Source organism: Cellulosimicrobium sp. ES-005, from assembly GCF_040448685.1.
GTDB classification, from domain to species: Bacteria; Actinomycetota; Actinomycetes; order Actinomycetales; family Cellulomonadaceae; genus Cellulosimicrobium; species Cellulosimicrobium cellulans_G.
The window spans coordinates 1,377,925-1,831,856 of record NZ_CP159290.1 but is presented as its reverse complement, the minus strand read 5'-3'; the positions used below and the strand labels follow the sequence as shown (position 1 = coordinate 1,831,856).

The window sequence follows — 453,932 nt, the reverse complement described above, 5'->3', positions numbered from 1 at the left end:
GAGCCGACGCAGCGTCTCGACGTTCCGCGGGCCGATCACCGCGCTGCGCAGGGGCCGCGGGACGAGCGTCCCCGGCCCCTTCTCGGCGTCCTCGGCGATGCGCACGACGCACCCGTCGGCGGTGGGCGCCACCTCGATCCGCACCCGTGCCTCCCCCGCGGGCCAGCCCCGTGCCTGCAGGTCGATCCCGCGGCCCGGCTCCCAGGCACGTACGACGGTCTCGTCGTCGAGCAGCGCGGGCCAGAGCCCGACCGAGTGGAGGATCCGCGACCCCGGCGCGGGCCACGCGTCGTCGACGGCGCGCACGCGCGCCGTCCCGACCACCCACGTCGCGTACGACCAGCCGTCCGCGAGCACGCCGAGGACCGCGTCCGGGCGGCACCGTACGGCCCGTGCGACGGTCACCATGAGGCGACGCTAGTCCCGCGCCCGGCACTGGCAACCGCTCGCGGTCGGGGCGCTCGTGCGCGCGTGCGCGCGCCGCCGGACGTAGCGTGGGAGGCCCCCCGCGACGACGCGGGGACCACCCTCAGGAAGGGGCACGCGCCATGGGTATCGCCCGCTTTCCGCAGGAGTTCGCGGTGCGCGCCGCGACGATCCTCGACCACGGCCTCGAGGTCAGCGTGACGATGCGCCAGGCGGGGGTGAGCGTGCGGGCCGGGAGCAGCAGCGACGCGGCCGCCCGCTGCGACCAGGCCGAGGCGCTCGACGACGCCGGGCCGTGCGTGGACGCCATGGACGTCGGCTCCCGGCTCGTCGTCGCGGTCGCGGACGCGGCGCGGTGGGAGCGCTGGTCGCGCCAGGCGCGCCTGGAGGGCTTCGTCTCGACCGCGGCGGTCCCGGCGACGGTCGCGGACGACGTCGCCGTCGCCCTCAACCTCTACTCCCGCACCCCCGATCCCTGGACCCCGGAGCTGCTCGCCGCGGCCGACTCGTACGCTCAGCTCGTCGCCTCGGCGGTACGCCTGCGCCTCGAGCTCGCCGAGCTCGAGGACGCGACCGCCGGGTTCTACCGCGACATGTCGGACGCCGTCGCCACGGAGCGCGCCGTCGGCGCGATCATGCAGACGAACCAGTGCTCCGCCGAGGAGGCGCGGCGCATCATCGACTCGGCCTCGCGGCACCGGAACGTGAGCCCGCGCGAGGTCGCCGAGCAGCTCCTGCGGGCGCTCGTCGTGTCGGAGCCGTTCGAGCCGCCCGAGCCGTCCGAGCCGCCCGAGCCGTCCGAGGACGAGCCGGGCGCGTGAGCGCGCGCCTCACGTCCCGTCGTCGCCCGCGTCGAACACCTCGCGGTAGAGACGCCCCGCCTCGTCGACGACCTGCGGGTCGACCGACGCCGCGGGCACGACGCCCACGAGCAGGGGCTCGCAGTCGGGCCCGCGCCCCGCGACCTCGCCGGTGAGCAGCCAGGGGAAGCGCTCGGGCGTCAGGAGGTGCGCGTACTGGCAGAGCTGGCGCGCGACCCAGTGCTCGACGGGCCGGTCCCACCACGGCTCGGGGTTCATCGGGTTGACGCTGAGGCCCGGCAGCAGGCAGCCGCTCTCGTGGTCGCGGCTCACGGTCGCGCGGTCCTGCGCGGGCCCACCGCTGAACCGGACGTAGAGGGGGTCCACGACCGCGACGAGCTCGGCGACCTCCGCCAGGCTCCGCAGGCGCGGCAGGGCGTCGAGCGCGCTCGTCTCCTCGGGCACCGTGTCCTCCTGACGGACGTGGCTGCGTGCCGGTCGGCCCCTTCTCGACCGCGTCCTGACGACGTCCCCGCCCGGGTCCGCCGCCGACACGGCCAGGCTACGAGGGCCTCGCGTCGCAGGCACCCCGGGACCTGCGAGCGCCGCGGCGCCGTGCGACGGTGGCAGGACCGCGCCTTCCCGGCGCGGCACCGACCAGCCGGCACCCCACCAACCGGCACGCAGCAGCCAGCAACCAGCACCCAGCAGCCAGCCAGCACCCAGCAGCCAGCCAGCACCGACCGAGGAGGCCGACATGAGCGAGAACGACGAGCGCGGCTACGACCCCGCCGAGGACCCCGACGCCGACCCCCGGTCGCTCAACCCTCGCGAGGGGCGCCACGCGAGCGGCTCCGGCGCGGACGACGAGACGGACACCGACGCCGACCCCGGGAACGTCAACCCGCGCACCGGCGGCGCGGCGTCCGGCGACGGCTGAGGCGCGCGCGAGCGCTACCGCGACCCGCCTACGCGACCGCCGGGGCGGGCGTCGGCGTGGGCGCCACCGCCTCGCCCGGGGCCGTCTCCCCGCGGAGCCCGAACCGCAGGCCCAGGTGGTCCATCGTCGGCGGGAGCGGGTCCCGCGCGAGGTAGCGCCCCCGGCCGACGACGAGGTCGAGGCGGGCGACGCGCACGAGCGTGTGCGACGCCAGGAGGAGCACCACGTTGCGGCCCGGGCAGGACACCGGGCCGCCGCTGAACGGGACGAGCCCCCAGTCGGCGTCGGCCCGGCCGTCGAGCCACGCCTCCGGCGTGAACGCGTCGGCGAACGACAGGCGCCCGGGGTCCCGGTGGAAGTACGCGCTGAGCACGACGAACCCCGTCCCCGCCGGGAAGGTGCGCGCGCCCCAGCGCACCGGACCCGTCGCGTCGCGCAGGATCGCGAGCGTCGTGGGCCACAGCCGGACCGACTCCAGCACGCACCCCCGCGCGTACGGCAGCACGGCGGGCCCACGTCCGGTCGTGACCGGCTCCGCGAGGAGGCGCTCGCGGACGACCGGGCGAGCGGACGCCACGGCCAGCGCGCGGAACGTGGCGGCGCCCGCGGCGTCGAACGCGAAGAGCCAGTGGGGGATCTGGCGGCGCACGGCGTCCGCCCCGTCCCTGTCACGCCCGCGCGCGGCGAGGGTGCCCGGCTCGGCCACGGCGACGTGCTCGGCGATCCGGCGTTCCAGGGCCGCCCGCAGCCACGGGCGGCGCGGCCGGAACCAGGACCAGTTCCCGTCACGGCGCAGCGCGTCGAGGACGGCGACGAGCCGCTCGTCGTCCCGGGCCGCGCGCCCGAGGACGACGGTGCGGACCACACGCCACCACGAGGCCGCGAACGTGTCCCAGTCGAGTCGGCCCGACGCCTCGACCGTCGCGACGAGGTCTCGCGCCTCCCGCTCGACCGCCGCGACCAGGGCGTCGCCGTCGTGGTGCACGGGCTCGGACGTGTCGAGCACCGCCTCGTTCTCGGGACGGCGCTCGCGTCGTGCCTCGGGCGGGGAGATCAGGACGCCGTCGGGCTGGAAGTGCCCGAGCGCCCCCCGCTTCTCCCACGCCGCCGGGGTGAACGGCGCCGGCGACCCGACGAGGATCCGCTCGACGTGCTCGGGCCGGGTGGCCAGGACGAGCCGGCGCGCACCGAGCCGGACCACGAGCGGAGCCCCGTGGTACCGGGAGCGCAGGCGGTCCAGCAGCCGGCGGGCCGTGCGGTCCACCTGGCGACGCTCCGCCCACGCGGTCGCGCGGGGACGGCGCACGATCGCGCCCTGGGCGACGAGCGGACCGAGCACGTCCCGCAGGACGAGCCCGGTCTCGCGCGTCGTGAGGTCGACCGGCGTGTCGGTCATGCGCCCGTCCCGAGGACGGCGGCGGTCAGGGGCACCCCGCTCAGTCCTTGTGCAGGGCGTCCTTGACGGCGCCCTTGGCCTTGTCGAGCGTCGACGGCGTGCGCGTCGTGCCGTGGAACCGCTCGTCGGGGATCGTGGGCGGCGGCATCGGCACGCCTGCGGGCGGCTCCGCGACGTAGGTGAACTCGCCCTTGCCGTCCGGGGTCGGGCCGCTCGCCCAGCGTCCCTCGGACGCGTGCTCGCCGTCGGAGAAGTTGATGTACTGGTACGCGACGTCGCGGTCCTCCTTCGAGAGCGGGAACGTGCTGGGCACGGGCAGCTCCTCGACGCCCTCGTCGCGCAGCTCCTGCGCCGCGGCGAGCCACTGGTTCTGGTGCATCGTGTCGCGCGCGAGCAGGAAGGCCAGGAGGTCCTTGACCCCCGCGTCGTCGGTCATGTGGTAGAGCCGGGCGACCTGCAGGCGGCCCTGCATCTCGGCGTTCGCGTTCGCCGTGAAGTCGGCGAGCAGGTTGCCGCTCGCGGTCACGTAGCCCGCCGACCACGGGTTCCCGTTCGAGTCGACCGGCCGGGCGCCCGCGCCCGCGACGATCGCCTGCTGCGGGTCGGTCCCGCCGACGATCGCGGCCACGGTCGGGTCGTCCTGCACCGCGCCCTCGACCAGGCCGACGGGCGCCTTCTCCAGGAGCTGCGCGATCATCGTCGCCAGCATCTCGACGTGACCGAACTCCTCGGCGCCGATGCCGTAGAGCAGGTCGCGGTACTTGCCCGGGAGGTGGGAGTTCCAGGACTGGAAGCCGTACTGCATCGCGACGGTGATCTCGCCGTACTGCCCGCCGAGCACCTCCTGGAGCTTGCGGGCGTAGACGGCGTCCGGCCGGTCGGGCGTGGCCTGGTGCTGGAGCTCTTGACGGTGGAAGAACATGGTCTCTCCCTCGAGGAGGTCGGCCCTCACCACGCGGCGTGCGCGGAGGACCACGGCACGCGCCCCGTTCTCGACGCGTCGAGCGTCCCACCAGCGTGGAGCCCTCCGGTCCCGGTCGCATCTGGGCGGGGCACGCCCGACGCGGCGTCGCCGGGCTCCTCGGCGACGTGCGTCGGAGGTCGCGCGCGCGAGCGCGGCCGGACGTGCCTACGGTCGACCCAGGGCTTCGAGAACGGGAGCGCGACGACACGAGGAGCCCCAATGTCCGAGCCGCGCAGCAGCACCACCATCCCGGACGACGCCGGCACCCCCGTCCTCCTGCGCCTCGCGCGGCGGCTCGAGGACTCGACCGCGCTCGACGACCTCTCCAGCGCCGTCCGCGGCGTGGCGCTCGCCGTCGTCCCCTCCCACGGTCGGCTGCGCGAGGAGCTGCACGGCCGCTCGCTGGGCCACGCGCTCCACGCGACCCTCACCGACGTCCCCGTCGGCCTGTGGACCAGCGCCGCCGTGCTCGACCTCGTCGGGGGCGAGCGGAGCGCCCCGGCGGCGCAGCGGCTGGTCGGGCTGGGCGTGCTGGCCGTCGCGCCGACGGCACTGACCGGTCTCGCCGACTACCTCGACGTCGACCGGCGTGCCCGACGCGTCGGCGCGGTGCACGCGGCGCTCAACACCGGCGTCTCGCTGCTCTACGGGACGTCGTGGCTGCTGCGCCGCGGCGGGCGGCACCGGGCCGGGGTCGCGGTCTCGACGCTCGGCTACGCCGTCGCCGGGGCGAGCGCGTTCCTCGGCGGGCACCTCGCCCAGGCGCTGCGGGAGCCGCCCGCGGAGGTCGCGCTCGGCGACGACGACGCCCCGGACCTGCCGTGACCGCGGCACGACCCGCCCGGCGTGCGCTGCCGCCGGCGGACCGCGGCGCCGCCCTCGTGACCGGCGGGACGAGCGGGATCGGGCGCGCGCTCGCGGTCGAGCTCGCCCGCCGCGGGGACGACGTGCTCGTGGTCGCGGACCGCGACGTCGAGCCCACGGTGCGCGACCTCGCCGTGCACGGCGGCGCGCACGAGGGACTGGCGGTCGACCTGGCGACGCCCCGCGGGGTCGAGACGACCGCCCGGCGCGCTCGCGACCTCGGCGTCTCGACCGTCGCCCTCAACGCCGGGGTCGGCGTGCACGGCGCGTTCGCGCGCACCCCGCTCGAGGACCAGCTGCGCCTCCTGGACCTCAACGTGCGCTCGGTGGCGCACCTGACGCACCTGCTCCTGCCGGACCTCCTGGCGGAGGGCCGCGGCCGGATCCTCGTCACGTCGTCCGTCGCCGGGGAGATGCCCGCCCCGCACTTCGCCGGGTACGCCGCCTCGAAGGCGTTCCTGCGCTCCTTCGCGTGGTCGCTGCGCGGCGAGCTCGCCGGGACGGGCGTCACCGTCACCGCGCTCTTGCCGGGCCCGACGCGCACGCCGTTCTTCCGGGAGGCGGGGATGGAGCGCACCCACGTGGGCCGCCTGCCCAAGCCGCGAGCGGCGACCGTGGCGCGGCGGGCGGTGGACGCGCTCCTCCGCGGGAACCCCGAGGTGGTCACGGGCGTCCAGGGCGGCGTGATGCTCGCCGCCGCGCGGGTGCTGCCCCAGCCGGCCCGCGCCGCGTTCCACGGCTGGTTCTACGCGCCCGTCCCGGCCTCGCTCGCCTTGGCGGGGCCGTCGTCGTCACCGCTGCGGTAGCCGTTGACCTTGTGCGTGCCGTCGCACCACGGCGGGATGGCCGTGCCGCCGCAGCGGCACAGCGCGACGGTCGCGCGGTGCCGCTCGATCTCGTGCCCCTCCTGGTCGACGAGGCGGGCGGGGCCGCGCACGAGCAGCGGGCCGTCGGGGCAGGCCGTCACGACGACCTCCTCCGCGTGCCCGCGCGGTTCGCCCGTCATCGCGACCCCGCCCCGGTCGCGCGCCGCAGCGCGGCCACCGAGTGCGCGGCGCAGCGGATCCGCGTCCCGCGGTAGGGCACTCCCCCACGGAGGCGCCACGCGAGCGCGACCCACACGCACACCGCGCGCTCCAGCAGCCACGCGGGCGCCCAGAGGGCCGCCGTCGGGCGCCACGCGGCGGCTCCCCCGGCGGTGCGCCGCCCGACCTCCGCGACGAGGACCGCGCTCCCGAGCACGACCAGGACCGCGGCCGTCCCCGCCGCGCGTCGTGCGCCGTCCGAGCGCGCCGCCCCGACGACGCACGCGGCCAGGAGCGGCGCCAGCGCGAGCTCGGCGACCAGGCGCGCGGGCTGGGCGAACGAGTCGTACGCCTGCCGCACGCGCTGCTCGAGGAACGCGCCGACGCCGGGCGGCCGGCGGACGACGACGAGGTCCGGACGGTGCGCGACGCGCCCGCCCCGGGCCAGCACGGTGCGCTCGAGCTCGAGGTTCTCGAACAGCACCCGGGCGTCGTACCCCCGCGGCCCGAGCGCGTCACGGCGCAGCACGAGCGTCCCCGCCCAGTCGTGGCCGAGCGCACGGTTCACGAGCGAGCGCGCGGTGTCCCACCGCGCGTGCCACGGCGCCGGGTCGAACACGTTCTGCGGCACGACGACGTCCGCCTCGTCGAGGGCCGCGAGCGCCCGGTCGAGCGTCGGGGCGTCCCACCGCACGTCGTCGTCGGCGAGGACGACCGCCGGGGTGGTCGCCGCGGCGAGGCCGGCGAGGACGCCGACGACCTTGCCGTTGCACCCCGGCGGCGGCGCGGTGACCGCGACCGTCCGGACGGCGTCGCCCCACGACGCCGCGTGGAGCGCGCGCACGGGGGCCGGCAACCCGTCGGCCACGACGACGTGCACGTGGCGCACGAGGTCCCCGAGGTACCGGGACAGCTCGATCGTCGCACACGCGTCGAACCGGTCGCGGCGCAGCGGGAGCACGTAGGTCGCGTCACGCACCGGGCGCGTCACCGCCCTCGGCGGCCCTGCTCGACGACCGGCTCGACGACCGGCTCGACGACGGGCTCGACGCCTGGTCCGGCAGGGGCGGGTCGAGCGGCGCGCGCAGCGCGGACTCGCCCGCCTGCCAGCGCTCGAGCACGTGCGCGGCGACGTCGCCCTCGACGGCGAGGCACGCGGCCGCGCCGAGCAGGACGTCGTCGCGCAGCGCGGGCTCCTGCTCGGCGAGGCCGCCGGCCAGGTCGCGCGCGGCGATCTGCTCGTGGACCGCGTCCGCCTCCACGTGCTCGTCGAAGTACCAGGTCGTGTCAGCGTCGTGGCCCAGGCGCCGGAACCCGTTGCCGTAGAGGCGGCTGGGCACCGACGACGTCATCTCGAACGCCGCGAGGTGCCCGACGACCGCGCCCCGCAGCCGGCGGTGCAGGCCGAACAGGGACATCGTGTTGACCGCCGCGAGGACCACCGCGGGCACGGCGTCGACGTAGCGCCCGTAGGTGTCGTCGAGCCCGACGCCGCGCATCGCCCGCGCGAAGAGCTCCGCGTGCATCCGGCCGGGTCGACCGCCGCCGTACTCGTCGGCCTGGATCTCCACGAGCGCGGCCTTGGGCGTCCCGGCGAGCCGCGGCACCGCCCACGTGTGCGGGTCGGCCTCCTTGAGCTGGTACAGCGACTTGAGCGCCAGCAGCTCGCGCACCTGCTCCGCGTCCGCGCGCTTGGCGACGTAGCGCGACAGGCTCGGGCCGTCGTCGGCGGCGAGCTCGAAGAGCCGGCGGGCCACCCCCGCGGCGTCCGTCTCCGTGCACGCCGGCCGGCCCGCGCGCTCGCGCACGGCGGCCTCGAAGGGGACCTCCAGGCGCGCGCGGACGGCCAGCAGCGCCGGAGCCCACTCCCACGCGTCGTCGACGCCGTCCACCCCGCGGTAGTGCAGCTCGTAGAGGACCGTCAGGGCGAGCTGCACGTCGTCGTCGCGCAGGACCCGCCCGGCGGCGGCGTCCAGGGCGACCGGGATGGCGTCCCGGACGGGACGCAGCCGCTCGGCCGCGTCGTCCCCGGGCGGGCCGTCGACGAGAGCCCTCACGAGCGCCGCGGTCAGCGGACCGCGCGGTCGCGGCAGCGGCAGCCGACCCGTGCCCGGCGCCGCGAGGGCGTCGGGCACGGGCTCGGTCGCCGCACGTGCGGTCGCGGACGCCGGTGCGGCGGGCGCGGTCTGGGCGGGGACGGCGGTGGAGGTCATGCTGGGGGCTCCTCGCGCTCGCGCGGACGGCGCCCCTGCTCGACGCCACCGCCATGCTCCCCAGGGTCGGCCGCGCTCGCGAGCCGGGACGCGGCTCGTGCCGGCCCCGTCGCCGCCTCAGCCCTGCTGGGACCCCTGCGGTGACGTGGCGGACGTCCCGTGCCGCGTGAGCTCGGCGAGGAAGCGGTGGCACTGCTGGGCACGCTCGGAGTCCTCCGCCATGACCTTCTCGAAGAAGGCGGCGATCTCCTCCTTGCCCGCGTTGCGGGCGTCCCGCACGTACTGGCCGTAGTCGTGCCCGGCCTTGAGCGAGTGGTACTGGACCGAGATGAGGTCGAACGTGACGTCGTCGAACCCGGTCTCTCCTGTGGCCATGATCGTGGACCTCCTGCGCCCCGAGGGCGCCGTACGGCCGGGCGGCGCCCGGCACGGTGGCGGCCGGCTGCTCGACCGCTCCCACCGTCGCAAGGCCGCGGGCGCTCGCAACCGGGGGCCCGGGGGGTGCGCCCCGGTTGTGTGCGGACGACCCCGGCCTACCGTGAGAGGTGGTCCAGGAGGTGGCCGTACCGGCGGAGCGAGAGCCCGGCACGGCCTCTCTGCTCCGTCGCCAGTCACGCCGCACGAGCGCGGCGACGACGACGGGAGTCCGACCATGAGCGAGACGAACGTGCCGTACGGCTCGGGGCCCGGTTCGCCGGGTGCCGGGACGACGCAGGGAACCGGCGAGAGCGGCAGCGCCGCGACCGGGGTGAAGGAGCGCGCGAGCGAGGCCGCGTCCCACGTGGGCGACGCGGGCCGCGACGTCGCGCAGGACGCGAAGGAGAAGGCGCGCGACGTCGCGCACGAGGCGACGGACCGCGCGCGCGGCCTGGTCGACCAGACGAGGACCGAGCTCAGCGCGCAGGCGCGCACGCAGCAGGAGCGCCTCGCGGGCGGGCTGCGGTCCCTCGGCGACGAGCTCCGCCAGATGGCGGACGGCACCGAGGACCCGGGCTACGCCACCGACCTGGTGCGGCGCGCCGGGGACGTCACCGGGCAGGTGGCGCAGTGGTTCGAGGACCGCGAGCCCTCGTCCGTGCTGCACGAGGTCGAGAGCTTCGCCCGGCGTCGTCCGGGCACGTTCCTCCTCCTCGCCGCCGGCGCGGGCCTCCTGGTCGGGCGGCTCGTGCGCGGCATGAAGGACGCGCCGGGCGCCGGCTCGGACCGCGGCGACGGCGCGTCCGGCGCGGGCACGTCGGGGACGCGCGGCGCGCACGCCGCGCCGGTCGGCACGTCGACCGGCAGCACGGGGACGACCGGGACCGCGGGACTCGCCGGGACCACGGGGTCGACCGGCACCACGGGCCTCGGTGGTACGGCCGGCACGAGCGGGACCGGCACCGCCGGGACGACGGGGACGCGGGGCGAGCCCGACATCGGGACCGCCGGGGCGTACCCGGGCCTCGCGAACGACCGGCTCGACCAGGACCCGGACGTCGCGACCTCGGCCGAGGGGGACCCGACGCCGCCGACGTTCCCGCCGACGACGTCCGGCACGGGCGCCGGCCGACCGGGAGGTGGCCCCGATGTCGTCCGTCCCTGACCCGTTCGCCGCGGCGCACACCGCCCGGCACACGGCGGGCAGCGGGCCCGACCCGGGCGCCCCGCCCGCCCCGGCGACCGCCGCGGGCGCGGCCGGCCCGACGGGGACCGGCGAGCAGCAGAGCCTCGGCGAGCTCGTCGCCGAGGTGAGCCGTGACCTGTCGACCCTCATGCGCCAGGAGGTCGAGCTCGCCAAGGCCGAGGCCAAGCAGTCCGCGCAGCGCGCCGGGAAGGGCGCCGGCATGCTCGCCGGTGCCGGGGTGGCGGGCCACATGGTCCTGCTGTTCCTCTCCGTGGCGCTGTGGTGGGCGCTCGGCGCCGTCATGGGCCGCGGCTGGTCGGCCGTCGTCGTCGCGGTGCTGTGGGCGATCGTCGCCGCGGTCCTCGCGGCGCGCGGACGCACGGAGCTGCGCACGGTCGAGGGCATGCCCGAGACCACGGACACCCTCAAGAAGATCCCGAACGCCGTCCGAGGACACGAGGAGAAGAACTCATGAGCACCAGCGATCCGGAGGAGATCCGGGCCGACATCGAGCGCACGCGGACCGAGCTGAGCCGGGACGTCGACGCCCTCGGGGAGAAGGTCAAGCCCGGCAACGTGGCGCGACGCCAGGTGGACCGGGTGCGGTCCGGCGTGACGAGCGTCAAGGACCGGGTCATGGGCACGGCGCACGACACGACGGACTCCGCCCGCGACGCGTCGCACGGCGTCGCCGAGCGTGGCCGCGAGGCGGCGTCGTCGGTCGCCGACTCGGCGCGCAGCACCGCGTCCTCGGTCGCCGAGACCGTGGGCTCCGCGCCGCGCGCGGTGCGCGAGCAGACGCAGGGCAACCCGCTCGCCGTCGGGCTCGTCGCGTTCGGTGTCGGCCTCGTCGTCGCCTCGCTCCTCCCGTCCAGCCGCGCCGAGCAGCGCGCCGCCGTCGGCGTCAAGGAGAAGGCGGCCCCGCTCGTCGAGGACGTGAAGTCCACCGCGCAGGAGGTCGTGCAGGACCTCAAGGAGCCCGCGAAGGAGGGCGCCGAGGCCGTCCGCGACGCCGCGAAGGACGCCGCGCAGTCCGTCGGCCAGCACGGCAAGGAGGCCGCGGCCGACGTCCGCGACCAGGTCCGGGAGGGCTGAGCCCGACGCACCGACGGCCCGGGAGACGAGACCTCGTCTCCCGGGCCGTCGTCGACCTTCCTGCACACCACGTCGTGACCCGATGCACGGGGGCACGACGTGCGGCGACCGGTCCGGCGGAGGCGCTCAGTCGACGCGGAGGCTGACGGTCGCACCGCGGACGACGGGGCGCAGCTCGACCCCCGGGAGCTCCGGCGATCGCGCGAGGAAGTCGCGCAGCGGGCTGCGGAAGACCCCGTAGTCGTCGTAGTGGACCGGCACCACGAGCGGCACCCCGACCCGCCGCACCAGGTCGGCGCCCTGGACGTCGTCCATCGTCACCGTCCGGCCGAGGATCCGCGTCCCGCCGAGGTGCGCGACGACCGAGTCGAGGTGCGGGAAGGCGTGCGCGACGACGTCGACGTGGTCGCCGGTGAGCGTGTCGCCCGTGACGTAGACCTGGGTCTGTCGGTCGCCGTCCACGCGGTGGGTGTAGACGGTGCCCATGACCTCCGGCAGGAGCGAGCGCAGGACGCCGCGCGCGTGGATCGCCGGGACCGACTCCACGTCGAGCGTCTCCTTGCCCGAGCGGAACGTCTCGATCGTGCCGGTCGGCATGCCGACCGTCGCGAAGTGGTGCCGCGCCAGGCGCCGCGCCGCGGACGGCGTGGTGAGGAGCGGCACCTGCCTCGTCAGGCCGCGCCGCGCGACGCGGTCGAAGTGGTCGCCGTGCAGGTGGGACAGGACGATCGCGTCGAGCGGCGGGAGGCCCGTCGGGCCGATCGCGGGCTCGGTGCGCCGCCGCGACGCGAGACCCTTGCCGAGGTAGGCCCACTGGCCGCGGTGCAGGAAGTTGGGGTCGGTGAGCACGGTGAAGCGTCCGAACCGCAGGAGCGCGGTCGCCGTCCCGCCGAACGTGAGCGTCGCGTTCGCGCGGCTCACGGCTCCCCCAGCGCTTCGAGGTGGACGGCCTTGCGGACGGTCATCTCGTCGAGCAGGTCCGGCCCGTATCCCGCTCCCCCGCCGCTGCCGCGGCGCGGGTCGGCCGACCCGCCCGGCGCGCCGCCGAACACCGCGTTGACCTTGACCGTGCCGACGTCGAGCACGTCGGCCGCGCGCAGCGCGTGCGCGAGCGACGGCGTGAGCACCGTCGCCGCGAGCCCGTAGGCCGACGCCGACGCCCGGCGCAGCGCCTCGTCGAAGTCCGCCACGCGCACGACCGGCGCGACGGGCCCGAACGTCTCGACGGTGAGCAGGTCGACGTCGTCCGGACACCGGTCGAGCACGGTCGGCGCGTAGTACGACCCGGGACGGTCGAGCCGGCGCGCACCGGTCACGGCGCGGGCGCCGGCCGCGAGCGCTCCCTGGACGTGCGCGTCGACGACGGCGAGCTGGTCCTCGTCCACGAGCGGGCCCATCGTCGTCGCGTCGTCGCCCGGGTCGCCCACCACGACCTCGTGCGCGAGGCGCGCGAGCTCGGCGACGACGGCGTCCGCGACCTCCTCGACGACGTAGGCGCGCTCGACCGCGGTGCAGAGCTGCCCGCCGTTGGTGAACGCGCCCGTCGCGATCTGGCGCGCGGCGACGACGGGGTCCACGCCCGCGTCGACGACGAGCGGGTCCTTGCCGCCGTTCTCGAGCAGCGCCTTCGCCCCGCGCGCCCCGGCGACCGCCGCGATCCGGCGCCCCGCGGCCGTCGAGCCGACGTGCGCGACGAGCGCGACGCCGTCGTGCCCGACGAGCGCCTCCCCGGTCGCCCCGTCCCCGCTGACGACGCGCAGCACGTCCGCGGGCAGGGCCGCGGCCACGAGCTCGGCCAGGCGGACCCCGGGGGCGTCGCTGCGCTCGGACGGCTTGTGCACGACCACGTTGCCCGTGACGAGCGCCGCGGCGAGGAGCCCGGCGGCGGCCGGGTACGGGTCGTTCCAGGGCGTGACCACCGCGACGACGCCGCGCGGCTCGCGGCGCACGACGTCGAGCGCCGCGGGGTCGCCCGCGAGCACGCGACCCGCCCGCCCGAGACCCGCGACCGCGGCCTCGTCGAGCAGGTCCGCCGCCACCTCGGCCGAGCCGCGCGCCTCGGCCTCGAGCCGCCCCGTCGTCGCCCGCAGCAGCGCGCCCAGCTCGTCGGCGGCGTCGCGCACGGACCGCGCCGCGGCGCGCAGGGCGGCGGCACGGTCGGCCGGGGCCGTCGCGCGCCACGCGGGCCACGCGGCCGCGGCGGCGCGCACGGCGGCGTCGACCTCGTCGGCCGTCGCGCACCGGACAGGGGCGGCGGGTCGCCCGGTCGCGGGGTCGGTCCGCTCGATACGGCGGTCCTCCGGGGCGCGTGCGGCGAGGTCGTCGCGCGAGGTAGTGGGGGCGGTGGACGTGGTCATGCGGGCCTCCCGGCGAGTGACACGAAGAGAACTACCCATAGGTGCGCCGTGGGCGTGCGAGAAGCGCTTCTCCGGGTGAGGGTGAAGTTCGGGGTTGCAGCAGAGCCGACCCGCACGCGTCAGGCGGTGCCCCACGTTCTCGAGGCGCACCACGAGCCTGACCCGATCCAGGGAGGCTCGCAGCCCCATGCGCGTCCTCGGTGTCAACGCCCTGTTCCACGACCCGTCCGCCGCCCTCGTCGTCGACGGGCGCGTCGTCGCCGCCGCGGAGGAGGAGCGCTTCTCGCGGCGCAAGCACGGCAAGCGACCGCTGCCGTTCGCGGCCTGGGAGCTGCCCGAGAAGGCGATGGCGTGGTGCCTCGAGGAGGGCGGGCTGCGCCCCCAGGACCTCGACGCCGTCGCGTACTCGTTCGACCCGGCGCTGGCCAAGCCCGCCGAGGAGATGGGCCTGCCGGACCCGTGGGACTGGCTGCGCGTGCAGTACGCGGAGCGCGCGCCGCAGTTCCTCGCCACCGCGCTGCCGGGCCTGTCGCCCTCGACGGTGCGGTTCGTGCCGCACGAGGTCGCGCACGCCGCGTCGGCCGCGCTCGCCTCCCCCTACCCGGTCGCGAGCGTGCTGTCGCTCGACGGCCGCGGCGAGCGCTCGTCCCACCTCGCGGGCCGCTACGACCACGGCCGCCTGGAGGTGCTGGCGAGCCAGGAGCTGCCGCACTCCCTCGGGCTGGTCTACGAGTCGCTCACCGAGCACCTGGGCTTCCTGCGGTCGAGCGACGAGTACAAGGTCATGGCGCTCGCCTCCTACGGCGAGCCGCGCTTCCTCGACGACCTGCGCGAGGTCCTCTACGCGACCGGCGACGGCGGGTTCGTCGCCGAGGTGCCCGACTGGGAGCGGTGGGCGCCCCCGCGCACCGACGACGGCACGTGGGGCACCGACCACGGCGGGCTGGCGGAGCACGCCGACCTGGCGGCCTCCGTGCAGGCCCGGCTCGAGGAGGTCCTCGTCGACCTCGCCACGTGGCTGCACGGGCAGACCGGGGACCGCGTGCTGACCATGGCCGGCGGGACGGCGCTGAACTGCGTCGCGAACTCGCGCGTCTGGCGCGAGTCTCCGTTCGAGGAGGTCTGGGTCCAGCCCGCGGCGGGCGACTCCGGCACGGCGCTCGGCGCCGCGCTCCAGCTCGCCGCGGAGGCGGGCGACACCGTGGAGCCCATGGGCTCGGCCGCGCTCGGCCGGGCGTGGGGCGACGACGCGCTCGCCCGGTGGCTCCGCACGGCGCACGTGCCGTTCACGACGCCCGACGACCTGCCCGCCGAGGTCGGACGGATCCTCGCCGACGACGGGATCGTCGCGTGGTTCGACGGCCGCGCCGAGCTCGGGCCGCGCGCGCTCGGGCAGCGCTCGCTGCTCGCGCACCCCGGACCGGTGGCGAACCTGGAACGGCTCAACGACGTGAAGGGCCGCGAGCAGTTCCGCCCGGTCGCCCCGATGGTGCTGCTGGAGGACGCCCCGGAGATCTTCTCCGGCGGCCCGGTCCCCAGCCCCTACATGCTCTTCGTGCACGACGTCGCGCCCGCGTGGCGCGAGCGCATCGCGGCCGTCGTGCACGTGGACGGCACCGCGCGCATCCAGACCGTCGACGACTCCACGCCCCGCCTCCAGGCGACGATCCGCGCGTTCAAGGACCTCACCGGGCTGCCGGTCGTCGTCAACACGAGCCTCAACACCGCGGGCCGGCCCATGGTCGACGATCCCCGCGACGCGCTCGAGCTCTTCGGCTCGGCGCCCGTGGACGCGCTCGTGCTGGGCCCGCACCTCGTGCGACGGCCGGGCGTGTTCGCCGCGCCGACGGAGGTGGAGGCATGAGCACGCCCGTCGCGCGCCCCGCCGGCGCGGTGCCGTACGCCGTCGTCGTGCCCTCGATCGGCCGCCCGTCGCTCGACCGGCTCCTGGAGACCCTCGTCGCCCAGGCCGACGGCCCGGACTCCCCGGGGCCGGCCGAGGTCGTCGTCGCGGACGACCGCCGGTTGCCGCCGCCCGGCGCGACCGCCCTGGTGCCCGACCCGCTCGACCTCGGGGGCGCCGGCCGTGCGCTCGGCGCGCGCGTCGTGCGCACCGGGGGCCGGGGCCCGGCCGCCGCGCGCAACGCCGGGTGGCGCTCGACGACCGCGCCGTGGGTCGTGCTCCTCGACGACGACGTCGAGCTCCCCGCCGGGTGGGCGCGCCACCTCGCGCACGACCTCGCGGCGGCGACGCCCCGCACCGGCGGCGTGCAGGGCCGCCTGCACGTGCCGCTGCCCGCGCACCGCCGTCCGACCGACTGGGAGCGCGGGACCGCCGGGCTGGAGCGCGCGGCGTGGGCGACCGCCGACATGGCGTACCGGCGCGCGGCCCTCGAGCAGGTCGGCGGGTTCGACGAGCGCTTCCCCCGCGCCTACCGCGAGGACGCCGACCTCGCGCTGCGCGTCCGCGAGGCGGGCTGGGAGCTCGCGCGCGGCACGCGCACGACGACCCACCCCGTGCGCCCCGCGGACGACGCGGTGAGCCTGCGCGTGCAGGCCGGGACGCGCGACGACGCGACGTTCCGCGCCCTGCACGGACCCCGCTGGCGCGAGCGTGCCGAGACGGGCCGCGGCCGCCTCGCGTGGCACGTCGCGACCGTCGCCGCCGCCGCCGTCGGCGTCGGCGGGCTCCTGGCACGCCGCCCGCGCGTCGCCGCGCTCGGCGCCCTCGCCTGGGCCGGTCTCACCGCCCGGTTCCTGGGCCGCCGCCTCGCGCCGGGGCCGCGTCCGGGCGACGACGCGTTCGGGCCCGAGCTGCGGCGCATGGCGTGGACGAGCGCCGCCATCCCGTTCGCCGCGGTGCGGCACCGCGTCGTGGGCACGCTCGCCGCCCGACGCGGGCTCGAGCCCTGGCCGCCGCGGCTCGCGGCCGTGCTGCTCGACCGCGACGGCACGCTCGTGCACGACGTCCCGTACACCGGCGACCCCGCGGCGGTGCGTCCCGTGGACGGCGCCCGCGCGGTGCTCGACGACCTGCGGGACCGCGGGGTCCGGCTCGGCGTGGTGTCCAACCAGTCGGGCGTCGGGCGCGGGCTCCTCACGCGCGCGCAGGTCGACGCCGTGAACGCGCGGGTCGAGGAGCTGCTCGGCCCGTTCGACACGTGGCAGGTGTGCCCGCACGCGCCCGACGACGGGTGCGCGTGCCGCAAGCCCGGCCCGGGCCTGGTGCTCGCCGCGGCGGCCGACCTCGGCGTCGAGCCGTGGCGGTGCGCGGTCGTCGGCGACATCGGCGCCGACGTGGGCGCGGCGCTCGCCGCGGGCGCGACGCCGGTCCTCGTGCCGACGCCTCTGACCCGCCCCGAGGAGGTCGCCGCCGCGCCGGTCGTCGCGGCCGACCTCGCCGGGGCCGTCCGCGCGCTCGACGGCCGCCTGCCCGGCGCCGCCACCCCCACCGACGCCGACCCCACCGACGCCGACCCGGACGCGGCCGACACGCCGGACGCGTCCCGGACCAGGGAGCGTGCCGCGTGAGCGCCGACGTCCTCGCGGTGCGCCTCGACAGCGACGGCGACGTCCTCCTCACCGGCCCGGCGGTCCGGGCCATGGCGCGCACGGTCGCGCCGCGCGGCGGGCGGGTCGACGTGCTGGCCTCCCCCGCCGGGCACGCCGCGGCGGGGCTGCTCCCGGACGTGCGCGAGGTGCTCGTGTTCGACGCCCCGTGGTCCGGCTACCGACCTCCGCCCGTCGACCGCGCGCGCGTGCTCGACCTCGTCGCGACGCTCGCCGCGCGGCGCTACGCGTCGGCCGTGGTCTTCACGTCGTTCCACCAGAGCCCGCTGCCCGCGGCGATGCTCCTGCGGCTCGCCGGGGTCGAGCACGTCGCCGCGGTGAGCGAGGACTACCCCGGCTCGCTCCTCGACGTGCGCCACGCACGTCCCGACGGCCTGCACGAGGTGGAGGCCGCGCTCGACCTCGTCCGCGCGGCGGGGTTCGGCGCGCCGCCCGACGGTGACCGGCTGCGCGTGCGTCGCCCCCTCCCGGACGTGAGCGACCTCGTCCCGGCCGGGCCGTACGTCGTCGTGCACCCCGGCGCGTCCGTGCCCGCCCGCGCCCCCGCGCCCGACCACGCGCGCGACGTCGTCGCGGCGCTCGTGGCGTCGAGCCGGGAGGTCGTGGTCACCGGCGGGCCGGGCGAGACCGACCTCGCGGCCCACGTCGCCGCCGGACGCGCACGGGACCTGTCAGGGCGCACGGACCTCGCGGGGCTCGCGGCGGTGCTCGCGGGCGCGCGGTGCGTCGTCGTCGGCAACACGGGCCCCGCGCACCTGGCGGCCGCGGTCGGCACGCCGGTCGTGTCGCTCTTCGCCCCCGTGGTCCCCGCAGAGCGCTGGGCGCCGTGGGGCGTGCCGACCGTCCTGCTCGGCGACCAGGAGGCCGCGTGCCGCGGCACCCGCGCCCGGCTGTGCCCGGTGCCCGGGCACCCGTGCCTGGGCGTCGACCCCGCCGACGTCGTGGCGGCGGTCGACCGCCTCGCCGCACCGTACGTCGTCGGGACTCCTGCGCCCCGCGCGTCCCTGCCCCGGACCGTGGGGGTGACCCGATGAGGATCCTCGTGTGGCACGTGCACGGGTCGTGGGCGACGTCCTTCGTCGCCGGCGGCCACGAGTACCTGGTCCCGGTCGTCCCCGACCGCGGGCCCGACGGCCGCGGCCGCGCGCGCACCTGGGACTGGCCGCCGGGCGCGCGCGAGGTCGCGCCGGACGAGCTCGCCGACCTCGCGGCGGACGGGTCGATCGACGTCGTGGTGCTCCAGCGCCCCGAGGAGCTCGAGCTGCTGCGGCGCTGGACCGGGCTCGTGCCCGGCCGCGACGTGCCCGCCGTCTACGTCGAGCACAACGCCCCGACCGGCCACGCGGCCGCGACCCGGCACCCGCTCGCCGACCTCGACGTCGTCGAGGAGGGCCTCGTGCCGATCGTGCACGTCACGGCGTTCAACGCGCTCATGTGGGACACGGGCGACGCGCGCACGCTCGTCGTCGACCACGGCGTCCCCGACCCCGGCCCGCTGTACACCGGGGAGCGGGCGAGCGTCGGGGCCGTCGTCAACGAGCCCGTGCGGCGCTGGCGCGTCGCCGGGACCGACGTGCTCGTCGGGCTGGGGCGGCACGTGCCGCTCGACGTCTACGGCATGGGCGTCGGCAAGCTCGCCGAGCACCTCGCCGCGCCGCCCGGGGACCTCCCCCACCGGCTGCACGACGACGTCCCCCAGGCCGCGATGCACGTGCGCCTCGCGACGTCGCGCGCCTACCTGCACCCGTACCGCTGGACGAGCCTCGGGCTCTCCCTGCTGGAGGCGATGGCGCTCGGCATGCCGGTCCTCGCGCTGCCGACCACCGAGGCGCCCGTCGCGGTGCCCCCGGCCGCGGGGCTCCTCAGCGCCCGTCCCGACGAGCTCGCCGCGACCGCGCGGCGCTGGCTCGCCGACCCCGACGACGCCCGCGAGCACGGCCGGGCGGCACGCGCCCACGTGCTCCAGCACTACTCCCACGCCGCGTTCCTGCGGCGCTGGGACACGGTCCTGACGGAGGTGACCTCATGAAGATCGCGATGATCTCCGAGCACGCCAGCCCCCTCGCCGCGCTGGGCGGCGTCGACGCGGGCGGGCAGAACGTCCACGTCGCGTCGCTCGCCACCCGGCTCGGCGCCCAGGGCCACCGCGTCGAGGTGTTCACGCGCCGCGACGACGCGTCCCTCCCCGAGCGCGTGCCCCTCGCGCGCGGCGTGGACGTCGTCCACGTGGACGCCGGCCCGCCGGTGGCCGTGCCCAAGGACGACCTGCTCCCCCACATGGACGCGTTCGGCGCGGACCTGCTGCGGCGCTGGGTCGAGCCCGGGCCGCGCCCCGACGTCGTGCACGCGCACTTCTGGATGTCCGGGATCGCGGGCCTGCTGTCCGCGCCCGCGCTCGGGGTCCCCCTCGTGCAGACGTTCCACGCGCTCGGGTCCGTCAAACGCCGCCACCAGGGCGCGCACGACACGAGCCCGGCCGAGCGCGTGGCCCGCGAGCGCCTGCTGTGCCGCGCGGTCGACCGGATCGTCGCGACGTGCGCCGACGAGGTCGCCGAGCTCGTCGCGCTCGGCGCGGACCCCGACCGCATCGACGTGGTCCCCTGCGGGGTCGACCTCGGCCGCTTCCTGCCCGACGCCGACCGCTCGGACCACCTGCACCGCGAGCCCGGACGCCTGCGCCTGCTCTCGGTCGGCCGCCTCGTCGAGCGCAAGGGCGTGGACACCGTGATCGAGGCGCTCGCGGAGCTGCCGGGCGCCGAGCTCGTCGTGGCGGGCGGACCGGCCGCGGACGCCCTCGACCACGACCCCGAGGTGCTCCGGCTGCGCGCGGTCGCGGACGCGTCGGGGGTGCCGGACCGGGTGCGGTTCGTCGGCAGCGTGACCCAGGACGACGTGCGCGACCTCATGCACGCCGCCGACGCCGTGGTGTGCGACCCCTGGTACGAGCCGTTCGGCATCGTCCCGCTCGAGGCCGCCGCGTGCGGACGCCCCGTCGTCGGTGCGGCCGTCGGCGGCCTGCTCGACTCGGTCGTCGACGGGCGCACCGGCCTGCTCGTCCCGCCGCGGGACCCCGGGGCGCTCGCGGCGGCCCTCCGGCGGCTCGCCGGCGACCCGGCGTTCGCGGAGCGCCTGGGCTCGGCGGCGCGCGTCCGGGCCGAGCACCTGTACGGGTGGTCGACGGTCGCGGCCCGCACCGCCGAGTCGTACGAGCTCGTCGTGGCCGCGCGCCGCGCCGAGCCGGGGCGCGCACGGCCCGTCGTCGGTGCCCGCGCCGCGCTGCGGGCGGTGAGCGCACCGTGACGGCGCACCGGCCCGGGGGCAGCGCCGGCCCGCAGGACGCGGCGCGACGCTGGCTGCGCGAGCACGCCGCGGACCTGCACGACGGCCTCGACCTGCTCACGGCCGAGGCCGGGCGCCTCGACGCGTGGGGCGCGCGGCTCGCCGACACCGTGCTCGCGGGCGGGCGGCTGCTCGTCGCGGGCAACGGCGGCAGCGCCGCCGAGGCGCAGCACCTCACGGCCGAGCTCGTGGGGCGCTTCGACGGCGAGCGGACGCCCCTCTCGGCGATCAGCCTGCACGCCGAGACGTCGAGCCTCACCGCGATCGTCAACGACTACGGCGTCGGCGAGATGTACGCACGGCAGGTCGCCGCGCACGGGCGGCCGGGCGACGTCCTCGTGCTGCTGTCGACGTCGGGCGAGAGCGAGAACGTCGTCGCCGCGGCCCGCCGGGCGCGCGAGCTCGGCCTCACGACGTGGGCGCTCACCGGTCCGCGGGACTGCGCGCTGGCCGCCGCGTGCGACGACGTGCTCGCCCTGCGCGGGGCGTCGACGTCGTCGGTCCAGGAGCTCCACCTCGTCGTCGTGCACGCGCTGTGCGCGGCGCTCGACGCGCACGTGCGCCACCGGGAGGCGGCCGCGCGGGGCGACGCGCCCGGTGCCCCGCCCGACGGTCTGCCCGGCGAGGGGCCCGTGGACGGGCGGGCCACGCAGGATCCCGCCGCAGCGTCCGCCGCGGTCCCCCCGCCGTCGTCCACGGCAGCGCAGGGCCCGCGCGTCGTCGTGGTCGGCGACGTGCTGCTCGACCGCGACGTCGACGGCCAGGTGACGCGCTTCTCCCCCGACGGGCCCGTGCCCGTGGTCGACACGCTCGGCGTCCGGCGCAGCCCCGGTGGCGCGGGGCTGACGGCCCTGCTCGCCGCCGACGCGGCGCGCGTGCGGCTCGTCGCGCCGTTCGGCGACGACGAGGCAGGCGGCGAGCTGCGTGCGCTGCTGCGTCCGCACCTCGACGTCGTGGCGCTGCCCCAGGTGGGCACCACGCGGCGCAAGACCCGCGTGCGCTCGGGCGGGCAGACCGTCGTCCGGGTCGACGACGGCGGTCCGGCGGGTCCCGACGACGTGCCCGAGCGCTCCGTGCGGGCTGCGCTCGCGGGCGCCGACGTCGTCCTCGTCTCGGACTACGGGGCCGGCACGACGCACGCCGGCCCCGTGCGCGACGCGCTCCAGCACGCGGCCCGCGACCGGACGGTCGTGTGGGACCCCCACCCGCGCGGCGGGGCGCCCGTGCCCGGGACCGCGCTCGTCACGCCCAACCTCGCCGAGGCGCTCGACGCGGCGGAGGCCCTCGGGCTCGACGCGTGCGCCGACGACCCGGGCGGCCTGGCCCGGGCGCTCGCCGCCGCCTGGGGCGTGCGGGCGGTGTGCGTCACCGCGGGCGAGCACGGAGCGTTCGTCGCGCGCGCCGACGGGGAGCCCGCGTACGTGCCCGCGACCGTCGCGCACGGCGACCCCTGCGGCGCGGGCGACCGGTTCGCCTCGACGGTGGCGGTCGCGCTCGCCCGGGGTGCCGAGCTCGTCGAGGCGGTCGTCGCGGCGGTCGCCTCGGCCTCGGCCTGGGTCGCGGCCGGCGGCGCCGAGGGTTACCGGCGCCGCGCCGACGTCCCGGGTCGCCGCGCGCCCGACGCGGTGACGGACGGGGTGCCGGACCGCGCGCCCCGCGTCGTCGGGGCTGCCTCCGACGCGGCCTCGCCGCAGGACCCGGGCGGGCCCGAGGCGGTGGCCGCGCGGCTCCGCGCGGCGGGCGGCACCGTCGTCGCCACCGGCGGGTGCTTCGACATCCTCCACGCGGGCCACGTCGCGACGCTCGAGGCCGCGGCGCGCCTCGGCGACCACCTCGTGGTCCTCCTCAACGGCGACGCGTCCGTGCGGCGGCTCAAGGGGCCGCAGCGACCCGTCGTCGGGCAGGCCGACCGGGCCCGCGTCCTCGCCGCGCTCGACTGCGTGTCGGCCGTCGTCGTCTTCGACGAGGACGACCCGTGCTCCGCGCTCGACCGCCTGCGCCCGGACGTGTGGGCGAAGGGCGGCGACTACACCGAGGAGGCCCTGCCCGAGGCCGAGGTGGTCCGGCGCCACGGCGGGCGGGTCGTCGTCCTGCCCTACGTCGACGGCCGCTCCACGACCTCGATCCTCGAACGCTCCGGGCGGTTCGCGCCCGGGCTCCCGACCCTGACGGAGGAGACCACCGCATGACCTCGACCACCTCGACCACCCCGCAGCCCGGCCGGGCCCCGGCCCCGCGCGAGCTCGGCACCGTCTACGTCACGGGCGGCGCGAGCGGCCTGGGCGCCGCGCTCGTCGACGCCGTCACGGCGGCGGGAGGCAAGCCGGTCGTCCTCGACCGGGTCGCGCCCGCGGGCGGTGCGCCCCACGCCGTCGTCGACCTGTCCGACTCGGCCGCGGCGGCCGCGGCGGTCGCGCGCCTGGCTCTGGAGGTCGGCCCGCCCGACGCGGTCGTCACCGCCGCGGGCACCGACGCGTGCGGGCGGCTCGACGAGATCGACGTCGAGACGTGGGAGCGCGTCGTGCGCGTCAACCTCTTCGGGACGGTCGCCGTCGTGCGCGCCGCGCTGCCGTTCCTCGAGGAGCGGCGCGGGACGGTCGTCACCGTCGCGTCGACCCTCGGCCTCAAGGGCGTGTCCGACGCGACCGCGTACTGCGCGTCCAAGTTCGCCGTCCGCGGGTTCTCCCAGGCGCTCGCCGCCGAGCTCGCGGGACGCGTCGGCGTGACGTGCCTCGTGCCCGGCGGGATGCGCACCGCGTTCTTCGACGGCCGCACCGAGCAGTACAAGCCTGGCCCGGACGCCGACCTCAACGACCCGCGCGCGACCGCGGCCGCCGTCGTGACGGCGCTGCGCCAGCCGGTCGGCTGCGAGATCCGGGAGATGCTCGTCATGGCGTCCGGCGAGACGTCGTGGCCGTGACGACCGACGCCACCGGGCTCGCGCCCGACCTGCCGGGGCTCGGGGGCCAGGACGCGGGCACGGTCCTCGTGCTGCGCGCGCTCGGCCTCGGGGACGCGCTCACCGCGGTCCCGGCCCTGCGCGGCGTGCGCCGCGCCTGGCCCGGACGCCGGGTCCTGCTCGCCGCGCCGGAGGAGGTGGGCGGCTGGCTCCGCGACCTCGGGCTCGTCGACGGCGTCGTGCCCGCGCAGGGCCTCGCACCCCTCGCGTGGGTCGAGGAGTCCGAGGCGGTGTCCGGCGCCCCGCCCTCCGGGCACGTCGCCGTGAACCTGCACGGCAGCGGGCCCCAGAGCCACCGCGTGCTCCTCGACACCGCGCCCGAGCACGTCGTCGCGTTCGCGTCGCGCGAGGCGGGCGTCGCCGGGCCGGGCTGGGACCCCGACGAGCACGAGGTCGACCGCTGGTGCCGCCTGGTCACGGCCGCGGGCGGAGCGTGCTCGCGCGAGGACCTGCGGCTCGACCCGCCCGCGTCGCGCGGGCGGCACGTCGTCGTCCACCCGGGTGCGGCCTCGGGGTCCCGGCGCTGGCCCGCGGACCGCTTCGCCGCCGTCGCGCGCGACCTCGCCGTCGCGGGGCACGACGTCGTCGTCACGGGCGGCCCGGACGAGCGCGACCTCGGCGCGCGCGTCGTCGCGGACGCCACCGCGTCCCTCGCGGAGGCGACGGGCGCGACGGGCGCCGTGACCGACACCGCGGGCACGCTCGACCTGCCCGCGCTCGCCGACGTCGTCGCGACCGCGCGCCTCGTGGTGTGCGGCGACACGGGCGTCGCGCACCTCGCGACGGGGTTCGGCACCCCGTCGGTCGTCCTGTTCGGGCCGACCCCGCCGTCGGCGTGGGGCCCGGCGATCGACCCGGAGCGCCACGTCGTGCTCTGGCACGGCGGCGACGCGGCGTCCGCGCGGCCTGGTGGGCAGCCGGACGGATACCGCGGCGACCCGCACGCCGCCGCCCTCGACCCGGCGCTCGACCGGGTCACCGTCGACGAGGTCGTGGCCGCGGCCCGAGCGCTGCTCGCGGTGGCACCGCGGCGGGCCTGACCTCGTCGCCGCTGCTCACCGCCGGCTACGCCGTCGGGCTGCTCGACCGCGGCCGTCCCGCGCGGACGCCGGCGACGCCGAGCGAGCGGACGTCCCACCCCGCCGCGCGCCACCGGCCGCGGTCGACGGCGTTGCGCGCGTCGACGAGGCGAGGCGCGCGCACGACGCCGACGAGGTCGTCCGGGTCGAGGGCGCGGTACTCGTCCCACTCGGTCGCGAGGACGACGACGTCGGCCCCGGCGGCCGCCTCGCGCGCGTCGGCCGCGTACCCGAGCTCGGGGGCGGCGGCCTGCGCGAGAGCCAGCGCCTGGGGATCGGTGACGACGACGTCGGCGCCCTCGGCGGCGATCGCCCGCGCGAGCGCGAGCGCGGGAGAGCTGCGCACGTCGTCGCTGTCGGGCTTGAACGCGGCGCCGAGCACGGCGACCCGCCGGGCCGCGAGCGAGCCGCCGCACGCCGCGCGGGCGAGCTCGACCGCCCGGTCCCGGCAGCGGTCGTTGATCGCGTCGACCTCGTCGAGGAAGGACACGGCCGGCCCGACGCCGAGCTCGCGCGCCCGGGCCGCGAACGCGCGGATGTCCTTGGGCAGGCAGCCGCCGCCGAACCCGAGACCCACCCCCAGGTAGTCCCCGCCGATGCGGCGGTCCAGCGCCATCGTGCCGACGAGCGCGACGGCGTCGCCGCCCGCGGCCTCGCACACCTCCGCGACCGCGTTCGCGAACGAGATCTTCGTCGCGAGGAACGCGTTCGCCGCCACCTTGGCCAGCTCCGCCGTGGCGAGGTCGGTCACGAGGCGCGGGACGCCGTCGTCCAGGAGCCGCCCGTAGACCGCGTCGAGACGCGCCACGAGGGCGTCGCCGTCGTCGGGCACGCCGTAGACCAGCCGGTCGGGGTGCAGCGTGTCCACGACGGCGTGACCCTCGCGCAGGAACTCGGGGTTCCACGCGAGGCCGACGCCGTCGGGCAGGTCGCGGGCGAGCCGCTCCGCCGTCCCGACGGGCACCGTCGACTTGCCGACCACGACCGCGCCGGGCCGCAGGTGCGGGCGCAGCGCGGCGAGCGCCGCGTCGAGCTGCTGCAGGTCGGCCACCCCGCTCCCGGCCGACTGCGGCGTGCCGACGCACAGGAAGTGGACGTCCGAGCCCGCGGCGCGCGCGGCCTCGGTCGAGAACGTGAGGGAGCCGGGACCGTCGGAGCCGGCCAGCAGCGCCGTGAGCCCCGGCTCGAAGAACGGCGCCCGGCCCTCGGCGAGCGCGTCGACCCGGGCGCGGTCGACGTCCACCCCGACGACGTCGTGGCCGAGCCGTGCCATCGCCGCGGCGTGCACGGCCCCGAGGTAGCCGCACCCGTGCACCGAGAGCCTCATGCGTCCGCCCCTCCTGACCCCCCGGCGGCGCCGGTCGCGACCGCCACGGCAGGTCCGCGCCCTGCCTCCTCGCGGAACCACGCGACCGTGCGGGCCAGGCCCTCGGGCCAGGGCGTGCGCGCGCGCCAGCCGAGGACGCGCTCCGCGAGCGCGGTGTCGGGTCGACGGCGGCGGGGGTCGTCCTCGGGCAGGTCGACGTGGACGATCCCCGCGTCGCTGCCCGTCGCGGCGAGCACGTCCTCGGCCACGCGGGCCACGGTGAGCTCGGTGGGGTCGCCCAGGTTCACCGGTCCCGGGTGGTCCGAGCGGGCGAAGGCGAGGATCCCCTCCACGAGGTCGTCCACGTAGCAGACCGAGCGGGTCTGGGAGCCGTCGCCCGCCACGGTGAGCGGCTCGCCCGCGAGCGCCTGGCGGACGAACGTGGGCACCATGCGCCCGTCGTGGCCGCGCATGCGCGGCCCGTAGGTGTTGAAGATCCGCACGATGCCCGCGTCCACGCCGCGCGCGCGGCGGTACGCGGCCGTGGTCGCCTCGGCGAACCGCTTGGACTCGTCGTAGACGCTGCGCGGGCCGACCGGGTTCACGTGGCCCCAGTAGTCCTCGCGCTGCGGGTGCACGTCGGGGTCCCCGTAGACCTCCGACGTCGAGGCGAGCACGAACCGTGCCCCGGCCCGCCCGGCGAGCTCGAGCCCGTGGCGGGTCCCTGCCGAGCCCACGAGCAGGGTCTCGAGCGGGAGCCGCAGGTAGTCCACCGGCGAGGCGGGCGACGCGAGGTGCAGCACGAGGTCGACCCGGCCGGGGTCCGGGACGTCGATCCCCGCGCTGACGTCGGCCGCCACGAACCGGAACCGGGGCTCGTCGCGCAGCGCGTCGAGGTTGCGGACCTCGCCCGTCGACAGGTCGTCCACGCACACGACCTCCGTGCCCCGGGCCACGAGCGCCTCGCACACGTGGCTGCCTACGAACCCGGCGCCGCCCAGGACCACGGCCCGGCGCGCACGACGTCCCGTCGTGCCCGCGCCTCGCACCACCGACGTGTCGCCCATGCTCGTCTCCTCGCGACCGCGCGCGACGGGCCGACGACGCCTGGTCCCGGCCGGTCACGCTCGTGCGGACGGGCTCGCTGCTGGACCCGGGACCTCCACGCTCGCACGGGCCCACCCGGCTCGCACACGCTCCCGCCGGCCTGCCCGCGGGCCGTCGCCGCCCGGGCCGCGAGCGGGACGGGCCCGTGGCACGGTGACCCGATGAGCGCACCCCCGGCACCCCAGGACCAGGCCGTCGACCCGCAGACCCGGCTGTCCCGGTCGGTCGGGGGCCGGCTCCTCTACCTGTTCATCCTCGGGGACGTGCTGGGCGCGGGCGTCTACGCGCTCGTGGGCGAGATGGCCGGCGAGGTCGGCGGCGCGGTGTGGCTGCCCCTGCTCGTGGCGCTGGGCCTCGCCCTGCTCACCGCCGGCTCGTACGCCGAGCTCGTCACCAAGTACCCGCAGGCCGGGGGCGCGGCGGTGTTCGCCGACCGGGCGTTCCGCAGCCCGCTCGTGTCGTTCCTCGTCGGGTTCTCCATGCTCGCCGCCGGGGTGACGAGCGCGGCGGGGCTCTCGCTCGCGTTCGCGGGCGACTACCTCGCGACCTTCGTCGACGCGCCCGACCGGCTCGTGGCCGTGCTCTTCCTCGCGCTCGTCGCCGCGCTCAACGCGCGCGGCATCAAGGAGTCGCTGCGCGCCAACGTCGCGATGACCGCGATCGAGCTGTCCGGCCTCGTCCTCGTGGTCGTGCTGGCCGCGGTCGTGCTGGGCCGCGGCGAGGGCTCCCCGGGGCGGGTCACGCAGTTCGCGGAGGGCACGACGCCGGCGCTCGCCGTCCTCGCGGCGGCGATCCTCGCGTACTACTCGTTCGTCGGGTTCGAGACCTCGGCGAACCTCGCGGAGGAGGTGCGCGACGTCCGGCGCACCTACCCGCGCGCGCTCTTCGGGGCGCTCGTCACCGCCGGGGTGGTCTACGTGGCGGTCGGCGTGGCCGCCGTCGCGGTCGTCGACCCGCAGACGCTCGCCGGGTCCACGGGCCCGCTGCTCGAGGTCGTCGACGCCGAGGGGTCCGTGCCTGCGTGGGTGTTCTCGCTCGTGGCCCTGATCGCCGTGGCGAACGGCGCGCTGCTGACGATGATCATGTCGAGCCGGCTCGCCTACGGCATGGCGGAACAGGGCCTGCTCCCGTCGGTCCTCGGCCGGGTGCTCCCGCACCGCCGCACCCCGTGGGTCGCGATCGTCGTGACGACGGCGGTCGCCATGGGGCTCGTCTTCACGGGCGACGTGGCCGGGCTCGCCGAGACCGTCGTGCTGCTCCTGCTGCTCGTCTTCGCCTCGACCAACGTCGCGGTCCTCGTGCTGCGACGCGACTCGGTCGACGCACCGCACTTCCGCGTCGCGACGGTCGTGCCGGTGCTGGGCGTGGCGTCGTGCGTCCTGCTGCTCACCCAGCAGGACGCCGTGACGTGGCTGCGCGCGGGCATCCTGCTCGCCGTCGGCGCGGTGCTGTACGTCGTCGTGCGCTGGACCCGACGGGCCGCGGACGCGCGCGCGGCATGACGATCCGCACGGAGGGGGAACCGTGGACCCGGTGCGCGGAGAACCGCACCTGGTCCGCGCCGCCTTGCTCCGTGCCGCCCGTGGACCGCTAGCCGCGGGCGCTGCGGTCGTGGTCCTCACCCCGCCGCTGGTCGCGACGTGAGACACGACGGCGGAGAACCCCTCAGCGGTCGGCGGGCCGCGACACCGAGCCCCGCACGACGAGGTGCAGGGGCAGGACGGTGCGGGCGGGCGCCCCGGTCCGACGCTCGCCCGTCATCGACCGCTCGATCGCGTCCATCGCGGCGAGCGCGAGCGCCGCGACGGGCTGCTCGAGCGTCGTGAGCTTGGGGCGCAGCCACTGGCCGACGCGGATGCCGTCGCACCCGACGACCGAGAGGTCGTCGGGGATGGAGATGCCGTGCAGCTCGGCCGCGCCCAGCATCCCGACGGCGACGATGTCGCTGCCGACGAACACGGCCGTCGGCGCGTTCCCGGGCCGCGTGAGGTAGGGGAACGTCGAGGCGCCGAACTGCTCGGTGTACGGGCCGTGGCGCACGAGGTCCGGGTCGACGTCGAGGCCGGCGTCGTGCATCGCGTCGACGTAGCCCCGCAGGCGGTCCTGGGTCGTGGACAGCTCGGCCGGTCCGGCGACGTGCGCGATGCGCCGGTGCCCCTGCTGCACGAGGTAGCTCGTGGCCTGGTAGGCACCGCCGTAGTTGTCGACGGTGATCGTCTCGACGGGCAGGTCGAGGTCGACCTCCTCGTCGATGACGACGACGGGCAGCCCGTCCGCGACGGCGCGCGCGAGCCGGTCGTCGGTGCGGGACATGCCCACGTACACGACGCCGCCGAGCGACCCGTCGCTCGCGAGGAGCTGCCCGAGGCCCGACTCCGCGTCGCCGTGCCGGGTCGACAGCGCGACGACGAGCGGGACCCGGCGGTCGCCCGCGAGGCGTGCGACCTCCTCCGCGAGCGCGGTGAAGAACGGGTTGACGAAGTCGGGCACGACGAGCGCGACGACCCCGGTGCGGCGCTCGTGCTCGCGCGCCGCCGGGCCGGGCGCGGGGACGACGTACCCCACCTCGCGCACCGCGGCGTCGATCCGCGCCGCCGTCTCCGGCTGGACGTTGAGCTGCCCGCGCAGGTAGCGCGACGCCGTCGAGGCCGACACGCCGGCACGTTGCGCAACACGCGTGAGCGTCATGGCTCCCCTCCAACGGCTCGCGTCCCAGAACCCTTGCACCCTACCGGCACCGCGTCGCACAGACGGTGTTGACAGGCCGAGCATCTCCACCCTACGGTCTTGCGCAACGCCACACAACGTTGCGCAACGTCGTCGCCGACGTCGCCGCGCGACCTGATCGCAAGGAGGCCGGGATGAGCCGGGTTCTGCTCGCCGGGGAGTCGTGGATCAACGCGACCACCGACTACAAGGGGTACGACGCGTTCCCCCACGCCCAGCTCGAGATCGGGTGCGCGCGCCTTCTCGAGGCGCTGGCCGCCGAGGGCCACGAGGTCACGCACCTCCCCTCGCACCTCGTCGCCGAGGACTTCCCCTCCACGCTCGACGAGCTCGACGCCTACGACGTCGTGATCCTGTCCGACATCGGCGCCAACTCGCTCCTGCTGCCGCCCGTCGTGTTCTCCCAGGGGCGCCCGTTCCCGAACCGGCTCAAGCTCCTCGCCGAGTGGGTCCGCCGCGGCGGCGGCCTCATGATGGCCGGCGGCTACCTCAGCTTCCAGGGCTTCCAGGCCAAGGCCAACTACCACGGCACCGCCGTCGAGGCCGTCCTGCCCGTCGACATCCTCCCGTACGACGACCGCGAGGAGACCCCCGAGGGCATCGGCGGCACCCTGACCGACGTCGAGCACCCCGTCACGGCGGGCCTCGACCGCGAGTGGCCGATCCTCCTCGGCTACCAGCGCCTCACCGCCAAGGCCGACGCGACCGTCCTGGCCACCATCGAGGGCCGCCCGCTCGTCGCCGTCCGCACCGAGGGCGAGGGGCGCACGCTCGCGTTCGCCTCCGACATCTCCCCGCACTGGGCCCCGCGCGAGTTCATGGACTGGGCCGGCTACGGCCCGCTGTTCGGCCAGGCCGTCACCTGGCTCGCGGGCTGATGACGCCCGAGGTGGTGGTCGTCGGCAGCCTGAACATGGACCTCCGGCTGACCGTCGACCGCCTGCCCCGCTCGGGCGAGACCGTCTCCGCGACGGGCCTCGTCCGCTCCCCCGGCGGCAAGGGCGCCAACCAGGCCGTCGCCGCCGCGCGGCTCGGCCGTCGCGTCGCCATGGTCGGCGCCGTCGGCGACGACGACGACGGCCGCGCGATCCGCCGCCGCCTCGCCGTCGAGGGCCTCGTCCTCGACGGCCTCGCGACGGCGGACCGCCCCACCGGCGTCGCCGTCGTGCTGTGGGAGCAGCCCGAGTCGACGATCGTCATCGAGCCCGGCGCGAACGCCGTCGTCGACGAGGCGTTCGTCACCGAGCGCGCCGACCTCGTCCGCGACGCGGCCGCCGTCCTGTGCCAGTGCGAGACGCCGCTCGGCGCCCTGCGCGCCGTCGCCGCCACCGCGACGGGCACCACGGTCCTCAACCCGGCGCCCGCCGTCCCGCTGCCGGCCGACGTGCGCGCCGCGTTCCGCGTGCTCGTGCCCAACCGGTTCGAGCTCGCGACCCTCGTCGGCGCGAGCGACGAGCCCGTCGGCACCGACGCCGTGCTCGCCATGGTCCGCGCGCTCGACCACCCCGGGGACGTCGTCGTCACCCTCGGGGCCGACGGCGCGCTCGTCGTCCCCGCGGGAGGCGCACCCGTCGCCGTCCCGGCGGAGCGCGTCGACGCCGTCGACACGACCGCCGCCGGCGACTCGTTCTGCGCGGCGCTCGCGGACGGCCTCCTCCACGGCGGCGACCTCGTCGAGTCCGCCCGCTGGGCGGCGCACGTCGCCGCCTCCACCACCACCCGCCACGGCGCCGTCGACTCCCTGCCGCGCGCCGCCGACCTGGCCCCCGAGGGCACCAGGATTCCGCTCCACAGCTAAGTCCGACGTACCGTCGGAGGAAGGCACGGTCACGCAATGAAGCACACCACGCCGGCGACCACCGGTTCCCCGTCCGGCACTCAGGGAGGTGCTCTGAACTCGTCAGCCCGCCGCAGCAGGGTCAAGGACACCGCGACCGCCCTGCTCGTCGTCGCGACCGTCCTCGCGGGGGCCCTCGGCCCGATGCAGGCGGCCGTCAACGGCCAGCTCGGCAAGACGATCGGCGACGGGCACGCCGCCGCCCTCATCTCGTTCGGGACCGGCCTGGTCCTCATGTTCGTCGTCGTGTTCGCGCGCCCCGCCACCCGGCGCGAGGCGCTCGCGATCCCCGGCCTGATCCGCTCGCGCACCATCCCGTGGTGGAACTACCTCGCGGGCCTGTGCGGGGCCGTCATCGTCCTGTCCGAGGGCGTCACCGTCGGCGTCCTCGGGGTCGCGACGTTCCAGATCTCGCTCATCTCCGGTCTCGTCATCTCGGGCGTCATCTGCGACCGCCTCGGCGTCACGGCGTCGGTCAAGCAGCCGCTCACCGCCACCCGCCTCCTGGGGGCCGCGCTCGCCATCGCGGCGACCGTCGTCGTCATCTCGCCGAGCTTCTCCGTGCCGCACACGATCGTCCTCGCGATCATGCCGTTCGTGGGCGGCCTGCTCGCGGGCTGGCAGCCGGCCGGGAACGCGGCCGTCGCCGACGTCACCGGGTCGATGCTCGTCTCGATCGGCTGGAACTTCCTCGTGGGCTTCACGGCCCTGCTGATCGCCTACCTGGTGCGGGCGGCCACGGGCGGCGTCGACTTCCAGCTCCCGGGCGAGTGGTGGATGTACCTGGGCGGTCCGCTCGGCCTGCTGTCCATCGCGCTCATGGCGCTCCTCGTGCGCGGCCTCGGCCTGCTGCTGCTGGGCCTCGCGTCGGTCGCGGGCCAACTCGTCGGCTCGCTCGTCCTCGACGCCGCGATCCCGGCGCTCGGGCACACCGTCCACGTCGCGACCGTCGTCGGCACCGTCATCGCGCTCGTGGCCGCCGGGATCGGCATGATCCCGTCGGGCAAGGCGGCCCACCCCGACGAGCCGGGCGACGGCGCGCACGAGGACGCCGTGGCCGCGGCGGTCGCGGGCGGCGAGGCGGGCGAGGCGAGCCCGCGATGAGCGTCACGCCCGCCGGCCACGTGCAGACGGTCACCGGCCGCGCCGCGGCCGCCGACCTCGGCCTCACGCTCCCGCACGAGCACCTGTTCAACGACCTGTCGGGCGTGCTCGACCCGCCGAGCTACCGCTTCTCCGAGGCGGTCGTGGAGTCCCCGGTCTCCGCGTCGGTCGCCTGGGCGCTGCGCCAGGACCCGTACTGCTGCGCGGACAACATCGCCGACAAGCCGGTCGCCGCGGTCGCGGCAGAGCTCGAGAGCTTCGCCGCGCTGGGCGGTCGCACGATCGTCGACGCGACATCGAGCGCCGCGATCGGGCGCAACCCGGAGCGGCTCGCGGAGGTGGCCCGCCGGACGGGCCTGCACGTGGTCGCGGGCTGCGGCGCGTACCTCGAGAAGTTCGAGGGCGACCGCATCGCCGCGGCGGCCGTGGACGCGCAGGCGTCCGCGATCGTCGCGGAGCTCGCCGACGGGATCGGCGGGACCGGCGTGCGGCCCGGCATCATCGGCGAGATCGGCGTCTCGCCGTCGTTCACGCCGGGCGAGGCCGCGTCCCTGCGCGCGGCGGCCCTCGCCCAGCGCGAGCACCCGCACGTCGCGCTCCAGGTCCACCTGCCCGGCTGGCAGCGCCGCGCGCACGAGGTGCTCGACCTCGTGCTCGACGAGGTGGGCGTGCGCCAGGAGAAGGTCGTGCTGTGCCACATGGACCCGTCCGCCGACGACCCGGGCTACCAGCGGTCCGTGGCCGAGCGCGGCGTCTGGCTCGAGTTCGACATGGTCGGCATGGACATCACCTTCCCGAAGGAGGGCGTGTCCCCCGACCCGCACACGACCGCGACCGCGGTGCAGCGCCTCGTCGAGGCCGGCCACGCGGGCCAGGTGCTGCTCAGCCACGACGTGTTCCTCAAGCAGATGTGGGTGCAGCACGGCGGCAACGGGTTCGCGTACGTCCCGACCGTCTTCACGGAGATGCTCGCGTCGCGCGGCGTGCCGCGCGACGTGCTCGCCCGGCTCACCCACGACAACCCGGTGGCGATGCTCACCGCGTGACGCGACGCCGTCCGCCACCCGCACGGCCGGGACCCGCACGGGTCCCGGCCGTCGGCGCGCCCGGGACCTCCGGCCCTGGTCAGGGCGTCGCGCTCTGAGAGGATCGGCGCATGAGACGACGTGCCCTCCCGACCCTCGTGGCCGCCGTGGCCGCCATCACCCTCGTGCTCGCCGGCTGCTCCGGCGGGTCCGGCGACTCCCCCGAACCCTCCGCGCTGGACGCGCTGCTCGACCGTCACGACCTCGCCGGGCTCAGCGGCCAGGAGGTCGTCGACCGGCTCGAAGGCCTCGAGACGGCCGACCGGCCGACCGACCTCGTCGCCTCGGTCCGCGCGGCGGAGCTCGTGCTCGCGGACGAGTCGTACGAGACCACGGTCCCGCTGCCCGAGGACACGTTCTACCTCTCCGTCGCGCCCTTCGTGGACGAGACGCACGAGTGCTTCTACCACTCGCTGACGACGTGCCAGGGCGAGCTCGCGGACGAGGCCGTGTCCGTCACGGTCGTCGACGCGGCGACCGGCGAGGTCCTCGTCGAGGAGGACACGACGCTCGGCGCGAACGGGTTCGTCGGCCTCTGGCTCCCGCGCGACGTGGACGCCGAGCTGCGCGTGGAGCACGAGGGACGGGTCGGCACGACGACCGTCTCGACCGGCGCCGACGACCCCACCTGCCTCACGTCGTTGCAGCTCGTCTGACTCAGCCGACGACGGTGAAGCGCGTCGTGACGACGGGGCCGTGCTCCCCGGTCGCGGGGTCGACGACGCGCAGCCCGAGCGAGTGCTCGCCGAGCGAGAGCCCGGTCACCTGCCGGACCAGCGGCGCGTCGGCGAGCGTGTGGAGGTTGCCCGTCGGACGGTCGTCGACGAAGGCCTCGACGACCAGCCCGGGGGTCCCGGCGATCTCGGTGTCGACCGCGTAGCCCGTGGGCTCCCACGGCAGGCCGGAAGGCCGTCCCGTGACCGTCGCCCCGGGGCCGGGCGAGAGCAGCACGGGCACGTCGAAGGCGAACGGCCCCAGCGGCACGGACGGCGCGGACGTGACGCCCTCGACCACCTGCACCACCCGGAGCCGGTGCTCGCCCGCGGCGCCGAGACCGTCGGCGACCGCCTCCCACGCGCCGTCGTGCCCGGCCTCTGCCGTCCCGACGACGGCGCCCGCGGCGTCCAGGACCCGGACCGTCGCGCCGGGGGCGCCGGTGCCGCGCAGCACCGGGAACACCGCGAGCGCGCCGGGCGCCGGGGCCGACGCGACGACCGGGGCCGCCGGGGGCTGCGGCGCGGGCTCCTCCGTGCCCGGGTCCGTGCCCGGGTCCGGTTCCGGGGGCTCCGGCGCGGGCGGCGGTGCCGGGGTGGGAGGGATCTCGACCGCCGGGATCGACGGCCCCGTGACGGGGGGCGGCGCCGTCCCGGTGCTGGGTACCGGCCCGGGGTCGAGCGGGCCCGTCGTGGGCACGTCGGCGGGGCCCGGGGCGGCGTCCGGGGCGGCGTCGGGCGCCGTGCCGGGCTCGACGGCCGGCCCGTGCGCCTCGTCCTCGGGCGCGGCGGGGGCGGCCGGCACCTCGTCGGCCTGCACGCCTGGGGAGGCGAGCGCGCCCACGGCCTGGCCTGCTGCCGGCGTCGGTTCGCCGCCGCCCCACCACCCGGCGACGGCGCCGACGCCCACGACCGCCGCGACGACCGTCGCCGCCACGCCCCCGAGGACGAGGCCCGGGAGCGCGCCGGCTGCGCCGCCCGCGCCGGCGGAGGTCGCGACCGGGGTGGCCGCGGCGTGGGACGTGGCGGCCGGGGCGACCGGGGACGCGGCGGCCGTGGCGGCCGTGGGCGCGACCACCGTGCCCGCGGCCCCGAGGGCGGCCGGCACGCCGAGGACGAGCGGCAGCAGCACGAGGCGCAGGCGCGAGGCGACGTCGTCCACCTCCTCGGCGAGGATCGAGCACGCGAGGCACCCCGTCAGGTGGTCCTCGACGCGGTCGCGGGCGCTCGGCGAGAGCGTGCCGCGCGCATGGTCGCCCAGGCGCTCGGCCGTCCAGCGGCAATCCGGCGCGACGGCGTCGGTCTCGACGTGGGCCTGCAGCCACTCCCGGCGCAGCCCCTCGCGCGCCCGGTACGCGAGCGCGGCCGTGGCGGGCGCGGACAGGCCCAGGAGCGGCCCCGCCTCGCGCGGCTCCATCCCCTCGACCTCCGTGTACCAGAGCACGGACTGCCAGCGCTCGGGCAGACGTCGGAACGCCCGCACCGTGACCGACCGCTCGAGCACCTCGGTCGTGGCGTCCCGCGCGTCGGCGACCTCGGGGACCTCGTCGACGGGGAACGGGGCGGGCGTGCGCGACCACGACGCGGCGACCGCGCGCAGCGTCGTGTAGAGGTAGGGGCGGAACGGGCCCGTCGGGCCGGCCCCCGCCTGGAGGGCGTGCAGGATGCGCGCGAACGCCTCCTGGAGGAGGTCGTCGGGGTCGTAGGTCGCGGTGAGACGCCGCGCCGCGGCCCTCCCGGCCCCGGCGTGGCGCCCCCAGAGCTCCGCGTAGGCGTCGACGTCCCCCGCGCGCACGGCGTCGGCGAGCTCGACGTCGTCCCGCGCGGGAGCGGGCTCGACGTCGTGCTCGTCGTGCGGGACCGCGCCGGCCCGGGTGCCGACGGCTGCGGTCTGGTGGTGCGCGTGCATGGTCGCCTCTCGTCCGGGGCAGCGCGGTCGGCGCGACCCCTCTGGTGGAGAGACCGCCCCGGCGCACGATCATGACGCCGGGACGGCCTCGCGGTGACGAACGTCACCCCGCCCAGGTCCCTCAGGCCCGGGCGCGGCGCCGCGCGACGACGACCACCACCCCGGTCGCGACGAGCAGGGCCGCGACGAGGGCCGCGACACCGAGGGTCGTGCCGGTGACCGCCAGGGCCCCGTTCGGGGCCGGCGTGCTGGGCTGCGTCCCGAGTGCCGGGGGCTCGGCGGTCTTCGCGGGGCCGCCGGGCTCGGCGGGCACGTCCGGGACGTCGGCCTCGTTCGTCAGGACGACCTCCGCCGTCGTGCCGTCGCCGACCACGACGCGCGCCGCACCGTCCGCGAGCACCTCGACCCCCTCTCCGGAGAACGACGGCGCCCGCCACGCCACCCCGTCGAGCGCCGCGGGAGCGGCCTCGGCGAGCGTGACGACCGTGCCCGCGGGCAGGTCCGCGAGCGACGCCGTGGACCCGTCGGTGACGACCAGCTCCCCGGTCACCTCGCCCTCGGGACCCTCGTACGCGTAGGCGACGACGAACGTGGTCCCCTCGGCCACGGCGTCGGCGGCGGCCCCCGTCACGCGCTTGGTCACGGCGATCCCCCCGACGTGCGCGTCGAAGGTGTTCGTCGCGACGACGTCGATCGTCGCGGGCGAGGCCGCCGTGACCTCGATCGGGCCGGCGGGGGCGAAGGTCACGCGGTCGGCTCCACCGTCGTCCGTCTCGGTCAGCCCGCACACGGCACCCACCGGCACGCCCGCGAAGGTCGTCGTACCCCCGGCGGAGAGCGTGGCGGCACGGGGGAACCCGGCCAGCGTCTCCCCGTCCGCGTCGGTGCAGACCAGCTCGAACCCGAACGGACCGGTCACGCCCTCCGCGGCGTCGCCGTCGAGCTGCTTGGTGAGCCGGATCGAGCGCACGCCCTCACCCCCGCCGGTCCCGCCGGCGCCCGCGTACTCCGCGGACGCCTCGACGTCGCCGACCGCGAGGCCGGTCACCGTGTTCTCGTACCGGTCGCCGTCGCGCGCGTCGTCGGGGACCGCGGTCGCGTACGTGAGCACGTAGACGTAGTCGGCTCCATGGGCGTCGGGCACGCTGAACCGGAACTGGTTCGCGGCCGGTCCCGTCTCGACGACGTAGTCCGCAGGATCCATCCAGAAGCCCGCGTCCCAGAAGTCGCCGTCGTCCCAGCGGTCGACGGGCACCGCGAGCGCCCCGACGCTGCCCTCGACCAGGGTGAGGCGCGGGTCGAACGTGTCCGTGAGCACGACGGGGTCGCCGTCCGGGCCGGTGAGGTACTGGCCGGGCACGTACACGTCCCAGCGCACGACGTCGGCCGAGCGGTCGTACCACCCGCCCTTGACGGGGTAGGTGGGCGGCTGCCAGCCTCCGCCGCCCTCGCCCTCGCCGATGCCGCCGGGGACGTCGACGCGGATCTCGACGCCGCCGCCCGTGGTGAACACGAGCACGTCGGCGTCGGTCGTCTCGGTGACCTGGGCCCAGAAGAACAGCGTCCCCGCGACCCCCGTGTGCGTCGCGACGTAGTCGCCGAGCGTGCAGACGAACTGCGACTCGTCCACGGTGCACGATCCGACCACCGCCCCCGAGGGATCGGCGAGGTCGACGGCGCCCGTCGCACGCAGGTGCGACGGGCGCCGTCGGGTGCGCGGAGCGACGCGTCAGGCCGTGCCGGCGTAGGCGAGCACGATCTCCTCGGTGACGGTCTCGCCGTCGCGCTCGACGGTGGCCGTGACGGTCACCTCTCCGGCCGGAGCCTCGACGAGCCGGGTCGCGAACGCCTGGTAGGCGTTCTTCCCGGGCGCCACGTCGGCGTACTCCTTGCTGCCGTACGGCGTCGCGAGGGTGATGTCGACGGGGGCGTCGTCCTCGTTGAGCACGCGCACGGCGACGTACTGCTTGCCGCCCATGGTCCGCAGCTCGGCCTCGGCCGCGAGGTCGATCGCCGGGCCGTCGTCGACGAGCCCGGTCTGCCAGTCGACGAGGTCGTCGATCTTGGACGCGAGCAGGTCCCGGTCTCCCGCAGCCGCGGACAGGTGGTCGACGAGCGACCGCGCGCCGCCAAGCACCTGGACCGCGGTCGCGGGGTCGCCCGCCTCGGCCGCGGCGCGCGCGCTGCCGAGCAGCGAGCTGATCGCGCCCGCGATCACGCTGTCGCCCACCGCGGAGGTGTCCAGGCCGGCCACGACGCCGTCGACCTCGGGGAACGTCACGCAGTTGCCGCCGCCCTCGACGACGCCCGCGGTCCACTCGACGCCCTTGAGCACGTGCTCGCGGAAGAGGGGGTCCGTCCAGGACTCGTCGGTGTGCCCGGCGCCCTCGTACCAGGAGCGGCCGCCCTCGAAGTTCTGGCACCACGAGAGCGGGTGGTCCTCGCCCATCGCGCCGTTGCCGGGCGAGTACGTCGACTCGTCGAGCGTGACGAGCACGTGCACGTCCGCGCGAGGGTTGACCGAGTAGTTGTACCACTCGTCGAACCGCTCCCAGACGGCCGGCAGGTGCGCGGTCGAGGGGTGCGACGGGCTCTCGACGCGCATCGTCGCCGTCTGCTGCTGCGGGTGGCTGACGAACCGCGCGCCGCCGCCCGTCAGCTCGCTGTACCAGGGGACGGTGTGCATCGTGTCCGTCGCGGCGTGCAGCCCGACGAACCCGCCGCCGTCGTGGATGTAGCCCTGGAGCGCCGCGAGCTCGGTGTCGTCGAGCAGGCGCGGCGCCGCCGGGTCGAGCGAGTTGGTGTTGTCGACCGGCGAGACGAAGACCAGGGTCGCGTACTGCGACAGGTCCTCCGCGCTCGTGAACGGCGTCGAGTCGAGCGTGAGGTCGGGCTGGCCCGGCGAGCCGCTCCCCCACCAGCCCGCGGAGTCGTTCGGCGGGTCCCACACGTCGACCGTGAAACCGTTGTCCTCACCGAGCTCGATCAGCGCGCGCGTCGTGTCGTCGATGTGCGAGTGCCGGAACCCGAGCGTCTTGCCGACGACGAGGATCTTGTAGTCCTCCTCGTCGGCGGCCGCCGGCCCCGCGGCCACGAGCGTCGCCCCTCCCGCGAGGGGCAGCGCGACCGCGGCCGCCACCGCCCGCCTGACCGTCGTACCGCTGAACAAATCCATGCGTGCTTCTCCCTCGTCGTCGAGAGCGCTGGCCGGCGCCGGCCCCCGGCCGACCGCCGGTCGATCTCCAGGGGACATCTCCAGGCCCGGCGGCGCGCACTCCTGCGTGCGTGGACGTCGGCTGCTGCCGATGCCGCGAGTTTTGACGGCGACCGATCAAAAGTCAAGGATTCAACGACCGTGGCGCACCGATCTCACCCGCTCCCACCCCGAGACGACCGCCCCCGTCGAGCAGGTGGTCGTGGCACGTCCGCCTGAGCGGACGCGCCACGACCACCTGCTCGACGCGCCGGGACCGCCTGGTCGGCGTGGAGGTGGTCAGCCCTTGACGCAGAGGAGCGTCGTGAGGCGGGCGACGACCTCGACGAGGTCGGACTGCGCGCGGACGACCTCGTCGAGGTCCTTGTACGCACCCGGGATCTCGTCGAGCACCCCGGCGTCCTTGCGGCACTCCACGCCGGCTGTCTGGGCGGCGAGGTCGTCGAGCGTGAAGGTCTTCTTCGCCCTGGTTCGGGACATGCGACGGCCCGCGCCGTGCGACGCCGACCAGTAGGACTCCGGGTTCCCCAGCCCGCGCACGATGTACGAGCCGGTGCCCATGGACCCGGGGATGAGACCGAGGTCGCCCTTCCCGGCCCGGATCGCGCCCTTGCGGGTCACGACGAGCTCCTGCCCGTCGACGCGCTCGACCGCGACGTAGTTGTGGTGGACGTTCACAGCCTCGTCGAACGCGATCTCGCGACCGGGGAACGACGCACGCACCGCGTCGGCCACGAGCGTCATCATGACCGCGCGCGACCGCGCCGCGTACTCCTGAGCCCACCACAGGTCGGCGAGGTACGCGTCCATCTCCGGCGTCCCGCCGAGGAACACCGCGAGCTCGCGGTCGACGAGCCCCTGGTTGTGCTCGAGGCGCTTCGCGACGGCGACGTGCTGCTCGGCGAGCGTCTTGCCGATGTTGCGCGACCCCGAGTGCAGCTGGAGCCACACAGAACCGGACTCATCCACACACAACTCAACAAAGTGGTTGCCTCCACCAAGCGTTCCGAGCTGGCGGCGCGCCCGACCCTCGATGTCCGAGACCCGCCCGTGCAGCCCGGAGAACCGCGACCAGAAGGCGTCCGCGCCGCGTGCGACCTCGGCCGGGCCACGCCCGGAGATCGAGCGCAGCCGGTGCGGGTCGACCGGCTCGTCGTGCGCGTGGAACCCGACGGGGATCGCCGCCTCGATGCGCGCGCGGACCGGCCCGAGGTCGTCGGGGAGGTCCTCGGCCGTGAGCGACGTGCGGACGCCGATCATGCCGCAGCCGATGTCGACGCCGACCGCGTTGGGCGACACGGCGTCGCGCATGGCGATGACCGAGCCGACGGTCGCACCCTTGCCCAGGTGGACGTCGGGCATGACGCGCACGCCCTCGACCCACGGCAGCGCCGCGATGTTGCGCAGCTGCTGCAGCGCGGGGGGCTCGACGGCGTGCTCGTGCGCCCACATGAGGGTCGGCGCCTTCGCGCCGGAGAGCGGGACGGGGAACGCGTGGGCCTCGGTGCTCACGGTGCTGACCTCCTCGGGTCGTCCTGACGATCACGACGCCGCCCCGGAGGGGCGGCGCTGGTGCGCGCGGGAGGACTCGAACCCCCGCCGCCCGGCTCCGGAAGCCGGCGCTCTGTCCGCTGAGCTACGCGCGCTGGTGCTCCTTAACGTCGAGCAGACGGGACGCGAGGCGTCCAGGTGCCCTCGGAGGGAGTCGAACCCCCGTCTCCGCTTCCGTAGAGCGGCGTCGTTTCCGTTGGACCACGAAGGCAGTGCTCCTCTCCACAGGCGCACGACAAATGCGCACCGGCGGTGAAAAGAGCCGAATGACAGCACGAGAAATACGCCCCGGGCCGGGGCGCGTTCATGCACAAGAAAAAAGCCGTCCCGGCGATGTCCGGGACGGCCTGTCGTGCGACGCTGGGTCAGACGACAGGACCGCCGGAGCCGGCGGCGAGGAACGAGGACACGCCGAGATACACCGCGGGCAGCACGACGCGCGGCTGCTCGCAGGGCAGCACGGGACGTCGCCGGTCCTGCTGGACGGGTTCGCGCACGGCACTGCTCCTCTCGGTCATGTCGGGTGGCCCACGCACCGGAATGTCGTCGACCGAGGAAGACCGTACGCGCCTTTTCCGTTCGACACAACCTCATTTCCAGAATTCATCGGAAATGCGCTGCGAGCTCCGCCGTCCGGGGCCGGCCCGGCGGCCGCCTCCCGGGCTCGTCGGCGCTTGGCACACTTTTCCCACCGGGACATCCGCGCCCTGACGGCCCTCCGGCGCTGTCGGCGGCACCCGGTAGGGTTCCGGACGTTCCGGACAACACCTCCCGACGCCGACGAACCACCCGGCCGGGCCGACGACAGGAGACCCGCCGCCATGATGGGCGCCCACCACGCCGCGACCGGAGCCGCCGCCTGGGTGGCGGTGACGTCCACCGCCCCGTTCGCGCTCGGGTGGCACCCCGTGTCGTCGGTCGGCGTCATGACGGGCGCCGTCGTGTGCGCCGGGGCCGCCCTCCTCCCGGACGCGGACCACCACAACGGCACGTTCGCGCACTCGCTCCCGCCCGTGAGCGAGTGGGTGTCCGACGCCGTCGAGACGGTCTCCGGCGGCCACCGGCAGGGCACGCACTCGTTCCTCGGCATCGCGGTGTTCACGGCGCTCGCGTGGCTCGTCGGGCTGGTCACGGTCGAGACGGAGAGCTTCGGCACGGTCTACGTGGGCGGCGGCCTCCTCGCGGTCCTGCTCGTCGCCCTCGCGCTCAAGGCGCTCAAGCTCACGCGGCGCGGCAAGCTCATGCCGTGGGTCACGTCGCTCACCGTCGCGGTGCTCGTCGCACTCTTCTCCCCCGAGGAGTGGAACTGGCTCCCGGTCGCCGTCGGGATCGGCGTGACCGTGCACATCCTGGGCGACGTGCTCACGACCAACGGCGCGCCGCTGCTGTGGCCGGTGAAGATCCGCTCCCCACGCTGGGTGCGTCGGTCCCTCGTCGTCGACGACGTGTGGCGCCCCAGCGGCAGCTTCGCCCTGCCCCTGCTCGGCGACACCGGCTCCGTGCGCGAGTGGATCCTCGCGACGGCCGTCGGCCTCTACGCGACGGTCGGGTTCGTGTGGTCCGCGCTCGACCAGATGGGCTACGACACCTACGGGACGTACGAGCGCGTCGCGTCGGCGATCCAGGCGCTGGCCACCGGCGCCGCGTGAGCCGTCCCGCCTGATGACCGATGAGCGACGAGCGACGAGCGACGAGCGACGGTAATTCGCTTGCCCCGGGCCGCGCCCGGGTGGGACGGTCACGGGACGTCGCCCGCGCCGTCGGGCACCGGAGGAAGGAGGAACGCCATGAGCTGGACGACCCACGCTCGCGTGTCCACCACCCCCGGGAGCACCGACCGCCGCTAGACGGTCCAGGGCCCGTCCCGTGAGACGGCCCGCGCCCGCCGCTCGCCCCGAGGCGACGGCAGCGCCGTGCGCTCCCCGCCCGAAGGAGCCCACCCGTGCCCGAGCACGACCTGCTGTACCCCGACCCGTACCTCCCGCCGACGTTCGCGGGAGACCCCCGCACTCCCCCGCCCCGCCGCCTGCGGCGCCATGACGACGCCGCCGACCTCGACGACGCCGGTGCCGCCACGGGCGTGCTCGACGCCGCGCTCGGCGACGACCAGCGCTGGTCCACGTGGTCCGCCGTCGAGAAGGGGCAGCGCGGACCCGAGCCGCGCCCCGACTGGGTGGTCACCGCCGACGCGGCCGTCGACACCGAGCTGGGCGTGCTCAAGACCGGCAAGGAGGCGGACGTGTTCCTCGTCGAGCGCGCCGTCCCCGACGACGCCGCCCAGCGCTCGCTGCTCGCCGCCAAGCGCTACCGGGACCTCGACCACCGCGCGTTCCGGCGCGACACCGTCTACACCGAGGACCGCCGCGTGCGCCGCACGCGCGACCGGCGCGCGCTCGACCGCAAGTCTCGCTACGGCCGCCAGGTCGCGGCCGGGCAGTGGGCGGCGGCGGAGTTCGCCGCGCTCGGCGAGCTGTGGTCGGCCGGCGCCCCCGTGCCCTACCCGGTGCAGATCGACGGCAACGAGATCCTCATGGAGTTCGTCGGCACGTCGGACGGCGTCGCGCACGAGGCCGCGCCCCGGCTCGCGCGCACGCGTCCCGACCCGGACCTCCTCGCGTCGTGGTGGGACCAGCTCCGCGACGGGATGGCGGTGCTGGCACGCCTCGGCTTCGCGCACGGCGACCTCTCCCCGTACAACGTCCTCGCGGACGGCGACCGGCTCGTCATCATCGATCTGCCGCAGGTGGTCGACCTCGTGGCCAACCCGTTCGGCACCGAGCTCCTGCTGCGCGACTGCCGCACGATGTCCGCGTGGTTCGCCGCGCGCGGTCTGGAGACCGACGCCGACGAGCTCTTCGCGCTCCTCCTCGCCGAGGCGTGGTGACCGCACCGCACCCTCCGCGCCGCGACCGCGCCGACGCCGGACGGACGCGGTAGAACGGGAGCATGGAACCCACCACCGAGTCCTTCGACGCCGACGACGTCCAGACGTTCCTCACGACCTACGGGGTCGCGCTCTCGACGGGTGATCTCGACACGATCGGCGAGAGCTACGCGTTCCCCGCGCTCGTCGTCGGGGCGACCGGGTCGGTGCTCCTCGCCGACCCGGAGGCCGTCCGGGAGTCGACGGCCGAGCTCGCCCGCGGGTTCCGCGAGCGCGGGCTCGTGGGCGTCGTGGCCCACCTCGTCGGCGTCGAGGAGGTGGGCGACGCGCTCGTGTGGGCGCACGCGCGCTGGAGCTACCGCGACGAGTACGCCAACGAGCAGGAGGCGCAGGAGGTCCGCTACCTGCTGCGCCGCGCGCGCGACACGTTCGAGGTCTGCGTCACCGCGCCGGTCGCTCCGTAGCGTCGACCGGTCAGCGCGTCACGGGCCCAGGGATCCGTGGCGCGCCGACAGGTCGCCGGTCAGGACAGCCGGTTGTCGCGGTCCTCCCACGGGGTCGGGGTCGCCTCCTTGCGCGGGGAGTCGTCGGGCTGCAGCGCCCGCACCAGGAACGAGCCGGCGGCCAGCACGATGCCGCCGGTGAACACGACGTGCAGCAGCACGGAGGCGGCCTCGAGGACGCCCAGCGGCACGGGCACGCTGAACATCACGCGCGGGAGGAGGACGCTGCGGAACAGCTCGCCGACGACCGCGAGCGCCAGCCCGGTCCAGAGCATCGTGCGGGGAGTCAGACGGGGTGGCATCGCAGGGTCCTCTCGTCGGTGAGCCGGTGCGCGGGTGCCGACCCGTCGTCGCGCGCGGCGACGGGGCCTGCGTCCGGTCCGTTCCTACCACGGGACCGCGCTCCGGAGCGCAAGGACCCCGAGGTTCCGGAGCCGGGGCGTCGGACCGCACGCCCGGGCGCGGCGTCAGTGGAAGTCGCGCGACGTCGTCGCGACCTGGAGGGAGAGCGGGGCGAGGTGCTCCGCGACGAGGTTCGTGGCGCCGTCGGCCCGTTCGAGCCGCCCGCGCACGACGAGCGCTGCGGACCCGCGCGCGACCTTCCGGAACCGCTGCCACAGCCCCGGCGAGCACACGACGTTGAGGATCCCCGTCTCGTCCTCGAGCGACAGGAACGTCACGCCCCCGGCCGTCCCGGGTCGCTGACGGTGCGTGACGACGCCACCCACCGCGACGCGCGACGACGGGTGGGGGCGCGTCCCGGGCACCTCGCCCGCGGCGCGCTCCGCCTCGTCGACGCGTTCGATCTCGCGCGACACCGCGACCGCGCCCACGACGGTGAGCACTCCGGCCGCGGTGAGGCCGTCGCGCACGTACTGCGTCGGGTAGGAGTCGGCGGACACGCCCGTGGCCCACACGTCGGCGACGGCGGTCTCGACGTCGGTCATGCCAGGCAGCGCCGGCGCCTCGACGCCGACGCTCACGCCCGGCAGCGTCCCCGGACCCTCCTGTGCGAGCGCGCCGGCCGCCCACAGCGCCTCGCGCCGGGTCACGCCGAGGCAGTCCGTCGCACCGGCGGTCGCGAGCCCCTCGAGCTGGGCGGTCGTGAGGTCGACGCGCCGCACGAGGTCGCGCAGGTCGCTGAACGGCCGCCCCTCCCCCGGCGTCCCACGCGCCGCGACGACGCGCTCGGCCGCGTCCTTGCCGAGCCCGCGCACGCTCGCGAGACCGAGCCGCACCGCGAGCGTCAGGTCGGGCTCCGGCCCGAACGCGGTGTCGACCCGCACCTCCCCGCCGAGCATGCGGCTGTCGCTCGTCCGGGCGCCAGGACGGTCGGTACCGTCGGCGGGCGCAGCCGCACGGTCGGCGGGCAGCCGCTCGACCGTCGCCTCGGCGTCGGACGCGTTGACGTCGGGGCGCAGCACGGTGACGCCGTGGCGGCGCGCGTCCGCCACGAGAGACTGCGGCGAGTAGAACCCCATGGGCTGCGCCGCGAGCAGTCCCGCGTAGAACGCGGCGGGGTGGTGCACCTTGAGCCACGAGCTCGCGTAGACGAGGAACGCGAACGAGTACGCGTGCGACTCGGGGAACCCGAAGTCGGCGAACGCCTTGAGCTTGTCGTAGATCTCCTCGCGCACGGCCGGGTCCGTGACGCCCTTCTTCCGCATCCCGTCCATGAGCCGCCCCCGCAGCTCCTCCATGCGCTCGACGGACCGCTTGGACCCCATCGCGCGCCGGAGCTGGTCGGACTCCTTCGGGGAGAAGCCCGCGACGTCGATCGCCATCTGCATGAGCTGCTCCTGGAACAGCGGCACGCCGAGCGTCTTGCCGAGCGACTTCTCCAGCAGCGGGTGCAGGAACGTCACCTCCTCCCGCTCGCGCGCCCGGTTGATGTACGGGTGCACGGACCCGCCCTGGATGGGCCCGGGGCGGATGAGCGCGACCTCGATGACGATGTCGTAGAACTTTCGGGGACGCAGCCGCGGCAGCGTCGCCATCTGCGCGCGCGACTCGACCTGGAACACGCCGACGGTGTCGGCCGCGCACAGCAGGTCGTACACCGCCGGGTCGTCCTCCGGCAGCGTGTGCAGCGCGAGGCGCGGGCCGCCCTCGTGCCGCTCGACCAGGTCGAACCCGATGCGCAGCGCCGTGAGCATCCCGAGTCCCAGGAGGTCGAACTTCACGAGCCCCGCGTCCGCGCAGTCCTCCTTGTCCCACTGCAGGACGGTGCGGCCCTCCATGCGCGCCCACTCGACGGGGCACACCTCGATGACGGGGCGGTCGCACATGACCATGCCGCCCGAGTGGATGCCCAGGTGCCGCGGGAGGCGCAGCATCCGGTCGGCGAGGTCGAGCACCGCGTCTGGGATCTCGCCCTCCTGCGCGGCCGACGGCGGCCGGTACGCGGGCACGACGTCGTGCGTGTCGTCCGCGCGCAGGACGTCGCCCTCGTCCACCGCGAGCGGGTCGACGACGCGCGGTCGCCGCGCGCCCCGGCCGCTCAGGTCGGGCGACCAGTCGCCACGACGCCCGGTGTGCGGACGTTCGTCGCGAGAGGCGGCGGCGCGGGAGGTGCCGGTGCGCGACGACCCCGCCTCCCTCCCCGCCGAACCCACGTCGCGCGACCCCCACAGGCGAGCCTTCTCGGCGTCCTTCTCGGCGGTCTTCGTCGCGATGGCGACCTCCTTGGCCTTGCGGTCGGCCGCGGGCGACGACGGGTCGGGGCCGCGCAGCGACCCCCAGCGCTCGATGGACTTGCTCCACGCGTCGGCCTGCCCGACGTCGTACCCCAGCGCCCGGGCCGCGTCGCGCACCGCCGACTTGGGCCGGTAGGAGATGACGTTCGCGACCTGCGCGGCGTGCGTGCGGCCGAACGTCGCGTAGACGTGCTGGATGACCTCCTCGCGCCGCGCCGACTCGATGTCGATGTCGATGTCCGGCGGGCCGTCGCGCTCGGGCGCGAGGAAGCGCTCGAACAGCAGGCCGTGCTTCACCGCGTCGACGGCCGTGATGCCGAGCGCGTAGCAGACCGCGGAGTTCGCGGCCGAGCCGCGCCCCTGGGCGAGGATCCCGTTCCTGCGGCAGAACTCGACGAGGTCGTAGACCACGAGGAAGTACCCCGGGAAGTGCAGGTCCTCGATGACGCGCAGCTCGTGGTCGATCTGCGCCCACGCGCCCGTGATCTTCTCCTGGCCGCGCGGCCCGTACCGGTCCTCGCCGCCGCGCCGCACGAGCTCGCGCAGCCAGGTCGCCTCGGTGTGCCCGTCCGGCACCGGGTAGGGCGGCAGGTCGGGTGCGACGAGGTGCAGGTCGAACGCGCACTCGTCCCCCAGCGCGGCCGCGGTCGCGACGGCCTGCGGGTGCCGGGGGTGGCGCGCGAGCATCTCCGCCGCGGAGCGCAGGTGGGTCGTCGGGGCGCCGGGCAGCCACCCGTCGAGGTCGTCGAGCGACGAGCGCGCGCGCACCGCGGCGAGCGCCCCCGCGAGGTCGGCGTCGCGCGGGTGGGCGTAGTGCGCGGCGGTCGTCGCGACGAGCGGCAGCCGGGCGTCCGCGGCGAGGTCGGCGAGCGCCGCGTGCAGGTCGGCGTCGCGCGGGTCGTCGGTCGTGGTGATCTCGACGGCCACGTTGTCGGCGCCGAAGACGGCGACGAGCCGGTCGAGCTCGCGACGCGCCGCGGCACGTCCGGACGTGACGAGCGCGCGGCGCACCGAACCCTTGCGGCAGCCGGTGAGCACGAGCCACTGGCCCGCGGCCTCCTCGCCGAGCTGGTCGAGGCGGTAGTCGGCGGCCCCCTTGGTCCCGGTCGCGAGGTGCGCGGTCGCGATGGCGCGCGACAGGTTGCGGTAGCCCTGCGTGCCGCGCGCGAGCACGAGCAGGTGGGTCGAGCGCGGGTCGGGCACGCCGGTGGGCGGGTCGAGCACGGGCGCACCCGTGGCCGTGGGCGCCGGAAGATGCAGCTCGGCCCCGAAGACCGTGGGGAGCCCGACCTTGCGCGCGGCCTCGGCGAAGCGCACGACGCCGTACAGGCCGTCGTGGTCGGTGATCGCGAGCGCCGACAGCCCGAGCCGCGCGCCCTCGGCGGCGAGCTCCTCGGGGTGGGACGCGCCGTCGAGGAAGCTGAACGCGGAGTGCGCGTGGAGCTCGGCGTAGCGGGGGCCGGTGGTCCGGTCAGTCATACAGGCCCTCCACGGTCCACCGCCCGCGCGCGCTCGCGAGGAGCAGGCCGCGGCCGTCGTCGAGCAGGACCTGCACGTGCACGCGGCGCCGGGGCGCGGGCGTCCACCAGCGCTCGGCGAGCGGCCACGGCCCGGCCCAGTCCACGACGGCGCGCGCGGACCCCGGCCCGGGCAGCGCCGTCTCGCCCCGGGGCGCCGCCGCACGGCGCGGGCCCTCCTCCGGCGCGGGGGCCGGCCACCGCACGGTCGCGGGCTCGCCGCTCATCGCGAGGCGCGCGTCGACGACGACGGGCCGCCCGGCGTCGTCGAGCACGACGACGTCCTGCGGCTCGACGGGCACGAGCGCGGGGGCGGGGCTCGGCAGCGCGCCGGGCCACGGCAGGGCCGGGTCGCGCGGGCGCACGACGTCCTCCCCGAACGGCACGAGGTGCACGCGGTCGGTCGCGTCGCGGCCGCCCTGGACCTGGACGCGCAGGACCGCGTCGCCCCCGAGGATGCCCTGCACGCGCCCGAGCGCGCGGTGAGCCCGCGCGTCCTCGCCGCTCGACGCGCCCCACAGGCGCGGCTGCTCCGCCCCCGCGGGGACGACCTCCTCGGCCGTGAGGGACAGGCGGGCCAGCGGCGCGACCCCCGGGACGACGTCGCCCCCGCCGGGCGAGCCGTGCTCGCCGCCACGACGCCCGGCCCGGGCCGTGCGCCCGGCGCGGACGGACGTGGTGGTGAGCCAGCCCTCGAGCTGCCACCGGACCTTGTCCGTGAGGCGCGCCGGGCTCATCGCGCCCGGCCCGTCGAGCCGCCAGGTGCGCTCGAGGTCGTCGCCCTCGACGGTCCGCGCCGTGATGCGCAGGCGCCCGGCGACGAGCGAGCGTGCGACGAGCTGGTCGTGCAGGTCCTCGGAGAGCCGCCGCGCGGCGAAGGTCGCGACGTCGACGCGCTCGGCGGGCGGGTCGAGCTCGGCGCTCACCGCGACGTCGGGCTCGACGCGGCGCCGCGCGGGCGGGCGCAGGTCCTCGCCGCGCGCGAGCCGGTGCGCCCACGCGCCGAGGTCGCCGAAGCGCCCCTCGACGGTCGCGGGCGGCAGGGCCGCGAGCGCCCCGAGGGTGCGCACGCCGAGCCGGCCCAGGAGGTCCACGAGCTCGTCGACCGCGACGGCGGCGTCCGGCCGGGCGGTGACGTGCACGAGGTCGCGCGCCGGCCGGGGCGCGAGGAACGCGGCGGAGCGGCCGGGCGGGACGACGGCGGCGTCCCGCGCGGCGAGCACGGCGGCGAGGATGCCGTCGGCGACGCCCACCTGGCTCTCGTGGCCGGTGCGCTCGGCGACGCGCGCGACGAGCGCCTCCGCGAGCGCGGCGTCCGACCCGTGGTACCGGCTCGCCCCGGCGGCGGGCAGGAGCAGCAGGCCGGGCCGGGTGATCTCCAGCCCCGCGACGACGGTCTCGGCCGCGAGCGCCACGGGCTCGAACTCGCGGGCGTCGCGCGCGTCGTCGACGTCGAGCAGCTCGAGCTCGGGGCAGCACTCGCGGGCCCGACGGCGGCGCATACCCCGGCGCACGCCCTGGGCGCGCGCGGTCGCGGAGACGGCGACGACGCGGCGGCCGTCGTGCGTCGCGGCGGGGACGTGCGCGGGGACGTCGCGCACCGCCATCGCCGCGAGCACCGGCCAGTCCGGCACCCACAGGGCCGCCGTGCGGGTCGGGCTCGTGGTCATCCGACGAGCCGGAGCCGGGAGGGCCGGTCGGGGTCGTCGGCCCGGGCAGTCTCGTGGGCGGTCACGGCGGTCTCGGCCACGGTGGCGCCGGCCCCGGCCGCGGGCCGGGTGCCGCGGGCGTCCTCGGCGAGGAACGCGGGCCAGTCCTCGTGGACGAGCGGGAGCTCGACCTCGAGCCGCGCGGGGCGCGCGGCTCCCCCGCGGCCCGCGCGCTCGACGACGAGGGTGCGACGGCGCAGCCAGCCCGCCCCGCGGTCCGCCCCGGACCAGCCGCCGCCCGTCACGGTGAGCGCGACGTGCGCGCCCGGCCACGTCCCCGCGGCGACGAGCAGCGCCCCGCGCTCGCGCGCCCGCGCGGCCAGGCGCCGTCGGTCGGGGTCGGTGAGGGCGGCGTCGGGCCCGACGACCACGACGTCCAGGCCGTCGACGAGCGCCGAGATCGCGAGCGCCGCGTCCGGGCCGGGCCGCGGGACGAGCACGACGCGGTCGAGGTCGGCGCCGGCGTCGGCGGCCGCGAGCAGCCCGACCGCGGGGAACCCGACGGCGGCGGTCCACGCCCCGGCCCGCGACGGCCGCGCGACGAGCGCGAGCAGGAGACTCGTCGAGCCGCGCACCGCCAGCACGGTGCCGCGCTGCAGGGCGCCGAGCGGGAGGAGCGGCGCGAGCGCGTCGTGCACCGGCCACACCCGCTCGTCCGGGATCGCGTCCCGGTTCGTGTCCCGCATCGCGACGCGGCGGCCGCGGGAGCGCGCCGGAGGGTCGGGCAGCGCGGGGGCGGGTCGCACGACCGGCGACACGGCGGCGTCCGCGAGCGGGGCGACCTCGGCGAGGAGAGCAGTCCCGGCGCGCGGGACGACGGCCGGTGCGGCGGAGGCGGTGCGCGGTTCCGGGGCTGCGGGGGCGACGACGGGACGGTGTCGGCGGACGCCCGTACGCTCCTCCGCACGGCGCAGGACGGCGCGGGCGCGCTCGGCCTTGTCGACGGCCGCAGCCGTCGGGCCTGGTGCCCCCGCCCGTTCGGCGGGGTCGGCGAGAAGGGTCATCTCGCCTCCCGGGATGCTGCTCGGACGGGACGCGCACCGCGCGTCGACTGCTGGGGGCGTCGTTCTGCACCCACCCTTCGTTCGAACAGACGTTCGAACACTTCCAGTGAACGACCGACGCTGCGGGGTGTCAACTCCGCAGGTGAGAGCCGTCGGCTTCGTCCCGGATGCCCGGGCAAACCCTCGACCTCTCCTCGAAGGTTCGCCCCGACCTTCGACCTCTACCTGAACCTGATCCGGCGGGCGTGCCACGGTGCGGCCGGTTCGGCACGATGGGTCCATGGCCGACGTGAACCTCGACTCCCGACCCCAGGCCCCCGACCCCTACTCCCTCCTGCCCGCCGTGCCGTCCTTCGCGCTGACGAGCACCGACCTCTCCGACGGCGAGCCGCTCCCCCGGGCGTTCGCCGCCGAGGGCGAGAACCGGTCCCCGGCTCTCGCGTGGTCGGGCTTCCCGGAGAGCACGCGCTCGTTCGTCGTGAGCTGCTTCGACCCCGACGCCCCGACGCCCGCGGGGTTCTGGCACTGGACCGTCGCCGACGTCCCCTCGTCCGTGACGTCGCTGCCCGCGGGCGCCGGGGCGACGGACGGCTCCGGGCTGCCCGCCGGCGCGTTCCACGTCCGGCACGACGGCGGCGCCCCCGGCTACACGGGCGCCGCACCGCCCGCCGGGGACCGCCCGCACCGGTACGTGTTCGCCGTGCACGCCCTCGACGTCGACTCCCTCGCCGACGCCGCCGGTCTCGGCCCGGACGCGACGCCGACCGCCGTCGCCTTCAACGCCTTGTTCCGCACGCTGGCCCGTGCGACGCTCACGGTCACGTACCGCGCCGCGGACTGACCCGGACCACCCGCTCGCCACCCGCCCGACAGCCGAAGGACCCATGGACGCCCCGACGACCCTGCCCACGCTCGGCTCTCTCACCTGGGAGCCGGCCCTCGACCACCTCGACCTCGTCGCCCCCGTGACCGCCGACGCGCTGCGCCGGTGGGCCGACGCCGACCCGGACGTCGCGACGCTCGTCGCCGTGACGGAGATCGACCCCGACCTCGCCGACACCGCGACGCTCAACGCCGCGTTCGACCTGCCCGTCGAGGCGTCGGCGAACTGCGTCGTCGTCGGCGGCGCGCGGGCGGGCGACGAGCGCGTCGCCGCTGCCGTGGTGCGCGCGCACACGCGCGCCGACGTCAACACCCGCATCCGCAAGCTGCTCGACGTGCGCAAGGCGTCGTTCCTGCCGACCGACCGCGCGACGGCCGAGTCCGGCATGGAGTACGGCGGCATCACGCCCGTCGGGCTGCCCGCCGGGTGGCGCGTGCTCGTCGACTCGCGCGTCGTGACCGACGGGGCGCTCGCCCTGGTCGGCAGCGGCGTGCGGCGCTCGAAGCTGCTGCTTCCCGGCGACCTGCTGGGCCGCCTTCCCGGCGTCGAGATCGTCGAGGACCTGGCCGTCCCGGTCGCCTGACCCACCCAACCCGCCGAGCACGACATGGAGGTCGCCATAGGCTCCTTGGCGACCTCCATGTCGTGTTCGGCGGGAGATCGTCAGCGATCCAGGACGACGAGCCGCTGCGTCGCGCGCGTCATCGCGACATAGCGGTCGACCGCGCCCTCGACGCCGTCGCCGAACGCCTGCGGGTCCACGAGGACGACGAGGTCGAACTCGAGGCCCTTCGCCGTCTCGGGCGTGAGCACCCGCACGCGCGACGCCCCGTCCTCGCCGAGCCGCGCCGCGACCGACTCGGTCGACGCCGCGACGGACCCCGCGCCGCCGATCACGCAGGCCGTGCCCTCGGCGTGCTCGGCGAGCCACGCGTCGAGGATCCCGTCGAGGTCCGCGACCGCCCCGTGGGCGACCGGCACGCCCGTGCTGCGCACCGACGTCGGGACGTTGGCGTCCGGGAGCGCCGCCCGGATGACGGGCTCCGCCGCCGCCATGACCTCCTGCGGCGTGCGGTAGTTGACGCTCAGCGACGCCTCCGCGACCCGGTCGAACCCGACGCGCCGAAGCCGCTCGCGCCATCCCTCCGCGAACCCGTGGCGGGCCTGCGCCCGGTCGCCGACCACCGTGACGCTGCGCGACGGGCAGCGGCTGAGCACCATCTGCCACTCGGCGTCGGTGAGCTCCTGCGCCTCGTCGACGACGACGTGCGCGAACGGACCGGCGAGCCGGTCGGGCGTGGCCGTGACCATCGCCCCCTCGTCGACGAGCGCGTCGCGCAGGTCCTGACCCTTGAGCATCGTCATGACCAGGAGCTCGCTGTCGTCGGACGCGACGAGGTGGTCGACGACGTCGTCCATGCGGGCCCGCTCCGCCGCCGCGGCGGCCTCGTTGCGGCGCCGGCGGCGCGACGCCTCCGGGTCGCCCAGGCGCTGCCGCGCGGCGTCGAGCAGCGGCAGGTCCGCCGTCGTCCAGGCGTGCGCGTCCGCGCGCTGGAGCGCGCGCACCTCCTCGGGCGTGAGCGACGGCGCGCACAGCCGCAGGTAGGCGGGCACCGACCACAGGTCGGCCACGAGGTCGGTGGCCTCGACGAGCGGCCACGCGCGGTCGAACGCGGCGCCGAGCCCGCGATGGCCCCGCAGCGCGCGGCGCACGTCGTCGGCGTCGAGGTCCGGGACCTCGCCCACCGCCTTGTCGACGAGGATCTCCACGAGCGCGCCCCAGACGTCGTCGCGCCCCTCGTTGTGCGGGGTGCCGGGGTCCGAGGACTCGAACGCCTCCGCCCAGTCGGCGGTGGAGAGCCAGACGTCGGCCCACGGCGTCTCGACCTCCATGCCCTCGGTGGGCGGCCGCTCGGAGAAGCGCACGGCCGGCTCGATCGCCGCGACGAGCGCGGCGGACGCCTTGAGCCGGGCCACCTCGGGGTCGGGCTCCTCGCGCGCCGTCGCGCCCTCGGGGACGAGGTCGCGCAGCGTGCACGTCTGGACGCCCTCCTCGCCGAGGCCGGGCAGCACGTCGGCGACGTAGGAGAGGTACGGGCGGCTCGGCCCGACGACGAGCACGCCCCCGTGCCCGCCGCCCACCTGGGGGTCGGCGTAGAGCAGGTAGGCGGCGCGGTGCAGCGCCACGACCGTCTTGCCCGTGCCGGGGCCGCCGTCGACGACGAGCGCTCCCCGCGAGCCCGCGCGCACGATCGCGTCCTGGTCGGCCTGGATCGTGCCGAGCACGTCGCGCATGCGCGGCGAGCGGCTCGCGCCGAGGCTCGCGACGAACGCCGACTGGTCGTCGAGCGCCGCGCCCGACCCCGCGCCGTCGGGCACGAGCTCCTCGTCCCAGTAGTCCGTGACGCGACCGCGCGTCCACCGGTAGCGGCGCCGCGCCGCGAGGCCGAGCGGGTGCGCGGGCGTCGCGGCGAAGTACGGCTCCGCGGCGGGCGAGCGCCAGTCCACGAGCAGCCGCTCCCCCGCCGGGTCCGTGAGGCCCACGCGCCCGACGTAGACCGGGGCGGAGCCGTCGGCGAACGTCATGCGGCCCAGGCACAGGTCGACGCCGTAGCGCTGGAGCAGCCGGAGCCGGCCGCTGAGCCGGTGGATCTCCTGGTCGCGCTCGAGCGCCTCGGTCCCGCTCCCGCCGGGCGCGCGGCGCGCCGCGTCGAGGCGCTGCGCGAGGTCCGCGACGGCGTGCTCGAGGCTCGCCGCGATCGCGGCGAAGTGCCGCTCGTCGGCGTCGACGAGCGCGGGGTCGGCCTTCGCGGCGAGCCGCTCGGGGAGATCGAAGGTCTGGGCGGCGCCCGGGGTCGGACGGGCGGTCGGGTCGGTCGTGCGGTCGGCGGTCACGGGGGCGTCGGGCAACGTCATCAGCTCCGGTCCGAGGTCGAGCGGGACGGCGCGGACCGACGACGGCCCACGCACGAACGGAGATTCTGCGCCCCCAGGGGGCCCTTGCCGCAAGACCCCCCGTGCGCTATACCTTGGAGAGGGAGGCCGCTGGGCCTCCTTTTCCGTTCCCGCCGTCGACGGGCGGTGGCCCGGCCCGTGCGGCCACGACCACCGGCCGAGATGTGAGAAGTGGCCCCTCACCGCGCTCGGTGAGGGGCCACTTCTCGCGTCTCGTGGAGCGCGTCAGCTCTCGGCGCGGCCCTCGCGCCAGTAGCCCATGAACGCGACCGCGCGGCGGTCGACGCCGAGGTCGGTCACGAGGTGGCGGCGCAGGGTCTTGATCGCGCTCGCCTCGCCCGCGAGCCACGCGTACAGGACCGTGTCCTCCTCGAGCAGGCCGGGGACCTCCCAGAGGATCGACGCGTCGACGTCGACGTCCTCGAGGTCCTCGGCGGTGCGGCACTGGGCGGGCGGGTCGGTCCCGAGGACGCCCGCGCCGAGGATGCGCGCGGCGGCCTCCTGGACGGCGGGCACGAGGCGCGCGCCGTGCGCGTCGTGCGGACCGCCGGGGACGTCGTCGCGCGCGAGGAACGTCACGCGCACCCCGGGCGGCGTGACGAGGTCGCGCGCGTCGCCCCCGTGCGGCACCTCGACGTAGACCTCGCCCCACGCGTCGGCGGGCAGGTCCTCGCAGATCGCGGCGATCGCGGGCAGCGCTGTCTCGTCGCCCGCGAGCAGGAGCGCGTGGGGGCGCGTCGGCGGGCGGAACTCGATGCCGCCGGCAGGGCCGTCGAACGTCGCGTCCGGGCCGAGCAGGACGAGCGGCGTGCCGACCTCCGCGGCGAGCGCCCAGCGCGAGGCGGGACCGGCGTCGCCGTGCAGCACGACGTCGACGTCGACCTCGCGCGCCTCGGGGCGCACCGCGACGGTCGTGTAGGTGCGCAGCGGGTTGCGGCGCTCCTCGGGCTGGTCGCGCCACGCGGCGTACCAGGACTCGGCGTCGCGCACGAGGTGCTCGTAGCCGCCGTCGGGCGCGGGAAGGACGAACTTGATCCGCACGTCGAGGCCGGGGTCGCCGAAGAGGTCGAGTTCCGGGCCGGTGAACGTGAACCGGCGGAAGCTGGGCGAGACCTGCTCGACGCGGGCCACCTCGACGTCGAAGAAGCGCCACGGCGCGGTCGCCCGGGCGACGGGGCGACGGGCTCGGGTGCGGGGTGCGACGACGGTCTGGCTCACACAGGTGAGGCTAACCTACGCACCCTCGCCGGGGTCAACCCGTCCGAGCCTCGGATCCCGCCCCCGCAGGGTGAGACGCGTCACGCTCCCCGGCCGCGGCTGCGCCACAGCAGGTAGACGAAGTACGGCGCGCCCAGGAGCGCCGTCCCGAGGCCCGCGGGGATCTGCTCGGGGGCGATGACGACGCGCCCGAGCGTGTCCGCGACGGACACGAGGAGGGCGCCGAGCAGCATCGCGACGGGGACGACCCGGCCGTGCCGCGCACCGACCAGCGCCCGCGCGGCGTGCGGCGCGACGAGGCCCACGAACGCGAGCGCCCCGATGGCGCACACCGCGGCGGCCGTGAGCAGCGCGGCGGCCGCGAGGAGGAGCAGGCGCGTGCGGTCGAGCGCGACGCCGAGGACGCGCGGGGTGTCGTCGTCGAGCGCCAGGACGTCGAGGTCGCGGCGGTAGACCGCCGTGAGCGGCGTGAGCACGAGCAGCGCGAACGCGACCGGGATGAGCTGCTCGAGCGTGCGCCCGTACGTCGAGCCCGAGAGCCACGTGAGCGCGAGGTTCACGTCCCACGGCGCGACGACGACCACGAGCAGCGTGATGAGCGCCATGACCCCGGCCTGGGCGCCGATGCCGATGAGCACGAGCCGGTCCGAGCTGAGCCCGCCGCGGTAGGACAGCCCGTAGACGAGGCCGAACACCGCGAACGCCCCGATCGCCGCGGCGGCGGACATGGGCCAGATCCCGACGCCGGGGACGAGGAGGATCATCGTCACGGCACCGAGCCCGGCGCCCGACGTGACGCCGAGCAGGCTCGGCTCGGCGAGCGGGTTGCGGCACACGGCCTGCACGATCGTGCCGGCGAGCGCGAGCGCCGCGCCGGCCAGGAGCGCGGCGAGGACGCGCGGGAAGCGCTGGTCGAGGACGAACGTCACGTGGCGCCCGGAGAGGCCGTTCCACCAGTTCGCCACGTCGCCCAGCAGCACCACCCGGTCCCCGAGCAGCATGCCTGCGACGGCGGCCGCGGCGACGGCGAGCGCCAGCACGGCGACGACCACGAGCACGGCCCGCCGCGAGCGCGGGCGGCTCAGCGCGCCGTGCGCGCCGCGCGACGACGCCGGCCCGGAGTCGCGCAGGCGCCGCGCGAGCCAGATGAGCAGGACCGCGCCGAGGACGGTCGTCACGATGCCGGTCGGCACGGCGATGGACAGCATGCCCGGCAGCAGCAGGCGGAGCAGGACGTCGGCGCCGAGGACCACGATCACGCCGACGATCGCCGCGAACGGCAGGAGCAGCACGTGCCGGCCGAGCCCTGGCACGCGACGCGCGACGAGCCGCGCGACGACGGGCGCCGCGAGACCGACGAAGCCGACCGGCCCGGCGACGGTGACCGCGATCGAGGCGAGGAGCACCGCGACGAGGACGGACAGGACGCGTGTGCGGCGCACGTCGACGCCGAGCACGGTCGCGGCGTCGTCCCCGAGCCCGAGGAGGTCGAGACGGCGCGAGAGGAGCAGGGCGGCGAGCACGCCCACCACGACGACGGGCGTCGCCAGCGAGACCGTGCGCGTGCCCGACTGGACGATGGACCCGCTCCCCCACGCGAACAGGCCCATCGTCTCCTGCTCGTACAGCACGAGGAGGACCATCGTCAGCGAGTGCAGCGCGAGCATGATCGCCGACCCGGCGAGCACGAGGCGCGTCGGGCCGTCGGCGCCGCCGCGCGCGAGGACGAGCACGAGCCCGGCCGCGGCGAGCCCACCGAGGAACGCGAGGCCGCCCTGGAGGTAGAACGGGATCGAGATGCCGAACGCGGCGACGACCACGACCGTCAGGTACGCGCCCGCGTTGACCGCGAGCGTGTCGGGCGACGCGAGCGGGTTGCGCGCGACCGACTGGAGCACCGCACCGGCGACGCCGAGCGCGACGCCCAGCAGGAGGCCCGCGAGCAGCCGGGGCACGCGCGAGGCGACGAGGACGGCGACCGTCTGGTCGACGCCGTCGCCCCCGGTCGCCAGGCGCAGCAGGTCCAGCGGGCCGACGTCGGCCGTGCCCTGGGTGAGGTGCACGGCGGCGAGCACCGCCGCGACCACGACCGCTGCGACGAACACCCCCACGATCCCGAGGCGCGACGTCCGCACGCGGGGCGCGGTCACCGTCGGGCCCGCGGGCGCGCCGTCCCCCGCGCCCGCGTCGCCGGTGCCGTCCGGCCCGGGGACGACGGCCGGAGCCGGGTCCTCCAGGAGGAGGGTGTCCGGCTCCGCCGTCGTGCGCTGCTCCGGCCGCGTCACGATGTCCTCGTCAGCACTGTGGTTCTCGTCAGCCTTCTCGTCGTCCCGGGCGCGCCCGCGCCCGGTGGTGGTGCGGACCGGTGTCAGGCCGCGGTGAGCGCCTCGACGACCGCGTCGGCGTAGGCCGCCGCGGACAGCGGGCCGCCGAACATCCAGATGCCGTCGGGGAGGCGGTGCACGTTCCCGGCCGTGACGAACGGGAGCTGCTCCCACACCGCGTTGCCGGCGAGGCCGTCCGTGAACGGGTCGGCCTCGGAGTCGCTCGCGACGTAGAGGAACTGCACGTCGCCGAGCTGGGTCAGGCCCTCGACGTCGGTCTGGGCGAGCCCGTAGTCGGGGTCCCCGCCCTCGGTCCACGCGTTGACGAGCCCGATCTCCTCGCCGATCGCGCCGAAGAACGAGCCCGGCGTGTACATGCGGACGGAGACGGCACCGTTGGTGACCCAGCCGTCCGCCATCGTGAAGTCGGCGCCGGCGAGCCCGGCCTCGTCGAGCGCCGCCGTGGCGTCGGCGATCTTCGCGTCGTAGGTCTCGAGCGCGGCGGCCGCCTCGTCCTCGCGACCGGTCACGGTGCCGAGCGTCTCCACCGTGGAGCGCATGTAGCCGATCGGGTCCTCGCCGTCGGAGCCGCGCAGCGCGAGCACCGGCGCGACCTCCTCGATCTGCGCGATGACGTTCTCCGGCAGGTCGGTCGTCGTCACGACGAGGTCCGGCTCGAGCGCGGAGATCGCGTCGAGGCTGGGCTCGCCGCGCGTGCCGACGTCGGGCGTGCTCGCGTCGATCGGCGCGACGGTGTCCCACGTGTTGTAGCCCTCGACGTCCGCCTGCCCGACGGGCTCGATGCCGAGCGCGACGAGGTTCTCCGTGAGACCCCACTCGAGCGAGACGATGTCGGTCGCCGGGGCGTCGAGCGTGACCTCGCCGCGCTCGTCGGTGACGGTGACGGGGCCGGACGCGGCGTCCGTCGTCGCGTCGGCGTCGCCGTCGGCGGCCGCGGGGTCCTCGGTCGTGCCGCACGCGGTGAGCGCGAGCGCCGTGGCGAGCGCGAGGGCGCCCGCGGCGAGGGAACGGGTGGTCGAGCGCATGGGTGTCCTTCGGGGTCGGTCGGTGCCCGGTCCGTGCTCCGTCGGGCGGGCCGGTGGGCGCGCGTCGGGGCCGGGCGGTGGGTCGGTGCGGGGTTCGTCGTGGGGTGGTACGTCGGGGTGGTGCGGAGGTCAGACGAGGACGGCCGCGTCGAGCCGCGCGGCGTGCCGCCCGAGCGGCTCGCAGCACGTGCGCCCCGTGAGGGGGTGCGTGTAGACGTCGACGTGGATGCCGTAGACCTCGGTGAGGAGCTCGGACGTGAGGACCTCGTCGGCGGGCCCGGTGGCGCGCACGACGCCCGAGTGGAGCAGGACGACGCGGTCGGCGACCGCGGCCGCCTGGTTGAGGTCGTGCAGCACGACGCCGACGGCCACGCCGTGCTCGGTCGCGAGGTCGCGCACGAGGTCGAGCAGCTCGACCTGGTAGCGCAGGTCGAGGTACGTCGTCGGCTCGTCGAGCAGGAGCACCCGCGTGTCCTGCGCGAGGCACGTCGCGAGCCACACGCGCTGCAGCTCGCCGCCGGAGAGCTCGTCGACGCCGCGGTCGGCCATCGTCGTGATGCCCGTGACGTCCATGGCGTGCGCGATCGCGCGCGGGCCGTCGGGGTCGTTGGCGCGGAACCGGCCGCGGTAGGGGTGGCGCCCGTACGCGACGACGTCGCGCACGCTCACGCCCGACGGCGTGGGCCGGCTCTGGGACAGGAGCGTCACCCGCCGCGCGAAGTCCTTGGGGTGCAGCGCGAGCGCGTCGGGCGCGTCGTCGAGCGCGACCGTCCCGGCGTCGGGGCGGTGCAGGCGCGCGAGCGAGCGCAGGAGCGTCGACTTGCCCGAGCCGTTGGGACCGATCAGCGCCGTGACGGCTCCGGGCGCGAGCTCCAGCGCGGCGCCGTGGACCACCGTGCGCGCGTCGTAGGACAGCCGCAGGTCGTGCCCGGCGAGGGCCGGGGCGCCGGGCGCTCCGGCCGGGCTCGGGACAACTGAGGTTCCACTCACATAGGTGAGGCTAATCTATGCCGCCGGGTCCGAACCAGACCCTGCCGCCCGTGTGACGCGGTTCACGAGGGACCGCGCGCCAGCCCTCGGCCGTCGGTGCGGCGGTACCGGTCCCCCGCACCCGCCGTCGGGGGCGCATGGTCCTCGTCCGCCGCGTGCGATCTCGTCGGGGAGGCGTGGTGCTCCCCGCCCAGAGCCACGGGGACGACCAGCGCGCGGTGGTCGGACAGGCCCGTGTCGACCGCCACCGCGGGCTCCGTCGCGCGGACCGCCCCGTGGGCGAGCACGTGGTCGAGCTGACGCGCGGGCTCGCCGACCGGGAACGTCGCGGCCGACGCCAGCGGGCGCCACCCGCTCGTCCGGGCCGCCTGGGGCGCGTCGACGTTGAGGTCGCCGAGCAGCACGACCGGTTCGCCGTCGGGGGCCTCGGCGACGAGCGACCGGGTCAGCCGCACGAGCTGGGTCAGGTTGCGCCCGGGGACGAAGGTCAGGTGCGTGCACGCGACGGTCAGGGGACCGCCGGGGGCCTCGACCCGTGCCACGAGCGCCGCGCGCGGCTCGTCGCGCACGAGCGTCGGCAGCCGGCTCCCGGGGAACCGGACCGGGACGCGCGTGCGAGGAGCGGGCAGGAGGACGGTGCGCCAGCCGGCGACGGGGTACCTGCTCACGACGGCGATCCCGTAGGCGGCCCGGCCCGGCTGGTGCTCGCCGGTCGGCGCGGTCCACACGCCCGGCTCGCCGACCAGCGTGGCGACGAACCGGTGCTCGACGGCGCCCGCCGCCTCCGCCGCGACCGCCGTGAGGTCCGCGCGGTGCGAGCGCGGCTGGTCCCGGTCCACCTCCTGGAGCGCGAGGACGTCCGCGTCGAGGTCGCGGACGGCGCCGGCGAAGCGGTCGACGTCGACCCGGTCGTCGACGAGCGACCGTCCGTGCAGGATGTTGAACGTCGCGAGGCGCACCCTCCCGATTCTGGGTACGCCTGCTCCGGGTCGCACGCGCACCGGCGCCCCTCGCCCGACCGGGCACGCGCGGCGACGTGCCAGCGCACCGGGGGTGGTGTAGACCCTGGGCATGGTGGACGACAGGGACGCGCTGCACGACGGCCTCCGCATGACCGCCGCGGCGCTCGCCGAGGCCGACATCCCCCACGCCCTCGTCGGCGGGTACGCCGCGTGGGCGCGCGGCGCGCCGGAGCCGAGCCACGACGCCGACTTCGCGATCCGCGAGGTCGACGTCGACCGCGCGCGCGAGGTGCTGCGGGCCGCAGGGCTCGAGATCACGGAGCCGACGGAGAACTGGCTCTTCAAGGCCCACCACGGCGGGGAGCTCATCGACGTCCTCTACCGGATGGTCGGCGAGCCGATCGACGACGACCTCCTCGCGCGCACCGATGAGATCGAGGTGCTCGCGGTCCGCATGCCCGTGCTGTCCGCGACCGAGATCATGACGTCGAAGCTGCGCGTCGTGGGCGAGCACTACTGCGACTTCTCGCGCCTCCTGCCGGTCGCGCGCGCGATGCGCGAGCAGATCGACTGGCCGGAGGTTCGCGCACGGGTCGACGACAACCCGTACGCGCGCGCGTTCCTCTTCCTCCTCGACGAGCTCGGCGTCGTGGAGGCGGAGCAGATGCAGGACGACGCGCTCGGGTCGCGGGCCGCGCCGGCCGAGCCCGCGTCGGGCGACCCGTCGAGCCCGCTCGAGTGACCCTCCCGGCGAGCGATCCCGCGCGCGACCCCGGCCGGGCCCGCATGCTGGTGCGATGACCGCGCGCGCCTCGTCCCGGACGACGCCCGACGCCGCCGAGGTGCGCTTCGTGGTCGGCGGCCTGCGGGCGACGGCGCACGCGTCGGGCGAGCCCGCTCCGACGCTCGCCGTGGTGCTCGTCCACGGCGTCGGGTCGTCCGCGCGAGCGTTCGACCCCGTGCGACGCGCGCTCCTGCGTCCCGGGCCGGGGCCGGGCGTCGCCGTGCACGCGATCGACCTGCCGGGCTTCGGCGCCGCCCCGCGCGCGCGACGCGACGTGCCGATCGAGGAGCACGCGGCCGTCGTCGCGGGCTACGTGCGCCGGTTCGTCCTCGACGCCCCGGCCGGTCCGCCGTCCGCCGTCGTGCTCGTCGGCCACTCGATGGGCGCCCAGGTCGTGGGCCAGGCGATGGCCGACCACCCGCTCGAGGCGCCCGCCGGGGTGCTGATCGGCCCGACGGCGGACCGGCGGGCTCGGACCGTGCCACGCCAGGCGCTGCGGCTCGCCCGCGACGCGGTCGGCGAGCGTCCGCGCGCGCTCGCGACGCTCGCGGTCGACTACGTGCTGCGCTGCTCGCTGCCGTACTACGCGCGGCAGGTGCGGAGCATGCTACGGCACCGCCTCGAGGAGGTCCTCCCGCAGGTGCCGGGTCGGGTCGTCGTGCTGCGCGGCGCGCACGACCCGGTCGCCCCCCGCGCGTGGGTCCGCGAGCTCGCGGCCGCCGCGCCGCACGGCACGTCTGGCGAGGTCCGCGGGCGGCACCACGCGATGGACGCCGACCCGGAAGCGGTCGTCGCGGCCGTCCTCGACGCCGGCGGCCTCGCGTGACCACGCCGCGGCGGGCCGGGAGGCTGCGGCTGCGTGACCGCGCGGCGGACTACGCGTACGTCGCGGCGCGCCAGGTCGCGGGCGCCCTGCGGCCACGGCGCCCCGTCCCGGACGGCCCGGGCGGGCGCGATCCCGTCGTGCTGCTGCCCGGCGTCTACGAGACGTGGCAGCTCCTCGCGTCCGTCGCGACGGCGCTGGTGCGGGCCGGGCACCCGGTGCACGCCGTGCCGGGGCTCGGGTACAACCGGCGCCCCTTCGCCGACGCCGCCGACCGCACCGCGGCGTTCCTCGCGGAGGCCGACCTGCACGGCGTCGTCCTCGTCGCGCACAGCAAGGGCGGGCTCGTGGGCAAGAGCGTCATGCTGTCCCCCGCCGGCTCGCGCGTCGTCGGCATGGTGGCGGTCGCGACGCCGTTCAACGGCTCGACGTACGCGCGCTATCTCCTGGGCCGCACGCTGCGGGCCTTCTCGCCGCGGGACGCGGCGCTGCTCGCGCTCGCCGCGGAGCGCCGCGTGGACGCGCGGATCACGGCCGTCTACCCGCGCTTCGACCCGCACATCCCCGAGACGGGGCGGCTCGAGGGCGCGCGCAACGTCGAGCTGCCCCTCGCGGGCCACTTCCTCCCGCTCGGCGACCCGACGCTCGTCGACGTCGTGGTGCGGGAGGTCGACCGGCTCGCCCGGCCGACCTCCCCCACCTGAGGCGGGAGCGTCAGCCGGTCCCGGACGGCGCGCCCACGCCGACGCGCGCGAGCTCCTGCGTGCACCGGGTCATCGCGACGTACAGGCCGTTCCCGCCGCGCGGCTCGGCGGCGATGCCGTCGGGGTCGACGACGACGACCGCGTCCCACTCGAGCCCCTTCGCCTCCGAGGTGCTGAGGACGGGAACCCCGCTCACGGCGGCGCCCAGGCGGCCGAGCCGGTCGCGCGGCGCCACGACACCGACGGAACCGCCGTCGTACCGCTCCGCGAGACGCGCGACCTCGGCCGCGACCGCCGCGCCCAGCGTCGCGTCCGACGCGTCGGCGGGCACGACGACGTCGCGCGGCGCGACCCCCGCGTCGCGCACCGCGCGTGGGGGTGCGTTGCGGCTGCCCGCCGCGCGCAGCACGGGCCCGACGAGCTCCATGACCTCGCGGGGCGTGCGGTAGCAGATCGTCAGGTCCGCGCGGTGCCAGCGCTCCCCGAAGATCGGGCCGACGACGTCCGCCCAGTCCGTGTGACGGTGCGGCGCCTCGGTCTGGTCGACGTCCCCGACGGCGGTCACCGAACGGGTCGGGCAGCGGCGCAGCACCATGTGCCACTGCATGGGCGAGAGCTCCTGCGCCTCGTCGACCACGACGTGCCCGTAGACCCAGTCGCGGCGCGTCGTCGCGCGCTGCGCGAGGAACTCGCCCTGCTCGCCGGGCGCGTCCGGGGTGCCCAGCGCGTCGGCGAGCGCGTCGAGGAGCGGGACGTCGCTCGGTGCGAGACCGACGGGCTCGCCCACCACGAGGCCGACCTCCGCGGCCGAGAGCTCGGGCGCGTGCCGCGCGAGCAGCGCGGCGTCACCCAGCAGGTCCGCGAGCGCCGTGCGCGCGTCCGTGACGGGCCACCAGGCGTCGACGGCGGTCGTGAACCCGGGCTCGCCCGCGAGGTCGTCGCGCAGCCGGTCCAGGTCGTCGTCCGTGAGCTCGCCGTCGACGTCGCCGCCGCGCGCGCCGGTGGTCGGGGCGCGGTCGTCGTGCGCGGCGAGCCCGGCGTCGAGCTTCCCGAGCACGTCCTCGAACCCCTCCTCGACGCGTTCGAGCAGCTCGGCGTGCCGTGCCGCGGCCTCGTCGACGAGCGCGTCGAGCAGGAGGTCGACGGCCCGGCGGCGCGCGGCCAGCACGCTGCGGCCGCCCGCGCGGGCCGCACGCAGGACCTGTCCGACCCGGGCCGCGTCGAGCGTCAGCGGCTCGCCGTCGAGCCGCACCGTGAGCGCTCGCGCGTCCGGGACCAGGGAGTCGGCGTAGCGCGCCACGACGTCCTGCCACAGCGCGCGGCCCTTGAGCTCGGCGATCTCCCGCGACTCGTCGCGCTCGGGCGCGACGCCGGGCACGAGCGTGTCGCACGTGGCGGACACGACCGCCGTCTCCCCCAGCGCGGGCAGCACCTGGGCCACGTACTCGAGGAACCGCGACGACGGGCCGAGCAGGAGCACGCCGCGCTCCGCGAGGTGCGGGTGCGTGAACAGCAGGTACGCGACGCGGTGCAGCGCGACGACCGTCTTGCCCGTCCCCGGGCCGCCCTGCACGACGAGCGTCTGCTCGGCCGGGGCGCGCACGATCGCGTCCTGCTCGGCCTGGAGGGTCGCGACCGCGGTGCCCATGCGGCCGGTACGCCGCTCGGACAGGGCTGCCAGCAGCGCGCCCTCGCCGACGAGGCCGTCCTCGTCGTCCGCCCCGGTCGCCGAGCCGTCGAGCGGCTCGTCGTCCACGCCGGTGACGCGGTCGCCCGCGGTCCGCACGTGCCGGCGCCGCGCGAGGCCCTGCGGCTCGCGCGCGGTCGCGGTGTAGAAGGCGCGGGCGCCGTCGGCGCGCCAGTCGAGCACGAGCGGGTCGGCGTCGTCGTCGGGCGCGGCGATCCCGACCCGCCCGACGTGGCGCGTCACGCCCTCGACGGTGTCGACGCGGCCGAACACGAGCCCGCTCTCCGCCCGCTCGAGCTCGGTGCGCCGACGGTGCAGCCCCGCGCGCCGCGAGCGCTCGACGACGTCCTCGGCGCCGGGCCGGTCCGGGTCGACCGGCACGGCGAGCTGGGCGTCCAGCTCGGCGAGGAGCCGGGTGCGGCGCGCGAGCGCGGCGTCGAGGTGCTGCTGCTCCTCCGCGACGGCGTGCGTGGCGGGATCGCGGTGGTCGCGGTGGTCGCGGTGGGTGGTGGCAGACGGGGACGGGGAGGGCTGGAGCGGCACGGAACCTCTTCTCGTACGACGTACGGACACGGGCCCAACGCGCCGTCTCGCCCGATTGTTCCCGGAGGCCGGGCGCTGTCTCCGGGGCAGCGCGCGCCGAGGTCAGGGCACGCGGGTCGCCCAGAACGCGACCGCCGACGCCGCGGCGACGTTGAGCGAGTCCACCCCCCCGGCCATGGGGATCGTGACGACCCGGTCCGCCGCCGCGATCGCGCCGCGCGACAGCCCATCGCCCTCCGTGCCGAGCACGAGCGCGAGCCGCTCGGGCGGGTCCGCGACGACGTCGTCGAGGCTCACCGCGTCGTCGGCCAGAGCGAGCGCGGCGACGGTGAAGCCCTCCTCCCGCAGCAGGTCGAGCCCGCCCGGCCAGGTCTCGAAGCGCGTCCACGGGACCTGGAACACCGTGCCCATGCTCACGCGTACCGAGCGGCGGTAGAGCGGGTCCGCGCACCGCGGCGAGACGAGCACGGCGTCCACGCCCAGCGCGGCGGCGGAGCGGAAGATCGCGCCGACGTTCGTGTGGTCGACGATGTCCTCCAGCACGGCGACGCGCCGGGCCCCCGTGCCGCCCCGGGCCTTCGAGAGCAGGTCGGGGACGGACTCCAGCGGCGGGCGGTGCATCGCCGCGAGCGCCCCCCGGTGCAGGTGGAACCCGGTGATCGCCTCGAGGACGTCGGGCGCGCCCACGTACACCGGGACCGGCTCGCCCGTCCCCCCGGGCGCGTCGTCGACCGGCAGGGCGGCGATGTCGTCGGCCAGGTCGTCGAGCCAGCGCTCGGCCATGAGGAACGACCGCGGCCGGTGGCCCGCGGCGAGCGCACGCCGGATGACGGTCGAGCTCTCCGCGATGTAGAGGCCCTTCTCCGGCTCGTGCTTGGACCGCAGCGCGACGTCGGTCAGGCGGTTGTAGTCCGCGAGGCGGTCGTCGGCGGGGTCGGTGACGTGCACGACCCGCAGGTCGGCCCGGGTGCTGGTGTCGCTCACGCGTCGATTCTCCCAGGCGCACCACGCGCGCCGACTCCGGGGTCGCTCCCCACGATCCGACCGTCCTGAGGAACGATCCCGGGTTCGGCACGCCTCGTGCCCGACCGACCACGAGGACGTGGCGCGGCTCACGGTCCTTCGTCTCTCGCGCGATCCGGGCATCGGGGGTCGAATAGGCACATGGGATCCGCGCCGGACGCTGCACCGACCCCCGCCACGACGGTCTCGTCGACCTCCGCGGGCGCCGCCGAGCCCCCGCTCGCCGCGCCGTGGTCGCGCCCGCCCGACGAGGTCCTGGCCGAGCTCGGCACGGACGCGGGCGGCCTCTCGGACGCCGACGCCGCGACGCGGCTCGCGGAGGTGGGGCCCAACCGGCTGCCCCCGCCGCAGCGCGACCCGCTGTGGAAGCGGATCCTCGTCCACTTCGACGACGTCCTCATCTACATCCTGCTCGTCTCCGCGGTGCTCAAGGCGATCCTCGGCGACTGGGTCGACTTCACGGTCATCCTCGCCGTCGCGGTCATCAACGCGGCGATCGGGTTCATCCAGGAGGGGCGCGCGGAGAGCGCGCTGGAGGGCATCCGCAACATGCTGTCGGTCCACGCGGAGGTCCGGCGCGACGGCGCGTGGGCGCGCGTGGACGCGGACGACGTCGTGCCGGGCGACGTCGTGCGCGTGCGCTCGGGCGACCGCGTGCCCGCGGACGTCCGGCTGATCCAGGCGACGAACCTGCGCGTCGAGGAGTCGGCGCTCACGGGCGAGTCCGTCGCGGCGGCCAAGACGGTCGACGCCGTCGGTGCGGACGCGGGCGTGGGCGACCGGTCGAGCATGCTCTTCTCGAGCACGCTCGTGGCCGCGGGCCAGGGCGTCGGGGTCGTCACCGCGACAGGGACGGCGACCGAGATCGGCCGGATCCAGACCATGATCTCCGAGGTCCGCAGCCTCGCGACGCCGCTCACGCGCCAGCTCGACCGGTTCGGCAAGCTCCTCGCGGTCCTCATCCTCGCGATGGCCGTCGTCATGGTCGTCATCGGCCGGGTCGTGCACGACTTCTCGGTCCCGGAGCTGATCTCGGCGTCGATCGGCTTCGCGGTCGCCGCGGTGCCGGAGGGCCTGCCCGCGCTCGTGACGATCACGCTCGCGCTCGGCGTGCAGCAGATGGCCCGCCGCCGCGCGATCACGCGCAAGCTGCCCGCGGTCGAGACCCTCGGGTCGGTCACGACGATCTGCTCGGACAAGACCGGGACGCTCACCAAGAACGAGATGACGGCGCGCACGGTCCGCACGAGCGGGCGGACGTTCACGGTCGCGGGCGCGGGGTACGCGCCCGTCGGGGACGTGACCGTGCCCGACGACGCGGCCCGCCCCGGGCCGACCGGCGCACCCGGCGCGGCCGGAGACCCGGGCGACGGACCGGCGTCGGGCACGCGGCACGCGGACCTCGCGGACGACCGGGACCTCGCGGCCCTGGCGACCGTCATGATGCTCTGCAACGACGCACGGATCGTGCCCGACGCGTCGGACGCCGACGGCTGGCGGCTCGTGGGCGAGCCGACCGAGGGAGCGCTGCGCACGCTGGGCATGAAGGCCGGCGTCGACCCCACGGGGTGGCGGCGCGTCGCCGTCGTCCCGTTCGAGTCCGAGAACAAGTTCATGGCGACGCTCGACGCGGATCCCGACGGCGGGCTGCACGTGCACGTCAAGGGCGCGCCGGACCGCGTGCTCGACCGCTGCGCGACCCAGGTGGGCGCGGACGGCACGACCGAGCCGCTCGACCGCGCGTCCTGGGACGCGCAGATCGACGCGCTCGGCGGGCGCGGGCTTCGGGTGCTCGCGGCCGCCCGCCGGACCGCCGCGGATGGCACGGAGGACCTCGACGTCGCCGACGGGCTCGAGCTGTGCGGGCTCGTCGGCATCGTCGACCCGCCGCGGCCGGAGGCGATCGAGGCCATCGCCGAGTGCCGCGACGCGGGCATCCGCGTGAAGATGATCACGGGCGACCACGCGGGCACGGCCCTCGCGATCGGCCGCGAGATGGGCATCGTGGACCCTCACGACGGGACCGGCGAGAACGTCGCGCCCGCCGTGCTCACCGGCCCCGAGCTCGAGGAGATGAGCACGGAGAAGCTGCGCCAGGTGGTGCGCGACGTCGACGTGTACGCGCGCACGAGCCCCGAGCACAAGATCCGGATCGTCTCCGCGCTCCAGTCGCACGGCGAGGTCGTCGCCATGACGGGCGACGGCGTGAACGACGCCCCCGCGCTCACCCAGGCGGACGTCGGCGTCGCGATGGGCATCAAGGGCACGGAGGCGACCAAGGAGGCCGCGGAGGTCGTGCTCGCCGACGACAACTTCGCGACCATCGAACGGGCCGTGAAGGAGGGGCGGCGGATCTACGACAACATCCGCAAGTCCGTGCTCTTCCTCCTGCCGACCAACGGCGCGCAGTCGCTCGTCATCCTCGTCGCGGTCCTGTTCGGCCTCACGCTGCCGCTCCAGCCGGTCCAGGTCCTGTGGATCAACATGATCACCGCGGTCACGCTGTCGCTCGCGCTCGCGTACGAGAAGGCGGAGCCCGACGTCATGCGCCGGGCCCCGCGCGACCCCAAGGCGTCGATCCTCGACGGCGCGTACGTGCGGCGCATCCTGCTCGTCTCGCTCCTCATCGGCGGCGCGACGATCCTGCTGTTCTACGTCGAGCGGGCCCAGGGCGTCCCGATCGCCGAGGCCCAGACGACCGCCGTGACGATGCTCGCGCTCGGCCAGCTCGCGTACCTGTTCAACTGCCGGTTCCTCGACCGGTCGAGCCTCACGCTCGACGTGCTGCGCGGCAACCGGGTGATCTGGATCTCGGCCGTGACGCTCCTCGCCCTCCAGGCCGTGTTCGTCTACGCGCCGTTCATGCACTCCTGGTTCGACTCGGCCCCCATCGACGTCGTCGAGTGGGGCAAGACGCTCGGGCTCGCGCTCGTCGTCTTCCTGCTCGTCGAGGTGATCAAGTGGGTCGGCCGGCGCTGGACCGCGCGCGACCACGTGCCCGCGCTCGTCGAGCGCCCCGACGCCGGTCAGCGCGCCGTCCAGGGGTGAGGCGAGCGAACACGACCCTCCGCTGCACCTCGTAGCTCGTCGCGAAGAGGGCCGCGTCGGTGCCGACCTTCGCCGCGAGGAGCGGCACGCCGAGCCCGGTCAGCAGCGCGAGCAGCCCGTAGCTCGCCGCGAGCAGCACGACCGCGAGCGCCCCGTACCGCACGACGGCGGCGCGCAGCGGGACGTCGCGCCCGCCCGCGAACACGAGGCGACGGTTGACGGCGAAGTTCACGCCCGCGCTGAGCAGGCGCGCGCCCACCACGGCCGCGAGGAGCGACCCGGTGAGCGCGTGCAGCACGAGCAGCGCGACGACGTCGACCGCGGCCGACCCCAGCGACGACGCGGCGAACCGCAGCAGCGGTGCCCACACGCGCAGCGAGTCGGCGACGGGCCGAAAGTGGGAGGACGCGTTGTCGTCGAGGTAGACCGTCGCGACGTCCACCTCGACGATCCGGCGGCCCGCGCGGGTCGCGTCGAGGAGCGCGCGCAGCTCGTACTCGTACCGGTCGCCGCGCACGGCGAGCAGGTCGTCGAGCAGGCCCGGCCCGTAGGCGCGCAGCCCGGTCTGGGTGTCGCGCACGCGGGTCCCCGTCGCGGCCGTGAACGCCCAGCGCGTCGCGGCGTTGCCCACGCGGCTGCGCAGCGGGACGTCCCCTGCGAAGCGTCGTGCGCCGAGCACGACGGCGTCGGGCTCGCTCTGCGACCGTGCCGCCACGCGGAGCACGTCGAGGACCGTGTGCTGCCCGTCCGCGTCGGCGCACACGACGCCGTGCCCGGGCAACCGGTCACGCACCCACCGGATCCCAGCGCGCAGGGCGTGGCCCTTCCCGCGGTTCACCGGCACCGCGAGCACGACGGCGCCCAGCGCCCGCACCGCGCGGAACACTCCCCCGCACCGCCGGTCGCTGCCGTCGTCGACCACCACGACCGGCAGCCCGGGGACCGCGGCGCGCAGCGCGTCGACGAGCGCGACGAGCCGCGCGTCGGGCTGGTACGCGGGGACGACGACGGCGGTCCGCGCGGCGTCGGCGCCGAGCGCGGTCGCCGTCGCGTGCGTGGTCGCTGCGGCCATCACGCACCGTCCGCGACGTAGAGCACGTCGGACGTGCCGCGCTCGCGACCCTGCGACGGGCTGTTGACGACCTCGCCGTCGAAGTACAGGGTCGAGGAACCGCCGCCGTCGATGTTGTACGCGGTCGTCGCGCCGAGGCCCAGCAGGATCCCGGCGAGCTCCGTCATGGTCACGCCGCGGGAGTAGCCCGCCTGACGGCCGTCCACGACGACGAGGACGAGGTGGTTCGCGTCGACCATCCCGACGGCCGTGCGCGGCTGCTCGCCCTGGATCGAGTGGTTCCCGACGTTCGTGTCGACCTCGACGTCGTCGATCCCGGCCACGACCTCGCCGTCCTCCACGAGCGCGGGCCCGAACGACAGCGTGTTCCAGACCCCGGCGTCGACGAGGCTGTGCGCGTCGGTCGACGTCTCGTCGTAGACCTCGACGTGGCCGTCGCGGTAGAGCGCGAGGCCCTCGCGCGCGCCCTCGTCCCGGTACACGACGCCGTTGCGGATGACGATGCCGGTGTCGCGGAACCCGTAGTAGTCGCCGTTGATCGCGAGGACGGCGTCGTGGTCGGCCGCGAGGTCGGACGTCGTCTCCGTGATGTTCGTGCCGAACGCGTCCTGCGCGAACGCGGAGCGCAGGTCCGTCATGTCGGAGAGCACGACGTCCGCCACGTAGTACGTCACGGTGTCGTCGCCCGAGCCGGTGGTCACCCGGGAGACCGTGATGCTCGTGCCGTCGGACGTGTAGGTGTCGCCGTCGACGGTCGCAGCGCCCGTGGTGGTCTCGGCCGAGGCGCCCGCGCTGTCGTCCGCCGTGGTGCCGTGGTCCGACGTCCCGTCCGCGTCGGCGCTCTGCGACGCCTCGTACGCCGTCACGTCGGCGATCTCGACGTGCTCGACGACGAACCGGTCCAGCGCCCATGCCGTGGCGCCTCCCAGCGGGAGCAGCACGGCGAGCGTCGCGACGAGCGCGGCACGCCATCGTCGTCGGCGCGGGCGCCGGACGGCGGACGGGTCGTGCGGGGTCGGTGCCGGGTCCTCGGTGCTCATGGTCCGTGTCTACGGAGCGGGCGTGTGCCGCCCAGGTGGCGCGGCTGTTCGTCGGCTGTGAGGGGTCCGCCCACCGACCGGGCACGTCCCGTGACGGACCTCTCAGCCCGTCGGCTTGCGCCGATCAATACCCCCGGGGGTATTGTCGAGCCATGATCCCCTCGACTCCCGGCTCGACGACCCACCCGTCCGACACCGACGGCCCGCGCCGCATCGTCGTCGTCGGGGGCGTCGCGGGCGGCATGAGCGCCGCCGCGCGCGCCCGTCGCCTCGACGAGCACGCGTCGATCGTGGTGCTCGAGCAGTCCGACCACGTCTCGTTCGCGGGCTGCGGCCTCCCGTACCAGGTGGCGGGCGAGATCACCGAGCGCGACGCCCTCCTGCTGCACACGCCCGTCTCGCTCCGCGCGAGCCTCGACCTCGACGTGCGGACGCGTCACCGCGTCACCGCGGTCGACCGCGCGGCGCGCACGGTCACCGTCGCCGCCGAGGGCGGCACGTACGAGCTCGGCTACGACGCGCTCCTCCTCGCGCCGGGCGCGACCACCGTGCTCCCGCCGGTCGACGGTCTCGACCACCCGGCCGTGCACACGCTGCGGACGGTCGGAGACCTCGACGCGCTCGCCGAGCGGCTCACGGGCCTCGAGGCCGAGGTCGCCGAGGGGCGCACGGCCCCGGTGCGGGCCGTCGTCGTGGGCGCGGGGTTCATCGGCCTGGAGGCCGTGGAGGCGCTCGTCGCCCGCGGGCTCGCGGTCGACGTCGTCGAGCGCGCCGACCAGGTGCTGCCGCCGCTCGAGCCGGACCTCGCCCCGCTGCTCGCGGACGAGCTGCGCGACCACGGCGTCGGGCTGCACCTCGGCACCTCCGCGACGGCCGTCGTGCCGCAGCCGACCGGCGCGACCCACGCCGTCGCGATCGAGCTCGCGGACGGCACGACGCTCGACGCGGACGTCGTGCTCGTGAGCGTCGGCGTCCGGCCCGCGAGCGACCTCGCCGCGGCCGCCGGTCTGGCGCTCGGCGAGCGCGGCGCGATCCGCGTCGACGCCGACCAGCGCACGTCCGACCCGCACGTGTGGGCCGTGGGCGACGCGGTCGAGGTCGTGCACGCCGTGACCGGCGCGACGGGCCCGGTCCCGCTCGCCGGACCGGCCAACCGCCAGGGCCGACGCGCCGCGGACTCGATGCTCGGCCACCGCACCACACCGCAGGCTCCCGTGCTCGGCACCGCGATCGTGCGGGTGTTCGGCCTCACCGCCGCGGTCACCGGGCCGAGCCACGCGACGCTGACGTCCGCCGGCGTCGCGCACGAGCAGGTCCGCGTCCACGCGGCCCACCACGCGGGCTGGTTCCCCGGGGCGGAGCCCGTGCACCTGACGGCGAGCTTCGCGCCCGACGGCCACCTGCTCGGCGCCCAGGCCGTGGGCCGTGCCGGGGTGGACAAGCGCATCGACGTCCTCGCGACGGCGCTGCGCGCCGGGCTCGCCGCGGACGACCTCGCCGAGCTCGAGCTCGCGTACGCGCCGCCGTTCGGCGCGGCCAAGGACGTCGTGAACATGCTCGGCTTCGTCGCGCAGAACGTGCTCGACGGCACCATGCCGCAGTGGCACGCGGCCGACCTCGACGAGGTCGTCGCGACGTCGCTCGTGCTCGACGTCCGGTCACGCGCCGAGCACGCCGGCGGACACCTCGACGGAGCCCTCAACGTGCCGCACACCGAGCTGCGCGAGCGGCTCGACGAGGTGCGCGCCGCCGCGGCCGGGCGACCCGTCGCCGTGCACTGCGCGAGCGGCGTGCGCTCCTACCTCGCCACCCGCGTCCTGCTCGCCGCCGGGCTCGACGCGCGCAACCTCTCCGGCGGCTGGCTCACCCTGACCACCACGCCGCGCGCCGCGCGCCCCCTCGAAGGAGTCCCCGCATGATCGACCGCCTCCGCCGCCTCTTCTCCCGCTCGACCGACGACGGCACCCTGCGGCCGACCGTCGACGCCACCACGGCGGTGCAGCTCGTCCGGGACGGCGCGACGCTCCTGGACGTGCGCGAGCGCGACGAGTGGCGCGCCGGGCACGCGCCCCAGGCCGTGCACGTGCCGCTCGCCGACCTCCCGTCCGCCGCGCCCCGTCGCCTCACGGACGGCGCGACCGTCGTCGTCGTGTGCGCGTCCGGGATGCGCTCGCGCACCGCGGCCCGGGAGCTCCGCTCGCTCGTCTACGCCGCGACGAGCCTGTCCGGCGGGCTCGGCGCGTGGCAGGCCGCGGGCGGAGCCGTGCGACGCTGATCCTGCACCACCCGACCGCCCCGCCTCGACCGAACCCCCGAACCCCCGAACCGAGGAGAACACCATGTGCAGTCCCGCCCTGTGCCGCACCTGCGGCAAGACCACCTGGACCGGCTGCGGCATGCACGCCGACGAGGTCATGGCCGAGGTGCCGCCTGAGCAGCGCTGCACCTGCGCCTGACGGCGGCCCTGCCCGGAGCCCGGCAGACCGGGCACCGCGGCAGGCGGCTGCCGAACCTCCCCAGACGAACCACCCCGACGAACGCAGGAGAACGACCGTGGAGCTCGACCGCACCGACATGGACAAGGTCGTCAACCGGCTCAAGCGCGCCCAGGGCCAGCTCGCCGCCGTCGTGCGCATGATCGACGAGGGGCGGGAGTGCGAGGACGTCGTCACACAGCTCTCGGCCGTGTCGCGCGCGCTCGACCGCGCGGGCTTCGCGATCATCGCGTCCGGCATGCGCCAGTGCCTCACCGAGCCGGCCGAGGACGGCGAGGACCCGACGCTCGACGTCGCGAAGCTCGAGAAGCTGTTCCTGTCGCTCGCCTGAGGGCCCGGGCGGATCACCGCCCGGTCGCCGGCCCTCGTCGTCCCCGCGACCGGCCCGCGCCGGCCCACCCGAGGGTGGGCGGGCGCGGGTCGAGCCGCGTCAGGCGCCTGCCGGCCGGCCGGCGGGGGCGGCGGCGTCCACCGCGTCGTCCTGCGCCTCGGCGCCGACCGGTGCCGCGAACTGGCTCTCGTACAGTCGCGCGTACGCACCGCCCGCCGCGAGCAGCTCGTCGTGCGAGCCCTGCTCGACGATCGAGCCGTGCTCCATGACGAGGATGGTGTCGGCGTCGCGGATCGTCGACAGACGGTGCGCGATGACGAACGACGTGCGGCCCTCGCGCAGCGCGTTCATCGCCTGCTGCACGAGCACCTCCGTGCGCGTGTCGACCGAGCTCGTCGCCTCGTCGAGGACGAGGATCGCCGGGTCGGCGAGGAAGGCGCGCGCGATGGTGAGGAGCTGCTTCTCCCCCGCGCTCACGCTCGACCCCTCGTCGTCGATCACCGTCGCGTACCCGTCGGGCAGCGTGCGCACGAACGGGTCGACGTGCGTCGCGCGCGTCGCCGCGAGGAACTCCTCCTCGCTCACCTCGCGCCCGTCGCGCACGCCGTACCGCAGGTTCTCCTCGATCGTGCCCTGGAACAGCCACGTGTCCTGGAGCACCATCCCGATGTCGGAGCGCAGGTCGTCGCGCGTCATGGCGCGCGTGTCCACGCCGTCGAGCGTGATCCGGCCCGAGTCCACGTCGTAGAACCGCATGAGCAGGTTGACGAGCGTGGTCTTGCCCGCGCCCGTCGGCCCGACGATCGCGATCGTCTGGCCCGGCTCCACGACGAGGTCGAGGTGCTCGATGAGCGGGGTGTCCGGGCTGTAGGAGAACGACACGTCGTCGAACGCGACGCGACCGCGCACCGGGTCGACCGTCTGCGCCGGCGACGGGTCCGGCGTCTGCTCCTCGGCGTCGAGCAGGTCGTAGACCCGCTCGGCCGACGCGACGCCCGACTGGAGCAGGTTCATCATCGACGCGATCTGCGTGATGGGCTGCGTGAACTGGCGCGAGTACTGGATGAACGCCTGCACGTCGCCGAGCGTCATGGTGCCCGACGCGACGCGCAGCCCGCCGACCACGGCGACGATCACGTAGTTGAGGTTCGCGATGAAGCCCATCGCCGGCTGGATGGTGCCGGAGATGAACTGCGCCTTGAAGCTCGCGTCGTACAGGTCGCCGTTCTCGCGCTCGAAGTCGTCGATCGCGGCCTGCTGGTGGCCGTAGACCTTGACCAGCGTGTGCCCGGTGTACATCTCCTCGATGTGGGCGTTGAGGCGCCCCGTGGCAGCCCACTGCTGGATGAACTGCGGCTGCGAGCGCTTGGCGATCTGGGCCGTGACGATCACGGACAGCGGCACCGTCACGAGCGCGACGACCGCGAGCAGCGGCGAGATCCAGAACATCACGCCGAGCACGCCGACCACGGTGAGGACCGACGTCACGAGCTGCGAGAGCGTCTGCGTGAGCGTCTGGGAGATGTTGTCGATGTCGTTCGTGACGCGCGAGAGGATCTCGCCGCGCGCGTTGCGGTCGAAGTACGACAGCGGGAGGCGCCCGAGCTTGGCCTGCACCTCCCCACGCAGCCGGTAGACGGTGCGCTGCACGACGATCGCCGTGATGCGCCCCTGCAGCCAGCCGAACAGGAACGAGCCGACGTAGACCGCGAGCACCCACGCGAGCACGGTCGCGAGCGCCGTGAAGTCGATGCCCTCGCCCGGGACGAGCCCGGGGACGCCCGAGACGAGGTCCGCGATCTGGTCCTGCCCCTGGGCGCGCAGCGCGTCGACGGCCTGCGCCTGCGTCACGCCCGCGGGGAGCTGGGACCCGACGACGCCCGCGAAGATGATGTTCGTCGCGTTGCCCAGCAGCTTGGGGCCGGCGACCGCGAGCGCCACCGAGACGACGCCGAGGATCACGACGGCGACGATCGGCACGCGCTCGGGCCGCAGCGACGCCGCGAACCGGCGCAGCGAGCCCTTGAAGTCGAGCGCCTTCTCGCCGGGCACGCCCATGCCGCCCATGGGGCCGTGCCCACCGCCGCCGCGGGGACGCCCGGCGAGCCGGGTCCGGGCGACGTCGCCGCCCTTCGCGGGAGCGTCGGAACCGGGCGCGGGGGTGTCCCGGCCCGACGGCGCGGGCGTGCGCGAGGCGTCCTGCTCGCCGCTCATGCTGCCTCCTCGATCGAGAGCTGGGAGTAGACGATCTCCTGGTACGTCTCGTTGGACTCGAGGAGCTCGGCGTGCGTGCCGCGGCCGACGATGCGGCCGTGGTCGAGCACGAGGATCTGGTCGGCGCCGCGGATCGTCGCGACGCGCTGCGCGACGACGATCACCGTGGACCGGCGGGTGCGGGGCGCGAGGGCCGCGCGCAGGCGCGCGTCGGTCGCGTAGTCGAGCGCGGAGAACGAGTCGTCGAACAGGTAGACCGCGGGGTCGCGCACGATCGCGCGGGCGATCGCCAGCCGCTGACGCTGTCCGCCCGAGAAGTTCGTCCCGCCCTGTGCGACGGGCGCCTCGAGCCCGCCGTCCAGCGCCTCGACGAACTCGCGGGCCTGGGCGACGTCGAGCGCCTCCCACATCTGCTCCTCCGTCGCGTCGGGGCGGCCGTACCGGAGGTTGTCCGCGACGGTGCCCGAGAACAGGTACGCCTTCTGCGGCACGAGGCCGAGGAGCGACCCGAGGTCCGCGCCCGTGAGGTCGCGCACGTCGGTCCCGTCGATGCGCACCGACCCGCCCGTGACGTCGAACAGCCGCGGCACGAGGTTGAGCAGCGTCGTCTTGCCGGCGCCGGTCGAGCCGATGATCGCGGTCGTCTGCCCGGGCTCGGCCACGAACGAGACGTCGTGCAGCACCGGGTCCTCCGCTCCCGGGTAGCGGAACTCGACGCCGTCGAGCTCGACGCGCCCGGTCCGCGACGTGAGCGCCACGGGCCGCTCCGGCTCGACGACCGTGGCCGTCGTGCGCAGGACGTCGGTGATGCGCTCGGCGGAGACCGCGGCGCGCGGCACCATCATGAACATCATCGTCGACATCATCACGGCCATGAGGATGTACATGAGGTAGGACAGGAACGCGGTGAGCGCACCGACCTCCATGTCGCCCGCGTCGATCTGGCGCCCGCCGAACCACAGCACCGCGATGCTCGACGCGTTCATGACGAGCATGACGGTCGGGAACATGAGCGCCATGAGCTTGCCCGCCTTGAGCGAGACGTCGAACAGCGCGTCGTTCGCGACGTCGAACCGCTCGGCCTCGTGCCGCTCGCGCACGAACGCGCGGATCACGCGGATGCCCGTGATCTGCTCGCGCAGGACGGCGTTGATGCCGTCGATCTTCTTCTGCATCTGCCGGAAGTAGGGCACCATCCGCCAGATGATGAGCCCCACGCTCACGCCGAGCACCGGCACGATGACGAGGAGCAGGCCGGAGAGCTCGACGTTCTCCTGCAGGGCCATGACCACGCCGCCGACGAGCATGATCGGCGCCATGACCATGATCGTCAGGGACAGCAGCACGAGCATCTGCACCTGCTGCACGTCGTTCGTCGTGCGCGTGATGAGGGACGGCGCGCCGAACTGGCCCATCTCCTGGGCGGAGAAGCGCTGCACGTTGGTGAACAGGCCGGCGCGCACGTCGCGGCCGAACGACATCGCGACCCGCGCACCGAAGTACACGGCCCCGACCGCGCACACGACCTGCCCGAGGCTCACGAGGAGCATCAGGCCGCCGGTGCGCATGATGTAGGCGGTGTCGCCCTGCGTGACGCCCTGGTCGATGATGTCGGCGTTGAGGCTCGGGAGGTACAGCGACGCGAGCGTCGCCACGAGCTGGAGCCCGAGGAGGATGAGGATGGGTGTCAGGTAAGGACGCAACCGCGTCTTCAAGAGGCTGACGAGCATGGGTTTCCTGTCCGGGTGGGGGGCTACGGGACGGAGGGTCGGGCCGGTGGACGCTCCCGGGCGCACCGGGGGGCTCGAACCGTGCGGCGGGCCGGGCGAGGGCCGCCGCAGGGCGCGGGCGGCGCGGCCCCTCAGGGCGAGGGGTCGGTGGTGACGTCTGCTCCGATGCCGCCCAGGATCAGGTCGGCGAGCTGCACGGCGTCGAGCCTGTCACCGCCGGACAGGTGCGGCAAGGCGTTTCCGAAGACGAGGGAGAAGACGGCACGCGCCGCGAGCCCCGGGTCCACGCGCAGCTCCGCGCGGTGGGCGACGAGCGTGCGCTCGATCGCCCCGACGATCTCGCGCGCGGAGCGTTCGCGCGCGTCGAACCCCGCCCGTCGCGCGTCCGGGCCGTGCCCGGCATGCATCCGCCGCACGGTGTCGGCCCGGTCCTGCCGCTCGGTCCGCGGGTCGCCGGCCCCGGCCCCGTGCGCGCCGCCACGGTGGGGGTCGAGCACCTGGTGGGCCGCGGCGAAGATCCGCATCCCGACGCGCTGCGCCTCGAGCAGGAACTCGACGATGCTCACCACGAGCGGGCGCAGACCGTCGTCGTCGGGGAGGTCAGCGATCGCAGCGACCGCGGGCGCCGGGTCGAGCGAGCGCACGACGGCGGCGTGCAGGATCTCGTCCTTGTCGGCGAACGCGCGGAACAGCGTCCCCTCGGCCACCCCGGCGGCGTCCGCGATCTGCCGGGTCGTCACGGCGGCGCCGTGCTGGACGAGCAGCGGGATCGTCGCGGCCGCGATCGCGTCGCGCCGCTCCTCGCGCGAGAGCGGGCGGGCGCGCGTGCGCACGGGAGCGGACGCGTCGGGCGACGTGCTGGGCGGCGCGTCCGACGGGGAAGGGAGCGGTGTCACGAGGGCGACGCTAACTGAGTGAGCACTCACTCGCAATGTCGTCCGCTCACGGCGGAACTCCGTACCGCCGACGACACGCCTGCCGCGACGCGCGAGAGCCCCGCACCGGGAAGGTGCGGGGCTCTGCGGTGCGGACCCAGCGTCCGCCGGGGGTCACCCGCAGGGTGCCGACGACGCGGGCGTCAGCGTCGCGGTGCCGTCGGCGTCCGCGTCGGCGTGCGACGTCGAACCCGGAGGTCAGCGGTGCGGCGGGAACGACGGCGGCTGCTCGCCGGACGGCGGCTCGTCTGCCCCGGGCGCGTCCTCCACGGGCGGCGGCGGGGGCGGCGCGTACTGCGCGGGGCCCCCGAGCGGGCGCGGCGTCGCGGCACCCGGCTCCGGCGGGCCCGCGCGGTGCTCGCCGGCACCGCCCGGGTGCTGGCCGCGCTCGGTCTGCGGGTCGAACGGGAGACCGGAGCGCGTGCCTGCGCTCGTGGCGTCCGCTGTGGCCGCCTCGGCCTGACGACGTGCCTCGGCCAGCGCCTCCGACGGGTCGGTGAGGGACGGCACGCCGAACTTCACACGGTCGCGCTCGCGCTCGCGGCGCGCCTCGGCGCTCGCCTCGGCCGCCTCCGCGTCCTCGGCGGGCGTCGCGCTCGGCACTCCCCCGCCGTCGATGCCGGGCACGCCGCCGAAGCCCTTGGCGATGGACCCGAGCGCGGCCGTGAACTCCGTCGGCACGACCCACAGCTTGCTGGCGCTGCCGTTCGCGATCTGCGGGAGCATCTGGAGGTACTGGTACGCGAGCAGCTTGGGGTCGGCGTCGCCCTCGTGGATGGCGTCGAACACCTGGAGGATCGCGCGCGCCTCGCCCTCGGCCGTGAGGATCTTCGACTGCGCGTCACCCTCGGCCCGGAGGATCGCCGCCTGCTTCTCGCCCTCGGCCGTGAGGATCTGCGACTGCTTGACACCCTCCGCGGTGAGGATCGCCGCACGACGGTCACGCTCGGCGCGCATCTGCTGCTCCATCGAGCCCTGCACGCTCGGCGGCGGGTCGATCGACTTGAGCTCGACGCGGTTGACGCGGATGCCCCAACGCCCGGTGGCCTCGTCGAGCACGCCGCGGAGCTGGCCGTTGATCTGGTCGCGGCTCGTGAGCGTCTGCTCGAGGTCCATCGAGCCGATGACGTTGCGCAGGGTCGTGACGGTGAGCTGCTCGATCGCCGTGATGTAGTTCGCGATCTCGTAGACCGCCGACTTGGGCTCCGTGACCTGGAAGTAGATCACCGTGTCGATGCTGACCACGAGGTTGTCCGACGTGATCACGGGCTGCGGCGGGAACGAGACGACCTGCTCGCGCAGGTCGACCGAGGCGCGCACGCGGTCGATGAACGGCACCAGCAGGTGCAGGCCCGGCTCGAGCGTGCGCGAGTACCGGCCCAGGCGCTCGACGATGATCGCGACCGCCTGCGGCACGATGCGCACCGCCTTGACGAGCGCGACGACCACGAAGATCAGGATCAGCGCGAGGACGACGTACGCGAGGATCGTTCCGGGACTGGGGTCGTTCATCGACTACCTCCTGGTCGGCGGCGCGACCGGTCGCCCGGCGGCGCGGTGCGGGTCGTGCCGGTCGGTCACGACCCGGTCGGGTGCTGGGCGGGCAGCGGCGCGACGACGGCCGTCGCGCCGTCGATCCGGACGACGCGCACCTCCGTCCCCACCGGGATCTGGGGGGCGTCGGGCTCGGTCCGCGCGGTCCAGACCTCGCCGACGAGCTTCACGCGGCCGCCGAACTCGCTCACGCGGTCGACGGCGAGCGCCGTCCGGCCGACGTGGGCGGCGACGTTCGTCTCCGTGAGCGGGACCCGCGAGCGCAGGTGGCGCAGGAGCCACGGCCGCAGGGTGAGCAGCAGGACGGCGCTCACGACCGCGAACGCCACGATCTGCAGCCACAACGGCCCGCCGGCAGCGTTGACGCCGGCCGCGGCGAGCGAGCCGCCGGCCAGCATGATGAGCACCAGGTCGAGCGAGATGATCTCCACGAGAGCGAGGAGAAGCGCCGCTCCGACCCACCACAGCCAGTCCATCTCGACCCCCGTTCCCACGTGCGCGCTTTACGTGTACTTTACCGAACTTCCGCCCGCCGTGCACGCGTCCTCGCGCAGGTGCGCGACGCGTGCGTCACACCCGTGCGGCGCGCGCCATCCAGCGCCCACCCCCGTGCGCGACGAGGAGCGGCAGGCCGAACGCGTCGCTGAGGTTCTCGGCCGTGAGGACCTCCTCGACCGGGCCGGCCGTGTGCACGACACCGTCCTTGAGCAGCAGCAGGTGCGTGAACCCGGGCGGGATCTCCTCGACGTGGTGCGTGACGAGCACGAGCACGGGAGACGCCGGGTCGCCCGCGAGCTCGGACAGCGCGCCGACCAGCTCCTCGCGCCCGCCGAGGTCGAGCCCGGCGGCCGGCTCGTCGAGGAGCAGGAGCTCGGGGTCGGTCATGAGCGACCGCGCGATCTGGGTGCGCTTGCGCTCGCCCTCCGAGAGGGTGCCGAACAGGCGGTCCGCCAGGTGGTCGACGCCGAACGCCGCGAGCAGGTCGCTCGCGCGCTCCGCGTCGAACTCCTCGTACTCCTCGCGCCAGCGGCCGGTGACGCCGTACGCGGCCGTCAGGACGACGTCGCGCACCGTCTCGTCGCCCGGGATCCGCTCGGCCAGCGCCGCGGAGGCGAGGCCGATGCGCGGGCGCAGCTCGAAGACGTCGACGCGGCCGAGCCGCTCGCCGAGGATGTCCGCCGTGCCCGCGGTGGGGTGCATGCGCGCGGACGCGATCTGCAGCAGGGTCGTCTTGCCGGCGCCGTTGCGGCCCAGCACGACCCACCGCTCGCCCTCGTTCACCTGCCAGTCCACCGCGTCGAGGATGGTCTTGGTGTCACGGCGGACCGTGACGCCCTTCAGGTCGAGAACCGCGCTCATGGTCACCGACCCTATAGGTTGGCCGACGTGGTCTCACACTCGTCCGAGGGCCCGCACGACGCGACCGGCCCGGGTTCCGGTCCCGGCTCCGCGTCCAGCGCGGGTGCCCTCCCCCGCAGCGCGCTCCTCGCGCTCTGGCTGCGCGCGGCGCGCCTGGGTGACGACGACGGGCTGGCCCGCCTGCTCCGCGCCGTGCAGCGCGACGACGAGCCGCACGTCGTGTCCGGGGCGCTGGGCGACCTCCGCCTGGAGGACCTGGCCGGGGCGTGGGCCGGCGACGCGCGCGAGGTCGTCGCGCTGGCTCCGGTCCCCGGCGACGTCGCCGGCGTCCCGCCGGAGGCCGCCGCGCGCGCGACCGACGCCGGAGAGTGCGTCGTGGTCACCACGTCGTCCGGCTCGTGGGCGCTCGTCCCGGAGGTCACCGAGTTCGGCAGCGACCTCGAGCCGGGCCACCTCGTGACGTGGCACGTGACGTCGGTGGGACCGTGGAGCACGCGCGCCCTCGGCGCGCTCGGCTCGCTCGCGGAGGCCGAGCGCGACCTGCGCACCGCGCTGCTCCTCGCGACCCGCGCGCTCGACGAGCTCGACGTCGCGCGCTGGCGCGACGACGCCGCCGGCGCCCTCGCGGACCTGCGCGCGGGCGGCGTCCCCGCCTGGCAGCTCCCCGCGTCCGTCCCGCCGCGCGCCGTCCAGGTGCTCACCCAGGCCGCCCGACTTCGCGCCATCGTCGACCTGGCCACCGCCGACGACGGCGGGTCCGTCAACCTCTGGCAGGCCGACCAGCGCTCCACCGCCCTGCGCGAGGTCGACCGCGCCTCCCGCCACGCCCTCGGCGCCGCCACCCTCTGGATCGCCGCCTCCTGACGCTCCGCGAGATCGACCCGTGCGTCGTGAGATCGACCCCCAGAGGGTCGATCTCGAACGTTGGGGTCGATCTCACGAGGGTGCGGCGCCCGGGCACGCAGGCCCAGGGTGCGTTGATCGATGTGGTGCTGCGGGGCTGAAAGTCGTTGCGGTCCATCCCGATAGAGTTGAGTGCGCGAGGAGCATCTGTTCGGTATCCACCTCTACCCGGCGACGGTGAGAACGGACGTCGTTTCCGGGGCTCGCGAGATCGGCAGTGTCCACGACGGAGAGTTTCTGGTCATGGAGGACAGCGACGGGACGACATCGGTGTGCGATGTCGCGACAGGCGAGTGTTGCCCGCTCAACCGCGACCGAAGGGCCACCGAGGGCTTCCTGGAGGCCTTCGCGGAGTATCTCGGCTCCGGGCCGCCTGCCCCGACACCGGTGACGATGACGGCTGAACAGGCCGCGGAGCGTCTTCGTGCCTTCCAGGAGGGGCAGGTTCCTCCTCGCGTCCGCCCAGCACGCAACGGCCTCTCTCACCGCACACGGCTGAGGAAGCTCCGGAAGCGGCTGCACGCGATCGATCGCACCGCGACCGGGCCGGACTCATGGTGGAGCGGCCCCATCGAAGAGGCGGAGAACGACCTGCTCTGAGGTGCGTCACAGTGAGATGGTGCGTCGCCAGGTCGAGGTGGCGGCGAGGACGATCGCGGCGCGGCGGTTGCGGGCGAGCCCGTCGGTTCGCATCGCATGTCGGGCCACCGCTTGAGCTCGTTGACGTAGCGCTCGACGACGTTCCGGCCGCGGTAGCGGACCTGCTGCTGGCGCCGACGTCGATCGGCCGTCCGGGCCTCTGCGGTGGGGCCGCGAGTGGGTGGCCGCGTCAGTCGGGCAGGTTGTCGGTGACGAGGCGGGAGCGGGCTTCGTAGACGCGCAGCGGGTCGGCGGTGCTGGTGGTGGTCGCGGTGCCGGTGACGTCGGTCCAGGTGGTGGTGCCGGTGATGCGGAACTGTCCGGACCAGGTCGTGGTGAGCGTGATCTGGACCTGCTCGGCGGGTTGGTCGTAGGTGTGCGCGACCGTGTGGTGGGGGTAGGCCGCACCGGGGTCGGTCGTGGAGACCGGGGGCGTGCCGTCGCCGTAGTCCCACGCGTACGAGCGTGGGGTGGCGCGGATCTGCACGGGGATGCCGAGCAGGGTCGTGTCCAGGGTCTGCTCGCCGGGCTGGGTGTAGGTGATGGTGGGGACGTTGACCAGGGTCCACCCGTCCGGCGGCTGGACCACGATCGGCGACGGCGCGATGGTCAGGGTGCGAAACGCCGCCTCGGCCTCGCCGGCCAGGTCGACGGCGCCGAGGCAGGAACCGTCGGCGACGAGCTCCCAGCCCGAGACCGCGGTCCGAGTGCCCTCGTCGGTGGTGGTCCAGGTCTGGCGGAACAACGGCTCCAACGCGACCTCGTCCCCAGTGCACCCGGGGTCGAACCCCGCCGGGCTCTGCCCGTCCGGGCACACCGGCACCAGCCCGGGCAGCGTCGTGGCATGGTCACCGTCGTAGCACCGGTACGCCGGCACCCGCCGGTACGCCTCCGACGCCGGACCACCACCCGCCGCCGGCACGTACTCCGCCCCACCATTCGCGGCGTTCTCCCGTTCAAGCCGGGTCGTCGCGCGATCGTTCTGGAACTGTGTGTCGAGATCGAGATCCGGGCTGGGTGTTCCTCCTGCGTAGGCCTGAACTGGGGTCAGACCGGTGAGAAGGAGAAGGGTCGCACCTATCGCCCACGGGTGTGCCGAAGGAGAGATCGTCATGATGCGCCGCCCACCTCCACGATCACCCATGAACCCCCGCTACGCGCAACACCGAACTCAGCCACGCCGCTCTTCGGCTCGTACGTGGCGATGGCCGCGCCGTCTGCAGCGCGAAGTGTCGCGCCCTCCTGGCCGTACGAGACATCGACCGGATACGCGCCAGCGAGGTCGTCATAGGGCCAGATCTTTGAAACCTGCGCCGAGATGCTCCCGCCTTCGTACGTCTGCTCGTCTGCCTTCAGCTGCGCCGCAGTCTGCGAGTTTGCCGTGCAGAACGTGCAGGTCTCGGCCCAGGTCATGGCGTCCCACTCGGAGGTGTCACCCGTGGACATGATGTAGGGGTACAGCGTCAGAAAGTAGGTCGCGGCGGCCCCGGCACCTTCGGCATCGTCGCGGTCCATCGCCGCGGGACGTTCCGGCCTCACCGGTCCGGTCTCGCCAGGCGACGGCGCGGGGGACTCCGACGGCGACGGCACGACCGGCTCGTCGACCGACGGTGACGGACCAGGGCCGCCACCACCGGTGCACCCGGCGACCACGCACCCCACCGCGACGACGACACCCACGACGAGCGACCGCCGTCGGGCACGGGACAGCACACGAGAACGACGCACGAGACCCCCTGCAGATCGATGCGAACCACCCCGCACGCCACACCGACGGGGCGCGCGGACTGCCCAGCAACCTAGCGAAACCGCACCGCCGACGGAACCGCGCGTCCCGCCCTGTGGACAACGGAGGTTCGCCGTCCCGCTCCCCCGGCGATTCGGTCAGCCGGACGCACGGACCGGCGGGTCACGATCGACGTCGCCCGGTGGCGCGGGGTGAGCAGCGAGACGTGGCCCCTCGTGGAGCGCGCCGGAGGGCCACGTCTCACGACGCGCCGACCATTCGGGCACCCGCACCCCGTGCGCGCGCCGTCAGGAGCGCGACGTCACGTGCGCGTCGAGGTGCGCGAGGGAGGACGCCATCCCGGTGGCGTGGTCCTCCGGGGAGATGCCCGACGGCACGCCCGTCGCCCGCACGGTGACACGGGCGCCGTCGTCTGCGGGCTCGACGGTCCAGGTCATCGTCATGGTCCCGGCGAACGCCGGGTCGTCGGACGCGAAGTCGACCTGCTGCACGACCCTCCGGCCGGGGACGAGGTCGACGATCGCGACGTCGACGACGTCGGTCCCCTCGCCGGTCTTGCCGGGGTCGGCCTGCGGGTCGTCGTAGGCGAGGACCATGCGGTAGCCGCCGCCGGGGCGCAGGTCGAAGCGCTCGAAACGGCCCGACATGCCGTCGGGCGGGAGCCACGCGGCGAGCGCGTCCCGGTCGACGAGGGCCCGGTAGACGTCGCGGGGCGCGGCGGCGACGAGGCGCGACGCCTCGTCGACCCGGCCGGCTCCCGCGGTGGTCACGACCGCTCCAGCACCGTCCGGTAGACGTCGAGCGTCCGCTCGCCGATCGCGTCCCACGCGAAGTGGTCCTCGACGCGCTGCCGCGCGGCACGGCCCATCTCGGCGGCGCGCTCGGGGTCGCTCACGACCTGGGTCAGCGCGGCCGCGAGGTCCGCGACGAACCGGTCGGGGTCCAGCGGGGTGCCCGTGCCGTCGTCCGCCTGGTCGATGGGCACGAGGAGGCCCGTGACGCCGTCGTCCACGACCTCGGGGATGCCGCCCGTGGCGGTCCCGACGACCGGCAGGCCGACCGCCATGGCCTCGAGGTTGACGATGCCGAGCGGCTCGTACACGGACGGGCAGACGAACACGGTGGACGCGGCGAGCACGGCGACGAGCTCGGCTCGCGGGAGCATCTGCTCGATCCAGACGACGCCGCTGCGCTCCTTCTGCAGCTCGGCGACGGCACCGCTCACCTCGGCGGCGATCTCCGGGGTGTCGGGGGCTCCGGCGCACAGGACGAGCTGGACGTCGTCGGGCAGCGAGCGTGCGGCGCGCAGCAGGTACGGCAGGCCCTTCTGGCGCGTGATCCGGCCGACGAACACGACGGCGGGACGGTCGGGGTCGATCCCGAGGGCGCGCACGACCCCGTCCGCGCCGCCGCGCTGCGTCTCCGACTCCGGACGCCGCCAGCCGTCGAGGTCGATGCCGTTGTGCACCACGTGAACCTTCGCCGGGTCGACCTGCGGGTAGACCCGCAGGATGTCGTCGCGCATGCCACCGGACACGGCGATGATCCCCGCCGCGCCCTCGTACGCGGTGCGCTCGGCCCAGGACGACAGCGCGTACCCGCCGCCGAGCTGCTCGGCCTTCCACGGGCGCAGCGGCTCGAGCGAGTGCGCGGAGAGCACGTGCGGGACGCCGTGCAGGAGGCCCGCGAGGTGGCCGCCGAGGTTCGCGTACCAGGTGTGGGAGTGCACGAGGTCGGCGCCCGCCACGTCGTCGGCCATCTGGAGGTCGACGCCGAACGTCCCGAGCGCGGCGTTCGCACCGGACAGGACGCCCGGGACCGAGTAGCCGGTCACGTCGTCCTCGGCGCGCGGGCCGTCGAAGCAGCGCACGCGCACGTCGACGTGGCGGCGCAGGACCGCGGACAGCTCGGCGACGTGCACGCCGGCGCCGCCGTAGACGTGCGGCGGGTACTCACGGGTCAGCAGGTCCACTCTCACGCGCCACACCGTAGCCGAGTCGCCCGCCACGGTCCCGCGATGACCGCCGGTGCGCACGGCGCGGACGCGCCGCGCCCACGATGCGGGTCCCTGCTGCGTGGTGCCGCCCCGAGGGGCTACCGTCTGGGCATGGCCGCCGCACCACGAGTCCTCGCCATCGTCCTCGCCGGGGGCGAGGGCAAGCGCCTCATGCCGCTCACCGCGTCCCGGGCCAAGCCCGCGGTGCCGTTCGGGGGCATCTACCGCCTCGTGGACTTCGCGCTGTCCAACCTGGTGAACTCGCACTACCTGCACATCATCGTGCTCACGCAGTACAAGTCCCACAGCCTCGACCGGCACATCACCAAGACGTGGCGCATGTCGTCGCTCCTGGGCAACTACGTGGCGCCGGTGCCCGCGCAGCAGCGCGTCGGCAAGCACTGGTACCTCGGCAGCGCGGACGCGATCTACCAGTGCCTCAACATCATCGACGACGAGCGGCCGGACATCGTCGTCGTCGTCGGCGCGGACCACGTGTACCGCATGGACTTCTCCCAGATGGTCGACGCGCACGTCGAGTCGGGCGCGCAGCTCACCGTCGCGGGCATCCGGCAGCCGATCTCCATGGCGGACCAGTTCGGCGTCATCGAGACCGACCCGAAGGACCCGACGAAGATCGCGGCGTTCCGCGAGAAGCCCAAGGACCCGGTCGGCCTCGCGGACTCGCCCGACGAGGTGCTCGCGTCGATGGGCAACTACGTCATCGACACCGACGCGCTCGTCGAGGCCGTGACGTCGGACGCCGCGAACGCGGACTCGCGCCACGACATGGGCGGCGACATCGTGCCCGCGTTCGTCGAGAAGGGCACGGCGGCGGTCTACGACTTCATCCGCAACGACGTCCCCGGCTCGACGGACCGCGACCGCGACTACTGGCGCGACGTGGGGACGATCGACTCGTACTACGACGCGAACAAGGACCTCATCGCCGTCACGCCGGTCTTCAACCTCTACAACGAGGAGTGGCCGCTGCACACGGGCTACACGGGCCTGCCGCCCGCGAAGTTCGTGCACGCGGGCCGCGGGCGCCTCGGGCACGCCGCGGACTCGATCGTCTCGCCCGGCGTGATCATCTCGGGCGCGACGGCGGTCGGCTCGGTCCTCTCTCCCGGCACCTACCTGCACTCGTGGTCGTCCGTCTCGGACTCCGTGCTCATGGACGGCGTCCAGGTGCACCGGCACGCGCAGGTCCACCGCGCGATCATCGACAAGAACGTCGTCGTGGGCGAGCAGGCGCGCATCGGGCTCGACCCGGAGCAGGACCGCGCCCGCGGGTTCACGGTCACCGAGTCCGGTATCACCGTCGTCCCCAAGGGGACGGTCGTCGAGTGACACCGTCCTCCCTCGGCGTCGTGCCCGACGCCGTCCGCGCCGCGCTGCCCGACGACGCGCCCGCCGAGGCGCCCGGCCCGGGCGTCGACGAGACCGACACCGCGAGGAGCCCCCGCGTGACCCCCGACCCCACGAGCGGCCCCGTCCGGCTCCTCGTCATGGACGTGGACTCGACGCTCATCGAGCAGGAGGTCATCGAGCTGCTCGCCGACCACGCGGGCACACGCGCCGAGGTCACCGAGGTGACCGAGCGCGCGATGCGCGGCGAGATCGACTTCGGGGCGTCGCTGCGCGAGCGCGTCGCGACCCTCGCCGGGGTTCCCGTCGAGGCCTTCGCCGACGTCCGCGCCCGCGCGACGTTCACGCCGGGCGTGCGCGAGCTCGTCGCCGAGGCGCGCCGTCGCGGCTGGGAGGTCGGGCTCGTGTCAGGCGGTTTCGAGGAGATCGTCGCCGACCTCGCGGCGGAGCTGGGGATCACGCGCTTCCGCGCGAACCGGCTCGAGGTCGCCGACGGTCGGCTCACCGGTCGCACGACCGGCCCGGTCGTGGACCGCGCCGCGAAGGAGGTCGCGCTGCGCGAGTTCGCGGCCGAGCTCGGCCTGCCGATGAGCGCGACGATCGCCGTGGGCGACGGTGCGAACGACCTCGACATGATCGGCGCCGCGGGCATCGGGGTCGCGTTCGCCGCGAAGCCGGTCGTGCGCGCGCAGGCCCCCTACGGCGTCGACGGGCCGCGCATCGACGCCGTCCTCGACGTCGTCGACCGGGTGGACGCCACCCGCTGAGCCGCGACGGCCACGCGAGAGAGCCCTGGTCCGCACGGACCAGGGCTCTCTCGCGTCACGAGCAGGGCGCGACCGTCAGGACGGGCGACCCACGTAGGTGAGCAGCGCGCTGCGGGGCGCCCAGGCGTCCCAGGCCGTCGCGGACTCCAGGACGGAGTAGGTCGCCGTCGGCACGCCGACGCGCACCTGGGCGAGCGCCCCACCGTCGGACGCCGGGTCTGCGAGGTGCGACGCCGTCGCCGCCATCGTGGGCTCGTGCCCGACGACGAGCAGCGTGCGCACGCGCGAGTCCGTCGTGCGCACGAGGTCCAGCACGTCGGTCACGTCGGCCGCGTAGAGGCCGTCGCTCACCACGACCTCCGGGTCCACGTCGCCCAGGTGGGCGGCGAGCAGCTCCCAGGTCTGGCGCGTGCGCAGCGCCGACGAGCACAGCACGCGCTCGGGGACGAGCCCCGTCTCGCGCAGCGCGCCGCCGACCCGGCCCGCCTGGCGCCGCCCGTTGAGCGCGAGGGGGCGCAGCACGTCGTCGACGCTCCCGCCGCCCGGCTCCGCCTTGGCGTGGCGCAGGAGGACGAGGCGGCGCACGCCGCCGTCGATGGTCTCCGCGCCCATGCTCTCCTCCTGAGTCACTGCCCCATGGCGTGCACGCCGCCGTCGACGTGCACGATCTCACCGGTCGTCGCCGGGAACCAGTCGGACAGGAGCGCGACGACCGCGCGCGCGGCGGGCTCCGCCGTCGTCTGGTCCCAGCCGAGGGGCGCGCGCTTGGGCCAGCCGTCCTCCATCTGCTCGAAGCCGGGGATGGACTTGGCGGCCGTCGTGCGGATCGGGCCCGCGGAGACGAGGTTGGCCCGGATGCCGTCGGGGCCGAGGTCGCGCGCGAGGTAGCGGTTCGCGGACTCGAGGCCGGCCTTCGCCACGCCCATCCAGTCGTAGACCGGCCACGCGAACTGCGCGTCGAAGGTGAGACCCACGACGGCCCCGCCGTCGGTCATGAGCGGCTTCGCGGCGACCGCGAGCGACTTGTAGGAGAACGTCGAGACCTGGAGCGCGGTGGCGACGTCCTCCCAGGTGCCCGAGAGGAAGTTGCCGCCCATGACGCTCTGCGGGGCGAAGCCGATCGAGTGCACGACGCCGTCGAGGCGGTCGGTGTGCTCGCGGAGGGCGTCGGCCAGGCCGGCGAGGTCGTCGTCGTTCGTCACGTCGAGCTGCACGACGGGCGCCTCGACGGGCAGGCGCTTGGCGAAGGCCTGCGTGAGCTTCATCTGGCGGCCGAACGAGGAGAGCACGACCTCGGCCCCCTCCTCCTGCGCGAGGCGCGCCGCGTGGAACGCGATCGAGGAGTCGGTGAGCACTCCCGTGATCAGGAGCTTCTTGCCGTCGAGCAGACCCATCGGTTTCCTTCCGTCGTGCACCCGCCGTGCGGGCGCGCTGAGGCTGAGCGTACTGAAAGAGAGGGGGCGCGGGCGCACGAGTGACCGTGGCCCGGACGCGCGTCGGGTCAGTGACCCATGCCGAGACCGCCGTCGACGGGGATGACGGCCCCGGAGACGTACGCGGCGTCGTCGGACGCGAGGAACTGCACGACCCCGGCGACCTCGTCGGCCTGCGCGAAGCGCCCGGCGGGGATCGCGGCCTTGTACGCGGCCTGGCGCTCCTCGGGGAGCTCGGCGGTCATCGCGGTGTCGATGAACCCGGGCGCCACGACGTTCGCCGTGATGTTGCGCGACCCGAGCTCGCGCGTGATCGAGCGCGCCATGCCGACGAGCGCCGCCTTGGAGGACGCGTAGTTGACCTGCCCGGCGCCGCCGTACAGACCGATCACCGACGACACGAGCACGATGCGTCCGCGACGCAGCCGGATCATGCCCTTGCTCACGCGGCGCACGCAGCGGAACGTGCCGGTGAGGTTGACGTCGATCACGGACTCGAAGTCCTCGTCGGTCATGCGCAGCAGGAGCTGGTCGTGCGTCACGCCCGCGTTCGCGACGAGCACCTCGACCGGCCCGAGCTCCTTCTCGATCTCGGTGAACGCGGCGTCGACGGCGGCGGTGTCGGTGATGTCCGCCACGGCACCGAGCACGCCCTCGGGCAGGTCGCCGCCGCGGTAGACGGTCGCGACGCGGTCGCCGTTCGCCACGAACCGCTCGGCGATGGCGCGGCCGATCCCCCGGTTCGCGCCGGTGACGACGACGGTGCGCGGGGCGGGTGCGGTGGCTTCGGACACGGTGCGGCTCCTCGGGACGGTCGGGTGGGACGGCGGCCGGGGACGGGTCCCGCACGGCCGGTGCCAGGGGGCCCGTGCGGGCTCGTGACGGAGCCGCGCGAACGCGCCGCACCGACCGTACCGTGCGCAGGCCCCGCCGTGCGCGGTACGGCGAGGTCACACCGCTCCCCCACACTTTGTGGGGTCCCGACAAACGTAGACTGGACGGGTGAGCACACGACGCACGGCCCGGAGGTCGGCCGAGGCGGTCCCGAGCATCACGTCAGCCCCGGAGCCCCTGGCCGCCGACCAGTCGCGCCGCGAGCGCAAGTACCTCATCCAGATGGGTATCCGCATCGTGTGCTTCGTGGCCGCGATCCTCGTCGCGCCGAGCTGGCTGACCTGGGTGTTCGCCGCTGCGGCGATCGTCCTGCCGTACAGCGCGGTGCTCATCGCCAACGCCGGGCGCGACCAGGCCCAGTACGACACCTCGCCGATGGAGCACCGCGCGCTGCCCGCGGCCGGGGTGCCGGGATCCCACGGGATCGCCGGCGCAGGACCGCGCGACCCGCAGGACCACGAGGAGGACGACCGGTGACCGATGTGCTGGGCCTCGCCGACCCCGTCGGCGAGGAGGACCTGGTGTGCAGCGCCAAGGGCTGCCGTGAGTCGGCCGCGTGGGGGCTGCTGTGGAACAACCCCAAGATCCACACGCCCGAGCGGCGCAAGGTCTGGCTCGCGTGCGACGCGCACCGCGAGCACCTGGAGACGTTCCTCGGCGCCCGCTCGTTCTGGCGCACGACCGTGCCGGTCGACGAGCTCGAGCGCCGGGCGGCCCCGTGACGCAGGCTGCACCGTCGGGCCCGGCGTCGGGCGCCCCGGCAGGCCCGACGCCGGAGCGCGCCACCACGGAGGCCCACCAGCCGCGCACGCCGCGCCAGTGGGTGACCCTCGCGGTCGGGGTGGTCGTCCTGGTCGCCCTGTGCCTCGTGGCGGGGCGCTGGCAGTGGAACCGGTACGTCTCGCGCGAGGCGGAGATCGAGCGCATCGAGACGAACTACACGTCCGAGCCCGTCCCGGTCGACGAGGTCCTCGACGGTCCGGGCGCCACGCTCGACGAGGCCGACCTCTGGCGTCCCGTGACGCTCGTGGGCCGCTACGAGACCGACGCGACCGTCCTCCTGCGCAACCGCCCCGTCGGCGGCAGCCCCGGTTTTCACGTGCTCGTCCCGTTCGTGACGAACCCCACGCCGTCCGCGCCCGACGGGCTCGTCGTGGTCGTCGACCGCGGGTTCGTGCCGCTCGGCAGCGACGCCGTCACGCCGGGCGACGTCCCCGTGCCCCCGGAGGGCGAGGTCGAGGCGACCGTGACGCTGCGCGGCGACGAGCCGCCGTCGGGCCGGGACGCTCCCGACGGGCAGGTCCAGGCGGTCGCCACCGACCAGGTGCTCGCCGCCGGGCCCGACGGCGCCGCGTGGGCCGAGGGCCGGACCGTCGGCGCGTACGGCCAGCTCCGCACGGAGGTGCCGCCCGCGGCCGAGACGCTGGAGGCGCTGCCCAAGCCCGACACCGACCCGGGGTCGCACCTGTCGTACGCGTTCCAGTGGGGCGTGTTCGCGATCGGCGCGGTCGCCGGCTTCTGGCTCCTGGTCCGCCGCGCCCGCCGGGACGCGCGCGGCGAGGAGACGACGCTCACCGCGGGCGACCTGCTCGCCGCCCGGGATCCCGCCGGCACGCGCGCACGGCGTGAGCCGCGCAGCCGCCGGCCGAGCGCCGAGGACGAGGAGGACGCCCTCGTCGACGCCCAGCTCGGCGCAGGCCGTGAGACCGCGCCGGACCGACGGCCCGCTCAGGCCAGCGAGACGAGCTCCGCGTAGTCGTCGCTCCACAGGTCCTCGTCGCCGTCCGGCAGCAGCAGGACGCGCTCGGGCTCGAGCGCCTCGACCGCGCCGTCGTCGTGCGTGACCATGACGACCGCGCCCTCGTACGTCTTGAGCGCCCCGAGGATCTCGGCGCGCGACGCCGGGTCGAGGTTGTTCGTCGGCTCGTCGAGGAGCAGCACGTTCGCGGCCGAGACGACGAGCGTCGCGAGCGCGAGGCGCGTCTTCTCCCCGCCGGACAGCACCTTGGTCGGCTTGTCCGCGTCGTCGCCGGAGAACAGGAACGACCCGAGCACGGACCGCACCTGCGTGTCGGTGAGGTCGGGCGCGGCGTGGCGCAGGTTCTCGACGACGGTCGCGTCCATGTCGAGCGTGTCATGCTCCTGGGCGTAGTAGCCGATCTTCAGGCCGTGGCCCGGGTGCACCTCGCCCGTGTCCGGCTGCTCGACGCCGCCGAGGATGCGCAGGAGCGTCGTCTTGCCGGCGCCGTTGAGGCCGAGCACGACGACGCGGCTGCCGCGGTCGATCGCGAGGTCGACGCCCGCGAAGACCTCCTGCGACCCGTACGCCTTGGACAGCCCGCTCGCGGTGAGCGGCGTGCGGCCGCACGGCGCCGGCTTGGGGAACCGCAGCTTGGCGACCTTGTCGGTCTGCCGCTCGCCCTCGATGCCCGCGAGCATCTTCTCGGCGCGGCGCATCATCTGCTGCGCGGCGACGGCCTTCGTGGCCTTGGCGCGCATCTTCTCGCCCTGGGCGAGCAGCGCGCCCGCCTTCTTCTCGGCGTTCTGCCGCTCGCGACGGCGGCGGCGCTCGTCGGACTCGCGCTGCGCGAGGTAGGCGTCCCACCCGAGGTTGTACTGGTCGAGCTCGCCGCGGTTCGCGTCGAGGTGGAAGACCTTGTTCACGGTCGCGCGCAGCAGCTCGACGTCGTGGGAGATCACGACGAACCCGCCGCCGTACGACTTGAGGTAGTCGCGCAGCCAGATGATCGAGTCCGCGTCGAGGTGGTTCGTCGGCTCGTCGAGGAGCAGCGTCTCGACCCCGGAGAACAGGATGCGCGCGAGCTCGATGCGGCGGCGCTGACCGCCGGACAGCGTGCTCAGCGGCTGCCCGAGCACCCGGTCGTCGAGGCCGAGGTTGCTCGTGATGCGGTGCGCCTCGCTCTCGGCCGCGTAGCCGCCCGCGGCGAGGAAGCGCGCCTCGAGCTTCGGGTAGCGCTCCATGGCGGCCTCGTGCGTCTCGACGTCGGCGCTCGCCATCGCACCCTCGGTCTCGCGCATCTGGCGCACGATCTTGTCGAGGCTGCGGGCCGAGAGCACCCGGTCCATCGCGATGACGTCGAGGTCGCCCGTGCGCGGGTCCTGCGGCAGGTAGCCGATGTCGTTGCCGCGCGTGATCTTCCCGGCCGTCGGCTGGGTCTCCCCCGCGAGCGTCTTGGTCAGGGTCGTCTTGCCGGCGCCGTTGCGCCCGACGAGTCCGATCCGGTCGCCCGAGGCGATCTGGAAGGTCGCCTCGTGCAGCAGGACGCGGGCGCCGACGCGCAGCTCGACGCCGTGAGCGGTGATCACGGGAGGGTCCTCTCGGGTGGTGCGGGTGCCCGACGACGGCCCTCTCCCGGCCGGTCGGCCGGCGGCTCGTCGTGGGGCCGGGGCGCGTGCGCCCCGGCGTCCGGGCCTCGTCGATTCTACGGGGGCCCGGCGTCGCGTCCCACCCCATTCCGCCGGGGGCCCGTGCGAGGGCGCTGCTCGGCGCCGAGATCGTGCTTGCGCCGTCCGGGCACCCGCACCAGGACGCCTGGCGCACGACCCGGCGGTAGCGTTGACCTGTGACTTTCCAGGAGGGTGGCTCGTTCGAGGGCGGGCGGGTCCGCAAGGGCGGCGGTCGGCGCGGCACGATGATCGCGGGCGGCGGGATCGGGGCGGTGCTCGTCGCGCTGCTCATCGCGTTCGTCGGCAACCAGACCGGCGTCGACCTCAGCGCGCTCACGGGCGGCGACGGGTCCGACTCGGGCGCGTACGGCGAGGGCCAGCAGGAGTACATCGACGCGTGCACGGCCGAGGAGGCGAACACGACGCGCGAGTGCCGCCTCAACGGCACCGTGCAGTCGCTCGACGCTTACTGGACCGACGCGCTCCCCGAGCAGGCAGGCGTCACGTACGACCTGCCCCAGGTCGTGAGCTTCACCGGACAGGTCTCGACGGGCTGCGGCGCGGCGACGAGCGCCGTCGGGCCGTTCTACTGCCCGCCCGACCAGACCGTCTACATCGACCTCGGCTTCTACGACGACCTCACGAGCCGGTTCGGCGCCAACGACGGCGGCCTCGCGGAGATGTACGTCGTCGCGCACGAGTTCGGCCACCACATCGAGCAGCTCGTCGGCGCGATGGACGCGGCGAACCGGCAGGGCACCGGTCCCGAGTCCGACTCCGTGCGCATCGAGCTCATGGCCGACTGCCTCGCCGGCATGTGGGCGGGCCACGCGGCGAGCACCGTCGACCCGGACACCGGCGTGACGTTCCTCGCGCCGATCACCGACCAGGAGCTGAACGACGCGCTGTCCGCCGCGTCCGCCGTCGGCGACGACCGCATCCAGGAGGCCGCGACCGGCCAGGTGAACCCCGAGGGCTGGACCCACGGGTCGAGCGAGCAGCGCCAGCGCTGGTTCACCATCGGCTACAACGGTGGCACCCTCCAGGACTGCAACGCCCTCTCCGCGTCGACCCTCTGACCGCTCCAGCCGAGATCGACCCGGCCGCCCCGAGATCGGCCCTCACGGGGTCGATCTCGGACGGGCAGGTCGACCTCGCAGGCCGTCGTCACAGCTCGATCGAGTACATGCGCGAGCCTGTCACCTTCTCGTAGCCCAGGCTCGCGTAGAGGCCGTGCGCGCCGGACGGGTTCTCGGTGTCGACGTCGAGCGCGGCGTACTGCATGCCGTCCGCGGCGAACGCGCGCATCCCGGCCGCGAGCGCCGCGACGGCGACGCGACGCCCCCGGTACGCGCTGCGCACGCCGAGGATCTCGGTGTAGCCGAACGTGTAGCCGCGCACGGGGAAGTCCTCGTCGTAGCGGCCGGCCATCTCGTAGCCGACGACGAGCGGCTGGCCGGCGCGCAGGGCCGCGGCGGTCTCGGCGTCCGTCGTCGGGTCGGCGAGGAGCGCGTCGACATCGGGCGCGTCGTCGACCACGAGGAAGGACCACTGGGGCGCGAACTCGCTGCGCCCGTGCGTCCACGCCTCGGCGGTGCGGGGCTCGCTCCCCCAGTGGTCGCGGAACGCGTCGTTGTGCGCGAGGCGGGTCGCCTCGTCGAGCTCCGTCGACCACGGGACGAGTCGCAGCGACCCGTCGAGCGGCACCTCGGGGATGGGCGTGGCCAGGTCGCGACGCAGGTCGGCGTAGAAGCGGCGGGTCTCGAGCCCGAAGCGCGCGTAGAGCCGCGCCTTCTCGGGTGGGTCGGTGTCCTCGCCGTAGGTGAGCAGGCGCGCGGGCAGCTCCTTGCCGCTCGCCGCGAGGAGCTGGCGTCCGCGCGCGATCTCCCAGGCGAACAGCTCGCGCCCGACGCCGCGCCCGCGGTGGGTGGGGTGGACGCCGCCCCAGAGGAACGCGCGCACGGTGTTCGCGTCGCCCGGGTTGGTGTCGACCAGCGCGTACGCGCGCAGCGTCCCGTCGGTCTCGACGCCGACGAGCGAGTCGGCCGCGAGGTCGCGCCACGGCGCGGTGAACAGCTCCTCGACCTCGCCGATCGTCTCGCGGTACGGCTCCTGGTCCGCCTCGGCGATGCCGTTGCGCAGGGCCAGCAGCGCGGGCGCGTCGGCCGGCACGGCGGGGCGCCAGGTCAGGTCGCCGGCGGTCACGGCCGGGAGGGTCGACGGCGCGGCGGCGCGCTCGACGATCGGGGCGAGCGTCGCGGGGGCCGGGTTCTCGACCTGGTCGGTCGCGGGAGAGGACATGCCGACCACGGTAGGTGCGCCCGCGCCGTCGGGCACGCGCTTTTCCCCGGTCCCCGGTCACCCCGTCAGTGATGCACCGCGGTGCGGGGGATGCACGACGAGGTGCGTCTCTCGGTCGGGATGGCGTCCCTCGCCGAGCACGGCGGTCCGCTGAGACGGGTCCCCACGACCGAGCAGGCGCGATCTACGCTGCGTAGCATGCCGATCGTCGTACCCCAGGACCTCGCCGACGCCCGTTCCCGGGCCCTTGCCGACGCGCTGCGCACGCGCGTCGTCGTGGCCGACGGCGCGATGGGCACGATGATCCAGGAGCAGGACCCGACGCTCGAGGACTACCAGGGCCTCGAGGGCTGCAACGAGATCCTCAACGTCTCGCGCCCGGACATCATCGCGGCGGTGCACGACGCGTACCTCGAGGTCGGGGTCGACGCGATCGAGACGAACACGTTCGGCGCCAACTGGTCCAACCTGTCGGACTACGACATCGACGACCGCATCCGCGAGCTCGCCGCCGCCGGGGCGCGGATCGCGCGCGAACGGGCCGACGCGTTCGCGACCGACGAGCAGCCGCGCTGGGTGCTCGGCTCGATGGGGCCGGGGACCAAGCTGCCGAGCCTCGGGCACACGACGTACGCGCACCTGCGCGACACGTTCGCCGAGCAGGCCGCGGGCCTCCTGGAGGGCGGGGTCGACGCGATCCTCGTCGAGACGAGCCAGGACCTGCTCCAGGCCAAGGCCGCGGTGACGGGATCGCGGAACGCCATGCGCGACGTCGGGCGCGAGGTCCCCATCATCGTCCAGGTGACGGTCGAGACGACGGGCACGATGCTCATGGGCTCCGAGATCGGGGCCGCGCTCACGACGCTCCAGGCGCTCGGCGTCGACGCGATCGGCCTCAACTGCGCGACCGGCCCGGCCGAGATGAGCGAGCACCTGCGGCACCTGTCGCGGCACGCGGAGATCCCGGTGACGTGCATGCCCAACGCGGGGCTGCCGGTGCTCGGCCCGAACGGCGCGACGTACCCGCTGACGCCGGACGAGCTCGCGGCCGCGCACACCCAGTTCGTCAGCGAGTTCGGCCTGGGCCTCGTGGGCGGCTGCTGCGGCACGACGCCCGAGCACCTGCGCCGCGTCGTCGAGGCGGTGCGCGCGCGGCCGGTCGTCGAGCGGCACCCGGAGCGGGAGAACGGCGTCGCGAGCCTGTACTCGCACACGGACCTGCACCAGGACGCGTCGTTCCTCGCGATCGGCGAGCGCACGAACGCGAACGGCTCCAAGGCGTTCCGCGAGGCGATGCTCGCGGAGAACTGGGACGAGTGCGTCGAGATCGCGCGGGCGCAGACGCGCGACGGCGCGCACCTGCTCGACGTGTGCATCGACTACGTGGGGCGCGACGGCGTCGCGGACGTGCGCGAGGTCGTGTCGCGCCTCGCCAGCGCGTCCACGCTGCCCCTCGTCATCGACTCGACCGAGCCGGAGGTCATCGCCGCGGGACTCGAGCTCGTGGGCGGGCGCGCCGTCGTGAACTCGGTGAACTTCGAGGACGGCGACGGCCCGACGTCGCGGTTCGCGCGGATCATGCCGCACGTCGTCGAGCACGGGGCGGCCGTCGTCGCGCTGACGATCGACGAGGAGGGCCAGGCGCGCACCGCGTCGGGCAAGGTGGAGATCGCGACCCGGCTCGTCGAGACGCTCACGCGCGACTGGGGCATGCGCGTGGACGACATCATCGTCGACGCGCTGACGTTCCCCATCGCCACGGGCCAGGAGGAGACCCGCCGCGACGCCATCGAGACGATCGAGGCGATCCGCGAGATCACGCGCCGCTACCCCGGCATCCACACGACGCTCGGGGTGTCGAACGTGTCGTTCGGCCTCAACCCCGCGGCGCGCACGGTGCTCAACTCGGTGTTCCTCCACGAGGCCGTCGAAGCCGGACTGGACTCCGCGATCGTGCACGCCGCGAAGATCCTCCCCCTCGCGCAGATCCCCGCCGAGCAGCGCGAGGCCGCGCTCGACCTCGTGTGGGACCGGCGGGGGTACGACGACGAGGGGAACCTCGTGCACGACCCGCTCGCCCGGCTGCTCGAGCTGTTCGAGGGCGTGGACTCCGCGGCGCTCAAGGACCAGCGCGCGGCGGAGCTCGCCGCGCTGCCGGTCGGCGAGCGGCTCGAGCGGCGGATCGTCGACGGCGCGCGCAAGGGCCTCGAGGAGGACCTCGACGCCGCGATGGCGTCCGGGCTCAAGGCGCTCGACATCGTCAACGACCACCTGCTCGAGGGCATGAAGGTCGTGGGCGACCTGTTCGGGCGCGGTGAGATGCAGCTCCCGTTCGTGCTGCAGTCCGCCGAGGTCATGAAGACGGCGGTCGCCTACCTCGAGCCGCACATGGAGAAGATCGAGGGCTCGACCGGGTCCAAGGGCACGATCGTGCTCGCGACCGTGCGCGGCGACGTGCACGACATCGGCAAGAACCTCGTCGACATCATCCTCACCAACAACGGCTACACGGTCGTGAACATCGGCATCAAGCAGCCGATCTCCGCGATGATCGAGGCCGCCGAGGAGCACGACGCCGACGTCATCGGCATGTCCGGCCTGCTCGTGAAGTCCACCGTCGTGATGAAGGAGAACCTCGCGGAGCTCACGTCGCGCGGGCTCGCCGGCCGCTGGCCGGTCCTGCTCGGTGGCGCGGCGCTCACGCGCACGTACGTCGAGGACGACCTCGCGGGCCAGTTCCCGGGCGTCGTCCGGTACGCGCGCGACGCGTTCGAGGGCCTGCGCCTCATGGAGCCGCTCGTGCGCGTCGCGCGCGGCGAGTCGCCCGACGCCGTCGGGCTGCCCGCGCTGAAGAAGCGCCGGCACGCCGTGGTCACCGTGACCGAGACGCCCGTCGAGGACCTGCCCGCGCGGTCCGACGTCGCGGCCGACAACCCGGTGCCCGCTCCCCCGTTCTGGGGCACGCGCCTCGTCAAGGGCGTCCAGCTCGCCGAGTACGCGGCGTTCCTCGACGAGCGCGCGACGTTCATGGGCCAGTGGGGCCTCAAGCCGGGCCGGGGAGACGACGGGGCGTCCTACGAGGAGCTCGTCGAGACCGAGGGCCGCCCGCGGCTCAACGCCTGGTACGAGCGGATCCGCACCGACGGCGTCGTCGACCCGTCGGTCGTGTACGGGTACTTCCCGGTGTGGTCGGAGGGCGACGACGTCGTCGTCGCGCACCACGGCGCCGGGCTCACGGGGATCGGCGCGCCCGACGGCGGGTCGGGCGGAGAGCCCGGGACCGAGCGGTTGCGCTTCACGTTCCCGCGCCAGCGCCGCGACCGACACCTGTGCCTCGCCGACTTCGTCAAGCCGCGGTCGTGGGTCGAGGAGACCGGCCGGTACGACGTGCTGCCCGTCCAGCTCGTCACCATGGGCGCGAGCGTCGACCAGCACACCGCGAAGCTCTTCGCGGGGAACCACTACCGCGAGTACATGGAGCTGCACGGGCTGTCGGTGCAGCTCACCGAGGCGCTGGCGGAGATGTGGCACTCGCGCGTGCGCGCCGAGCTCGGCTTCGCCGACGAGGACCCGACCGAGGTCGAGGGCATGTTCAAGCTCGAGTACCGGGGCGCGCGCTTCTCGCTCGGCTATCCCGCGTGTCCCGACATGGAGGACCGCACCAAGATCGTCGAGCTCCTGCGCCCCGAGCGCGTGGGCGTCGAGCTCTCCGCGGAGCTCCAGCTCCACCCGGAGCAGTCGACCGATGCGTTCGTGTTCCACCACCCCGAGGCAAAGTACTTCAGCGTCTGACCGCGCCACGAGGTCTCGGGCGCCCGCCGACCGGCCCGCCGGCGATGTGCCAGCGGGCCGGCCGTGGGTGCTACCGCGTCACTTCGACGTGGCCGCGACGTTGATCCCCACCGTCGTCCAGTCGCGGGTGCCGGCACTGTCGGTCGCGATCAGACGGGCGGTGTACCTGCCCGGCTGGGTGTAGACGTGGGTCGCCTCGGCGCCCTCCGCCGTCGTCCCGTCCCCGAAGTCCCAGACGTAGGACCCGATGGTGCGACCCTCCGGAGCGACCGCGGAGCCGCTGAGCGTGACCGCGATGCCGGCGGGGCCGCCTCCGCGGCTCGCCTGCGCCTCGACGACCGGGGCCGTCGCGTCGGCGACGCCGCGCCCGTGGAAGACCAGCCAGTCGAGCGCCACGACGCCCGCCTCGGCGTCGGCCCTGCCCTTGCTGGAGGCGACCACGTACAGGGACGTCTCCCCGCCCTTGGCGTCGATCTCGATGGTGGGCGACACCACCTGGCCCGGTGCGGTCGCCGGGGCGATCTTGACCTGCCCCAGCTTGGGCCCGGTCGGGCTGCCTGTGCGCACCTCGAGCGTGGTCTCGGCGGCGCCACGCACGGCTCCGACGGTCAGGCCCGAGATGCCCGTCAGGTCCACGCGATCGAAGGCGATCCAGTCGCCGTCGTCGAAACCATCGACCCACCGTCCACCCCGGGCGGCGTCGTCGTCGACGATCTGGACCCCGGATCCCCTGCTGAAGAACTCGGCCTCCTTGTCGCGGACCTGCAGGCGGATGATCTCCTGCGCGGCGAGCTCCGGGACGCCCGGAGCACCGAGGTCCTGGTACCCGGCACCGAGCACCGCGTACACGTTCTGGCCCACGCCGTGGTCGGCCGGGTCGAGGAAGACCTCGCCGGAGCATCCCTCGTAGTTGTCGAGAGGATGCGCGTGGTCGTCGTGCCCGAGCTGGGTCGCGACCGTGACGAGGCTGCAGTCGATCGTCCCGTCGGCCGTCGAGCCGTCCTCGGCGTCCACGACGTCGACCGCGTACGGCACCGTGTCGCCGAGCTCCGCGAAGCCGCCGGCGAGCGGCCGGGCGAAGGACACCTCGGGACGGGTGTTGCCGACCGTGATCTTCTGGACGGAGACGCCGCTGAGCCCGTCGGTGTCGGTGACGGTCAGGCGTGCGGTGTGCTGCCCGTTCTCCGTGTAGGTGTGGACGGGGTCACGTTCCGTCGAGTCGACGGTGCCGTCGTTCTCGAAGTCCCACTCGTAGGTGATGTCGAGCCCGTCCGGGCTCTGGCTCGCGCTGCCGTCGAAGGCGACGGCCAGCGGCGCCGTGCCCGAGTCGACGTCGGAGGTGAACTGGGACACCGGGCGACGACCGTCGGCTGCGTAGTCGATGCGGTAGATGCCGGCGTCCGTGTTGGTGCTGCCCCGGCCCGCCCCGCTGCCTCGCCCGAAGTCGATGACGTACAGCGATCCGTCGGGCCCGAACTCCGCCTCGAACGGTGCGACGAACGTCTCGTCGGGCAGGAACGGGTCGATCGAGAGCAGCTCGCCCGTCGTCTCGTCCAGCGACAGCATCTTGTAGTAGTGCCGCGCGTACTCCGAGACGAACCACCGCCCGTCGTAGGACTCCGGGAACTTCGTCTTCACGTCGAGCTCGGGGTCGTAGCGGTAGACCGGGCCGGCCATCGGCGCGGCGCCTCCCGAGCCGAGCTCGGGAAACTGCTCCGAGACCCCGTAGCCGTACCAGACCAGGGGTTCCTGGGTCGGGGGCAGCTCGCGGAGGCCGGTGTTGTTGGGCGAGTCGTTGACCGGGCGGGCGCAGTCGAACGGCTCGCCGGACACCCCGGTCGCGTAGTCGTAGTCGACGTACGGCTGGTCGTTCCCGTGGCAGTACGGCCACCCGTGGTTCCCCGGTCCGGTCATCCGGACGAGCTCGACCAGCCCTTCCGGACCCCGCAGCGGGTTCGCCACCCGGGCGTCGGGCCCGTAGTCACCGACCAGGACGGCACCGGTCGCAGGATCGACGGTGATGCGGAACGGGTTGCGGAAGCCCATGCCGTAGATCTCGGGCCTCGTGTTCTCCGTCCCGGCGGGAAGAGGTTTCCCTCGGGGACGGTGTACGTCCCGTCGTCCTGGGGCGTGATCCGGAGGATCTTGCCGCGCAGGTCGTCGGTGTTCGCCGACGTCGCCTGGGCGTCGTACGCGCGGCGGCCCGGTCGTTCGTCGATCGGGGTGTACCCCTGTTGGTTGAACGGGTCGGTGTTGTCACCGGTGGCGACGTAGAGGTTCCCGTCGGGGCCCATGGCGAGCGAGCCGGCCATGTGCGAGTTGGCGCGACCCTCCCCGCGCCAGATCGTGAAGTCGAGCAGACGCTTCTCGGAGCCTCGGTCGATCACGTTGTCGGGCCCCATGGTGAACCGCGACAGATTCATCGTGGCCACGTCGGGGTCGCTCCAGAGGAGGTAGACCCAGCCGTTCTCGACGAAGTCGTTGTCGAGCGTCAGGCCGAGCAGACCGTCGGACTGCGTCAGCAGGTCGAGGCCGTAGTCGAGGTCGAGCGCGGTGAACTGGCGGAGCGTGTCCTGCTCGAGCACCTTCACCTGTCCCGTCCGCTGGATGTAGACCACGCGCCCGTCCTCGGCGACGTCGAGCTCGAACGGGTCGGCGAGGCCTTCGGTGACCAGCGGCACCTTGTCGAAGACGTCGTCCGCGACCTCGGCAGGAGGGGGTGCGTCCTCGTGCGCGTGAGCGGCTGGGACAGAAGCGACGGTGCCGATCGCGGCGATCATCCCGATCGTCGCCCTCAACGCTCTGCTGTGTTGCGCAGACATCATCAAGCTCTCCCTCGTGTGGTCGAGTGCCTCGGCGCGACCGGCTGTGGCCGCGCACGGCACACCTTCGTCACAGGGGCGGTCCGGACGGGCCGCTCCTTCGTTCCCTCGTGGGGTCTGGGTCTGGTGGTGGGTCGAGACTCGGCCGCTCGTGGGGTCTGGTGGCGGGGTCGAGACTCGGCGCAGCATGGCGACCGTGCCGTGGGCTGCCGGCCCGCGGGAGCGGGCCGGCAGCGGTCGGTCAGTACTGGAGCTCGGTCAGGTACGCAAGGCTCGTGCACGCCGACGTCACGCCGTCGGGGCGTGGCTGGTCGTTCTCGGTGAACGCGTACTCGACGCCCGCCAGGGACGCGTTCGCGAAGATCTCGGCGAAGTCGATGGTGCCCGACCCGACGTCGGCGAAGGAGCCGTCAGGAGCGATGTCCTTGAGGTGGAGCAGCCCGAACCGGCCGGGGTAGGTCTCGAAGAGACCGACCGTGTCGACCCCGACGCTGGCCGCCCAGTAGACGTCGAGCTCCATGGTCACGAGCTCGGGGTCGGTCTCGCGGACCAGGACGTCGTAGCCGGTCACCCCGTTCTCCTCGGTCTGGAACTCGAAGCCGTGGTTGTGGTACGCGACCGTGATGCCGGCCTCCTTGAGCTGCGCGCCGGCCTCGTTCAGCACGGCCGCGGTCCGGGAGTAGTCCGCGAGGGTCCACCGACCCGAGCCGGAGATGCGCACGTACTCGGCACCGATGGCCTGCGCCTCGGCGATCACGCCGTCGATGTCGTTCTCGAGGTTCGCCTGACTGACACCGAGCGACGGCACCGCGATGCCCGCAGACTCGGTGAGCGGCGCGAGCTGGGCGGCCGTGTAGCCGTAGAAGCCGCCGACGGCGCCCGACGGTTCCATGTTCTGGAAGCCGCACTCGGCCAGGGCCGCCAGGGTGCCCTCGGCGTCCGACGGCATCGTGGCACGGACGGTGTAGCCGACGAGGCCGATCCGGCTCAGGTCGACGGAGCGTGTCCCGGTCACGGGATGCGGTCGCCCGACCTCGGACGCGGCCGCTGCCGAGACGATCGCGGCACGCTCGGCGTCGGAGATGACGCCGTTGCGTACCTGCTCGGTGGCGATGCGTCCGATCGTGCTGACGAACTGGCCGTGGTTGGCGAACGGCGCCTCGGCCATGAAGACGTCCATCAGCGTGCACCCGTCGCCACGATCGACGTTCGCGACCCCGGATGCTGCAGCGCCGTCTCCGAAGAACACGCTCGAGTCCGCCGAGTAGCCGTACGTGCACGCGTCCGACTCCGTCGCCGCATACGCGCCCGACGCGACGAGCGGGAGCACGAACGCTCCGGTCGCGGCGGCAACGAGCCGAGCTCGCCGGCTCCGGCGTCTACCGGCGCGAGGGGATGTTGCGAGTGCCATCAGTCTGCCTCTCCGTTGAGGAATGCCTGCTCAGGACGTGCGTCCCGTGGCTGTGCAGTGCGCGTGACCCCGACGCTAGGTCGCCCCCGGGACGGCAACAACGAGTTGCCACTTGTTGCCCCTGGGCCCCGGAACCGCACTGTTGCCGCGACCTGCGCGGCAACTGACGGCAACTCGGCAACCGACGGCAACTCCTTGCCCGCGCACCGAGCGCCGAGGTCGACTCTCGACGTGACCACTGCCCAGCCGTTCACCCCACCGGGCGCGCCGATGCGCGATCGCGCCGCTCGCGACCTCACGCCGTCCACCGGGAGCCCCGGCCACGCCGCGCCGACCGAGCGGACAGGACTGTGGCTCGTGGGAGCGCGCGGTTCGGTGGCGACGACGGCGACGCTCGGGCTCGCCGTGCTCGCCCAGGGCCACGCGGCACCGACCGGGTGCGTGACCGCGCAGCCGGAGTTCGACGACGTGCCGCTGCCCGGGTTCGGCGACCTCGTCGTCGGCGGGCACGACCTCTCTCCTTGCCCGATGGTCGAGCGAGCCGAGGCCTTGGTCGGCGCCGGGATGATCGCCCCGTCTCTGCTGTCGACGGCACGAAGCGCCCTGGAGGCCGCCGACGCCGAGGTGCGGCCCGGCTACGACCCGCAGGGGCACGACGGCTCCCAGCTCGAGGTGGCCGAACGGCTCGCGGCGGACGTCCTCGCGTTCCGCGACCGGCACGCCCTGGCCCGGGTCGTGGTCGTCGACCTGGCCTCGACCGAGCCGCCGATCGAGCCACGGCCCGAGCACGACGACGTCGACGCGCTGCTCGCGGCGCTCGCCGAGCCCGCTCGCACGGTCCTGCCCCCGTCGTCGGTGACCGCGTACGCCGCCGTGCTCGCGGGCGCGCCGTACGCCGCCTTCACGCCGTCGGCGGGCATGGCGATCCCCGCGCTGACCCGGCTGGCTACGCAGGCCGGCCTGCCCGTCGCCGGCCAGGACGGCAAGACGGGTCAGACCTGGCTGCGGACCGTCCTGGCGCCCGCGTTCACGGCCCGCGGCCTCCGGGTGCTCTCCTGGGCCGGGACCAACCTGCTCGGTGGCGGCGACGGCGCCACCCTGGCCGACCCGCAGAACGTCCGCAGCAAGCTCGCGACGAAGTCGCGCGGCCTCCGGGACCTCACCGGCTCCGACGTCACCCCGCTGCACATCGACAACGTGCCCGACCTCGGCGACATTAAGGTCGCGTGGGACCACGTGCACGTCGAGGGCTTCCTCGGCACCCGCTTGACCCTGCAGACGACCTGGAGCGCGTTCGACTCGATGCTCGCGGCGCCGTACGTGCTCGACCTCACCCGCCTCCTCGCCCTCGCGCACGCCGCAAGGATCGCGGGGCCGGTGCCCGAGCTCGGGTTCTTCTTCAAGGAGCCGTGGGCCTCCGACACGCACGACGCTGCCGCGCAGGCTCGCGACCTGCACGCGTGGGCCGGCCGGCTCGGCGCGCTCGTCGCGTCGCGGACCGGCGTGTGACACGGCGACGGCCTCGGGTGCCGTCCGACCAGTCGCGCCGGGCTGCGGCACGGAGCGTCGCCTCCGCGATGACTTCTCGCTGAGCACGAGGTCTACCCCTCGACACGAACCACGCGATCACGACGGAGCGGGCCATGGGATCGATCGAGATCGAGCTGTTCACGACCCTCGACCTCGTCGGGCAGGCGCCCGGCGGGCCGGAGGAGGACCCGGAGGGAGGGTTTGCGTTCGGCGGCTGGCAGGCACCGCTGATCGACGACGTCGCGGGCGCGCAGATCGCCGCGGCGTACGAGGGCGCGGACGCGCTGCTGCTCGGGCGGCGGACGTACGACATCTTCGCGTCGTACTGGCCGTTCCAGGAGGGCGGCCAGGACGACGACTTCGCCGCCCTGTTCAACCGCATCCCCAAGTACGTCGCGTCGCGCGGCACGCCGGACCTTCCGTGGGCCGGGTCGACGCTGCTCGGACCGGACCTGCCCGCCGCGGTGCGCGAGGTGCGCGACCGCCACGAGCACGTCAAGGTCGTCGGCAGCCTCGACCTGGTGCAGACGCTGCTGCGGGAGAGGCTGTTCGACCGCCTCGACCTGTGGGTGCACCCCATCGTGCTCGGCACGGGCAAGACCGTGTTCGACGGCGGCGCCGTCCCCACCAACCTCACCCTCCTCGAGCCGCCCGCACCCAGCCCCAACGGGACCGTCCTGCTGCGCTACGGCCTCGCCGCCGGCACACCCGGGACGGGCGACATGAGCGAGCCGGGACGCGGCGTCGGGCAGGACTCCTGATCCAGGAGAGCGTCGTCGGGCACGAAAGCCCGTCGGCGCCCGGCGGCTCGCAGCCCATGCACCCCGGACCTACGAGTCCGCACCCAGGAACCCGACCTCAGGAGACGTGCCCATGACGATCCAGCGACTCGACAACGTGGCGGTCGTCGTCGACGACCTCGACGCGGCCGTCGCGTTCTTCGCCGAGCTCGGGATGGAGCTCGAGAACCGGATGACGATCGAGGGGCGGTGGGCCGAGCGCGTCGTCGGGCTCGACGGCCTGCGGTCGGAGATCGCGATGATGCGCGTCCCCGACGGGCACGGGCGCCTCGAGCTCACCCGGTACCACGCACCCGCGCCGCTCGACCTCGGCCTGGGCACGGCCCCGCCGAACGTGCTGGGCCTGCACCGCGTGATGTTCGCCGTCGACGACATCGACGAGACGGTGCGGCGCCTCGGGCCCCACGGCGGCGCGGTGATGGGAGAGATCGTCGAGTACGAGGGCGTCTACCGGCTCTGCTACCTGCGCGGACCGGGCGGCGTCATCGTGGGGATCGCGGAGCAGCTCGACTGAGAACCCGCCGGCCGCTACGAGGCGGCCGCGGTCTCCCCGCGGAGGATCGAGGTCATCTTCTTCCCTCGCGCGACCTCGTCGACGAGCTTGTCGAGGTAGCGGATCTTCTGCATGAGCGGGTCGTCGATCTCCTCGACGCGGACGCCGCAGATCACCCCGGTGATGAGCGAGGCGTTCGGGTTCATCGACGGTGCCCGGTCGAAGAACTCCTCGAGCGTGATCTCGTCCGAGATCGCCGCCGCGAGCCCGGCGTCGTCGTAGCCGGTGAGCCAGCCGATGACCTGGTCGAGCTCGTCCGTCGTGCGCCCCTTGCGCTCCACCTTGGTCACGTAGAGCGGGTAGACGCTCGCGAAGCTGATCCCGAAGATGCGGTGTCGCGCCATGGCTGCCTCCTCATGCCCGCCAGGGTCCGTCGCCGCCCGGCCCGGGCGGCCGTCCGGCACGGTTCACGCTACCCCGCGGCTCCCGCCGGACGGACCGCGACCATCGCGTGCGAGGCCTCGATCCGGTCCACGAGCAGCGTGCCCGCCGCGACCAGCGGCAGGAGCACGAGGTTGCCCAGCAGCATCGTGCGCAGGAACGGCAGACCCGCGACGTAGCTCGCGACGAGTCCGTCCACGGAGGCCGGGTACCAGATGCCACGCCCCTGGAACCAGACGCCGAAGTTGGTCCACGCGAAGAACCACAGCGAGCCCGCGACGCCGAACGCGGCGCCCGCGCCGACGCGGCGCCAGCCGGTCGTGTTCCGCGCGAGCAGCGAGCCCAGCCCGACCACGAGCCAGGCGCTCCACGTGAAGAGCGCGATCGCGGTGTTGCCGAGCACGACGTCGGACACGACCGTCACGGCGAGCGGCACGACGAACGCCCAGCGCGAGCGCAGCAGGAGCGTCGCCGCGAACGTCGCGGCCGTGACGAGCTCGAGGTTGGCGGGCGCGCCCAGGTCGGCACGCACGAGGCGCCAGACCACGGCCAGCGCCGCGAGCGCCACGACGAGCGCCGGGCGCCACCAGCGAGTCACCGTCAAGGCCTGCGAACCCGTCACGAGGTGAACGTCTCGAGCTTCCACGTGATCTCGTCCCCGTCCTCGGTCTCGAGGGATCCTGCTCCCACGGTAGCCATCTCGCCGTTCACGTACAGCGCCCAGAACTCGCTGTCCGGGTCGGCCGCGACGCCGTCGATCGCCGTGACGAACGCGTTCTCGCCCTCGCCGGTCACCTGGGCGGACGGGTCCGCCTCGAGCAGCAGGTCGAGCGCGGTCGTGCCCGCGCGCCCCTCGTACGAGAGCTCGGGCGCGTCCTCGGCGTCGTCGGACGCCTCGTCCGTCGCGTCGTCGGCCGGGGCGCTCGTCTCCTCGCTCGCGGTCGACGTGGACGGCGACGCGGCGTCGGCGGCCGGCTCGTCGGTGGAGGAGCACCCGGCCAGCAGGCCCGCGGCGAGCAGGACGGCGGTCAGGGCGGTGAGCGGGCGCGCGGCGGCGTCGCGGAGGGTTCGGAGGGTCACGACGTCAGCGTACGGAGCCTGCGCCGACCCGCGCCCGGACGCCCGCCAGTCGGACGACGCACCGTCACCCGATCTCCTCGCCCGCGACGGCCTTGGCGGCCAGCCGCTCCTCCTCGCTGACCTCCCAGACCTCGTAGGCGGAGTGGAACGCGAGGAAGATGATCCCGCACCCGAGCACGAGGTCCGGCCAGCCGGAGCCGGTCCACGCGGTCACGAGCCCCATCGCGATGACGGCGACGTTGACGAGCACGTCGTTGCGCGCCGACAGGAACGCTGCCCGGCTCAGCGACCCACCGTGGTGTCGGACCCGCACCAGGAGCCACGCGCACACGCCGTTGACGACGATCGCCCCGAGCGAGGCGAGGACGAGCGGCACGACGTGGGGCGCCGTCGGGTCGCCGAAGCGCTGCACCGCCTCCCAGGCCGCGAAGAGGGCAGGACCGAGGATGAGCAGCGCCATGACCTTGCCCAGGACCGCGCGCCGCGCGAGCGGGAAGCCGAGCGCGACGGCGATGAGCAGGTTGATCGCCGTGTCCTCGAGGAAGTCCACGCTGTCGGCGAGCAGCGAGACCGAACCCGCCGCGAGCGCGACCGTGAGCTCGACGACGAAGTACGCGAGGTTGAGCCCCGCGACCAGCAGGACGGTGCGCCGTAGCAGGCGGACGAGGTCGGGGTCGCCCGCCCGACGCGCGTCCTGCCCGTCGGTCATCGTCAGACGTCGATACGCGCGTGGTCCAGCTCGGCGGCGCCGGCGACGATGAACTCCTTGCGCGGCGCGACGTCGCTGCCCATGAGCAGCTCGAACACGCGCTCCGCGGCCTCGGCGTGCTCGGCCGTGACGCGACGCAGCGTGCGGTGGCGGGGGTCCATCGTCGTCTCGGCGAGCTGGTCGGCGTCCATCTCCCCCAGGCCCTTGTACCGCTGGATGTCGTCCTTGTAGCGGCGCCCGGCCTTGTCGAGCTTCTTGAGGGTCGCGGCGAGCTCGGCCTCGGAGTACGTGTAGATGTACTCGTTCTTGCGGCGCCCGGCACCGATGACCTCGATACGGTGCAGCGGCGGCACGGCAGCGAAGACGCGGCCCGCCTCGACGAGCGGCTTCATGTAGCGGTAGAAGAGCGTGAGCAGCAGGGTGCGGATGTGGGCGCCGTCGACGTCGGCGTCCGTCATGAGCACGATCTTGCCGTAGCGCGCGGCCTCGAGGTCGAACGACCGCCCCGACCCGGCGCCGAGCACCTGGATGATCGCGGTGCACTCGGCGTTGCGCAGCATGTCGCTCACGGACGCCTTCTGCACGTTGAGGATCTTGCCGCGGATGGGCAGGAGCGCCTGGAAGTCGGAGCTGCGCGCGAGGCGCGCGGTGCCGAGCGCGCTGTCGCCCTCGACGATGAACAGCTCGCTGCGCTCGACGTCGTCGCTGCGGCAGTCGACGAGCTTGGCCGGGAGGGACGACGTCTCGAGCGCGTTCTTGCGCCGCGAGATCTCCTTCTGCTTGCGCGCGGTGATGCGCGCGCGCATCTCCGCCACGACCTTGTCGAGCAGCAGCGCGGCCTGCGTCTTCTCGTCGCGCTTGGTCGACGTGAGGAGGGCGTTCAGCTCCTTCTCCACCACGCGCGACACGATGCCGCGCACGGGCGCGGTGCCGAGGACCTCCTTCGTCTGGCCCTCGAACTGCGGCTCCGCGAGGCGGACGGTGACGACGGCGGTCAGGCCGGCGAGGACGTCGTCCTTCTCGATGCGCTCGGACGCGTCCTTCGTCGAGACCTTGAGGCGGCGCGCGTTCGTCTCGACCGCCTTGCGCAGCACCTTGAGCAGGCCCTGCTCGAACCCGCCGAGGTGGGAGCCGCCCTTGGGCGTGGCGATGATGTTGACGAAGCTGCGGACCTCGGTCTCGTACCCCGTGCCCCAGCGCAGCGCGACGTCGACCTCGCAGTCGCGCTGGACCGCCTGCGGCGTCATGTGGCCGCGGTCGTCGAGCACCGGGACGGTCTCCGTGAACGACCCCGAGCCCGTGAGGTGCCAGGTCGCGGTGACGGGCGTGTCCGGCGCCAGGAAGTCGACGAAGTCGACCGACCCGCCCGTGTGCACGAACGTCTCCTCGTGCGGCCCGTCCTCCCCCGGCGTGCCCGGGACGCCGCGCTCGTCGCGCACGGTGATCTCGAGGCCGGGGACGAGGAACGTCGTCTGGCGCACGCGCGTGACGAGCTCGTCGTAGGAGAAGACGGCGGTCTTGAGGAAGATCTGGCGGTCGGCCCAGTAGCGCACGCGCGTGCCCGTGACGCCGCGCTTCGTCTTGCCGACGACGGCGAGCTCCGACCCGGAGACGAACGGCTCGAACGGGGCGTCCGGCGTCGGTCCTGCCTTCGGGTCCGTGAAGACGCCCGGCTCGCCGCGGTGGAAGGTCATGCGGTGCGTCTTGCCGCCGCGGTCGACCTCGACGTCCAGGCGCGCGGACAGCGCGTTGACGACGGACGCCCCGACGCCGTGCAGACCGCCCGACGCGGTGTACGACCCGCCGCCGAACTTGCCGCCCGCGTGGAGCTTGGTGAACACGACCTCGACGCCGGACAGCCCGGTCTTGGGCTCGATGTCCACGGGGATGCCGCGACCGTCGTCCTCGACCGTCACGGACGAGTCGGCGTGCAGCACCACCCGGATCTTCGAGCAGTTCCCGGCGAGCGCCTCGTCGACCGAGTTGTCGATGATCTCCCAGAGGCAGTGCATGAGACCGCGCGAGTCGGTCGTGCCGATGTACATGCCCGGGCGCTTGCGCACGGCCTCGAGGCCCTCGAGCACGGACAGGTGCCGAGCGGTGTAGCTGGACTCAGCGGAGGTGGTCGTCACGGCGGCAAGCCTAGACGAGCGCGCCCACACCGTTGCGCTCCCCCGCCGCGAGGCCGCTGCGCGACCACGCGGCTCCGCTTCGCGGGTAGCGAACCCCGGGCCCCGGCGGGACGAATCCTCGGGAGCAGATGGTTTGATGTTCACGTGACTGCTACGACGACCACCACCGAACCGCTGACCGCGGCCGACCGCTGCGACCGCTGCGGGGCCCAGGCGTACGTCCGTGTGGTCCTGCCGAGCGGCGAGCTGCTGTTCTGCGGCCACCACGCGCGGGCGCACGCGGATGCCTACACCGACCTCGCGACGTCCATCCAGGACGAGACCGACAAGCTGCTCGCGGAGCACGGCGCGCGCTGACGCGCCCTCCGCCGAGCACCGTCCCGCGCCAGGAGCGCACCACCGCGGGGACCGGCTCCACCGCCCGGTCCCGGCGGCACGACCTCAGACACGACGAAGGCCCCGAGGAGATCTCCTCGGGGCCTTCGTCGTGCGACGACGGCGGGCGGCCGGTGGCGTGCACCGGCCGCCCGCCGCGACGCGTCAGTCGAGGTAGTCGCGCAGCACCTGCGAGCGGCTCGGGTGGCGCAGCTTCGACATGGTCTTCGACTCGATCTGACGGATGCGCTCGCGCGTCACGCCGTAGACCTTGCCGATCTCGTCGAGCGTCTTGGGCTGGCCGTCCGAGAGGCCGAACCGCATCGAGACGACGCCCGCCTCGCGCTCGCTGAGCGTGTCGAGCACCTGGTGGAGCTGCTCCTGCAGGAGCGTGAAGCTCACGGCGTCGGCCGGGACGATGGCCTCGGAGTCCTCGATGAGGTCACCGAACTCGCTGTCGCCGTCCTCGCCGAGCGGAGTGTGCAGCGAGATCGGCTCGCGGCCGTACTTCTGGACCTCGACGACCTTCTCCGGGGTCATGTCGAGCTCCTTGGCGAGCTCCTCGGGCGTGGGCTCACGACCCAGGTCCTGCAGCATCTGACGCTGCACGCGCGCGAGCTTGTTGATGACCTCGACCATGTGCACCGGGATGCGGATCGTGCGCGCCTGGTCCGCCATCGCGCGCGTGATCGCCTGCCGGATCCACCACGTCGCGTACGTCGAGAACTTGTAGCCCTTGGTGTAGTCGAACTTCTCGACCGCACGGATCAGACCGAGGTTGCCCTCCTGGATCAGGTCCAGGAACAGCATCCCGCGGCCCGTGTACCGCTTGGCCAGCGACACCACCAGACGCAGGTTCGCCTCCAGCAGGTGGTTCTTCGCCCGCTTGCCGTCGTGCGCGATCCACTGCAGCTCACGCTTGAGCTTGCGGTCCAGGTCGTCGCCCTCGGCCGCGAGCTTCTCCTCGGCGAACAGGCCGGCCTCGATCCGCTTCGCGAGCTCGACCTCCTGCTCCGCGTTCAGCAGCGCGACCTTGCCGATCTGCTTGAGGTAGTCCTTGACCGGGTCGGCCGTCGCACCCGCGGTCACGACCTGCTGGACCGGCGCGTCGTCCTCGTCGGCGTCCGACACGACGAAGCCCGTCTCCTCGGGCTCCTCGGTCGCGGCACCGGCGGCGGGCTTCTTCGCACCCGTGTCCGCGGCCGCGTCCTCGTCGTCCTCGATCACGTCGATCTCGAGGTCCTCGACCTCGACGTCGACGTCGTCCTCGTCGTCGTCCTTCTTCTTGGCGCGCGCGGGGGTCGCCTTCGCCTTGGCCGGAGCCTTCGCCGCGGTCTTGCGCGCCGCGGTCTTGCGCGCCGCGGGCTTCGCCGGGCCGGTGGACGGGGCGGCCTCGGCCGCGTCGCCCTCGGCGGCCGGGGCGGCCTTGGTGGTGGTCGTCGTGCGCTTGGTCGTCGACGCGGACTTCGCCGCCGCGGGCTTGGTGCGCGCCGTCGTCGTGCTGCGCGGGGACGCCGCCGCGGCGACCTTGGTCGTGGTCGGGATGTCGACCTCGACGCCGGCGCCCGCGAGCGCGCGGAAGACCGCCTTCAGCCGCTTGGCGTCGTTGACGGCGGCCTGCTCGCACGCGGTGCGGAAGCTCTCGGCGTCGACGCGACCGTTCGCGCTGCCGCGCCGCAGGAGCTCCTGCAGGGCGGGGTGCTCGAACTCTCGCGGGAGTGCGGAAATCGGGGTTGAGGGCGCCACAAACCGACCTTTCGGCAATCATGGGGGGCGGTAGGGCCGCCGGAGCGGGGACGTGAACCGTGAAGTGCGGGCTTCTCGTGGACTCTCACGGCGAGTCGTCGGGCTCTGGCGGATACCTATATTGTACCGGCGATCCGTGCACCGGACGCCGCGACACGAGGTGAGGTCGGACCTGACCGCCTCGCGGCGGCCCGCACACCACGTCTCGGCGACGTTCGACACCCGGGTCCTGGCCTGTACAACGGCCCGGTACCCCCGAAGATTCCCTGCTCAGGCCCCCGCGCGCTCGGGCTTGACGGCCAGCACCGGGCAGGGCGCGTCGAGCAGGATGCGCTGCGCGTTCGACCCGAGGATGAGCTTGCCGACCGGGCTGCGGCGGCGCAGGCCGATGACGATGAGGTCCGCGGAGGCCCGCTCGGCGGCGCTCACGAGGTCCTCGGCGAGGTCGGACGTCCCCTGCTCGCGCCGCAGCGTCGTCCCCGTCCCCGCGAGCCGCTCCTCGACCCGACGCAGGTCGTCCTCGTGCGCCGCGACGAGCTCGGGCGTCGAGGTCGACGCCTCCGTGACGACGACCACGAGATCGGTGCCGCGCCGGACCGCCTCGGTGGCCGCGCTGTCGAGAGCCTCACGACCCTCGGGCGTGCTCAGGTGCGCGACGACGACGCTCATGTGTCCTCCGGGAACGGCTCGTGGGCGCGGTCGGCCGCGGGCGGCGACCGCAGGTCGTGTTGCGGTCGAACCTACCCGAACCCGCGCGCCGCGGCTCACACGTCGGCGCGGATCCAGCCCGGCGCGACCCCGGCGTCGAGCGCGCTCGACAGCAGGAGGGCGAGCCGGTACGTCGGGTCCTCCGCGAGCGCCTCGTCGAGCCGGCGTCCCGCCCTGCCGCCGTCCCCGTGCCACCAGGCGACGAGCGCGAGGAGCGTGAGCGCCGGGGCCGTGCTCCCGCGCGGCGCGTGGGCCACGACCGCCTCGAGCACGGCGCGGGCGGGACCGGTCACGTCCGGGTCCGGCGCCAGCCCCGCCGCCGGGTCGACGATCGACGCGATCGCGCGCGCCGTCCCGGCGTCGACGTCGCCGCCGCGGACCGTGCGGTCCGCGAGGTCGCCCGTCCCGGGCACGAGCGAGACGAGCACGGCGTCACGCACCGGGACCGCCTCGAGCCCGGCCGCGAGCCGGCCGAGGACCGTGGCCGGAGGCAGCCCTGCACCGGTCCCCGCGCCCCGGGCCCCGCTCTCGGCACGCCCCTGCTCGTGCGCGGTCGCGCGGGCGACCGCCGCACGCCACTCGGCCAGGCTCTCGACGCGGCGGGCGACGGCGTCGGGGTCGGCCCCGGCGCCGGGAGGACCGCCCTCGCGGGCGCGGTCCCGAACCCGGCGGGCCGCGCGCGCCGCACGCCGCCGCGCGTCGGCGCCCGCGCGCGGGATCCGCAGCGCCTCCTCGCGCGAGTCCGCGAGCACGGCCCCGGCGAGCACCATGTGCGCGCCCACCTCGCTGGACTCGAGCTCGCGCAGCGGGCGCCCGCCCGGCGGGCAGCACTCGTCCTCGGCGCAGTCGAGCGCGTACCAGCCGCTCGGCGACACGACCCAGACGTCCACCGGACCGTGCTCCGGCTCGACGGCCTCCCGGCAGCGCTCGACGGCGGCCCTCACGACGGCGGTCCCGACGCCGCCGGACCGCAGCGGCGCTCCCGTGTACACGACGAGGACGACCCGCTGCGCGCCGTCGGCGGCGAGGTGGCCGACGACGGAGCGCGCGAGCTGCGGGCCGTGCTCCAGGTCGGCGAGGTCGGCGACGTCGACCCGGACGACGAGGCCGACCCGACCGCGCGGCGGTCGCAGCCCGACGAGGACGACGCTGTCCTGGGGTCGGTAGCCGAGCCGGTAGGGGACGTAGGCGAGGAGCTCGCGCGGGCCCTGGGCCCGGATCAGGGTGGTCATGACGCCCATCCCAGCCCGTCCCGACGGCGCGCGGGGCGGGCGGGCGGACGGCTGTGGACGCGCGGGGCCCGGACCCGACCCCGCGCTCCGCCTGTGGTCCACCCCCGAGGCCGGTGGTGGCTCGCAGACGCCCGGGTGACTACGGTGTGCGCGTGCCACCACGAACCCGAGCCCGCGCGCGGCGAGCGGCCCCGTCCGTCCACGCGGCCGCCGTCGTCCTCGCCGTGGCGCTGCTCGGCACGGCGCTCGCCGGCTGCCAGGCGGGCCCGGACGACGTCCAGGGGGCCGCCGGGCCCCGTGGCACGCCTGCGTCCCCCGCCGAGGAGGCTGCGGGGGACGCAGGCACGCCGCTGCCCCGCTACGACGCGGACTCCGCCGTCGGGGACCTCGTGGAGGGTTTCCCGGCCGAGCTCGTCACGGTCCCCGCGGGCGCCCAGGTGCTCGCGAGCTCGGCCCGGCCGTCAGAGGACGGCACGCTGGTCGACGTCACTCTCAACCTGCGCTCGGACGAGCCCGTCGACGTGCTCACCGCCTACTACACCGAGGCGCTCGGCGCCGCCGGGTTCGCGGTGTCGCCCTCGAGCGTCCCGAGCGCGCTCACCTCGCTCACGACGTTCGTCCGGACGCCGGCCCCCGAGTCCCCCACCGAGTCGCTGGCCGTCGGCGTGTTCGACGACGAGACCGAGCGGCTGGTGACGATCAGCGGGCAGGTCGCGGCCGGCTGACGGGTCCGACCGTGGGACGACGCCGCCGAGGTGCCGCACCGCATAGGCTGCCCCCGTGCCGAACCCGTCGCTGCCGACCTCGTCCTCGCCCGAGCCCCTCGACCCGGGGGCCCCTCGGAGCGTCACCGACCCGAGCCCGAGCGCGCTCGTCGACCGGGAGGGCGTCCGCGCCGGGGTCGACGAGGCCCTGCACGTCTCGACCGCGGCGCTGCGCGAGGAGCTCTCCTCCACGCACCCCGACGCCGACCCCCTCGCCGACGCGACGGACGAGCTGCTCGCCGGTGGCAAGCGCCTCCGGGCGGCCTTCTGCTACTGGTCCTGGCGCGCACATGGCGGCGACCCGGACGGCCCGCACCGCGAGGTCGCGCTCCGCGCGGGCGCGGCGCTCGAGCTGTTCCAGGCCGCTGCGCTCTTCCACGACGACGTCATGGACGCCTCCGACACCCGGCGCGGGCGGCCGACCGCGCACCGTGCGTTCGGGGCGCGGCACCGCGGGCTCGGCTGGTCCGGCGACGCCGACCGCTACGGCGAGAACACGGCGATCCTGCTCGGCGACCTCGCGCTCATCGCGAGCCACCGCGAGCTGGGCGACGCGCTCGACGCCCTCCCCGCCGACGTCGCGACCCGCTCGCGCGTCGTCTTCGGTCGCATGCAGACCGAGGTGATCGTCGGGCAGTACCTCGACGTGCAGGCGCAGGTGCTGCCCTGGGGCGACGACCCCGCGGCCGACGAGGAGCGCGCGCGGGCCGTGATCCGGTCGAAGTCGGCGCGCTACAGCGTGGAGCACCCCATCGCGCTCGGCGCGGCGCTCGCCGGGGCCGACGAGGACGCCGTCGCCGCGACGAGCGCGTTCGGGCTGCCCGTGGGCGAGGCGTTCCAGCTCCGCGACGACGTGCTCGGCGTGTTCGGGGACGCGCGCGTCACGGGCAAGCCCGCGGGCGACGACCTGCGCGAGGGCAAGCGCACGGTGCTCGTCGTGCGCGCGCTCGCCGCCGCGACGCCCGCGCAGCGCGACCTCCTGCTCACGCACCTGGGCGACCCTGACCTCGACGCGAGCACGGTCGAGGACCTGCGCGCCGTGCTCGTCGAGACCGGCGCGCGCGACGCCGTGGAGTCGCTCATCGCCGAGCTCACCGACCGTGCGTCGTCGGCCCTCGCCGACGCCGGGCTCGCCGAGCCCGGGGCCACGATGCTCGGGCTGCTCGCGCGGGCCGCCGTCGAGCGGACCGCCTGACGCGAGGCCGAGCGGCTCCGACGGGCCGGTCGGGCGAGCGGGTCAGAGCTCGGACTGCGCGACGCGGCGCACCCGCGCCTTGTGCCCGCTCAGGAGCGTGTCGAACGGGGGCTCACCCAGCTCGTCGTTCGGGCTGAACAGCCACTCGAGGATCTCGGCGTCGTCGAACCCGGCGTCGGTGAGCACGACGATCGTGCCCTGCAGGCTCGACAGGACGCCCACCCGCCCGCTCTCGTCCGGACGGCCCGCGTTCGCCGGGTCGACGAGGTGCAGCGGCACGAGGAAGCGGGCCGGGATCTGGAACGTCGTGCGCTCGCCGCGCTTCACGCCGACGACGCGGCGCTCCTGCACGATGCGGCGCACCTTGCCGACGTCGGTGCCGAGCGCCTCGGCGACGTCGGGCAGGGTCAGCCACTCGCCGACCAGGTCGTCGAGGGTCGGGCGGGGGCTGGGGTCACGGTCGGTCACCGGGCAAGCCTACGGCGTGCCTCCACACGACACCCACGCCGTGCGCGCCCGCGCTCACCGGATCGCGACGTCGGGCCACCTAGACTCTCTCCCGTGGCCACCGTGACGACCGATCCCCTCGTCGGCCGCCTGGTCGACGGGCGGTACGAGGTCGTCTCGCGCATCGCGCGAGGCGGCATGGCGACGGTGTACCTGGCCGTCGACCGCCGGCTCGAGCGCGAGGTCGCGCTCAAGGTCATGCACGCCCACCTCGCCGAGGGCGCGTCCGGCGCCGACTTCGTCTCGCGCTTCCGCCGCGAGGCGCGCGCGGCGGCCCGCCTCACGCACCCGGGGCTCGTCGCCGTGTACGACCAGGGGCTCGACGGCGACACGAGCTACCTCACGATGGAGTACGTGGCGGGCTCGAACCTGCGCCGCGCGATGCTCGCGGAGCGCACGCTGCCGCTGGGCCGCACGCTCGACGTGCTCGAGGACGTCCTCGACGCGCTCGCCGCCGCCCACCGCGCCGGTCTCGTGCACCGCGACATCAAGCCGGAGAACGTGCTCGTCGACGCCGAGGGCCGGCTCAAGGTCACGGACTTCGGGCTCGCGCGCGCGGTCAACGAGGTCACGGCGACGACGACCGGCACCATCCTCGGGACCGTCGCCTACCTCTCCCCCGAGCTCATCGCGACGGGCGCGTGCGACGCACGGACCGACGTCTACGCCGTGGGCATCCTCGCGTACGAGATGCTGCTGGGCACGGTCCCGCACACCGGCACGACTCCCATCCAGGTCGCGTTCCAGCACGTCAACAACGACGTGCCGCCGCCCTCGGACGTCGCCCCGTGGATCCCGCCCGAGGTCGACGACCTGCTGTGCGCCCTCGCCGCGCGCGACCCCGCCGACCGCCCGGCCGACGCCGGCGCCGCGCTCGCGCTCGTGCGCTCGACCCGCGCGGCGCTCGACCCGGCCGACCTCGAGCGGCGCGTCGACCCGCCCGCGGGCGCGGCCGTCGACGGCCCCCCGGCCGAGGCCCCCGGGTCCGGCCCGACGACGGAGCACCGGTCCGCGGCGACCGCGCCCCTCGCCGCGCTCAGCCTGCAGGACCGCGAGGCCGCCGGCCTCACCGAGCCGCTCGCCGTCGGGCACGTCGTCGCCCCGACGACGCGGCCGGGCCCGCCGCCACCTCCCGCTCCCCCGGTCACGGCGCGACGCCGCGGGCGAGGCCGGGCGGTCGTCTGGTCGCTCGTCGTCCTGCTCGTCCTCGCGGGGGCCGGCGGCGGCGCGGCCTGGTGGTTCTCCTCCGGGCCCGGCGCGTACACGCAGGTCCCCGGCGGGCTCGTCGAGGCGTCCCGGACCGAGGCCGCCGCGATCCTCGACGGGGCGGGCCTCGACCACACGGTCGAGGAGCGCTACGACGACGCCGTGCCGGAGGGCGCCGTCGTGGCGACCGACCCGGCGTCCGGCGAGGACGTGCGCAAGGACGGCAGCGTGCAGCTCGTCGTGTCGAAGGGCGTGCGGATGCTCACGGTGCCGACCGGCCTCGTGGGCGCGACGCAGGAGGAGGCGACCGCCGCGATCGAGGGCGCCGACCTGACGCTCGGCGACCCCGTCCTCACGCCGCACGACGAGGTGCCGTCGGGCCAGGTCATGGCCGTGAAGGACCCCGACGGCAACGTCATCGAGGAGGGCGCCACGATCCGGCACGACGTGCCGGTGGTGCTCACCGTCTCGTCCGGGCCCGCGCCCGTCGTCGTGCCGCAGGTCACGGGCTCCCCGAAGGACGCCGCGGTCCAGGCCCTGGAGGACCAGGGCCTCGTGCCCGCGGTCACCGAGGAGTACTCGGAGTCCGTCGCCGCGGGCCTCGTGATCCGCCAGGACCCCGAGCAGGGCACCGACGCGCACCGGACGGACACGGTGAACGTCGTCGTGTCGCTCGGGCCGCCGCTCGTCGAGGTGCCCAACACCTACTCGATGAACGTCAAGGCCGCCGAGAAGGCGCTCACCGACGCGGGGTTCACGGTCGAGGTCCGGCACCCGCAGGGCATCAGCCCTCTCAACATCGTCTACGCCCAGGACCCTCCGGGCGGCGACGGCCGCACCGCCCCGAAGGGCTCGACGATCGTCATCAACGTCTTCTGACGTCGACTCCCCAGCATGTGGCTGTGGCCCGTCCCGACGTCGGGACGGGCCACAGCCACGTGCTCGGCGCGAGTCGTGCCGCTCAGCGGCGGAGCATCTCCGCGACCTGGAACGCCATCTCCAGCGACTGCTGGTGGTTGAGGCGCGGGTCCACCAGGGTCTCGTAGCGCAGGGCGAGCCCCGCGTCGTCGATCTCCTCGCTGCCGCCCAGCACCTCGGTCACGTCGTCGCCCGTGAGCTCGACGTGCAGCCCGCCCGGCACGGTCCCCGCGGCGCGGTGCACCTCGAAGAACCCGCGGACCTCGTCGAGCACGTCGTCGAACCGGCGCGTCTTGTAGCCGCTCGCGGACGTGATGGTGTTGCCGTGCATGGGGTCCGTGACCCACGTGACGGGCACGCCCGCGCGCGCGACGGCCTCGACGAGCGGCGGCAGCGCGTCTCGGACGTTCCCCGCGCCCATGCGCGTGACGAAGGTCAGGCGACCCTCGACGTCGTCGGGGTTGAGACGCCGGGCGAGCTCGAGCGCGACGTCGGGCGTCGTCGTCGGGCCGAGCTTCACGCCGATCGGGTTGGCGACGCGCGACAGGAAGTCGACGTGCGCGCCGTCGAGCTGGCGCGTGCGCTCGCCGATCCACAGGAAGTGGGCCGACGTGTCGTACGCGTCGCCCGTGCGCGTGTCGCGGCGGGTGAGCGCGCGCTCGTAGTCGAGGACGAGAGCCTCGTGGCTGACGAAGAACTCGACCGTGCGCAGGGCGTCGAAGTCGGCGCCGCACGCGTCCATGAAGCGGATCGCGCGGTCGATCTCGGACGCCGTCCGCTCGTAGCGCGCATAGGCGGGGTTGCGCATGAAGCCGCGGTTCCACTCGTGGACCTGGCGCAGGTCGGCGAACCCACCGGTCGTGAAGGCCCGCACGACGTTCCACGTCGCCGACGAGATCTGGTACGCCTGGACGAGGCGCTCCGGGTCGGGCACGCGCGCCTCGGGCGTGAAGGCGTGGCCGTTGATCATGTCGCCGCGGTAGGCGGGCAGCGTCACGCCGTCGCGCGTCTCCGTGTCGGAGCTGCGCGGCTTCGCGTACTGCCCGGCCATCCGACCCATCTTCACGACGGGCATGCTCGCGCCGTGCGTGAGGATGACCGCCATCTGGAGGATGGTGCGGATCTTGTTGCGGATGCGGTCCGCGTTCGCCTCGGCGAACGTCTCGGCGCAGTCGCCCCCCTGCAGGAGGAACGCCTCGCCCCGCCCGGCCGCGGCCAGGCGGGAGCGCAGCGTGTCGGCCGCGGCGGGCACCACGAGCGGCGCGGAGGCCGCCAGCCGGTCCCGGACGGCGTCGAGCGCCGCCTCGTCCGGCCACGTCGGCTGCTGGAGCGCGACGAGCGTGCGGAAGTGGTCGAGCCCGGCGTCGGTCCCCGGCTCGCTCGTGGTGGTCATCCCGCTCCTCGGATCAGTGCGCGGCGGGAGCCGCGGCGACGAGCGGCTGGCCGATGCCCTCGAGCAGCTCGCCGAACCACTGCTGCGTGACGTCGAAGGCCTTGCCGCCCGCGATGCGCGGGAACTCGATCGCGCGCAGGCGGTCGCCGTTCTCCTCGTCGTGCCCGATGACGCCCGACTCGCCGCGCAGCGCGCACTCGACCGCGAGGTCGGTCATCGACTTGATGAGGCGCAGGTCCTCGGCGTTCGCGGCCGCGGCGCGCGAGAAGTAGCCGGACTTCTGCACCATGACCTTCTCGGCGCCCAGCTTCTCGGCGAACTGCTTGGCGAACCACTGGCCGGGGTTGACCGTGTCGAGCTTGACGTGGCCGAACGGGTCGCGCTGGACCTCCTCGCCGGCCGCCTCGAGCTGCGCGACGATCTCGTGCATGCCGGCGCCCTCGGACAGGAAGATGTTGACGTTGCCCTGCTCGTCCATGATCGCCTTGAGACGCTCGGCCTCGGCGTCGATGTCGAGCGCGAGCTCCGGCAGGAAGACCGCGTGCACGTCCCAGCGCTCGCGCGTCAGGCCGAGGGCCGGGGCCCACTCCTGCGCGTCGAGCCACTTGCGGTACTCGGCCGCCGACGCGGCGGTGAGCCACCCGCAGTGGCGGCCCATGACCTCGTGCACGATGAGCATGCGCGGGCCGGAGCGGTGCTCGCCGATGACGTTCGCCGCGAAGCCCGCCGCCTCCTCGGCCGCGGTCCAGGCGCCGAGCGACTGACGGATCGGGATCACGTCGTTGTCGATCGTCTTGGGCAGGCCCACGACGGTGAGCTCGTAGCCGTTGTCGTGCAGGTAGGCGGCGAGGTCGGCCGCGGTCGTGTTCGTGTCGTCGCCACCGATGGTGTGCAGGACGTCGACGCCGTCCGCCTTGAGCTGCTCCGCCGCGACCTGCAGCGGGTCCTGGCCTTCCTGGACGAGGCCGCGCTTGACGCAGTCGGCCGCGTTCGTCAGCTTGACGCGCGAGTTGCCGATCGGCGAGCCGCCGAAGCGGTGCAGGATGCCCGCCTGCTTGCGACCCTCCTCGTCCACGACGATCTTCGTGCCCGTCAGCAGGCCGTGGTAGCCGTACTGGTAGGCGATGATCTCGATCTCCGGGTCGAGCTCCGTGTACCGCTCGATGAGGCCCCCGACGGCGGAGGACAGGCACGGGGCGAAACCGCCCGCGGTGAGGAGGGCGACGCGACGAACCGACATGTGAACTCAGAACCTCTCGTAGGACGGATCCTGGCCGGACGGACGCGGTCCGGCGGGGTGGCGGCGACGGCGGCGGGCACGTACCCCACGAGGGGCACCGTGAGCGAAGCGCGACCGGCCGTCGCTCAGTCTACTGACGCCGCGCCGGGCTCCGGCGGCGGTTCCGGGACCTGGACGTCGGGAGCCGGACGCCCGCCGGGCGCCCCGCCCGCCTCCTCGGACTCGGTGTGCCCCGCGGCGAGGCGCGCCTTGGCCGTCGCGGCGTAGATGTCCACGTACTCCTGGCCGGACAGCCGCATGATCGCGTACTGGATCTCGTCGGCGACGGCGCGCAGGATGAAGCGGTCGTTCTCCATGCCGCGGTAGCGCGAGAAGTCGAGCGGCTCACCGACGACGACCCCGATGCGCATGGGCTTGGGGATGACCTTGCCGATCGGCTGGGCGATGTTCGTGCCCACCATCGCGACCGGGACCACGGGGGCCCCCGACTCGAGCGCGAGGCGCGCGACGCCGGTCTTGCCGCGGTACAACCGTCCGTCGGGGCTGCGCGTCCCCTCGGGGTAGATGCCGAACAGGTCGCCCTCGCGCAGGACGCGCAGGCCGGTCTCGAGCGCGGCCTCGCTCGCCTTGCCGCCCGACCGGTCGACCGGGATCGTCCCGACCCCGCGCATGAACCCGGCCGTCAGGCGGCCCTTGATCCCCGTCCCGGTGAAGTAGTCGGACTTGCCGAGGAACTGGACCTTGCGGTCGAGGACGAGCGGCAGGATGAACGAGTCGATCACCGCGAGGTGGTTGCTCGCGAGGATCGCACCGCCCTCGTCCGGCACGTGCTCGACGCCCCGCGTCCAGGGACGGTACAGGACCCGCAGGATCGGGCCGACCATCACCTGCTTCATGAACCAGTAGAACAACGTTCCTCCTCGCGGGGTCCCGGCGCGGGACGTGCATCCGACTCTAGAGTGATTCCTATGGCCGCACCGAACGCCCAGCCGGACTCCCCGCAGCCCGACGACGGACCCGACCCCACGCCCGACGACGCGTCGCGGGGTCCTGAGCACCCCGCCGAGCCGGACGACGAGGCTGCCCGGCAGGACGACGCACAGGGCGAGGCGGCGCTCGACGTCGATGCGCAGTGGGCCGGCATCGTGGCCGAGCTCTCCGACCTGTCCGACCTCGACCACGACGCGGCGCGCGGACCCGACGACGGCGCCGGCCCCGCCGACGGCCCGTCGCCCGCGCCCCGCGAGGGCCGCGACGTGCTCGGCTCCGTGCCGGTCGCGCCCTGGGTCCGCACCAGCGGCCCCCGCGACTGGCCGACGACGCCGGAGGTCGAGGACCTCGAGGAGGCCGAGAGCCACTTCGTGCCGCCGGACCCGCCTCTCGTCCTCGGCCGCGACCCCCTCCTCACCATGGCGTGGGCCCTGGTCGTCGGCGTGCCGATCCTGCTCCTGGTCGTGCTCGTCGTCGTGCGCCCGTACCCGGTGATCGTCGCGCAGGTGGGCGGCGGGGCGTTCCTCGCCGGGCTCGCGATCCTCCTCTGGCGCATGCCGCACCGCCGCGAGGACGACGACGAGGGCCCGGGCGCCGTCGTCTGACGCCCGGGCCCCGCCCGCACCTGGTCGCGCTGCCCGTCCCGGCCGGCCCGTCGAGACCGGTCAGCGACGGGCGAGGTCCGCCGCGCCGACGATGCCGGCCTCGTTGCCGTGCTCGGCGAGCTCGATGCGCGCCTCGGGACGGTGCCCGCGCGCGGAGAGCTGGTCCGCGAACGCGCGACGCACGGGCTGGAGCAGCAGGTCGCCGGCCGCGCCGACACCGCCGCCGATGACGATGAGCTCCGGGTCGAGCAGCGCCGTCACCGAGGCCGCGCCCTCGCCGATCCAGCGCCCGAGGTTCGCGAGCAGCTCGACCGCCAGGTCGTCGCCCTCCTGGGCGGCCTGCGTGATCTGAGGGCCGTTGAGCTTCTCGGGGTCGCCGCCGCAGATCTCCAGGAGCCGGGTCGCGCGGTCGGGCTGGGCGATGAGCGCGTTCTGCCCGTCGCGCACCAGGGCGCGGCCCGACGCGTACTGCTCCCAGCAGCCCTCGTGGCCGCAGCCGCAGTAGTGGCCGCCCGGCACGACGCGCATGTGCCCGACCTCGGCCGCGACGCCCCACTTGCCGCGCACGAGCTCGCGGTCGACGACGATCGCGCCCCCGAGCCCGGTGCCGACCGTGAGCATGAGCATGTCGGTCGCGTCGCGCGCGACGCCGAACTGGAACTCCGCCCAGCCCGCCGCGTTGGCGTCGTTCTCGACGACGATCGGCACGTCGGTGCCGCCGATGAGCTCGCGCACGTTGCGCGCGAGCGGGTACTCGCGCCACGCGATGTTCGGGGCGAAGAGCACCGACGTCCGGTCGGGGCTGACGAAGCCCGCCGCGGCGAGGCCCATCGCGCCGACCTCGTGCTCGGCGGTCAGCTCGGCATACACGTCGGCGATGGCGCGGTCGATGCTCGCGACGTCGTCGGGCTCGGTGTCGCGGCGCGTCTGGACGAGGATCTCGCCCTTCTCGTCGACGACCCCGGCCGCGATCTTCGTCCCGCCGATGTCCACACCGATGGCGTGCATGTCCCGTCCTCACTCGCTCGGTAACCGCTGACTAACCGCTGGCTGGAAGCCTCACGCTGCAGGTGCTGCCCGTCGACGGGCGACGCACGACCACGGCTCGCGACCCCGCGCCCGGGTCGTCCCGCCGGAACTCCGCGCCCGCGCGAAACGTTGCGCAAGCAGCGCACAGCACCTGAAGCCTACCGACATCGGCAGGTCCCGGGCACACACCACCACTGGGTAGGGTTCTCCCACCGTCGACTACTGCCACTGGAGCCAGCATGGACGAGATCAGCGCCCCACGGATCGTCGAAGTCGATCCCTCGAAGAACCTCAACGACCTGCTCGCGAGCCGGGTCGCGGCCGACCCGGCCGCGCCGCTGGTCGAGCGCCGCGCCGGCGCCGACGGCACGTGGCAGGCGCTCAGCGCACGGGACTTCGACGCCGAGGTCGTCGCCGTGGCGAAGGGGCTCGTCGCGCGCGGGATCCAGCCGGGCGACCACGTGGGCATCATGTCGCGCACGCGCTACGAGTGGACGCTCCTGGACTGGGCCACGTGGGCGGCCGGCGCGGTGCCGGTGCCGCTGTACGAGACGTCGAGCGCGGAGCAGGTCCAGTGGATCCTGTCGGACGCCGACGTCCGGCTGCTCGTCGTCGAGACGGAGGCGCACGCGGCGACCGTCGGCGAGGTGCGCGACCAGGTCCCCGCGCTCGGTGACGTCCTCGTCATCGACTCGGGCGCCGTCGCGACCCTGAGGGCCGACGGGGCCGACGTGGAGGACGCCGAGATCGCGCGGCGCCGCGGCCTGGCGAACCTCGCCGACGTCGCGACGATCATCTACACGTCGGGCACGACCGGGCGCCCCAAGGGCGCCGAGCTCACGCACCAGAACTTCTACTCGCTCACCGTGAACGCGGTGGCCGCGGTGCCGGAGGTGTTCGGCGAGCCGGGCGGTCGCACGCTGCTGTTCATGCCGCTCGCCCACGTGTTCGCGCGGTTCATCGGCGTGCTGGTCGTGGCCGGCGGGACGGTCCTGGGCCACACGCCGGACACCAAGACGCTGCTCGACGACCTCGGCACCTTCAAGCCGACGTACATCCTCTCGGTGCCGCGCGTGTTCGAGAAGGTCTACAACTCGTCCGAGCAGAAGGCCGCCGCGGGCGGCAAGCTCAAGATCTTCCACTGGGCGGCGGCCACGGCGATCGCGTACTCGCGCGCCCTGGACGAGCCGTCGGGCCCCGGCGTCGGGCTGCGCCTGCAGCACAAGGTCGCCGACGCGCTCGTGTTCAAGAAGCTGCGCCACGCGCTCGGGGGCCGCGCGAAGTACGCGGTGTCCGGTGGCGCGCCGCTCGGCGAGCGGCTGGGGCACTTCTATCGCGGCATCGGCGTGCGCATCCTCGAGGGCTACGGGCTCACCGAGTCGACGGCGCCGACGTGCGTCAACCGCCCCGCGACCACGAAGATCGGCACGGTCGGCGAGCAGCTCCCGGGCTGTGGGGCGCGCATCGCCGAGGACGGCGAGATCCTGCTGAAGGGCGACCACATCTTCCGCGGCTACCACAACAACGAGCAGGCCACGGCCGACGCGTTCGTCGACGGGTGGTTCCGCACGGGCGACCTCGGCTCGCTCGACGAGGACGGCTTCCTGCGCATCACCGGGCGCAAGAAGGAGATCATCGTGACCGCGGGCGGCAAGAACGTCGCGCCCGCCGTCCTCGAGGACCGCATCCGCGCCCACGCGCTCGTCTCGCAGTGCGTCGTCGTCGGCGACCAGAAGCCGTTCATCGGCGCGCTCGTCACCCTCGACCCCGAGGGCCTGCCGGGCTGGGCGAGCATGCACGGCAAGGAGCCGATGTCGATCGAGGACGCGGCCAAGGACCCCGACGTCCTCGCCGCGCTCGACGCCGCCGTCACGCGCGCCAACCAGGCGGTGTCGCGCGCCGAGTCGATCCGCAAGTTCACCGTGCTCACCACCGACTTCACGGTCGAGAACGGCTACCTCACGCCGTCGCTCAAGGTGAAGCGGAGCGAGGTGCTCAAGGACTTCGCGGCGGACGTCGAGGCGATCTACGTGGACGGGCCGGCCCCGGTCCGCTGACGTCGCGCACTCCGGGACCACCCGCACGGCCCTCCTCGGCACACCCGCCGGGAGGGCCGTGCGGCGCCCGCGTCAGCGGCGCGCGAGCCGCGCCAGGAGCGCCTGCGCCGGGATGCACACGGCGCCCATCGCCTGCACGTCGTCCGACACGGCACGGTCGCTCGTCACGACGACGACGGGCCGTCCCGCGGGCTCCGCGGCGACCAGTCGTCGGATGAGGTCGTCGGCGATCTCGCCCGACGAGAACAGCACGCGCACACCGCGCGGGGCGTGCACGGGACGCACGGCGGTGTCCGCGCCGTCGAAGCAGACCGTGACCTCGGTTCCCCCGGCCGCGACGCGCAGGAGCCCGCTGAGGAGCCGGTCGCGCTGCTCGGCGAGCGTGAGCTCCCCGAAGCCGGTCTTGGTCACGTTGTAGCCGTCGACGACGAGGTGGGTGCGCGGGACCGACAGGAGGTCGCCGAGCAGCGCCGGGTCGTCGGCGGCCCGACCGCGCGACCCGGGCCTCGGCCGCGCGGTCGCGCCCGGCAGGGCGGCGGCGACGTCGTCGGCCGGGGTCGTCGTGGCGGGCCCCAGCGCGAGCTCGCGCCGCAGCCCGGACGCCGCCTCGACCACCGTGTCGAGCAGGAGCCGCGCGCGTGCCGTCGCGACGTCGGCCGCCGACGTCCGCGCCCGACGCGCCTCGTCCCGCTCCGCGCGCGCCCGGGCGAGCTCGACGCCCGCTGCGCGGCGCTCCTCGCGCGCGTCGCGCAGCGCCCCCTCCGCCTCCGCGCGCTCGGCCGACGCCGCCTCGAGGGCTGCCCGGGCCTCGGCGCGCGCCCGGTCGGCGTCCGCCCGCAGCCGTCGCTCGGCGCGACGCGCGCCCGCGAGCTCGGCCGTCGCCGCGTCGGCGCGGGCCGCGGCGTCACGAACCTGCGCGCGGAGCTCCTCGACCTGTGCGGCCAGCCGGTCGCGGTCGCGACGCAACCGGGCGACCTCGCTGCGCTCCGACCGCTCGGTCCGCAGCGTCGTGTCGAGCGCGCGGGCGCGCTCCACGGCCGCCTCCCAGCCGTCCGGGCGCAGCAGGAAGGCGCCGGCGGCGCGCTCGCGGACGACGGCTGGCGCGGTGGCCTCCGCGTCCCCCGGTGCCGCGACGACGTCGTCGGCCGCTGCCGCCGCACCGGCCTCGGGCGACCCCGGGCCGTCGGGGGCCGGGACCTCCTGCGGTGCGCCCGTCCCGCTCCCGTGCTCGCGCGACCAGGCGGCGGCGACCGCGTGCCGGAACCCGGCGTCGTCGACCAGGGCGCGCCACAACGGCACCGCCCCGGCCGACGCGCGCCGGCGTGGGGCGAAGGCCTTGACCCGTTGCAGGGCCACGGGGACGAGGACCGGGTCGAGCGTGCCGAGCACGTCCGCGGCGGCCTCGACGAGCAGCGCGCGCACCGCCGGCGGGACGTCGCCGTCGGGTCCCTCCTCGTCCGACCTCTCGGCCACCATCCCCGCCTCCTGCGTCTCCGCCGTCGGGAGCTCCGCGGACATTTCGTCCCCGATCGTCCCGATTCCCGTGCACCCACCCTATGCCGTGCCGAGGGCGTGGCCGCGGGACACGACGGATCGTGTCGGTGGCCGTCGCTAGCCTCGCCGCCATGTCGTCCGGTCCCCTCCTCGCCTCCTCCCGCGAGGGGTCCGTGCCGCGGGGCGCGCCCGTCCAGCCCACGCTGGACGACCTCGGGACGCCGCTGCGCGACGTGACGTTCGTCGTCGTCGACCTGGAGACGACGGGCGGGTCGCCCGCGGGCGCCGGCATCACGGAGATCGGCGCCGTGAAGGTGCGCGGCGGCGAGGTGCTCGGCGAGTTCCAGACGCTCGTCGACCCGGGCGTGCCCGTCCCCGCCTTCGTCGCCCGGCTCACGGGGATCACGTCGGCCATGGTCGCGACGGCGCCGCGCATCGAGGCCGTGCTGCCGAGCTTCCTGGAGTTCGCCCGCGGCGCCGTGCTCGTCGCGCACAACGCGCCGTTCGACATCTCGTTCCTCAAGGCCGCGTGCCGGGCCGCGGGCTACGAGTGGCCCGGGAACCAGGTGCTCGACACCGTCCCGCTCGCGCGCCGCGTCGTGACGCGCGACGAGGCGCCGAACCACAAGCTCGCGACCCTCGCCGCGCTGTTCCGGGCCACGGTGACGCCCGACCACCGCGCGCTCGCCGACGCGCGCGCCACTGTGGACGTGCTGCACGCGCTCCTCGCGCGGCTCGGGCCCCTGGGCGTCACCCATCTCGAGGACCTCGCGGGCGCGACTGACCCGGTCCCGCAGGACGTCCGGCGCAAGCGGCACCTCGCGGACGGCCTCCCGGACGCACCGGGCGTCTACCTCTTCCGCGGGCCCGGGGACGAGGTCCTCTACGTCGGCACGTCGACGTCCATCCGGCGCCGCGTCCGGTCGTACTTCACCCGCTCGGAGAAGCGCAGCCGCATCACCGAGATGGTGCGTGTCGCGCACGCCGTCACCCCGGTCGTGTGCGCGACCCCGCTCGAGGCGCAGGTGCGCGAGCTGCGCCTCATCGCGGAGCACGCGCCGCGCTACAACCGGAGGTCGCGCCACCCCGAGCGCATGACCTGGGTCCGGCTCACGGACGAGACGTACCCGCGCCTGTCCGTCGTGCGCGACGTGCGGGCCCCGGCCGCCCACATCGGGCCGTTCGCGTCCAAGCACCAAGCCCAGGCCGCCGTCGACGCCCTCCACGACGCGTTCCCGCTGCGCCAGTGCACGCGCCGGCTCCCGGTCGTCGCCTCGCCCGGGGCCACGGCGTGCGTCCTCGCCGAGATGGGACGCTGCTCGGCCCCGTGCACGACCGCCGAGCGCGACACCGGCTACGCGGCCGTCGCCGGAGGCGTGCGGGAGGCGTTCGAGTCAGACCCGTCCCACGTCGTCGCGGAGCTCGGGCGCCGGATCGTCGCGCTCTCGCGCGACGAGCGGTTCGAGCAGGCGGGAGAGCTCACGCACCGACTGCGGGCCTACCTCGCGGGCGCCGCGCGCGCCCAGCGGCTCGCCCCGCTCGCGGCGTGCGCCGAGCTCGTCGCCGCCCGCGCGACGGACGCGGGCGGGTGGGAGATCGTCGTGGTGCGCCACGCGCGCCTCGCCGCGACCGGGGTGAGCGAGCCCGGCGCGGACCCGTGGCCCCTCGTGCACGCGCTCGTCGCGACGGCGGAGACGGTCGCACCGCCCGTGCCGCCCGCCCCGGCGAGCCACCCCCACGAGGCCGAGATCCTGCTGTCGTGGCTCCAGGAGCCGGGCGTGCGGATCGTCGACGTCACCGGCCCGTGGGCGTGCCCGGTCCGATCCGCGGGGTCCCACGTGGACCTCGCCGCCACGGCCCGTGACGTCGCGCGCCACGCCGACCCGGTCGACCGCCCCGACCTGACGCACGCGGCGCCCGGCGTGACCGTAGAGTGGTCGCCAGTCGACGACCCGACCCCGGAGGAACCATGCTGACCGCCATCGTCCTGATCGACACCGCGCCCGACCGTATCCCCGAGGTCGCGTCGGAGGTCGCGGACCTTCGCGGCGTCAGCGAGGTCTACTCGGTCACGGGCAAGGCGGACCTGGTCGCGATGGTGCGCGTCGAGGAGCACGACCAGCTCGCCGACGTCATCGCGGACCGCATCAGCAAGGTCTCCGGGGTCGTGCGCACGGAGACGTTCATCGCGTTCCGCGCCTACTCGAACGTCGACCTCGAGCAGGCGTTCGCGCTCGGCCTCGACGACTGACGGGCCGCCTGGCGCCGCCGGCCGGCCTGCCGCCGCGGGGTCTCAGTCCCGCGCCGCGGCCTCGGCCCAGCGCGCGAGGACGTCGCGGGCGGCACCCGTGTCCACGCTGCGCGCCGCGATCTCGTAGGCGGCGCGGAGCCGCTCGGCGAGCGTCCCCTGCGCGGTCCCGGGCAGCGTGCCGTCCGCGACGAGACCGGCGGCCGCGTTGAGCAGCACGGTCTCGCGCACCGGGCCGGCCTCGCCTGCCAGGAAACGCCGGGCGACCTCGGCGTTGTGCGCCGCCTCGCCACCGCGCAGCTCGGCGATCGTCACCGGCGCGAGGCCCAGGTCGGCGACCGGGTCGAGCCGCTGCTCGGTCACGACGCCGTCGCGCACCTCCCAGACGGTCGCCCCGCCCGTCGCCGCGAGCTCGTCGAGCCCGTCGTCGCCGCGGAACACGAGCGCCGAGGTCCCCCGCCCCGCCAGCACCCCGGCGATGAGCGGCGCCATGCGCGCGTCCGCGACACCGATGGCGGCCGCACGGGGTTGCGCAGGATTCGTCAGCGGGCCGAGGACGTTGAACGCCGTCGGGATGCCGAGCTCCTTGCGCGCGACGCCCGCGTGTCGCATGGACGGGTGGAAGACCATCGCGAAGCAGAACGTGATCCCCGCCTCCTGCACGATGCGGGCCACCCGCTCCGGCCCGTGGTCGAGCCGGATGCCGAGCTCCTCGAGCACGTCCGCGGCGCCCGACGACGAGGTCGCGGCGCGGTTGCCGTGCTTGACGACCCGCACGCCCGCGCCCGCGATGACGAGCGACGCCATGGTCGAGATGTTGACCGTGTGCGCGCGGTCGCCGCCCGTGCCGACGATGTCGACCGCCGGACCGTCCACGGCGAACCGGCTGGCGTGGGCCAGCATCGCGTCGGCGAGCCCGGTCAGCTCGGCGACCGTCTCGCCCTTCGCGCGCAGCGCCACGAGGAAGCTCGCGAGACGCACGGGCGACACCTCGCCCGACATCACCTGGTCCATCGCCCACGCGGTGGAGTCGGCGTCGAGGTCGTGCCCCGCGACGAGCTCGGTCAGCAGGCCGGGCCACGTGAGCCCCGTGCCCGTCGAGTCGCTCGTGGTCGAGGCGGCGGGGTGCGGGGTGGCGGTCACGGGCGGCCCTTCGGCTGGTCGGTCTCCTGTCGGCTACCGCGTGCCGGCGGCACGCAGCAGGTCGGCGACGGCGCGCTGGAGGGCGACCGCGTCGAACGGCCGGGGCACCGCGTCGTCGGCGAGCGACCACGATGCTAGCCAACCGTCCTGCGGCCTGCCGGTGAGGACCAGGACCGGCGGGCAGCGGTAGACCTCGTTCTTGAGCTGCCGGCACAGGCCCATGCCGCCGGCCTTGTCGGCCTCCCCGTCGAGGACGAGCAGGTCCCAGCCGCCCGCGTCCGCCGCGGTCACGACCGCCACCGGCGTCGCGACCTCGAGCCACTCGATGTCCGGCTGACCCGCACCCAGCCGCCGCCCCACGGCGAGGCGCACCTGCTCGCGCACCGTCACGTCGTCGCTGTAGAGGAGGATGCGCGGCGCGCGCGGGGTCACGCTCGTGTCCCCGTGCGTCGTCGTCACGGTCGTCGTCATCGTCGTCACCGTCGCCTTCGTGGTTCCCTCAGGGTGGTCGGGGAGGGCGCGCCACGGCACCGCGGCGCGCACGTCCCGACTGGCATCTTGGCACGTCGGAGCGGATCGCAGCACCCCCTCGCGCGGTACCGACGCCGACCGGCGCGGGGCCCGGGACCAAGGGCCCTGGCCGCCCTCGGGCGCATGCCAGTTTCATGGCACTTAGCAGCGATCCGTCACCAAGTGCAGGTCTCCGTGGGAAGATCTGGAGACATTGTGAGATTCACCGCCTCCGGGCGGCCGTCTGCGTGCCGCGGACCGGCCGTTCGTCGGCCATAATGGCTCCTGTGTCGACCGCAACGGCTGCCCCCCACGCCCATCAGCACGTGAGCGTCAACCGACCGAACCCCGTCTCGGTCGGGACGATCGTGTGGCTGGCCAGCGAGCTCATGTTCTTCGCCGGCCTCTTCGCCATGTACTTCACGGTCCGCGCCGTGATGCCCGCCGACGAGTGGGCCCTGCAAGCGGACAAGCTCAACCTGACCTTCGCGGCGATCAACACGACCGTCCTGGTGCTGTCGTCGGTGACGTGCCAGATGGGCGTGTGGGCCGCCGAGCGCTTCCAGCCCGTGCGCACCGGCTCGATCTTCCAGGTGAACCGCTGGGGGATGAACGAGTGGATGACGCTCACGTTCCTCATGGGTGCGTTCTTCATCGGTGGTCAGATCTTCGAGTACGCCGAGCTCGTCGAGCACGGCGTCTCGATCTCCTCGACGCCCTACGGCTCCGTCTTCTACATCACGACCGGCTTCCACGGCCTCCACGTCGTCGGTGGCCTGATCGCCTTCCTGTTCCTTCTCGGCCGCTCGTTCTCGGCCAAGAACTTCGGGCACCACGAGGCCACGACGGCCATCGTGACGTCCTACTACTGGCACTTCGTCGACGTCGTGTGGATCGCGCTGTTCTTCGTGATCTACATCTTGCGCTGACGACCCGCCCGGGGTCCGCCCCGGCCCGCCCATCCGCCCCCTGCTCCCCCACCTGCGAGACGAGGATCATTTCGTGAAGGCACTCGCCGCCCGCAGACACCACCGCCTCGCGCCGGTCGTGCTGCTGCTGCTGGCGCTGCTGGTCACCGGTGGCGTCTACGCCGCCTTTGCACCGACTCCGGCCAACGCCGAGACCGCCAGCACCGAGGACATCGAGACCGGCCAGAAGCTGTTCCAGGCCAACTGCGCCACGTGCCACGGCCCGAACGCCGAGGGCTCGGACACGGCTCCGTCGCTCGTCGGCGTCGGCGCAGCGTCGGTCGACTTCCAGGTGTCCACCGGCCGCATGCCCATGCAGATGGACGGTCCGCAGGCCATCCAGAAGCCTCGCCAGTTCGACGAGGAGCAGACGGCGCAGCTCGCCGCCTACGTCGCCTCGCTCGGCGCGGGCCCGGCGATCCCGACGGACGAGCAGGTCGACGCCTCGCTCGGCGACGTCGCGAACGGTGCCGCGATCTTCCGCACCAACTGCGCGATGTGCCACAACGCCGTCGGCGCGGGCGGCGCGCTCTCGGAGGGCAAGTTCGCGCCCCCGCTGTGGGAGACGTCGGAGCGCAACATCTACCAGGCGATGCTCACCGGCCCGCAGTCGATGCCGGTCTTCAACGACGCGACCGTCACGCCCGAGGAGAAGCGCGACGTCATCGCGTTCCTCGAGTTCCAGCGTGAGGGCTCGGCCGGTGGCCTGTCGCTCGGCTCGCTCGGCCCGGTCAGCGAGGGCCTGTGGGCCTGGATCGTCGGAATGGGCCTCCTCATCGGGGCCGCAGTGTGGATCGGAGCGAAGTCCTCGTGAGCGACTACCAGAACCCCCGGTCGCCCGAGTCCTCGCACCGCGAGGTCGGGCACCGCGAGGAGCACGGCACCCTCGACACCTTCCCGGACCCGGGGCTGCCCGAGCACAAGAGCCGCATGGCGGACCGCGACCCGAAGGCGTCGAAGCGCGCCGAGCGCCAGGTCGCGACGCTCTTCGGCATCTCGGTGATCGGCACGATCGCCGCGCTCGTCGTGTACTTCGTCATCCCGCCGGACGGGACCACGGCCGGCGTGCGCCTGTCGACGCTCTCGCTCGGCGTCGCCATCGCCTTCGCGCTGCTCGGCATCGGACTCGGTGCCGTGCACTGGGCGAAGGTGCTCATGTCCGACCACGAGAAGGTCGACGAGCGCCACCCGATCGCGAGCGACGCGGAGACCCGCGCCGGCGCGATCGCCGAGCTCGAGGCCGGCGCCAAGGACTCGGGCATCGCCCGTCGCGGCGTCCTCAAGGGCGCGGTCATCTCCGCGCTCGCGCTGTTCCCGCTCACCATCGCCGTCCCGCTCGTCGGGAGCGTCGGCGGCGACTGGAACGTCTCGAAGTTCAAGCACACGCTCTGGAAGCCCGGGACGCGCCTCGCGATCGACCCCTCGGGTCGGCCCATCAAGGCGGCGGACGTGACGATCGGCTCGGTCGTGCACATCATCCCCGAGGCCTCCCAGGAGGAGATGCAGTCCCACGAGTGGATCACGGAGAAGGCCAAGGCCGTCGTCCTGCTGGTCCGTCTCGACCCGCGCGACATCGTGTCCGAGCAGTCCCCTCCGGGAGAGAGCTGGTCGTACGACGGCATCGTCGCGTTCTCCAAGATCTGCACGCACGTCGGCTGCCCCGTGGCGCTCTACGAGCAGCAGACGCACCACCTGCTGTGCCCGTGCCACCAGTCGACGTTCGACGTGGCCGACAGCGCGAAGGTGGTCTTCGGCCCCGCGAAGCGGCCCCTGCCGCAGCTGCCGATCACCGTTGATGACGAGGGCTACCTGGTCGCCCAGAGCGACTTCCACGAGCCCATCGGCCCGAGCTTCTGGGAGCGTCTGAAGTGACCACCAGCACCGGAACCGCCGCACCCAAGGCGGCCGCACCGAAGGCAGCCGCGCCGACGACCCCCGCCGGCAAGGCCGCCGACTACCTGGACCAGCGCACGAGCATCGGCGTCGCCGTCAAGGAGTTCGCGCGCAAGGTCTTCCCCGACCACTGGTCGTTCCTCCTGGGCGAGATCGCCCTGTACTCGTTCGTCGTCCTGATCCTCACGGGCATCTTCCTGACCATGTTCTTCGTGCCGAGCATGTCGCTCGTCACGTACCACGGCGAGCCGGCGTCGATGAACGGCGTGCTCATGTCGGACGCGTTCGCGTCGACGCTGCACATGTCCTTCGAGGTGCGCGGCGGTCTGCTCATGCGGCAGATCCACCACTGGGCCGCGCTCATCTTCCTCGCCGCGATCGTCACGCACATGATGCGCGTGTTCTTCACCGGCGCCTTCCGCAAGCCGCGCGAGGTCAACTGGCTCGTGGGCATGCTGCTCATGATCATGGGCCTCGCCGCCGGCTTCTCGGGCTACTCCCTCCCGGACGACGTCCTGTCCGGCAACGGCCTGCGCATCACCGACGGCGTCGTGAAGTCGATCCCCCTCATCGGGTCGTACCTCTCGTACTTCATCTTCGGCGGCGAGTTCCCGGGCGAGCACATCATCCCCCGGCTCTTCACGGTGCACATCCTGCTGGTGCCGGGCCTGATCCTCGCGCTCGTCGCGCTCCACCTGTTCTTCGTCGTGCTGCACAAGCACACGCAGTACCCCGGTGGCGGCCGCACGGACACGAACGTGGTCGGCTACCCGCTGTTCCCGGTGTACGTGGCCAAGGCCGGCGGCTTCTTCTTCGTCGTGTTCGGCATCCTCGCCCTCATGGGCGGCACGATGGCGATCAACAACGTCTGGAACTACGGCCCGTTCGACCCGTCACCGGTGTCCGCAGGAGCCCAGCCCGACTGGTACATGCTCTTCCTCGAGGGCTCGCTACGACTGATGCCCGGCCAGGCGGAGTTCGTGACGTGGGGCGACTACACCGTGCCCCTCAACGTCCTGATCCCGGCCGTGGTCGTCCCGGGCCTGCTGTTCACGTTCCTGTTCGTCTACCCGTTCCTCGAGGCCGCGGTGACGAAGGACAAGCGTGAGCACCACGTCCTCGACCGCCCGCGCAACGTCCCGGTCCGCACAGGTCTGGGCGTCGCGTTCCTCACGGCGTTCATCATCCTGGCGCTCGCCGGGTCGAACGACCTCATCGCGACGCACTTCCACATGTCGATCAACACGATCACGTGGGCGTTCCGGATCCTGTTCTTCGTCGGCCCGTGGTTCGCGTTCTGGATCACCAAGCGCATCTGCCTCGGCCTGCAGCGCAAGGACCGCGAGCTCGTGCTCCACGGCCACGAGACGGGCCGGATCGTGCGGTTCGCGCATGGCGAGTACATCGAGGTCCACCGCCCGCTCGACGAGCAGGAGCGCTGGCTCCGGGTCAACTACCAGGCCCACGAGCCGCTCGAGATCGAGCCGGCGACGGACTCGCGCGGCGTGCGCCGCAAGGGCTACAAGAAGGACAAGCGTCTCCAGCGCCTGTCGCGGTTCTTCTACGAGGACCGGATCGAGCCCGTGACGCCCGCCGAGCTCGCGGCCGCGCACTCGCACGGCGAGCACGACGCACTCGAGGGCGAGAGCCACGAGCAGATCGAGGCCGGTGCCGCGACCGTCGGTGGTGGGCGCGACCTCGTCGAGCCGGAGAAGGGCGCCGACGAGCGTCGACGCTGAGGTTCCTGCACAGTAGGACGATGACCCGCGACCAGTCCCCTCATCGAGGCGGACAGGTCGCGGGTCATCGTCGTCTCGGCACCCGGGCGCGGGCGGCCGCGCCCGCCTGAGGCTGTCGAGGCACCGCCAGTTCACCGCACACAGCGGCCGCTGGACCCCTTCCTGCGGCCCGGTACCAGGAGGTACTCCGGATGCCCGTCTACACCCTGCCCGAGCTGTCCTACGACTACGGTGCGCTCGAGCCGCACATCTCCGGGCGGATCATGGAGCTGCACCACTCCAAGCACCACCAGGCCTACGTCACCGGCGCGAACACCGCCCTGGAGAAGCTCGCCGAGGCCCGCGAGACCGGCGACTTCGCCGCGATCAACCTGCACGAGAAGAACCTCGCGTTCAACCTCGGCGGCCACGTCAACCACTCCGCCTTCTGGACCAACCTCTCCCCCGAGGGCGGCGGCGAGCCCACCGGCGAGATCGGCGCCGCGATCGACGAGCACTTCGGCTCCTTCGACGCCTTCAAGAAGCAGTTCGCCGCCGTCGCCGCCGGAGTCCAGGGCTCGGGCTGGGCCATCCTCGCCTGGGACTCCATCGGCTCCAAGCTCGTCACCGTCCAGCTCTACGACCAGCAGGGCAACCTCACCCTCGGCCTCACCCCGATCGTCCTGCTCGACGTCTGGGAGCACGCCTACTACCTCGACTACCAGAACGTGCGCGCCGACTACGTCACCGCCTGGTGGAACCTCGTCAACTGGTCCGACGCCGAGGCCCGCCTCCAGCGCGCCAAGACCCAGACCGCCGGGCTCATCGTCCCCGCCTGACGCCCCGCCAGACGACACCCGCCCGGCGAGCACGACACCGCCCGCCGGCGAACACGACATGAGGGTCGTTATCCATCGGATAACGACCCTCATGTCGTGTTCGACAGCCTGACGGGGGCGGCGTCGGGCTCAGTCAGTCGTCACGAAGAGGTGGCGCGCGATGTCGTCGAGCCGGTCGACGAAAGACGAACGGCCCGGTCCCCGGACGGGGATCGGGCCGTTCGGACGTCGCGACGACGTCGGGTCGATCAGTGGGCGTGCTGGCCGCGGGAGAACTCGAAGACCCAGCCGACGAGGGCGACCGCGGCGAGGGCGATCCCTACGTAGACGAGCCACCAGCCGACGGCGAGGCCGAGGAAGACGATCGCGGCCGAGCCGGCGATGGCGAGCGGCCACCAGCTCCACGGGGCGTACACGCCCTGGTCGCCGGCGCCCTGCTCGATGAGACCCTCGGGGTCGTCCTCAGGGCGGGCGTCGATGCGCTTCGCCGTGAGCATGAGGTAGGCACCGATCATCGCGACCAGCGCGCCGGTCAGGAGGATGGCGACCGACCCGACGGGCTCCCAGTGGCTCCAGAAGCCGTAGACGAGCCCTGCGGCGATGAAGAACGGCGTCCCGTAGAGGAACAGCTTGTACTCGACCTTCACTTCCCGGCCTCCTCGTCCGTCGTGCCCGTGCGGGGTTCGTCGACGATCGTGGTCGTCGTGGAGTCGCTCGCGGCCTCCGAGCCGCTCAGGCGGTCGAGCGCGACGCTCTTCTCACCGCGACGGTCCGCCTCGCCGTAGACCTGCTCGAGGACGTTCGGGTTCGGCTCGGCGTGATCCATCGCCGCGACCTCGGGGTGGTGCAGGTCGAACGCGGGCGACTCGGAGCGGATGCGCGGCAGCGACGTGAAGTTGTGGCGCGGGGGCGGGCTGGACGTCGCCCACTCGAGCGAACGGCCGTAGCCCCACGGGTCGTCGACCTCGACCTTGGGCGCGTTGCGCCAGGTCGTGTAGACGTTCCAGAGGAAGGGCAGCGTCGACGCGGCGAGGATGAACGCCCCGACCGTCGAGACCTGGTTCTCCCACGTGAAGCCGTCCGACGGCGCGTAGTCCGCGTAGCGGCGCGGCATGCCCTCGACGCCCAGCCAGTGCTGGATGAGGAACGTCATGTGGAAGCCGATGAACAGCAGCCAGAAGTGCAGCTTGCCGAGGCGCTCGTTGAGCATCCGGCCGGTGAACTTGGGCCACCAGAAGTAGAAGCCCGCGAACATCGCGAACACCACGGTGCCGAACACGACGTAGTGGAAGTGCGCCACCACGAAGTACGAGTCGGAGATGTGGAAGTCCATGGCCGGGCTCGACAGGATGACGCCCGTCAGGCCGCCGAAGAGGAAGGTCACGAGGAAGCCGATCGACCACAGCATCGGTGTCTCGAACGTGAGCTTGCCTCGCCACAGCGTGCCGATCCAGTTGAAGAACTTCACGCCGGTCGGGACCGCGATGAGCATCGTCATGAACGCGAAGAACGGCAGCAGGACCGCGCCGGTCACGTACATGTGGTGCGCCCACACCGTGACGGACAGCGCCGCGATGGCGATCGTCGCGTAGACGAGGCCCTTGTAGCCGAAGATCGGCTTGCGGGCGAAGACCGGGAAGATCTCGGACACGATGCCGAAGAACGGCAGCGCGATGATGTACACCTCAGGGTGCCCGAAGAACCAGAACAGGTGCTGCCAGAGGATCGCTCCCCCGTTCTCGGGGTTGAAGATCTGGGCACCGAAGCGCCGGTCGGCGCCGAGCGCGAAGAGCGCGGCGGCCAGCGGCGGGAACGCCATGAGCACGAGGAGGCTCGTGATGAGCGTGTTCCACGTGAAGATCGGCATGCGGAACATCGTCATGCCGGGCGCGCGCATGGTGATGATCGTGGTGATGAAGTTGACGGCACCGAGGATCGTGCCGAAGCCGGCGAGCGCGAGGCCGAACACCCACAGGTCTCCCCCGAGACCTGGACTGAACGTCGTGTTCGACAGCGGCGCGTAGGCGAACCACCCGAACGAGGCCGCGCCCTGCGGCGTGAAGAAGCCGGCCGAGGCGATGAGACCGCCGAAGAGGTAGAGCCAGTACGCGAACATGTTCAGTCGCGGGAACGCGACGTCCGGCGCACCGATCTGCAGCGGCATGATGACGTTGGCGAACCCGGCGAACAGCGGGGTCGCGAACAGCAGCAGCATGATCGTGCCGTGCATCGTGAAGAGCTGGTTGTACTGCTCCTTGCTCTGCACGATCTGGATCCCGGGCTCGAAGAGCTCCGCGCGGATCACGAGGGCCATGAGGCCGCCGATGCAGAAGAAGATGAACGACGTGATCAGGTACATGTACCCGATCGTCTTGTGGTCGGTGGACGTGACCCACTTGATCACGGTCCGACCGAGGGTCTGACGCCGAGGGGCGAGACCGGGGATGACTTCGGCCTGCGCGACCATCAGTGCTCACCCTCCGTGCTAGCGGGGACGGGGTTCGGGTCCTGGAGGCGGCTGAATCCCTCGACCGGGATCTGGCCCTCCTGCCCCTTCTCGCGGAGCGCCTCCATCTGCGCGTCGAACTCGGCGCGGTCGACGATCTCGACGTTGAACAGCATCCCGGAGTGGTGCTCGCCGCAGAGCTCGGCGCACTTGCCGGCGTAGACGCCCTCGCGCTGCGGGGTGACCACGAACTCGTTGGTGCGGTGGGGGATCATGTCGAGCTTGTAGAGGAACGCCGGGATCCAGAACGAGTGGATCACGTCGCGCGAGTCCAGGACGAAGCGGATGCTCTCCCCCGCCGGCAGGTACAGCGTGGGCAGCGCCTCCGACGTGCCGGGCGCGCCGTCGATCTCCGCGTCCACGGTCATGGTGCCGCCGACGTCGGCGAGGTGCTGGCCGGTCTCGTAGACGTCCTCGTCCACGTAGTTGAAGTCCCAGCTCCACTGCTTGCCGATGACCTGGACGGTCATGTCCGACTCGACGTCCTTGTCCACGATCGCGGACATGTCGCGGTCCGTGTAGAAGAACAGGACGAGGACCATGATGATCGGCACGGCCGTGTACATGATCTCGAGCGGCAGGTGGTACCGCGTCTGGACCGGGAGCCGGTGGTCGTCCTTGCGCTTGCGGTACGCCGCGACGCACCACAGCATGAGGCCCCACGTGATGACGCCGACGATGAGGGCGGCGATCCACGAGCCGGTCCACAGCGACGTGATCCGGGCGGTCTGGTTGGTCACCTCCCCGTCCTCGTAACCGGGCAGGAACCCGCGCTGGACCGTGTCGCTGGCGCAGCCGGACGCCACCGCAGCGACGGCGACGGCGAGGGCCGTCGCCCGCAGGATGGTGCGCCGTGTGCGGCTAGGGGGTTGCGAGTGCAAGGGGGGCCTTTCACGTCACGTCCTGCCCGAACCCGTCTTTACGAGCCCAGCACAGGACCTTCGTCCTCGACACACGAAGCCTAGCGCGGGATTCCGCCCTTCGTGCCCCGGAACGCGCGCTGGACGGGCGAGATGCGGCACACGTCGCCGCCGGTCAGGGCGGGTTCACCACACCCGCGCCAGGTCTGTCAGATCCTTGCCACACCGACGCTCCGCCCGGCAGGGCGGTACCGTGCCGGTGGAGCGTCCGGGCTCGCACCGACGCCCCGTCGCGGTCCGCGCGAGCGCAACGATCCGGCGCCCCGCGGGAGACCCGCGACGCGCCACCCCGGCGCGGTCGACCGGCTCGCCCGCCCGCGCCGCGCCCACGCGGCCCGACCGCCAGCGCCCAGGAGGCCATGTGACACACACCACCCCCGTCCGCCGGGCCCGGCTCGACAACGGCGGGCGCGCGCCCTGGCACCCCCTCGCGCGCGAGGCCTTCGACCGTGCGCTCGACGACGGCTGGGCCGACCCCCGCCGCCTGCACGCGGAGGGTCGTCGTGCCGCCGCGCTGCTCGACGGCGCACGCGAGGCCGTCGGTGCCGCGCTCGGCGTGCGGACGGAGGAGGTGCACTTCACGCCCTCCCACACGGCGTCGTTGCACACCGGCGTCGCCGCCCTGTCCGGCGCACGCGCACGCCTCGGCCGACGGGTCGTCGTCGGCGCCGTCGAGCGTGCCGCCGTGCTGCACGCCGCCGAGCACGGCGGGCTCGAGCGCGAGGTCGTCGACGTGGACCGCACAGGCCGGGTCGACGCGGCCGCGATGTCCGACGCCGTCGCGCGCCCGGGGGTCGCGCTCGCCGCGCTCCAGCTCGCCAACGGCGAGGTGGGCACGCGCCAGCCCGTCGTGGCGGTGCACGACGCCGCGCGCGCGGCCGGGGTCCCGCTCCTCGTCGACGCGGGGGCGAGCGTCGGCCACGACGTGGTCCCCGCGTCGTGGGACGCTCTCGCCGCCGACCCCGCCGACTGGGGCGGAGGTCCCGGGGTCGGGGTGCTCGCGGTCCGCTCCCGTGTCCGACGGCGCAGCCCGTTCCCGGAGGACCCCGACCCGTGGGCACCCGGAGGGGTGTCCGTGCCCGCGGCGTTCGCGGCCGCCGTCGCGCTCCAGGCCGTGCTGGCGGACCGGGAGGCCGAGGACGCGCGCCGCCGTGCGCTCGTCGACCGGGTCCGGGCGCGCGTCGCCGAGATCCCCGACGTCGAGGTGGTCGGCGACCCGGCCGACCGCCTGCCGCACGTGGCGACGTTCTCGTTCCTCTACGTGGACGGCGAGGCCCTGCTCACCGACCTCGACCGCGAGGGTGTCGCCGTCGGGTCGGGGTCCGCGTGCACGTCGAGCTCCCTCGAGCCGTCGCACGTCCTGGCCGCGATGGGCGTGCTCACGCACGGGAACGTGCGCATCGCGCTCGACCGGTCGACGAGCGCGGCGGACGTCGACCGGCTGCTCGACGCGCTGCCCGGGGCGGTCGCGCGCGTGCGAGCGACGCTGGGGGTGCAGGGCCTGTGACGGGCGACGCTCCCGACGTGGTCGACGCACGCGGTCTGCGCTGCCCGCTGCCGGTGATCCGGCTCGCCGCGGCGGCGCGCGACCGGGACCCGGGCACGCGCCTGACGGTGTGGTCGACCGATCCGGCCGCGCGCCTCGACGTCCCGGCCTGGGCACGGATGCGCGGGCACACGGTCGTCGGCGACGAGCCGCTCGCGCGCGACGACCACGACGAGGGCGCCTGGGCGATCACGGTCGAGCTCGGCGCCTGACGTCTCGCCGGGCTCGCCGCCGGGACGACGCGAGCCCGGCCACCCGCGGTGCGGGTGGCCGGGCTCGTGCGGTCCGGTGCGGCGTGCGGGGCACGCCGGGCGGGTCAGCTGAAGGAGCCGCCGCAGGCGCAGGCGCTGCCCGCGTTGGGGTTGTCGATCGTGAAGCCCTGCTTCTCGATCGTGTCCGCGAAGTCGATCGTCGCGCCCTCGAGGTACGGGACGCTCATCTTGTCGACCACGACCTCGACGCCGTCGTAGTCGCGCAGCGCGTCGCCGTCGAGCACGCGCTCGTCGAAGTAGAGCTGGTAGATCAGGCCGGAGCAGCCGCCGGGCTGCACCGCGACGCGCAGGCGCAGGTCGTCGCGACCCTCCTGCTCGAGGAGGGTGCGGACCTTGTCCGCGGCCCCGTCGGTCAGGTTGACGCCGTGCGTGGCAATGTCGGTGGTCTCGCTCATCTCGTCTCCGCGCTGTCGGGGGCAGTGCTGCCCCGGTGGTGGCCGGCTTCTACGGACCTCTCGAGAGAGATCCCGTCAGGTCCTCAACACCACTCGTGCCGGTCGTGTTCCCGAGTCTACGACCACGCGACGACGTACGGTCGAACGGAGCCCGCGCCACACCGGTGGCGCGGCCCCCCGACGGGAGACGCATGGACCAGTCGTTGCACTTCGTGACGGTCGCGACGCGCGACCTGGACGCCGCGCGGGCCTTCTACGGCGCGCTCGGCTGGACCGCGCAGCTCGACGTGCCGGGCGAGATCGTCTTCTACCGCTCGGCGGCGGGCCAGCTCCTCGGCTTCTTCGAGGAGTCGGCCTTCGCGCGCGACGCCGGCACCCCCGACGCGACGCCCGCCACGACGGGCCTCACGCTGTCGCACAACGTGGGGTCCCGGGCCGCGGTCGTCGAGCTCGTGCAGGCGATGGTCGACGCGGGCGGGACCGTCCGCAAGGCGCCGCAGGAGGGCGAGTTCGGCGGCGTCTTCCACGCTCACGTCGCGGACCCCAACGGGCTGGTGTGGGAGGTCGCGCACAACCCGGCCTGGTCCGTCCGCGCGGACGGGACCGTCGACCTCGGCTGAGGCGCCCCGCCGTCAGCCGCGCGACCAGGTGCGCGCGACGCGCTCCACGAGCGCGCGCGGGTCGCCGTCGCCCCACGCGTACGCGCCGCTGAGCCCCGCGGCGGCCTGCTCACGCCGCCCCGCGACGACCGCGCGCGCCACCACGACGACGGGGAGCGCGTGGTGCGCGGCGCGGACCGCGACCTCGCGCACCGTCCCGTCCCCCAGCTCGTGGGCGCCGAGCTCGTCCGCGAGCACGACGACGGCCTCCGCACCCGCCAGGCGCGCGTCCAGGCCCAGGTCGTCGGCGACGACGCGCAGCCCGGGCACGAGCCGACCGCCCAGCGCCGCGACCGCGTAGGCGAGCCCGCCCCCGCTCCCGGCCCCGGGCAGTCCGGCCAGGCGACGGCCTGCCGTCGCCGCGGCGAGGAGGTCCCGGCCCGCGAGCGCGCGGCCCGCTCCCCCGGTCTCCGCCGCGTGGTCGACGGCGGACGCCACGCCGTGCGCGACCGCGCCGAGCGCGCGCTCGAGGTGCTGGGCCACCGCGGGGTCCACGCCGCGGGCGTCGAGCACCGCGCTCGCCCCGTGCAGGCCGAGCAGCGGGACGTCGGACGCGACGGCCGCCACGAGGTCGGCGCCCCTGAGCGCCGCCCGCGCGGCGCGCACGACGTCGGTCGGGACGGCGGTCCCCGGGTCGCCGGCGAGCGACGCCGCCCCCGCGAGCGCCAGGAGCGCCCCGCGCCCGGCGTCGTGGCTCGTGCTCCCGCCGGTGGCGAGGACGACCCGCCCGGGCGCCCCGTCGGGTCCGCGTGCGGCGTCGGCCGCGAGCGCCAGGAGGTGGCCGACGGCGGTCGAGGACCGCGCGGGCACGGTCACCGCTCCCGCGTCGCCGGCGCCGGTGGCGGGCACCTGGGAGGCGTCGACGTAGACGGTCCGGCGCGTGCCCGTGCCCTCGCCGCCCGGCGTCCGACGGCGGACCGCGACCGGGACGTCGTCCCCGTCCGGCCCCGGGACCGCTCCGGCGAGCACCTCGGGCGCGACGGGCGCGACCGCGTCGAGGAACGCGGGCCCCGACGCTGCGAGCGGCACGGTCTCGACCTGGGCGTGCGGCGCCCACCAGCCCGCGACGTCGTCGAGCGAGGGCCCTGCCGGGACGGGTGGCGACGCGGCCGCCGCGGCCGGCCACGCGCCGTCGGGCACGGGTGGGACGGCGGACCCGGTGAGCAGCACGCGCATGCCCGGATTGTGCCAGGGCGCACGCCCGTCCGGTCCCCGCGGGACGCCCGCTCGGCCGCGGCGGCGCTGTGCGACGATGGTGCCGTGAGCACTGGTAGCACCTTGCTGTCGTCCGTGGACGGGCCGAACACCTCGCGCCAGGGCGGGTTCGCCGAACCCAGTCCTTCCGCCCTGCTCCTGCTGGGCCAGGGCCGCGACCTCGCGTCCGAGCGCGGGGTCGAGTGCGTGGGCGAGCTGCCCGCGCCGAGCGACCCGGACCTCGTGGAGCGCGCCCGGGCCGCCCGCGCCGCGCTGGGCGAGCGGGCGTTCGTGCTCGGTCACCACTACCAGCGCGACGAGGTCATCGACTTCGCCGACGTGACGGGCGACTCGTTCAAGCTCGCGCGCGAGGCCGCGGCGCGGCCCGAGGCGGAGTTCATCCTCTTCTGCGGCGTGCACTTCATGGCGGAGAGCGCGGACATCCTCACGTCCGACGCGCAGCAGGTCGTGCTGCCGGACCTCGCGGCCGGCTGCTCGATGGCGGACATGGCGGCGATCGACCAGGTCGAGGACGCGTGGGACGTGCTCGAGGAGGTCGGCATCGCCGACTCCACGATCCCCGTGACGTACATGAACTCCTCGGCCGCGATCAAGGCGTTCACGGGTCGCCACGGCGGCACCGTGTGCACCTCGTCGAACGCGGAGGTCGCGCTGCGCTGGGCGTTCGACCAGGTGGGTGGCGTGGACGGCACGGGCAAGGTGCTGTTCCTGCCGGACCAGCACCTCGGTCGCAACACGGCGGTGCTGAAGCTCGCCATGTCGCTCGACGACTGCGTCGTGTTCGACCCGCGCAAGCCGAACGGCGGCCTCACGGACGCCGAGCTGCGCGACGCGCGCATGATCCTCTGGCGCGGGCACTGCTCGGTCCACGGCCGGTTCTCGGCGAAGAACGTGAGCGACGTGCGCGCCGCGGTGCCGGACGTCAACGTCCTGGTGCACCCCGAGTGCAAGCACGAGGTCGTCACGGCGGCGGACTTCGTCGGGTCGACGGAGTACATCATCACGATGCTCGACGCCGCCGAGCCGGGCTCGTCGTGGGCGATCGGGACCGAGCTCAACCTGGTGCGTCGCGTCGCGCGCGCCCACCCGGACAAGCAGGTGCACTACCTCGACTCGACGGTGTGCTTCTGCTCGACGATGAACCGGATCGACCTGCCCCACCTCGTGTGGGCGATGGAGTCGCTCGTCGCGGGCCGCGTCGTGAACCGGATCGTCGTGGACGCGGACGACGCGCACTGGGCGCGCGTCGCGCTCGACCAGATGCTCGCCCTGCCGGGCATCTAGCCCGACGGGAGCCGAGGTCCCTCGAGCAGCCGGGGGCACGCGGAGGTATGGCATGAGCACCGGGAACGGCATGAACGTCGGCATCTTCGTGTTCGACGAGGCGGAGGAGCTCGACGTCGCCGGGCCGTTCGAGGTGCTGTCCGCGTGGGCCGAGCACTCGGCGCTCAAGCCGCACGTGTCCACGTTCTCGTGGGACGGCGGCGGCGTGCGGCTCGCGAAGGGCCTGCGGCTGCTCCCCGACCGCTCGGCGGACGACGTCGGCCCGCTCCACCTGCTCGTCTACCCGGGCGGTTGGGGGACGCGCTCGCTGCTCGCGGACCGCGTGCACCTCGAGTGGCTGCGCGCGATGCGCGCCCAGACCCCCGTCATCGCGAGCGTGTGCACGGGGTCGCTCGTGCTCGCCGCGGCGGGGCTGCTCGCGGGGCGGCCCGCGACGACGCACTGGGCGCACTACGACGAGCTCGCGGAGATCGACCCGAGCGTCGTGCTGGACACCGAGGCGCGCTTCGTGGACGACGGCGACGTCGTCACGTCCGCGGGCGTGTCCGCGGGGATCGACATGGCCCTGCACCTCGTCGCGCGCCTGGAGAGCGACGACGTCGCGCGCGCCGTGCGCCGCGGGATCCAGTACGACCCCGACCCGCCGGTCTGAGGCGGCCGCGTCACCCTGACGCCGACGGCATCTTGCTCTGGCGGCGACCGTCCGGCTCGCCGCGCGGACGGGCAGGAGGCGCCGTGGCGGGCCGAGACCTCCACGCCCCGCCCGCCGGCGAAGGTACCTGATACCGCCCGTGCGAGGTAGTAGCCTGCCCGGGTGACCCGCCAGATCCAGCTCCTCGTCGCCAGCACGCTGCCGCGCAAGGCCGTGCCGGGCCGGGGCGTCCTCGAGCCGTCCGTCACCCGCATGCGCGTGCACCCCGGCGACCTCGACTTCTACCTGCACGTCAACAACGGGACGTACCTCCAGATGATGGACATCGCGCGCAGCAACTTCATCGCCGATCTCGGCGGGTTCCCCCTGCTCAAGGACAAGGGCTGGTACCCCGTCGTCGCGGCGTCGACCATGAAGTACCGCCGCTCCCTCCAGCTGTGGGACCGCTTCGAGATCACGACGCGCGTCCTCGGGTGGGACGAGCGCGTCGTCTACCTCGAGCAGGTGTTCACGCGCGGCGCCGACCTGTGCGCGCGCGGCCTCGTCGCGGGCCGGTTCCTGGCGCGCGGGTCGGGCGACCGGATCGCCGCCCCCGACGTCGTCGGGCTCCTCGGCGGCGACGTCACCTCTCCCGAGCTCCCGGACGACGTCGACCGGTGGTCCCGGGCGGTCGACGTCGCGCACCGCGGCTGACGACCGGCGCCCTGGTCGCGCGCGGGGGGCGGGTGCTTCGATGGCACGGTGACCGCCGACCGAGCCCCTGACTCTGACCCGCACCCGGACCACCCCGCCACCGACCCGTTCGACGCGACCATGGTCCCGGCCCTGCCCTGCCGGGACATCGACGAGCTGCGCGACTTCTGGACCGCGCTCGGCTTCGACGTGACGTACCGCCAGCTCCGGCCGAACCCGTACCTCGCGGTGCGGCGCGGCGGCGTGGACATCCACTACTTCGGGCTCGACGGGATCGAGCCGCAGGACAGCTACAGCACGTGCATCGTCGTCGTGGAGGACACGGCGCCCGTCTTCGAGGCGTTCGCCGCGGGGCTGCGCGCCCGCTACGGGCGCCTGCCGCTCACCGGGTTCCCGCGGATCACCCGACCCCGACGGCGCGCGAACGCGGGCGGCACGACGGGATTCAGCCTCGTGGACCCCGCCGGCAACTGGGTCCGCGTGATGCGCCGCCCTCCCGCCGCGGCGGCGCCGACCACGGACGCGGCTGGGGCGTCCGCCGTCGACGCGTACGCCGCGCGGCCCGAGGGACGGCTCGCCCGGGCCCTGGACGACGCCGTCGTGCAGGCGGACTCGCACGGCGACCCCGTCCAGGCGCGCAAGATCCTCGCGGGCGCGCTGCGGCGTGCCGGGGACGACGCCGACGTCGCCGACCGCGTGCGCGCCCTCGCCTACCTCGCCGAGCTCGCCGTCCTCGCGGACGATCCCGACGCTGCCCGCACGCACCTCGACGACCTCGACGCGCTGGCGGCCGCCCTCTCCCCTGACGTGCGCACCGTCGTCGAGCACGCCCTCGCCGAGGCCGCCGACCTGCGGGCGGCGCTCCCCGGCTGACCGGTCGAGCGCCGCCGCGCACGGACGGACGGTCGGGTCAGGCGACCGCGCCGCCGAGCCGGGCGAGCAGGAGCGCCTCGGCGAGCACCACCTTCTCCAGCTCGCCGAGGTGCACCGACTCGTTCGCGCCGTGCGCGCGCGAGTCCGGGTCCTCGACGCCCGTCACGAGGATCGCCGCGTCGGGGAACACCTCGAGCAGGTCGGCGATGAAGGGGATCGACCCGCCCACGCCGATGTCGACCGGGTCGGTGCCCCACGACGTCGCGAACGCCCACCGCGCGGCCCGCATCGCCTCGGAGTCGCCCGGGGCGAGGAACGGCTTGCCCTGCTCGCCGTCGCGGACCGTGACGCGCGCGCCGAGCGGAGCGTTCCCCTCCAGGTGCGTACGCAGCGCCGCCATCGCGGCCGCCGGGTCCTGACCCGGCGCGAGCCGCACCGAGAGCTTCGCGGTCGCGCGGGGCGTGAGGGTGTTCGACGCGTGCGCGACGCTCGGCGCGTCGAGCCCGATCACGGCGATCGCCGGCTTGGTCCACAGCCGGCCCGCGATGCTGCCCTCGCCTGCGAGGACGGTCCCGTCGAGCAGCGAGGAGTCGGCGCGGAAGTCGGCCTCGGCGTAGTCCACGGTCGGCTCGTCCGCCGTGACGAGCCCGGGCACGGCCACGTTGCCCGCGTCGTCGTGCAGGGTGGTGATCAGCCGCGCGAGCAGCGTCACCGCGTCGAGCACGGGACCGCCGAACATGCCCGAGTGCACCGCGTGGTCGAGCACGGCGACCTCGACCTCGCAGTCGACGAGGCCGCGCAGCGACGTCGTGAGCGCGGGGACGCCGACCTTCCAGTTCGACGAGTCCGCGACGACGATGACGTCCGCCGCGAGCAGGTCGCGGTACTGCGTGAGGAACGGCAGGAACGTCGGCGAGCCGATCTCCTCCTCGCCCTCGACGAAGACCGTCACCCCGACGGGCAGGTCACCGACCTCCGTGAGCGCGCGCAGCGCACCCAGGTGCGCCACGACTCCCGCCTTGTCGTCCGCCGCACCGCGCCCGTACAGGCGCCCGTCGCGCTCGGTCGGCTCGAACGGGTCGGACTCCCAGGTCGCGGCGTCGCCCGGGGGCTGCACGTCGTGGTGCGCGTACAGGAGGACGGTCGGGGCGCCGTCGGGCGCAGGACGGCGCGCGACGACGGCCGGCGCGCCCTCCGTGCCGTCGGCGGCCCGAGCGCGCAGCACCTGCACCTCGGGCAGACCGGCGTCGCGCAGCAGCGCCGCCACGGCATCGGCGCTCGCCGCGACGTGCGCCTGGTCGAACGCGGCGTTCGACACGCTCGGCACGCGCACGAGGGACTCGAGGTCCGCACGCAGCGCGGGGAACAGGCGCGCGACGGTCTCGCGGAGCGTGGTCGCGAGCTCGGGGTCGGTCGCGGTGCCGGGCGCGGGGACGGTGGGTTCAGGTGAGTTCGTCACGACGAGCACGGTACGACAACCGGACGTGCGGTGGGCTCTGCCGCATCCCCGAGACTCTTCCCTCGCTGGTCGAGTCAGCCCGGGAGGTGGACGTGCGGCGCGTCCGGCCCGCCCCGGTGCTCGAGCTCGAGCGCCGCGCTGCGCGCGAGGAGCGCGTCGTAGTCGACGGCGAGGCCACGGAGGACGAGCTCGATCGCGCTCTCGGCCTCCGTGTCGCTCAGGTGCGTGTCGCCGAACAGCGTGCGGTACTGGACGAGCGACGCGAACAGGTCCACGACCTGGTCCTGGTCGACGTCCTCGCGCAGGTCGCCACGCGCCGCCGCGTGGGCGAGGGTCGCGGCGACGGCCCGCCGCGACGGCTCGACCACCACGGCGAGGTAGCGCTCGCGCAGCGCCGGGTCGGGCGCGCATTCCGCGTACAGCGCAGCGAGGACGTCCGGCCTGGTCGCGCGGTACGCGCCCAGGAACACTCCGAGGCTCTCGCCGAGGTCGCACAGGGTGCACCCGGTGTCCGGCGCCTCGGGGACGCTCATCCGGGCCGCGATCGCGGCGAGGGCCAACGGCGCGCGCCCCGCCCAGCGGCGGTAGATCGCGGGCCGCGTGGTCCCGGCACGGCGTGCCACCTTCTCGAGCGTCAGCTGCGCGTAGCCCCCGGAGTCCAGGAGCGCGGACGCCGCGTCGAGCACCGCGCGGTCGATCTGGCGGTCACGCGGCCGGCCACCACCGCCCGGGGTCGGGATGCCGGAAGCGCTGGACATGGTCGTGATCGTATCCGCGGACCGTCAGCCGCGACGGTCCGGGCGCACGAGGACCCGGAGCACGAGCGTCGCCGCGAGACCCACGAGCAGCGCCGCGACGACCGCGTAGGCCGGGAGCCCCTGGGCGGGCGCGCCGCCGTCCTCCGCGAGAGCCGCGCCGTCACGGAGTGCCGAGCGGTGCACGACGACGGACAGGACCCCGGCCGCCGCGATGCCGAGCGCCGTACCGAGCTCGGCGGACACCTCCTGCGTCGCGGCGGCGGAACCCGTCTGCTCGGGTGGCGCCGACGAGATGACGAGGTCACTCACGAGCGCCGCCGCGGCACCGTGCCCGAGGCCGAGCACGGCGACCGACCCCGCGAGCGCCGGCACGGGTGCCCCCGCCCACCCGACGACCACGGTCAGCACGGCCCCCGCGACGATCACGACCAGGCTGACGGCGACGACCACCTCGGGGCGGAACCGGGAGGCGAGACCAGGAGCGAGCAGCGCGCCGAGGATGTTCACCGCGACGTACGGCAACGTCCACAGGCCCGCCTCGAGCGGGTCCAGACCGGCCGCGCGCTGCAGGTGCTGGGTGAACAGGTAGTACACCCCGACGACGCCGATCCCGGTCAGCAGCAGCGTGCCGAGGGCGGCGGCCGGCCGCCGCGCCGTGACGAGGCGCAGGTCGAGCAACGGGTCGGGGAGCCGTCGCTGGCGTCGGGCGAAGAGCCCGAGCAGCAGCACTCCGGCGACCATCACGGCGGCGTCACGCACCGCCGTCGTGCCTCCGGAGGGACCGGCCGCGAGCTCCTGGAGACCGAAGACGACGGCGAGCATCCCCACGACGGACAGTGCGACGCTCGTCAGGTCGAGCCGCCCCGCGTCGTTCGTCCCGCGTGGCCTCGGTAGGAGCCACGGTCCGAGGAGCACGAGCGCGAGCATGGGCGGCACGTTGACGAGGAAGACGGAACCCCACCAGAACCGCTCGAGGAGTGCACCGCCCAGGACCGGCCCGATCGCGGCGCCGACCGAGAAGGCGCTGAAGAGGATCGCGATCGCGAGGCGCCGCTGCGCATCGGCACGGAACATCTGGCGCAGGAGGGAGAAGAGCGCGGGCATGAGGGTCGAGCCCGCGACGCCGAGCAGTGCCCGGGCGAGGATCAGCGTCTCCGCGCTCGACGCGGTCGCGGCGAGCACGGACAGGGCGGCGAACGCGGTCGCCCCGACGAGCAGAAGCCGACGTGCGCCGACGCGGTCCGCGAGCCGCCCGGCGGTGACGAGCGTCCCGCCGATGAGGAAGCCGTAGACGTGGGAGATCCACAGCGCCTGCGTGGCCGAGGCGTCCAGGTCCACGATGATCGAGGGCAGCGCGAAGAACAGCACGGTGAGGTCGGTCGCGACCATGAGCATCGGGAGCACGAGCAGGACCAGCCCCGCCCACTCCTGGGGTCCTGCCCGGACGGTCGTCGTCACGGTGGCTTCGGTCGTGCGGCTCATGGCTCTCTCCTCCGGCAACATTACGTATCGTCTTGTAACGCTACTGGCGGATGCTGCTCCTGACCACCCCTACCGGAGGAGGGATCGACGACGCCGAGCACTCGTCCGGCTCGACTACGCTGGAGGGGTGTTCTCCCGCAACAAGTCCGCCGCGACCCCCGCCGCCCCCGACCCTGTCGAGCAGGCGGCCGAGATCGAGCGGGCCGGCAAGGGCCGCCCGACGCCCAAGCGCAAGGTCTCCGAGGCCGCGAACAAGCGCCCCCTGGTGCCGAACGACCGTCGCGCCGCCGCGAAGTCCGCGCGGGAGAAGCAGCGCGAGATGCGCGACCGCCAGTACCAGGCGATGCAGACGGGCGACGAGCGCTACCTGCCGCCGCGCGACAAGGGCCCGGTCAAGCGCTACGTGCGCGAGTACGTCGACGCGCGCTGGAACCTCGGCGAGTTCTTCCTGCCCGTCGCGCTGGTGTTCATCGTCTTCTCGTTCCTCACCGCGCAAAACCAGGACCTGGCGTTCCTCACGGTGATGACGCTCTACGTCATCGTGCTGCTGACCGTCGTGGACGGCTTCATCATGTGGCGCCGCCTGCGCAAGCGCCTGCTCGCGAAGTTCGGCGAGATCCCCAAGGGCACGACGATGTACGCCGTCATGCGGGCCTTCCAGCTGCGCCGAGCACGCCTGCCCAAGCCGACGCACAAGAAGCACGGCGTCTTCCCGGAGTGAGCCGGAGCGGTTCCTGAGGCAACCGTCCGGCGGTTAGGTTGAGCCCATGCCCACCTACCGCTACCTCGGCAACTCGGGTCTCAAGATCTCCGAGATCACCTACGGCAACTGGCTCACCCACGGCTCCCAGGTCGAGAACGACGTCGCGAAGGCGTGCGTCCACGCGGCGCTCGACGCCGGCATCTCGACGTTCGACACCGCGGACGTCTACGCGAACACGAAGGCCGAGCAGGTGCTCGGCGACGCGCTCAAGGGACAGCGGCGCGAGTCGCTCGAGATCTTCACGAAGGTCTACTGGCCGACCGGCCCCGGCGGCCCCAACGACACGGGCCTGTCCCGCAAGCACGTCATGGAGTCGATCAACGGCTCCCTCAAGCGGCTCGGCACCGACTACGTGGACCTCTACCAGGCGCACCGGTACGACACCGAGACGCCGCTCGAGGAGACGATGCAGGCGTTCGCCGACATCGTCCGGCAGGGCAAGGCCCTGTACATCGGCGTCTCCGAGTGGACCGCCGACCAGATCCGCGCCGGCGCCGCGCTCGCGAAGGAGCTCGGCTTCCAGCTCATCTCCTCCCAGCCCCAGTACTCGATGCTGTGGCGCGTCATCGAGGACGAGGTCGTGCCGACCTCGCGCGAGCTGGGCCTGTCGCAGATCGTCTGGTCCCCGATGGCCCAGGGCGTGCTGTCCGGCAAGTACCTGCCCGGCCAGGCGGCACCGGCCGGGTCGCGCGCGGCCGACGAGAAGGCGGGCCGCGGTGGGATCTCGCAGTTCATGACCGACGACGTCCTCACGCGCTTGCAGGGCCTCAAGCCGGTCGCGGACGAGCTGGGGCTCACCATGCCGCAGCTCGCCATCGCGTGGGTCCTGCAGAACGACAACGTCGCTGCGGCCCTCGTGGGTGCGTCGCGGCCCGAGCAGGTCGCCGAGAACGTCAAGGCGTCGGGGGTGACGATCCCGGCCGAGCTCCTGGCGCGCATCGACGACGTCCTCGGGGACGTCGTCGAGCGCGACCCGCGCAAGACCGCGGAGAACGCACCGCAGACGCGCGTCGCCTGACTCCGGCACGTCGTGCGCGACGACGGCCCCGGCGGCGATCCGCCGGGGCCGTCGTCGTCTCCTCACCGGCCGGGCTCGGGCATGCCTCCCTCGCCCGGCCGGGGGCCTGTGGTCGCGGCGACGGGCTCCCGCGGCTCCGACTCGGCGTGCGCCCGACGACGCACCCGGGCGGGGCGCGGGTCCGCGAGCCCCCGCGGGGCGAACCAGCGCGCCGTGAGCTGGACGATCGGCCCCACGCCCAGCGCGTAGGCGACCGTCGCCCAGCCCAGCGTGCCGCCGAGCACCCAGCCCAGCGACACGACGACGACCTCGATGAGCGTGCGCACGAGGCGCACCGACCACCCGGTGCGCGCGACGAGGCCGGTCATGAGCCCGTCGCGCGGGCCGGGCCCGAGGCGCACCCCGAGGTACGCCGAGGTCGCGAGCCCGTTGAGCACGATCCCGCCGACGGCGAGCGCGACGCTCGCGGCGACGCCGGGGTCGGGCACGAGGCGGGTCACGAGCGCGATCGCCGGGTCGATGGTCAGGGTGATGACGACGACGTTCGCGATCGTCCCGATCCCCGGGCGCTGCCGCAGCGGGATCCACGCGAGCAGCGCGAGCACGCTGAGCGACCCGACGACGACGCCGAACGGCAGCCCGGTGCGCAGCACGACGCCCTGGTGCAGGACGTCCCACGGCATCCCGCCCTGGCCCGCGTGGAGCAGCATCGCCATGGACAGCGCGTAGGCGAGGAGGCCGAGGAGGAGCTGGACGGCACGACGGGTGGGGCTCATGCGAGCCATCCTGACGACCAAGTGGCATCGACATCCATAGCCAATCGCGAGAGAGTGGCCCTATGAGTCTCGCCCCGCCTGGGTCCGTCGACGTCCACCGCCACCTCTCCCCCGCCGCCGCGGCGCGGCTGCTGGGTCGCTGGCACGCGGGCGGCCCCGCGTACACCGCGCTGGCCGACGCGCTGCGCGCCGCCGTCCTCGCCGGCACGCTCGCCCCGCACACGCGGCTCCCGTCCGAGCGCGACCTCGCCGTCGCGCTCGGCGTCTCCCGCACCACCACGGCGGCCGCGTACGGGCGGCTGCGCGAGCTGGGCTTCGCGCGCTCCCGGACGGGGTCGGGGACCGTCGTCGTGCTCCCCCGCGCGACCCGGCCCCGGACCGCGCCCCGTGCCCGCGGGGGCGACGCGCCGCCCGCACCGGCCCCGCACGTCGCACCGATCGACCTCGCCGACCTCTCCCAGGCGACCTCCGCCGCCCCGAGCGGGCTGCACGGCGCGTACTCGCGCGCGCTCGAACGCCTCCCCGAGTACCTGTCCGGAGGCGGGTACGAGCCGTACGGCGTCGGCGTCCTGCGCGAGGCGATCGCCGACCACCACACCCGGCGCGGCACGGCGACGACGCCCGACGAGGTCCTCGTCACGACCGGCGCCCAGCACGCGATCACCACGCTCGCGGGCACGCTCCTCGGTGGCGGCGACCGCGCCGTCGTGCAGTCGCCCACCTACTACCACGCGATGGAGGCACTGCGCCGCGCCGGGGCGCGGCTCGTCCCGGTCCCCGTGGGGCGCGGTGACCGGGAGTCGCACCCCGGCCGCGAGCAGGACGCGCCCGGGTTCGACGTCGACCTCTTCGGCTCGACGCTGCGCCAGGTCTCGCCGCGGCTGGTGTACCTCGTACCGGACTTCCACAACCCCACCGCGTACACGCTCACCCCCGAGGAGCGGGCCGGGGTGCGCGAGGCCGCCGCGCGCCACCGCGTGACCGTCGTCGGGGACGAGACCCTCACGGACCTCGACCTCGAGGGCGACCCGGACGCCGTCGGCCCCGTCGCCGAGCCGCTCGCCGGGGACGGGGCCTCGCCGTACGTCGTCACCGTCGGGTCGGCGTCCAAGTCGTTCTGGGGCGGGCTGCGCGTCGGGTGGGTCCGCGCGCACCCCGACCTCGTCGCGCGGCTCGCGCGCACCCGGCAGTCCGCCGACATCGCGACCGCGGTGCTCGAGCAGCTCGCCGTCGTCGAGCTGCTCGACGACGCGGGCAGCGTGCTCGCCGAGCGCCGCAGGACGCTGCGCGCCCAGCGCGACCTGCTGTGCGGGCTGCTGGGCGCGGCGCTCCCCGACTGGCGCGTGCACGTGCCGGAGGGCGGGCTGTCCCTGTGGGTCGACGTCGGCGCGCCCGTCGCCCAGGCGTTCGCCGCCGCGGCCGCCGCGGAGGGCGTCCTGGTCAACGCCGGCCCGACGTTCACCCCCGACGGCAGCGCCGCGGACCGGCTGCGCCTCACGTTCTCGCGACCGCCCGAGGAGCTGGAGCGGGCGGTGCCCCGGCTCGCCGCAGCGTGGGCGCGCGTGGCCGGCTGAGCACGCCCTGGGCCGTCGGAGAGCGGGCAACCGCGGTCAGCGCGAGCGGAGCTCCACGGGCGCGGTCGCCTGGGTCCCGTCGTGCAGGAGACGCGCGACCACGGCGCCCTCGGCCGCGAGGGCCCGCCAGGTCTCGCCGAGCCACTGCTCCGCGTCGTACTGCGTCGTGAAGACGGGGCTCACGGGCGTGGCGAGGACGCTTCCCTCGGCGTCGTCGAGCTCCCAGACCCACTGGGGCCGGATCATCGTGCCTCCCTCGCCTCGGCGCCGCGCACGTGCTCGCCCGGCTCCGGGTGGCGCACGAGCGACCGGTTGATGCGCGCCGCCCAGAGCGGGCCCTGGTAGAGGAACCCGGTGTACCCCTGGACGAGGTCGGCGCCCGCGTGCAGGTAGTCACGGGCGTCGTGCGCGGTCGTGATGCCCCCGACGCCGATGATGGCGCGACGCGGGCCGAGGCGCTCGCGCAGGCGCGCGACCACGGCGAGGCCCCGGGCGCGCACCGGTGGTCCGGACAGCCCGCCGGGCCCCCGGTCGTGCCCGATCGTCGTGTTGACGGCGACGACGCCGTCGAGGTCGAGCTCGTCGACGAGGTCGGCGACCGCGTCCACGTCCTCGTCCGCGAGGTCGGGCGCGATCTTGACGAGCAGCGGCACGCGGGCGGCTCCCGCGTCCGTGGTCGCGGCGTCCGCGGCCTCGCGCACCGCCACGAGGATCGGGCGCAGCGACGCGACCTCCTGGAGGTCGCGCAGGCCCGGGGTGTTGGGTGAGGACACGTTGACGACGAGGTAGTCGGCGTACGGCGCGAGGAGGCTCGCGCTCGTCGCGTAGTCCCCCGCGGCCTCGGACGCGGGCGTGACCTTGGTCTTGCCGATGTTCGCGCCCACGAGCACGGCGCGGCCCGCGCGGGTCGAGCGCAGCGCGGCGAGGCGCCGGGCGGCCGCCGCGGCACCCTCGTTGTTGAACCCCATGCGGTTGCGCACGCCCGACACGTCGAGCTCGCGCCACAGCCGCGGCTTCTCGTTGCCGGGCTGCGCGTGCGCGGTGACCGTACCGATCTCGACGAACGCGAAACCGAGCATGGTCAGGCCGCGCACGGCGCGCGCGTCCTTGTCGAACCCGCCCGCGAGGCCGAAGGGCGCGGGGAAGACCTTGCCCAGGACCTCGACGCTGCCCCGGCCCCCGGCCGCGCGGCCCAGGTAGGGCGCGAGCGCCCCCTGCACGACGTCGCGCAGCACCGGCACGCGGCCGACGGCGCCGATCAGGTCGAACGCGACGTGGTGCGCGCGCTCCGGGTCCATGCGGCGGAAGACGGTGTCGAAGAGCAGTCCGTAGAGGAGCGGGCGGCGGCGGGTCATGCGGCGTCCTCCGGGGCGTCGGTGTCGGTGCGGGTGCTGGTGGCGCTCGGGGTGGCGACGGTCGCCGACGTCCCGCCGGGGCGGGTGCGCCAGAGCCACCACAGGCCGACGAAGGGCAGGACGAGGGGCACGTAGCCGTAGCCCTGCCCGAAGCCGGACCAGACGGTGGCGCGGGGGAACGCCTCGGGGTCGGCGAGCGAGAAGGCGCCGACGGCGAGCACCCCGACGAGCTCGACGCCCACCGCGACCCACGCGACGCGCCGCGCGACCTGGCCGCCCCGCGCGAGCGCGATCGTCGCGACGACGTACACGGCCGCCGCGAGCCCCGACAGCGCGTACGCGAGCGGCGCCTCGTGCCAGTCGCGCAGGAGCTGCACGGCGGCCCGGGCCGAGGCCGCGAGCGCGAAGATCCCGTACACGGCGACGAGGACCCGGCCGAAGCCGGCGTTCGTGCGACGCGGGTGCGGCGTCCCGTCCGGGGCGGCGGGTGCGCTCATGGCGAGGACCTCCAGGTCAGGCGTTCCAGATCTGCCACAGGCGCCACTCGAGGAACGCGACGGTGAGCGCGGCGACCGCGAGCACGACGGAGCTCCAGCGCGAACGCTCCGCGAAGGCCCACAGGGCGGCGACGGGCAGGATGAAGAGGGTGGTCACGAGGTAGCCCCACAGCAGCACGGGGTCGCTCGGCGCGGTCCCGGTGGCGCCGAGCACGCCCACCACGACCGCCTGCACGAGGATCAGCCCCTCGATCACGGCCGCACCCCAGAGCTGGCGCAGGATCACCGCGCGGTCGCGCACGACGAACACGAGAGCCCAGCCGGCGAGCGCGACGCACGCCGCGACCACGAGCAGCAGGAGGGGAAGGACCACGCGGCCGAGCGTACCGGGGGCGGCCCGCGGCCACGGAATCGGTCCACAGGTCCCACCGACGTCACGGGGGCAGGGGCGCCGTCCCCGGGGATAGCATCGCGGGGTGGCTGAACTGACCGTCTCCAGCAAGAATCCCGCCGGTGCCAAGGTCGACGCGCTCGTCGTCGGCACCCACACGACGTCCGACGGTGTCGCGATCGTCGGGGGCGACCTGCCCCGTCCGGTGGTCGCCTCCCTCGAGGACCTCGCACCCGCGCTCGGCATCACGGGCGCCGCCGACGAGGTCCGCAAGGTGCCCGCCGGGCCCGAGCTCAAGGCCGACGTGCTCGTGCTCGTGGGCCTCGGCGCACGGCGCGCCGACGGCACCTTCAGCGCCGAGGCGCTGCGCCGCGCCGCCGGTGCCGCGCTGCGCGCGCTCGCCGGGACGACGTCGGTCGCCGTCGCGCTCCCCGTCGAGGACGAGGCCGAGCTCGGCGCCGTCGCCGAGGGAGCGCTGCTCGGTGCCTACGCGTTCGCGCGCTACCGCACGGGCGAGGCCGCGTCGTCGGCCGCGAACCGCCCGCCCGCGACCGTCGAGGTCCTCGCCGGGAGCACGCGCAGCTCCGCGGCCAAGGCTGCCGTCGAGCGGGCCAAGGTCGTCGCGGCGGCCGTGAACGCGACGCGCGACCTCGTCAACGCCGCGCCCAACGACCTCTTCCCCGCCGCGTTCGCCGACGTCGCGAAGCAGGCCGTCAAGGACTCGGGCGCCAAGGGCCTCAAGGTCACGGTGCTCGACGACAAGGCGCTCGTCGCGGGCGGGTACGGCGGCCTCGTCGGCGTCGGACAGGGCTCGGCGCGCGGCCCGCGCCTCGTCAAGGTCGCCTACGCGCCGTCGCGCCCCGCCGCGAAGGTCGCGCTCGTGGGCAAGGGCATCACGTTCGACTCGGGCGGCATCTCGATCAAGCCCGCCAAGGGCATGGAGGCGATGAAGTCCGACATGGCCGGCGCCGCCGCCGTGCTGCAGACCGTCGTCGCCGCCGCGCGCCTCGGGCTGCCCGTGGCCGTGACGGGCTGGCTGTGCCTCGCGGAGAACATGCCGTCGGGCACGGCGCAGCGTCCGTCCGACGTCATCACGATCCGTGGCGGCAAGACCGTCGAGGTGCTCAACACCGACGCCGAGGGCCGCCTCGTCATGGCCGACGGCCTGGTCGCCGCCGTCGAGGAGAAGCCCGACGTCGTGCTCGACGTCGCGACGCTCACCGGCGCCCAGATGGTCGCGCTCGGCAACCGCGTCTCCGCGGTCATGGGCGCCGACGACGTGCGCGCCGAGGTCGTCGCGGCGGCCGACGCCGCGGGCGAGCAGTTCTGGCCGATGCCGCTGCCCGAGGAGCTGGGAGCGTCCTTGAAGTCGAAGGTCGCCGACCTCGCGAACATCGGCGACCGGTTCGGCGGCATGCTCGTCGCGGGCCTGTTCCTGCAGGAGTTCGTCGGCGAGACGCCGTGGGCGCACCTCGACATCGCCGGCCCCGCGTTCAACGAGGGCTCGGCCCACGGCTACACCCCGGTCGGAGGCACGGGCGTCGCCGTCCGCACCCTGCTCGGCCTCGTCGAGGGCCGCGCCCGCCGCTGACCCGGTCTCGCCGACCAGGTGGTCCTGGTCCGTCCCGTCGCCCGGACGAACCAGGACCACCTGCTCGACACCGGAAGATCGCCGGGTCGAGCGGTGTCAGGAGGTCCGGCGACGGCGCTGGCGGGAGTTCCAGTCGCGCATGCGCTGCGGGTAGCCGGTGAAGCGCACGTTGTAGACGGGCACGCCCAGCGAGCCGGCGACGTCGAACGCCGTCTTCTCGTCCGGGACGCGCCGGCGCGTCCACTCGCCCGTCGTCGCGATGAGCAGCAGCGTCGCCCCCGTGTCCTGCGTGGGCGGCTCGACGTACGCCTCGACCCCGACGCGCGTGCGCACGAAGTCCTGGAGGTGGGCGAGCGTCGCGCGACGGGCGTCCGACGGCGCGGCGGCGGCGCCGCCCGGCGACGAGGTCGTCGGGGGGCGGCGGGAGAACAGGCTGGACAGCTTGGGCAGCCGGGGCACAGCGGCAGGGTACAGCGTGACCCTGGTCATACGGTGGCCCCGCTGTCTGCAGCGTCACAGCCGCGAGGCCCTGGTTTCGATTGGGGAGCCCGTGCCCGAGGTGCCAAGATGGCACCCGGAGAACGTTCACGCACCGTGGGCCAGCGGTTCCCGTCCGGCCCGTCGACGTGCCGTGCACGTCCGCCCTCGCTCTCCCCTCGCTGAAGGAGTCGCACGTGGCCGAACCCGGCACACCATTCGACGTCGTCGTCCTGGGCGGAGGCAGCGCCGGCTATGCCACGGCGCTGCGCGCCGCCCAGCTCGGCCTCTCCGTCGCGCTCGTCGAGTCGGGCAAGCTCGGTGGTACCTGCCTGCACAACGGGTGCATCCCCACCAAGGCCCTGCTCCACGCGGCCGAGCTCGCCGACGGCGCCCGCGAGGGCGCGAAGTTCGGCGTCCGCAGCTCGTTCGACGGCATCGACATGGCAGGCGTCAACGGCTACAAGGACGGCGTCGTCGCGGGCCTCTACAAGGGCCTCCAGGGGCTCGTCGCCTCCCGCGGCATCACGTTCGTCGAGGGGCACGGCCGGCTCGTGTCGCAGGACACCGTCGAGGTCGACGGCACCCGGTACACCGGCCGCCACGTCGTGCTCGCGACCGGCTCGTACGCGCGCTCGCTGCCCGGTCTCGAGATCGCCGGCCGCGTCATCACCTCCGACCAGGCGCTGCGGCTCGACCGCGTCCCGAAGTCGGTCGTGGTGCTCGGCGGCGGCGTCATCGGCGTCGAGTTCGCGAGCGTGTGGAAGTCGTTCGGCGCCGACGTCCAGATCGTCGAGGCGCTGCCCCACCTCGTGCCCAACGAGGACGAGGCGCTGTCGAAGTCGCTCGAGCGGGCGTTCCGCAAGCGCGGCATCCAGTTCTCCCTGGGCGACCGGTTCGCGGGCGTCAAGGAGACCGACTCGGGCGTCACCGTCACGCTCGAGTCCGGCAAGACCTTCGAGGCCGAGCTGCTGCTCGTCGCCGTCGGGCGCGGGCCGCGCACCGCCGACCTCGGGTTCGAGGCGCAGGGCATCACGCTCGACCGCGGGTTCGTGATCGTCGACGAGCGCCTGCACACGGGCGTCGGGAACATCTGGGCCGCGGGCGACATCGTGCCCGGCCTCCAGCTCGCGCACCGCGGGTTCGCGCAGGGCATCTTCCTCGCGGAGCAGATCGCCGGGCTCGACCCGACGCCGATCGTCGAGTCGTCGATCCCGCGCGTCACGTACTGCGAGCCCGAGGTGGCGTCCGTCGGCGTCACGGAGGCTGCGGCGACCGAGACGTGGGGGGCCGACCAGGTCGAGACCCTCGAGTACAACCTCGCCGGCAACGGCAAGAGCAAGATCCTCGCGACCAGCGGCTTCGTCAAGCTCGTGCGCCGCAAGGACGGTCCCGTCGTCGGCGTGCACATGATCGGTGCCCGCGTCGGCGAGCTCGTCGGCGAGGGCCAGCTCATCGTGGGCTGGGAGGCGTACCCCGAGGACGTCGCCGCCCTGGTCCACGCCCACCCCACCCAGAACGAGGCACTCGGAGAGGCGCACCTGGCCCTGGCCGGCAAGCCTCTGCACGCCCACAACTGACCCCAACGATCGAAGGAGACCAGGCAGGTCATGTCTGAGAACGTGCAGATGCCGGCCCTCGGCGAGTCCGTCACCGAAGGCACCGTCACCCGTTGGCTCAAGTCGGTCGGCGACACCGTCGCCGTCGACGAGCCGCTGCTCGAGGTCTCGACCGACAAGGTCGACACCGAGATCCCGTCGCCCGTCGCGGGCGTGCTCGAGCAGATCCTCGTCCAGGAGGACGAGACCGTGGAGGTCGGTACCGACCTCGCCGTGATCGGCGACGGTTCCGGCGGCGGCGACGCCGCCCCCGCCCCCGCGGCGGCCGAGGAGCCCGCGCCCCAGGCCGCGCCGGAGCCCGAGCCGGAGCAGCCGGCCGCGCAGGAGGCCCCCGCCGAGCCCGCCCCGGCCCAGCAGGCCGCTCCCGCGCCGCAGTCCTCCGGCGGTGAGGAGATCAGGCTCCCCGCGCTCGGCGAGTCCGTCACCGAGGGCACCGTGACCCGGTGGCTCAAGTCGGTCGGCGAGACCGTCGAGGTCGACGAGCCCCTGCTCGAGGTCTCGACCGACAAGGTCGACACCGAGGTCCCCTCGCCCGTGGCCGGCACCGTCCAGCAGATCCTCGTCCAGGAGGACGAGACGGTCGAGGTCGGCACCGTGCTCGCGATCGTCGGCTCGGGCGCCGCCCCGGCCGCCGCCCCCGCGGCACCGGCCGAGCCCGCCCAGGAGGCCCCGAAGCAGGAGGCTGCGCCCGCCCCGGCCCCGACCGAGGCGCGCACCCCGGCGAGCGAGGCGGACGTCCCGGCCCAGGCCGCGCAGGAGGAGACGCCGGCCCCGGCCACGAGCGCCCCGGCCCCCGCGGCCGAGAAGCCCGCCGCGCCGTCCGCACCGGGTGCGACCCCGGCCCCGGCCGCGAAGGCCGGCGGCACGTACCTCACCCCGCTCGTGCGCAAGCTCGCGGCGGACAAGGGCGTCGACCTGTCGACCCTCACGGGCACGGGCGTCGGCGGCCGCATCCGCAAGGAGGACGTGCTCGAGGCCGCCCGCAAGGCCGAGGAGGCCAAGGCCGCCCCCGCAGCTGCCGCTCCCGCGGCTCCCGCCGGTGGTGCCCCGAAGAAGGCCTCCGTCCCGGCCGTCTCGCCGCTGCGCGGCACGACCGAGAAGACGAGCCGTCTGCGCAAGCTCGTCGCGAGCCGCATGGTCGAGGCGCTGAGCACGCAGGCCCAGCTCACGACGGCGGTCGAGGTCGACGTCACCCGCGTCGCCGCCCTGCGCAACCGCGCCAAGGCGGACTTCAAGGCGCGCGAGGGTGCGAACCTCACGTTCCTGCCGTTCTTCACGCTCGCCGCGGTCGAGGCGCTCAAGGCCTACCCGAAGATCAACGCGACCTTCGGCGAGGACGAGATCACCTACCACGGCCAGGAGAACGTGGGCATCGCGGTCGACACCGAGCGCGGCCTCGTGGTCCCCGTCATCAAGGACGCGGGCGACCTCAACCTCGCCGGCATCGCGCGCAAGATCGCCGACCTCGGCGCACGCACGCGTGCCAACAAGGTCGGTCCGGACGAGCTCGCGGGCGCGACGTTCACGATCACCAACACCGGCTCGGGCGGCGCCGTCTTCGACACGCCGATCGTCCCGGTCGGTCAGGTCGCGATCCTCGGCACGGGCACCATCACCAAGCGCCCGGTCGTCGTGACGGACGCGGACGGCAACGACACGATCGGCATCCGCTCGACGTGCTTCATCTTCCTGTCCTACGACCACCGCCTGGTCGACGGTGCGGACGCCGCGCGCTTCCTCACCACGATCAAGAACCGCATCGAGGAGGGCGCGTTCGAGGCCGAGGTCGGCCTCTGACGCTCCGCGCTCCCTGACGCACGCCGCGAGGCCCCGACCACCCACGGTCGGGGCCTCGCGGCGTTTCCGTGACCTGGCGCGGGCCGGTCGCGGAGAAGTTCCCGGCCACGGGTGCGCGGGACGGTCGCGGCCCCGTAGCGTGGCCCCATGGACATCGTCGTGGCGGGCTCGCACGGATTCATCGGTGCGGAGCTGCTCGAGCGGCTGCGCGAGGACGGCCACCGCGTGCGCCGGCTCGTGCGGCGTGCCCCGCAGACGTCCGACGAGCACGAGTGGGACCCCGACGCCGGCGTCCTGGACCCCGGCGTGCTCGCCGGGGCCGACGCCGTCGTCAACCTCGCGGGCGCAGGGATCGGCGACCACCGCTGGACGACCGAGTACAAGCGCACCCTGGTCACGTCCCGGACCCGGACCACCGGGCTCCTGGCCCGGACCATGGCCGGCCTCGACGCGCCACCGCCGGTCTGGGTCCAGGGCTCCGCGATCGGCTACTACGGCGACCGGGGCGCGCAGGTGCTCACCGAGACGTCGGCGTCGGGCGACGGGTTCCTCGCCCGGCTGGTCCGGGAGTGGGAGGCCGCGACCGCGCCGGCCGAGCAGGCGGGCGTCCGCGTGGTCCACGCCCGGACGGGCATCGTGCTCTCCTCCGAGGGCGGTGCCCTCGGCCGGCTCCTCCCGCTGCTGCGGCTCGGCGTCGGCGGACGCCTCGGCCCCGGCACGCAGTACTGGAGCTGGATCACGCTGCGCGACGAGGTCGACGCGCTGCGCCACCTGCTCACCGCTCCCGTGCACGGGCCCGTCAACCTCTGCTCCCCCCACCCGGCCACGAACGCGGAGATCACCCGCGCGCTCGCGCGAGAGCTCCACCGCCCGGCCGTGCTGGCCGTCCCCTCCGTCGCGCTGCGCGTCGTGCTCGGCGAGCTGGCCTCGGACATCCTCGGCTCCCAGCGCGCCCTCCCCACCGTGCTCGAGGCGAGCGGGTTCACCTACTCCGACCCCCTGCTCGACGACGCCGTCCGGCGGGTCGCCGAGCGGCGCTGACGCCTCGCCCCGACGTCCGAGCCAGGTCCGACCGGACCCCGCGGCGGTGCGCCTCAGCGCACCTCGACGACACGCCACCCGGCGTCGGTCCAGCGGAGCACGAGCACGACGGTCGTCCGCGGCGTCGCGGGCACCTGCAGCTCGTCGCTGTCCGTGCGCTGCCGGTGCGCGCTGACGGCGTAGTCGACCTCGACGACCGCGTCGGCGGGCACCGTGCCCGCCCCGGCCGCCGCGCGCGACCAGCCCTCGACGGGTCGGGCGTCGAAGACCTCCGCCCGCGCGTCGAGCACGTCCACGCCCTCGAGCGCCGCCAGCACCGCGGCGTCCCGCGCCTCCGCCGACGAGCCCGCGACCACCACCGACGACAGGTCGCCCGTGCCCTCGGTGAGCAGCGCGAGCCGGCGCGCCGTGAGGGCCCGTGCGGCCCCGCCCGGGTCGTCCGGGTCGAGCACCGCCCTCGCGTCCTCGGCCGGCTCGACGGCGGTCGCGACCATGCTCGGCGCCCTCTCGCCGCCGTCGGGCGCGGCCGTCCGCGACGCTCCCAGGTGCACCGGGAGCACCACGAGCGCCGCGCACCCGGTGAGGATCGCCAGGCTCGTGCCGACGGCACGAACCGCCCGTCGCCGTCGGGCCCGCGCGCCCCGCCCACGGGGCCCGGTCCCACCACGCGCGGCGCTCCCGGACACCGTCCGTACCCCGACGCCGGGCCGCACGGTCCGCCGACCGCCGAGAGCACCGGCCACGAGACGCGCGGGGTCGGGCATCACGACCGGTCGCGGCACCACGGCGTCGTAGCAGCGCGCGGCGAACGTCCCCGCGGCAGGTCGCGCGGACGGTTCGTCGCGCAGCGCCACCGCGAGCTCGGCGTGGAGCGCCGCGAGGTCGCGCGCCTCATCCGGGTCGCCGGTCGCGCGGTAGGACGGGTGGCTCGACGCCGGGGGCGGCACGAGGTCGAGCACGACCCGGGCGAGGTCCCGCACGTCGTCCGCCGCGGTCCCGCGCGCGGGCGCCAGCGCCGGGCGCAGGACGGCCCTCCCGCTCGGCGTGACGACCACCGACGCCGCCTCGAGGCTCCCGTGCGCGCGCCCGTCCCGATGGAGCCGCGCCAGGCCCTGCGCGACGGGGACCAGCACCGTGACCGCCTCGGCAGCCCGGAAGGGCTCCCGTGCCGCCGCCAGCTCGTCGAGACGCAGCCCGTCGACGTGGTCGGTGAGCACCACGAGCGACGACTCCCCCGCCTCGACGACACCACGCACCGCCACGACGTGCTCGTGCTCCTCGGAGAGCGCGTGCAGGTGCTCGACCAGCACCGCGCGAGCCCCCGGGCCCTCGGGGACCTCCAGCCGGGCGATCTCGCACACCGTGCCAGCGTCGTCGTACGCGACGGACCCACCGCTCGCGCCGGGCTCCCGCCGCACCGACCATCCCGCGGCCGCGAGCACGGGTACCAGGTCGGCGACGGACTCCACGGGCGGTCGCGCGCGGCGCGACGTCGACGACGACATGCCCCCATCTCACCGCGTGCCGGACCCCGCCGTGCCGTTGTCCACAGGCCGGATCCTCCGCCCGGTGCCGCGTCCCGGGCGCGGGCGGGTCGGGACGCCGGGTCCGGGTCCGGGCGCCCCCGGCCGGCTCCGCCCCGAGGGCGGTCAGACGTCGAGGAGGCGACCCTCGCGGGCGCTGCGACGGGCGGCGTCGAGGACCTCGGCGGTGCGGACGGCGTCGTGCGGGTCGACGGGGACGGGCCCGTCGTCGAGGATCCAGTCCGCGACGGCACGGTAGAAGTCGGCGTGACCGCCCGGTGCCTGCGGGACGGGCTCGCGCTCGCGACCGCGCGTGACCCAGCCGAGCGTGCCCTCGGGGGCGGCGTCGTCGAAGACCTCGAAGGGCGACGCGTCGTTCTCGAACGTCGTGACGACGTACGCCCCGGTCGTCCCGAGCACGCGCGTGCGCGGCCCGGGGGCGCCGACGACGGAGCCGGCCCAGAGGCGGCTCACGACCGCGTTCCCGTCGGCGTCGGGCGCGTGGTGGAGCACGAGGAAGACGTCGTCCTCGGTGGGGGTGGTGTGCGAGCGCAGCTCGGCCCACACGCCGGTGACGCGCCCGAAGAGCTGGGTCGCGGAGTCGACGAGGTGCGGCCCGAGGTCGAGGAGCAGGCCGCCGCCGACGAGGTCGTTCTCCTTCCAGCGCTGCTGCGGCACGGGGCGCCATCGCTCCCACCGGCGCTCGAACGTGTGCACGCGCCCGATCTCGCCGCGGTCGAGCACGGAGCGCAGGGTGAGCTGCTCGGGGTCCCAGCGGCGGTTCTGGAAGACGGTGAGGGGCGTGCCCGCTGCCTCGGCCGCCTCCACGACGGCGCGGGACGACGCCGCGCCGAGCGCGAGCGGCTTGTCGACGACGACGGGCACCCCCGCCCGCGCGAGCGCGGTGGCGTGGTCGGCGTGCAGGGCCGACGGGCTCGCGACGACGGCGACGTCGTAGGCGGCGCGGTCCGCGAGGAGCGCGTCGAGGTCGTCGTGCAGGTGCACGTCCGGCCAGTCCTCGGCGGCGGCGGCCCGACGCTCGGGCGACCGGACGACGACCGCCGTGACCACGTGCCCGGCCTCGCGGACGAGGCGCGCGTGGATGCCCCGGCCTGCTCCCCCGTACCCGACGATCCCGACCCTGAGCGTGCGCGCGGCGGTGTCCATGCCGACCAATCTAGCCGTGACCGCGACGGGCGCCGGAGACGTCCGCCGGGATGGTCCGAGCACCCCCGCGAACCTGGCAGAATGTGCGCGTTGGTCCGGTATGGAGCGCTGCGTACCGTCTCGCGCGGGTCGGGCCGAGAATCGGTTTCGGGAAGGTCGTCCCTTGAGCACCACGAGCCGCCGCGTCCCTCGTCGGAGCGTCCTGCGCTACGTCCTGATCGCCCTGGCGGTCGCCATCGTGGTCGCGAACGTGATCAACCAGCAGTCCGTCGCCGCCGACGACGAGCCGGCCCCGACCCCGGGGAGCGCGCTCGAGGCGCTGGCGCGGCTCGAGGTGAAGGGGCCTGGCCCGGACACGGGCTACGAACGGGGGCTCTTCGGTCCCGCGTGGGCGGACGTCGACGGCAACGGGTGCGACACCCGCAACGACATCCTCGCGCGCGACCTCACCGACCTCACGTTCTCGACCCGGGGCGAGGTCTGCGAGGTGCGCACGGGCACCTTCCAGGACCCGTACACCGGCGAGACCATCGACTTCCGCCGCGGCAACGCGACGAGCATGGCGGTCCAGATCGACCACGTGGTGCCGCTGCTCGACGCGTGGCGCAAGGGCGCGCGCGCCTGGGACGACGAGACGCGTCGGCAGTTCGCCAACGACCCGCTCAACCTCCTCGCGTCCGACGGCCCCGCGAACCAGGCCAAGGGCGCTCGCGACGCGTCCGCGTGGCTGCCCCCGAACCACGCGTTCCGCTGCCCGTACGTCGCGCGGCAGGTCGCGGTGAAGACCGCCTACGAGCTCGCGGTGACGCCGTCGGAGTCCGAGGCGATGGCGCGCGTGCTCGCGGACTGCCCGGCCGAGCCGCTCCCCGCCGGCTGACCCGGCTCCCCCGGGCCCCGGTCCGTGCGCCCGAGCGCGCTCGGCCACCAGGCCCGACGGCCGACGTCGTGCACGAGCGCGGGCACGAGCAGCGACCGCACCACGAGCGTGTCGACGAGGACGCCGAACGCGACGATGAACGCGAGCTGGGCGAGGAACAGCAGCGGGATGATGCCGAGCGCGGCGAACGTCGTGGCCAGCACGACCCCGGCCGACGTGATGACCGACCCCGTGACCGCGAGGCCCCGCAGGACGCCGCGCCGCGTCCCGACCCGCAGGCTCTCCTCCCGCACGCGCGTCATGAGGAAGATCGAGTAGTCGACCCCGAGCGCGACGAGGAAGCAGAACGCGTAGAGCGGGACGGCCGGGTCGGCGCCCGGGAAGTCGAGCACGTGGTCGAACACGATCGCGGCGACGCCGAGCGCGGCGCCGAACGACAGCACGTTGGCGAGCATGAGGAGCACCGGCGCGACGACGGACCGCAGCAGCAGGATCAGGATGAGCAGGATCACGGCGAGGACGACCGGCACGATGGTCCGCAGGTCGCGCTGGCCCGCGAGCTGCGTGTCGAGCCGCTCGGCGGCGGCGCCCCCGACCATCGCGTCGGGCGAGACGTCGTGCACGGCGTCACGGAGCGCCGAGACGGTCTCGACGGCCTCCTGGCTGTCCGACGGCGCGTCGGTCGTGACGTCGACCCGCACCTGTCCGTCGACGACGAGCGGTTCGCCGCGCGCGGGTGCGCCCGGCGCGGCGGCAGGCTGGTCGGTGACCGGCGTGGCGGCGGCGACTCCCTCGGTGCCCTCGGCGGCCGCGACGACCGCGTCGAGGTCCTCCTCGGGGGCGATCACGATCGCGGGCTGCGCGGAGACGCCCTCGAAGTGCTCCGTGAGCGCCGCCTCGCCGGCGACGGAGTCGACGTCCGCGAGGAACACCTCCGAGTCGCCCGTTCCCTCGGCGTCGAGCGTCGGGACGAACGCCGCGCACGCGGCGAGGACCAGCGCCGTGACGACCCACACGCGCCGGTCGTGCCGACCGACGAAGCTCGCGACGCGCGACCACACGCCGTGCCCGTCGACGCGCACCGCGTCGTCGCTCTCGACGGGCGTGGTCTGCGCGTCCGTCGCCCCGCCGTCGTGCTCGGCGTGCGCGCCCTCGTACCGGGGCATGCGCGGCCAGAACAGCGCGCGCGACCGCTGGCCGGCGACGAGCAGGAGGGCGGGGAGGAGCGTGAGCGCGGCGACGAACGCCGCGGCGATGCCGATCGCGGCGACCGGGCCGAGGCTGCGGTTGGACGACAGGTCGGACAGGAGCAGGCACAGCAGGCCCGCGATGACGGTCCCCGCGCTCGCGGCGACGGGCTCGACCGAGGCGCGCACCGCCCGCCGCAGCGCCACCGTGGTGGAGCGGACGAAGCGCAGCTCCTCCCGGTACCGGGCGACGACGAGCAACGAGTAGTCGACCGCCGCGCCCACGACGAGGATCGAGAGGATGCCCTGCGACTGCCCGTTGAGCGTGAGGACGTCGGCGGCGGCGAGGTGGTAGACGACGAGGCCCGCGAGGGTCAGCGCGAGCACGGCCGTGAGGATCACGAGGAACGGCAGGATCGGCGACCGGTAGACGATCGCGAGGATGACGAGCACGGCGCCGAGCGCGACGAGCAGGAGGACGGTGTCGATCCCGCCGAACGCGGTGACGAGGTCGGCCACGAACCCGGCCGGGCCGGTGACCCAGACGTCGAGCGAGGTCCCGGCGAGCCCGCCCTCGGACGCGTCCGCGGCGGCGAGGTCGCGCAGCGCGCCGACCGCCAGCTCGCTCACGCTGTCCTCGTCGGCGCCGATCCGGTCGGACGCGACGGACGCGTCGAGCGAGACGACGACGAGCGCCGCCTCGCCGTCCTCGGACGGCACGACGACGGGGTCGGCGACGGAGACGTCGCCGACGGTCGCGGGCTCGTCGCCCGACGTCCCCGCGAGCGGGGCGTCCGGGACCGCCCGGGCGAACGCGTCGAGCGCGGCGAGGTCCTCGGGCGTCAGGGCGCTGCCGTCGCCCGTCGTGGCGACGACGAGCGCGGGCAGGGTCTCGGAGTCGGTGAACTCCTGAGCGACCTCGGCGGCGCGCGTGGACTCGGCGCTCGCCGGGAGGAACGCGGCGGCGTCGTTCGTCTGCACGCTGCTCAGGCGCCCCTGGGCCTGCCCGCCCAGCGCGCCGATCGCCATCCACAGACCGATGACTGCGACAATGATCAGCCCGCGGAGGAACCCGCCCGTCCTATTGCTCAGCATGCTGAGGAATGGTGCCATGGCGGAGGGAGGAATGCACGTTGGAGCACGCGTCGAGCAGCGGCAGCACCGGGCGGTACGCCGGCCCGGACGTCGGCGACCCCACACCCACCGACCCCCGGGAGTGGGCCACCGGCCGCCTCCTGTTCGCCGTCGCCCGCCGGATCGAGCGGGAGTGGAACGCCCACCTCGGGCAGTGGGACCTCAACCATGCGGGCTTCCCCGTGCTCATGCACCTGCTCGCCGGACCTCGCTCGCAGCGGGTCCTCGCCGAGGAGTCGGGCGTGACCGAGCAGACCATGAGCAGGGTCGTCGCCCGGCTCGAGCGCTCCGGGTACGTGACCCGCACCGACGACCCCGCCGACCGCCGCCGTCGCGCCGTCGCGATCACCGCGTCCGGGCGCGAGGCAGGCCTGGCCGCCGCGCGGCGTCGTCCCGCCGAGGAGCTCGCGACCCGCGGGCTCGACGACGCCCAGATCGCGGCGCTGCGGGACGCCCTCCTCGCGCTGCTCGAGACGTTGCCGCGGACTCCCCACGACGAGGGCTAACCTGAGCCGATGGACCTGCTCGCGCTGCCCGGGATCACGGAGTACCACGAGGCCTGGGACCTCCAGCGCGCGGTGCACGACGACGTCGTCGCGACCACCCGGCCGGACACCCTGATCCTCGTCGAGCACCCCTCCGTCTACACCGCCGGCCGCCGCACGCGCCGTGACGAGCGGCCCGACGACGGCACGCCCGTCGTCGACGTGGACCGCGGCGGGAAGATCACGTGGCACGGCCCGGGCCAGCAGGTCGCCTACCCGATCGTGCGGCTCGCCGAGCCGGTCGACGTCGTCGCGTACGTGCGCGCGCTCGAGGAGGCCGTCATGGGCGTGTGCGCGCGGCTCGGCCTCGCGACGATGCGCGTCGAGGGACGCAGCGGGGTCTGGGTCGCTGCCGACGCGACGCGCCGCGAGCGCAAGGTCTGCGCGATCGGCGTGCGCGTCGCGAAGGGCGTGACGATGCACGGGCTCGCCCTCAACTGCGTGCCCGACCTCTCCCGCTTCGACCGGATCGTCCCGTGCGGGATCGAGGACGCCGACGTGACCTCGCTCACCGCCGAGCTCGGGCGCGAGGTCACGCTCGCCGAGGTCGCGCCGCTGCTCGTCGCCGCGCTGGAGGACGCGCTCACGCCGCTGCTCGCCGCGACCGCGTGGGACGACGCGCACCCGACCTCCCCGCAGGACGCGCTCGCGGGCTAGGCTGGGGACTCCAGGGAATCCTCGCGCGCCGGAGTACGGGTGGGTCGGCGCGCGGTAGGACGTACCCCGAGGACCTGGACCGCATGACCACCACCCCCGCGCGCCCGACGTCGCGCGCCCGCACCTCCCCGCCCCTGCCCGCTCCTCCCCGCCCCGACGCGCCGGGGCGCAGCGGCTACGCCCGGCTGCCGCAGCTCGCGGGCCGCGCGTTCCTCCCCGTGGCGTTCCTCGCCCGGCTCCCGTTCTCGATGCTCACCATCGGGACCCTGCTCCTGGTGTCCTCGACGACCGGGTCCGTCGCGATCGGCGGGCTCGCCTCGGCGGCGACCGCGCTCGGGACGGCGCTCGGCGGCCCGACCCAGGGCGCGCTCGCCGACCGCGTCGGTCAGCGCCGGGTCCTGCTCGTCGCCGTCCCCGTCGCGACGCTCGCCGTGCTCGGTCTCGTCCTCGCCGCCTCCGCGCCCGGCGCGACGGCCGCCGTCCTCGCCGCCGCGGCGGTGACGGGAGCGAGCGCACCGCAGGTCGGCCCGCTCGCGCGCGTGCGCTGGCTCCGGCTCGCCGCCGACGAGCCGCGCACCGTCGAGGCCGCGATGAGCTACGAGAGCACCGCCGACGAGGTGAGCTTCGTGCTCGGCCCCGCGCTCGTCGGCGTCCTCGCGTCGGCCGGCTCGCCGCAGGTCGCGGTCCTCGTCGCTGCGGGCGGCATCGCCGTCTTCGGCACCGCGTTCGCTCTCCACCCGACGGCGCGCGCGACCCTCCACGCCCCCGCCACCTCGTCCGACGCGGGAACGGGCACGGGCACGACGAGCGCGGCCACCGACACCGTCGGGACGCTCGCGCTCGTACGGCGCGAGGCCGTCGTGCTCGTCGGGATGCTCGCGATGGGCCTCCTGTTCGGCGGGACCCAGGCCGCGCTCACCGCGCTCGCCCGCGACGCGGGCGTCCCCGGGAGCGCGGGCCTCGTCTACGCCGTGATGGGGGTGGGCTCCGCCGTCACCGCGCTGTCGGTCGTCGCGCTCCCCCGCCGCTGGGGCCTGCGCAGCCGGTGGATCACGTTCGCTGCCGGGCTCGTGGCGGGCACGGTCGCCCTCGTCCTCGCCGCCGCGAGCGGCTCGCTGACCGCCGTCGTCGTCGCGGTCGCCGCGACCGGCCTGTTCGTCGGGCCGGTGATGGTCACGGTGTTCACCGTCGCCGGCGAGCGCGCACCCGCCGGGCGCACGGCGTCAGCCATGACGCTCGTGGCGAGCGCGAACGTCGTCGGTGTGGCGGTCGGCGCCTCCGGTGGCGGCGCGCTCGCCGACGCCGTCTCGACGACGACCGCCTTCTGGCTGCCCGTCGTCGCGGCGGTCCTGCTCGTCGCGACCGGGGTGTCGTTGACGTCACGTCCACAGGGTGAGCGACGCGCGGGAGACGACGAGCGCGAGCGCGTAGTCTGACCGGAGTCCGGCGTCGTACCCGGGCGCGCGCACCCGAACGGTGCGCCCGCCCACTGCCTGCTCGGCGCGACGTCGGCGCTCACTCGCCACGACGACCGGGAGACACCCGTGACGATCGCACCTGAAGGACGGCGCATGCTGCGGGTCGAGGCCCGCAACGCCGCGACGCCGATCGAGAAGAAGCCCGAGTGGATCAAGACCCGCGCGACGATGGGTCCTGAGTACTCCGAGCTCAAGGGCCTCGTGAAGCGCGAGGGCCTGCACACGGTCTGCGAGGAGGCGGGCTGTCCCAACATCTTCGAGTGCTGGGAGGACCGCGAGGCGACGTTCCTCATCGGCGGCGACCAGTGCACGCGCCGCTGCGACTTCTGCCAGATCGACACGGGCAAGCCGGCCGACTTCGACGCGGACGAGCCGCGGCGCGTCGCCGAGTCCGTCCAGGCGATGGGCCTGCGCTACTCGACCATCACGGGCGTCGCACGCGACGACCTGCCCGACGGCGGTGCCTGGCTCTACGCGGAGACCGTCCGCCAGATCCACCAGCTCAACCCGGGGACGGGCGTCGAGCTGCTCATCCCCGACTTCAACGCGATCCCCGAGCTGCTCGACGAGGTGAACGACTCCCGCCCTGAGGTGCTCGCGCACAACCTCGAGACCGTGCCGCGCATCTTCAAGCAGATCCGCCCGGGCTTCCGCTACGAGCGCTCGCTGTCGGTCCTCACGCGGGCGCGCGAGGCCGGGCTGGTGACCAAGTCGAACATCATCCTCGGCATGGGCGAGACGATCGCGGAGGCCAAGGAGGCGCTGCAGGACCTGCACGACGCCGGCTGCGACCTCGTGACGATCACGCAGTACCTGCGCCCGTCGCTGCGCCACCACCCGGTGGACCGGTGGGTCAAGCCCGAGGAGTTCGTCGAGCTGTCCGACGCCGCGGAGGAGATCGGCTTCCTCGGCGTCATGTCCGGCCCGCTCGTACGGTCGTCCTACCGCGCGGGACGCCTGTGGGGCCAGGCCATGACGCGCCGCGGCATGGAGATCCCGGCGGCTCTCGCGCACCTCGCCGAGCCGACGACGTCCCGCCAGGAGGCCGCGAGCCTGCTGGCCCGTTCGCCCCACTAGACTGACCGGCATGGCCCGCAAGAACTCGGACAGCACCGGCGCGCCCGCCGCCGGCGAGCAGGTCGCGAAGCAGAAGAAGCCCAAGAAGCAGCGCTGGTACCACCAGGTGTGGGCCGCGTACCAGATGACGCGCAAGCAGGACCCCGCGGTCACGTGGGTCATGCTCGGCGTGTTCGTCGGCATCCTCGCCGTCGCGCTGGGCATCGGCCTGTGGTGGGGCCAGTGGGTCTACACCCTCATCGTCGGCATCCCGTTCGCGGCGCTGGGCGCGATGTTCGTCCTCACGCGTCGCGCGGAGCGCGCCGCGTACCAGCAGATCGAGGGCCAGCCCGGCGCGGCGCGCGCCGCGCTCGGGACGATCCGCCGCGGCTGGACGTTCGACGAGGAGCCCGTCGCGATCGACCCGCGCACGCAGGACCTCGTGTTCCGCGGCGTCGGCCGGGCCGGTGTCGTGCTCGTGAGCGAGGGTCCGGCGCACCGCGCGAAGCGTCAGCTCGACGCCGAGCGCAAGCGCGTCGCGCGCGTGCTGCCGAACGTGCCGATCACGACGATCCAGGTCGGCGACGAGGAGGGCCAGGTCGCCCTTCCCAAGCTCCCGCGCGCCGTCCAGAAGCTCAAGCCGTCGCTCACCAAGCCGGAGACGGCCGAGGTCTCCAAGCGCCTGCGCGCGCTCGGGGTCTCGCGCCTGCCGATCCCCAAGGGCATCGACCCGACGCGTGCGCGCCCCGACCGCAAGGGGCTCAAGGGGCGCTGACGCGCACCCTCCTGCACGACGACGCCCGGCCGGGCGAGGTTCGCTCCTCACCGGCCGGGCGTCGTCGTCCCGGGTGACCTTCCGGCCCGGGCGACCCGCTGAGCGGGACGCGGGTCGGAGCCGCCGTCAGGTGCGGACCAGGACGGTGCCCGCAGCGCGGTCGTGGAGACCGCGCCCGTCGGCGTCCCACACGACCGCGGGGATGACGAGGCACAGGAGCACGGTGCGCAGCGCCCCGCGGCCGACGCCGACCATGCGGGCGGGCTCGGCGAGACGGCGGACCCGCATGCCCATCACGCGGTGCCCGACCGTGAACCCCAGCGTGCTCACGAGCAGGACGTTCTCGATCGCGAAGACCAGCGGCTGCGACCACACCGGCAGCGCGGAGATGCCCTCGAAGAAGCCCGGCACGGCAGGCCGGAAGAAGAGGAACGCGACGAGCGTCGCGAGCACCCAGTCGATGACGAGCGCGACGACGCGCCGTCCCAGGGTCGCGAGCGAACCCGGTCCGTCCGGCGGGAGACCGAGCCGCGCGCCGCGACCGCCCTGCTGACCGCCCGGGGTGCCCTCGAGCCACGAACCCATGTCCTCGCGTGAAACCACGGGACCAGGGTACGTGCCGGTCGGTGGACGACCTCGACGGTTCGGGCACCCACGGCGGTATCGTGCCGAACGGCACACCGCCCGCCGGCGGCTGCCGCGTGCCCTCGTGTAGCACGAACGTCACACGGGGACGCGGGACGTAACACGACGGAAACAATGGGTACACGGCGGGGAAACCGCCTCGGCCTAGGTTCGTGGGCGCCACGTCAGCGGCAGGTTCGCCGCGCAGCCCGACGGCACCACCCGATCAAGGAGCAACGGATGTTCAACAACGCGGAGGAGGCAATCGCCTTCACGCGGAACGAGGGCGTCGAGTTCGTCGACGTCCGGTTCTGCGACCTGCCCGGCATCATGCAGCACTTCAACATCCCCGTCTCGCAGTTCGACGAGAAGGCGTTCGAGGACGGCCTGATGTTCGACGGGTCGTCGATCCGCGGCTTCCAGGCGATCCACGAGTCGGACATGAAGCTCGTGCCGGACGTCAAGACCGCGTTCGTGGACCCGTTCCGCAAGCGCAAGACGCTCGTCGTGAACTTCTCCATCGTCGACCCGTTCACGGGCGAGCCGTACTCGCGCGACCCCCGCAACATCGCGGCCAAGGCCGAGGCGTACCTGCGCTCCACCGGCATCGCCGACACCGCGTTCTTCGCGCCCGAGGCCGAGTTCTACCTCTTCGACGAGGCGCGGTTCGCGACGAACCAGCACTCCAGCTTCTACTACCTCGACTCCATCGAGGCGGCGTGGAACACGGGCCGTGAGGAGGAGGGTGGCAACCTCGCGTACAAGACGCGCTACAAGGGCGGCTACTTCCCCGTCTCCCCGTCCGACCGCTTCGCGGACCTGCGCGACGACATGTGCGCCACGCTGGAGCAGGTCGGCCTCGAGGTCGAGCGCGCGCACCACGAGGTGGGCACCGCGGGCCAGCAGGAGATCAACTACCGCTTCAACACGCTGCTGCACGCGGCCGACGACCTGATGAAGTTCAAGTACGTCATCCGCAACGAGGCGTTCGAGGCCGGCAAGTCCGTCACGTTCATGCCGAAGCCGATCTTCGGCGACAACGGCTCGGGCATGCACTCCCACCAGTCCCTCTGGAAGGACGGCAAGCCGCTGTTCTTCGACGAGAAGGGCTACGGCGGTCTCTCCGACATCGCGCGCTGGTACATCGGCGGCCTGCTCAAGCACGCCCCGTCGCTGCTCGCGTTCACCAACCCGTCGGTGAACTCCTACCACCGCCTGGTCCCCGGTTACGAGGCCCCGGTCAACCTGGTCTACTCGGCCCGCAACCGCTCCGCGTGCATCCGCATCCCGGTGACCGGCTCCTCCGCCGCCGCCAAGCGCGTCGAGTTCCGCGTGCCGGACCCGTCGGCCAACCCGTACCTCGCGTTCGCCGCGCAGCTCCTCGCCGGCATCGACGGCATCAAGAACCGCATCGAGCCGCCGGAGCCGATCGACAAGGACCTCTACGAGCTGCCGCCCGAGGAGCACGCGCAGATCCAGCAGGTCCCCGCGTCCCTCGGCGAGGCGCTCGACGCGCTCGAGGCCGACCAGGAGTACCTCACGGAGGGTGGCGTCTTCACGCCGGACCTCATCCAGACGTGGATCGACTACAAGCGCGCCAACGAGATCGACCCGATCCGCCTGCGCCCGCACCCCCACGAGTTCGAGCTCTACTACGACATCTGACCAGTTCTCTGCGTCTGACCTGCGTCGACGCGAGCGGGACGATGCTCTGGTCCGCAGAGTCCGCACGAGCCGCCAGCACCCTACCGGCGGCGGCTCGTGCGGACTCTGTCGTCTCCTGCCGCCGGTCGGCGCAGGGATGGTCGTGGACGAGGTCGCTGCCGCGAGGGTGAATTCTGGCGCTCGCCTTGCCAGAGAGCGCTTACCGCCGAGACTGGTACTCATGAGGCTGGACTGGGGACGGTCGGAGGACGGCAGCTATCAGGCGAGCGCGCGCGAGGGGCAGTACCGCATCGTGCCCCGCGGGGACGAGTGGTGCCTGGAGAAGCCGTACCCCACCGCGGGACGGATCGGCGGTTTCACGACGCCGGCCGAGGCGATGGCGTGGGGACAGGACCTGCACCACGCCGCGATGGGCCCTCGCGTGCGGACACCACAGCCCTCATGGCCCACGGTCGAGGAGTTCGCGGAGATCGTCGACGTACACCCCACCGCCCTCAGAAGGTGGCTCGCCGCCCACGACGTCGGCGCGCCCAGCCGACGACGACGCCTCGACCCGACCACCCAGCAGCGCATCCGGGCGTTCTACGGGACGCACGCCCACCGGTAGGCCGTGCTCTCGCTCGCTGGTGGCGCGCCGCGGGCACCCCGATCTCGGCACGGCCCCGCGTGCGCCGGCGCTCCTCCCCGCCGCCGTGGGCTCGACCGCCGGGCGCGGGTGTCCCGGACGTCTTGCTTGTCGTGGTGCCCCCGCGCGCGCTAGGTTTGTGAGCGGCGGTAACGATGCCGCCCACAGAGCAGGGGGATTCATGAGCACACGCTTCCGGCGCGCCTTCACGGCCGTCGCGTCCGCGCTGGTGTCGACCGTCGTGGTGGGGTCGCTCGCCGCTCCGGCGAGCGCGTCCGCGGCGCCCGCGACCGCCGACCCGTCCGCGAGCGCCGCCACGTGCGCCGCGACGTGGTCGGCCACGACGGCGTACTCGGGCGGCCAGACGGCGTCGCACCACGGGCGGAACTGGACGGCTCGCTGGTGGACGCAGCGCGAGACGCCGGGGTCGACGAGCGTCTGGGTGGATGCCGGCCGGTGCGTCGGGGGTGGGGACGACTTCGTCGTGAGCCGCGCGGAGTTCGACGCGATCTTCCCGAACCGGCACCCGTTCTACACGTACGACGGGTTCGTCGACGCGCTGGGCGCCTACCCCGCGTTCGCGAGCACGGGCACGCCCGAGACGCGGACGCGCGAGGTCGCCGCGTTCCTCACGCACGCGGACTTCGAGTCGGTCGGGCTGCGGTACGTGAAGGAGATCAACGAGGCCAACTACTGGATCAAGTGCGACGACGAGCAGCCGTTCGGCTGCCCCGCCGGCCAGACGGCGTACTACGGCCGCGGGCCGATCATGTTCAGCTGGAACTTCAACTACAAGGCCGCGGGCGACGCGCTCGGGATCGACCTGCTGAACGACCCGTGGCTCGTCGAGGAGGACCCGTCCGTCGCCTGGCAGACGGCGCTCTGGTACTGGAACACGCAGAACGGCCCCGGGGTGATGACGTCGCACCAGGCGATGGTCTCGGGTGCCGGGTTCGGCCAGACGATCAACTCGCTCAACGGTGCGCTCGAGTGCGACGGCGGCAACCCGGCGTCCGTGCAGTCCCGGGTGGACCGGTACGTGCGCATCACCGAGGTCCTGGGCGTCGCCCCGGGCTCGGGTCTGTACTGCTGACCGGGTCGTCCCGCGGGCAGCGAGGCGGGTGCGGTGCGCGCAGGGGGCGCACCGCACCCGCCTGTCAGCCTGCGGCAGGGACTGCGGCGGTCTCCGCGGCGGTCGCGGGCACGTGGACCGTCGGCAGCCCGGAGCCCGGGCGGAACCCGGCGTACTGCTCGGCCGCGGCCCGCGCGCACGCGTCCTGGTAGGCGGGTCCCCCGCCCAGGTACACCGCCATCTCCGCGCGCTTGCCGGGGACGTTGCCGCCGACGAACCAGGCGCCGGCCTTCTTGCCCTCCTCGTACATGACCGTGGCCCGGGCCGCGCGCTCGGTCTCCTCGTACCACCACTCCTCGGCCTCGCGCGTCGCCTCGAGCTGCGCGACGCCGTTCTCCCGCGCGTAGGCCAGCGCGCGCTGGAGCCACTGCGCGCCGCGCTGGACCGGCACGGTGAGGTTGGACAGCGGCGTCTGCGGCCCGAGCGACAGGAAGAGGTTGGGGAACCCGTGGACGGAGATCCCCAGGTACGTCCGCAGGCCGTCGCGCTCCCACCGCTCGCGCAGCGTGACGCCCTCGCGACCGACGACGTCGAACGCGGTGAGCGCCCCGGTCATGGCGTCGAAGCCCGTCGCGAGCACGAGCACGTCGAGGTCGTGCTCGGCCTCCTCCGTCCCGTCCTCGGAGGCGACGACGACGCCGCGCGGCGTGACTCGCGCAATCGGGTTCGCGAGGACGTCGACGAGCTCGACGTTCTCCCGGTTGTACGCGGCGTAGTAGCCGTGCCCGGTGGGCGGGCGCTTGCCCATGAACGTGTAGGTGGAGGGGCTGAGCGCCTCGGCGGTCCGGGGGTCGGTGACGATCTCGCGGATCTTGCCGCGGAGGAAGTCGGACGCGAGCGCGCTCGCCTCGGGGCTGGAGACCAGGTCCGTGAAGCACTCGTTGGCGAACCGGAAGCCCCCGGCCTCCCACCGTGACTCGAACACCCGGCGGCGCTCGTCGTCGTCCACCTCGAGCGCCGACCGCGTCGGGATCTCCATCGGCACGCCGAACGGGTGCTGGGCCGCGCGCTCGAAGACGGCGTCGTAGTCCGCCCGCAGCGCGGCGAGCTCGTCGGCGGTCACCGCGGGGCTCGTCGTCTCCAGGACGTAGTTCGGGGTGCGCTGGAAGACCGTGACGTGGGCCGCCTGCGCGGCGAGCTCCGGGAGCATCTGGATCCCGGACGCGCCGACGCCGATCAGCCCGACGCGCTTGCCGGACAGGTCCACCCCCTCGTGCGGCCACCTCGCCGAGTGGTACGCAGGCCCGGCGAAGGTGTCCAGCCCGGGGAGGTCGGGGTACACGGGGCGGGAGAGCAGCCCGGTCGCCGACACGAGATAGGTGGCCCGCAGCGTCGACCCGTCGGCGAGGGTGAGCGTCCACAGGTTCGTGGCGTCCGAGTGCTCCGCCCGCTCGACGGCCGTGCTCAGCCGGATGTCGCGCCGCAGGTCGAGCCGGTCGGCGACGAACTCCAGGTAGGCGCGGATCTCCTCGCCGCGCGGGTAGCGCTCGCTCCAGTCCCACTCGTCCCGCACCTCGCGGGAGAACGAGAAGGCGTACGCGAGGTACTCCGAGTCGGTGCGCACGCCCGGGTAGCGGTTGGCCCACCACGTCCCGCCGACTCCCGCGGCGGCGTCGACCACGAGGACGGAGAGCCCGACCTCCCGGAGATGGTGGAGCATCGCCAGCCCCGAGAAACCCGCCCCGATCACGACCGCGTCGTACGTCCCGCCGCCGCTCGCCACATCGTCCATGCACCGCTCCCCTGTCTCAGGTCCGTCCGGACGCCGCAGGGGCGGACGGCCCCGCGCGACGCGGTATACCGTCCCACGCGCGGCGGCTTCCTGCCACGGCACGCCGGCCGTGCCGTGAATCGCGTCAGAACGGCCAGACGAGCGGCACGTAGAGGACCGCGGCGGCGAGGAACACGACCGCGAGGGGCAGGCCCAGGCGCCAGTAGTCGCCGAACCGGTAGCCGCCCGGCTGCAGGACCATGAGGTTGACCGGCGTGGCGATCGGGGTCAGGAACGCCGCGGCGCCCGCGACCGTGAGCGCCATCATGAACGGCTGCACGCTCACCCCGAGCGTCTGCGCGAACGACACCGCGACCGGCGCCATCACGAGGACCGTCGCGACGTTCGAGATGAACTGGCCGAGCACGAGGGTGAGCACGCACACGACGAGCAGCGCGAGGTGCGGGGAGCCGCCGCCGGTGAGCCGGAGCACGACGTCCGCGATCGCGTCGGCCGCGCCCGAGGAGACGAACGCCGCGGACAGCGGGATGAGGGCCGCGATGAGCACGACGGTGTCCCACGAGATCGCGCGGAACGACTGCGGCACGGTGACGACCCGCAGGAGCACGAGGGCGCCCGCCGCGAGCAGGCCCACGATGACCGGCGGCACGACCCCGGTCGCGAGCAGCACGATCGTCGCGACCAGCACCCCGAGGCAGCGCCGCCAGCCGCGTCCGAGCGGGACGCCGCGCTGCAGGCTGCGCGGGGAGTCGACGGCGATGACGTCGGGCGACTGGGTGTACCGGTGGAGCGCGTCCCACGGCCCGCGCACGAGCACGGCGTCGCCGGGCTGGAGGATCATCGGACCCGAGGGGGCCTCGGACTCGGGGCCCGTGGTGCTGCCGTCACCGCGGCGGATGGCGAGCACGACGAGGCCCTCGTCCCGCGTCGTCATGCCGGGGCTCACCCGGCGCCCCACGAGCGTGGAGCGGGGCGCGATGAGCACCTCGACGACCCCTGTGCCGCCCGTGAACAGGCGACCCGTGTCCAGGTCCGCGGGGTAGCTCTCGCGCCACGAGCGCACCCGCTCGCGCGGGTCGGTGGCCGTGTCGGCGAGGTGCTCGGGGACACGCTCCGGCAGCAGCCGGTCGCCGAGCGTCACGACGAGCACGGCCGTGGCGAGAACGAGCGGGATCCCCACCAGCGCGAACTCGAAGTAGCCGAACTCCTGACCGCCCGCCTCGGCCGCCGCCTCGGACACGATGATGTTCACGGGCGTGCCGGTCAGCGTCAGGAGCGATCCGGCGCCCGCGGCGAACGCGAGCGGGACGAGCATGCGCGAGGGGACGATGCCGGCCCGCGCGGCGGCCACGACCGCGACCGGGAGCAGCGCCGCGACGGCGCCGTTGATGCTGATGACGGCCGCGAGCAGGGCGGCGACCCCGACCATCAGCGCGAGCAGCCCGGCGCGGCCGAGGGACGCACGCCGCTCGAGCCACTGCCCGATCCACGCGGTGATCCCCGTGGAGTCCAGCGCGTCGCTGAGCACGAACAGGGTCGCGATGAACAGGACGATCGGGTCGCTGAAGCCACCCAGCGCGGCGTCCAGCGGCAGCACCCCCGTCGCCCAGAGCGCGACGGGCACGAAGAGCGCGACGACCACGAGCGGGAGCCGGTTCGTCATGAAGCCGACGACCGCCAACGCGAGGATCACGAACGTCGCGACCAGCGGATCGATCATGGGCACCCCCTGGGACGGAAGGATGCCACACGACCCCGTCCGGGAGGTCACCGGAATAGCGGGCGCGCCGGTGCGTTGTCGATGACCATGACGACTCTCGGGATCATCGGCGCAGGCAACATCGGCTCTCAGGTCGCCCGGGCGGCGATCGCCCACGGCTACGACGTGGTCATCGCGAACTCGCGGGACCCCCGGACCCTCGACGACCTCGTGGCCGAGCTCGGCCCGCGGGCGCGGTCGGCGACGGCGGAGGACGCCGCGCGGGCCGCGGACGTCGCCGTCGTGGCGGTGCCCTTCGGGGCGTACCGCAAGGTCCCGGTCGAGCCGCTCGACGGGAAGATCGTGCTCGACGCGAACAACTACTACTGGGAGCGCGACGGCCACGTCGAGGCGCTCGACCGCGGCGAGGCCACGTCGTCGGGCCTGCTCCAGGAGCACCTGGCGGGGTCCAAGGTGGCCAAGGCGTTCAACCACATCCGGTCGACGGACATCACGACCGACGGGACCCCCGCAGGCACCCCCGGACGCCGCGCCCTGGCGACCGCGAGCGACTTCCCGGAGGCGGCGGACTGGGTCGCGAGCTTCTACGACGAGCTCGGCTTCGACACCGTCGACACGAGCCCGCTCGCGGAGTCGTGGCGGGTGGAGCGGGACCGGCCGGCCTACGTCGCGCGCCAGGACGCCGACGAGCTGCGCGAGAACCTCGCCCGCGCTCCCCGCACGATCTGATCGCGCGCGACGGGCAGCCCGGGCCGAGCTCGTCCGTCGCGCGGCGCCGGCTCAGTCCTCGCCGTAGAAGACGCGCTCCATGACGGTCCGGGCGCGCCGCGCGGTGCGCAGGAAGTGCTCCTCGAGCTCCGCGCCCGTGTCGACGTCCGGCAGGTCGAGCACGCGCGCGAGCCCGGTGAGCGCGAACCGGTCGTGCGGCAGCACGTCCACGGTCGTGCCGGTCGTCCGGCCCGACCACAGCACGAGCGCGCTGCGCAGCCGGGACGCGAGGTGCCAGGCCTCGCCGAGGACCGCGGCGTCGTCCGCCTCGACGAGCCCGGCCGTCACGGCGGCCTCGAGCGCGTCGACGGTCGACGTGGTGCGCAGCCCGGCCACGTCGTGGGCGTGCTGGAGCTGGAGGAGCTGGACGGTCCACTCGACGTCCGACACTCCCCCGCGGCCGAGCTTGAGGTGGCGCGAGGCCTCGACGCCTCGCGGGAGCCGCTCGGACTCGACGCGCGCCTTGATGCGCCGCACCTCGCGCACCTCCGCGACGTCGAGCCCGCCCTGCGGGTAGCGGCGGCCGTCGACGACGTGGGTGAGCTCCGCGCCGAGCCCGTCGAGGTCGCCCGCGACCGGGCGCGCACGCAGCAGCGCCTGCGCCTCCCAGACGCTCGACCACCGCTCGTAGTACTCGGCGTACGACGCGAGCGAACGCACGAGCGGGCCGTTGCGCCCCTCGGGCCGCAGGTCGGCGTCGACCGGGAGCGCGGGCTCCGGTCCGACGGCGGACAGGAGCTGGCGCAGCCGCGTCGCGACGGCGAGCGCGTACGCCTGGGCGTCGCTGCTCTGGACGCCGGGCCGCGGGTCGTGCACGAACATCACGTCGGCGTCCGAGCCGTAGCCCATCTCGCGCCCGCCGAGGCGTCCCATCGCGACGACGAGCAGGCGAGCCGGGGCGGACCCGGGGTCCTGGGCGTCGTACCCGAGCTCGCCGCGCGCGACGAACTCGGCGATCCGGAGCGCGCCCGCGAGCACGACGTCCGCGGCGTCGGAGATGCTCCGGGCCGCGTCGACCGCGTCGACGACTCCCAGCAGCTCGGCGGCGCCGGTCCGCGCGAGCTCACGCCGGCGCACCGCGCGCAGGCTCACCGTCGCGGGCTCGACCTCGTCGGCGCGCGTGAGGATCGCGTCGGTCTCGGCCGTGAGCCGCTGGATGCCGCGCGGCGCGAGGTCGGCGTCGTCCGCGAGCCACCGGACGGACTCGGGCGACCGGGCGAGCGCGTCGGCCATGTAGCGCGAGTTCGAGAGCAGGTGCGCGAGCCGCTGCGCCGCGGAGCCGGAGTCGCGCAGCAGCTTGAGGTACCAGTGGGTCGCGCCGAGCGTCTCGGAGAGCGTGCGGAACGCGAGCAGGCCCGCGTCGGGGTCCGCGCCCTCGGCGAACCAGCCGAGCATGACGGGCAGGAGCTGGCGCTGGATCGCCGCACGTCGGCTCACGCCCTCGGTGAGCGCCGTGACGTGGCGCATCGCGCCCGCGGGGTCGCGGTAGCCGATCGCCGCGAAGCGCGCCTTCGCCGCCTCCGGGGCGAGGCTCACCTCGTCCGGGGAGAGCTGCGCGACGGCGGGCAGGAGCGGGCGGTAGAAGATCTCCTCGTGCAGGCCCCGCACCTCGCGGCGCGTCGCGCGCCAGCGCTCGGTGAGGCCCTCGGCGCCCTCGGCGCGCATCCCGAGCGACCGCGCGAGACGGCGCAGCTCGTCCTCGGCGGTCGGCACGAGGTGGGTGCGCCGGAGCCGGTAGAGCTGGATGCGGTGCTCGAGCGAGCGCAGGAACCGGTAGCAGACCCCGAGCCGGGCCGCGTGCTCGCGGCCGACGTACCCGGCGGCGGCGAGCTCGGCGAGCGCCGTGAGCGTGCCCCGGCTGCGGATCGACTCGTCCGACCGCCCGTGCACGAGCTGCAGGAGCTGGACGGTGAACTCGACGTCGCGCAGCCCGCCCTTGCCGAGCTTGAGCTGACGGTCGGCCTCGGCCGCGGGCACGTGGTCCTCGACGCGCCGGCGCATCGCCTGCGAGTCCTCGACGAAGTTCTCCCGACCCGCCGCCGACCACACGAACGGCGCGATCGCCTCCTCGTACGCGCGCCCCAGGTCCCGGTCCCCTGCGACCGTGCGCGCCTTGAGCAGCGCCTGGAACTCCCAGGTCTTGGCCCACCGCTCGTAGTACGCGACGTGGCTCGCGAGCGTGCGCACGAGCGGGCCCTGCTTGCCCTCGGGACGCAGCGCGGCATCGACCTGCCACAGGGCGGGCTCCCCCGAGGTGCCCCAGCACACGCGCGCGAGACTCGTCGCGAGCCGGGCCCCCACCGTCGTCGCGTACGCCTCGTCGTGCCCCTCGGCGGGCTCGACGACGTAGACGACGTCCACGTCGGAGATGTAGTTGAGCTCGCGCGCCCCGCACTTGCCCATGCCGATGACCGCGAGCCGCACGCCCGCACCGTGGTCGTCGAGCTCCGCGCGGGCGATCGCGAGCGCGCCCTCGAGCGCCGCCGCGGCCAGGTCCGCGAGCGCCGCCCCGACGGCAGGCATGCGCGTGAGCGGGTCGGGCACGGTGAGGTCGGTGGCGGCGATGCGCAGGATCCGCTCGCGATAGGCGCGGCGCAGCGCGTCCACCCGCTCCGGTCCGGGCTGGTCGGCGACGGGCACCGCCGCGTCCGGGTCGGCGCCCGCCGCGCGCAGGAGCTCGGCCCGCACGTCGCGCGCGTCCACCCCGGTCCCGGGGGTCGGGTCCGCGAGGATCTCGAGCAGCGCGGGACGACGCACGACGTCGTCACCGAGCGCGACCGAGGCGCCGAGCACCGCGAGCAGGCGGTCACGTGCCTCGCCGGGCCGCAGGGTGCGCCGGGCGAGGTCCGCGAGCGGCGAGCGCTCCTCGACGTCGGGCCGCAGCGCGCCGGCCAGCCGCACGACCTGCAGGAGCGCGAGGTCCGGGTCGGCTGCCCCGCCGAAGGCGGCGAGCAGCTCGTCGTCCACCGCGGACGCCGGCTCCTCCGTCTCCCCGTCCGCTCCCGGCGGTCGTCCGCCGTCGAGCAGGAGCGCGAGGTCCGGGTCCGCGAGCAGGCCCGCCGAGCGCGAGATGTCGGCGAAGCCGATGCGCGCGAGGCGCCCCGTGAGCGTCGGCCGGCGGGAACCGCCGGACCGGCCCGACGTCGTCGCGCTCACAGGACCTGGAGGAACCGCTTCAGCTCGAACGGCGTGACCTGCGCGCGGTAGCCGTCCCACTCCTGCCGCTTGTTGCGCAGCACGAAGTCGAAGACGTGCTCGCCCAGCGTCTCCGCCACGAGCTCCGACCTCTCCATGACCGCGATGGCCTCGTCGAGGGACTGCGGGAGCGGCTTGATGCCCAGGGCACGACGCTCGGCGTCGGTGAGCTCCCACACGTCGTCCTCGGTCTCCTCGGGCAGCTCGTAGCCCTCCTCGATGCCCTTGAGACCGGCGGCGAGCATGACGGCGAACGCGAGGTACGGGTTGGTGGCCGAGTCGAGCGCACGGTACTCGACGCGGCTCGAGTTGCCCTTGCCGGGCTTGTACATCGGCACGCGCACGAGCGCGGAGCGGTTGTTGTGGCCCCAGCACACGTAGCTCGGCGCCTCGGCTCCGCCCCACAGGCGCTTGTACGAGTTGACGTACTGGTTGGTGATCGCGGTGATCTCCGCCGCGTGGACCAGGAGCCCCGCGATGAACTGGCGCGCCGTCTTGGACAGCTCGAACTGGGCGCCGGGCTCGTGGAACGCGTTGCGGTCGCCCTCGAAGAGCGACAGGTGCGTGTGCATGCCGGAGCCGGGGTGCTCGGCCATCGGCTTGGGCATGAACGACGCGAACACGCCCTGCTCGAGCGCGACCTCCTTGACGACCGTCCGGAACGTCATGAGGTTGTCCGCCGTGGTGAGGGCGTCGGCGTAGCGCAGGTCGATCTCGTTCTGGCCGGGCCCCGCCTCGTGGTGGGAGAACTCGACCGAGATGCCCATGGACTCGAGCATCGTGATCGCGGCGCGGCGGAAGTCGTGCGTCGATCCCCGCGCGAGGTGGTCGAAGTACCCGCCCTGGTCGACCGGCACGAGGCCGTGCTCGGCGTCGGCGGGCTGGTTGAACAGGTAGAACTCGACCTCGGGGTGCGTGTAGAACGTGAACCCCTTGTCGCTCGCCTTGGCGAGGGCGCGCTTGAGCACGTTCCGGCTGTCCGCGAGGGACGGCTCGCCGTCCGGCGTGAGGATGTCGCAGAACATGCGCGCGGTGCCGTGCCGCTCGCCGCGCCACGGGAGCACCTGGAACGTCGTCGGGTCCGGCTTGGCGATCATGTCGGCCTCGTACACGCGCGTCAGGCCCTCGATCGAGCTGCCGTCGAACCCGATGCCCTCGGCGAACGCCGACTCGAGCTCCGCCGGCGCGATCGCCACCGACTTGAGCATGCCCAGCACGTCGGTGAACCAGAGCCGGATGAAGCGGATGTCGCGCTCCTCGACCGTGCGGAGCACGAACTCCTGCTGCCTGTCCATGCGGTACATCCTGCCTGATCCGTGTGACGAACGGGTGACACGCACGTGTGGCGGACGTCGCGCCGTCGCACGACCCCGCGGACGGGCCGCGCGCCCGGGCTCGTCTAGGCTGGCGGCATGGCTGATCTGCGCGTCGCGCTGGCACAGGTCGACACGTGCGTGGGGGACCTCGACGGCAACGCCGCCCTCGTCCTCGCGCGCACCCGGGAGGCCGCGACGGCGGGCGCGCGGCTCGTCGCGTTCCCGGAGATGACCCTCACCGGCTACCCGATCGAGGATCTCGCCCTGCGCGCGTCGTTCCGCCGGGCGGCGTGGGACGCCGCCGCGGACATCGCGGCCCGGCTCGCCGCGGACGGGCTCGGCGGGATCACCGTGGTGCTCGGCACCGTCGGGACCTCCGGGGCGCCGCGCGGTGCGGGCGCGGCGGAGCGCGAGGCCTCGGGCTCGCCCGCGGACCTCCCGACGAACCGCGCGGTCGTGCTGCGCGACGGCGTCGTGCAGGCCGCGTACGACAAGCACCACCTGCCCAACTACGGCGTCTTCGACGAGTTCCGGATCTTCGCGCCGGGCGAGACGACGACGGTCGTCGAGGTCGAGGGCCGCCGCGTCGGCATCGCGATCTGCGAGGACATCTGGCAGGACGGCGGCCCGGTCGCCGAGATGGCGACGCTCGACGAGGCGGGGAACGGGCTCGACCTGCTGCTCGTGCTCAACGGCTCGCCGTACGAGGAGGGCAAGGGGCACGTCCGCACCGACCTGGCGGCGCGGCGCGCGCGCGAGGTGAGCGCCCCGGTCGCGTACGTCAACCTCGTGGGCGGCCAGGACGACCTCGTGTTCGACGGCGGCTCGTTCGTCACCGACGCCGCGGGAACGGTCGTCGCGACCTCGCCGCAGTTCGTCGAGGACCTGCTCGTGTGGGACCTGCCGGCCGACGGCGCCCCCCGCGGGCCGCGCGCCCCCGAGCTGCACCCCGACGAAGAGGTCTACCGGGCGTGCGTCACCGGGCTGGCGGGCTACGTCCGCAAGAACGGCTTCCGCTCGGTCGTCCTCGGCGTCTCGGGCGGGATCGACTCCGCCCTCACCGCGGCGATCGCCGCCGACGCGATCGGCGGCCAGAACGTCGTCGGCGTCTCCATGCCGTCGCGGTACTCGTCCGACCACAGCAAGGACGACGCCGCGGACCTCGCCAAGCGCCTCGGCGCCGACTACCGCGTCCAGCCCATCGCGCCGATGGTCGAGGCGTTCCAGGGCGAGCTCGCGCTCGACGGCGTCGCCGAGGAGAACCTCCAGGCGCGCGTGCGCGGGGTGATCCTCATGGCGATCTCCAACCGCGAGGGCCACCTCGTCATCGCACCGGGCAACAAGTCCGAGCTCGCGACGGGCTACGCGACGATCTACGACGCGGGCAGCATCGGCGGCTACGCGCCCCTCAAGGACGTCGACAAGTCGCGCGTCTGGCAGCTCGCGCGCTGGCGCAACAACGAGGCGGTCGACCGGGGCGAGATCCCGCCGATCCCCGAGTCGTCCATCACCAAGCCCCCGTCGGCGGAGCTCCGCCCCGGCCAGACCGACCAGGACTCGCTCCCGCCGTACGACCTGCTCGACGAGGTGCTCGACGCCTACATCGAGCACGCCGAGGGCCGCGCCGAGCTGCTCGCGCGCGGGTTCGACCCCGAGGTCGTCGACAAGGTCGTCACGCTCGTCGACCGCGCCGAGTGGAAGCGGCGCCAGTACCCGCCGGGCCCCAAGGTCACCGCCCTCGCGTTCGGCCGCGACCGTCGCCTGCCCATCACCAACCGCTGGCGCGAGCCGCTCGACTGACGGCGCCGGTCACCCCGCGCGCCGCCCGACCCGTACCCCGCACCCAGGAAAGGCCGTCATGTCTGCTCACACCGCCCCCGAGCCCGCCGCGACCGGCGGCACGGGACCGCGCCGCGTCCGCGTGCACCACCTCGCCGAGGCGAAGGCGCGCGGCGAGAAGATCACGATGCTCACCGCGTACGACGCCGTGACCGCGCGGATCTTCGACGACGCGGGGATCGACATGCTGCTGGTCGGCGACTCGATCGGCAACACGATGCACGGGCACGCGACGACGCTGCCCGTCACGGTCGACGACCTGATCCCGCCGGCCCGCGCCGTCGCGCGCGCCGCACGCCGCGCGTTCACGGTCGTCGACCTGCCGTTCGGGTCGTACGAGGCGAGCGCCGAGCAGGCGCTCGCGACGGGCGTGCGGTTCCTCAAGGAGACCGGCGTGAACGCGGTCAAGCTCGAGGGCGGGCGTCGCAGCGCCGCGCAGATCCGCGCCCTGACCGACGCCGGCATCCCCGTCGTGGGGCACCTCGGCTTCACGCCGCAGTCCGAGAACGCGCTCGGCGGGCCGCGGGTCCAGGGCCGGGGCGACGACGCCGCGGAGCGGCTCAGCGAGGACGCCCTCGCGGTGGCCGATGCGGGCGCCGTCGCCGTCGTGCTCGAGATGGTGCCGGTCGAGGTCGCCGCGCGGATCACCGAGATCCTGCGCATCCCGACGATCGGCATCGGCGCGGGCGCGGCGTGCGACGGCCAGGTGCTCGTCTGGACCGACATGGCGGGCATGACGGACTGGTCGCCACGCTTCGCCAAGCGGTACGCCGAGATCGGCGCCGCGCTCGGCCAGGCCGCGGCCGACTACGCCGCCGACGTGCGCGGCGGCACGTTCCCCGACGACGCGCACAGCTTCGCGCGCTGACCCACCGTGCTCCGGGCGGGGCGACGGCGGCGGGAACGACGGCGCTCAGCCGGCGTCCGCGCCGCCGTCGGCCGCCCACGCCACGAGCCCCGCGGCGAGAGCGTCGGCGTAGCGCTGGCGACCCTCCTCCGACTCCATGACCGCGGCCTCGTCGGGGTTGCGCATCTCCCCCAGCTCGAGCATGACCGCGGGGCGCTCGGCGTGGTTGAGCGTCGCGAGGTCGGCGCGCCGCTGGACGGGACCGTCGTCGGCCGCGACGGACGTCGACGGCGCGAAGCCGGCCTCGCCGAGCGCGGTGACGAGCTCGTGCGCGAGCGCGACGCTCGGCGCCCCCTGAGCCTCGTCGACCGGCGGGTCGGACACGATCGCGAAGAACCCGTGCGCGCTGCGGTCCTCCGTGCCGTTGGCGTGGACCGAGACGAGCACGTCGGCGTCGTTCTCCTGCGGGAAGCGGCCCCGCGCGTCGACGCAGGGGCCCACGCCCGCGTCGTCGGGCCGGGTGAGGACGACGACCGCGCCGAGCCCGGTGAGCCGCTCGGCGAGACGGCTGCTCACGTCCCACGTGAACGCGTGCTCCGGGTAGCCCGCGTCCGTGGACGCGCCCACGGTGTTGCAGGCCTTGGTACCGCCCCGCCCATCGGGCACGGGTGCGTTGACGGTGAGCGGGTTCGCCCCGTTGCCGCCGTTGTGCCCGGGGTCGACGGCGACCGTGAGCCCCGCGAGCGGGGGCGGCGGCTCGGTCGTCGCGGCCGTCGGGTCCGGGGAGGCGGTCGTCGGTCCGGGTGCCGGGGCCGAGGCGACCGCGTCGCCGGACGGGCGGACCGTCGTCGGACCTCCCCCGGAGCCGGCCCGGACCTGCAGCGCGACGAGGAACGTCAGCGCGCCGACCGCGAGCCCCGCGAGGAGCAGCCCGAGGCGCCCCGACCAGGCGCGCCGTGGGCCGGGTGGTGGCGCGTGGGTCACTCGCCGCGCTCGCGGCGCTCTTCCTCGTCCCAGGCGTCGGACCGCTCGCGGGCGGTCTCCAGCGCCCTCTCCGCGGCCTCGCGCGTCGGGTACGGGCCCATGCGGTGCGACCACGAGCCGCTCGGGCCGCGGTGCACCTCGCCCGTGCGGGTGTCGAAGTAGTACTCGTCCTCGGTCGCGGGCTCGCCGTCGTCGGTGAAGCGTGATCCGGTGCTCATGCTCCGATCCTCCCCCATCCCGGGCCGCCTGTCCGTCCGCGCCCCGCGCGCCTTCGTAGACTGGCCGCCATGAGCCCCACCCCGTCCCCCACTTCGTCCGACGCCGTCGCACCTCCCGGCCCGGCGCGCCGCGGCCCGCTCGTCCCGGGCGTCGTCGGACCGCTGCGCGCGGTGCCCGCGTCGATCGAGCGTCCCGAGTACGTCGGGCGGCCCGGCCCGCGGCCGTTCACCGGCAGCGAGGTCAACGACACCGAGACGATCGAGCGGATCCGCGCCGCGTCCCGGATCGCGGCGCAGGCGCTCGTCGAGGTCGGGCGCCACGTCGCCCCGGGCGTCACGACCGACGAGCTCGACCGCGTCGGGCACGAGTTCCTCCTCGACCACGGCGCCTACCCCTCGACCCTCGGGTATCGAGGGTTCCCCAAGTCGCTGTGCACGTCGCTCAACGAGGTCGTGTGCCACGGCATCCCCGACTCGACGGCGCTCGTCGAGGGCGACATCGTCAACGTCGACATCACCGCGTACGTCGGCGGCGTGCACGGCGACACCAACGCGACCTTCACCGTGGGCACGGTCGACGAGGAGTCCGCGCTGCTCGTCGAGCGCACGCGCGAGGCGCTCGCACGCGGCATCAAGGCCGTCGCTCCGGGACGCCAGATCAACGTGGTGGGGCGCGTCATCGAGCGCTACGCGGCCCGGTTCGGCTACGGGGTCGTGCGCGAGTACACCGGGCACGGCGTGGGGCGCGCCTTCCACTCGGGCCTCGTCGTGCCGCACTACGACGCCGCGCCCGACCACGCGACCGTCATCGAGCCCGGCATGGTCTTCACGATCGAGCCGATGCTCACGCTCGGCACGTCCGAGTGGCGGATGTGGGACGACGGGTGGACGGTAGTCACCGCGGACGCGTCGCGGACCGCGCAGTTCGAGCACACGCTGCTGGTGACCGACGACGGAGCGGAGATCCTCACACTGCCATGAACGCTCACCAGAACACCCACGACGCCCCCCGTACCGCCTTCGGCATCGACATCGGCGGCAGCGGCATCAAGGGCGCGCCGGTCGACCTGACCACCGGCGAGTTCGCGCAGGAGCGCCACCGCATCCCGACGCCCCAGCCCTCGACCCCGCAAGCCGTGGCCGAGGTGATCGCGGAGCTCGTGGGCGAGTACGACCTCCCGCAGGACGTGCCGATCGGCGTCGCCTTCCCGGCGCCGCTGCAGCACGGGGTGGTGCGCTTCATCGCGAACCTCGACCAGTCGTGGACCGGTGTCGACCTGCCCGCGCTCGTCGCGCGCGAGACCGGGCGCCACGTCGTCGCGGTCAACGACGCGGACGCCGCCGGAGTCGGCGAGGTGCGGTACGGCGCGGCGCGCGACGCGGACGGGGTCGTGCTCGTCGCGACGCTCGGCACCGGGATCGGCAGCGCGATCCTCGTCGAGGGCCACCTGCTCCCGAACACCGAGCTCGGGCATCTGGAGATCGACGGGTACGACGCCGAGACGCGCGCCTCGGACGCGGCGCGCGACCGCGAGGACCTGGACTGGGCGCAGTGGGCCGAGCGGCTGCAGCGCTACTTCGGCGTCGTGGAGGACCTGTTCTCGCCCGACCTCATCGTCGTGGGCGGCGGCGTGAGCAAGAAGCACGAGCACTTCCTCCCGCTGCTGCACCTGCGGGCGCCCATCGTCCCGGCGCAGCTCCGCAACGCGGCCGGCATCGTCGGCGCGGCGTCGCTCGCGGCGGACGCACGCTGACCGGCGTCAGCTCGTCGTGACCTCGCGGCGCTCCGTGCCGAAGATGTCGATGACGCCGAGCATCTCGAGGACGTCGGTCACGACCGTCGGCGGGTTGCGCAACGTGACGGACAGCCCCTCCTCGGAGCCGATCGTGTAGAACTGCACGAGGAACGCGATGCCCGTGGAGTCCATGAACGTCACCTTGGACGTGTCGATCACCACGGGGACGTCCCGTTCGAGCGCGTTCGCGAGCGCGGCGCTCGCCTCGCTGCGGAGGGCGACGTCGATCTCGCCCCACATGTCCACGACGCTCGCCTCGGGCTCCTCGAGCAGCCGGATGCCGCCCGTTCCCGCCTCGGCGTCGCTCCGCTCCAGCTCCTGCACCAACACTGCCCCGCCCTTCGTCCCGCCCTGCCTCGCCCACCCCGACGAGTACGCGCCACCTGCCTGACGCTGTCGATCGGTCGGGGCCTCCTGTCGTACGTCATCGGGCGACGAGACGGCTCCGGCGTGATCGGACGTCGCCAGCGTACCCCACGGATGCCGCTGGCTGGTAGGCCTCTGGCCAAGACTTTACCCAGGGCGGTTTCGACATCGTTCCCCGGAGCGATCGTTGAGGATTCATTCAACAGTTGGACGGGTGTCCAGACGACGACGGCCGCCACGGACCCGCTGCCGGGTCGACGTGGCGGCCGTCGGGCTCGCTCGGACGCTGCGCGTCAGCCCGTGTTCTGCAGGCCGGCGGCGACGCCGTTCACGGTGAGCAGCAGGAGGTGCTGCAGCTCGTCCTTGACCGGCCCTTCCGCGCCGGAGCGCAGACCGCGCAGGGCGCGGACCTGGAGCAGCGAGAGCGCGTCGACGTACGGGCTGCGGAGCTGGACCGCGCGTCCCAGCACCCGGCGCCCGGCGAGCGGCCACGCGTTCTCCGTGACCGCGAGGACCTGCTCGCGCGTGAGCCGCAGCTCGTCGAGGATGGCCTGCGCGAGGTCGTCGCGCCCGCCGAGCGCGAGGTACCGCTCCGCGATCCGCTCGTCCGTCTTGGCCAGCGACATCTCGACGTTGTCGAGGAGCGTCGCGAACAGCGGCCACTCGCGGTGCGCCTCACGGAGCAGGTCGAGGTCCCCGAACTCCTTCAGCGCCGTCCCGAGCCCGTACCACCCGGCCAGGTTGATGCGCGCCTGCGACCACGAGAACACCCACGGGATGGCTCGCAGGTCGTCGAGCGAGGAGACGGACAGGCCACGGCGGGCCGGGCGCGAGCCGATCGGCAGGAGGCCGACCTCCTCGAGCGGCGTCACCTGGGCGAACCACTGCGGGAAGCCGTCCGCGCGGACCAGCTCGTGGAACCGGCGGCGCGACGACGCGTCGAGGGCCGCGGCCAGGTCGCGGTACCGCTCGGTCGCCTCGGCGTTGCGCTTCTCCGTCGACGGCGCCGACGCGAGCAGGGTCGCCGCGGCCACCTGCTCGATGTGGCGCGACGCGATGGTCGGGTCGCCGTAGCGCGCGAGGATGACCTCGCCCTGCTCCGTGAGCTTGAAGCGGCCGTCGACCGAGCCCGGCGGCTGGGCGAGCACCGCGCGGTTCGCCGGGCCGCCCCCGCGACCGAGCGCCCCGCCCCGGCCGTGGAACAGCGTGAGCGTGATGTCGTGCCGCTCGGCCCACTGCGCGATGCGACTCTGCGCGTCGTGCAGCGCGAGCGTCGCCGAGACCGGACCGACGTCCTTCGACGAGTCCGAGTACCCGAGCATGACCTCCACGCGGCGCCCGTTCTCGGCGAGCCGGCGCTGCACCTGGGGCAGCGTGAGCATCGACTCGAGGATGTCGACGCTCGCGCGGAGGTCCGCGAAGGTCTCGAACAGCGGGATCGCGTCGACGACCGGAACCTCGTCGGAGCCCTCGAACGCGAGCTCCGCGAGCTGGTACACCGCCGCGAGGTGCTCGGGCTTCTGCGTGAAGGACACGATGTAGCGGCGCGCGGCGCGGACGCCGTAGCGCTCCTGGACCGAGCCGAGCGCGCGGAAGGTGTCGAGCACCTCGCGCGTGCGGTCGGACAGGTCTCCGCGCAGCCCCTTCTCCGCGATCTCCGCGAGCGCCACCTCGTGGACCTGGGAGTGCTGACGCACCTCGAGCTCCGCGAGGTGGAAGCCGAACGTCTCCACCTGCCACACGAGCTGCTGCAGGTCGCCGTACGCCGCGCGGGGCGCGCCCGCCGCGACGAGCGACTCCTGGACGACCCGCAGGTCGGACTCGAGCTGCTCCGCCGTCGCGTACGCGAGGTCCGCGTTGCGGGCTCGCGTCGCGGCGATGCGCTCCGCCACGACGAGCAGGACCGCGCGGTGCGGTTCGCGCGGGGACGCCGCCGACGCGGCGGACGTCACGGTCTCCGAGAGGCGGCGCTGCCGCTCCCAGAGCGTCCGCAGCCCGTCCGACGGCGGCGTGCCGTCCTGGTCGAGCGTGAGCTTGCGGCCGACGGCGCGCGTCTGCTGCTCGAGCGCCGCGAGCGCGTGGTCCGCCGCGATCGCCGCGGCCTGGCGCGTGACCTCGGCCGTGACGTTGGGGTTGCCGTCGCGGTCGCCGCCGATCCAGGTGCCGAGGCTGACGAACGGCCGCACGAGCGGCTCCTCGCGCCCCGCCTCGTCGCCGAGTAGCCAGTCGTCCAGGCGGCGGTAGACCGTGGGGAACGTGTCGAACATCGTCGCGTCGAACACGCCGAGCGCCGTCCGCACCTCGTCCAGGACGGACGGCTTGTGCTCGCGGATGGGGGCGGTGCGCCACATCGTGTCGATCTCGGCGAGCAGGCGGCGCTCGTTCTCCGCGAGCGACGTGCCGCCGAGGCGCTGCGCGTCCCGCTCGTCGAGCAGGGTCGCGATGCGGCGGACCGCGCCGGACACCGCACGACGGCGGGCCTCGGTCGGGTGGGCCGTGAGCACCGGGCGGAACTCGAGACGGCGGAGGCGGCGCAGCGCCTCGTCGCGGCCCACCTCGCCGACGAGCTGCTCGAACGCCTCCGGGAGGGAGTCGTCGGGCGTCGTCGCGCGGGTCGCGAACTCGGCCTCGCGCTCGCGCAGGACGCGCACGCGGTGGTACTCCTCCGCGAGGTTCGCGAGGTGGAAGTAGCACGTGAAGGCGCGGGCGACCTGCTCGGCGCGCGCCATGGAGAGGCCCTCGACGAGCGTCTCCGCCTCGGCGAGCACCGCGCCGGACGGGTCGTCGTACGCGCGGATGGACAGCTCGCGCAGGCGCTCGACGTCGTCGAGCAGGTCCTGCCCGCCCGTCTCGCGGAGCACGGTGCCGAGCAGACCGCCGAGCAGGCGGACGTCGTCGCGCAGCGGGGCGGGCACGTCGTGGCGGGCGAGGCCGCGCCCCGCGTGCCCGGTGTCGTCGGAGACGTCGGCGACGACCCGGTCAGGGGCGTCGGCAGCACCCGGCGACGGGGACAGTTCCGAAGGGGAGAGGTCGTTCACGGTGACGAGAGTATTCCTTGACCGTCAGGGGACGTGAAGGCGTCCGAGGGGTGATCGTCGGTCGAGCGCCGGTCGCGCGGTTGTCAGCGCCGCGCGCCGACGCGCACGGCGTCGAACGGCGCGTTCGACGCCACACGGTCCTCGATCGAGGCGGTGACGACGTCCTTGGCGACGCGCACGGCGTCGAGCACCGACGCGCCCTTGGCGAGCTCGGCGGTGATCGCGGCGGCGAACGTGCAGCCCGCCCCGCTCACGCGCTCCTCGCCGATCTTCGGGGTGCGCAGCACGTGCACCTCGTCGCCGTCCACCAGCACGTCGACCGCGTCGGGCCCGGGCAGCTCGACGCCGCCCTTCGCGACGACGGCCCGCGGGCCGAGCGCCTGGACCGTGCGCGCCGCCTCGACGAGCTCCTCGACGGTCTCGATCGACTCGACGCCCGCGAGCGTGCGCGTCTCGAAGAGGTTGGGCGTCACGACGGTCGCGAGCGGGAGGACCTGCGCGCGCAGCGCGGTGTCCGTGTCGAGGGCGGCGCCCGGCTCCTGGCCCTTGCAGATGAGCACCGGGTCGAGCACGACGTGCTCCCACGCGCGCGAGCGCAGCGACTCGGCGACGACGTCGATCGTCGCGGGCGTGCCGAGCATGCCGATCTTCACGACCGACGGCTCGTGCGCGACCGTCGCCGCCTCGAACTGGTCGGCGATCACCTGGGGGTCGACCGGGACGAACCGGTGGCCCCAGTCGTTCCTCGGGTCGAACGAGACGATGCACGTCAGCGTGCCGACGCCGTACGCGCCCAGCTCCTGGAACGTCTTGAGGTCGGCCTGGATGCCGGCTCCGCCGGTCGCCTCCGACCCGGCGATGACGTAGGCGAGCGGGGCCGTGTGGGGGCCGTTGTGCGACATGGTGCTCCTCGGCACGAGTGGACGGGGGTGTCCCTCCTCCCGGTCCTGCCGGGAGAGGCGGGCGGACGAGCCGGTCTGTACGCCGGGGGCGCGGGGCCCTCCGGACGACAACCGTACCCGACGCGCACAGGCACCCCGGAACCGTTGGAACGACAACGGTTCCGGGGTGTCACGCGGTCGAGATCGTCGTGCGTGCGCACTACCTCGAACCGGGGTCGTCCGCGCTGCTCGCGACCACGTCACCGGGGCGATCACGACCTCCCAGCACGGCTTCGCTCCGTGCCGCGTCGGCCGCGCACTCGACGTCCTCGCCGCCGACGACGACTGCGACGGGCTGGAGCGAGTCGTCGAGGACGAGCAGGTCGGCCCGGGCGCCTGCCGCGAGCGCGCCACGACCTCGTAGCGACAGAGCCCGGGCGGGCGTCGAGGACGCCATGCGCACCGCGTCGACCAGGTCCGCACCAGATGCGTCGACCGCGTTGCGGACGCAGTCGACCAGGAAGGCGGTGGACCCGGCGATACGGTCGGTGCCCGCGAGGCGAGCCACGCCGTCGACGACGTCGACCGTGCGGTCGGCGAACGTGTACCGACCGTCGCCCAACCCGGCGGCGGCCATCGCGTCCGTGACGAGCACGGTGCGGTCTCGACCTGCCCGGACGGCCACGTCCAGCGCAGGCGCCAGCACGTGGTGGCCGTCGCCCACGATCTCGAACGTCAGCCGGCTGTCGCTGAGCGCGGCGGCGACCGGGCCCGGGTCGCGGTGGTGGAGCGGAGGCATGGCGTTGAACAGGTGCGTCACGTGCCGCGCCCCTGCCTCGACCGCGGCGACGACCTGCGCATGGGTCGCCGACGTGTGCCCGACCGCGAAGAGGCACCGGCCCGCGAAGTCGCGGATCAGCTCCGTCGCGCCGTCGAGCTCGGGCGCGATCGTCATGACGACCGGGACGCCCGACGCCGCGTCGAGCAGGTCGTCCATGATGCGGGTGTCGGGAGCCCGCAGGGCCGCGAGCGTCTGAGCCCCGCGATGGCTCGCGGCGAGGAACGGCCCTTCCAGGTGCACCCCCACGAGGTTGGGCACGTCCGGGTCGAGCACGGCGTCGCGTACGGCGCGCACGGCCGCGAGCATCGCGTCCGGCTCGACGGTCGCGACGGAGCCGAGCATCGCCGTCGTCCCCCGGTCACGGTGTGCGCGGGCCGCGCGACGGACGTCGTCGGGGTCCCCGCTGTACATCGAGGCGCCCCCGCCGCCGTGGCAGTGCATGTCGACCAGTCCCGGAAGGAGATAGTTGTCGTCGAGCGGGACGAGCTCTCCCTGGTCGCCGGATCCCGGTGCGCCCGGCCCGACCGCCGTGACGAGCCCGCCCTCCGTCCGGAGCCATCCGCGCTCGATGCGCCCCGGCAGCACGAGCCGGGCGTCGACGTACGTCCGCACGCGTGCCGTCACGCCGGCACCAGCACCTCGGCAGCGGCCGTGACGCATGCGCGCGACGCCCCGTAGGTGCGGACCCAGCCACGAGCCTCGGAGAAGTCGCGGTGGACGAACCCCATGTCGAGCACCACGACGTCCGGGGTCGTCGCGAGGATGCGGTCGAGCACGGGCTCCTGCCATGCGTACCGGTGGGGGCTGCGGACCAGCACGACCACGTCGCCGCGCGGGCCGTGCTCCTCGCGGAACTCCGAGATCGCCGCGTGGACGATCCCGGCGCCGTTGTAGGTGTCGCCCGCGACCCGGACGCTCTCGACCGTGTGCCCGCCGTCGGCGAGCACGGACTCGATCTCGGCCCCGCCTCGGCCCGAGGCGGGCGAGGCGACCGGCTCCAGGCGCACGACGAGCACCGCGTCGCCGCGCAGTCTCGTGCTGCCGTGGACCTCGACGGCACGGCGTGCGATCCGCACGCCGGTCTCCGGGTCCGCGGCGTCGGCCCTGGTGGCACGGCGCTCGCCCAGCCGGGCGATCCGCTCGGCGGCTCGTTCGAGGCGGGCGAGCGGCAGGTCGCCGGCATGCACGGCGTCGACGATCGAGCGAGCGGCGATGCGCACGTCCTCGCCGTACGACCACGCGCCGAGGCAGAGGGCGTCCGCGCCGGCGCGCAGCGCGCGGACGGCCGCCTCAGGGAGCGGCGCGACGCTCGCGACACCCTGCATCTCCAGCGCGTCGGTGATGACGACGCCGTCGAAGCCGAGCTCCTCGCGCAGCAGTCCGGTGATGACGGGAGCGCTGATCGAGGCCGGGACGTCGTCGAGGGCCGTGACCTGCGGGTGCGAGACCATGATCGAGTCCACGTCGGCTGCGACGGCGGCCCTGAACGGATCGAGGTAGTGATCGACGAGCTCGGCCACCGGGAGGTCGATGCTCGGCGTGCCCAGGTGCGCGTCCGTCCCGCTGAGCCCGTGCCCGGGGAAGTGCTTGGCGCACGCGCTGACGCCCGCCGACTGGAGTCCTTCGATCCACGCCGCCGCGTGCTTGGACACGTGGGCACGGTCGCTGCCGAAGCACCGCACGCCGTTGGGGCTGAAGGGGTTCACCGCGGTGTCGACGGCAGGTGCGAGGTCCCAGTCCACGCCGACCGCGCGCAGCGACAGCCCGATCTGGTAAGCGACGTCCCGGGTCGCAGCGACGTCGTCGACGCGGCCGAGGGCGAGGTTGCCGGGCGTGGCGACGCCTCCGACATGGTCGAGCCGCGTCACGTCACCACCCTCCTCGTCGATCGCGAGATGGAGGTGAGGGGCGCGTTCGCGCAGAGCGGCGGTGAGACCGGCGAGCTGCGGCCCGGACACGATGTCCTTGCCGAAGAGCACGAAGCCGCCGAGCCCTTCGGCGACCGGTCCGTCGATCCACCGCGGGACCGTGGGGCGCCCCAGCGCGGGGAAGAGGACGGAGTGGGCGAGCCTTTCGAGGCTGGTCATGGCAGCTCCTGGAGGGACGTGGCGACGGCGAGGGACGACGACGAGGTCATCCCTTGACCGCCCCGCTGGTGAGGCCGCCCACGAGGCGGCGCTGGACGAACAGGAAGAACACGAGCACGGGCAGGGAGAAGATCGCGGACGCGGCGATGGTCGCGCCGTAGTCCACCTGGACCGAGGTGCTGAAGGACACGAGCCAGACCGGCAGGGTGTAGTTCTCCTGCGACCGCATCAGGACGTAGGCGAACAGGTAGTCGTCCCACGCGTTGATGAACGCGAAGATCGACGTCGCGACGATGCCTGGCACGAGCAGCGGAAGCACGACGCGCCGGTACGCGTGGAACCTGCTGCAGCCGTCGATCATGGCCGCCTCCTCCAGCTCGACCGGAACCGCGGCCACGAACCCTCGCAGGTTCCAGACCGTGAACGGCAGGACGAACGTGAGGTAGGTCAGGACGAGCCCCGGCACCATGTCGAGCGCCCCGATCTCACGGAGCATGAGGTAGAGAGGGATGACCATCGCCGACCCGGGAACCATCTGCACGAGGACGAGCACGACGAGCAGCGTCTTGCGGCCGAAGAAGGAGAACCGGACCGTCGCGAGGGCGGCGCCGACAGCCACGACCATCGCCAGCACCACGGTCGCGAGCGACACGGTCAGGGAGTTGCGCAGGTACGTGAGGAACTCGGGCGCGCCGAGGGCGCGACCGAAGTTCTCCGTGCTGACGGGCCACGGGAGGAACTGGGGCGTGGCGGACATGATCTGCCCCGGCGGCTTGAACGCCGTGGAGAACATCCAGTAGACCGGGAAGATCACGACGACGGCGACGAGGATCGCCACGACGTTGGCGCTCGTGCGCCGTCGGGTGCGGAAGCTGCGTGGCACGCTCATGAGACCTCACCGTCCTTCGCCAGCCGGCGCACGTAGAAGACGGCGAAGACGGAGAGCAGCGCGATCGTGACGATCGAGATCGCCGCGCCCGCCCCGTAGTCGTTCGCCGTGAAGGCTCGGACGTAGGCGTAGACCGACAGGGTCGTCGTCTGTCCGGACGGGCCGCCCTGGGTGAGGACCCAGAACGGCGTGAACGAGTTGACGGACCAGATGACCTCCAGCACGACGAGGATCGCCAGCACCGGCCGCAGCATCGGGAGCGTGATGTAGCGCAGGGTCTGCGACCGCCCCGCGCCGTCGAGCCCCGAGGCCTCGTACATCTCGTGCGGGATCTGACCCATCGCGGCGTAGAGCGTCAGGACGACGAAGGGCAGGCCCTTCCACACGATGAGGAGGATGATGAGGCCCAAAGCCTGCGCGGGGTGGGAGAACCAGTCGTGCGCACTGAGGTCACCGAAGATCCGTAGCTGGGTGAGCAGCCAGTTCACGACCCCGTACTGCGGCTGGAAGAGCCACTGCCACACGAGCGCCGCCGAGACCATCGGCATCGCCCAGACCAGGACGAGGCAGACCATGAGGGTGAGCCGTGCCCAGGCGGACGTGCGCACGAGGACCTGGGCGAGAGCGAACCCGACCACCATCATGACGCCGACGCAGACGACCGTGACGACGGCCGTGCGGGCGACGACGCCCCAGAACGTGCCGTCCGCCAGGATCGCCGTGTAGTTGTCGAGCCCGACGAAGGGCGCGTCACCGGTGAACAGCGAGCGGGCGTCGAACCGCTGGAACGACAGCATGAGCAGTCGCACCATCGGGTAGCCGAGGACGACCACGAGGACGAGGACGGCCGGGGCGACGAGGCCGTACGGCAGTCGTGAACGCCGAGGACGCACGCGCCCCGACGAGGACGGAGGACGGGCGCGGGAGCCCCGAGGCGATGCCTCGGGACTCACCGCACTGTGGGTCTGGATCGCCATGTCAGGAGCCGGACCCCGTCGCGTTGAACACCTCCGCGACGTGCGCGTCGTACGCCTTCGCCGACGCGGGGATGTCCTTCCCCGCAGCGATCGAGGCGAAGAACTGCTCGTTGTAGCGCTCGCCGTCCAACGTCGCCTGACCCGGGGTCACCGGGAGCGCGTGGTTGATCTCCACGGCCTGGGCACCGACGGTGAGCGCCTCCGTGACGCCCTCGGTCGGCATGAACGACGGGGAGATCGGCAGCAGGTTGAGCTCCTGCGCCATCCGGCCCTGGAAGTCCGCGCCGGTGATGATGCGCAGCCAGTCCTTGGCCGCCTCGGGCTTGTCGGTCGCTGCCGAGATGCCGATGGTCGAGCCGGCCACGATCGTCGGCAGCGGCTCCCCCGCGGTGTAGCCCGGCATGACGAAGTAGCCGAGCTTGCCCTCGAGGTCAGGGTTCTTCTCGATGACGGCCGCCGGTTCCCACGCCTTGACGTACAGCATCGCCGCCTGTCCGTCCGCGAAGAGCTGGTCCTGGTCCGGGCTGTTGGTGTTCACGCCGGTCGACGACGGCGTGGAGCACGTGTTCTGGAAGTCCCGCCAGGCCTCCAGGCCTCGCTGCGACTCGGGCGAGCTGAGCACCCCGGCCCACTGGTCGCCGTCCTTCTCGGCGAGCTCTCCCCCGGCACCGAACACGAACGGCGCGCCCGCGAACCAGTACTGCCCCGGCATGTAGAACCCGGAGTAGTTGGCCCGGTCGGAGTACGACTCCGCCAGGGCGACGCATGCCTGCTCGAGCTCGTCGAGGGTCGCGGGCGGCTGTGTGATCCCGGCCGCCGCGAACATCTCGGTGTTGTACATGACGACCTTCGTGCCGCCGTAGAGAGGCGTGGCGTAGAGGTGGTCGTCGAGGGTCGAAGGCTCGGCGAGGCCCGCGAGCCAGGAGCCCGAGTCCTCGAACGAGTCCTTGTCCTCGGTGAGGTCGAGCAGAGCGCCGGAGTAGGTCTGCAGCGCCGTCTGGGTGTTGCCCATCTCGACGATGTCCGGCCCGTTGCCGGAGGCGAGGGCCGTCGTGATCTTGGTGGCGATGTTGTCCCACTGCTGGATCTCGACCTTGACGTCCATGTCGGGGTGCTTCGTCGCGAACGCCTCGTTCACCTCCTCCACGAGGGGCGAGTCGCCCGGGCCACCGGTCATCATCCAGACCGTGAGCGTGCCCGACTCCTCGCCGCCGTCGGTGCCCCCCGCACCGCCGGCGCACCCTGCGGTGAGCAGAAGAGTGATGGTCAGTGCCCCGCCAGCGAGGGCCGTCCTGCTGAACTTCATGGAACTTCCTTCCGTGGGGAAACCACGTCGTCGTGCTTTCTCGGGGAACGCGGCGCGGCGCGCCGTCGTCAGGGGGCGTGGACCGGGACGTCTTCGAGTGCCTTGACGGCCCGAGCCCGGTCCACGTCGATGCGGCTGATGTGCTCTTCGAGCACGCCGAGGGAGGCATAGAGGTCGCCGAGCGCGACCGCCAGCGCGCCGAGCAGCCCGGCGAAGTCGCCGAGCTCGGTCCGGCGCAGGACCGTGCTGACGCCCACCAGGTCGAGGACCTGCGCCTGGACTGCGTCGAGGGTCTCGTCCTCGAGCCCGTCCGCGAAGCCGCCGGTGACGATGACGGTCCGCGGCTCGTAGGACAGGCCGACGAGCGAGACGAGGTGGACGAGCGCAGACCGGATGAGGGGGACGAGGTCGGGGAAGCGCTCGGGCTCGTCGAGCACCTCGCGCGCCGAGGTGATGTCGTGGCCGCGCTCCTGGGCGAAGGCCACGAGGCCGGCGCCAGAGACGAGGTCACGCAGTCGGGTCTCGGTCCCGGGCACCTGCAGGCGGCCGAACTCGCCGAGCACGCCCGTGCGTCCGTAGAGCACGCGACCACGCAGCGCGACCGCCGAGCCGAGGCCCGTGCCGAGCGTCAGCAGCGCCGCCGTCTCGTTCTCGGCGAGCCCGCCGTACTGGAGCTCGCCCACGAGGGCGAGGTTGGAGTCGTTGTCCAGCGTCGTCGGCACACCGACCCCGTCGCGGAACGTGTCGATGAACGTGGTCCCGAGGATCTGCGGGAGGTTGTGAGACCCCACCACGGCGGTCTTGTCGCCGGAGACGGCACCCGGCACGCCGATCGCCACCGCCCCCAGGGCACCGTGGTCCTCGGCCGTGAGCGCGACGAGCTCGTGCACACGCTCGGCCATCCAGGTGCCCATCGCCGGTCCGTCGAGCTGCCGGGGCGTCGGGTGCTTCGAACGGACCAGTGTCCGTCCGAGCGTGTCCGATACGGCGAAGCGGCAGTTGGTCCCACCGAGGTCGACCCCGCACACGGTCTGCACGCTCCCGTCGAAGACGACCGGCGTCGACGGCCGGCCCGGGCTCGACGACGGCAGCGTCGCGGCGTCGCGAACGAGCCCGCGAGACCGCAGGTCGTCGACGACCCGGAAGACGGTCGCACGGCTGAGCCCGGTCGCCTCCACGATCTGGCTGCGCTCCAGGGTCTGCCCCGACAGCAGCACGGACAGGATCGCGCTGCGGTTGGTGGCACGGGGTTCAGTGGCAGGGTGCATAATTTCTCTCAGCTTGAGAATAATGAGGTGCGGAGAGTGTAGACACACCTCCCCCCGTCTTGTCACCCCCTCTGCGGAACTCACACCGACGAAAGGCAGCCTCACGTGCAGAACCGGCGCCCCACCGCCCGCGCTCCGCTCACCCCGGTCCCCCAGCTCCTGGCCCTCACGTTCTCGACCGGCGTCATCGACGCCGTCGGCTACCTCGGCCTCGACCGGGTGTTCGCCGGGAACATGACCGGCAACGTCGTCATCCTCGGTATGGGCCTGGCCGGCGCGGACCTGCCCGTCGCGGGGCCGTCGCTCGCGCTCGGCGCGTTCGTCCTCGGCGCCGCGCTCGGCGGACGGGTCCTCCGCGGTTCCGTCACCGGGTGGACCCCACGGACCCGCGCCCTCCTTCTCGGCGTCACGACCCTTCTCACCCTCGGCGCAGCGCTCGCCCTCGCGGGCGATCTCGGGACCCACGAGACCTCCGCTCCGTCGGTGCTGGGGATGCTCGTGACGGCGTTCCTCGCTCTCGCGATGGGCGCCCAGGCGGCCGCCGCCCGACACGTCAAGGTCGCCGACGTGACCACCGTCGTCGTCACGTCGACCATCACCGGCCTCGCCGCCGATTCATGGCTCGGCCACCGCGTCGACCAGCCATGGGCGCGCCGAGGCGCCGCCGTCGTCCTCATGATCCTCGGCGCGCTGGCGGGCGCGCTGCTCCTGCAGCTCCACCTGGTGGCGGGCATCGCGGCGAGCGCCGCGATCACCGCGATCGCCGCACTGCTCGGGCACACGAACCGAGACGGTCTCGCGCGGTGAGTGGGCTGGTGGTCCGTGGTGCTCGGCTGGTCGGGTCCGACGGCGGTGCCTCCTCTCCGGTGGACGTGACGGTTCGTGGGGGCCGGGTCGAGAGCGTCGGCCCTGCGGCCGGGGCGCGGGCGTTGCCCGAGGACGTGGCGATCGTCGATGCGGGCGGGCGGTTGGTGCTGCCGGGGTTCGTGGACGCGCACGTGCACGGCGAGGCCGCGGTCCTGGACGAGGACGTGCAGCTCGCGATGCTGCGTCAGGGCGTGACGAGCGTCGTGGTCGGGCAGGACGGGGTGTCCTACGCGCCCTCGCCCGCCCCGGGCCAGGCCCGCGGCCCGGGCGAGGCACGCGGCCCGGGCCAGGCACGCGGCCCGGGCGCCGAGACGGCGTCGGGCCTGCACGACGCCGCGGCCTGGGCGAGCGGGTACTTCGCCGCGATCAACGGCACCCACCCCACCTTCCGCGGCGGGTCCGTCGCCGACCTCCTCGCGACCTACGACCGCACGACCCGGGTCAACGTCGGCTACCTCGCCCCGCACGGCACGATCCGCTACGCGGTCCTGGGCCCCGCGGCCCGCCCCGCGACGCCCGCCGAGACCGACCGCATGCGCGCCCTGCTCACCACCGCGCTCGACGACGGCGCCCTCGGGATGTCGACCGGCCTGGAGTACGTCCCGGCCACGTACGCCGACGAGACCGAGCTCGTCGCCCTCACCAGCATCCTCGCCGCCCGCGGCCTCCCCCACGTGTCGCACATGCGCGGCTACGAAGACAAAGCCGGGCCCGCGTTCGCCGAGCTCGTGCGCCTCGCGCGCGCGACGGGCGTCGCGACCCACGTCTCGCACTACCACGGCCCCGCCGCCGAGCTGCTCGGGTACGTCGAGGACGCCCACGCCCAGGGCCTGGACGTCACCTTCGACTCCTACCCCTACCTGCGCGGCTGCTCCATCCTGTCCATGGTGTCCCTACCCACCTGGCTGCCCGTCGCCGACGTCGACGCGACCGTGACCGCCCTGACCGACCCCGCCGTCCTGGACCGCCTGCACCGCGAGCACTTCCCCACCCTGACCGACCTGTGGCCCCGCATCACCATGGCCGCGGTCCCCACCGGCACCGCCGCCGGAGCCCCCGACGCCCGACCCGCCGAGGACCTGACCTGGACCGAGGGCATGACCCTGCCCGACGTCGCCGCCCACCTGGGCCTGACCCCCGCCCAGACCGCGGTGCACCTGCTCGTCGCGACCCGCCTGCGCGCCTCGTGCGTGTTCGCCCAACCCCCGACCAACTCACCCGACTCCGTGCGTGCCCTGCTACGCCACCGCGCGCACGTCGGCGGGTCCGACGCGATCTACGCGCCCGTCGCAGGCGGCGGCCGACCCCACCCGCGCGGGTGGGGCGCGTTCGCGCGCTTCCTCGCCGAGCACGTGCGTACGCTCAGGGACTGGACCTGGCACGACGCCGTCACGCACCTGTCCACCCGACCCGCCGCACGGTTCGCCCTCCCCGGGCGCGGCACGGTGGTGCCCGGCGCGGTCGCAGACCTCGCCCTCGTCGACCCCGACCAGGTCCGCGACGAAGCGACCTACGAGGACCCGCGCCGCCCGGCGTCCGGCGTGGACGACGTGCTCGTCGCGGGCGTGCCCGTCCTGCGCGACGGCAGGCTCACCACCGCCCTCCCGGGCCGGCCCCTGCGCCCCGACCCTCCCCCGGTGTCCCCCCGCCTCCAGGCCGCTCGCCGGACCCGCGCGATGTCCGACGACTTCCAGGTGCCGTCGGGCGCGGCCTCGCTCCGGCCGACGACGCGGAGACGGGCGAGCCGATGACGCTCGGGTCGGACTGCGCCCACGGCGCACCTACGGTGCCGGGCCGCTCGGACCGGAGCACAGGGTGGCGGTGCAGCCCGTTCTCCCAGCCTGCGCAGCATTCACTCACCTGCGCGAGCCGGCCTTCACGGGACGTCCGACCACACGTCCTGCTTGCCTCTCGCGGTACAGGGAGAAACCTGATGGCCGACCTACGCAGGCAGGTTCCGATGCCCTTGAACGGGTTGTCGCTGTCAGCAGCAGAGGGCGCGGTGGGCGGCAACAAGTGCCTTCGCACCCGCGACCAGGTCGCTGGTGCCCATGCCGGGCTGGTACAGCGAGCCCCCGACACCGAACCCGTCCGCCCCGGCCGCAGCCCAGATGGCAAGGTTGGCTGCGCCCACGCCTCCGACGGGATAGAGGGCGATGCCCTCGGGAAGGACGGTTCGCCAGGCGCGCAGTCCGCTGGTGCCGACCTGGTCGGCCGGGAACACCTTGAGTTCTGCAGCGCCGGCGGCGAGGGCGGTGAGAGCCTCGGTGATCGTCGCGACTCCAGGCAGGCATCGCATCGAGCGTGCGAGCGCAGCGCCGATGACGGCCGGGTCGACGTGTGGGGAGACGATGAGCGAGGCGCCCGCCTCATGCGCTCGAGCCACGTCCTCGATCGTCCTGACCGTCCCGGCGCCGACTTGAACGTCCTCGGGCAGACAGGAGCGCAGCGCGGTGATGCTGCGCAGGGAGTCTGGTGTCGTGAGCGGCACCTCCAGCGTGCGGATTCCCGCGCCGTAGAGGGCGGTGCCTACGGTCGGCGCTTCGGTGGACGGCAGTCCACGCAGGATGGCGACGAGCAGTGCCGGGTCCGCCGATGAGGTCATGGGAGGGCTCCTGCGGTCGTAGGTGAAGGGACAAGGCCGACGCGCACAGCGACGTGGTGCAGTCCGCCCGCGGTGACGTCGTTGTCGGCGAGGCGAGCCTGCGTCCCGTACCGCGTCAGCGCTCGGACGTACCGCTCCTGCAGGTGCGGCTCCCCCACGACGACGGGCTGACCATGTGACGAGCTGAGCCAGGCTCTTGCGATGCCTGCGATCTCTGCACCCACGAGGAGACCTGAGAGGTAGTCCGGCACGTCGTCGGCGGGCAGCTGCCCCGTCACGACCAGGGCCCGCGCCGAGAAGAGCGTGAGGACGGTCCCTTCGACCTGATGGTCCCAGGCGACGTCCAAGCCGCGGTCGAACGCCGACCAGCTCGGAGCCTGCGGCGCGCGCACGTCGTGACCGAGAACGGTGTGCGCGAGCAAGGCTGCGTACAGCTCGCCGGTCAGGGCTGTCGCTAGCGAGGTCAGGCGTGTGCCTCGCGCTCGCAGCCATTTGGAGTGGGTCCCGGGAAGGACGAGGACGGTCTCCTCGTCGTCAGCGGGACGGATCTGCAGGAGGACCCCGAGCGCCTGGGTCTCCTCTCCCCGGGCGACCTCGGTCAAGGCTCCCTGCGCAGACGTCACCCCGGGCAGCAGGTGCACGTCCGCGATCCGGGTGCGCACCGCGGTCAATGGCACGTCGTCTCGCGCGAGCTCGACCGGTAGCGGCAGGTAGGGCGTGTGCTGCCAGCCTTGGTCGCTGCCGACCATGCCGCTCGCGAGGACCGGGAGCCCTGGGGTGCGCGCCAGCCAGTCCCCGCACAGCAGCACCAGGGCGTCCTCGAAGGCACGCTCCCGACTATGGCCGTCAACGATCGCACGCCGGCTGATCGTCGCCACGCCGTCCTGGCTCGTTCGTCGTGCTAGCACCGTGCCGGTGTCGTCGAGGAGGTAGGCGCGGCAGGCTGTCGTGCCCCAGTCCAAGGCGACGAGGCCGGGCGTCACGACGCGCCACCGGCAGGCTGGAGCAGATGTGCGTGGACGCGGGCCCACTCGAGGTAGTGGGACACCTGCATCTGAAGGTCGCCAGGTGACCAGCCAAGCTCTGACTGGGCGCGCTCCGACACGTAGACGCCGTTCTTCCCGTGGTCGTCGCGCGGGTCCATGTCGGCCTCGGCCACGTCGAGCGGCGTCTCGACGACGTCGACGCCGAACGCCGCGACGAGCTCGCGCACGCTGGTGCGTCGGCCGGAGGAGATGTTCAGGGTGCGTGTCGTACCCGGGTCTCCCCCATGGCGGGCAGCCTTGTGCAGCGCGTCGGTCGCACTGTCGGCGCTGAGCCAGTCGCCGCACGCTTCAAGAGTCCGGGCCGTCAATCGAGCCGGTTCTCCCCGCACTGCGGCGGCCGCGAGGTGGAACGGGAGCGACATGACCGCCCGTCCACCAGTGGGTCGCTCCATCGGCCCGAACATCTTCGTCAGTCGCGTGATGGTCGTGGGCAGAGCGTGCAGCTCGGCGAAGCGGCGGGCGACGAGCTCGCTCGCCCACTTGCTGATGCCGTAGAGCTCGTCGGGGCGGGGCGCGCTCTCCTCGGTCAGCAGCGTCTCGGGCGAGGACCCGTAGACCGCGCCGCTGCTGACCAGGACGATGCGCGGCGCTTGCGGCAGACGGCGTGCGGCGTCCAGCAGGTTGACCGTCCCCTCGACGTTGACCCCGGTGAATCGGGCAGGGTTCTCGACCTCGCTGCGGGCGTCGTGTGTGACGGTCGCGCCGTGCACGATCGCGTCCGGGCTCGCCTCACGGACCGCCTGTGCTACCGCGTCGGCGTCGGTGACGTCGACGGCACGGAAGTGGGCGCGCTGGGCCTGCGGGCCAAGGTTGTCGAGAGCTGCCTGGTCGGGATCGTGCAGGTCGATCGCCGTGACCTGAGCGTCCGGCTCGGCGTCAAGGATCCTCGCCGCGAGGACGCTCATGACGAAGCCATTGGCTCCGGTGATCAGGTAGTGCATGGGCTCTCCTTACGGTCGGTGCCGGCCGGCAACAGGAGCGGCGGCGCGCTCGCGTGTCATTGCGTGGACTGCGTCGTCGACCGTCAGGACGCCGTGCAGGCCGAGCTCGGCGGCAAGGACAGCGGCCTGCGGCGGGCGGATATTGGTCTCCTCGAGCACCGCCCTCCGGGAGAACACCTCTGCTGGGGTGCCGTCGGCAAGGACGGCTCCCTCGCGCATCGCGATGACGCGCGTCGCGTACTCGGCGACGAGAGCCATGTCGTGGGAGATGATCACCACCGTGCGTCCCAGTGCGTGATGGTGGGCCAGGGCGTCCAGGATCTTGCGGGACTCGGCACGGTCCTGCCCGGTGGTCGGCTCGTCGATGACGGCGACCTCGCATCCCATGACGAGGGTCGAGGCGATGGCAAGCCGCTGGCGCTCACCACGCGACAGGTGGACGGGGTTGGCGTCCTGGCGCCCGGAGAGTCCCACGAGGGCGAGGGTGCGGTTGACCTGATCCTCGAGTGCGGACTCCTCGACGCCGAGGTTGCGCGGCCCGTACTCCAGCTCTTCTCGGCAGGTGTCGTGAAAGATCTGTCGGTCAGGGTTCTGGAACACGTATCCGACCGTGGAGGCGAGCTGGTGCAGCTTGGTGCGCCGGGTGTCCACGATGCCGTCTCGCGTGCGCAGCCGGACGCTGCCGCCGGGGTTGGTCGGTCGCAGGAGCCCGTTGAAGTGCTTGGCGAGCGTCGTCTTGCCGGAGCCGTTCTTCCCGATCACTGCGACGAACTCGCCCTGGCCGATGGACAGCGACACCCCTGCGAGCGCGCGTTTCGTTCCGCCGTAGGTGTGCTCGACGTTGTCGATCTCGATGACCGTCTCGGTGCTCGTCATGCCAGTCTCCCCTCGTGCAGCATCGGCTCGGCCAGGTCAGCCCGGCGCCACGTGTCGACCGCCTCCTGGACGGACAGCGGCAGCTGTCCGGGCCACAGGCCCTGCTCGCGCAGCCGCAGTGCGACGTCCAGGACCTGCGGGCGCTCGGGTGCGGTCGGCCCTTCAAGGACGTCTCGCGGGGTGCCTAGAGCGCGGATGCGCCCTTCGTCGAGGACGACGAGCCGGTCGGCGTACACCGCCAGCTCCTCGACCTTGTGCTCGACGACGATGATGGTCACGCCCTCGTCGGCGAGTACGCGGATGGCGTCCATGACGTTCTCGGTCCCTGCCGGGTCGAGCTCTGACGTGGGCTCGTCCAGCAGCATGATTCGCGGGCTGAGGCAGAAGATCGAGGCGACCACGACGCGCTGCTTCTCCCCGCCCGAGAGCGCGTGGGTGAAGCGGTCGAGCAGCCGCTCGATGTCGAACAGGTGCGCCGCTCGGGCAAGGCGCCGCTCGATCTCCGGGACGGGCACGCCGCGGTTCTCCATGCCCCAGACGAGTTCCTCGCGCACGACCGTGTTGACGAGCTGGACCTCTGGATCCTGCATGACGAGCCCGACGTCCTCGGTGATCTGGGCCAACCCGTCATACTCGGAGAGCTCGCGACCAAGGACGCGGACGGTTCCCTTCAGGCTCGCGTGGTGCTCGTGCAAGGGGATGACGCCGGACAGGCACTGCAGGAGCGTGGACTTGCCTGCACCGGTCGGGCCGAGGATGCCGACGATCTCACCCTGTCCGATGGTCAGGTCGACCTCGTCGAGGGCACGGCGGTCGGCGCCGTCGTACCGGACGCTGAGGCCGGCGACCTCGATGGCTGGTGTGGTCATGTCACGTTCCTCCCAGGAACGGGGTCGGGGCCCACCACTGCACGCCGATGAGGGCGACAGCGAGCGCAAGGGTGCACAGCAGCAGGGCGGCGTCGGTGGCGCGGAAGACCGGCGAGCGGTAGTACGTGCGCGTGCCGCGCAGCCCGTAACCGCGCAGCTCCATCGATAGGGCGATGTCGCCGCTGCGCTTCATCGATCCCGCAAGCATGGGGAACAGCATCCGCACGATCGCTCGTCCGCGTCTGAACGGGTTGCTGGAGCCGCTCTCGCTGGACCCGCGCACGGCCATGGCGGTCAGCAGGGTGCGCGCCTCGTCCTGTAGCAGCGGCAGGAACCGGAACGCGAAGCTCGTCAGATAGGCGAACCGGTACGGCACACCGAGCTTGTCCAGCGCGAGGGCAATGTCCGAGGGACTCGTGGTGACGGAGAACCCGTAGAAGCAGATGCCCATCGCGAACAGCCGCATCCCGATGCCGAGCCCGAGGAGCACCCCCGAGCGGGACAGCGAGACTGAGCCGATGTGCATCAGCGCCGGGCCTCCCTGAACCAGCGCCTGCAGGAGCGTCAGCAGCGCGATCAGGGGAACGATGAGGACGAGCGCCTTCCAATAGGAGGCTGGGGTGATGCGCGCGAGCGCAGCGAGCCCGATGACGATCAGGACGGTGAGCGCGACGAGAACGTCGAGCCGGGTCGTGCTGAGCGCTACGGCCAGGACGAGCAGGATCACTGCCAGCTTCGCCCGGGCGTCGGCACGGTGCAGGAAGGACCGGCCGGGACGGAACAGCATCGTGCCACTCATCGTGCTCCTCCCGCGGACGAGATGGTCAGGTCACACCGCATCGAGGCTCCCAGCGGTGGCGCGCTCCTTGGGAACCAGGCCCGTGTTCACCAGTCGGCGCATGATCCCGTAGGTGATGAAGGAGCCCACGAGGTAGCACGGCTGGACGATGAGGATCTGCACGGTGATGAAGTCCCAGGGCAGGTGCAGGATCACGCGGTTGCCGATGCCGAACATCATGGCGTCGCACAGGCCGGCGATCTGGCCGATGACCACGACCTGCCAGAGCTTGAGGCCGCGGTCGCGCGGCTTGAGCGCCCAGACCAGCAGAGCCACCGGGACGGTGTGGGCAGCGTTCGTCAGGAACAGGAACGGTGCCATCGGCTGGGATGCGGTGAGGTTGGAGATGATCGGGTTGATCCACGCCGTGATCAAGGCGCCCGTCAGCCCGTAGAACGCGGCGGACGGAACCCAGATGGCGCACACGACGATCGCCGAGACGATCGGGATGCTCCCGCCGGTCAGGGCGAGGTCGATACGCTCGGTGATCTGCAGGATGACAGCCATCGTCAGTCCGAGGAACACGCACGTGATGATCGTGCGCGTGTCCCGCGGGAGGATCTGGAACTTCCAGTTGGGCAGGACGGTCCAGCGGGTCTTGGTCTGCTGAGCTCGAGTCATGGTGTCCCTCCGGGGACGTGTCATGGTGCGGTCGTCGCTGACAGCACCTTCTGGTGGTCGCCCGTGCGCGTTCATGCCGACGAGCGATCGGGGCCGCGTTGCGGCCATGGCCCGGACCGGCGCGCGTGCCGGTGTCCGGAGTTCTGTGTCAGTGCACTCGGGCGAGCGCGCGGTTGACGAGCAGGGCGAGCTCGGAGCCGGGGCTGCTCGGGGTGCCGGCGAGGATGTCCTCCTCGGTGATGCGGGCGAGGTAGATCCCCCGGTCGCCGAACCGGTCGTGGTCGTAGGTCACGTAGATCTGGCCGTCGGGGCCGATCGCCGCGTCGGGGTAGGACACGTCGTCGCGGTCGTCGAGCAGCAGGCGGTGCGGCCAGGTGGCCCCGTCGTCGTCGCTGAGGAGAGCAGTGAGGTTGGTACGCCCCTTCCACTCCTTGACGTTGCCCTGCAGCTCGAGCTCCTCGACGGTGCGCCGCTCGCCGAAGTCGACGTGGTTGATCATGAGCAGGCGTCCAGAGGGCATTCGTCGGATGTGGAACCGCGAGCACGGGCCGTCCACGTGGCTGCGCCGGCCGGGCGACCATGTGCGTCCGCCATCGGTGGAGAATGACTCCCCCACGCCGTCGAAGCAGCGCACCAGCATCCACAGCGTGCCGTCCTGCTTCTCGACGACCATGTGCTCGTCGAAGCTGCGGTTCGGGACGTCAGCGCTGCCCCTGTACCTGATGGTCTCGCCCTGGTCGGTGGAGGCGTACACGTTCGAGAACCGCTCGCCGTCGAGGGGGTGGTCCTCGGTGGGCTCGTGGCATGCCCAGATGGCGGTCGGGAAGAGCCAGGTGCCGTCGGACAGCACCGTCGGCTTGTTCATCTGCAGGCCGTTGGCGATTCGCCGCGGCGGCGACCAAGAGGGCGTGTCGTCGTCAGGGTTCTCGCTAACCGACGCCCACACCCCGACCCGGCCGTCGAAGAAGTCGCGGCTCTGGTTCCAGAACATCCACAGCCGGTCGGCCGGGTCGCGCCACAGTGCCGGGTCGTACACGCGCACCTGCGGATCGGGGTGCTCGACGACGAACCGAGGACCGTCCCAGGTTCGGCCCTCGTCGTCGCTGGTTACTGCCAGGACGAAGTTGCCACCGGTCTCCGTCTCCATCCCCGTGTACCAGTCGACGTAGAGACGGCCACCGGCCGTCCGCTCGATCGAGGGGATGCCCTGCCACATGCGGTGCTCGTCCTGGAACCGGTCCTCGGTCGGGTTGATCAGCACCCGTGCCGGAACCATCGTGCCTGAGGCCACCATCTGCTCCTGCCGTCGTTGCGTCGTCGATCCGACGGTCGTTTCCGTCGACGGCGGCAGTCTGCACACCCGATCAGGCGTCTGTCAATTCTGACTAACGCCGACCAGGTCAGCGTCGAATGACATCGGGCACGGCCTCGACCCAGCCGAGGAGGCGCTCGACGAGAGCGCCACCGCTTCCCACCAGGGCGTTCTCCGCCGCTGCGATCATGTCGTCGAAGTGCGCCTCCATCGCTGCCTGAGCACCCGCGGGATCGCGAGCCTCGATGCGCTCGAGGACGTCCCGGTGCTCGGCGACGACACGCTCCTCGTCGCGGCGGGTGGACAAGATCGCGTCGAGCACAGCCTCGACCCGGTCCAGGTGCGGGGCCAGCATCATGTCGGCGGCGAGCTTGAGCATCCGGTTGCTCGCCAGCTCCACCACGCCGCGATGGAACTGAAGACCAGGCTGCTCGATCATCGGCATGCTCCCGACCGCGTTCGCGTGATCGGAGCACAGCCGTCGCAGCTCGGCGACACCCTCACCGCTGGGATTGCGGGCCGCGTCGGCAGCCACAGCGCTCTCGACGGCCTGTCGTGCGCGCAGCAGGTCGAGCAGGTCCTGAACATCGCGCACCGCGTGCTGCAGCGAGTCCGACGTCCGCTCCGCCAAGACCGCCTCTGCGGCGCGGCGCCGCCCCTCTGCCGAAAGGGTGCGCCCCTTCGTCCCCGCCGGGGTCGTCCACCCGCGCCGATCCATCTCGCGCAGGAGGCGAGACACGGAGGATTCGCTGAGGACCATCCCACGTGCCGCGAGCTCGCGTTGGGCGTTGCGCGTGCCCACGGGAACGTCCGACGTCGAGATGGCGTGCGCCAGAGCGAGCATCGCGCCTTCGCGATCGTTCATGTGTGTCCTCTCCAGGCCCGTCCGCTTGACGCGGATGGCGAGTCGGGGCCATCGTTGGCCGATGTTGGTCAGATGTGACTAACGAACACCACGCATTCTAGTCGGCGCGTCGGCGACCGACATCACCCCGACGGAGAGACACGCGATGACAACGACGCACCCTATCGAGCAGCCCTATCCGCGCGACCTCTCCGGCTATGCCGGGCGTCCTCCGCACGCGGGGTGGCCGGGCGGTGCGAAGGTCGCCGTCTCGTTCGTCATCAACCTCGAGGAGGGCGGGGAGAACAACGTCCTGCACGGCGACGCTGCATCCGAGGCGTTCCTGACCGAGGAGCCGACGACCGCACTGTCGGGTCGTCGTAACCTCAACGTCGAGTCCCAGTACGAGTACGGGACTCGTGCTGGCTTCTGGCGCCTGCATCGCCTGTTCGCCGAGCGCTCGCTGCCCGTCACCGTCTTCGGCATCGCTGAGTCGATGCGGCGCAACCCGGGCCTTGTGGCGGCCGCGCAGGAGTCCGGCTGGGAGATCGCGTCGCATTCGCTGCGCTGGATCAACTATGCCGAGGTGGGCTCCGACGTCGAGCGCGACCACATCGCGCAGGCCGTCCGCATCCACACCGATGTCGCCGGCGAACCGCCCGCCGGGTGGTACACCGGTCGCAACAGCGACAGCACCCGCCGCCTGGTCGTCGAGCACGGCGGATTCCTCTACGACTCCGACTCGTTCAGCGACGACCTGCCCTACTGGGTCGACGTCGACGGCATCGCCCAGCTCGTCGTCCCGTATACGCTCGACAACAACGACGGACGGTACGTCAACACCTATGGCTTCCAGTCCGAGTCCTTCTCCGCGTATCTGACCCGCGGCCTGGAGCAGCTTCTCGACGAGGGCGCCGATAGCCCCAAGATGATGAGCATCGGACTCCACCTGCGAATCTCCGGGCGGCCCGGGCGCGCAGCCGACCTCAAGCGCTTCCTTGGCCTGGTCGCCAGCCACCCCGATGTGTGGGTCGCGCGACGCATCGACATCGCGCGTCACTGGCGATCGGTCCACCCGGCAAAGAACTGGCTACCGGACAGTGCCGACCCCTTCGCCGACATGTCCTAGGCAGCAGGCGTGCTCCCGCATGGTGGCCCCGACGACTTCCGTCCCATGGTCGAGCAGATTCCCGCACGGCGACATGGTGTGCATGACGTGCAGGCCGCCTGGAGGGTGCGGCACCTCCCAGAGACCCGCAGCCGAACCTCCAGTTAGCCCGGTGCGCGCCGCTCGCTGCGCTGTCTCTGTGATGTCCTTGCTACCGAACTTTGCATAACCGCAGGTCAGAGGCCTAGATGCGGACGAGCCGGTCTGTACGCCGGGTTCTGTTCCCGCGCGAGGTCGCCCTCGCGCGGGCGACGGTCATCCATCTAGGCCCTGCGTCGCCGCAGGGCTCGAGCGGTCTACCCGACTGTGCTTCTCCGAGGAGAATCGGGCGGGCAGCCCTCCGACACAGTCTGTCTGACCTTGCTCCAGGTGGGGTTTACCGAGCCGGACCGGTCACCCGGCCCGCTGGTGGTCTCTTACACCACCGTTTCACCCTTACCGCGCCGGGCGGAGCCGAAGCCCTGCCTGACGTGGCGGTCTGTTCTCTGTGGCACTGTCCCGCGGGTCACCCCGGGTGGGCGTTACCCACCACCTTGCCCTTCGGAGCCCGGACGTTCCTCGGCGAGGAGCACGAGGCCCCTCGACGCGACCGTCCGACCGACTCGTCCGCGCCAGCAAGATTACCGCTCCCGAGCGGCTCGGCGGACCAGCGACCGGCCCATCGGAGGGGGCGGCGGCCCCGTAGGATGGCCCGCCCCCTCAACATCCCGCTCCCGGAGGTCTGTCGTGCCCGCCCCCGCCGTACCGTCCGCCCCCGACGCACCGACCGCGGCGACCGCCGGGGACACCTCGGGCGAGCTCGCGCGAGAGCAGGAGTTCCTGGAGAACGCCCGCGCGCAGCTCGCCCGCATGCGCGAGCAGGCCAGGTCGCTCGACGCGCTCGCGGGAGACCGGGTCAGCGCCGAGTACCTCGAGGCGGCGCTCGCCCGTCGGCTCGCCCAGCTCGCCGACAACCCCGAGGTTCCGCTCTTCTTCGGACGCATCGACCTCGACGGCACCGGCCACGAGCCCGCCGAGGTCTTCCACATCGGACGCCGCCACGTCTCCGACCCCCAGGGCAACCCGCTCGTCGTCGACTGGCGCGCCCCGGTGAGCACCCCCTTCTACCGGGCCACCCGCACCGAGCCGATGGGAGTCGCCGTCCGCCGCCGCTACGGCTTCCAGCGCGGCGCCCTCACCGGCTTCGAGGACGAGCCGCTCACCGCCCCGGGTCCTGGTGCGGAGTCCTCCGCGATCCTCGAGGCCGAGATCGAGCGGCCCCGTACCGGGCCGATGCGCGACATCGTCGCCACCATCCAGCCCGAGCAGGACGTCATCGTGCGCAGCGGGATCGACCGGACCGTCGTCGTGCAGGGCGCGCCCGGCACCGGAAAGACCGCCGTCGGGCTGCACCGCGCCGCGTACCTGCTGTACTCCCACCGGGAGCGGGTGAGCCGCGCCGGCATGACCGTCGTGGGGCCCAACGCGAGCTTCCTGCGGTACATCCGCGACGTCCTGCCCGCCCTGGGCGAGGTCGACGCGACCCAGACGACCGTCGAGCAGATCGTCGCGGTGCACGGTCGCCTGCGCGGGACGGAGCCCGCGGACGTCGCCCGGCTCAAGGGCGACGGGCGCATGGCCGAGGTGCTCCGCCGCGCCGTGTGGTCGCACCTCGTCGAGCCGTCCGAGGCGCTCGTGCTGCCGCGCGGTGCGCGCCGCTGGCGCGTCCCCGCGCACGAGGCCCGCGAGTGCGTGGCGCAGGTGGTCGGCCGGGAGCCGCGCTTCGACGCCGGTCGCGACCACCTGCGGCACGCGCTCGCGCACCGGATCCTCGTGCAGATCGAGGAGTCCGGCGAGGCGCTCGACGAGCGGGCGTGGGACGCGCTCGCGCGCACGCGGCCGGTCCGGGACTACACCGCCGCGGTGTGGCCCAAGGTCACGCCGACGGCGCTGCTGCACCGGCTCCTCGTCGACCCCGCGTTCCTCGCCGCGAACGCCGACGGCGTCCTCACCGCGACGGAGCAGGAGCTGCTGCGCCCGCTCCGACCGTCCCGCACGCCGGGCACCGCCCGCTGGACGCTGGCCGACCTCGTCCTGCTCGACGAGGTCGCGGACCTGCTGGCCCGCGGCGCGTCGGTCGCGCACGTCGTGGTGGACGAGGCGCAGGACCTGTCGCCGATGATGCTGCGCGCTCTCGGGCGCCGGGCGCGCACCGGCTCCCTGACGGTGCTGGGCGACCTGGCCCAGGCGACGACGCCGTGGGGAGTCTCCTCGTGGACCGACGCGCTGACGCACCTCGGCAAGCCCGACGGCCACGTGGAGCAGCTCACGGCCGGCTTCCGCGTCCCCGGCGACGTCATCGAGTACGCGGCCCGCCTGCTGCCCTCGATCGCGCCGGACCTCGCTCCCCCGGTGGCCGTCCGCCGAGCGCGGGGAGAGCTGGTCCTCACCACGGAGCCGCTCGTGGACCTGGTCCGCACGGCGCTCGCCCGGGAGGGGTCGGTCGGTCTGATCGTGCCCGACGCCGGCACGGACGCCGCACGCGCGGCGCTCGCCGCGGCGGGCCTCGCCTTCGCGGTCGTCGGCGAGGCGTCGGACGACGACGGCGCGGTCGAGTTCGACGCGCGCCTCGACCTCGTGCCCGCGTCGCTCGCGAAGGGGCTGGAGTTCGACCACGTCGTGCTGGACGACCCGGAGGGCGTCGTCCGGGGCGAGCCCGACCGGGTCACGGGCCTGCGGCGGCTGTACGTCTGCCTGACCCGCGCGGTGACGTCGCTCGCCGTCCGCCACCGCGACGACCTGCCCGCCGAGCTCCGCCGTCCGTGACGGGCGCCCCGGCGCGCGGGACGGTCGCGCCGGGACCGTCGTGTCGGACCTCGTCGGTAGGGTGCCCTGGTGGCCACAGCGACTGCGACCGACCCGGCTTTCGACGTGCTCCGGCGGGTCTTCGGGTACGACGCGTTCCGGGGCGAGCAGGCGGCCGTCATCGACACCGTCGTCGGCGGCGGCGACGCCCTGGTGCTCATGCCTACCGGCGGGGGCAAGTCGCTGTGCTACCAGATCCCCGCCCTGGTCCGTGCGGGGACCGGCGTCGTGGTCTCCCCGCTCATCGCCCTCATGCAGGACCAGGTGGACGCCCTCGCGGCGCTCGGCGTCCGCGCCGCGTTCCTCAACTCCACGCTGACCTCGGAGGACCGCCGCGCCGTGGAACGCGCGCTCGTGGCGGGTGAGCTCGACCTGCTCTACGTGGCACCGGAAGGTCTCCGGAGCCGCGCCACCCTCGACCTGCTCGACAGGACGCAGATCGCGCTCTTCGCGATCGACGAAGCCCACTGCGTGTCCCAGTGGGGCCACGACTTCCGGCCGGACTACCTCGAGCTGTCGGTGCTGCACCAGCGCTGGCCGTCCGTCCCGCGCATCGCGCTGACCGCGACGGCGACGGCCGCGACGCGCGCCGAGATCGCCCAGCGCCTCGACCTGGAGGGCGCACGGCACTTCGTCTCCAGCTTCGACCGGCCCAACATCACCTACCGGATCGTGCCCAAGGACCGGCCGGAGAAGCAGCTGCTCGACCTGCTGCGCACCGAGCACGCCGGGGACGCGGGGATCGTCTACTGCCTCTCGCGCGCGTCGGTGGAGAAGACCGCCGCGACGCTCGTCGAGAACGGGATCCAGGCGCTGCCCTACCACGCCGGGCTCCCCGCGTCGGTGCGCGCCGCGAACCAGTCCCGGTTCCTGCGCGAGGACGGCCTGGTCATGGTCGCGACGATCGCCTTCGGCATGGGCATCGACAAGCCCGACGTCCGGTTCGTCGCGCACCTCGACCTGCCCAAGTCCGTCGAGGGGTACTACCAGGAGACGGGGCGCGCCGGGCGCGACGGGCTGCCGTCCACCGCCTGGCTGGCCTACGGCCTGGCCGACGTCGTGCAGCAGCGCAAGCTCATCGCGACGTCCGACGGTGATGCCGCGCACCGGCGCAACCTGGGCCGGCACCTGGACGCGATGCTCGCCCTCTGCGAGACCGTGGAGTGCCGCCGCGCCCAGCTCCTCGCCTACTTCGGCCAGGACCACCCGGGGGGCTGCGGATCGTGCGACACGTGCCTCGCCCCGCCCGAGGCCTGGGACGGGACGGTCGCCGCGCAGAAGGTGCTCTCGACGGTGTTCCGTCTGGACCGCGAGCGCGGGCAGAGCTTCGGCGTCGGGCAGGTCGTCGACATCCTCCTCGGCCGGGACACGGAGAAGGTCCGACGGTTCCGGCACCAGGAGCTGTCGGTGTTCGGGGTCGGGAAGGACCTGTCCGAGAACGAGTGGCGGGCCGTGGTGCGTCAGCTCCTCGCCCAGGGGCTGCTCACGGTCGAGGGCGTGCACGGGACGCTCGTACTCACCGAGGGGAGCGGGGAGGTCCTGGCGCGGCGGCGCGAGGTCCGGATGCGGCACGAGCCGGCTCGTCCGGTGCGCGCGGCGAAGGCACGGAAGGCGGCCGCCGCCGCCGAGCTGGCCGAGGCCGACGTCCCGCTCTTCGAGGCGCTGCGCACCTGGCGGGCAGGCGAGGCGAAGACCCAGGGCGTGCCCGCGTACATCGTGTTCGGGGATGCGACGCTCCGCGGGATCGCGACCGCCCGGCCCGGCTCGCTCGAGCGGCTCGCGCTGGTGAGCGGCGTCGGCGAGAACAAGCTCGCCCGGTACGGCGACGCGGTGCTGGCCGTCGTCGCCGAGGCAGGCTGAGCGGCCGCACACCGGGCTTGGACCGTCCCCCGCCGCCCGAGGCAAGCGACGAGCGGGTCAGACGTCGACGCGGTACGACAGCGCGAGCTCGTCGCCGCTGACCCCGCGGATGCCCCAGTTCTCGCGCGGGCTCTCGAGGATCACGAGCTCCACGTCGTCCATCGTCAGGCCGAGGGCGGGCACGACGTCGTCGTACAGCGCCGCGACCAGCGCGCGCTTGGCCTCGCGCGTGCGGCCCGTGAAGCACACGACCTCGACGACGAGGTACGCGTCCGAGCGCGGGGCGACCAGGTCGTCGTCGTGCAGGAGCAGGAACCGGTGGAACCGCTTGTCGGCCGGGAGCTGCCAGGTGCGCACGAGCGCGTCGTGCAGCGCGTCGGACACCTCCGCCCGTCGCTCGCCCCACACGCTGCGCCGTCCGTAGATCTTCACCTGGGCCATCGGCCGAGCGTAGCGGTGACGCACCCCACGCCGTCGGACCTGGTCACCCGCCGCGACGACGCCGCGCGCGCTCGTAGAGTGGCCGCGTGCTCGTGCTGCTCCCCCCGTCCGAGGGCAAGACCCCCGCGCCCGACGGCGCCGCACCGGTCGACCTCGCCGCGCTCACCTCTCCCGCCCTCACCGCGCACCGTGACGTGGTCCTCGACGCGCTCGCTGCGGCGAGCGCACGCCCGGACGCGCACGACGTCCTCGGCACGACGCCGGGGCTCGCCGACGAGGTGCGCCGCAACACGTCACTGCGCACCGCGCCCGCGGGCTCCGCGGCCGACGTCTACACGGGTGTGCTCTACGGCGCGGCCGACCTCACGGGCGCGCTCGCGTCCGGCGGCGAGGCCGCGCGACGCGCGCGCGAGGACGTCCGCGTCGTGTCGGCTCTCTGGGGGGCGCTCTCCCCCGCCGACCGCGTCCCCGCCTACCGGCTCTCCATGGCCGTCGACCTGCCGGGCGTCGGGAAGCTCGCGACGGCGTGGCGCCCGCACCTCGCTCCCGTGCTCGACGCGCGCGCGGCCGGGGACGTCGTCGTCGACTGCCGGTCCGCGACGTACGTGGGCGCGTGGAAGCCCGCGGTCTCCGGGCCGCGCTCGGCCGACTGGGTCGCGGTGCGCGTCGTGCGCGAGCACGCCGGGAAGCGCACCGTCGTCTCGCACAACGCCAAGCACACCCGCGGCGTGCTCGCCGGGCACCTGCTGCGCCGGGCCGCGGCGTCGCCGTCGTCGGCCGCAGAGCTGCTCGACGCCGCAAGCGAGCTCGTCGGCACGGTGATCGGCACCGAGGTGGGCTCGGGCCTGAGCTACCGCCTGCTGGAGACGACGCTCCACGACGCGACCACCCGGAGCGGGCCGCGCACGCTCGAGCTCGTCATCGGCTGAGCGACCGCCCGCCTCCGCCCCTGTCCCCGCTGCGACAGCACGAGACCCGGTCCACAGTGGACCCATGGTCTACAGCGAGGATCTTGCCGAGCGGATCCGCGCCGCCCTGGGGCCGCGTGCCCCGTTCGACGAGCGGAAGATGTTCGGCGGCATCGCGTTCCTCGTCAACACGCACATGGCGCTCGGCGTGACACGGGACGACCTCATGGTGCGAGTCGGCAAGGACGGCACGAGCGCGGCGCTCGAACGCGGCGGAACGGTCATGGAGATGGGCGGTCGCCCGATGACGGGCATGATCCTCGTCGACGGCGCGCGGGTCGCCGACCCGGACGAGCTCGACGCGTGGGTCGCGACGGCCGTCGAGCACGCCCTCGCGGAACCCGCCAAGGTGAAGAAGCCGCGAAAGGGGTGAACCCGCCCCGCCGGCGCAGTACTCCCGCCGCGAGGTAGAACCCGGTGCTCCGAGGTAGAGCGCGCAGAGCTCTACCTCGCGACCGGAGGTTCTACCTCGCGGAGGACGGACGTCAGAGGTCGCTCGGGACGCCCTGGGCGGTGAGCTCGCTCGTGCCGTCGGCCCACAGGCGCAGGATGCTGACCGACGCCGGGGGCACGCGCACGCGCGACCACTGCGACGGCGGCGCGCCGATCGCCGTGCCGATCGCGGCGCGCACCTGCACCGCGTGGCCGACGACGACCGCCGTCCGGCCCGCCGGCCCCGCCCCCGGCAGGAGCGTGTCGACGAGGTCCTGGAGCCCGTGCCAGACGCGCGCCCCGACGTCGGCGTACGACTCGCCGCCGGGGGCCGCGGTCGTGCCGGTCGTGTGCCAGGCGTGCAGGCGGCCCGGCCACGCGGCGTTGACCTCCGCGGCGGTGAGCCCCTCCCACTCTCCGAAGTCGACCTCGGCGAACCGGTCGTCCGTCGTGACGTGGACCCCGAGACGGCGACCGACCGCGCGCGCCGTCTCCTGCGCGCGCACCATAGGCGAGGCGACGATCGTCGTCGGTCGCGGCAGGTCGGGCCAGGCCTGGCGCCCGACCCGGAAGACGAGGTCGGCGGCCTGCGCCGCCTGCGTGCGGCCGCGCGCCGTGAGCGACGGGCCCGGCACCGACGACCCGCTGAACGCGCCCGCGACGGTGAGCGGGGTCTGCCCGTGGCGCACGAGAACGACGGTGAGCGCGGGCGCGTCGTCGAACCGGACTGCGGCACCCGACGGGCGGGCGGGGGTGTCGAACGCGGCCGACTCCCCCGGGACCTCGGCGGGCGCGTCGGCAGCGGCGGGGTCGGGCTCGTCGTCGCCGGAACCAGGCGTGACGGCCTCGGGCGGGTAGTCGCGCGCGACCGTCCCCGCCGTGTCCATCGCCTCGTTCGCGAGGGCGTCCGCCGCGGAGTTCTGCGCGCGCGGCACCCACTCGTACGCGACCTGCTCCGCGGGCAGCACCGACGCGGCCTCGGCGGCGAGGCGGCGCATGTCGTCGTGCTTGATCTGCCAGCGACCCGACATCTGCTCGACGACGAGCCGCGAGTCCATCCGGACGGTCACCCGCGCGTCCGGGTCGATCTCCGCCGCGGCGCGCAGGCCGGCGACGAGGCCCGAGTACTCGGCCACGTTGTTCGTCGTCGTCCCGAGGAACGCGGCGCGCTCGGCGAGGACCTGACCGGTCTCACCGTCGCGGACGAGCGCGCCGAAGCCCGCGGGACCCGGGTTCCCCCGGGACCCGCCGTCGGCCTCGACGACGAGGCGGCGCCGACCGACCGCGCTCACGCGCCGGCGCCCTCCGGCCGCACGACGATGTGGCCGTAGTCCTCGAGCCGCACCACCTGGTCGGGCGCGGCCGACGTGATCGCCGCGAGCTCGGCCGGGCTCAGCGACACGTTGAGCCCGTCGACATGCTGGCCGCGCAGCGCGACGACGCCCCGGCCGCCGTTCTGGTCGCGCACGCGCTCGTACAGGGCGAGGAGCCCGGCGTCGAGGCCCGCGACGGCGTCCGTGCGCTTGCCTGCGACCTGGCCCGCCTCGGCGTCGAGCACGGCGTAGCGCGCGTCCCGCGCGGCCACGACCTCGGCCTTCGCGGCCTCCAGCTCGGCGTTCGCGGACTCGAGCTTCGCGAGCGCCTCCTCGTGCGCCTCCAGGCGCTCCATGACGTCGAGCTCGACCTCCTCGAGCACGCCCTGGCGCCGCGCGAGGGACTCGAGCTCCGCGACGAGCGCCTGCGCGTCCTTGGCCCCGACCTGCCCCGAGTCCAGCCGCGACTGGTCGCGCGCGGCGCGCGTGCGCACCTGCTCGACGTCGGTCTCCGCCTTGGTGAGCTCGCGCTTGAGGTCGCTCACCGCGGTGCGGGACTCGACGAGCTTGCCTCGCAGGTCCGCCATCTGGGCGTCGAGCTCGGCGATGCGCGCGTGCTCGGGCAAGTTCTTGCGCTGGTGCGCGAGCTGCTGCGCCCGCGTGTCGAGCTCCTGGACGTCGAGCAGGCGGAGCTGGTCGGCGGGCGGTGCAGTGGCCACAGGTGGTTCCTTTCGTGGGCCCCGGGCGGGGGCCGGCGTGCAGGGTCGGAGCGTCAGGCGGACGGGGCGTCGGGGTCGGGCCGGTCGGAGCGCGGGTCCGCGGGCGGCTCGGCGGGCGCCGACGCGACCCGAGCGGTCCACGGGTCGGTGACGAGCGTGCTCACGCGCGTCTCGACGGCCGTCCCGGGCCGCTCGCGCGCGAGGGCGCGCGCGAGGTCCTCGGCAGCGTAGCGGAGCCACGGCCACTCGGAGGCGTAGTGCGGCACGTCCACGAGGAACGGCGTCCCCGCCTCGCCACCGCCCTCGAGCCGGGCGCGCTCGCGCAGCTCGGAGACCGGGTGGTGGCGCAGGTCCGACGTGAGGTAGACGTCGGCGCCGCTCGCGCGCACGGCGTCGAACAGCGAGTCGCCCGACCCGCCGACCACGGCGACGGACTCCACCGGGGCGTCGAGGTCGCCCGCGACGCGCACGCCCTGGACCGTGGGCGGGAGCACCTCGGCGACGCGCTGCGCGAAGCCGCGCAGCGTCGTCGGCTCCGCCAGGCGCCCGACCCGGCCCGTCCCGGTCGACGCCGCCTCGTGCGGCGACGGTGCCGGGTGCGCGACGAGGGGTACGCGGTGCAGCAGGTCAAGGGCGTCCGCGAGAGCGTCGGCGACGCCGCGCTCCGCCGCGTCCGCGTTGGTGTGCGCGACGTACAGGCCGCAGCCGCCCCGGATGAGCCGGTGGACGAGCGAGCCCTTGAACGTCGTCGCGGCGACCGAGTGCACGGGCCGCAGGAAGAGGGGGTGGTGCGTGACCAGCAGGTCCGCGCCCCAGGCGAGCGCCTCGTCCGCGACCTCCTCGACCGGGTCGACGGCGAACAGCACCTTGTGCACGGGCGCGCCCGGGTCCCCGGCCACGAGGCCGACGGCGTCCCAGGCCTCGGCCGTCGACGGCGGGTACAGCTCGTCCAGCGTCCGCACGACGCGGCCGAGCGTCGGGTGCGCGGCGCCGTCGGCCGCGGGGTCGGCGCGCGAGGCGTCGGCGCTCGTCGTCTCGGTGCTCGGGTCGGGCGCGACGGTCATGGCGGCAGGCTATCCCGCGCGGGACGCCCGGGTGCCGTCCGACGTGGTTTGATGGATTGCGCAATCCATCATCCCGCTGGAGGACCCGTGCCCCGCACCCCCCGCCCCGACGACGGCGCTCCCGACGACGGCGCCCGCGGCACCGACGAGGCCGCTCCCCTCTACCGCATCAAGGCCGAGCTCTTCCGGTGCCTCGCGCACCCGACCCGCATCCAGGTGCTCGAGGTGCTCGCGGCCGACGCCGACCACACCGCGGCCGTGTCCGACCTCCTGGACGTCACCGGGTGCGAGCCCTCCCAGCTCTCCCAGCACCTCGCCGTCCTGCGCCGGGCCGGGGTCGTCACCTCGACCCGCAGCGGCAACGCGGTCGAGTACCGTCTCGCCGAGCCCCTCGTCGCCGAGCTCCTCGTCGTCGCGCGCGCGTTCCTCCTGTCGAGCCTCGCGGGCGCGTCCGACCAGCTCGAGGCCGCGCGGCGGCTCCCCGCCCTGCCGGGAGCGTCGGCCCGCGCCGTGCTCGACGCCACCACGTCGAACGCCTCGGCATGAGCCGCCTCGCCGCCGTCCGCGACCTGCTCCCACGGCGCTCCGACTACGACCTGCGACCCCGGACCCTGCGCGCCGACCTCCTCGCCGGGGTCACCGTCGGCGTCGTCGCCCTCCCGCTCGCGCTCGCGTTCGGCGTCAGCTCCGGCGTCGGGGCCGCTGCCGGGCTCGTCACCGCCGTCATCGCCGGGGTCGTCGCCGCCGTGCTGGGCGGGTCGAACCACCAGGTCTCCGGCCCGACCGGGGCCATGGCCGTCGTGCTCGCGCCGATCGTCGTCACCCACGGGCTGGGCTCGGTCGCGCTCGTGACCGTCCTCGGCGGGCTCGTCGTCCTCGTCGCGGGGCTGGCCCGGCTCGGTCGGGTCGTCACGTTCATCCCCTGGCCGGTCGTCGAGGGATTCACGCTCGGGATCGCCTGCATCATCTTCCTCCAGCAGGTCCCGGCCGCGGTCGGGGTCGAGGCTGCCCCCGGCCACAACACGTTCGTGACCGCCGTCGGGGCCGTGCGCACCGCCGTGACCGACGTCCCGCCGGCCCCGGTCCTGTGGACGCTCGGGTGCGTCGCGCTCGTCGCCGCGACGATGCTGCTGCTCCCCCGCCTCCACGCGGCGATCCCCGCGTCGCTCGTCGCGGTCGTGCTGGCCACCGTCCTCGTCGAGGTGCTCGGCGCCCCTGTCCCCCGCATCGGCGCCCTGCCGTCGTCCCTGCCCGCGCCCGTCCTGCCGACGTTCACCCCCGGCGCGCTGCGCGACCTCGGCGGCGCCGCCCTCGCGATCGCCGCGCTCGCGGCCATCGAGTCGCTGCTGTCCGCCCGCGTCGCCGCGTCCATGGTGCAGACCGGGTCGCCCGGGGGCTCCGTCTACCAGCCCGACCGCGAGCTCGTCGGGCAGGGCCTCGCGTCCGTGGCCAGCGGCCTCTTCGGCGGCATGCCCGCCACGGGAGCCATCGCCCGCACCGCGGTCAACGTGCGCTCCGGCGCCCGCACGCGGCTCGCCGCCGTCGTGCACGCCGTCGTGATCCTCGCCGTCATCTACCTCGCCACCGGCCCGGTCTCCCGGATCCCGCTCGCCGCGCTCGCCGGCGTGCTCATGGTGACGAGCTTCCGGATGATCGGCGCCCGCACGATCCGCTCCGTGGTCGGCGCCGGGCGGTCCAGCGCGGCGACCTTCGTCGTGACCGCCGTCGTCACCGTCGCGTTCGACCTCGTGCAGGCGATCGAGATCGGCATCCTCGTCGCCGCGTTCTTCGCGCTGCGGACCGTGGCCCGCGCCTCGGCCGTGCAGCGCGACCCGCTCCCCGGGCCGGCCCAGCCGGGCGACGAGCACGTCGCGCTCTTCCGTCTCGAGGGCTCCATGTTCTTCGGCGCCGCGGACCGCGTGCTCACCGAGGTGACCGACGCCTCGACGGACGACGACGTGGCGGTCGTGATCCTGCGGCTCTCCCAGCTCCGCATGGTCGACGCGACGGGGGCGAAGGCGCTCGGCGAGCTCGTGGAAGGGCTGGAGGCGCGCGGCGTGACCGTGCTCGTCAAGGGCGTCCAGGAACGGCACCGGTCGCTCCTCACGAACGTCGGGGCGCTCGCCGAGCTGCGCCACGAGAACCACCTCTTCGACACGCTCGACGACGCGATCGAGCACGCGCGCTCGCACGTGCGCCGCGCCGCGCGGGGCACCGACGTCCCCCAGGTGCGCGGGCTGCGCCCGTCGACCTGACCCGCTCGGTACGATGCGCCGATGCAGCGCACGGTGGGCCGTCGTGCCGGGGTCGCCGGTGCGGCCGTCGGACTGGTCCTCCTGGTCGGGTGGCTGGTCGGCCCCGTGCTCTGGGTCGAGCTCGACGAGGCGGGCACACCCCCGGTCCCGACGTTCGCCGACGGCATCCAGGTCGTCCATGAGGAGACGGGCTGCGGCTCGGGCGGCTGCTGGCGCGAGCTGACGCTCTCGTGGTCCGGGCACGACCGCGACGCCGTCCGCGCGCGAGTCGGCCTCGACGGCGCCGGGCGGCGGTGCGACGCGATGTCGGTCCTCGACCGGCGGGTCCGGTGCGTGGGGGACGTCGACGCCGGGGCGTCCGACGCCTCGCTCCGCGTCGACGTCGGATGGCACCGCCCGCTCGGGCTGTGAGCGGTACGCCGGCCGCCTAGCGTGGTCGGATGCACGAGTTCGTGCGAGCCTCGCCCGACGCGCTGCCGCCCGGCGTCGTGTCGATGGTCGGGTACCGCCTGCGGACGGAGACGACGGACGGCACGCCGACCGTCCACCGCGGCCTGCCGTCGCCGTGGCTCACGCTCGTCGTGAGCACCGCGGGCGTCGTCCCGACCTCGCCCGGGCCGGACGACGTCCCGGTGCGCTACGAGTCGCTCGTCGGCGGCCTGCACACCCGCCCGGCCCTGATCCACCAGCCGCGGGAGCAGGCGGGCGTGCAGCTCGCGCTCGACCCGCTCGCCTGCCGGGCTCTGCTGGGCGTGCGCGCCGGCGACCTCGGCCTCGTCGAGGACGGCGACGCCGTCCTCGGACCCGCCGCCGCCCGACTGCGCGAGCAGGCCGCCGAGGCGGACTCGTGGGCCGCCGCGTTCGAGGCCGTGCGCGCGGCCTTCGCAGGCCCGGGCGACCCGCCTGGCAGCCCCGGAGCCCTGCCCGTCCGCGCCGACGTGCGCGCCGAGGTCGCGGAGGCCTGGCGCGTGCTCGTCCGGACCCGGGGCCGGGCGCACGTCCGTGACGTCGCCCGGCACGTCGCCCTCGGCGAGCGGCAGCTCGAGACGCTGTTCCGGGCCGAGCTCGGCGTCACGCCCCGGGCCGCGCGCGGCCTCGTGCGGTTCGACGCCGCGCGCCGCCAGGTGCAGCGCCTCGCCCTCGGCCGGGGCGCGCGGACGCTGGCGGACGTCGCCGCGCTCACCGGGTACGCCGACCACTCCCACCTGGTGCGCGACTTCCGCCGGTTCGCCGGCACGAGCCCGACCGCCTGGGTGCGCGAAGAGCTCGGGAACATCCAAGCCGGCGGCCACACCGACGGGCCAGGGTGGGGACATGAGCATCCACGAGAGCACCCGCACGACCGCTGACACCTCCCCCACCGCCGCGGCGCCGGCCCCGGTGCCCGACGTGCCGCCGCCGTGGGTCTGGCCCACCCTCCAGGCGCACGACGCGCGCGGCCTCGTCGCGTTCCTCACCGACGTCGTCGGGTTCGTCGCGACGACCGTCATGGCGGGCGACGACCGCGACGTCGCCCACGCCCAGCTCGACTGGCCGCACGGCGGCGGGATCATGCTCGGCAGCCACTCCCCCGACCGCGAGTGGTCGCGCGAGCCCGGCACCTGCGGCACGTACGTCGTCGTGCCCGACGACGAGATCGAGGCGCTCGACACGCGGCTCCGCGAGCGCGCACCGGGAGCCGGGGGACGCGTCGTCGTACCGCTCCGAGACACGGACTACGGGAGCCGCGAGCTCGTGCTCCAGGACCCGGAGGGCAACCTGTGGTCGTTCGGCACCTACCGCGGCGAACCGCGGCGGTGAGGTCGCCGGGCGACGGCCCGACGGGCGACGGGTCCACCGCGGCCCGTCGCCCGTCCCTCACTTCGCCTCGGCGTAGTGGTCGACGACCGCGACGGTGAGCGGGAAGTCGACCGGAAACTCCCCGAACAGGAGGCGTCCTGCCTCCGCCGCGGCCGCGCGGACCTCGTCGGCCACCGCCTCGGCGAGCTCGGCCGGCGCGTGCACGACGACCTCGTCGTGGAGGAAGAACACGAGATGCGCCCGGTCGGCGAACGGCGCGGGCGCGGCGCCCGGGGCCGCGGCGAGGGGCAGCTCCCACAGCCGGCGCCGGATCGAGGCGAGCCAGCACAGCGCCCACTCGGCGGCCGTGCCCTGCACGACGAAGTTCCGCGTGAACCGGCCCCACGCGCGGGTGTACGACCGGGCGCGCGCCTGCGCGTCCGCGCCCGTCCGGCCGCTCTCGGCGTCGTCCGCGCCGCCCTCCTCGACCGCGTAGGCACCCTCCTGGGCCGCCTGCCACGACTCGCCGGGTCGCGGCGAGCTCCGGCCGAGGAGGGTCGACACGACCTCGCCGCGCTCGCCCGCCTGCGCGGCACGCTCCACGAGGCCGATCGCGTCGGGGAACGCCTTCGCGAGCCGCGGCAGGACGAGCGCGCTGTCACCGGTCGTGCCCCCGTACATCGCCCCGAGCATCCCGACCTTCGCATGGTCGCGCGTCGCGACCGCCCCCGACGCGACGATGCCCGCGTACATGTCGCCCCCGCGCCCCGCCGCCGCCATGCGCTCGTCGTGCGCGAGCCCGGCCAGCACGCGCGGCTCGAGCTGCGCGGCGTCCGCCACGACGAGCTTCCAGCCCGGGTCGGCGACCACCGCGCGACGCACCTGCTGGGGGAGCTGGAGCGCCCCGCCGCCGCTGGACGCCCAGCGACCCGTGACGACGCCACCCACGACGTACTCGGTGCGGAACCGCCCGTCGTGCACCCAGGTGTCGAGCCAGGACCAGCCGTTCGCGGTGAAGAGCCGCGAGAGCTTCTTGTACTCGAGCAGCGGCGCGACGACGGGGTGGTCCGCGCGCTCGAGCTCCCACTTGCGCAGCGACCGCACGCCGACGCCCGCGTACTGCAACGCCTTCAGCAGGTCCGGGTGCGAGTCCGGGTTGAGGGTCGGCGGCGCGTCGAGGGCCGCGCGGATGCGCGCGACGAGGCCCTCCATGAGCGCGGGGCGCTCGCCGGGACGCGGTCGCGGGCCCAGCGCGTCCGTGAGGATCGCGTCGTGCACGTCGGCGCGCCACGGGACGCCCGCGTGGTGCATCTCCGCGGCGACGAGCGCGCCCGCCGACTCGGCGGCGAGCAGCATCCGCAGCCGTCCCGGGCCGCCCGGTCCGTCGGCCCCGTCGACCGCCGCGAGCTGGTCGCGCAGCTCCGCGACCGTGTCGAGCTCGACGCGCGGCACGGCCTCGGCTCCGAGCTCGAACAGGCCGACGGGCCGCGGCGCCGCCGTCGGCTCGCGGCCCGCGGGCACTGCGGCGAGCGCGTCCCACGGACCCGGGTCGCGCCGTGCGAGCGCCGATCCCGCGGCGAGCTGCGAGCGCCGCAGCACCACGTGGGACAGGCGCAGGTCGTGCGACCGCTCGACGCGCCGACCCTCGGCGAGGAGCCGTGGATACCACCGGTTCGTGTCGTCCCACGTCTCGCGGACGGGTTCCGCCGGACCGTCGACGACGTGCTCGACCCGACCGTGCTCGGGCGACCCGACGTGGACGGCGTACGTGCTCATGCGCGCACCGCCCGCTGGTCCGGCCGGGGCTCGCGGGACGAGCCCACGACCCGTGCGAGGGCGCGGCCCCGCGAGGCGACGAGCGCCGCCCGCAGCAGGCGTGCGGCGTCGGGCTCGTGGGCGACGAGCGCCACCGCACCCGCGAGGGTCGGGGCTCCGAGGTCGTCCGCGGTCCGCGCCGCGCGCGCGAGGGCGGCCGCCTGGTGCGGACTGAGGTGCCGTCGGCCGGTGGCCGCGAGCGCCACGGCGGCGTCGAGCACCGTGCCGCAGACGTCCTCGACGGGGGCCGGTACCGCGACCTCGTGCACCTGGGTGGCGGCTCGCCCGCGCAGCGCACGGACGCGAGCGCGCAGCCGGGTCCACGCGCTCGACCAGGCGCGGTGGTCGTAGGCCGGCGTGAGCGTCGGCACGACGAGCCGGAGTCCTCCCCCGGGACGCTCGACGAACAGGCCGACGGCCTCGGACCCGCCGGACTCCAGATCGTGCTCGACCGCGACGGCGACGAGCCGGCGGCTCCCCGCCGCCACCCCGAGCAGGGTGTCGCAGGCCGCCTCGTCGGCCGCGTCGACGCGCACGACGGTCGGCGTGCCGTCCGCCGTGACGAGGGTCCAGGTGATCTCCTGCGCGACCTCGTCGACGCCGACCGACCCGGCGTCCCGGACCATGACGACCCGCACCACCGCCGGCCTCCGGCCGAAGCCCACCTCCTCCCGCGCGTCGGTCCGCGCGGTCCGGTCGGCGACCTCGCGCAGCGCGTCGGCGTCGAACCGCCCCCATGGTTCGACGACCGGGCCCTCGCCCGGGCGCAGCGCCCCGGCACGCTCGGTCGCACCCCGCAGGGCGAACGGGCCGCGGCAGAGCGCCTCCACCGAGCGCCCCCAGACGAGCGGGAGGTCCCACGAGCGGCGGAACGTCGGGTCGGCCCCGGGCGGTCGCCCGGTCGTGACCGTCCGCGCGCGCCCCTCGGCGCCGTCCCACAGATGCACGGTGACGCCCCGCGCCCCCGACGCGGCGACCCACCAGCGCGCCCCGAGCGGGAGGAGGTGCGGGAGGTCCGTCACGCGCTCGTCCGGCGCCGCGGCGTCCGGCGCGGGCTCGGCCCGCACGAACGCCCACAGCTCGGCCAGCGCGAGCAGGCACTCCTCCTCGTCGACGGCGTCGCGGCGGTCCGCGAGCGCCTCGAGCCGCCCGACCGCGGACGTGACGAGCCGCTGCACCGCGGGCCGGCGCCCCAGCCGGGCGAGCACGCCGGCGCCGCGCAGCTCCTCCAGGTCGTCGCGGCCGAGGTGCGAGAGCCCGACGTCGAGCACGCGCTCGACGGTGCGCGCGACCTCGTCCGCGACCGCGCGGGCGTCGGGGACCCCCGAGGAGCGCGGCGTGGCGGTGGCTGTCTCCTCGGGCCACGGCCAGGCACGGCCGTGCGCGCGCCAGCCGCGGGCGAGCGCCTCGAGCCGCCACCGACGGTCGTCCGGCCGGGCCGCCGAGGACGCCTGGCCGGGACGTTCGCGCTCCACGAGCATCCCCGCGAACCCGGCGCCCACGACGTAGGTGACGCGCGGGGCGCCGGGCCAGGCGATCACCACACGAGGACCGTCCACCGTCACGTCCGTCGAGCCGCGCGTCGGCGCGTCCACGCGTTCCCGCAGCTCCTGGGCGACCGCGCGCACGACGGCTGCCCCGGCCGCACGGTGCACTGCCCGCGGGTCGAGCGCGAGGATCTCGCCCAGCGGGTCGGCCACCGACGCGGCACGAGGACCAGGGTCTGGCTGCGGTGGCGCGCCCGTCCCGGCGCGCTGCGCCGTCGGACCCGTCGAACCGGCGTCGGCTCGACCGAGACGCGCGCGGACGACCCCGGGTTCGGTACCGGCGTCGGCGTCGGAGTGCGAGGCGGCGTCAGCGTCAGTGTCAGTGTCGGAGGGAGCGTCGGCCGTCGGTCGCGCCACCGCCGCGTCGTCACGGGCCGCGGTGACCGGCTCAAGGCGCTCGGTCGCCGCGTCGGCCACCGGCTCGGCGGCTGCGTCGCGCGCCCATAGGCACGCGGCCACGACGTGCTGGCACGCACCCGGCGTCGGGCACGCGCACCGCGCACCCACGGGACCGCGCGCGTCGAGCTCGACGCGCGCGCCCCCGACCGACAGCGCGGCCCCGTCCCCGCGCAGCTCGATCACCTCCACCTTCCCCGCGGCGACGTCCTTGCGTGCGCGACGGACCAGGCCGGCGTTGGCGAGGGTGGCGAGCGCGGCGTCGTCGTACCCCGCGTACACCGCGGCCCAGGGGCCGGGCCCGGTACCGCTCACGGGAGAACCTCCCCCAGCCACTCCGCGAAGCGCTCCGGGGTGAGCGCCGCGATCTCCATGCCCTGCTCCGCGAGCCGCCGGGCGACGCCGCGGTCGTACGCGGGGTTCGCCTGGCCGTCGAGGGCGGCCAGGCCGAGCAGCCGTACGCCGGACGCGTGCAGCCGCCCGACGCTCGCCACGAGCTGCGACACCGAGCCGCCCTCCTCGAAGTCGCTCACGAGCGCCACGACGGTCCGGCGCGGGTCGCGCACGTGCTGCTCCGCGTAGCGCACCGCACGCGCGATGTCCGTGCCCCCGCCGAGCTGTGCGGTGAGGAGCACCGTCACGGGGTCGTGCGCGAGGTGCGACATGTCGACGACCGACGTGTCGAACAGCACGAGCCGCACGGTGATCCCGGGCAGGCCGGCGAGGATGCCGGCGCTCACCGCGCTGTACAGCACCGACGAGGCCATCGAGCCGGACTGGTCCACGAGCAGGACCACGTCGTACGACAGCGCACGCCGGCGCCGCGCCGAGAAGCGGAGGTCCGTGACGAGCAGGCGCCGCCGCTCCGGGTCCCAGCGCCCGAGGTTCGCGCGCACGGTCGCGGCCGCGTCGAACGTGTGGCTCGACCGCACGAACGAGCGGCGCGACCGGTCGCGGCGACCGTCCACCGCGGTCTCGAAGCGCGGACGCAGCCGCCGCACGACGTCCTCCACGACGCGCGCGACGAGCCGCTGCAGACCGTCCTGCACCCCGGGCCCGAGCCTGCCCCGGGCACGCAGCAGCGCGGACGCGAGCTCCGTGCTCGGCTCCACCGCCTCGACGGCGCGGGGGTCCGCGAGCAGCTCCGTCATCCCGTAGCGGCCCACCGCCTCGACCTGCATGCGCTCGAACGTCTCGCGCGGGAACAGCTCGCGCGCGGACTCGAGCCAGTCCAGGCCCGCGACGACGGAGCCCCCGCGCCCCCCGCCGCCGCGCCCGGCGCGCGCGTCGTCGCCGTCGCCGTGCCGGTGCCCACGCGCGGTGTACTCGCGGTCGTACAGGTGACCGAGCGTCCGGTCGAGGCCCTGGTCCTGCGGTGCGACGGGCAACGTGTCGCCGGCGTACCGGCCGAGCACGAGCCGCCACCGGCGCGCCGCCTCCTGATCGTCTGCGCGGCTCCCGGCGGGTTCGCCTGCGCCGGGCCCGAACCCGTCAGGTGCTACCCCGGTCGACGTCACGTCCGGCACGTCCGCCGTGCCGACACCCGCGGCCGTCACGACGCTCCCCCGCGAGTCCAGGCGCCGAGGCCGTCGCGCTCCAGGACCGCGACGAGCTCGCGCTCGACGAGCAGCCCGGCGCGCAGGTCGTCCTCGGTCACGTCGACGTGCCGGTCCAGCGCGGCGGCGCTCGTCCCGGTCCGCGCCGCGACGCGCTCCGCGAGCCGGTGCGTCTCGGTGGGCCGCAGCCAGGTGAAGGCGCGACGCAGGTCGGGCAGCACGGCACGGAACGCGTCCTCGTCCAGGCCGCGCAGGCCGTCGTCGACGGCGTCGAACATCTCGGGGGTGTGGAGCAGGAGGTCGGGCGCGGCCCGCATCACGCCGCCGAGGAAGGCCGTCGCCGCCACCGGGTCCGCGCCGAGGGCGAGGTGCGCCCGGACGCGCGTGACGAGGCCGTCGCCGCCGGGCTCGTCGTCCAGCTCGTCGTCGACGGCGGCGAACGCCGTGAGCGCGCCGCGCACCGCGGGCGACGCGTCGTCGTCCTCCCGCACGTGCACGAGCGCCCGCGCGACGGACTCCGCGGCCGAGCCGGTGCCGTCGCGGCCGGCGTCGCGCAGGTCGCGGACCAGGGAGCGCAGCGCGACGAGGCTCGCCAGCGCGTCGTCCTGCGTCGCCTCGTCCGCGGAGGCGAGGTCCGGGACGAGGTAGGCGGCCGTGGCGAGCCCCTGCTCCGCGAGGTCGAGCAGCGCCTCGGCGTGCTCACCGAGCTCGAGCTCGGTGCGCGCGCGCCACAGCCCGACGAGGCGGCGCATACCCGCGACCACCGAGGCGAGCGACGGGTCGACGTCGAGCGTCGCACGCACGAGCGCGACCAGCGGGGGCAGCCGGTCGGGCAGACCCACCACGACGCACTGCGCGACGAGTCGCGCCACCGCGTCGCTCGACCGCTCCTCGCGCGCCCGCTCGCGCGCGTCGTCGAGCAGCGCGACGGCGACGGCGTCGAGCGTCGCCCCGCGGTGCGAGAGCTCGACGAGCCGCGCCTCGACGAGGGGCGTCCACGCGTACTCCCACTCCTCGAGCACGAGGCCGAGCCCGCGTCCGGCCACGTGGTCGGGGCCGGAGACCCGGCGCGCGAACCCGAGCTCGAGGAACGCGCACAGCGCGAGGAACCGGCGCCGGTCGCGGTGCGCGGCACGACGGCGCGCGTCGAGCCGGACGGTGCGCGGCACGGAGTCGGACACGTCGAGGCGCAGCGCCCGCGCGCGTGCGCGTGCCTCCTCCACGAGGGGCGGCGACGCACCCCCGGGCGGCACGTCGCCGAGCGCGCGCCCGGCGAACACCTCCGCGACCGCGAGCCCGAGCGGCCGGTCGCCCGCCGCGTCGAGGTCGTCGGGGTCCTTGACGTAGCAAGACGTGATCGCGTCGAGCAGGTCGGTGCGGCAGGGCCACGGCCGCTCGCGCAGGGCCGCGAGCCGATGCGCGTGCTCGACCGCGGCCTGCGACTGCGCCACGCTCACGAGCGCGCCCCGCTCGCTCGCCCCCCGCCCGACGTCGACGAGGACGGCGTTCGCCGCGCCCGCGGGACCGCCCGCGTCGTGGTGCGCGGCCCAGAGACGGTCGTAGTACCCGGGCGTCGGCATGCCGGCGCCGTACCCGCGCAGCGCGTCGAGCCGCTCGTCGTCGTACCGCACGAGCCACGCGGGCGCGTCGGCCAGGTCGCCGTACCCGCCCGCCGGGCGGCGCGCGACGACCGCCTCGCCGTGCGCGCTCCCGGTCAGCGCCTCGACGAGGGCGAGCGTGTGGAACGCGCCCGTCACGACGACGACCGGTCCGGCCGCGCGCGCCGCGTGCTCGGCGACGCGTGCCGACATGCGCGCCTCCCGGTCGAGCGACCCGTCGGCCACGAGCGCCTCGTCCTCGTAGTCGAGACGGGCGAGGGCCGCCCACGCGAACACGTCGTCGGTGAGCTCGCGCCAGTCACGCAGGCGCGCGGTGTCCCGCGCCTCGAACAGGTGGTCCCACAGCTCGTCGTGGTCGCGGCACCCGAGGCGCTCCGCGATCCGCGCGACCGTGCGGGAGTGCGCGAGGTGCCGCTCCGCGAGGACGGTGCGGGCCGCCGGGCCCTCGTCGTCGTCCTCCGCCTGCCGCGCGCCCCACGGGGAGTCGACGAACGCGAGCCCGGCGCCGAGGGCGTGTCCCGCCCGGAGCGCGACCCACTCGGGCGAGTACCGCGCGAGCGGGTAGAACCCCGCGCCGCGCGCGACTCCTCCCGCCCCGTTCGTGGGGTCGCCGGCGAGGCTGAGGACGGCGACCGGCGGGACCGTCCGCTCGTCGAGCAGCGCGGGCAGGAGGCGCGTGTACTCCTCCGGCCCCTCGACGAGCACGACCGCGGGCCGGACCTCCTCGACCAGCGCGGCGACGGCGACCGCGCACGCGGGGCTGTGGTGGCGCACGCCGACCAGGTGCACGCCGTCGCGCTCGCGCAGGGTCACGAGGTCGCGGGCCGCCTGCCGCAGCCGGGGCGGCGCGGCGTCCCACGCCGCGCGCGGGGCTACCGCCACAGGTCGCCCGCCGCGGTGAGGAAGTCCTTCCACCGCGCGTCCGAGCGCGCGCGCTCGCGCACCACGTTGTCGACGTAGTGCCGCAGGCGGCGCGCGTCCTCCTCGTCGCCCTTGAGCGCCACGCCGCCCACCTGGCGCGCGACCTGGCCCGCGGTCACCGTGCCGTCGCCGAGGTAGCGGGCCTCGAGCGAGGCGGCGACCGCGACGTTCACGGCCTCGGCGGTCGACATCACCGTCTCGGGCCGCTTGACCGGGGCGCCGCTCGCCGTCGTGCCCGTGCGCAGGTCCTGGAAGACCGTGACGAGCACCTCGAGCACGTCGCGGTCGAGCCGTGGACGCTCCGGGGCCGGGCCGAGCTCGGCCGTCAGCCGGCTCTCGACGAGCTCCATCTCGAACGCGCGGTCGCGGATGGGCGCGACGGTCTCGAAATTGAAGCGGCGCTTGAGCGCCGCCGACATCTCGTGGACGCCGCGGTCGCGCAGGTTCGCCGTCGCGAGCACGTTGAACCCAGGCCGCGCCGCGACGCGCGCGTCGGCGCCGAGCTCGGGGACCATGAGCTGCTTCTCCGAGAGCACGGACACGAGCGTGTCCTGGATCTCGGGCGCGCAGCGCGTGATCTCCTCGAACCGCGCGATCCGCCCGCTCTCCATCGCCCGGAAGACCGGCGACGGGACGAGCGAGCGCTCGCTCGGCCCCTCGGCGATGAGCAGGGCGTAGTTCCACGAGTACCGCACGTGGTCCTCGCTCGTGCCCGCGGTGCCCTGGACCGTGAGCGTCGACGTGCCGCTCGCGGCCGCGGCCAGCAGCTCGGACAGGAGCGACTTCGCGGTGCCCGGCTCGCCGACGAGCATGAGCCCCTGCCGGCCCAGCAGCGACACGACCGCGCGGTCGACGAGCGGGTCGTCGCCGAAGAACTTGCGGCTCACGCCGAGCTCCGCGTCGCCCACGACGAACGCGCGCACCGCACGGGGGCTCAGGCGCCACCCGGGCGGGACGTCGGCGCCCCGGCGCGCGTCCGCCGCGGCGAGCGCCGCGAGCTCGTCGGCGTACCGGACCTCGGCGGGCGGCCGCAGCTCGCCCGGTCCTCCGGCCGCGACCTGCGCGTCACCGGTCGTCGTGCTCGTCACCCGGGCTCCTCCTTCGTCGGGTCGCGGGCGCCGTGCCCGTGGTCCTGCAGGTCAGCGTAGGAGCCGCGTCCCACACGACGGGCGGTGCGGGCGCCGCCACCCGGCGCCCGCACCGCGCCGTACCGGTCGGCCCTGGTGCGGGCCGACCGGCACGGTCAGTACTGGCTCTTCCGCTCCCAGTCGGGGTCGAAGGCGCCTGCCTCGGCGACGGCGACGTAGTCGCGGTACGCCTCCGCGACGAGCACGGGCGGGAGGTCCGCGATCCGCGCGGTCCCGCGACCCGACCCGCGGCCGGTCCGCTCGAACGTCAGCGCGGTCACCGCGGCCGCGATGTTCTCCTCCGGGACGAACGACCCCGTGAACTCGATCTGCACGACGATCCCCGCGCTCGCGAACGACTTCGTGTACGCGCTGAACCACCCGGCGTCCTCCGCCTGCGAGCGCGTGTAGCCGCGCTTGGTGGCGCGCCCCCGGATGGAGAAGCTGTCGGAGAACCAGCCCTTGTGGTCGTCGATCGCCGTCGCGCCCGCCGGGACGTCCGGCGTCGCGACGTCGAGCTGCGCGAAGAGCGGGGTGACCTCGTAGTCCGTGAGGTGTGCCGCCCATGCGGCCGTGGCTTCCTGACCGAGCAGCACCGCGTGGGCGAGACCGACCGTCGAACCCTCGCCGAGCTCGACGTCCTCGTCGTCCGCGTCGACGAGCGCGCCGCCGTCGGGACGGAACGGGCGAGCCTCGTCCGTGCCAGGGTTCTCGACCCACACGAGCCGCTCGACGAGCCGCGACATCACCGGGTGACCGAGCAGGTACTCCTGCCACTCCTGCGCGGTCCACGTGCGGCCCACGCACATCGCCTCGTAGAGCCGCTGCGTCTGGAGCGTGACGACCGCCTTGAGCTCTCTGCGGCTCGCGGTGAGCTGCTTCTTCGCGGCCGCGACGAGCTCGGGGTCGTCCTGCGCCCGCGCGGCCGGGAGCGCCTTGACGACCTTCCCGGCGTCGCTCGTGAGCTCGAGGGTGAACGCGGGAGTGATGCGCCCGACGTACTCGCGCGACCCGAGGTCGAGGTGGAGTAGACCGTCGTCCTCGAAGCCCGCCGTCTGGACCGTCCGGTCCGCGAGCTGGTCCGCCGTCCAGCCGCGCCGGTCCGCAAGCTCGGCGGCGAGCCGCTGCGCGGTCTCCTGCACGGTCGCCTGCCGGAAGCGGCGCGAGACCGCGAGCAGCTCCTGGATCGCGGCGGGCTGACCGTTCGCCGCGAGCGCCTGGACGAGGGCCTCGGTCTGCGCCCGGCGGCCGATGTGCGCCTTGGCGTAGCGCTGGAAGGTCGCGGCGAGCTCGCCGCCCGGCATCGCGACCGTGAGCGCCAGCATCCCCTTGTCCTTGACCGCGGAGCCGAGGTAGGTCGCCTGGTGCTCCCGGTACAGGTCGCGGTGGTGGTCCTCGACCGACTTGGACGCCTCGACCGAGTAGTACTCCGGCGATCGCTTGGCCCACGCCTGGAACTGGTCGTAGCGCTGCTGGGCACCGGCCGTCGCGTGCGCGTCGCTCTCCTGGGGCGACGGGTTGCGCGTGTCCTGCGCGACCCACGCGGCCAGCACGTGGCTGCCGAGGCGCGCGCGGTCCTCCTCCTGCAGGAGCGACAGGTATCGCTCGAGCAGCCCCGCGCCGCTCGGGTCCTTGAGCTTGACCGCGAGCACGACCCACCAGCGCAGGATCGTCGGGTCCACCGGCGAGCCGTCCGCCGCCCAGCGCGCGTCCGGGAGGGAGCCCAGGTCGAACCAAGACATGCTCACCGGCGCCTTGCCGCGCAGTCCCTTGGTCGCCTCCGCGAGCAGCACCTCCGGCGCGAGATCGACCGAGATGTCCTCCCCGAGGCTCTCGAGCGACGTGAGGAGCGCCGCACGGACGACCTCGCTGCGCTCCTTCGCGAGCGCGGCCCGCAGGGCAGGCACCGCGTCGGCGTCGCCGAGCCGGGCCAGCCACTCCGCGGCGGTGCGGCGCACCTCGGACCGGCCGTTGCCGAGCCCCTGCTCGGCCAGCCCCCGCACGCCGGGGTGCGTGCTCAGCGCCGCCTGCGCCGTCGCGCGGTAGGTGCGGCCCTCGCCGAGCGCGAGCTCGGTCAGTCGCGGCAGGAACCGGCGCGGGACGTGCGGGAGCTGCGCGAGCACCGCGAGCGCCCGGGCCGGCTTGGTCGTGCCGTAGGTGCGCTCGCGGTCGTCGAGCGCCGCGGCGAGCCGGTCGAGGCGCCCCGCGTAGTACGGCCACGCGTTCTCGGGCGTCACCGTGTCCATGGCCCACCACGTGGAGAAGTACAGCTCGTCGATCAGCGCCTCGGCGTCGTCGCGACCGATGCGTCGCAGCGCCTCGTCGAGGACGCGCAGGTCGACGTCGAGCGTGTCGCCCTCGTTGAGCCGGTACCAGCCGAACCGCTCGCTGCGCCCGCGCGCCTCGTTCGCCTGGAGCCGCAGCCGGTGCAGGAGGGAGATGCCCGGGAGGCGCGAGAAGACGCCCGGTGCGGACAGCCGGCGCATCGCGACGCCGCCCGGGCGACGCGTGCTCGTCCCGGACAGGAACCCCGCGAAGACCCGGAGGTCCTCGTCGGAGATGCCGGGCAGCTCCTTGAGGTCCTGCTCGACGGCCTGGCGACGCCACCGCGGCCACTCGTCGCCGTCGTCCTTGCCCTTGCCGGGGTGCGCCGCCTGCTCGGCGCGGGCGCGCTCGAGGGCGGTGTCGATCGCGGCCCGCGCGGCCTGCACGAACTCGTCGCCCAGCACCGTCTCCGGCAAGGGCTCGAAGGGCGGGACCTCGATCGCCGGCTCGTCCTCCTGCGCGGCGTCGAGCACGCGGGCGCGCTCGACGGTGTCGCGCAGGAGCGTCGCGCGCGCCCCGGTCGACTGCTCGGCGGCCTCCTCGAGGTCGGCCAGCCCGCCGTCGACCTGCGCGAGGCGCGTCACGACCGTCCCGAGCCGGGACGGCGCGAGGGCCGTGAGGAGCGGGGTGAGGATCTCGCGCTGCCGCTCGCCGGGGAGCTGCGCGACGGCGGCCACCGCCGCCTCGCGGACGCCCTTGCTCGTGTCCGCCGCGAGCCGCGCCAGGAGCGGCGCGAGCGCGTCCGTCGCCACCGGGTCGGACGCCACGAGCTCGACCAGCTCCGTCCGGCCCGCGGCGCTCACGCCCGGCAGCGCCTGGGTCGCGACGTCGACGTGCGCGACCACGAAGTCGCGCGCCGGGTCGCCGAGCAGCGCCGGGCCGAGGTGCCGCGAGGCCCAGCCCGACGACGTCGGGCGCTCGAACAGCTCGCGCAGCACGACCGCCGGCGCGTCGGCCTCCGGCACGCCGCCCTCGACCGCGAGCGCCAGCAGCAGGTCCGGCGTCCAGCGGTCGGGCGTCTGCTTGCCGTTCCTGCCCTTGCGGCGCTCGTTCGCGCGCCGCGACATGTCGTTGACCAGCACGGTGAGCCAGCGCGGGTCGGCGGGGCGCTCGCGGTCGACCTCCGACGACACGGCGCTGAGCACCCGGCCGAGCCGTACGAGCTCGGGGATCGTCACCGAGTCGCTCAGCGTGTAGAGGTTGGACCGGGCCGTCACGGCCTTCGCCGACGTCCAGCCCGGCACCGCGGCCTTGAGCCGGTCGTCCTGCGCGGGCGTCGTCCACGAGTAGATGCCGGACTGGCCCGGCCGCCCCAGCAGCGCCTCGACGTCACCGCCGCGCAGGGCCTCGAGCTCCAGCAGGACCTCCGGCCCCTCGCCCCGGTGCACGTACGCGACCGCGCGGTCTGCGAGGCCCGGCGACTCGACGGCGAGCACCTTCAGCGCGTCGACGAGCCGAGCGCTCGGCCGGCCCCCTCCCGCCTGCTCCTCGTCCCGCCGGAACAGACCCTTGACCTTCTCGAGCACCCTCTACCTCACCGTCACGTCGTCGCTGCTGGTGCGGCCGATGCTAGGGGGCGGTGCCGACACGACCGCAGCCTCCTGCCGTCGGCACGTCGAGGGCGGTCATCCCCGGATCAGATCACCCGCAGTCGTCGCAGGTGCCCGTGAACGGCAGGACCATGAAGCACTGGGGGCACGTCGGCCGGCTCTTGGGCTCCTGTCCTGCGGCTCGCGCCCGCCGATCGACCACGGCCTGGGTGAGCGCAGGCGTCCCGCCGTCAGCAGGAAGGTCCTCGGCATACGTGCGATAGCAGAGCAGCCGGTGCACAGCCGCGTACTGTTCGATGTCGTCCCCGGGAATGTCGTCCACGAACTTGGGCGCCTTCGCGTACCCCTCGCCGATGGTGCCGTCCTGACGGACGCACAGCGCGGTCAGCGGGGGCTCCATGTTGTCCTTGGCCACGACAGCCACCTGCTCGAGCAGCTTCCCGATCCAGTTGGTGAGGAGCTGGCGCGTGCGGATCCCGGAGCGCTCCTGCACGTGCTCGCTCAACGCCTTGTAGGTCGTGACGGCGTGGTACCGGTGCGCGGTCGAGACGAGCTCGGCGTGGGCGAGAGGAACCCAGATGCGAAGCGCTTCGGAGAACGGGACCGGCGAACCGTCCGAGGTCCGATACGTACCGGGCAGGATGGCGTTTGTGTTCGGCACTCGCAGGACCCTATCCGGCCCGGCCGCGATCACCTCGGACGACGTCGCTCATGAGGCCACATCAGCCGAGGAGGAGCGGCGACCAGGGCAACCCAACGGACGACGAGCGGGATCCGGAGCAGGCGACCCGAAGGAGCGTGAGCCCCGAACTCCACGACTCCATCTACCCAAGCAGGCATAGAGCCTGGGATGTTCACCGTGCGGAGGGCGATCCAGCGTCAGCGCGGCCGCTTGACCTTGCACGTAGAGCACTGAAGCCAGTTCGTGCTGATCGGCTGGAGCGTGTAGGTGCCGCAGTCGGGACAGAGGTGACCCTTCGCCATTGGTGGTTCCATCCACTAGTACGTAGCCGCCGCATCGGCGGTCGTGCGAAATCCTAGGCGCCGGCAATCAATAACTCCAGATGTCGGCGCTGGCCTGCACGGATGAAGTCAATGGGTCGTCTCGGACCACAGCAGGGCGCCCCAGCAGCGGTCACCGCACTGGACCTGGCCATCGTCCCGCCGAACCTGGCCAACGTCTCAGCGCCACATCGGTGCAAACCCGTGACCACGGTTCCACCGTGACGAACGAGGCGCACACATGGCGATGGCGTGCGCGTCGCGCAACTTCGTCGATTCGCACGCCGTCGGCCAGCCCGCATGGCAACGTCACTTTGCCCTTGGTGGTGGGCCCGGAGGGACTCGAACCCCCGACATCCACGGTGTAAGCGTGGCGCTCTAACCAACTGAGCTACAGGCCCCGGAACAGCGGAGCACAGCCTACCGGGTGCGCACCCCGCCACCGGCCACGCCGGGTCGTGACGGCCCACGCGAGGACCACCGTCGGCCGCTCCGCCTCGCTCATCGACGCGGTGCGCCGCGTCAGAGCTGTTCGAGCGCCCGCCGGTAGCCGTCGAGGTCGCGGCGCTGCCCGCGCGGGTTGACGACGGACCAGCGCACGATCCCGTCGGCGTCGAGCAGGAACGAGCCGCGCAGGGCGAGGCCGTTCTCCTCGTCCAGCACGCCGTAGGCGCGGGCGACGTCGCCGTGGGGCCAGAAGTCGGAGAGGAGGTCGAACTCGAAGCCCTCCTGGGCCGCCCACGCCTTCTGCGTGAACACCGAGTCGCAGGAGATGCCCAGCAGGGTCACGCCGGCGGCCTCGAAGTCCTCGAGGTTGTCCCGCAGCTCGCAGAGCTCGCCCGTGCAGATGCCGGAGAACGCGAACGGGTAGAACACGAGGAGCACCGGGCCGCCGCGCAGGTCGGCGAGGTGGACGGGCGTGCCGTGCGTGTCGGGCAGCGTGAAGTCGGGCGCCGGGTCCCCCGGACCAGGACGCACCGCGCCCCCGACGGTCGGTGCGCTCGCGCCGTCAGCGACCGCGGCCACGGGTCCCGAGCTTCGTCGCGGACCAGTCGGGCGCGATGGCGAACGTGCTCGTCGCGTGCAGCCCGGCCGTGGTCGCGGCCTCCTGGATGTCGTTGTGGCCCACGTGCCCGGACCGGCCCGGCTTGGGCGTGAGCACCCAGATGAGGCCGCCGTCGTCGAGCACGGTCTGGACGTCCACGAGCAGGTCGGTGAGGTCGCCGTCGTCCTCACGGAACCACACGATCACGCCGTCGGTGACGTCGTCGTAGTCCTCGTCCACGAGCTCGCCGCCGACGAGCTCCTCGAGCTCACCGCGCAGGTCGTCGTCGACGTCCTCCGACCAGCCGAACTCCTGCACCACGTTGCCGGGCGCGAACCCCAGGCGGTCCGCCCCGCTGGGCCCTGCGGTGTCGGTCACTGTCGTGTCGTTCCTTTCCTCGTCCTGTCCGTCCGTGCGGCGGGCCGACCGACGCGCGGGCGGACGCCCGCGCGCACGACGACCTGCCGTGTCTGGCAAAGGTAGCCCACCGGAGGATCCGTTGCTTGGCAAGGTGCCTCCCACGGACACCGGCCGGGCACGTGGTGCCCGGACCGCCGTCGGGCACCGCACCCGCACGACGCCGGGACACCTCCCCTCCCGGCCGTGTCGCCGAAATCACGCCCTCTTGACCACCCGATGGTGTGACTTACGCGCGCGTTGTGAACACAATGGGTAGACCACCCTGGTCTCGTGAAGAGGCGCGGTCGCCACCAGCGGCCGCGGCCGCGTGCCCGGAGTGGCCCCGAGACGGGTGTCGGCCGTGTACCGCGCGGCCGTGCGCCCGGCATCCGACGAGATATGAGGTTGCTGGTGGCTTCGTACGACGAGACCGGACCGCTGATCAACGGTCTGCTCAGCCAGGTTCCGGACTTCGACCCCGCCGAGACCGGCGAGTGGGTCGAGGCCCTCGACGGCCTGATCGACGACCGCGGGGGCCCGCGCGCCCGCTACGTCCTGCTGAACCTGCTCAAGAGGGCCCGGGAGCGCAACGTCGCCGTCCCGACGTCCCTGACCACCCCCTACGTGAACACCATCGGTGTGCACGAGGAGCCCTACTTCCCCGGCGACGAGGCGCTCGAGCGCCGCTACCGCTCGTGGATCCGCTGGAACGCCGCCGTCATGGTGACGCGCGCGCAGCGGCCCGGCATCGGCGTCGGCGGCCACATCTCCTCCTACGCGTCGGTGGCGACGCTGTACGAGGTGGGCCTCAACCACTTCTTCCGCGGCAAGGACCACCCCGGCGGCGGCGACCAGGTCTACTTCCAGGGCCACGCCTCCCCCGGCGTGTACGCGCGCGCGTTCCTCGAGGGCCGCCTCTCGGCGGACCAGCTCGACGGGTTCCGCCAGGAGAAGTCGCACCCGGGCGGCGGCCTGCCGTCGTACCCGCACCCGCGGCTCATGCCCGACTTCTGGGAGTACCCGACGGTCTCCATGGGCCTCGGTCCGGCGAGCGCGATCTACCAGGCGTGGACGGACAAGTACCTGCACAACCGCGGCATCCGTGACACGGAGCAGCAGGACGTGTGGGCGTTCCTCGGCGACGGCGAGATGGACGAGCCCGAGTCGCGCGGCATGCTCCAGCTCGCGGCGCAGCAGCAGCTCGACAACCTGACGTTCGTCGTGAACTGCAACCTGCAGCGCCTCGACGGCCCGGTGCGCGGCAACGGCAAGATCATCCAGGAGCTCGAGGCGCAGTTCCGCGGTGCGGGCTGGAACGTCATCAAGGTCATCTGGGGCCGCGAGTGGGACGTCCTGCTCAACGCGGACAAGGACCGCGCCCTGGTCAACCTCATGAACGTCACGCCCGACGGCGACTACCAGACGTACCGCGCGGAGTCCGGCGCGTTCATCCGCGAGCACTTCTTCGGCCGCGACCCGCGGACCAAGCAGCTCGTCGAGAACATGACCGACGACGACATCTGGAACCTCAAGCGCGGCGGCCACGACTACCGCAAGATCTACGCGGCCTACGCCGCGGCACGCGCCCACACGGGCCAGCCGACGGTGATCCTCGCGCACACGGTCAAGGGCTACGCGCTCGGCCCGACGTTCGCCGGCCGCAACGCGACGCACCAGATGAAGAAGGTCGGCCTCGCCGACCTCAAGGCGCTGCGCGACTCCCTGCGCATCCCGATCACGGACGAGGAGCTCGACGCCAACCCGTACGAGCCCCCGTACTACCACCCGGGCCCCGACGCGCCGGAGATCCAGTACCTGCTGAACCGTCGCCAGCAGCTCGGCGGGTTCGTCCCCGAGCGCCGCTCGTCGCCCAAGCCGATCACCCTGCCGGGCGACAAGTCCTACGAGATCCTCAAGAAGGGCTCGGGCCAGCAGGAGATCGCCACGACGATGGCCTTCGTCCGGCTCCTCAAGGACCTCATCAAGGACAAGGAGTTCGGCAAGCGCATCGTGCCGATCATCCCGGACGAGGCGCGCACGTTCGGCCTGGACTCGATCTTCCCGTCGGCGAAGATCTTCAACACCCAGGGCCAGCACTACCTCGCCGTGGACCGCGAGCTCATGCTGAGCTACAAGGAGTCCGAGGCCGGCCAGATCATGCACACCGGCATCAACGAGGCCGGTTCCGCGGCCGCGTTCCAGTCGGTCGGCACGTCCTACGCCACGCAGGGCGAGATCATGGTGCCGTTCTACATCTTCTACTCGATGTTCGGCTTCCAGCGCACGGGCGACCAGTTCTGGGCGGCGGGCGACCAGCTCACGCGCGGCTTCATCATCGGCGCGACCGCGGGCCGCACGACGCTGACCGGCGAGGGCCTGCAGCACGCCGACGGCCACTCGCCGCTCCTCGCGGGCACGAACACGGCCATGGTCCAGTACGACCCGGCCTACGGGTACGAGATCCGCCACATCGTGCGCGACGGCATCGAGCGCATGTTCGGCCCCGGCGAGCACGGCGTCGGCGCGGACGGGCGCGACCAGAACGTCATGTACTACCTCACGGTGTACAACGAGCCGATGGTCCAGCCGGCCGAGCCGGAGGACGTGGACGTCGAGGGCATCCTCAAGGGCATCCACCGCATCTCCGTCGGCGAGGGCGACGGCCCGCGGGCCCAGATCCTCGCCTCGGGCGTGGGCGTCCCGTGGGCGCTGGAGGCGCAGCAGCTCCTCCACGACGACTGGGGCGTGGCGGCCGACGTGTGGAGCGTGACGAGCTGGAACGAGCTGCGCCGCGACGGCCTCGCCGCCGACCAGGCCGCGTTCCTCGACCCGGCCGCCGAGCCGCGCGTCGCGTACGTGACCGAGAAGCTGTCCGGCGCCGAGGGCCCGTTCGTCGCGACGAGCGACTACGACCACCTCGTGCCCGACCAGATCCGCAAGTGGGTCCCGGGCGACTACGAGGTGCTCGGTGCCGACGGCTTCGGGTTCTCCGACACCCGCGCGGCCGCCCGCCGGCACTTCAAGATCGACGGCCCGTCGGTCGTGGTCCGCACGCTGCAGGCGCTCGCCAAGCAGGGCAAGGTCCCCGCGGACGCGTCCGCCCAGGCGATCGAGAAGTACCGCCTCATGGACGTCACCGCCGGCACGTCCGGCAACGCGGGCGGCGAGTCCTGACGGTCCCCGCCCGGTAGCACGACGACGGCCGGTCGCCCCGCGGGGTGACCGGCCGTCGTCGTGCGGGCAGGTAGGCGGCCCGACGGCGCCGCGGCGGTCCCGCGCCGCGTCCTCGCCCGGGCGGCGCGGGTCAGGTCCCGGCGCGGTGCTGCTCGGCCTGCGCGACGGTGCGCTCGAGGTCCGTGCGCAGGGACGCCACACCTTGAGGGTCGCCGTACTCGACCAGCGACTCCAGGTGGTGCCGCGCCTCGAGGGGACGGTCGGCCTCGATCGCCGCGAGGACGAGCTGGCGCCCGACCTCCGGCTCGTGCTCGCGCGCGCGCCAGTGCCCGACGCCCAGGCCCAGCGCCTCGACGGGCAGGCCCGCGGTGCGCAGCACCTCCATCGACTGTGCGAGCGCGCGGCCGGACGGGTCGCGCTCGGCCGCGGTGGCGAACCGGCGCAGCGCGGCCTCCTGGTCGTCGTCGAGGGACAGCCGCCCCAGCTCGACGAGCGGGTACCACCCCTTGGGGTGCCCGGCGAGCTCCTCCGCGAGCGCCCAGACCGCGAGGTCCGCGGCGCGCTGCTTCTCCGTCTCGTCCGCGGGCGCGGCGAGCGGGTCGTCCGCGGCCGGCCCCTCGGCGGCGCGGCGCCGGACCAGCTCGGCGAGCGCCCGGAACGCGCGCTCGTCGTTGGGGTCGTCGACGAGCATCGCCCGCAGGGCGTCCTCGTGGACCGTGTCTCCGCGCTTCTCCCGGGACCGCGGGCGGCGCGTGCCGACGGTCGACGCGGACGTCGGCCGACGCATGAGCTGGCGGAGTCGGGGCATGAGGGCCATGTCCCGACCCTAGCGGGTCGTCCGGACGCTCACCCAGCGGCCCGGGTCGGACGCCGTCGGGCTCCGCGCGGGCTCGTGTGCGGGCGCGGCCCTTTGTGGACTGTCCACAAGCGCGGACCGTATGCTCGGCGCGTGACGGCCACCCCCAGGACGCCCGCGAGCGCGTCCGCCCCGAGCGGCCCGACGGGCAACGCGGACAACCTCCAGCGCCTGCGCGACGGGAGCGGTCTGCTCATGTCCGCGGCCCTGCGCCGCCTGGACGACGAGATCCCCTGGTACCGCGAGCTGCCGGCCGAGGACCGCTCGTACGTCGGTCTCGTGGCGCAGTCCGGCATCACCGCCTTCGTCACCTGGTACGCCGACCCGCTGGCCCCGCCGCACGGCGTGAGCGACATCTTCGCGGCCGCCCCTCCGGAGCTGACCCGCTCGATCTCGCTGCAGAACACGCTCCAGCTCGTCCGCATCGTCGTCGAGGTCGTCGAGGCCTACTCCGACCAGCTCGCGGCCCCGGGTGGCGAGCGCGACCTGCGCGAGGCGGTCCTGCGCTACTCGCGCGAGGTCGCGTTCTCCGCGGCCGAGGTCTACGCGCGCGCCGCGGAGGTCCGCGGCGCGTGGGACGCGCGCCTCGAGGCCCTCGTCGTCGACGCGCTGATCCGCGGCGACGGCGACGACTCGCTGCGCTCGCGCGTCTCGGCGCTCGGCTGGGGCGGCCACGGCCCGACCCTGGTCATGGCGGGGACGATCGCCTCGACGCTCGACGAGGTGCGCACGGCCGAGCTGCGCCGCGCGACGCGCCGCGCGGCGGGCGACGCGCTCGTGGGCATCCACGGCGACCGCCTCGTCCTCGTCCTCGGCGGGGAGGGCGACCTGCAGGCCGCGGCCGCGTCGCTCCTGCCGCGGTTCGGGCCCGGCCCCGTCGTCATCGGCCCGACCGTCCCCGGCCTGGAGGAGGCGGCGCGCTCGGCCCAGGCCGCGCTCGCGGGCCTGCGGGCCGCACCGGCGTGGCCCCAGGCACCGCGCCCGGTCCTCGCGGACGACCTGCTCCCCGAACGCGTGCTCACGGGCGACACGACCGCGCGCCGCACGCTCGTCGCGCAGGCGTACCGGCCGCTCGCGGAGGCGACGGGATCCGTGCTCGAGACCCTGTCGGCCTACCTCGGCACGGGACGGTCGCTCGAGGCGGCGGCCCGCTCGCTGTACGTGCACCCCAACACGGTGCGCTACCGCCTGCGCAAGGTCTCCGAGATCACCGGGTGGGACCCGCTCGACGCGCGCGAGTCGTTCGTCCTGCAGGTCGCGCTCGCCCTCGGGCAGCTCTCCACCGCGCGCTGAGCCCGGGCGGGCGGAGCGGCGCTCGTGGGGTGCGCCGTCCGGGTCGCCTTGTAGGTTCGGCACAATCACCTTCCGCAAGGTTGGTGCGGGTCGTGACGTGGCGCGGGAGCAGCGGGTTGGCACAGTTGACGGGTGCTCGCCGTCTTGTGCCCTGGACAGGGCTCCCAGTCCCCCGGAATGCTCGCCCCCTGGCTCGAGCTGCCCGGCGTCGCCGACCAGGTCGCCGCGTTCGGCGAGGCCGCGAGCCTCGACCTGCGCGCGCACGGGACGGAGTCCGACGCCGACACGATCCGTGACACCGCGGTCGCCCAGCCGCTCATCGTCGCGTCGTCGCTCGTCGCCCTGCGGGCGATCCTCGACGGCCGCGACACCGCCGACGTCGTCGACGTGACCGCGGGCCACTCGGTCGGGGAGCTCGCCGCCGCCGCGGTCGCGGGCGCGCTGACCGACGTCGGCGCGGTCGGGCTCGTCGCGCACCGTGCGCGCGCCATGGCCGCGGCCGCCGCCGCGACGCCCACCGGCATGAGCGCGGTCGTCGGGGGCGACCCCGAGGAGGTCCTCGCCGCGATCGAGGCCGCGCACCTGTGGCCGGCGAACGTCAACGGCGGCGGCCAGGTCGTCGCCGCCGGGGCGCTCGACCACCTCGCGGCGCTCGCCGAGAACCCGCCCGCCAAGGCGCGCGTCATCCCGCTCCAGGTCGCCGGGGCGTTCCACACGCCGTTCATGCAGCCCGCGCTCGAGGAGTTCGAGCCGGTCGCCGCGGCGTGGGACGTCACCGACCCGCGCCTGCCGTTCCTCTCGAACGCCGACGGCGAGTCGTACGCGACCATCGACATCGAGGGCAGCACGTCCGGCAAGGCACGCGACGTCGTCCGGCGCCTCACCGCGCAGATCGCCGCGCCCGTGCGCTGGGACCTGTGCCAGGAGACGCTCGCCGAGCTGGGCGTCACCGCGATCCTCGAGCTCGCGCCGGGCGGTGTCCTCACGGGCCTCGCGCGCCGCACGCTCAAGGGCGTGGAGTCGGTGGCCGTGAAGTCGCCCGACGACGTCGAGGCGGCCCGCGACCTGATCGCCCGCCACTCCGTCGTGGGCGGCGCACCTGCCCCGGGCGACGACGCGTGAGCGGCGTGACGCTGCGCCAGGCCACCGGCCCGGCGTTCTCGCGGATCCTCGCGATCGGTGGCGTGCGCGGCGAGAACGTCGTCACGAACGACGACATCGCCGGGCCGATCGACTCGTCCGACGAGTGGATCCGCCAGCGCACCGGGATCGTGACGCGCCGCCGCGCCGGGGCCGACGTCGACGTGCTCGACCTGTCCGAGGCGGCGGCGCGCGACGCGCTCGCCCGCGCGGGGCTCCAGGGCGCCGACGTCGACGCCGTCATCGTCTCCACGGTCACGTACTTCCACCAGACGCCCGCCGCGGCCGCGGTGCTCGCCGAGCGCCTCGGTGCGACGCCCGCCGCCGCGTTCGACGTCTCGGCCGCGTGCGCGGGCTACGCCTACGCGATCGCGCAGGCCGACGCGCTCGTGCGCGCGGGCATCGCCACGCACGTGCTCGTCGTCGGCGCCGAGAAGATGAGCGACTTCATCGACCCGACGGACCGGTCGATCTCGTTCCTCCTGGGCGACGGCGCGGGCGCCGCGGTCGTCGGCCCGTCGGACACCCCGGGCATCGGCCCCACGGTGTGGGGGTCCGACGGCGGCAAGGCGCAGGCGATCCGCCAGACGCACGCCTGGTCGGACCTGCGCGAGGACCCCTCGCTCGGGTGGCCCACGCTGCGCCAGGACGGGCAGAGCGTGTTCAAGTGGGCCGCGTTCCAGATGGCGCCCGTCGCGGCCAAGGCCATGGCGGAGGCCGGGGTCGCACCCGGCGACATCGGCGCGTTCGTACCGCACCAGGCGAACATGCGCATCATCGACCAGATGATCAAGCAGCTCCAGCTCCCCGACACCGTGGCGGTCGCCCGCGACATCGCGGAGACCGGCAACACGTCGGCCGCCTCGATCCCGCTCGCCACCCGCCGCCTGCTCGACGAGGGCCAGGTCCGCTCCGGGGACCTCGCGCTCCAGATCGGGTTCGGCGCCGGGCTGGTCTACGCGGCGCAGGTGGTCGTCCTGCCGTAGGGGAGAATCACCCTGGACGGACGGCCGACCTCCCCCGCGGGAGGACCCACGCCGTCGGCGGACCCGTCCGTCGCACGCACCGTCTATCGCTGTACCGCCCGGGACACCCACCCGGGCACCGCCACCGGGACCGGTCGCCGCCGGCCCCACGACAAGGAGAAACCATGGCTTACACCGAGCAGGAAGTCCTCGCCGGCCTCGCGGAGATCGTCGCCGAGGAGACGGGTCTGCCGACCGACGCCGTCGCGCTCGAGAAGTCCTTCACCGACGACCTCGACATCGACTCGCTGTCGATGATGACGATCGTCACGCACGCCGAGGACAAGTTCGGGGTCCGCATCCCGGACGACGAGGTCAAGAACCTCACGACGGTCGGCGACGCCGTGTCCTTCATCACGGGCGCCCAGGCCTGAGCACGCCCCGCCTGCTTCGCAGGCCCACGGGCGGGTCGGCGTCACCCGCGCCGACCCGCCCGTCCTCCCGCCCCAGAACCCCACCCGAGGAGCACCATGTCCGCCGCTACTGAAGTCGTCGTCACCGGCCTCGGCGCCACCACGCCGCTGGGCGGCGACGTGCCCTCGACCTGGGCGGCGGCGCTCGCCGGCGAGTCCGGCGCCCGCACCCTCGACAACGACTGGGCGGAGCGCTACGAGATCCCGGTGACGTTCGCCGCGACCCTCAAGGTGGACCCGGCCGAGGTCCTGGCGCGGCCCGAGATCAAGCGCATGGACCCGTCCACGCAGTACGCGATCATCGCGGCGCGCGAGGCGTGGGCCGACGCGGGCAGCCCCGAGGTCGACGGCGACCGTCTCGGCACCGTCGTGTCGTCCGGCATCGGCGGCATCTGGACCACGCTGGACGGCTGGGACACGCTGCGTGAGCGCGGTGCCCGCCGCATGCTCCCGATGACGGTGCCCATGCTCATGCCCAACTCCCCCACCGCGTACGTGTCGCTCGAGCTCGGTGCCCGTGCGGGCGCCCACGCGCTCGTCTCGGCCTGCGCGTCCGGGGCCGAGGCGATCGGCTACGGCGTCGACATGATCCGCGCCGGCCGCGCCGACGTCGTCGTCGCAGGCGGCACCGAGGCGACGATCCACCCCATGCCGATCGCGGCCTTCGCCGCCTCGCGCACGCTCTCGCTGCGCAACGACGACCCGCAGGGCGCGTCGCGCCCCTACGACGTCGACCGCGACGGCTTCGTCATCGGCGAGGGCTCGGGCGTCGTCGTCCTGGAGAGCGCCGAGCACGCCGCCGCGCGCGGTGCCCGCGTGTACGCGCGGCTCGCGGGCGTCGGCCTGTCCTCGGACGCCTACCACATCACCTCCCCGGACCCGGAGGGTCGCGGGCAGGTCGCGGCGATGCGCCGCGCGATCGAGGAGGCCGGGGTGACCGGCCGCGACGTCGTGCACGTCAACGCGCACGCGACCTCGACCAAGGTGGGCGACCTCACGGAGACCCGCTCGATCCGCTCCCTCCTCGGCTCTGACACGGACCACGTGCTGCTGTCGGCGACCAAGTCGATGACGGGCCACCTCCTCGGTGGCGCGGGTGCCCTGGAGTCGATCTTCACGATCAAGGCGGTCGCCGAGCGCCTCGCTCCGCCGACGATCAACGTCGCGAACCCCGACCCGGAGCTCCAGGTGCCGCTCGTGCGCGACATCCCGGCTCCGCTGCCGTCCGGCGACATCGTCGCGGTGAACAACTCGTTCGGGTTCGGCGGCCACAACGTCGCGCTCGCCGTCGCGAGCGCCTGACCGACCTCTCACGAGCCCCGGCGCGTCGGCCACCAGCCGTCGCGCCGGGGCTCGCGTGCGTCCGAGGCCCGTCCGGACGGGGGATCTCGGCTCCTGAGATGGACGTCCGTCCAGTTCGTTGCGTTTTCACCCATCCGTTTTGTCCTGACAAGGTCGCCCAAATCCGGACGCAGTCTCCCGGACGGCCGAGGATCCGGGGGATTCACCCCCGCCCTCCTCGTCACCCGCCGAGCGCGCCCACGTCGCATCGGCGAACCTGTGGGCGTGATGTGGCCTCTGCCACATCGCGACCTCGAGGCAGGCGAGCGGAAGGACAGAGCACGTGACCCGAACGGCGAGACACCTCTCCACCCCGGCACCACCTCCCCTCTGGAGGCGAGCGACGGCGCTCGCCGCGGTGGGAGGTGTCGTCGGCGCCCTGACCTTCGCGGGAGGGATCGCCGCGACGGCCGCCCCCACCGACGACTCGGAGGCCAGCGGGCAGTTCCTCAGCGGCAGCGTCGCCGGGCTCGACCTCGCGACGATCGCTGCCCTCGACGGGGCCGTTGCCGAGAACCCCTCCGGGGCGAACCCCGTCGTCACGAACCCCCTGGCCGCCTCGGTCTTCCAGACGCTCGGGATCGACCTGACCGGCACCCTCCAGCTGCTGGGCCCCAACGGGATCCTGCAGCTCGGCGCGGTCAACCAGTACGGCGAGGCGAACGACGACGGCTCGGCCCGCGCCGCGTCCGGCGCCGTCTCCGACCAGGGCGCGATCTCCGTCGGCGGCAGCGAGGAGTTCCCGTCCGACGCGCAGCTCAACCTCACGCAGCTCCTCGGCCCCGGCTTCGAGTCGGTCGTCGCGGACCTCGACCTGTCGCTCGGCGCGCTGTCCGCGACGGCGGAGGCGACCGGCGGCACGGCACCGACCGGCGACTACCAGATCGCCGGTGCGACCCTCACGCTCGACAGCCCCGCCGTCTCGGGCATCGCCACGACGGTCGACGACGAGGTCGTCCCGCTCGTGGACGGCGCCGTCGGCCAGCTCGTCGGGACCGACGGGCTGCTCGCCCAGGCGCTGAACTCGATCGGCGCGCTGGCCGGCGTCCTGGAGGTCCTCGGCGCCGACCTCGAGCCGACCGTCGCGATCGACGTCGACCTCGACAGCGCCCTGGCGCCCGTGCTCGACCAGGACTTCGGCGACGAGGGCGTCGTGATCAACGTCGGTGACGGGACCGTCACGGTCGACCTCGACACGATCCTCGGCGGCGCCGGGTCGCTGAACGGGTTCGACCCCAACACCGAGGTCCTCGACGACGCCGCGATCAACGCGATCCTCGACGGGCTCGGCGCGGCCCTCGACGACCTCACGACCGCGCTCGTCGGCGCGGTCGACACGGCCCTGCACGCCGCGAGCCTGACGCTGTCGGTCGAGGCCGTCGTCGACAACCCGATCCCCCTCGCACCCGACCTGCTGAACCTCGACATCAACCTCGACACGACCGTCGGCGACGTGGTCGGCGGGACGGTGGCCCCGGGCGACGCGACCATCACCATCGCGCTCTCCGGCCTGCCGGTCACGCTCCCGCTGGGCGACCTCGTCAGCGCGCTGGCCGGTCCGCTCAACAGCGTGCTGTTCGCCGACGGGACCGGACTGGTGAGCACGCTCGCCGGGACGATCACGTCGGAGGTCACCGGTCCCGTGCTCACGGCGCTCTCGCCGGTGTTCGAGATCCTCACGGAGGTCGTGAGCCTCGTCGTCAACGTCCAGGAGCCCGAGCCGTCCGTCGCGGACGCGACGTTCACGCAGCGCGCACTGACCCTGTCGCTCCTCGAGGTCGGTACGGGAACGGGCCTCGCCGAGCTCCATCTCGCCTCGGCGACCGTCCGTGGTTCGACGGTCGCAGCGATCACGCCTGCGGTCACCGTCGACCCGTCGACCGTGCCCGCGGGCACGCCGACGACCGTCACCGGCACCGGCTACACGCCGGACGCCACCGTGACCGTCGAGGTCCGGGACACGACCGGCACCGCCGTCGCCACGCTCTCCGACGTCCCGACCGACGGCGACGGCGGCTTCACGACCCCGATCACCGTCCCCGTGGACACCGCCCCGGGCGACTACACCGTCGTCGGCATCGACGACACCACGTCGATCGAGGCCGAGACGGCTCTCGCCGTGACGGCAGCAGCGCTCACGCCCTCCGTGACGGTCGACCCGCCCACCGCCAACCCCGGTGACGACGTCACCGTCGACGGCACGGGCTACACCCCCGACTCGACGGTCACCGTCGAGGTCCGCGACGAGAGCGGCACGGTGGTCGCCACGCTGGGCGACGTCCCGACCGACGGGGAGGGGAACTTCACCACCCCGATCACCGTCCCCGCGGACGCCGCCCCCGGCACCTACACCGTCGTCGGCATCGACGACACCACCTCCACCGAGGCCGAGACGCCCCTGACCGTGGAGGCTGCCGCCCTCACCCCGGCCGTCACGGTCGACCCGTCGACCGTCCCGGCGGGTACGCCGACGACCGTCACCGGCACCGGCTACACGCCGGACGCCACCGTGACCGTCGAGGTCCGGGACACGACCGGCACGGTCGTCGCGACGCTCACCGACGTCCCGACCGACGGCGACGGCGGATTCACGACCCCGATCACCATCCCCGCGGACACCACGCCCGGCGACTACACCGTCGTCGGCATCGACGACACCACCTCGACCGAGGCGGAGACCCCGCTCACCGTGGAGGCTGCCGCCCTCACCCCGGCCGTCACGGTCGACCCGACCACGGCGAACCCCGGCGACGAGGTCACCGTCGACGGCACGGGCTACACCCCGGACGCCACGGTCACCGTCGAGATCCGCGACGAGAGCGGTGCGGTCGTCGCCACCGTCGAGGACGTCCCCACCGACGCCGACGGGAACTTCACCAGCCCGATCACCGTCCCCGCGGACACCACTCCTGGCGACTACACCGTCGTCGGCATCGACGACACCACCTCGACGGAGGCGGAGACCCCGCTCACCGTCGAGGCCGCGGCCCTCACCCCGGCCGTCACGGTCGACCCGACGACCGTCCCGGCGGGCACGCCGACCACCGTCACCGGCACCGGCTACACGCCCGACTCGACCGTCACGCTCGAGGTCCGGGACACGACCGGCACCGTCGTCGCCACCCTGAGCGACGTCCCCACCGACGGCGACGGCGGCTTCACCAGCCCCATCACCGTCCCGGTCGACACCGCACCGGGCGACTACGCCGTCGTCGGCATCGACGACACGACCGCCACCGAGGCCGAGACGCCCCTGGTCGTGGAAGCTGCGGCGATCGAGCCCGCACTCACCGTGGACCCGACGACCGCGAACCCCGGTGACGAGGTCACCGTCGACGGCACGGGGTACACCCCCGACGCCACGGTCACCGTCGAGATCCGCGACGAGAGCGGTGCGGTCGTCGCCACCGTCGAGGACGTCCCCACCGACGGCGACGGGAACTTCACGACCCCGATCACCGTCCCCGCGGACACCACGCCCGGCGACTACACCGTCGTCGGCATCGACGACACCACCTCGACCGAGGCGGAGACCCCGCTCACGATCGAGGCCGCGGCTCTCACCCCGGTGGTGACCGTCGACCCGACGACCGTGCCCGCGGGCACGCCGACGACCGTCACCGGCACCGGCTACACGCCCAACTCGACGGTCACGGTCGAGGTCCGGGACGCTGACGGGGCGGTCGTCGCGACGCTCACCGACGTCCCGACCGACGGCGACGGCGGCTTCACGACGCCCATCACCGTCCCGGCGGACGCCACCCCCGGTGACTACACCGTCGTCGGCATCGACGACACCACCTCCACCGAGGACGAGACGCCCCTCACGGTGGAGGCAGCCGCGATCGAGCCGACGATCACCGTCGACCCGACCACCGCCAACCCCGGTGACGACGTCACCGTCGACGGCACGGGCTACACCCCCGACGCCACGGTCACCGTCGAGATCCGCGACGGCTCCGGCGCGGTGGTCACCAGCCTGGGCGACGTCCCCACCGACGGCGACGGGAACTTCACCACCCCGATCACCGTCCCCGCGGACACCACCCCCGGCGACTACACGGTGGTCGGCATCGACGACACCACCTCGACCGAGGCGGAGACCCCGCTCGGCGTCAGTGGCGTCGGGGTGTCCGAGCCGACCGTCACGGTCGACCCGACCACGGCGAACCCCGGCGACGAGGTCACCGTGACGGGCGAGGGCTGGCCGCCGAGCACGACCGTCACGGTCGACCTGCTCGACGAGGACGGCGACGTCGTCGCGACGGTCGACGTGGAGACCGACGACACGGGGAGCTTCACCACCCCGATCACGGTCCCCGAGGGCGCGACGCCGGGCGACTACACCGTCCACGCGTCCGACGACACCGGGAACGAGGCGGAGACGCCGCTCACGGTCGTCGCGGCCGGTGACCGCGCCCTGGTCTCGTCGTTCGTCACGCCTCGCGTGCTGCGCGGCGCGGAGCAGACCTTCGTCGCGTCCGGCTTCGAGCCGGGCGAGTCGGTCCAGGCGGTCATCAACTCGGAGCCGCTGATCCTGCCGGTGGCGACCGCCGACGCGAACGGCCAGGTCAGCTGGACGTTCGTCGTCCCGGCGGACTTCGAGGTCGGCCCGCACACGGGCACGGCGACGAGCGTCGCCGTCGGCGACTCCACGGTCGCGTCGTTCGAGGTCTACCTCACGGCCTCGGGCGGCGACGGACCGGGCGGCTCCGGTCCCGGCTCGGGCTCGGGCTCGAACAACACCGGCAACGGCACCGGGTCGGACTACCTCGCCCGGACCGGCACCGACGACCTGGCGCTGGTCCTGGTCGCCGCGCTCCTGCTGGTGGCCACCGGCGCCGTCGTCCGCCTGCGCACGCACTGCGCACGCCGGGCGAGCTAGGCGCACCACGACCGAGGGCGCCTGCCGGTTCTTCCGGCAGGCGCCCTCGGTCGTGTCCGGGGGTGGCGGACGCGGCGTCAGCCGACGCGGTGGAGCCAGCGCACCGGGGCGCCGGCACCGGCGTAGCGGAACGGCTCGAGCTCGTCGTCCCACGCCTTGCCGAGCGCGAGGTGCAGGGCGTCACGCATGGCCCAGGGCTCGCTCACCTGCTCCAGCGCGGCACGGATCCGGTCCTCCGGGACGACGATGTTGCCGTGCACGTCGGTCTGGGCGTAGAAGATGCCGAGGTCGGGCGTGTGGGACCAGCGGCCGCCGTCGACGCCGTGGCTGGGCTCCTCGGTGACCTCGTAGCGCAGGTGGGACCAGCCGCGCAGCGCGGAGGCGAGCTTGGCGCCCGTCCCCTGCGGGCCCTGCCACGAGTACTCGGCCCGGTAGAGGCCGCGCGCGGCGGGCTGCTCGGTCCAGTCGAGCGACACGCGCACGCCGAGGACGTTGCCCGCGGCCCACTCCATGTGCGGGCACAGAGCACGCGGTGCTGAGTGCACGTAAAGAACACCGCGGGTGATGGCACCGGCCATGTCTGCCTCCCTAGGTCGAGGTTGCGTCTTCCCCAACGTCCTCACCGAGGGTGGTGTCACAGCACGTCACAGGTATCGCGCGGCGTGTCTCGTGCCCATCTTGCACGACATCGCGCGTTCGCGCGAGAGATTCGCCGGGCGTGCCCGGCCGCGGTCGGCCGACGCGCGTCGTCACAGGTGGGCGCGCAGCTCCCGCATCGCCTTCTTGCGCACGGAGCGGTCGAGACGGTCCAGGTAGAGCATGCCGTCCAGGTGGTCGCACTCGTGCTGGAGGCAGCGGGCCATGAGCTCGGTCCCCTCGACGACGACCTCGTTGCCGTCGAGGTCGGTCCCCACGACGCGCGCGTACCAGGCGCGCCGCGTCGGGTACCAGAGGTTGGGGACGGAGAGGCAGCCCTCGTCGCCGTCCTGGTAGTCGTCGGAGAGCTCGACGATGCGCGGGTTGAGCACGTACCCGATCTCGTCGTCGATGTTCCACGAGAACGCCCGCAGGTTCACGCCGATCTGGTTGGCGGCGAGGCCCGCGCGTCCCTCGTGGTCGACGGTCTCGACGAGGTCCGCGACGAGCGAGCGCACGCGGTCGTCGATGGTGGTGATCTCGTCGCAGGGGGTGCGGAGCACGGGGTCCGGGATGGTCCGGATCTCTCTCATCGCCATGGACGCCATTCTTCCATGCGCGCGCGGACGGGCGGCCGGCCTCACGGCTGGCGCGCCTGCCCACCGCGTCACATGCGGGCGTACCGGGCGCGGGCGAACGAGTAGAGCCCGTACGCGGCGAAGCCGAGCCCGACGGCGACGAGCAGCACCGCGCCGAACGGCTGGGCCGCGAGGGTCGCGAACGCGGCGTCGAGACCGCCCGCCTGCTGCGGGTCGTGCTGCACGGCGGCCACGACGAAGAGCGCGCCGAGCACGCCGAGCGCGACCCCCTTGGCGACGTAGCCCACCCGCCCGAGCGTGACGACGGCACGTCCGACGTTCCCGGCCGTGCCGCCCTCCAGGTCCTCGAGGAACTTCTTCCGCCAGCCCTTGACCACGTGGTACACGCCCGCGGCGACGATCCCGACGCCGACGGCGCCCACGAGGAGCACGCCGCCCGGCTTCTGCAGGAGCGTCGCCGTCATGCTCTCCTCCTGGCCGGAGCCGCCCGCGGACCCGTTCACGACCTGCACGGCGAGCACGCCGAGCGCCAGGTAGAGCACCGCCTTGCCGGCGGCCTTGAGCCGGTCGGACGTCTCGGCGGCGCCGCTGATCGCCACAGTGAGCTGCCACAGCGCGAGCGCGGCGAACGCCACGACCGCGAACCAGAGCAGGACGGTGCCGCCCGGCGTCTGCGCGATGGCGGTGAGCGCGCCGGTCTGGTCCGCCTGCTCGCTCGACGTCGACCCGGTCGCCACCTGCACGGCGAGCACCCCGACCACGAGGTGGAGCAGGCCGCTGACGGCGTACCCGGCGCGGGCGAGGATCTCGAGCAGCCTGCTGCCCCGCGCGCCGCGCGCGGCCGCCTTGCCCGTCGAGCTGATGCTCGGTGCCACTGGACCTCCTCGGTCGTCGGGACGCCGCCCCCAGCGCGCCGCCGGGTTCTCCGGCCCGGACACCGTGCCAGCACCGCGCCCCGCACGCACGCCGAGCGCCGCCCTCAGGGCCCTCAGATCACGGTTTGGTAACGTGCCTCGAATGCCCACGACGACCCCGCGCCTCGCGGTGCTCGACGGACTCCGGTTCGCCGCCGCGTCGGCAGTGCTCGTGTACCACTTCGTCGCCGTCAACCACCACGCGTGGGGCGAGCGGACGAGCGACTCCCTGCCGGGCGTGCAGAGCGTCGCCGCCTACGGCTCGTTCGGCGTCCAGCTCTTCTTCGTGGTCAGCGGCTTCGTCATCCTCATGACGGCGTGGGGCCGCGACGTCCGCGGCTTCGTCGCCTCGCGAGCCGGCCGGCTGTTCCCCGCGTACTGGGCCGCCGTGCTCCTCACGCTCGCCCTGCTCGTCCTCGTGATCCCGGGCCGGCGCGACGTCGACCTCCCGCAGGCGGCCGCCAACCTCACCATGGTCCAGCGCGCGTTCGGGATCCCCGACCTGGAGGCCGTCTACTGGACGCTCTGGTCGGAGCTGCGGTTCTACGTCCTCGTCGGGGTGCTCGTCGCCGTCGGCCTCACCCGGGCGCGGGTGGTCGCGTTCGTCGTGCTGTGGCCCGTCGCGGGAGAGATCGCGGCACGGACGGGCTCGGACCTCGTCGCGACCGTCCTCGTCGCACCCGACGCCCCGCTCTTCGCCGGCGGGATGGTGCTCTACCTCCTCACGCGGGAGCGCCGGTCGCCGGTCCTCTGGCTCGCGCTCGCCCTCGACGTCGCTCTCGCGGCCGCCGTCTCGGGCCGGATCCAGGCGGCCCGCATCGAGAACAGCACCGACGTCGTCGTGCCCCCCGCCGTCTGGTGGGTCGCGATCGTCCTGTGCTTCGCCGTCGTCGCCGTCGCGACGCTGACCCCGCTCGCGCGGGTCTCGTGGGGATGGCTCACCGCCCTGGGTGCGCTCACCTACCCGCTCTACCTCGTGCACGCGTCGTGGGGGCGGTGGGTGATCGAGTCGGTGCACCCGTACCTGCCCCGGGCCGCGACGCTCACCGTCGCGGTCGCCGCGTGCCTCCTGCTCGCCTGGGCGGTCCACCGCGCCGTCGAGCGCCCGCTCGGCCCGCGGCTGCGCCGCACCCTCGACCGCGACCTCCGGCGCGACCCCGGCCGTCCGGGCCGACGCACCCCGGCGCGTCAGGACGAGCCCGTCGCGGCCAGGTAGTCCCGCAGCACGACCGCCTGGTTGTGCTCCTCGTCCCGCGCCCCGTACACGAGCGTCACCACGGGATGCTGCCCGACGACGTCCCGCAGCTCCCCCACGGCCTCGCCGTTCGCGTCCAGCTCGGCCCGGTACCGCTCCGCGAACTCGTCGAACAGCCGCTCCTCGTGGTGGAACCACTGTCGCAGCTCCGTGGAGGGCGCGACCTCCTTGAGCCAGAGGTCCACGTGCGCCTTCTCCTTGCTCTCGCCGCGCGGCCACAGCCGGTCGACGAGCACACGGAACCCGTCGTCCTCGTCAGCCGTCTCGTACACGCGCTTGATCCGGATCGTCATGACGCCATGACACCCCTGCGCCGCGCGCACCGCATCCGCAGCGCCCGACCGGCGGTCCGCGGCGGTATGCTCACCGGCGCGCCCCGTTAGCTCAGCCGGTCAGAGCAGGAGACTCATAATCTCTCGGTCGCGGGTTCAAGTCCTGCACGGGGCACGAGGACCGGAAGCCCTCCGAGGGCTCGACTCCGGTCAGTAGGTCACGACCACGGTCGGCGCGTCCTGGCCCGGCGTACCGGTGGTGGCGCCGGAGCTCGGTGCCGACCGCGCGGACGCGCCCCCCAGCGTCAGGTTGACGAAGGGCAGGCTGCCGGGCACGGAGAGCGTCGCCTCGGAGTACGTCACCGATCCGCTCGGGAAGACGTTCAGGCGTGCTCCCCAAGCCTTCAGGACGTGGTCGATCGGGTGGTAGCAGCCCCCCGACCCGTCCGCCAGCCGCAGGACGGTGATCCCGACCGCGCGCAGCCCGAACTCGTCCATGCGCCACACGGGGCCGCCGGAGTCCCCGGCGAGAGTCGTCGCCGTGTGACAGACGAGGACCCCGCCGTACTGGGGGTGGTACCCCCAGAACCTGATCCGCCCCTCCTGCCAGCCGCTCGTCACGCCCATCTTGCCGACGAGCGCGTCCCTGCTCTGCGCGCTCGTCCGCATGATTCCCGTCACCCTGCCGTCGCCGGGTGTCGCGCCCGTGCGCGGGTCGACGACCATCTGGTACAGCCCCACGCCGCCGGAGGCGCGGACCAGCGCTGTATCCGTGTTCGGGTACGTCTTCGCATAGGCGACCGCGCCCCAGGGTGCGTCGGTGCCGAACACCGTGGTCCCCGGCGTGGCGCAGTGCCCGGCCGTCACCGGGAAGGAACCGCTGGTCCCGGTGATGGTGTAGGAGCCGGTGCACAGGACGCCCGAGCGGGGACCGCCGAAGTACATCGGGTGACCTGCACGGTAGGCGTACGAGAGCGCCGCGCTCGGCATCGCGGCGAGCACGATGCACAACACCGCGACGACCGCCGTCACGAATCCTGCAGCCGTCCTCATGATCATGGTCCGTCCCCCTCGCCCGTGAAGCTCGCCTCCTCGGATGCTCGCTGCTCTCGGGCGGATCGGCCAGCGGAGGAGCACCGGGCTCGTCGACCGAGCTGCGTACGGCCCCCACCTTCGAGCCGCTACGGTGGGGACGTGTCCTGGTTCCGCCGTCCCAGCCTGCCCGACCCGGTCCGCCGGTCGCTCGACGTCCCGGCGAGCGATCGCGTGCTCGCCTCGGCCGAGCTGGCCGACGGCTCGTGGGCGGTCGCGACCCGCACCGAGCTCCTCACGAGCGACGCGACCGGCAGGACGGTCGCGCGACGCCCGTGGTCGGACGTCGACCGCGCGGGCTACGTGCCGGAGACGGCCACGATCACCGTCTCGTGGGTCGACGGCGCTCCTGCGCTGACCCTCACGCTCGCCGACCCGCGTCGCACGTCGCTCGCCCAGACGCTGCGCGAGCGCGTCCAGTCGTCGGTGGTGCTCTCCGAGACCGTGACGTTCGCCGCAGGGCTCACCGCCCGGGTCGCGGTGCGCCGGGACGGGGAGGGCGAGCTCTTCTCGCAGGTCGTCGCCGACCCCGGCGTCGACCTGACGGCCCCGGAGGTGACGGCCCGCGTGGACGCCGCCGAGGGCCGGGTCCGGTCGGCGTCCGGACTACCCCTCTGAGCCTGCTAGAGTTTTCCCCGGTCGCTGCGGTGCACACCGCGACGGCCGTGATCGATCCCGCGTAGCTCAGCTGGCAGAGCATCCGACTGTTAATCGGACGGTCGTTGGTTCAAGTCCAACCGCGGGAGCCCCTCACCCCCGCCCGGGTCACCCTGGGCGGGGGTTTCTCCGTCTCGGAGCCACCGGTACGGCACTCCGGTCCGCATCGCCCATAGGCGGATGGTCTGGGCGCTCGGCGTGATCCGCCCGTTGATCCACGTCCCGACCGTGTTCCTGCTGACCTCCAGGTAATCGGCCATGTCCTGGACGCCGATGCCCGTGAGGCGAAGCGACTTACGCATGCGGTCCGCCAGGTCTGGCTCCAGGTCGGCCGCGGTGAAGACGCGCGTTCCCGTGTCGATGCTCATGCAACGAGCATTGCACGCGCAAAGCGGCGAATCAAGGGTGAAACCGGCATGCACGTCCGTCGTGCATTGACAGGTACCGTGCAATGCACGATGCTTCCGGCATGGCAGATCATCGAGACATGACGAGCACGGAAGCGTGCGCCGTCCTCAAGATCGACCGGTCGACGCTCGTTCGGTGGGTCCGTGCCGGTCGGATCGCGCCGACATACAAGTACCCCCGCTCGAACGGTGCCTACCTCTTCGACCGTGTCGCGGTGGAGGCTCTCGCCGCTGAGCGGAGGGCATCGTGAGCGCCTCGTCGAGCAAGCCGGCCGTGGCGAAGGTTCCGTTCACGGACCCGCTCGCCGAGCCGTGGTACTCGTGCGACGGCTACGACGAGGACGGCGCTCCTGTGTCGCTCGCGTGGCACCGGTCATGGCGCGAGGCCATGGCGCGAGCGAACGTGCTTGCGCTTCCGCCGGCGGTCGCGCACGCGGAGCTCGTGCGGACGTTGCGCGAGCTCGCGGCCGCCGGCGTCGTCGAGTTCGTCGTGGAGCCGACGTGCTGAGCGTCGTCCTGGTCGTGCTCGCCGGCTTCGTGATCGCCGCCTGCCTTGAGCGGGCGCGTGAGCTCGACGAGCGGAGCCGGCGGTGAGCGACGAGCAGCCCGAGTCGGGTCAGACCGTGGCCCTGTGGTGCCACGTGTGCCAGCGGTTCGTCGAGCATCACGCCGCGTTCGTGGACAACGGCGTGCGCAAGACGCGCGACGGCAAGACGCGCAAGCTCCCGCGCGTGCTGCACGTGACGCCGGCCGTCCTCGCGAAGCACCGCGAGACGCACGGGAGCACCTCGTGACGGCGTCGTGGCGGTCCGAGGCCGCGTGCCTGGACATGCCGGATGCCGAGGACGTGTTCTTCCCAGCGTCGGACGTGCCGTCGGCCTACGAGCGGGCGCGCGCGGTGTGCGCCGGCTGCCCGGTGGCCGCGCTGTGCCTCGCGGACGCGCTCGCCGTCGAGCCGCGCGCGAAGCGCTACGGCATGTTCGGCGGCAAGACGCCCGACGAGCGCCGTGCCCTCGCGGCGAAGTGCGGTGATCGCGCCGGCACCGAGGAGGGCTACCAGCGACACCGCGCCGCAGGCGAGCGCCCGTGCCATGCGTGCACGGGCGCCCACGGCGCGGCGATCCGGTACGCGTCGTGACGGCCGCGACGGAGCCCGACGACCGCCGGCGCGCCCGGTACGTCGCGGCGTACACGGAGCGCTACGGGCGCCCGCCGGCGCACCTGCCCGAGTACACGCCTCGCGTGCCGAGGACGGCCCGGTGAGCGGCTCGCGCGCGTTCGGGTGGGCACGGGACGAGTGGCGGCGCATCCGTGACGAGTACGAGCTCTACCGCGAGCGGCAGTACGCGGCCGCGGTCGAGGCGTGCAACTGCATCTTGCTCAACCGCGAGGCGATCGCCGCCGGCGTCGACGAGTTCTCACTGTTCATCGGCCGTCGCGACCGCGCGGAGCGGTGGGCGTCGGAAGAGCTCCTCGCCTGGTGGCGCGAGCACCCACACCTCACGTTCGCCGAGTTCGAGGCGGCCGCGTTCGAGTACATGGAGGTCCCGGCATGAGCCTCGGGAAGCCGGCCCTGGGGTCGGACAGGTACGCCCGCCAACGGCCACGGAAGCCGGCCCCGCCGGCACGCTCGAAGCCCTACGACGACGCGCCGCGGGTGCCGGTCGCCGGGTGGAAGACGACGCAGCTCGTCACTTCGCTGGAGAACGCCGGCTGGGGTGAGCTGCACGGCCGTTCGATGCAGGGCGTGCGCTCGACGCTGCACGCGCTCGTCGCGGCGCTGCCGTTCGGCTCGGGCGCGGGCAAGGCGACCGTGGCCGACATCGCGGCGCGTGCCGGCCTCACGACGAAGTGGGTAGCGCGCTGCCTGCGCCTGCTGGAGGACCTCGGCGTGATCGAGTGGACCCGCGGTGGCATCACGATTGAGTCCGCCTCGAAGCGCTACGGGACGCCCGGGTGGATCCGCATCGTCAAGACGCGCCTGGTGGACCTCATCGTGGCCGCGCGACCGCTCAACGACGCGCGCCAGGCGCAGCACCGCGCCGAGACGCTCGCTCGCATTCGCGAGATCAAGACGAAGTACACCCGGACGAGGATCAAGAACCAGCGTTCGCGCAGGTCAGACCATGTGGAACTGAGCGCCCACCCCACCCCCCTACGGGGAGGGACCGGCGGGCTGGAGCCCCGCCCGGGCGTCCCGCCCACCTCTACAGACTCTCAGGAGCACGCTCCGCGTGCCGTTCCCGAAGCGGCGCAAGCGCCGCGCGGGTACGGATCGAGCGCAGACCTCATGCTCCCGACCTCCGACGTTGCTCCTCCGGCCGAGGCTCGCGCCATGCGCGAGCTCCTGCGCAGGAAGACCCGCCGATGAACGATCCGCTCCTGTGCGAGCACGGCTACGAGCGACACCGGCGCACGCGCGCCGGTGAGTCCGTGTGCCCGTACTGCCGGCGTCTCGCCCGTGCGGCACGAGCCGCACAAGCAGCCCGGACGACGCCGAGGCCGGCGACCCCTCGCCTTGACCATGCGGCTCTCGCCGCGCACGACGACACCCTGTGGTCCGACGACGACCTCACCGACGAGCCCGAGCCTCGCGCCCGCGTGCTCGACCTCGCCGCAGCTCGTCGCGCTCGCCGTGGAGGTGCCACCGGTGGCCGGTAGGTCCTGGTCCGGCCGGACCGTCACGACGGCCCGCGCGTACTGGCGCGGCAGGCTCCTCGCCGCGGGTGCCCTGCCGTGCTGGCGGTGCGGCCGCGCGCTCACGGTCCGGTCTCGCTGGACCGTGGGCCACCTGGTGTCCCGGCACGCCGGCGGATCGGTCACCGACCCGGCCAACCAGTGGGTCGAGTGCGCGCTCTGCAACTTCCGCGCCGGCGGCCGCGACGGCGCCGCGATCACGAACGCACGACGCAAGCCGACGACCAAGCCGCGCACGGCCGCACCCGTGCGCGGCACCGAGAAGGATCGAGGGATCAGGGGATGGTAAGAGGCATCGATGAGCATCGATACGCGATGAATGTCCTTTTTGAGACGAGCGCGGAAGCCCACGCCTATCGACCCCTCACTTTCTCTCCCCACGGGGGAGGCGACGCCTCGCCGGTCCCGCCTCTGCGCGAGCCGCGCGGCCGCCGGCACTGCGTCCCGCTGCACGCGACGCCGGCGCCCGCCGACGTCGACCTGTCCGAGCTCGTCGCCGGCGCCGCCCTCCTCGGCTTCCGCCCGTCGCCGCACCAGGAGCGGTTCGGGCGGATCGTCGGCGCCGTCGGGCCGGACGGACTGCCGGCGCACCGTCGCATGGCGAAGACCGAGCCGCGCCGGTCCGGGAAGACCGAGGGCTTGCTGGCCCTCGCGGTCGGGCGGTGCGCGACCCGCGCCGACTACTACGTGGCGTTCTCGGCGCAGTCGGGCAAGAAGGGCCGCGACCGGTTCCTGAAGATGGCCGTTGCGCTCGACCGGTGGGACCCGTGCGCGCGCCCGTCGCGCACGAACCCGGACGGGTGCTCGCGCGACCACGTGCACCGCCGCATCTACCGGTCCAACGGCGGCGAGCGGATCGAGTGGGCCAACGGGTCCGTGTTCATGGTGCTCCCGCCCGACCCGGAGCTCTACCGCGGCGAGGAGTACCACCTCATCATCCTGGACGAGGCGCAGGAGATCACGGACGACGAGATCGCGTCCGAGCTCCTCGGCGGGATCAACCCGACGATGGACACCGTGCCCGAGGCACAGCTCATCGTCGCGGGCACCGCGGGCAAGGTCCGCGCCGGCCTCCTGTGGTCCTCGCTGGAGAAGGGCCGCGCCGGCACGTGGGCGATCCTGGAGTACGCCGCGCCCGAGCACGCCGAGCCGGTCGTGATCGACCCGGCCCGGCCCGACGACGAGCCCGTGCTCAACGTCGCGACGCTCGAAGCCGCGCACCCCGGCGTCGGCACGCTCACCACCGTGGAGATCATCCGCGGCAACTTCGACGACCTGTCGCTGGTCGACTACCAGCGCGAGTACCTCGGGCAGTGGCCCCCGGACCTGTCCGTCTCGGCGATCGACCCCGCGCACTGGACCGCGGCCGTCGCCGACATGCCGGCGACGCGTGGCGCCCGGGTCGGGCTCGCGTTCGACGTCGCGCCGGACGGGTCCTCGGCGTCGCTCGCCTGCGCGTGGCGCGACGACGACGGCCACGCCTACGTCGAGCTCCTCGCGCACCGGACCGGCGTGTCCTGGCTCCCCGCCGAGGCGTACCGCGTCGCCCGGGACGCGCGCGTGGCGATCGCCTACGACGTGATCGGGCAGAACACGAACCCGGCCGACGTCATCTCTCGCCGGCGCCCGCCCGTGAAGCTCGCGCCGATGAACATGAAGGACATGCAGGGCGCCACCCAGCGGTTCGTGTCCTCGCTCGCCGACGGCACCGTGCACCACTTCGACCAGAAGGACCTCACGATCGCCGCCGGTGGCGTCGGGTGGCGCAACGTCTCGGGCGAGTCCGCGCGGCTCTTCGGGCACAAGGCGTCTCCCGTGGCGATCACGCCACTGACCGCGGCCGCGCTCGCGCTGTGGTCCTACGACAAGCAGACCGCGCGCCGCCGGCGCGCCCGGCCCCCGGTCCGGCCCACCGAGACGAAGGGACGCGCGGCATGAGCTACCGGCACGACCAGGGCGCGACGTGCGTCGTCGGCATCTGCGACGTCTGCGACCGCCGATGGATCGCCGGCGACCTCGACGCCTCGCGCGCGCTCGCCCGCGCGCACGAGATCGCCGTGCACCCCGGCGCGACGTCGGCCCGCGACGCGCTCAACACGGCGAGGTACAGGTCCCGCCGGCACGCGTGATTCGTCGAGCGTCATAGGCGTTCGCACGATTGGGGCTCATGGCGTTCTGGAAGCGGAAGCTGCGCGAGGTCGAGAGCATCGCGAACTACGCGGGACAGCCCGGCGTGAAGAGCCGGCTACGGCCGGCGACCCCGCACAGTGAGAACACGCTCCGGTCCGTCGCCTACGCCGACATCCTCGGCGTGGAGCACGCGCCGATCACCCGCGACGAGGCGATCACCGTTCCGGCCGTCGCGGCCGGCCGCTGGCTCATCTGCAACCCGCTGTCCCGGCAGCCGCTACGCGCCTACACCGCCGAGACCGACCCGACAACCGGGGACCCGGTCCTCGCCGCCGACCAGCCGGCGTGGCTCGCCTACACCGGCGGGATCACCCCGTGGCAGTTCCGCACGATGCACACGCTCGACGACCTGATCTTCGAGGGCTGGTCCCTGTGGCGCGTCACCCGCGACGCGACGGCCGGGTGGACGACGTCCGAGGGCGAGTTCGTCGGCGCGATCACCGGCGCCGTGCGCGTGCCGCTCGACCGGTGGGACTTCGACGCCGACGACCAGGTCGTGATCGACGGCATCGTCCAGGACCACCTCGACGTGATCCTGTTCCAGTCGCCCATGGACCCGCTGCTCCTGTCGGGCCGGCGCACGATCCGCGGCGCCCGGATGCTTGAAGACCAGTGGGTCAAGGGCCTGGACGCCGTCCCGGTCATGGAGATCAAGCAGACCGAGGACATCGAGCTTGAGGACTCCAGCGACGCCGACGCCGACCCCGAGGCCGCCGAGGCGTTCGACGAGGCCAAGCAGATCGTGGATGACTACGTGGCCGCGCGCCGGCAGCCCAACGGCGCCGTCGTGTTCACGCCCTACGGGTACGAGCTCGTGCCGCACGGCGCGGTCCAGCCCGACATGTACGTCAACGGGCGCAACTTCCAGGTGCTCGACGTCGCGCGCCACCTCGCGCTGCCCCCGCACCTCATGGGCGCGTCGCAGGTCGCGGCGTCGCTCACCTACAACAGCACCGAGAACGGGCGGTCCGACTACCGCGACCTGGTGCAGACCGGGTGGGCCATGGCCCTTGAGGCGCGCCTGTCCATGGACGACGTCGTGCCGCCCGGCGTGCGCGTCGCGTTCGACCTGTCCGACCTCGCCGAACGGCCGGACGACGGCCTGGCACCGATCACGGAGGACTGACCACCATGACGAGCTCGATTCGCGCGGCCGGCCGGCTGCTCACCGCGTCCGTCGACGACCGCACGCTGACCTACCTCCTGCTGCCCTACGGCGAGCAGGGCCGGACCAACGTCGGGCGCGTCACCGCGTCCGCCGGCGTCGTGACACTCCCGCCCGACCCCACGCAGCTCGTCGCGAACATGGAGCACGACCGCACCCGGCCCGCCGCCCGGTTCCTGTCCGTCGAGGAGACCGCGGCCGGCCTCACCGCGTCCGTGCGCGTCCTGCCGACGAGCACCGGTGACGACCTCCTCGTGGAGGCGTCCGAGGGCGTGCGGACCGGTATCTCCGTCGAGCTCGACGGCGCCGTGATCCGCGGCGGCCGGCTGCTGGCCGGCGAGCTCACCGGCGCCGGGTTCTGCACCGCGCCGGCGTTCCCGTCGGCCCAGCTCGTCGCGTCCGACTTCGGCGAGACCGTCACGACCGACACGACCACGACCGTCGAGCACGACGACGGATCGCAGAGCACCACGACCGAGCACCGCGAGACGACCTACGAGTACACCGACGCCGGCGCGCCCGCCGACGTCGACGACGACCCCGAGCCGGACGCCGAGCCGGACGACACCGAGGAGGACCAGACCGTGACCGCACGACTGCACAACCGGCCGGCGACCAAGCCCGGCGACAGCCTCGCCGCGGCGCGGACGACGAGCGCCACGACCACCCAGCTCCGCGCGTCCGAGGTCTTCCGCAACCTCGCGTCCGCCGGCCTTGAGCCGCGCCAGCTCCTCGCCGCGCTCGACCAGGTCTCGCAGGCCGACGCGTTCGACGTGACGACCGTCCCGCAGTACCTCGGCGAGGTCTGGTCCGGCGTCGAGTACGTCCCCGAGTTCACGCCCCTGGTCGGCCACGCCGACCTCACGTCCGGAAAGATCATCGGCTGGCGGTTCGTCCCCGGGAAGACCCCGGTCGTGGGCGACTGGACCGGCGGTGGCACCGAGGTCCCGTCCAACGAGGTCGACCTGGAGCCCGTCGAGGCGACCGCGGCGCGGATCGCCGCCGGCTGGAACGTCGACCGCATCCACCGCGACTTCCCGAACCCCGAGTTCTGGGCCGCGTTCTTCCGCCTCGCCAACGAGGACTACAAGCGCAAGGTCGACGCCAAGGTGGGCACGCACCTCCTCGCCACGGCGTCGTCCACCGAGGTCGAGTTCGACCCCGACGTGGTCCCGACCGGCGTCTCCGAGGCCGCCGCCAAGATCGTCAAGGGCATGCTGCGCCTCAAGGCCACCCAGAAGGGCCGGGCGCAGTGGGCCATCCTCGGCGAGGACCTCTACGAGCAGTGGCTCTACACCCGCGCCGACGACGCCCTGGCCTACCTCCAGGTGGCCCTCGGGCTCGGGCAGAACGCGATCGAGGGCATCAACGTCGTGGGCACCTCGGCCGTCCCCGACGGCACGGTCCGCGTCGGCGTGCGCGCCGCCAACACGCTCCACGAGCTCGGCGGCGCGTCCCCGCTGCGCGTGTCCACCGAGGACCTCGCCGTCGGCAACCTCACCGAGGCCGTCTACGGGTACTACGGGATCATGCGCCACGACGCCGGCGGCGTCGTGCGCGTCGTGGACGCGGCCCCGTGATCCCCGGCGCCCGGCCGTGACCCCTGCCCGGCCGGGCGCCGGCTTCCCGCCCCGACACCGCGACCCCGGGAGACACCGTGACCGAGCCCGCACCCGACGCCCTCGGCGTCGTCGGATGGGTCGACGCCGACGCCCTGATCGAGACGTCCCCGACGTGGGTGGAGACGACCGACACCGACGACCTGCTGGAGGCGCTGGAGGCCGCGCACGAGCAGTGCCTGGAGTTCCTCAACGGGCGTGTGCCGTGGCGCATCCCGCCCGACGAGGACGCCGGGGAGCCCGGCGTCGCGCCGGCCCGGCTCGTGCTCGCCCAGAAGCTCCAGGCACGCGCGCTCCTGCGCTCCACCTACACCGGCTCCCGCGACGAGATCGGCCCGGACGGCATGACCGTCACCGTCTTCCCGATGGACTGGACCGTGAAGAACCTCCTGCGCCCGCGCCGCGGCCGGCGAGGCCCGCGATGAGCGCGCGAACCGACCTGCACGACGCGCTCAAGGCCGGCCTGCCCTCCACGTACCGCGTCCTGCCCTACCCGACCGACGACCCCGGCCACGTCGCGAAGCCGACCGTCCTCGCCTACCAGCGCACCCTCACGCGCCGGACCGCGTCGCCCGACGGCGTGTGGGACCTCGCGCTGGAGGTCTGGGTCCTCACCAGCGACTCCAACCCCGCCCGCGGTGAGGACGCGCTCGAAGACGCCCTGTGGAAGGTCCTCGGCGTGCTGGACGACCTCCCGTGGCTCGGGATCGCCACCGCCACCCGCGTCGACTTCGAGGGCCGCTTCCCCGCCTACCAGATCACCCTCAACGCCGCAGCCAAGAAGGAGTAGCAGCCATGTCCACCACCGTCCTCGAGGTCGAGCCGATCTTCGGCAAGAACTACGCCGTGATCTGCGCCGCGCTCGACTACCGCAAGCACATCGACTCGTTCGCGCTCGTGCCCCAGACCCAGACCCAGACCTGGCGCGGCGCCGGCAACAACACCCACTCCGACGTCTCCGTGATCGGGTGGAACGTCCAGGCCGGCTACATGCAGGACTGGAAGAGCGAGGACTCGTTCTCCCGCTTCCTCCAGGAGCACGCCGGCGAGACGCTCACCTTCACGTTCGAGCCGCAGGCCGGGGAGGGCACCTCCTGGACCGTCGACGTCGTGATCGTCCCCGGGCAGGTCGGCGGCGCGATCGGATCGCCGCTCAACGTCACCGTCACCCTCGCGTGCGCGACCGACCCCGTCCCGACGTACCCGGCCTGACGTGCCGGCGAAGCTCCGGCTGCGCGATTGGGACCAGCTCTACCAGCGCGCGGCCAAGATGGAGGGCGCGGACGCCCGTGTGCGCGCGGCGCTCACGACGCACGTGCCCTCCATCGCGGCCCGCATCTGGACCGACTCCAGCGCGCTCCGGTACGCCACGACCCGCATGGACCGCGCCGCGCTCGCCGGCACCAAGGTCCGGTCCTCCGCCCGCTCCACGACGTTCACGGGCGCGACCCGACCCCGCATCCCCGGTCTCGACCCGGGCGCCGTCGAGTTCGGCGACGGCCGCCACACCCCGACCACGTACCGCCGACGGTCCCGCAACGGCGGCACCCACCAGGTCACCCGCAACACCCAAGCCCAGCTCCCGCGCCGCGACCGGCGCGGGCGCGTGATCTTCCGGTACGGCCGCGAAGCGATCCGCCGGCAGATGTCCGCCTACGCCCAGACCATCGCCCGCGCGCTCCACGAGCTCCTCGAAGGGAAGTGACCCGTGGCAGACCTCAAGCTCGGCATCATCGTCGACACGGACACCAGGGCCACCAAGCAAGAGTTCTCGTCCCTGCGCCGCGAGATCAAGCGCGAAGCCGACGCCATGGGCGGCGATTGGGAAGCAGCCGCCCAGACGGTCGAGGACGCGCTCCGCGACGCCGGCGCCCGTGACGACCTCATCGACGCGGCACGCCGGATCGGCCGCGAGGGACCGTCCGAGATCGAGAAGCTACAGCGCGCGCTCCGCGACGTCGGCGACGACGCCCGCACCACGTCCGACGACGTCGACGCCGCCGCCCGCGGGATCTCGGACTCGCTCGACGACGCCGCCCGCTCCGTCGCCGACTCGTTCGAGGAGAACGCCCTCACCGCAGACGACGTGTTCGGCGCCGAGCTCAAGGCGGAGATCGTCTCCAACGCGGCCGAGTCCGGCGCCGAGGTCGCGCGCGGCTTGAAGGACGGCTTCGACTCCGAGGACGTCGAGACCATCGTGGACGGCATCTCCGACACGATCGTCTCGGTAGGCACCCTCGGCGGCCCGATCGGCACCGCAGGAGGTCTCGCGGCCGCCACCGCGATGAACCTCATGGTCGGCCCGGCGATCGAGGAGGCCAAGGCGCGCGCCGAGGAGTTCCAGAACTCGTTCACCGACGCGTTCCAGAACATCGCCACGGCCGGCGCCGAGATGGGCCGCGAGCTCGCGATCACGTCCATCGCGGGCGAGTTCGCCGAGGACGCCCAGAAGATGGCCGACGCGACGAAGGTCGCGAACGCCCTCGGCGTCGAGCGCGGCGCCGTGCTGCGCGCCATGGCCGGCGACCAGAAGGCCCTCACCGAGGTCACCGAAGCACACACCGCGGCGACCGAAGAGGCCGTCGAGGTCTGGGACCGCGAAGCCCAGCAGATTCAGGACTACGGCCTCGCGACCGAGGAGACCGCAGCCAAGGCCGACGAGTGGCGCGAGAAGGCGCGCGGGCTCGGCGACGCGATCGGCAACGTCACCTCGGCGTACGAGAACAACACCGACGCCCTCGGCGCCGCGACCGAGGCCGCAGAAGCGAAGGCCGAGGTCGACGCGATCGCGAACCAGCGACTCACCGACCAGGCGCGCGCGCTCGCCGAGTCCACCGGGAAGGCGCAGGAGTTCGAGGTCACCATCGACGGCGCGACCCGCACGTTGGCCGCGATGCCCGACGGCAAGGTGATCGACGTCGAGGCCGAGGGCGTCGAGCTCACCCAGGCCGAGATCGACCGCATCCGCGGCAAGGACGTCTCCGTGCGCGCGCAGGCCACGAACACCGACTGGACCAACCAGGTCCTCAACTCCGTGGCGACCTCGCGCACCGTGCCGTTCTACATGTCCGCCGACTCCTGGCAGGCGCAGCAGGCCGCAGACCGGGCCGCGGCGAGCGTGCGGCCACCGACCGTCCGCGTCAACTTCAGCTACCAAAGGATCGCCGTATGAGCGTCTTCCTGCGCGACCGCGCGGCCGCGCTCGTCCCCGGCGCGCCCACCGTGCGGACCAACCTCGCGACGACGCCACGCGCCGTCACGGGCTCGGCCCTCGCAGCCGGGCTCACGGCCGACCACGGGAGCGGCACAGGAACGTTAGTGCGCAACTCGGGCAACGGCCCCGACGGCCGCGCCGGGTTCGCCCGGTACACCCGCTCCACGGTCTCTGCGGGCACGACCTACACCGTCCGGTATCGCGAGCCGCTCGCGCTGCCTGCCGCCGTCGGGCCATCCACGGTCTACCGCGTGAGCGCGTACCTCCGATCCAGCGTGGCCCGTACCGTGCAGGTCCTCGCCCAGCACGGCTTCGACTCGTTCTGGTTCGACGGCCCGACCACCGCCGTTGCACTCACCGCGAACACCTGGACGCGCGTCTCCGTGCCGCTCGACCAGGACACGACCCCCGGGACCCTGAACGCCGGCCTCGCGATCCGACCGACCGACGGCGCCGGGTCGGCCGGCGCGCAACTCGACGTGGCGTGCCTACTAGTGGAGAGCACGACGGAGCTCCGCCCGTACTTCGACGGGGGCACCCCGTCCGCATGGCCGACCATCGCGTACCGCTGGCAGGCCGTTCCAGACCTGTCCGTCTCGCAGAGCTTCGTCCCCGTCTACGCCGGCCAGCAGGACGTTCCGCTCCTGCTGGAGTACGCCGGCCCGGTCTCGACCCGGCACACGACGCTCGAAGTGATCGGCCGGCCCGACCCGATCCCGGTCCTCGGGCCGGGCGGTCTGCGCTCCGGCACGCTCGACCTCTTCACGCTCGACGCCGCGGCCGCGCACGCGATCGCCGAACTGCACCAGGGCGCCGTCGTCCGGCTCGTCGACACCGAGTACCCCGAGGTCGGCATGGACTACATCGCGACCCGCGTCACGACCTCGCCCGAGCCCGGCCCGGACGTCGTCTTCCTCCAGCGCGACACGCCCCGACGCTGGCGCGTGTCCATCGAGTACGTCGAGGTGGCGCCGTCGTGACCGCCCCCTACCTCGCCCGCGCGACCACGGACCTCGCGACCGGCTACCAGCCCGTGCTCGACGCGACCGCGCAACCGTGGGCGTCGCCCGGGTCGCCCGTGACGCTCGACGTGCTCACCGCCTCCGTCACCGAGGACGAGTCCCTGTCCCCGCGTACTCAGGTCGAGCTCACCGTGGCGTCGACCGCGGCCGTGCGCGCGCTCGACGCCCGCGCCGGCATCTTCCTCCACCTGGAGGCCGGCTACCGGTACTTGGACGGCGTGCTCGACGTCCACCCGTGGCATGCCTACCTGGTCGTGCACGAGCTCGCGCCGATCCCCGAGAACGGCACCGTGGCGATCACCGCGTACTCGCTCGACACGCTCATGCACCTACACCAGCTCCACGAGCTCTACGCCGAGGCGACGCCCTTGGACGACTTCCTGGAGGGCGCCGTGCTGCCCGAGGTGATCCCGTCCGCCTGGTCCGCGCTGCGCGCGATCGACTACGGCACGGTCTCGCCGGCGACGCCGCTCACGGTGCGGTCCATGGACCCGACCATCGTCGCGCCGCCCGCCGAACCGCTGTCGGCCGCGACCGAGGCCGCCGGCGCTATCTGGTACGCCGACCGGACCGGGCTGTGGCGCATCGCCGCCCGGGCGACCGCGACCGGCACGCCCGTGCACACGCTCGCCACCGGCCCCGGCGGGACCGTCACCGACTACGACCCTGTCCTGTCGTTCGACGGCTACGCCAACGCCGTCTACCTCGGCTACGGCGATGACTCCGTGGGGTACGCCGAGCAGACCACCGGCCCGTACCGCGTCGCCGTCGCGCCGCGCGTCACGCTCGCGATCAAGCGCGGGTCGCTCCTGTCGCCGTCGCAGAGCACCCGCAACGCGGCCGCGCTCGCCGTGCTGCGTCGCGTCATCACCTACGGCCGCTCCGAGGAGCTCGTGGCCGCGGCTGCCCTCTGGGTCAAGCCCGGCGACACCGTGACCATCGCACCGGCCGGCGAGAGCTCCTACGCCCGGCTCGTGCGCCGCGTGTCGTTCCGCTTCCCGGGCGGCGACATGACCCTAGCCACCCGCAACCCCACCTAGGAGACACCCCGTGGTCCGCTACATCACCGAGCACGACAGCCCCAACTTCACGCCCGCGGCGAAGTGCCGGGCGCGGTTCGGGCAGCCCCGCACCGTCGAGTCGATCACCATTCACTGGTGGGGCGACCCGGCCACCAAGCCGTCGTTCGACGGCGTCGTGTCCCACCTCTGCCGGCGCGCCGGCACCTCCAGCGCGCACTACGTGATCGACGCCGGCCGCGCCGCGTGCATCGTCGACCCCGACGACGCCGCGTGGCACGCCGGCTCCCGCACCGGGAACGCGACGTCCATCGGGCTGGAGCTCGACCCGCGCGCGACCGACGACGTCTACGCGACGGCGGCCGAGGTGATCGCCGACCTGCGCCGCACCTACGGTGACCTCCCGCTCGTGCCGCACAAGCACTGGAAGAACACCGCCTGCCCTGGTGTGTTCGACCTCGCCCGGCTCGACTCCCTCGCCCGCGGCGTCGCGACGCCCGCCCCGGCGAAGCCGGCCCCCGCGCCCGCGAAGCCGGCCCCCGCGAAGCCGGCACCGGCCCCGACGTCGCCGGCGCTCAAGCGCGGCTCGACCGGCACCCGTGTCGAGCGGCTGCAGCGCACGCTCAAGACGCGCTACCCGCTGTACGCCAAGCACCTCGCGGTCGACGGCGACTACGGCCCCAAGACCGAGGCAGCGGTGCGCGAGTTTCAGTTCCGCGCCGGCCTCGCCGTGGACGGCATCGCCGGACCCGCCACCCACCGAGCCCTCGGGCTCACCTACTGAGAGAAGGAGGGCCGTCCCTCATGACCCAGGAGACGACCACCACCCCGCCCGTCGTCCCGCCCACCGTGCGGACTGTCGCGTACGTCGTCGGGATCGTCGCCGGCCTCGCGGCCGCGCCGTCACTCCTCGCGTTCGACCTACCCGCGTGGGCCGCCGTCGCGGCCGCGGTATCGGGCGCGGCCAACGCCCTCGCGTTCGGCTACAACCCCACGCGGCAGTGACCACCGCCTCGTGGGGATTCGCCGGCGTCGTCGTCGCGCAGCTCGCGACGATCGTCGTCGTGTGGATCAAGACCCGCGCGGCCGCCGCGTCGAGCGCCCGCACCGAGCAGCAGGTCACCCCCAACCACGGATCGTCCATGCGCGACGCGATCGACCGCATCGAACGCCGGCTCGACGACGTCAGCGCCGGGCTCGGGACCGTCCACCGCCGCGTCGACCGGCTCTACGAGCGGTGGGGAGGCGAACGGTAGAACGAACGAGGGCCACGACCGGTTACCCGGTCGTGGCCCTCGCGCCGCTACTGTGACCGCCATGACCACAGCGCTCCGCTACGCACCCATCGTCGCCGCCGTCGCGTCCGTCCTCACGTTCGTCCTCGTCCTCGTCGCGTTCATCATGTGGCGCGCCGAGGTATCCCAGGCCGAGTACGACGAGCGTTTCCAGGCGTGCATGGCCTCCGCGCCTCCGCTCGACCCCGACGACATGGACCCGTACCTGGACGCGGCGACCATGTGCCACGAGTCGCTCGGCTCCAAGATCGGATGAACCACCGCCTGGTTTGCTGACAAATCAGGGTGTCCGTGTGGTCCTTTTTGCACAGGCTGTGGATTTCACGTCACGCGGCCGCGGCCCGCGCAACGGCACGTAGTGCGTCCTGGGGAAGCTGCACGTACCTCTGCGTGGTCTCCGGCTTCGAGTGCCCGAGGAACGCGCCGACGGCGAGCAGGTCCCGCGTGCCGGCGTAGGCGCGCGTCCCGGCCCGGTGGCGGAGCGTGTGCGCGGTCCAGTGATCGGGGAGCAGCCGGGACATGAGCACCGAGACGTGCCCGGCCGACAAGTGCCCGTCGGTGCGGCCCGGGAAGAGCCACCCGCGCGCACGTCGGATAGCGTGCACGAGCTCGTCGTCCACGAGCGGAACCAGGCGCGTCTTCCCGCCCTTGCCCGTCACGTACAGGACGTCGTCGACCAGGTCGCGCGTGTGCACGGTCGCGATCTCCCCGGCCCGCAGCCCGCCGTGCGCGCCGAGGAGCAGGATCAGCCGCTCGCGCTCGTCGGCGAGCCCCAGCGCCCGCTCCAGCACCGCCTCGGGGATCGGTCGCGCCTGCCCCGGCGGGACGCGTACCGGACGCAACATCCGCGACGGGTCCGCCTCCAGGTAGCCCATGCCGTGCATCCACCGGCAGAAGCCGGCGAACACGGACCGCGCGGACTTCCGCGTCTCGGGCGCCCAATCCGGGCGCGACAGCGCGCGCTCTAGGACCTGCAGCGTGATCGTGCGCGGGTCGCCCGTGTGGTCGGCGAGGAGGCGCAGGTAGTGCGCGTGCAGCCGAACCGTCAGCGGCCGACGACCGGCCGCGCGTAGGGACGTGAGGTATTCGTTGGCGTACAGCCCCCATGCATCGTTCATGGGACGGTCGTACCGCTGTGCGATCGCGCGCCGATCGGCGCGTAGCGGGCGAACGTGACCGACCCGGCCGTGAAGTCCGTCACGCGGCATCGAGCCGGCGGCTGCGCTCGACGATCAGGCGGAGGGCCCGCTCGTCGCACCCCTGGCGTACGCCGCAGCTCACGGCGCGGAAGTACACGTCGGCACCATGCCACCCTGCCGCCCGCGTCTCCGCGATCAGTCGCGCCGCGACGGCGCGCTCCGCGCTCACGCGGCACGCTCCACGTCTCGGCCGAGTGACCACGGGCCGATGACCAGCGACGACGTGTAACCGGACGGTCGTAGGTTCAAGTCCTACCGCGGGAGCACGTAGAGAAGGCCCCTGACCTGGGAAGTAACCCGGGTCGGGGGCCTTTCGCGTTGCGCATGGCAACGTGTTGGCAACTGGCCTCCCCAGAGCCCGACCGCAGGCAGGTCGGGCCAGGCAGCGGCGGCAACCGCGAACCTGGCCCTCGGTCGGGCACCTAGTGAGAGGTGCAGACCGTGGGGCACAACCCTACCGATCCCCGGTGCTCGTGTGGAGCGCCCGCGGACGGGACGCTCATCCTCAGCTCGCCTGCGCTTGGTCTCGTGATCGAGCCGTCGTGCATGTCGTGCGGCACTGACGCCCTCGGCACTGCCCGGTGCGACGTGCGGTGGACGCCCGGGATCACGCCCGTCGTGACGACGCGCCTGACGTATCCGGAGCGAGTCCAGTGAGCGCGGCGATCGCCACACCTAGTACGGGATCCCGTACTAGTGCAAATCCGAGATTCCTCGGTTAGCGCCGATGAGAACTGTGCAGCGCCTCTTCGGAACTCCCGAGGAGCGCCGGAAGGGTCGCGTTCGAAACGCGACCCTTCGAGACACTCGTCCCGAATCCAGGACGTCCGCGAGGCAGGAGCCGTGGCGCTATTCCCGAATCCGGGAATACAACGAAGAAGCCCTGCGAGGTGCACCTAGCACTCGCGGAGCGGGATGACCTACGCAGTGCGTAGGTCATCGGTGACCTCGACACCACTCAGGTCACCGATGACCCCTCGATCGAGTCGGCCCCATCCCGATGGCGTCCGCAGAACGGACGTCACCGATGACCTCAGCAGTACTGAGCCCATCTGAGAGGAGCATCATCATGCCTGACAGGACGAACACCATTCCGAAGCCTCCCGCCGAGTGCACCGTTGGCTGGTGTGCGGAAGGCGAGAGCTGCACCTGGGAGCCGGACGGCCCGCATGGCTGGACACGCCACCACGAGGCGCGGATCGACGACGTCGTCTCAATCTTCACCGTCGAGTACCGCTATGGCAGGGAGGATGACGGGCTGCAGGACATCCGCATCGACGTCCTCGACGACGACCTGACCACCCTCGCGGAAATCCGCACGCTGTCGGACGCGCTCGAGGTGGCCGCCGGGATCGTCAGCGGCCACAGGGGCGAGCGATGAGCGTCGTCTGGAACTTTGTAGCGACCAAGCCATCGCTTTCAACGCAGGAGGCCTACGCTCTCGCCGCTCGCACCGGGCTCCGCATGGTCGATCACGACGTCCCCTGCCGCTCGTTCGGCGACAAGTTCGGAGAGGGAGAGTTTCGCGTGATCGGGTCGATGACCTGGAACGTCGCGAGGCAGCGGCTCTCGCTCTTCCTACGGAGCGACGCGACTCGGGATGAGCTCGTGACAGCGATCGCCTACGCCGCCAACTACCGGCTGCGCATGGCAGACACACCAGACCTCGCGCATCGTGCCTGGCGCTTCCGCCCGAACATGGCAGCGGGCCAGCCGTATTACTCCGCACGGATCTGTCGTCCGCTCGCCGACTACGGCGAGGACCTGCAGCTCATCGCACGCATTCCAGATGTCATCCCTACGGAGCTCTCGTCAGGAGTTCCGTCCGTCTGACGGATCGATCTCGACCTCTGAGCCTCGCCAAGGGTGTGCACACTCTGCACCCCCTTGGCGGGCCTGAGCGGTCGATGGGGGGTACGCCAGACGTACCCCACAGGGGTACGCGCTGGGCGCGTAGCCCATCGCTCAGCCTTCTTCCCGACACCGGGAAGAAGGCTGGACAAACAACGGCGCTCCTGCCCCTCAGCCGTGAACCGATGGGGTCCGGTGGCACAGTCCGCGGAACCGGCCGCGGCACCCTCGCCTCGTAGTGCACGACGTCGCCAGGGTCCACGCGAAGCTCGCTCCCGACACCGGGGCGGGCTACTGGTCGTGGCCGGTTCCGAGTCCGGGCGTTGGATCGGGGGTTGCTTGGGGAGGGGGTCCGCTCCGGGAGAGAGCCGCCCGCAGGGCGTCCGCGCCTTTCATCCTTCCCCGCATCGTGGCGCTCTGGAAGTGTTCAGGCATGGATCACAGAGAAGTGTTCAAACCCATCAACGACGCCATCACTCAGAGCTCAACCGAACTCGCCCACGTGTTCGGATACGGGCAGCCGCGATGGTACGGCCTGGCCCTCTCGGACATCGCGCTGGCACTGCAGGACGGTGAAGGAATCGAGTTCGCGGACGTGAGCGTGACACTCGGGGGCGAGGACGACGACTTCACGGTCGACATCGCCATCCTCTCGACCAGCCTCCTCATCCAGGTTCACGGCGTCAGGGCGCGCGAACGGGACGAGCGGACGACTTCTGTCCGCGACCGCGCGACGCTTACGGCCATCGAGATCACAACCGGGACCAGTGCGTTCGCGAACGGCCTGGCGGAGAGCTGGCCAGGACGGGTCTCGCTCAGACTGACCTACGCCGACGACCTGACTCTCACCCTTCCACAATCGCGCAGCGCGAACCGCGAGCAGCACGGGCGGGTCAGCGCACTCGTTCCGGCACTTCGTCGCGACCTGACACGGGGCTGAGCCGCACCTGCCATGGGACTCCTCAAGAAGCTCTTCGGTCGCCGGGACGAGACGCCGCCGAAGCCTGCGCCGGCACCAACGGCTCGGGTCACGGCCCGACGTTCCCACCGGGTTGCCCAGACTTCTCGGCCTGCCCCCAGTGCGCCGACTCCGGTCGCTCAGCGCACGACGGTGTGGCGGGACGAGTACCTCGAGGGCGAGCGAGAAGCGGCGGCGCTGGCCCGTCGAGAGGGTGCCTTTCCGAACCTGCGCCTCGTCAAGGAACGCGGTCGCCTGGTCCTCGAAGCACCCGGCATGGGCTGGATCAACCCGCGCTCGCGCGCCCTCTACAAGATAGGCATCTACATGTTCGGCCTCCGCGGACGCGCCTACCACGAGGCGACGTTCGTGGCTGCCGCTCTCCCGCTTGGCCGAGTCCTCGAGCTCGTGCGCGAACCGGAGAACGCGCACGACAAGAACGCCGTCGCCATCCACGCCAGGAACGGCAAGATCGGGTACGTCAACAAGCAGAACGCGGCACGGATCGCCAAGCGCATCGACGCCGGCGAGACGATGCGCTGCATCGTCGCGAAGGGCGGTCGAGCGGGCGATCCCGACAAGTCATGCGCGCTGCTCGTCACGAGCGACGTGACACTCGCGCACATCGCCCAAGACGTGTCCTAGTACTCGGCATCCCATCGCTTCATATGGCTTTGCCGATGCCGTCTACATTGCTGGGGCCGTCCCGATCGTCACTACTCGATCTTCGACAACTAGGGCTCTAGGTACTGAACCGCGATCGACGAGATGTGGGCGCCCTCTAGCACTACGCGCTCATACGCTGGATCGAGATTGACGGCCTTCTTCTTGCCTGGATCGCGGCGAGCTAGCGGGCCAGCCAGCACGAGGGCACGAGTTTCGGAGTCCGCCTCGGTCGAGTAGGCGCCGACCCAGCCCAGCCAGAGCGTCCCGTCGTCCATCGCAACTCTCACGAACGGCTCGTGCCCATCGGGGCACTGCTTGCGGAAGGCGATAAGCCACTCGGGGTCGGGGGTCAGGTTTGGCGTCTTGCCGTCGCCGGCGCGCCACATCTTCCACAGCTGGTCCGCCATGAACGCCAGGAAGCACGCGAAGCTGGTCGCGACACCTGCGAGGACCAGAGCACGTGGAGCCATCTCAAGGCGATAGACGTCGTCCGTTGCGAACCGCACGTAATCAAACCACAGCCGAGAGTGCAGCGACCAGGCGCTGATAGCGATGAGCGCCCCCATCGTCGAGAACACGATCGACGCAAGGGCGATTCGTCCGACCTCAGCGAACGCCGACTCGTGGGGTGAGACTCTCCAACGGCGGGCTCTCAGATCGAAGAGGAGCCCAGGTGCCGCAGCAAGAAGAAAGATGATGAGGCCTGTCCAGCCGTCGATCATGCTTTGCCGGCGGGATCCTTCTTGGCGCCGTCGCCGGACCCCCCACCCTTGCCCTTCGCATCGATCACCTGGTCAACCGACTTTCGTTCCGTGGCAGCAGACCCCGTGAGCGAGTCTCTGCCGCTCCCTGGTTCGCTGATTCGACCCTTGTTCTCAACCATGGCTGGAGCCTAGTGGCTCGAGACGAGTACCGAGAAGGCTGCTGATCCATGTCCGGTCAGAAGCTCCACTCCCAGCCACCACTCTGGACGTAGACCGGTCGGTACGCCACGACACCTGTACCTGCGGGAACGTCGAGGACGATCGTCCCGTTGGCGGACTGTGCCGGTCCCATCGTCTGCGGGAACTGCTCTGCGTCGCTCAGGCACATGTAGGCGTTGCCGATCGGATCGTTGATCCGCATGTTGTTCGCGTCGAACACCTGGAAGTCGTGGAACGTCATCATGAAGTCACCCATCGTCGAGGAGTCCCACGCCGCAGTGGTGTTCACCTCGAACCGCAGCGCGACGAACTGCCCGTTCACCGGCGCCTCCGAGTACTCGCTCGTGCACTGGAAATTCGGCACGATCTCGGTCACCTTGAAGTCGAGAGTCCACTCGTTCGTCGCCGGGTCCTGAAGGCCCCCGGTCTCACCGATCTGCTTGACGATGTTCCCGCGCTCGTTCGTCTCCGGCTCAGCGACGGTCGGCTCCTCCGTCTCCTCGACATCGACTTCCTCGGCGCTGGGCTCCTCCGAGGCATCCTCGCTGGGAGTGCGAGTCCCGGCAGGCTCGGGCGGCTCGGACGACGCGGGGATCTGTGCCGAGCACCCGGCGAGGAGGGCCGCGACGAGAACAACGGCGGAGGCAAGCAAGCGAGTCTTCATGGCCGTTCCTTGAGATCGTTGGTGTACCAGGCGTTCCGCTTCACGGTCCCACTCCAAGCCGCACGGGTTACTCGTCCGGGGTGGGTGAAATGCGAGATTCACCCACCAACGCGGGCCAGCGCGGCCCTACCTCGTCTTCCGCAGCTTCGGCATGACGCTGTCCCGGGCGTCGTAGCTCTCGCAGAGAAAGTCGACCATGTTCGGCCACGCGTCCGGGTTCTCCCGGTAGAAGGCGTGGCGCTCGACATGCCAGGGGTACCAGTCGTCGATCGTGCGGCCAGGGAACGTGCGCAGCCGGGCCGGCACCGGCGTGGTACCCGTGGGCTCGTGGCGTCGTCTCATATCCACTCCACTCGGAACATGCGGTAGTAGCCGTCGGGGTCCGGCGGGATCTTGACGCCGTGCTCGTGGCGCCAGTCTTGGCGCGCCTTCTGCCACGTGGGCACGTCGGGCCAAAGATCCGGGTCGAACGTCAGCAACTCGGGCGGCGGCTCGATCGTGGGCTCAGGCTCGGGCAGTCGGCGCCTCATCGTCGACCCCGTCCCGCGTAGACGCCGCGGACGGGACGGGCTGCCGGCGCGTCCTCGTCGAGTCCGGGCACGCCGAGTGTGGCGAGGATTCGCGCCATCGCGAGGCGGTGTGCGCGAGCCTCCGCGACGGCCGGGTGAAGGCGCATCCCCTGGCTGCTCGGGATCATGATGCCGTCCTTCGCCACGGCGGCATCGAGGTCTCGGATGCGGTCACGGGTACGGCACGCCTCTTCGAGCTGCGCTGCCTCGGCTGGTCCGAGCTCGAAGTCAGCGACGATCGCGTCCCAGAGCTCGACGCCGGGAGCACGCAGCTCTGCGGGGGGCGGTGGTGCCTGCGTGGTGGTCATGGGGCCTCCTTAGGCCGTGATCGAGGGGCTCAACGTTTGGGTCACCGCGCGGGATTTCGCTAACTACCTGGCTGCGAACCCCTTCTTGGCCAGGGCCACCCCCCGGGGGTCATCGGGTGAGGTGTCGCCGCAGTGCTTGGGTCGCGGCCTGCTTGTCGGGGTTCCGGGCGGCACGGCGTCGTTCAAGGCCCGTCGCAGCGTCGGCCTCGGCACGTCGGCGTTGTCGCTCCCTGGCGGCGTCGGCGATGGCTTCGAGCACGGCGCTCAAGCGATGTGAGTGGGTCTCGTCGCTCACGGCACGTCCTTCCGGTGGGCGGTGAGGAGCACGTCGTCGAGGGGTAGCGCGCAGCAGTCACTCATGGACTTGTCGCTGCCGCACCAGCACGGGGCGTCGATGTAGGTCTGGATGCAGCAGTCGCGGTAGGTCTTGCCGGAGCCGCAGGTGCAGTCTTGGATCTGTCCGCGGGGGTGCATGGTGCCGGCGACGACGGCCTGGAACTCGGGCCGGTTCACTCGGTCGTCGAAGGTGTGCACCACGGACTGTTCGACCCGGCCGCGGTGCAGGACGGTGCGCTGTAGCTTCCCGCCGAGGAGCACCTTCATCTGGGTGGCCTGCGAGGCGCAGGCGCGGTCGAGGCGGGCGCGCATCGCGAGGTCGACCCACCCGTCGGTGGTGGCCGGCGGGAGCATGGCGGGGAAGCCTGCGAAGCGCTCGAGCGTGTCTTGGCCGGTGTCGCCGACGAGTCGCTCGGCCATGCCGGCGAGCTCTATGCCGCTGGGTCGGACGCCGATCGGCGCCGGGTAGACGAACAGACCGACGACGGGGCGAGGCACGAAGTCGAACCGCGACGAGAAGGTCGTGGCCGTGAAGGAGGCTGAGCGGTGGGACCAGCCGACGTGCACGAAGGTGACTTCTTCGCGCTCGCCGAGCTCGGGCAGGCTCGCCCACATCTGCCTGGCGTACTCAGGAGTGACGTCGTTGAGCTGGTCCATCGTCGTGGCGTTGGTCAGGCCGATCATGCGCTTCCACGTGACGGCGGCTTCGTGGTCGCCGAGGATCGCGATCGCCATGTCCAGGTGCAGGATCGGTTCGATCTTCGTGGTGGTGTCGAGAACGCGCACGGTGCGCGAGTACGACCACGTGTCGGAGTAGAGCTCAGCGCGGTCGCCATGGGCGGTCAGGGCGAGGAAGCTCATGCGTGGGCTCCTATCGTGAGGACGGTCTGGTGCGGCGGCCCGGGGATCGGCCCGCCCGCAGCGAAGGCGCGTGCAGCGAACCCGACGCCGTTGACCTGCGTCCCGGTCTTCGCGTCGAAGTAGATCGACACCCGGTGCCCGTTCCACTCCCGGTCGAACCGCTGCAAGGTCGCTTGCGCTGACGCGACGTTCGCGTACACGTCCGTGCCGCGGGAGAGCGGGATCGAGAGGACTTCGTCAACGAGTGCCGCGACCTCGCCGGCGTTGTAGCCCGCCGCCGCAGCGCTGTCGAGGAGGCGCTGTCGTCCGTCTCGCAGCACTGCGTTTGCCTGCTCCTGCGAGTCGGTCTGCTCGAGCGTTGCGTCGTACAAGGCCTGTAGGTCGTCAGTTAGGCCGAGGATGGTGCGCTGGTTGTCGCGCCCCATCTGGTCGCCCGTGGACAGGCTGTTGTTCCAGCCCTCCTGCTTGTCCGTCAGCGACGCGATCCCGTCCTCGAAGTTCAGGGTCGCCTCGATCGTGGACTGTCGCAGGTCGTTCATGTCCCGCAGCGCGTCGTTCACTCGCGTGAGGGCGTCGACCTGGCGCAGCTGCTCCTCGGTAAGCCCGGTCTCGGCCTCGCGGAGCTGGTACGAGACCTCCTCGGCGTCTCGCATCGTGTTGGCCTGGGACTGCAGTACCTCGATCGTGCGGCTGCGAGCCTGGTACTCGTCAGCCAGCTTGTCTGCGACCGGTGCGTCGAGAAGGGGGTCGAGCGCCCGGTACTGCTCGTCGAGGGCCTCGTTCTGCTCGCGCAGGATGTCGATGTGCTTCTCGAGGTTGGAGAAGTCGCCGGACCCCACCGCGGCGTACAGGTCGCCCAGGGTGACGGTCGTCCCCTCGAGCCCGACCTGAATGTCGTCGAGGTTCGTCTTGGCCTCGTCCTGCCAGAGCTCCCACGAGGATCGGACGTCGGTGACCTTGGTCAGCATCTCGTCGAACTTCTCGATGAGACCGGACCGGTCGAACCCGACGCCGGCCTCCTTGAACTCCAAGGCGAGCTCGCCGGACTCTTCCTTGGCGTCGTTCACGAGGTCTGCGAAGTCCTGCAGCCTGGTGAAGAGCACGCCCAGACCGGCGGCGGCAACGATCCCGGCCGCAGAGCCGATGGGCCCGAACCCGGCGAAGGCGTTGGCAGCGATCTCCTGGACGGTGTCCGTCACGTCGTCGAAGCCACCAGAGAACGAGGCAGCAGCCTCCCGGCCCGACTGCCCTGCCTCGTCCCTGAACCCGTCCAGGCCCTTGGATGCGCGGTCCGTGTCCGCGCGAACCTCGGCCTCGACGTCGAGGTCGTCGATGTCCTGCAGCGCGTCGTAGACCTTCGCTGCACGGTCGAGTGCCTCGTCCGCGTCGGCCTGGATGTCGGCCTCGGTGCGCTTTCGGTCTACGTCCTCGAGCTCGTCCGCGAGACGGTCGAGGTCCGCCATGGCGTCGAGGGCATCGACGACGACCTGCGGCTCGATGTCCTCACGGCCCACGGACTTGAGGAGATCCTGGACGTCCTTGAGCTTCCTGTCCGCGTCTGCGGTGTCAGCCCCGACCTCGAGTACCGCAGGCGCCTTCGTGACCGACTCGGCCTCGCCCTTGACTCGCTTGACCGCGGCGTCGACATCGTCGGTATTCGCCGTGAACGCAGTCTCGAGGGTCGCGACCCGGAAGGTGGTGACCATGTCAGCGCCTCTTCAGCTCGGAGGGACGGATCTTGCCGAGGCGCACGTTCCACTCGAGCTTGCCCGCGCTCGACGGGCGCCCGACGGCGAGCATCGCCCGGTCGACGTCCGTCTTGAGGTCCGGGCGGACCCTGACGAACTCCTCGACGACGTACGTCTTGCCGATCTCTGCGGCGCGGGCCGCGACTGCCCGGGCGAGGACCTCGTCGCCGCTGCGGGTCGCGCGACCGAGGAGCGTCTCGAGCTCTTCCTCGTCCCGGACCTTCGCGACGCGGTCCTGCGCGTCTCGCAGCGAGATCGTCAGTGATGCCGGATCGCCGGGGAGTCCCGTGGTCCCGAAGGCTCGTCCGACCGCACCACGGTCGACCTCGCCGGCGCTGGACGCGAGCCGGGCCAGGTCGTTGTCGAGCGAGGCCTTGCGCCGGTCGTACGCCTCGGACAGCAGCCGGTGCCGGGCGTCCTCGGTGTAGTCGTCCTGGCTGCGGATGTCGTCGTACTCGCGCGTCGCGCTGGTGGCGTGCTTGTCGAGGGTCGTGCGCAGCTCGTCCGCTCCGCCCGCTGCGACGATCTTCGCGATCGTCTGGTTCGTGTCCATCGGTCCTCCTGTCACGCCGCCCTCGCGGCCCGGTAGTGCTCGACGTTGCTGCGGCTGATCCGGTACCGGTCTGCGACCTTCTCGGCTTCGAGTCGTCCCTCGCTGATCGCGAGTCGGACTCCTCGGTCCGTCATGCCCAGCAGCTCGGCGGCCTGTCCCGTGCTCAACCACTGACTCGACTCTCGTCGCACTTCCGGCTCAGGCTCGACCTCACTTCCGGTGGCGGAAGTGAGCCACGCGAGGCCAGCAACGCGGAGGGCGAGAAGCACCGCGTCCACCTCGGGGTCGGCACCACGCGCCCGCGCGCGCAACGAGGACAGGCCGGCTCGCTTCTCGAGCCAGGCGGCTACCCTCGCGGGGACTAGGACGCCAGGCCCGTGTACCCCCACGAGGTATCCCTTCGCCCCATTACCGTCCATCCCCACCTCCAGCCCTCACGAGCCGCACCGCGCCGCACTCGGAGCATCGGCAGATATGCCATCCGCGCAGCGGAGATGGCTCGCTGGTCCAACCCGGGATGCGGCAGCCGTACCGGTGACGGGTGCCGTGCTGGTCGACGGTCTCGGGACGGCTCGTGGTCACGCTCATCGTCGGGTCTCCTCGTCGAAGTCGGTGCAGTCGCAGGCGCCGTCGATTGGGTTCCAGGCGCGGCAGTGGTCATCGGGGATCCAGGGACGGCCGTGAATCCGGAGCGTGTGACCGCACACGCAAAGGCGGTTCACGAGGCCACCTCGCAGTGAGGGATCCCAGCTGCGACGAGCACGGGATCGACAGGGTCTCCGCACGCCGGGCAGGTGGCTCCCGTAGCGGTTCCCGGTTCCCGACCCTGGGTCCCGGAACCGGGAACCGCTTCCGTATGTCCGATCTGCTCCCGGTATGTCCGTAGCGCAACGGCGGCGCGGGCCTTCCGCCATCCGAGCCGGGTGCGCGCGTCCTCGACGCTTCGCGGGGGCGGGGCGAGTTGGCGCAGCGCCTCGACGTCGGCAGCGTCTGCGGCTTCGGCAGGGTTGCGCTCGTCGGAGGCAGGCGCGTGCACTGCCCAGCGCCGGTCCTCCTCGGACGGGTAGAGCCGGAACGTGCCGGCGAGGGGTTCCTTGTCCCCGGTGGGTCGGTGTGCGCGCAGTCCGCCGTGACGATCCTTCGCGATCGCGACGTGTGCTGCACCGCCCTTGCCGGGGACGAACTGCTCAGCGATCGTCACCCGCAGAGATACACCGCCCACGGCGCGCTTCTTGGCCGCGGTCCCCGTCGCGCCCTGAGCCCGAGACTCCGAGCTCTTCGCGAGGTGGTCGATCACGAGGACGGATGCGCCGGCCATCGCGAGCGGCTTCATCACCAGGGAGTGCACGCGGGTGAAGTCGTCCGGACTGTTCGAGGACCCCCCGAAGACAGGCAAGATTTCTCCGAGGGAGTCCAGGACCACGACAGAGGGCTTCCATGCGACGAGGTCACGCACGACCGCCACCAGGTGGGCGCCGTCCTCGGGCTCGGCGTACCGGAAGCGGTCGAGGTCCCGCAGAGCGCCCTCAGGGGCGCCGAGGTCGAACAGGCGCGAGACGGTGGACGCCGGACCGTTGTGGTCCATGTCGATGATCGCGGCACGTCGGTGTTCCGTGAGCGCCTCGGCGACGGCGGCCTGGCAGAGGAAGGTCTTGCCGGACTCCGGGTCCCCGAAGACGTGGTTGACCTGGGCGCGGTAGAACAGCGCGACGCCGTCCGTGCACGAGAGGACTTCCGGCTCGGGCGGTTCTGGGAGAGTCCCGTCCAGGAGCGCGGCGAGGTCCGCGTAGAGGGCGGTTCCCGGTTCCCGGTCGGTTCCCGGAACCGGGGAACCGTTGCCCGATGCAGCAGTTCCCGGTTCCCACACAGGGGGTGCGGAACCGGGAACCGCCCCGAACTCCTCGGGCGGCTCGGGAATCACGAGCTCGATATAGGGGTCGATGCTCATGCGATCACCCCGCGTGCCTGCAGGATCCTGCGCTGGTGCTCAGCCCGGCGTTCCTCACCGCGGCGTCGGCAGAGCTCCTCGAAGGGGACCGTCTCGGCGACCATCCGTGCGACGCGAGCCGCGGTCTCGTGCGACTCGCGGTTCTCGTCCTCGACCTGCCGACGACCGATCTCGATCCCGGCCTCGACACCGCTCTGGTAGAGCGCGAGCTCGGAGGGCGTGAGCACCACGCCGTCGAGGATCGCGACCTTGTCGTGGGTGAGCGGTACGCTCGTCTTGTTCACCTCGAGAACCGCCGCCGCCTGGTCGCCACCCGGGCGGCGTTCTCGTGTCTGGGGTGTGATCACGCGACGTGCCCCCGACCAGCCGTCGGGATCGGAGCGCACAGGATGCGATCCAGCTCGTCGAGGTCGACCTTGAGCAGCTTGGGACCGACGCGGTAGCCGGTCAGGCGCCCCTCTGCGATCCATCGGCGGATCGTTCGGGCGTGGACGTCGTAGCGCTCGCCGGCAACGGCGGTGCTGGCGAGCCGTTCAGGATGGGTTGCGGTGCTCAACGGGGGCTCCAGGGGTTGACCTAGAGACCCGTCCTCGCGCTGCGAGTGTGGGCCTAGGAACCCCCGGGAATGTTCCCGCCCGGAGTGCCGGAGCCTGGCACCTCCCCGAATGGGACAGGGTGGGCCGCTAGGGACAGGCTACGTGAGTGGGGACACGTCCGGCGAGCCGTACGCTCGGCGTGTCGCCCCTGTCATCGCATCTTGGGCAGCTTGAGCGAGACGTCGAGCCGCCCGGCCGTCGGCGTGTGGCGCGTCATCTCTTCGTACTGCGTCAGCGTCTCGTCGCGGAACATGCGCGGCGGGTCCTGGCGGCAGATGCGGCATCTGTAGATGTGCGTCCGATGCCACCCGGGAGTTCCGTAGGTTCCCGTTGTGAACATGTCCGCGTCAGGGGCGAGGATCCGCGCCTTGCCGTTGTCGGTGCGCACGCCGTAGGTCGTGAACCACTCGTGGACGTAGTCGGGCGGATCGTGCTCGTCGCGCGGGTCGGGGAACCCGTCGGGCAGCGGGTCCTCTTGCGCCCAGCGCTCAGCCAGCGACTCATAGCGGTAGATCTTCCCGAGCAGTTCCTCGGCGTGCTCCCCGCGGCCGTGATGCCCCTTCCCTGTGCACACCACGTCCAAGTGCAGCGTCATCCCTCTGCCCTCCGGATTCGCTCGGCGTCGAGGCTCACGGTCGCACTCGCCATGACGGCCAGCGCGGCGGCGATCTCCGCGTCTCGGGTCTGCGCCGCGTGCTGGTAGCGCAGCGCGGCCTGCGGTGACGTGTGCCCAGCACGGGCCATGAGCTCGGCCGTCGTCGCTCCGGTACGGGCGGCGAGCGTCAAGGCGCTGTGTCGTAGCCCGTGCACACGCAACGCAGGCTTGCCGATCGCGGCGGCAGCGGGCCGGAACTTGTCTCGCAGCGTCGAGGGCGCCCACCACGCTCCGTCGCGGTGGAACAGCAGCCCTTGGGGACCAGGTGCGGCATGTTTGGCCAGGTGGACGCGGAGCGCTTCTACGACGTGCGGGGGCAGGTGCACGGTCCGGCGTCCGGCGTCGGTCTTCGGTGGCCCGACAACGGGCTCGTGGTGCGGCAGGTGCTGGACCTGGCGCACCACGCGCACGGTCCCGGCCTTGAGGTCGACGTCGGCGCGGCGCAGCTCCAGCAGCTCACCCAGGCGCAGTGCGCCCCAGCCTGCCAGCAGGACGAGCGCGGACAGATCCGACCGGATCGCGGCGGCGAGGGCGGCGAGTTCGTGGGGCTCGAGCGTCACGGGTTCGACAGCTCGCCTAGCCTGCCCGGCGCCCTCGACGCGGCACGGGCTCACGCTCACGAGGTCTTCACGCACGGCAGCCCGGTAGATCGTGCGCAGCAGGGCGTAGGCGTGGGCGACGGCCGTGCTCCCGGTGCGGTCCGGGCGCGAGGTCTTGGCAGCCGCGGCGGCGAGGTCGCGGCGCAAGGTCGCCTCCCAGCGCGCTACCTCGGTGGGTGTGACGTCCGCCAGGGGACGCTCGGCAAACGTCGGGAGGATGTGGGAGTCGAGGTAGTGCCGGTACTGGCGGGCCGTCGTGGGACGCAGGTCGCGGCGCTCTAGCCACGTCTCGGCGTACTCCCCCAGCGTCAGCACGGGCGCGGCCACGGGCTCCACGGCGGTCCATGTGCCGGCGTCGATCCGGCGTCGCTGGGCGATGAGCCACGCCTCGGCGTCGAGCTTCGTCCCGAACGTGTGCGCGGCGTAGTGCAGAGCAGCGTCAGGACCCATGTACCCGGCCTGCCACTCCCCTCCCGGGCGCTGGCGCAGGCGTCCCCACCCGCGGCGGGGCTGACGCTTCCTCGGTGGCATCTCGGGGCCTCCCGGCTTGGCAACCTACTGGCAATCCAAGTGTACCCGTGTGGCCTGTTGCGTCCCGTGTTGCCACGCGGTACGGTGGCGACAATCCCAGCAATGGGGCCAGAATCTACAGATTCTCGCGGGCCCGGCCTACAGAGGTCGCGATTCTTCAAGTCCTACCGCGGGAGCCCACAGGTTCGGCCCCGGATCGCTCAGCGGTCCGGGGCCGCGCTGTTCTCCGGTCCCGTCGACCGATCGGACCGCGCACGTCTGCGCCTCGGGAATACTCGACCGTTGCCCGGGGCTTGCGTCTGTCGTGACCACGACGTCCCCTGCCGGGATCGGTCTGCGCTCCGAGCGCGGCCCCGTCCTCCTCGCGCTCATGCTGTCCACGGCCCTCGTCGCGCTCGACGCGACGATCATCGCGACGGCGTCGGCCACGATCGCGCGCGAGCTCGGTGGGTTCGCGCAGCTCCCCTGGCTCTTCTCCAGCTATCTGCTCGCGCAGGCGGTCGGGACGCCGGTGTTCGGCAGGCTGTCCGACGTGCTCGGCCGCAAGCGCCTCATGCTGGCGGGGGTCGCCCTGTTCTTCCTCGGGTCGGTGCTGTGCGGGTTCGCGTGGTCGATGCCGGCGCTCGTCGCGGGCCGCGTGCTCCAGGGCCTGGGAGCCGGTGCGGTGATGCCCGTCTCCCAGACGATCGCCGCCGACATCTACACGCTCGAGGAGCGCGCGAAGGCGCAGGGCTACCTCGCGTCGGTGTGGGCGATCTCGTCGGTCGTCGGCCCGACGCTCGGCGGCGTCTTCTCCGAGTTCGTGAGCTGGCGCTGGATCTTCTTCGTCAACGTGCCGCTGTGCGCGCTGGCGGCGTGGATGCTGCACCGCCGGTACCACGAGTCCCCGCGCGAGGGAGCGCGCGAGCCCATCGACTACGTCGGCGCCGCGCTCCTCACCGCCGGCAGCACGCTGCTGCTGCTCGGGCTGCTCGAGGGCGGGTCCACGTGGGCGTGGGCCTCCCCCGCGTCGCTCGCGGTCCTCGGCGCCGCGGTCCTCCTGCTCGGCGTCTTCGCGCTGCACGCACGGCGCACGCGCTACCCCGTGGTCGACCTCGCGATCCTGCGCCGGCGCGTCGTCGGCGTCTCGACGGCGGTCTCGCTCCTCGTCGGGGTCATCGTCCTCGCGCTGTCCACGTACGTACCGATCTACGCCCAGGGCGTCCTCGGCGTCGGGCCGCTCGTCGCGGGCTTCGCGCTCGCCGCGATGACGGTCGGCTGGCCGATCTCCGCCTCGAACGCCGGGCGCCTCTACCTGCGGATCGGCTTCCGCTGGACCGCCGTCATCGGCTCCGCGCTCGTCCTCGTCGGCACCTCGCTCACGCTGCTGCTGGGCGCCTCGTCGTCGGTCGCCGCGGTCGCCGCGACGACGTTCGTCGTCGGTGTCGGGATGGGCCTGACCGCCGTCCCGACGCTCATCGCCGCCCAGTCGTCGGCCGCCTTCTCGGAGCGCGGCGCCGTGACGGGCACCAACATGTTCGCGCGGTCGCTGGGCTCCGCGGTCGGCGTCGCGGTCTGCGGCGCGATCGTCAACGCCCGCACGACGCTCGGTGCCGACGGCACGCCGGAGGGCCCCGGCCTCATGAGCGCGATCCACGTCGTGTTCGTCCTGCTCGCCGCGAGCGCCGCCGTCCTCGTCGTCCTCGCAGCCCTCATGCCGCCGGACCGGCAGGCGGCGCGCGACCGCCGGGCCGCAACGACCGCCGCGACCGCGGACGCGAGGGCCTGACCTCCCGGACGGCTCAGGCGATCTCGCCCTCGCGCAGCGTGCGGCGCTCCGCCTCGACCGCGAGGAGCGCGGCGAACGCCTCCTGGTACGCGGCGAGGTCCGCCGTGGGGTCGAGGCGCTGGAGGCGGCTCTTCGCGTCGGCGACGCGGCGCGTGAGGCCGAGGTCGACGAGGCCGCGCACGACCCCGGCGACGTAGCCGCCGACGACGTTCTCGCGGTCCTCCGGCAGCGGCGCGACGGCGAGCTCGGTCACGAGGCCGCGCACGGGCTCGGCGGCCTGCTCGACGACGGCCTCGACCCAGTGCCCGGCGCCGAGGGGCGCGCCTGCGCGCACCCCGCCCGCGGCACGGATCGCCGCATGCACGGCGCGCCAGGCCGGGACGGCGAAGGCGTCCTCGCCGAGGTCGTCGAAGACCGGCGGCACGTGCTGGGGGTACTGGAGGACGGCGACGAGCGCGAGGCGCTCGCGGCGCGCCACGGGGTCGCGCGGGTCGGGCGCCGGCAGCGCCGGGACCTCCGGCTCGGGTGCGGGGGCCTCCGCACCCGGGCGGGCGTCGTCGGGCCGCGCGGTGCGGACCGGGCCGGGCGCGCTGCCCCGCTTGGCGGCGGCCGCCACCTCGCGGCGGACGCGCTCGGCGTCCATGCCGATCCAGCCGGCGAGCATGCGGGCGTACTCGGGGCGCAGCGCGGCGTCGCGGATCCCGGCGACGACCGGGGCGGCGGCGCGCAGCGCGCCGACGCGGCCCTCGGCGGTGTCGAGGTCGAACGTCGCGAGCGTCGTCCGGATGACGAACTCGAAGAGGGGCTGGCGCCCGTCGACGAGCGCGCGGACCGCGTCGGGGCCGCGCGCCATGCGCAGCTCGCACGGGTCCATGCCGCTCGGCTCGACGGCCACGAACGTCTGGGCGTAGAAGCGCTGGTCCTCGCCGAACGCGCGCACGGCGGCCTTCTGGCCCGCGGCGTCGCCGTCGAACGTGAACACGACCTCTCCCCCGACGGAGGCGCCCGAGGCGAGCTGCATGCCACCCCCGGCCGTCGTGTCGCCGAGGAGCCGGCGCACGATGCGCGCGTGGTCGGACCCGAACGCCGTGCCGCACGTCGCGACGGCGGTCGTCACGCCGGAGAGGTGCGCGGCCATGACGTCCGTGTACCCCTCGACGACGACGACGCGCTTCTGCTTGGCGATCTCGCGCTTGGCGAGGTCGATGCCGTAGAGCACGTGCGACTTCTTGTAGAGCGAGGTCTCGGGGGTGTTGAGGTACTTGGGCCCCTGGTCCTCGTCGTAGAGGCGCCGCGCGCCGAACCCGACGATCTCGCCCGTGACGTCGCGGATGGGCCACACGAGCCGACCGCGGAACCGGTCGTAGATGCCGCGCTGGCCCTGGCTCATGAGTCCGGACGCGATCAGCTCGGGCTGCGTGAAGCCGCGCCCCTGGAGGTGGCGCTGCAGGTTGTCCCAGCCGGTGGGCGCGTACCCGACGCCGAAGTGCTCGGCGTCGGCCCGGTCGAAGCTGCGCTCGGCGAGGAACGCGCGGGCCGCCTGAGCGCCGGGCGCGAAGAGCTGCTCGGAGAAGTACTGCGCGGCGACGCGGTGCGCCTCGAGCAGCCGCTGGCGCCGTCCCGGCTCCTCGCGCGGGCGCTGCGGCCCTCCCGAGTCCTCGTAGCGGAGCTGGATCCCGACGCGGTCGGCGAGGTACTCGACGGCCTCGACGAACGTCAGGCCGTCGATCTTCTGGACGAACGAGATGACGTCGCCGCCCTCGCCGCACCCGAAGCAGTGCCAGCGCCCCACGCCGGGCCGCACGTGGAAGGACGGCGAGCGCTCGTCGTGGAAGGGGCACAACCCCTTGAGCGAGCCGACGCCCGCGGTCTTGAGGGTGACGTGCGCGGAGACGATCTCGTCGATCCGTGCGCGGTCGCGGACGGCTTCCACGTCCTCGCGTCGAATCAGGCCGGCCACGGAGCGAGTCTATGCGCCCGGGCGGTGCCTCGGGGTGGCGCGACGGCGTCGTCGGTCACCCCGGGTGCGCCGTCGCGCCCGCCCCGACGAGCGCGTCGCGCGACGCGGCGCAGCGTCGTGCGTACGCCCCCGGCGTGGACCCGGTCGCGCGCGCGAAGTCGGTGCCGAGGTGCGCCTGGTCGTAGTACCCGACGGCGCTCGCGAGCGCCGCGAGGTCCTGGTCCGGGTCGGCGGCGAGCAGGTCGGCCGCGAGGTGCACGCGGTGGCGCTGCAGGGCCCACTTGGGGCTCACGCCGACGTACGCGGCGAAGATCCGCTGGAGCGAGCGGGCGGAGGTCCCGACGACGGCGGCGAGGTCGGCGACGCCCGCACCGGGCCCGAGCTCCCCGGCGACGAGCGCGGCGAACGCGCGGGCGACGCGGTCGAGGTCGCGGGCCGTCCGCGCGTCGCGGACGCGTTCCGCCCGCGCCCGCAGCAGCGGCTCGACACCACATGCGGCCTCCTCGTCCCGGCCGGCGACGGCGAGGGCGAGCGCGGCGGCGCCGGTGCGCTCCGCCGTCGGGCCGAGGAACGCGGCGGCGGGCACCTGCACTCCCGGGCGCACGGCGTCCGCGTGCCCCAGCAGGACGCGGAACGCGCCCGGCCGCAGCTTGGTCCCCACGACGGCCCCCGACCCGGTCAAGGTGCGCTCGAACAGGCCCGGCGGGATGCCGTGCGCGACGTACCCCGCCGCCTCGGCGACCACGTTGGCGACCGGGTGCGGCACCAGGACCTGCGTGAACGACTCCCCCGGCGGCAGGTCCCAGCGCACGACCCAGTGCCGTTCGACGAGATCCGCGAGATCCGGCGCCGGGTCGACGCGCACGAGCTCGAACCCGCGCCGCGCGGCGGCGGGGTCGACGAGCCCCCGCAGGGACGTCGTCGGGCCGTGCCGAGGGGCCACCCTCGCGTCGGCGCTGACCCGGGGTTCGAACACCTGTCGCATTCCTCCAAGACTGGCACGGCCCGCCGACACGAGCATGGGGGTACGGCCCGCACCCCCGCGGGCGACCACGACGAGGAGGACCCCATGGAGATGTCGGCACTGCACCCCAACGTCACGGTGAGCGGCGCGCGCGAGGCCATCGCGTTCTACGAGGCCGCGCTCGGCGCCGAGGTGGTCGACACGATCACGGCGGGCGAGAAGATCATCCACTCCGACCTGCGGCTCGTCTCCCCCGCCGGGACGTCCACGTTCACGGTCGCGGAGGCGTTCCCGCCCGACTCCGTCGCGCCCGAGGCCGGGGCGCCGACGCACGCGTCGTTCACGATCCCGGTCGAGGACGCCGACGCCGCCTACGCACGGGCGATCTCTGCCGGCGGGTCGAGCATCGCGGAGCCCGCGGACTGGTTCGAGGGGTTCCGGCAGGCCGCGGTCCGCGACCCGTTCGGGCACCGCTGGTTCTTCGTGACCGTCGCGGACTCCGTGACGGCCGCGGACGTGCAGCGCGCCAGCGACGCCTGGATGACCGAGCAGGCCTGAGCCGCCCTCCGACCCGACCGCGTCGCGCCCGTCGGCCTCAGGCCGGCGGGCGCACGAGGCGTGCGTGGAACTGCATCGCCGAGACGTCCGTGAGCGAGGCGACCTGGTCGATCACCACGCGCAGGCGGGCCGCGTCGTCGGGCGCGGCCTCCCAGTCCGCCGCGAACGACGGCTCGAGCGCGACGGGAGCGCGGTCGGAGAAGACGTGGACGAGGTCGGCGATGACCTCGCGCTGGCGCTGGTAGAGCGGCTCCTGCTCGCGCGGGGCCATCACGTACGCGACGGCGACGCCCTTGAGCACGAGGATCTCGGCGACGGTCTCGTCCGGGACCACGAGGCGGGCGGCGTACCGGGTGAGCGGGCCGTCGCCGTAGACGGCGCGCGTCGCGTCCTGCGCGGCCCCGGTGAACCGGCCGATGAGCTGGCTCGTCGCGTCCTTGAGCGCCGCGAGCGCGCGGCGCGACCCGTCGAACCCGGTGACCAGGTGACCCGTGCCCTGCAGGCGCGTGATCGCCGCGTCGAGCGCCGCCTCGTCGTACGCGGTGCCGTACCAGGAGTGGACCGCGCGCACGACCCGGGCCCGCTCGTCGGGGTCGTCCAGCACGGCGAGCTCGATGCGCCCGCCCACGATCGCGTCCTCGACGTCGTGCACGGAGTACGACACGTCGTCCGCGAGGTCCATGACCTGCGCCTCGAGGCACTTGACCTGGCTCGGCGCGCCGGCGCGCAACCAGTCGAACACGGGTCGGTCGTCCTCGTAGACGCCGAACTTGTGCGTCGGGCGGCCGTCCGCGCGCAGCGGCGCCTCGCCCGCGCCCCACGGGTACTTCACGCTCGCGTCGAGGCTCGCGCGCGTGAGGTTGAGCCCGTACGAGCGCCCGTCCGCGTCGACGACCTTGGGGTCGAGCCGCGTGAGCAGCCGCAGGGTCTGCGCGTTGCCCTCGAACCCGCCGACGTCGACCGCGAGGTCCGCGAGCGCCCGCTCGCCGTTGTGCCCGAACGGCGGGTGTCCCAAGTCGTGCGCGAGGCACGCGGTGTCGACGATGTCCGGGTCGCAGCCGAGCGCCTTGCCGATCTCGCGCCCCACCTGCGCGACCTCGAGCGTGTGCGTGAGGCGCGTGCGGACGAAGTCGTCGCTGCCCGGGCCGAGAACCTGCGTCTTGGCTCCGAGCCGGCGCAGGGCGGACGAGTGCACGATGCGCGCGCGGTCGCGCTCGAACGGCGTGCGGGCCCGGGACTTCGCGGACTCGACGAACCACCGCTCGGTGTCGGCGTCCGAGTACGACGCCGTGCCCTCCTCGCCGCGCGCCGGGCGCGGCCCGGTCCCCACCACCGCGGGGTCGAACGCCTCCTGCTCGAACGTCTGCACGGGCCCCAGCGTAACGACGCGGGTCGGGACGTGGCGGCGCCGAGGGCCGCGCGCCGGTCGCCGACGTCCCGCCGTGGCGCACGGCGAGGAGAGCCGCGCGGGCGTAGCCTCGCGCACATGGGTGCAGCGCACGCGCTCGAGCTGCGGGCCGTCACCGTCGACGGCCTGGTCGAGGTCGTCCCGTACGTGGACGGCCGCTCGCTCGTCGAGCTCGTCGGACGGCACGAGTCGGCGCGCGGCTACTCCCCCGCGGGCGCGTACGGCGGCCTGGTCCCGGCGTTCTTCCGCTACGGCGACGCCGCGCACCAGTGGTACGGCCGCGGACGGATGCCGTCGGGCGGGCACGCGTGGGTGCTCGCGTGCGACTGCCACGAGGCGGGGTGCTGGCCGTTCGAGGTGACGGTCGACGCCGACGCGACGACCGTCGTCTGGCGCGACCTCACCCAGCCGTTCCGGCCCGAGTGGGACTACTCCGCGCTGGGCTCGTTCACGTTCGACCGCGCCCGGTACGACGACGCCGTGCGCCAGGTCGCGCACCTCTTCGCCTGAGTCTCGGGCCCCCGGACGCCCGTGGGGCCGACCGGGACGGGCCGTTCAGCCCAGGCGCCAGACCCCGACGGCCGGGCCGTCGCCGGCGAGCCGCGCGCCGCCGTCGTGCCGGGAGAGGCCCAGCGTGCCGTGCAGCCGCTCCGCCCCGCCCGGCCCCACGAGCGCGGGGTGCAGGGTGACGCCATCCCAGGGTGCGCGGGCGAGCGCGACGAGCACGCGCTCGCCGGGCGTCTCCCGCAGGTAGACGAGGGCGTCGTCGTCGACGTGCACCCAGCGCAGGCCGCCGTGGCGCAGCGCGTCCGAGCCGCGCCGGACGGCGATCAGGGCGCGATACAGGTCGAACGTCGCGGCGTCCCAGCGCCCGGATCCCGACCCCGCGTCGTCCCACGGCATCGTCGCGCGACCGTGCTCGCCGTTGAGGCCCGTGAGCCCCACCTCGTCGCCCGCGAAGACGACCGGCGTGCCGGGATAGGTGAGCAGGAGCGTCGCCGCGACCTCGACCATCTCGCGCGAGCCGACGATCGAGCGCAGGCGCGGGGTGTCGTGCGAGCCGAGCATGTTCCACTGCGATGCCGTGACGCGCCACGGCAGCACGGCGTCGAACTCGCGCATGGTCGCCACGACGTCGCGACCGCCGCGCCGCGGCGTGCGCACCGGCAGCCCCAGGTACGGCACGGGCGAGTCCGCCGGGGACAGCCACGTCCAGGCCGGGCGGGTGAACGCCGAGTAGTTCATGTTCGCGTGCCAGCCGTCGCCCGCGAGGTCGCCCGACGCGTCGTGGAAGTGCTCCGCGACGAGCGCGGCCTCGGGGTTCGCGTCCCGCATGGTCGCGCGCAGGCGCCGCGCGACCTCGAGCGTGCGGTCCTCCGCACCGAAGCGTCCCGTCATGTTCGCGACGTCGATCCGCCAGCCGTCGAGGCCGAACGGCTCGCCCAGGTAGCGTCCGACGACGGACCCGGGCCCGTCGATCATGCGCGCCCCGAGCTCGGCCGACCCGTACGACAGCTTGGGCAGCGACGCGTGCTCGAGCCAGCCCACGTACCCGGGCTCGCCGTCGGTCCAGTAGTAGAAGTCGCGCTCCGGCGCGGCGGGGTCCGCGAGCGCCCGCGCGAACCACTCGTGACCGGCGCCCGTGTGGTTGGTCGTGAGGTCGCCCATGACGCGCAGCCCGCGCGCGTGCGCGGCGCGGATCAGCGACGCGTACGCCGCGTCGCCGCCGAGCAGCGGGTCGACGTGGTCGAACGTGCTCGCGTCGTAGCGGTGGTTGGAGCGCCCCGGGAAGACGGGCGTCGTGTACAGCGTCGTGACGCCGAGCGCGACGAGGTGGTCGAGCCGCTCCTCGACCCCGGCGAGGTCGCCCCCGTAGTACTGCGTGCCGACGTCGGGCCCCGCGCCGTGCGGCTCGTCGTCCCAGGCCGCAGGGACGGCCCACTCCGGGAGCGGGCGCCCGTCGGCCGCGGCGGAGCGCGCGAACCGGTCCGGGAAGACCTGGTAGACGACGCCGTCGCGCATCCACGCGGGCGCGCCCTCGTGGACGGTGAGGCGGAAGTCCGCGGCGTCGGGCACGTCGCGGTCCCACACCCCGCGGCCGTTGAGCCAGCGGTAGCCATGCTCGCCCTCGTCGAGGAAGAACCGGTACCCCGTCTCCGGGTTGTGCACGAGCACCTCGGCGACGTACCAGTCCTCGTGCTCGTCCGAGCGGTCGAGGCGCGCCGGGGTGAGGCGCGGCTCGCCGTCGCGCACGGTGCGCAGCCACACGTCGCGCACGCCCGCGGACCGGGGCACGCGCACGCGGACGGGGACCGTGTCCCCGAGGGCGGGGACGCCCTCGGGGACGTACAGCGCCGAGCCGTCGTGGTGCGGGACGGGGGTGACGACGTCGCGCACGCTGTCAGCCCTTCACGGACCCGGCGGTGAGCCCGCCGACGATGTACTTCTGCAGGTAGAGGAACAGCGCGAGCACGGGCAGCGCGGAGATCACGGCGCCGGCCGTGAACAGGCCCCAGTTCGCCTCCTTGAGCGACGACACCCAGCCGTAGAGCCCGACGGCGAGCGTCCAGTTGCGCTCGGACGTGAGGACGATGCGCGCGATGATGAACTCGCCGAACGTGCTGATGAACGACAGCAGCGCGACGACCGCGAGGATCGGCGCCACCAGGCGCAGGATGATCGTCCAGTAGATCTGCGAGTGCGTGGCGCCGTCGATCTTGGCGGCCTCGTCGAGCTCGCGCGGGACCGTGTTGAAGAACCCGTACATGAGGAACGTGTTCACGCCGAGCGCGCCGCCGAGGTACACGGCGATGAGCGCGATCTTGCTGTTCAGGCCGAGGATCGGGACGACGTTCCCGAGGCCGATGAGCAGCAGGAAGATCGCCACGAACGCGAGCATCTGCGGGAACATCTGGACGATGAGCAGCGACGTGAGGCCCATGCGGCGCCCGGCGAACCGGAAGCGCGAGAAGGCGTAGGCGGCGGCCGCGCCCATGAGGACCGTGCCGACGGACGTCGCGACCGCGATGACGAGGGTGTTGCCCATCCACGTCCAGAACATCGTGCTGCCGAGCTGGGCGTAGTTCGCGCCGCTCACGTCGGAGAAGAGCGTGTTGGAGCCGGTGAGCGTCCCGTTCTCCGACAAGGACGCCGAGAGGACGTACACGAGCGGGAACGCGGCGTAGACGACGGCGATCACGCCGACGACGTGCCGCCAGCCGAGCTCGGAGAACCAGCGGCCCGGCTTCATCCGGTTCCGCGAGGCCACGGACGGGGCGGGACGACCGCCGACGACGGGGGGTGCCTGGGTGGTCGCCATGTCAGCTGATCTCCTCGAACTTGCGCGTGCTGCGGAAGGCGATGGCCGAGATCGTCCCCACGATGACGAAGATGACGATCGACAGCGCGCTCGCGAGACCGAAGTCCTTCTGGGCGGACCCGTCGACACCCGAGATCGAGTAGACCATCGAGATGAGGATGTCGGTGTGGCCGAGCGGGACGGACGCGTCGGCGAACCGTGGACCGCCGCCGGTGAGCATGTAGATGAGCGTGAAGTTGTTGAAGTTGAAGGCGAACGACGAGATGAGCAGCGGCGCGGTCGCGATGAGCAGGAGCGGGAGCGTGATCGCCCGCCACGTCCGCCAGCGCCCGGCGCCGTCGATCTTGGCCGCCTCCATGACGTCGCCCGGCAGCGACTGCAGCGCGCCCGTGCAGATGAGGAACATGTAGGGGAAGCCCAGCCACAGGTTCACGCCGAGCACCGAGAGCTTCGCGAGCCACGGGTCCGTGAGCCACGGGATGTGCGCGCCGCCGAGGATCACCTCGTTGATGAACCCGAACCGCGTGTTGAGCAGCCCGGACCACAGCAGCGCGGCGAGGAACCCCGGGATCGCGTACGGCAGGATCATGAGCGTCCGGTAGACCTTGCGCCCGCGCATCCGCGTGTCGTTGAACACGATCGCGAGGAACAGGCCGAGCAGGAACGTCGTGACGACCGAGCCGATCGCGAAGACGAACGTCCACACGAGGATCTTGACGAACGGCTGCGCGTAGCGGGCGTCGGAGAACGCGGTGACGAAGTTGTCGAAGCCGACCGGCACGCGCCACCCGACCGCGAGGGTCGAGCCGTCGGGGGCCTGGAACTGGCCCTCGTCGTTCGGAGTGTAGACCGTCCCGGTCGTCGTGTCGGTCATGGTGTCCGCCGCGGGGTCCCACTCGAGCGCCGAGGTGTAGACGTAGCCGGTCCGCGCGTCCGTCGTGCGGATCGAGCCGTCCGCGGGGTCGTCCGAGACCGGCACGCGGAGCTCCGTCACGTCGGCCTGCCGCTGGAGCACCTGGTCGCGGGGCAGCACGGTGAACCCGGGGACGTCGGTCGCGCGCCCGTCCTCGATGGTCGCGCCGTCCACGACGGCGAGCGGCCGGTCCGCCGTCCCGGCCTCGACCTCTCCGTCCTCGGTGACGACCGCGAAGCCGAGCGCGTCGCCGTCCTCGACCACGGTCAGGGCCGACGACGGAGAGCCCTCGACGCGGCGCTCGTTCTGGATGAGCAGCGCGGAGACCGCCTGCTCCTTGGTCGCGTTGTGCCCGGTGCCGTAGTTGGTGAACGCGACGTACCCGGTGTAGCCGACCACGAAGATCTGGTAGACGAGGAGGAAGAGCAGCCCGGGAAGGATGTACTTGAGCGGCAGCGCGCGCCTCGAGAAGTACACCCAGTTCGCGACGACGAGCATCGCCAGGGACGCCGCGAGGATCCCGTACGAGCCCGCGGTCCACGCGGACCAGACCACGTACACGCCGAGCGCGTCGACGACGGCCATGAGCGCGAGCTTGACGAAGAACCCGGGGCTGTAGTCCCGTGCGTGCGAGGCGTCCGCCGCGCGCAACCCAGGGGTGTGCCGCGGCGGCGGCCCGTCGGTTCCGAGAGGGCCGACTTCTGCGTCGGTCGTGGTCTGTGGGGCGGACATCCTGGTGCCTCCGAGGTCGTGACGCGATTCGTCCCGCGTCGTCCCGAGTGTCGTCGTGCCGCGTCGCGGCCGGTGCCGGACCGGCGGTGACGCCGTCGCGGCGCGCAGGTGACCCTGCGCACCGCGACGGCGTTCCGGTCCGAGCCGGGTCAGGAGTCGATCGCGCCCTGGATGTCGGCGATCATCTTGTCCCACGTCGGGACGGGGTCGGCACCGCTGACGATCGCGGCCTCCGTGACGCCCCAGAAGCTCCAGACGGACGCCATCTCGGGGATCGAGGGCATCGGCACGGCCTCGGCACCGACGGCCCGGAAGCCCGCGACGATCGGGTCGCCCGCCGAGGCGGAGTCGGCCGCGACCGTCAGCGCCGGCGGACGGTTGCCTGCCTGGTAGAGGGCGAGCTGCGCCTCCTCCGTGGACAGGAAGTTCACGAGGAAGTCGTTCGCGACGATCGCGTTCTTGCTCTCGGCGCTGAGGTAGAAGCCCTGCACCCCGACGAACGGCTGGGCGGGCTGGCCGCCGGCGGTCGGGATCGGGTCGATCGACAGGTCCATGCCCTCGAACGAGTCGATCATCCACGGGCCGCCGACGATGAACGGGGACTGGCCGTTCTTGAACGCCTCGACCGCGATGTCGTACGTGGTGTCCTGGCTGAGCACGCCCGCGGCGCCCTGGGCGCCGAGCCACTGCGCGTACGCCTGGCCCTCGGGGCCGCCCATCGCGAGCTCGGACGTGTAGCTGCCGTCCTCGTTCTGCGTGAAGACCGGGGCACCGAACGACGTCTGGAACGGGTAGTGGGTGTACGGGTCACCCTTGTCGCCGTCCGACTGGACCAGGATCGGGAACTGCGTCCCCGCGGCCTGGCCGGCGGCGACGGCCTCGTCCCACGTCGCCGGAGCGGTCGGCGCGAGAGCGGTGTTGCGGATCAGGGCGATGTTCTCGATCGCGTAGGGCAGGCCGTAGACCTGGCCGTCCTGCGTGAACGCCTCGATCGAGACGTCCTCGAAGTCGGCCGCCTTGTCGCCGAGCTCGAGCGGCGCCACGACGCCGTTCGTCGTGAGCTCGCCGAGCCAGTCGTGCGCGCCGACCGTGATGTCGGGACCCTCGCCGGTCGGGACCTGCGCGAGGAAGTCCGCTCGGATGTCCTCGAAGTTCTTGAGGACGACCTCGACGGTCGTCCCCGTCTCGGCCTCGAACGACTCGGCCGCCGCGGTCACGGCGTCCTGGCGGGTCTCGTCGACCCAGACGGTGAGCGTGCCGCCGGCGGAGGTGTCCTCGGCGCTCGGCTCGTCGGTGCTCTCGTCTCCCGAGCCGCCGGACGAGCAGGCGGCCAGCGCCAACGTCGTGGTCAGCGCGGCGGCAAGAAGGATGCTCCGTCGCATCAGTGGTCACTCCCAGCATGTTGCAGTGCGGTGGCGGCCGACGTCGGTTTCGCACCGACCGTGGCCCTGATGCGACGACGGTAGAGCGCGAGGTGGCACCGATGCAAGTCGTTGCGGTAACTTTCATGGAACGCTTTACAGGGCGCCGTCCGGCGTCCGCCCCGCCTCCCCCGGCCGACGGGTCGGCGCGCCTCCGCACGGAGGCTCGCGGCCCACCGACCGGACGACCAGGACGAGGAGGTCCGGTGTCCCCTACGCTTCCCCATGTGCGCACCCGTCTCAGCGATCTCGCCGCCCAGGCCGGCGTCTCCACCGCGACGGTCTCGCGCGTCCTCAACGGGAAGCCCGGCGTCGCGAGCGAGACCCGCCAGGCGGTCCTCGCCGCGCTCGACGTGCTGGGCTACGAACGCCCCTCGACGCTGCGCACCCGCTCGGCCGGCCTCGTCGGCCTCGTCGTCCCCGAGCTGACGAACCCCGTCTTCCCCGCGTTCGCCCAGACCATCGAGTCGCTGCTGTCGGAGCACGGGTACACCCCGCTCCTGTGCACGCAGTCGCCCGGCGGGACCACCGAGGACGACTACGTCGACATGCTCATGGACCACGCGGTCGACGGCATCGTCTTCGTCTCCGGCCTGCACGCCGACACCCAGGCGAGCCACGAGCGCTACGAGCGGCTGCGCAGCCGGGGCATCCCGATCGTGCTGGTCAACGGGTTCGCCGAGGGCATCGACGCGCCGTTCGTCTCGCCCGACGACGTCGCGAGCGTCGAGCTGTCGGTGCGCCACCTAGTCTCGCTCGGGCACCGCAGCGTCGGGCTCGCGATCGGGCCCGACCGCTTCGTCCCGGCCCAGCGCAAGCTCGCGAGCTTCGCCGACTCGCTCGTGCGCCACGGCCTCGTGGCCGACGAGTCCGAGGCGGCGCAGCACGTCGTCGTCACGCTCTACACCGTCGAGGGCGGCCAGGCGGCCGCCGGGGAGCTCATCGACTCCGGCCACACCGCGATCGTCTGCGGCTCCGACCTCATGGCCCTCGGCGCGATCCGCGCGGCCCGCTCGCGCGGCCTGCGCGTGCCCCAGGACGTCTCGGTCGTGGGCTACGACGACTCGCCGCTCATCGCCTTCACCGACCCGCCCCTGACCACGGTGCGCCAGCCCGTGAACGCGATGGCGCACGCCGCGGTGAGCGCGCTGCTCACCGAGATCGCGGGCGAGCGGGCGCCGCGGTCCGAGCTGCTGTTCCAGCCCGAGCTCATCGTCCGCGACTCCACGGGCGCCGCCCCGACGACGGGCTCGCCCACCGCCTGACGGCGACGCGCCGCGGCTGCACGCCCGGCGCCGACGGACGTCGCGACGCCGGCCCGGGCCGCACGCCGCGACTCGTCACCGCAAGCGCTTACACTCGACAGCGGGTCGCGTCACCCCCGCTCCGCCTGCCGAGCGAATCCCCCCGAGAACCCCGACACCACGCACGTGAGGACCGACAGCTCGATGACTCGTATCGATTCGACGCCGACCGCCACCACCACCGCGCCCGCGCCCTTCAGCACCGGGGCGCTCGTGCACGCCGGCCCCGGCGAGGCGCCCGAGTGGTGGCGCGACGCCGTGATCTACCAGGTCTACCCCCGCTCCTTCGCGGACGGCGACGGCGACGGCATCGGCGACCTTCCCGGCATCACGTCCCGGCTCGACCACCTCGCCGAGCTCGGGATCGACGCGGTGTGGCTGAGCCCGTTCTACCGCTCGCCCCAGAAGGACGCCGGCTACGACGTCGCCGACTACCGCGACGTCGACCCGCTGTTCGGCACGCTCGCCGACTTCGACGAGCTGCTCGCCCAGGCGCACGCCCGCGGCATCCGCGTGATCGTCGACCTCGTCCCGAACCACACCTCCGACCAGCACGCGTGGTTCCGGGCGGCGCTCGCCGCGCCCGAGGGCTCGCCCGAGCGCGCGCGCTACGTGTTCCGCGAGGGCGAGGGCGAGCACGGCGAGCTGCCCCCGAACAACTGGCAGTCGATCTTCGGCGGCCCCGCGTGGACCCGCGTGACCGCGGGGCCCGACGCGCGCCCCGTCACCGGGGCCGAGGGTGAGACCCCCGGCCAGTGGTACCTGCACCTGTTCGACTCGACCCAGCCGGACCTCGCGTGGGACAACCCGGAGGTCCGCGAGGAGTTCGAGCAGGTCCTGCGCTTCTGGCTCGACAAGGGCGTGGACGGGTTCCGCGTCGACGTCGCGCACGGCATGATCAAGGCAGACGGCCTGCCCGACTGGGACGGCACGGTGTCCATGGTGGAGGGCACCGCCGAGGAGGAGACCGACCCGGGCGCCCCCGAGGACGGGTCCACGGGCGCCGGCAACTCCGGCCCGATGTTCGACCAGGACGGCGTCCACGAGATCTACCGTGCGTGGCACCGCGTCCTCGCCGAGTACGACGGCGACCGCGCCCTGGTCGCCGAGGCGTGGGTCGAGCCGCTCTCGCGCCTCGCGCGCTACGTCCGCCCGGACGAGATGCACCAGGCGTTCAACTTCTCCTTCCTCACCACCGCGTGGTCGGCGGCGCCGCTGCGCACCGTGATCGCGGCGTCGCTGCGTGCGAACGACGAGGTCGGCGCTCCCACGACGTGGGTCCTGTCGAACCACGACGTCGTGCGGCACGCGTCGCGCCTCGGCCTCGCCGACCCGGGTCTGCGCCCCAACGGGATCTTCGCGCACGACCCGCAGCCCGACGAGGAGCTCGGCCTGCGCCGGGCGCGCGCCGCGTCGCTGCTCATGCTCGGCCTGCCCGGGTCGTCGTACCTCTACCAGGGCGAGGAGCTGGGCCTGCCCGAGCACACCGCGCTGCCCGACGACGTGCGCGAGGACCCCGCGTTCTTCCGGACCCAGGGCGCCGAGGCGGGCCGCGACGGCTGCCGCATCCCGATCCCCTGGCACGCGGACGCCGACGGGTTCGGCTTCGGCCCGTCCGGGAAGACGTGGCTCCCCCAGCCCGCGTCCTACGCGCGCTACGCCGCCGACGCGCAGCGCGGCGTCGAGGGCTCGACCTACGAGACCTACCGCACCGCGCTCGCGACGCGCCGCGCGGAGCGCCTCGGCTCGGGCACGCTCGCGTGGGTCGAGGACTACGCGGACTCCGTGGACGTCGTCGCGCTGCGCAACCGCGACGTCGTCGTGCTCGCGAACCTCGGCACGGAGCCCGTCGGGCTGCCGCGCGGCACGGAGGTGCTCGTCGCGTCGGGCCCGGTGCTCACCGACCGCTCGGCCGACCCGCAGGTCCGCGTCCCGTCCGACACGACGGTGTGGCTGCGCGCGCGTTGAGCGGCTGAGCCGAGCACGGCCGGGGTCCGCGAGGGCCCCGGCCGTCCTCATGCCCGCAGCCCGGACTCGAACGCGACACGGACCACCTCGGCCGCGAACGCCGCGTCGTCGACGTAGGCGGACGCGGAGCACACGACCGCCCCCGGGGCGGCGACGCGCCACCATGGTCCGGCGACCGGGACCAGGAGCACGGCGCCGCGCACCTCACCGATCCCGACGCCGTGCGTGCGGGCCACGTCCGCAGCGAGCGCTCGACGGTCGTCCGCCGCCGTTCGTCGGTGCAGCGCCCTGGCGCGGTCCGCCTCGCGCGCCGCGAGGGCGCGGTGCGCCTCGGGGAACAGGTGCGCGACGGCGTCACGCAGCGCGGGCACGTCGTCCAGCGCCGCGAACGCGGGCGGTGAACCGACGGCGTCCCGCGCCACGGACCGCGCGCGGACCCAGCCGAGGAACGCGTCCTCCCCCGCCGGCGGCTCCTGCGTCCGGCCGACGGCCTCGAACGCGAGGGCGGCGCGCCACCAGGCGATCCACCGCGACGCCGCGGCGTCGCGCTCGTCCGCGGGAACCAGTGCCGACCGGTCGGGCGGTCCCGGCTCGCTGCGCGGCGGCGCGTCGTCGGCCGAGACGGCGAGCGCGAGCGCGTCGCGGACCCAGAGCAGCAGGCCGAGGTCTCCGTCGTCCGACACCGACAGTCGCCACGACGGCCGCCCCTCGAACCGCACCGTGGTCCCCTCGTTCGCGTCGCCCGACCGGCGTCAGCCGCCGGAGACGCTCAGCTCGGCCTCGCGCAGGCGCTCCTCGTGCTCCGCGTCGAGCTCGCGCGAGTCGAGCCAGCCGTAGGGCAGGTGCGGCGTCTTGGGCGACCCGGCGCGACCGCGCTGCCCCTCGGCGGCCTCGCCGGGGTAGGGCGCGTCCTGGTCGAGGTCGTCGAGGAGAGCGCGCAGCTCGGCGAGCGTCGAGACCATCGCGAGCGCGCGGCGCGCGTCGCCGCCCACGGCGTAGCCCTTGAGATACCAGGCCATGTGCTTGCGCAGGTCGCGCATGCCCTTGCCCTCGTCGCCGTCGAAGTAGTCGATCATGAGCTCGCCGTGACGGTAGATCGTGTCGGCCACCTCGCGCAGCCCGGGGCGCACGCGCTCGGGACGGCCCGCGAACGCGGCGGCGAGGTCGGCGAACAGCCAGGGACGACCCTGGCAGCCGCGGCCGACGACGACCCCGTCGCAGCCCGTCTCCTGCACCATGCGGACCGCGTCCTCGGCGGACCAGATGTCGCCGTTGCCGAGCACCGGCACGCTCGTCACGGCCTCCTTGAGGCGGGCGATCGCGGTCCAGTCCGCGGTGCCGGAGTAGTGCTCGGCGGCGGTGCGGGCGTGCAGCGCGACGGCCGCGACGCCCAGGCCCTCGGCGATCCGGCCGGCCTCGAGGTAGGTGAGGTGGTCGTCGTCGATGCCCTTGCGCATCTTCACGGTCACCGGCACGCCGTAGGGGCGCGCCGCCTCGACGGCGCCTCGCACGATCGCCGTGAACAGGTCCCGCTTCCAGGGCAGGGCCGCTCCCCCGCCCTTGCGCGTCACCTTGGGCACGGGGCAGCCGAAGTTGAGGTCGACGTGGTCGGCGCGGTCCTCGGCGACGATGATGCGCACCGCCTCGCGCACGGTCGCCGGGTCGACGCCGTACACCTGCGCGGAGCGCGGCGTCTCGTCCGCACCGAACGTCACGATGCGCAGCGCCTCGGTGTTGCGCTCGACGAGCGCACGGCTCGTCACCATCTCGGCCACGTAGAGACCGGGGTCGTCGCCGCCGCTCGCGCCGGCCTCGCGGCACAGCGTGCGGAAGGCGCGGTTCGTGACGCCCGCCATCGGGGCGAGCACAACCGGGGTGTCGACGACGATCGGACCGATCCGCAGGGGTGCGAGCAGCCGCCCGGCACCGGCGGGAGCAGTGCCGGCGACCGTGTCGGGCGTGGTGCTGAGTGCGGGGGCGGGAGCAGTCACGCGCTCCATTGTCCCATCCGGTCGACGCTCCCCCGCGAGGGTCTCTGAACGCGCGAGTGGTCGCGACCCGTGTGACGGTGGGAAGGTCCGGCGATCCAGGCCGGACCCGGACGAAAGGGACGACATGCCTCTCTGGCTCATCCTGGTCATCGTCGGCGCCGTGCTGCTCATCCTCGGTGTCGCTATCAAGGCCGCATGGATCCTCATCTGGATCGGCATCATCGTGCTGGTCGTGAGCCTCGTGGTCGGCCTGCTCAACCGGGCGAAGGGGGCGGCCCGCTAGCGCGAGGCCGCAGGGGGCGACGCGTCCCGGACGACGCGACGGAGGGGCGGGACCGCAAGGTCCCGCCCCTCCTGCGTGCCCGGCGCGCGGACTCCCCGCGCGGCCGGTCGGACGGTCAGGCGCCGAGCAGGTGCCCGGCGAGGTACTCGGTGACCTTGTCGAGCGCCACGCGCTCCTGGGCCATCGAGTCGCGGTGCCGGATCGTCACGGCCTGGTCGTCGAGCGTGTCGAAGTCGACGGTGATGCAGAACGGCGTGCCGATCTCGTCCTGACGGCGGTACCGGCGGCCGATGGCGCCGGCGTCGTCGAAGTCGACGTTCCAGTACTTGCGGAGCTCCGTCGCGAGATCCTTCGCCTTGGGCGAGAGCTGCTCGTTGCGGCTCAGCGGGAGCACGGCGGCCTTGACCGGCGCGAGGCGGTGGTCGAGGCGCAGGACGGTGCGCGTGTCCACGCCGCCCTTCGCGTTCGGCGCCTCGTCCTCGGTGTACGCCTCGACGAGGAACGCCATGAGCGAGCGGGTGAGACCCGCCGCCGGCTCGATGACGTAGGGGACCCAGCGCTCGTTCTTCGTCTGGTCGAAGTACGACAGGTCCTTGCCCGAGTGCTCGGCGTGGGTCTTGAGGTCGAAGTCCGTGCGGTTCGCGATGCCCTCGAGCTCGCCCCACTCCGAGCCGGAGAAGCCGAACCGGTACTCGATGTCGACCGTGCGGGTCGAGTAGTGCGAGAGCTTCTCCTGCGGGTGCTCGTACAGGCGCAGGTTGTCGCGCGCGATGCCGAGGTCGACGTACCAGTCGGTGCGCGTGTCGATCCAGTACTGGTGCCACTCGGCGTCCGTGCCGGGCTCGACGAAGAACTCCATCTCCATCTGCTCGAACTCGCGCGTGCGGAAGATGAAGTTTCCCGGCGTGATCTCGTTGCGGAACGACTTGCCGATCTGGCCGATGCCGAACGGGGGCTTCTTGCGGCTCGCGCCCATGACGTTGGCGAAGTTCACGAAGATGCCCTGCGCCGTCTCGGGACGCAGGTAGTGCAGACCGGACTCGTCCTCGACGGGGCCGAGGTAGGTCTTGAGCATCATGTTGAAGTCGCGCGGCTCGGTCCACTGGCCGCGCGTGCCGCAGTTGGGGCACACGATCTCGGCGAGGCCGCCCTCGGGCGCGCGGCCCTTCTTCTCCTCGAACTCCTCGATCATCTGGTCCTCACGGAACCGCTTGTGGCAGTGCAGGCACTCCGTGAGCGGGTCGGTGAAGACGCCGACGTGGCCCGAGGCCACCCACACCTGGCGCGGGAGGATGACGGACGAGTCGAGGCCGACGACGTCGTCGCGGCTGGTGACCATGGCGCGCCACCACTGCTTCTTGATGTTCTCCTTGAGCTCGGTGCCGAGCGGCCCGTAGTCCCAGGCGGAGCGGGTACCGCCGTAGATCTCGCCCGAGGGGAAGACGAACCCACGCCGCTTGGCGAGGGAGACGACGGCGTCGAGACGGGCGGTGGGTGAGGGCGCTGCGGCCACGGACATCACTCCTGGTGCTCACGGCCCCGCACGTGGCTCGTGGGGGCTGGACGGGTGGGCGGCGCCCGCACGGGCGCCGACCGACCAGCGTACCCGGCCCGTGACCGGCCTCACCGGGATCGGTTTTGACATTCATTCTCAAGAAGGCGGACACTGGTGGTCATGCACCGCTCCCCCGCTCGGCGCCGTCGCGCCCTCGCCACCACCGCCGCCCTCGCCACGGCCGCGCTCGTCGCGGCGTGCTCCCCCGGCGACTCCCCCGGCGCCGGCGGCAGCGACGACGGGCGCCTCCAGGTGCTCGCGTCGTTCTACCCGCTCCAGTACGTCGTCGAGCAGATCGGCGGCGAGCACGTCGACGTCTCCAACCTCACCCCGCCCGCGGCCGAGCCGCACGACCTCGAGCTCGCGCCCGCCCAGGTGCGTGCGATCGGCGACGCCGACCTCGTCGTCTACCTCTCCGGCTTCCAGCCCGCCGTCGACGAGGGGATCGAGCAGCGCGCCCCGGAGCACGTCGTCGACGCCGCCGAGTCGGCGGGGCTCGAGGAGCACCCCGGCGGCGAGGGCGAGCACGCCGACGAGACCGCGGAGGAGCACGCCGAGCACACGGACGAGTCCGGCGACGGCCACGACCACGGCGCGACCGACCCGCACTTCTGGCTCGACCCGACGCGCCTCGCCGCCGTCGGCGACGCCGTCGCCGACGAGCTCTCCGCGATCGACCCCGACCACGCGGACGACTACGCCGCCGGAGCCGCCGCTCTCACCGCCGACCTCGACGACCTCGACACCGAGCTCGCCGAGGCGCTCGCGCCGTGCTCGGGGGCGACGCTCGTGACGTCGCACGAGGCGTTCGGGTACCTGGCGGAGCGCTACGACCTGCACCAGGTGGGCGTCTCGGGCATCGACCCCGAGGCCGAGCCGTCGCCCGCGCGCCTGCGCGCGGTCGGCGAGATCGTCCGCGAGAACGGCGTGACCACGATCTTCTTCGAGACGCTCGTGAGCCCCAAGGTGACCCAGACGCTCGCCGACGACCTCGGCGTGCAGACCGCCCTCCTCGACCCGATCGAGAGCCTCGCGGAGGGTGCGACGGACTACCGTGAGGTCATGGAGTCCAACCTCGAGGCGCTCACCTCCGGCCTCGCCTGCTCATGACGGGCGCGGCAGAGCTCGTCGCCGCGCGCGACGTCCACGTGACCCTCGGCGGCAGCGAGATCCTGCGCGGGATCGACCTGACCGTCGGCGCCGGCGAGGTCGTCGCGGTCCTCGGTGCCAACGGGTCGGGCAAGTCGACGCTCGTGCGGGCGCTCGTCGGGATCGTCCCGCTGTCCCGCGGCTCCGTCGACCTGTTCGGCGCACCGCTCGGTCCTCGCCTGCCCTGGCGACGTCTGGGCTACGTGCCGCAGCGCGTCGCCGCGCCGTCGGGCATGCCGTCCACGGCGTCCGAGGTCGTCGCCTCCGGGCTCCTCGGCGGCGGCCGCCTCCGGCTCCCCCGCGGCTGGCGTGCGCGCACGGTCGAGGCGCTCGACCTCGTCGGGCTCGCCGACCGCGCGGACGACTCCACCGCCGAGCTGTCGGGCGGCCAGCAGCAGCGCGTGCTCATCGCGCGCGCCCTGGTCCGCCGGCCCGACCTCCTCGTCCTCGACGAGCCCGTCGCCGGCGTGGACAAGCCCAGCCAGGAGGCGTTCGCCGCGACCATGACGCGGCTCGTCGGCGACGGGCTCACGGTGCTCGTCGTCCTCCACGAGCTCGGCGCGCTCGCCCCGCTCATCGAGCGCGCCGTCGTGCTGCGGCACGGCCGCGTCGTGCACGACGGCGCCCCGCCCCGCGCGTCGTCGACCCACGCGGGCGCCACGCACCAGCACCTCCACCCGCACGAGCCCGCGGACACCGACAACCGCACCGCCGGTCCGGAGACGGGCCTCACCGACACCCTGAACCCCGACCTCGCCGCGGGTCACGCACCCAGGACGGCCTCATGACCACGCTGTTCTCCGAGATCTCCCTCATGCTCACCGACCCGCTCATGCAGCGCGCCCTCCTCGCCGCGCTCCTGGTCGGCGTCAGCGCGCCCGTGGTGGGCACGTACCTCGTGCAGCGCAAGCTCTCGCTCCTCGGCGACGGCATCGGGCACGTCGCCCTCACCGGCGTCGCGCTCGGGTGGCTCGTCGGGGCCGCGATGGGCGTCGTCCCGAACGACGCGCTCGCGATCCCCGGCGCGGTGGTCGCCGCCGTGCTCGGTGCGGTCGCCATCGAGGTCGTGCGCGAGCGCGGCCGCACGAGCGGCGACCTCGCGCTCGCGCTGCTCTTCTACGGCGGCATCGCGGGCGGCGTCCTGCTCATCGGCCTCGCGGGCGGCTCGTCCGGGAGCCTCATGCAGTACCTCTTCGGCTCCATCTCGACCGTCACGTCGTCGGACCTCGTCCTCACCGTCGTGCTCAGCGCGGTGATCCTGCTCGTCGGGGTCGGGTTGCGCGCCGCGCTGTTCTCCGTGAGCCACGACGAGGAGTTCGCGCGCGCGTCGGGCCTGCCCGTGCGCACGCTCAACATCGCCGTCGCCGTCGTCGCCGCGCTCACCGTGACGGTGTCGATGCGGGTCGTCGGGCTGCTGCTGGTGAGCGCGCTGATGATCGTGCCCGTCGCGGTCGCGCAGCTCGTCACGCGCTCGTTCCGCCGGACGATGCTCGTCGCGTCGGTCGTCGGCGTGGTCGTGTGCGTCGTGGGGCTGTCCTTCACCTACTGGAACAACGTCTCGCCGGGTGCGACCATCGTGGTCCTCGCGATCGCGACCTACCTGCTCGTCGCCGTCCTGCGGCCGCTGTGGGTCCGCCGACGCCCGCGCGTGGCGCGCGACCCGCACCCGGACATCCCCGACGACGTCGAGCTCGACCTCGTACCCTCGGGGGCGTCGAACCGCACACCCGGAGGTGACACGTGCAGCGCATGACCCGGCAGCGCGCCGCCGTCTCGGACGCTCTCGAGGACCTCGACGACTTCCGCAGCGCCCAGCAGCTCCACGAGATCCTGCGCACCCGCGGGGACAACGTGGGGCTCGCGACCGTCTACCGCACGCTCCAGAGCCTCGCGGACGGCGGCGACGTCGACGTGCTGCGCACCGAGGAGGGGGAGAACCTCTACCGCCGGTGCGAGCGCCGCGAGCACCACCACCACCTCGTGTGCCGCACGTGCGGCCGCACGGTCGAGATCGACGGCCCGACCGTCGAGACGTGGGCCAACCAGGTGGGCACGTCGCACGGGTTCGTCGACATCCAGCACACGATCGAGCTGTTCGGCACGTGCGCGGGGTGCGCACGCGCCTCCGCGCGGGACTGAGCCGTGCCCGACGCGCTGGACGGCGCCCCGTTCGCCGCGCTCTTCGCGTTCTTCTTCGCGATCGCGTTCGTGCGGACGCAGGCGACGTACTGGATCGCGCGACTCGTCACGACGTGGACGCTCGACCGCACGCGGCCCGTGAAGCCGTGGGTCGCGCGCGTCCACGCCTGGCTGTCCGGACGCTCGGCGGCGCGCGGGATCGAGACCGTCCGCCGCTGGGGCGTCCTCGCCGTCCCCGTGTCCTTCCTCGCGACCGGGACCAAGACCGTCGTGAACGCCGCCGCGGGGGTCGTCCGGATGCCGTTCGGCCGCTACCTCGCCGCGATGACGCTCGGGTGCGCGGTCCACGCGACCATCTACGCGACCGTCGGCTGGGCCGTGTGGACGGCCGCCTTCGCCGCGGCGACCGGGTCGCCGTGGGGCGTCGCGGCCCTGGTCCTGCTGGTCGTCGGCGTGGCCGTCGGGGTGGTCGTCATGGTTCGACGCCGCGCCGCCCGGGAGACCGTCGCTCCGGCGGGTGCGATCGCCGCCCTCGAGGGAGACGGTCTCGTCCTCGACCCCCGCGTCCAGGACACGCAGGACGCGCCGCGCCTCGACCGATGAGATGACGCGCGCCCGACCGTCCGAACGGGCATGACCACGTTCCTCCTGCTGCCCGGCGCCGGCGGCGACCCCGCGTACTGGGACCTGCTCGCGCCCGAGCTCGCCCGGCTCGGTCACCTCCCGGTCCCCGTCGACCTGCCCCAGCACGACGAGGCCTACGGCTGGGCCGACCTCACCGACGTCGCCGTCGAGACCCTGCACCGCGCGGCCGGACTCGCCGAGCGGGACGACCTCGTCGTCGTGGCCCAGTCCATGGGCGCGTACGTGGGCCCGCTCGTGTGCGAGCGCGATCCGGTCCGCCTGCTCGTGCTGCTCAACCCGATGATCCCGCTGCCGGGCGAGTCGGGCGCCGACTGGTGGCGCGCGACGGACCACGCAGCGCGCCGTGCCGCGACGGGCCTCGGGCCGTTCGACCCCGTGGACGACTTCCTCCACGACGTGCCCGAGGCGGTCGCGGCCGCCGTGCAGCGCAGCGACCGGCAGCCGTCCGAACGCTCGTTCGCCGAGCCCTGGCCGGCCCGCGCCTGGCCGACAGCGCCCACGGTCGTGCTCCAGGGTGACGACGACCGCCTCTTCCCCGTGGCCTTCCAGCGCGCCGTCGCGCGCGAGCGCCTGGGCGCCGACGTCGAGACGCTGCCCGGCGGGCACCTCGTGGCGCTCAGCCGACCGGTCGAGCTCGCCGCCCGGCTCGACGTGCTCGCCGGCTGACGGACCGGACGTCCCCCGGCGCCTCAGCCGACCGTCGTCGCGGAGCCGTCGGCCGCGCCGACGCAGAACTGGTTGCCCTGCGGGTCCGCGAGCACGGCCCAGCGGTAGCCCGGGACCGTGTGCTCCGCGACGAACGTCGCGCCGTCCGCCACGAGCGCGGCGACGTCCGCCTCGCGGTCGGACGCGCCGAGGTCGAGGTGCAGGCGGTTCTTGCCGGGGGTCGGGTCCTCGACGCGCTGGAAGCCGAGGACGGGTGCGGTCACCCCCTCGGCGGGCACGACCTCGAGGAACCATCCGTCCGACTCGTCGACGACCCGCCCGCCGAGCTGGCGCGCCCACCAGTGCGCGAGCGGTCGCGGGTCGGTGGAGTCGACGGTCACCATGCCGATGCTCAGAGCCATGCCGCGCACGCTACCGGCCGGCGCCCACGGCGTCCCGACGACGACCGGCGCGCCCCGCACGGCGAGCGCACGACGTCAGACCGTGCCGCCCACCGCGTCCACCGCGCCGCCGTAGCGACGGTCGCGCCGCGCGTACTCCTCGACCGCGCGCCACAGCGACCGGCGGTCGACGTCGGGCCACGGCTCGGGGAGGAACACGAGCTCCGCGTAGGCGGCCTGCCAGATCATGAAGTTGGACGTGCGCTGCTCGCCCGAGCTGCGCAGGAAGAGGTCGACGTCCGGCAGGTCGGGCTCGTCGAGGTGCTGCTGGATCGTCCGCTCGGTGACCTTGCCGGGGTCGAGCCGCCCCGCGGCGACCTCGCGCGCGATAGCGGCCGCGGCGTCGGCGATCTCCGCGCGCCCGCCGTAGTTGACGCACATCGTCAGGGTGCAGACGTCGTTCTCCTTCGTCTGCTCCTCCGCGACCTCGAGCTCCTTGATCACCGACGCCCAGAGGCGAGGACGACGCCCTGCCCAGCGCACGCGGACTCCCCACGAGTCCATCTCGTCACGACGTCGCCGGATGACGTCGCGGTTGAAGCCCATGAGGAACCGCACCTCGTCGGGCGAGCGCTTCCAGTTCTCCGTCGAGAACGCGTACGCCGACACGTGCTTGACGCCGATCTCGATCGCCCCCGCGACGACGTCCAGCAGCGCCGCCTCGCCGGCCTCGTGGCCCGCGGTGCGGGGCAGCCCGCGCGCGTTGGCCCAGCGGCCGTTGCCGTCCATGACGACGGCCACGTGGTTCGGCACGAACTGCGCCGGGATCGCCGGGGGCCGCGCACCGCTCGGGTGCGGGAACGGCGCCGCGTAGGTCCGCTTCGCCATCAGGCGTCCGCCCCCGCACCCCGGCGGTCGGCGACGACGCCGACCGGCCCCGCGGGCGAGGCGGCAGACGGGGCGGCGGGCGCGTCCCGCTCGACCATGCGCAGTGATCGCAACGTTCTCTCCAGGTGGTATTGGCTGTAGGCGGCCACGAGGCCGCTCGCTTCCTTGCGGTGCCGCGCGTCCGAGGCGTCGGCAGTCTCCCACTCCCCCGCGAGCAGCGCGGCGAGGAGGGCGAAGGTCTGGGGGGCGGGTGCCGTCGACCCGGGCGGACGACAGCGCGAGCACACCGCGCCCCCCTGCGCGACGGCGAACGCGTGGTGGGGGCCCGGCTCGCCGCACCGTGCGCAGTCCTCGAACGACGGCGCCCAGCCGGCGACGGCGAGCGCGCGCAGGAGGTAGGAGTCCAGCACCAGGCCGGGGGCGTGCGCCTGCTCGGACAGCGCCCGGAGCGCCCCCGCGAGCAGCCAGTACTGCTGCACGGCGGGTTCTCTCTCGTCGGCGACGAGCCGCTCCGCGGTCTCGAGCATCACGGCGCCCGCCGTGTACAGACCGTAGTCCTCGCAGATCCGCCGCGCGTACGGGCCGATCGTCTCCGCCTGCGTCACCGTGTCCAGGGACCGCCCCGCGTAGAGCTGGACGTCGACGACCATGAACGGCTCCAGCCGCGCCCCGAACCGGGACGACGTGCGACGCACGCCCTTGCCGACGGCGCGCACCTTCCCGTGCTCGCGCGTCAGGAGGGTGACGATGCGGTCCGCCTCGCCCAGCTTCTGGGCGCGCAGCACGATCGCGTCGTCTCGGTACAGCACCACGCCCCTATTGTCCGCCATCCCACCCACGCCCCGTGCCGACCCACACCGGGCCCCCGGTCGTGAGATGCGAGAAGGTGCCCCTCCCAGGCTGCCGGCGGGGGCGACTTCTCGCTTTTCGTCAGCACAACGCAGCCCCCGCCCGACGGGTCGGGCGGGGGCTGCGTTGCGTCTCAGGAGGCGGTGCGCTCCGCGCGGTTCACCGCGGACACGATGGCCTTGAGCGAGGCGGTCGTGATCGACGGATCGATCCCGACGCCCCACAGGACGTCGTCGCCCACCTGGCACTCGACGTAGGCGGCGGCGAGCGCGTCGCCGCCCTCGGACAGGGCGTGCTCGGCGTAGTCGAGCACGCGGACGTCGACGCCCACCTGCGCGATCGCGTCGACGAACGCCGCGACCGGGCCGTTGCCCGTGCCTTCGAGCGTCAGCTCCTCGCCGCGGTCGAGCACGTCGACGCTCAGGGTGTCCGGACCGTCCTCGCTCGACGACGCGCGCGTGGAGCGCAGCTTGAGCCGACCCCACGGCTCCAGGCCGGAGTCGGGCTCGACGGGCAGGTACTCGTCGGAGAAGATCCGCCAGATGTCGTCGCCCGTGACCTCGGTGCCCTGCTGGTCGGTGTGGTGCTGCACCGCCTGGCTGAACTCGATCTGCAGGCGCCGCGGCAGGTCGAGGTGGCGCTCCGACCTCAGCAGGTAGGAGATGCCGCCCTTGCCGGACTGCGAGTTGACGCGGATGACGGCCTCGTAGGAGCGGCCGACGTCCTTGGGGTCGATCGGCAGGTACGGGACGGCCCAGACGAGGTCGTCGACCGTCCTGCCCTCGGCCTCCGCGTGGGCGGCCATCGCGTCGAAGCCCTTCTTGATGGCGTCCTGGTGCGAGCCGGAGAACGCCGTGAAGACGAGGTCGCCGGCGTAGGGGTGGCGCTCGGGCACGCCGAGCTGGTTGCAGTACTCGACGGTGCGGCGCACGTGGTCGATGTCGGAGAAGTCGATCTGCGGGTCGATGCCCTGGCTGAACAGATTCATCCCCAGCGTCACGAGGCACACGTTGCCGGTGCGCTCGCCGTTGCCGAACAGGCAGCCCTCGATGCGGTCGGCGCCCGCCTGGTAGCCCAGCTCGGCCGCGGCGACCGCGGTGCCGCGGTCGTTGTGCGGGTGCAGCGACAGGACGACGTTCTCGCGGTGGTTCAGGTGCCGGTTCATCCACTCGATCGAGTCGGCGTAGACGTTGGGCGTCGCCATCTCGACCGTCGCGGGCAGGTTGATGATGACCTTGCGGTCCGGGCGGGGCTCGAAGACGTCGAGCACCTCGTTGCAGATGCGGGCGGCGAACTCGAGCTCGGTCCCCGTGTACGACTCGGGCGAGTACTCGTAGTAGACGGTGGTCTCGGGGACCGTCTCCTCGAACTTCTTGCACAGCCGCGCGCCGTCGACGGCGATCGCGATGATGCCCTCGGGGTCGGAGCGGAACACGACCTCGCGCTGGAGCACAGACGTCGAGTTGTACAGGTGGACGATCGCCTGCTTCGCGCCCTTGATCGCCTCGTAGGTGCGGGCGATGAGGTGCTCGCGCGACTGCGTCAGGACCTGGATGACGACGTCGTCGGGGATGCGGTCCTCCTCGATGAGCATCCGGACGAAGTCGAAGTCGGTCTGCGAGGCCGACGGGAAGCCGACCTCGATCTCCTTGTAGCCCATCTCGACGAGCAGCTCGAACATGCGCAGCTTGCGCTCCGCGTTCATGGGCTCGATGAGGGCCTGGTTGCCGTCGCGCAGGTCCACCGCGCACCAGCGCGGGGCGGTCTCGATGCGCTTGTCGGGCCACGTGCGGTCGGGCACCGACACGTCGATCTGCCGGTGGAACGGCAGGTACTTGTGGATCGGCATGCCCGACGGCTGCTGCGGGTTCGCGTCCGTGGCGGTCGGCGTCGAGGAGGGGGCTGAGGCGTTCATCGTGGGTCCTTCGGGTCGTCTGATGGGTGTCAGCCGGCACACCGACCACCGCGACGAGGGACCGGCTAGAGAGCCTCGCCGCGGCAACGAAGGAGGAGCTGCCGCATCAGGTGCACGACGCCACTGTACTCCTCCGCGGTCCGTGCCCCGCGGACGTCCGTTCCTCGGGCACGTCGCACGCGCGGGCCGCGGAGGTCCGGGGCTCGGCCCCGCCCGTCCCTCTCGCCGGGTGGCACGACGACGCCCGGCCGCCTCCGAGGGAGGGCGACCGGGCGTCGTCGCTCGGTCAGCGGCGCGAGCGCAGCGCGGCGTCGACGGCGGGGTCGCCGAGGTTGCCGAGCCACTCCAGCAGCGCCGGGTACGTGGACGGGTTCGCCGCCACCTGGGGACGCAGGTGCGGCGCGTCCTGGACGATCTGCGCGAGGACCTCGAGCGGCGTGCTCGGGTCGAGCGCCTGGGCGGCCGTGAAGCCCGGGACCTGGGCGGGCGGGGAGTACGACTGCTGCGGCTGCGCCGTGGGCTGCTGCCCGTAGCCACCGCCGTAGCCCTGCTGCGGCTGCTGCTGGTAGCCCGGCTGGGGGTATCCCTGCTGGCCGTACCCCTGGTGGCCCTGCGCGGGCGACCCGGCGCCGGGCTGCGCGGTCGGCTGCGGGCCGGTGCCCGGCTGCCCCTCCTGGTACGCCGGCATGACGGCGGTCGCGGGGCCCTGGTCGGGGTCGAGCCCCGGGCGTGCCGCGTACCCGCTGCGCTCGGGCTCGACCTGCTGGACCGGGAGGACCTCGGTGGCGTCGCCGCCTGCAGGCGCCCAGCGGCCCTGGTCCGGCTGCTGCGCGGCGACCGGACCGGTCTGCGCAGCCACCGGGTACGCCGCACCACCGTGCGGCGCCCCGGGGTAGGAACCGGCCGGCGGCTGCGCCGCCGCGGGTCCGGACGGCGCGACGGGCGCCTGCCGGACCGGCTTGGGCGCGGGCGGCTGCCAGACGTACGCCTGCGCCGCCGCCCCGGCAGCAGCGGCCGGGACCGGACGGTGCTCGGCGAAGTACGCGCGCACCTCGCGCGGGACCGTCAGGGCACCGACGACGAGCAGCGGGAGCCCGAACGCGAGGAGCACGTGCTCGACGCCACCGCCGAGCACGACCCGGTTGGACGTCACGACGAGCAGGACGATGCCCAGCAGCGCGACGACACCGGCGCCACCGAGGGCGAGCGGCCGGCCGGTCGTCGCGTCGCGGGCGAGCGAGCGGCGCGCGACGAACGCGACGGCCGCCGCGAGCACGCCCACCACGACGGCGAGCACGACCGGCACGCCGCGAGCGCCCTCGGCCAGCGTGAGCACGGCGCTCACGGCGACGTACCCGGCGACGACGAGCGCGAGGTCGAGGGCGTTCACGGCGACGCGCACCCAGGTCTTCACGGGGTCGGCCACCGTCATCGCGCGGTGCACCGCAGGCGCCGCGGCGATCGCGGCGAGCGCCGGGACGAGCACGAGCCCGAACCGGCCGCGGTGCGTGCTCTCGATCGTGACGAGCCCGTTGTTGCCCGAGCCCAGCACGAACGCCACCGCGAGGATGACCCCCAGCCCGACGAGCGTGAGGCGCGCCGCCTCGGACCGGCGCCACGTGCCGTACGTCGGCAGGCCGACGAGCGCGAGGACGAAGAGCGCGGAGACGAGCACGAACAGGACGAGGAGCGCGCCGCCGAGGCGGGTCCCCGTGACGGTCAGGATGATCGTGAGCAGGACGGTCACCGCGAGGACCGCGGCCCCCGCGAGGAGCGCCTGGAGCCAGCGGTTCGTGACCGCGCGGTCCTGGTCCTGCGGTCCGAGCTCGCTCTCGCGCGGCTGCGCCGCGAGGATCGCGCCCGCGAGCCCGAGTGCGGCCGCGGAGCCGACGCCGCCCCAGCCGTCGCCGAAGTCCCCGCCCCCGACGACGTCGACGACGAGGTAGACGCCGACGAGGAGGACGTACGGGGCGTTGGCGAGCAGACGGACCTTCCGCGTCGTGTGCACGGTCCACGTCGCGGGCAGCACCCCGGTGCGGGCGAGGTACGGCAGCGCGAGGGTGAGCAGGGAGAGGATCGTCAGCAGGACGACCTCGATCTTGTCGGACGCGCGGCTCGCGGCGTCCCACGGCAGTGCGAGGGACACGAGGAGCAGGAGGGCCGCGACGCCGTCACGCACGTAGTCGCTCACGGGCATCCCGGCGAAGGGCGAGACCGGACCTGGTGCGGTGGCCGTGGCGGCCGGCCCCGCGGGAGCCTCGGCCTCCTCGACGCCGCCCTGTCCGCCGTCGTCCCCCGCGCCCGGCTCCGCAGGCGCCCCACCCGGTGCGCGCTCGGCCGAGGAGTCCCCGTCACCCACCGCGACGCCGTCGGGCGCCGTGGTCGGCCCGGTGCCCGCAGCGCGCGGCTGCGGGTCCTCGGCCGGCTCTGTCTGGTTGGTCATCGTGCACTCCCTACGCTGTCGCGCCGTGCCGTACGCACGCACGCCGGCCCGACGGGCCCCGACCGTTTCTACCGGTTCATCACGTGCGTCTTCAAGCGCCCACGCGGCGCGGACCCCCGATACGACGGGACGGCTCAGGACACGGCCGTCAGCCGGTCCGCGCCGAGCAGGAAGAGGCGGCCCTCGACCGCGACCACGTGGTACGTGTTCTCGGGCAGGGCCCAGCGCCACTCGACGGCCCCGTCGTCGAGCGCGAGCGACACGAGCCCCTGACCCTCGCGGCCGCGCTCGGTCACGAAGAGCGACCGTCCGTCCGTGAGCACCGGCCAGGGCCCGCTGTCGTCGACGGTCACGGCCCAGGCCTCCTCCCCGGTGCGCGCGTCGACGCTGCGGTACGCCGAGTCCGTCTGGACGACGACGCGCCCGTCGACGCGCGCGACGGCTCGCAGGCCGGTGCCCGGGAGGGACCAGAGCTCCGAGCCGGTCGCCGCGTCGACCCCCACGATGCTCCCGAACGTGTTGGTGACGATCACGCCGGGCGCGGAACCGTCCGAGAGGGGTGCCTCGAGGACGCGGCCCTTGATCCGGAAGTCCGGCTCGCCCGCGGCCGTGAAGACGGTCGCCGTGCCGCGCCCGTACTCGTTCCCGACGTAGCGGCCGTCCTGGAGCCGCACGATCGTCCACACGTCGTCCTCGACGAGCGAGCGGCCGTCCTCCGTGAGCGCCGCGGCGACGCCCGGCGCCAGGACGTCGACCACCCCGCGGCGGACGTCGAGCACGACGTCGCCCCCGCGCCCGAGCCCGTCGTGCGGGAGCGACCGGTCCCAGCGGACCTCTCCGGTCGCCGCGTCCTCGCGCACGAGCGCGACCTCGCCGCCCCGCCACCACGCGCGCACGACGTCGCCGGCGCCGACGGGCACGACCGACAGGCGGCCCGCGGTCTCGACGGTCCGGTCGCCGACGACCTCCCCCGTCGCGGACCGGACGGTGACCAGCCGGACGACCTGCTCGCGCCACCCCGACGGCACGGCGCACACCACCACCTCCCGGGCCGGCTCGCCCTGGGCCGGCAGGCACGTGGCCCGGTCGCCGAGCCGCTCGGACCGCCAGAGGACCGAGCCGTCCTCGACCGAGTGCGCCGTGAGCGCGCCGTCGACCGTGACGACGGCGCCCACTGCCGGGACGACCTCGGAGCCCGGCGCGACCGGCACGGACCACCGCGGCTCGGGCGGTGCGTCGAGGGGGCGCAGCCCGCCCGCGAGCGCGGTGACGTCGACGGGCCGCGCGTCCTCCATCGAGGCGGTGAAGGCGACCGAGCCCGCGAACGCGGCGGCGACCGCGACGGCGACCCACGGGACGGGGTGCGCGTACCAGGCGCGCCGCGGTGCGTCCGTGCCGTCGCTGCGCCGGGACCGTCCGCGCTCGCGCGCGGTCCGGGCGGATCCTGCCGCGGCCGTCGCGGGTCGCGACGCGGTCCCGGCGCTCCGGGCGTGCGGGCCACGGCGCCCGTCGCTGGAGGTGCCCGGGGCCGTGCGCCCCGACCGGTCGCCGTCGCTCGCGGCCTCCGGCTCGCCGTCGAACACGGCGTCGAAGCGGTCGTCCGTGCGCAGCTCGGGGGGCAGGAGCTCGAAGCTGACGGCACCCGCCGACGCGCTGGCACCGTCCGTCGTCGGCTCGTGGGTGACGTGCCCGGCACGAGCCGCCCGGTCCTGCGCGAGCCGACGGCGCCTCACCTGTCCACGATACGCACGCGGAGGCGCCCGCGCCCGGGCGGGCGGTCAGATGCCGAGCTGGTACACGCCCCAGTACGCGAGGATCACGAGGAGGATCGCCGCACCCGCGACGACGCACCACAGCATGACGTGCGTCGTCAGGCCCCGCGCGACCCGCAGCGCCCCGGCCCGGCCCTCCTCGACGCCCGTGCCGGCCGCGTCGGCGAGGTCCGCCGCGGCGCGCCGGGCCGTCCGGACCTCGGCGGAGCGGTTGATCAGGAGGGCCGCGGCGACGAGCGTCGCGAGCCCGACGAGCCGCACCCCGATCCACCCGCCCTGCACGACCCAGGCGTCCTTCTCGTAGTCGAGGGCGAGCCGGGCGACGGCGACGAGGTAGACCACGAGGGCCACCGTCGTCCCGAGGGCGCCCGCGCCGAGCCCGGCGAGCGGCGCGCGGAAGCCGGGCGCGAGACCGGCGGGCGCGCTCGGGCGCCCGGCGACGCGGCGCAGACGGCGCACGAGCCCTCCGACGAGCCCGACGAGCGGCCCGAGCACGAGGAGACCCACCGCGCCGAGCACGAGCCCGACGAGGAGGTCGCCGTTGCCGAGCCACCGCGGGGTGGGGACGGGACCGGCGAGGTACTGCTGGTTCGGCTCGGCCCCGGCGACCTGGGGCTGCGCGGTCGCGCTGTCGGGGAGGGACGTGATCCAGGCGCCGAGGTCGCGCGGGAAGTCGGGGACGAGCACGTCGTCGATCTTGATCCCGTGGTTCGCGTCCTCGTAGAACCGCACGGTCACGTCGGCGCCGCCCGACGCCGACGACGGCCCCGTCGCGTCGAGGATCTGCCGCGCCCCCTGCTCGACCGGCATCGACGGGTCCGCGGTGCCGTAGACCACGAGGACGGGCTGGGTGAGCCGCTCGAGGAACGGCTCGACGTCGAAGTCGGCGTACTCGAAGCCGCCCCCGGGGATCGCCATGCCGACCGCGCGCGGGATCGCCCGGAACACCCCGTGCGGGACGTCCGTGTTGCGCAGGTAGCTGTCGACCGCGAACGCGGCCTGCTGGCGCGGCGGCACGACCGGGGCGGACACGAGCACGGAGAACGCGATCGTCGGGTCCTCGACGGCCATCACGGGCACGATCCACGTGCCCTCCGACTCCCCGTACAGCCCGACCTGGTCCGGGTCGACCCCGGGTCGCGTCCGGAGCAGGTCCACGGAGCGCTCGTAGTCGCGCGCCATCGCCTCGTAGTCGCGGTGACGCGTCGTGTACGTGTCGAGGCGCTTGTCCGGCACGAGGGTGACGACACCGGCGCTCGCGAGGTCGGCCGCGACGTCCACGAAGGCCTCCGTCGCCAGGCCCGTGCCCGCGCCGTGCACGAACACCACGCCCGGGAGGTCGTCGCCCGCGTCGACGGGCTCGCGCAGGATGCCCCCGACCGTCGCGCCGTCGAGCCGGATCGTCACGTCCGTCTCGCGCACGTCGTACGTGCCGACGGGGTCGGCGCCGCCGGGAGGCTGGCCCCCGATCGTCGTGTCGGGCGTCGTGGGCTCCAGGTGCTCGGTCACGGGCACCGGGTCCCACTGCGGTCCCGTGACCGCGCCGACGATCGCGAGGACGATCGCGAGCGCGGCGGTGGTCGCGGCGGTCCGGAAGATCACCGGGGAATCGTACGTCGCACCCACGACGCCGGTCCCTGGTGCCGCCCCGACGCGCGGACGGGGGCTCTCCCCCGTCCGGGCGCGGCCCGCCTCAGAACCCGAGCCGGTGGAGCTGCTTGGGGTCGCGCTGCCAGTCCTTGGCGACCTTCACGTGCAGGTCGAGGTAGACGCGCGCGCCGAGCAGCGCCTCGATGCCGTGCCGCGCGCGGGTCCCGACCTCGCGCAGCCGCGAGCCGCCCCGGCCGATGACGATGGCCTTCTGCGAGTCGCGCTCGACGAAGAGGTTGACCCGCACGTCGAGCAGCGGCGGGCGGCCGGTGGCCTCGTCCCCGCTGCCCTCGCGGGGCACGATCTCCTCGACCTGGACGGCGAGCGAGTGCGGCAGCTCGTCGCGCACGCCCTCGAGCGCGGCCTCGCGCACGAGCTCCGCGACCATCACCGCCTCGGGCTCGTCGGTGAGCTCGCCGCCCGGGTAGAGCTCCGGCCCCGCGGGGAGGTGCGAGACCAGGACGTCGGTGAGGACGTCCACCTGGTAGCCGTCCTGCGCCGAGACCGGCACGATGTCCGCCCAGCCGCCCGCGGTCTCCCCCAGCCGGTCCACGGCGAGCAGGTGCGCGGCGAGCGTGCCGCGGTCCACGAGGTCGGCCTTCGTCACGACGGCGACCACGGGCGTGCCGCGGCGCCCGCGCATGAGCTCGGCGAGCTCGTTCGCGATGAACCGGTCGCCCGGCCCGATCTTCTGGTCCGCGGGCAGGCAGAACGCGATGACGTCGACCTCCGTCAGCGTCTCGCGCACGAGGTCGTTGAGGCGTTCGCCGAGCAGCGTGCGGGGCCGGTGCAGGCCCGGGGTGTCGACGAGGACGAGCTGCGCGTCGGGGCGGTGCACGATCCCGCGGATCGTGTGGCGGGTCGTCTGCGGCCGCCCGGACGTGATGGCGACCTTCTGGCCGACCAGCGCGTTCGTCAGGGTCGACTTGCCCGCGTTGGGCCGCCCGACCAGGCAGGCGAATCCGGAGCGGTGCTCGGGGGTGGTCGTGCTCACGGGGTGTCCTTCACGGTCGGGAGGGAGGGTCGGGTGTCGGCCGGGGTCTCCGGCTCGTGGGGTGCCGCGGGCGGCGTCGGGGCCGCGGCGTGGGACACGAGGACGGTCGCGAGCTGCTTGCGCCGGCCCTCGACCCGGTCGGCCTCGATCCGCAGGCCGTGCACGTCGGCGACGGAGCCGGGCAGCGGGACCTTGCCGAGGGCCTTGGCGAGCAGGCCGCCGACGGTGTCCACGTCGTCGTCGTCCAGGTCGAGCCCGAAGAGCTCGCCGAGCTCGTCCACGCCGAGCCGCGCGGGCACGCGCAGCACGCCCTCGCCGATGTCCTCGACCTCGGGCTCGGGGCGGTCGTGCTCGTCGGTCAGCTCGCCGACGATCTCCTCGAGCGCGTCCTCGATCGTCACGAGCCCGGCGATGCCGCCGTACTCGTCGACGACCATGGCGATGTGCGACGACGACGCCTGCATCTCGCGCAGGAGGTCGTCGACGGGCTTGGACTCGGGCACGAAGATCGCGGCGCGCGCGACGTCGCCGACCGGCCGGGCGTCCGCCCCCGGGCCGCCCTGCAGCACCCGCACGACGTCCTTGAAGTAGGCGACGCCCACGAGGTCGTCCGCGGACGTCCCGGTCACGGGGATGCGGGAGAAGCCCGAGCGCAGGAACAGCGACAGCGCCTTGCGCAGCGGCGTGTCCCGCGAGGTCGTGACCATGTCCGTCCGCGGGACCATGACCTCGCGCGTGAGGGTGCTGCCCAGCTCGAAGACGGAGCGGATGAGCTCGCGCTCCTCCTCCTCGATGACGTCGGACTCGTTCACGCGGTCCACCATGTCCTGGAGCTCGCGCTCGTGCGCCCCCGAGTCGGGGGCGGGCGCGAGGCGCGTGAGCCAGCGGGTCGCGGCGACGATCCCCGTGAGGAGCCCCGAGAGCGCGAGCAGGACGCGGACGGCGTGCCGGCGGCCCAGCGACCGCGGGCTGACCCGCACGACGAGGAGGCCGACGACGACGCTCACCGCCAGCGCGACGAGCAGGACCTGCCACCACGGCTCCAGCCATGCCGCGACGAGCAGCGTGAGGCACGTGATCGCGGCGACCTCGGCGACGACGCGCACGAACCCGACGGAACGGGCCGTCGCGGCCGGGTCCGCGAGCAGCGCCAGCGCGCGACGCCCGGACGGCCGCGGCGGGGTCGTCAGGTCGTCGCCGAGCGCGGCCTCGCTCACCGCCGCGCGCGTCACGCGCAGGACCGCCGCCTCGCCGGCGCTCAGCGCCGCGGCGAGCACGACCGTGAGGACGGTCAGGACCGCCAGGAGCGCGACGGGTTCGCCGCTCACCGGCCGGCGAGGAAGGTCAGGAGCAGCTTGCGCTGCAGCGCGAACATCTCCTTCTCCTCCTCCGGCTCGGCGTGGTCGTAGCCGAGCAGGTGCAGGATGCCGTGCGTCGTGAGCAGCAGCATCTCCTCCGCGGTCGAGTGCCCCGCGGTCACCGCCTGCTGCGCGGCGACCTCCGGGCACAGCACGACGTCGCCGAGCTGGCCGGGGCCGGACACCTCGCCGTCGCGACCGGGACGCAGCTCGTCCATGGGGAACGAGAGCACGTCCGTCGGTCCCGGCTCGTCCATCCAGCGCACGTGCAGCTCGGTCATGACGTCGGTGTCGACGAAGAGGATCGACAGCTCGCTCTGCGGGTGCACGCGCATCGCGTCGAGCACGTAGCGCGCGAGCGCCGCGAACTCGGCCTCGTCGACCTCGGCCTCGGTCTCGTTGTTGACCTCGATGCTCACGCGTCGTCCCTCGTCCGTCGGTCCCTGCCCGCGGGGCGTCCGCGGCGCTCGTCGTCCCGGCGGCGCGGTGCGCCGCCCGTCCCCTGTCGCGCCCCGGTGCCGGACGCGAGGTCCCACCGCGCGTACGCGTCGATGATCTCGCTCACGAGCCGGTGGCGCACCACGTCCGACGACGTGAGGCGGCAGAACTCGACGTCGTCCACGCCCGTGAGGACGTCCTCGATCACGCGCAGCCCGGACTGGGTGCCGCCGGGCAGGTCCACCTGCGTCGCGTCGCCCGTGATGACCATGCGCGACCCGAACCCGAGGCGCGTGAGGAACATCTTCATCTGCTCGGTCGTCGTGTTCTGCGCCTCGTCGAGAATGATGAAGGAATCGTTCAACGAGCGACCCCTCATGAACGCCAGCGGCGCGACCTCGATCGTGCCCGCCTCGATGAGCTTGGGGATCGAGTCGGGGTCGATCATGTCGTGCAGCGCGTCGTACAGCGGGCGCAGGTACGGGTCGATCTTCTCCGTGAGCGAGCCGGGCAGGAACCCGAGCCGCTCCCCCGCCTCGACCGCCGGGCGCGTGAGGATGATCCGGTTGACCTGCTTGGACTGGAGCGCCTGCACGGCCTTGGCCATCGCGAGGTACGTCTTGCCCGTGCCCGCGGGCCCGATGCCGAACGTGATGGTGCTGGCGTCGATCGCCTCGACGTAGCGCTTCTGCCCGACCGTCTTGGGCCGGATCGTGCGACCGCGGCTCGACAGGATGTTGAGCGTCAGCACCTCGGCCGGGCGCGACGCCGTCGCGGCCGTGAGCATCGAGATGGAGCGCGAGACGACGTCCGCCGTGAGCTGCGTGCCGGCCTCCACGACCTCGACGAGCTCGTCGAGCAGGCGGGAGGCGAGCGCGACGTCCCCCGGGGGACCGGAGACCGCGATCTCGTTGCCGCGCACGTGCACGTCGACCGAGGGGAATCCCTCCTCGACGGCCCGGAGCACGGAGTCTCGGCTGCCGAGGAGCGCGACCATCGGCACGTGGGTCGGGATGACGATGCGGTGCTCGACCCGGTGCGGCTGAGGGTCGGGTTCTCGGGACAGAGAGGTCATGAGCCGGCTTGCGCCGCTGCGCTCCTTCGGTCGGACGGTGGGGCCGGGGCCGCCACGGCCCCGCAGATCGCCTCCATCGTACCGAGCGCGCCGGGGCGCCACACGTCCTTTCGCGCAGGGCTCAGGCGGGCGTCCAGCCGAGCTCCGCGCCCGCGATGACGTGCCCGTGCACGTGGAACACGCTCTGCCCGGCGCGCGGGCCGGAGTTGAAGATGAGGCGGAACTGGCCGTCGGCCTGGTCGCCCGCGACCTCGTCGGCGAGCGCGACGACGTCGGCGAGCAGGCCCGGGTCGGCCGCCGCGAGCTGGGCGATGTCGCCGTGGTGGTCGCGCGGCACGACGAGCACGTGCACCGGGGCCTGGGGGTCGATGTCCCGGAAGGCGATCGCGCGGTCGCTCGTCGCGACGACGTCGGCAGGTAGCTCGCCCGCGACGATGCGGCAGAAGAGGCAGTCCGGGTCCGTGCGTACGTCGGTGCTGGTCATGACCCCGAGGCTAGTCCAGGCCCGGCCGCCACGCCCCAGCGGCCGAGCCGCTCGGCGAGGAGGGCGACGGCGACGGGACCGGCCGTCGACGTGCGCAGCACGTGCGGGCCCAGCCGGGCCGCGACCGCGCCGGCCGCCGTGAGGTCGGCGACCTCGCGGTCGGAGATCCCGCCCTCGGGGCCGACGACGACCAGCACCTCGGGCGCCACCCCGCCGGGTCGGGTCGCGCCGTCGGGCAGCGCGACGTCGGCGAGCGGCGTCACGGCCTCCTCGTGCAGCACGATCGCCCGCCCGCCGGCCGCGACGACGTCGGTCACGCGCGCCGCGAGGCCGCGCGAGTCGACGGCCACCTCGACCTGCGGCAGGCGCGCGCGCCGCGCCTGCTTGGTCGCCGTGCGGACCGTCGCGAGCCAGCGCGCACGGGACTTCGCGGCGCGCTCGCCGCGCCACACGACCACGGAGCGCTCCGCCTGCCAGGGCACCACGACGTCGACCCCGATCTCGGTCGCCGCCTCGATCGCCATCTCGTCGCGGTCGCCCTTGGCCAGGGCCTGCACGAGCGTCACGACGACGGCGGGCGCGGGCTCGCGGTCGACCTCCTGGACGAGCAGGGTCACGCGGCCCGCGTCGGCGTGCTCGACGACGCAGCGCAGGCGCAGGCCGTCGCCGTCCACGACGTCGACCCGCTCGCCCGCCCCGCGGCGCTGGACGACGCCCGCGTGGCGGCCCTCGGCGCCGTCGAGGACGTAGCGGTCGCCGGGCGCGACGGCGTCGAGCCCGGTCTCGGCGAGGAACACCGGAGCACTCACGCGACCGCTCCCCTCAGCGCCCGGAGAGCTTGTCGCGCAGGCGCGAGAACACGCCGGGGTGCGCGGCCGACAGGCGCGGCTCGGGCCGCTCCTCGCCACGCATCGCGGCGAGCGAGCGCAGGAGCTGCTCCTGCTCCTCGGTGAGCTCGCGCGGCACCTGGACCTCGATGTGGACGTTGAGGTCGCCGCGGCCGCTGCCGTGCAGGTGCCCCACGCCGAGGTTCTTGAGCGTGACGATCTGGCCCGGCTGCGTGCCCGGGCGCAGGTCGATCTCCTGCGCGCCGTCGAGCGTCTCGAGCTCGAGGACGGTGCCGAGCGCGGCCGCGGTCATGGGCACCTGGAGCGTGCAGTGCAGGTCGTCGCCGCGGCGCACGAACGTGTCGTGGTTGCGCTCGCGGATCTCGACGTACAGGTCGCCCGCGGGGCCGCCGGCCGGACCGACCTCGCCCTGCGCGGTGAGCTTGATGCGCGTGCCCGTGTCGACGCCCGCGGGGACGTTCACCGTGATGCTGCGGCGGCTGCGCACGCGGCCCTCGCCAGAGCACTCCGCGCACGGCTCGGGGATGACGGTGCCGAAGCCCTGGCACGCGGCGCACGGGGCGCTCGTCATGACCTGGCCGAGGAAGGAGCGCGCCACGCGCTGGACCGTGCCGCGGCCGTGGCAGACGTCGCACGTGCGGGGCGAGGTGCCCGGGCGACAGCACGAGCCGCCGCACGTCCCGCACACGACCGCCGTGTCGACCTGGAGCTCGCGCTGCGCGCCGAACGTCGCCTCGGACAGGTCGATGTCGAGCCGCACGAGCGCGTCCTGGCCGCGCCGGGCGCGCGGGATCGGCCCCTGCTGCGCCTGGCCGCCGCCGAAGAACGTCTCGAAGATGTCCTGGAAGCCGAACCCGCCGCCCATGGGGCCGGCGCCGCCGCCGGGGGCGCTCGGGTCGACGCCGAGATCGTACTGCTGACGCTTCTCCGGGTTGGAGAGCACCTCGTACGCGCGCGCCACGTCCTTGAAGCGGTCGCCCGCCTCCTCGCCCGCGACGTCGGGGTGCAGCTCGCGCGCGAGCTTGCGGTACGCCTTCTTGATCTGGTCCTGGCTGGCGTCGCGCGCCACGCCCAGGATCTCGTAGTAGTCGCTCACACGTCACTCTCTGCTGGTGCGGGTCGTGAGGCCGGCAGGGGGCCGGTCGTGAAGGGTCTGGTGCGGGTCGTGAGACCGGCACGAGGTCGGTCGTCGTGGATGCCTGCCGCGCGCGGGGAGGCCGCGGCGAGGCTCACGTGCCGAGCACCCGTGACAGGTAGCGCGCGACGGCGCGCACCGCCGCGATGGTCCCGGGGTAGTCCATGCGCGTCGGCCCGATCGAGCCGACGAGGGCGACCGTGTCACCGTCGTTACCGTAACCGGTCGTCACGACGGAGGTCTCGACGAGACCCTCGAGCTGGGTCTCGTGCCCGATCCGGACGCTCACGCCGGACTCCGCGGCCATCTCGGTGAGCAGGCCGAGGAGGACCACCTGCTCCTCGAGCGCCTCGAGGACCGGGCGCAGCGCATGCTCGAACCGCATGCCCGCGCGGGCGAGGTTCGCCGTGCCGGCGAGCACGAGGCGCTCCTCGCTCTCCTCCGCGAGCGTCTGGGCGACGAGGTCGCCCACGGCGCGCACGAGCGGGGCGTCGTCGGGGTGGAAGCTCTCCGTCACGGCGGCGAGCCCCGGCGCGAGGTCGGTGAGGCGCTTGCCGGCCGCGGCGGCGTTGAGCCGCGCGCGGACCTCCACGAGCGTGCCCTCGTCGGGCACGCTCGCGACCTCGAGCGTGCGCTGCTCGACGCGCCCGGTGTCGGTGATGATCACGACGAGCAGGCGCGAGTCCCCGACCGGCACGAGCTCGAGGTGCCGCAGCCCGGACCGGCTCAGCGACGGGTACTGCACGACCGCGACCTGGCCCGTGAGCTGCGCCAGCAGCCGGCCGGCGCGCGCGATGACGTCGTCGAGGTCCACGCCCTCGGAGAGGAACGTCTCGATGGCGCGCTTCTCCGGCGCGGACAGCGGCTTGACGCCCGAGAGCCGGTCGACGAAGAGACGGTAGCCCTTGTCCGTGGGGATGCGGCCCGCGGACGTGTGCGGCTGCGCGATGTACCCGGCGTCCTCGAGGGCCGCCATGTCGTTGCGGATCGTCGCGGGCGACACGCCGAGGCCGTGCCGCTCGGTGAGCACGCGCGACCCCACGGGCTCGCGCGTGAGGACGTAGTCCTCGACGATCGCCCGCAGCACCTCGAGCCGGCGCTCCTCGCTCACGTCCACCTCCGTGTGCCGCACCGTCGCCGCCCCGGGCGGGCGCGCGGGCGTCGGCACTCTCGACCTCCGAGTGCCAATCCTACGCGTCCGCGCGGCCCGTCCCGCGGTCCTCCGCTCGCCGCGAACGCAGGTCCGCGAGCCCGACGACGAGCGCGAGCGCGACGAGCACGATCGTCACGAGCAGCGCCCTCCCCGTCGCGTGCGCCGCCGTGTCGCCTCCCGCGAGGCCCCCGTAGTACACGGAGAGCACGATCGAGATGCCGACCGCCGACCCGATGCGCTGCCCGAGCTGCAGCATGCTCCCCGCGACCCCCGCGCGGCTCACGGGAACCTCGGACAGCGTGAGGGTCTGGTTCGGCGCGATGACCGTCCCGCTGCCCGCCCCGGCGACCAGCAGGGCTCCCGCGAGCGCCGGCCCCACGGCGCCCGGCTCGTCCCCGAGGAGGCGCACGACGGCGTCGGCCACGACGACCCCGACGAGGACGAGCGTCAGCCCGCCGACGACGAGCTGCCGGCCCCAGCGCGCGACCCAGCGCCCCGAGAACCACGCGGACACCCCGGACGCGACGGCGAACGGCGTCCCCACGAGCCCCGCCTGGAGCGGCGTGTAGCCGAGCTCGTCCTGGAGGTAGAGCGTGACCACGAGGAAGATGCCCGTGAAGCCGGCGAAGTAGGCGAGGCCGAGCAGCGCGCCGTTGCGGAACGACCCGAGCCCGACGACCTGCGGGTCGAGCACCGCCTCGCCGGTGCGCCGCTGGTACCGCCGCTCCCAGACGACGGCCGCGGTCCCCGCCGCGGCGGCCACGACCAGCCACCACCAGCGCGAGGCGTCGTCGCCGCGACCGGTCGTCGTGACGAACGGCATCATGACGCCGAGCGTCGCCGCACCGAGCAGCGCCAGCCCGACGAGGTCGAGGCGGCGCGGGCCCCGCGCGGAGCGCGCGGCGTCGGGCGGTGGCGCGGGCACGAGGCGCCACGCGAAGGGCAATAGGACCGCGACGACGGGGAGGTTGACGAGGAAGACCCACCGCCACCCGTCCGCGGAGCCGGCCGCCGCGATGATGAGGCCGCCGAGCAGCGGGCCCAGCGCCGTCGAGACCCCGATCGTCGCGCCGAACATGCCGAACGCGCGGCCACGCTCGAACCCGGAGACCTGCTGCTGGATGAGCCCGACGACCTGCGGGTTGAGGACGCCCGCGCTCACGCCCTGCAGCAGGCGCGCGACGGCGAGCCACCCGTCCGTCGGCGCGAGCCCGCACGCGAGGCTCATGAGCGCGAACCCGACCAGCCCGGCGATGAACAGGGCACGCCGGGCGCCGGCGTCGCCGAGCCGGCCGGCGGGCACGAGCGCGAGCCCGAACGCGAGCGTGTAGCCCGCGACGACGAGCTGGAGCTGCGTCGGCCCCGCGTCGAGCGACGACTCGATCGACGGGAGGGCGACGTTGACGATCGACACGTCGAGCGTCGTGACGAAGCCGACCGCGAGGCAGACGGGCAGCACGCGCCAGCGGTTCGGGTCCGGCTCGGCGCGCTGCGGGCTCACCGCTCCGTCGTACCACCCCTCCCCGGGACCGCGCGCGGCGGGCGCCGGGCGCCGAGATCGACCCGAGCGTCCGAGATCGACCCTCGGGAGGTCGATGTCGCGACGCACGGGCCGATCTCGCCGGGGTGCGTCCGGCGCTCCCCTAGGGTGACGGCGTGGCTTTCGATCGTTATGGGTTCGACGTCCTCGGCGGCACGCCCGCCCCCGTTCATCATCGCGCGCGGCCGGTGTCCCGACCGCAGGCCGCCGAGCGGGGGCTCGTCGTCGAGGAGGTGCAGACCGGGTGGGTCGGCGCCGTCGTGCGGGTCGAGAAGTCGGGCGGGATGCACGTCGTCGTGCTCGAGGACCGCGCCGGCCGGACGCGGACGTTCCCGCTCGGGCCCGGGTTCTGGGTCGACGGCAAGCCGGTCGAGCTCACCGCCCCGGTCACGTCCCGCGCCCCCGCCGCGCCGACGCGGACCGCGTCCGGCTCGCGCGCCGTCGTCGGGCAGCGGGCGCGCGTGGCTCGCGGCAGCCGCATCTGGGTCGAGGGCAAGCACGACGCCGAGCTCGTCGAGAAGGTGTGGGGCGACGACCTCCGGGTCGAGGGCGTCGTCGTCGAGCCCCTGCACGGCGTCGACGACCTCGCGGCGGCGCTCGCCGACTTCGGCCCGACGCCGCAGCGCCGCGTCGGCGTGCTCGTGGACCACCTGGTGCCCGGGAGCAAGGAGCGCCGCATCGCCGACGACGCGGTCCGCCGCTCCCCCGCGGGCACGGTGCTCGTGCTCGGGCACCCGTACGTCGACGTGTGGCAGGCCGTGAAGCCCGCGCGCGTCGGCCTGCAGCGCTGGCCGGTGATCGAGCGGGGCACCGAGTGGAAGCGCGGCATCCTGCGCGAGCTCGGCTGGCCCGCGGAGACCGCCGAGGACGTGGGCCGCGCGTGGCAGCGCATCCTCGGCACCGTGCGCACGTACGCGGACCTTGAGCCGTCCCTGCTCGGCCGCGTCGAGGAGCTCATCGACTTCGTCACGGCGTCCTGACCTCGCCCCGGTCCGGACGCGCCGCGCCCCGGCACCGACGGGCGGCACCGGGGCGTGGTGAACGACGACGACCGGCCGTCAGGCGGCCGGCACGCCCCCGGTGAGGCGACGGTAGGCGAAGCCCACGGCCACGTAGCTCAGCGGGATCGTGACGAACAGGCCGAGGCCGCACGGGATCGCGCCGAGGATGTTGATGCCGAACAGCGCGAGCAGCAGCAGGAACACCTGGCCGAAGTTCTTGGCGACGAGCGAGAAGCTCGTCCGGATCGCCGTGATCGCGTCGACGCCCTGGTCGAGCGCGACGTAGTAGACGAACGCGGAGAAGAGCAGCACCGCGAAGCCCGGCAGGATGCACAGCACGAAGCCGATGCCCGTGAGGATGCCGACGATCAGCGCCGCGAGCAGCACGTTGACGACGTTGCCGAGGCGGAAGAACGCCGCGACGTCCGGGCGGCGCCCGTCCACCTCGTCGAGCGCGCCGCGCGTGAAGAACGCGGTGATCAGGTAGCCGATGACCGTGCCCACGATCCCGAGCAGGATGCTCGTGAACGTGATGCCGCTGACGGCGGCGAAGTTCGTGTCGCTGAAGTCGTACTGGTCCTGGAACTGGTCGAACCCGCCCGTGATCCAGCTCCACGCCACGTTCACCGCGAGGAAGATCAGCGCGACGAGGATCCACGGCCCGAGGTTCGAGGTGACCTTGCGCCAGCCGTAGGAGATCGCCTCGCCCACCGCGAAGGCGGGCCCCGTGTACCCGGGCTGGGCGCCGTAGCCGCCGGCCGCGGCCGCGTACGAGCCGGGCGGCGGCGGGTAGGCGCCGGACGGGGGCGGGTACGCGCCCGGCGGCGGGGCGGTCGGCCCCGGGGCCGCGGGGTCGCCCGGTGCGCCCGCGGGAGCGCCGTACGCCCCGGGCGCGCCGTAGGCGGGCGGGCCCGACGGCGGGGCGGCGGGGTCCTGCGGCGCGCCGTACGCGGGCGGCCCTGACGGCGGGGCGGACGGGTCCGGCGGCGTCGCGCCGCCCGGGCCGTACGGCGACGCGGGCGGGACGTCGCCCTCGGGCGTCGCCGGGCTCGGACCGGCCGGCGGCTGGGTGGGCTGCTCCGGAGCGCCGGAGCCGTCCGCCGGCGTCGGCTCGTCGTCGCGGGGCGGCTGACCGCCCGGGTTCGTGGGGTCCGTCATCGTGCACCTCGTTCCTCGTCGTCACGTGCTGCGGGCAGCACGCGTCCTCGACGTGCTCGGTCCTATCCTGGCTGCTCAGGGGCCTGGGCGCGCGGGGAGCAGTGCCACCCTCCGCCTCAGACGGGCTGCTCGCCGTTGAGCCGCCGGTACACGTACGCCGTCGCGATCTGGGCGACGGGCAGCGCCACGAGCAGGCCGACGTAGCACAGGAGCGTCCCGACGAGCTCGGCCAGGTACACGCCCAGGAACAGCAGCACGACCGTGCCGAGGTTCTTGCTCACGACGGTGAAGCTCGCCTTGAACGCGTCGAAGACGCCGAGCTTCTTGTCGATGACGTAGAACAGCGTGAACTGGGCGAAGAACACGAAGACGAGCGGTCCGACGATCGTGATCGCGAGCACGCCCGTGGCGAGACCGATCAGCAGCGCCACGAGGATCACCGTGCCGAGGTTCGGGTACCGGAAGAAGTCCGCGTACTCGAGCTTCTTCCCGCGGGTGACCAGGAGCGACACGTTGACCACCGCGGCCTGGACGAGGAACCCGAGCACGACGAGGATCGCGACGAACAGGAACGTCCCGAACCCGAAAGCGAACCCGCCCGCCGTGCTGATCTCGCCCGTCTGCGGGTCGATCGTGGTCGTCGCCGTGCCGACGAGGAGCGCCCAGAACGCGACCGACAGGCCGGCGAGCACGACGACGTACGTGAGGACGCCGCCGAGGATGACCCCGGCGTTCTGCGTGAACTTGCTCCAGCCGTAGGAGAACGCGTCCTGGACCTGGATCGGCTGACCCGGGTACCCCGGCTGCCCGTACGGCGCCGCCGGCGGCGGGTACCCGGGCTGCCCGCCGTAGGGCGGCTGCCCGGGCGGCTGCTGGCCGTACGGCTGCCCGGGCGGCGGTCCCGCCGGGGGCGGGTACGCACCGGCCGGCGGGGCACCGTACGGCTGTCCCGGCGGCGGCCCGGCCGGCGACGGGTACGCGCCCGCGGGCGGAGCACCGGAGGGCGAGGCCGGGGGCGGCGACGCGGGCTGCGCCGGTGCGTGCGGCGTCTGCGGGACGGGCGGGGCCTGGGGTGCAGGCGGCTCCTGCGCGACGGGCCCCTGGGGCGGGACCGGCGGCTCGGCCGCCGCGTACGGGTTCTCGGGCGCCGGGGCGTCCGACGGGAGCTGCGGCTCGTTCTCGTCGCGCGGCGGGCCGCCGGCGGTGCTGTCGCTCATGGGTCTCCTCGGTCGGTCGACGGGCCGCGGGGGAACCGGGCCACGCACCGGATGTGGACGTCGTGTGTCGGTCGCACATTTCGCTGTCGCCCTCCAGCCTGTCGGGATTCCGACGGCGGCGCGAGGGGAAACGCCGGGCGGACCGGAACGACGCCGCGGAGGGTCAGCTCGTCGTGGAGCCCAGCGCCGCCGCACGGGTCAGGCCGTCGACGACGACCGCCGTGTACGCCGTCGCTCCGGCGTCCGTGGGATGCACGCCGTCCGGACCGAGCACGGTCGGGTCCGCGGCCACCGCTGCCGACCAGTCCGCGACGACCACACCGGGGTGCCGTCCCGCCGCGGCGACGATCTCGGCGTTGGTGCCCGGTACCCACGGCCGGTCGGCGTACCCGGTGACGAGCACGACGCGGTGGCCGGGACCGACCGCCGCGAGCAGCTCGTCCATCGCCGCGGCGCTCGCGGTGCTGTTCGTCCCGAGGGAGACGACGACGTAGGGCCGCAGCGCGCCCGCGTCGCGCGCGGCGGCGAGCGCCGCCGGCCCGTCCTTGACCTGGCGCGAGACCGCGCCGTCGACGTACGTGCCCGGGAGGGCCGCAGCGAGCGCGGGCGCGCTCGCGAGCGTCACCGAGTCCCCCACGACGGTCACCTGGTCGCCGGTCGGTGCCGCGACCGGGGCCGCCGCGGCCTCGGCGGGTGCCGCCTCGGGTCCCGGTGCGGGCGCGTCGGCCGGGCCCGGGTCGGGACCCGCTGCCGGGGGCGACACCTCCGGGCCGGCCGCGGGCGCCGCGGCGCGCGGTGCCGCCTGCGTCGCCCGCGCGACCTGCTCCCCCGCCGCGATCTGCTGCTCCACGCTCGTCGTGGCGGGCGCGTTGACGACCCCGGCCGCGGAGAGGCCGACGACGAGCGCGCACGACGCCGCCAGCGCCCAGCCGCGGCGGGTGAGGACGCGCGGCCCCGCCTCGCCCGGCGTCGGCTGGAGGCGGCGGGCGAGGTCGCGCGCCGCGCCGCGCAGCCCGCGCCGCAGCACGGGACGCTCGACGTACCGGAAGGACAGCGCCGCCGCGACGGTCGTCACGGCGAGGGTCACGACGACGACGAGCGGGTGCACGGCACCCGGGGTCACGGGACCCACCACGGTCCCGAGCGCGGCCGCGGCGAGCACGAGCACGGGCCAGTGCCACAGGTAGAGCCCGTACGACCGCCGTCCGACCCAGCCGAGCGGACCGCGGTCGAGCTGCGCGCCGATGCCGGGCAGGCACACGACGGCGTTGAGCACCGCGGTCGCCGCGACCGCGCACACGAGTAGCCCGCCGCGATAGGCGAGCTCGCCGTCCCAGCGCATCGTCGCGACGGCGACGACGAGGACGACGGCGCCGACCGCCCCGGCGCCGAGGACGGCGACCCGGCCGCGCGGCGTGCGCACGCGCGGCCCGCCCGGCAGGAGGGCGGACGCGTCGGCGCCGGCCCGGGGTTCGACGTCGGGCCGCTGGACCGGGCGCACGTGCCAGAACGCGAGCGCAGCCCCGGCCATGAGCGCGAAGAGGTGGGTGTCGGTGCCGACGTAGACGCGCGTCGGGTCGGAGCCGGGCGCGTACAGCAGCGCCATGAGGGCCGCGGACACGAGCCCCAGCCCGGCGACGATCCACGGCGCCCGGCGGCGCAGGGGCCGCACGACGCACAGGAGCACGACGACGAGCGGCCACAGGAGGTAGAACTGCTCCTCGACCGCGAGCGACCACAGGTTGCCGAAGAGGTGCGGGAGCAGCGCACCCGAGTAGGTGGCCCCGCTCGCGACGTCGACCCAGTTGCTCGTGAACGTCGCGGCGCCGAGGAGCTGGGGGCCGATGCCGACGAGGACGTCACCCCCGACGACGGCCGCGGCCGCCGTGCACACCGCCACGACCAGCCCGAGCGCAGGGAGCAGGCGGCGGGCGCGCCGCGCCCAGAAGGAGCGCAGCCCCACGTGGTGCCGGTCGCGGTGCTCGCGCACGAGGAGCGTCGTGATGAGGAAGCCCGAGAGCACGAAGAAGACGTCGACCCCGACGTACCCGCCGGGGAACGTCGCCGGGGCGAGGTGGAACGCGACGACCACGAGGACGGCCAGCGCCCGCAGCCCGTCCAGCCCGGGCATCCGGCGGTAGCGCACGGTCGGGCGGCCCGGCCGTCGGGCGGCGCCGGGCGCCCGCACGTGCCCGACGACGCGAGGCTCCTCGAGCGTCGGGCGACCGGCCCCCGCAGGGGTCGTCCCGGGTCGAGGTGCCTCGTCGGTCGTCGTCACTCGTCCGTGATCTCCCGTACCACCGTGTCCGCCAGCAACCGCCCCCGCAGGGTGAGCACTCCGCGACCGGCCACGGCCGCGCGGCCGTCGAGCAGCCCGTTCGCGACGAGCCCGGCGACGGCGCGCCGTCCGGCCGGGGAAAGGACCGCGAGGTCGAGACCCTCGTGCAGCCGCACGCCGAGCATGGCCTGCTCGAGCCGTCCCTCGTCCCGCGTGAGGAGCTCACGCCCGGCCGCGGGGCTGGTGCCCGCCTCGAGCAGCGCCGCGTACCGGCGCGGGTGCTTCACGTTCCACCATCGCACGCCGACCCGCGGCTCCTGGACCGACGCGCCCGTGTCGTCGGTCACGGACGTCGGCTCCGCGCCGAGCGCCCCCGGCGCCGCGACGTACGAGTGCGCGCCGGGCCCGATTCCCCACCAGTCGTCGCCCCGCCAGTACGCGAGATTGTGGCGGCAGCGGTCGTCGTCGGTGCGGGCCCAGTTGCTCACCTCGTACCAGGTCAGCCCGGCGGCGGTAAGCAGCTCGTCGGCGAGCTCGTACTTCGTGGCCTGGTCGTCCTCGCTCGGGAGCGCGACCTCCCCGCGCCGCACCTGGGCGGCCATCTTCGTCCCCGCCTCGACGACGAGCGCGTACGCGGACACGTGGTCGACGCCGGTCGCGAGCGCGGCCTCGAGGCTCGCCCGCCAGTCGTCGAGGCTCTCGCCCGGCGTGCCGTAGATGAGGTCGAGCGAGACCTGGAGGCCCGCGTCGCGCGCCCAGCGCACGACGTCCGGGATGCGGCGCGGGTCGTGCGTGCGCTCGAGCGTCGCGAGCACGTGCGGGACGGCGGACTGCATGCCGAACGAGACGCGCGTGAACCCCGCGGCCGCGAGCTCGGCGAGCGACTCCGGCGTCACGGAGTCCGGGTTGGCCTCGGTCGTCACCTCGGCGTCGGGTGCGAGGCCCCACGCGTCCCGCACGCCGTGGAGCAGGCGCGCGAGGTCGCCGGCGGGCAGCAGCGTGGGCGTGCCGCCGCCGACGAACACGGTCGACACCGGCCGCTCGGGCAGGCCGGCGTCGCGCAGGACGCGCGCCGCGAGGTCGATCTCGAGGAGCGCCGTGCTCGCGTAGGACGCCTGGCTCGCGCCGCCGCCGAGCTCGGACGCCGTGTAGGTGTTGAAGTCGCAGTACCCGCACCGCACCGAGCAGAACGGGACGTGCAGGTAGACGCCGAACCCGCGCGGCGCCGTCGGGCGGGGCACCCCCGCGACGGACCCGCTCCCGCCCGGCGCGACCCACGCGGGGAGCGAGCCGTCGGGCGGGACCGGCTCGCCGTCGGGCAGGGCCGGGCTCACTTCTTGGACTTGTCCTTGGCGTCCTTGCCGCCCGCGGCGTCGGAGGAGAGCGCGGCGATGAAGGCGTCCTTCGGGACCTCGACGGACCCGATGTTCTTCATGCGCTTCTTGCCCTCCTTCTGCTTCTCGAGCAACTTGCGCTTGCGGCTGATGTCACCGCCGTAGCACTTGGCGAGGACGTCCTTGCGCATCGCGCGCACCGTCTCGCGCGCGATGACGCGCGCGCCGACGGCCGCCTGGATCGGCACCTCGAACTGCTGGCGCGGGATGATCTCCTTGAGCTTGGCGGTCATCATGACGCCGTAGTCGTACGCCTTGTCCTTGTGCACGATCGCGCTGAACGCGTCCACCTGCTCGCCCTGGAGCAGGATGTCGACCTTGACGAGGTCCGCGACCTGGTCGCCCGACGGCTCGTAGTCGAGCGACGCGTACCCGCGCGTGCGGGACTTGAGCTGGTCGAAGAAGTCGAACACGATCTCGGCGAGCGGCAGGGTGAAGCGCAGCTCCACGCGGTCCTCGGACAGGTAGTCCATGCCGAGCATCTGCCCGCGGCGGTCGTTGCACAGACCCATGACCGTGCCGACGAACTCGCTCGGCGCGAGGATGGTCGCCCGCACGACGGGCTCGCTGACCTGCTTGATCTTGCCGCCGGGGAACTCCGACGGGTTGGTCACCTTGACGGTCGTCCCGTCCTCGAGCGTCACGTCGTAGACGACGTTCGGCGCGGTCGAGATGAGGTCGAGGTCGAACTCGCGCTCGAGGCGCTCGCGCACGATCTCCAGGTGCAGCAGGCCGAGGAACCCGACGCGGAAGCCGAAGCCGAGCGCGACCGACGTCTCCGGCTCGTAGTTGAGCGCGGCGTCGTTGAGCTTGAGCTTGTCGAGCGCGTCGCGCAGGACCGGGTAGTCGGTGCCGTCGATCGGGTACAGCCCCGAGAAGACCATGGGCTTGGGGTCGGAGTAGCCGCCGAGCGCCTCCGCCGCGGGCTTCGCGGAGTTCGTCACCGTGTCGCCGACCTTCGACTGGCGCACGTCCTTCACGCCCGTGATGAGGTAGCCGACCTCCCCGACGCCGAGACCCTTCGTGACGATCGGCTCCGGCGAGATGACGCCGATCTCGAGCAGCTCGTGCGTCGCGCGCGTCGACATCATGACGATGCGCTCGCGCGGGTTGAGGTTGCCGTCGACGACGCGCACGTACGTCACGACGCCGCGGTAGGTGTCGTAGACCGAGTCGAAGATCATCGCGCGCGCCGGCGCGTCGGCGTCGCCCACCGGGGCGGGCACGCGCTCGACGATCCGGTCGAGGAGCGCCTCGACGCCCGCGCCCGTTTTGCCGGAGACCTTGAGCACGTCGTCCGGGTCGCCGCCGACGAGGTTCGCGAGCTCCTCCGCGTACTTCTCGGGCTGCGCGGCCGGCAGGTCGATCTTGTTGAGCACCGGGATGATCTCGAGCTCGTTCTCCATCGCGAGGTACAGGTTCGCGAGGGTCTGCGCCTCGATGCCCTGCGCCGCGTCGACGAGCAGCACCGCGCCCTCGCACGCCGCGAGCGAACGGGAGACCTCGTACGTGAAGTCGACGTGGCCCGGGGTGTCGATCATGTTCAGCGCGTGCGGCGTCTCGACCCCGTCCTCGACGACCGCCCACGGCATGCGGACGGCCTGCGACTTGATCGTGATGCCGCGCTCGCGCTCGATGTCCATGCGGTCGAGGTACTGGGCACGCATGGCGCGCGGCTCGACGACACCGGTGAGCTGCAGCATGCGGTCGGCCAGGGTCGACTTGCCGTGGTCGATGTGGGCGATGATGCAGAAGTTCCGGATCAGCTCGGGCGGCGTGGCCGCGGGCTGGATGCGGGTGCTCAGCTGGGCGCTGGGGATCGGGGACAACGCGGGTGCGCTCCTGGGAGTGGCGTGCGGGTCGGGCCGCGCGCTCGGGGGCGGCGCGCCGACGGTCGCTCTCGGGCGGGCGGGAGCATCCATTGTCCCACGTCCGGCGTCGGGCACCCGCCCGCCCTGCGGGGCGCGGCGAGCCGACCTAGCGTGGAGGACCGGCCGGCCGCACCGGGCCGACCGGCGACGAGAGGAGCGCTCATGGCCCAGGACACCGCGCACCGGACCTCCGGCCGTCCCCGCGGCCGTCGCGTGCTGGCGATCGTGACGAACTACGGCGTCGAGCAGGACGAGCTCGTCGTGCCGCTCGAGCACCTGCGCGGCGAGGGGGTGGAGGTCGACGTCGCCGCGGTGTCCGCGGACGACGTGCAGACCCTGGTCGGCGACAAGGACCCCGGCCGCACCGTCACGCCGACGCTCACGCACGCCGACGCCGACCCTGCCGAGTACGACCTGCTGCTCGTGCCCGGAGGCACGATCAACGCCGACGCGTTGCGCCTGCAGGACGACGCCGTGAGCCTCGTGCGCGCGTTCACGACCGCCGGCAAGCCCGTCGCGTCGATCTGCCACGGGCCCTGGGCCCTCGTCGAGGCCGCGGCGGTCGAGGGCAAGACCCTCACGAGCTACCCGTCGCTCGAGACCGACGTGCTCAACGCGGGCGGCGCCTGGGTGGACCGCCCCGTCGTGCGCGACGACGACGGCTACACGCTCGTCACGTCGCGCGATCCCGGCGACCTCGACGCCTTCCTGCGCGAGGTGGACGCCGTCCTCGCCGGCTGAGCGGGCCGGTGCTCGACGGGTCCCGCGGCCGAGACCTGCGGCGGGGACCGACGCCGTCCGCACGCTGCGGCCACCGCGACACCGCCCGCCCGGTAGGGTGCGCGCGTGGCACGCAACCGATGGCTGGGACTTCTCACCGACGCGGCCCGCGCCGTCGTCTCCGGGCTCACGCGCTCGTCGCAGGGTGCGCAGGGCGGCTCGGGAACGGCCGCGACGCGCGCGCCGGGACGCGAGCGCCCGTCGCCGGCGCGGACCCCGTCCCCGCGCCCGGGACCGCGACCGTCGTCCCCGACCCGGCCCCGCACGCCCGCGCGCGGCGGGTCGGGCGACGGACCGGTCGGCGGGTACCCCGGCGACTACGAGGGCCGGGTGCGCGCGCAGTACGCGCCGCGGCTCGACGGCGACCCGGACCCCGGGGAGATCGTCTGGACCTGGGTGCCCTACGAGGAGGACCACACGCAGGGCAAGGACCGGCCGGTCCTGCTCGTCGGGTCGGACGGCGCCTGGCTGCTGGGCGTCATGCTCACGAGCAAGGACCACTCGCGCGACGCCCGCGACGAGGCGCGCTGGGGCCGTTACTGGCTCGACATCGGGTCGGGCCCCTGGGACGCGAAGGGGCGCGACAGCGAGGTCCGGCTCGACCGCGTGCTCCGCGTCGACCCGGCCGCCGTCCGACGAGAGGGCGCCGTGGTGGGGCGCGACGTCTTCGACCGCGTGGTGGCGGGCATCTCGCAGCACCGCTGATCCCGCGGAGCGGGAGCGTCCGTCCGGGACCCGGAGCGGCGACGTCGCGCCGCTGTCCCGTGGGAGCTCCTGCGGATTGGAGTTCGGACCACGACCGCTGGTAGTCTTGGTGGTCGCGTGTCCGCCCAGGTCGGCGGGCACAGCCCCAGCACCTCTCCACGGGTTCCCCACCCCAGTCCCGGAGCTAGGGCCGCCCTCTACGACCTATCCGCTCGCTCCGGCGAACAGAACCAGAGAGTCCACACGTGGCAAACATCAAGTCCCAGATCAAGCGCATCCGCACGAACGAGAAGGCTCGCCTGCGCAACAAGGCGGTCAAGTCCGAGCTCAAGACGTACGTGCGCCGCGTGCGCGAGGCCGTCGCCGCGGGCGACAAGGAGGCGGCGAGCACCGCGCTCCAGGCCGCGTCGCGCAAGCTCGACAAGGCCGTCTCGAAGGGCGTCATCCACGCGAACCAGGCCGCGAACCGCAAGTCGGCCATCGCGAAGGCCGTCAACGCTCTCTGAGCGCACGGTTCGCCCGCGTCGGCGTGACACGCTGAACGTCACGACGGCCGCACAGGCTTCCCACGGAGGGGCGCCGACCCGCACGGGTCGGCGCCCCTCCGTGCGTGCGACGGGAGAGCACCCACGCCGCCCGAGGTAGAACCGTGGTCGGACGAGGTAGAGCCATGGTCCGGCGAGGTAGAGCCGTGGTCCGGCGAGGTAGAGCCGTGGTCCGGCGAGGTAGAGCCGTGGTCGGGTGCCGACAGCCCGTCGCGCGCTCAGCGGCCGTGGGCACGGGCGATGGTGAGGACCGCGCGCTCGACGGCGAACACCGGGTCCCGGCCCGCGCCCTTGACCTCAGCGTCGGCCTGCGCAACGGCGCTGATCGCCGTGGCGAGTCCTTCGGGGGTCCAGCCCGCGAGCTCGCGGCGCGCCCGGTCGACCTGCCAGGGGGCCAGCCCCAGGTCCTTGGCCGCGACGCCGCCCCGGCCGCGCATCGCGCCGACCTTCGCGAGCGCGCGGAGCTTCATGGCGAGCGCCGCGACGAGCGGCACCGGGTCGGCGCCGGTCGCGAGCGCGTGGCGCAGGAGCGCGACGGCCTCCCCCGCGTTCCCGGCGACGGCGGCGTCGGCGACGCGGAAGCCGGTCGCCTCGACCCTCCCTCCGTAGTACCGGTCCACGACGGCCTCGCTCACGGTGCCGTCCGTGTCGGTGACGAGCTGGCTGCACGCGGCGGCGAGCTCGCGGAGGTCGTTGCCGACCGCCTCGACGAGGGCGCGCACCCCCGACGCGTCGATGCGTCGGCGGGCGCGGCGGAACTCGGCGGTGACGAAGGCGGTCTTGTCGGAGTCCTTCTTGATCGCCTCGACCGCGACGACGGGCGCCCCGCTGGCCTTGATCGCGTCAAGCATGCGCTTGCCCCGCACCCCGCCCCCGTGCACGACGACGACGGTCGTCTCCGGGTCGGCGGTCGGGACGTAGTCCACGACGTCGGCGACGAGCGCGTCCGTCGCCGCCTCCGCGCCCTCGACCACGACGACCTTCGCCTCGCCGAACAACGACGGGCTCGCCGCGACGGTGAGCATCCCCGCCTGGTACGTGGCGGCCTCCATCGTGACCTTCTCGACCTCGGGGTCCCGCTCGCGCGCGAGCCCGACGATCGCGTCCACGGCCCGCTCGGCCAGGAGGGACTCCGGGCCCTGCACCAGCACGACCGGCGCGAGCAGGACGTCGTCCCACGCGAGCGACGGGCCGGCGGACGGTCGGGCGGTGCGGGTCGGCGCGGGCATGGCACCAGCCTCCCACGAGCCACCCACCGGACGAGAAACGCCGGCGCCGTTCAGCCGCAGCCCGCCGCGGCGAGGACGCCGTCGCGCACGACGAGCGCGAACGTCCCGCAGACGTCCGTCCGCAGCACCGTCGCGCCGACGCCTCGGTAGAGGTCGAGGGCCCGGTCCGTCGGGTGACCGTAGGTGTTCTCGCCCGAGCTGACGAGCGCGACCGTCGGGGCGAGCAGACCGGCGAGCCGGTCGGACTGCGTCGCCGAGCCGTGGTGCGCGACCTTGACGACGTCGACGGGTCCGGAGCCGCGCTGCGCGAGGGTCCGCGCGAGGGCTGCTTGGCCGGCGTCCTCCAGGTCGCCGAGCGCGACGACGTCCATCCCCGCCACGCGCAGGAGGAGCGCCACGCTCGCGTCGTTCGCTCCGCCGTCGGACTCCGTCCGGGCTCCGCCCGACGAGGCGGCACCTGACCCGGCGGGCGACGGGCCGGGTCCCCGCGCGGCTCCCGAGCGTCCGCCGCCCACCCCGGCCTGGAGCACCTCCCACCGCACACCCGCGGCGGTGCCGTCACCGCCCTCGCTGCCGACGGCGCCCGCCGTCGCCACCTGGACCGGGACGCCCGCCTCGGCGAGCGCGGCGAGCGTCCTCTCGGCCTGCTCCGGGGGATCCGCCGTGGCGGTCACGAGCGCGCGCTCGACCGCGCGGCCGCGCAGGACGGCGTCGAGACCGCCCACGTGGTCGGCGTGGAAGTGGCTGAGGACGAGCAGGTCGACCCGGTCGACGCCGAGCCGGTCGAGGCAGCCGCCCGCCGCGGTTCCGGGTGGCCCCACGTCGACGACGACCGCGGACCGGGGCCCGGAGCGCAGCACGAGGGCATCGCCCTGCCCGACGTCGCACGCGACCACGGCCCAGTCCGACGGCACCGGTCCGGCCGACACGGCGAGCGGTCGCACGAGCACGACGACGAGCACCGCCAGGACCGCCGCGGCGACCCCGCCGGCGACGACCTGACCCGGGCTCCGGCGAGGGCGCCGCGGCGCCGCACCCGGCCACGCGAGGCGTCCGCGCCCGCCCGACACCCGCCGTCGGGCGACGCGGACCGTCCGGGCGACGCGGTCGCGCAGGGGTGGCGACGACGCGCGTCGGAGGGCGCGCCGCTCCCCCGCCTCGCGCAGCGCGCGCGACCGGAGCACGGCGGCGAGCAGCACGACCGTCCCGAGCGCCAGCAGGGCCAGACCGCCGACGCCCCCGGGCCAGGGCAGCCGCGCACCGGGCAGACCCGCGAACGCCTCGGCGACGCCGGCGATCCACCCCGTGAAGATCCCGGCGGCCCACGCGAGCGCCGTCGCCGCGCCCGGCCACCAGGGCGCGACGAGGGTCGCGAGCACTCCCAGGACGGTCGCGGGACCGAGCGCCGGGGCCGCGACCAGGTTGGCGGGGACGGACCAGGTGCTCACGCTCGGGTCGAGCAGCACGAGCACCGGGGCGCACGCGGCCTGGGCGGCGACGGGCACCGCGACCACGTGCGCGGCGGTCCGCCCGCACCACGGCGCCATCCGGCGGGCGAGCGGCGCCGCGAGGAGCGCGAGCCCGGCCGTCGCCGCGACGGAGAGCACGAACCCGTACGAGCGGGCGAGCCCGGGATCGAGGACGAGCAGGACGACGACGCCCGCCGCAAGCGCGGCGACGGCGCGCGACGGCCTGCCGAGCGCGATGCCGACCACCCCGACGGCACCCATCGCCGCCGCCCGCAGCACGCTGGGCTCCGGGTGGACCAGCACGACGAACCCGACCATGGCCGCACCCGTGACGACCACGCGCGCCCCGCGGGGCGCGCGGGCGAGGACGCACAGCGCGGCCACGCAGGTGACGACGATCGCGAAGTGGCCGCCGGAGACGGCCGTGACGTGCGTGAGCGACGTCGTCCGCATCGCCTCGTCCAGCGCGGGGTCGAGCCGCGAGGTGTCACCGACCGCCACGCCCGGGACGAGCCCCCGCGCCTGCGGGCTCAGCCCGTCGGTCGCGTCGAGGAGCCCCCGACGCATGGCGTGCACGCCGCGCAGGAACGCGCCCGGTGGCTCCACGACGCGCGGCGCCCCCTCCGTCCGCAGCAACGTCCGGTCGCCCTGGACCGCCAGCCGGCCCGTCACCACGACCGCCGCCCCGTAGGCGAGGTCGTCCCAGCCGTCGCCGGGCCCCGTCACGACGACGGTGCCGGCCGCCACGGTGGTCACGCCGCGCGCGGTGAGCTCGCGCAGGGAGACGCGCACCTCGTGACGGTCGGCGGCACCCGACCACGGGTTCGTCCGCGGCACGACGGCGGAGCGCACCACCGCGGTGACCGTCGCCGTCGCGCCCTCGCCAGCCACGTCGGCGAGCGCCTGCCGGTCGGCGAGCTGTGCCCCTGCGGACAGGAGCACCGCCGCGACGCACGCGACCACCAGTGCGCCCTGTGCCAGCACGCTCCCGGCCCGCCCCGACCGGGTGGGCCGGTCGGGGCGCGCCGGACGTCGTCGGTCTCCCGGCCCCGACGGCACGCGCGCGGCGCCCGGGGAGGTGGCGATCCGCGGAGCCGTCGGCGTCCCGCGGCGGCCACGTCGTCCTCCGAGCAGCAGCACCCCGAGCACGACGCCCAGCAGCACGACGGCGACCGACGCACCGCGCAGGGCCGCCGCCGGCGTCGCGCCGGCCGCGAGGAACGCCGTCCCCCACGCCGCGAGCGCCGCCGGGACGAGCCGCAGGTCGCTCACACGCGGACGAGGTCGCGCACGTCCGCGAGGACGGCAGGCCCGATCCCGCTCACCTCGCCGAGCTCGTCGACCGTGGTGAACGGACCGTTCTCCTCCCGCCACGCCACGATGCGCTCGGCGAGCACGGGCCCGATCCCGGGCAGCGCGTCGAGCGCCGCCGCGTCGGCCGTGTTGAGGTCGACCGTGCCGTCCGCGGCAGACCCTCCCGACGGTGGTGCCGACCCCGCGGCGGGCACCGCCTCGCCGGGGCGCGGGACGACGATCTGCTCGCCGTCGGTCACCGTCCGGGCGAGGTTCAGCGCGGCGAGGTCGGCCTCCGCGGTCGCCCCGCCCGCGGCGTCGAGCGCGTCGGCGACGCGCGCGTCGGCGGCGACGGTCACGAGGCCCGGCGCGACGACCTGGCCCACCACGTGCACGACCACCCCGCCCGACGGCACGCCCTCGGACGCGGCGCTCGCGTCCTCGTCGCCCGCCCCGGCCGGGGCCGCGCCGCCCGCCGTCCCGTCGGCGTCCGACGAGGTCACGGCGGCCTCTGTCGAGGAGTCGCCCGTGGGCGCCGCGTCGAGGGGCGCGACCGGGGTGACGCCGCCGGCCGAGGACCGCAGCACGACGACCCCGGCCGCGAGAAGGAGCACGACGACCAGCGCCGCGGCCGCGACCCGGGGCCGCAGCGCCCACCGGCGCCTGCCCTCGTCGCCGAGCCCCGCGAACCCCGCGTGGGACGTGGGGTGCCCGTACGCCGCGGTGTACGCCGTGGACGCGGTCCGGGCAGCGCGGGAGCGCAGCCGGTCGACCGCCTCGCCGTCCGGACCCGCGAGGCCGTCGGGCTCGTGGGGTCCGGCTGCTGCCGCCGGGTCGGTGCCTCGGCCCTCGTCCACGTCGGGACGCGGCGGGAGCCAGCCGGGCCTCGCGTTCTCTGGCTCCTCAGCACGACCACGCCCGCGGAGACCGCCCCGTTCGCGCATGAGCGGCTCGCTGCGGCGTGCGGGGAGCTCCGCGACGGGGGCGGGCGCCGCGCCGTCGCCCACGGGGTCGGGCTCTGCCGTGCGGAGACCGTCCGGCCACGGGTCGACGGCGGGCGCGGCGTCGCCGTCGTGCGGCGGTCCGAGCTGCGGGAGCGCCGCGGTCGCGGGGTGCCAGGCGAGCGCGGGCCGCTCGGCCCCGGTCACCGCGCGCAGGCGCTGGCGGACGACCGCACCCTCTCGGGCGGGGTCGCGACCGGGACGGGCGTGCTGACGCGGCTCGGGTCGTGGGGTGCTCACGCCGCGACCGTACGGAGCATGGGTCGGGAGGATCCCGCTCGTCGAAGGCTCCTGGGGACGGGACGCTCCGTCGACGGCCCTGTGCACGGCCACGACCGGCACGCCCTCGCCGCGGACGGAGGACCGACGGGTCTCGGCGCGCGTCGGGCCGTCCGCGACGCCCGGTCTCAGCGCGCGGTCGAACCGCCCTCGACGCCCGAGCCACGGTCCGCGAGCTCGGCGACGACGACGGCCAGCACGCCCGGTCCCACGTGGGCGCCCAGCACGGCGCTGACGGGGGTGACCGCGACGTCCAGGCCGGTGCGGGCGGTCAGCTCGGACGCGAGCCGCTGCGCGCCCGCCTCGTCCCCGACGTGGTGGACCGCGAGCGCGGGCAGCGCCCGGCGCGCCGCGGACTCGACGGCGACCGTCGTCAGCCGCTCGACCGCCGCGGCCCTGGTCCGGACCTTCTGCACGACCTCGATCCTGCCCTCCCGCACGGCCAGCAGCGGTCGCACGCCGAGCACCGTCCCCAACGCCGCGGACGCCGCGCTGAGGCGGCCCCCACGGCGGAGATGGTCGAGCGAGTCGACGAGGAAGACGGCGCGGCTCGCGTCGGCGACCTCGATGGCGCGCCGGGCGACCACGTCCGCGCTCTCCCCCGCTCCCGCGGCACGGGCGGCGGCCCGCGCCGCGAAGCCCAGCCCCATCGCGACGGTCCGGGAGTCCACGACCCGCACCGGGACCGGTGCGTCCGCCGCCGCGAGCGCGGCCGCGTGCACCGTGCCCGACAGCTCGCCCGAGAGATGGACGGAGACGATCTCGCGCGCGCCCGCGGCGACGGCGGCGGCGTACGCCTCGGCGAACGCCCGGGGCGTCGGCTGCGACGTCGTGACCCGGCGACCGGCCTGCAGGTGCGCGGCCACGTCCTCGGCGGTGAGCCCGACTCCCTCGAGCGAGGACTCGTCGTCGACGATCACGTGCAGCGGGACGGACCGGAGCCGCTCCTCGGGGACGGACGGGAGGGACGCCGTCGAGTCGGTGACGACGTGCACGTGGTGGTCGGTCATGGCCGCGCCACCTTACGGCCCGCGCGGGCCGTCGCGCATCCCGGCCCGGCTGCGCCCCCGCGGTGCCGCCCCTACGATCCGAGCATGGCCGACGACGCCGCACAGTCCCCGACCGAGCTCGCCGCCCTGCGCGCGGCCGCCGCGCAGGCCGCCGCCGAGGCCGCCGAGGCCAGAGCCGCCGCCGCGCAGGCGGCCCTCGAGGCCGCGGAGGCGGCCGCGCGGGCCGACACGGCCCCCGAGACCTCGGCTCCCGAGGGCGCCGACGCGTCGGCGACCGGCACGCCCCCGGGCACCGCCGGTCCAGCCGAGGCGAGCGGATCCCGCGAGGGGGGCACGTCGTCGGGCACCGAGCCGAGCGCGGAGGGTCGCGCGCCTGCCGAGGAGGCTGCGCCGTCGGGCACCGGGCCGCTCGAGGGCTACGCCAGCGAGGTCGCGACCGGCTACGCGTACCGGGGCGGCACGCTCGCGCTCGGCGCGCTGCTCGAAGGCGACCCGGGCGGCGACCCGACGCCGCGCGCCGACGTGCAGGTGGGGTTCGCCCTGAGCATGCTCAACCGGCACGGGCTCGTCGCGGGCGCGACCGGGACCGGCAAGACGAAGACGCTCCAGGGCATGGCGGAAGGGCTGTCGGCCGCTGGTGTGCCCGTGTTCCTCGCGGACGTCAAGGGCGACCTGTCCGGGCTCGCCGTGCCCGGCGAGCCGAACGAGAAGATCGTGGAGCGCTCGGCGTCGATCGGGCAGGACTGGAGCCCGACGACCTTTCCCGTCGAGCTCTACTCGCTCGGCGGTCTGGGGACCGGTGTGCCGATCCGCACGACCGTCACGGACTTCGGTCCGCTGCTGCTGTCCAAGGTCCTCGGGCTCAACGAGACGCAGGAGTCGAGCCTCGGGCTGATCTTCCACTGGGCCGACGCCCAGGGTCTCGCGCTGCTCGACCTCAAGGACCTCCAGTCGACGATCGCGTACCTCACGTCCGACGAGGGCAAGGCGGAGCTCAAGGGGATCGGCGGGGTGTCGAGCGCGACGGCGGGGGTCATCCTGCGCGAGATCGTCGCCCTGCAGGCGCAGGGCGCGGACGTGTTCTTCGGCGAGCCCGCGTTCGCGACGTCGGACCTGCTGCGCACCGCACCCGACGGCCGGGGCGTGATCTCCGCGCTCGAGCTGCCCGCGGTGCAGGACCGCCCCGCGCTGTTCTCGACGTTCCTCATGTGGCTGCTGGCCGACCTGTTCCAGGAGCTGCCCGAGGTCGGGGACGCGGAGAAGCCGAAGCTCGTCTTCTTCTTCGACGAGGCGCACCTGCTGTTCACGGGCGCGTCGAAGGAGTTCCTCCAGCAAGTGGTGCAGACCGTCCGGCTCGTGCGGTCGAAGGGCGTCGGCGTGTTCTTCGTGACGCAGAGCCCCAAGGACGTCCCCGCCGACGTGCTCGCGCAGCTCGGCAACCGCGTCCAGCACGCGCTGCGCGCCTTCACGCCCGACGACGCCGCCGCCCTCCGCGCGGCCGTGCGGACGTATCCGACCTCGCCGTACGACCTCGAACGGCTGCTGCAGTCGCTCGGCACGGGCGAGGCCGTCGTCACGGTCCTCACGGAGAAGGGCGCGCCGACCCCGGTCGCCTGGACGCGCGTGCGGGCACCGCAGTCGTCGATGGAGCCCGCGCCCACGACCGTGCTCGAGGGGATCGTGGCTGCGTCGCCGGCCTTCGCGCGCTACGGCACGGCGGTGGACAACGAGTCTGCGTTCGAGCTCCTGCAGGTGCGCGTGCAGGAGCAGGCGGCGGCGCGGGACGCGGCCGCGGCCGCCGAGGCCGAGGCGGCGGCCCAGGAGAAGGCGGCCAAGGACGCCGCCAAGGAGGCCGAGCGCGCGGCGAAGAAGGAGCAGGCGGAGCTGGAGAAGATGCGCGCGAAGCTCGAGCGCGACGCGGCGAAGAGCCGCTCAGGATCGGGCGGGTCATCCCGGTCGCGGTCGTCGAGCCCGCTCGACTCGTTCCTCCGCTCCGCCGGCACCCAGCTCGGCCGCGAGCTCACCCGCACCATCTTCGGCACCCGCCGCCGCTGACCCCCACGTGCTGTGGGCATGAGATGGGCCCGGTTTCGGAGTCGAAACCGGGCCCATTTCATGCCCACAACCAGGTCAGGGACTCAGACGACGATGTTGACCAGCTTCGGGGCGCGGACGATGACCTTGCGGACCTCGGCGCCGTCGATCGCTCGCACGACGTTCGGCTCTGCGAGCGCGGCGGCGGTGAGATCCTCCTCCGTGATCGACGGCGGCACCTCCAGGCGGGCGCGCACCTTGCCCTTGACCTGGACGACGCACGTCACGGTGTCCTCGACGAGGTAGCGCTCGTCGGCCGTCGGGAAGGGCTCGTGCGCGAGCGAGCGGTCGTGGCCCAGGCGCTCCCACAGCTCCTCCGCGATGTGCGGCGCGACGGGAGCGGTCATGAGCACGAGCGGCTCGACGGCCTCGCGCGGCACGCGGTCGAGCGACGTGAGGTGGTTGTTGAGCGTGATGAGCTTCGCGATCGCCGTGTTGGGGCGCATGTGCTCCATCTCGACGCGCACGTCGGCGATGGCGCGGTGCACGGCACGCAGGGTCGCGGCGTCGGCGGGCTCGTCGACGACCGTCAGCTCGCCGGTCTCCTCCGAGACGACGTTGCGCCACAGCCGCTGCAGGAACCGCTGCGACCCCACGACGGCGCGCGTCTCCCACGGGCGCGACAGGTCGAGCGGACCCATCGACATCTCGTAGACGCGGAACGTGTCGGCGCCGTACTCGGCGTACATCTCGTCGGGCGTGACGACGTTCTTGAGCGACTTGCCCATCTTGCCGTACTCGCGCTGCACGACCTCGCCGTTCCAGCGGTACACGACCTCGCCCGAGCCGTCGGACGCGGGCTCCTCCGTGACCTCGGCGGCCGGCACGTACTGGCCGCGCGCGTCGGTGAACGCGTACGCCTGGACGTAGCCCTGGTTGAAGAGCTTGTGGAACGGCTCGACGCTCGTCACGTGGCCCAGGTCGTAGAGGACCTTGTGCCAGAACCGCGCGTAGAGAAGGTGCAGCACGGCGTGCTCGACACCCCCGACGTACAGGTCCACGCCCCCGGCGCGGCCCGCGCTCGGGTTGTGCTCCGGGCCCATCCAATAGCGCTCGAGCTCGGGGTCGACAACCGTGTCCTGGGCGCCGCCGCCCCACTGCGGGTCGAGGTAGCGCAGGTAGTACCAGCACGACCCGGCCCAGTTGGGCATCGTGTTCGTGTCGCGGCGGTACTGCTTCGGCCCGTCGCCGAGGTCGAGCGTGACGTTGACCCACTCGTCGTTGCGGCCCAGCGGCGCCTCGGGCGACGAGTCGGCGTCGTCCGGGTCGAACGTGCGGGGCGCGTAGTCCGGGACGTCCGGCAGGTCGACGGGCAGCAGCGCGTCGGGGATCGCGACGGGCTGGTCGTTCTCGTCCCAGACGATCGGGAACGGCTCGCCCCAGTAGCGCTGGCGGCTGAACAGCCAGTCGCGGAGGCGGTAGGTCGTGGTGCCCTCGCCGAGGCCCTTGGCGACGAGCCACTCCGTGATGCGTCGCTTGGCCTCCGCCACGTCGAGACCGTCGAGCGACACCTCGTCGTTCGACGAGCCGACGGCGACCCCGTCGCCCGTGTACGGGCCCGTGAAGTCCTCGGGGAGCCCGCCCTCGGGCTCGACCGTGCGCACGACCGGCAGCCCGAACGCCTCGGCGAACGCGAAGTCGCGCTCGTCGCCGCCCGGGACGGCCATGATCGCGCCGGTGCCGTAGCCCATGAGGACGTAGTCGGCGGTGAAGACCGGGATCGTCTGGCCGTTCACCGGGTTCACCGCGAGGTGCCCGGTGAACACGCCCGTCTTCTTGCCCGCGTCGGCCTGGCGCTCGACCGCCGTCTTCGCCGCGGCCTCGCGACGGTAGGCGGCGACGGCCTCGACCGGCGAGCGGTGCCCGCCGGTCCACGCGCTCGACGTGCCGTCGGGCCAGTGCGCCGGGACCTCGTCGAGCAGCGGGTGCTCGGGCGAGACGACCATGAACGTGGCGCCGAACAGCGTGTCCGGGCGGGTCGTGAAGACCTCGATCTCGGTGCCGGACTCCGCCGCGGCGTCGTTGGCGCCGTCGGGCGTGCCGAGCACGGCGAACCGCACGAGCGCGCCCTCGCTGCGCCCGATCCAGTTGCGCTGCATCGCCGTGACCTTCTCCGGCCAGTCGATGAGGTCGAGGTCGTCGGCGAGGCGGTCGGCGTACGCCGTGATGCGCATCTTCCACTGGCGCAGGCTGCGCTGGAAGACCGGGAAGTTGCCGCGCTCGGAGCGGCCGTCGGCCGTGACCTCCTCGTTCGCGAGGACCGTGCCCAGGCCGGGGGCCCAGTTCACGGGCGACTCGTCCACGTACGCGAGGCGCTGGGAGTCGACGACGGCGCGGCGCTGCTGGGGCGTGAGCGTCGCCCAGTCGGCCCCCTCCTCGACGCCGTCGACGCCGCCCGGCACCGGTCGCGCGCCCGACGCGAGCTCGGCCTCGAGCTCGGCGATGCGGCGCGCCCGGCCGCGACCGCCGTCGGGCCGCAGCGCGTCCGGGTCGTACCAGGAGTCGAAGATCTGCAGGAAGATCCACTGCGTCCAGCGCACGTAGTCGGGGTCGATCGTCGCGAACGTGCGGCGCGAGTCGTGCGCCAGGCCGAGGCGGCGGAGCTGGCGCCGCATGTTCGCGATGTTGGCCTCGGTCGTCACGCGCGGGTGCTGGCCCGTCTGCACCGCGTACTGCTCGGCGGGCAGGCCGAACGCGTCGTAGCCGAGCGCGTGCAGCACGTTCTCTCCGCGCATGCGCCGGAAGCGCCCGACGACGTCCGTCGCGATGTACCCGAGGGGGTGCCCCACGTGCAGGCCCGCGCCCGACGGGTACGGGAACATGTCCATGATGAAGTACGGGCTCGCGCCCTCGGGGCCCTGGCCGTCGCCGTCCGTGAGCTCGCCCGTGGGGTTGGCGGCCCAGAAGGTGCCGCGCTGCTCCCAGAGCTCCTGCCACTTGAGCTCGATCTGCTCCGCGAGCGCCGGCGTGTAGCGGTGTGCGGGGCCGCCCGCGGCGGGGGCGTCCGAGGCGTGCGGGATCGAGGCGGTGTCAGGCGTGGTCACCCGGCCGAGTTTACCGGCCGACGGGAGGCACGACGGCGGCCGTCCGGCCCGTGCGAGGATGTGCGCCGTGATCATCGTGACGACCAACGAGGTGCCCGGCTACCGCATCGACGCGGTGCTCGGCGAGGTGATGGGCATGACCGTGCGCAGCGCGAACATCGGCGCGAACTTCGTCGCGTCGTTCCGCTCGATCGGCGGCGGCGAGGTGACGGAGTACACGAAGCTCGTCTACGAGTCCCGCCAGGAGGTCATGCACCGCATGGTCCAGGAGGCGCAGCGCCGCGGCGGGAACGCCGTCGTCGGGATGCGCTTCGACACGGGCGAGATCGCGGCGTCGTTCTCGGAGGTGTGCGCGTACGGCACCGCCGTCGTCGTCACGCCGATCCCGGCGGGCCAGCCCGGCGCGACGGCGCAGTCGGCCCACCAGGCCCAGGGTGCGCCGTCCGCTCCCCCGCAGCCGGGCGGTCACGGCTACCCGCAGGACGCCGCGCCGGACCAGCCGGCCTGGCGCTGACGCCAGCGGCGGTCCGCGCGGCCGGACCCCCGCGGGGCCGCGGCGCGCGTCAGAACAGCGTCATGATGATCGGGCCCTTGACCAGCAGGATCCACGCGACGAGCGCGACGTAGCCGATCGCCAGGAACAGGTGCCGGTTGCCCACGAGCGTGCGGCGCACGCCGTCGCCCGCGGGCAGGTACCCCTCCTGGACGGCGTGGACCACCTGGTACCAGAAGAGCGGCAGCATGGCGAACCACACGACCATGCAGTACGGGCACATCGCCGAGATCGCGTACATCGTCGTCCAGATGAGGAAGACGATCAGACCCATGCCGAGGGTCGTCCCGCCGAGGAGCGCGAGCCAGTACCAGCGTGGGAGCCGCGCGCCCGCGAGCAGCACGACGCCCGTCGTGATGACGACGGGGAACGCCGCGATGCCCAGCAGCGGGTTCGGGAACCCGAGGAGCGAGCCCTGCCAGGAGTCCATCGCGTCGCCGCAGTCGAGCAACGCGTTGAGGCTGCACGACGGCACGTGGTTCGGGTCCGCGAGCTTGAGGAACTTCTCGATGGCCAGCGCCGCCGAGCCCGCCAGACCGATCGCGCCGGCCACGACGAGCAACCAGCCCATCGCTCGCATGCTGATCGGGCGGGGCCCGGACGACGGCAGCGGCTCGTCGTCGTGGTCGGCGGACACGCTCGCACCGGCGGTGGCGCTCTTGCTCACGGGGACGCTCCTCGTGGGTCACCGGCTCGCGCCGGACGTGACGGGGCGCACGGCGGTGCGCGCAGGGCACAACCTACCGCGCGCCGCTGGGTCCCGGCTGGGAGTCCGCCGAGGTAGAGGCGTGGTCGCCTTTCACGACGGCGTGTGGTTGCCCTGGGTGGTCGGGGTGGGTGGTGGTGCCGCGTCTACCATCCGCGCCGCTCGTTCCTCGCGTCGCTCCCGCCAGGCCCGACCACGACGCGGCACCACCACCCACCCCGACCCGGTGTCGACTCACCCGGTCGGTGCTCACGACGACCAGGGCTCTACCTCGGCAGACCAGGGCTCTACCTCGGCAGACCAGGGCTCTACCTCGGCAGACCAGGGCTCTACCTCGGCAGACCAGGGCTCTACCTCGGCAGACCAGGGCTCTACCTCGGCAGACCAGGGCTCTACCTCGGCAGACCAGGGCTCTACCTCGGCGGACCAGGGGTCTACCTCGGCAGGCTGACCGGCTCGGTCGCAGGCGAGCCGGCGTCGTCGGGCAGGGTGGCGCCGACGACGCCGGCGACGCCGGCGGGGCGGCGGCCGACGAGGAGGATGATCGCCAGGCCGGCGACAGTGAGCACGACGCCGGTCCAGGCCGGGGCGAGGTAGCCCCAGCCGGCGGCGATGACGAGACCCCCGAGGAACGCGCCGTTGGCGTTGCCGACGTTGAGCGCGGAGTGGCACAGGGCCGCGCCGAGCGAGGGCGCGGCGGGCGACAGGTCCATGAGGCGCGTCTGCAGGGCGAGGCCGAGGACCTGGGAGGTGACGCCGAGCAGGAAGAGCGACAGCACGGCGGGGACGGGGTGGTGGCCCGTGAGGGCGAACAGCGCGAGCGTCACGCCCGTGGAGACGAACCCGAGGTAGACGGTGCGCATGACGGAGCGGTCGGCGAGCCGACCGCCGAGGACGGTGCCGACCGTCATGCCGACGCCGAAGATCGCGAGCACCAGCGGCACCGCGGCGGACGACAGGCCCGTGACGCGTGTGATGGTCGGCTCGACGTAGGAGTAGACGGCGAACATGCCGCCGAACCCGACCGCGGCGCCGATGAACCCGAGCCACAGCGGCCCGTTGCGCAGCGCGCCGAGCTCGCGGCGCACGCTCGAGTCCTCGTTCCCCGCACCGGCCGGGACGAGCCACCACAGGGCGGCGAGCGTGACGAGGCCCAGCCCGCCGACCACGACGAACGCGGCGCGCCAGCCGAGCTGCTGCCCGGCGAAGGTCGAGAGCGGGACCCCGACGACGTTGGCGATGGTCAGCCCGGCCATCATGGTCGCGACGGCGCGCCCCCGGCGCCCGGGACCCGCGACGGCGGCGCCGACCGCGGCTCCGACGCCGAAGAACGCTCCGTGCGGCAGCCCCGCGAGGAACCGGCCGGCGACGAGCGTCTCGATGCTCCCGGCGGTCGCGGAGAACAGGTTGCCGAGCGTGTAGAACGCCATGAGCGCGACGAGCAGCGTCTTGCGGGGCAGGCGCGCCGCGACGACGGTGAGCAGCGGCGCCCCGACGACCACGCCGACGGCGTAGGCGGTGATGGCGTGGCCCGCCGTGGGGATCGAGACGTCGAGGTCGGTCGCGATGTCGGAGAGCAGGCCCATCGTCGCGAACTCGGTCGTGCCGATGGTGAACCCACCCATCGCGAGCGCGAGGAGCGCGGGCCCGGCCCCGCGCAGGCGTCCGGCGCGCGTGGGAGGGACGTCCGCGGGAGGCGCGGGCGTGGCGGTGCTGTCGGTCATCGTGTCCTCGGGGCGTCGTGGCAGGGCGGCGGTGGAGACCTCGGACCGAAGCACCAGCGATCGAATCGATTCGAGGATCGTCGACGACGTCGGCGACGAGAACAGGGGCAGGCGGCCAGTCTAGGCGGGGACCGGCTCCGCGCGCACGACCCACACGTGGTCCGCGGCACGCAGGCCGAGCTGCGCGGGCGGCGTCGGGCGCGCGGCCGACGCGTCGTCGGGACGGACGCCCGCCCCGGCAGCGTCCGGCGGCGACCACACGACGGAGAGGATGCCCGCGTACTCGCGGCGTTCGCGCACCTCGACGCCGGTGTCCAGGCCGACGCCGATCTCCGCGAGGTAGCGCAGGACGTCCGGGTCGGCGTCGGAGATCCGCACGACGGTCCCCCGGTCCCCCACGACGAGGTCGGCGAGCGGGACGGCGGGCGGGCGGACGACGGTCCCGTCGGCGCCGGGGATCGGGTCGCCGTGGGGGTCGCGCGTGGGGCGCCCGAGGCGCGCGTCGATCCGCTCCATGAGCAGGTCGGAGACGGCGTGCTCGAGCACCTCGGCCTCGTCGTGCACCTCGTCCCAGCCGTAGCCGAGCTCGGACACGAGGTAGGTCTCGAGGAGGCGGTGGCGTCGCACCATGGCGAGCGCGAGGCTGCGCCCGCGCTCGGTGAGCGTGATGGCCCCGTAGGGCGCGTGCTCGAGGAGGCCCTGGGCGCTGAGCCGGCGCACCGTCTCCGACACGGTCGAGGCGCCGACACCGATGCGCTCGGCGAGGAGCTTGGTCGTCACCTTCTCGTCCGACCACTCCTGGGCGGCCCAGACGACCTTGAGGTAGTCCTGGGCGACGGGCGTCAGGTCGGTCGGGTGGTCCACACGACCACCCTAGGTCACGGGGCCCCGCGACCCCTCAGGGGCTCGCGGGCCGGACGAGCTGGAGCCGCACCTCGACCGTGCCCTCGTCCCGCACCTGGACGGGGGCCGCGGGCGGCACCGCGATGCCGAAGTCGGAGAAGCGCACGCCGATCGCCCCGGTCGCGAGCACCCCGTCGCCCGACCGCTGCGCCTCGAGCGCCACCGTCACGGCCTCGGTCTCGTCGCGGATCGTCAGCGCGCCCGACGCCTCGAGGCGCACCGGCGTCGTCGTGGACCCGAGCTCGCTCACGTCGAGCGGCGAGGTGAGCGAGAAGAGCGTGGTCGGGTAGAGGTCCGTCTCGAGCGCCTGCTGGAGCTGGCGGTCCGCCACGGAGGACCCGGTCCGGAGCGTCGTCGTCTCGACCGTCACGGTCGCGGTCTCCAGCGACCCCGACCGCACGCGGAACGTCCCGGTGACGTCCGGGGTGACGCCCAGGAGCACGGCCTCGTCCGCCGGGACGTCCAGGACGTCGGCGCGGAAGCCCGCCTCGGACCCCGACCCGACGACCCACTCGCCGTCGACGTCGAACGGCCCCGGCTCGGCGGGCGCCGCGGACGCCGTCTCCTCCCCCGGCGACTGCAGGCCCAGCGGCGGCGGGGTGCGGCCCTCGCGCACCTCCGAGTACACGAACGGCGCGAGGAGCACCACGACGAGCGCGAGGACCACCGACACGACGATCCAGCGCGTGGACCTGCTCATACGCCACATCCTGCCGTGTCCGGCAGCGCGGGGCGAGGACCGACGCGCGCCGTCTCAGCCCTCGGTGGCGGGCGCGTCGTCGGTCGGCTCGCCCGCGGGGACGCCCCCGCCCTCGACACCCTCCTCGCCGCCGTCGTCACCCTCCGGCTCCTCGACCACCGGCACGCCCGACGGCGTCGGCCAGGCGATGCGGGGCCAGACCGTCGCGGACTCGTCGGTCCCGATCTGCACGAGCTGCCAGTCGACGATGCGGCGCCGCTCGGGGTCGAAGCGCAGCACCGTCATCTCGGCCGTGCCCTTGAGCGGGCCGATGCGGAGCTGGTCCTTGACCGCCCCCGCGGTGCTGCCGCTCACGTACCGGACGCCGCCGCCCGTCCGCTCCGGACCGGACCGGGTGTGCATGTGACCGGAGATCTGGTTCGGGACGCAGCCGGAGTCGAGCGCCTCGTTCCCCATGCGGGGCGTGTGGATGAGGAGGAGGTCGATGCCGTCGCCCTCCTCCTGCTCCGTGCACGCGACCTCGGTGAGACGCGCCGCGTACTCCTCGGGCGTCTCCTCGCGCGGCGGCTGGCTGCCGAGGCCGAGGCGCGTCTCGAGCGGGTCGCGGTCGCCGAGGATGCGGATCCCCTCGACCTCGACGACCTTCCCGTCCAGCACGGTCTGGCCGTTGGCCCGCTCCTGCGCCGAGGTCTCGACGCTGTCGTGGTTCCCGTCGGCGACGACCATGGTCGCGCCCTTCGGCACCGCGGACGCGAACGAGTCGACGCAGAACGACTCGACCGCCGTGCCGTTCATCGTCGTGTCGCCGGCGTTGAGCACGATCGTCGCGCCCGAGCGCTCGACGGCGGTCCGGACGAGCGGCGTCATGCCCGTGTTGCAGTGGAGGTCGCTCACGACCAGGAGCGTCACGAGGTCCTCCTCGGCCGCCGGCTGCGGAGCCGGCTCGTCGGTCGCCTCGTCGTCGGCCGACCCCTCGGCGCCGGAGACCTCGCCGCCCGCGCCCTCGTCGCCGGCGCCCGACGGCGGAGTGGCGGACGCGCCGTCGTCGTCCCCCGTGGCGCGGGTCCCATCGGGCGACGTCGCGTCGTCGGGGGACGGCTCGTCGTCGGACGTCGCCGTGGCTGCGGGGCGCGGCGCGGTGAGGCGCTGGATGCGGTCGCGCCGGTCCCACGCCGCGACGAGGTTGGCATCGGCGCGCGCGTAGAAGGCCTCGTTCTCGCGGTACAGGTCGATGAGCATCGCGCCGTACGTGTCGACGACGCCCGCGAGCCGGCCGGTGATGCGCGCGCCCTCGAGCGGGGTCCCGTCGAACACGGCGGACGCGCGGTTGGACGGGCCTGTCGTCGTGCCCGGGTCGCTCGCGACGAGCGACGCCGCGACGAGGGACACGAGGACGACGCCCGCCGTGATTTCGTACGTGCGCGGCGCGACCCGCTCGGTGAGCTCGCGGCGGCGCGGCGGGCCGAGCAGCAGGTAGAGCCCCGCACCGACGGCCGCGACGACGAGGATCGCGAAGCCCGTCCGGCGCAGCGCGTCGACGACGAGGGCTCGCGCGACGGAGCCGATCGTCTCCTGCGGGCCGCCGAAGAAGCGCAGGTAGTCCTCGAGGTCCTGCGACAGACCCTCGAGCGTGTCGGCCTGCCCGACCGCGGTGAGGTCGGCGGGGATCTCCTCGACCGTGACGTCGGCGCCGAGGCCGAGCGGCAGCGGCGAGTCGATCTGGATGGTCCCGAGCGGGCCGAGGTCGACGGTGACGAGGCCGTTCGTCGTGACCTCGTACAGCGCCTCGTGCGGCCCGAGGCTGCGCTCGGCCGTCGCGGTCGTGACCCCCCACACGACGCACGGCACGAGCGCGAGCAGGACGGCGAGGGTCCAGCGGACCCAGCGGGGCGGGGTGCGGTGCGGACGGCTCATCACCGCCCAGCCTCCCGGATCGGGGCTCCCGCCGCCAACCGCGAGCGCCGCGCGCCCCGCCGCGGGGGCGCGGCGGGACGCGCGGGGCGGCGCGTCGTCAGGACTTCGCGCCGCGCAGCGTGACGAGCGCCACGCCCGCGGCGACGAGCATGAGCACCACGCCGATGAGCGACGTCGTGCCCACGCCGCTGCCGAACGCGGCGTGCGCGGAGTCGAGCAGCGCCTGCGCCTGCCCCGCGGGCAGCGTGGACGCGACCTGGGTCGCGCCGCCGAGCGTCTCGGCCGCGGCGACGGCGTCGGCGGCGGGAACGCCTGCCGGGACGACGACGTTCGCGTGGTACGACGCCGTGAGGATGCTCCCGAGCACGGCCGTGCCGAGAACGGCACCGACCTCGTACGCGGTCTCGGAGATCGCGGACGCCGCGCCCGCCTTGGCGGCGGGGACCGACGACACGATGAGGTCGTTGGACACGGTCTCCGCGGCGCCGACGCCGAGCGACAGCACGACGAACGCGACCACGAGCAGCGCGAGCGTGCTCTGCCCCGCGCCCGCGGCGACGATCGCGTACCCCGTCGCGGAGAAGAGCAGCGCGACGGCGACGACGTGCGCGGGGCGCACGCGGCGCACGACCCGCACGACGCCCAGGCCCGCCACGATCATGACGAGCAGGCCGGGCAGGAGCGCGACGCCCGCCTGCATGGGGGCGAGCCCGAGCACGAGCTGCACGTCCTGCGAGACGAAGAACAGGAACCCGACGAGCGAGAACACGGACAGCAGGTTGACGAGCACGGCGCCGCTGAACGCGCCGTGGGTGAAGAGCCGCACGTCGATCATCGGGTCGGCCCGGCGGAGCTGACGTCGCACGAACAGCGCCCCGGCGACCAGCCCGACGACGACGCTCCCCACCGCGAGGGTGCTCACCCCGGACTTGGCGAGCATCTTGATGCCGTAGACGACGGGCGTCATGGTCGCCATGACGAGCACGATCGACAGCACGTCGACGCGCCCCGGTGCGGGGTCGCGCGACTCGGGCACGAAGAACGGCGCGAGCGCGAGCAGCAGCACGAGCACGGGGACGGCGAGGAGGAACACCGAGCCCCACCAGAAGTGCTCGAGCAGGAACCCGCCGACGATGGGCCCGAGGGCCGACCCGGCGGCGAACCCCGCCGCCCAGATCGCGATGGCGAGCCGACGCTCCTCGCGGTCGACGAAGACGTTGCGCAGGAGCGAGAGCGTCGACGGCATGAGCATCGCGCCGAAGAAGCCGAGCGCGGCGCGGGACGCGACGAGCGCGCCGGCCGTCGGCGCGTAGGCGGCGACGACCGACACGGCCGCGAACCCCACGGCCCCGACGAGGAGCAGCCGGCGGCGGCCGACGCGGTCGGCGAAGGAGCCCATCGGCACGAGCAGGCCGGCGAGCACGAGCGGGTAGATGTCGATGATCCACAGGAGCTGGGTCCCGCTGGGGCGCAGCGACTCGGAGATCTGCGGCAGCGCGAAGCTCAGCACGGTGTTGTCGATCGACACGAGCAGCACCGGGAGCATCAGCACGGCGAGCGCGAACCAGCGGCCGGCGGCGCCGCGCCCGGGCCCGCGCGTCGCGGACGCGTGCTGGGCGGCCGGGGCGGCCGTCGGGGTCGTCGTCACGGAGGTCGTCACGGCGAGAGGTCCTTCCACGTTCTGCGGGCGGTCGGGGCGGCGCGGTGGCGCCGAACTTCCAAACCGTCCAGACGGTACAGTAACGATCTCGACGCTCGCCGTCATCCCGAGGACGGTGTGACGCTGCGCACCGCCGCCGTCCGAGCGAGCGCCGCTCCGTCCGGACGGCCGGTGCGCCGCGCCCTCCCACTACCCTCGGAACCATGCCGCCGCCCCCCGCCGCCCGCGCCAAGGTCCTGCGCGCGTTCGCGTCCCTCCTCGTCGAGCAGGGTGAGCGCGCCGCCACGCTCGACGCCGTCGCCGAGCGCGCCGGGGTGTCCAAGGGCGGGCTGCTCTACCACTTCGGCTCCAAGGACGCGCTCGCCGACGGTCTCACCGAGCATCTGCGCGAGCTCACCGCCGCCGACGTCGCGGCGATGCGCGCCGCGCCCGCCGGGGCCGTGGACTACCTCATCCGCACGTCGACGCTCGTCGACACCGAGTTCGAGCTCGTCTACCTCGCCGTCTCGCGCCTGGCGCAGGGGTCGTTCCCGCGCGCCCGCGCCGCGCTCGACGGCGCGCACGACGCCTGGACCCGTGCCGTCCTCGACGAGGTCGGCGACCCCGTCGTCGCGCGCGCGATCGTCCTGCTCAGCGACGGGCTCTACGCGCACGCCGCGCTGAGCAGCGACGTGCTCGGTCGTGTCACGGGCGGCACGGCCGCGACCGACGACGGCGACGGCGTCCCCGAGGAGGACCTCGCCTTCCGCGGGCCCCGGCCCGGCGACGACGTCGACGACCTCCTGCGGCTCATCGACGAGCTCGTCGCGCTGCGCCGCGCGTCGACCGCCTGAGCCGGGACCGTCCCGCGACGCCGGAGGCCCGGTGGCACGCCTGTCGACGTGCCACCGGGCCTCCGGATCCCAGGGGTGCTGCCTGCCGCTACCCGCCGAATGAGAACGCCACGGAACGCTCCCGCGTGACCTGCTCACCGTCGACGTCGGCGGCGAACGAGACGTCCACCTGGCCCTCGACCGGCTCCGTCGTGCGCACGGCGAACGCCTGGTAGGCGCTCGCCCCCGCCTCGACGCGCGGGAAGTGCTTGCGCCCGAACGGCGTCACGACGCTCACGTCCGCGGTGCTGTCGCCCTCGTTGAGCACGCGCACGCTGAGGTAGAGCTTGCCCGCGAGCCAGCGCGGGCTCACGTCGACGGAGAAGTGCGGCCCGGGGTCGTCGGCGCACGGGTCGGCCGTCGGCGCGTCCTCCCAGACGGCCCCGTAGGACCGTGAGTACGCCCACCCGTCGACCCACGCCGACGCGCCGAGCACCAGATCGATGTCGTCGAGCCTCCACGTCTCGTCGTAGGCCGGCGAGACCGTACCGTCGCCGTGCGTGACGAATCCCGGCCAGGGCTCACGAGTGACCCACGGGTGGCCGAAGCCGGCGTCTCCGTACACGACGTCGTACCCGGTGTTCGGCCCCTCCCACGAGATGAGGAACGAGCTCTCGTCCACTCCCGCCGGGGGGTCGACGGCGATGTCGACGAACGGCTCGCCGGCCTCGCACACCGGCGTCACCGAGACGACGTCGAGCGCGCACCGCGGCCGCACGACGGAGTACCACTCGAGGAGCAGCCGCCCGTCCCCGAGCGCTCGCCACTCACCCGTCGTGCCGGCGCCGCCGGGGAACTCGTACCCGGCCGCCGCCGTCGCGACGATGCCGTCGTCGCCACGCGCGTACGACACCTGCGCGGTGTCGGGCGGGAGGTGCACGTCCTGCGGCGTCGCCGCGCAGTCCGTCAGGGCTGAGGGCGTCTCGGGCACGACGATCTCGCCGCCCGACCCGCAGGACGAGACGCCCGACTCGCTGCGGTCGAAGGCGTCGTCCTCCGCGTCGACGACGACCTGCCACGTCTGGCCCGACCACTCGTCGAGCCGGGTGCCGAACCAGTAGGAGCCGTACTCGTCGACGAGGCCCTCGGAGACGACCTCGGCGTCCACCACGACGGTGACCGCCGAGCCGGCCGGGAAGCCGCCGAGCGAGACGTTGAGGTTCCCGCAGTACGCGTCGGCGGAGAACCAGTCGCTGGGCGGCTCTCCGCACGGCGTCGTCGTACCGCTGTCCGAGAAGTCCTCGTCGACCTCACCGGGTGCGTCGACGACGACGCTCCAGTCGTGCGCGACCGAGCCGTCGACGTCGTACCAGAGCGTGTGGTAGCCGTCGAAGACGACGTCGTCGACGGTCTCACCGTCGACGGTCGCGACGAACGCCGTACCGTCCGGGTATCCGTCGAGCGTGACGTAGAGGGACGAGCAGCCGGCTTGGACGTCCGGGACGGCGGCGGCTGCGGGGGTTGCCGTGGCGACGGAGATGCCGCCGAGGGCCAGCACCGTCCCCACGGTGCCGGCAAGGAGCTTCTTCACTCGGTGTCGTGGTCCTTCACGAGAGGACGGCGCGCGCCGTCGGCGGAGATGTCGAGCGCATTCAACCAGACCTGGGCACGACCTGGACATCCCCGACGAACCCCCTGTGCGCCGAGACCGGGGCGGACGGAGGATCAGCCGTCGTACGCCGCCCGCAGCGGGCCCAGGTCGAGCTTGGCCTGCGTCATCATCACGTCGACGACGCGCTGGACGCGGGCGGGGTCCGGGTCCTGCAGCATCGCGAGGAACTCGACGGGGACCACCTGCCACGACAGCCCGAAGCGGTCCTTGAGCCAGCCGCACTGCGACTCCTGACCGCCGTCGGTGAGCGCCGCCCAGTACGCGTCGACCTCCTCCTGCGACTCGCACTCGACGACGAACGACACCGCCTCGGTGAACGGGAACTGCGGGCCGCCGTTGATGGCGGCGAACCGGTGCCCGGCGAGCTCGAAGTCGGCCGACACCGCCGTGCCGTCGGGCTGGCGGAACACGTCGCCGACCGTCGCGTCGGGGAACACGCTCGCATAGAAGGTGATGGCCTCCTCGAGGTTGCCGTCGAACCACAGGCTCGGCACGATCGCGCGCATCGTCGTCTCGCTTCGTCGGTCTCGCGGGTGGCCGGACGACCACCCACCGGTTCCGACGCGTCCCAGGGGCCGAACTCATCGCGCGCCCCGGGCCCCGCGTCGGGTCGGGCCGGGGCGGCGGGACCGCCCTACGCGGACGCCTTCTTCCGCGTCGTCTTCGCCGTCGTCTTCTCCTTCGAGGACGACGAGCGGCCCGAGGTCTTCTTGGCCGCGGGCTTCGAGCCCTCGTCCTTCGCGCCGCCACCCTTGGCCCGGGAACCGGAGGAGCCCTTGCCCGACGACGAGGCGGCCTTGCGGCCCGAGCCGCCCTTCGCCGTCGACCCGCCGGACGACCCCGACCCGCCGGCGCGGCTGCTCTTCGAGGACGCGACGGACTTGCGCAGCGCCTCCATGAGGTCGATCACCTCGGCGCCCTCGCCCTTCTCGGGCTGCTCGCCGAACGTCTCGGCGGTGTCGAGCGCGTCCCCCTGCTCGAGCTTGGCCTCGATGAGCTGGCGGAGCTGCACCTGGTAGTCGTCCTCGTACTCCTCGGGCGTGAAGTCCGCCTCGAAGCTCGCGACGAGCTGCGCGGACATGGCGAGCTCCTTGTCGGTCACCTTCGCCTCGTCGTCCAGCGAGGGGAACGCGGCCTCGCGCACCTCGTCGGCCCACAGCAGCGTCTGGAGCACGAGCACGTCGTCGCGCACGCGCATCGCAGCGAGCCGCGTGCGCTGACGCAGCGCGAACTTCACGATCGCCGTCCGGTCGGTCTCCTCGAGCGTGCGCCGCATGAGCACGTACGCCTTGTTGGACTTCGAGTCGGGCTCCAGGTAGTAGCTGCGGTCGAGCAGGAGCGGGTCGATCTGCTCGCTCGGCACGAACTCGACGACCTCGATCTCGCGGCTGCGCTCGGCGGGCAGCGCCGCGAAGTCCTCGCCCGTGAGCACGACGGTGCGCTCGCCGTCGTCGTACGCCTTGTCGATGTGCTCGTACGGCACGACCTCGCCGTCGATCTCGCACACGCGCCGGTAGCGGATGCGCCCGCCGTCCTTGTCGTGCACCTGGTGCAGCGGCACGTCGTGGTCCTCCGTCGCGGAGTACACCTTGACGGGGACGTTGACGAGACCGAACGTGATGGCGCCCTTCCAGATGGCCCTCATGCGTCCATGGTGGCGCCCTGCGCGCCCGCCCGCGAGGGGGCGACGGCTCCGGGTCGCAGGCGAGCGGCGCGCGCCCCCGCCCGCCGTGTGGGTGGCCCGCGGCACCATGGTCTCGTGGCGGGGACGAGGTTCGAGTTCGAGGCAGAGCTGTGGCGGTGGGAGGCGCGCACCGACAGCTGGGTGTTCGCCGCGCTGCCGGAGGACGTGAGCGACGAGATCGCGGAGCTGCCCCTCCCGCCCGCGGGGTTCGGCTCGGTCAAGGTCGAGGTGACGCTCGGGGCGCAGCGCTGGTCGACGTCGGTGTTCCCCGACGCGGGGCGCAAGACGTTCGTCGTGCCCATCAAGGCCGCGGTGCGGCGCGCCGAGGGCGTCGACGTCGGCGACCGGGTGACGATCGGCGTCGAGACCCTGCTCTGACGGGCGTCAGCCGAGCAGGCCGACGTGCAGCGCGCGCAGGACGGCGCGCGTGCGGTCGCGCGTCCCCAGCTTGAGCAGCACGGTCGACACGTGGTTCTTCACGGTCCCCTCGGCGAGGAAGAGCGCGTGCGCGATCTCGCGGTTGGAGAACCCCGCCGCGACGAGACGGAGCACCTCGAGCTCACGGTCGGTCAGCTCCTGCACCGGGCCGGTGCCGTCGTCCAGGTCGTCGGCGGGGACGGTCCCGGCTCGCACCGCCCGGAGGAGACGGTCGGTGATCGACGGCTGCACGAGGGTGCCGCCGGTGGCGAGCGTGCGGACGGCGCCCGTGAGCTGCTCGAGCGTCACGTCCTTGAGGAGGTAGCCGCGGGCTCCCGCCCGCAGGGCGCGGAGCACGAGCGCGTCGTCGTCGAACGTCGTGAGCACGAGGACGGGCACGTCGTGCCCGCTCTCGGCCATCGCCTCGAGAGCCCAGATGCCGTCGTGGCGCGGCATGCGCAGGTCGAGCAGGACGACGTCGGGCTCGTGCTCGCGCACGGCCGCGAGCGCCGTCATCCCGTCCTCCGCCTCCGCGACGACGGTGATGTCCGGCGCGAGCTCGAGGAGGCTGCGGATCCCCTGCCGCACGAGGGTCTGGTCGTCGACGAGCAGGACGCGCACCGCGGGGTCGCTCATGCTCCGGTCACGGTCGAGCCGACCGGTCCGGCACCCCGCGCGAGGGCTCGGCCGTCGCCGTCGACGCGGCGGCGCTCGACGACGCTCCGCCGCACGGGGTCGAGCTCGACCTCGACCCGGAACCCGTTCCGCCCGTCGAGCCGGACGGTCCCGCCGGCGGCGCGGACCCGCTCCTCGATCCCCCGCAGTCCGTTGCCGGGCTCCACGCGCGCGGCGCCCCACCCGTCGTCCTGCGCGACGAGCCGCACCCGGCCCTCGTCGGCGGTGACGACGACGTCGAGCACGGTCGCCTCGGCGTGCCGGATCGCGTTGGTCAGCGCCTCCTGGAGCACGCGCACGAGCACGACCGTCTGGTCCTCGTCGACAGTGACGTCGTCGGCGACGGCGACTCGCACGCGCGGCACGGTCACCCGCTCGGCGAGCGCACCGAGCGACTCCTGCAGGCTGGGCGCCTGCCGCCGCAGCTCGCCCACCGTGGCGCGCACGTCGCCGAGCAGCTCACGGGCGACGTCCTTGGCCCGGAGCACGTGCTCGCGCGCCGGGCCGCCGTCCTGGTGGCTCGCCGTCTCCAGCTCGAGGGCGAGCACGGTGAGCTGGTGGCCGAGGACGTCGTGCAGCTCGCGCGCGATCCGCAGGCGCTCCTGGGAGCGCGTCGACTCGTCCCGCAGCACCGCCGCCGCGCGCAGCTCGACGTGCGCGACGGCGAGCTGCTCGCGCATGCGCCGCTCGCGCTGGAGCGCGAGGGTCGAGCCGACGCTCGCGACCTGGAGCAGCAGGTAGATCGTCGCGGTGAGCAGGGCGTCGGTCGCCGAGCCGCGCAGCCCGACGGCGGCACCGACGACCACGGCGTTCACCGCGACGACGACCGCGACGACCGGCACGGGCACCACGTACACGCTCAGCGCCGCGACGACGACGAGCAGGATCGGGAGCCAGCCCGCGCCGGGCGCCGTGAGCACGAGCGTCCCCACGAGCACGACCTGCGCGCCCAGCAGCGTGTACGCGCGGGTCGTGGCGAAGCCCGACCCGAGGACGATCCCGACGGTGGCGAGGACGAACGCCGCGAACACCGCGAGCCAGGCCACGACGGGGAGCGTCAGGGCATCGGGGGCGGCGATCGGGACGAGCGCCCCGATGCCGAGGATGACGACGAGCATCGCGGTGCCCGCCCACACCTCCGGGTCGGTCCGTCGCATCCCTCCACCCTACGGACCCGCCGGCCGGGCGCGACGTGCCGGAAGTCATGGGCGGGGTCGGTGACGACCGGCACGCGCGGGCCGGTCCCCGCGGTCCCTAGCGTCGGAGCACGCACCTGGGCAGGACGACCCGAGCGGTGGCACGCACACCGCGGACGAGCAGGAGGACGACATGGACGCCGTCGACGCACGGAACCTCACGAAGCGCTACCGCCGCAAGGGCGGGACCACGACGGCGGTGGACGACGTCAGCCTCGTCGCCGTCGAGGGCGAGGTCCTGGGGATCCTCGGTCCCAACGGTGCGGGCAAGACGACCACGGTCGAGATGGTCGCGGGCGTGCGCCGACCCGACCACGGGTCCGTGCGGGTGCTCGGCCTCGACCCGTTCTCCGACCGTGCCGCGGTGCGCCAGGTGCTCGGGGTGCAGCTCCAGTCGGGCTTCCTGCACGGCGCGCTGACGGTGCGCGAGCTCGCGCACCTCTACCGCACGTTCTACGGCGCGGGCCGCGACCCCGACGAGCTGGTCGCGACGCTCGGGCTCGAGGAGCAGCGCGACGTACGCTACGAGCGGCTCTCGGGGGGTCAGCAGCAGCGGGTCGCGATCGTCCTCGCGCTCGTGGGGGACCCGCGCGTCGTGATCCTCGACGAGCTCACGACCGGGCTCGACCCGCAGGCCCGCCGGCAGGTCTGGGGCGTCGTGGAGGGCCTGCGCGACGGCGGCGCGACCGTGCTCCTCGTCTCGCACCTCATGGAGGAGGTCGAGCGGCTCTGCGACCGCGTGACCCTGATCGAGAGCGGTCGTGTCGTCGCGCACGACACCCCGGCCGGGCTGGTCGCGGGTGCCGGGCTGGACCAGCGCGTGCGGTTCCGCGTCGCGCAGCCTCTCCCGCCCGCGCTCCTGGACCGCGTCCCCGGCGTGGACGACGTCGCGGTCCGCGGGGACCAGGTCGTGGTGACCGGTCGCGGCGACCTGCTCCAGGAGGTGAGCACCGCGCTCGTGCGGGCCGGCGTCGTCGCGACCGAGACCCGGCTCGAGCGCGCGACGCTCGACGACGCGTTCCTCGCCCTGACGGGACGCCCGCTGACCGACGACCTGCCGGGCGAGTCCCGGGCGACGACCGCCCCGACCGAGGAGGCCGCATGACCACCACCGTCCCCGCCGTCACGACCCCGTCCGGACGGGGCGCCTCGACGCGTCCCGGGCCGCGCGCGTGGGTCGCGCTGGTCGGCGCCGAGGCGCGGATGGTCGCGCGCGACACCGCCGGGCTCGTCATGCCGTTCGGCATGCCCGTGCTGATCCTCGTCATGTACGGGCTCAGCGACGTCACGACGACGGTCGTCCCGGGATCGGGCGGCCGGACGGCGTTCGACGTCTTCGTCGTGCCGGTCGTGCTCGCCGTCGTCGTCGGCATGATCGGCGTCGTCAACATGCCGAGCTTCCTGGCCTACTACCGGCGGTCCGGCATCCTCAAGCGTCTGTCCGTCACGCCCGCGTCGCCTGCGATGGTGCTCGTCGCGCAGGTCGTGGTGAGCGTCGCCCAGACCGCCGGGGGCGTCGCGCTCGCCCTCGGCGTCGCGACGGTCGCGTTCGACGCACGGCCCCCCGCCTCCCCCGGGGTCGCGCTCGGCGTGCTCGCCCTGGCGTCGGCGGCGATGTACGCGGTCGGGATGCTCGTGGCCGCCGTCGCGCCGACCCCGAACGCCGCGCTCGCGCTCGGTCTCGTCGCGTTCTTCGCGTTCGGGGCGACCGGCGGCATGTTCGGCGCCGTGTCGAACCTCCCCGAGCCGGTGGCACGGCTCGGCGAGATGCTGCCCTTCGGCGCCGCGGTGCAGGCGCTCGGCGACGCGTGGGCGGGGCAGCCCGTGGAGCCGGCGCACCTCGTCGCGCTCGGCGGCGCGGTCGTCGTCGGGACCGTCGGCGCGGCGCGCTGGTTCCGCTGGACCTGAGGCCGGCTCCGCCGGCCACCGGCGCCGCCCATCCGCGGGGTGGGTGGCGTCAGCCGTCGTGGCGGCGCTCGTGGAACGCCTCGTCGGCGACCTGCGCCGTCCGCATGAAGCTCTCCATCACCTCGCGCGGCGTGGCGAGCTCGTCCGTGTTCTCCGTGGGCTCGGGCACGCCGTCGAGGCCGCGCACCTCGTCGTGGATGCGCTCCATCGTCGTGTCGAGCGTCGCGGCGACGTCGGCCGCGAGCTTGAGGGCGTCGGTGAGGTGCTGCGGCACGTCCCGCTGGTACTTGTAGTAGATCTTGTGCTCGAGGCTCGCCCAGAAGTCCATCGCGATCGTCCGGAGCTGGATCTCCACCACGACGTCCTCGACGCGGTCCGACAGGAACACCGGCACCTGCACGATGAGGTGCAGGCTCTTGTACCCGTTGCCCTTGGGGTGGGCGATGTAGTCGCGCTCCTCCAGGACCGTGAGGTCGCGCTGGCCGACGAGCAGGTCCCGCACGCGGTAGATGTCCGAGACGAACGCGCACGTCACGCGCACGCCCGCGACGTCGAACATGTTCTCCCGCACGCCCTCGGGCGTGAGCGGGATCCCCTTGCGCCGCGCCTTCGCGACGATCGAGTCGAGCGACTTCAGGCGCGAGCCCAGGTGCTCGATGGGGTTGTCGTCGTGGACGTGGCGGAACTCGTCGCGCAGGACGGTGATCTTGGTCATCACCTCGTCGATGCCGAACTTGTAGTTCATCATCAGGCGCCGGAACTCGCGGACGCGCGGACCGATCTCCGCGGGGAGCGGTACGTCGTCGGTCGTCAGGTGCGTCACGGTGTTCCTCTCGGTCTGCCTCGTCCCGGCGGTCTCCACGGCTGGGGCGGACCGCCTCCTCCAGTGTGCACGGTCGGGGGCGCCAGGAAGTTCCCGCGGCGCCCCGCGGGCAGGGTCCTTGGTCCCGCGTCGGGTCCCGCCCGGCAGGCGGCGCGGACGGGCGCGCGTCACGATGGGCCCATGGCCACCTCATCGAGCCGCGGCGCGGGCGAGACGGTGAGCGTCGGGGGCCACCGCCTGCGGCTCACGAACCTCGACAAGGTCCTCTACCCCGCCACCGGCACGACGAAGGCGGACGTCCTCGCGTACCTCGCGGCCGTCGCCGACGTCATGCTCCCCCACTGCGCCCACCGGCCCGCGACGCGCAAGCGCTGGCCGGACGGGGTCGACGGGCAGGTGTTCTTCCAGAAGAACGCGGGGCAGGGCGTGCCGTCGTGGGTGCGCACGCGCCGCATCCAGCACAAGAGCAGCGCGAACGACTACGTGCTCGTCGACGACCTGGCCACGCTGACGTGGCTCGGCCAGACGGCGTCGCTGGAGCTGCACGTGCCGCAGTGGCAGTTCGGCCGCACCGGGGTCCACCTGAACCCGGACCGGCTCGTCCTCGACCTGGACCCGGGGCCCGGGGCCGGGCTGGCCGAGTGCGCGGAGGTCGCGCGCCTGGCCCGGCAGATCCTGCAGGGCATGGGGCTCGAGCCCCTGCCCGTGACGAGCGGGTCCAAGGGCATCCACCTGTACGCCGCGCTCGACGGCAAGCAGGACGCCGCGGCCGTCTCCGCCGTCGCGCACGAGCTCGCGCGCTACCTCGAGGCCGAGCACCCCGACCTCGTCGTGAGCGACATGAAGAAGTCGCTGCGCGGCGGCAAGGTGCTCGTCGACTGGAGCCAGAACAACGGCAACAAGACGACCATCGCGCCGTACTCGCTGCGCGGGCGCATGCACCCGACCGTCGCGGCGCCCCGCACGTGGGAGGAGCTCGACGACCCGGACCTGCGGCACCTCGACAAGGACGAGGTGGTCGAGCGCGTGCGCACGATCGGCGACCCGCTCGCAGCCCTCACGCTCGGCCATCTGTCCGCGCTCGAGCCCACGCCCGAGCGCATGGCGACGTTCGAGCGCAAGGGCGCTGCGACGTCGGGCGGCGACGGCGCCGACCGGCCCGACCGCCTGCGCCGTTACCGCTCCATGCGCGACGCGCAGCGCACGCCCGAGCCGGTCCCGGACGAGGCGCCGCCCCCGAGCGCGGGCAACAGCTTCGTCATCCAGGAGCACCACGCCCGGCGACTGCACTGGGACTTCCGGCTCGAGCACGACGGCGTCCTCGTGAGCTGGGCGCTGCCCCGCGGCGAGCCGACGGACCCGAAGAAGAACCACCTCGCCGTCCAGACCGAGGACCACCCGCTCGCGTACGGGGCGTTCGAGGGCACGATCCCGCAGGGCGAGTACGGCGCGGGCGAGGTGACCATCTGGGACGCCGGCACGTACGAGCTGGAGAAGTGGCGGGACGGCGAGGAGGTCATCGTCACCCTCCACGGCGAGCAGCACGGCACGCGCCGCCTCGCCCTCATCCACACGGGCGGCCGCGACGGTCGCGACGAGGACAACTGGCTCATCCACCTCATGGCCCCGCGTGGTGGCACCCCGGGGCCGGTGTCCGCGGGAGGCCGCGACCAGGGCGAGACGAAGAAGGCGGGTGGGGCGCTCGCGCCGGGTCGTGGCGGGTCTGGCGGGAGCGCCGAGGAACGAGGCGCGGATGGTAGACCCGGCGCGAGCGCCCCACCCGCCACCCAGCCCGACCACGGCCCCGACCAAACCCCGACCGAACCGCAGCCGGCTCGGACGGACTGGCGGCCCATGCTCGCTTCTCCCGCGACGCCAGGCGACCTGCGCGACGGCGACGCGTGGGCGTTCGAGATGAAGTGGGACGGGTTCCGGGCGCTCGCGCACGTGTCCGAAGGCCGGGTGCGGCTCGTGAGCCGCTCGGGCAAGGACATGACGGTGACGTACCCGGAGCTCCAGGCGCTCGCCGAGCAGGTCCCGGCCGAGGCGCTGCCGGTCGTGCTGGACGGCGAGATCGTCGCGCTCGACGCGCGGGGACGGCCGAGCTTCCGGCGCCTCCAGCAGCGCGCGAACATCGCCAAGCCGGGGGACGTCGCGGCGGCCCGCCGCAAGGTCACCGTCGACCTCATGGTGTTCGACCTCCTGGAGACCGCGGGCCGGTCGCTCGCCAAGCGCCCCTACGACGAGCGGCGCGAGGTGCTGGAGGACGTGCTGGGCGACGCGCGCGCGCCGGTGCACGTGCCGCCCGCGTTCGACGGCGACCTCGACGCGGCGATGGAGACGTCGAGGCAGCTCGGCCTGGAGGGCGTCGTCGCCAAGCGGCGCGACGGCACCTACTCGTCCGGCCGCCGCTCGGCGCTGTGGCTCAAGCTCAAGCACGCGCAGTCGCAGGAGGTCGTCGTCGTGGGGTGGCGGCCGGGCCACGGCGAGCGGACGCACCTCGTCGGGTCGCTCCTGCTCGCGGTGCCCGACGGCGACCGGCTGGTCTACGTGGGCCGCGTCGGGTCGGGCTTCACCGACGCCGAGCGGCGCGACCTCGTGGCCGAGCTCGGCCGGATCGAGCGCACGACCGCGCCCGCGACGGGAGTGCCCCGCGAGGACGCGCGGGACGCACGCTGGGTGTCGCCGCGTCGGGTCGCCGAGGTCGTCTACGCCGAGTGGACGGGACCCGGCGAGGGCGAGGGCGACGACATCCCGTTCGGCAAGCTGCGGCACCCCGTGTGGAAGGGGTGGCGGCGCGACAAGTCGCCGGCCGACGTCGTGCGTGAGGAGCCCGCGACGCTCGACCGGTGACGGACCGTTGACGCGTGCCCCGACCCGCGGGACCGTTGCTCCGTCGAGGTTCCTCGGCTCCCCTCCGACGCAGGGCGGCGACCATGACCGACACGTCCTCCGCACCTTCCGCCCCCGAGCGCCCGCCACGGCTCCCGCCACGCTGGTTCGTCCGCACGGCCTGGGTCGTGCACCGCGCGTACTACCGGGTCACCGGGCACCGCCGCGGCCTGTGGCGCCCGCAGCCCGAGAAGTGGGGCACGCTCCTGCTCCGCACGGTCGGGCGACGCACCGGCCGGGAGCACGACGTGATCGTCGGGTACGTGGAGGACGGCCCGAACCTCGTCACGCTCGCGATGAACGGCTGGGCCGCGCCCGAGCCCGCGTGGTGGCTCAACCTCCAGGCGCACCCGGACACCACCGTCGAGCTGCACGGCGAGACGCGCGCCGTCCGCGGTCGCGCGGCCGAGGGGGCGGAGCGCGCCCGGCTCTGGGAGCGGTGGCGCACGTTCGACCACGCGCTGGACGGGTTCGCCGCACGGCGCCCGACCGAGACGGCGGTCGTCGTGCTGGAGCCCCGTCCCGCAGAGGCGCCCGCCGGCGACAGCGCGTAGGGCGGGGGCGCTGCCGACGCGTCCCGCCGGTCGTCACCCGGTGCTGGGCGCGGCTCTCGGCCTGGTCCGGGAACCGGTCCGGGACGTCGAAGGGGCGTCCGTGCAATTGGTATACCATTTCGCCATGGCACATCTCCCCCCTCCCGGTGGCGCCGCGCCCCTGCGGCGTCGTACGCGCCGCACCCGGCGTGCCGTCGCGGCGTGGGCGACGGCCGTCGTCGTCGGCCTGCTCGCCGCCTGCTCGCCGGGCGATCCGGGCGACGCTGCCTCTCCCGATCCCGCGCGGACCCCCGGCGCCCCGTCCCCCGCCCCGCCCCCTGCGCCCGACCCCTCGGACGAGCCCGCGGTCCTCGAGGAGCCGGTGGAGGCCCCCGCGCGCTACCTGCTCGCGACCGAGGCCGAGTCCGACGGGCTCGCCGTCGTCGATCCGACGATCCGGGACGGGAGCGCCGTCGTCGACCGCGTCGAGGTCGGCGCCGCGCCCTGGGGGATCGCCGTGCACGCCCCGACGATGCGCGCGTACGTCTCGACGGCGCAGGGCGTCGCGGTCGTCGACCTCACCACGCGCGAGCGCGTCGACCTGATCCCCTACCGAGACACGCCCGCCCGGGTCGGGTTCGGCGAGTACCGACGCGGCGGCATGGGCATCGCGGTGTCGCCGGACGGCACCCGCGTCTACGTGGCCGTCCACCGGGGCGACTCGTCCACGCTCGAGACGATCGACGTCGCCGCGCGCGAGGTCCTCGCGAGCACGCCCGTGGGCCTGCGGCCGTTCGACGTGCTCGTCGCGGCCGACGGCCGCGCGGTCTACACGGTCGACCACGACGAGTTCTCCGTGCACGTCGTCGACACCACGACGTTCGAGGCGCGGCGGATCGAGGTCGCACCGTTCGGCACCGCGGGCGGGCTCGCGTCGTTCGAGAAGCCGCACTACGCGGTGCTCGACGACGACGGCTCGCTCCTGCTCCCCTACCAGGGCCGCGTGCTGGTCCGCCTCGATCCGGCCACGGGTGCGACGACGACCGTGCCCTCCGCGGCGGACAGCCACCAGCACGGCGTCGCGCGCACGCCCGACGGCCGCGTCGTCGTCGTGGGCGACGGGCCGTTCGGCAACGCGACCGGCGGCCCGAACGTCGCGGTCCTCGACCCCGCGACCGGCGAGGAGCGGGTCGCTCCCCTGACGCGCCGGCACGAGACCGTCACGACGTGGACCGACCCCGCGAGCGGGTCCCTGAGCGCCGTGCTCGCCGGCGGGTACACGCAGGCCGAGGCGTGGGACGGCGCGACGGTCGTCGACCTCGCCACGCTCGAGTCGTACGAGATCCAGATCCCCGGACGGCCGCAGGTCGTCGTCCCGCTCCCGGAAGGACCCGCAGCATGACCAGCCCGATCGCCCCCGAGACCGTCACCGTCCTGCGCGACGTCCGCCCGTGGGGCGGCGAGCGGGTCGACCTGCACGTCGCCGACGGGCGCATCGCCGCGGTGGCGCCGCACGACCCGGGTGCGCCGGCGGGCACGGGTCCGTCCGGCGACACCGCGGCGGACGGTGTCGTGGAAGGCCGCGGCCTGCTCGCCCTGCCCGGGCTCGTGAATGCCCACGCGCACGTCGACAAGAGCTGGTGGGGCGAGCCGTGGGTCAGCTACGGCGGCGAGGCGACGACGCAGGGACGCATCGCGCACGAGCGCGCGCACCGCGACGAGCTCGGGATCCCCGGCGTCGACGTCACGCTCGCGGTGCTGCGCGAGCTCGTCCGCCACGGCACCACGGCGATCCGTACCCACGTGGACGTCGACCTCGGCCTGGGCCTGCGCGGCATCGAGGTCGTGCGCGAGTCGCTCGCCACGCTCGGCGGCGCGGTGCACGCCGAGATCGTCGCGTTCCCGCAGGACGGCGTGCTGCGCCGACCGGGCGTGCTCGACCTGCTCGACGCGGCCGCCGCCGCGGGCGCCGAGCACGTCGGCGGGCTCGACCCGGCGTCGATCGACCGCGACCCGGTCGGCCAGCTCGACGGACTGTTCGCCATCGCGGAGCGGCGCGGCGTCGGGATCGACGTGCACCTGCACGACGGCGGCGAGCTCGGGGCGTTCCAGGTCGAGCTCATGATCGACCGCACGCTGCGCGCCGGGCTGCAGGGCAAGGTCAACGTCGCGCACGGCTTCGCGGTCGGCGACGTGCCGGCGTCGCGTCAGGCGGACCTCGTCGCCGCGATGGGCGCGGCCGGCATCACCATGACGACCGTCGCGCCGCTCGGCGCCGCTCCCCTGCCCGTGCACGCGCTGCGCGGGGCCGGGGTCGCCGTCGGGCTCGGCACCGACGGCATCCGCGACCTGTGGTCGCCCTACGGGACCGGCGACCTCCTCGCGCTCACGACCCAGCTCGCGCGCCTGTCCCGGTTCCGCCACGACGAGGAGCTCGTGACGGCAGCACGCATCGCGACGTCCGACGCCGCACGGTTCGTCGGGCGCGACGTGCACGACCTCGTCGTCGGCGCGACCGCGGACGTCGTGCTCGTCGACGCCGAGAACGTGCCCGACGCCGTCGTGCGCGCCCCGCACCGCGCCCTCGTCGTGGCCGGCGGGCGGGTCGTCGCGCGCGACGGCGACGTGCTCGTCTGAGCTCGTCCGAACGCGTCCGAGCCGCCCCGGGGCGTGGGTCGCCCGGCCGCGACACGTGCGCGGCCGGGCGATGAGTTCTCGCGGCACCGGTCGTCTACCCCCACGACACCACGTACCGGGCGAACCGCCCACGACGCCGGAGGCACGCTCATGAGCACGCAGATCTTCGTCAACCTGCCCGTCCAGGACCTCGACGCCTCCAAGGCGTTCTACACCGCCCTCGGGTACACCGTGAACGAGCAGTTCACCGACGAGAACGCGTCGTCGATCGTCATCAGCGACACGATCTACGTCATGCTCCTCACCGAGGAGTTCGCGAAGCAGTTCACGAACAAGTCCATCGCCGACGCGACCGCGACGACCGAGGTCATCAACGCGCTGAGCACCGACAGTCGCGAGGAGGTCGACCGCCTCGCCGACGCCGCGTTCGCCGCCGGCGCCACCGCGGTCAAGGACCCCCAGGAGGAGGGCGGGTTCATGTACTCCCGCAGCTTCGCCGACCTCGACGGCCACCAGTGGGAGGTCCTCTTCATGGACTCGACGGCGTTCGAGGGCTGACGCACCGCACGAGGTAGAGCGTCTCGGGAATCGGGCGGGCGCGCGTGCCGTTGCCGCCATCATGCGAGCCATCACCTACTCCCGCTACGGCGGCCCCGACGTCCTCGAGACGACCGAGCTCCCGACCCCCAAGGTCGGGCCCGACTCCGTGCTCGTGCGCGTGCGCGCCGCGAGCGTCAACCCGGTGGACTGGAAGGTCCGCGAGGGCTACCTCGACCAGATCATGGACGTGGCCTTCCCCGTCGTCCCCGGCTGGGACGTCGCGGGCGTCGTCGAGCGCGTGGGCCTGGACACGCCCGAGCTCCAGGTGGGCGACGAGGTGTACGGGTACGTGCGCAAGGACGTCATCGGCGGCGAGGTGTCGGGCGGGACGTTCGCCGAGCTCGTCGCGGCGCCGGTCCGCACGCTCGCGCGCAAGCCCGCGGCGTGGTCGTTCGAGGAGGCCGCCGCCGTGCCGCTCGCGGGTCTGACGGCATTCCAGACGATTCGGCGCGCGGGCGTCGCGGCGGGGCAGACGGTCCTCGTGCACGCCGCGGCCGGCGGCGTCGGGTCGTTCGCCGTGCAGATCGCCCGCGCGCTCGGCGCGCGCGTGATCGGCACCGCGTCCGAGCGCAACCACGACTTCCTGCGCTCGCTCGGCGCCGAGCCGGTCACGTACGGCGACGGGCTCGCGGACCGCGTCCGGGCGCTCGCGCCCCAGGGCGTGGACGTCGTCCTCGACTACGTGGGCGGCGACGCGCTCGACACCGTGCCCCAGGTGCTGCGCGACGGCGGCACGGTCGCCTCGATCACGGAGGCCCGGGCCCGCGACGAGCTCGGCGGGCACTACGTGTGGGTGCGCCCCGACGCGGCGGACCTCGCGGAGCTCGCGCAACTCGGCGAGGAGAGCGTACTGCGTCCGGAGGTCGCGGAGGTGTTCGACCTCGCCGACGCCGCCGACGCGCACCGCGCGAGCCAGTCCGGCCACGTGCGCGGCAAGATCGTCGTCCGGGTCTGACCCCCCGCGAGATCGACCCGAGCGTCCCCAGATCGACCCACCGAGGGTCGATCTCGGACGCTCGGGTCGATCTCGTCGTCGTCAGACGTCCGGCAGCTCGCGCAGCGGCGACGTGAGGTCGCCTCCCGCGTCGCCCGTGTTCACGGTCCCTCGGCGCTCGACGAGCACGGCGGAGGTCTCGACGTCGGCCCGCGGCCGGTGCTCGACACCCCGCGGCACGACGAACAGGTCGTGCGGCCCCAGCACGACCGCCCGCTCGACGCCGTCCTCGCGCAGGTCGATCGTCAGCTCGCCCGCGAGCACGAGGAACAGCTCGTCGGTGTCGGGGTGGGTGTGCCAGACGAACTCGCCGCGCACCTTGACCACCTTGACGTCCTGGTCGTTGAGGCTCGCGACCCGGTGGGGCTGCCAGTGCCCGTCGAACGTGTCGAGGGCGGCGAAGAGGTTGCGCGCGTCGGTCATGTGCCCACCCTGCCACTCCCCTGCGCGCCGCGAGATCGACCCGCACGTCCGAGATCGACCCTCAGAGGGCCGACGTCGGAGCGCTCGGGTCGATCTCGCGGGTGAGCGGTGCCACGCTGGCACCATGAGCAGCACCGACGCCGCACGTCCGGGGGCCGCGTTCGGCCCCGAGGTCTACGCCGCCCGCCGCGAGCGCGCCGCCGCGCACGCCCGCGACGCCGGGCTCGCGGGGCTCCTCGTCTCGCCGGGGCCCGACCTCGCCTACTTCACCGGCTACGCGCCGCCGGACACCGAGCGCCTCGCGCTGCTCGCCATCCCCGCGGGCGAGCCCGGCGCACGGGCCGGCGCGTCCGTCGTCGTGCCGCTGCTCGAGCGCGGCGACCTGGTCTCGGCCCCGGGCGCCGACGGGCTCGACGTCGTGACCTGGCGCGACGGCGACGACGAGCACGACGCCGCCGCACGCCTCCTCGACGGGACCGGCACCTATGCCGTCTCGGACTCGACGTGGGCGCTGCACGTGCTCGGTCTCCAGCGAGCCCTCCCGGACGCGCGGTTCACCGCGTTCACCGACGCCGTCCCGACGCTGCGCGCCGTCAAGGACGCGCAGGAGGTCGAGCGCCTCGCCGCGGCGGGCGCCGCCGCCGACGCGGCCTTCGGCCAGATCCGCGAGGTCGCGTTCGCGGGCCGGCGCGAGCGAGACGTCGCCGCCGACCTCGACCGGTTCCTGCGCGAGCACGGGCACGAGCAGGTCGACTTCACGCTCGTGTGCGCGGGACCGAACGGCGCCGACCCGCACCACGACGCGGGCGACCGGGTCATCGAGCCGGGCGACCTCGTCGTGCTCGACTTCGGCGGGCTCCGCGACGGCTACGGCTCGGACACGACGCGCACGGTCCTCGTCGACGGTGGCACCGACGACGCGCTCGCCGCGCGGCAGCGCGAGGTCTACGACGTCGTCCGCCGCGCCCAGCAGGCAGGGGTCGACGCCGTACGACCCGGCGCGACGTGCCAGGACGTCGACCGCGCGGCGCGCGCCGTCATCACCGACGCGGGCTACGGCGAGTTCTTCGTGCACCGTACGGGGCACGGCATCGGCACCACGACCCACGAGCCGCCGTACATGGTGGACGGCGAGGACCGGCCGATCGAGCCCGGCATGTGCTTCTCCGTCGAACCGGGCATCTACCTGCCCGGACGGTTTGGCGTGCGGATCGAGGACATCGTCGTCGCGTTCCCGCCGGACGTGCCCGACGGCGCACGCCGCCTCAACACCTCGACGCACGACCTCCAGACCGTCCGGTGAGGGACCCGGCGCGCTGGCCTGCCTACAACGCGGCCCAGCGCGGGCGGCCCGTGCGCGACCTGTGCCGCCGGGTCCTCGACCTCGCAGGTCCGGGCGACGGGCGCCTCGCGCTCGACCTGGGCTGCGGGGCGGGCGTCGAGACGGCCGCGATGCTCGACGCCGGGTGGCGCGTCGTCGCGCTCGACCCGGCCCCGGGGACCGGCGACCTGGTGCGTGAGGTCGTCGGGCCGGGCGACCGCGGTCGGCTCGCCGTGCACGAGGCCGGCTTCGCGGACGTCTCCAGCCTGGTCCGCCCCGCGGCCGTGCAGCTCGTCCACGCGAGCTACGCGCTCCCGCACGTGCCGCGAGCGGTGTTCGACGACGCGTGGCGGCAGGTCCGCGCCGCGCTCTCCCCGGGCGGGTGGCTCGCCGTCGACCTGTTCGGCGACCGCGACTCGTGGGCGGGCGCACCGGACGAGACCTTCCTGACCCGCGCCGAGGTGGGCGACCTGCTCGCCGGGCTGGACGTCGTCGTGCTCGACGAGGTCGAGGAGGACGGCGAGGCGTTCAGCGGGCCCAAGCACTGGCACACGTACGCCGTGGTCGCCCGCGCACCCGGCTGAGCCCACGTCGCTCAGCCGAGCGCGTCCGCCGTCGCGCGCACCTTCTCGTTGCGGATGCCGACCCAGCTCAGCACGCCGCCGAGGACGAGCAGCGCCGCCGTGACGACGAGCGAGCGGTGGAAGCCGTCGAGGTCGAGCACGCCGCCGACGATCACGCCCGCGAACGCGATGACGACCAGGCCCGCGACGCGGGACACCGCGTTGTTCACCGCCGAGCCGATCCCGGCGTCCGCTGCGGGGATCGAGCCGAGGATCGCGGACGTGAGCGGGGCCACGGTCATCGCGAGGCCGAGGCCGAAGAGCACGAGGCCCGGCAGGACCTGGGTGACGTAGACGGCGTCGTCGGTCGTCGTGAGCAGCAGCAGGTAGCCGGCCCCGCCGACGATCGGCCCGACCGTCATGAACAGGCGCGGGCCGTAGCGGCCCGCGAGCGCCCCGAACCGCGTGGACAGCGCGAGGAGCACGAGGGTCACCGGGAGCTGGGCGAGGCCGGCGGCCGTCGCGCTGTACCCGCCGACCTGCTGGAGGAACAGCGTGACGACGAACCCGCCGAAGTAGAGCGCCCCGTAGATGGCCGCGGTCGCCAGGTTGCCCCACGCGAAGTTGCGCACGCGGAACAGGCGCGGCGGGAGCATGGGGTCGGGGGCGCGACGCTCCCACCCGACGAACACGACGAGGCACGCGACCCCGACGACGCACGGCCCCCACACGACCGGGCTCGCCCACCCGAACCGGCCCTGCTCGATGAGCGCGAACACGGTGCCCGCGAGCCCGACGGCGGCGAGCGTCGCCCCGGCGACGTCGATGTGTCGTCGCCCGTCTGGGCCACCCGCGGCCCCCGGCTCCTCCGCCGCGGACCGCGGGACGCCGCGCAGCAGCCACAGCGTCACCGCGACGGGGAGCACGTTGATCCAGAACACCCAGCGCCACGAGATGGTGTCGATGAGGATCCCGCCGAGCAGGGGGCCGACGAGCGACGCGGTGCTGGTCCACGCGGTCCAGGAGCCGATGGCACGGGACTGCCGCTCGCCGTCGAACGTCGAGATGATCATGGCGAGCGAGCTGGGCACGAGCAGCGCGCCCGCGACGCCCTGGAGCCCGCGCGCGACGACGAGGAACAGCCCGTCGGGGGCGAGCGCGCACGCGACCGACGTCACCGCGAAGCCGACGAGGCCGATCGCCATGACGCGGCGCCGGCCGTGGACGTCGGACAGCGAGCCCGCCAGGAGGATGAGCGCGCCGAGCGTGATCATGTACGCGTCGACGACCCACTGCTGCAGTGCGAGACCCGTGACCGGCCCGGTCGTCAGCTCGGCGGAGATCGCGGGCAGCGCGACGTTGACCACCGAGCCGTCCAGGAACGACACGAACGACGCGAGGACCGCGACCACCAGCACTCGCTGCTGCACCGTCACCGACCCACCGTACGACTCGACTCTCATGCCGTCCCGACCGAGGCGACCGGGACGGCGTGACGCGCGGTGCTCCGCGGGGCGGCCGATCGACACCATACCTAGAGGTAGGTATGGTGACAGCCATGACGACGACCGACGCCCGTGCGCGCCTCGTCGCCGCCGCGCAGGAGCTGTTCTGGGCCCAGGGCGTCGGCGCGACCAGCCCGCGCGAGGTCCTCGCCGCGAGCGGCGTGGGCCAGGGCAGCCTCTACCACCACTTCCCCACCAAGCACGACCTCGCCGCGGCGGCCGTCCACGCCACGACGACCGCCGGGCTCGACGCGGCGCACCGCGACCTCGACGCTGACGGGACCGCCGTCGAGCGCCTCGTCCGCTACCTCGAACGGCCGCGGCCCGCGCTCGCCGGGTGCAAGGTCGGGCGCCTCGTGAGCGACCAGGCCGTCATGGACGACGCCACGCTGGCGGCGGAGGTCCGGACCTACTTCCGCGGGCTCGTCGACCTGGCCGCCGCCGTCCTGGCGGAGGACGGGCTGCCCGACGACGCCGCCCGCGACCGCGCGCTCGCCGCCGTCGCGATCGTGCAGGGCGGGTACGTCCTGGCACGCGCCCTCGACGACCCCGACGCGATGACCGCGGCAGCCCGCGGGTTCGTCGCGCTCCTGGACCCTCGACCCGCCGACCCGCCGGAGGACGCATGACCGCCGCACCCGACCGCCCGTCCCTGCGCGAGCGCCTGCGCGCGCTGCCGGTGCTCGGCGCCGACCTGCCCGGCCTCGACGTCGACGCGGCACCCGACGAGCCCAGCACGCTCTTCGTCGACTGGCTCCTGGAGGCGATCGACGCCGGTCTGCCGGCACCGCACGCGGCAACCCTCTCGACCGCCGACGCGAGCGGCCGGGTCGACGCCCGGACGCTGATCCTCAAGGACGTCGACGGCGACGGCTGGGTCTTCGCCACCCGCGCCGACTCGCCCAAGGGCCTGGCGCTCGCGGAGAACCCGAACGCCGCGCTGACGTTCTTCTGGCGCGAGCACGGCCGCCAGGTGCGGGTGCGCGGTCCGGTGGTCCCGCTCGGCCCCGACGCGTCCGCCGCCGACTTCCTCGCGCGCTCCGACGCCTCCCGCGCGACCGCGCTCGCGGGACCGCAGAGCGACCCGCTCGCGTCGCAGGACGCGTACCGGACCGCGTGGGACGCGGCGCTCGCACGGGTCCGCACCGAGCCCGGACTCGTCCTCGACGCGTGGACCGCGTACGCGCTGGAGCCCACGAGCGTCGAGTTCTGGGCGTCCTCGCCCGAGGGCCAGACCCGCCTCCGCTACGCCGCGGCCGCGGACACCCGGACCGCAGCACCCCCCACCTGGACGAAGGAGCTCCTGTGGCCCTGACCGGAACCAGCCCGCTCGCGCTCCCCGACGTCGAGGACGCGCGCCACGACGCACGGTCCGCGCTCGCCGCCGTCACCGCCGCGACGCGCACCCTCGGCGACGACGGCCTCGCCGGCCCCTCGACCCTTCCCGGCTGGTCGCGCAGCCACGTGCTCGCGCACGTCACGGCGATCGGCGAGGCCATGGCCCGCCAGGCGGAGCACGCCGCCCGCGGCGCGCTCGTCGAGGTGTACGACGGCGGAGCCGCCGGCCGCGAGGCCGGCATCCAGGCGGGCGCGGGCCGGTCCGTCGCCGCGCACGTCGTCGCGCTCGAGGCGCTCGCCGAACGCCTCGACGCCGCGTGGCCGGAGCCCGGGTCGTCCGGGTGGGACGCCCCCGTGACCTACCGCGACGGGACCGTCGCCGACGCGCTCGTCGCATGGTGGCGCGAGGTCCGCGTCCACGCCGTGGACCTCGACGCCGGGATCGGCCTCGACACCTGGCCGCGCTCCCTCGACCTCCACCTCCTCGACTTCCTCGGGGTCCGGCTCGCGGACGACGTCGTGGTCGAGCTCGCGAGCGAGCCCACCGTGCTCGGGGTGGGTCCGGGCGGCCTTCGCCTCGCTGCCGAACCCGGGATCTCTCCCGACTCGGAGACTCCCCTGGGGAGCGACCCCGGGTTCGACGCGCGAGCCGGTGTCGTCGTCCGGGGTCGCCTGACCGACGTCGCCGCCTGGCTCGCGGGCCGCGCCCCCGACGCCGCACCCCTCGCGTTCCGCTCCGGCGAACCGGTCGCCCTTCCCGAGATCAGCCCCTGGCCCTCCCCGTACTCGCCGCCGCGGTAGACCCGCGTCGGGGTTCGACGCGTGGCCGGGTCTCGGGCGCGAGCCGAACCCGCCGCTCGAGCGGCGGAGCCTCTGAGCCCTCCGCGACCTGCTCTCCCTCGGCGGACGGGGGTCCCGGGGTGCGGGTGAGACGTCCGGCCTGTGCCGGTCGGGACGTTCGTCCCGCGAAAGTGTGACGCACGCCCGTGACGGAACGCACACTTAGTGCACTCTTTCACAAGCGTAGAATCGGAGCGTGTCGAGTCGAGCGAGCAACCCCGCAAGCAGCGCAGACCAGATCGACGTAGCCCTCATCGGCGGTGGCATCATGAGCGCCACGCTGGGAGCCCTCCTCAAGGTCCTGGAGCCTTCCTGGACCGTGCGCATCTACGAGCGTCTGGACGCCGTGGCGCAGGAGTCGTCGAACCCGTGGAACAACGCCGGGACCGGCCATGCCGCCCTGTGCGAGCTGAACTACACGCCGGAGAAGGCGGACGGCTCGATCGACATCACCAAGGCGGTGAAGATCAACGAGCAGTTCGAGGTGTCGCGCGAGTTCTGGCACCACCTGCTCACCACCGGCGCCCTCCCCCAGCCCGCGAGCTTCATCTCCCGCACGCCGCACATGACATTCGTGCGCGGCGCGGAGAACGTCGACTACCTGCGCCGCCGGTTCGAGACGCTGCGCCGGCACCCGCTCTTCAGCGAGCTCGAGTTCAGCGACGACCCGGCCGTGATCGCCGAGTGGGCCCCGCTCCTCGTCGCGGAGCGCGACGGCGACGAGCCGGTCGCGGCGACGCGCGCGACGAGCGGCACGGACGTCGACTTCGGCGCCCTCACGCAGCAGCTCGTCGACTACCTCGTCTCGCAGGGCACGCAGCTCTACCTCGAGCACGAGGTGAAGAACCTCAAGAAGACGAAGGACGGCCGCTGGCGTCTGACGGTCAAGGACCGCTCGTGGAACGCCCCGAAGCGCCGCTCGACGGTCGAGGCGCGGTTCGTGTTCGTCGGCGCGGGCGGTGGCGCCCTGCCGCTGCTCCAGGCCGCGGGCATCCCCGAGGCCAAGGGTTACGGCGGCTTCCCCATCAGCGGCGAGTTCCTGCGCACCGACAGCCCCGAGCTCGTCGCGCAGCACCAGGCCAAGGTGTACGGCAAGGCCGACGTCGGCTCCCCGCCCATGTCCGTCCCGCACCTGGACACGCGCGTCGTCGACGGCAAGACGTACCTGATGTTCGGCCCCTATGCCGGGTTCAGCCCCAAGTACCTCAAGAAGGGCAAGTACCTCGGGCTGTTCACGTCGCTGCGCCTGCACAACCTCGGCTCGATGGTCGGTGCGGGCCTGAAGAACCTCGACCTCACCCAGTACCTGGTCGGCCAGCTCCTGGCGAGCCCGGAGACCAAGTTCACGGCGCTCCAGGGCTTCATGCCGACGGCGCACCCCAAGGACTGGGAGACCATCACCGCCGGCCAGCGCGTGCAGGTGATCAAGAGGGACAAGGACGGCAAGGGCGTCCTCGAGTTCGGCACCGAAGTCATCGCCGCCGGCGACGGCTCCATCGCGGGCCTGCTCGGGGCCTCGCCGGGCGCGTCGACCGCGGTCCCCGCGATGATCGACCTGCTGGAGCGCTGCTTCCCCGCGCGCTTCACCAAGTGGCGCCCCGAGCTCGCGACGATGATCCCGAGCCTCGGCCACGCCCCCTGGGAGGCCGAGGAGCTCGAGGGTCTCGACCAGCTCACCGGCGGCGCGGACGTCGACGCGGTCGGCTCGCGCGCCTGACCAGGATCTGACGCCCCTCCCCCACGACGGCCCGGACCTCCACGAGGTCCGGGCCGTCGCGTCTCTGTCGCCACGTCTCTGTCGCCCCCTCTCTGTCGCGGCGTCTCTGCAGCCGCCTCCTTGCCGTCCTGGCCGTCTCGCGTCCGTCGTCGTGCGTTCGCCGCGGGCACCGACCGCGTCAGCGCGGGAGCGGCACGCGCCGCGCCGCGCTCGGCGGACGCCGGTTCGACGTCGGCGGCTCGGCGAGCGTCGCCGACGCCTGCGCCGGGGCACCCCGCACGCCGTCGCGCACGGCAGGGTTCGGGACGACGCGCCGCAGGACGAGCTCGGCCGCGACCGCGTGCGGGTCGACGTGCGCGCCCTGCGCGTCAGGGCGCGAGGCCGCCGCCCGCAGGTCGGCGTCGAGACGCTGCGCGTCGCGGTCCGGGCGCTCGCCGTCGACCGACCGGTCGCCCCACGCGCCGGCACCGGGCCACGCGCCGTCGGACCCCGCGGGGAACCACGGTCGCGCGGGGTCCTCGCGCCGCACCGCGAGCGCCGCGACGGTCGGGCCGACGACGAGGAGAAGAACCACCACACCCCAGAAGATGTCCATGCCCCCACCCTTCCGCCGGGCGGCTCCGCCGACGAGTGGCAGGACTGACACCTCTCGACAAGATCCCGCCACGGGCGTAGCGTGCCGTGCATGGTGCACTCCGTCGCTGCCGTCGTGTGCGATGGCCTGGCCCCGTTCGAGTTCGGCGTCGTATGCGAGGTGTTCGGCCTCGACCGGAGCGAGGACGGCGTCCCGCCGTTCGACTTCCGCGTGTGCGGCCCGGTCGCCGGGTCGCCCGTCCGCACGTCGGTCGGCGCGCAGGTCGTCCCCGACCACGGGCTCGACGCGACGGACGACGCCGACCTCCTCATCGTCCCGGCGATCCGCATCGGCTCGCACTACCCGCCCGAGGTGCTGGACGCGGTCCGACGCGCGTCGGACCGCGGCGCGCTGCTGCTGAGCGTGTGCTCCGGGGTGTTCGTGCTCGCCGCGGCCGGCGTGATCGAGGGGCGGCGCGTCACGACCCACTGGATGCACGCCGACGAGCTGCGTCGCCGGTACCCGAGCCTGGACATCGACCCGGACGTGCTGTTCGTCGACGACGGCAACCTCGTGACGAGCGCCGGGACCGCAGCGGGGATCGACGCGTGCCTGCACCTCGTGCGGCGCGAGCTCGGGGCCAAGGTCGCGAACACGATCGCGCGGCGCATGGTCGTGGCGCCCCAGCGCGAGGGCGGTCAGCGCCAGTTCATCGAGCGCCCGGTCCCGGAGTGCGAGGAGGACTCGTTCGCCGAGCTGCTGGAGTGGATGACCGAGCACCTCGACGAGTCGCTCACGGTGCGCGACCTGGCGCGCCGGGCCCACACGTCGGAGCGGACGTTCGCGCGTTCGTTCGTCGCCCAGACGGGCACGACGCCGCTCGCGTGGCTGACGTCGCAGCGCGTCGCGCACGCGCAGTCGCTGCTCGAGGAGTCGTCGCTCGACCTCGAGGAGGTCGCGCGGCGCTGCGGTTTCGGGTCGGCGGCGCTCCTGCGCCACCACTTCCGGCGCGCGGTCGGCATCACGCCGACGGAGTACCGCCAGACGTTCCGCTTCGCCGCCTGACCACGACGCCGCCCGTCCGGCTCCTGCGCGAGTTCTTCACGTGACGCGCTCGCATGCGCAACCTACGGTCCCGTAGGGTGGGGGTCATCTGCAGCACGAGCACCCGCTCACCTCCGCGGCTGGGAAGTCGACACCGACACCCTGCGAGGCCGCACATGACCTCTGCCGCAGTGCGCCCGGGCTTCCGGGCCACCCGTCCCCGCACCGACGAGCCGGGCGCCGTCACCAGCACGTACAGCGCGCTGTCGCGCACCGTGCGCGACGCCGGCCTGCTCCACCGGACGCACGGCTACTACCTGTGGACCCTCGCCGTGCTGACGCTCGCGCTCGGCGGCGCCGTCGCCGGGTTCGTCCTCCTCGGCGACTCGTGGTTCCAGCTCCTGATCGCCGGGGCGCTCGGCCTGATCTTCACCCAGTTCGCGTTCGTCGCCCACGAGGCGTCGCACCGGCAGGTCTTCGCGTCCGGCCCGGCGAACGACCTCCTGGGTCGCATCCTCGCGAACGGCGTGGTGGGGATCAGCCACTCGTGGTGGATGAACAAGCACACGCGCCACCACGCGAACCCCAACCAGCGCGGCAAGGACCCGGACATCGCCCCGGACGTCGTCGTCTTCCTCGACGAGGACGCCGCCGCCGCGAAGGGCTTCCGCTCGGTGATCAACCGCTACCAGGGGTGGCTGTTCTTCCCGCTCCTCACGCTCGAGGGCCTCAACCTGCACGTCCAGGCGTACCGCTCGCTCCTCGCGGGTGGCCGGACGCGCGGCAACGTCCGCGACCGGGTCCGCGAGCTCGTCATCCTCACGCTGCGCCTGTCGCTCTACGTGGGGGCGATCTTCTGGTTCCTGCCGCTCGGCATGGCGTTCGCGTTCCTCGGCGTGCAGCTCGCCGTGTTCGGCGTCTACATGGGGGCGTCGTTCGCGCCCAACCACAAGGGCATGGCGATCATTCCCGAGAACGCGAAGATCGACTTCCTGTCCAAGCAGGTCCTCACGTCGCGCAACATCCGCGGCGGCTGGTGGATGAACGTCCTCATGGGCGGGCTGAACTTCCAGATCGAGCACCACCTCTTCCCGAGCATGCCGCGTCCCCACCTCGCGCGGGCGCGGGAGATCGTGCGCGAGCACTGCGCGAACCTCGGCCTGCCCTACACGGAGACCAGCCTCGTCCAGTCGTACGGCATCGTGGTCCGCTACCTCAACCGCGTGGGGCTCTCGGCGCGCGACCCGTTCGACTGCCCGATGTTCCGCCAGCTCCGCAAGGTCTGACGGGACAGAGGCGTGCCGCCCGGGCCCTCAGGTCCGACGACGCCCGGGCCGGTCAGGCCGACGCCGCGTGCCCGTGCCGCCAGTACCCGACGAAGTCGACGTGCGCCTTGGGCACGCCGCGGTCGTTGACGAGGTGGCGGCGCACCCCGGTCGCGAGCGTCGACTCCCCCACCGCGTACGCGTAGACGGGACCGGACGGCAGGTCGGCCGACCGCACCGCCTCGAGCGCCAGCGCGCCGGGCAGGAGCGCGTGCGGGTCGGTGCCCTCGGGCGCGGAGCCCTCCCGCACGACCCAGCGCAGCTCGACCCCGGCCGGGACGCGAAAGTCCTGCGCGTCCGCCGCCTCGGGGATCTCGACGATCGCGAGGCCGCGCGCGTCGTCGGGCAGCGACTCGCAGATGCCCGCGACCGCGGGCAACCCGGTCTCGTCGGCGACGACGAGGGTCCAGTCGTGCGGGACGCGCGGGTTGTACCCCACACCCTGGTCGAGCACGCCGACGCGGTCGCCCGGCCGCGCGGACAGCGCGAACGACGACGCGGGCCCGGCGTCCCCGTGGACGACGAAGTCGACGTCGATCTCGCGCAGGTCGGGCCGCGCGGCGCGCACCGTGTAGTTGCGGACCCAGGGCCGGCGCGCCTTGGGCGTCGCGAGGTACTGGACGTACCACATGCCCGACGTGCGCGTGGGCAGGCGCAGGGACTCCTGGTCGTCGCGGGCGAGGAACATCCGGAACCACTGGTCGAAGCCCATGGGTGTGAAGAGGTCCATGTCCTCGCCGCCGAGGGTCACCCGCACGACGTTCGGGCTCACCCGCTTGCTGCCCACCACGCTCAGCGTGACGACGTGCGCGTCGGCGGGCTTGACCATCTTGAACGTGGCCACCAGCGGCTCCTCGGGGTGCGGCCCGGGCCTCCCGGGCGGACGACGGCCCCGCGACCACGGTGACCGTAGGCAAGGCTATCCTCACCTGCGGGTCACCGTCGATGTGGCCGATCCCACACACCCCGTGACCCTCCCCGGTCCGGAGGCACCGCGCTCCGCTGGCATGCTCGACGCGTGGAGCTCCCCGTCGCCTGGTCCGTCGTCCTGCTCGTCGCCGCCGCGTGGAACCTGCTCATCTGGCCGCGGTTCCTCCAGCGCATCGCCAAGGACCCCCGCGCGCGGGACGCCGAGGGGCGCGCGACGCGCTTCCTCACGGTGCACGTCGTGCTCATCGCGGTCTCGCTCGTTCTCGCTCTGGCAGTCGGCGCGCTCGGCGTCCTCACGCTCGTCTGAGCCCGGCCAGCCGCTCCGGGTTCCGGAAGAGCAGGACGCGCACGACGCGCTCGCCGTCGTACTCGACGGACGCCGCCATCGCCGGCGCCCCCTCCACGGTCCACACCCCGCCCAGCGCGCCGTTGACCAGCGCCGGCTCGAAGGCCATCGCCGTCGTCTCGGGCTTCGCCGAGAGGCCCACGAGCATGCGCGCCACCTTGTCCGCCCCCGTCACGGGTCGCAGCGCCGCGCGCGCCTTCCCGCCGCCGTCGCTCACCACGACGACGTCCGGCGCGAGGACCTCGACGAGCGCGGTCGTGTCACCCGTGGCGCACGCGGCCATGAACCGCTCGACGGCGGCACGCTGCGCGTCGTCGGGCGGCGTGAACCGCGGGCGACGCGCCCGCACGTGCTCGCGCGCGCGGTGCGCGGTCTGACGCACGGACTCGGCCGAGCGGTCGAGGCCCTCGGCGATCTCGTCGTACGGGACGTCGAACACCTCGCGCAGCACGAACACGGCGCGCTCGAGCGGGCTCAGCGTCTCCAGCACGACGAGCAGCGCCATCGAGACGTCCTCCGCGCGCTCGACCTGCAGCGCGGCGTCCGGCGTCGTGAGGAGCGGGTCGGGCAACCACGACCCCACGTACGTCTCGCGGCGCGCCCGCAGCGCGCGCAGCCGGTCGAGCGCGAGCCGGGTCGTGACGCGCACGAGGTAGGCGCGCGGGTCCAGGACGTCGGACCGGTCCGCAGAGGACCAGCGCAGCCACGCCTCCTGGACCACGTCCTCGGCGTCGGCCGCGGAGCCCGTCATCTCGTAGGCGACGGTGAAGAGGAGCCGGCGGTGGGCGCTGAACGGTACGAGAACCGGGTCGGGGCCGCGACGGTCCGCGACGTCGTCGGGCGGCGCGGTCTCGGCGTCGTCGCTCACCCGGCCAGCCTGCCAGCCGTCGCCGCCGTGCGCAGCCCGCCGTCGAGCGGGACCTCGCAGCGGTCGCTGAAGCCCTGGCTGGACAGGCCGAGGGCCGCGTTGATCCGGCTGCGCAGGTTCTCCAGCGCGACGACGGCGGTGAGCTCGACGAACGCGGGCTCACCCAGGTCGTCGACCAGCGCGGCCGCGAGCTCGTCCGTCACCGTCGGCGGGGTCGCGGTGGCCGCCTCGGCGTACTCGAGCACGCGCCGCTCGACGGCGGTGTACGCGTCGCTGTCGCGCCACGCGGGCACGTCGTGGAGCTTGCGGGGGTCGACGTCGCCGTGCTCGGACTCCCAGTAGCCGAAGTCGACGCACCACGAGCAGCCGATCCGCACCGCGGACGCCATGACCGCGAGCGCCGAGAGGGTCGGGTCGAGCGTCCGCCAGCGCGCGGCCCCGGCCTCGAGGACGCAGTACGTCGTCGCGACGCGCGGGTTGTGCCCGACGGCGGCGAGCGGCTCCAGCACGGCGCCGTACCGCCGCCGCGAGAGCACCGCGAGCGTGCGGTTGAGCAGGGTCCGGGGCGGGTCGAGCGAGATGCGGGCCACGAGGTCTCCTTCCGTCAGCCGGCGCGGTGCGCGCCGGTCGAGCGCGGGGTCGACCATCCAGACGCGCGCCGCGGGCCGCGCGTGACACGCACGCGCGTGACCTGCGTCACGGCCGGTGCGCGCGCTTCTCGTTGCCCCGCCGGTAGTTCCCCGTCGCCCGCGCGAGCAGGAGCTGGACCTCGACCTCGTCGTCGCGCGCCTCGGCCCGCTCGAGGGCCGCGACGAGGCGGTCGGCCGCCGCCCCCGCGACCGTGACGACGACGCGACCGCCGCGCGCGACCCGGACGCGGCCGTCCTTGGTCACCTGGTGGTCGAACGGGTCGGGGAACGGGTCGGGGGGTGTGCGGTCGCTCGTCATCCCGCCACGCTAGGGCGCGTCGGACGACGCGCGCACCGCCTTTTGCCCGGCGTGCGGTCGCACGAGGTTCGCGAGCGGCGAGTAGCGCGGCACCCAGCGCGCGAGGGCTGCCGCGGACCCCGCGCCGAGGAGCGACGTCGCCCAGACGCCGGCCGCGAGCGACCCCAGCGCGGCCCCCGCCGAGAGCACGAGGGGGCCCAGCGCGTCGCCGGTGTCCTGGAAGAGCCGCCACACGCTGAGGAAGGTCGGGCGCACGTCCGCGGGGGCGACGTCGGCCCCGAGCGTCATGACGATGCCCGACCCCATCCCGTTGCCCACCCCGAGCACGGCCGCGACGACGGTCACCGCGCCCACCGTGTGGGCGAGGGGCAGGAGCGCGAGGCCGACGGCCATGGTGAGCATCGACGGCACGGCGACCCACAGGCGCCCGAAGCGGTCCATGACCTTGCCCGCCGGGTAGAACAGCAGCATGTCGAGCGCGCCGGAGACGCCGAAGACCAACGACGTCACCTCCGCGTCCAGCCCGAGGTGCTCGCCCCAGAGCGGGATGACGGTCTGGCGCGCCCCGCGGACCGCGCTCACGAGGAGGATCGCGACGCCGAGCGTCGCGAAGAGGCGCCGGTGCTCACGAGCGACGGCGGCGATCGTGACGCGTGGGCCGCTCGACGCACGGCTCGCCCGGGACCTGGCCCGATCGTCGCGCTCGCTCCCGTCCGGGCGCACGACGGCGAGCACCGCCACCGCGGCGAGCGCCGCCCCGGCCCCGAGCCAGTACGCGCCCCGCACGTCCGTCGCCGCGATGACCGCAGCACCGGCGAACGGGCCGAGGAACAGTCCGATGCGGTGCACTCCCGCCAGCGTGGACAGGACGCGCGCCCGCCGCAGCGGCGGGGTGATCTCCGTGAGGTACGCCTGCCGCGCGAGGTTGAAGACGGCCGTCGACGCCCCGAGCGCGAGGACGCCCAGGGCGAGGCCCCACAGGCTCGGCGTGACCGCGACCGCCGTGAACGCCGCCGCGGCGACGCCGCCCGCGAGGAGCATCGCCGCGCGGTCGCCGAGCCGCTGGGCGAGCGCCCCGGCCGGGAGGTCGAACACGATCTTGCCGATCGGGACGAGCGCGGCGATCAGCCCCGCGACCGTGAGGCTCGCGCCGCGACCGGTCGCGGTGACCGCGACCACGGGCAGCATCGCGCCGACGCCGATCTCGAGCACGAGGGTCGGGACGAACGCGCCGAGGACGACGCTGCGGAGCGGGAAGAGCGGCGCGTCGGTGCCCGCCGGGGCGGTCACCGCACCTCCGCCGCGGCCTCGACGCCCACCGGCTCGTCGTCGGGCCGCGTCACCTCCGCCCCGCGGCACGCGGGAGCGTCGGCGAGGAGCTCGAGGAGCTGGGGCGCGGCGGAGGCCGTGCTGTCCCAGCGTCCGGTCACCACGGAGACGACCCAGCTCGGCGCGCCGCCCTCCGGCAGCGGGATCGTCACGAGGCGCTCGGCCTGCGGCTTCGCGGCCACGTGGCGGGGCACGAGGGCGATGCCGAGACCGCGGTCGACGAGCTCGAGGAGCGTGTGCACGTCGTTGACCGAGCACCGCACGCGCCGGTGGACGCCGTGCGCCGCGCACGTGGCGTCGTTGACGGGACGCGCACCCCACGACGGGTCGAAGTCGACGAACTCCTGGCCGGAGAGGTCGGCCCAGTCGACCCTGCCCCGCGCGGCGAACGGGTGCTCCGGGGCGCACACGAGCACGAGCGGCTCGCTGCCCAGAACGGTCTGCGACAACGACCCTAGGTGCTCGGTGGTCGCGACGAACGCGACGTCGAGGTCGCCCTCGCGCACGCGTGCGAGGAGGTCGTGCGAGCCGGCCTGCGCGAAGTGGATCTCCACCTGGGGGTAGCGGCGGTGGAAGCGCTCGAGCAGCGTGGTGACGTCGAGGACGCCGAGGCACTGCTCCGAGCCGACCCGCAGCGAGCCGGACAGGGCGCGCGTCGCGCGGACGACCGCGTCGCGCCCGGCGGCCGCCTGCGCGAGCATGGAGCGTGCGTGGGGCAGCAGCGCCAGGCCCGCCTCGGTGGGCTCGACGCGGCGGGTCGTGCGCGTGAACAGGCTCGCGCCGAGCTCCTCCTCGAGGCTCCGGACCGCGGCGGACAGGCCCGACTGCGAGACCCCGACGAGCTGGGCGGCCCGGGTGAACTGGCGCTCGTCCGCGAGCGCGACGAGGTACTCCATCTGACGAAGATCCATTGACCACTCGCACTTCTCTATATGACAACTACTAGTTGTTGGACTTCTAGGTTATCGCTTCCTAGGCTCGAGCAGTGCCGGGTCGGTCGTCTCGTCCCGCCCGGCGCCCGCCTCGCCGGCGGGCGACGTCCCTTCTACCCCTGACCCCGTGAGGAAGTCCCCCATGCAGCAGCGCAGTCTCGGATCCCGGACGGTCTCCGCGATCGGCCTCGGCGGCATGCCGATGTCGATCGAGGGTCGCCCGGACGAGGCCCGGTCCGTCGCGACGATCCACGCCGCGCTCGACGCGGGCGTCACGCTGATCGACACGGCCGACGCCTACCACCTGCACGCCGACGAGGTCGGGCACAACGAGGAGCTCATCGCGCGCGCCCTGCGCTCCTACGGCGCCGACACGTCCGGCGTCCTCGTCGCGACCAAGGGCGGTCACCTGCGCCCCGGCGACGGCACCTGGACCCGCGACGGCGACCCGGCCTACCTCAAGCGGGCCGCGAAGGAGTCCGCCCGCCGGCTCGGCGTCGACGTGATCGGCCTCTACCAGTTCCACCGGCCCGACCCGGCCGTCCCGTACGCCGACTCGGTCGGTGCGCTCGTCGAGCTGCTCGACGAGGGCGTGATCGAGCAGGCGGGGATCTCCAACGCCGACGTCGCGCAGATCGACCTCGCGCACGAGCTCCTCGGCGGTCGCCTCGCGTCGGTGCAGAACCAGTTCTCACCCCGCTTCCGGTCCAGCCAGGGCGAGCTCGAGCACTGCGCGGCGCTCGGCGTCGCGTTCCTGCCCTGGAGCCCGCTGGGCGGCATCACGAACGCCGCCGAGCTCGGCGCGCGCCACGCCGTCTTCCAGGAGGTCGCCGACGCGCACGGCGTGAGCGTCTACCGGGTGACGCTCGCGTGGGAGCTCGCGCTCGCGCCCGTCGTGATCCCCATCCCGGGCGCCTCGCGGCCCGCGTCGATCCTCGACTCGGCGGGCGCCGCCGACGTCGTCCTCACCCCGGAGGAGGTCGCGCGGCTGTCCGCCGCGTGACGTCCACCGCGTCCCCACCAGCGAAGGAGCTCAGCGGTGAAGACCTTCACCCTCCCCGGCACCGACCTCGTCGTCCCGGACGTCGTGCTCGGCCTCATGCGCATCCAGGACAAGACCGACGACGAGGTCCGCACGCTCGTGCGCACGGCCCGGGACGCCGGGATCACCTTCCTCGACCACGCCGACGTCTACGGCACCGACCTGCACGGCTGCGAGCGCCGGTTCGCCGAGGCGCTCGCCCTCTCCCCCGCCGAGCGCGCGGAGTGGGTCATCCAGTCCAAGGCCGGGATCGTGCGCGAGGGCCCGTACTTCGACTTCTCCTACGAGCACCTCGTCGCGTCCGTCGAGGGCTCGCTCGACGCGCTGCGCACGGACTACCTCGACATCCTCCTGCTGCACCGGCCCGATGCCCTCGTCGAGCCCGAGGAGGTCGCGCGCGCGTTCGCCGACCTGCACGCCGCGGGCAAGGTGCGCGCGTTCGGGGTCTCGAACCACACGCCGGGGCAGATCGAGCTGCTGCGCCGGTACGTCGAGCAGCCGATCGTCGCGAACCAGCTCCAGCTCTCGATCACGCACGCGCCGATCGTCGCGCAGGGCGTCGCGGCGAACATGCAGGGACTCGACCAGTCGATCAGCCGCGACAGCGGGATCCTCGACTACTGCCGCCTGCACGACATCACCGTCCAGGCGTGGTCGCCGTTCCAGGCGGGGTTCTTCACCGGCGTCTTCCTCGGCTCGGAGAAGTACCCCGAGCTCAACGCCGTGATCGACCGGCTCGCCGCGCAGTACGACGTGCCGCCCATCGCGATCGCGACCGCCTGGATCACGCGGCACCCGGCACGGATGCAGGTCGTGCTCGGGACCACGAACCCGGAGCGCGTCGCAGGCGCGGCCCTCGGCTCCGACGTGCCGCTCACGCGCGCCGAGTGGTACGAGCTGTTCCGCGCCGCGGGCTACACCGTCCCCTGACGGACGCTCCGCGCGGGGCGTCCCGGACGCCCGTGCCGAAGGTCACGCACGGGCCGTCCGGGCCGCCCCGCGGGGCGGTCTAGGCTCGTGCCGTGGCAACCTTCTCGGCAGTGACCCGGCAGCACATCCTCCAGGCGATCGCGGACTGGGACGACCGGGGTCGGGACGCGTTCCTCGGGGTCTACGGCTTCACCGCCAGCCCCGGGACGCCTCTCCTGCACGAGGACCGGGCGTACGACGCCCAGGCGATCCTCGGCGTCGCGCACCGCTACGCGACCGGGCGCGTAGCGACGGCCGAGGAGTTCCGCAACAGCCCCGTCGGCGTCGCCGACCTGCTCCGCAAGCGCGGGTTCGACGTGCCCGGCGCCGCCCCTGCGGCGCCGGCGCCCGCGCGTCGGACCGCGGCGAGGGGCGCCACCACGCCTCGCGCCCCCCGGCGCACCACGACGCCGCGCGCGTCCGAGCCCGAGAAGCCGCCGGCCGTGTGCCCCACGTGCTTCACGGTCCTGCCCGCGACGGGCATCTGCGACGACTGCGGCTGACCCGGGTCCCCCGACGCAGGACGAAGGGGCGCCGTCCGACCGGACGGCGCCCCTTCGTCGCGGGTCCGCGGCGGGACCGGGTCAGTTGACCTCGGACGGGTGGGCGCTCACGCGGCCCGAGCCGTCACCGGTGTCGAGGGCGTCGATCGCGGCGACCTCGTCGGCCGTGAGCTCGAAGCCGAAGAGGTCGAAGTTCTCCGCCATGCGCTCCTTGCGCGACGACTTGGGGAACACGATGAAGCCGCGCTGCAGGTGCCAGCGCAGGACAGCCTGCGCGGGCGTCACGCCGTGGGCGGTCGCGGCGTCGACGACGGCCTGCCGCTCGAACAGCGGGTACTTGCCCTGGCCGAGCGGGCCCCACGCCTCGACCTTGGTGCCGTGCGCGTCGGCCCACGCGAGCACGTCGCGCTGCTGGTACGCCGGGTGCAGCTCGATCTGGTCGACGGCGGGGACGACGCCCGTGTCCGCGACGATCCGGTCGAGGTGCTCCGGCAGGTGGTTCGAGACGCCGATCGAGCGCGCCAGGCCGGCGTCGCGGATCTCGACGAGCTTGGCCCACGCGTTCGTGTACTCGTCCTGCGCGGGCGCCGGCCAGTGCGTGAGGTAGAGGTCGACGAACTCGAGGCCGAGCTTGTCGAGGCTCTCGCGGATCGCGTCGTGCGGCTGCTCGCCGGACTGGCGGTCGTTCCAGAGCTTCGTCGTGACGAAGAGCTCGTCGCGCGGGACGCCGCTCTTCGCGATCGCGGCGCCGACGCCCTCCTCGTTGCGGTAGATCGCCGCGGTGTCGATGTGGCGGTAGCCGATCTCGAGGGCCTCGCTCACGGCCTTCTCGGCCTCGTCCGGCGGCACGAGGAAGACGCCGAAGCCGAGCTGGGGGATGGTGTGCCCGGAGTTGAGCGTCACGGTCGGGACAGTGGGAGCGGTCATGCCCTCCAGCCTAGGAACGGGGCGTGCAGCCGTCCAACGACCGCGGGTCGTGCGACTCAGCGCTCCCGCTCATGAGTCCCTGACCTGCTGCGCGAGATCCGGGCTGGACTTTGTAGATCACGGTTTGGTTACATGGGCGCGGTCCTGACCACGAACGAACCGGAGCGCACCATGTCCCGAGGCCGCCACAGCGCAGCCCCCGCAGCTCCCGCACGCTCGTTCCGGCTCCCGGCGCTGCCCGCCCTCCCGGCACTCCCGGCGCGCGCCCTCAAGCTCCCGGCGCTGGCGCTCGTCGGGCTGCTCGGCGCGGGCGTCGTCGGTGCAGGGCCGCAGCCCGCCGAGGGCAACCCCGACCTCGCGCCGCTGAGCGTCGAGCCGGCCAGCGGATCGACCGTCGAGCGCGGGACCGGCGCCGCCAGCCGCTCGTCCGAGCGCACGGCTCCCCCGGCGGCAGCCCAGGAGGCCCCGCTCGTCGAGACCTCGGCGACGATCACCGTGGTCCCCGCCGCCGAGGTCGCCCCGGTCGTCCCCGTCGCCACCGGCCAGCTCTGGACCACCGACGCCGTCAACGTCCGCACCGGGCCGTCTGCCGACGCCGGGCGCGTCGCGACCGCCGCGTTCGGCACCGCCGTCGACGTCACCGGCACGACCGAGGGCGAGTGGAGCCAGGTCGTCTGGGACGGCGCCGCGGCCTGGATCAAGTCCAGCTTCCTCGCGGACTCCCAGCCGGAGGCGCCGGCGGCGACCGCCGCGAGCGGCGGGTCGGGCGCGAGCGGCATCTCCGACGCCGCCTGCTCGGTGAGCTCCGGGATCGAGTCCTCGCTCCGGTCCAACGCCCGTGCGGTCTACCGGGCGGTGTGCGCGATCTTCCCGCAGGTGACGTCCTACGGCGGGATCCGCCCGGGCGACAGCGGCGACCACGGCACCGGCCGCGCCCTCGACATCATGATCACGGGCGAGACGGGCTGGGAGATCGCGCGCTACCTCCAGGCCAACGCCGGCGCCCTCGGGATCACCTACCTCATCTACCAGCAGCAGATCTGGATGGCCGGAGACCCCGCGAGCGCGTGGTCCGGCATGGAGGACCGCGGCGGCACGACCGCGAACCACTTCGACCACGTGCACGTCAGCACGTCGTAGGCCACGACCGCACGGTCACGGCACGACGTTGGAGAACAGCCTCCTGCCCAGGGCGTCCACGTCCGACCCGTCACGGGTCAGCCCCACGTAGCCGCCGCGCTCGACGACGAAGACGTCGGACGGGACCGCGGCCGTCAGGCGCGACACCCAGGAACGCTCGTGGTGAGAGACGACCACCTGGACGCCGTCGGCGACCAGCCGCAGCACCACGTCGACGAGCCCGGGGTGCGCGGGCAGCGGAGCAAGGCCGTCCTCGTCGTCGTACCCGGCGTCCTCCGGGCCGGACCCGCCCGAGAGCTTGAGCGACCGCAGGTGCGGCACGTGCGTGAGGAACGCGCCGTCGGCGCCGTCGAGGCTCAGTGACAGCCGCTCGACGGCGGTGTGCCGCAGTGCGGTGAGGTCGGCACCCCGGGTCGTGCCGAGCAGGTGCAGCTCGGTGAGCGCGGGCAGCTGGGACAGCGCCTCGACGCCCGTGAGGTCGGGGCTGCCAGGGCCACCGGTGACGTTCACGTCCAGCCGCTGGAGATCGGTGCACTCCGCCAGGGGCGCGAGGTCCGCGCGCTCGGTGAGGACCATGCGGAGGCCCGTGAGTCCCTGCACCGCGCCGATGCCCTCGACGGACGGGCACGCACCGAGCTGGAGCACGGCACCCCCGGGGCGGAACATCGTCGCGGCGAACTCCCGCCGGTCGAACCTCCCCCACGCGCGGTGCAGCTCCGCGAGCTCGACGTCGGGGTAGCCGTCGCGCGCGTACCCGGCGAGCACGTCGAGCGCCGCGGGGGTCCCGATGCTTCCCAGCGCCCGGAGGGCCACCCGCCGCTCGGCCGCCCGCTGCCCCGGGCGTGCCGCGAACCACCGGGGGTCCGCGCCGGGACGAGCCGCGAGCCACGACGCCACCTGCGCCACCTTCTCGGGGAGCGCCGGGACGTCGCTCCTTGCGGTCGCGAGCGGCACGTCAGGAGCCTCAGCCGACGCGGGAGCCGCCGGCACGGACCCCAGCGCCGCCGCGTGCTTCGCGGCCGCCCGGCGGATCGTCGCGATCTTCGGAGCGCCCCGCAGTGCGGTCTCGGCGGGGAGCCGGTCGAGGACGGTCACGTCCGCCCGGGCCGCGAGCGCGAGGAGCGCCCAGAGCGTCCGTGCGTCGAGCGCCTCCGCGAGGCTCGACGCGTCGAGACCGGCAACCGCCCTGAGTCCCGGGTCCTCGAACACCCGCAACGCCGCACGCTCCAGCGCGGGGTCACTCGGGAGGCGCACGGCCCCTTTGATGGCGTTCGGCTGATTCGAGTAGCGGTCGAACCGGGTCAGCACCTGCTCGGCGCGTGGTGCGCCGATCGCGTCCGCCAGCACGGCGAAGACGCCTGTCGAACCCGGCATGCGAGCCTCCGCTTCCCGTGGGGACCATCCAGCCGCCGGACGGCAGGACGGGCGGGGCGGACCCTACCGGTCGGGCCTCATGCCGCCGAGGCGCGCCGAACAGGAGAGCGAGAGCGACGACCCGACGCAGCGCAGAAACACGAAAGCGGGGCGCCGAAGAACGACGCCCCGCTTCGATCCGGTGGAGCTGAGGGGACTCGAACCCCTGACCCCCTGCATGCCATGCAGGTGCGCTACCAGCTGCGCCACAGCCCCGTGGATCTGCGAAGATCCTGGTCAAACACTGGATGAACACTCCCCCGGCCGGTTTCCCGTCCTGCGGAGCGTCGCTAGTCTACGCAGAAACCGGCTCCAGATTCCAATCCGGTCCCGCGTTCCACTCGTCGAGCGGGAACCCGGCGCCGACGTTGTGCGCCACGAGCCGCCACGCGGGCGTCGCGGCGCGCGCGGAGCGGTGCAGGTGGGACCAGTGGACGTTGTGCAGGCCGGAGATCCCGCGCCAGCCCTCGGGGTCCAGCCCGAGCAGCGCGGTGACGGCGAGCGTGATGGCGGCGCCGTGGGACACGACGACGAGCGTGTCGTCGTGCTCCAGCTCCTCGACGTGCTCGGTGACGGCCTCCACGAGGCGCGCGGCCACGGCGGCCTTGGTCTCGGCGCCCGCGCGCGTGGGCTCCTCGCCCCGGCGCCACGCCGCGTACTCCTCCGGCCACCGCTCGGCGATCTCCGGGCCGGTCAGGCCCTCCCACTCCCCGAAGCCGCGCTCGCGCAGCCGAGGGTCGAGCAGGACGTCCGCGCCGATCGCGCCCGCGTACGCGCGCGCGGTGTCGGTGGCGCGCACGAGGTCCGACGCCACGACGCGCGTGGCGCGGTGCGCGCTCGCGAGCGCCTTCGCGCCGTGCTCGGCCTGCCACTGCCCGACGCCGTCGAGCGGGATGTCGACCTGGCCCTGCAGGCGCATCCCGGCGTTGTACGCCGTCCGGCCGTGGCGCAGGAGGACGAGCGTGCCGGCGCTCACGCCAGGGGCTCCCCCGAGAGGCGGATGGCGCCGTCGCTGCGGGTCGTGTCGTCGGCGTCGTCGGCCGTGCCGTCGCCGCCGCGCGCGTCCTCGGGGAGCTCGACGACGGGGCAGTCCTTCCACAGCCGCTCGAGCGCGTAGTAGACGCGGTCCTCGGAGTGCTGCACGTGCACGACGACGTCGCCGAAGTCGATGAGGACCCAGCGGGCCTCCTGCTTGCCCTCGCGGCGGATCGGCTTGGAACCCGCCTTGAACATCGCCTCCTCGACCGCGTCGACGATCGCGGAGACCTGGCGCTCGCTCGACCCGGACGCGATGAGGAACACGTCCGTGAGGACGAGCTGCTCGCTCACGTCGAGGGCGATGATCTCCTCGGCCTTGCGGTCGGACGCCGCCCGCGCCGCGATGACGGCGAGCTCTACGGCTCGTTCGGTGGCAGTCACGTGTCTCCGTTCGTGGTGCGGCCGCTCAGCGGCCGGTGTCGAGGGTGCCGGGGTCGTCCCACGACACGGCGGTCGCCGAGGCGCTCGTGTCCTCGGTGGCGAGACCGGGGTCGTCGCGCGAGACGAGCGTCCACACGAGCAGGCCGAGGACGAACGCCACGGCGACGAGGATGAGGTAGTGCAGCCACGTGTACGAGGGGCCGCGCGGCTCGTCGTCGAGGTCGTCGTCCGCCTCGCCGTCGAGCTCGTCGGCACGGCCGCGCACACGGGGGAAGAGGTCGTCGGACGAGCCGCCGACGGCGCGTGCCGCGGCCGCCGTCTCGCGCACGCCGCCGAAGGGAGGCGCGGGCTCGCGGCCCGCGCTCGCCGGCTCGGGCGCCGACCCGGACGTGATCGCCGACCACGGGAGCGCGGCTCCCGGGGCCTCGGCGGGCGCGGCCGCGGCGGGCGGAGCCGCCGGCCGCGCGGCGGCCGGCGTGCGCTCGGGCGCGGGCGCCGCGGTCGCACCCCACGGCGACGGAGCGGGCGCGGGAGACGGCGTGGCGGGGGGCGCGGCAGGTGCTGCCGCGGGAGCCGAGAAGGCCGACAGCCGCTGCGGCTGGGCCGGCGGCGCCTCGGGCGCTCCGACCCGGCCGACCGGCGCGGACCCGAAGCCACCCGCGGGAGCGGACGGCGTCGGGGGTCGGACGGGGCCGGTGGCGCCCGGCGCGGCGGGCCGCGACGGGCCCGCGGGCGGGCGGGAGCTCGTGCGCGTCGGCACCACGGGCGTCGGGACCGGCGGACGGATCGCGACCCGCTCCGCGGTCTCCTGCACCGGGGTGAGGCGACCCGTCTCGTCGAGGCCCCGCATGCCACCCGAGGCGGCCGGAGGACGGACGACGGACGGCTGCGACGGGAAGTCCGTCGGACCGGTGGTCTCGCGCAGGGTACGGCGCGACGGCGGCGGGGTCGCCGGGGCGGCGGGCCGCGCGGGAGCAGGCTGCTGCCACCCGCCGGCGCCGGGCGCCGGGGCGGGTGGAGGCGTGCCGGGCTGCGCGGACCGCTCAGCCGCGGCGGCCTGCTCGCGCTCGCGCATCTCGCGCCGCGTCAGCGGGCGGACGGGCTGCATGTTGCCGTTGTCACTCATCGTGCTGACCTCGATACAAACCGTGCTTGGCGATGTACTGGACCACGCCGTCCGGAACCAGGTACCACACCGGCTGGCCCGCCTCCGCACGCCGACGGCAGTCCGTCGACGAGATGGCGAGGGCCGGGACCTCGAGCGTGGTGACCACGCCCGGCGGCAGACCCTCGACGCTCAGGCTGTGGCCCGGGCGGGAGACAGCCACGAAGTGTGCCATCTTCCACAGCTCGTCGGCATCCTTCCAGGTCAGGATCTGCTCGATCGCGTCCGCACCCGTGATGAAGAACAGCTCCGCGTCCGGACGCGCGGCCCGCAGGTCGCGCAGCGTGTCGACCGTGTAGGTCAGTCCCGGCCGGTCGACGTCGACCCGGCTCACCGTGAAGCGCGGGTTCGAGGCGGTCGCGATGACCGTCATGAGGTACCGGTGCTCGGCCGGGCTGACGCTCTGGTGCTGCTTGAACGACGGCTTTCCCGTGGGGACGAACACGACCTCGTCGAGGTCGAACCGCGCCGCGGCCTCGCTCGCCGCGACGAGGTGGCCGTGGTGGATGGGGTCGAACGTGCCACCCATCACCCCCAGGCGGGGACGGCGCGGGCTCATCGGGACGTCATCGGTCGCGGGCGCTTCCGTCGTTCGCTACCGGTCAGTGCCGCGTGCCGACGCTGCGGAACGCGTAGGTCACGAGCAGCAGGGCCACGAGCCCGCCGAACCCGAGCAGCCCGTAGGCGAGCGGCGGGATGGGCAGGTGCGACGCGGCCTCGGCGCCTTCCTCGGCGGCCAGCACGACGGCAGAGATCACGACGTCCTCCTCGAAGGTCGTCCCCGGGGCGGACGGTGTCGTGCCGCGGTCCGGGGTGGTGCGGTGGAACGGTTCGCCTGCCGGGACCGGCCCGACGGCGGACCGGACGGGCTCCGGTCGCCGACCAGTCTCTCACGACCGCTCGGCGGCCCGGTCCGGCAGGTATCAGGTACGTGCCGACGAACCGCTCGTCACGGACGGACGTGACCGTCGCCGTGCACGACCCACTTCGTCGTCGTGAGCTCGGCCAGGCCCATGGGGCCGCGCGCGTGGAGCTTCTGCGTCGAGATGCCGATCTCCGCGCCGAGGCCGAACTGCCCGCCGTCGGTGAACCGGGTCGAGGCGTTGATCATGATGGCGGCGGAGTCGAGCTCGGCGACGAAGCGCTCGGACGCCGCGAGGTCGCGCGTGACGATCGCCTCGGTGTGCCCGGACGTCCACGTGCGGACGTGCTCGATCGCGGCGTCGAGGTCGTCGACCACGCGCACGGCGATCTCGGGCGCGAGGTACTCGGTCGCCCAGTCCTCGTCCGTCGCCGCGAGCACCTCCGTGCCCTCGGGCGCGAGGCCGGCCGTGCGGTCGTCGCCGTGCACGACGACGCCCGCCTCGGTGAGCGCGGCGAGCGCGGCGGGGAGGAACTCGGGTGCGGCGTCCGCGTGGACGAGGAGCGTCTCCGCGGCGTTGCACACGCCCACGCGCTGCGTCTTGGCGTTGAGCAGGATCTCGAGCGCCATGGCGCGGTCGGCGCTCGCGTCGACGTACACGTGGACGTTGCCGACGCCCGTCTCGATGACGGGCACGGTCGACTCGCGCACGACGGTGCGGATGAGGTCCGCCCCGCCACGCGGCACCAGCACGTCGACGAGCCCGCGCGCGTGCATGAGCGCGACGGCGCCCGGACGCCCGTGGCGGTCGATCGACTGCACGAGGTCGCCGGGCAGCCCCTGCGCCTCGAGCGCGCGGGCGAGGACGCCCACGATGACCTCGTTGGAGCTCGCAGCCGCGGACCCGCCGCGCAGGATCACGGCGTTGCCGCTCTTCAGCGCGAGTCCCGCGGCGTCGACCGTGACGTTGGGCCGCGCCTCGTAGATCATGCCGACGACGCCCATGGGCACGCGCAGCTGGCGCAGACGCAGGCCGTTCGGCAACGTCGAGCCGCGCACGACCTCGCCCACCGGGTCGGGCAGGCCCGCGAGCGCCCGCAGCGCGTCGGCGATCGCGGCGATGCGCGGGCCGTCGAGCGCGAGCCGGTCGAGCAGGCCCTCGCTCATCCCGTTCGCGCGCTCGCGCGCGAGGTCGACGGCGTTCGCGGCCACGATCTCGTCCGTCGCCGCGACGAGCGCGTCGGCGAGCGCGAGGAGAGCCGCGTCCTTGGTCGCGCGCGTGGCGGTCGCCAGCGTGCGCGAGGCGACCTTCGCGCGGCGCGCGACGTCCTCGACGGCGGTCGCGACGTCGGTCGCGGGGCCGGCTGCGGCGGGACCGGCGGGCTGGGGCTCGGTGGCGCCCGCGACGACGGGCGCGTCCTCGGTGGTGGTCATGGACCGAGCCTACGTCGGCCGGGCTCACCCCGGGGGCGCCGTCCGACGGCCGGTCAGCGGGGCCGCTTGCGCACCAGGACGAGGTCGTCGCGGTGCACGACCTCCCGGTCGTAGCCCTCGCCCAGCTCCGCCCGCAGCTCGCCCGTCGACCGGCCGAGGAGGTCCGGGATGTCACGGGACTCGAACGCGACGAGCCCGCGGGCGACCACGCGCCCGTCCGGCGTCACCAGCTCGACCGGGTCCCCTGCGTCGAACTCCCCCTCGACGGCCGTGATCCCCGCGGGCAGGAGCGACGCGCGCCCGCCCTGCACGGCCTTCACCGCGCCGTCGTCGAGCACCAGGCGGCCGCGCGTGCGCGCGGCGTGCGCGAGCCAGAGGCGACGGCGGGTCGTCCGCTTGCCGGTCGCCGCGAACCATGTCCCGACGGGGTCGCCCGCGAGCGCGGCGGCGGCGTTCTGCGCCTGGGTCAGCACGACGGGGATGCCCGTCCCGGTCGCGATGGAGACGGACTCGAGCTTGGTGAGCATGCCGCCCGTCCCGACCGCGCTCCCCCGGCCCGTGACCTCGACGCCCTCGATGTCGGCCGCGGAGCGCACCTCGGCGATGCGGCGCGTGCCGGCGCGCGACGGCGGGCCGTCGTAGAGGCCGTCGACGTCGGTGAGCAGGACCATCGCGTCGGCACGCACGAGGTGGGAGACGAGCGCGGCGAGGCGGTCGTTGTCGCCGAACCGGATCTCGTCGGTCGCGACGGCGTCGTTCTCGTTGACGATCGGCACGACGCCGAGGTCGAGCAGACGTTCGAGCGAGCGCTGGGCGTTGCGGTAGTGCCCGCGGCGGACGGTGTCCTCGGCGGTGAGCAGCACCTGGCCGACGCGCAGCCCGTGCCCGGCGAACGCCTCCGTGTAGCGGGCGACGAGCATGCCCTGGCCGACCGAGGCGGTCGCCTGCGCCGTCGCCAGGTCGCGCGGTCGGCTCGCGAGCCCCAGGGGCCCGATGCCGGCGGCGATCGCACCGGACGTGACGAGCACGACCTGGCCGCCCGCGGCGCGTCGCGCCGCGAGGACGTCGACGAGAGCCCGCAGCGCCGTGAGGTCGAGGTGACCGTCCGCGCCCGTGAGCGAGGACGAGCCGATCTTCACCACCACGCGGCGGGCGGAGGCGATCTCGGAGCGGGAGGACAGCGCGTTCACGCGTCCATCATCGCCGCCGGACGGTCGCGGGCGCGCACGATTTCACGGACCAGGACGCCCCGGACCGGTTGTGGGCATGGAAGGGGCCCGGTCCCGAGAAGGAGACCAGGCCCATTCCATGCCCACAGCGGGCCCGCGTCAGTCGGCGTCGGGGTCCGTCCAGGTGCCGGCCTCGCGCTCGGTCCACAGCTCGCGACGTGCCTCGGCCTTGGCGTCCATGCGCTCGTGGTGCTCGCGACGCTTCTCCGAGCGCGTGGGGCGCAGGCGCTCCTCGAGGCGGTTGTCCGAGCCGCGCGGGCCGCCGAGCAGCTCCGAGCCGGTCATGAGCGTCGGCTCCCAGTCGAAGACGACGGCGTTGGCGTCGGTGCCGATGCGCACCTCGTCGCCCCCGACGGCCCCGGCCGCGAAGAGCTTCTCCTCCACGCCCAGGCGGGCGAGGCGGTCGGCGAGGTAGCCGACGGCCTCGTCGTTGCTGAAGTCCGTCTGGCGCACCCAGCGCTCGGGCTTGGCGCCGCGCACCTCGAACCAGTAGTCCGTGGCCCCGCCCTTGCGCGTGACGGTGAACCCGGCCTCGTCGACGGCCCGGGGCCGCAGCACGACGCGCGTCGGCTCGGGCGCAGGCGCCTCGGCCCGGGCCTTCTCGACGAGCTCGGCGAGCGCGTACGTCAGCGGGCGCAGGCCCTCGTGGCTGGCCGTCGAGATCTCGAACACGCGCAGGCCGCGCGCCTCGAGGTCGGGCTTGACGAGGTCGGCGAGCTCGCGCGCCTCGGGGACGTCGATCTTGTTGAGGACGACGAGCCGCGGGCGCTCGGTGAGCGGCACGCGGCCGCCCTCGATGTCGAGGTCCTGGGCGTAGGCGGCGAGCTCCGCCTCGATGACGTCGAGGTCGCTGATCGGGTCGCGACCGGGCTCGAGCGTCGCGCAGTCCAGGACGTGCACGATCACGGCGGTGCGCTCGATGTGGCGCAGGAACTCCAGCCCGAGCCCCTTGCCCTCGCTCGCGCCCGGGATGAGGCCCGGGACGTCCGCGACGGTGAAGCGTGCCGAGCCCGCCTGCACGACGCCGAGGTTCGGCACGAGCGTCGTGAACGGGTAGTCGGCGATCTTGGGCCGCGCGGCCGAGATCGCGGCGACGAGCGAGGACTTGCCCGCGCTCGGGTACCCGACGAGTGCGACGTCGGCGATCGTCTTGAGCTCGAGGACGACGTCCCGCTCCTCGCCCGGCTCACCCAGCAGGGCGAAGCCCGGCGCCTTGCGGCGCGGGGACGACAGCGCGGCGTTGCCGAGCCCGCCGCGACCGCCCTCGGCGACGACGTACTCCGCGCCGTCGCCCACGAGGTCGGCCAGCACGGTCCCGTCCGCCGCCTTGACGACGGTCCCGTCCGGCACGCGCAGGACGAGGTCCTCGCCGTTCGCCCCGTCGCGGTCGTCACCCATCCCCTGGGTGCCCGACGTCGCGTGCCGGTGCGGCGAGTGGTGGTACTCCAGCAGCGTGGTGGTCTGCGCGTCGACGACGAGACGCACGGTCCCGCCGTCCCCGCCGTTGCCGCCGTCGGGGCCCGCGAGCGGCTTGAACTTCTCGCGACGGACCGAGGCGCACCCGTTCCCGCCGTTGCCGCCGGAGACGTGCAGGACGACACGGTCGACGAAGCTGGCCATGGAACGATCCTCTCAGAGGTGGGAGTGCGAGAAACAGCAGGAGGGGCGCACCGCGTCGGTGCGCCCCTCCTGCTCGAAGCCTGTGGCTGTCGCTCAGCCCTCGACGGCGACGATGTCGATGACCTTGCGGCCACGACGCGTGCCGAACTGGACCGCACCGGCGGCCAGGGCGAACAGCGTGTCGTCCTTGCCGCGCCCGACGTTCTCACCGGGGTGGAAGTGCGTGCCGCGCTGGCGAACGATGATCTCGCCCGACTTGACGACCTGACCGCCGAAGCGCTTCACGCCGAGGCGCTGGGCGTTCGAGTCGCGACCGTTGCGCGAGGAGCTCGCGCCCTTCTTGTGTGCCATGACGAACCTGCTTTCGTGCTGGTTGCTGAGGGAGGGTGCCGGTCGGCGCGGGGCGGCCCGTGGCCGCTACCTCGCGCCGGGCGAGGTCACTTGATGCCGGTGACCTTGAGGCGGGTCAGCTGCTGGCGGTGACCCTGACGACGGCGGTAACCGGTCTTGTTCTTGTACCGCAGGATCGTGATCTTCGGACCCTTCTCGTCCCGCACGACCTCGGCGGTGACCTTGACCTTCGCGAGCTTCGCCGCGTCGGTGGTCACCTTCTCCCCGTCCACCAGCAGGAGAGCGGGCAGCTCGAGGGACTCACCGACCTTGGCGGACACCCGGTCCACCACGACGATGTCGCCGACGGAAACCTTCTCCTGCCGGCCACCGGCCTTGACGATCGCGTACACCACGTTGCTGCTCATCTCTCCTAGTCTTGGCGTGCTCGTCACGGCGAGTTCGTCTTGGAGACTCCGACCACGCCGCGGCGTGCGAGTGCGAGTCGTCCGTGGGCACACGGGACCGGCGCGCCTGGGCGCGCCGACGTTCAAGAGTACGGAAATCGGCTGGGCAGGTCAAATGGCGCGGGCGGTGCCCGCCCGCTCTCGTCCGCGCGGCGGCCCGTGTCCCGCGGCGTGCCGGACTCCGTTCCTACTCGAGGACGAACGTGACCTCGAGGACGACCTGCCAGGTCGTGATGCGCCCGTCGACGATGTCGACCTTCTGCTCCTTGACCCACGCGCCCGAGACGTTGCGCAGCGTGCTCGCCGCGCGCTCGACGCCGATCCTCACGGCGTCCTCGAAGCTCGTGTCCGACCGCGCGCTGATGTGCGTGATCCGTGCCACCGTGCCGCTCATGCCGGGCTCCCCCGTCCGGGGCGGGCGCACCGACGCGCCCGCGCACCCGTCGAGCATCCCGCCGCCCGCGGTCCCTCGCCACCGGGGCCGGGCCCGACTCCCTCGACGTCGCGGCCGCCGCGACGGAGGGCGGGCCGCGCGCGGCCGTGCGTACGCTGGCGGCGGAGGTGGTCGCATGCGCCCGGTACGCCCGCACGACGGGGTCGACGGTCGCGGGCACGACGCCGTCGCCGCCGCGATGCGCGCCGTCGACCGCCGCGCGTTCCTCCCTCGCGCGCAACGGCGCTGGGCGGGCCAGGACCGCCCGCTCGCGATCGGGCACGGCCAGACGAACTCGCAGCCGTCGACCGTCGCGGCGATGCTGCGGCTGCTGGACGTCGGCCCCGGGGCCCGGGTGCTCGACGTCGGGGCCGGCTCGGGATGGACGACGGCGCTGCTCGCCGTGCTCGTCGGCCCGGAGGGACACGTGCTGGGCGTCGAGCGCGACCCCGACCTCGCCGCGTGGGGGGCGACGAACCTCGCGACCCGCCGCGCCCCGTGGGCGCGCATCGTCACGGCGTCGCGCGGAGCGCTCGGCACGCCGGGCGAGCGGTACGACCGGATCCTCGTCTCCGCCGCGGCCGACGCGCTCCCCCAGGCCCTCGTGGAGCAGCTCGCGCCGGGCGGCCGGATGGTCGTCCCGGTCCGGCACACGATGGTGCTCGTCGAGGCCGAGCCGAGCGAGCCCGGTGGCGTCCGGCTCAGCGAGCACGGCTCCTACTCGTTCGTCCCGCTCGTCGAGGAGCCGCCCGCCTGAGCCCGCCACGGGGCCGCCGGCAGGTGCGCCCGGCAGCGCGCCTCGTAGCTCTCGGCCCCGCCGACGTGGGCGGCGACGGGGACCAGCGGGTCGCGAGGCCTGCCGCCCTCCGCCGTCGTCTCCGGCACCACCCGCACGTGGAACGCCGCGTCCTCACCGCACACCGCGCACACCGCGGTGAGCTTGTCGACGCGCTCGGCGAGCGCGGCGAGCGTGGGCAGCGGCTCGAACGGGCGTGCGTCGAACGTCACGTCGAGACCGGCGACGACGACCACGAGCCCGTCGTCCGCGAGGCGCTGCACGACGTCGACCAGGTCGGGCCCGAAGAAGTGGGCCTCGTCGACCGCGACGAGGTCGAGCGGTCCGCCGTCACGCACCAGGCGCGCGAGGTCGGCCGCGTCGTGGGCGGTCCGCGACGGGATCGCCAGACCGGAGTGCGAGCTCACCGTGCCCGTCCCGCGCCGGGTGTCGAGGACATGACCGACGACCTCGACCCGTCGCCCCGCGACCTCGGCGCGGCGGACCCGACGGAGCAGCTCCTCGGTCTTGCCCGCGAACATCGGGCCGCACACCACCTCGACCCGCCCGCCCGCGCGGGAGGCGTCCGGGACTCGCGCGGCGCCGCTCATGCGAGCAGTGAACCATCCCGGCACCGGCACCGCGCGACGCGGGACCGGCGCCCGGGTCAGTGGTGCCGGGCCGATCCGTTCGACGACGGACGCACGGGGAGCGGCTTGGGCTCCCCCGCCGGGCCGAGCACCGACACGCGGTCGGGCGCGCCCGCGCGACCGGCGTCGCGACGGCTGAGCAGCGTGGTCCCCGTGGACCCCGGGTCCTCGGCCCCGGACGGGCGGCCTGTGGCCTCCGGGCTCGCCGTCGGAGGCGCGGCCGCCCCGCCGTCCGCCGGGGCGGCCGGAGCCGTCGGGGCGGGGGCCGGGTCGCGTCGCTCGGCCTCGCGCGCCGGCTCCGCGACCGGCGCGACGGTGGCCCCGGCGGCGATTCCGACGAGGCCCGCCCCACCGATGCCCGGGACCGACCGCACGAGCGGGAGCTCGCGCGTACCCGTGCCCGCCGGTCGGGTCGGCTCCTCGGCGCGCTCCCGCGCCGGCTCGTCCTCGGCGTCGTGCTCGGCCGCCGGTGCAGCGGGGGCCGGCGGCGTCGCGGCCTCGCGGCGCGTCGGGGCAGGAGGCACGGCGTCCGCCGGAAGGGTCCGCCGATCGTCGACCGCCGGGTCTGCCGGCAGGATCCCCCGGTTGAGCTCGCCGTACGGCACGTGCACCGACGGGGCGACCCGGCGGGTGGCCTCGACGACGGCGCGCTGGTCGTCGAAGAAGATGTGCGGGCGCAGCACCTCGAGGACGCCGTCCTTGTCCACGCCGCCGAGGAAGAACGCGTCGTCGACGGTCACGCCCCACGACGACAGAGTCGCGACCGCGCGCTCGTGGGCCGGGGCCGAGCGCGCCGTGACGAGGGAGACGTGCACGCGCGGCCGGTACGACGCGTCGGCCGCGTGCCGCTCCCGCTCGACGACCTGCACCCGGTGGATGCCCACGAGGAGCTCGCGCAGCGGGCCGCGCCCGAGCGGGACGTCGGCGTTGAGCTCCTCGTGCTCGCGGAACGACGCGAGGCCGCCGTCCTGGAACCGGCGCTCCGACGAGTCGTCCGCGAGGACGCCGTCGAAGTCGAACGCGATGCGCAGCTCGTCGCCCGCCTCGTCCGCGAACGTCGGGTCCAGCACGTACCCGGCCGGCAGGCCGAGGTCGACCGCGTCGCGCACGGACCGCTCGTCGGCCGAGAGGAACAGGTCCACGTGCAGCGGACGGATGAACTCGTGCGGGCTGCGGCCCTGGCGGAACACGGCCCGCGTGATGTCGAGCTCGTGGTGCCGGATCGAGCGCATGACGCGCAGGCCCGTCTCCGGCGAGTTGCGCGACATGACGATGACCTCGACGAGCGGGTCGTCGGCCGACGGCGCCAGGTCGTTCAGCGCGAGCAGGCGGCGCACGAACCCGAAGGCGACGCCCGGGGCCAGCGCGTCGTCGCGGTGACGCTCCTGGAAGTCGCGGTACGCCGCCTCCCCCTGCGTGCGGAACACGCGGTCGGACTCGGTGAGGTCGAACAGTGCGGAGGAGGCGACGCCGACGACGAGGCGGCCCGAGAGGTCGTAACCCATGGCGGCATGATGCCAGGTGCGGGTGACGCGGACGAAGACGACCCGGAACGGTCAGGCCCGCGCGGCCCACTCCCGGCGCAGGACGCCCAGGACGACCGCGTCGTACCGGGCGCCGTCGACGACGCGGGCGTCGCAGAACCGGCCCTCCTCCACGAGGCCGAGCGCTCGACCGGCGCCCAGCATCGCGGCGTTCCCGGACCACGTCGCGAGGTCGAGCCGGACCCAGTCGGTCACCGAGAAGAGGTACGTGATCCACGCGCCGAGCGCGTCGCGACCGAGTCCGCGCCCGCGCACCGCGGGGTCGTACAGGCCGATCCCCACGCGCGCCCACTGCGTCTCCGCGGACTCCCAGTACCAGGAGCACGTCCCGACGAGCCGGTCCTCCTCGTCGGCGACGACGACGCGCCGGGGCGGGAGCCCGTCGTCGTCCAGCCCGCCCGGGCGGGCGGCCTGCGCGGCGGCGGCGCGCGCGAGGCGTGCGACCGCCGCGTCGGACGCGGCGTCGTCGGGCACCGGGTAGTACGGGCCGTCCCACCGGTGCCACTCGTGCACCGGGCGCAGCCACTCGCGGTACGCGGCGAGGTCGTCCGCGCGCCACCCGCGCAGGCGGGCGCGCGCCCCGGCGGCGTACAGCGGCACGCCGCCGGGCGCTGTGCCCGTCACTCCTCGCCGGGCTCCGCGTGCGCCTCGTCGCCCGGGACCGGCGCGGAGTCCGCGCCGTCGTGCTCGTGCTCGTGGGCGTGCGCCGCCGCCGCCGCGATCGTGGCGAGCGTGGCCTTCACGGCCGCGCGGGCCTCGGACGTCACCTCCGGCAGGACCGGTACCGCCGGCTGCGGGAGCGTGATCGGGACGTCCTTGGCCGCCGCGGCACCCGAGCCCGAGCCGCGCTTGCGGCGAGACCGCGAGCGGCCGGCCTCGGCCGGCTCCTCGGCGGCAGCCGGGGTGGCGGCGCCACCGCCGTGGTCGTGCCCCCCGCGGCCGTTGCCGCCGGACTTCTCGATCGGGTCGGTGTGCACGATGAACCCGCGCCCGTGGCAGTGCTCGCACGTCTCGCTGAACGCCTCGACCAGGCCCTGGCCGACGCGCTTGCGCGTCATCTGCACGAGCCCGAGCGACGTGACCTCGGCGACCTGGTGCTTGGTGCGGTCGCGGCCCAGGCACTCGACGAGACGACGCAGCACGAGATCGCGGTTCGACTCGAGCACCATGTCGATGAAGTCGATGACGATGATGCCGCCGATGTCGCGCAGCCGGAGCTGGCGCACGATCTCCTCGGCCGCCTCCAGGTTGTTGCGCGTCACCGTCTCCTCGAGCGTGCCCCCCGAGCCGGTGAACTTGCCCGTGTTGACGTCGACGACGGTCATCGCCTCGGTGCGGTCGATGACGAGCGAGCCGCCGGAGGGCAGCCAGACCTTGCGGTCCATGCCCTTGGCGAGCTGCTCGTCGACCCGGTGGACCGTGAAGACGTCCTGCGTGCCCGTCCACTTCGAGACGCGCTCGCGCAGGTCGGGGGCGAGCTCCTCGACGTACGAGGAGATCTCGCTCCACGCCCCGTCGCCCTCGACGACGAGCGAGCTGAAGTCGTCGTTGAAGATGTCGCGGACCACGCGGATCGCGAGGTCGGGCTCGCCCTGGAGCAGGGCGGGGGCCGACGCCGTCTTCGACTTCTTCTCGATGGCCTCCCACTGGCCGCGCAGGCGCTCGACGTCGGCGCGCAGCTCCTCCTCGCTCGCCCCCTCGGCCGCGGTGCGCACGATGACGCCCGCGCCGTCGGGCACGACCTCCTTGAGGATCTTCTTCAGGCGGTTGCGCTCGGTGTCCGGGAGCTTGCGGCTGATGCCCGTCATGCCGCCGCCCGGGACGAACACGAGGTAGCGGCCCGCGAGCGTGATCTGCGACGTGAGACGCGCGCCCTTGTGCCCGATCGGGTCCTTGGTCACCTGCACGAGCACGGAGTCGCCCGACTTGAGCGCCTGCTCGATGCGTCGCGGCTGGCCCTCGAGCCCTGCCGCGTCCCAGTTGACCTCGCCCGCGTACAGCACCGCGTTGCGGCCCTTGCCGACGTCGATGAACGCGGCCTCCATGCTGGGCAGCACGTTCTGGACGCGGCCCAGATAGACGTTGCCCGCCATGGACGCCTGCGACTGCTGGGAGACGTAGTGCTCGACGAGCACGCCGTCCTCGAGCACGGCGATCTGCGTGCGGCCCGCGCGCTCGCGCACGACCATCGACCGCTCGACCGACTCGCGGCGCGCGAGGAACTCCGCCTCGGTGATGATCTGGCGGCGGCGACCGGCGTCGCGGCCCTCGCGGCGCCGCTGGCGCTTCGCCTCGAGGCGGGTCGAGCCCTTGAGCGCCGTGACCTCGTCGGCCAGGCTGCGCTCGCGCGGCCGCGAACGCGTCGAGGAGCTCTCGCCGCTCTCGCCCCGCCCACCGCGGCGGCGGCGACGCCGACGGCGGCTGCTGCCCGCCTCGTCCTCGCCGGGCTCGGCGTCGGCAGCGTCGTGCTCGGGCTCGTCGGCGTCGGCGGCCGCGCCGGAGTCGACCGGCTCGTCGCCCTCGGCGGGGGTCTCGTCGTTCTCGTCCTGGTCGCGACCGGTGTCCGGGCGACCGCGGCGACCGCGGCCACCGCGGCGACGGCGGCGCCGGGGACCGGACTCCGCGTCGTCGGACGCGGCCTGGTCCTCGGTGCCGTCGGGCGCGCCCTCGTCCAGGTCGGCGAAGTCCTCCGGGCCGAACGCGTCGTCGGGGAGCTCGATCCCCTCGGCGACCAGCTCCGACTCGATGGCCTCGATCTCCTCGACGGCGGCGGCGTCCTCGCCCGTGAGGGCGATCTCGACCGTCACGTCCTCCGTGCGCTCGGACGCCACCGGAGCCGCCGCGGGCTCCCTCCGCTCGCGCGGTCCGGCCGCGGCGGGGGGCTCCTCGGCCACGGGGGTCGGCTCGACGTGGCGCGGCGGACCGGCCGGGCTCTGGGCCCGGCGAGGACGCCGCGGCGCGGCCGCGGGGTCGGGCGCCTGGAAGAGCAGGGCGGTCGTCGCGAGGCGCGGCGTGCTCGTGCCGGCGCCGGTGGCGGCGGGCGAGACGGGCGCCTCGGGCGCGGCCGTGGGTGCCGGCGTGGCGGTCGACGTCGGCGCGGCCGTCTCCTGCGGCGCGGGCGCGGCCTCGGCGGGGGCGGCCTTCGAGGTGGCGCGGCGCGAGCGGCGTGCGGGCTTCTTCGGCGCCTCCTCGGAGGTCGGCGCGTCCGGCTCGACGGGCGGCGCGGAGGCCTCGGCCGCGGGTGCGTCGGCGTCGGACGTCGCGGCCGGAGCCGCGTCAGCGACCGTCGCGGTCGGGGCCTTCGTGGTCGGGGTCTTCGTGGTCGGGGCGCCGGCCGCGGAGGTCGCGCGGCGCGAGCGGCGCGCGGGCTTCTTCTCCGCGGGAGCCTCGGACGCGTCCGGCGCGGGCTCGGTCGGACCGGCGGGCTCCACCGCGGAGGCCTCGGGCGCGACGTCGTCCGCGGCCGTCGTGCGCGTCGTCCGGGTGCGCTTGCCCTTGCGGGGCGCGTCGGGGGCGCCGAGCAGCGCGTCCGCGTCCGGGCCGGTGGTCGCGGGTGCCGGCTCCGCGGCGGGCGGGGCGCTCAGCCCGAACTCGGAGAGCACGTCGAGCGGGACGTCGGCCGGGGCGGAGGCAGCCTTCTTGGCGCCGCCCTGGGCGCGGCGCGCGGTGCGCGCGCGTCCCTTCGGCGCGCTCGCCTCCGGTGCCGCCTCGGCGCCGGACGCCTCGACGGCGACCACGGGGGCGCCTGCCACCGCCGCGTCCGTGGCGGTCGTCGCGGGGGCCTCGGCCGCGTCCGGGGCGGGCTCGACAGGCGCGGACGTCGTGCGGGTCGCGCGGCGCGAACGGCGCGCGGGCTTCTTCTCGGCCGTGTCGGGAGCCGGGGCCACGTCGGCCGCGGGAGCCACGTCGGCGGGAGCCGCGGGGGCGTCGGTGGGGGCGGTCGCGCCCCCGTCCGGCACGGCCGGCGTCTGGGGCGGGGCGGCGCTGCGCGTCGCGCGGCGGCGGGCGGGCTTGCGCCCGGTGGTGGTCGGGCTCTCGGCCCGGTCCTGGGTCGCGGCGGCGTCCGCCGTCGACTCTGAGGGGGTGCTGTCGGAGGTGCTGTCGAGCGTCACGCGTCGTGCTCCTGCTGCCACAGGGACCGCCCCGCACCGTGCGGCCCTTCGGGGCGGTCGGTCGTCGCTCGTGACGAGCGCACCGGAGCGCGTCGTCCGGCGACGGAAGTCGTCGGCCACGGCCGCGGTCCGCGTGCGCGGCGCGGGCGCCTGCCACCGGGCCCTTCGCCCCGGTCGGCGCTCCGACTGCCGCGGTCCGCTGGTGCCGCGATCTCGTGCTCGTCGGGAGGGCGATGCGGAGCCCACCCGGCTCCGCCCAGTATCGCACAGGGGCGCGAACGAACCCCGGCGACACGCACCGCGCCCCGGGCCCCGGGTCCCGCCGGACCGGGACCATGGTCCCGCGTGCTTGTGAACATAGTCACAAGCGCCGTGTTTTCAGCACTTGCCGTCATCTCCCGCCCTGCCGATGGGGCAGATTGGACCTAGCGTCAGGACACGGGCGGTCCTCTCCCGGACCGTCCTGACCGGCGCCGTAGCTCAGCACCTCCCCCTGAAGCCCGCCGACCCGTCGGCCCCCCGAGGAGCGCACGTGGAAGCCCTGGATCTCGCCCGGTGGCAGTTCGCCATCACGACCGTCTACCACTTCATCTTCGTCCCGCTGACGATCGGCCTGTCGCCCCTCGTCGCGATCATGCAGACGGCCTGGGTGCGCACCGGCAACGAGCGGTGGCTGCGCCTGACCAAGTTCTTCGGCAAGCTCCTGCTCATCAACTTCGCGCTCGGCGTCGTGACCGGCATCGTGCAGGAGTTCCAGTTCGGCATGAACTGGAGCGAGTACTCGCGGTTCGTCGGCGACGTGTTCGGCGCGCCGCTCGCCATGGAGGCGCTCGCCGCGTTCTTCATCGAGTCGACGTTCCTGGGCCTGTGGATCTTCGGCTGGGACCGCCTCAACAAGAAGGTGCACCTGGCGTGCATCTGGGCGGTCGCGATCGCGACGAACCTCTCCGCGTTCTTCATCCTCGCCGCGAACTCGTGGATGCAGCACCCCGTGGGCGCGATCTTCAACCCCGAGACCGGGCGCGCCGAGATGAACGACATCGGCGCCGTCCTCACGAACAACACCCTGTGGGCCGCCTTCCCCCACCAGATCACGGCGACCTTCCTCACCGCGGGCACGTTCGTCACCGGCATCGCCGCGTGGTGGATGGTCCGGCTGGTCCGCACCAAGAAGGCCGAGAACGTCGAGCTCGCGCGCGACGTCTACCGCCCGGCCGTCACCCTCGGCGTCATCGCGATGCTCGTCGGCGGGATCGGCGTCGCCGTCTCCGGCGACGTCCAGGGCAAGATCATGTACGAGCAGCAGCCCGGAAAGATGTCCTCGGCCGAGGCGCTGTGCCAGGGGCAGGAGGGCGCCGCGTTCTCCATCCTCACGATCGGCGACCTGTCGAACTCGTGCGAGAACGTCACGCACCTCATCGAGATCCCCGGCCTCGCGTCGTACCTCGGCACGGGCCACTTCTCCGGCCCCGAGTCGTACCTGCCCGGCGTCGAGGACGTCCAGGAGCAGATGACCGAGCGCTACGGCGACGTCACGGCCGCCGGCGACCCCGTCACGTACACGCCGAACCTCGCGATGACCTACTGGTCCTTCCGGCTCATGATCGGCATGGCCGCCGGCTCCGTGCTCCTCGCGCTCATGGCGCTGTGGCTCACCCGCAAGGGCCGCGTCACCGACAACGTGTGGTTCGCGCGCGTCGGCCTCGTCGCCATCCCCATGCCGTTCCTCGCGAACTCCTTCGGCTGGATCTTCACCGAGATGGGCCGCCAGCCGTGGGTCGTCGCGCCGAACCCGACGGGCATCGACCAGATCCGCCTGCTCACCGAGCGGGGGGTGTCGACCGTGGTGAGCCCCGGCGTCGTGCTCACGTCGATGATCGTGTTCACGCTCGTCTACGGCGCGCTCGCCGCGGTCTGGTTCACGCTCATGCGCCGCTACGCGATCGAGGGCGTGCCGCTGGTGGTGCACGACGAGTCGCCCGAGGCGCAGGAGCCGCCCGACGACGGCACCGAGGCCGCAGACCGCCCGCTGTCCTTCGCGTACTGACGCGCCCGGACCCGCCCAGAATCTCAGGAGAACACCACCGTGGATCTCGCCGTCGTCTGGTTCGTGCTCATCGCGGTCCTGTGGACCGGCTACCTCGTGCTCGAGGGCTTCGACTTCGGGGTCGGCATGCTGCTGTCGATCCTCCCGCGCGGGGACAAGGAGCACCGCGAGAAGGAGCGCCGCGTCCTCATCAACACCATCGGCCCCGTCTGGGACGGGAACGAGGTCTGGCTGCTCACCGCGGGCGGCGCGACGTTCGCCGCGTTCCCCGAGTGGTACGCGACCCTCTTCTCCGGCTTCTACCTGCCGCTCCTGCTCATCCTCGTCGCGCTCATCGTGCGCGGCGTCGCGTTCGAGTACCGCGGCAAGATCCGCGACGAGGGCTGGGCGCGCCGCTGCGACGTCGCGATCCAGGTCGGGTCCTGGGTGCCCGCCGTGCTGTGGGGCGTCGCGTTCGCCAACCTCGTGCGCGGCGTGCAGCTCGACGCCGACCACCAGTTCGTCGGCGGGTTCTTCTCGCTCCTGTCGCCGTTCGCGCTGCTCGGCGGCCTCGTCACGCTGAGCCTCTTCCTGCTGCACGGCTCGGTGTTCGTCGCCCTGAAGACCGACGGCGAGATCCGCGCCCGGGCCCGGCAGCACGCCTCGGTCTTCGGCGTCGCGGCGCTGGTGCTCGCGGGCGGCTGGGCCGTGTGGGCGCAGGTCGCGTACTCCGTGCCGTGGACGTGGGCCGCGGTCGTGGTGGCGGCCGGCGGCCTCGTCGCGGCGCTCGTCGCCAACCGGCGCGGCGCCGAGGGGTGGGCGTTCACCGCCTCCGCCGTGACGATCGTCGCGGCCGTCGTGCTCATCTTCGGCTCGATGTACCCCGACGTCATGCCCGCCGTCGACCCCGCGAACTCGCTGACGATCCACAACGCGTCGTCCACGGACTACACGCTCACGGTGATGACGTGGGTCGCGGTGATCCTCACGCCGCTCGTCATCGCCTACCAGTCGTGGACCTACTGGGTGTTCCGCCGCCGACTGTCCACGAAGGACATCCCCGCGCCCGTCGGCCTCTCGCTCAAGAAGGTCCGCGAGGCGGCGTTCGGCGGTGCGTCCTCCGGTGGCTCGGCCGGACGCAGCCTCGGGACCGGCGGGTCGGGAGACGCGTGAAGCCGCTCGACCCGCGGCTCCTGCGCCACGCGCGGGCCGCGCGAGGGTACGTCGTCCTGACGGCGGTGCTGGGGTTCGCCACGGCGGCCCTGGTCGTCGCCCAGGCGGTCGTCCTCGCGTCGGTCCTCGCGCCGGCGATCCAAGGGACGGCCGACCTGGCCGACCTCGGGCCGCGGGTCGGACTGCTCGCCGGGGTCGTCGCGGCCCGGGCGGCGACGTCCTGGGCGCAGGAGCGGTTCGCGCTGCGCGCCGCGACCCGGACCGTGGCCGAGCTCCGCGAGCAGGTCGTCACGCACGCCGTGGCCCTCGGGCCGCGGTGGCTCGCGTCCGGGCGTGGGCCCGAGGTCGCCACGCTCGCGACGCGCGGGCTCGACGCACTCGAGCCGTACATGGTGCGCTACCTGCCCCAGCTCCTTCTCGCCGCGACGGTCACGCCCGCGACGCTCGCCGTCGTGCTCGGCCTCGACTGGGTCTCGGCGGTGATCGTCGCCGTGACCATCCCGCTCGTCCCGCTCTTCATGGTCCTCGTGGGTCGGCTCACCGCCGGGACGTCGGAGCGCCGTCTGGTCGTCATGCAGCGGCTTGGCGCCCAGGTGCTCGACCTGCTCGCGGGCCTGCCGACCCTGCTCGCGTTCGGCCGCGCGCGCGGGCCCGAGCGGCGCGTGCGGGCGCTCGGCGAGGCCAACCGGCGCGCGACCATGGGCACGCTGCGCATCGCCTTCCTCTCCGGCATGGTCCTCGAGCTCCTCACGACGCTGTCGGTGGCCGTCGTGGCCGTGGGCGTCGGACTGAGGCTGGTGCACGGGGGCATGGAGCTCGAGCCCGCGCTCGCGGTGCTCGTGCTCGCGCCCGAGGTGTACCTGCCGCTGCGCCAGGTCGGGCTGCACTTCCACGCCTCGACCGACGGCATCGCCGCGGCCGAGCAGGCGTTCGCGATCCTCGACGAGGAGGCCACCGAGCCCGGGACCGTCCCCGCGCCGCCGCTCGCCGGCGCGGCGATCGCCCTGCGCGGCGTGAGCGTCCGCGCCGGCGACCGCGACGTGCTGGCACCGGCCGGCCTCGACCTGGACCTCGCACCCGGGACGTCCGCAGGCCGCGTCGTGGCCCTCACCGGCCCCAGCGGCGCCGGGAAGACGACGACGGCGCTCGTCCTGCTCGGGCTCGTCCGCCCCGACCGCGGCACCGTCACGATCACCGCGTCCGGGCGGGCGGTCGACCTCGCCGACCTCGACCCGGCCACGTACTGGTCCCAGGTCGCCTGGCTCCCCCAGCGGCCGGTGCTCGCCCCGGGACGTCTGCGCGACGTCGTCGCGGGCGGCCTGCCCGTGGGCGACGCCGACCTCGACCGTGCCGCGCGCACCGCGGGCCTCGACTCCGTCCTCACGACGCTGGCCGACGGCTGGGACACCGAGGTGGGACGCGGCGGCGTCGGCCTGAGCGTGGGCCAGCGGCAGCGGGTCGCGCTCGCCGCGGCCCTGCTCGGCGACCCCGCGCGCGTCCCGCTCGTCGTGCTCGACGAGCCCACGGCGCACCTCGACGCGCGCGGGGAGCAGGTCGTGCTCGACGCGGTTCGGGCCTTCCGCGACCAGGGCCGGACCGTCGTGGTCGTCGCGCACCGCGCGTCGCTCGTCCGGGCGGCGGACGAGGTCGTCGAGGTCCGCGCGACGCCGCTCGACGACCCGGCCCTCCCCGAGCACGCTCGGCACGAGGACGCCGCCTCGCCCGCCCCTGCCGCGGCCGCGCCGACCGACGGGAGGCACCCGTGACCGGGCCCCGCGACCGCCTCGCGAACGACCCGCTGTGGCGTGCCGTCGGGCTGCTCGACGTGCGCTGGCGCCGCGTCGTCTGGGCCGTCGTGCTCGGCACGCTCTCGCTCGGGAGCGCCGTCGGCCTCGCCGCCGTCGCCGCGTGGCTCATCGCCCGCGCCTCGCAGATGCCTCCCGTCCTCACCCTGTCGGTCGCGGTCGTCGCCGTGCGCGCGTTCGGCATCTCGCGCGGCGTCTTCCGCTACCTCGAACGCCTCGCCTCGCACGACGTCGCGCTGCGCGGCATGGCCGCCCTGCGCGCGAACCTGTACACCGCACTGGCGGAGGGCTCCCCGGGCGCGCTCGTCGGGCTGCGGCGCGGAGACCTGCTCGCGCGGGTCGGGGCGGACGTCGACGCGGTGGGCGACGTCGTCGTGCGCGCGCTCGTCCCCGCCGGTGTCGCGCTGGCGATCTCGGTGGGATCCGTGGTGCTCGTCGGGGCGTTCCTGCCCGCCGCGGGCGTCGCGCTCGCGCTGTGCCTGCTCCTCGCCGCGGTCGTCGCGCCGTGGCTCTCCGCACGGTCGGCGCGCGAGGTCGAGGCGCGCGGCGCGACGACGCGCGCGGCGATGACCGCGACGACGCTCGAGATCCTCGAGCAGTCCGGCCCGCTCGCCGTCTCGGGCCGCCTCGACGCGCGCCTCGCCGACCTCCGCGCGAGCGACCGCGCCCTCGCCCGGGTGACCGACGACGGCGCCCGGCCCGCCGGGGTCGCCGCCGGGATCGCGGCGCTCGCCGTCGGCCTCGCCGTGCTCGCGTCGCTCCTGCTCGGCATCCCGGCCGTGACGGCCGGGACGCTCGCGCCCGTGGAGCTGTCGGTCATCGTGCTCACGCCGCTCGCGGTGTTCGAGGCCGCGAACGCCCTGCCCGCCGCCGCCGTCCAGCTCCACCGCTCGCGCCAGGCCGCGGCGCGCGTCGTCGCGCTCCTCGACGGCTCCGCACCCCGCGTCACGACGGCTGCCCCCGCCGCGGACGCGTCCGTCCCCGGTCCGGCGGAGCCGTCGTCCCCCGAGCAGGCGTCGCTCGCGCTCGACGACGTCGCGGCGGGCTGGCCGGGCGCGGCGCGCGTCGTCGTGGCGGGGGCGGACCTCGACCTGCGCCCTGGGCGCGCGGTCGCGGTCGTCGGTCCGTCCGGCGTCGGCAAGACGACGCTGCTCGCGACCGCCGCCGGGCTCGTCCCCGCGCTCGCGGGGAGGGTGACGCTCGACGGAACCGACGTGAGCGCCCTCCCCCGCGAGGCCACGGCGCGCGGCGTCGTGCTCGTCGCCGAGGACGCGCACGTGTTCGACACGACGGTGCTGGAGAACCTGCGCGTCGCGCGAGGCGACGTCACGGCCGAGGAGGCCGCGGCGACGCTGCACGACGTCGGCCTGGACGCCTGGCTCGCCGCGCTGCCGGACGGCGTCGAGACGCTGCTCGGCCCGGACGCCACGACCGTCTCCGGCGGCGAGCGTCGTCGTCTGCTCGTCGCGCGGGCGTTGTTGTCACCCGCGCCCCTGCTCCTGCTCGACGAGCCGGCCGAGCACCTCGACGCGACCGGCGCCGACGCGCTCGTGCGGCACCTCGTCGCGACGACCCGCGCGCCGGCGGGCGCGTCGGCCGGAGGTGGCCGACGCGGCGTCGTGCTCGCGACGCACCGGCTCAGCGCGCTCGAGGCGGTCGACGAGGTGCTGCTCCTCGGTGTCCCGGACGGCGCGCCGGACGACGCCCCGGCGCGCGTCGTCGCGCGCGGGACGCACGCCGAGCTGCTCGGGCTCCCCGCCTACCGGTGGGCGCTCGACCAGGAGACGCCCGCACCGCGGTAGCCCCGAGATCGACCCGTGCGGCCGAGATCGACCCTCCGAGGGTCGATCTGGAGACCGACGGGTCGATCTCGGCCGGTGTCAGTGGTAGCCGTCAGCCTTCGCCGAGGCGCGCGAGGAACAGCGCCTCGCCGACCGCGAGGTTCTCGATCTCGCTCGGTGCGACCGACTCGTTCGGCGCGTGGATGAGGCACGCCGGCTCCTCGACGCCGAGCAGCACGATCTCCGCGTCCGGGTACTGCCCGGCGAGCACGTTGCACAGCGGGATCGAGCCGCCCTGCCCCGCCGTGACCGTCTCGCGCCCGTACGCGTCCGCGAGCGCCGCCGTGAGCGTGTCGAACACGTGCCCGCTCGTGCGGGCCGCGAACGGCTGCCCGACGGCGTCGCGCTCCACGCGGACGCGCACGCCCCAGGGCGCGTGGGCCTCCAGGTGCGCGACGAGCTTGTCCTGGAGGTCCTGGGCGTCGGAGCCCGGCGGGACACGCAGGTTGAGCCGCGCCGAGGCGCGGGGCTGGATCGCCGCGGCCGAGCCGACGACGCTCGGGGCGTCGATCCCGAGGATCGTCACCACGGGCCGGGCCCAGAGCCGGTCGGCGACGCTGCCCGTCCCGACGAGGCCGACGCCGTCGAGCACTCCCGCGTCGTGGCGGAACTGCTCCTCGTCGTACGCGACGCCGTCCCAGGTCCCGTGGGTGACGGCGTCCGGCACGCCGTCGATCGTCGTGTCGCCGTGCTCGTCGCGCAGGCTCGCGAGCACGGCGACGAGCGCGGCGAGGGCGTCGGGCGCGGCCCCGCCGAACATGCCCGAGTGGATCTCGCCCTCGAGCGCCTCGACGTGCACGACGACGTTCGCCGCGCCGCGCAGCGTCACGGTGAGCGTCGGGAGGCCGAGCTCGGCGTTGCCGGTGTCCTGGACGAGCATCGCGTCGGCCGCGAGCGCCCCCGGGTTCGCCTCGACCCACCGGTCGAGGCCGCCGGTCCCCTGCTCCTCCGAGCCCTCGACGACGAGACGGACGCCGACCGGGTAGTCCTCGCCGCCGAGCGCGCGCAGCGCCCGGAGCGCGGTCAGGTGGGTGACGATGTTCCCCTTGCAGTCGGCGGCCCCACGCCCGTAGAGCCGGCCGTCGCGCTCGGTGAGCTCGAACGGCGGGGTCGTCCACGCGGCGTCGTCGAGCGGCGGCTGCACGTCGTAGTGCGCGTAGAGGAGCACCGTGGGCGCGCCGTCGGGGCCGGGGCGGTGCCCGAGCACGACCTGCGACCCGTCGGGCGTGACCTCGAGCCGTGTGTCGATCCCCTCGGCGCGGAACGCGTCGGCGACCCACTGCGCGGCGCGCTCGCACTCGGCACGGGGGTAGAGGCGCTCGTCGGCGACGGACGGGATGGCGACGAGCGTGCGCAGGTCGTCGAGCGCACGGGGCACCAGGCCCTGGACGGCGGCACGCACCTCCTCGACGTGCCCGGTGGCGCCCGGTCGTGCTCCGGTGCTCGGCTGGCTCACGCGTCCTCCTCGGTCGGGGTGGCGTCGGCGCCCTCGGTGGCGTCGCTGCCCGGCTCGGTCGTGCGGCCGGGGTCGAGGTCGAGCGAGTCGACGTACGCGTCGAACGCGTCGAGCTGGTCGGGGCAGTAGACCTCGATGACGAGCCGGTCGCCCGCGAGGCGGCGCTCGTCGAGGACGGACGGCCGCAGCCCCGGCCCGGCCGCCCCGTTCGCGGCGCCGAGGTTCGCCGTCGCCTCGACGAGGGCCGCCGGGTCCGTGCAGAACCCGCCGCCGTCGTCCCCGAGGACGTCGGCGATGGTCTCCTCGCTGAAGGCCGTGATCCCGATCTCGGCGAAGCGGTCGTGCAGCTCGGCGGCCTTCTGCTCGGCCTCGCGTGCGTCGCGATTGGTGCGCACGTCGTGGAACACGGTCACCATGACCGCGCCGAGCGCGACGAGGAGCAGCGCGACGGCGGTGTACGTGACCCACCGCTTGGACGAGACCGGCTCGGGCTCGTGCTCGGGGACGTGGTCCGGGCGCGTCGTGGTCATGCCGCCTCGCCCTCCCCCGCCTCGTCCGCGGCGGCGATGGCCGCGGCCTCCGGGTCCTTCCAGGACGGCTTGCGCAGCAGGTAGAACAGCGCCGGGACGAGCAGGCCGATGATGCCGAGCCCGCCGCCCACGATGAGCACGTACACCCCGACGTTCCCGCTGGAGAACTGGGCCGGCGGCACGAACCCGATGATCATCGCGGCCACCGACGCGCAGAACCCGACGACGCACAGGAGCGTGAGCACGGGCGCTCGGTAGCCGCGCGGGTGGTCGGGTGCGCGACGACGCAGCCGCACCGCCGCGACGAACAGCAGCAGGTACATGACGAGGTACACCTGCGTCGTGATGACGGACAGGATCCAGTAGGCGCTCGACACGTCCGGGATGAACGCGTAGAGGAGCGCGATCCCCGTCGTGATGAGGCCCTGGGTGACGAGGATGTTCTGCTGCACCCCGTGCTTGTTGAGGCGCTGGAGGAACGGCGGGAGGTAGCCCTCCTCGCGCGCGACCGTGAGCAGGCCCTTGGACGGCCCGGCGAGCCACGTGAGCATGCCGCCGAGCGACGCCGCGATGAGCATGAGGCCGAGGATCGGCGTCAGCCAGCTCACGCCGAAGTTGGCGAAGAACGCGTCGAACGCCTGCATGACGCCCGCCGTGAGGCTGAGCTGGTCGGCCGGGATGACCCAGCTGATCGCCACGGCCGGGAGGATGAAGATGACGAGCACGAGCCCGATCGCGAGGAACATCGACCGCGGGAACTCCGTCGAGGGCTTGCGCAGGCTCGTGACGTGGACCGCGTTCATCTCCATGCCCGCGTAGGACAGGAAGTTGTTGACGATGAGCACGAGGGACGCGAGGCCCGTCCAGGCGGGGAGCAGGTGCTGCGCGTCCATCGGCGCGGCCGACGGGTTGCCCTGCCCGAGGAACACGATGCCGAGCACGACGAGGATCGCGGCCGGGATGAGCGTGCCGATGATGAGTCCCCAGCTCGACAGGCCGGCGACCGTCTTGGTGCCCTGCGAGGAGAGCCACACGCCGGTCCAGAAGAGCACGACGATGACGATCGCCACGTACAGCCCGTTGCTGGCGAGGCTCGGGTTGATGACGTACGCGAACGTGCTCGCGACGTACCCGAGCAGGCTCGGGTAGTAGAAGATCGTCATCGCGAACTGGCACCAGACGGCGAGGAAGCCGAGCGGCTTGGACACGCCGTCCGCGACCCACCGGTACACCCCGCCCGACCAGCCGGAGGCGAGCTCGGCGGACACGAGGGACGTCGGCAGCAGGAACACGAGCGCCGGGACGATGTAGAGGAACACCGCCGCGAGTCCGTAGACCGCCATCGTCGGCGCGGCGCGCAGGCTCGCGACCGACGACGTGATCATGAACGCGAGCGTGAGCCACGTGATGTAGTTCTTCGGCGTCCGTGCCGTGATCGCCGCGCGCACCTCCGCGTGCGTCGGCGCGCCCGTGGACGAGCCCATCCCCACCCCCGAAGCCGTGACCCCGCGGGGCCGACCGGGACGGCGCGCGGACGGCGCGTCGTCGGAACACCGCGAACATATCCCCGGCGGCGAGGTCGCGCCTGCGGAAGCGCAGGTGGGACGGGCGAGGCGCCCCCGAGCAGCAGCCGTGCGGCGGCCGGCCGCCCGCCGGACGGCACGGTGGTACGTTCGCGAGGCGGCCCGACCCGCGCCGGGAGGCCGCGACCTCGACGGACCACCCCGGGAGCAGCATTGAAGATCCTCGTGCCCAGCACCATCGCCCTCGACGTGCGCGGCGGCCCGGGAGACCAGGTCGTCCGCTACGACGCCGCGGCACCGCTCGGTCCCGAGGACGCCGACGCCGAGGTGCTCGTGGCGTGGGCGAACACCCCCGCGAACCTCGCGGACGCCGCTGCGCGGCTCACGCGACTGCGCTGGGTCCAGACGCTCGCGGCGGGCCCGGACGCGGTGCTGGCCGCGGGGTTCGGCCCGGACGTGCCGATCACGTCCGGGCGGTCGCTGCACGACGGTCCCGTCGCCGAGCATGCGCTCGCCCTCGTCCTCGCGGCCGTGCGCCGGCTCGACGTGCTCGGGGCGGCGCAGCGCGACCACCGGTGGGACACCGCCGTGAACCGCGCCCAGGCCGACCCCGCGACGGCCGCGCGGTACACGCTCGACGGCGCGCGCGTGACGATCTGGGGTTTCGGCTCGATCGCGGCACGGCTCGCCCCGCTGCTCGCCGCGCTGGGCGCCGAGGTGACGGGCGTCGCGAGCCGCCGTGGCGAGCGCCACGGGTTCCCCGTCATGACCGACGACGACCTCCCCGACGTGCTCGCCTCGACCGACGTGCTCGTCTCCCTGCTCCCCGCGCTCGACGCGACCCGGCACGCGTTCGACGCCGCCCGGATCGACCAGCTCCCCGACCACGCGGTCTTCGTCAACGTCGGCCGCGGCGCCACGGTCGACGAGGACGCGCTCGTCACGGCCCTGCGCGACGGCCGCCTCGGCGGTGCCGCGCTCGACGTCACGGAGACCGAGCCCCTGCCGGAGGCGTCACCCCTGTGGGACGCGCCGCGGCTGATCCTCACGCCGCACGTCGCGGGCAACCGCCCCCAGCGCGCGTCGGACCTCGTGAACGCCAACCTCGACGCGCTCCGCGCGGGCCGCGAGCTCCGCAACGTCGTCCCCCGCTGACCCGGCGACGACGGCGAGACGAACCGGAGTGCCGACGCCGGAGCGGGGGCGGGCCGACGACCTACCAGCGGCCGTTGCGGGGGCGCGGCTGGCACCGCGGGCACGTGTACGACGAGCGGTTCATGAACTCGTCTCGGCGCACCGGCGTCCCGCAGCGCGGGCACGGCTCGCCTTCCTGCCCGTACACCGCGAGCGAGCGCGAGAAGTAGCCGGACTGCCCGTTGACGTTGACGTAGAGCGCGTCGAAGCTCGTCCCACCCTGGGCGAGCGCCTCCGTCATCACCTCGGCCGCGGCGTCGAGCAGGCGGTACGCCTCGGGGCGGCGCAGCGTGTCGGTGGCGCGCGCGTAATGCAGGCGGGCGCGCCACAGCGCCTCGTCGGCGTAGATGTTGCCGACGCCGGACACGACCGTCTGGTCGAGCAGCGCGCGCTTCACGCCGGTCCGACGGCGGCGGATCGCGTCGACGACGTCGTCGCGCCGCAGGGCGGGGTCGAGGAGGTCGCGGCCGATGTGCGCGACCGGGGCGGGCACCGCGGCGAGGTCGGCCCCGAGCCCGCCGGGCGCGCCGTCGGGCGTGGGCACGAGGTCCTGGACGGACAGGTGCCCGAACGTGCGCTGGTCGACGAAGTCGAGCGCGAGCGCGCCCGCCGGGCCGGCGCCGTCAGGCTCGAGCACGAGACGCACGCGCAGGTGCGGCGACCGTTCCCCGAGGCCCGGCCCCGAGCGCACCAGGAGCTGGCCCGACATCCCGAGGTGGGCCAGCAGCGCGGCCGCGGGGCCGTCGTCGGGCCCACCCGTCGGCCCGCCCGTCGACCCGCCCGGCACGAGCGGGAGCCAGAGGAACTTGCCGCGGCGCACCGCGGCGTCGAGCCGCTGGCCGAGGAGCTGGTCCCGGAAGTCGGCCGGGCCGCCGTCGTGGCGCCGCACGCTGTAGTCGCGCAGCACCTCAACGTCGACGACCCGGGAGCCCAGCACGTGGCGGCCGAGCCCGTCGCGGACGGTCTCGACCTCGGGCAGCTCAGGCACCGGCGTCCTCGGCCGCCTCCACCGTCGTGGCCGCGCGCCCGTCGGACGGCTCCGGCTCCGCGCGCTCGGCCGCCAGTGCGCGGTAGGCCCGCTCGGCGGCCTCCTGCTCGGCGTACTTCTTCGCGGTGCCGCTGCCGGTCCCGTAGAGCCGGCCGTCGAGGTGGACGTACGAGGTGAAGACGCGCGCGTGGTCCGGCCCGACGGCGTCGCTCGAGTAGGAGGGGGCGCTGAGCCCTGCGGCGGCGGCGGCCTCCTGGAGCGACGTCTTCCAGTCCAGCCCCGCGCCGAGCCCTGCGGCGGCCGACAGCGTCGGCTCCACGAGACGGAGCACGAGGCCGCGTGCGGGCTCGAGCCCGTGGCTCAGGTAGACCGCGCCGATGATCGCCTCGACCGTGTCCGACAGGATCGAGTCCTTGTCGTTGCCGCGCGTGCGGATCTCGCCCTTGCCGAGCAGCACGTACTGCCCCAGGCCGAGCCGGCGCGCGATCGCGGCGAGCGACTTCTGCGAGACGGTCGCGGCCCGCATCTTGGCGAGCTCGCCCTCGGACAGGTCGGGGTGGCGGCGGTAGAGGGTCTCCGTGACGACAAGGCCCAGGACGGTGTCACCGAGGAACTCGAGACGCTCGTTCGTGGGGATGCCGCCGTTCTCGTGCGCGAACGACCGGTGCGTGAGCGCAAGCACGAGAAGCTCGGGGTCCAGATGGACCCCGAGCTTCTCGAGAAGACCGGATGCCGGTGCAGCCGGTGCCACGCGCCTCAGCCTGCGTGCTCGGTGCGCAGCGCCTCGGCGTACTGGCGGCCCTTGTAGGTACCGCACGTCGGGCACGCCGCGTGCGACAGCTTGTCGCCCTTGCACTGCGGGCAGGTGGTGAGGTTCGCGGCGGTCGTCTTCCACTGCGAACGACGCGCACGGGTGTTGCTGCGCGACATCTTGCGCTTCGGAACAGCCACGGCTAGCTCTCTTTCGTCTCGTCGGACACGTTCGAGGTGTCGAACATGCTCTCCAGCGCCGACCACCGAGGGTCGACAAGTTCGTGGGTGTGGCCCGGGTCGTCCGCCAGGCGCGCACCGCACTCGGAGCACAGCCCCGGGCAGTCCGCTCGGCACACCGGACTGAATGGTAGTGCAGTGACGACCGAATCCCGTAGCGCGGGCTCGATGTCCGCGAGGTCGCCGTCGAGGTCGTACACGTCCTCGGCGTCCTCCAGGTCGTCGCCCGACTCCTCCGCGGCCTTCGCCCGCTCGGGGTAGGCGAAGAGCTCCGCGAGCTCGACCGTGACGTCCTCGTGGACGGTGTCGAGGCAGCGCACGCACTCCCCGACCGCGCGGCCCGTCACCGTCCCGGAGACCAGCACGCCCTCCATGACCGCCTCGAGGCGCAGGTCGAGCTCGAGCTCGCTGCCCTCGGGGATGCCGATGACCGCGGTCCCGAGGTCGGCGGGCGCGGGGACGGTCGCGACGACCGTCCGCATGCTCCCGGGTCGCCGACCGAGCTCGTGCGTGTCGAGCACGAGCGGCGACGTCTTCTCGGCGGTGATGGCGCGCTCCAGGATCGCCAGGCCGCGGGCGTGGGGGCCCGCGGACGGATGGTCAACGATGTCGGGGGCCGACGGCCGCTCGAGGCGACTGCCAGGCACAGGCCGACGCGCGACGCGCCGAGCCAAACATCGATCTTACGTCACGCGACGGCCCGACCGCCACCTGCCACGTCCTGTGGGGAGCCCACGACCCGGCCCGCCGCCGAGCAGCCGGTGGTCGTCGGCACCGCAGACGCTCCGCGCCGGCCCGGTGAGGGACTCAGCGGCCGGTGCGCTCGCGCATCGTCGCCGGGAACGGCGACTCCTCCGGCTCGGCGACGCGGTCCCCGAGGCGGTCCGCGAGCTTGGCGCGGCCGCCCTGGACCTGTGCGAGCAGCTTGCCGAGGTCGACCTCGAAGTCCGCGAGCCTGCGGTCGCAGTAGTCGTCGGCGTCGCGTCGGAGCACGGCCGCGGCCTCCTCGGCCTCGTCGACGATCTCCCGGGCCCGTGACTCCGCCTGCACGACGACCTGCTCCGCCTGCACGAGCTCGATCGCGCGCGCCCGCGCCGTCGTGAGGATCTCCTCCGCCTGCCGGTGCGCGTCCTCCAGCACGGCGTCCGCCTGCGCGAGCACCTCGTCCGCGTGCGCGAGCTGCTCCGGCAGCGCGCCGCGCAGCTCGTCCAGGAGCGCGACCGCGTCGCCCTTGTGCACCAGCACCGACGACGACATGGGCATCGCGCGCGCCGTCTCCACGAGGTGCGTCAGGTCGTCGAGGATCGCGTTCAGCCCGACCTGCGCCTCCTCCGTCGCGCGCTCCTCGTGCGTCACCCGCCGGTCCTGCTGCTCGCTCACGTACCCGGTCCTCCCCGTCGTGCTCACCTGCTGCTCCCCTGCACCCGTGCCAGCGCCGCACGGACGGCGTCGCCCACCCCCGGCGGGACGAGGTCGTCCACCGGTCCCCCGTACCGCGCGATGTCCTTCACGAGCGACGACGCGACGTGCTGCAGCGCGGCGTCGCCCGCGACGAACACGGTCTCGACGCCCGCCAGGTGCCGGTTCATGAGCGCCATCGGCAGCTCGGCGTCGAAGTCCGCGCCACCGCGCAGGCCCTTGACCACGGCGACCGCCCCGATCTCGCGGCAGAAGTCCACCAGGAGCCCCGGCACGACCTCGACGCGGACCCCGTCCAGCCCGGCGTCGTCGACGGCCGCGCGGGCGAGCGCGACGCGCTCGTCGACGCTCAGCAGCGCCGACTTCGACGCGTTCCGTGCGACGCCGACGACGACCTCGTCGAAGAGCGCGCGGGCGCGTCGGACGATGTCGAGGTGGCCCAGGGTGATCGGGTCGAACGACCCGGGACAGACGGCTGTGGTCACCTCGTCACGGTAGTACACGGGAGCGCGCGGACCCCGGCGGCACGGCCGGGCGGGCGCGGATCGGCCCCGCGCGCGACGATGGTCGGCGTGACCGCCCCCGAGGAGCCCGCCGTCGTCCCGCTCGCCACGCCCGAGCTCGTCCGCTCGCTCCACCGCGACGTGCTGACGCCGTCGTTCCCGCCCGCCGAGCTCATGGGCGGGGACGAGCTCGTCGACGCCCACGCGACCGGGCGCCTGCGCAGCCTCGGGGTGGTCGAGGACGGGCGCGTCATCGCCGGCGTCGTCGGCGAGTGGTTCCCCGACGCACGCGTCCTCCTCGTCCTCTACCTCGCGATCGCCCCGGGTCGGCGCGGCGGCGGGGTGGGCGCCCGGCTGGTCGCCGCCGCCCTCGACGACTGGCGCGCGCTCGACCCGCTGCTCGTCGTCGGGGAGGTCGAGCACCCCGCGCACCACGTGGGCAGCGAGGCGCACGGCGACCCGGTCGCGCGGCTGCGGTTCTACGCACGGCTCGGCGCGCGCGTCCTCGCCCTCCCCTACTTCCAGCCCGGCGACGGCCCCGGCGGCGAGCGCGTCCCGGCGCTCCTGCTCGTGTCGTTCCCGCTCGGCCAGGGCACCGCCGACGACGTCCCGGCAGCCCCGCTGCGTGCCTTCCTCGCGGAGAACCTCCGCGGGAGCGAGGGCACGCTCGCCGACGACACCGCGACCCGCCGCCTGCTCGACGCCGCGCGCGGCGACCGCGTCGCGCTCGTCGACCCGGCCGACCCCACCGCCCTCGCGACCGCCCCGGTCGGCCTCCTCGCCCCCTCCGAGACCCACGCCCCACCCCGCTGACCCCCCGCCTCGCCACCGACCAGGCCCTCCCGACACGTCGAGCAGGTGGTTCCGGCGCGTCCGGGTCGCAGGACGCGCCAGAACCACCCGCTCGGCGGTCAGGGGTGGGCTACGGGAGGGCGGGGCCGACGAAGTAGACCGTCGTCTCGCCGTAGTCCTTGCGCGCGACGAGCTCCCAGCCTGTCGGCCAGGCCGGTTCCGGGGTCCGGGTGGAGCGCTCGACGACGACGACGGCGGCCGGGTCGAGGACGCCGGGCGCGGCGAGGTGGGCGAGGACGCGCTCCAGCGCCTCGGCGGTGACGTCGTACGGCGGGTCGACGAGCACGAGGTGGTACGGGCCGTGGCCCGCCCGAACGGAGGCCGGCGTTCCGTCCGCCCCGCCGGCCGGGCGCTGCGCCGCGGCGGCCGCCACGCCGGCGACGAACGCCTCGGCCGGCTGGGCGACGACCCGCACGTCGCGGAGGCCCAGGGCGGCGACGTTGCGTCGGGCGACGTCGGCGGCGACCCGGGCGGAGTCGACGAGCGTCACGTCGGCGGCGCCCCGGCTCGCGGCCTCCAGACCGAGCGCGCCCGAGCCGGCGTAGAGGTCGAGGACGTGCGCGTCGTCGACCACGCCCAGGTGCTCGAGGCGCGAGAAGATCGCCTCGCGGACGCGCTCGCTCGTCGGCCGCGTCCCGCGCGGCGGGACCTGCAGCGTGCGTCCCCCTACCGTCCCCGCCACGATCCTCGTCACGCGCCCAGCCTAGAGCCTGTCGAACGACGGCCCTGGGCCGAGACGGCGTAGCCGGGCCCGGTCCGGGACAGGGCGCGAGCGTGCGCGCACCCTCGCGACGCCTGCGGCCTCGACGACCGGGGGACGACGGGGACGGTGGACCACGACCGCCTCACGCCCGCTCGAGGAACTCCTCGCGCTCCGGGTCGAGCTGGTCGCGGATCGCGTCGGCGAGCGCCGGGTGGCCGGTCAGGTCCGGATCCTCCGCCACGACGGCGGCGGCGTCGGCGCGCGCGGTCGCGATGACGTCCGCGTCCTTGACGACGCGCAGGAGCCGCAGAGAGCTCGCGCGCCCCGACTGCGCGGCCCCGAGGACGTCGCCCTCGCTGCGCAGCTCGAGGTCGACGGTCGCGAGCTCGAACCCGTCGGTGGTGCGCGCGAGGGTCTCGACGCGGGTCGCAGCAGGCGTGCCGGGCTGCGCGGTCGACACGAGCAGGCACAGCCCCGCCGCGGACCCGCGCCCGACGCGCCCGCGGAGCTGGTGGAGCTGGGAGATGCCGAACCGGTCGGCGTCGAGCACGACCATCGCCGTCGCCTCGGGGACGTCGACCCCGACCTCGACGACGGTCGTCGAGACGAGCACCTGGACCGCACCGGACGCGAAGTCGGCCATCACGGCGTCCTTGTCCGCCGGGGGCATCTGCCCGTGCAGCACCCCGACCTCGAGCCCCGCGAGGCGCGGGTGCGCGCGCAGCTCCTCGGCGACCTCGAGCACCGCCCGCAGGGGCGCGCGGTCCGAGGCGTCCGGGGCGTCGGGGTCGAGGAGGAAGTCGGGCACCTCGTCGAAGTCGTCGGTCCGCTTCGACGGCGCGTCGGCGTCCGGCTCGTCCGGGTGGATGCGCGCGCACACCACGTACGCGCGGTGCCCGGCGTCGACCTCCTCGCGCACGCGCGCCCACGTGCGCTCCATCCACGCCTCGTTGCCGGCGGGCACGACGTGGGTCGTGATGCCGGCGCGCCCGGCCGGGATCTCGGTGAGCGACGAGGTCTCGAGGTCGCCGAACACGGTCATCGCGACCGTGCGCGGGATGGGGGTCGCCGTCATCACGAGCAGGTGCGGGCTCGTACGGGCCTTGGCCCGCAGCGCGTCGCGCTGCTCGACGCCGAACCGGTGCTGCTCGTCCACGACGACGAGGCCGAGGTCGGCGAACTGCACGTTCTCCGACAGCAGGGCGTGGGTGCCGACGACGATCCCGGCGGCGCCGCTCGCGGCGTCGAGCAGCGCCTCCTTGCGCGCCGCCGCGCCGAGCGACCCCGTGAGCAGCGCCACGCGCGTCCCGTGCTCGGCGCCCCCGAGGAAGCCGCCCTCCGCGAGCGGGCCGAGCAGCGCGCGCAGGGTGCGCGCGTGCTGCGCGGCGAGCACCTCGGTCGGGGCGAGGAGCGCCGCCTGCCCGCCGGCGTCGATCACCTGGAGCATGGCGCGCAGCGCGACGACCGTCTTGCCGGAGCCCACCTCGCCCTGCAGGAGACGCTGCATCGGGCGCGGGAGCGCGAGGTCGGCCGCGATCTCCTCCCCGACCTCGCGCTGACCCGTCGTCAACGTGAACGGGAGGGCGTCGTCGAAGTCGGCGAGGATGCTCGGCTCCCCCGGGCCACGGAGGGGTCGCGCCGTCGCGGGCTCGGCCGCGGCGCGGGCCCGGCGCTGGGCGAGCGCCGCCTGGAGGACGAACGCCTCCTCGTACCGCAGCCGGTCGCGCCCGCGCCGCCACTGCTTCTCGTCGTAGGGCTCGTGCACGTCGCGCAGCGCCTCGAGCCGCGTCCCGAGCCCGTGCCGCTCGCGCACGGCGTCCGGGAGCGGGTCCGGGACGTCCTCCTCGCGCAGCGGGTCGAGCACGGTGCGCACCGCGGGCTGGATCTTCCAGCTCGGGATGCTCGCGCTCGCGGGATAGATCGGGATGGGCCGGCTCGCCTCGAGCACGGCGCTCTCCGCGTCCTCGGCGTCGTCGTCGACCCCGATGATCTTGTAGTCGGGGTGCGTGAGCTGCCGCGTGCCGCGGTACAGCCCGACGACGCCGGTGAAGAGCCCGTGCCGCCCCGGCGCCAGCCGTTGCTCGTGGTAGCGCAGGACGTTCGGGCTCTTGGCGAAGAACGTGAGCGAGAGCTGCTGCGGACCGTCGGTCACGACCGCCTCGAGGATCGCGCCCGCGCGGTTGCGCATGCGCCGGACCGTCGCGCTGCGGACCTGCGCGACGATCGTCACGTGCTCGCCGAGCGCGAGACCCCCGAGGTCGGTGAGGCGCCCCGGGTCGCCGTACCGCCGCGGGTAGTGCCGCAGGAGGTCCCCGACGGTCTCGAGGCCCAGCTTCGCGAGCGGACCCGCGCTGCGCGTGCCGACCGCGCGGGTCAGCGGCTCGGCCAGGCGATCGCTCATCCCTCGGCCTCCACGGTGACCTCGATGTCGTCGGCAGCGTCCTCCGGCCCCTCGGCGGCGAGCGTGACGGCACCGCCGTCGCGGCCCGAGCGCAGGAGCACGACCTCGGCGCCGTCCCCGGTCGCGCGCGCCGCGAGCGCGTCGAGGGCCGCGTCCGGCACGTCGTCGTCGGCGAGCACCGTGACGAGCGTGCCGGCGCGCACACGGAGGGGTTCGAGCCCGTCCGCGAGCCGTCGCGCCAGCTCGGGCACCGGCACGCCCGGGGCGTCGAGCCGAGCCCACCGGGCGGCGGCGAGCGCCGACCGTGCCGCCTCGAGCCGCTGCGCCGCACCGGGCTCCACGAGCTGTGCGGCGGCGAGCGCCACGGCGACGTGCAGGTCGGTCACGGCGGGCAGCACCTCGAGCGTCCCGACCCCGTCCTCGCGCAGGGTCGCGCGCAGGGTCGCGGCGTCGTCCTCCGGCAGGTCCGCGCCGGGCAGGAGCGCGACGTGCGACGCGCGGGCGTCGACCGCGACGCGGTGCAGGGCGGTCAGGTCGACGGGACCGGGAGCCTCCCGCAGCAGCACGACGGCGCCCGCGCGGGCGAGGTCCGCGACGAGACCGGGCGCCGTGGTCACGGCGACCAGACCCGGGCCGTCCGCCGCCACGGTCGCGACGTCGTGCGCCCCGCCGGCAGCGGTGTCCAGGGCGTGGCCCTCCTCGTGGGGCCCCGGGAGGTGCCGGACCCGCACCTGGCGCAGCGCGGCGTCGTCTCCCCCCGCGGTCGACGCGGCCTTCTCGCCGACGCCCCGCGCGGACCGCAGGCCCGCGACCGCGGCACGTCCGACGGCGACCGCGGCCATCGGGTCGTCGGTGTGGACGTGCGCCTGCCAGAGCCCCGAGCCGTGGTCACCCGGCCCGCCCACCACGACGACGGAGTCGCCGATCCGCGCGAGCTCGGCACGGAGCGGCTCGGCGGGGTCCTCGACGGGCGTGCCGGCCGGGTCCACCGCTCCACCCGCGGGGACGTCGACCACGAACATCACCTCGAACGCACCCCCCTCGTGGACGTCCTGCGGACCGGCACCTGCCTCCCGGGGCGAGCCCGCCACCGGAACCATGCCGGCCATCATGCCGAGCACCTCCGACACACCCGCCACTGCCGGCCCCGCGGCGTCGCGTGCGGGCGCCGGTGCCGAGGCGGCCTCCACGGGGTCGACCGTCGGGACGACACCCGTGCGTCGCGCGTCGAGCGCCGCGACGAGCGCGCCGAGGACCAGCACCAGGCCGAGGGCTCCGGCGTCGAGGACCTGCGCCCGCGCGAGCACGTCGAGCTCGCCGGTGCTGCGCAGCGCCGCGGCGCGCGCCCCGTCCCGGGCCGCGGCCGCGACGACCGCGGGCGAGGAGGCGCCGGGCCCGTCCGCCGCGGTCGCGGCCGCGCGCGCCGCGGCGTCGGCGGCCGTGAGGATCGTGCCGGGTGCGGGGCGGGCCACCGCGCCGCGGGCGGTGCGGGCGGCGCGGTCCAGGCCCCCCGCGAGCGCGGCACCGGTCACGGTCCGGTGCTCGGCGAGCGCGAGGGCGAGCCCGCGGAGGTACTCGCTGAGGATGACGCCCGAGTTGCCGCGCGCCCCGACGAGCGCACCGCGGGCCAGGCGCACGAGCAGGTCGCCGGCGCCGCCCGCGGCCCCCGTCTCCCCGCCTCCCGCCGGGTCGCCGCCGGGCAGCGCGCGGACCGCGTCCAGGAGCGTGAGGTACATGTTGGTGCCCGTGTCCGCGTCCGCGACCGGGAAGACGTTCACGCGGTCGAGCGACTCGCGCGCGTCGGCGAGCGCACGGACGCCACCGTGGCCCCACGCGACGACGACGGCGGCGTCGACCACGTCGGCTCCGGGGCTCACGTCGGACCGGCTCCTCGCGCTCGGGGGACGACCGCGCCGGGTGGCCGGACGGTCGGACGGCACCGCGGGCCGTCGGGACCACGGTAGTCAACCGCGCGCGCCGTGGGGGCGCCCGCCGGGCCGCCTCCGGGCGCGCGCGGGTGTGACGAGCGCCCGGTTTGAGCTCGGGCCCTCGGATCGGCTACCCTGACGAGGTTGCCCGGGTGCTTCGCGCGCCCTCGACACCGTCGAGGAGCCGCCGAGGAACACCGGGCGAGACACCCTACAGACCATTCAGGACGTCGCCGCTGCGTGCGCGACGTGCACGACGATCAGGAGAAACCGTGGCTGCCAACTGCGACGTCTGCGGCAAGGGCCCGGGCTTCGGGCACAGCATCTCGCACTCCCACATCCGGACGAAGCGCCGCTGGAACCCGAACATCCAGCGCGTGCGCGCCGTGGTCGCGGGGACGCCCAAGCGCCTCAACGTGTGCACCTCCTGCCTCAAGGCCGGGAAGGTCACCCGCCCCGCCTGAGCATCGCGAGACTCTGTGACGAGAGCGTCTGCCGGTTCCCGGCAGGCGCTCTCGTCGTCTCTGCGGCACGACCAGCCCCGCGACCACGGGCGACGACCCCCCGGAGATGCGGAGATCTCCTGAAGATCGGGACAAACCGGTTTGGCGGATCCGGGCCGCGGTGGCAGTCTTTGTGCATGGTGACGGAACTGAGCGAGGTAACCATCCGCCCGGCCGCTCCCGCGGACGCGAGCGCCATCGCGGCCGTGCACATCGCGTCCTGGAGGGGCGCGTACGCGGGCATCGTCCCCGACGAGTACCTGGCCTCGCTCGACCACGACCAGCGCGAGCAGCACTGGGTCCAGAGCCTCGCCACCGCGGGCGCCCGCACGTGGCTCGCCGACGCGGACGGCCGCACGATCGGCTTCGCGACGCTCGGCCCGAGCCGTGACGAGGACGCCGAGCCCGGTGACCTCGAGATCTACGCCATCTATCTCGACCCGGAGTCCTGGGGCCGCGGCGTCGCGCGCGACCTCATGCGCACCATGCTCGGCGAGGTGCGTCCCGGCACGACGGTCACGCTCTGGGTCCTCGAGGACGCGGAGCGCGCGCGCCGCTTCTACCGTCGCCACGGCTTCGTGCCGGACGGCGTCGAGCGACGGGACGACATCGGCGGCAAGGACCTGACCGCCGTCCGCTACCGCCGGGGCTGACCGCCGCGCTCAGGCGCGGAAGTGGTCCCACCCCGTCGCGCGGTGCGCCACGCGGCCGTCGACCCGGACGCCGGGATCGTCGCACCACGCACGTCGGACCGTGCCGATCGCCCGGAACCCGTCGGGCAGGTCGGCGTCGGCGGGGAACGTCGCGAGCAGCGCGTGGTCCTCGCCTCCCGACAGCACCCAGCCCTCGGCGCGGTCGCCGGCGTCCGTCGCGGCGTTGCCGTCCCCGCTCGTGCCGTCGAGCACGACCGCCGCCGCGCGCAGGCGGTCGTGGTCCGCGCCCAGCGCGGCGAGCTCGAGGTCCACGACGACGCCGCTCGCCCGCGCCATCCGGCCCGCGTCACGCAGCAGCCCGTCGGACACGTCCATCATCGCGGTCGCGCCGGCGTCGGCGGCCGCAGGCCCCGCGGCGAGCGGCGGGTCGGGGCGCAGGTGCGCGACGACGAGCGCGTCGTCGAGGTCCGCCCGGTCGGCGTCGAGCAGCGCGAGCCCCGCCGCGGACCGGCCGAGGCCCCCCGCGAGCGCCACGACGTCGCCCGGCCGTGCGCCGGAGCGCAGCACGGGCTCGCGGCCCTCGAGGTCGCCGTGGACGGTGACCGCGACGACGACCTGGTCTCCTCCCGAGAGGTCCCCGCCAACGACCGCGGCGCCGAGGGGCGTGCACGCGTCGGCGAGCCCGCGCGCGAGGCCCGTGACCCAGTCGACGGGCAGGTCGCCCGGCATGACGAGCGAGACGACGAGCGCCGCGGGGCGTGCACCCATGGACACGACGTCGGCGAGGTTCTGCACCGCGGCCCGCCACCCGACGTCGTACCCGGACGACCAGCGCCGACGGAAGTGCCGGTCCTCGACGAGGACGTCGGTCGACACGACGTAGCGGCCGTCGGGCGCCGCGACGACGGCGCAGTCGTCCCCCGGACCGACGAGGGTGGTCGGCGCGGTGGGCAGCAGAGGGAAGATCCGGGCGAGGAGCGCCTCCTCGGGCACGTCGCGGACCAGCAGGGGCGTCTCGCTCACGCCGCCACCCTAGTCGCCGCCCGGGCGGTCACGGGCACCCTCCGCGGGCCGCTACGGTGGTCGCGTGCTCGACGCCGTCCCTCCCGCCTCGCCGTCCACCCACCCCGGTGCGCCCCGGCCCCGCCGCTCGCACCCCCTCGTCCGAGCCCTCGCGGTGCCGGCGCTCCTCGGCGTCGTCGCGGCGACCGCCGCGTGCGCGCCGCGCATCGGCGTCCCGGTCGCGGACGACGCCCAGAACCCGCTGTGCGCGGACGTCGTGCTCGCGCTGCCGGACACCCTGGGCGAGGACCTGGCGAAGGTCGGGACGACGAGCCAGGCCACCGCGGCATGGGGCGAGCCGGGCGCCGCGGTGACGCTGCGGTGCGGCGTCGAGGTGCCCGGCCCGACGACGACCACGTGCCAGAGCGTCGAGTCCGCCGGCGGCACCGTGGACTGGCTCGTCGTCGAGGACCAGGGCACGTGGACGTTCACGACCTACGGACGCGACCCCGCGGTGCAGGTCGTCGTGCCGCCGGCCGTGACCGAGAGCCACTCCACGTCGTTCATCGCCGACCTGGGGCGCGCGGTCATGGAGGTCCCGCAGACGCGCGCGTGCGTCGGCGCGGGCGACCTGGGCTGAACCCGCCCGGGTCGGCGCACGGGGTCAGCGCAGGCCGGTGGGCCGCTCGAGCGCGAGCGCGACGAGCTCGTCGATGAGCTCGGGGTAGCTGAGCCCCGACTTCTCCCACATGCGGGGGTACATCGAGAACGGCGTGAAGCCGGGCATGGTGTTGATCTCGTTGACGACGACCTGCTCGTCGGGCGTGACGAACACGTCGACGCGCGAGAGGCCCTCCGCACCGACCGCCTCGAACGTGCGGACCGCGATCTCGCGCACGCGCTCCACGAGGTGCTCGGGGAGGTCGGCGGGGCACGACAGCTCGACCCCGGCCTCGTCGAGGTACTTGGCCTCGAAGTCGTAGAAGTCGTGCGCCTCGCCCGTGACGACGATCTCGCCGGGCAGCGACGCGCGCGGGCGCGCGCCACCGCGCCCGCCGAGGACGGCACACTCGATCTCGCGACCGACGACGCCCGCCTCGACGATCACCTTGGGGTCGTGCTCCTGCGCGGCGGCGATCGCGGCGGGCAGGTCCGCGAGGTCGTCGACCTTGGAGATGCCGAGGCTCGACCCGGCGCGCGCGGGCTTGACGAACACGGGCAGGCCGAGGGCCGCCACGGTCTGCGTCCACGCCTCGGGGTCGCGCTCGAACGCGCCCGGGCGGATCACGGTGTACGGGGAGACGGGCAGCCCCTCGCCCGCGAGCACGAGCTTCATGAAGTGCTTGTCCATGCCGACGGCGGACGCGAGCACGCCCGCGCCGACGTAGCGGACGTCGGCGAGCTCGAGCATGCCCTGGAGCGTGCCGTCCTCGCCGTAGGGGCCGTGCAGCAGCGGGAAGACGACGTCCACCTCGCCGAGCACGCGGGGGACGTCGCCCGGGGTGAGGACGCGCAGCTCCCGGCGCCCGGTCGACAGCGGCAGGATGACCTCCTCGCCGGTCGGCTCCACCTGCGGCAGGCGCCCCTCCGTGATCTCCCAGCGCGCGGGCTCGTCGGCCGCGAGGACCCACTCGCCCGTCGGCGTGATCCCGACGGGGACCACGTCGTAGCGCGAGCGGTCGATCGCGCGCAGGACGCCCGCGGCGGTCGCGGCGGAGATGGCGTGCTCGCCGGAGCGGCCCCCGAACAGCACGAGGACGCGGGGCTTGCGGGGCGCGCCGGTGGGGTGCTCGTCGGTGGACGGCACGGACCGGTCGGGGCTCTGGCTGGACATCGCGGACGACCCTACCGGACGCCTGCTCGCGCGCCCGACGCGCGCAGGTCCGTCGCCCCGGGAACGATCCGGGGGCGTCCCGCGTTGGGGTTGCCGTGGAAGACACGACTCTCGAGGCCCCCGCGGCCGACGACCCCGACCATAGTCCCGGCCGCACCGGCCCCGGCAGCGAGCGGACGCGCGAACGCGTCCCCGACGACCGGAGGGCGGTGCGGGCACGATGACGACCTTCCTCTCCCTCCTGCTCGGGCTCCTCGTGGTTCTCGCGATCACGGCGGCGACGGCGTACTTCGTCGCCCAGGAGTTCGCCTACATGACCGTCGACCGCTCCCGCCTGGGAGCCAAGGCGGAGGCCGGCGACGAGTCGGCCCGGCGCGCGCTCGCCGTCACGAGGCGCACGTCCTTCGTCCTGTCCGGGGCCCAGCTCGGGATCACCGTGACGGGCCTGCTCGTCGGCTACGTGGCCGAGCCGCTCATCGGCGAGTCGCTGGGCACGATGCTCGGCGGCGTGGGAGTACCCACGGGCGTCGGCGTGGCGGTGGGCACCGTGCTCGCCCTCGTGCTCTCGACGATCGTCCAGATGCTCTTCGGCGAGCTGTTCCCCAAGAACCTCGCCATCGCGCGGCCCGAGCCGCTC

At 74.2% G+C, this 453,932-nt stretch carries 421 protein-coding genes, 6 tRNA genes and 1 other RNA gene (2 of these 428 only partly in view); 189 read left to right on the top strand and 239 right to left on the bottom strand.

The features are described 5' to 3' along the window. Positions 1-408, bottom strand: the 5' portion of a protein-coding gene (locus tag ABRQ22_RS07970; protein WP_353709154.1) for an SRPBCC family protein. Its footprint begins 30 nt before the window's first position; the window shows 408 of its 438 coding nt (coding positions 1-408); the start codon lies at positions 406-408; the stop codon falls past the left edge of the window. Between the two features lie 140 nt (positions 409-548). Here ABRQ22_RS07970 and ABRQ22_RS07965 point away from each other — a divergent pair, with 140 nt between their 5' ends. After that, a complete protein-coding gene (locus ABRQ22_RS07965; RefSeq protein ID WP_353709153.1) occupies positions 549-1,247 on the top strand; it encodes an ANTAR domain-containing protein in 699 nt (232 codons plus the stop codon). A gap of 9 nt (positions 1,248-1,256) precedes the next feature. Here ABRQ22_RS07965 and ABRQ22_RS07960 read toward each other — a convergent pair whose 3' ends face one another. Further along, positions 1,257-1,691, bottom strand: coding sequence for a DUF6098 family protein (locus ABRQ22_RS07960; protein ID WP_253049817.1), 435 nt, complete (start codon positions 1,689-1,691; stop codon positions 1,257-1,259). 292 nt (positions 1,692-1,983) lie between these two features. Between ABRQ22_RS07960 and ABRQ22_RS07955 the strand changes: the two genes are divergently transcribed. Continuing rightward, entirely contained in the window at positions 1,984-2,166 is a 183-nt protein-coding gene (locus tag ABRQ22_RS07955) for a hypothetical protein (RefSeq protein ID WP_353709152.1), read from the top strand. A gap of 28 nt (positions 2,167-2,194) precedes the next feature. Here the strand turns inward: ABRQ22_RS07955 and ABRQ22_RS07950 are convergent, their stop codons facing one another. Further along, positions 2,195-3,562, bottom strand: coding sequence for a cytochrome P450 (locus ABRQ22_RS07950; RefSeq protein WP_353709151.1), 1,368 nt, complete (start codon positions 3,560-3,562; stop codon positions 2,195-2,197). A 40-nt stretch (positions 3,563-3,602) separates the two neighbouring features. After that, entirely contained in the window at positions 3,603-4,484 is an 882-nt protein-coding gene (locus ABRQ22_RS07945) for a manganese catalase family protein (RefSeq protein ID WP_353709150.1), read from the bottom strand. Between the two features lie 261 nt (positions 4,485-4,745). Here ABRQ22_RS07945 and ABRQ22_RS07940 point away from each other — a divergent pair, with 261 nt between their 5' ends. Both ABRQ22_RS07940 and ABRQ22_RS07935 read left to right on the top strand, forming a co-directional pair. Next, a complete protein-coding gene (locus tag ABRQ22_RS07940; RefSeq protein ID WP_353709149.1) occupies positions 4,746-5,351 on the top strand; it encodes a DUF2231 domain-containing protein in 606 nt (201 codons plus the stop codon). After that, a complete protein-coding gene (locus ABRQ22_RS07935; protein WP_353709148.1) occupies positions 5,348-6,196 on the top strand; it encodes an SDR family NAD(P)-dependent oxidoreductase in 849 nt (282 codons plus the stop codon). The genes ABRQ22_RS07940 and ABRQ22_RS07935 overlap by 4 nt, the downstream gene beginning before the upstream one ends. Here the strand turns inward: ABRQ22_RS07935 and ABRQ22_RS07930 are convergent. The 4 genes from ABRQ22_RS07930 to ABRQ22_RS07915 all read right to left on the bottom strand — a co-directional run bounded on the left by ABRQ22_RS07930 (position 6,136) and on the right by ABRQ22_RS07915 (position 9,003). Beyond that, positions 6,136-6,396 (bottom strand): CDGSH iron-sulfur domain-containing protein, encoded by a 261-nt coding sequence (locus ABRQ22_RS07930; protein ID WP_353709147.1) that lies wholly within the window; start codon positions 6,394-6,396, stop codon positions 6,136-6,138. The two genes, ABRQ22_RS07935 and ABRQ22_RS07930, sit on opposite strands and share 61 nt — an antisense overlap. Beyond that, on the bottom strand, positions 6,393-7,394 hold the full coding sequence (locus ABRQ22_RS07925) for a glycosyltransferase (protein ID WP_353709146.1): 1,002 nt from the start codon (positions 7,392-7,394) through the stop codon (positions 6,393-6,395). Before ABRQ22_RS07925 ends, ABRQ22_RS07930 begins: the two co-directional genes overlap by 4 nt. After that, positions 7,387-8,628 carry an iron-containing redox enzyme family protein gene (locus tag ABRQ22_RS07920; protein ID WP_353709145.1) on the bottom strand — a complete coding sequence of 414 codons (1,242 nt, stop codon included), beginning with the start codon at positions 8,626-8,628 and terminating at the stop codon, positions 7,387-7,389. Before ABRQ22_RS07920 ends, ABRQ22_RS07925 begins: the two co-directional genes overlap by 8 nt. Positions 8,629-8,745: 117 nt before the next feature. Beyond that, positions 8,746-9,003: an acyl carrier protein gene (locus ABRQ22_RS07915; protein ID WP_353709144.1), complete on the bottom strand. Its 258-nt coding sequence runs from the start codon at positions 9,001-9,003 to the stop codon at positions 8,746-8,748. A 277-nt stretch (positions 9,004-9,280) separates the two neighbouring features. Here ABRQ22_RS07915 and ABRQ22_RS07910 point away from each other — a divergent pair, with 277 nt between their 5' ends. Genes ABRQ22_RS07910 through ABRQ22_RS07900 form a run of 3 tightly spaced genes read left to right on the top strand, consistent with a single transcriptional unit; the run spans position 9,281 to position 11,326 of the window. After that, a complete protein-coding gene (locus ABRQ22_RS07910; protein WP_253049837.1) occupies positions 9,281-10,210 on the top strand; it encodes a hypothetical protein in 930 nt (309 codons plus the stop codon). Next, positions 10,194-10,706, top strand: coding sequence for a phage holin family protein (locus ABRQ22_RS07905; protein ID WP_253049839.1), 513 nt, complete (start codon positions 10,194-10,196; stop codon positions 10,704-10,706). Before ABRQ22_RS07910 ends, ABRQ22_RS07905 begins: the two co-directional genes overlap by 17 nt. Further along, entirely contained in the window at positions 10,703-11,326 is a 624-nt protein-coding gene (locus tag ABRQ22_RS07900; RefSeq protein ID WP_353709143.1) for a DUF3618 domain-containing protein, read from the top strand. The genes ABRQ22_RS07905 and ABRQ22_RS07900 overlap by 4 nt, the downstream gene beginning before the upstream one ends. 126 nt (positions 11,327-11,452) lie before the next feature. Here the strand turns inward: ABRQ22_RS07900 and ABRQ22_RS07895 are convergent, their stop codons facing one another. Further along, the gene (locus ABRQ22_RS07895) at positions 11,453-12,247 is read right to left on the bottom strand and encodes an MBL fold metallo-hydrolase (protein ID WP_353709142.1); all 795 of its coding nucleotides are present in this window, start codon (positions 12,245-12,247) and stop codon (positions 11,453-11,455) included. Beyond that, positions 12,244-13,683 (bottom strand): aldehyde dehydrogenase family protein, encoded by a 1,440-nt coding sequence (locus ABRQ22_RS07890; RefSeq protein WP_353709141.1) that lies wholly within the window; start codon positions 13,681-13,683, stop codon positions 12,244-12,246. The genes ABRQ22_RS07895 and ABRQ22_RS07890 overlap by 4 nt, the downstream gene beginning before the upstream one ends. Positions 13,684-13,870: 187 nt before the next feature. Here ABRQ22_RS07890 and ABRQ22_RS07885 point away from each other — a divergent pair, with 187 nt between their 5' ends. From ABRQ22_RS07885 to ABRQ22_RS07850, 8 genes are read left to right on the top strand one after another with little or no spacing between them, the layout of a single operon-like run. Further along, entirely contained in the window at positions 13,871-15,547 is a 1,677-nt protein-coding gene (locus tag ABRQ22_RS07885) for a carbamoyltransferase C-terminal domain-containing protein (RefSeq protein ID WP_353709140.1), read from the top strand. Beyond that, a complete protein-coding gene (locus ABRQ22_RS07880) occupies positions 15,544-17,214 on the top strand; it encodes an HAD-IIIA family hydrolase (RefSeq protein ID WP_353709139.1) in 1,671 nt (556 codons plus the stop codon). Before ABRQ22_RS07885 ends, ABRQ22_RS07880 begins: the two co-directional genes overlap by 4 nt. After that, entirely contained in the window at positions 17,211-18,287 is a 1,077-nt protein-coding gene (locus tag ABRQ22_RS07875; RefSeq protein WP_353709138.1) for a glycosyltransferase family 9 protein, read from the top strand. Before ABRQ22_RS07880 ends, ABRQ22_RS07875 begins: the two co-directional genes overlap by 4 nt. Further along, complete coding sequence (locus ABRQ22_RS07870) at positions 18,284-19,282, top strand: glycosyltransferase (protein WP_353709137.1); 999 nt, start codon at positions 18,284-18,286, stop codon at positions 19,280-19,282. Before ABRQ22_RS07875 ends, ABRQ22_RS07870 begins: the two co-directional genes overlap by 4 nt. Next, the gene (locus ABRQ22_RS07865) at positions 19,279-20,553 is read left to right on the top strand and encodes a glycosyltransferase (RefSeq protein WP_353709136.1); all 1,275 of its coding nucleotides are present in this window, start codon (positions 19,279-19,281) and stop codon (positions 20,551-20,553) included. The genes ABRQ22_RS07870 and ABRQ22_RS07865 overlap by 4 nt, the downstream gene beginning before the upstream one ends. Further along, positions 20,550-22,781 (top strand): PfkB family carbohydrate kinase, encoded by a 2,232-nt coding sequence (locus ABRQ22_RS07860; RefSeq protein WP_353709135.1) that lies wholly within the window; start codon positions 20,550-20,552, stop codon positions 22,779-22,781. Before ABRQ22_RS07865 ends, ABRQ22_RS07860 begins: the two co-directional genes overlap by 4 nt. Continuing rightward, positions 22,778-23,512 (top strand): SDR family oxidoreductase, encoded by a 735-nt coding sequence (locus ABRQ22_RS07855; RefSeq protein WP_353709134.1) that lies wholly within the window; start codon positions 22,778-22,780, stop codon positions 23,510-23,512. Before ABRQ22_RS07860 ends, ABRQ22_RS07855 begins: the two co-directional genes overlap by 4 nt. Continuing rightward, entirely contained in the window at positions 23,509-24,591 is a 1,083-nt protein-coding gene (locus tag ABRQ22_RS07850; RefSeq protein WP_353709133.1) for a glycosyltransferase family 9 protein, read from the top strand. The genes ABRQ22_RS07855 and ABRQ22_RS07850 overlap by 4 nt, the downstream gene beginning before the upstream one ends. Positions 24,592-24,616: 25 nt before the next feature. Here ABRQ22_RS07850 and ABRQ22_RS07845 read toward each other — a convergent pair whose 3' ends face one another. Together ABRQ22_RS07845 and ABRQ22_RS07840 are read right to left on the bottom strand one after the other, a co-directional pair. After that, positions 24,617-25,957 carry a nucleotide sugar dehydrogenase gene (locus tag ABRQ22_RS07845; RefSeq protein WP_353709132.1) on the bottom strand — a complete coding sequence of 447 codons (1,341 nt, stop codon included), beginning with the start codon at positions 25,955-25,957 and terminating at the stop codon, positions 24,617-24,619. Continuing rightward, the gene (locus ABRQ22_RS07840; protein WP_353709131.1) at positions 25,954-27,003 is read right to left on the bottom strand and encodes an NAD-dependent epimerase/dehydratase family protein; all 1,050 of its coding nucleotides are present in this window, start codon (positions 27,001-27,003) and stop codon (positions 25,954-25,956) included. The genes ABRQ22_RS07845 and ABRQ22_RS07840 overlap by 4 nt, the downstream gene beginning before the upstream one ends. Positions 27,004-27,204: 201 nt before the next feature. On the opposite strand from ABRQ22_RS07840, the gene ABRQ22_RS07835 reads away from it, so the two are divergent. Then, on the top strand, positions 27,205-28,545 hold the full coding sequence (locus tag ABRQ22_RS07835) for an APC family permease (RefSeq protein WP_353709130.1): 1,341 nt from the start codon (positions 27,205-27,207) through the stop codon (positions 28,543-28,545). A gap of 163 nt (positions 28,546-28,708) precedes the next feature. Here the strand turns inward: ABRQ22_RS07835 and ABRQ22_RS07830 are convergent, their stop codons facing one another. Continuing rightward, positions 28,709-29,731, bottom strand: coding sequence for a LacI family DNA-binding transcriptional regulator (locus ABRQ22_RS07830; RefSeq protein WP_290444590.1), 1,023 nt, complete (start codon positions 29,729-29,731; stop codon positions 28,709-28,711). A gap of 173 nt (positions 29,732-29,904) precedes the next feature. Between ABRQ22_RS07830 and ABRQ22_RS07825 the strand changes: the two genes are divergently transcribed. The 5 genes from ABRQ22_RS07825 to ABRQ22_RS07805 all read left to right on the top strand — a co-directional run bounded on the left by ABRQ22_RS07825 (position 29,905) and on the right by ABRQ22_RS07805 (position 34,452). Next, positions 29,905-30,648, top strand: coding sequence for a glutamine amidotransferase (locus ABRQ22_RS07825; RefSeq protein WP_074806944.1), 744 nt, complete (start codon positions 29,905-29,907; stop codon positions 30,646-30,648). Beyond that, positions 30,648-31,568: a ribokinase gene (locus tag ABRQ22_RS07820; protein WP_353709129.1), complete on the top strand. Its 921-nt coding sequence runs from the start codon at positions 30,648-30,650 to the stop codon at positions 31,566-31,568. The genes ABRQ22_RS07825 and ABRQ22_RS07820 overlap by 1 nt, the downstream gene beginning before the upstream one ends. 36 nt (positions 31,569-31,604) lie before the next feature. Then, positions 31,605-32,711: a DMT family transporter gene (locus ABRQ22_RS07815; protein ID WP_353709128.1), complete on the top strand. Its 1,107-nt coding sequence runs from the start codon at positions 31,605-31,607 to the stop codon at positions 32,709-32,711. Continuing rightward, positions 32,708-33,757: a phosphotriesterase-related protein gene (locus ABRQ22_RS07810; RefSeq protein WP_353709127.1), complete on the top strand. Its 1,050-nt coding sequence runs from the start codon at positions 32,708-32,710 to the stop codon at positions 33,755-33,757. Before ABRQ22_RS07815 ends, ABRQ22_RS07810 begins: the two co-directional genes overlap by 4 nt. Positions 33,758-33,867: 110 nt before the next feature. Beyond that, positions 33,868-34,452: a CueP family metal-binding protein gene (locus ABRQ22_RS07805; RefSeq protein ID WP_353709126.1), complete on the top strand. Its 585-nt coding sequence runs from the start codon at positions 33,868-33,870 to the stop codon at positions 34,450-34,452. A gap of 1 nt (position 34,453) precedes the next feature. On the opposite strand, the gene ABRQ22_RS07800 is transcribed toward ABRQ22_RS07805, so the two are convergent. The 7 genes from ABRQ22_RS07800 to ABRQ22_RS07770 all read right to left on the bottom strand — a co-directional run bounded on the left by ABRQ22_RS07800 (position 34,454) and on the right by ABRQ22_RS07770 (position 41,680). Beyond that, entirely contained in the window at positions 34,454-36,418 is a 1,965-nt protein-coding gene (locus ABRQ22_RS07800; RefSeq protein WP_353709125.1) for a zf-HC2 domain-containing protein, read from the bottom strand. 121 nt (positions 36,419-36,539) lie between these two features. Next, positions 36,540-38,048: a DUF5979 domain-containing protein gene (locus ABRQ22_RS07795; RefSeq protein ID WP_353709124.1), complete on the bottom strand. Its 1,509-nt coding sequence runs from the start codon at positions 38,046-38,048 to the stop codon at positions 36,540-36,542. Between the two features lie 99 nt (positions 38,049-38,147). Beyond that, positions 38,148-39,593, bottom strand: coding sequence for a ThuA domain-containing protein (locus tag ABRQ22_RS07790; RefSeq protein WP_353709123.1), 1,446 nt, complete (start codon positions 39,591-39,593; stop codon positions 38,148-38,150). A gap of 318 nt (positions 39,594-39,911) precedes the next feature. Further along, positions 39,912-41,084, bottom strand: coding sequence for an RtcB family protein (locus tag ABRQ22_RS07785; RefSeq protein ID WP_353709520.1), 1,173 nt, complete (start codon positions 41,082-41,084; stop codon positions 39,912-39,914). 118 nt (positions 41,085-41,202) lie between these two features. Beyond that, positions 41,203-41,278: transfer RNA gene (locus ABRQ22_RS07780), tRNA-Arg, on the bottom strand. Between the two features lie 44 nt (positions 41,279-41,322). After that, positions 41,323-41,394: transfer RNA gene (locus ABRQ22_RS07775), tRNA-Arg, on the bottom strand. Positions 41,395-41,548: 154 nt separating this feature from the next. Then, on the bottom strand, positions 41,549-41,680 hold the full coding sequence (locus ABRQ22_RS07770; protein ID WP_353709122.1) for a hypothetical protein: 132 nt from the start codon (positions 41,678-41,680) through the stop codon (positions 41,549-41,551). 324 nt (positions 41,681-42,004) lie between these two features. On the opposite strand from ABRQ22_RS07770, the gene ABRQ22_RS07765 reads away from it, so the two are divergent. The 3 genes from ABRQ22_RS07765 to ABRQ22_RS07755 all read left to right on the top strand — a co-directional run bounded on the left by ABRQ22_RS07765 (position 42,005) and on the right by ABRQ22_RS07755 (position 44,531). Next, a complete protein-coding gene (locus ABRQ22_RS07765; protein ID WP_253049881.1) occupies positions 42,005-42,832 on the top strand; it encodes a metal-dependent hydrolase in 828 nt (275 codons plus the stop codon). A gap of 293 nt (positions 42,833-43,125) precedes the next feature. Continuing rightward, on the top strand, positions 43,126-44,067 hold the full coding sequence (locus tag ABRQ22_RS07760) for an RIO1 family regulatory kinase/ATPase (protein ID WP_253049883.1): 942 nt from the start codon (positions 43,126-43,128) through the stop codon (positions 44,065-44,067). Between the two features lie 62 nt (positions 44,068-44,129). Beyond that, a complete protein-coding gene (locus ABRQ22_RS07755; protein WP_353709121.1) occupies positions 44,130-44,531 on the top strand; it encodes a hypothetical protein in 402 nt (133 codons plus the stop codon). A gap of 59 nt (positions 44,532-44,590) precedes the next feature. On the opposite strand, the gene ABRQ22_RS07750 is transcribed toward ABRQ22_RS07755, so the two are convergent. The 4 genes from ABRQ22_RS07750 to ABRQ22_RS07735 all read right to left on the bottom strand — a co-directional run bounded on the left by ABRQ22_RS07750 (position 44,591) and on the right by ABRQ22_RS07735 (position 51,496). Then, positions 44,591-44,872: an NDUFA4 family protein gene (locus ABRQ22_RS07750; RefSeq protein ID WP_253049887.1), complete on the bottom strand. Its 282-nt coding sequence runs from the start codon at positions 44,870-44,872 to the stop codon at positions 44,591-44,593. A 165-nt stretch (positions 44,873-45,037) separates the two neighbouring features. Beyond that, positions 45,038-48,745: an error-prone DNA polymerase gene (locus tag ABRQ22_RS07745; RefSeq protein ID WP_353709120.1), complete on the bottom strand. Its 3,708-nt coding sequence runs from the start codon at positions 48,743-48,745 to the stop codon at positions 45,038-45,040. Continuing rightward, the gene (locus ABRQ22_RS07740; protein ID WP_353709119.1) at positions 48,738-50,453 is read right to left on the bottom strand and encodes a DNA polymerase Y family protein; all 1,716 of its coding nucleotides are present in this window, start codon (positions 50,451-50,453) and stop codon (positions 48,738-48,740) included. Before ABRQ22_RS07740 ends, ABRQ22_RS07745 begins: the two co-directional genes overlap by 8 nt. Further along, positions 50,450-51,496, bottom strand: a complete 1,047-nt coding sequence (locus tag ABRQ22_RS07735) for a hypothetical protein (RefSeq protein ID WP_353709118.1) — start codon at positions 51,494-51,496, stop codon at positions 50,450-50,452. The genes ABRQ22_RS07740 and ABRQ22_RS07735 overlap by 4 nt, the downstream gene beginning before the upstream one ends. A gap of 289 nt (positions 51,497-51,785) precedes the next feature. Here ABRQ22_RS07735 and ABRQ22_RS07730 point away from each other — a divergent pair, with 289 nt between their 5' ends. Together ABRQ22_RS07730 and ABRQ22_RS07725 are read left to right on the top strand one after the other, a co-directional pair. Beyond that, positions 51,786-52,337: a YbhB/YbcL family Raf kinase inhibitor-like protein gene (locus tag ABRQ22_RS07730; protein WP_353709519.1), complete on the top strand. Its 552-nt coding sequence runs from the start codon at positions 51,786-51,788 to the stop codon at positions 52,335-52,337. Between the two features lie 43 nt (positions 52,338-52,380). Beyond that, positions 52,381-52,962: a YbaK/EbsC family protein gene (locus tag ABRQ22_RS07725; protein WP_353709117.1), complete on the top strand. Its 582-nt coding sequence runs from the start codon at positions 52,381-52,383 to the stop codon at positions 52,960-52,962. A gap of 80 nt (positions 52,963-53,042) precedes the next feature. On the opposite strand, the gene helR is transcribed toward ABRQ22_RS07725, so the two are convergent. The 6 genes from helR to ABRQ22_RS07695 form a co-directional block, all read right to left on the bottom strand. Next, the gene (gene helR / locus ABRQ22_RS07720; protein WP_353709116.1) at positions 53,043-55,349 is read right to left on the bottom strand and encodes an RNA polymerase recycling motor ATPase HelR; all 2,307 of its coding nucleotides are present in this window, start codon (positions 55,347-55,349) and stop codon (positions 53,043-53,045) included. A gap of 210 nt (positions 55,350-55,559) precedes the next feature. Then, positions 55,560-56,552 carry a siderophore-interacting protein gene (locus ABRQ22_RS07715; protein ID WP_253049901.1) on the bottom strand — a complete coding sequence of 331 codons (993 nt, stop codon included), beginning with the start codon at positions 56,550-56,552 and terminating at the stop codon, positions 55,560-55,562. 80 nt (positions 56,553-56,632) lie between these two features. Next, positions 56,633-58,837 (bottom strand): iron ABC transporter permease, encoded by a 2,205-nt coding sequence (locus ABRQ22_RS07710; RefSeq protein WP_353709115.1) that lies wholly within the window; start codon positions 58,835-58,837, stop codon positions 56,633-56,635. An 83-nt stretch (positions 58,838-58,920) separates the two neighbouring features. After that, entirely contained in the window at positions 58,921-59,922 is a 1,002-nt protein-coding gene (locus tag ABRQ22_RS07705; protein WP_253049906.1) for an iron-siderophore ABC transporter substrate-binding protein, read from the bottom strand. Between the two features lie 129 nt (positions 59,923-60,051). Then, a complete protein-coding gene (locus tag ABRQ22_RS07700) occupies positions 60,052-60,912 on the bottom strand; it encodes an ABC transporter ATP-binding protein (RefSeq protein ID WP_308202249.1) in 861 nt (286 codons plus the stop codon). 62 nt (positions 60,913-60,974) lie between these two features. Beyond that, positions 60,975-61,871, bottom strand: a complete 897-nt coding sequence (locus ABRQ22_RS07695) for an endonuclease/exonuclease/phosphatase family protein (RefSeq protein ID WP_353709114.1) — start codon at positions 61,869-61,871, stop codon at positions 60,975-60,977. Positions 61,872-61,983: 112 nt separating this feature from the next. On the opposite strand from ABRQ22_RS07695, the gene ABRQ22_RS07690 reads away from it, so the two are divergent. The 3 genes from ABRQ22_RS07690 to ABRQ22_RS07680 are packed head-to-tail and all read left to right on the top strand — an operon-like array spanning position 61,984 to position 64,185. After that, positions 61,984-62,616 (top strand): nucleotidyltransferase family protein, encoded by a 633-nt coding sequence (locus ABRQ22_RS07690; RefSeq protein WP_253049910.1) that lies wholly within the window; start codon positions 61,984-61,986, stop codon positions 62,614-62,616. Between the two features lie 55 nt (positions 62,617-62,671). Beyond that, entirely contained in the window at positions 62,672-63,484 is an 813-nt protein-coding gene (locus ABRQ22_RS07685; RefSeq protein ID WP_353709113.1) for an alpha/beta fold hydrolase, read from the top strand. After that, entirely contained in the window at positions 63,481-64,185 is a 705-nt protein-coding gene (locus ABRQ22_RS07680) for an alpha/beta hydrolase (protein WP_353709112.1), read from the top strand. The genes ABRQ22_RS07685 and ABRQ22_RS07680 overlap by 4 nt, the downstream gene beginning before the upstream one ends. 10 nt (positions 64,186-64,195) lie before the next feature. Here the strand turns inward: ABRQ22_RS07680 and ABRQ22_RS07675 are convergent, their stop codons facing one another. Further along, positions 64,196-66,415, bottom strand: a complete 2,220-nt coding sequence (locus ABRQ22_RS07675; RefSeq protein ID WP_353709111.1) for an AAA family ATPase — start codon at positions 66,413-66,415, stop codon at positions 64,196-64,198. Between the two features lie 102 nt (positions 66,416-66,517). Beyond that, positions 66,518-67,399 carry an RNA methyltransferase gene (locus ABRQ22_RS07670; protein WP_353709110.1) on the bottom strand — a complete coding sequence of 294 codons (882 nt, stop codon included), beginning with the start codon at positions 67,397-67,399 and terminating at the stop codon, positions 66,518-66,520. Positions 67,400-67,579: 180 nt separating this feature from the next. Here ABRQ22_RS07670 and ABRQ22_RS07665 point away from each other — a divergent pair, with 180 nt between their 5' ends. Further along, positions 67,580-70,486: an HAD-IC family P-type ATPase gene (locus ABRQ22_RS07665; RefSeq protein WP_353709109.1), complete on the top strand. Its 2,907-nt coding sequence runs from the start codon at positions 67,580-67,582 to the stop codon at positions 70,484-70,486. Here ABRQ22_RS07665 and ABRQ22_RS07660 read toward each other — a convergent pair. Both ABRQ22_RS07660 and ABRQ22_RS07655 read right to left on the bottom strand, forming a co-directional pair. Continuing rightward, positions 70,395-71,558 carry a glycosyltransferase gene (locus tag ABRQ22_RS07660; RefSeq protein ID WP_353709108.1) on the bottom strand — a complete coding sequence of 388 codons (1,164 nt, stop codon included), beginning with the start codon at positions 71,556-71,558 and terminating at the stop codon, positions 70,395-70,397. The two genes, ABRQ22_RS07665 and ABRQ22_RS07660, sit on opposite strands and share 92 nt — an antisense overlap. Next, complete coding sequence (locus tag ABRQ22_RS07655) at positions 71,558-72,598, bottom strand: phosphodiester glycosidase family protein (protein WP_353709107.1); 1,041 nt, start codon at positions 72,596-72,598, stop codon at positions 71,558-71,560. The genes ABRQ22_RS07660 and ABRQ22_RS07655 overlap by 1 nt, the downstream gene beginning before the upstream one ends. A 152-nt stretch (positions 72,599-72,750) precedes the next feature. Here ABRQ22_RS07655 and ABRQ22_RS07650 point away from each other — a divergent pair, with 152 nt between their 5' ends. The 3 genes from ABRQ22_RS07650 to ABRQ22_RS07640 all read left to right on the top strand — a co-directional run bounded on the left by ABRQ22_RS07650 (position 72,751) and on the right by ABRQ22_RS07640 (position 75,424). After that, positions 72,751-74,517 carry an FAD-dependent oxidoreductase gene (locus tag ABRQ22_RS07650; RefSeq protein WP_353709106.1) on the top strand — a complete coding sequence of 589 codons (1,767 nt, stop codon included), beginning with the start codon at positions 72,751-72,753 and terminating at the stop codon, positions 74,515-74,517. Further along, complete coding sequence (locus ABRQ22_RS07645) at positions 74,514-74,873, top strand: rhodanese-like domain-containing protein (protein WP_353709105.1); 360 nt, start codon at positions 74,514-74,516, stop codon at positions 74,871-74,873. The genes ABRQ22_RS07650 and ABRQ22_RS07645 overlap by 4 nt, the downstream gene beginning before the upstream one ends. Positions 74,874-75,151: 278 nt before the next feature. Further along, positions 75,152-75,424, top strand: coding sequence for a metal-sensitive transcriptional regulator (locus ABRQ22_RS07640; RefSeq protein ID WP_253049936.1), 273 nt, complete (start codon positions 75,152-75,154; stop codon positions 75,422-75,424). A gap of 99 nt (positions 75,425-75,523) precedes the next feature. Here the strand turns inward: ABRQ22_RS07640 and ABRQ22_RS07635 are convergent, their stop codons facing one another. From ABRQ22_RS07635 to ABRQ22_RS07610, 6 genes are all read right to left on the bottom strand, one after another. After that, complete coding sequence (locus ABRQ22_RS07635; protein WP_253049938.1) at positions 75,524-77,638, bottom strand: ABC transporter ATP-binding protein; 2,115 nt, start codon at positions 77,636-77,638, stop codon at positions 75,524-75,526. Further along, complete coding sequence (locus tag ABRQ22_RS07630) at positions 77,635-79,368, bottom strand: ABC transporter ATP-binding protein (protein WP_253049940.1); 1,734 nt, start codon at positions 79,366-79,368, stop codon at positions 77,635-77,637. The genes ABRQ22_RS07635 and ABRQ22_RS07630 overlap by 4 nt, the downstream gene beginning before the upstream one ends. Before the next feature lie 131 nt (positions 79,369-79,499). After that, on the bottom strand, positions 79,500-80,264 hold the full coding sequence (locus ABRQ22_RS07625) for a helix-turn-helix domain-containing protein (RefSeq protein ID WP_353709104.1): 765 nt from the start codon (positions 80,262-80,264) through the stop codon (positions 79,500-79,502). A gap of 237 nt (positions 80,265-80,501) precedes the next feature. After that, positions 80,502-81,815 (bottom strand): SPFH domain-containing protein, encoded by a 1,314-nt coding sequence (locus ABRQ22_RS07620; protein WP_253049944.1) that lies wholly within the window; start codon positions 81,813-81,815, stop codon positions 80,502-80,504. Positions 81,816-81,880: 65 nt separating this feature from the next. Further along, a complete protein-coding gene (locus tag ABRQ22_RS07615; protein ID WP_308202250.1) occupies positions 81,881-82,351 on the bottom strand; it encodes an NfeD family protein in 471 nt (156 codons plus the stop codon). Between the two features lie 76 nt (positions 82,352-82,427). Beyond that, positions 82,428-83,216: an ABC transporter ATP-binding protein gene (locus tag ABRQ22_RS07610; protein ID WP_253049946.1), complete on the bottom strand. Its 789-nt coding sequence runs from the start codon at positions 83,214-83,216 to the stop codon at positions 82,428-82,430. Between the two features lie 27 nt (positions 83,217-83,243). Between ABRQ22_RS07610 and ABRQ22_RS07605 the strand changes: the two genes are divergently transcribed. Next, positions 83,244-84,080 carry a hypothetical protein gene (locus ABRQ22_RS07605; protein ID WP_353709103.1) on the top strand — a complete coding sequence of 279 codons (837 nt, stop codon included), beginning with the start codon at positions 83,244-83,246 and terminating at the stop codon, positions 84,078-84,080. 171 nt (positions 84,081-84,251) lie between these two features. Continuing rightward, positions 84,252-84,719, top strand: coding sequence for a hypothetical protein (locus ABRQ22_RS07600; protein ID WP_353709102.1), 468 nt, complete (start codon positions 84,252-84,254; stop codon positions 84,717-84,719). Positions 84,720-84,948: 229 nt separating this feature from the next. On the opposite strand, the gene ABRQ22_RS07595 is transcribed toward ABRQ22_RS07600, so the two are convergent. The 4 genes from ABRQ22_RS07595 to glgA all read right to left on the bottom strand — a co-directional run bounded on the left by ABRQ22_RS07595 (position 84,949) and on the right by glgA (position 88,483). Continuing rightward, the gene (locus ABRQ22_RS07595) at positions 84,949-85,872 is read right to left on the bottom strand and encodes a hypothetical protein (RefSeq protein ID WP_353709101.1); all 924 of its coding nucleotides are present in this window, start codon (positions 85,870-85,872) and stop codon (positions 84,949-84,951) included. Beyond that, on the bottom strand, positions 85,869-86,297 hold the full coding sequence (locus ABRQ22_RS07590) for a DUF6318 family protein (protein ID WP_353709518.1): 429 nt from the start codon (positions 86,295-86,297) through the stop codon (positions 85,869-85,871). The genes ABRQ22_RS07595 and ABRQ22_RS07590 overlap by 4 nt, the downstream gene beginning before the upstream one ends. Before the next feature lie 495 nt (positions 86,298-86,792). Further along, positions 86,793-87,275, bottom strand: a complete 483-nt coding sequence (locus tag ABRQ22_RS07585; protein ID WP_253049956.1) for an SRPBCC domain-containing protein — start codon at positions 87,273-87,275, stop codon at positions 86,793-86,795. Then, complete coding sequence (gene glgA / locus ABRQ22_RS07580; protein WP_253049958.1) at positions 87,272-88,483, bottom strand: glycogen synthase; 1,212 nt, start codon at positions 88,481-88,483, stop codon at positions 87,272-87,274. The genes ABRQ22_RS07585 and glgA overlap by 4 nt, the downstream gene beginning before the upstream one ends. A 129-nt stretch (positions 88,484-88,612) precedes the next feature. Between glgA and glgC the strand changes: the two genes are divergently transcribed. Continuing rightward, positions 88,613-89,854 carry a glucose-1-phosphate adenylyltransferase gene (glgC, locus tag ABRQ22_RS07575; RefSeq protein ID WP_253049960.1) on the top strand — a complete coding sequence of 414 codons (1,242 nt, stop codon included), beginning with the start codon at positions 88,613-88,615 and terminating at the stop codon, positions 89,852-89,854. Between the two features lie 116 nt (positions 89,855-89,970). Further along, positions 89,971-90,639 carry a phosphoserine phosphatase SerB gene (gene serB, locus ABRQ22_RS07570; protein ID WP_308202265.1) on the top strand — a complete coding sequence of 223 codons (669 nt, stop codon included), beginning with the start codon at positions 89,971-89,973 and terminating at the stop codon, positions 90,637-90,639. Between the two features lie 75 nt (positions 90,640-90,714). Here the strand turns inward: serB and ABRQ22_RS07565 are convergent, their stop codons facing one another. The 3 genes from ABRQ22_RS07565 to fabG form a co-directional block, all read right to left on the bottom strand. Then, positions 90,715-91,251 carry a histidine phosphatase family protein gene (locus ABRQ22_RS07565; RefSeq protein WP_353709100.1) on the bottom strand — a complete coding sequence of 179 codons (537 nt, stop codon included), beginning with the start codon at positions 91,249-91,251 and terminating at the stop codon, positions 90,715-90,717. A 14-nt stretch (positions 91,252-91,265) separates the two neighbouring features. Continuing rightward, on the bottom strand, positions 91,266-92,033 hold the full coding sequence (fabI, locus tag ABRQ22_RS07560) for an enoyl-ACP reductase FabI (RefSeq protein ID WP_047233141.1): 768 nt from the start codon (positions 92,031-92,033) through the stop codon (positions 91,266-91,268). A gap of 107 nt (positions 92,034-92,140) precedes the next feature. Next, positions 92,141-92,866, bottom strand: a complete 726-nt coding sequence (fabG, locus tag ABRQ22_RS07555; protein WP_353709099.1) for a 3-oxoacyl-ACP reductase FabG — start codon at positions 92,864-92,866, stop codon at positions 92,141-92,143. Positions 92,867-93,074: 208 nt separating this feature from the next. Here fabG and ABRQ22_RS07550 point away from each other — a divergent pair, with 208 nt between their 5' ends. Genes ABRQ22_RS07550 through ABRQ22_RS07540 form a run of 3 tightly spaced genes read left to right on the top strand, consistent with a single transcriptional unit; the run spans position 93,075 to position 94,722 of the window. Continuing rightward, positions 93,075-93,443, top strand: a complete 369-nt coding sequence (locus tag ABRQ22_RS07550) for a DUF3099 domain-containing protein (RefSeq protein ID WP_253049966.1) — start codon at positions 93,075-93,077, stop codon at positions 93,441-93,443. Continuing rightward, positions 93,440-93,688 carry a hypothetical protein gene (locus tag ABRQ22_RS07545; RefSeq protein WP_253049968.1) on the top strand — a complete coding sequence of 83 codons (249 nt, stop codon included), beginning with the start codon at positions 93,440-93,442 and terminating at the stop codon, positions 93,686-93,688. The genes ABRQ22_RS07550 and ABRQ22_RS07545 overlap by 4 nt, the downstream gene beginning before the upstream one ends. After that, positions 93,685-94,722 (top strand): SURF1 family protein, encoded by a 1,038-nt coding sequence (locus ABRQ22_RS07540; protein ID WP_353709098.1) that lies wholly within the window; start codon positions 93,685-93,687, stop codon positions 94,720-94,722. Before ABRQ22_RS07545 ends, ABRQ22_RS07540 begins: the two co-directional genes overlap by 4 nt. Here ABRQ22_RS07540 and ABRQ22_RS07535 read toward each other — a convergent pair. After that, positions 94,695-96,293, bottom strand: coding sequence for an ABC-F family ATP-binding cassette domain-containing protein (locus ABRQ22_RS07535; RefSeq protein ID WP_353709097.1), 1,599 nt, complete (start codon positions 96,291-96,293; stop codon positions 94,695-94,697). The two genes, ABRQ22_RS07540 and ABRQ22_RS07535, sit on opposite strands and share 28 nt — an antisense overlap. Before the next feature lie 257 nt (positions 96,294-96,550). Here ABRQ22_RS07535 and ABRQ22_RS07530 point away from each other — a divergent pair, with 257 nt between their 5' ends. Continuing rightward, the gene (locus ABRQ22_RS07530; RefSeq protein WP_353709096.1) at positions 96,551-97,453 is read left to right on the top strand and encodes a neutral zinc metallopeptidase; all 903 of its coding nucleotides are present in this window, start codon (positions 96,551-96,553) and stop codon (positions 97,451-97,453) included. Between the two features lie 88 nt (positions 97,454-97,541). Here ABRQ22_RS07530 and ABRQ22_RS07525 read toward each other — a convergent pair whose 3' ends face one another. Then, positions 97,542-98,675 (bottom strand): GNAT family N-acetyltransferase, encoded by a 1,134-nt coding sequence (locus ABRQ22_RS07525; protein ID WP_353709095.1) that lies wholly within the window; start codon positions 98,673-98,675, stop codon positions 97,542-97,544. A 198-nt stretch (positions 98,676-98,873) separates the two neighbouring features. Between ABRQ22_RS07525 and metH the strand changes: the two genes are divergently transcribed. Continuing rightward, positions 98,874-102,467: a methionine synthase gene (gene metH, locus ABRQ22_RS07520; protein WP_353709094.1), complete on the top strand. Its 3,594-nt coding sequence runs from the start codon at positions 98,874-98,876 to the stop codon at positions 102,465-102,467. A gap of 78 nt (positions 102,468-102,545) precedes the next feature. Here metH and ABRQ22_RS07515 read toward each other — a convergent pair whose 3' ends face one another. From ABRQ22_RS07515 to ABRQ22_RS07505, 3 genes are all read right to left on the bottom strand, one after another. After that, positions 102,546-104,033 (bottom strand): PKD domain-containing protein, encoded by a 1,488-nt coding sequence (locus ABRQ22_RS07515; RefSeq protein ID WP_353709517.1) that lies wholly within the window; start codon positions 104,031-104,033, stop codon positions 102,546-102,548. Between the two features lie 344 nt (positions 104,034-104,377). Then, on the bottom strand, positions 104,378-105,247 hold the full coding sequence (locus ABRQ22_RS07510) for a PQQ-dependent sugar dehydrogenase (RefSeq protein WP_353709093.1): 870 nt from the start codon (positions 105,245-105,247) through the stop codon (positions 104,378-104,380). A 283-nt stretch (positions 105,248-105,530) separates the two neighbouring features. Then, positions 105,531-106,619 (bottom strand): sugar phosphate isomerase/epimerase, encoded by a 1,089-nt coding sequence (locus tag ABRQ22_RS07505; RefSeq protein ID WP_353709092.1) that lies wholly within the window; start codon positions 106,617-106,619, stop codon positions 105,531-105,533. 312 nt (positions 106,620-106,931) lie between these two features. Between ABRQ22_RS07505 and ABRQ22_RS07500 the strand changes: the two genes are divergently transcribed. From ABRQ22_RS07500 to ABRQ22_RS07490, 3 genes are all read left to right on the top strand, one after another. Continuing rightward, positions 106,932-108,209, top strand: a complete 1,278-nt coding sequence (locus ABRQ22_RS07500; RefSeq protein WP_353709091.1) for an inositol-3-phosphate synthase — start codon at positions 106,932-106,934, stop codon at positions 108,207-108,209. Positions 108,210-108,343: 134 nt separating this feature from the next. Then, on the top strand, positions 108,344-108,991 hold the full coding sequence (locus ABRQ22_RS07495; protein WP_353709090.1) for a dihydrofolate reductase family protein: 648 nt from the start codon (positions 108,344-108,346) through the stop codon (positions 108,989-108,991). A gap of 112 nt (positions 108,992-109,103) precedes the next feature. Beyond that, positions 109,104-109,544 (top strand): VOC family protein, encoded by a 441-nt coding sequence (locus tag ABRQ22_RS07490; RefSeq protein ID WP_353709089.1) that lies wholly within the window; start codon positions 109,104-109,106, stop codon positions 109,542-109,544. A gap of 14 nt (positions 109,545-109,558) precedes the next feature. Here ABRQ22_RS07490 and ABRQ22_RS07485 read toward each other — a convergent pair whose 3' ends face one another. From ABRQ22_RS07485 to ABRQ22_RS07465, 5 genes are all read right to left on the bottom strand, one after another. Then, positions 109,559-109,927, bottom strand: coding sequence for a DUF2200 domain-containing protein (locus tag ABRQ22_RS07485; RefSeq protein ID WP_353709088.1), 369 nt, complete (start codon positions 109,925-109,927; stop codon positions 109,559-109,561). A 68-nt stretch (positions 109,928-109,995) separates the two neighbouring features. Then, a complete protein-coding gene (locus tag ABRQ22_RS07480) occupies positions 109,996-110,562 on the bottom strand; it encodes a DUF6580 family putative transport protein (protein ID WP_353709087.1) in 567 nt (188 codons plus the stop codon). A 20-nt stretch (positions 110,563-110,582) separates the two neighbouring features. Beyond that, complete coding sequence (locus tag ABRQ22_RS07475) at positions 110,583-111,044, bottom strand: DUF4430 domain-containing protein (protein ID WP_353709086.1); 462 nt, start codon at positions 111,042-111,044, stop codon at positions 110,583-110,585. Between the two features lie 64 nt (positions 111,045-111,108). Beyond that, positions 111,109-111,753 carry a cation diffusion facilitator family transporter gene (locus ABRQ22_RS07470; RefSeq protein WP_253049996.1) on the bottom strand — a complete coding sequence of 215 codons (645 nt, stop codon included), beginning with the start codon at positions 111,751-111,753 and terminating at the stop codon, positions 111,109-111,111. A gap of 2 nt (positions 111,754-111,755) precedes the next feature. Further along, positions 111,756-113,885, bottom strand: coding sequence for a DNA topoisomerase IV subunit B (locus ABRQ22_RS07465; protein ID WP_253049999.1), 2,130 nt, complete (start codon positions 113,883-113,885; stop codon positions 111,756-111,758). Between the two features lie 144 nt (positions 113,886-114,029). Between ABRQ22_RS07465 and ABRQ22_RS07460 the strand changes: the two genes are divergently transcribed. Beyond that, positions 114,030-114,242: a hypothetical protein gene (locus tag ABRQ22_RS07460; protein WP_021479923.1), complete on the top strand. Its 213-nt coding sequence runs from the start codon at positions 114,030-114,032 to the stop codon at positions 114,240-114,242. 183 nt (positions 114,243-114,425) lie between these two features. Here the strand turns inward: ABRQ22_RS07460 and ABRQ22_RS07455 are convergent, their stop codons facing one another. The 3 genes from ABRQ22_RS07455 to ABRQ22_RS07445 form a co-directional block, all read right to left on the bottom strand. Continuing rightward, on the bottom strand, positions 114,426-116,006 hold the full coding sequence (locus ABRQ22_RS07455) for an RNA polymerase sigma factor (RefSeq protein ID WP_353709085.1): 1,581 nt from the start codon (positions 116,004-116,006) through the stop codon (positions 114,426-114,428). Between the two features lie 270 nt (positions 116,007-116,276). Next, positions 116,277-116,675 carry a universal stress protein gene (locus tag ABRQ22_RS07450; RefSeq protein ID WP_253050005.1) on the bottom strand — a complete coding sequence of 133 codons (399 nt, stop codon included), beginning with the start codon at positions 116,673-116,675 and terminating at the stop codon, positions 116,277-116,279. Between the two features lie 95 nt (positions 116,676-116,770). Next, positions 116,771-117,946 carry a DUF4192 domain-containing protein gene (locus tag ABRQ22_RS07445; RefSeq protein ID WP_353709084.1) on the bottom strand — a complete coding sequence of 392 codons (1,176 nt, stop codon included), beginning with the start codon at positions 117,944-117,946 and terminating at the stop codon, positions 116,771-116,773. A gap of 152 nt (positions 117,947-118,098) precedes the next feature. Between ABRQ22_RS07445 and ABRQ22_RS07440 the strand changes: the two genes are divergently transcribed. Beyond that, the gene (locus ABRQ22_RS07440; RefSeq protein WP_253050011.1) at positions 118,099-118,671 is read left to right on the top strand and encodes a hypothetical protein; all 573 of its coding nucleotides are present in this window, start codon (positions 118,099-118,101) and stop codon (positions 118,669-118,671) included. 55 nt (positions 118,672-118,726) lie between these two features. Continuing rightward, the gene (locus ABRQ22_RS07435; protein ID WP_353709083.1) at positions 118,727-119,905 is read left to right on the top strand and encodes a polyprenyl synthetase family protein; all 1,179 of its coding nucleotides are present in this window, start codon (positions 118,727-118,729) and stop codon (positions 119,903-119,905) included. A gap of 42 nt (positions 119,906-119,947) precedes the next feature. On the opposite strand, the gene ABRQ22_RS07430 is transcribed toward ABRQ22_RS07435, so the two are convergent. After that, complete coding sequence (locus tag ABRQ22_RS07430; protein ID WP_353709082.1) at positions 119,948-120,373, bottom strand: Rv2175c family DNA-binding protein; 426 nt, start codon at positions 120,371-120,373, stop codon at positions 119,948-119,950. Between the two features lie 93 nt (positions 120,374-120,466). Between ABRQ22_RS07430 and ABRQ22_RS07425 the strand changes: the two genes are divergently transcribed. Then, complete coding sequence (locus tag ABRQ22_RS07425) at positions 120,467-122,497, top strand: PASTA domain-containing protein (protein ID WP_353709081.1); 2,031 nt, start codon at positions 120,467-120,469, stop codon at positions 122,495-122,497. Positions 122,498-122,579: 82 nt separating this feature from the next. On the opposite strand, the gene ABRQ22_RS07420 is transcribed toward ABRQ22_RS07425, so the two are convergent. The 3 genes from ABRQ22_RS07420 to ABRQ22_RS07410 all read right to left on the bottom strand — a co-directional run bounded on the left by ABRQ22_RS07420 (position 122,580) and on the right by ABRQ22_RS07410 (position 126,080). After that, positions 122,580-123,929 carry a class II 3-deoxy-7-phosphoheptulonate synthase gene (locus tag ABRQ22_RS07420; RefSeq protein ID WP_353709080.1) on the bottom strand — a complete coding sequence of 450 codons (1,350 nt, stop codon included), beginning with the start codon at positions 123,927-123,929 and terminating at the stop codon, positions 122,580-122,582. 13 nt (positions 123,930-123,942) lie between these two features. Then, the gene (locus ABRQ22_RS07415; protein WP_253050023.1) at positions 123,943-125,169 is read right to left on the bottom strand and encodes a pyrophosphate--fructose-6-phosphate 1-phosphotransferase; all 1,227 of its coding nucleotides are present in this window, start codon (positions 125,167-125,169) and stop codon (positions 123,943-123,945) included. A gap of 125 nt (positions 125,170-125,294) precedes the next feature. Continuing rightward, the gene (locus ABRQ22_RS07410) at positions 125,295-126,080 is read right to left on the bottom strand and encodes a lysophospholipid acyltransferase family protein (RefSeq protein WP_253050025.1); all 786 of its coding nucleotides are present in this window, start codon (positions 126,078-126,080) and stop codon (positions 125,295-125,297) included. A gap of 57 nt (positions 126,081-126,137) precedes the next feature. Between ABRQ22_RS07410 and ABRQ22_RS07405 the strand changes: the two genes are divergently transcribed. Then, positions 126,138-126,764: a hypothetical protein gene (locus ABRQ22_RS07405; RefSeq protein WP_353709079.1), complete on the top strand. Its 627-nt coding sequence runs from the start codon at positions 126,138-126,140 to the stop codon at positions 126,762-126,764. Positions 126,765-126,824: 60 nt separating this feature from the next. Here the strand turns inward: ABRQ22_RS07405 and ABRQ22_RS07400 are convergent, their stop codons facing one another. After that, positions 126,825-127,772, bottom strand: a complete 948-nt coding sequence (locus tag ABRQ22_RS07400; RefSeq protein WP_253050031.1) for an ROK family glucokinase — start codon at positions 127,770-127,772, stop codon at positions 126,825-126,827. Positions 127,773-128,032: 260 nt separating this feature from the next. On the opposite strand from ABRQ22_RS07400, the gene ABRQ22_RS07395 reads away from it, so the two are divergent. Continuing rightward, a complete protein-coding gene (locus ABRQ22_RS07395; protein ID WP_353709078.1) occupies positions 128,033-129,850 on the top strand; it encodes an AMP-binding protein in 1,818 nt (605 codons plus the stop codon). 72 nt (positions 129,851-129,922) lie between these two features. Here the strand turns inward: ABRQ22_RS07395 and ABRQ22_RS07390 are convergent, their stop codons facing one another. Continuing rightward, positions 129,923-131,368 (bottom strand): NYN domain-containing protein, encoded by a 1,446-nt coding sequence (locus tag ABRQ22_RS07390; RefSeq protein ID WP_353709077.1) that lies wholly within the window; start codon positions 131,366-131,368, stop codon positions 129,923-129,925. 107 nt (positions 131,369-131,475) lie between these two features. Between ABRQ22_RS07390 and ABRQ22_RS07385 the strand changes: the two genes are divergently transcribed. Both ABRQ22_RS07385 and ABRQ22_RS07380 read left to right on the top strand, forming a co-directional pair. Further along, complete coding sequence (locus ABRQ22_RS07385; protein ID WP_353709076.1) at positions 131,476-133,320, top strand: DEDD exonuclease domain-containing protein; 1,845 nt, start codon at positions 131,476-131,478, stop codon at positions 133,318-133,320. Continuing rightward, positions 133,314-133,595: an Lrp/AsnC ligand binding domain-containing protein gene (locus ABRQ22_RS07380; RefSeq protein ID WP_353709075.1), complete on the top strand. Its 282-nt coding sequence runs from the start codon at positions 133,314-133,316 to the stop codon at positions 133,593-133,595. Before ABRQ22_RS07385 ends, ABRQ22_RS07380 begins: the two co-directional genes overlap by 7 nt. A 42-nt stretch (positions 133,596-133,637) precedes the next feature. On the opposite strand, the gene trpD is transcribed toward ABRQ22_RS07380, so the two are convergent. Together trpD and ABRQ22_RS07370 are read right to left on the bottom strand one after the other, a co-directional pair. Beyond that, positions 133,638-134,735, bottom strand: a complete 1,098-nt coding sequence (gene trpD, locus ABRQ22_RS07375; protein ID WP_253050046.1) for an anthranilate phosphoribosyltransferase — start codon at positions 134,733-134,735, stop codon at positions 133,638-133,640. Positions 134,736-134,768: 33 nt separating this feature from the next. Continuing rightward, positions 134,769-135,206 (bottom strand): hypothetical protein, encoded by a 438-nt coding sequence (locus tag ABRQ22_RS07370; protein WP_353709074.1) that lies wholly within the window; start codon positions 135,204-135,206, stop codon positions 134,769-134,771. Positions 135,207-135,523: 317 nt separating this feature from the next. Here ABRQ22_RS07370 and ABRQ22_RS07365 point away from each other — a divergent pair, with 317 nt between their 5' ends. The 5 genes from ABRQ22_RS07365 (at position 135,524) to ABRQ22_RS07345 (ending at position 140,663) form a co-directional block, all read left to right on the top strand. Then, entirely contained in the window at positions 135,524-136,174 is a 651-nt protein-coding gene (locus tag ABRQ22_RS07365) for a heme-copper oxidase subunit III (RefSeq protein WP_087472315.1), read from the top strand. 73 nt (positions 136,175-136,247) lie between these two features. Continuing rightward, positions 136,248-137,027 (top strand): cytochrome c, encoded by a 780-nt coding sequence (locus ABRQ22_RS07360; protein ID WP_253050052.1) that lies wholly within the window; start codon positions 136,248-136,250, stop codon positions 137,025-137,027. Positions 137,028-137,122: 95 nt separating this feature from the next. Next, complete coding sequence (locus ABRQ22_RS07355; protein ID WP_253050747.1) at positions 137,123-138,085, top strand: Rieske 2Fe-2S domain-containing protein; 963 nt, start codon at positions 137,123-137,125, stop codon at positions 138,083-138,085. Beyond that, positions 138,082-139,845, top strand: coding sequence for a cytochrome bc complex cytochrome b subunit (locus ABRQ22_RS07350; protein WP_253050055.1), 1,764 nt, complete (start codon positions 138,082-138,084; stop codon positions 139,843-139,845). The genes ABRQ22_RS07355 and ABRQ22_RS07350 overlap by 4 nt, the downstream gene beginning before the upstream one ends. A gap of 191 nt (positions 139,846-140,036) precedes the next feature. Beyond that, the gene (locus ABRQ22_RS07345) at positions 140,037-140,663 is read left to right on the top strand and encodes a superoxide dismutase (protein WP_053369073.1); all 627 of its coding nucleotides are present in this window, start codon (positions 140,037-140,039) and stop codon (positions 140,661-140,663) included. Between the two features lie 248 nt (positions 140,664-140,911). Here ABRQ22_RS07345 and ABRQ22_RS07340 read toward each other — a convergent pair whose 3' ends face one another. The 3 genes from ABRQ22_RS07340 to coxB are packed head-to-tail and all read right to left on the bottom strand — an operon-like array spanning position 140,912 to position 144,050. Then, positions 140,912-141,310 carry a cytochrome c oxidase subunit 4 gene (locus tag ABRQ22_RS07340; protein ID WP_047234280.1) on the bottom strand — a complete coding sequence of 133 codons (399 nt, stop codon included), beginning with the start codon at positions 141,308-141,310 and terminating at the stop codon, positions 140,912-140,914. Further along, positions 141,307-143,130: a cytochrome c oxidase subunit I gene (gene ctaD, locus ABRQ22_RS07335; protein ID WP_253050058.1), complete on the bottom strand. Its 1,824-nt coding sequence runs from the start codon at positions 143,128-143,130 to the stop codon at positions 141,307-141,309. The genes ABRQ22_RS07340 and ctaD overlap by 4 nt, the downstream gene beginning before the upstream one ends. Then, positions 143,130-144,050, bottom strand: a complete 921-nt coding sequence (coxB, locus tag ABRQ22_RS07330; protein ID WP_253050061.1) for a cytochrome c oxidase subunit II — start codon at positions 144,048-144,050, stop codon at positions 143,130-143,132. The genes ctaD and coxB overlap by 1 nt, the downstream gene beginning before the upstream one ends. Before the next feature lie 400 nt (positions 144,051-144,450). Between coxB and ABRQ22_RS07325 the strand changes: the two genes are divergently transcribed. Further along, a complete protein-coding gene (locus ABRQ22_RS07325) occupies positions 144,451-145,596 on the top strand; it encodes an aminotransferase class V-fold PLP-dependent enzyme (RefSeq protein WP_353709073.1) in 1,146 nt (381 codons plus the stop codon). A 17-nt stretch (positions 145,597-145,613) separates the two neighbouring features. After that, complete coding sequence (locus ABRQ22_RS07320; RefSeq protein ID WP_353709072.1) at positions 145,614-145,847, top strand: sulfurtransferase TusA family protein; 234 nt, start codon at positions 145,614-145,616, stop codon at positions 145,845-145,847. A 104-nt stretch (positions 145,848-145,951) separates the two neighbouring features. Here ABRQ22_RS07320 and erpA read toward each other — a convergent pair whose 3' ends face one another. Beyond that, on the bottom strand, positions 145,952-146,302 hold the full coding sequence (erpA, locus tag ABRQ22_RS07315) for an iron-sulfur cluster insertion protein ErpA (RefSeq protein WP_047234275.1): 351 nt from the start codon (positions 146,300-146,302) through the stop codon (positions 145,952-145,954). A 191-nt stretch (positions 146,303-146,493) separates the two neighbouring features. Here erpA and ABRQ22_RS07310 point away from each other — a divergent pair, with 191 nt between their 5' ends. Continuing rightward, on the top strand, positions 146,494-146,922 hold the full coding sequence (locus ABRQ22_RS07310) for a VOC family protein (protein WP_353709071.1): 429 nt from the start codon (positions 146,494-146,496) through the stop codon (positions 146,920-146,922). Positions 146,923-146,934: 12 nt separating this feature from the next. On the opposite strand, the gene ABRQ22_RS07305 is transcribed toward ABRQ22_RS07310, so the two are convergent. Beyond that, the gene (locus tag ABRQ22_RS07305; protein WP_353709070.1) at positions 146,935-148,137 is read right to left on the bottom strand and encodes a glycerate kinase; all 1,203 of its coding nucleotides are present in this window, start codon (positions 148,135-148,137) and stop codon (positions 146,935-146,937) included. Between the two features lie 114 nt (positions 148,138-148,251). On the opposite strand from ABRQ22_RS07305, the gene nadA reads away from it, so the two are divergent. The 4 genes from nadA (at position 148,252) to ABRQ22_RS07285 (ending at position 151,678) form a co-directional block, all read left to right on the top strand. Further along, positions 148,252-149,460: a quinolinate synthase NadA gene (gene nadA / locus ABRQ22_RS07300; RefSeq protein ID WP_353709516.1), complete on the top strand. Its 1,209-nt coding sequence runs from the start codon at positions 148,252-148,254 to the stop codon at positions 149,458-149,460. A 52-nt stretch (positions 149,461-149,512) separates the two neighbouring features. After that, positions 149,513-150,112 (top strand): DJ-1/PfpI family protein, encoded by a 600-nt coding sequence (locus ABRQ22_RS07295; protein WP_253050075.1) that lies wholly within the window; start codon positions 149,513-149,515, stop codon positions 150,110-150,112. 162 nt (positions 150,113-150,274) lie between these two features. Next, positions 150,275-150,805: an acyl-CoA thioesterase gene (locus ABRQ22_RS07290; RefSeq protein ID WP_353709069.1), complete on the top strand. Its 531-nt coding sequence runs from the start codon at positions 150,275-150,277 to the stop codon at positions 150,803-150,805. Between the two features lie 48 nt (positions 150,806-150,853). After that, entirely contained in the window at positions 150,854-151,678 is an 825-nt protein-coding gene (locus ABRQ22_RS07285; protein ID WP_353709068.1) for a hypothetical protein, read from the top strand. A 37-nt stretch (positions 151,679-151,715) separates the two neighbouring features. Here the strand turns inward: ABRQ22_RS07285 and ABRQ22_RS07280 are convergent, their stop codons facing one another. The 3 genes from ABRQ22_RS07280 to ABRQ22_RS07270 all read right to left on the bottom strand — a co-directional run bounded on the left by ABRQ22_RS07280 (position 151,716) and on the right by ABRQ22_RS07270 (position 155,377). Then, the gene (locus ABRQ22_RS07280) at positions 151,716-153,137 is read right to left on the bottom strand and encodes a dipeptidase (protein ID WP_353709067.1); all 1,422 of its coding nucleotides are present in this window, start codon (positions 153,135-153,137) and stop codon (positions 151,716-151,718) included. A 74-nt stretch (positions 153,138-153,211) separates the two neighbouring features. Continuing rightward, positions 153,212-153,895 (bottom strand): TetR/AcrR family transcriptional regulator, encoded by a 684-nt coding sequence (locus ABRQ22_RS07275; RefSeq protein ID WP_353709066.1) that lies wholly within the window; start codon positions 153,893-153,895, stop codon positions 153,212-153,214. A 24-nt stretch (positions 153,896-153,919) separates the two neighbouring features. After that, positions 153,920-155,377 (bottom strand): MFS transporter, encoded by a 1,458-nt coding sequence (locus ABRQ22_RS07270; protein WP_353709065.1) that lies wholly within the window; start codon positions 155,375-155,377, stop codon positions 153,920-153,922. A gap of 127 nt (positions 155,378-155,504) precedes the next feature. Here ABRQ22_RS07270 and ABRQ22_RS07265 point away from each other — a divergent pair, with 127 nt between their 5' ends. Next, the gene (locus tag ABRQ22_RS07265) at positions 155,505-156,098 is read left to right on the top strand and encodes a DUF3043 domain-containing protein (RefSeq protein WP_253050090.1); all 594 of its coding nucleotides are present in this window, start codon (positions 155,505-155,507) and stop codon (positions 156,096-156,098) included. Between the two features lie 46 nt (positions 156,099-156,144). Beyond that, a complete protein-coding gene (locus ABRQ22_RS07260) occupies positions 156,145-157,158 on the top strand; it encodes an aldo/keto reductase family protein (protein WP_353709064.1) in 1,014 nt (337 codons plus the stop codon). A 62-nt stretch (positions 157,159-157,220) separates the two neighbouring features. On the opposite strand, the gene ABRQ22_RS07255 is transcribed toward ABRQ22_RS07260, so the two are convergent. Further along, positions 157,221-157,934 (bottom strand): hypothetical protein, encoded by a 714-nt coding sequence (locus ABRQ22_RS07255; protein ID WP_353709063.1) that lies wholly within the window; start codon positions 157,932-157,934, stop codon positions 157,221-157,223. Positions 157,935-157,996: 62 nt separating this feature from the next. On the opposite strand from ABRQ22_RS07255, the gene ABRQ22_RS07250 reads away from it, so the two are divergent. Further along, positions 157,997-159,508 (top strand): PLP-dependent aminotransferase family protein, encoded by a 1,512-nt coding sequence (locus ABRQ22_RS07250; RefSeq protein WP_353709062.1) that lies wholly within the window; start codon positions 157,997-157,999, stop codon positions 159,506-159,508. Between the two features lie 36 nt (positions 159,509-159,544). Here ABRQ22_RS07250 and ABRQ22_RS07245 read toward each other — a convergent pair whose 3' ends face one another. From ABRQ22_RS07245 to ABRQ22_RS07230, 4 genes are read right to left on the bottom strand one after another with little or no spacing between them, the layout of a single operon-like run. After that, complete coding sequence (locus ABRQ22_RS07245; protein ID WP_253050103.1) at positions 159,545-159,754, bottom strand: hypothetical protein; 210 nt, start codon at positions 159,752-159,754, stop codon at positions 159,545-159,547. Then, positions 159,751-160,863, bottom strand: coding sequence for a quinone-dependent dihydroorotate dehydrogenase (locus tag ABRQ22_RS07240; RefSeq protein ID WP_353709061.1), 1,113 nt, complete (start codon positions 160,861-160,863; stop codon positions 159,751-159,753). The genes ABRQ22_RS07245 and ABRQ22_RS07240 overlap by 4 nt, the downstream gene beginning before the upstream one ends. Then, positions 160,860-161,360, bottom strand: a complete 501-nt coding sequence (locus ABRQ22_RS07235; RefSeq protein WP_353709060.1) for a hypothetical protein — start codon at positions 161,358-161,360, stop codon at positions 160,860-160,862. Before ABRQ22_RS07235 ends, ABRQ22_RS07240 begins: the two co-directional genes overlap by 4 nt. A gap of 16 nt (positions 161,361-161,376) precedes the next feature. Next, complete coding sequence (locus tag ABRQ22_RS07230) at positions 161,377-161,733, bottom strand: hypothetical protein (RefSeq protein WP_253050112.1); 357 nt, start codon at positions 161,731-161,733, stop codon at positions 161,377-161,379. Positions 161,734-161,836: 103 nt separating this feature from the next. On the opposite strand from ABRQ22_RS07230, the gene ABRQ22_RS07225 reads away from it, so the two are divergent. After that, positions 161,837-163,342 (top strand): leucyl aminopeptidase, encoded by a 1,506-nt coding sequence (locus ABRQ22_RS07225; RefSeq protein WP_353709059.1) that lies wholly within the window; start codon positions 161,837-161,839, stop codon positions 163,340-163,342. A 96-nt stretch (positions 163,343-163,438) separates the two neighbouring features. Here ABRQ22_RS07225 and ABRQ22_RS07220 read toward each other — a convergent pair whose 3' ends face one another. After that, complete coding sequence (locus ABRQ22_RS07220) at positions 163,439-163,792, bottom strand: oxidoreductase (protein WP_353709515.1); 354 nt, start codon at positions 163,790-163,792, stop codon at positions 163,439-163,441. A 224-nt stretch (positions 163,793-164,016) separates the two neighbouring features. Between ABRQ22_RS07220 and lpdA the strand changes: the two genes are divergently transcribed. From lpdA to ABRQ22_RS07205, 3 genes are all read left to right on the top strand, one after another. Further along, positions 164,017-165,399, top strand: coding sequence for a dihydrolipoyl dehydrogenase (gene lpdA, locus ABRQ22_RS07215; protein WP_353709058.1), 1,383 nt, complete (start codon positions 164,017-164,019; stop codon positions 165,397-165,399). A 30-nt stretch (positions 165,400-165,429) separates the two neighbouring features. After that, the gene (gene sucB, locus ABRQ22_RS07210; protein WP_353709057.1) at positions 165,430-167,235 is read left to right on the top strand and encodes a 2-oxoglutarate dehydrogenase, E2 component, dihydrolipoamide succinyltransferase; all 1,806 of its coding nucleotides are present in this window, start codon (positions 165,430-165,432) and stop codon (positions 167,233-167,235) included. Positions 167,236-167,382: 147 nt separating this feature from the next. Then, complete coding sequence (locus tag ABRQ22_RS07205; protein WP_353709056.1) at positions 167,383-168,276, top strand: TIGR01777 family oxidoreductase; 894 nt, start codon at positions 167,383-167,385, stop codon at positions 168,274-168,276. A 53-nt stretch (positions 168,277-168,329) separates the two neighbouring features. Here the strand turns inward: ABRQ22_RS07205 and ABRQ22_RS07200 are convergent, their stop codons facing one another. Both ABRQ22_RS07200 and ABRQ22_RS07195 read right to left on the bottom strand, forming a co-directional pair. Beyond that, on the bottom strand, positions 168,330-169,781 hold the full coding sequence (locus tag ABRQ22_RS07200; protein WP_353709055.1) for a hypothetical protein: 1,452 nt from the start codon (positions 169,779-169,781) through the stop codon (positions 168,330-168,332). A 144-nt stretch (positions 169,782-169,925) separates the two neighbouring features. Beyond that, the gene (locus ABRQ22_RS07195; RefSeq protein ID WP_353709054.1) at positions 169,926-170,966 is read right to left on the bottom strand and encodes a Gfo/Idh/MocA family oxidoreductase; all 1,041 of its coding nucleotides are present in this window, start codon (positions 170,964-170,966) and stop codon (positions 169,926-169,928) included. Positions 170,967-171,129: 163 nt separating this feature from the next. Here ABRQ22_RS07195 and ABRQ22_RS07190 point away from each other — a divergent pair, with 163 nt between their 5' ends. Further along, entirely contained in the window at positions 171,130-171,843 is a 714-nt protein-coding gene (locus ABRQ22_RS07190; protein WP_353709053.1) for an HNH endonuclease family protein, read from the top strand. On the opposite strand, the gene ABRQ22_RS07185 is transcribed toward ABRQ22_RS07190, so the two are convergent. Further along, positions 171,756-174,125, bottom strand: a complete 2,370-nt coding sequence (locus ABRQ22_RS07185) for an MMPL family transporter (RefSeq protein ID WP_353709052.1) — start codon at positions 174,123-174,125, stop codon at positions 171,756-171,758. The two genes, ABRQ22_RS07190 and ABRQ22_RS07185, sit on opposite strands and share 88 nt — an antisense overlap. A gap of 38 nt (positions 174,126-174,163) precedes the next feature. On the opposite strand from ABRQ22_RS07185, the gene ABRQ22_RS07180 reads away from it, so the two are divergent. From ABRQ22_RS07180 to ABRQ22_RS07160, 5 genes are all read left to right on the top strand, one after another. Then, the gene (locus ABRQ22_RS07180; protein ID WP_353709051.1) at positions 174,164-174,670 is read left to right on the top strand and encodes a MarR family winged helix-turn-helix transcriptional regulator; all 507 of its coding nucleotides are present in this window, start codon (positions 174,164-174,166) and stop codon (positions 174,668-174,670) included. 9 nt (positions 174,671-174,679) lie between these two features. Then, positions 174,680-175,366 carry a lipoyl(octanoyl) transferase LipB gene (lipB, locus tag ABRQ22_RS07175; protein WP_353709050.1) on the top strand — a complete coding sequence of 229 codons (687 nt, stop codon included), beginning with the start codon at positions 174,680-174,682 and terminating at the stop codon, positions 175,364-175,366. Between the two features lie 83 nt (positions 175,367-175,449). Beyond that, positions 175,450-176,802 (top strand): MFS transporter, encoded by a 1,353-nt coding sequence (locus ABRQ22_RS07170; protein ID WP_353709049.1) that lies wholly within the window; start codon positions 175,450-175,452, stop codon positions 176,800-176,802. 108 nt (positions 176,803-176,910) lie between these two features. Then, entirely contained in the window at positions 176,911-177,921 is a 1,011-nt protein-coding gene (gene lipA / locus ABRQ22_RS07165; protein WP_353709048.1) for a lipoyl synthase, read from the top strand. A 10-nt stretch (positions 177,922-177,931) separates the two neighbouring features. After that, on the top strand, positions 177,932-178,675 hold the full coding sequence (locus tag ABRQ22_RS07160; protein WP_047233940.1) for a DUF4191 domain-containing protein: 744 nt from the start codon (positions 177,932-177,934) through the stop codon (positions 178,673-178,675). Positions 178,676-178,801: 126 nt separating this feature from the next. Here the strand turns inward: ABRQ22_RS07160 and ABRQ22_RS07155 are convergent, their stop codons facing one another. After that, on the bottom strand, positions 178,802-179,278 hold the full coding sequence (locus tag ABRQ22_RS07155) for an RDD family protein (RefSeq protein WP_353709047.1): 477 nt from the start codon (positions 179,276-179,278) through the stop codon (positions 178,802-178,804). Positions 179,279-179,539: 261 nt separating this feature from the next. Here ABRQ22_RS07155 and glnA (ABRQ22_RS07150) point away from each other — a divergent pair, with 261 nt between their 5' ends. From glnA (ABRQ22_RS07150) to ABRQ22_RS07140, 3 genes are all read left to right on the top strand, one after another. Continuing rightward, positions 179,540-180,964: a type I glutamate--ammonia ligase gene (gene glnA, locus ABRQ22_RS07150; protein ID WP_353709046.1), complete on the top strand. Its 1,425-nt coding sequence runs from the start codon at positions 179,540-179,542 to the stop codon at positions 180,962-180,964. Between the two features lie 220 nt (positions 180,965-181,184). Then, a complete protein-coding gene (locus tag ABRQ22_RS07145) occupies positions 181,185-181,571 on the top strand; it encodes a hypothetical protein (RefSeq protein ID WP_353709045.1) in 387 nt (128 codons plus the stop codon). Positions 181,572-181,770: 199 nt separating this feature from the next. Beyond that, positions 181,771-182,682 (top strand): glycoside hydrolase family 19 protein, encoded by a 912-nt coding sequence (locus tag ABRQ22_RS07140; protein WP_353709044.1) that lies wholly within the window; start codon positions 181,771-181,773, stop codon positions 182,680-182,682. A 64-nt stretch (positions 182,683-182,746) separates the two neighbouring features. Here the strand turns inward: ABRQ22_RS07140 and ABRQ22_RS07135 are convergent, their stop codons facing one another. After that, entirely contained in the window at positions 182,747-184,453 is a 1,707-nt protein-coding gene (locus ABRQ22_RS07135; RefSeq protein ID WP_253050155.1) for an NAD(P)/FAD-dependent oxidoreductase, read from the bottom strand. Between the two features lie 124 nt (positions 184,454-184,577). Beyond that, positions 184,578-186,173 (bottom strand): SLC13 family permease, encoded by a 1,596-nt coding sequence (locus ABRQ22_RS07130; protein ID WP_253050157.1) that lies wholly within the window; start codon positions 186,171-186,173, stop codon positions 184,578-184,580. A gap of 87 nt (positions 186,174-186,260) precedes the next feature. Between ABRQ22_RS07130 and ABRQ22_RS07125 the strand changes: the two genes are divergently transcribed. Next, a complete protein-coding gene (locus tag ABRQ22_RS07125; protein WP_353709043.1) occupies positions 186,261-186,902 on the top strand; it encodes an NAD(P)-binding domain-containing protein in 642 nt (213 codons plus the stop codon). 51 nt (positions 186,903-186,953) lie between these two features. On the opposite strand, the gene ABRQ22_RS07120 is transcribed toward ABRQ22_RS07125, so the two are convergent. Continuing rightward, positions 186,954-190,097 (bottom strand): bifunctional [glutamine synthetase] adenylyltransferase/[glutamine synthetase]-adenylyl-L-tyrosine phosphorylase, encoded by a 3,144-nt coding sequence (locus tag ABRQ22_RS07120; protein WP_353709042.1) that lies wholly within the window; start codon positions 190,095-190,097, stop codon positions 186,954-186,956. Continuing rightward, positions 190,094-191,431 carry a type I glutamate--ammonia ligase gene (glnA, locus tag ABRQ22_RS07115; RefSeq protein WP_253050163.1) on the bottom strand — a complete coding sequence of 446 codons (1,338 nt, stop codon included), beginning with the start codon at positions 191,429-191,431 and terminating at the stop codon, positions 190,094-190,096. Before glnA (ABRQ22_RS07115) ends, ABRQ22_RS07120 begins: the two co-directional genes overlap by 4 nt. A 117-nt stretch (positions 191,432-191,548) precedes the next feature. Between glnA (ABRQ22_RS07115) and ABRQ22_RS07110 the strand changes: the two genes are divergently transcribed. After that, positions 191,549-193,252, top strand: coding sequence for an NAD+ synthase (locus ABRQ22_RS07110; RefSeq protein WP_253050165.1), 1,704 nt, complete (start codon positions 191,549-191,551; stop codon positions 193,250-193,252). Between the two features lie 58 nt (positions 193,253-193,310). Further along, the gene (panB, locus tag ABRQ22_RS07105; RefSeq protein WP_253050167.1) at positions 193,311-194,159 is read left to right on the top strand and encodes a 3-methyl-2-oxobutanoate hydroxymethyltransferase; all 849 of its coding nucleotides are present in this window, start codon (positions 193,311-193,313) and stop codon (positions 194,157-194,159) included. A 45-nt stretch (positions 194,160-194,204) separates the two neighbouring features. On the opposite strand, the gene ABRQ22_RS07100 is transcribed toward panB, so the two are convergent. After that, entirely contained in the window at positions 194,205-195,122 is a 918-nt protein-coding gene (locus ABRQ22_RS07100) for an N-acetylmuramoyl-L-alanine amidase (protein WP_253050169.1), read from the bottom strand. After that, entirely contained in the window at positions 195,119-195,340 is a 222-nt protein-coding gene (locus ABRQ22_RS07095; RefSeq protein ID WP_253050171.1) for an SPOR domain-containing protein, read from the bottom strand. The genes ABRQ22_RS07100 and ABRQ22_RS07095 overlap by 4 nt, the downstream gene beginning before the upstream one ends. 69 nt (positions 195,341-195,409) lie before the next feature. Between ABRQ22_RS07095 and map the strand changes: the two genes are divergently transcribed. Continuing rightward, on the top strand, positions 195,410-196,321 hold the full coding sequence (gene map, locus ABRQ22_RS07090; protein ID WP_353709041.1) for a type I methionyl aminopeptidase: 912 nt from the start codon (positions 195,410-195,412) through the stop codon (positions 196,319-196,321). Next, positions 196,318-197,094 (top strand): polyphosphate--glucose phosphotransferase, encoded by a 777-nt coding sequence (gene ppgK / locus ABRQ22_RS07085; protein ID WP_353709040.1) that lies wholly within the window; start codon positions 196,318-196,320, stop codon positions 197,092-197,094. Before map ends, ppgK begins: the two co-directional genes overlap by 4 nt. 6 nt (positions 197,095-197,100) lie before the next feature. On the opposite strand, the gene ABRQ22_RS07080 is transcribed toward ppgK, so the two are convergent. From ABRQ22_RS07080 to ABRQ22_RS07040, 9 genes are all read right to left on the bottom strand, one after another. Beyond that, on the bottom strand, positions 197,101-197,466 hold the full coding sequence (locus tag ABRQ22_RS07080) for an STAS domain-containing protein (RefSeq protein ID WP_253050176.1): 366 nt from the start codon (positions 197,464-197,466) through the stop codon (positions 197,101-197,103). A 329-nt stretch (positions 197,467-197,795) separates the two neighbouring features. Beyond that, positions 197,796-200,417 (bottom strand): phosphoenolpyruvate carboxylase, encoded by a 2,622-nt coding sequence (locus tag ABRQ22_RS07075; protein ID WP_253050758.1) that lies wholly within the window; start codon positions 200,415-200,417, stop codon positions 197,796-197,798. A 206-nt stretch (positions 200,418-200,623) separates the two neighbouring features. Continuing rightward, the gene (thiD, locus tag ABRQ22_RS07070; RefSeq protein WP_253050178.1) at positions 200,624-201,442 is read right to left on the bottom strand and encodes a bifunctional hydroxymethylpyrimidine kinase/phosphomethylpyrimidine kinase; all 819 of its coding nucleotides are present in this window, start codon (positions 201,440-201,442) and stop codon (positions 200,624-200,626) included. A 199-nt stretch (positions 201,443-201,641) separates the two neighbouring features. Continuing rightward, positions 201,642-202,886, bottom strand: a complete 1,245-nt coding sequence (gene nagA / locus ABRQ22_RS07065; protein WP_353709039.1) for an N-acetylglucosamine-6-phosphate deacetylase — start codon at positions 202,884-202,886, stop codon at positions 201,642-201,644. Beyond that, positions 202,883-204,349 (bottom strand): glycoside hydrolase family 3 N-terminal domain-containing protein, encoded by a 1,467-nt coding sequence (locus tag ABRQ22_RS07060; protein ID WP_353709038.1) that lies wholly within the window; start codon positions 204,347-204,349, stop codon positions 202,883-202,885. The genes nagA and ABRQ22_RS07060 overlap by 4 nt, the downstream gene beginning before the upstream one ends. A 46-nt stretch (positions 204,350-204,395) precedes the next feature. Next, the gene (locus ABRQ22_RS07055; protein ID WP_353709037.1) at positions 204,396-205,238 is read right to left on the bottom strand and encodes a carbohydrate ABC transporter permease; all 843 of its coding nucleotides are present in this window, start codon (positions 205,236-205,238) and stop codon (positions 204,396-204,398) included. After that, complete coding sequence (locus ABRQ22_RS07050) at positions 205,235-206,131, bottom strand: sugar ABC transporter permease (protein ID WP_353709036.1); 897 nt, start codon at positions 206,129-206,131, stop codon at positions 205,235-205,237. Before ABRQ22_RS07050 ends, ABRQ22_RS07055 begins: the two co-directional genes overlap by 4 nt. Before the next feature lie 85 nt (positions 206,132-206,216). Beyond that, positions 206,217-207,521 (bottom strand): extracellular solute-binding protein, encoded by a 1,305-nt coding sequence (locus ABRQ22_RS07045; RefSeq protein ID WP_353709035.1) that lies wholly within the window; start codon positions 207,519-207,521, stop codon positions 206,217-206,219. 68 nt (positions 207,522-207,589) lie between these two features. After that, positions 207,590-208,789 (bottom strand): ROK family protein, encoded by a 1,200-nt coding sequence (locus tag ABRQ22_RS07040; protein WP_353709034.1) that lies wholly within the window; start codon positions 208,787-208,789, stop codon positions 207,590-207,592. Between the two features lie 105 nt (positions 208,790-208,894). On the opposite strand from ABRQ22_RS07040, the gene ABRQ22_RS07035 reads away from it, so the two are divergent. Further along, positions 208,895-209,596 (top strand): YoaK family protein, encoded by a 702-nt coding sequence (locus ABRQ22_RS07035; protein WP_353709033.1) that lies wholly within the window; start codon positions 208,895-208,897, stop codon positions 209,594-209,596. Positions 209,597-209,730: 134 nt separating this feature from the next. After that, a complete protein-coding gene (locus ABRQ22_RS07030) occupies positions 209,731-211,407 on the top strand; it encodes an amidohydrolase family protein (protein ID WP_353709032.1) in 1,677 nt (558 codons plus the stop codon). 233 nt (positions 211,408-211,640) lie between these two features. On the opposite strand, the gene ABRQ22_RS07025 is transcribed toward ABRQ22_RS07030, so the two are convergent. The 9 genes from ABRQ22_RS07025 to ABRQ22_RS06985 all read right to left on the bottom strand — a co-directional run bounded on the left by ABRQ22_RS07025 (position 211,641) and on the right by ABRQ22_RS06985 (position 219,629). Further along, positions 211,641-212,261, bottom strand: a complete 621-nt coding sequence (locus ABRQ22_RS07025; protein ID WP_253050184.1) for a 2-dehydro-3-deoxy-6-phosphogalactonate aldolase — start codon at positions 212,259-212,261, stop codon at positions 211,641-211,643. Continuing rightward, entirely contained in the window at positions 212,258-213,244 is a 987-nt protein-coding gene (locus ABRQ22_RS07020) for a 2-dehydro-3-deoxygalactonokinase (RefSeq protein ID WP_353709031.1), read from the bottom strand. The genes ABRQ22_RS07025 and ABRQ22_RS07020 overlap by 4 nt, the downstream gene beginning before the upstream one ends. Next, positions 213,241-214,248, bottom strand: coding sequence for an NAD(P)-dependent oxidoreductase (locus tag ABRQ22_RS07015; RefSeq protein ID WP_353709030.1), 1,008 nt, complete (start codon positions 214,246-214,248; stop codon positions 213,241-213,243). Before ABRQ22_RS07015 ends, ABRQ22_RS07020 begins: the two co-directional genes overlap by 4 nt. A 9-nt stretch (positions 214,249-214,257) precedes the next feature. Further along, positions 214,258-215,124 (bottom strand): energy-coupling factor ABC transporter ATP-binding protein, encoded by an 867-nt coding sequence (locus ABRQ22_RS07010; RefSeq protein WP_353709029.1) that lies wholly within the window; start codon positions 215,122-215,124, stop codon positions 214,258-214,260. Beyond that, positions 215,121-215,993 carry an ABC transporter ATP-binding protein gene (locus ABRQ22_RS07005; protein WP_353709028.1) on the bottom strand — a complete coding sequence of 291 codons (873 nt, stop codon included), beginning with the start codon at positions 215,991-215,993 and terminating at the stop codon, positions 215,121-215,123. The genes ABRQ22_RS07010 and ABRQ22_RS07005 overlap by 4 nt, the downstream gene beginning before the upstream one ends. A 1-nt stretch (position 215,994) precedes the next feature. Further along, positions 215,995-216,792, bottom strand: a complete 798-nt coding sequence (locus tag ABRQ22_RS07000; RefSeq protein ID WP_253050194.1) for an energy-coupling factor transporter transmembrane component T — start codon at positions 216,790-216,792, stop codon at positions 215,995-215,997. Positions 216,793-216,822: 30 nt separating this feature from the next. Next, complete coding sequence (locus ABRQ22_RS06995; RefSeq protein ID WP_253050196.1) at positions 216,823-217,452, bottom strand: hypothetical protein; 630 nt, start codon at positions 217,450-217,452, stop codon at positions 216,823-216,825. 148 nt (positions 217,453-217,600) lie between these two features. Then, positions 217,601-218,743, bottom strand: coding sequence for a sialidase family protein (locus ABRQ22_RS06990; RefSeq protein ID WP_353709027.1), 1,143 nt, complete (start codon positions 218,741-218,743; stop codon positions 217,601-217,603). Positions 218,744-218,852: 109 nt separating this feature from the next. Beyond that, positions 218,853-219,629 (bottom strand): FCD domain-containing protein, encoded by a 777-nt coding sequence (locus ABRQ22_RS06985; protein WP_253050200.1) that lies wholly within the window; start codon positions 219,627-219,629, stop codon positions 218,853-218,855. 145 nt (positions 219,630-219,774) lie between these two features. Here ABRQ22_RS06985 and puuE point away from each other — a divergent pair, with 145 nt between their 5' ends. Further along, positions 219,775-220,737, top strand: a complete 963-nt coding sequence (gene puuE, locus ABRQ22_RS06980; protein ID WP_353709026.1) for an allantoinase PuuE — start codon at positions 219,775-219,777, stop codon at positions 220,735-220,737. Between the two features lie 230 nt (positions 220,738-220,967). On the opposite strand, the gene rnpB is transcribed toward puuE, so the two are convergent. Further along, positions 220,968-221,381, bottom strand: an RNA gene (gene rnpB / locus ABRQ22_RS06975) — RNase P RNA component class A. 121 nt (positions 221,382-221,502) lie between these two features. Between rnpB and ABRQ22_RS06970 the strand changes: the two genes are divergently transcribed. Together ABRQ22_RS06970 and recQ are read left to right on the top strand one after the other, a co-directional pair. Then, positions 221,503-223,581, top strand: a complete 2,079-nt coding sequence (locus ABRQ22_RS06970; RefSeq protein WP_353709025.1) for an AAA family ATPase — start codon at positions 221,503-221,505, stop codon at positions 223,579-223,581. Between the two features lie 69 nt (positions 223,582-223,650). Continuing rightward, complete coding sequence (recQ, locus tag ABRQ22_RS06965) at positions 223,651-225,480, top strand: DNA helicase RecQ (RefSeq protein WP_353709024.1); 1,830 nt, start codon at positions 223,651-223,653, stop codon at positions 225,478-225,480. Between the two features lie 57 nt (positions 225,481-225,537). On the opposite strand, the gene ABRQ22_RS06960 is transcribed toward recQ, so the two are convergent. Further along, positions 225,538-225,921: a tautomerase family protein gene (locus tag ABRQ22_RS06960; protein ID WP_353709023.1), complete on the bottom strand. Its 384-nt coding sequence runs from the start codon at positions 225,919-225,921 to the stop codon at positions 225,538-225,540. A gap of 86 nt (positions 225,922-226,007) precedes the next feature. Between ABRQ22_RS06960 and yaaA the strand changes: the two genes are divergently transcribed. Both yaaA and ABRQ22_RS06950 read left to right on the top strand, forming a co-directional pair. Beyond that, positions 226,008-226,850 (top strand): peroxide stress protein YaaA, encoded by an 843-nt coding sequence (gene yaaA / locus ABRQ22_RS06955; protein WP_353709022.1) that lies wholly within the window; start codon positions 226,008-226,010, stop codon positions 226,848-226,850. Positions 226,851-226,914: 64 nt separating this feature from the next. After that, the gene (locus ABRQ22_RS06950) at positions 226,915-227,262 is read left to right on the top strand and encodes a TfoX/Sxy family protein (RefSeq protein ID WP_353709021.1); all 348 of its coding nucleotides are present in this window, start codon (positions 226,915-226,917) and stop codon (positions 227,260-227,262) included. 112 nt (positions 227,263-227,374) lie between these two features. On the opposite strand, the gene ABRQ22_RS06945 is transcribed toward ABRQ22_RS06950, so the two are convergent. Genes ABRQ22_RS06945 through ABRQ22_RS06935 form a run of 3 tightly spaced genes read right to left on the bottom strand, consistent with a single transcriptional unit; the run spans position 227,375 to position 230,417 of the window. Next, the gene (locus tag ABRQ22_RS06945) at positions 227,375-228,613 is read right to left on the bottom strand and encodes a bifunctional RNase H/acid phosphatase (RefSeq protein ID WP_353709020.1); all 1,239 of its coding nucleotides are present in this window, start codon (positions 228,611-228,613) and stop codon (positions 227,375-227,377) included. Then, entirely contained in the window at positions 228,610-229,353 is a 744-nt protein-coding gene (locus tag ABRQ22_RS06940; protein ID WP_353709019.1) for a hypothetical protein, read from the bottom strand. Before ABRQ22_RS06940 ends, ABRQ22_RS06945 begins: the two co-directional genes overlap by 4 nt. A 53-nt stretch (positions 229,354-229,406) precedes the next feature. Continuing rightward, on the bottom strand, positions 229,407-230,417 hold the full coding sequence (locus ABRQ22_RS06935; RefSeq protein ID WP_353709018.1) for a Nif3-like dinuclear metal center hexameric protein: 1,011 nt from the start codon (positions 230,415-230,417) through the stop codon (positions 229,407-229,409). A gap of 87 nt (positions 230,418-230,504) precedes the next feature. On the opposite strand from ABRQ22_RS06935, the gene ABRQ22_RS06930 reads away from it, so the two are divergent. From ABRQ22_RS06930 to ABRQ22_RS06910, 5 genes are read left to right on the top strand one after another with little or no spacing between them, the layout of a single operon-like run. Next, on the top strand, positions 230,505-230,963 hold the full coding sequence (locus ABRQ22_RS06930; RefSeq protein WP_353709017.1) for a metalloregulator ArsR/SmtB family transcription factor: 459 nt from the start codon (positions 230,505-230,507) through the stop codon (positions 230,961-230,963). After that, positions 230,960-232,672, top strand: a complete 1,713-nt coding sequence (locus ABRQ22_RS06925; protein WP_353709016.1) for a SulP family inorganic anion transporter — start codon at positions 230,960-230,962, stop codon at positions 232,670-232,672. Before ABRQ22_RS06930 ends, ABRQ22_RS06925 begins: the two co-directional genes overlap by 4 nt. Positions 232,673-232,693: 21 nt before the next feature. Beyond that, entirely contained in the window at positions 232,694-233,083 is a 390-nt protein-coding gene (locus tag ABRQ22_RS06920) for a hypothetical protein (RefSeq protein WP_353709015.1), read from the top strand. A gap of 29 nt (positions 233,084-233,112) precedes the next feature. After that, complete coding sequence (locus ABRQ22_RS06915; RefSeq protein WP_353709014.1) at positions 233,113-234,021, top strand: helix-turn-helix domain-containing protein; 909 nt, start codon at positions 233,113-233,115, stop codon at positions 234,019-234,021. After that, on the top strand, positions 233,987-234,472 hold the full coding sequence (locus ABRQ22_RS06910; protein WP_253050226.1) for a VOC family protein: 486 nt from the start codon (positions 233,987-233,989) through the stop codon (positions 234,470-234,472). Before ABRQ22_RS06915 ends, ABRQ22_RS06910 begins: the two co-directional genes overlap by 35 nt. Before the next feature lie 57 nt (positions 234,473-234,529). Here the strand turns inward: ABRQ22_RS06910 and ABRQ22_RS06905 are convergent, their stop codons facing one another. The 10 genes from ABRQ22_RS06905 to ABRQ22_RS06860 form a co-directional block, all read right to left on the bottom strand. Beyond that, positions 234,530-236,227: a bifunctional 3'-5' exonuclease/DNA polymerase gene (locus tag ABRQ22_RS06905; RefSeq protein WP_353709013.1), complete on the bottom strand. Its 1,698-nt coding sequence runs from the start codon at positions 236,225-236,227 to the stop codon at positions 234,530-234,532. Further along, positions 236,224-238,524, bottom strand: coding sequence for a hypothetical protein (locus ABRQ22_RS06900; protein WP_353709012.1), 2,301 nt, complete (start codon positions 238,522-238,524; stop codon positions 236,224-236,226). Before ABRQ22_RS06900 ends, ABRQ22_RS06905 begins: the two co-directional genes overlap by 4 nt. Next, positions 238,521-239,765 carry a VWA domain-containing protein gene (locus ABRQ22_RS06895; RefSeq protein WP_353709011.1) on the bottom strand — a complete coding sequence of 415 codons (1,245 nt, stop codon included), beginning with the start codon at positions 239,763-239,765 and terminating at the stop codon, positions 238,521-238,523. Before ABRQ22_RS06895 ends, ABRQ22_RS06900 begins: the two co-directional genes overlap by 4 nt. Continuing rightward, entirely contained in the window at positions 239,762-242,266 is a 2,505-nt protein-coding gene (locus tag ABRQ22_RS06890; RefSeq protein WP_353709010.1) for a DUF5682 family protein, read from the bottom strand. The genes ABRQ22_RS06895 and ABRQ22_RS06890 overlap by 4 nt, the downstream gene beginning before the upstream one ends. Continuing rightward, the gene (locus ABRQ22_RS06885; RefSeq protein ID WP_253050236.1) at positions 242,257-243,393 is read right to left on the bottom strand and encodes an AAA family ATPase; all 1,137 of its coding nucleotides are present in this window, start codon (positions 243,391-243,393) and stop codon (positions 242,257-242,259) included. The genes ABRQ22_RS06890 and ABRQ22_RS06885 overlap by 10 nt, the downstream gene beginning before the upstream one ends. A 155-nt stretch (positions 243,394-243,548) precedes the next feature. Beyond that, on the bottom strand, positions 243,549-247,283 hold the full coding sequence (locus ABRQ22_RS06880) for a DUF4132 domain-containing protein (protein WP_353709009.1): 3,735 nt from the start codon (positions 247,281-247,283) through the stop codon (positions 243,549-243,551). 115 nt (positions 247,284-247,398) lie between these two features. Further along, positions 247,399-247,968: a hypothetical protein gene (locus tag ABRQ22_RS06875; RefSeq protein WP_353709008.1), complete on the bottom strand. Its 570-nt coding sequence runs from the start codon at positions 247,966-247,968 to the stop codon at positions 247,399-247,401. A 665-nt stretch (positions 247,969-248,633) separates the two neighbouring features. Continuing rightward, positions 248,634-248,710 (bottom strand) — tRNA-Val (locus ABRQ22_RS06870). Between the two features lie 121 nt (positions 248,711-248,831). Further along, positions 248,832-249,287: a peroxiredoxin gene (locus tag ABRQ22_RS06865; RefSeq protein WP_353709514.1), complete on the bottom strand. Its 456-nt coding sequence runs from the start codon at positions 249,285-249,287 to the stop codon at positions 248,832-248,834. A gap of 31 nt (positions 249,288-249,318) precedes the next feature. Then, on the bottom strand, positions 249,319-249,732 hold the full coding sequence (locus ABRQ22_RS06860; RefSeq protein WP_253050246.1) for a DUF3052 domain-containing protein: 414 nt from the start codon (positions 249,730-249,732) through the stop codon (positions 249,319-249,321). Between the two features lie 432 nt (positions 249,733-250,164). Here ABRQ22_RS06860 and aceE point away from each other — a divergent pair, with 432 nt between their 5' ends. Beyond that, entirely contained in the window at positions 250,165-252,927 is a 2,763-nt protein-coding gene (gene aceE, locus ABRQ22_RS06855; protein WP_253050248.1) for a pyruvate dehydrogenase (acetyl-transferring), homodimeric type, read from the top strand. A 130-nt stretch (positions 252,928-253,057) separates the two neighbouring features. Here aceE and ABRQ22_RS06850 read toward each other — a convergent pair whose 3' ends face one another. Beyond that, entirely contained in the window at positions 253,058-253,744 is a 687-nt protein-coding gene (locus ABRQ22_RS06850; RefSeq protein ID WP_353709007.1) for a hypothetical protein, read from the bottom strand. 210 nt (positions 253,745-253,954) lie between these two features. Between ABRQ22_RS06850 and ABRQ22_RS06845 the strand changes: the two genes are divergently transcribed. From ABRQ22_RS06845 to ABRQ22_RS06820, 6 genes are all read left to right on the top strand, one after another. Further along, positions 253,955-255,076 (top strand): helix-turn-helix domain-containing protein, encoded by a 1,122-nt coding sequence (locus ABRQ22_RS06845; protein WP_353709513.1) that lies wholly within the window; start codon positions 253,955-253,957, stop codon positions 255,074-255,076. A gap of 132 nt (positions 255,077-255,208) precedes the next feature. Further along, positions 255,209-256,198: an ACP S-malonyltransferase gene (locus ABRQ22_RS06840; protein WP_253050252.1), complete on the top strand. Its 990-nt coding sequence runs from the start codon at positions 255,209-255,211 to the stop codon at positions 256,196-256,198. After that, entirely contained in the window at positions 256,195-257,202 is a 1,008-nt protein-coding gene (locus ABRQ22_RS06835) for a beta-ketoacyl-ACP synthase III (protein ID WP_253050254.1), read from the top strand. The genes ABRQ22_RS06840 and ABRQ22_RS06835 overlap by 4 nt, the downstream gene beginning before the upstream one ends. Positions 257,203-257,366: 164 nt before the next feature. After that, positions 257,367-257,615 (top strand): acyl carrier protein, encoded by a 249-nt coding sequence (locus ABRQ22_RS06830; protein ID WP_021482065.1) that lies wholly within the window; start codon positions 257,367-257,369, stop codon positions 257,613-257,615. A gap of 96 nt (positions 257,616-257,711) precedes the next feature. Next, positions 257,712-258,956: a beta-ketoacyl-[acyl-carrier-protein] synthase family protein gene (locus ABRQ22_RS06825; protein WP_353709006.1), complete on the top strand. Its 1,245-nt coding sequence runs from the start codon at positions 257,712-257,714 to the stop codon at positions 258,954-258,956. 397 nt (positions 258,957-259,353) lie between these two features. After that, positions 259,354-263,880, top strand: coding sequence for a choice-of-anchor G family protein (locus ABRQ22_RS06820; protein WP_353709005.1), 4,527 nt, complete (start codon positions 259,354-259,356; stop codon positions 263,878-263,880). Positions 263,881-263,957: 77 nt separating this feature from the next. Here the strand turns inward: ABRQ22_RS06820 and ABRQ22_RS06815 are convergent, their stop codons facing one another. The 3 genes from ABRQ22_RS06815 to ABRQ22_RS06805 form a co-directional block, all read right to left on the bottom strand. Then, a complete protein-coding gene (locus ABRQ22_RS06815) occupies positions 263,958-264,458 on the bottom strand; it encodes a DUF3145 domain-containing protein (RefSeq protein ID WP_047233028.1) in 501 nt (166 codons plus the stop codon). Positions 264,459-264,629: 171 nt separating this feature from the next. After that, the gene (gene def, locus ABRQ22_RS06810; RefSeq protein ID WP_047233027.1) at positions 264,630-265,115 is read right to left on the bottom strand and encodes a peptide deformylase; all 486 of its coding nucleotides are present in this window, start codon (positions 265,113-265,115) and stop codon (positions 264,630-264,632) included. A 68-nt stretch (positions 265,116-265,183) separates the two neighbouring features. Then, positions 265,184-265,990 (bottom strand): DUF1206 domain-containing protein, encoded by an 807-nt coding sequence (locus tag ABRQ22_RS06805; protein ID WP_353709004.1) that lies wholly within the window; start codon positions 265,988-265,990, stop codon positions 265,184-265,186. Positions 265,991-266,132: 142 nt separating this feature from the next. On the opposite strand from ABRQ22_RS06805, the gene ABRQ22_RS06800 reads away from it, so the two are divergent. Next, positions 266,133-267,245, top strand: a complete 1,113-nt coding sequence (locus ABRQ22_RS06800) for an acyltransferase (protein WP_353709003.1) — start codon at positions 266,133-266,135, stop codon at positions 267,243-267,245. On the opposite strand, the gene ABRQ22_RS06795 is transcribed toward ABRQ22_RS06800, so the two are convergent. Continuing rightward, positions 267,218-267,577: a DUF488 domain-containing protein gene (locus tag ABRQ22_RS06795; RefSeq protein ID WP_253050263.1), complete on the bottom strand. Its 360-nt coding sequence runs from the start codon at positions 267,575-267,577 to the stop codon at positions 267,218-267,220. The genes ABRQ22_RS06800 and ABRQ22_RS06795 overlap by 28 nt on opposite strands. Before the next feature lie 80 nt (positions 267,578-267,657). Here ABRQ22_RS06795 and ABRQ22_RS06790 point away from each other — a divergent pair. After that, positions 267,658-267,731 (top strand) — tRNA-Ile (locus ABRQ22_RS06790). A gap of 35 nt (positions 267,732-267,766) precedes the next feature. Here ABRQ22_RS06790 and ABRQ22_RS06785 read toward each other — a convergent pair. After that, positions 267,767-268,615, bottom strand: a complete 849-nt coding sequence (locus ABRQ22_RS06785) for a hypothetical protein (protein WP_353709002.1) — start codon at positions 268,613-268,615, stop codon at positions 267,767-267,769. A 135-nt stretch (positions 268,616-268,750) separates the two neighbouring features. Here ABRQ22_RS06785 and ABRQ22_RS06780 point away from each other — a divergent pair, with 135 nt between their 5' ends. Both ABRQ22_RS06780 and ABRQ22_RS06775 read left to right on the top strand, forming a co-directional pair. Further along, complete coding sequence (locus ABRQ22_RS06780) at positions 268,751-269,266, top strand: hypothetical protein (RefSeq protein WP_353709001.1); 516 nt, start codon at positions 268,751-268,753, stop codon at positions 269,264-269,266. 55 nt (positions 269,267-269,321) lie between these two features. Beyond that, positions 269,322-269,394, top strand: a tRNA-Asn gene (locus ABRQ22_RS06775). Here ABRQ22_RS06775 and ABRQ22_RS06770 read toward each other — a convergent pair. Next, on the bottom strand, positions 269,356-269,607 hold the full coding sequence (locus ABRQ22_RS06770; protein WP_353709512.1) for a helix-turn-helix transcriptional regulator: 252 nt from the start codon (positions 269,605-269,607) through the stop codon (positions 269,356-269,358). The genes ABRQ22_RS06775 and ABRQ22_RS06770 overlap by 39 nt on opposite strands. A gap of 185 nt (positions 269,608-269,792) precedes the next feature. On the opposite strand from ABRQ22_RS06770, the gene ABRQ22_RS06765 reads away from it, so the two are divergent. The 23 genes from ABRQ22_RS06765 (at position 269,793) to ABRQ22_RS06655 (ending at position 284,189) form a co-directional block, all read left to right on the top strand. Then, the gene (locus ABRQ22_RS06765) at positions 269,793-269,963 is read left to right on the top strand and encodes a helix-turn-helix domain-containing protein (RefSeq protein WP_353709000.1); all 171 of its coding nucleotides are present in this window, start codon (positions 269,793-269,795) and stop codon (positions 269,961-269,963) included. After that, positions 269,960-270,220 carry a hypothetical protein gene (locus ABRQ22_RS06760; RefSeq protein WP_353708999.1) on the top strand — a complete coding sequence of 87 codons (261 nt, stop codon included), beginning with the start codon at positions 269,960-269,962 and terminating at the stop codon, positions 270,218-270,220. The genes ABRQ22_RS06765 and ABRQ22_RS06760 overlap by 4 nt, the downstream gene beginning before the upstream one ends. 82 nt (positions 270,221-270,302) lie before the next feature. After that, entirely contained in the window at positions 270,303-270,506 is a 204-nt protein-coding gene (locus ABRQ22_RS06755) for a hypothetical protein (RefSeq protein ID WP_353708998.1), read from the top strand. Continuing rightward, complete coding sequence (locus ABRQ22_RS06750; protein WP_353708997.1) at positions 270,503-270,850, top strand: WhiB family transcriptional regulator; 348 nt, start codon at positions 270,503-270,505, stop codon at positions 270,848-270,850. The genes ABRQ22_RS06755 and ABRQ22_RS06750 overlap by 4 nt, the downstream gene beginning before the upstream one ends. Next, complete coding sequence (locus ABRQ22_RS06745) at positions 270,847-270,975, top strand: hypothetical protein (RefSeq protein WP_353708996.1); 129 nt, start codon at positions 270,847-270,849, stop codon at positions 270,973-270,975. Before ABRQ22_RS06750 ends, ABRQ22_RS06745 begins: the two co-directional genes overlap by 4 nt. Next, complete coding sequence (locus ABRQ22_RS06740) at positions 270,972-271,268, top strand: hypothetical protein (protein WP_353708995.1); 297 nt, start codon at positions 270,972-270,974, stop codon at positions 271,266-271,268. The genes ABRQ22_RS06745 and ABRQ22_RS06740 overlap by 4 nt, the downstream gene beginning before the upstream one ends. Then, positions 271,265-272,083 (top strand): hypothetical protein, encoded by an 819-nt coding sequence (locus ABRQ22_RS06735; RefSeq protein ID WP_353708994.1) that lies wholly within the window; start codon positions 271,265-271,267, stop codon positions 272,081-272,083. Before ABRQ22_RS06740 ends, ABRQ22_RS06735 begins: the two co-directional genes overlap by 4 nt. Positions 272,084-272,362: 279 nt before the next feature. Beyond that, entirely contained in the window at positions 272,363-272,698 is a 336-nt protein-coding gene (locus ABRQ22_RS06730; protein WP_353708993.1) for a hypothetical protein, read from the top strand. A gap of 26 nt (positions 272,699-272,724) precedes the next feature. Continuing rightward, positions 272,725-274,347, top strand: coding sequence for a hypothetical protein (locus tag ABRQ22_RS06725; protein WP_353708992.1), 1,623 nt, complete (start codon positions 272,725-272,727; stop codon positions 274,345-274,347). Beyond that, on the top strand, positions 274,344-274,538 hold the full coding sequence (locus tag ABRQ22_RS06720; RefSeq protein WP_353708991.1) for a hypothetical protein: 195 nt from the start codon (positions 274,344-274,346) through the stop codon (positions 274,536-274,538). The genes ABRQ22_RS06725 and ABRQ22_RS06720 overlap by 4 nt, the downstream gene beginning before the upstream one ends. 38 nt (positions 274,539-274,576) lie before the next feature. After that, positions 274,577-275,725 (top strand): hypothetical protein, encoded by a 1,149-nt coding sequence (locus ABRQ22_RS06715; protein ID WP_353708990.1) that lies wholly within the window; start codon positions 274,577-274,579, stop codon positions 275,723-275,725. A 5-nt stretch (positions 275,726-275,730) separates the two neighbouring features. After that, positions 275,731-277,344, top strand: a complete 1,614-nt coding sequence (locus ABRQ22_RS06710) for a hypothetical protein (protein ID WP_353708989.1) — start codon at positions 275,731-275,733, stop codon at positions 277,342-277,344. Positions 277,345-277,421: 77 nt separating this feature from the next. Continuing rightward, positions 277,422-277,808, top strand: coding sequence for a hypothetical protein (locus tag ABRQ22_RS06705; RefSeq protein WP_353708988.1), 387 nt, complete (start codon positions 277,422-277,424; stop codon positions 277,806-277,808). Continuing rightward, the gene (locus ABRQ22_RS06700; RefSeq protein WP_353708987.1) at positions 277,805-278,173 is read left to right on the top strand and encodes a hypothetical protein; all 369 of its coding nucleotides are present in this window, start codon (positions 277,805-277,807) and stop codon (positions 278,171-278,173) included. The genes ABRQ22_RS06705 and ABRQ22_RS06700 overlap by 4 nt, the downstream gene beginning before the upstream one ends. Before the next feature lie 5 nt (positions 278,174-278,178). Continuing rightward, positions 278,179-278,595, top strand: a complete 417-nt coding sequence (locus ABRQ22_RS06695) for a hypothetical protein (protein WP_353708986.1) — start codon at positions 278,179-278,181, stop codon at positions 278,593-278,595. A gap of 1 nt (position 278,596) precedes the next feature. Further along, a complete protein-coding gene (locus ABRQ22_RS06690) occupies positions 278,597-279,088 on the top strand; it encodes a hypothetical protein (RefSeq protein ID WP_353708985.1) in 492 nt (163 codons plus the stop codon). 3 nt (positions 279,089-279,091) lie between these two features. Then, on the top strand, positions 279,092-280,555 hold the full coding sequence (locus ABRQ22_RS06685; RefSeq protein WP_353708984.1) for a hypothetical protein: 1,464 nt from the start codon (positions 279,092-279,094) through the stop codon (positions 280,553-280,555). Further along, the gene (locus tag ABRQ22_RS06680; protein ID WP_353708983.1) at positions 280,552-281,577 is read left to right on the top strand and encodes a hypothetical protein; all 1,026 of its coding nucleotides are present in this window, start codon (positions 280,552-280,554) and stop codon (positions 281,575-281,577) included. The genes ABRQ22_RS06685 and ABRQ22_RS06680 overlap by 4 nt, the downstream gene beginning before the upstream one ends. Continuing rightward, positions 281,574-282,659, top strand: coding sequence for a hypothetical protein (locus ABRQ22_RS06675; protein ID WP_353708982.1), 1,086 nt, complete (start codon positions 281,574-281,576; stop codon positions 282,657-282,659). The genes ABRQ22_RS06680 and ABRQ22_RS06675 overlap by 4 nt, the downstream gene beginning before the upstream one ends. Positions 282,660-282,669: 10 nt before the next feature. Beyond that, a complete protein-coding gene (locus ABRQ22_RS06670) occupies positions 282,670-283,422 on the top strand; it encodes an N-acetylmuramoyl-L-alanine amidase (protein WP_353708981.1) in 753 nt (250 codons plus the stop codon). 20 nt (positions 283,423-283,442) lie between these two features. Further along, positions 283,443-283,643 (top strand): hypothetical protein, encoded by a 201-nt coding sequence (locus tag ABRQ22_RS06665; protein WP_353708980.1) that lies wholly within the window; start codon positions 283,443-283,445, stop codon positions 283,641-283,643. Beyond that, a complete protein-coding gene (locus ABRQ22_RS06660) occupies positions 283,640-283,894 on the top strand; it encodes a hypothetical protein (protein ID WP_353708979.1) in 255 nt (84 codons plus the stop codon). Before ABRQ22_RS06665 ends, ABRQ22_RS06660 begins: the two co-directional genes overlap by 4 nt. A 61-nt stretch (positions 283,895-283,955) precedes the next feature. Beyond that, the gene (locus ABRQ22_RS06655) at positions 283,956-284,189 is read left to right on the top strand and encodes a hypothetical protein (protein WP_353708978.1); all 234 of its coding nucleotides are present in this window, start codon (positions 283,956-283,958) and stop codon (positions 284,187-284,189) included. A 70-nt stretch (positions 284,190-284,259) separates the two neighbouring features. Here the strand turns inward: ABRQ22_RS06655 and ABRQ22_RS06650 are convergent, their stop codons facing one another. Both ABRQ22_RS06650 and ABRQ22_RS06645 read right to left on the bottom strand, forming a co-directional pair. Further along, entirely contained in the window at positions 284,260-285,051 is a 792-nt protein-coding gene (locus tag ABRQ22_RS06650; protein WP_353708977.1) for a tyrosine-type recombinase/integrase, read from the bottom strand. Positions 285,052-285,130: 79 nt separating this feature from the next. Next, positions 285,131-285,301, bottom strand: coding sequence for a hypothetical protein (locus ABRQ22_RS06645; RefSeq protein ID WP_353708976.1), 171 nt, complete (start codon positions 285,299-285,301; stop codon positions 285,131-285,133). A gap of 900 nt (positions 285,302-286,201) precedes the next feature. On the opposite strand from ABRQ22_RS06645, the gene ABRQ22_RS06640 reads away from it, so the two are divergent. The 4 genes from ABRQ22_RS06640 to ABRQ22_RS06625 all read left to right on the top strand — a co-directional run bounded on the left by ABRQ22_RS06640 (position 286,202) and on the right by ABRQ22_RS06625 (position 288,586). Then, positions 286,202-286,513, top strand: a complete 312-nt coding sequence (locus ABRQ22_RS06640; protein ID WP_353708975.1) for a hypothetical protein — start codon at positions 286,202-286,204, stop codon at positions 286,511-286,513. Beyond that, positions 286,510-286,965: a hypothetical protein gene (locus ABRQ22_RS06635; protein WP_353708974.1), complete on the top strand. Its 456-nt coding sequence runs from the start codon at positions 286,510-286,512 to the stop codon at positions 286,963-286,965. The genes ABRQ22_RS06640 and ABRQ22_RS06635 overlap by 4 nt, the downstream gene beginning before the upstream one ends. A gap of 427 nt (positions 286,966-287,392) precedes the next feature. Further along, positions 287,393-287,923: a hypothetical protein gene (locus tag ABRQ22_RS06630; RefSeq protein ID WP_353708973.1), complete on the top strand. Its 531-nt coding sequence runs from the start codon at positions 287,393-287,395 to the stop codon at positions 287,921-287,923. Between the two features lie 12 nt (positions 287,924-287,935). Next, on the top strand, positions 287,936-288,586 hold the full coding sequence (locus ABRQ22_RS06625; protein WP_353708972.1) for an HIRAN domain-containing protein: 651 nt from the start codon (positions 287,936-287,938) through the stop codon (positions 288,584-288,586). 89 nt (positions 288,587-288,675) lie between these two features. On the opposite strand, the gene ABRQ22_RS06620 is transcribed toward ABRQ22_RS06625, so the two are convergent. The 16 genes from ABRQ22_RS06620 to ABRQ22_RS06545 all read right to left on the bottom strand — a co-directional run bounded on the left by ABRQ22_RS06620 (position 288,676) and on the right by ABRQ22_RS06545 (position 298,817). Further along, positions 288,676-289,329, bottom strand: a complete 654-nt coding sequence (locus ABRQ22_RS06620) for a DUF6338 family protein (RefSeq protein WP_353708971.1) — start codon at positions 289,327-289,329, stop codon at positions 288,676-288,678. Continuing rightward, complete coding sequence (locus tag ABRQ22_RS06615) at positions 289,326-289,490, bottom strand: hypothetical protein (protein ID WP_167405714.1); 165 nt, start codon at positions 289,488-289,490, stop codon at positions 289,326-289,328. Before ABRQ22_RS06615 ends, ABRQ22_RS06620 begins: the two co-directional genes overlap by 4 nt. 56 nt (positions 289,491-289,546) lie before the next feature. Next, a complete protein-coding gene (locus ABRQ22_RS06610) occupies positions 289,547-290,194 on the bottom strand; it encodes a hypothetical protein (protein WP_353708970.1) in 648 nt (215 codons plus the stop codon). A 126-nt stretch (positions 290,195-290,320) separates the two neighbouring features. Further along, positions 290,321-290,536, bottom strand: a complete 216-nt coding sequence (locus tag ABRQ22_RS06605) for a hypothetical protein (protein ID WP_353708969.1) — start codon at positions 290,534-290,536, stop codon at positions 290,321-290,323. Beyond that, a complete protein-coding gene (locus ABRQ22_RS06600; protein WP_353708968.1) occupies positions 290,533-290,724 on the bottom strand; it encodes a hypothetical protein in 192 nt (63 codons plus the stop codon). The genes ABRQ22_RS06605 and ABRQ22_RS06600 overlap by 4 nt, the downstream gene beginning before the upstream one ends. Continuing rightward, the gene (locus tag ABRQ22_RS06595; RefSeq protein ID WP_353708967.1) at positions 290,721-291,071 is read right to left on the bottom strand and encodes a P27 family phage terminase small subunit; all 351 of its coding nucleotides are present in this window, start codon (positions 291,069-291,071) and stop codon (positions 290,721-290,723) included. The genes ABRQ22_RS06600 and ABRQ22_RS06595 overlap by 4 nt, the downstream gene beginning before the upstream one ends. A gap of 109 nt (positions 291,072-291,180) precedes the next feature. Further along, positions 291,181-291,366, bottom strand: coding sequence for a hypothetical protein (locus tag ABRQ22_RS06590; protein WP_353708966.1), 186 nt, complete (start codon positions 291,364-291,366; stop codon positions 291,181-291,183). Next, positions 291,363-292,268: an SEC-C domain-containing protein gene (locus ABRQ22_RS06585; RefSeq protein ID WP_353708965.1), complete on the bottom strand. Its 906-nt coding sequence runs from the start codon at positions 292,266-292,268 to the stop codon at positions 291,363-291,365. Before ABRQ22_RS06585 ends, ABRQ22_RS06590 begins: the two co-directional genes overlap by 4 nt. Further along, positions 292,265-293,974 carry a hypothetical protein gene (locus ABRQ22_RS06580; protein ID WP_353708964.1) on the bottom strand — a complete coding sequence of 570 codons (1,710 nt, stop codon included), beginning with the start codon at positions 293,972-293,974 and terminating at the stop codon, positions 292,265-292,267. Before ABRQ22_RS06580 ends, ABRQ22_RS06585 begins: the two co-directional genes overlap by 4 nt. Before the next feature lies 1 nt (position 293,975). Continuing rightward, complete coding sequence (locus tag ABRQ22_RS06575) at positions 293,976-294,569, bottom strand: hypothetical protein (protein ID WP_353708963.1); 594 nt, start codon at positions 294,567-294,569, stop codon at positions 293,976-293,978. 11 nt (positions 294,570-294,580) lie between these two features. After that, positions 294,581-294,736, bottom strand: coding sequence for a helix-turn-helix domain-containing protein (locus ABRQ22_RS06570; protein WP_353708962.1), 156 nt, complete (start codon positions 294,734-294,736; stop codon positions 294,581-294,583). A 551-nt stretch (positions 294,737-295,287) separates the two neighbouring features. After that, on the bottom strand, positions 295,288-296,517 hold the full coding sequence (locus ABRQ22_RS06565; protein WP_353708961.1) for a hypothetical protein: 1,230 nt from the start codon (positions 296,515-296,517) through the stop codon (positions 295,288-295,290). Then, entirely contained in the window at positions 296,514-296,801 is a 288-nt protein-coding gene (locus ABRQ22_RS06560; protein WP_353708960.1) for a hypothetical protein, read from the bottom strand. Before ABRQ22_RS06560 ends, ABRQ22_RS06565 begins: the two co-directional genes overlap by 4 nt. A gap of 59 nt (positions 296,802-296,860) precedes the next feature. Beyond that, positions 296,861-297,073, bottom strand: a complete 213-nt coding sequence (locus ABRQ22_RS06555; RefSeq protein WP_353708959.1) for a DNA-binding protein — start codon at positions 297,071-297,073, stop codon at positions 296,861-296,863. 191 nt (positions 297,074-297,264) lie between these two features. Further along, positions 297,265-297,708 carry a hypothetical protein gene (locus ABRQ22_RS06550; RefSeq protein WP_353708958.1) on the bottom strand — a complete coding sequence of 148 codons (444 nt, stop codon included), beginning with the start codon at positions 297,706-297,708 and terminating at the stop codon, positions 297,265-297,267. Continuing rightward, positions 297,705-298,817, bottom strand: a complete 1,113-nt coding sequence (locus tag ABRQ22_RS06545; protein ID WP_353708957.1) for a site-specific integrase — start codon at positions 298,815-298,817, stop codon at positions 297,705-297,707. The genes ABRQ22_RS06550 and ABRQ22_RS06545 overlap by 4 nt, the downstream gene beginning before the upstream one ends. 385 nt (positions 298,818-299,202) lie before the next feature. Between ABRQ22_RS06545 and ABRQ22_RS06540 the strand changes: the two genes are divergently transcribed. Next, positions 299,203-300,666: an MDR family MFS transporter gene (locus tag ABRQ22_RS06540; RefSeq protein ID WP_353708956.1), complete on the top strand. Its 1,464-nt coding sequence runs from the start codon at positions 299,203-299,205 to the stop codon at positions 300,664-300,666. Positions 300,667-300,679: 13 nt separating this feature from the next. On the opposite strand, the gene dnaG is transcribed toward ABRQ22_RS06540, so the two are convergent. Next, the gene (dnaG, locus tag ABRQ22_RS06535; protein ID WP_353708955.1) at positions 300,680-302,626 is read right to left on the bottom strand and encodes a DNA primase; all 1,947 of its coding nucleotides are present in this window, start codon (positions 302,624-302,626) and stop codon (positions 300,680-300,682) included. A 55-nt stretch (positions 302,627-302,681) separates the two neighbouring features. Continuing rightward, positions 302,682-303,602, bottom strand: coding sequence for a helix-turn-helix domain-containing protein (locus tag ABRQ22_RS06530; RefSeq protein ID WP_353708954.1), 921 nt, complete (start codon positions 303,600-303,602; stop codon positions 302,682-302,684). A 93-nt stretch (positions 303,603-303,695) separates the two neighbouring features. Here ABRQ22_RS06530 and ABRQ22_RS06525 point away from each other — a divergent pair, with 93 nt between their 5' ends. Then, complete coding sequence (locus tag ABRQ22_RS06525) at positions 303,696-304,148, top strand: VOC family protein (RefSeq protein WP_253050275.1); 453 nt, start codon at positions 303,696-303,698, stop codon at positions 304,146-304,148. Positions 304,149-304,185: 37 nt separating this feature from the next. Here the strand turns inward: ABRQ22_RS06525 and ABRQ22_RS06520 are convergent, their stop codons facing one another. Then, positions 304,186-305,481 carry a deoxyguanosinetriphosphate triphosphohydrolase gene (locus tag ABRQ22_RS06520; protein ID WP_253050766.1) on the bottom strand — a complete coding sequence of 432 codons (1,296 nt, stop codon included), beginning with the start codon at positions 305,479-305,481 and terminating at the stop codon, positions 304,186-304,188. 153 nt (positions 305,482-305,634) lie between these two features. Here ABRQ22_RS06520 and ABRQ22_RS06515 point away from each other — a divergent pair, with 153 nt between their 5' ends. Further along, positions 305,635-306,066, top strand: coding sequence for a hypothetical protein (locus tag ABRQ22_RS06515; protein WP_353708953.1), 432 nt, complete (start codon positions 305,635-305,637; stop codon positions 306,064-306,066). A 45-nt stretch (positions 306,067-306,111) separates the two neighbouring features. On the opposite strand, the gene ABRQ22_RS06510 is transcribed toward ABRQ22_RS06515, so the two are convergent. The 4 genes from ABRQ22_RS06510 to ABRQ22_RS06495 all read right to left on the bottom strand — a co-directional run bounded on the left by ABRQ22_RS06510 (position 306,112) and on the right by ABRQ22_RS06495 (position 311,902). Then, positions 306,112-307,953, bottom strand: a complete 1,842-nt coding sequence (locus tag ABRQ22_RS06510) for a glycoside hydrolase family 13 protein (protein WP_353708952.1) — start codon at positions 307,951-307,953, stop codon at positions 306,112-306,114. Between the two features lie 4 nt (positions 307,954-307,957). Then, positions 307,958-308,806, bottom strand: a complete 849-nt coding sequence (locus tag ABRQ22_RS06505; protein WP_353709511.1) for a sugar ABC transporter permease — start codon at positions 308,804-308,806, stop codon at positions 307,958-307,960. Between the two features lie 70 nt (positions 308,807-308,876). Continuing rightward, positions 308,877-310,520, bottom strand: coding sequence for an ABC transporter permease subunit (locus tag ABRQ22_RS06500; protein WP_353708951.1), 1,644 nt, complete (start codon positions 310,518-310,520; stop codon positions 308,877-308,879). 149 nt (positions 310,521-310,669) lie between these two features. Further along, the gene (locus ABRQ22_RS06495; RefSeq protein ID WP_353708950.1) at positions 310,670-311,902 is read right to left on the bottom strand and encodes a maltose ABC transporter substrate-binding protein; all 1,233 of its coding nucleotides are present in this window, start codon (positions 311,900-311,902) and stop codon (positions 310,670-310,672) included. Positions 311,903-312,168: 266 nt separating this feature from the next. Between ABRQ22_RS06495 and ABRQ22_RS06490 the strand changes: the two genes are divergently transcribed. Next, positions 312,169-313,206 carry a LacI family DNA-binding transcriptional regulator gene (locus tag ABRQ22_RS06490; protein WP_253050282.1) on the top strand — a complete coding sequence of 346 codons (1,038 nt, stop codon included), beginning with the start codon at positions 312,169-312,171 and terminating at the stop codon, positions 313,204-313,206. 183 nt (positions 313,207-313,389) lie between these two features. Next, positions 313,390-315,213 (top strand): glycoside hydrolase family 13 protein, encoded by a 1,824-nt coding sequence (locus ABRQ22_RS06485; RefSeq protein ID WP_353708949.1) that lies wholly within the window; start codon positions 313,390-313,392, stop codon positions 315,211-315,213. A 47-nt stretch (positions 315,214-315,260) separates the two neighbouring features. Here ABRQ22_RS06485 and ABRQ22_RS06480 read toward each other — a convergent pair whose 3' ends face one another. Continuing rightward, a complete protein-coding gene (locus ABRQ22_RS06480; RefSeq protein ID WP_353708948.1) occupies positions 315,261-315,932 on the bottom strand; it encodes a hypothetical protein in 672 nt (223 codons plus the stop codon). A 33-nt stretch (positions 315,933-315,965) separates the two neighbouring features. Beyond that, positions 315,966-317,213 carry a tRNA dihydrouridine synthase DusB gene (dusB, locus tag ABRQ22_RS06475; protein ID WP_253050285.1) on the bottom strand — a complete coding sequence of 416 codons (1,248 nt, stop codon included), beginning with the start codon at positions 317,211-317,213 and terminating at the stop codon, positions 315,966-315,968. Positions 317,214-317,328: 115 nt separating this feature from the next. Here dusB and ABRQ22_RS06470 point away from each other — a divergent pair, with 115 nt between their 5' ends. After that, the gene (locus ABRQ22_RS06470) at positions 317,329-317,487 is read left to right on the top strand and encodes a hypothetical protein (protein ID WP_253050286.1); all 159 of its coding nucleotides are present in this window, start codon (positions 317,329-317,331) and stop codon (positions 317,485-317,487) included. Positions 317,488-317,602: 115 nt separating this feature from the next. On the opposite strand, the gene ABRQ22_RS06465 is transcribed toward ABRQ22_RS06470, so the two are convergent. After that, positions 317,603-319,006, bottom strand: a complete 1,404-nt coding sequence (locus ABRQ22_RS06465) for a glycine--tRNA ligase (RefSeq protein ID WP_353708947.1) — start codon at positions 319,004-319,006, stop codon at positions 317,603-317,605. Positions 319,007-319,162: 156 nt separating this feature from the next. Between ABRQ22_RS06465 and ABRQ22_RS06460 the strand changes: the two genes are divergently transcribed. From ABRQ22_RS06460 to ABRQ22_RS06435, 6 genes are read left to right on the top strand one after another with little or no spacing between them, the layout of a single operon-like run. Further along, positions 319,163-320,152, top strand: coding sequence for a metal ABC transporter substrate-binding protein (locus tag ABRQ22_RS06460; RefSeq protein WP_353708946.1), 990 nt, complete (start codon positions 319,163-319,165; stop codon positions 320,150-320,152). Beyond that, positions 320,149-320,979, top strand: a complete 831-nt coding sequence (locus ABRQ22_RS06455; protein WP_353708945.1) for a metal ABC transporter ATP-binding protein — start codon at positions 320,149-320,151, stop codon at positions 320,977-320,979. The genes ABRQ22_RS06460 and ABRQ22_RS06455 overlap by 4 nt, the downstream gene beginning before the upstream one ends. Continuing rightward, positions 320,976-321,944 carry a metal ABC transporter permease gene (locus ABRQ22_RS06450; protein WP_353708944.1) on the top strand — a complete coding sequence of 323 codons (969 nt, stop codon included), beginning with the start codon at positions 320,976-320,978 and terminating at the stop codon, positions 321,942-321,944. Before ABRQ22_RS06455 ends, ABRQ22_RS06450 begins: the two co-directional genes overlap by 4 nt. Then, positions 321,941-322,330: a Fur family transcriptional regulator gene (locus ABRQ22_RS06445; RefSeq protein WP_253050294.1), complete on the top strand. Its 390-nt coding sequence runs from the start codon at positions 321,941-321,943 to the stop codon at positions 322,328-322,330. The genes ABRQ22_RS06450 and ABRQ22_RS06445 overlap by 4 nt, the downstream gene beginning before the upstream one ends. Before the next feature lie 3 nt (positions 322,331-322,333). Next, positions 322,334-322,933 carry a hypothetical protein gene (locus ABRQ22_RS06440; RefSeq protein ID WP_253050297.1) on the top strand — a complete coding sequence of 200 codons (600 nt, stop codon included), beginning with the start codon at positions 322,334-322,336 and terminating at the stop codon, positions 322,931-322,933. A gap of 30 nt (positions 322,934-322,963) precedes the next feature. Continuing rightward, entirely contained in the window at positions 322,964-323,641 is a 678-nt protein-coding gene (locus tag ABRQ22_RS06435; RefSeq protein WP_353708943.1) for an alpha/beta hydrolase, read from the top strand. A gap of 23 nt (positions 323,642-323,664) precedes the next feature. Here ABRQ22_RS06435 and ABRQ22_RS06430 read toward each other — a convergent pair whose 3' ends face one another. The 16 genes from ABRQ22_RS06430 to ABRQ22_RS06355 all read right to left on the bottom strand — a co-directional run bounded on the left by ABRQ22_RS06430 (position 323,665) and on the right by ABRQ22_RS06355 (position 342,524). Further along, the gene (locus ABRQ22_RS06430; protein ID WP_253050301.1) at positions 323,665-324,042 is read right to left on the bottom strand and encodes a VOC family protein; all 378 of its coding nucleotides are present in this window, start codon (positions 324,040-324,042) and stop codon (positions 323,665-323,667) included. A gap of 75 nt (positions 324,043-324,117) precedes the next feature. Then, complete coding sequence (locus tag ABRQ22_RS06425) at positions 324,118-324,909, bottom strand: isoprenyl transferase (protein ID WP_253050303.1); 792 nt, start codon at positions 324,907-324,909, stop codon at positions 324,118-324,120. After that, positions 324,909-325,721, bottom strand: coding sequence for a DNA repair protein RecO (gene recO / locus ABRQ22_RS06420; protein WP_353708942.1), 813 nt, complete (start codon positions 325,719-325,721; stop codon positions 324,909-324,911). The genes ABRQ22_RS06425 and recO overlap by 1 nt, the downstream gene beginning before the upstream one ends. Positions 325,722-325,891: 170 nt before the next feature. After that, positions 325,892-327,673 (bottom strand): 2-isopropylmalate synthase, encoded by a 1,782-nt coding sequence (gene leuA / locus ABRQ22_RS06415; protein WP_253050307.1) that lies wholly within the window; start codon positions 327,671-327,673, stop codon positions 325,892-325,894. Between the two features lie 286 nt (positions 327,674-327,959). Further along, positions 327,960-330,116, bottom strand: coding sequence for a hypothetical protein (locus tag ABRQ22_RS06410; RefSeq protein ID WP_253050309.1), 2,157 nt, complete (start codon positions 330,114-330,116; stop codon positions 327,960-327,962). A gap of 134 nt (positions 330,117-330,250) precedes the next feature. Further along, positions 330,251-331,849 carry a PQQ-binding-like beta-propeller repeat protein gene (locus tag ABRQ22_RS06405; RefSeq protein WP_353708941.1) on the bottom strand — a complete coding sequence of 533 codons (1,599 nt, stop codon included), beginning with the start codon at positions 331,847-331,849 and terminating at the stop codon, positions 330,251-330,253. A 45-nt stretch (positions 331,850-331,894) separates the two neighbouring features. Then, a complete protein-coding gene (locus ABRQ22_RS06400) occupies positions 331,895-333,490 on the bottom strand; it encodes an acyl-CoA thioester hydrolase/BAAT C-terminal domain-containing protein (protein WP_353708940.1) in 1,596 nt (531 codons plus the stop codon). Positions 333,491-333,581: 91 nt separating this feature from the next. Continuing rightward, a complete protein-coding gene (era, locus tag ABRQ22_RS06395; protein ID WP_253050315.1) occupies positions 333,582-334,532 on the bottom strand; it encodes a GTPase Era in 951 nt (316 codons plus the stop codon). Further along, positions 334,529-335,860 (bottom strand): CBS domain-containing protein, encoded by a 1,332-nt coding sequence (locus ABRQ22_RS06390; protein WP_253050317.1) that lies wholly within the window; start codon positions 335,858-335,860, stop codon positions 334,529-334,531. Before ABRQ22_RS06390 ends, era begins: the two co-directional genes overlap by 4 nt. Then, positions 335,857-336,309, bottom strand: a complete 453-nt coding sequence (ybeY, locus tag ABRQ22_RS06385; RefSeq protein ID WP_087469283.1) for an rRNA maturation RNase YbeY — start codon at positions 336,307-336,309, stop codon at positions 335,857-335,859. The genes ABRQ22_RS06390 and ybeY overlap by 4 nt, the downstream gene beginning before the upstream one ends. After that, complete coding sequence (locus ABRQ22_RS06380) at positions 336,306-337,403, bottom strand: PhoH family protein (RefSeq protein ID WP_253050319.1); 1,098 nt, start codon at positions 337,401-337,403, stop codon at positions 336,306-336,308. Before ABRQ22_RS06380 ends, ybeY begins: the two co-directional genes overlap by 4 nt. A 121-nt stretch (positions 337,404-337,524) precedes the next feature. Continuing rightward, the gene (locus tag ABRQ22_RS06375; protein WP_253050321.1) at positions 337,525-337,887 is read right to left on the bottom strand and encodes an HIT domain-containing protein; all 363 of its coding nucleotides are present in this window, start codon (positions 337,885-337,887) and stop codon (positions 337,525-337,527) included. After that, a complete protein-coding gene (locus ABRQ22_RS06370) occupies positions 337,884-338,696 on the bottom strand; it encodes a 16S rRNA (uracil(1498)-N(3))-methyltransferase (RefSeq protein ID WP_253050323.1) in 813 nt (270 codons plus the stop codon). The genes ABRQ22_RS06375 and ABRQ22_RS06370 overlap by 4 nt, the downstream gene beginning before the upstream one ends. Before the next feature lie 13 nt (positions 338,697-338,709). Then, positions 338,710-339,831 carry a molecular chaperone DnaJ gene (dnaJ, locus tag ABRQ22_RS06365; RefSeq protein ID WP_253050324.1) on the bottom strand — a complete coding sequence of 374 codons (1,122 nt, stop codon included), beginning with the start codon at positions 339,829-339,831 and terminating at the stop codon, positions 338,710-338,712. Between the two features lie 133 nt (positions 339,832-339,964). Beyond that, positions 339,965-340,981: a heat-inducible transcriptional repressor HrcA gene (hrcA, locus tag ABRQ22_RS06360; protein WP_253050325.1), complete on the bottom strand. Its 1,017-nt coding sequence runs from the start codon at positions 340,979-340,981 to the stop codon at positions 339,965-339,967. A 79-nt stretch (positions 340,982-341,060) separates the two neighbouring features. Then, positions 341,061-342,524, bottom strand: coding sequence for an MFS transporter (locus ABRQ22_RS06355; RefSeq protein ID WP_353708939.1), 1,464 nt, complete (start codon positions 342,522-342,524; stop codon positions 341,061-341,063). Between the two features lie 155 nt (positions 342,525-342,679). On the opposite strand from ABRQ22_RS06355, the gene ABRQ22_RS06350 reads away from it, so the two are divergent. Beyond that, complete coding sequence (locus ABRQ22_RS06350; RefSeq protein ID WP_353708938.1) at positions 342,680-343,543, top strand: DUF3097 domain-containing protein; 864 nt, start codon at positions 342,680-342,682, stop codon at positions 343,541-343,543. A 78-nt stretch (positions 343,544-343,621) separates the two neighbouring features. Here ABRQ22_RS06350 and ABRQ22_RS06345 read toward each other — a convergent pair whose 3' ends face one another. The 5 genes from ABRQ22_RS06345 to lepA form a co-directional block, all read right to left on the bottom strand. Then, entirely contained in the window at positions 343,622-344,722 is a 1,101-nt protein-coding gene (locus ABRQ22_RS06345; RefSeq protein ID WP_353708937.1) for a hypothetical protein, read from the bottom strand. A 116-nt stretch (positions 344,723-344,838) separates the two neighbouring features. Further along, a complete protein-coding gene (locus tag ABRQ22_RS06340) occupies positions 344,839-345,939 on the bottom strand; it encodes a hypothetical protein (protein ID WP_353708936.1) in 1,101 nt (366 codons plus the stop codon). 163 nt (positions 345,940-346,102) lie between these two features. Continuing rightward, a complete protein-coding gene (locus ABRQ22_RS06335; RefSeq protein WP_353708935.1) occupies positions 346,103-348,217 on the bottom strand; it encodes an acyltransferase family protein in 2,115 nt (704 codons plus the stop codon). After that, positions 348,214-349,551, bottom strand: coding sequence for a radical SAM family heme chaperone HemW (hemW, locus tag ABRQ22_RS06330; protein WP_353708934.1), 1,338 nt, complete (start codon positions 349,549-349,551; stop codon positions 348,214-348,216). Before hemW ends, ABRQ22_RS06335 begins: the two co-directional genes overlap by 4 nt. Beyond that, a complete protein-coding gene (gene lepA / locus ABRQ22_RS06325) occupies positions 349,548-351,440 on the bottom strand; it encodes a translation elongation factor 4 (protein ID WP_290444608.1) in 1,893 nt (630 codons plus the stop codon). The genes hemW and lepA overlap by 4 nt, the downstream gene beginning before the upstream one ends. Positions 351,441-351,644: 204 nt before the next feature. On the opposite strand from lepA, the gene ABRQ22_RS06320 reads away from it, so the two are divergent. The 3 genes from ABRQ22_RS06320 (at position 351,645) to rpsT (ending at position 353,473) form a co-directional block, all read left to right on the top strand. Further along, positions 351,645-352,223 (top strand): type 1 glutamine amidotransferase domain-containing protein, encoded by a 579-nt coding sequence (locus ABRQ22_RS06320; protein ID WP_253050339.1) that lies wholly within the window; start codon positions 351,645-351,647, stop codon positions 352,221-352,223. A 105-nt stretch (positions 352,224-352,328) separates the two neighbouring features. After that, positions 352,329-352,967 carry a type II toxin-antitoxin system PemK/MazF family toxin gene (locus ABRQ22_RS06315; RefSeq protein ID WP_253050341.1) on the top strand — a complete coding sequence of 213 codons (639 nt, stop codon included), beginning with the start codon at positions 352,329-352,331 and terminating at the stop codon, positions 352,965-352,967. A gap of 245 nt (positions 352,968-353,212) precedes the next feature. After that, on the top strand, positions 353,213-353,473 hold the full coding sequence (gene rpsT / locus ABRQ22_RS06310) for a 30S ribosomal protein S20 (protein ID WP_253050343.1): 261 nt from the start codon (positions 353,213-353,215) through the stop codon (positions 353,471-353,473). Positions 353,474-353,730: 257 nt separating this feature from the next. Here rpsT and holA read toward each other — a convergent pair whose 3' ends face one another. The 4 genes from holA to ABRQ22_RS06290 all read right to left on the bottom strand — a co-directional run bounded on the left by holA (position 353,731) and on the right by ABRQ22_RS06290 (position 359,793). Beyond that, a complete protein-coding gene (holA, locus tag ABRQ22_RS06305; protein ID WP_353708933.1) occupies positions 353,731-354,741 on the bottom strand; it encodes a DNA polymerase III subunit delta in 1,011 nt (336 codons plus the stop codon). Between the two features lie 50 nt (positions 354,742-354,791). Beyond that, positions 354,792-357,482: a ComEC/Rec2 family competence protein gene (locus tag ABRQ22_RS06300; protein ID WP_353708932.1), complete on the bottom strand. Its 2,691-nt coding sequence runs from the start codon at positions 357,480-357,482 to the stop codon at positions 354,792-354,794. Beyond that, on the bottom strand, positions 357,479-358,744 hold the full coding sequence (locus ABRQ22_RS06295) for a helix-hairpin-helix domain-containing protein (RefSeq protein WP_353708931.1): 1,266 nt from the start codon (positions 358,742-358,744) through the stop codon (positions 357,479-357,481). The genes ABRQ22_RS06300 and ABRQ22_RS06295 overlap by 4 nt, the downstream gene beginning before the upstream one ends. A gap of 167 nt (positions 358,745-358,911) precedes the next feature. Next, positions 358,912-359,793, bottom strand: a complete 882-nt coding sequence (locus ABRQ22_RS06290; RefSeq protein ID WP_353708930.1) for a DegV family protein — start codon at positions 359,791-359,793, stop codon at positions 358,912-358,914. Positions 359,794-359,877: 84 nt separating this feature from the next. Here ABRQ22_RS06290 and ABRQ22_RS06285 point away from each other — a divergent pair, with 84 nt between their 5' ends. Further along, positions 359,878-361,848, top strand: a complete 1,971-nt coding sequence (locus ABRQ22_RS06285; RefSeq protein WP_353708929.1) for a helicase HerA-like domain-containing protein — start codon at positions 359,878-359,880, stop codon at positions 361,846-361,848. Positions 361,849-361,931: 83 nt separating this feature from the next. Here ABRQ22_RS06285 and leuS read toward each other — a convergent pair whose 3' ends face one another. Next, positions 361,932-364,907, bottom strand: coding sequence for a leucine--tRNA ligase (gene leuS / locus ABRQ22_RS06280; protein WP_353709510.1), 2,976 nt, complete (start codon positions 364,905-364,907; stop codon positions 361,932-361,934). 91 nt (positions 364,908-364,998) lie between these two features. Between leuS and ABRQ22_RS06275 the strand changes: the two genes are divergently transcribed. Next, the gene (locus ABRQ22_RS06275) at positions 364,999-365,445 is read left to right on the top strand and encodes a YbjQ family protein (protein WP_253050354.1); all 447 of its coding nucleotides are present in this window, start codon (positions 364,999-365,001) and stop codon (positions 365,443-365,445) included. Positions 365,446-365,494: 49 nt separating this feature from the next. Here ABRQ22_RS06275 and ABRQ22_RS06270 read toward each other — a convergent pair whose 3' ends face one another. Beyond that, complete coding sequence (locus ABRQ22_RS06270; protein ID WP_353708928.1) at positions 365,495-366,151, bottom strand: vitamin K epoxide reductase family protein; 657 nt, start codon at positions 366,149-366,151, stop codon at positions 365,495-365,497. A 265-nt stretch (positions 366,152-366,416) separates the two neighbouring features. Between ABRQ22_RS06270 and ABRQ22_RS06265 the strand changes: the two genes are divergently transcribed. Next, positions 366,417-366,641 carry a hypothetical protein gene (locus ABRQ22_RS06265; protein WP_353708927.1) on the top strand — a complete coding sequence of 75 codons (225 nt, stop codon included), beginning with the start codon at positions 366,417-366,419 and terminating at the stop codon, positions 366,639-366,641. Here ABRQ22_RS06265 and ABRQ22_RS06260 read toward each other — a convergent pair. From ABRQ22_RS06260 to ABRQ22_RS06240, 5 genes are all read right to left on the bottom strand, one after another. Beyond that, positions 366,625-367,914 carry an MFS transporter gene (locus tag ABRQ22_RS06260; RefSeq protein WP_353708926.1) on the bottom strand — a complete coding sequence of 430 codons (1,290 nt, stop codon included), beginning with the start codon at positions 367,912-367,914 and terminating at the stop codon, positions 366,625-366,627. The genes ABRQ22_RS06265 and ABRQ22_RS06260 overlap by 17 nt on opposite strands. A gap of 120 nt (positions 367,915-368,034) precedes the next feature. Continuing rightward, positions 368,035-368,778: a metal-dependent transcriptional regulator gene (locus ABRQ22_RS06255; RefSeq protein WP_253050358.1), complete on the bottom strand. Its 744-nt coding sequence runs from the start codon at positions 368,776-368,778 to the stop codon at positions 368,035-368,037. 34 nt (positions 368,779-368,812) lie between these two features. Next, the gene (locus tag ABRQ22_RS06250; RefSeq protein WP_353708925.1) at positions 368,813-369,517 is read right to left on the bottom strand and encodes a YceI family protein; all 705 of its coding nucleotides are present in this window, start codon (positions 369,515-369,517) and stop codon (positions 368,813-368,815) included. Positions 369,518-369,571: 54 nt separating this feature from the next. Then, positions 369,572-371,431, bottom strand: coding sequence for a metallophosphoesterase (locus ABRQ22_RS06245; RefSeq protein WP_353708924.1), 1,860 nt, complete (start codon positions 371,429-371,431; stop codon positions 369,572-369,574). A gap of 97 nt (positions 371,432-371,528) precedes the next feature. After that, complete coding sequence (locus ABRQ22_RS06240; protein ID WP_353708923.1) at positions 371,529-373,091, bottom strand: MFS transporter; 1,563 nt, start codon at positions 373,089-373,091, stop codon at positions 371,529-371,531. A 203-nt stretch (positions 373,092-373,294) separates the two neighbouring features. On the opposite strand from ABRQ22_RS06240, the gene ABRQ22_RS06235 reads away from it, so the two are divergent. Beyond that, a complete protein-coding gene (locus ABRQ22_RS06235; protein ID WP_253050366.1) occupies positions 373,295-373,924 on the top strand; it encodes a TetR/AcrR family transcriptional regulator in 630 nt (209 codons plus the stop codon). 88 nt (positions 373,925-374,012) lie between these two features. Here the strand turns inward: ABRQ22_RS06235 and ABRQ22_RS06230 are convergent, their stop codons facing one another. From ABRQ22_RS06230 to ABRQ22_RS06220, 3 genes are all read right to left on the bottom strand, one after another. After that, positions 374,013-375,494: a hypothetical protein gene (locus ABRQ22_RS06230; protein WP_353708922.1), complete on the bottom strand. Its 1,482-nt coding sequence runs from the start codon at positions 375,492-375,494 to the stop codon at positions 374,013-374,015. A gap of 134 nt (positions 375,495-375,628) precedes the next feature. Next, positions 375,629-376,081: a VOC family protein gene (locus ABRQ22_RS06225; protein WP_353708921.1), complete on the bottom strand. Its 453-nt coding sequence runs from the start codon at positions 376,079-376,081 to the stop codon at positions 375,629-375,631. Between the two features lie 128 nt (positions 376,082-376,209). Then, on the bottom strand, positions 376,210-377,220 hold the full coding sequence (locus ABRQ22_RS06220) for a Ku protein (RefSeq protein WP_253050370.1): 1,011 nt from the start codon (positions 377,218-377,220) through the stop codon (positions 376,210-376,212). Between the two features lie 114 nt (positions 377,221-377,334). Here ABRQ22_RS06220 and ABRQ22_RS06215 point away from each other — a divergent pair, with 114 nt between their 5' ends. After that, positions 377,335-377,637, top strand: a complete 303-nt coding sequence (locus tag ABRQ22_RS06215; RefSeq protein ID WP_253050372.1) for a DUF1905 domain-containing protein — start codon at positions 377,335-377,337, stop codon at positions 377,635-377,637. A gap of 6 nt (positions 377,638-377,643) precedes the next feature. Here ABRQ22_RS06215 and ABRQ22_RS06210 read toward each other — a convergent pair whose 3' ends face one another. Next, positions 377,644-378,312 (bottom strand): response regulator transcription factor, encoded by a 669-nt coding sequence (locus tag ABRQ22_RS06210; protein WP_253050374.1) that lies wholly within the window; start codon positions 378,310-378,312, stop codon positions 377,644-377,646. Further along, the gene (locus tag ABRQ22_RS06205; protein ID WP_353708920.1) at positions 378,309-379,508 is read right to left on the bottom strand and encodes a histidine kinase; all 1,200 of its coding nucleotides are present in this window, start codon (positions 379,506-379,508) and stop codon (positions 378,309-378,311) included. Before ABRQ22_RS06205 ends, ABRQ22_RS06210 begins: the two co-directional genes overlap by 4 nt. Before the next feature lie 172 nt (positions 379,509-379,680). Between ABRQ22_RS06205 and ABRQ22_RS06200 the strand changes: the two genes are divergently transcribed. Together ABRQ22_RS06200 and ABRQ22_RS06195 are read left to right on the top strand one after the other, a co-directional pair. Continuing rightward, positions 379,681-380,652, top strand: a complete 972-nt coding sequence (locus tag ABRQ22_RS06200; protein ID WP_353708919.1) for an ABC transporter ATP-binding protein — start codon at positions 379,681-379,683, stop codon at positions 380,650-380,652. Then, entirely contained in the window at positions 380,649-381,455 is an 807-nt protein-coding gene (locus tag ABRQ22_RS06195; RefSeq protein ID WP_353708918.1) for an ABC transporter permease, read from the top strand. The genes ABRQ22_RS06200 and ABRQ22_RS06195 overlap by 4 nt, the downstream gene beginning before the upstream one ends. Before the next feature lie 49 nt (positions 381,456-381,504). On the opposite strand, the gene ABRQ22_RS06190 is transcribed toward ABRQ22_RS06195, so the two are convergent. After that, positions 381,505-382,203 carry a GTP pyrophosphokinase family protein gene (locus ABRQ22_RS06190; protein ID WP_253050773.1) on the bottom strand — a complete coding sequence of 233 codons (699 nt, stop codon included), beginning with the start codon at positions 382,201-382,203 and terminating at the stop codon, positions 381,505-381,507. A gap of 255 nt (positions 382,204-382,458) precedes the next feature. Between ABRQ22_RS06190 and ABRQ22_RS06185 the strand changes: the two genes are divergently transcribed. The 6 genes from ABRQ22_RS06185 (at position 382,459) to ABRQ22_RS06160 (ending at position 389,895) form a co-directional block, all read left to right on the top strand. Then, positions 382,459-385,131 (top strand): ATP-dependent DNA ligase, encoded by a 2,673-nt coding sequence (locus tag ABRQ22_RS06185; RefSeq protein WP_353708917.1) that lies wholly within the window; start codon positions 382,459-382,461, stop codon positions 385,129-385,131. An 83-nt stretch (positions 385,132-385,214) separates the two neighbouring features. Further along, positions 385,215-385,724: a nitroreductase/quinone reductase family protein gene (locus ABRQ22_RS06180; RefSeq protein WP_353708916.1), complete on the top strand. Its 510-nt coding sequence runs from the start codon at positions 385,215-385,217 to the stop codon at positions 385,722-385,724. Positions 385,725-385,848: 124 nt separating this feature from the next. After that, a complete protein-coding gene (locus ABRQ22_RS06175) occupies positions 385,849-387,105 on the top strand; it encodes a YncE family protein (protein ID WP_353708915.1) in 1,257 nt (418 codons plus the stop codon). After that, positions 387,102-388,340, top strand: a complete 1,239-nt coding sequence (locus ABRQ22_RS06170; RefSeq protein ID WP_353708914.1) for an amidohydrolase — start codon at positions 387,102-387,104, stop codon at positions 388,338-388,340. Before ABRQ22_RS06175 ends, ABRQ22_RS06170 begins: the two co-directional genes overlap by 4 nt. A 150-nt stretch (positions 388,341-388,490) precedes the next feature. Further along, positions 388,491-388,898: a VOC family protein gene (locus ABRQ22_RS06165; RefSeq protein WP_353708913.1), complete on the top strand. Its 408-nt coding sequence runs from the start codon at positions 388,491-388,493 to the stop codon at positions 388,896-388,898. Positions 388,899-388,959: 61 nt separating this feature from the next. After that, positions 388,960-389,895, top strand: coding sequence for an NADP-dependent oxidoreductase (locus ABRQ22_RS06160; RefSeq protein ID WP_353708912.1), 936 nt, complete (start codon positions 388,960-388,962; stop codon positions 389,893-389,895). An 81-nt stretch (positions 389,896-389,976) separates the two neighbouring features. On the opposite strand, the gene ABRQ22_RS06155 is transcribed toward ABRQ22_RS06160, so the two are convergent. Beyond that, positions 389,977-390,357 carry a cupin domain-containing protein gene (locus ABRQ22_RS06155; protein WP_353708911.1) on the bottom strand — a complete coding sequence of 127 codons (381 nt, stop codon included), beginning with the start codon at positions 390,355-390,357 and terminating at the stop codon, positions 389,977-389,979. Positions 390,358-390,481: 124 nt separating this feature from the next. On the opposite strand from ABRQ22_RS06155, the gene ABRQ22_RS06150 reads away from it, so the two are divergent. Beyond that, positions 390,482-391,660 carry an aminopeptidase P family protein gene (locus ABRQ22_RS06150; protein WP_353708910.1) on the top strand — a complete coding sequence of 393 codons (1,179 nt, stop codon included), beginning with the start codon at positions 390,482-390,484 and terminating at the stop codon, positions 391,658-391,660. Then, complete coding sequence (locus ABRQ22_RS06145) at positions 391,657-392,262, top strand: class I SAM-dependent methyltransferase (RefSeq protein ID WP_353708909.1); 606 nt, start codon at positions 391,657-391,659, stop codon at positions 392,260-392,262. Before ABRQ22_RS06150 ends, ABRQ22_RS06145 begins: the two co-directional genes overlap by 4 nt. Positions 392,263-392,273: 11 nt before the next feature. Here the strand turns inward: ABRQ22_RS06145 and ABRQ22_RS06140 are convergent, their stop codons facing one another. Then, positions 392,274-393,677 (bottom strand): MFS transporter, encoded by a 1,404-nt coding sequence (locus ABRQ22_RS06140; RefSeq protein ID WP_353708908.1) that lies wholly within the window; start codon positions 393,675-393,677, stop codon positions 392,274-392,276. A gap of 122 nt (positions 393,678-393,799) precedes the next feature. On the opposite strand from ABRQ22_RS06140, the gene ABRQ22_RS06135 reads away from it, so the two are divergent. The 4 genes from ABRQ22_RS06135 (at position 393,800) to mqo (ending at position 397,641) form a co-directional block, all read left to right on the top strand. After that, positions 393,800-394,375 carry a helix-turn-helix domain-containing protein gene (locus ABRQ22_RS06135; protein WP_353708907.1) on the top strand — a complete coding sequence of 192 codons (576 nt, stop codon included), beginning with the start codon at positions 393,800-393,802 and terminating at the stop codon, positions 394,373-394,375. Further along, positions 394,372-395,061, top strand: a complete 690-nt coding sequence (locus tag ABRQ22_RS06130) for a pyridoxal 5'-phosphate synthase (RefSeq protein ID WP_353708906.1) — start codon at positions 394,372-394,374, stop codon at positions 395,059-395,061. The genes ABRQ22_RS06135 and ABRQ22_RS06130 overlap by 4 nt, the downstream gene beginning before the upstream one ends. After that, complete coding sequence (locus ABRQ22_RS06125) at positions 395,052-395,885, top strand: maleylpyruvate isomerase family mycothiol-dependent enzyme (RefSeq protein WP_353708905.1); 834 nt, start codon at positions 395,052-395,054, stop codon at positions 395,883-395,885. Before ABRQ22_RS06130 ends, ABRQ22_RS06125 begins: the two co-directional genes overlap by 10 nt. 235 nt (positions 395,886-396,120) lie before the next feature. Further along, the gene (gene mqo / locus ABRQ22_RS06120) at positions 396,121-397,641 is read left to right on the top strand and encodes a malate dehydrogenase (quinone) (protein ID WP_253050402.1); all 1,521 of its coding nucleotides are present in this window, start codon (positions 396,121-396,123) and stop codon (positions 397,639-397,641) included. 178 nt (positions 397,642-397,819) lie between these two features. Here the strand turns inward: mqo and ABRQ22_RS06115 are convergent, their stop codons facing one another. Next, on the bottom strand, positions 397,820-398,236 hold the full coding sequence (locus ABRQ22_RS06115; protein WP_253050404.1) for a hypothetical protein: 417 nt from the start codon (positions 398,234-398,236) through the stop codon (positions 397,820-397,822). 90 nt (positions 398,237-398,326) lie between these two features. Here ABRQ22_RS06115 and ABRQ22_RS06110 point away from each other — a divergent pair, with 90 nt between their 5' ends. Continuing rightward, positions 398,327-399,280 carry a helix-turn-helix domain-containing protein gene (locus tag ABRQ22_RS06110; RefSeq protein WP_253050406.1) on the top strand — a complete coding sequence of 318 codons (954 nt, stop codon included), beginning with the start codon at positions 398,327-398,329 and terminating at the stop codon, positions 399,278-399,280. A gap of 155 nt (positions 399,281-399,435) precedes the next feature. Then, positions 399,436-400,545: an acyl-CoA desaturase gene (locus ABRQ22_RS06105; protein WP_353708904.1), complete on the top strand. Its 1,110-nt coding sequence runs from the start codon at positions 399,436-399,438 to the stop codon at positions 400,543-400,545. 52 nt (positions 400,546-400,597) lie between these two features. Here the strand turns inward: ABRQ22_RS06105 and ABRQ22_RS06100 are convergent, their stop codons facing one another. Beyond that, complete coding sequence (locus tag ABRQ22_RS06100) at positions 400,598-401,428, bottom strand: siderophore-interacting protein (protein WP_353708903.1); 831 nt, start codon at positions 401,426-401,428, stop codon at positions 400,598-400,600. 174 nt (positions 401,429-401,602) lie between these two features. On the opposite strand from ABRQ22_RS06100, the gene ABRQ22_RS06095 reads away from it, so the two are divergent. Beyond that, positions 401,603-401,821, top strand: coding sequence for a hypothetical protein (locus tag ABRQ22_RS06095; RefSeq protein WP_253050410.1), 219 nt, complete (start codon positions 401,603-401,605; stop codon positions 401,819-401,821). Here ABRQ22_RS06095 and ABRQ22_RS06090 read toward each other — a convergent pair. The 5 genes from ABRQ22_RS06090 to ABRQ22_RS06070 all read right to left on the bottom strand — a co-directional run bounded on the left by ABRQ22_RS06090 (position 401,808) and on the right by ABRQ22_RS06070 (position 405,916). Further along, positions 401,808-402,728 (bottom strand): RNA polymerase sigma-70 factor, encoded by a 921-nt coding sequence (locus ABRQ22_RS06090; protein WP_353708902.1) that lies wholly within the window; start codon positions 402,726-402,728, stop codon positions 401,808-401,810. The two genes, ABRQ22_RS06095 and ABRQ22_RS06090, sit on opposite strands and share 14 nt — an antisense overlap. Then, positions 402,725-403,318: a carboxymuconolactone decarboxylase family protein gene (locus tag ABRQ22_RS06085; RefSeq protein ID WP_353708901.1), complete on the bottom strand. Its 594-nt coding sequence runs from the start codon at positions 403,316-403,318 to the stop codon at positions 402,725-402,727. The genes ABRQ22_RS06090 and ABRQ22_RS06085 overlap by 4 nt, the downstream gene beginning before the upstream one ends. 106 nt (positions 403,319-403,424) lie before the next feature. After that, entirely contained in the window at positions 403,425-403,676 is a 252-nt protein-coding gene (locus ABRQ22_RS06080; protein ID WP_253050413.1) for a hypothetical protein, read from the bottom strand. A gap of 9 nt (positions 403,677-403,685) precedes the next feature. Next, positions 403,686-404,966: an MFS transporter gene (locus ABRQ22_RS06075; RefSeq protein ID WP_353708900.1), complete on the bottom strand. Its 1,281-nt coding sequence runs from the start codon at positions 404,964-404,966 to the stop codon at positions 403,686-403,688. Further along, positions 404,963-405,916: a LysR family transcriptional regulator gene (locus ABRQ22_RS06070; protein ID WP_253050417.1), complete on the bottom strand. Its 954-nt coding sequence runs from the start codon at positions 405,914-405,916 to the stop codon at positions 404,963-404,965. The genes ABRQ22_RS06075 and ABRQ22_RS06070 overlap by 4 nt, the downstream gene beginning before the upstream one ends. A 163-nt stretch (positions 405,917-406,079) precedes the next feature. Between ABRQ22_RS06070 and ABRQ22_RS06065 the strand changes: the two genes are divergently transcribed. The 3 genes from ABRQ22_RS06065 (at position 406,080) to ABRQ22_RS06055 (ending at position 408,451) form a co-directional block, all read left to right on the top strand. After that, positions 406,080-406,940, top strand: coding sequence for an aldo/keto reductase (locus tag ABRQ22_RS06065; protein ID WP_353708899.1), 861 nt, complete (start codon positions 406,080-406,082; stop codon positions 406,938-406,940). A 36-nt stretch (positions 406,941-406,976) separates the two neighbouring features. Next, positions 406,977-407,909 carry an aldo/keto reductase gene (locus ABRQ22_RS06060; RefSeq protein WP_353708898.1) on the top strand — a complete coding sequence of 311 codons (933 nt, stop codon included), beginning with the start codon at positions 406,977-406,979 and terminating at the stop codon, positions 407,907-407,909. A 92-nt stretch (positions 407,910-408,001) separates the two neighbouring features. Next, positions 408,002-408,451, top strand: a complete 450-nt coding sequence (locus ABRQ22_RS06055) for a hypothetical protein (RefSeq protein ID WP_353708897.1) — start codon at positions 408,002-408,004, stop codon at positions 408,449-408,451. Positions 408,452-408,532: 81 nt separating this feature from the next. Here the strand turns inward: ABRQ22_RS06055 and ABRQ22_RS06050 are convergent, their stop codons facing one another. Then, positions 408,533-409,378: an aldo/keto reductase gene (locus ABRQ22_RS06050; protein ID WP_353708896.1), complete on the bottom strand. Its 846-nt coding sequence runs from the start codon at positions 409,376-409,378 to the stop codon at positions 408,533-408,535. Positions 409,379-409,549: 171 nt separating this feature from the next. Here ABRQ22_RS06050 and ABRQ22_RS06045 point away from each other — a divergent pair, with 171 nt between their 5' ends. After that, on the top strand, positions 409,550-410,518 hold the full coding sequence (locus tag ABRQ22_RS06045) for an SH3 domain-containing protein (RefSeq protein ID WP_353708895.1): 969 nt from the start codon (positions 409,550-409,552) through the stop codon (positions 410,516-410,518). Positions 410,519-410,533: 15 nt separating this feature from the next. Here the strand turns inward: ABRQ22_RS06045 and ABRQ22_RS06040 are convergent, their stop codons facing one another. From ABRQ22_RS06040 to ABRQ22_RS05980, 13 genes are all read right to left on the bottom strand, one after another. Beyond that, entirely contained in the window at positions 410,534-411,892 is a 1,359-nt protein-coding gene (locus tag ABRQ22_RS06040) for a hypothetical protein (RefSeq protein WP_353708894.1), read from the bottom strand. A 182-nt stretch (positions 411,893-412,074) separates the two neighbouring features. Continuing rightward, positions 412,075-412,147, bottom strand: a tRNA-Ala gene (locus ABRQ22_RS06035). A gap of 79 nt (positions 412,148-412,226) precedes the next feature. Beyond that, entirely contained in the window at positions 412,227-412,907 is a 681-nt protein-coding gene (locus ABRQ22_RS06030) for a histidine phosphatase family protein (RefSeq protein WP_353708893.1), read from the bottom strand. Further along, positions 412,904-413,350, bottom strand: a complete 447-nt coding sequence (gene rsfS, locus ABRQ22_RS06025; protein ID WP_253050432.1) for a ribosome silencing factor — start codon at positions 413,348-413,350, stop codon at positions 412,904-412,906. Before rsfS ends, ABRQ22_RS06030 begins: the two co-directional genes overlap by 4 nt. 25 nt (positions 413,351-413,375) lie before the next feature. Further along, the gene (locus ABRQ22_RS06020) at positions 413,376-414,476 is read right to left on the bottom strand and encodes a hypothetical protein (RefSeq protein WP_353708892.1); all 1,101 of its coding nucleotides are present in this window, start codon (positions 414,474-414,476) and stop codon (positions 413,376-413,378) included. Continuing rightward, entirely contained in the window at positions 414,469-415,074 is a 606-nt protein-coding gene (gene nadD, locus ABRQ22_RS06015; protein WP_253050436.1) for a nicotinate-nucleotide adenylyltransferase, read from the bottom strand. The genes ABRQ22_RS06020 and nadD overlap by 8 nt, the downstream gene beginning before the upstream one ends. A 43-nt stretch (positions 415,075-415,117) precedes the next feature. Beyond that, positions 415,118-415,273 carry a hypothetical protein gene (locus tag ABRQ22_RS06010; RefSeq protein ID WP_021483496.1) on the bottom strand — a complete coding sequence of 52 codons (156 nt, stop codon included), beginning with the start codon at positions 415,271-415,273 and terminating at the stop codon, positions 415,118-415,120. Between the two features lie 191 nt (positions 415,274-415,464). Then, on the bottom strand, positions 415,465-416,811 hold the full coding sequence (locus ABRQ22_RS06005; protein WP_353708891.1) for a glutamate-5-semialdehyde dehydrogenase: 1,347 nt from the start codon (positions 416,809-416,811) through the stop codon (positions 415,465-415,467). 53 nt (positions 416,812-416,864) lie between these two features. Continuing rightward, entirely contained in the window at positions 416,865-417,992 is a 1,128-nt protein-coding gene (gene proB / locus ABRQ22_RS06000) for a glutamate 5-kinase (RefSeq protein WP_353709509.1), read from the bottom strand. 147 nt (positions 417,993-418,139) lie between these two features. Then, a complete protein-coding gene (gene obgE / locus ABRQ22_RS05995) occupies positions 418,140-419,660 on the bottom strand; it encodes a GTPase ObgE (RefSeq protein WP_253050440.1) in 1,521 nt (506 codons plus the stop codon). A gap of 93 nt (positions 419,661-419,753) precedes the next feature. Next, positions 419,754-420,011 (bottom strand): 50S ribosomal protein L27, encoded by a 258-nt coding sequence (gene rpmA / locus ABRQ22_RS05990; protein ID WP_047234735.1) that lies wholly within the window; start codon positions 420,009-420,011, stop codon positions 419,754-419,756. Positions 420,012-420,097: 86 nt separating this feature from the next. Next, positions 420,098-420,418, bottom strand: coding sequence for a 50S ribosomal protein L21 (gene rplU / locus ABRQ22_RS05985; protein ID WP_047234734.1), 321 nt, complete (start codon positions 420,416-420,418; stop codon positions 420,098-420,100). A 226-nt stretch (positions 420,419-420,644) separates the two neighbouring features. Further along, on the bottom strand, positions 420,645-420,851 hold the full coding sequence (locus tag ABRQ22_RS05980) for a dodecin family protein (RefSeq protein ID WP_205206126.1): 207 nt from the start codon (positions 420,849-420,851) through the stop codon (positions 420,645-420,647). Between the two features lie 175 nt (positions 420,852-421,026). Here ABRQ22_RS05980 and ABRQ22_RS05975 point away from each other — a divergent pair, with 175 nt between their 5' ends. Beyond that, positions 421,027-421,647: a protein-L-isoaspartate O-methyltransferase gene (locus ABRQ22_RS05975; protein WP_253050442.1), complete on the top strand. Its 621-nt coding sequence runs from the start codon at positions 421,027-421,029 to the stop codon at positions 421,645-421,647. On the opposite strand, the gene ABRQ22_RS05970 is transcribed toward ABRQ22_RS05975, so the two are convergent. The 4 genes from ABRQ22_RS05970 to ABRQ22_RS05955 are packed head-to-tail and all read right to left on the bottom strand — an operon-like array spanning position 421,608 to position 427,971. After that, positions 421,608-422,276 carry a thymidine kinase gene (locus tag ABRQ22_RS05970; protein ID WP_253050444.1) on the bottom strand — a complete coding sequence of 223 codons (669 nt, stop codon included), beginning with the start codon at positions 422,274-422,276 and terminating at the stop codon, positions 421,608-421,610. The two genes, ABRQ22_RS05975 and ABRQ22_RS05970, sit on opposite strands and share 40 nt — an antisense overlap. A gap of 56 nt (positions 422,277-422,332) precedes the next feature. Beyond that, positions 422,333-423,820 (bottom strand): 5'-nucleotidase, encoded by a 1,488-nt coding sequence (locus tag ABRQ22_RS05965; protein ID WP_253050446.1) that lies wholly within the window; start codon positions 423,818-423,820, stop codon positions 422,333-422,335. A 51-nt stretch (positions 423,821-423,871) separates the two neighbouring features. After that, complete coding sequence (locus tag ABRQ22_RS05960) at positions 423,872-424,483, bottom strand: GNAT family protein (protein WP_353708890.1); 612 nt, start codon at positions 424,481-424,483, stop codon at positions 423,872-423,874. Beyond that, the gene (locus tag ABRQ22_RS05955; RefSeq protein ID WP_353708889.1) at positions 424,480-427,971 is read right to left on the bottom strand and encodes an Rne/Rng family ribonuclease; all 3,492 of its coding nucleotides are present in this window, start codon (positions 427,969-427,971) and stop codon (positions 424,480-424,482) included. Before ABRQ22_RS05955 ends, ABRQ22_RS05960 begins: the two co-directional genes overlap by 4 nt. Before the next feature lie 532 nt (positions 427,972-428,503). Between ABRQ22_RS05955 and ABRQ22_RS05950 the strand changes: the two genes are divergently transcribed. The 4 genes from ABRQ22_RS05950 to cydC are packed head-to-tail and all read left to right on the top strand — an operon-like array spanning position 428,504 to position 434,777. Beyond that, entirely contained in the window at positions 428,504-430,018 is a 1,515-nt protein-coding gene (locus tag ABRQ22_RS05950; protein ID WP_253050450.1) for a cytochrome ubiquinol oxidase subunit I, read from the top strand. A gap of 39 nt (positions 430,019-430,057) precedes the next feature. Then, a complete protein-coding gene (gene cydB, locus ABRQ22_RS05945; RefSeq protein WP_353708888.1) occupies positions 430,058-431,170 on the top strand; it encodes a cytochrome d ubiquinol oxidase subunit II in 1,113 nt (370 codons plus the stop codon). Next, positions 431,167-432,936, top strand: coding sequence for a thiol reductant ABC exporter subunit CydD (gene cydD / locus ABRQ22_RS05940; protein WP_353708887.1), 1,770 nt, complete (start codon positions 431,167-431,169; stop codon positions 432,934-432,936). The genes cydB and cydD overlap by 4 nt, the downstream gene beginning before the upstream one ends. Next, a complete protein-coding gene (cydC, locus tag ABRQ22_RS05935) occupies positions 432,933-434,777 on the top strand; it encodes a thiol reductant ABC exporter subunit CydC (RefSeq protein ID WP_353708886.1) in 1,845 nt (614 codons plus the stop codon). The genes cydD and cydC overlap by 4 nt, the downstream gene beginning before the upstream one ends. A 91-nt stretch (positions 434,778-434,868) precedes the next feature. Here cydC and ABRQ22_RS05930 read toward each other — a convergent pair whose 3' ends face one another. The 3 genes from ABRQ22_RS05930 to ABRQ22_RS05920 are packed head-to-tail and all read right to left on the bottom strand — an operon-like array spanning position 434,869 to position 438,286. Then, complete coding sequence (locus tag ABRQ22_RS05930) at positions 434,869-436,272, bottom strand: dipeptidase (RefSeq protein ID WP_353708885.1); 1,404 nt, start codon at positions 436,270-436,272, stop codon at positions 434,869-434,871. After that, on the bottom strand, positions 436,269-436,802 hold the full coding sequence (locus ABRQ22_RS05925) for a hypothetical protein (RefSeq protein WP_353708884.1): 534 nt from the start codon (positions 436,800-436,802) through the stop codon (positions 436,269-436,271). Before ABRQ22_RS05925 ends, ABRQ22_RS05930 begins: the two co-directional genes overlap by 4 nt. Further along, the gene (locus tag ABRQ22_RS05920; protein WP_253050461.1) at positions 436,799-438,286 is read right to left on the bottom strand and encodes an APC family permease; all 1,488 of its coding nucleotides are present in this window, start codon (positions 438,284-438,286) and stop codon (positions 436,799-436,801) included. Before ABRQ22_RS05920 ends, ABRQ22_RS05925 begins: the two co-directional genes overlap by 4 nt. Before the next feature lie 252 nt (positions 438,287-438,538). Here ABRQ22_RS05920 and ABRQ22_RS05915 point away from each other — a divergent pair, with 252 nt between their 5' ends. Then, positions 438,539-439,480 carry an NAD(P)-dependent oxidoreductase gene (locus ABRQ22_RS05915; protein ID WP_353708883.1) on the top strand — a complete coding sequence of 314 codons (942 nt, stop codon included), beginning with the start codon at positions 438,539-438,541 and terminating at the stop codon, positions 439,478-439,480. Positions 439,481-439,541: 61 nt separating this feature from the next. Here the strand turns inward: ABRQ22_RS05915 and mutM are convergent, their stop codons facing one another. From mutM to coaD, 6 genes are all read right to left on the bottom strand, one after another. Further along, positions 439,542-440,507 (bottom strand): bifunctional DNA-formamidopyrimidine glycosylase/DNA-(apurinic or apyrimidinic site) lyase, encoded by a 966-nt coding sequence (gene mutM, locus ABRQ22_RS05910; RefSeq protein ID WP_353708882.1) that lies wholly within the window; start codon positions 440,505-440,507, stop codon positions 439,542-439,544. Then, positions 440,500-441,258: a ribonuclease III gene (gene rnc, locus ABRQ22_RS05905; RefSeq protein ID WP_253050467.1), complete on the bottom strand. Its 759-nt coding sequence runs from the start codon at positions 441,256-441,258 to the stop codon at positions 440,500-440,502. The genes mutM and rnc overlap by 8 nt, the downstream gene beginning before the upstream one ends. Before the next feature lie 5 nt (positions 441,259-441,263). After that, a complete protein-coding gene (gene rpmF, locus ABRQ22_RS05900) occupies positions 441,264-441,458 on the bottom strand; it encodes a 50S ribosomal protein L32 (RefSeq protein ID WP_021482203.1) in 195 nt (64 codons plus the stop codon). Positions 441,459-441,460: 2 nt separating this feature from the next. Next, on the bottom strand, positions 441,461-442,057 hold the full coding sequence (locus tag ABRQ22_RS05895; RefSeq protein ID WP_353709508.1) for a YceD family protein: 597 nt from the start codon (positions 442,055-442,057) through the stop codon (positions 441,461-441,463). A 247-nt stretch (positions 442,058-442,304) separates the two neighbouring features. After that, positions 442,305-442,877: a hypothetical protein gene (locus ABRQ22_RS05890; RefSeq protein ID WP_308202259.1), complete on the bottom strand. Its 573-nt coding sequence runs from the start codon at positions 442,875-442,877 to the stop codon at positions 442,305-442,307. Positions 442,878-442,900: 23 nt separating this feature from the next. After that, positions 442,901-443,401, bottom strand: a complete 501-nt coding sequence (gene coaD, locus ABRQ22_RS05885) for a pantetheine-phosphate adenylyltransferase (protein WP_253050469.1) — start codon at positions 443,399-443,401, stop codon at positions 442,901-442,903. Positions 443,402-443,488: 87 nt separating this feature from the next. On the opposite strand from coaD, the gene ABRQ22_RS05880 reads away from it, so the two are divergent. Beyond that, on the top strand, positions 443,489-444,232 hold the full coding sequence (locus tag ABRQ22_RS05880; RefSeq protein WP_353708881.1) for a GNAT family N-acetyltransferase: 744 nt from the start codon (positions 443,489-443,491) through the stop codon (positions 444,230-444,232). A 109-nt stretch (positions 444,233-444,341) separates the two neighbouring features. Here ABRQ22_RS05880 and rsmD read toward each other — a convergent pair whose 3' ends face one another. The 3 genes from rsmD to ABRQ22_RS05865 form a co-directional block, all read right to left on the bottom strand. Then, a complete protein-coding gene (gene rsmD, locus ABRQ22_RS05875; RefSeq protein ID WP_253050473.1) occupies positions 444,342-444,965 on the bottom strand; it encodes a 16S rRNA (guanine(966)-N(2))-methyltransferase RsmD in 624 nt (207 codons plus the stop codon). 151 nt (positions 444,966-445,116) lie between these two features. Then, complete coding sequence (locus ABRQ22_RS05870) at positions 445,117-447,375, bottom strand: ATP-dependent DNA helicase RecG (protein ID WP_353708880.1); 2,259 nt, start codon at positions 447,373-447,375, stop codon at positions 445,117-445,119. Next, a complete protein-coding gene (locus ABRQ22_RS05865) occupies positions 447,372-449,252 on the bottom strand; it encodes a DAK2 domain-containing protein (protein ID WP_353708879.1) in 1,881 nt (626 codons plus the stop codon). The genes ABRQ22_RS05870 and ABRQ22_RS05865 overlap by 4 nt, the downstream gene beginning before the upstream one ends. Positions 449,253-449,575: 323 nt before the next feature. On the opposite strand from ABRQ22_RS05865, the gene rpmB reads away from it, so the two are divergent. Both rpmB and ABRQ22_RS05855 read left to right on the top strand, forming a co-directional pair. Continuing rightward, positions 449,576-449,767, top strand: coding sequence for a 50S ribosomal protein L28 (gene rpmB, locus ABRQ22_RS05860; protein WP_024840757.1), 192 nt, complete (start codon positions 449,576-449,578; stop codon positions 449,765-449,767). Positions 449,768-449,943: 176 nt separating this feature from the next. Next, positions 449,944-450,459, top strand: coding sequence for a GNAT family N-acetyltransferase (locus ABRQ22_RS05855; RefSeq protein WP_253050479.1), 516 nt, complete (start codon positions 449,944-449,946; stop codon positions 450,457-450,459). A gap of 9 nt (positions 450,460-450,468) precedes the next feature. Here ABRQ22_RS05855 and ABRQ22_RS05850 read toward each other — a convergent pair whose 3' ends face one another. Then, positions 450,469-451,482 carry a thiamine-phosphate kinase gene (locus ABRQ22_RS05850; RefSeq protein ID WP_353708878.1) on the bottom strand — a complete coding sequence of 338 codons (1,014 nt, stop codon included), beginning with the start codon at positions 451,480-451,482 and terminating at the stop codon, positions 450,469-450,471. A 64-nt stretch (positions 451,483-451,546) separates the two neighbouring features. On the opposite strand from ABRQ22_RS05850, the gene ABRQ22_RS05845 reads away from it, so the two are divergent. Beyond that, on the top strand, positions 451,547-452,101 hold the full coding sequence (locus tag ABRQ22_RS05845) for a DUF3515 family protein (protein ID WP_353708877.1): 555 nt from the start codon (positions 451,547-451,549) through the stop codon (positions 452,099-452,101). Positions 452,102-452,125: 24 nt separating this feature from the next. Here ABRQ22_RS05845 and ABRQ22_RS05840 read toward each other — a convergent pair whose 3' ends face one another. After that, entirely contained in the window at positions 452,126-453,295 is a 1,170-nt protein-coding gene (locus ABRQ22_RS05840; RefSeq protein WP_047232575.1) for a D-alanine--D-alanine ligase family protein, read from the bottom strand. 220 nt (positions 453,296-453,515) lie between these two features. On the opposite strand from ABRQ22_RS05840, the gene ABRQ22_RS05835 reads away from it, so the two are divergent. Beyond that, positions 453,516-453,932 carry the 5' end (the start) of a hemolysin family protein gene (locus ABRQ22_RS05835; RefSeq protein WP_353708876.1) on the top strand. Its footprint extends 1,014 nt past the window's final position, so only the first 417 of its 1,431 coding nucleotides appear in the window; it begins with the start codon at positions 453,516-453,518; its stop codon lies beyond the right edge, outside the window.

Bases quoted from the DNA above. Each gene is read 5' to 3' on its own strand.
- ABRQ22_RS06925 (WP_353709016.1), top strand. From the start codon at position 230,960: ATGAGCCGCCTCGCCGCCGTCCGCGACCTGCTCCCACGGCGCTCCGAC.
- glnA (WP_253050163.1), bottom strand. From the start codon at position 191,431: ATGGACAGGCAGCAGGAGTTCGTGCTCCGCACGGTCGAGGAGCGCGAC.
- ppgK (WP_353709040.1), top strand. From the start codon at position 196,318: ATGAACGCTCACCAGAACACCCACGACGCCCCCCGTACCGCCTTCGGC.
- ABRQ22_RS06445 (WP_253050294.1), top strand. From the start codon at position 321,941: ATGACCCGGCAGCGCGCCGCCGTCTCGGACGCTCTCGAGGACCTCGAC.
- ABRQ22_RS07515 (WP_353709517.1), bottom strand. From the start codon at position 104,033: ATGCTGTCGCTGGACGAGACGACGGGCGAGCTGCTCTCGATCGACCCG.
- ABRQ22_RS07750 (WP_253049887.1), bottom strand. From the start codon at position 44,872: ATGCCACCCCGTCTGACTCCCCGCACGATGCTCTGGACCGGGCTGGCG.
- glgC (WP_253049960.1), top strand. From the start codon at position 88,613: ATGGCCGCCGCACCACGAGTCCTCGCCATCGTCCTCGCCGGGGGCGAG.
- dusB (WP_253050285.1), bottom strand. From the start codon at position 317,213: ATGGAGCGCGTGACTGCTCCCGCCCCCGCACTCAGCACCACGCCCGAC.
- ABRQ22_RS06550 (WP_353708958.1), bottom strand. From the start codon at position 297,708: ATGACGCTGCACTTGGACGTGGTGTGCACAGGGAAGGGGCATCACGGC.
- ABRQ22_RS06505 (WP_353709511.1), bottom strand. From the start codon at position 308,806: ATGAAGCCGGGCCGCTGGTTCTCCGAGCTCGGCTGGCGGCACGTCGTC.
- ABRQ22_RS07445 (WP_353709084.1), bottom strand. From the start codon at position 117,946: ATGACCACCCTGATCCGGGCCCAGGGCCCGCGCGAGCTCCTCGCCTAC.
- ABRQ22_RS07890 (WP_353709141.1), bottom strand. From the start codon at position 13,683: ATGACCACGTCCACCGCCCCCACTACCTCGCGCGACGACCTCGCCGCA.
- ABRQ22_RS07045 (WP_353709035.1), bottom strand. From the start codon at position 207,521: ATGAAGTTCAGCAGGACGGCCCTCGCTGGCGGGGCACTGACCATCACT.
- ABRQ22_RS06830 (WP_021482065.1), top strand. From the start codon at position 257,367: ATGGCTTACACCGAGCAGGAAGTCCTCGCCGGCCTCGCGGAGATCGTC.
- ABRQ22_RS07685 (WP_353709113.1), top strand. From the start codon at position 62,672: ATGACCGCGCGCGCCTCGTCCCGGACGACGCCCGACGCCGCCGAGGTG.
- ABRQ22_RS07735 (WP_353709118.1), bottom strand. From the start codon at position 51,496: ATGACCCTTCTCGCCGACCCCGCCGAACGGGCGGGGGCACCAGGCCCG.
- ABRQ22_RS07955 (WP_353709152.1), top strand. From the start codon at position 1,984: ATGAGCGAGAACGACGAGCGCGGCTACGACCCCGCCGAGGACCCCGAC.
- ABRQ22_RS06380 (WP_253050319.1), bottom strand. From the start codon at position 337,403: ATGACCTCTCTGTCCCGAGAACCCGACCCTCAGCCGCACCGGGTCGAG.
- ABRQ22_RS07830 (WP_290444590.1), bottom strand. From the start codon at position 29,731: ATGACGCTCACGCGTGTTGCGCAACGTGCCGGCGTGTCGGCCTCGACG.
- ABRQ22_RS07390 (WP_353709077.1), bottom strand. From the start codon at position 131,368: ATGTCCGCGGAGCTCCCGACGGCGGAGACGCAGGAGGCGGGGATGGTG.
- ABRQ22_RS06710 (WP_353708989.1), top strand. From the start codon at position 275,731: ATGACGAGCTCGATTCGCGCGGCCGGCCGGCTGCTCACCGCGTCCGTC.
- ABRQ22_RS06650 (WP_353708977.1), bottom strand. From the start codon at position 285,051: ATGAACGATGCATGGGGGCTGTACGCCAACGAATACCTCACGTCCCTA.
- ABRQ22_RS07200 (WP_353709055.1), bottom strand. From the start codon at position 169,781: ATGTCGTCGTCGACGTCGCGCCGCGCGCGACCGCCCGTGGAGTCCGTC.
- nadD (WP_253050436.1), bottom strand. From the start codon at position 415,074: ATGAGCCCGCGCCGTCCCCGCCTGGGGGTGATGGGTGGCACGTTCGAC.
- ABRQ22_RS07665 (WP_353709109.1), top strand. From the start codon at position 67,580: ATGGGATCCGCGCCGGACGCTGCACCGACCCCCGCCACGACGGTCTCG.
- ABRQ22_RS07275 (WP_353709066.1), bottom strand. From the start codon at position 153,895: ATGTCCAGCGCTTCCGGCATCCCGACCCCGGGCGGTGGTGGCCGGCCG.
- ABRQ22_RS06250 (WP_353708925.1), bottom strand. From the start codon at position 369,517: ATGAGCAGGTCCACGCGCTGGATCGTCGTGTCGGTGGTCCTCGCGCTC.
- ABRQ22_RS06525 (WP_253050275.1), top strand. From the start codon at position 303,696: ATGGAGATGTCGGCACTGCACCCCAACGTCACGGTGAGCGGCGCGCGC.
- ABRQ22_RS06735 (WP_353708994.1), top strand. From the start codon at position 271,265: ATGAGCCTCGGGAAGCCGGCCCTGGGGTCGGACAGGTACGCCCGCCAA.
- ABRQ22_RS07135 (WP_253050155.1), bottom strand. From the start codon at position 184,453: ATGGACGATGTGGCGAGCGGCGGCGGGACGTACGACGCGGTCGTGATC.
- ABRQ22_RS06815 (WP_047233028.1), bottom strand. From the start codon at position 264,458: ATGGCCGGTGCCATCACCCGCGGTGTTCTTTACGTGCACTCAGCACCG.
- ABRQ22_RS07310 (WP_353709071.1), top strand. From the start codon at position 146,494: ATGGACCAGTCGTTGCACTTCGTGACGGTCGCGACGCGCGACCTGGAC.
- ABRQ22_RS07525 (WP_353709095.1), bottom strand. From the start codon at position 98,675: ATGTCCTCTCCCGCGACCGACCAGGTCGAGAACCCGGCCCCCGCGACG.
- ABRQ22_RS06375 (WP_253050321.1), bottom strand. From the start codon at position 337,887: ATGACCAGCACCGACGTACGCACGGACCCGGACTGCCTCTTCTGCCGC.
- ABRQ22_RS07145 (WP_353709045.1), top strand. From the start codon at position 181,185: ATGAGGCTGGACTGGGGACGGTCGGAGGACGGCAGCTATCAGGCGAGC.
- ABRQ22_RS07660 (WP_353709108.1), bottom strand. From the start codon at position 71,558: ATGGCCGCAGCGACCACGCACGCGACGGCGACCGCGCTCGGCGCCGAC.
- ABRQ22_RS06720 (WP_353708991.1), top strand. From the start codon at position 274,344: ATGAGCTACCGGCACGACCAGGGCGCGACGTGCGTCGTCGGCATCTGC.
- ABRQ22_RS07765 (WP_253049881.1), top strand. From the start codon at position 42,005: ATGATGGGCGCCCACCACGCCGCGACCGGAGCCGCCGCCTGGGTGGCG.
- ABRQ22_RS07485 (WP_353709088.1), bottom strand. From the start codon at position 109,927: ATGGCGCGACACCGCATCTTCGGGATCAGCTTCGCGAGCGTCTACCCG.
- ABRQ22_RS06045 (WP_353708895.1), top strand. From the start codon at position 409,550: ATGTCCCGAGGCCGCCACAGCGCAGCCCCCGCAGCTCCCGCACGCTCG.
- thiD (WP_253050178.1), bottom strand. From the start codon at position 201,442: ATGTCGCACAACGGCCCCCACACGGCCCCGCTCGCCTACGTCATCGCC.
- ABRQ22_RS07635 (WP_253049938.1), bottom strand. From the start codon at position 77,638: ATGAGCGGCGAGCAGGACGCCTCGCGCACGCCCGCGCCGTCGGGCCGG.
- ABRQ22_RS06070 (WP_253050417.1), bottom strand. From the start codon at position 405,916: ATGGATCTTCGTCAGATGGAGTACCTCGTCGCGCTCGCGGACGAGCGC.
- ABRQ22_RS07865 (WP_353709136.1), top strand. From the start codon at position 19,279: ATGAAGATCGCGATGATCTCCGAGCACGCCAGCCCCCTCGCCGCGCTG.
- def (WP_047233027.1), bottom strand. From the start codon at position 265,115: ATGGCGATGAGAGAGATCCGGACCATCCCGGACCCCGTGCTCCGCACC.
- ABRQ22_RS06235 (WP_253050366.1), top strand. From the start codon at position 373,295: ATGCCGCCGCCCCCCGCCGCCCGCGCCAAGGTCCTGCGCGCGTTCGCG.
- ABRQ22_RS07835 (WP_353709130.1), top strand. From the start codon at position 27,205: ATGAGCGCACCCCCGGCACCCCAGGACCAGGCCGTCGACCCGCAGACC.
- ABRQ22_RS06545 (WP_353708957.1), bottom strand. From the start codon at position 298,817: ATGGGTCCTGACGCTGCTCTGCACTACGCCGCGCACACGTTCGGGACG.
- ABRQ22_RS07245 (WP_253050103.1), bottom strand. From the start codon at position 159,754: ATGATCCGGCCCCAGTGGGTCTGGGAGCTCGACGACGCCGAGGGAAGC.
- ABRQ22_RS07705 (WP_253049906.1), bottom strand. From the start codon at position 59,922: ATGCGCTCGACCACCCGTTCCCTCGCCGCGGGCGCCCTCGCGCTCGCC.
- ABRQ22_RS07950 (WP_353709151.1), bottom strand. From the start codon at position 3,562: ATGACCGACACGCCGGTCGACCTCACGACGCGCGAGACCGGGCTCGTC.
- ABRQ22_RS07965 (WP_353709153.1), top strand. From the start codon at position 549: ATGGGTATCGCCCGCTTTCCGCAGGAGTTCGCGGTGCGCGCCGCGACG.
- ABRQ22_RS06920 (WP_353709015.1), top strand. From the start codon at position 232,694: ATGCAGCGCACGGTGGGCCGTCGTGCCGGGGTCGCCGGTGCGGCCGTC.
- ABRQ22_RS07910 (WP_253049837.1), top strand. From the start codon at position 9,281: ATGAGCGAGACGAACGTGCCGTACGGCTCGGGGCCCGGTTCGCCGGGT.
- ABRQ22_RS06105 (WP_353708904.1), top strand. From the start codon at position 399,436: ATGACCTCTGCCGCAGTGCGCCCGGGCTTCCGGGCCACCCGTCCCCGC.
- ABRQ22_RS06080 (WP_253050413.1), bottom strand. From the start codon at position 403,676: ATGACGAGCGACCGCACACCCCCCGACCCGTTCCCCGACCCGTTCGAC.
- ABRQ22_RS06715 (WP_353708990.1), top strand. From the start codon at position 274,577: ATGGCGTTCTGGAAGCGGAAGCTGCGCGAGGTCGAGAGCATCGCGAAC.
- ABRQ22_RS06765 (WP_353709000.1), top strand. From the start codon at position 269,793: ATGACGAGCACGGAAGCGTGCGCCGTCCTCAAGATCGACCGGTCGACG.
- erpA (WP_047234275.1), bottom strand. From the start codon at position 146,302: ATGAGCGAGACCACCGACATTGCCACGCACGGCGTCAACCTGACCGAC.
- ABRQ22_RS06425 (WP_253050303.1), bottom strand. From the start codon at position 324,909: ATGGCGAAGCGGACCTACGCGGCGCCGTTCCCGCACCCGAGCGGTGCG.
- ABRQ22_RS06575 (WP_353708963.1), bottom strand. From the start codon at position 294,569: ATGGACACGAACCAGACGATCGCGAAGATCGTCGCAGCGGGCGGAGCG.
- ABRQ22_RS07235 (WP_353709060.1), bottom strand. From the start codon at position 161,360: ATGAGCGCACCCGCCGCCCCGGACGGGACGCCGCACCCGCGTCGCACG.
- ABRQ22_RS06190 (WP_253050773.1), bottom strand. From the start codon at position 382,203: ATGATGAACTACAAGTTCGGCATCGACGAGGTGATGACCAAGATCACC.
- ABRQ22_RS06175 (WP_353708915.1), top strand. From the start codon at position 385,849: ATGGCACATCTCCCCCCTCCCGGTGGCGCCGCGCCCCTGCGGCGTCGT.
- ABRQ22_RS06770 (WP_353709512.1), bottom strand. From the start codon at position 269,607: ATGCGTAAGTCGCTTCGCCTCACGGGCATCGGCGTCCAGGACATGGCC.
- ABRQ22_RS07630 (WP_253049940.1), bottom strand. From the start codon at position 79,368: ATGCTCGTCAGCCTCTTGAAGACGCGGTTGCGTCCTTACCTGACACCC.
- ABRQ22_RS07945 (WP_353709150.1), bottom strand. From the start codon at position 4,484: ATGTTCTTCCACCGTCAAGAGCTCCAGCACCAGGCCACGCCCGACCGG.
- ABRQ22_RS07415 (WP_253050023.1), bottom strand. From the start codon at position 125,169: ATGTCGGTTCGTCGCGTCGCCCTCCTCACCGCGGGCGGTTTCGCCCCG.
- ABRQ22_RS06500 (WP_353708951.1), bottom strand. From the start codon at position 310,520: ATGTCCGCCCCACAGACCACGACCGACGCAGAAGTCGGCCCTCTCGGA.
- ABRQ22_RS07855 (WP_353709134.1), top strand. From the start codon at position 22,778: ATGACCTCGACCACCTCGACCACCCCGCAGCCCGGCCGGGCCCCGGCC.
- ABRQ22_RS06450 (WP_353708944.1), top strand. From the start codon at position 320,976: ATGACCACGCTGTTCTCCGAGATCTCCCTCATGCTCACCGACCCGCTC.
- ABRQ22_RS07840 (WP_353709131.1), bottom strand. From the start codon at position 27,003: ATGGGCGACACGTCGGTGGTGCGAGGCGCGGGCACGACGGGACGTCGT.
- ABRQ22_RS07815 (WP_353709128.1), top strand. From the start codon at position 31,605: ATGAAGCACACCACGCCGGCGACCACCGGTTCCCCGTCCGGCACTCAG.
- metH (WP_353709094.1), top strand. From the start codon at position 98,874: ATGCCGATCGTCGTACCCCAGGACCTCGCCGACGCCCGTTCCCGGGCC.
- ABRQ22_RS07160 (WP_047233940.1), top strand. From the start codon at position 177,932: ATGGCCCGCAAGAACTCGGACAGCACCGGCGCGCCCGCCGCCGGCGAG.
- ABRQ22_RS07755 (WP_353709121.1), top strand. From the start codon at position 44,130: ATGGAACCCACCACCGAGTCCTTCGACGCCGACGACGTCCAGACGTTC.
- glnA (WP_353709046.1), top strand. From the start codon at position 179,540: ATGTTCAACAACGCGGAGGAGGCAATCGCCTTCACGCGGAACGAGGGC.
- fabI (WP_047233141.1), bottom strand. From the start codon at position 92,033: ATGGGTCTGCTCGACGGCAAGAAGCTCCTGATCACGGGAGTGCTCACC.
- ABRQ22_RS07740 (WP_353709119.1), bottom strand. From the start codon at position 50,453: ATGACCACGAGCCCGACCCGCACGGCGGCCCTGTGGGTGCCGGACTGG.
- ABRQ22_RS07095 (WP_253050171.1), bottom strand. From the start codon at position 195,340: ATGAGCACCGGATCACGCTTCACCGACGACGGCGAGCCCGCGACCGAG.
- ABRQ22_RS07345 (WP_053369073.1), top strand. From the start codon at position 140,037: ATGCCCGTCTACACCCTGCCCGAGCTGTCCTACGACTACGGTGCGCTC.
- ABRQ22_RS07490 (WP_353709089.1), top strand. From the start codon at position 109,104: ATGACGATCCAGCGACTCGACAACGTGGCGGTCGTCGTCGACGACCTC.
- ABRQ22_RS05840 (WP_047232575.1), bottom strand. From the start codon at position 453,295: ATGTCCAGCCAGAGCCCCGACCGGTCCGTGCCGTCCACCGACGAGCAC.
- sucB (WP_353709057.1), top strand. From the start codon at position 165,430: ATGTCTGAGAACGTGCAGATGCCGGCCCTCGGCGAGTCCGTCACCGAA.
- ABRQ22_RS06165 (WP_353708913.1), top strand. From the start codon at position 388,491: ATGAGCACGCAGATCTTCGTCAACCTGCCCGTCCAGGACCTCGACGCC.
- ABRQ22_RS06020 (WP_353708892.1), bottom strand. From the start codon at position 414,476: ATGAGTGACAACGGCAACATGCAGCCCGTCCGCCCGCTGACGCGGCGC.
- ABRQ22_RS06435 (WP_353708943.1), top strand. From the start codon at position 322,964: ATGACCACGTTCCTCCTGCTGCCCGGCGCCGGCGGCGACCCCGCGTAC.
- ABRQ22_RS07565 (WP_353709100.1), bottom strand. From the start codon at position 91,251: ATGGGCGCGGAGACCATCGACGGCGGCGTGCGCCGCCTCGTCCTCCTG.
- ABRQ22_RS06625 (WP_353708972.1), top strand. From the start codon at position 287,936: ATGGGACTCCTCAAGAAGCTCTTCGGTCGCCGGGACGAGACGCCGCCG.
- ABRQ22_RS06205 (WP_353708920.1), bottom strand. From the start codon at position 379,508: ATGCGACGGACCGACCCGGAGGTGTGGGCGGGCACCGCGATGCTCGTC.
- ABRQ22_RS07620 (WP_253049944.1), bottom strand. From the start codon at position 81,815: ATGAACGACCCCAGTCCCGGAACGATCCTCGCGTACGTCGTCCTCGCG.
- ABRQ22_RS06040 (WP_353708894.1), bottom strand. From the start codon at position 411,892: ATGCCGGGTTCGACAGGCGTCTTCGCCGTGCTGGCGGACGCGATCGGC.
- ABRQ22_RS07110 (WP_253050165.1), top strand. From the start codon at position 191,549: ATGGCTGATCTGCGCGTCGCGCTGGCACAGGTCGACACGTGCGTGGGG.
- ABRQ22_RS07790 (WP_353709123.1), bottom strand. From the start codon at position 39,593: ATGGATTTGTTCAGCGGTACGACGGTCAGGCGGGCGGTGGCGGCCGCG.
- ABRQ22_RS07885 (WP_353709140.1), top strand. From the start codon at position 13,871: ATGCGCGTCCTCGGTGTCAACGCCCTGTTCCACGACCCGTCCGCCGCC.
- ABRQ22_RS07370 (WP_353709074.1), bottom strand. From the start codon at position 135,206: ATGACGACGACCGTGACGACGACGCACGGGGACACGAGCGTGACCCCG.
- ABRQ22_RS06260 (WP_353708926.1), bottom strand. From the start codon at position 367,914: ATGACCGACAGCACCGCCACGCCCGCGCCTCCCGCGGACGTCCCTCCC.
- ABRQ22_RS06935 (WP_353709018.1), bottom strand. From the start codon at position 230,417: ATGACCGTCGCGCCCGACCCGAGCACCGAGACGACGAGCGCCGACGCC.
- ABRQ22_RS06995 (WP_253050196.1), bottom strand. From the start codon at position 217,452: ATGACTCGAGCTCAGCAGACCAAGACCCGCTGGACCGTCCTGCCCAAC.
- ABRQ22_RS07810 (WP_353709127.1), top strand. From the start codon at position 32,708: ATGAGCGTCACGCCCGCCGGCCACGTGCAGACGGTCACCGGCCGCGCC.
- panB (WP_253050167.1), top strand. From the start codon at position 193,311: ATGTCTGCTCACACCGCCCCCGAGCCCGCCGCGACCGGCGGCACGGGA.
- ABRQ22_RS07805 (WP_353709126.1), top strand. From the start codon at position 33,868: ATGAGACGACGTGCCCTCCCGACCCTCGTGGCCGCCGTGGCCGCCATC.
- ABRQ22_RS07880 (WP_353709139.1), top strand. From the start codon at position 15,544: ATGAGCACGCCCGTCGCGCGCCCCGCCGGCGCGGTGCCGTACGCCGTC.
- ABRQ22_RS06225 (WP_353708921.1), bottom strand. From the start codon at position 376,081: ATGCGCGCGATCGTGCCGAGCCTGTGGTTCGACGGCAACCTCGAGGAG.
- ABRQ22_RS05980 (WP_205206126.1), bottom strand. From the start codon at position 420,851: ATGAGCGGCACGGTGGCACGGATCACGCACATCAGCGCGCGGTCGGAC.
- ABRQ22_RS06635 (WP_353708974.1), top strand. From the start codon at position 286,510: ATGAGCGTCGTCTGGAACTTTGTAGCGACCAAGCCATCGCTTTCAACG.
- ABRQ22_RS07800 (WP_353709125.1), bottom strand. From the start codon at position 36,418: ATGCACGCGCACCACCAGACCGCAGCCGTCGGCACCCGGGCCGGCGCG.
- ABRQ22_RS06290 (WP_353708930.1), bottom strand. From the start codon at position 359,793: ATGACCGACCACCACGTGCACGTCGTCACCGACTCGACGGCGTCCCTC.
- ABRQ22_RS07610 (WP_253049946.1), bottom strand. From the start codon at position 83,216: ATGAGCGCGGTTCTCGACCTGAAGGGCGTCACGGTCCGCCGTGACACC.
- ABRQ22_RS06110 (WP_253050406.1), top strand. From the start codon at position 398,327: ATGGTGCACTCCGTCGCTGCCGTCGTGTGCGATGGCCTGGCCCCGTTC.
- ABRQ22_RS06340 (WP_353708936.1), bottom strand. From the start codon at position 345,939: ATGAGCGACAGCACCGCCGGCGGCCCGCCGCGCGACGAGAACGAGCCG.
- ABRQ22_RS06470 (WP_253050286.1), top strand. From the start codon at position 317,329: ATGCCTCTCTGGCTCATCCTGGTCATCGTCGGCGCCGTGCTGCTCATC.
- ABRQ22_RS06050 (WP_353708896.1), bottom strand. From the start codon at position 409,378: ATGACCGCTCCCACTGTCCCGACCGTGACGCTCAACTCCGGGCACACC.
- ABRQ22_RS07845 (WP_353709132.1), bottom strand. From the start codon at position 25,957: ATGAGGCTCTCGGTGCACGGGTGCGGCTACCTCGGGGCCGTGCACGCC.
- ABRQ22_RS06695 (WP_353708986.1), top strand. From the start codon at position 278,179: ATGTCCACCACCGTCCTCGAGGTCGAGCCGATCTTCGGCAAGAACTAC.
- ABRQ22_RS07825 (WP_074806944.1), top strand. From the start codon at position 29,905: ATGAGCCGGGTTCTGCTCGCCGGGGAGTCGTGGATCAACGCGACCACC.
- ABRQ22_RS07195 (WP_353709054.1), bottom strand. From the start codon at position 170,966: ATGGACACCGCCGCGCGCACGCTCAGGGTCGGGATCGTCGGGTACGGG.
- ABRQ22_RS07005 (WP_353709028.1), bottom strand. From the start codon at position 215,993: ATGACCACACCAGCCATCGAGGTCGCCGGCCTCAGCGTCCGGTACGAC.
- ABRQ22_RS07405 (WP_353709079.1), top strand. From the start codon at position 126,138: ATGGCCGCACCGAACGCCCAGCCGGACTCCCCGCAGCCCGACGACGGA.
- ABRQ22_RS06465 (WP_353708947.1), bottom strand. From the start codon at position 319,006: ATGTCCGTGGCCGCAGCGCCCTCACCCACCGCCCGTCTCGACGCCGTC.
- ABRQ22_RS06785 (WP_353709002.1), bottom strand. From the start codon at position 268,615: ATGATCATGAGGACGGCTGCAGGATTCGTGACGGCGGTCGTCGCGGTG.
- ABRQ22_RS06600 (WP_353708968.1), bottom strand. From the start codon at position 290,724: ATGAGGCGCCGACTGCCCGAGCCTGAGCCCACGATCGAGCCGCCGCCC.
- ABRQ22_RS07905 (WP_253049839.1), top strand. From the start codon at position 10,194: ATGTCGTCCGTCCCTGACCCGTTCGCCGCGGCGCACACCGCCCGGCAC.
- ABRQ22_RS07940 (WP_353709149.1), top strand. From the start codon at position 4,746: ATGTCCGAGCCGCGCAGCAGCACCACCATCCCGGACGACGCCGGCACC.
- ABRQ22_RS07025 (WP_253050184.1), bottom strand. From the start codon at position 212,261: ATGACCTCATCGGCGGACCCGGCACTGCTCGTCGCCATCCTGCGTGGA.
- ABRQ22_RS06850 (WP_353709007.1), bottom strand. From the start codon at position 253,744: ATGGCCCTCATGCCCCGACTCCGCCAGCTCATGCGTCGGCCGACGTCC.
- ABRQ22_RS07785 (WP_353709520.1), bottom strand. From the start codon at position 41,084: ATGTGGGCGCACGAGCACGCCGTCGAGCCCCCCGCGCTGCAGCAGCTG.
- ABRQ22_RS06725 (WP_353708992.1), top strand. From the start codon at position 272,725: ATGAATGTCCTTTTTGAGACGAGCGCGGAAGCCCACGCCTATCGACCC.
- ABRQ22_RS07010 (WP_353709029.1), bottom strand. From the start codon at position 215,124: ATGACGAGCACCGAGACGGTCATCGAGATCGACAACGTCGAGCACACC.
- ABRQ22_RS07745 (WP_353709120.1), bottom strand. From the start codon at position 48,745: ATGACTGACCGGACCACCGGCCCCCGCTACGCCGAGCTCCACGCGCAC.
- ABRQ22_RS06065 (WP_353708899.1), top strand. From the start codon at position 406,080: ATGCAGCAGCGCAGTCTCGGATCCCGGACGGTCTCCGCGATCGGCCTC.
- ABRQ22_RS07365 (WP_087472315.1), top strand. From the start codon at position 135,524: ATGGCTCCTGTGTCGACCGCAACGGCTGCCCCCCACGCCCATCAGCAC.
- ABRQ22_RS06460 (WP_353708946.1), top strand. From the start codon at position 319,163: ATGCACCGCTCCCCCGCTCGGCGCCGTCGCGCCCTCGCCACCACCGCC.
- ABRQ22_RS07000 (WP_253050194.1), bottom strand. From the start codon at position 216,792: ATGAGTGGCACGATGCTGTTCCGTCCCGGCCGGTCCTTCCTGCACCGT.
- ABRQ22_RS07930 (WP_353709147.1), bottom strand. From the start codon at position 6,396: ATGACGGGCGAACCGCGCGGGCACGCGGAGGAGGTCGTCGTGACGGCC.
- ABRQ22_RS07385 (WP_353709076.1), top strand. From the start codon at position 131,476: ATGTCGTCCGGTCCCCTCCTCGCCTCCTCCCGCGAGGGGTCCGTGCCG.
- ABRQ22_RS06680 (WP_353708983.1), top strand. From the start codon at position 280,552: ATGAGCGTCTTCCTGCGCGACCGCGCGGCCGCGCTCGTCCCCGGCGCG.
- ABRQ22_RS06800 (WP_353709003.1), top strand. From the start codon at position 266,133: ATGCCCACGACGACCCCGCGCCTCGCGGTGCTCGACGGACTCCGGTTC.
- ABRQ22_RS07920 (WP_353709145.1), bottom strand. From the start codon at position 8,628: ATGACCTCCACCGCCGTCCCCGCCCAGACCGCGCCCGCCGCACCGGCG.
- ABRQ22_RS07655 (WP_353709107.1), bottom strand. From the start codon at position 72,598: ATGAGCACCGAGGACCCGGCACCGACCCCGCACGACCCGTCCGCCGTC.
- ABRQ22_RS07495 (WP_353709090.1), top strand. From the start codon at position 108,344: ATGGGATCGATCGAGATCGAGCTGTTCACGACCCTCGACCTCGTCGGG.
- ABRQ22_RS06150 (WP_353708910.1), top strand. From the start codon at position 390,482: ATGAGCAGCACCGACGCCGCACGTCCGGGGGCCGCGTTCGGCCCCGAG.
- ABRQ22_RS07900 (WP_353709143.1), top strand. From the start codon at position 10,703: ATGAGCACCAGCGATCCGGAGGAGATCCGGGCCGACATCGAGCGCACG.
- rplU (WP_047234734.1), bottom strand. From the start codon at position 420,418: ATGAGCAGCAACGTGGTGTACGCGATCGTCAAGGCCGGTGGCCGGCAG.
- ABRQ22_RS06620 (WP_353708971.1), bottom strand. From the start codon at position 289,329: ATGATCGACGGCTGGACAGGCCTCATCATCTTTCTTCTTGCTGCGGCA.
- ABRQ22_RS06185 (WP_353708917.1), top strand. From the start codon at position 382,459: ATGGCCACCTCATCGAGCCGCGGCGCGGGCGAGACGGTGAGCGTCGGG.
- ABRQ22_RS06210 (WP_253050374.1), bottom strand. From the start codon at position 378,312: ATGAGCGACCCCGCGGTGCGCGTCCTGCTCGTCGACGACCAGACCCTC.
- ABRQ22_RS07395 (WP_353709078.1), top strand. From the start codon at position 128,033: ATGGACGAGATCAGCGCCCCACGGATCGTCGAAGTCGATCCCTCGAAG.
- ABRQ22_RS06115 (WP_253050404.1), bottom strand. From the start codon at position 398,236: ATGGACATCTTCTGGGGTGTGGTGGTTCTTCTCCTCGTCGTCGGCCCG.
- ABRQ22_RS06135 (WP_353708907.1), top strand. From the start codon at position 393,800: ATGACGACGACCGACGCCCGTGCGCGCCTCGTCGCCGCCGCGCAGGAG.
- ABRQ22_RS07015 (WP_353709030.1), bottom strand. From the start codon at position 214,248: ATGCACTACCTGATCACCGGAGCCAATGGCTTCGTCATGAGCGTCCTC.
- ABRQ22_RS06915 (WP_353709014.1), top strand. From the start codon at position 233,113: ATGCACGAGTTCGTGCGAGCCTCGCCCGACGCGCTGCCGCCCGGCGTC.
- ABRQ22_RS07185 (WP_353709052.1), bottom strand. From the start codon at position 174,125: ATGCTGAGCAATAGGACGGGCGGGTTCCTCCGCGGGCTGATCATTGTC.
- ABRQ22_RS06565 (WP_353708961.1), bottom strand. From the start codon at position 296,517: ATGAGCATCGACCCCTATATCGAGCTCGTGATTCCCGAGCCGCCCGAG.
- ABRQ22_RS06455 (WP_353708945.1), top strand. From the start codon at position 320,149: ATGACGGGCGCGGCAGAGCTCGTCGCCGCGCGCGACGTCCACGTGACC.
- ABRQ22_RS06195 (WP_353708918.1), top strand. From the start codon at position 380,649: ATGACCACCACCGTCCCCGCCGTCACGACCCCGTCCGGACGGGGCGCC.
- ABRQ22_RS07260 (WP_353709064.1), top strand. From the start codon at position 156,145: ATGCCCACCTACCGCTACCTCGGCAACTCGGGTCTCAAGATCTCCGAG.
- ABRQ22_RS06160 (WP_353708912.1), top strand. From the start codon at position 388,960: ATGCGAGCCATCACCTACTCCCGCTACGGCGGCCCCGACGTCCTCGAG.
- ABRQ22_RS07645 (WP_353709105.1), top strand. From the start codon at position 74,514: ATGATCGACCGCCTCCGCCGCCTCTTCTCCCGCTCGACCGACGACGGC.
- ABRQ22_RS06245 (WP_353708924.1), bottom strand. From the start codon at position 371,431: ATGAGCCGTCCGCACCGCACCCCGCCCCGCTGGGTCCGCTGGACCCTC.
- ABRQ22_RS06910 (WP_253050226.1), top strand. From the start codon at position 233,987: ATGAGCATCCACGAGAGCACCCGCACGACCGCTGACACCTCCCCCACC.
- ABRQ22_RS07725 (WP_353709117.1), top strand. From the start codon at position 52,381: ATGGACGCCCCGACGACCCTGCCCACGCTCGGCTCTCTCACCTGGGAG.
- ABRQ22_RS06960 (WP_353709023.1), bottom strand. From the start codon at position 225,921: ATGGCCCAGGTGAAGATCTACGGACGGCGCAGCGTGTGGGGCGAGCGA.
- ABRQ22_RS06615 (WP_167405714.1), bottom strand. From the start codon at position 289,490: ATGGTTGAGAACAAGGGTCGAATCAGCGAACCAGGGAGCGGCAGAGAC.
- ABRQ22_RS07420 (WP_353709080.1), bottom strand. From the start codon at position 123,929: ATGACCACCACGAGCGAGCCGGGGACCGACGCCGGGCTCGACCACTTC.
- ABRQ22_RS05975 (WP_253050442.1), top strand. From the start codon at position 421,027: ATGCGCCCGGTACGCCCGCACGACGGGGTCGACGGTCGCGGGCACGAC.
- ABRQ22_RS07240 (WP_353709061.1), bottom strand. From the start codon at position 160,863: ATGACCCGCCGCCGCCCGCTCCTCTACGGACTGCTCTTCGACACCGTC.
- ABRQ22_RS06170 (WP_353708914.1), top strand. From the start codon at position 387,102: ATGACCAGCCCGATCGCCCCCGAGACCGTCACCGTCCTGCGCGACGTC.
- rpmA (WP_047234735.1), bottom strand. From the start codon at position 420,011: ATGGCACACAAGAAGGGCGCGAGCTCCTCGCGCAACGGTCGCGACTCG.
- ABRQ22_RS06410 (WP_253050309.1), bottom strand. From the start codon at position 330,116: ATGACCAACCAGACAGAGCCGGCCGAGGACCCGCAGCCGCGCGCTGCG.
- ABRQ22_RS07400 (WP_253050031.1), bottom strand. From the start codon at position 127,772: ATGCACGCCATCGGTGTGGACATCGGCGGGACGAAGATCGCGGCCGGG.
- ABRQ22_RS07055 (WP_353709037.1), bottom strand. From the start codon at position 205,238: ATGAGCGTGCCACGCAGCTTCCGCACCCGACGGCGCACGAGCGCCAAC.
- ABRQ22_RS06595 (WP_353708967.1), bottom strand. From the start codon at position 291,071: ATGACCACCACGCAGGCACCACCGCCCCCCGCAGAGCTGCGTGCTCCC.
- ABRQ22_RS06700 (WP_353708987.1), top strand. From the start codon at position 277,805: ATGAGCGCGCGAACCGACCTGCACGACGCGCTCAAGGCCGGCCTGCCC.
- ABRQ22_RS06905 (WP_353709013.1), bottom strand. From the start codon at position 236,227: ATGAGCACGTACGCCGTCCACGTCGGGTCGCCCGAGCACGGTCGGGTC.
- ABRQ22_RS07125 (WP_353709043.1), top strand. From the start codon at position 186,261: ATGACGACTCTCGGGATCATCGGCGCAGGCAACATCGGCTCTCAGGTC.
- ABRQ22_RS06985 (WP_253050200.1), bottom strand. From the start codon at position 219,629: ATGAACGATCGCGAAGGCGCGATGCTCGCTCTGGCGCACGCCATCTCG.
- ABRQ22_RS06320 (WP_253050339.1), top strand. From the start codon at position 351,645: ATGGCCCAGGACACCGCGCACCGGACCTCCGGCCGTCCCCGCGGCCGT.
- ABRQ22_RS07870 (WP_353709137.1), top strand. From the start codon at position 18,284: ATGAGGATCCTCGTGTGGCACGTGCACGGGTCGTGGGCGACGTCCTTC.
- ABRQ22_RS06130 (WP_353708906.1), top strand. From the start codon at position 394,372: ATGACCGCCGCACCCGACCGCCCGTCCCTGCGCGAGCGCCTGCGCGCG.
- ABRQ22_RS06515 (WP_353708953.1), top strand. From the start codon at position 305,635: ATGGGTGCAGCGCACGCGCTCGAGCTGCGGGCCGTCACCGTCGACGGC.
- ABRQ22_RS07060 (WP_353709038.1), bottom strand. From the start codon at position 204,349: ATGACCAGCCTCGAAAGGCTCGCCCACTCCGTCCTCTTCCCCGCGCTG.
- ABRQ22_RS07255 (WP_353709063.1), bottom strand. From the start codon at position 157,934: ATGAGCCCCACCCGTCGTGCCGTCCAGCTCCTCCTCGGCCTCCTCGCC.
- ABRQ22_RS07915 (WP_353709144.1), bottom strand. From the start codon at position 9,003: ATGGCCACAGGAGAGACCGGGTTCGACGACGTCACGTTCGACCTCATC.
- ctaD (WP_253050058.1), bottom strand. From the start codon at position 143,130: ATGGTCGCGCAGGCCGAAGTCATCCCCGGTCTCGCCCCTCGGCGTCAG.
- ABRQ22_RS07510 (WP_353709093.1), bottom strand. From the start codon at position 105,247: ATGATCGCCGCGATCGGCACCGTCGCTTCTGTCCCAGCCGCTCACGCG.
- ABRQ22_RS06665 (WP_353708980.1), top strand. From the start codon at position 283,443: ATGACCCAGGAGACGACCACCACCCCGCCCGTCGTCCCGCCCACCGTG.
- ABRQ22_RS06825 (WP_353709006.1), top strand. From the start codon at position 257,712: ATGTCCGCCGCTACTGAAGTCGTCGTCACCGGCCTCGGCGCCACCACG.
- ABRQ22_RS06200 (WP_353708919.1), top strand. From the start codon at position 379,681: ATGGACGCCGTCGACGCACGGAACCTCACGAAGCGCTACCGCCGCAAG.
- ABRQ22_RS06430 (WP_253050301.1), bottom strand. From the start codon at position 324,042: ATGGCTCTGAGCATCGGCATGGTGACCGTCGACTCCACCGACCCGCGA.
- ABRQ22_RS05970 (WP_253050444.1), bottom strand. From the start codon at position 422,276: ATGAGCGGCGCCGCGCGAGTCCCGGACGCCTCCCGCGCGGGCGGGCGG.
- ABRQ22_RS07690 (WP_253049910.1), top strand. From the start codon at position 61,984: ATGGTGGACGACAGGGACGCGCTGCACGACGGCCTCCGCATGACCGCC.
- ABRQ22_RS06005 (WP_353708891.1), bottom strand. From the start codon at position 416,811: ATGACCACCACCGAGGACGCGCCCGTCGTCGCGGGCGCCACCGAGCCC.
- ABRQ22_RS06345 (WP_353708937.1), bottom strand. From the start codon at position 344,722: ATGACGGACCCCACGAACCCGGGCGGTCAGCCGCCCCGCGACGACGAG.
- ABRQ22_RS06220 (WP_253050370.1), bottom strand. From the start codon at position 377,220: ATGAGGGCCATCTGGAAGGGCGCCATCACGTTCGGTCTCGTCAACGTC.
- ABRQ22_RS07820 (WP_353709129.1), top strand. From the start codon at position 30,648: ATGACGCCCGAGGTGGTGGTCGTCGGCAGCCTGAACATGGACCTCCGG.
- ABRQ22_RS07250 (WP_353709062.1), top strand. From the start codon at position 157,997: ATGAGTCTCGCCCCGCCTGGGTCCGTCGACGTCCACCGCCACCTCTCC.
- ABRQ22_RS07470 (WP_253049996.1), bottom strand. From the start codon at position 111,753: ATGACCGACGGGCAGGACGCGCGTCGGGCGGGCGACCCCGACCTCGTC.
- ABRQ22_RS07295 (WP_253050075.1), top strand. From the start codon at position 149,513: ATGAGCACCGGGAACGGCATGAACGTCGGCATCTTCGTGTTCGACGAG.
- ABRQ22_RS07270 (WP_353709065.1), bottom strand. From the start codon at position 155,377: ATGAGCCGCACGACCGAAGCCACCGTGACGACGACCGTCCGGGCAGGA.
- ABRQ22_RS06180 (WP_353708916.1), top strand. From the start codon at position 385,215: ATGACCGACACGTCCTCCGCACCTTCCGCCCCCGAGCGCCCGCCACGG.
- ABRQ22_RS06610 (WP_353708970.1), bottom strand. From the start codon at position 290,194: ATGAAGACTCGCTTGCTTGCCTCCGCCGTTGTTCTCGTCGCGGCCCTC.
- ABRQ22_RS05870 (WP_353708880.1), bottom strand. From the start codon at position 447,375: ATGAGCGATCGCCTGGCCGAGCCGCTGACCCGCGCGGTCGGCACGCGC.
- ABRQ22_RS06605 (WP_353708969.1), bottom strand. From the start codon at position 290,536: ATGAGACGACGCCACGAGCCCACGGGTACCACGCCGGTGCCGGCCCGG.
- ABRQ22_RS07450 (WP_253050005.1), bottom strand. From the start codon at position 116,675: ATGAGCGTCGTCGTCGCGCACCTGAGCACGCCCGAGGGTCGTGAGGCT.
- map (WP_353709041.1), top strand. From the start codon at position 195,410: ATGAGCCCCACCCCGTCCCCCACTTCGTCCGACGCCGTCGCACCTCCC.
- obgE (WP_253050440.1), bottom strand. From the start codon at position 419,660: ATGGCCAGCTTCGTCGACCGTGTCGTCCTGCACGTCTCCGGCGGCAAC.
- leuA (WP_253050307.1), bottom strand. From the start codon at position 327,673: ATGAACGCCTCAGCCCCCTCCTCGACGCCGACCGCCACGGACGCGAAC.
- ABRQ22_RS06285 (WP_353708929.1), top strand. From the start codon at position 359,878: ATGGCCGACGACGCCGCACAGTCCCCGACCGAGCTCGCCGCCCTGCGC.
- ABRQ22_RS07205 (WP_353709056.1), top strand. From the start codon at position 167,383: ATGGACATCGTCGTGGCGGGCTCGCACGGATTCATCGGTGCGGAGCTG.
- ABRQ22_RS07380 (WP_353709075.1), top strand. From the start codon at position 133,314: ATGCTGACCGCCATCGTCCTGATCGACACCGCGCCCGACCGTATCCCC.
- ABRQ22_RS06495 (WP_353708950.1), bottom strand. From the start codon at position 311,902: ATGCGACGGAGCATCCTTCTTGCCGCCGCGCTGACCACGACGTTGGCG.
- ABRQ22_RS06155 (WP_353708911.1), bottom strand. From the start codon at position 390,357: ATGACCGACGCGCGCAACCTCTTCGCCGCCCTCGACACGTTCGACGGG.
- ABRQ22_RS06795 (WP_253050263.1), bottom strand. From the start codon at position 267,577: ATGACGATCCGGATCAAGCGCGTGTACGAGACGGCTGACGAGGACGAC.
- ABRQ22_RS07170 (WP_353709049.1), top strand. From the start codon at position 175,450: ATGACCACCACCCCCGCGCGCCCGACGTCGCGCGCCCGCACCTCCCCG.
- ABRQ22_RS06640 (WP_353708975.1), top strand. From the start codon at position 286,202: ATGCCTGACAGGACGAACACCATTCCGAAGCCTCCCGCCGAGTGCACC.
- ABRQ22_RS06655 (WP_353708978.1), top strand. From the start codon at position 283,956: ATGACCACAGCGCTCCGCTACGCACCCATCGTCGCCGCCGTCGCGTCC.
- ABRQ22_RS06580 (WP_353708964.1), bottom strand. From the start codon at position 293,974: ATGGTCACCACCTTCCGGGTCGCGACCCTCGAGACTGCGTTCACGGCG.
- puuE (WP_353709026.1), top strand. From the start codon at position 219,775: ATGACAACGACGCACCCTATCGAGCAGCCCTATCCGCGCGACCTCTCC.
- holA (WP_353708933.1), bottom strand. From the start codon at position 354,741: ATGCCCGCGCCGACCCGCACCGCCCGACCGTCCGCCGGCCCGTCGCTC.
- ABRQ22_RS06485 (WP_353708949.1), top strand. From the start codon at position 313,390: ATGACTCGTATCGATTCGACGCCGACCGCCACCACCACCGCGCCCGCG.
- ABRQ22_RS05965 (WP_253050446.1), bottom strand. From the start codon at position 423,820: ATGGGTTACGACCTCTCGGGCCGCCTCGTCGTCGGCGTCGCCTCCTCC.
- lipB (WP_353709050.1), top strand. From the start codon at position 174,680: ATGGACCTGCTCGCGCTGCCCGGGATCACGGAGTACCACGAGGCCTGG.
- ABRQ22_RS07595 (WP_353709101.1), bottom strand. From the start codon at position 85,872: ATGACGATCTCTCCTTCGGCACACCCGTGGGCGATAGGTGCGACCCTT.
- ABRQ22_RS05925 (WP_353708884.1), bottom strand. From the start codon at position 436,802: ATGACCACGACGCGCCCGGACCACGTCCCCGAGCACGAGCCCGAGCCG.
- ABRQ22_RS05920 (WP_253050461.1), bottom strand. From the start codon at position 438,286: ATGGGCTCGTCCACGGGCGCGCCGACGCACGCGGAGGTGCGCGCGGCG.
- ABRQ22_RS07130 (WP_253050157.1), bottom strand. From the start codon at position 186,173: ATGATCGATCCGCTGGTCGCGACGTTCGTGATCCTCGCGTTGGCGGTC.
- ABRQ22_RS06950 (WP_353709021.1), top strand. From the start codon at position 226,915: ATGGTCTACAGCGAGGATCTTGCCGAGCGGATCCGCGCCGCCCTGGGG.
- ABRQ22_RS05855 (WP_253050479.1), top strand. From the start codon at position 449,944: ATGGTGACGGAACTGAGCGAGGTAACCATCCGCCCGGCCGCTCCCGCG.
- ABRQ22_RS07305 (WP_353709070.1), bottom strand. From the start codon at position 148,137: ATGCGCGTGCTGCTCACCGGGTCCGCCGTCCCACCCGTGCCCGACGGC.
- ABRQ22_RS06585 (WP_353708965.1), bottom strand. From the start codon at position 292,268: ATGAGCTTCCTCGCCCTGACCGCCCATGGCGACCGCGCTGAGCTCTAC.
- ABRQ22_RS07140 (WP_353709044.1), top strand. From the start codon at position 181,771: ATGAGCACACGCTTCCGGCGCGCCTTCACGGCCGTCGCGTCCGCGCTG.
- ABRQ22_RS07650 (WP_353709106.1), top strand. From the start codon at position 72,751: ATGATCCCCTCGACTCCCGGCTCGACGACCCACCCGTCCGACACCGAC.
- ABRQ22_RS07040 (WP_353709034.1), bottom strand. From the start codon at position 208,789: ATGCACCCTGCCACTGAACCCCGTGCCACCAACCGCAGCGCGATCCTG.